Source organism: Mesorhizobium sp. AR10 (assembly GCF_024746795.1).
In the GTDB taxonomy this organism is placed as follows: domain Bacteria; phylum Pseudomonadota; class Alphaproteobacteria; order Rhizobiales; family Rhizobiaceae; genus Mesorhizobium.
In genome coordinates this window covers 908,520-1,347,862 of record NZ_CP080524.1, presented here as the reverse complement: position 1 = coordinate 1,347,862, position 439,343 = coordinate 908,520, and the positions used below count along the sequence as shown (strand labels likewise).

General features: G+C 63.2%; 451 protein-coding genes, 4 tRNA genes and 10 pseudogenes (2 of these 465 cut by a window edge). 201 read left to right on the top strand and 264 right to left on the bottom strand.

Translation table 11 applies throughout. The annotated features are described in order from the left end of the window. Positions 1-165, bottom strand: the 5' portion of a protein-coding gene (typA, locus tag LHFGNBLO_RS10000; protein ID WP_258606441.1) for a translational GTPase TypA. 1,665 nt of this gene lie to the left of the window's left edge; 165 of the gene's 1,830 nt are visible here — the first part of the coding sequence; its start codon is at positions 163-165; its stop codon lies off the left edge, out of view. A 197-nt stretch (positions 166-362) separates the two neighbouring features. Between typA and LHFGNBLO_RS09995 the strand changes: the two genes are divergently transcribed. Further along, a complete protein-coding gene (locus tag LHFGNBLO_RS09995; protein WP_258606438.1) occupies positions 363-644 on the top strand; it encodes a hypothetical protein in 282 nt (93 codons plus the stop codon). Positions 645-748: 104 nt separating this feature from the next. On the opposite strand, the gene LHFGNBLO_RS09990 is transcribed toward LHFGNBLO_RS09995, so the two are convergent. After that, positions 749-2,317 (bottom strand): alkaline phosphatase D family protein, encoded by a 1,569-nt coding sequence (locus tag LHFGNBLO_RS09990; RefSeq protein ID WP_258606437.1) that lies wholly within the window; start codon positions 2,315-2,317, stop codon positions 749-751. A gap of 274 nt (positions 2,318-2,591) precedes the next feature. Continuing rightward, positions 2,592-3,875: an MFS transporter gene (locus LHFGNBLO_RS09985; RefSeq protein WP_258606435.1), complete on the bottom strand. Its 1,284-nt coding sequence runs from the start codon at positions 3,873-3,875 to the stop codon at positions 2,592-2,594. Between the two features lie 74 nt (positions 3,876-3,949). Here LHFGNBLO_RS09985 and LHFGNBLO_RS09980 point away from each other — a divergent pair, with 74 nt between their 5' ends. Beyond that, positions 3,950-4,567 (top strand): TetR/AcrR family transcriptional regulator, encoded by a 618-nt coding sequence (locus LHFGNBLO_RS09980; RefSeq protein WP_258606433.1) that lies wholly within the window; start codon positions 3,950-3,952, stop codon positions 4,565-4,567. Positions 4,568-4,620: 53 nt separating this feature from the next. Next, positions 4,621-5,211: a hypothetical protein gene (locus tag LHFGNBLO_RS09975; RefSeq protein ID WP_258606431.1), complete on the top strand. Its 591-nt coding sequence runs from the start codon at positions 4,621-4,623 to the stop codon at positions 5,209-5,211. Positions 5,212-5,220: 9 nt separating this feature from the next. Here LHFGNBLO_RS09975 and ppa read toward each other — a convergent pair whose 3' ends face one another. The 6 genes from ppa to LHFGNBLO_RS09945 form a co-directional block, all read right to left on the bottom strand. Then, positions 5,221-5,754: an inorganic diphosphatase gene (gene ppa / locus LHFGNBLO_RS09970; protein ID WP_258606429.1), complete on the bottom strand. Its 534-nt coding sequence runs from the start codon at positions 5,752-5,754 to the stop codon at positions 5,221-5,223. A gap of 102 nt (positions 5,755-5,856) precedes the next feature. Further along, positions 5,857-6,363, bottom strand: coding sequence for a GNAT family N-acetyltransferase (locus LHFGNBLO_RS09965; protein ID WP_258606424.1), 507 nt, complete (start codon positions 6,361-6,363; stop codon positions 5,857-5,859). A gap of 106 nt (positions 6,364-6,469) precedes the next feature. Then, on the bottom strand, positions 6,470-7,108 hold the full coding sequence (locus LHFGNBLO_RS09960) for a TPM domain-containing protein (protein WP_258606422.1): 639 nt from the start codon (positions 7,106-7,108) through the stop codon (positions 6,470-6,472). An 8-nt stretch (positions 7,109-7,116) separates the two neighbouring features. Then, on the bottom strand, positions 7,117-7,941 hold the full coding sequence (locus LHFGNBLO_RS09955) for a TPM domain-containing protein (protein ID WP_413774712.1): 825 nt from the start codon (positions 7,939-7,941) through the stop codon (positions 7,117-7,119). A 70-nt stretch (positions 7,942-8,011) separates the two neighbouring features. Further along, positions 8,012-8,827, bottom strand: coding sequence for a TPM domain-containing protein (locus tag LHFGNBLO_RS09950; protein ID WP_258606418.1), 816 nt, complete (start codon positions 8,825-8,827; stop codon positions 8,012-8,014). Positions 8,828-9,027: 200 nt separating this feature from the next. Then, positions 9,028-9,666: a LemA family protein gene (locus tag LHFGNBLO_RS09945; protein WP_258609674.1), complete on the bottom strand. Its 639-nt coding sequence runs from the start codon at positions 9,664-9,666 to the stop codon at positions 9,028-9,030. Between the two features lie 162 nt (positions 9,667-9,828). Between LHFGNBLO_RS09945 and LHFGNBLO_RS09940 the strand changes: the two genes are divergently transcribed. The 6 genes from LHFGNBLO_RS09940 to LHFGNBLO_RS09915 all read left to right on the top strand — a co-directional run bounded on the left by LHFGNBLO_RS09940 (position 9,829) and on the right by LHFGNBLO_RS09915 (position 15,121). Then, complete coding sequence (locus tag LHFGNBLO_RS09940; RefSeq protein ID WP_258606416.1) at positions 9,829-10,080, top strand: hypothetical protein; 252 nt, start codon at positions 9,829-9,831, stop codon at positions 10,078-10,080. A gap of 7 nt (positions 10,081-10,087) precedes the next feature. Further along, positions 10,088-10,972, top strand: coding sequence for a pyridoxal kinase PdxY (pdxY, locus tag LHFGNBLO_RS09935; RefSeq protein ID WP_258606414.1), 885 nt, complete (start codon positions 10,088-10,090; stop codon positions 10,970-10,972). Then, positions 10,969-11,742 (top strand): DUF429 domain-containing protein, encoded by a 774-nt coding sequence (locus tag LHFGNBLO_RS09930; RefSeq protein WP_258606412.1) that lies wholly within the window; start codon positions 10,969-10,971, stop codon positions 11,740-11,742. The genes pdxY and LHFGNBLO_RS09930 overlap by 4 nt, the downstream gene beginning before the upstream one ends. A gap of 161 nt (positions 11,743-11,903) precedes the next feature. Continuing rightward, positions 11,904-12,548: a carbonic anhydrase gene (locus tag LHFGNBLO_RS09925; RefSeq protein ID WP_258606410.1), complete on the top strand. Its 645-nt coding sequence runs from the start codon at positions 11,904-11,906 to the stop codon at positions 12,546-12,548. Between the two features lie 11 nt (positions 12,549-12,559). Further along, a complete protein-coding gene (locus LHFGNBLO_RS09920; protein ID WP_258606409.1) occupies positions 12,560-12,970 on the top strand; it encodes a nuclear transport factor 2 family protein in 411 nt (136 codons plus the stop codon). A 96-nt stretch (positions 12,971-13,066) separates the two neighbouring features. Then, positions 13,067-15,121, top strand: coding sequence for a M3 family metallopeptidase (locus LHFGNBLO_RS09915; RefSeq protein WP_258606408.1), 2,055 nt, complete (start codon positions 13,067-13,069; stop codon positions 15,119-15,121). Positions 15,122-15,260: 139 nt separating this feature from the next. On the opposite strand, the gene LHFGNBLO_RS09910 is transcribed toward LHFGNBLO_RS09915, so the two are convergent. Beyond that, complete coding sequence (locus LHFGNBLO_RS09910; protein WP_258606406.1) at positions 15,261-16,757, bottom strand: M81 family metallopeptidase; 1,497 nt, start codon at positions 16,755-16,757, stop codon at positions 15,261-15,263. 161 nt (positions 16,758-16,918) lie between these two features. On the opposite strand from LHFGNBLO_RS09910, the gene LHFGNBLO_RS09905 reads away from it, so the two are divergent. Together LHFGNBLO_RS09905 and LHFGNBLO_RS09900 are read left to right on the top strand one after the other, a co-directional pair. Beyond that, on the top strand, positions 16,919-17,689 hold the full coding sequence (locus tag LHFGNBLO_RS09905; RefSeq protein ID WP_258606405.1) for an SDR family NAD(P)-dependent oxidoreductase: 771 nt from the start codon (positions 16,919-16,921) through the stop codon (positions 17,687-17,689). 78 nt (positions 17,690-17,767) lie between these two features. Then, positions 17,768-18,649, top strand: a complete 882-nt coding sequence (locus LHFGNBLO_RS09900; protein WP_258606403.1) for a MurR/RpiR family transcriptional regulator — start codon at positions 17,768-17,770, stop codon at positions 18,647-18,649. A 196-nt stretch (positions 18,650-18,845) separates the two neighbouring features. On the opposite strand, the gene LHFGNBLO_RS09895 is transcribed toward LHFGNBLO_RS09900, so the two are convergent. Continuing rightward, positions 18,846-19,139, bottom strand: a complete 294-nt coding sequence (locus LHFGNBLO_RS09895; RefSeq protein WP_258606401.1) for a DUF167 family protein — start codon at positions 19,137-19,139, stop codon at positions 18,846-18,848. A gap of 27 nt (positions 19,140-19,166) precedes the next feature. After that, positions 19,167-19,463 (bottom strand): YggT family protein, encoded by a 297-nt coding sequence (locus LHFGNBLO_RS09890; RefSeq protein WP_258606399.1) that lies wholly within the window; start codon positions 19,461-19,463, stop codon positions 19,167-19,169. 162 nt (positions 19,464-19,625) lie between these two features. Here LHFGNBLO_RS09890 and LHFGNBLO_RS09885 point away from each other — a divergent pair. After that, positions 19,626-19,701: transfer RNA gene (locus LHFGNBLO_RS09885), tRNA-Ala, on the top strand. 92 nt (positions 19,702-19,793) lie between these two features. On the opposite strand, the gene LHFGNBLO_RS09880 is transcribed toward LHFGNBLO_RS09885, so the two are convergent. The 6 genes from LHFGNBLO_RS09880 to LHFGNBLO_RS09855 all read right to left on the bottom strand — a co-directional run bounded on the left by LHFGNBLO_RS09880 (position 19,794) and on the right by LHFGNBLO_RS09855 (position 24,728). Then, positions 19,794-19,985, bottom strand: coding sequence for a hypothetical protein (locus LHFGNBLO_RS09880; protein ID WP_258606397.1), 192 nt, complete (start codon positions 19,983-19,985; stop codon positions 19,794-19,796). Between the two features lie 682 nt (positions 19,986-20,667). Then, entirely contained in the window at positions 20,668-21,156 is a 489-nt protein-coding gene (locus LHFGNBLO_RS09875; RefSeq protein WP_258606395.1) for a hypothetical protein, read from the bottom strand. 47 nt (positions 21,157-21,203) lie between these two features. Next, positions 21,204-21,707, bottom strand: a complete 504-nt coding sequence (locus tag LHFGNBLO_RS09870) for a hypothetical protein (RefSeq protein WP_258606393.1) — start codon at positions 21,705-21,707, stop codon at positions 21,204-21,206. Positions 21,708-22,113: 406 nt separating this feature from the next. Further along, positions 22,114-22,644 (bottom strand): hypothetical protein, encoded by a 531-nt coding sequence (locus tag LHFGNBLO_RS09865; protein WP_258606392.1) that lies wholly within the window; start codon positions 22,642-22,644, stop codon positions 22,114-22,116. 348 nt (positions 22,645-22,992) lie between these two features. Next, positions 22,993-23,625, bottom strand: coding sequence for a hypothetical protein (locus tag LHFGNBLO_RS09860; RefSeq protein WP_258606390.1), 633 nt, complete (start codon positions 23,623-23,625; stop codon positions 22,993-22,995). Positions 23,626-24,068: 443 nt separating this feature from the next. Then, positions 24,069-24,728, bottom strand: coding sequence for a recombinase family protein (locus tag LHFGNBLO_RS09855; protein ID WP_258606388.1), 660 nt, complete (start codon positions 24,726-24,728; stop codon positions 24,069-24,071). Between the two features lie 358 nt (positions 24,729-25,086). Between LHFGNBLO_RS09855 and LHFGNBLO_RS09850 the strand changes: the two genes are divergently transcribed. After that, positions 25,087-25,911: a hypothetical protein gene (locus LHFGNBLO_RS09850; protein ID WP_258606387.1), complete on the top strand. Its 825-nt coding sequence runs from the start codon at positions 25,087-25,089 to the stop codon at positions 25,909-25,911. Here LHFGNBLO_RS09850 and LHFGNBLO_RS09845 read toward each other — a convergent pair. The 8 genes from LHFGNBLO_RS09845 to LHFGNBLO_RS09810 form a co-directional block, all read right to left on the bottom strand. Next, a complete protein-coding gene (locus LHFGNBLO_RS09845) occupies positions 25,886-27,289 on the bottom strand; it encodes a tyrosine-type recombinase/integrase (RefSeq protein ID WP_258606386.1) in 1,404 nt (467 codons plus the stop codon). The two genes, LHFGNBLO_RS09850 and LHFGNBLO_RS09845, sit on opposite strands and share 26 nt — an antisense overlap. A gap of 212 nt (positions 27,290-27,501) precedes the next feature. Continuing rightward, positions 27,502-28,473: a branched-chain amino acid ABC transporter permease gene (locus LHFGNBLO_RS09840; RefSeq protein WP_258606379.1), complete on the bottom strand. Its 972-nt coding sequence runs from the start codon at positions 28,471-28,473 to the stop codon at positions 27,502-27,504. 1 nt (position 28,474) lies between these two features. Continuing rightward, positions 28,475-29,362: a branched-chain amino acid ABC transporter permease gene (locus LHFGNBLO_RS09835; RefSeq protein ID WP_258606377.1), complete on the bottom strand. Its 888-nt coding sequence runs from the start codon at positions 29,360-29,362 to the stop codon at positions 28,475-28,477. A gap of 7 nt (positions 29,363-29,369) precedes the next feature. Further along, on the bottom strand, positions 29,370-30,080 hold the full coding sequence (locus LHFGNBLO_RS09830; RefSeq protein WP_258606376.1) for an ABC transporter ATP-binding protein: 711 nt from the start codon (positions 30,078-30,080) through the stop codon (positions 29,370-29,372). Beyond that, on the bottom strand, positions 30,073-30,852 hold the full coding sequence (locus LHFGNBLO_RS09825) for an ABC transporter ATP-binding protein (protein WP_258606375.1): 780 nt from the start codon (positions 30,850-30,852) through the stop codon (positions 30,073-30,075). The genes LHFGNBLO_RS09830 and LHFGNBLO_RS09825 overlap by 8 nt, the downstream gene beginning before the upstream one ends. 11 nt (positions 30,853-30,863) lie before the next feature. Continuing rightward, complete coding sequence (locus LHFGNBLO_RS09820) at positions 30,864-32,072, bottom strand: ABC transporter substrate-binding protein (RefSeq protein WP_258606373.1); 1,209 nt, start codon at positions 32,070-32,072, stop codon at positions 30,864-30,866. 238 nt (positions 32,073-32,310) lie between these two features. After that, positions 32,311-33,705, bottom strand: coding sequence for a multicopper oxidase family protein (locus LHFGNBLO_RS09815; RefSeq protein ID WP_258606371.1), 1,395 nt, complete (start codon positions 33,703-33,705; stop codon positions 32,311-32,313). A 147-nt stretch (positions 33,706-33,852) separates the two neighbouring features. Further along, entirely contained in the window at positions 33,853-34,461 is a 609-nt protein-coding gene (locus tag LHFGNBLO_RS09810) for a TetR/AcrR family transcriptional regulator (RefSeq protein WP_258606369.1), read from the bottom strand. Between the two features lie 108 nt (positions 34,462-34,569). On the opposite strand from LHFGNBLO_RS09810, the gene LHFGNBLO_RS09805 reads away from it, so the two are divergent. The 3 genes from LHFGNBLO_RS09805 to LHFGNBLO_RS09795 all read left to right on the top strand — a co-directional run bounded on the left by LHFGNBLO_RS09805 (position 34,570) and on the right by LHFGNBLO_RS09795 (position 39,131). Next, on the top strand, positions 34,570-35,256 hold the full coding sequence (locus LHFGNBLO_RS09805) for a PspA/IM30 family protein (RefSeq protein ID WP_258606367.1): 687 nt from the start codon (positions 34,570-34,572) through the stop codon (positions 35,254-35,256). A 65-nt stretch (positions 35,257-35,321) separates the two neighbouring features. Beyond that, positions 35,322-35,609 (top strand): YiaA/YiaB family inner membrane protein, encoded by a 288-nt coding sequence (locus LHFGNBLO_RS09800; protein WP_258606359.1) that lies wholly within the window; start codon positions 35,322-35,324, stop codon positions 35,607-35,609. 93 nt (positions 35,610-35,702) lie between these two features. Beyond that, a complete protein-coding gene (locus tag LHFGNBLO_RS09795; RefSeq protein WP_258606357.1) occupies positions 35,703-39,131 on the top strand; it encodes an acyl-[ACP]--phospholipid O-acyltransferase in 3,429 nt (1,142 codons plus the stop codon). Positions 39,132-39,179: 48 nt separating this feature from the next. Here the strand turns inward: LHFGNBLO_RS09795 and LHFGNBLO_RS09790 are convergent, their stop codons facing one another. The 9 genes from LHFGNBLO_RS09790 to LHFGNBLO_RS09750 all read right to left on the bottom strand — a co-directional run bounded on the left by LHFGNBLO_RS09790 (position 39,180) and on the right by LHFGNBLO_RS09750 (position 49,429). Then, a complete protein-coding gene (locus LHFGNBLO_RS09790; protein WP_258606355.1) occupies positions 39,180-40,391 on the bottom strand; it encodes a hypothetical protein in 1,212 nt (403 codons plus the stop codon). Positions 40,392-40,443: 52 nt separating this feature from the next. Next, complete coding sequence (locus tag LHFGNBLO_RS09785) at positions 40,444-41,394, bottom strand: GNAT family N-acetyltransferase (protein ID WP_258606353.1); 951 nt, start codon at positions 41,392-41,394, stop codon at positions 40,444-40,446. 120 nt (positions 41,395-41,514) lie between these two features. Then, positions 41,515-43,323, bottom strand: coding sequence for an ABC transporter ATP-binding protein (locus tag LHFGNBLO_RS09780; protein ID WP_258606351.1), 1,809 nt, complete (start codon positions 43,321-43,323; stop codon positions 41,515-41,517). Then, positions 43,320-44,264: an acetamidase/formamidase family protein gene (locus tag LHFGNBLO_RS09775; protein WP_258606349.1), complete on the bottom strand. Its 945-nt coding sequence runs from the start codon at positions 44,262-44,264 to the stop codon at positions 43,320-43,322. The genes LHFGNBLO_RS09780 and LHFGNBLO_RS09775 overlap by 4 nt, the downstream gene beginning before the upstream one ends. Then, a complete protein-coding gene (locus LHFGNBLO_RS09770; protein WP_258606347.1) occupies positions 44,254-45,897 on the bottom strand; it encodes an ABC transporter substrate-binding protein in 1,644 nt (547 codons plus the stop codon). Before LHFGNBLO_RS09770 ends, LHFGNBLO_RS09775 begins: the two co-directional genes overlap by 11 nt. 35 nt (positions 45,898-45,932) lie before the next feature. Then, a complete protein-coding gene (locus LHFGNBLO_RS09765) occupies positions 45,933-46,853 on the bottom strand; it encodes an ABC transporter permease (protein WP_258606346.1) in 921 nt (306 codons plus the stop codon). Continuing rightward, positions 46,850-47,752, bottom strand: coding sequence for an ABC transporter permease (locus tag LHFGNBLO_RS09760; RefSeq protein WP_258609672.1), 903 nt, complete (start codon positions 47,750-47,752; stop codon positions 46,850-46,852). Before LHFGNBLO_RS09760 ends, LHFGNBLO_RS09765 begins: the two co-directional genes overlap by 4 nt. Beyond that, positions 47,730-48,338 carry an ANTAR domain-containing response regulator gene (locus LHFGNBLO_RS09755; protein WP_258606344.1) on the bottom strand — a complete coding sequence of 203 codons (609 nt, stop codon included), beginning with the start codon at positions 48,336-48,338 and terminating at the stop codon, positions 47,730-47,732. Before LHFGNBLO_RS09755 ends, LHFGNBLO_RS09760 begins: the two co-directional genes overlap by 23 nt. Beyond that, complete coding sequence (locus LHFGNBLO_RS09750) at positions 48,335-49,429, bottom strand: transporter substrate-binding protein (RefSeq protein ID WP_258606334.1); 1,095 nt, start codon at positions 49,427-49,429, stop codon at positions 48,335-48,337. The genes LHFGNBLO_RS09755 and LHFGNBLO_RS09750 overlap by 4 nt, the downstream gene beginning before the upstream one ends. A gap of 322 nt (positions 49,430-49,751) precedes the next feature. Between LHFGNBLO_RS09750 and LHFGNBLO_RS09745 the strand changes: the two genes are divergently transcribed. Next, positions 49,752-50,435, top strand: coding sequence for a cysteine hydrolase family protein (locus LHFGNBLO_RS09745; RefSeq protein WP_258606332.1), 684 nt, complete (start codon positions 49,752-49,754; stop codon positions 50,433-50,435). An 11-nt stretch (positions 50,436-50,446) separates the two neighbouring features. Here LHFGNBLO_RS09745 and LHFGNBLO_RS09740 read toward each other — a convergent pair whose 3' ends face one another. Both LHFGNBLO_RS09740 and LHFGNBLO_RS09735 read right to left on the bottom strand, forming a co-directional pair. Continuing rightward, positions 50,447-51,394 (bottom strand): LLM class flavin-dependent oxidoreductase, encoded by a 948-nt coding sequence (locus LHFGNBLO_RS09740; RefSeq protein WP_258606330.1) that lies wholly within the window; start codon positions 51,392-51,394, stop codon positions 50,447-50,449. Between the two features lie 110 nt (positions 51,395-51,504). Then, the gene (locus LHFGNBLO_RS09735) at positions 51,505-51,660 is read right to left on the bottom strand and encodes a hypothetical protein (RefSeq protein ID WP_258606328.1); all 156 of its coding nucleotides are present in this window, start codon (positions 51,658-51,660) and stop codon (positions 51,505-51,507) included. Positions 51,661-51,947: 287 nt separating this feature from the next. Between LHFGNBLO_RS09735 and LHFGNBLO_RS09730 the strand changes: the two genes are divergently transcribed. After that, positions 51,948-52,715, top strand: coding sequence for an SDR family NAD(P)-dependent oxidoreductase (locus LHFGNBLO_RS09730; protein ID WP_258606326.1), 768 nt, complete (start codon positions 51,948-51,950; stop codon positions 52,713-52,715). Positions 52,716-52,793: 78 nt separating this feature from the next. Here LHFGNBLO_RS09730 and LHFGNBLO_RS09725 read toward each other — a convergent pair whose 3' ends face one another. The 9 genes and pseudogenes from LHFGNBLO_RS09725 to LHFGNBLO_RS09685 all read right to left on the bottom strand — a co-directional run bounded on the left by LHFGNBLO_RS09725 (position 52,794) and on the right by LHFGNBLO_RS09685 (position 64,334). After that, the gene (locus LHFGNBLO_RS09725; protein ID WP_258606324.1) at positions 52,794-53,738 is read right to left on the bottom strand and encodes an ABC transporter permease; all 945 of its coding nucleotides are present in this window, start codon (positions 53,736-53,738) and stop codon (positions 52,794-52,796) included. After that, a complete protein-coding gene (locus LHFGNBLO_RS09720; protein WP_258606322.1) occupies positions 53,735-54,790 on the bottom strand; it encodes an ABC transporter permease in 1,056 nt (351 codons plus the stop codon). The genes LHFGNBLO_RS09725 and LHFGNBLO_RS09720 overlap by 4 nt, the downstream gene beginning before the upstream one ends. Before the next feature lie 248 nt (positions 54,791-55,038). Beyond that, positions 55,039-56,289 (bottom strand): annotated as a pseudogene (locus LHFGNBLO_RS09715) (ABC transporter ATP-binding protein); the annotation flags it as partial. A 184-nt stretch (positions 56,290-56,473) separates the two neighbouring features. Beyond that, complete coding sequence (locus LHFGNBLO_RS09710; protein WP_258606318.1) at positions 56,474-57,505, bottom strand: BMP family protein; 1,032 nt, start codon at positions 57,503-57,505, stop codon at positions 56,474-56,476. A gap of 125 nt (positions 57,506-57,630) precedes the next feature. Then, the gene (locus tag LHFGNBLO_RS09705; RefSeq protein ID WP_258606316.1) at positions 57,631-59,703 is read right to left on the bottom strand and encodes a 3-hydroxyacyl-CoA dehydrogenase NAD-binding domain-containing protein; all 2,073 of its coding nucleotides are present in this window, start codon (positions 59,701-59,703) and stop codon (positions 57,631-57,633) included. A gap of 116 nt (positions 59,704-59,819) precedes the next feature. Next, positions 59,820-60,767, bottom strand: coding sequence for an ABC transporter permease (locus tag LHFGNBLO_RS09700; RefSeq protein WP_258606308.1), 948 nt, complete (start codon positions 60,765-60,767; stop codon positions 59,820-59,822). A 2-nt stretch (positions 60,768-60,769) separates the two neighbouring features. Beyond that, the gene (locus LHFGNBLO_RS09695; RefSeq protein ID WP_258606306.1) at positions 60,770-61,750 is read right to left on the bottom strand and encodes an ABC transporter permease; all 981 of its coding nucleotides are present in this window, start codon (positions 61,748-61,750) and stop codon (positions 60,770-60,772) included. Between the two features lies 1 nt (position 61,751). Continuing rightward, the gene (locus LHFGNBLO_RS09690; RefSeq protein ID WP_258606304.1) at positions 61,752-63,272 is read right to left on the bottom strand and encodes a sugar ABC transporter ATP-binding protein; all 1,521 of its coding nucleotides are present in this window, start codon (positions 63,270-63,272) and stop codon (positions 61,752-61,754) included. A gap of 48 nt (positions 63,273-63,320) precedes the next feature. Beyond that, on the bottom strand, positions 63,321-64,334 hold the full coding sequence (locus LHFGNBLO_RS09685) for a substrate-binding domain-containing protein (protein WP_258606302.1): 1,014 nt from the start codon (positions 64,332-64,334) through the stop codon (positions 63,321-63,323). 207 nt (positions 64,335-64,541) lie between these two features. Here LHFGNBLO_RS09685 and LHFGNBLO_RS09680 point away from each other — a divergent pair, with 207 nt between their 5' ends. The 6 genes from LHFGNBLO_RS09680 to LHFGNBLO_RS09655 all read left to right on the top strand — a co-directional run bounded on the left by LHFGNBLO_RS09680 (position 64,542) and on the right by LHFGNBLO_RS09655 (position 72,040). After that, entirely contained in the window at positions 64,542-66,959 is a 2,418-nt protein-coding gene (locus LHFGNBLO_RS09680) for a glucan 1,4-alpha-glucosidase (protein ID WP_258606300.1), read from the top strand. Between the two features lie 92 nt (positions 66,960-67,051). After that, a complete protein-coding gene (gene gnd, locus LHFGNBLO_RS09675) occupies positions 67,052-68,068 on the top strand; it encodes a phosphogluconate dehydrogenase (NAD(+)-dependent, decarboxylating) (RefSeq protein WP_258606291.1) in 1,017 nt (338 codons plus the stop codon). A 22-nt stretch (positions 68,069-68,090) separates the two neighbouring features. Beyond that, positions 68,091-69,467, top strand: coding sequence for a glucose-6-phosphate dehydrogenase (gene zwf, locus LHFGNBLO_RS09670; RefSeq protein WP_258606283.1), 1,377 nt, complete (start codon positions 68,091-68,093; stop codon positions 69,465-69,467). An 18-nt stretch (positions 69,468-69,485) separates the two neighbouring features. Then, the gene (locus LHFGNBLO_RS09665) at positions 69,486-70,190 is read left to right on the top strand and encodes an ROK family protein (RefSeq protein ID WP_258606279.1); all 705 of its coding nucleotides are present in this window, start codon (positions 69,486-69,488) and stop codon (positions 70,188-70,190) included. 220 nt (positions 70,191-70,410) lie between these two features. Continuing rightward, complete coding sequence (locus LHFGNBLO_RS09660) at positions 70,411-70,869, top strand: MucR family transcriptional regulator (RefSeq protein WP_258606278.1); 459 nt, start codon at positions 70,411-70,413, stop codon at positions 70,867-70,869. A 70-nt stretch (positions 70,870-70,939) separates the two neighbouring features. After that, a complete protein-coding gene (locus LHFGNBLO_RS09655; RefSeq protein WP_258606276.1) occupies positions 70,940-72,040 on the top strand; it encodes a pyridoxal phosphate-dependent aminotransferase in 1,101 nt (366 codons plus the stop codon). Positions 72,041-72,109: 69 nt separating this feature from the next. On the opposite strand, the gene ctlX is transcribed toward LHFGNBLO_RS09655, so the two are convergent. Both ctlX and LHFGNBLO_RS09645 read right to left on the bottom strand, forming a co-directional pair. Further along, positions 72,110-73,036: a citrulline utilization hydrolase CtlX gene (gene ctlX / locus LHFGNBLO_RS09650; protein WP_258606274.1), complete on the bottom strand. Its 927-nt coding sequence runs from the start codon at positions 73,034-73,036 to the stop codon at positions 72,110-72,112. A gap of 2 nt (positions 73,037-73,038) precedes the next feature. Next, on the bottom strand, positions 73,039-73,254 hold the full coding sequence (locus LHFGNBLO_RS09645) for a hypothetical protein (protein ID WP_258606270.1): 216 nt from the start codon (positions 73,252-73,254) through the stop codon (positions 73,039-73,041). A gap of 138 nt (positions 73,255-73,392) precedes the next feature. Here LHFGNBLO_RS09645 and LHFGNBLO_RS09640 point away from each other — a divergent pair, with 138 nt between their 5' ends. Both LHFGNBLO_RS09640 and LHFGNBLO_RS09635 read left to right on the top strand, forming a co-directional pair. After that, positions 73,393-73,818 (top strand): Lrp/AsnC family transcriptional regulator, encoded by a 426-nt coding sequence (locus tag LHFGNBLO_RS09640; protein ID WP_258606268.1) that lies wholly within the window; start codon positions 73,393-73,395, stop codon positions 73,816-73,818. A 263-nt stretch (positions 73,819-74,081) separates the two neighbouring features. Continuing rightward, positions 74,082-75,323: an MFS transporter gene (locus tag LHFGNBLO_RS09635; RefSeq protein WP_258606266.1), complete on the top strand. Its 1,242-nt coding sequence runs from the start codon at positions 74,082-74,084 to the stop codon at positions 75,321-75,323. Between the two features lie 3 nt (positions 75,324-75,326). Here the strand turns inward: LHFGNBLO_RS09635 and LHFGNBLO_RS09630 are convergent, their stop codons facing one another. From LHFGNBLO_RS09630 to hemC, 6 genes are all read right to left on the bottom strand, one after another. Further along, complete coding sequence (locus tag LHFGNBLO_RS09630; RefSeq protein ID WP_258606264.1) at positions 75,327-76,043, bottom strand: glutamine amidotransferase; 717 nt, start codon at positions 76,041-76,043, stop codon at positions 75,327-75,329. Positions 76,044-76,061: 18 nt separating this feature from the next. Then, positions 76,062-76,541, bottom strand: a complete 480-nt coding sequence (locus LHFGNBLO_RS09625) for a TerB family tellurite resistance protein (protein WP_258606262.1) — start codon at positions 76,539-76,541, stop codon at positions 76,062-76,064. Between the two features lie 30 nt (positions 76,542-76,571). Next, a complete protein-coding gene (locus LHFGNBLO_RS09620; protein ID WP_258606257.1) occupies positions 76,572-78,191 on the bottom strand; it encodes a heme biosynthesis protein HemY in 1,620 nt (539 codons plus the stop codon). Positions 78,192-78,201: 10 nt separating this feature from the next. Next, complete coding sequence (locus tag LHFGNBLO_RS09615) at positions 78,202-79,680, bottom strand: COG4223 family protein (protein ID WP_258606255.1); 1,479 nt, start codon at positions 79,678-79,680, stop codon at positions 78,202-78,204. 89 nt (positions 79,681-79,769) lie between these two features. After that, entirely contained in the window at positions 79,770-80,480 is a 711-nt protein-coding gene (locus LHFGNBLO_RS09610) for a uroporphyrinogen-III synthase (protein ID WP_258606253.1), read from the bottom strand. 1 nt (position 80,481) lies between these two features. Continuing rightward, positions 80,482-81,408: a hydroxymethylbilane synthase gene (gene hemC / locus LHFGNBLO_RS09605; RefSeq protein WP_258606251.1), complete on the bottom strand. Its 927-nt coding sequence runs from the start codon at positions 81,406-81,408 to the stop codon at positions 80,482-80,484. Positions 81,409-81,554: 146 nt separating this feature from the next. Here hemC and tsaD point away from each other — a divergent pair, with 146 nt between their 5' ends. The 6 genes from tsaD to LHFGNBLO_RS09575 all read left to right on the top strand — a co-directional run bounded on the left by tsaD (position 81,555) and on the right by LHFGNBLO_RS09575 (position 85,617). Next, positions 81,555-82,640 carry a tRNA (adenosine(37)-N6)-threonylcarbamoyltransferase complex transferase subunit TsaD gene (tsaD, locus tag LHFGNBLO_RS09600; RefSeq protein ID WP_258609670.1) on the top strand — a complete coding sequence of 362 codons (1,086 nt, stop codon included), beginning with the start codon at positions 81,555-81,557 and terminating at the stop codon, positions 82,638-82,640. An 11-nt stretch (positions 82,641-82,651) separates the two neighbouring features. Next, a complete protein-coding gene (locus LHFGNBLO_RS09595) occupies positions 82,652-83,665 on the top strand; it encodes an NAD(P)H-dependent glycerol-3-phosphate dehydrogenase (protein WP_258606246.1) in 1,014 nt (337 codons plus the stop codon). A 26-nt stretch (positions 83,666-83,691) separates the two neighbouring features. Continuing rightward, positions 83,692-83,988, top strand: coding sequence for a YciI-like protein (locus tag LHFGNBLO_RS09590; RefSeq protein WP_258606244.1), 297 nt, complete (start codon positions 83,692-83,694; stop codon positions 83,986-83,988). A gap of 30 nt (positions 83,989-84,018) precedes the next feature. Further along, a complete protein-coding gene (locus LHFGNBLO_RS09585; protein ID WP_258606242.1) occupies positions 84,019-84,444 on the top strand; it encodes an EVE domain-containing protein in 426 nt (141 codons plus the stop codon). Then, positions 84,399-85,097 (top strand): class I SAM-dependent methyltransferase, encoded by a 699-nt coding sequence (locus LHFGNBLO_RS09580; protein WP_258606236.1) that lies wholly within the window; start codon positions 84,399-84,401, stop codon positions 85,095-85,097. The genes LHFGNBLO_RS09585 and LHFGNBLO_RS09580 overlap by 46 nt, the downstream gene beginning before the upstream one ends. A gap of 100 nt (positions 85,098-85,197) precedes the next feature. Next, positions 85,198-85,617 (top strand): DUF1761 domain-containing protein, encoded by a 420-nt coding sequence (locus tag LHFGNBLO_RS09575; RefSeq protein WP_258606234.1) that lies wholly within the window; start codon positions 85,198-85,200, stop codon positions 85,615-85,617. Between the two features lie 16 nt (positions 85,618-85,633). On the opposite strand, the gene gcvA is transcribed toward LHFGNBLO_RS09575, so the two are convergent. After that, on the bottom strand, positions 85,634-86,554 hold the full coding sequence (gcvA, locus tag LHFGNBLO_RS09570) for a transcriptional regulator GcvA (RefSeq protein ID WP_258606233.1): 921 nt from the start codon (positions 86,552-86,554) through the stop codon (positions 85,634-85,636). A 129-nt stretch (positions 86,555-86,683) separates the two neighbouring features. On the opposite strand from gcvA, the gene LHFGNBLO_RS09565 reads away from it, so the two are divergent. Then, the gene (locus LHFGNBLO_RS09565) at positions 86,684-86,926 is read left to right on the top strand and encodes a hypothetical protein (protein ID WP_258606230.1); all 243 of its coding nucleotides are present in this window, start codon (positions 86,684-86,686) and stop codon (positions 86,924-86,926) included. 84 nt (positions 86,927-87,010) lie between these two features. Here LHFGNBLO_RS09565 and LHFGNBLO_RS09560 read toward each other — a convergent pair whose 3' ends face one another. Beyond that, the gene (locus LHFGNBLO_RS09560) at positions 87,011-87,547 is read right to left on the bottom strand and encodes a L,D-transpeptidase family protein (protein WP_258609669.1); all 537 of its coding nucleotides are present in this window, start codon (positions 87,545-87,547) and stop codon (positions 87,011-87,013) included. 144 nt (positions 87,548-87,691) lie between these two features. Between LHFGNBLO_RS09560 and LHFGNBLO_RS09555 the strand changes: the two genes are divergently transcribed. The 3 genes from LHFGNBLO_RS09555 to LHFGNBLO_RS09545 all read left to right on the top strand — a co-directional run bounded on the left by LHFGNBLO_RS09555 (position 87,692) and on the right by LHFGNBLO_RS09545 (position 89,553). Next, positions 87,692-88,375: a response regulator transcription factor gene (locus LHFGNBLO_RS09555; RefSeq protein WP_258606228.1), complete on the top strand. Its 684-nt coding sequence runs from the start codon at positions 87,692-87,694 to the stop codon at positions 88,373-88,375. Positions 88,376-88,558: 183 nt separating this feature from the next. Further along, positions 88,559-89,014, top strand: a complete 456-nt coding sequence (locus LHFGNBLO_RS09550; RefSeq protein ID WP_258606226.1) for a cyclic nucleotide-binding domain-containing protein — start codon at positions 88,559-88,561, stop codon at positions 89,012-89,014. A 44-nt stretch (positions 89,015-89,058) separates the two neighbouring features. Then, positions 89,059-89,553: a GNAT family N-acetyltransferase gene (locus LHFGNBLO_RS09545; protein WP_258606224.1), complete on the top strand. Its 495-nt coding sequence runs from the start codon at positions 89,059-89,061 to the stop codon at positions 89,551-89,553. Positions 89,554-89,559: 6 nt separating this feature from the next. Here the strand turns inward: LHFGNBLO_RS09545 and LHFGNBLO_RS09540 are convergent, their stop codons facing one another. From LHFGNBLO_RS09540 to tesB, 7 genes are all read right to left on the bottom strand, one after another. Beyond that, a complete protein-coding gene (locus LHFGNBLO_RS09540; RefSeq protein WP_258606222.1) occupies positions 89,560-90,366 on the bottom strand; it encodes an exodeoxyribonuclease III in 807 nt (268 codons plus the stop codon). 289 nt (positions 90,367-90,655) lie between these two features. Continuing rightward, complete coding sequence (locus LHFGNBLO_RS09535) at positions 90,656-91,339, bottom strand: outer membrane lipoprotein carrier protein LolA (RefSeq protein WP_258606218.1); 684 nt, start codon at positions 91,337-91,339, stop codon at positions 90,656-90,658. A 140-nt stretch (positions 91,340-91,479) separates the two neighbouring features. Further along, the gene (locus LHFGNBLO_RS09530; protein ID WP_258606216.1) at positions 91,480-94,134 is read right to left on the bottom strand and encodes an FtsK/SpoIIIE family DNA translocase; all 2,655 of its coding nucleotides are present in this window, start codon (positions 94,132-94,134) and stop codon (positions 91,480-91,482) included. Between the two features lie 392 nt (positions 94,135-94,526). Further along, positions 94,527-94,802 carry a hypothetical protein gene (locus LHFGNBLO_RS09525; RefSeq protein ID WP_258606210.1) on the bottom strand — a complete coding sequence of 92 codons (276 nt, stop codon included), beginning with the start codon at positions 94,800-94,802 and terminating at the stop codon, positions 94,527-94,529. A 267-nt stretch (positions 94,803-95,069) separates the two neighbouring features. After that, entirely contained in the window at positions 95,070-96,500 is a 1,431-nt protein-coding gene (locus LHFGNBLO_RS09520) for an ammonium transporter (RefSeq protein ID WP_258606205.1), read from the bottom strand. Between the two features lie 31 nt (positions 96,501-96,531). Then, positions 96,532-96,870 carry a P-II family nitrogen regulator gene (locus LHFGNBLO_RS09515; RefSeq protein ID WP_023800571.1) on the bottom strand — a complete coding sequence of 113 codons (339 nt, stop codon included), beginning with the start codon at positions 96,868-96,870 and terminating at the stop codon, positions 96,532-96,534. Positions 96,871-97,100: 230 nt separating this feature from the next. After that, positions 97,101-97,976, bottom strand: a complete 876-nt coding sequence (gene tesB, locus LHFGNBLO_RS09510; protein ID WP_258606172.1) for an acyl-CoA thioesterase II — start codon at positions 97,974-97,976, stop codon at positions 97,101-97,103. Positions 97,977-98,095: 119 nt separating this feature from the next. On the opposite strand from tesB, the gene LHFGNBLO_RS09505 reads away from it, so the two are divergent. After that, complete coding sequence (locus LHFGNBLO_RS09505) at positions 98,096-99,355, top strand: ubiquinone biosynthesis hydroxylase (RefSeq protein WP_258609668.1); 1,260 nt, start codon at positions 98,096-98,098, stop codon at positions 99,353-99,355. Positions 99,356-99,517: 162 nt separating this feature from the next. Here LHFGNBLO_RS09505 and LHFGNBLO_RS09500 read toward each other — a convergent pair whose 3' ends face one another. Further along, on the bottom strand, positions 99,518-100,045 hold the full coding sequence (locus tag LHFGNBLO_RS09500) for a hypothetical protein (RefSeq protein WP_258606166.1): 528 nt from the start codon (positions 100,043-100,045) through the stop codon (positions 99,518-99,520). A gap of 248 nt (positions 100,046-100,293) precedes the next feature. Here LHFGNBLO_RS09500 and LHFGNBLO_RS09495 point away from each other — a divergent pair, with 248 nt between their 5' ends. After that, positions 100,294-101,496, top strand: coding sequence for a glycosyltransferase (locus LHFGNBLO_RS09495; protein WP_258606164.1), 1,203 nt, complete (start codon positions 100,294-100,296; stop codon positions 101,494-101,496). Then, entirely contained in the window at positions 101,493-103,229 is a 1,737-nt protein-coding gene (locus LHFGNBLO_RS09490; RefSeq protein WP_258606162.1) for a carbamoyltransferase, read from the top strand. Before LHFGNBLO_RS09495 ends, LHFGNBLO_RS09490 begins: the two co-directional genes overlap by 4 nt. 32 nt (positions 103,230-103,261) lie before the next feature. Here LHFGNBLO_RS09490 and LHFGNBLO_RS09485 read toward each other — a convergent pair whose 3' ends face one another. The 3 genes from LHFGNBLO_RS09485 to LHFGNBLO_RS09475 all read right to left on the bottom strand — a co-directional run bounded on the left by LHFGNBLO_RS09485 (position 103,262) and on the right by LHFGNBLO_RS09475 (position 105,030). Next, a complete protein-coding gene (locus LHFGNBLO_RS09485; protein WP_258606160.1) occupies positions 103,262-104,335 on the bottom strand; it encodes an NAD-dependent epimerase/dehydratase family protein in 1,074 nt (357 codons plus the stop codon). 114 nt (positions 104,336-104,449) lie between these two features. Beyond that, a complete protein-coding gene (locus LHFGNBLO_RS09480; protein WP_258606153.1) occupies positions 104,450-104,806 on the bottom strand; it encodes a YciI family protein in 357 nt (118 codons plus the stop codon). Between the two features lie 2 nt (positions 104,807-104,808). Further along, a complete protein-coding gene (locus LHFGNBLO_RS09475) occupies positions 104,809-105,030 on the bottom strand; it encodes a hypothetical protein (RefSeq protein ID WP_258606151.1) in 222 nt (73 codons plus the stop codon). A 222-nt stretch (positions 105,031-105,252) separates the two neighbouring features. Between LHFGNBLO_RS09475 and LHFGNBLO_RS09470 the strand changes: the two genes are divergently transcribed. Continuing rightward, positions 105,253-105,678 carry an OsmC family protein gene (locus tag LHFGNBLO_RS09470; protein ID WP_258606149.1) on the top strand — a complete coding sequence of 142 codons (426 nt, stop codon included), beginning with the start codon at positions 105,253-105,255 and terminating at the stop codon, positions 105,676-105,678. 53 nt (positions 105,679-105,731) lie between these two features. On the opposite strand, the gene LHFGNBLO_RS09465 is transcribed toward LHFGNBLO_RS09470, so the two are convergent. From LHFGNBLO_RS09465 to LHFGNBLO_RS09430, 8 genes and pseudogenes are all read right to left on the bottom strand, one after another. Next, positions 105,732-106,361, bottom strand: a complete 630-nt coding sequence (locus LHFGNBLO_RS09465) for a YceH family protein (RefSeq protein ID WP_258606147.1) — start codon at positions 106,359-106,361, stop codon at positions 105,732-105,734. A 281-nt stretch (positions 106,362-106,642) separates the two neighbouring features. Further along, positions 106,643-107,627 (bottom strand): annotated as a pseudogene (locus LHFGNBLO_RS09460) (IS5 family transposase); the annotation flags it as partial. A 132-nt stretch (positions 107,628-107,759) separates the two neighbouring features. Next, positions 107,760-108,539 carry a succinate dehydrogenase iron-sulfur subunit gene (locus LHFGNBLO_RS09455; protein WP_258606131.1) on the bottom strand — a complete coding sequence of 260 codons (780 nt, stop codon included), beginning with the start codon at positions 108,537-108,539 and terminating at the stop codon, positions 107,760-107,762. Next, entirely contained in the window at positions 108,540-108,977 is a 438-nt protein-coding gene (locus tag LHFGNBLO_RS09450; RefSeq protein WP_258606130.1) for a DUF3052 family protein, read from the bottom strand. Between the two features lies 1 nt (position 108,978). Further along, positions 108,979-110,814 (bottom strand): succinate dehydrogenase flavoprotein subunit, encoded by a 1,836-nt coding sequence (gene sdhA, locus LHFGNBLO_RS09445; protein WP_258606129.1) that lies wholly within the window; start codon positions 110,812-110,814, stop codon positions 108,979-108,981. 2 nt (positions 110,815-110,816) lie between these two features. Then, complete coding sequence (sdhD, locus tag LHFGNBLO_RS09440) at positions 110,817-111,212, bottom strand: succinate dehydrogenase, hydrophobic membrane anchor protein (protein ID WP_258606127.1); 396 nt, start codon at positions 111,210-111,212, stop codon at positions 110,817-110,819. Between the two features lie 2 nt (positions 111,213-111,214). Next, positions 111,215-111,619, bottom strand: coding sequence for a succinate dehydrogenase, cytochrome b556 subunit (gene sdhC, locus LHFGNBLO_RS09435; RefSeq protein ID WP_258606125.1), 405 nt, complete (start codon positions 111,617-111,619; stop codon positions 111,215-111,217). A gap of 387 nt (positions 111,620-112,006) precedes the next feature. Then, a complete protein-coding gene (locus LHFGNBLO_RS09430) occupies positions 112,007-112,351 on the bottom strand; it encodes a hypothetical protein (RefSeq protein ID WP_319944218.1) in 345 nt (114 codons plus the stop codon). Between the two features lie 311 nt (positions 112,352-112,662). On the opposite strand from LHFGNBLO_RS09430, the gene LHFGNBLO_RS09425 reads away from it, so the two are divergent. Continuing rightward, the gene (locus tag LHFGNBLO_RS09425; RefSeq protein WP_258609666.1) at positions 112,663-113,040 is read left to right on the top strand and encodes a hypothetical protein; all 378 of its coding nucleotides are present in this window, start codon (positions 112,663-112,665) and stop codon (positions 113,038-113,040) included. 9 nt (positions 113,041-113,049) lie between these two features. Here LHFGNBLO_RS09425 and LHFGNBLO_RS09420 read toward each other — a convergent pair whose 3' ends face one another. From LHFGNBLO_RS09420 to rplS, 10 genes are all read right to left on the bottom strand, one after another. Beyond that, positions 113,050-114,246 (bottom strand): sensor domain-containing diguanylate cyclase, encoded by a 1,197-nt coding sequence (locus tag LHFGNBLO_RS09420; protein ID WP_258606122.1) that lies wholly within the window; start codon positions 114,244-114,246, stop codon positions 113,050-113,052. A 76-nt stretch (positions 114,247-114,322) separates the two neighbouring features. After that, the gene (locus tag LHFGNBLO_RS09415) at positions 114,323-115,519 is read right to left on the bottom strand and encodes a GGDEF domain-containing protein (RefSeq protein ID WP_258606121.1); all 1,197 of its coding nucleotides are present in this window, start codon (positions 115,517-115,519) and stop codon (positions 114,323-114,325) included. 184 nt (positions 115,520-115,703) lie between these two features. Further along, positions 115,704-117,113 (bottom strand): 3-isopropylmalate dehydratase large subunit, encoded by a 1,410-nt coding sequence (gene leuC, locus LHFGNBLO_RS09410; RefSeq protein ID WP_258606119.1) that lies wholly within the window; start codon positions 117,111-117,113, stop codon positions 115,704-115,706. A 295-nt stretch (positions 117,114-117,408) separates the two neighbouring features. Then, positions 117,409-118,044, bottom strand: coding sequence for a class I SAM-dependent DNA methyltransferase (locus LHFGNBLO_RS09405; protein ID WP_258606117.1), 636 nt, complete (start codon positions 118,042-118,044; stop codon positions 117,409-117,411). Positions 118,045-118,103: 59 nt separating this feature from the next. Next, a complete protein-coding gene (locus tag LHFGNBLO_RS09400; RefSeq protein ID WP_258606115.1) occupies positions 118,104-118,919 on the bottom strand; it encodes an amino acid ABC transporter permease in 816 nt (271 codons plus the stop codon). Positions 118,920-119,182: 263 nt separating this feature from the next. Continuing rightward, positions 119,183-119,980, bottom strand: coding sequence for a transporter substrate-binding domain-containing protein (locus LHFGNBLO_RS09395; protein WP_258606113.1), 798 nt, complete (start codon positions 119,978-119,980; stop codon positions 119,183-119,185). A 187-nt stretch (positions 119,981-120,167) separates the two neighbouring features. Next, positions 120,168-120,992 (bottom strand): class I SAM-dependent methyltransferase, encoded by an 825-nt coding sequence (locus LHFGNBLO_RS09390; protein ID WP_258606111.1) that lies wholly within the window; start codon positions 120,990-120,992, stop codon positions 120,168-120,170. 254 nt (positions 120,993-121,246) lie between these two features. Further along, complete coding sequence (locus tag LHFGNBLO_RS09385) at positions 121,247-121,756, bottom strand: MarR family winged helix-turn-helix transcriptional regulator (RefSeq protein ID WP_258606109.1); 510 nt, start codon at positions 121,754-121,756, stop codon at positions 121,247-121,249. After that, the gene (locus LHFGNBLO_RS09380; RefSeq protein WP_258606108.1) at positions 121,753-122,187 is read right to left on the bottom strand and encodes an organic hydroperoxide resistance protein; all 435 of its coding nucleotides are present in this window, start codon (positions 122,185-122,187) and stop codon (positions 121,753-121,755) included. Before LHFGNBLO_RS09380 ends, LHFGNBLO_RS09385 begins: the two co-directional genes overlap by 4 nt. 179 nt (positions 122,188-122,366) lie before the next feature. Continuing rightward, positions 122,367-122,906: a 50S ribosomal protein L19 gene (rplS, locus tag LHFGNBLO_RS09375; RefSeq protein ID WP_258606106.1), complete on the bottom strand. Its 540-nt coding sequence runs from the start codon at positions 122,904-122,906 to the stop codon at positions 122,367-122,369. Between the two features lie 322 nt (positions 122,907-123,228). Between rplS and LHFGNBLO_RS09370 the strand changes: the two genes are divergently transcribed. Beyond that, on the top strand, positions 123,229-123,981 hold the full coding sequence (locus tag LHFGNBLO_RS09370; RefSeq protein WP_258606104.1) for a sulfite exporter TauE/SafE family protein: 753 nt from the start codon (positions 123,229-123,231) through the stop codon (positions 123,979-123,981). Here LHFGNBLO_RS09370 and trmD read toward each other — a convergent pair. Both trmD and rimM read right to left on the bottom strand, forming a co-directional pair. Next, positions 123,963-124,667: a tRNA (guanosine(37)-N1)-methyltransferase TrmD gene (gene trmD, locus LHFGNBLO_RS09365; protein ID WP_258606102.1), complete on the bottom strand. Its 705-nt coding sequence runs from the start codon at positions 124,665-124,667 to the stop codon at positions 123,963-123,965. The two genes, LHFGNBLO_RS09370 and trmD, sit on opposite strands and share 19 nt — an antisense overlap. Next, positions 124,664-125,263, bottom strand: a complete 600-nt coding sequence (gene rimM, locus LHFGNBLO_RS09360) for a ribosome maturation factor RimM (protein WP_258606100.1) — start codon at positions 125,261-125,263, stop codon at positions 124,664-124,666. The genes trmD and rimM overlap by 4 nt, the downstream gene beginning before the upstream one ends. Positions 125,264-125,397: 134 nt before the next feature. Here rimM and LHFGNBLO_RS09355 point away from each other — a divergent pair, with 134 nt between their 5' ends. Both LHFGNBLO_RS09355 and LHFGNBLO_RS09350 read left to right on the top strand, forming a co-directional pair. Continuing rightward, positions 125,398-126,336, top strand: a complete 939-nt coding sequence (locus LHFGNBLO_RS09355) for a tyrosine recombinase XerC (protein ID WP_258606099.1) — start codon at positions 125,398-125,400, stop codon at positions 126,334-126,336. A gap of 85 nt (positions 126,337-126,421) precedes the next feature. Beyond that, positions 126,422-127,492 carry a TraB/GumN family protein gene (locus LHFGNBLO_RS09350; RefSeq protein ID WP_258606097.1) on the top strand — a complete coding sequence of 357 codons (1,071 nt, stop codon included), beginning with the start codon at positions 126,422-126,424 and terminating at the stop codon, positions 127,490-127,492. A 41-nt stretch (positions 127,493-127,533) separates the two neighbouring features. Here the strand turns inward: LHFGNBLO_RS09350 and LHFGNBLO_RS09345 are convergent, their stop codons facing one another. From LHFGNBLO_RS09345 to mdh, 11 genes and pseudogenes are all read right to left on the bottom strand, one after another. Next, positions 127,534-128,010, bottom strand: a complete 477-nt coding sequence (locus LHFGNBLO_RS09345; RefSeq protein WP_258606094.1) for a DUF2867 domain-containing protein — start codon at positions 128,008-128,010, stop codon at positions 127,534-127,536. Between the two features lie 684 nt (positions 128,011-128,694). Then, positions 128,695-130,101: a dihydrolipoyl dehydrogenase gene (gene lpdA / locus LHFGNBLO_RS09340; protein ID WP_319944233.1), complete on the bottom strand. Its 1,407-nt coding sequence runs from the start codon at positions 130,099-130,101 to the stop codon at positions 128,695-128,697. Between the two features lie 21 nt (positions 130,102-130,122). Next, positions 130,123-130,874: pseudogene (locus LHFGNBLO_RS09335) on the bottom strand (SDR family oxidoreductase). Continuing rightward, positions 130,871-131,368 (bottom strand): hypothetical protein, encoded by a 498-nt coding sequence (locus LHFGNBLO_RS09330; protein WP_413774710.1) that lies wholly within the window; start codon positions 131,366-131,368, stop codon positions 130,871-130,873. Before LHFGNBLO_RS09330 ends, LHFGNBLO_RS09335 begins: the two are co-directional and overlap by 4 nt. Before the next feature lie 21 nt (positions 131,369-131,389). Then, positions 131,390-132,094, bottom strand: coding sequence for a DUF4241 domain-containing protein (locus LHFGNBLO_RS09325; protein WP_258606090.1), 705 nt, complete (start codon positions 132,092-132,094; stop codon positions 131,390-131,392). A 70-nt stretch (positions 132,095-132,164) separates the two neighbouring features. After that, on the bottom strand, positions 132,165-133,463 hold the full coding sequence (odhB, locus tag LHFGNBLO_RS09320) for a 2-oxoglutarate dehydrogenase complex dihydrolipoyllysine-residue succinyltransferase (RefSeq protein WP_258606088.1): 1,299 nt from the start codon (positions 133,461-133,463) through the stop codon (positions 132,165-132,167). 47 nt (positions 133,464-133,510) lie between these two features. Then, positions 133,511-136,498 (bottom strand): 2-oxoglutarate dehydrogenase E1 component, encoded by a 2,988-nt coding sequence (locus LHFGNBLO_RS09315; protein WP_258606086.1) that lies wholly within the window; start codon positions 136,496-136,498, stop codon positions 133,511-133,513. 131 nt (positions 136,499-136,629) lie between these two features. Next, on the bottom strand, positions 136,630-137,526 hold the full coding sequence (sucD, locus tag LHFGNBLO_RS09310) for a succinate--CoA ligase subunit alpha (protein ID WP_258606084.1): 897 nt from the start codon (positions 137,524-137,526) through the stop codon (positions 136,630-136,632). A gap of 64 nt (positions 137,527-137,590) precedes the next feature. Then, the gene (locus tag LHFGNBLO_RS09305; RefSeq protein ID WP_258606083.1) at positions 137,591-137,962 is read right to left on the bottom strand and encodes a cupin domain-containing protein; all 372 of its coding nucleotides are present in this window, start codon (positions 137,960-137,962) and stop codon (positions 137,591-137,593) included. A gap of 4 nt (positions 137,963-137,966) precedes the next feature. Further along, positions 137,967-139,160: an ADP-forming succinate--CoA ligase subunit beta gene (gene sucC / locus LHFGNBLO_RS09300; RefSeq protein ID WP_258606081.1), complete on the bottom strand. Its 1,194-nt coding sequence runs from the start codon at positions 139,158-139,160 to the stop codon at positions 137,967-137,969. A 31-nt stretch (positions 139,161-139,191) separates the two neighbouring features. Beyond that, on the bottom strand, positions 139,192-140,160 hold the full coding sequence (gene mdh, locus LHFGNBLO_RS09295; protein WP_258606080.1) for a malate dehydrogenase: 969 nt from the start codon (positions 140,158-140,160) through the stop codon (positions 139,192-139,194). Positions 140,161-140,374: 214 nt separating this feature from the next. Between mdh and LHFGNBLO_RS09290 the strand changes: the two genes are divergently transcribed. Together LHFGNBLO_RS09290 and LHFGNBLO_RS09285 are read left to right on the top strand one after the other, a co-directional pair. Next, positions 140,375-140,794, top strand: coding sequence for a GNAT family N-acetyltransferase (locus tag LHFGNBLO_RS09290; RefSeq protein ID WP_258606079.1), 420 nt, complete (start codon positions 140,375-140,377; stop codon positions 140,792-140,794). Between the two features lie 30 nt (positions 140,795-140,824). Then, on the top strand, positions 140,825-141,163 hold the full coding sequence (locus tag LHFGNBLO_RS09285) for a hypothetical protein (protein WP_258606078.1): 339 nt from the start codon (positions 140,825-140,827) through the stop codon (positions 141,161-141,163). A gap of 5 nt (positions 141,164-141,168) precedes the next feature. Here the strand turns inward: LHFGNBLO_RS09285 and zapE are convergent, their stop codons facing one another. The 3 genes from zapE to LHFGNBLO_RS09270 all read right to left on the bottom strand — a co-directional run bounded on the left by zapE (position 141,169) and on the right by LHFGNBLO_RS09270 (position 143,638). After that, the gene (gene zapE / locus LHFGNBLO_RS09280) at positions 141,169-142,380 is read right to left on the bottom strand and encodes a cell division protein ZapE (RefSeq protein ID WP_258606076.1); all 1,212 of its coding nucleotides are present in this window, start codon (positions 142,378-142,380) and stop codon (positions 141,169-141,171) included. Between the two features lie 86 nt (positions 142,381-142,466). Next, a complete protein-coding gene (locus LHFGNBLO_RS09275; RefSeq protein WP_258606074.1) occupies positions 142,467-143,006 on the bottom strand; it encodes a protease inhibitor Inh/omp19 family protein in 540 nt (179 codons plus the stop codon). Positions 143,007-143,191: 185 nt separating this feature from the next. Beyond that, entirely contained in the window at positions 143,192-143,638 is a 447-nt protein-coding gene (locus LHFGNBLO_RS09270; protein WP_258606072.1) for a VOC family protein, read from the bottom strand. Between the two features lie 140 nt (positions 143,639-143,778). On the opposite strand from LHFGNBLO_RS09270, the gene LHFGNBLO_RS09265 reads away from it, so the two are divergent. The 8 genes from LHFGNBLO_RS09265 (at position 143,779) to LHFGNBLO_RS09230 (ending at position 151,099) form a co-directional block, all read left to right on the top strand. Next, positions 143,779-144,789 (top strand): MBL fold metallo-hydrolase, encoded by a 1,011-nt coding sequence (locus LHFGNBLO_RS09265; RefSeq protein ID WP_258606070.1) that lies wholly within the window; start codon positions 143,779-143,781, stop codon positions 144,787-144,789. Positions 144,790-144,865: 76 nt separating this feature from the next. Beyond that, on the top strand, positions 144,866-145,027 hold the full coding sequence (locus LHFGNBLO_RS09260) for a DUF1328 family protein (RefSeq protein WP_258606069.1): 162 nt from the start codon (positions 144,866-144,868) through the stop codon (positions 145,025-145,027). Positions 145,028-145,101: 74 nt separating this feature from the next. Beyond that, positions 145,102-145,986: a diaminopimelate epimerase gene (dapF, locus tag LHFGNBLO_RS09255; RefSeq protein WP_258606068.1), complete on the top strand. Its 885-nt coding sequence runs from the start codon at positions 145,102-145,104 to the stop codon at positions 145,984-145,986. Then, the gene (gene mtaB, locus LHFGNBLO_RS09250; protein ID WP_413774674.1) at positions 145,986-147,344 is read left to right on the top strand and encodes a tRNA (N(6)-L-threonylcarbamoyladenosine(37)-C(2))-methylthiotransferase MtaB; all 1,359 of its coding nucleotides are present in this window, start codon (positions 145,986-145,988) and stop codon (positions 147,342-147,344) included. Before dapF ends, mtaB begins: the two co-directional genes overlap by 1 nt. An 11-nt stretch (positions 147,345-147,355) precedes the next feature. Then, entirely contained in the window at positions 147,356-149,224 is a 1,869-nt protein-coding gene (ftsY, locus tag LHFGNBLO_RS09245) for a signal recognition particle-docking protein FtsY (protein WP_258606067.1), read from the top strand. Between the two features lie 4 nt (positions 149,225-149,228). Further along, positions 149,229-149,894, top strand: a complete 666-nt coding sequence (locus LHFGNBLO_RS09240; RefSeq protein WP_258606066.1) for a septation protein A — start codon at positions 149,229-149,231, stop codon at positions 149,892-149,894. A 10-nt stretch (positions 149,895-149,904) separates the two neighbouring features. Then, positions 149,905-150,525 carry a pyridoxamine 5'-phosphate oxidase family protein gene (locus LHFGNBLO_RS09235; RefSeq protein WP_258606065.1) on the top strand — a complete coding sequence of 207 codons (621 nt, stop codon included), beginning with the start codon at positions 149,905-149,907 and terminating at the stop codon, positions 150,523-150,525. 40 nt (positions 150,526-150,565) lie between these two features. Beyond that, positions 150,566-151,099 carry an NADPH-dependent FMN reductase gene (locus tag LHFGNBLO_RS09230; RefSeq protein WP_258606064.1) on the top strand — a complete coding sequence of 178 codons (534 nt, stop codon included), beginning with the start codon at positions 150,566-150,568 and terminating at the stop codon, positions 151,097-151,099. A 58-nt stretch (positions 151,100-151,157) separates the two neighbouring features. On the opposite strand, the gene LHFGNBLO_RS09225 is transcribed toward LHFGNBLO_RS09230, so the two are convergent. Both LHFGNBLO_RS09225 and LHFGNBLO_RS09220 read right to left on the bottom strand, forming a co-directional pair. Next, positions 151,158-151,364: a tautomerase family protein gene (locus LHFGNBLO_RS09225; protein ID WP_013892236.1), complete on the bottom strand. Its 207-nt coding sequence runs from the start codon at positions 151,362-151,364 to the stop codon at positions 151,158-151,160. Between the two features lie 34 nt (positions 151,365-151,398). Continuing rightward, a complete protein-coding gene (locus LHFGNBLO_RS09220) occupies positions 151,399-152,319 on the bottom strand; it encodes an SMP-30/gluconolactonase/LRE family protein (protein ID WP_258606059.1) in 921 nt (306 codons plus the stop codon). A 291-nt stretch (positions 152,320-152,610) separates the two neighbouring features. Between LHFGNBLO_RS09220 and LHFGNBLO_RS09215 the strand changes: the two genes are divergently transcribed. Continuing rightward, positions 152,611-152,775, top strand: coding sequence for a hypothetical protein (locus tag LHFGNBLO_RS09215; protein ID WP_258606057.1), 165 nt, complete (start codon positions 152,611-152,613; stop codon positions 152,773-152,775). 279 nt (positions 152,776-153,054) lie between these two features. Here LHFGNBLO_RS09215 and LHFGNBLO_RS09210 read toward each other — a convergent pair whose 3' ends face one another. From LHFGNBLO_RS09210 to ccmA, 4 genes are all read right to left on the bottom strand, one after another. Beyond that, on the bottom strand, positions 153,055-153,636 hold the full coding sequence (locus LHFGNBLO_RS09210) for a DsbE family thiol:disulfide interchange protein (protein ID WP_258606056.1): 582 nt from the start codon (positions 153,634-153,636) through the stop codon (positions 153,055-153,057). A gap of 31 nt (positions 153,637-153,667) precedes the next feature. Then, entirely contained in the window at positions 153,668-153,835 is a 168-nt protein-coding gene (gene ccmD, locus LHFGNBLO_RS09205) for a heme exporter protein CcmD (protein ID WP_258606055.1), read from the bottom strand. A gap of 127 nt (positions 153,836-153,962) precedes the next feature. Beyond that, complete coding sequence (gene ccmB / locus LHFGNBLO_RS09200) at positions 153,963-154,628, bottom strand: heme exporter protein CcmB (protein WP_258606053.1); 666 nt, start codon at positions 154,626-154,628, stop codon at positions 153,963-153,965. A gap of 7 nt (positions 154,629-154,635) precedes the next feature. Continuing rightward, on the bottom strand, positions 154,636-155,238 hold the full coding sequence (gene ccmA, locus LHFGNBLO_RS09195) for a heme ABC exporter ATP-binding protein CcmA (protein WP_258606051.1): 603 nt from the start codon (positions 155,236-155,238) through the stop codon (positions 154,636-154,638). A gap of 285 nt (positions 155,239-155,523) precedes the next feature. On the opposite strand from ccmA, the gene acnA reads away from it, so the two are divergent. Continuing rightward, positions 155,524-158,214 carry an aconitate hydratase AcnA gene (gene acnA / locus LHFGNBLO_RS09190; protein WP_258606049.1) on the top strand — a complete coding sequence of 897 codons (2,691 nt, stop codon included), beginning with the start codon at positions 155,524-155,526 and terminating at the stop codon, positions 158,212-158,214. Between the two features lie 82 nt (positions 158,215-158,296). Here acnA and LHFGNBLO_RS09185 read toward each other — a convergent pair whose 3' ends face one another. Next, a complete protein-coding gene (locus tag LHFGNBLO_RS09185; RefSeq protein WP_258606047.1) occupies positions 158,297-158,977 on the bottom strand; it encodes a ceramidase in 681 nt (226 codons plus the stop codon). A gap of 179 nt (positions 158,978-159,156) precedes the next feature. Here LHFGNBLO_RS09185 and LHFGNBLO_RS09180 point away from each other — a divergent pair, with 179 nt between their 5' ends. Together LHFGNBLO_RS09180 and LHFGNBLO_RS09175 are read left to right on the top strand one after the other, a co-directional pair. Further along, positions 159,157-159,921 carry a DUF1223 domain-containing protein gene (locus tag LHFGNBLO_RS09180; RefSeq protein ID WP_258606045.1) on the top strand — a complete coding sequence of 255 codons (765 nt, stop codon included), beginning with the start codon at positions 159,157-159,159 and terminating at the stop codon, positions 159,919-159,921. 506 nt (positions 159,922-160,427) lie between these two features. After that, on the top strand, positions 160,428-160,811 hold the full coding sequence (locus LHFGNBLO_RS09175; RefSeq protein ID WP_258606043.1) for a DUF2794 domain-containing protein: 384 nt from the start codon (positions 160,428-160,430) through the stop codon (positions 160,809-160,811). Positions 160,812-160,821: 10 nt separating this feature from the next. On the opposite strand, the gene LHFGNBLO_RS09170 is transcribed toward LHFGNBLO_RS09175, so the two are convergent. The 4 genes from LHFGNBLO_RS09170 to LHFGNBLO_RS09155 form a co-directional block, all read right to left on the bottom strand. Continuing rightward, positions 160,822-161,385: a GNAT family N-acetyltransferase gene (locus LHFGNBLO_RS09170; protein ID WP_258606041.1), complete on the bottom strand. Its 564-nt coding sequence runs from the start codon at positions 161,383-161,385 to the stop codon at positions 160,822-160,824. A gap of 168 nt (positions 161,386-161,553) precedes the next feature. Then, the gene (locus LHFGNBLO_RS09165; protein ID WP_258606039.1) at positions 161,554-162,297 is read right to left on the bottom strand and encodes a Bax inhibitor-1/YccA family protein; all 744 of its coding nucleotides are present in this window, start codon (positions 162,295-162,297) and stop codon (positions 161,554-161,556) included. Between the two features lie 230 nt (positions 162,298-162,527). Beyond that, positions 162,528-165,077 (bottom strand): ABC transporter permease, encoded by a 2,550-nt coding sequence (locus tag LHFGNBLO_RS09160; protein ID WP_258606038.1) that lies wholly within the window; start codon positions 165,075-165,077, stop codon positions 162,528-162,530. Then, positions 165,077-165,775 carry an ABC transporter ATP-binding protein gene (locus LHFGNBLO_RS09155; protein WP_258606036.1) on the bottom strand — a complete coding sequence of 233 codons (699 nt, stop codon included), beginning with the start codon at positions 165,773-165,775 and terminating at the stop codon, positions 165,077-165,079. Before LHFGNBLO_RS09155 ends, LHFGNBLO_RS09160 begins: the two co-directional genes overlap by 1 nt. Positions 165,776-165,912: 137 nt before the next feature. Between LHFGNBLO_RS09155 and LHFGNBLO_RS09150 the strand changes: the two genes are divergently transcribed. Both LHFGNBLO_RS09150 and thpR read left to right on the top strand, forming a co-directional pair. Then, on the top strand, positions 165,913-166,557 hold the full coding sequence (locus LHFGNBLO_RS09150; RefSeq protein WP_258606034.1) for an arylesterase: 645 nt from the start codon (positions 165,913-165,915) through the stop codon (positions 166,555-166,557). A 132-nt stretch (positions 166,558-166,689) separates the two neighbouring features. After that, positions 166,690-167,286, top strand: a complete 597-nt coding sequence (gene thpR, locus LHFGNBLO_RS09145; protein WP_258606033.1) for an RNA 2',3'-cyclic phosphodiesterase — start codon at positions 166,690-166,692, stop codon at positions 167,284-167,286. Here thpR and LHFGNBLO_RS09140 read toward each other — a convergent pair. Continuing rightward, positions 167,190-167,708, bottom strand: coding sequence for a low molecular weight protein-tyrosine-phosphatase (locus LHFGNBLO_RS09140; protein WP_258606031.1), 519 nt, complete (start codon positions 167,706-167,708; stop codon positions 167,190-167,192). The genes thpR and LHFGNBLO_RS09140 overlap by 97 nt on opposite strands. 52 nt (positions 167,709-167,760) lie before the next feature. Between LHFGNBLO_RS09140 and LHFGNBLO_RS09135 the strand changes: the two genes are divergently transcribed. The 5 genes from LHFGNBLO_RS09135 (at position 167,761) to LHFGNBLO_RS09115 (ending at position 171,209) form a co-directional block, all read left to right on the top strand. Beyond that, positions 167,761-168,057 carry a 4a-hydroxytetrahydrobiopterin dehydratase gene (locus tag LHFGNBLO_RS09135; RefSeq protein ID WP_258606029.1) on the top strand — a complete coding sequence of 99 codons (297 nt, stop codon included), beginning with the start codon at positions 167,761-167,763 and terminating at the stop codon, positions 168,055-168,057. Positions 168,058-168,152: 95 nt separating this feature from the next. Then, the gene (locus tag LHFGNBLO_RS09130; protein WP_258606028.1) at positions 168,153-168,515 is read left to right on the top strand and encodes a YkvA family protein; all 363 of its coding nucleotides are present in this window, start codon (positions 168,153-168,155) and stop codon (positions 168,513-168,515) included. A 253-nt stretch (positions 168,516-168,768) separates the two neighbouring features. Beyond that, complete coding sequence (locus LHFGNBLO_RS09125; RefSeq protein ID WP_258606026.1) at positions 168,769-169,272, top strand: invasion associated locus B family protein; 504 nt, start codon at positions 168,769-168,771, stop codon at positions 169,270-169,272. A gap of 225 nt (positions 169,273-169,497) precedes the next feature. Next, positions 169,498-170,733, top strand: a complete 1,236-nt coding sequence (gene rlmN, locus LHFGNBLO_RS09120) for a 23S rRNA (adenine(2503)-C(2))-methyltransferase RlmN (RefSeq protein ID WP_258606025.1) — start codon at positions 169,498-169,500, stop codon at positions 170,731-170,733. Further along, positions 170,730-171,209: a hypothetical protein gene (locus tag LHFGNBLO_RS09115; protein ID WP_258606024.1), complete on the top strand. Its 480-nt coding sequence runs from the start codon at positions 170,730-170,732 to the stop codon at positions 171,207-171,209. The genes rlmN and LHFGNBLO_RS09115 overlap by 4 nt, the downstream gene beginning before the upstream one ends. Here the strand turns inward: LHFGNBLO_RS09115 and LHFGNBLO_RS09110 are convergent. Next, on the bottom strand, positions 171,181-171,822 hold the full coding sequence (locus tag LHFGNBLO_RS09110) for a LysE family translocator (protein WP_258606022.1): 642 nt from the start codon (positions 171,820-171,822) through the stop codon (positions 171,181-171,183). The genes LHFGNBLO_RS09115 and LHFGNBLO_RS09110 overlap by 29 nt on opposite strands. 178 nt (positions 171,823-172,000) lie before the next feature. Between LHFGNBLO_RS09110 and LHFGNBLO_RS09105 the strand changes: the two genes are divergently transcribed. Continuing rightward, positions 172,001-173,224, top strand: coding sequence for an argininosuccinate synthase (locus LHFGNBLO_RS09105; RefSeq protein WP_258606021.1), 1,224 nt, complete (start codon positions 172,001-172,003; stop codon positions 173,222-173,224). 113 nt (positions 173,225-173,337) lie between these two features. Here the strand turns inward: LHFGNBLO_RS09105 and LHFGNBLO_RS09100 are convergent, their stop codons facing one another. Beyond that, positions 173,338-174,132, bottom strand: coding sequence for a lytic transglycosylase domain-containing protein (locus tag LHFGNBLO_RS09100; RefSeq protein ID WP_258606020.1), 795 nt, complete (start codon positions 174,130-174,132; stop codon positions 173,338-173,340). A 150-nt stretch (positions 174,133-174,282) separates the two neighbouring features. Between LHFGNBLO_RS09100 and LHFGNBLO_RS09095 the strand changes: the two genes are divergently transcribed. The 8 genes from LHFGNBLO_RS09095 to rpsP all read left to right on the top strand — a co-directional run bounded on the left by LHFGNBLO_RS09095 (position 174,283) and on the right by rpsP (position 182,212). Then, positions 174,283-175,530, top strand: a complete 1,248-nt coding sequence (locus tag LHFGNBLO_RS09095; RefSeq protein ID WP_258606019.1) for a flavin monoamine oxidase family protein — start codon at positions 174,283-174,285, stop codon at positions 175,528-175,530. Positions 175,531-175,623: 93 nt separating this feature from the next. Further along, complete coding sequence (locus tag LHFGNBLO_RS09090; RefSeq protein WP_258606018.1) at positions 175,624-176,721, top strand: putative zinc-binding metallopeptidase; 1,098 nt, start codon at positions 175,624-175,626, stop codon at positions 176,719-176,721. A gap of 64 nt (positions 176,722-176,785) precedes the next feature. Then, complete coding sequence (locus tag LHFGNBLO_RS09085; protein ID WP_258606017.1) at positions 176,786-177,388, top strand: DUF1236 domain-containing protein; 603 nt, start codon at positions 176,786-176,788, stop codon at positions 177,386-177,388. A gap of 154 nt (positions 177,389-177,542) precedes the next feature. Continuing rightward, positions 177,543-178,511, top strand: coding sequence for a CPBP family intramembrane glutamic endopeptidase (locus tag LHFGNBLO_RS09080; RefSeq protein WP_258606016.1), 969 nt, complete (start codon positions 177,543-177,545; stop codon positions 178,509-178,511). Next, on the top strand, positions 178,511-179,452 hold the full coding sequence (locus LHFGNBLO_RS09075; RefSeq protein ID WP_258606015.1) for a glycosyltransferase: 942 nt from the start codon (positions 178,511-178,513) through the stop codon (positions 179,450-179,452). The genes LHFGNBLO_RS09080 and LHFGNBLO_RS09075 overlap by 1 nt, the downstream gene beginning before the upstream one ends. A 292-nt stretch (positions 179,453-179,744) precedes the next feature. Further along, the gene (gene ffh, locus LHFGNBLO_RS09070) at positions 179,745-181,370 is read left to right on the top strand and encodes a signal recognition particle protein (RefSeq protein ID WP_258606013.1); all 1,626 of its coding nucleotides are present in this window, start codon (positions 179,745-179,747) and stop codon (positions 181,368-181,370) included. 7 nt (positions 181,371-181,377) lie between these two features. Further along, positions 181,378-181,704, top strand: coding sequence for a chorismate mutase (locus LHFGNBLO_RS09065; protein WP_258606011.1), 327 nt, complete (start codon positions 181,378-181,380; stop codon positions 181,702-181,704). Positions 181,705-181,810: 106 nt separating this feature from the next. Then, a complete protein-coding gene (rpsP, locus tag LHFGNBLO_RS09060) occupies positions 181,811-182,212 on the top strand; it encodes a 30S ribosomal protein S16 (RefSeq protein ID WP_258606009.1) in 402 nt (133 codons plus the stop codon). Positions 182,213-182,274: 62 nt separating this feature from the next. On the opposite strand, the gene LHFGNBLO_RS09055 is transcribed toward rpsP, so the two are convergent. From LHFGNBLO_RS09055 to LHFGNBLO_RS09040, 4 genes and pseudogenes are all read right to left on the bottom strand, one after another. Then, positions 182,275-182,538 carry a YMGG-like glycine zipper-containing protein gene (locus LHFGNBLO_RS09055; protein ID WP_258609660.1) on the bottom strand — a complete coding sequence of 88 codons (264 nt, stop codon included), beginning with the start codon at positions 182,536-182,538 and terminating at the stop codon, positions 182,275-182,277. A gap of 101 nt (positions 182,539-182,639) precedes the next feature. Further along, a complete protein-coding gene (locus LHFGNBLO_RS09050; RefSeq protein WP_258606008.1) occupies positions 182,640-183,167 on the bottom strand; it encodes an SRPBCC family protein in 528 nt (175 codons plus the stop codon). A 23-nt stretch (positions 183,168-183,190) separates the two neighbouring features. Then, a complete protein-coding gene (locus LHFGNBLO_RS09045) occupies positions 183,191-183,601 on the bottom strand; it encodes a DoxX family protein (RefSeq protein WP_258606007.1) in 411 nt (136 codons plus the stop codon). Between the two features lie 141 nt (positions 183,602-183,742). After that, positions 183,743-184,599: pseudogene (locus LHFGNBLO_RS09040) on the bottom strand (bestrophin family protein). Positions 184,600-184,837: 238 nt separating this feature from the next. Between LHFGNBLO_RS09040 and LHFGNBLO_RS09035 the strand changes: the two are divergent. Then, positions 184,838-185,245 carry an ACT domain-containing protein gene (locus LHFGNBLO_RS09035; protein WP_258606005.1) on the top strand — a complete coding sequence of 136 codons (408 nt, stop codon included), beginning with the start codon at positions 184,838-184,840 and terminating at the stop codon, positions 185,243-185,245. Here the strand turns inward: LHFGNBLO_RS09035 and LHFGNBLO_RS09030 are convergent. Then, complete coding sequence (locus LHFGNBLO_RS09030) at positions 185,139-185,603, bottom strand: GNAT family N-acetyltransferase (RefSeq protein WP_258606003.1); 465 nt, start codon at positions 185,601-185,603, stop codon at positions 185,139-185,141. The two genes, LHFGNBLO_RS09035 and LHFGNBLO_RS09030, sit on opposite strands and share 107 nt — an antisense overlap. A gap of 222 nt (positions 185,604-185,825) precedes the next feature. Next, positions 185,826-186,860, bottom strand: a complete 1,035-nt coding sequence (locus LHFGNBLO_RS09025) for an aspartate-semialdehyde dehydrogenase (protein ID WP_258606001.1) — start codon at positions 186,858-186,860, stop codon at positions 185,826-185,828. A 404-nt stretch (positions 186,861-187,264) separates the two neighbouring features. On the opposite strand from LHFGNBLO_RS09025, the gene LHFGNBLO_RS09020 reads away from it, so the two are divergent. From LHFGNBLO_RS09020 to LHFGNBLO_RS09010, 3 genes are all read left to right on the top strand, one after another. Further along, positions 187,265-189,127, top strand: coding sequence for a DEAD/DEAH box helicase (locus LHFGNBLO_RS09020; protein WP_258605999.1), 1,863 nt, complete (start codon positions 187,265-187,267; stop codon positions 189,125-189,127). A 69-nt stretch (positions 189,128-189,196) separates the two neighbouring features. Beyond that, positions 189,197-189,913, top strand: a complete 717-nt coding sequence (locus LHFGNBLO_RS09015; protein ID WP_258605997.1) for a DUF805 domain-containing protein — start codon at positions 189,197-189,199, stop codon at positions 189,911-189,913. 75 nt (positions 189,914-189,988) lie between these two features. Continuing rightward, positions 189,989-190,642: a DUF805 domain-containing protein gene (locus LHFGNBLO_RS09010; RefSeq protein ID WP_258605996.1), complete on the top strand. Its 654-nt coding sequence runs from the start codon at positions 189,989-189,991 to the stop codon at positions 190,640-190,642. Positions 190,643-190,804: 162 nt separating this feature from the next. Here LHFGNBLO_RS09010 and leuB read toward each other — a convergent pair whose 3' ends face one another. The 6 genes from leuB to leuD all read right to left on the bottom strand — a co-directional run bounded on the left by leuB (position 190,805) and on the right by leuD (position 195,793). Next, entirely contained in the window at positions 190,805-191,908 is a 1,104-nt protein-coding gene (gene leuB, locus LHFGNBLO_RS09005) for a 3-isopropylmalate dehydrogenase (RefSeq protein WP_258605995.1), read from the bottom strand. A gap of 272 nt (positions 191,909-192,180) precedes the next feature. Next, positions 192,181-192,531: a VOC family protein gene (locus tag LHFGNBLO_RS09000; protein WP_258605994.1), complete on the bottom strand. Its 351-nt coding sequence runs from the start codon at positions 192,529-192,531 to the stop codon at positions 192,181-192,183. Positions 192,532-192,535: 4 nt separating this feature from the next. Next, the gene (locus LHFGNBLO_RS08995) at positions 192,536-192,919 is read right to left on the bottom strand and encodes a RidA family protein (RefSeq protein ID WP_258605993.1); all 384 of its coding nucleotides are present in this window, start codon (positions 192,917-192,919) and stop codon (positions 192,536-192,538) included. A 175-nt stretch (positions 192,920-193,094) separates the two neighbouring features. Further along, the gene (locus tag LHFGNBLO_RS08990; protein ID WP_258605992.1) at positions 193,095-193,925 is read right to left on the bottom strand and encodes a class I SAM-dependent methyltransferase; all 831 of its coding nucleotides are present in this window, start codon (positions 193,923-193,925) and stop codon (positions 193,095-193,097) included. A 250-nt stretch (positions 193,926-194,175) separates the two neighbouring features. Then, positions 194,176-195,129 (bottom strand): hypothetical protein, encoded by a 954-nt coding sequence (locus LHFGNBLO_RS08985; protein ID WP_258605990.1) that lies wholly within the window; start codon positions 195,127-195,129, stop codon positions 194,176-194,178. A gap of 58 nt (positions 195,130-195,187) precedes the next feature. Further along, on the bottom strand, positions 195,188-195,793 hold the full coding sequence (gene leuD / locus LHFGNBLO_RS08980) for a 3-isopropylmalate dehydratase small subunit (protein ID WP_258605988.1): 606 nt from the start codon (positions 195,791-195,793) through the stop codon (positions 195,188-195,190). A 290-nt stretch (positions 195,794-196,083) separates the two neighbouring features. Here leuD and LHFGNBLO_RS08975 point away from each other — a divergent pair, with 290 nt between their 5' ends. Then, positions 196,084-196,509: a GNAT family N-acetyltransferase gene (locus LHFGNBLO_RS08975; RefSeq protein WP_258605987.1), complete on the top strand. Its 426-nt coding sequence runs from the start codon at positions 196,084-196,086 to the stop codon at positions 196,507-196,509. 24 nt (positions 196,510-196,533) lie between these two features. Here the strand turns inward: LHFGNBLO_RS08975 and LHFGNBLO_RS08970 are convergent, their stop codons facing one another. Genes LHFGNBLO_RS08970 through LHFGNBLO_RS08950 form a run of 5 tightly spaced genes read right to left on the bottom strand, consistent with a single transcriptional unit; the run spans position 196,534 to position 202,684 of the window. Then, positions 196,534-197,598 carry a D-alanine--D-alanine ligase family protein gene (locus LHFGNBLO_RS08970; protein WP_258605985.1) on the bottom strand — a complete coding sequence of 355 codons (1,065 nt, stop codon included), beginning with the start codon at positions 197,596-197,598 and terminating at the stop codon, positions 196,534-196,536. Positions 197,599-197,632: 34 nt separating this feature from the next. Continuing rightward, on the bottom strand, positions 197,633-198,799 hold the full coding sequence (locus LHFGNBLO_RS08965; protein ID WP_258605983.1) for an NAD(P)/FAD-dependent oxidoreductase: 1,167 nt from the start codon (positions 198,797-198,799) through the stop codon (positions 197,633-197,635). A gap of 36 nt (positions 198,800-198,835) precedes the next feature. After that, positions 198,836-200,440 (bottom strand): ATP-binding protein, encoded by a 1,605-nt coding sequence (locus LHFGNBLO_RS08960; RefSeq protein ID WP_258605982.1) that lies wholly within the window; start codon positions 200,438-200,440, stop codon positions 198,836-198,838. Further along, entirely contained in the window at positions 200,428-201,123 is a 696-nt protein-coding gene (locus LHFGNBLO_RS08955) for a response regulator transcription factor (RefSeq protein ID WP_258605980.1), read from the bottom strand. Before LHFGNBLO_RS08955 ends, LHFGNBLO_RS08960 begins: the two co-directional genes overlap by 13 nt. 4 nt (positions 201,124-201,127) lie before the next feature. Next, positions 201,128-202,684 carry a DUF4173 domain-containing protein gene (locus tag LHFGNBLO_RS08950; RefSeq protein WP_258605978.1) on the bottom strand — a complete coding sequence of 519 codons (1,557 nt, stop codon included), beginning with the start codon at positions 202,682-202,684 and terminating at the stop codon, positions 201,128-201,130. Between the two features lie 546 nt (positions 202,685-203,230). Between LHFGNBLO_RS08950 and LHFGNBLO_RS08945 the strand changes: the two genes are divergently transcribed. Both LHFGNBLO_RS08945 and LHFGNBLO_RS08940 read left to right on the top strand, forming a co-directional pair. Continuing rightward, entirely contained in the window at positions 203,231-204,127 is an 897-nt protein-coding gene (locus tag LHFGNBLO_RS08945) for an HpcH/HpaI aldolase/citrate lyase family protein (RefSeq protein ID WP_258605976.1), read from the top strand. A 49-nt stretch (positions 204,128-204,176) separates the two neighbouring features. Next, a complete protein-coding gene (locus LHFGNBLO_RS08940) occupies positions 204,177-204,383 on the top strand; it encodes a DUF1737 domain-containing protein (protein WP_258605974.1) in 207 nt (68 codons plus the stop codon). Here LHFGNBLO_RS08940 and LHFGNBLO_RS08935 read toward each other — a convergent pair. Beyond that, a complete protein-coding gene (locus LHFGNBLO_RS08935) occupies positions 204,370-205,059 on the bottom strand; it encodes a hypothetical protein (RefSeq protein ID WP_258605972.1) in 690 nt (229 codons plus the stop codon). The genes LHFGNBLO_RS08940 and LHFGNBLO_RS08935 overlap by 14 nt on opposite strands. A 216-nt stretch (positions 205,060-205,275) precedes the next feature. Here LHFGNBLO_RS08935 and LHFGNBLO_RS08930 point away from each other — a divergent pair, with 216 nt between their 5' ends. Together LHFGNBLO_RS08930 and LHFGNBLO_RS08925 are read left to right on the top strand one after the other, a co-directional pair. After that, positions 205,276-205,869, top strand: coding sequence for a TetR/AcrR family transcriptional regulator (locus tag LHFGNBLO_RS08930; protein WP_258605970.1), 594 nt, complete (start codon positions 205,276-205,278; stop codon positions 205,867-205,869). A 337-nt stretch (positions 205,870-206,206) separates the two neighbouring features. Beyond that, positions 206,207-207,361: a sulfite oxidase gene (locus LHFGNBLO_RS08925; RefSeq protein WP_258609659.1), complete on the top strand. Its 1,155-nt coding sequence runs from the start codon at positions 206,207-206,209 to the stop codon at positions 207,359-207,361. Positions 207,362-207,469: 108 nt separating this feature from the next. On the opposite strand, the gene LHFGNBLO_RS08920 is transcribed toward LHFGNBLO_RS08925, so the two are convergent. The 4 genes from LHFGNBLO_RS08920 to LHFGNBLO_RS08905 all read right to left on the bottom strand — a co-directional run bounded on the left by LHFGNBLO_RS08920 (position 207,470) and on the right by LHFGNBLO_RS08905 (position 210,244). Further along, entirely contained in the window at positions 207,470-207,712 is a 243-nt protein-coding gene (locus LHFGNBLO_RS08920; RefSeq protein WP_258605969.1) for a YgjV family protein, read from the bottom strand. Positions 207,713-207,823: 111 nt separating this feature from the next. Then, positions 207,824-208,270 carry a carboxymuconolactone decarboxylase family protein gene (locus LHFGNBLO_RS08915; protein WP_258605967.1) on the bottom strand — a complete coding sequence of 149 codons (447 nt, stop codon included), beginning with the start codon at positions 208,268-208,270 and terminating at the stop codon, positions 207,824-207,826. 344 nt (positions 208,271-208,614) lie between these two features. After that, positions 208,615-209,664 (bottom strand): GlxA family transcriptional regulator, encoded by a 1,050-nt coding sequence (locus LHFGNBLO_RS08910; RefSeq protein ID WP_258605965.1) that lies wholly within the window; start codon positions 209,662-209,664, stop codon positions 208,615-208,617. Between the two features lie 157 nt (positions 209,665-209,821). Beyond that, entirely contained in the window at positions 209,822-210,244 is a 423-nt protein-coding gene (locus LHFGNBLO_RS08905) for a metallopeptidase family protein (protein ID WP_111544069.1), read from the bottom strand. A gap of 154 nt (positions 210,245-210,398) precedes the next feature. Here LHFGNBLO_RS08905 and LHFGNBLO_RS08900 point away from each other — a divergent pair, with 154 nt between their 5' ends. After that, a complete protein-coding gene (locus LHFGNBLO_RS08900; RefSeq protein ID WP_258605963.1) occupies positions 210,399-211,031 on the top strand; it encodes a LysE family translocator in 633 nt (210 codons plus the stop codon). A gap of 267 nt (positions 211,032-211,298) precedes the next feature. Here LHFGNBLO_RS08900 and LHFGNBLO_RS08895 read toward each other — a convergent pair whose 3' ends face one another. Beyond that, positions 211,299-211,631 (bottom strand): DUF2493 domain-containing protein, encoded by a 333-nt coding sequence (locus LHFGNBLO_RS08895; RefSeq protein WP_258609657.1) that lies wholly within the window; start codon positions 211,629-211,631, stop codon positions 211,299-211,301. 392 nt (positions 211,632-212,023) lie between these two features. On the opposite strand from LHFGNBLO_RS08895, the gene LHFGNBLO_RS08890 reads away from it, so the two are divergent. Genes LHFGNBLO_RS08890 through LHFGNBLO_RS08880 form a run of 3 tightly spaced genes read left to right on the top strand, consistent with a single transcriptional unit; the run spans position 212,024 to position 217,762 of the window. Next, positions 212,024-213,028: an ImuA family protein gene (locus LHFGNBLO_RS08890; protein ID WP_258605961.1), complete on the top strand. Its 1,005-nt coding sequence runs from the start codon at positions 212,024-212,026 to the stop codon at positions 213,026-213,028. Next, complete coding sequence (locus LHFGNBLO_RS08885) at positions 212,970-214,445, top strand: DNA polymerase Y family protein (RefSeq protein WP_258605960.1); 1,476 nt, start codon at positions 212,970-212,972, stop codon at positions 214,443-214,445. Before LHFGNBLO_RS08890 ends, LHFGNBLO_RS08885 begins: the two co-directional genes overlap by 59 nt. After that, positions 214,442-217,762: an error-prone DNA polymerase gene (locus LHFGNBLO_RS08880; protein WP_258605959.1), complete on the top strand. Its 3,321-nt coding sequence runs from the start codon at positions 214,442-214,444 to the stop codon at positions 217,760-217,762. The genes LHFGNBLO_RS08885 and LHFGNBLO_RS08880 overlap by 4 nt, the downstream gene beginning before the upstream one ends. 51 nt (positions 217,763-217,813) lie before the next feature. Here LHFGNBLO_RS08880 and LHFGNBLO_RS08875 read toward each other — a convergent pair whose 3' ends face one another. The 4 genes from LHFGNBLO_RS08875 to LHFGNBLO_RS08860 all read right to left on the bottom strand — a co-directional run bounded on the left by LHFGNBLO_RS08875 (position 217,814) and on the right by LHFGNBLO_RS08860 (position 220,911). Then, complete coding sequence (locus tag LHFGNBLO_RS08875; protein ID WP_258605957.1) at positions 217,814-218,056, bottom strand: Trm112 family protein; 243 nt, start codon at positions 218,054-218,056, stop codon at positions 217,814-217,816. Between the two features lie 198 nt (positions 218,057-218,254). Next, positions 218,255-218,926 (bottom strand): LON peptidase substrate-binding domain-containing protein, encoded by a 672-nt coding sequence (locus LHFGNBLO_RS08870; RefSeq protein WP_258605955.1) that lies wholly within the window; start codon positions 218,924-218,926, stop codon positions 218,255-218,257. Positions 218,927-219,331: 405 nt separating this feature from the next. After that, a complete protein-coding gene (trxA, locus tag LHFGNBLO_RS08865) occupies positions 219,332-220,327 on the bottom strand; it encodes a thioredoxin (RefSeq protein ID WP_258605954.1) in 996 nt (331 codons plus the stop codon). An 86-nt stretch (positions 220,328-220,413) separates the two neighbouring features. Then, positions 220,414-220,911: a prolyl-tRNA synthetase associated domain-containing protein gene (locus tag LHFGNBLO_RS08860; protein WP_258605952.1), complete on the bottom strand. Its 498-nt coding sequence runs from the start codon at positions 220,909-220,911 to the stop codon at positions 220,414-220,416. Positions 220,912-221,128: 217 nt separating this feature from the next. Between LHFGNBLO_RS08860 and LHFGNBLO_RS08855 the strand changes: the two genes are divergently transcribed. After that, positions 221,129-221,203, top strand: a tRNA-Gly gene (locus LHFGNBLO_RS08855). 131 nt (positions 221,204-221,334) lie between these two features. Here the strand turns inward: LHFGNBLO_RS08855 and LHFGNBLO_RS08850 are convergent. Then, positions 221,335-221,781 carry an Lrp/AsnC family transcriptional regulator gene (locus LHFGNBLO_RS08850; protein WP_258609656.1) on the bottom strand — a complete coding sequence of 149 codons (447 nt, stop codon included), beginning with the start codon at positions 221,779-221,781 and terminating at the stop codon, positions 221,335-221,337. 155 nt (positions 221,782-221,936) lie between these two features. Between LHFGNBLO_RS08850 and LHFGNBLO_RS08845 the strand changes: the two genes are divergently transcribed. Beyond that, positions 221,937-223,040, top strand: coding sequence for a saccharopine dehydrogenase family protein (locus tag LHFGNBLO_RS08845; protein WP_258605951.1), 1,104 nt, complete (start codon positions 221,937-221,939; stop codon positions 223,038-223,040). Positions 223,041-223,228: 188 nt separating this feature from the next. On the opposite strand, the gene LHFGNBLO_RS08840 is transcribed toward LHFGNBLO_RS08845, so the two are convergent. From LHFGNBLO_RS08840 to LHFGNBLO_RS08820, 5 genes are all read right to left on the bottom strand, one after another. Next, positions 223,229-224,101, bottom strand: a complete 873-nt coding sequence (locus tag LHFGNBLO_RS08840; protein ID WP_258605949.1) for a putative rhamnosyl transferase — start codon at positions 224,099-224,101, stop codon at positions 223,229-223,231. Between the two features lie 52 nt (positions 224,102-224,153). Next, a complete protein-coding gene (gene lpdA, locus LHFGNBLO_RS08835) occupies positions 224,154-225,548 on the bottom strand; it encodes a dihydrolipoyl dehydrogenase (protein WP_258605947.1) in 1,395 nt (464 codons plus the stop codon). Between the two features lie 199 nt (positions 225,549-225,747). Beyond that, on the bottom strand, positions 225,748-227,052 hold the full coding sequence (locus LHFGNBLO_RS08830) for a dihydrolipoamide acetyltransferase family protein (protein ID WP_258605946.1): 1,305 nt from the start codon (positions 227,050-227,052) through the stop codon (positions 225,748-225,750). Between the two features lie 17 nt (positions 227,053-227,069). Continuing rightward, positions 227,070-228,083 (bottom strand): alpha-ketoacid dehydrogenase subunit beta, encoded by a 1,014-nt coding sequence (locus LHFGNBLO_RS08825; protein WP_258605944.1) that lies wholly within the window; start codon positions 228,081-228,083, stop codon positions 227,070-227,072. A gap of 2 nt (positions 228,084-228,085) precedes the next feature. Further along, positions 228,086-229,318 carry a 3-methyl-2-oxobutanoate dehydrogenase (2-methylpropanoyl-transferring) subunit alpha gene (locus LHFGNBLO_RS08820; RefSeq protein ID WP_258605942.1) on the bottom strand — a complete coding sequence of 411 codons (1,233 nt, stop codon included), beginning with the start codon at positions 229,316-229,318 and terminating at the stop codon, positions 228,086-228,088. A gap of 534 nt (positions 229,319-229,852) precedes the next feature. Between LHFGNBLO_RS08820 and holA the strand changes: the two genes are divergently transcribed. Continuing rightward, positions 229,853-230,893 carry a DNA polymerase III subunit delta gene (gene holA, locus LHFGNBLO_RS08815; RefSeq protein WP_258605941.1) on the top strand — a complete coding sequence of 347 codons (1,041 nt, stop codon included), beginning with the start codon at positions 229,853-229,855 and terminating at the stop codon, positions 230,891-230,893. Between the two features lie 313 nt (positions 230,894-231,206). On the opposite strand, the gene LHFGNBLO_RS08810 is transcribed toward holA, so the two are convergent. The 5 genes from LHFGNBLO_RS08810 to mnmE all read right to left on the bottom strand — a co-directional run bounded on the left by LHFGNBLO_RS08810 (position 231,207) and on the right by mnmE (position 236,996). Beyond that, positions 231,207-232,094: a ParB/RepB/Spo0J family partition protein gene (locus tag LHFGNBLO_RS08810; protein ID WP_258605939.1), complete on the bottom strand. Its 888-nt coding sequence runs from the start codon at positions 232,092-232,094 to the stop codon at positions 231,207-231,209. A 50-nt stretch (positions 232,095-232,144) separates the two neighbouring features. Further along, positions 232,145-232,945, bottom strand: coding sequence for a ParA family protein (locus LHFGNBLO_RS08805; protein WP_258605938.1), 801 nt, complete (start codon positions 232,943-232,945; stop codon positions 232,145-232,147). A 36-nt stretch (positions 232,946-232,981) separates the two neighbouring features. Next, the gene (gene rsmG, locus LHFGNBLO_RS08800) at positions 232,982-233,614 is read right to left on the bottom strand and encodes a 16S rRNA (guanine(527)-N(7))-methyltransferase RsmG (RefSeq protein ID WP_258605936.1); all 633 of its coding nucleotides are present in this window, start codon (positions 233,612-233,614) and stop codon (positions 232,982-232,984) included. Continuing rightward, complete coding sequence (gene mnmG / locus LHFGNBLO_RS08795; protein ID WP_258605934.1) at positions 233,611-235,485, bottom strand: tRNA uridine-5-carboxymethylaminomethyl(34) synthesis enzyme MnmG; 1,875 nt, start codon at positions 235,483-235,485, stop codon at positions 233,611-233,613. The genes rsmG and mnmG overlap by 4 nt, the downstream gene beginning before the upstream one ends. Positions 235,486-235,679: 194 nt before the next feature. Beyond that, a complete protein-coding gene (gene mnmE, locus LHFGNBLO_RS08790; protein ID WP_258605933.1) occupies positions 235,680-236,996 on the bottom strand; it encodes a tRNA uridine-5-carboxymethylaminomethyl(34) synthesis GTPase MnmE in 1,317 nt (438 codons plus the stop codon). 66 nt (positions 236,997-237,062) lie between these two features. Between mnmE and LHFGNBLO_RS08785 the strand changes: the two genes are divergently transcribed. Beyond that, positions 237,063-239,081 (top strand): thioredoxin domain-containing protein, encoded by a 2,019-nt coding sequence (locus LHFGNBLO_RS08785; RefSeq protein WP_258605931.1) that lies wholly within the window; start codon positions 237,063-237,065, stop codon positions 239,079-239,081. 131 nt (positions 239,082-239,212) lie between these two features. On the opposite strand, the gene rho is transcribed toward LHFGNBLO_RS08785, so the two are convergent. From rho to hemE, 3 genes are all read right to left on the bottom strand, one after another. Then, entirely contained in the window at positions 239,213-240,478 is a 1,266-nt protein-coding gene (gene rho / locus LHFGNBLO_RS08780; protein WP_136621617.1) for a transcription termination factor Rho, read from the bottom strand. 243 nt (positions 240,479-240,721) lie between these two features. Next, a complete protein-coding gene (hemJ, locus tag LHFGNBLO_RS08775; protein WP_258605928.1) occupies positions 240,722-241,255 on the bottom strand; it encodes a protoporphyrinogen oxidase HemJ in 534 nt (177 codons plus the stop codon). Continuing rightward, entirely contained in the window at positions 241,255-242,286 is a 1,032-nt protein-coding gene (gene hemE / locus LHFGNBLO_RS08770; protein WP_258605927.1) for a uroporphyrinogen decarboxylase, read from the bottom strand. Before hemE ends, hemJ begins: the two co-directional genes overlap by 1 nt. 400 nt (positions 242,287-242,686) lie before the next feature. Here hemE and LHFGNBLO_RS08765 point away from each other — a divergent pair, with 400 nt between their 5' ends. The 5 genes from LHFGNBLO_RS08765 (at position 242,687) to dnaQ (ending at position 246,452) form a co-directional block, all read left to right on the top strand. Continuing rightward, on the top strand, positions 242,687-243,508 hold the full coding sequence (locus LHFGNBLO_RS08765; RefSeq protein ID WP_258605925.1) for a pyruvate, water dikinase regulatory protein: 822 nt from the start codon (positions 242,687-242,689) through the stop codon (positions 243,506-243,508). Between the two features lie 122 nt (positions 243,509-243,630). Further along, positions 243,631-244,224 carry a Maf-like protein gene (locus LHFGNBLO_RS08760; RefSeq protein ID WP_258605924.1) on the top strand — a complete coding sequence of 198 codons (594 nt, stop codon included), beginning with the start codon at positions 243,631-243,633 and terminating at the stop codon, positions 244,222-244,224. Next, a complete protein-coding gene (locus LHFGNBLO_RS08755; RefSeq protein WP_258605923.1) occupies positions 244,217-245,059 on the top strand; it encodes a shikimate dehydrogenase in 843 nt (280 codons plus the stop codon). The genes LHFGNBLO_RS08760 and LHFGNBLO_RS08755 overlap by 8 nt, the downstream gene beginning before the upstream one ends. Further along, positions 245,056-245,640: a dephospho-CoA kinase gene (gene coaE / locus LHFGNBLO_RS08750; protein WP_258605921.1), complete on the top strand. Its 585-nt coding sequence runs from the start codon at positions 245,056-245,058 to the stop codon at positions 245,638-245,640. The genes LHFGNBLO_RS08755 and coaE overlap by 4 nt, the downstream gene beginning before the upstream one ends. Positions 245,641-245,726: 86 nt before the next feature. Beyond that, complete coding sequence (gene dnaQ / locus LHFGNBLO_RS08745) at positions 245,727-246,452, top strand: DNA polymerase III subunit epsilon (protein ID WP_258605919.1); 726 nt, start codon at positions 245,727-245,729, stop codon at positions 246,450-246,452. A 96-nt stretch (positions 246,453-246,548) separates the two neighbouring features. Here dnaQ and secB read toward each other — a convergent pair whose 3' ends face one another. Further along, a complete protein-coding gene (secB, locus tag LHFGNBLO_RS08740) occupies positions 246,549-247,049 on the bottom strand; it encodes a protein-export chaperone SecB (protein ID WP_258605917.1) in 501 nt (166 codons plus the stop codon). 99 nt (positions 247,050-247,148) lie between these two features. Then, positions 247,149-247,649, bottom strand: coding sequence for an FxsA family protein (locus LHFGNBLO_RS08735; protein WP_319944232.1), 501 nt, complete (start codon positions 247,647-247,649; stop codon positions 247,149-247,151). A gap of 199 nt (positions 247,650-247,848) precedes the next feature. Here LHFGNBLO_RS08735 and LHFGNBLO_RS08730 point away from each other — a divergent pair, with 199 nt between their 5' ends. Genes LHFGNBLO_RS08730 through LHFGNBLO_RS08715 form a run of 4 tightly spaced genes read left to right on the top strand, consistent with a single transcriptional unit; the run spans position 247,849 to position 250,645 of the window. Next, on the top strand, positions 247,849-248,556 hold the full coding sequence (locus LHFGNBLO_RS08730) for a Tim44/TimA family putative adaptor protein (RefSeq protein WP_258605913.1): 708 nt from the start codon (positions 247,849-247,851) through the stop codon (positions 248,554-248,556). 25 nt (positions 248,557-248,581) lie between these two features. Then, the gene (locus tag LHFGNBLO_RS08725) at positions 248,582-249,730 is read left to right on the top strand and encodes a murein transglycosylase A (RefSeq protein ID WP_258605911.1); all 1,149 of its coding nucleotides are present in this window, start codon (positions 248,582-248,584) and stop codon (positions 249,728-249,730) included. Then, positions 249,727-250,263 (top strand): Smr/MutS family protein, encoded by a 537-nt coding sequence (locus LHFGNBLO_RS08720; protein WP_258605909.1) that lies wholly within the window; start codon positions 249,727-249,729, stop codon positions 250,261-250,263. Before LHFGNBLO_RS08725 ends, LHFGNBLO_RS08720 begins: the two co-directional genes overlap by 4 nt. Before the next feature lie 10 nt (positions 250,264-250,273). Next, positions 250,274-250,645 (top strand): helix-turn-helix domain-containing protein, encoded by a 372-nt coding sequence (locus LHFGNBLO_RS08715; protein WP_258605907.1) that lies wholly within the window; start codon positions 250,274-250,276, stop codon positions 250,643-250,645. An 18-nt stretch (positions 250,646-250,663) separates the two neighbouring features. Here the strand turns inward: LHFGNBLO_RS08715 and LHFGNBLO_RS08710 are convergent, their stop codons facing one another. The 3 genes from LHFGNBLO_RS08710 to LHFGNBLO_RS08700 all read right to left on the bottom strand — a co-directional run bounded on the left by LHFGNBLO_RS08710 (position 250,664) and on the right by LHFGNBLO_RS08700 (position 253,463). After that, positions 250,664-251,281: a transglutaminase-like cysteine peptidase gene (locus LHFGNBLO_RS08710; protein ID WP_258605906.1), complete on the bottom strand. Its 618-nt coding sequence runs from the start codon at positions 251,279-251,281 to the stop codon at positions 250,664-250,666. A 231-nt stretch (positions 251,282-251,512) separates the two neighbouring features. Then, on the bottom strand, positions 251,513-252,790 hold the full coding sequence (locus LHFGNBLO_RS08705; RefSeq protein WP_258605904.1) for a polyhydroxyalkanoate depolymerase: 1,278 nt from the start codon (positions 252,788-252,790) through the stop codon (positions 251,513-251,515). A gap of 313 nt (positions 252,791-253,103) precedes the next feature. After that, positions 253,104-253,463 carry a septal ring lytic transglycosylase RlpA family protein gene (locus LHFGNBLO_RS08700; RefSeq protein ID WP_258605902.1) on the bottom strand — a complete coding sequence of 120 codons (360 nt, stop codon included), beginning with the start codon at positions 253,461-253,463 and terminating at the stop codon, positions 253,104-253,106. Between the two features lie 302 nt (positions 253,464-253,765). Between LHFGNBLO_RS08700 and LHFGNBLO_RS08695 the strand changes: the two genes are divergently transcribed. Next, positions 253,766-253,951, top strand: a complete 186-nt coding sequence (locus LHFGNBLO_RS08695; protein WP_258605901.1) for a hypothetical protein — start codon at positions 253,766-253,768, stop codon at positions 253,949-253,951. A gap of 29 nt (positions 253,952-253,980) precedes the next feature. Here LHFGNBLO_RS08695 and LHFGNBLO_RS08690 read toward each other — a convergent pair whose 3' ends face one another. From LHFGNBLO_RS08690 to tauA, 4 genes are all read right to left on the bottom strand, one after another. Continuing rightward, positions 253,981-254,172, bottom strand: a complete 192-nt coding sequence (locus LHFGNBLO_RS08690) for a hypothetical protein (protein WP_258605899.1) — start codon at positions 254,170-254,172, stop codon at positions 253,981-253,983. A gap of 19 nt (positions 254,173-254,191) precedes the next feature. Further along, positions 254,192-255,052, bottom strand: coding sequence for an ABC transporter permease subunit (locus LHFGNBLO_RS08685; protein ID WP_258605897.1), 861 nt, complete (start codon positions 255,050-255,052; stop codon positions 254,192-254,194). Continuing rightward, on the bottom strand, positions 255,049-255,822 hold the full coding sequence (locus tag LHFGNBLO_RS08680; RefSeq protein ID WP_258605896.1) for a taurine ABC transporter ATP-binding protein: 774 nt from the start codon (positions 255,820-255,822) through the stop codon (positions 255,049-255,051). Before LHFGNBLO_RS08680 ends, LHFGNBLO_RS08685 begins: the two co-directional genes overlap by 4 nt. A 112-nt stretch (positions 255,823-255,934) precedes the next feature. Then, the gene (tauA, locus tag LHFGNBLO_RS08675) at positions 255,935-256,948 is read right to left on the bottom strand and encodes a taurine ABC transporter substrate-binding protein (RefSeq protein WP_258605895.1); all 1,014 of its coding nucleotides are present in this window, start codon (positions 256,946-256,948) and stop codon (positions 255,935-255,937) included. A 726-nt stretch (positions 256,949-257,674) separates the two neighbouring features. Here tauA and LHFGNBLO_RS08670 point away from each other — a divergent pair. The 8 genes from LHFGNBLO_RS08670 to LHFGNBLO_RS08635 all read left to right on the top strand — a co-directional run bounded on the left by LHFGNBLO_RS08670 (position 257,675) and on the right by LHFGNBLO_RS08635 (position 265,286). Next, positions 257,675-258,151 carry an RrF2 family transcriptional regulator gene (locus LHFGNBLO_RS08670; RefSeq protein ID WP_258605893.1) on the top strand — a complete coding sequence of 159 codons (477 nt, stop codon included), beginning with the start codon at positions 257,675-257,677 and terminating at the stop codon, positions 258,149-258,151. Positions 258,152-258,185: 34 nt separating this feature from the next. After that, positions 258,186-259,541, top strand: coding sequence for an FAD/NAD(P)-binding protein (locus LHFGNBLO_RS08665; protein WP_258605891.1), 1,356 nt, complete (start codon positions 258,186-258,188; stop codon positions 259,539-259,541). Positions 259,542-259,881: 340 nt separating this feature from the next. Beyond that, positions 259,882-261,306, top strand: coding sequence for a pyridoxal-phosphate dependent enzyme (locus tag LHFGNBLO_RS08660; RefSeq protein ID WP_258605889.1), 1,425 nt, complete (start codon positions 259,882-259,884; stop codon positions 261,304-261,306). Continuing rightward, positions 261,303-262,478, top strand: coding sequence for a cystathionine gamma-synthase (locus LHFGNBLO_RS08655; protein ID WP_258605887.1), 1,176 nt, complete (start codon positions 261,303-261,305; stop codon positions 262,476-262,478). The genes LHFGNBLO_RS08660 and LHFGNBLO_RS08655 overlap by 4 nt, the downstream gene beginning before the upstream one ends. 139 nt (positions 262,479-262,617) lie before the next feature. Beyond that, the gene (locus LHFGNBLO_RS08650; RefSeq protein WP_258605885.1) at positions 262,618-263,859 is read left to right on the top strand and encodes a D-amino acid dehydrogenase; all 1,242 of its coding nucleotides are present in this window, start codon (positions 262,618-262,620) and stop codon (positions 263,857-263,859) included. A 54-nt stretch (positions 263,860-263,913) separates the two neighbouring features. Then, positions 263,914-264,720 carry an aspartate/glutamate racemase family protein gene (locus LHFGNBLO_RS08645; protein ID WP_258605884.1) on the top strand — a complete coding sequence of 269 codons (807 nt, stop codon included), beginning with the start codon at positions 263,914-263,916 and terminating at the stop codon, positions 264,718-264,720. A gap of 109 nt (positions 264,721-264,829) precedes the next feature. Then, positions 264,830-265,009, top strand: coding sequence for a hypothetical protein (locus tag LHFGNBLO_RS08640; RefSeq protein WP_258605882.1), 180 nt, complete (start codon positions 264,830-264,832; stop codon positions 265,007-265,009). 127 nt (positions 265,010-265,136) lie between these two features. Beyond that, entirely contained in the window at positions 265,137-265,286 is a 150-nt protein-coding gene (locus tag LHFGNBLO_RS08635; RefSeq protein WP_258605880.1) for a hypothetical protein, read from the top strand. Positions 265,287-265,358: 72 nt separating this feature from the next. On the opposite strand, the gene LHFGNBLO_RS08630 is transcribed toward LHFGNBLO_RS08635, so the two are convergent. Further along, complete coding sequence (locus LHFGNBLO_RS08630) at positions 265,359-265,667, bottom strand: UBP-type zinc finger domain-containing protein (RefSeq protein ID WP_258605879.1); 309 nt, start codon at positions 265,665-265,667, stop codon at positions 265,359-265,361. After that, positions 265,667-267,331 (bottom strand): FAD-dependent oxidoreductase, encoded by a 1,665-nt coding sequence (locus LHFGNBLO_RS08625; RefSeq protein ID WP_258605877.1) that lies wholly within the window; start codon positions 267,329-267,331, stop codon positions 265,667-265,669. The genes LHFGNBLO_RS08630 and LHFGNBLO_RS08625 overlap by 1 nt, the downstream gene beginning before the upstream one ends. A gap of 160 nt (positions 267,332-267,491) precedes the next feature. Here LHFGNBLO_RS08625 and LHFGNBLO_RS08620 point away from each other — a divergent pair, with 160 nt between their 5' ends. Then, complete coding sequence (locus LHFGNBLO_RS08620) at positions 267,492-268,127, top strand: TetR/AcrR family transcriptional regulator (protein WP_258605875.1); 636 nt, start codon at positions 267,492-267,494, stop codon at positions 268,125-268,127. Beyond that, positions 268,124-268,660 carry a GFA family protein gene (locus LHFGNBLO_RS08615; RefSeq protein ID WP_258605874.1) on the top strand — a complete coding sequence of 179 codons (537 nt, stop codon included), beginning with the start codon at positions 268,124-268,126 and terminating at the stop codon, positions 268,658-268,660. The genes LHFGNBLO_RS08620 and LHFGNBLO_RS08615 overlap by 4 nt, the downstream gene beginning before the upstream one ends. Before the next feature lie 91 nt (positions 268,661-268,751). On the opposite strand, the gene LHFGNBLO_RS08610 is transcribed toward LHFGNBLO_RS08615, so the two are convergent. The 9 genes from LHFGNBLO_RS08610 to LHFGNBLO_RS08570 form a co-directional block, all read right to left on the bottom strand. After that, a tRNA-Leu gene (locus LHFGNBLO_RS08610) sits at positions 268,752-268,836 on the bottom strand. A 69-nt stretch (positions 268,837-268,905) separates the two neighbouring features. Continuing rightward, positions 268,906-269,526 carry a 2,3-bisphosphoglycerate-dependent phosphoglycerate mutase gene (locus LHFGNBLO_RS08605; RefSeq protein ID WP_258605873.1) on the bottom strand — a complete coding sequence of 207 codons (621 nt, stop codon included), beginning with the start codon at positions 269,524-269,526 and terminating at the stop codon, positions 268,906-268,908. A gap of 34 nt (positions 269,527-269,560) precedes the next feature. Beyond that, positions 269,561-270,382 (bottom strand): 4-hydroxy-tetrahydrodipicolinate reductase, encoded by an 822-nt coding sequence (gene dapB / locus LHFGNBLO_RS08600; protein ID WP_258605872.1) that lies wholly within the window; start codon positions 270,380-270,382, stop codon positions 269,561-269,563. After that, positions 270,379-272,238, bottom strand: coding sequence for an ABC transporter ATP-binding protein (locus LHFGNBLO_RS08595; RefSeq protein WP_258605871.1), 1,860 nt, complete (start codon positions 272,236-272,238; stop codon positions 270,379-270,381). The genes dapB and LHFGNBLO_RS08595 overlap by 4 nt, the downstream gene beginning before the upstream one ends. A 214-nt stretch (positions 272,239-272,452) precedes the next feature. Beyond that, positions 272,453-273,472 carry a glucokinase gene (locus tag LHFGNBLO_RS08590; RefSeq protein ID WP_258605869.1) on the bottom strand — a complete coding sequence of 340 codons (1,020 nt, stop codon included), beginning with the start codon at positions 273,470-273,472 and terminating at the stop codon, positions 272,453-272,455. Between the two features lie 84 nt (positions 273,473-273,556). After that, a complete protein-coding gene (gene mepA, locus LHFGNBLO_RS08585; RefSeq protein WP_258605868.1) occupies positions 273,557-274,624 on the bottom strand; it encodes a penicillin-insensitive murein endopeptidase in 1,068 nt (355 codons plus the stop codon). 84 nt (positions 274,625-274,708) lie between these two features. Beyond that, positions 274,709-275,611 carry an SDR family oxidoreductase gene (locus tag LHFGNBLO_RS08580; protein ID WP_258605867.1) on the bottom strand — a complete coding sequence of 301 codons (903 nt, stop codon included), beginning with the start codon at positions 275,609-275,611 and terminating at the stop codon, positions 274,709-274,711. Next, positions 275,608-276,768, bottom strand: coding sequence for a tRNA epoxyqueuosine(34) reductase QueG (queG, locus tag LHFGNBLO_RS08575; RefSeq protein ID WP_258605865.1), 1,161 nt, complete (start codon positions 276,766-276,768; stop codon positions 275,608-275,610). Before queG ends, LHFGNBLO_RS08580 begins: the two co-directional genes overlap by 4 nt. Further along, complete coding sequence (locus tag LHFGNBLO_RS08570) at positions 276,749-277,441, bottom strand: glutathione S-transferase family protein (RefSeq protein WP_258605863.1); 693 nt, start codon at positions 277,439-277,441, stop codon at positions 276,749-276,751. The genes queG and LHFGNBLO_RS08570 overlap by 20 nt, the downstream gene beginning before the upstream one ends. Before the next feature lie 161 nt (positions 277,442-277,602). On the opposite strand from LHFGNBLO_RS08570, the gene LHFGNBLO_RS08565 reads away from it, so the two are divergent. Further along, the gene (locus tag LHFGNBLO_RS08565) at positions 277,603-278,409 is read left to right on the top strand and encodes an undecaprenyl-diphosphate phosphatase (RefSeq protein WP_258605862.1); all 807 of its coding nucleotides are present in this window, start codon (positions 277,603-277,605) and stop codon (positions 278,407-278,409) included. Positions 278,410-278,719: 310 nt separating this feature from the next. Here the strand turns inward: LHFGNBLO_RS08565 and LHFGNBLO_RS08560 are convergent, their stop codons facing one another. Both LHFGNBLO_RS08560 and rsmI read right to left on the bottom strand, forming a co-directional pair. Beyond that, positions 278,720-279,097, bottom strand: a complete 378-nt coding sequence (locus LHFGNBLO_RS08560) for a YraN family protein (protein WP_258605861.1) — start codon at positions 279,095-279,097, stop codon at positions 278,720-278,722. Beyond that, positions 279,090-280,016 (bottom strand): 16S rRNA (cytidine(1402)-2'-O)-methyltransferase, encoded by a 927-nt coding sequence (gene rsmI, locus LHFGNBLO_RS08555; RefSeq protein WP_258609655.1) that lies wholly within the window; start codon positions 280,014-280,016, stop codon positions 279,090-279,092. The genes LHFGNBLO_RS08560 and rsmI overlap by 8 nt, the downstream gene beginning before the upstream one ends. A 173-nt stretch (positions 280,017-280,189) precedes the next feature. On the opposite strand from rsmI, the gene LHFGNBLO_RS08550 reads away from it, so the two are divergent. Further along, entirely contained in the window at positions 280,190-280,387 is a 198-nt protein-coding gene (locus LHFGNBLO_RS08550) for a hypothetical protein (RefSeq protein ID WP_258605859.1), read from the top strand. A gap of 73 nt (positions 280,388-280,460) precedes the next feature. Here LHFGNBLO_RS08550 and LHFGNBLO_RS08545 read toward each other — a convergent pair whose 3' ends face one another. From LHFGNBLO_RS08545 to rph, 5 genes and pseudogenes are all read right to left on the bottom strand, one after another. Beyond that, the gene (locus LHFGNBLO_RS08545; protein WP_258605858.1) at positions 280,461-280,898 is read right to left on the bottom strand and encodes an EamA family transporter; all 438 of its coding nucleotides are present in this window, start codon (positions 280,896-280,898) and stop codon (positions 280,461-280,463) included. 134 nt (positions 280,899-281,032) lie between these two features. Beyond that, positions 281,033-282,197, bottom strand: a pseudogene (gene hemW / locus LHFGNBLO_RS08540) (radical SAM family heme chaperone HemW). Then, a complete protein-coding gene (gene rdgB, locus LHFGNBLO_RS08535; protein ID WP_258605857.1) occupies positions 282,194-282,886 on the bottom strand; it encodes an RdgB/HAM1 family non-canonical purine NTP pyrophosphatase in 693 nt (230 codons plus the stop codon). Before rdgB ends, hemW begins: the two are co-directional and overlap by 4 nt. Next, the gene (locus tag LHFGNBLO_RS08530) at positions 282,886-283,296 is read right to left on the bottom strand and encodes a VOC family protein (protein ID WP_258605856.1); all 411 of its coding nucleotides are present in this window, start codon (positions 283,294-283,296) and stop codon (positions 282,886-282,888) included. Before LHFGNBLO_RS08530 ends, rdgB begins: the two co-directional genes overlap by 1 nt. Positions 283,297-283,468: 172 nt before the next feature. After that, positions 283,469-284,185: a ribonuclease PH gene (gene rph / locus LHFGNBLO_RS08525; RefSeq protein WP_258605854.1), complete on the bottom strand. Its 717-nt coding sequence runs from the start codon at positions 284,183-284,185 to the stop codon at positions 283,469-283,471. 179 nt (positions 284,186-284,364) lie between these two features. On the opposite strand from rph, the gene hrcA reads away from it, so the two are divergent. The 6 genes from hrcA to LHFGNBLO_RS08495 all read left to right on the top strand — a co-directional run bounded on the left by hrcA (position 284,365) and on the right by LHFGNBLO_RS08495 (position 289,759). After that, positions 284,365-285,450, top strand: coding sequence for a heat-inducible transcriptional repressor HrcA (hrcA, locus tag LHFGNBLO_RS08520; RefSeq protein WP_258605853.1), 1,086 nt, complete (start codon positions 284,365-284,367; stop codon positions 285,448-285,450). A 25-nt stretch (positions 285,451-285,475) separates the two neighbouring features. Next, entirely contained in the window at positions 285,476-285,673 is a 198-nt protein-coding gene (locus LHFGNBLO_RS08515; RefSeq protein ID WP_258605852.1) for a hypothetical protein, read from the top strand. A gap of 106 nt (positions 285,674-285,779) precedes the next feature. Further along, positions 285,780-287,153 carry a PQQ-dependent sugar dehydrogenase gene (locus tag LHFGNBLO_RS08510; RefSeq protein ID WP_258605851.1) on the top strand — a complete coding sequence of 458 codons (1,374 nt, stop codon included), beginning with the start codon at positions 285,780-285,782 and terminating at the stop codon, positions 287,151-287,153. 74 nt (positions 287,154-287,227) lie between these two features. Next, complete coding sequence (locus LHFGNBLO_RS08505) at positions 287,228-287,845, top strand: LysE family translocator (RefSeq protein WP_258605849.1); 618 nt, start codon at positions 287,228-287,230, stop codon at positions 287,843-287,845. A 179-nt stretch (positions 287,846-288,024) separates the two neighbouring features. After that, entirely contained in the window at positions 288,025-289,005 is a 981-nt protein-coding gene (gene cysK / locus LHFGNBLO_RS08500) for a cysteine synthase A (RefSeq protein WP_258605848.1), read from the top strand. A gap of 133 nt (positions 289,006-289,138) precedes the next feature. After that, on the top strand, positions 289,139-289,759 hold the full coding sequence (locus LHFGNBLO_RS08495; protein WP_258605846.1) for a glutathione S-transferase family protein: 621 nt from the start codon (positions 289,139-289,141) through the stop codon (positions 289,757-289,759). 16 nt (positions 289,760-289,775) lie between these two features. Here LHFGNBLO_RS08495 and LHFGNBLO_RS08490 read toward each other — a convergent pair whose 3' ends face one another. The 5 genes from LHFGNBLO_RS08490 to LHFGNBLO_RS08470 form a co-directional block, all read right to left on the bottom strand. Further along, positions 289,776-291,038, bottom strand: coding sequence for an RNA polymerase sigma factor (locus tag LHFGNBLO_RS08490; RefSeq protein ID WP_258605845.1), 1,263 nt, complete (start codon positions 291,036-291,038; stop codon positions 289,776-289,778). After that, positions 291,035-291,397 (bottom strand): YciI family protein, encoded by a 363-nt coding sequence (locus LHFGNBLO_RS08485; protein ID WP_258605843.1) that lies wholly within the window; start codon positions 291,395-291,397, stop codon positions 291,035-291,037. The genes LHFGNBLO_RS08490 and LHFGNBLO_RS08485 overlap by 4 nt, the downstream gene beginning before the upstream one ends. 139 nt (positions 291,398-291,536) lie before the next feature. Further along, complete coding sequence (locus LHFGNBLO_RS08480) at positions 291,537-293,246, bottom strand: SDR family oxidoreductase (RefSeq protein ID WP_258605841.1); 1,710 nt, start codon at positions 293,244-293,246, stop codon at positions 291,537-291,539. Positions 293,247-293,309: 63 nt separating this feature from the next. Continuing rightward, positions 293,310-293,753 (bottom strand): thiol-disulfide oxidoreductase DCC family protein, encoded by a 444-nt coding sequence (locus LHFGNBLO_RS08475; protein WP_258605840.1) that lies wholly within the window; start codon positions 293,751-293,753, stop codon positions 293,310-293,312. A 179-nt stretch (positions 293,754-293,932) separates the two neighbouring features. Further along, a complete protein-coding gene (locus LHFGNBLO_RS08470; protein ID WP_258605838.1) occupies positions 293,933-294,079 on the bottom strand; it encodes a hypothetical protein in 147 nt (48 codons plus the stop codon). Between the two features lie 362 nt (positions 294,080-294,441). Between LHFGNBLO_RS08470 and LHFGNBLO_RS08465 the strand changes: the two genes are divergently transcribed. Both LHFGNBLO_RS08465 and ligD read left to right on the top strand, forming a co-directional pair. Beyond that, complete coding sequence (locus LHFGNBLO_RS08465; protein ID WP_258605836.1) at positions 294,442-295,311, top strand: Ku protein; 870 nt, start codon at positions 294,442-294,444, stop codon at positions 295,309-295,311. A 13-nt stretch (positions 295,312-295,324) separates the two neighbouring features. Further along, positions 295,325-297,826, top strand: a complete 2,502-nt coding sequence (ligD, locus tag LHFGNBLO_RS08460) for a DNA ligase D (protein WP_258605834.1) — start codon at positions 295,325-295,327, stop codon at positions 297,824-297,826. A gap of 3 nt (positions 297,827-297,829) precedes the next feature. Here ligD and LHFGNBLO_RS08455 read toward each other — a convergent pair whose 3' ends face one another. Further along, positions 297,830-298,504, bottom strand: coding sequence for an ArsR/SmtB family transcription factor (locus tag LHFGNBLO_RS08455; protein ID WP_258605833.1), 675 nt, complete (start codon positions 298,502-298,504; stop codon positions 297,830-297,832). 68 nt (positions 298,505-298,572) lie between these two features. Here LHFGNBLO_RS08455 and LHFGNBLO_RS08450 point away from each other — a divergent pair, with 68 nt between their 5' ends. From LHFGNBLO_RS08450 to LHFGNBLO_RS08440, 3 genes are all read left to right on the top strand, one after another. Further along, on the top strand, positions 298,573-298,791 hold the full coding sequence (locus LHFGNBLO_RS08450) for a DUF1127 domain-containing protein (protein WP_258605832.1): 219 nt from the start codon (positions 298,573-298,575) through the stop codon (positions 298,789-298,791). Between the two features lie 86 nt (positions 298,792-298,877). Next, positions 298,878-299,210 (top strand): NIPSNAP family protein, encoded by a 333-nt coding sequence (locus tag LHFGNBLO_RS08445; protein ID WP_258605830.1) that lies wholly within the window; start codon positions 298,878-298,880, stop codon positions 299,208-299,210. Beyond that, complete coding sequence (locus tag LHFGNBLO_RS08440) at positions 299,207-299,551, top strand: antibiotic biosynthesis monooxygenase family protein (RefSeq protein ID WP_258605828.1); 345 nt, start codon at positions 299,207-299,209, stop codon at positions 299,549-299,551. The genes LHFGNBLO_RS08445 and LHFGNBLO_RS08440 overlap by 4 nt, the downstream gene beginning before the upstream one ends. On the opposite strand, the gene mbfA is transcribed toward LHFGNBLO_RS08440, so the two are convergent. Then, complete coding sequence (gene mbfA / locus LHFGNBLO_RS08435; protein ID WP_258605827.1) at positions 299,548-300,531, bottom strand: iron exporter MbfA; 984 nt, start codon at positions 300,529-300,531, stop codon at positions 299,548-299,550. The genes LHFGNBLO_RS08440 and mbfA overlap by 4 nt on opposite strands. A gap of 178 nt (positions 300,532-300,709) precedes the next feature. Between mbfA and LHFGNBLO_RS08430 the strand changes: the two genes are divergently transcribed. Next, a complete protein-coding gene (locus tag LHFGNBLO_RS08430) occupies positions 300,710-301,030 on the top strand; it encodes a hypothetical protein (protein WP_258605825.1) in 321 nt (106 codons plus the stop codon). Positions 301,031-301,076: 46 nt separating this feature from the next. Here the strand turns inward: LHFGNBLO_RS08430 and LHFGNBLO_RS08425 are convergent, their stop codons facing one another. Next, positions 301,077-301,289, bottom strand: coding sequence for a hypothetical protein (locus LHFGNBLO_RS08425; RefSeq protein ID WP_258605823.1), 213 nt, complete (start codon positions 301,287-301,289; stop codon positions 301,077-301,079). A 59-nt stretch (positions 301,290-301,348) separates the two neighbouring features. Between LHFGNBLO_RS08425 and LHFGNBLO_RS08420 the strand changes: the two genes are divergently transcribed. Further along, positions 301,349-302,326, top strand: a complete 978-nt coding sequence (locus tag LHFGNBLO_RS08420) for a threonine/serine dehydratase (RefSeq protein ID WP_258605822.1) — start codon at positions 301,349-301,351, stop codon at positions 302,324-302,326. A 58-nt stretch (positions 302,327-302,384) separates the two neighbouring features. On the opposite strand, the gene LHFGNBLO_RS08415 is transcribed toward LHFGNBLO_RS08420, so the two are convergent. From LHFGNBLO_RS08415 to LHFGNBLO_RS08400, 4 genes are read right to left on the bottom strand one after another with little or no spacing between them, the layout of a single operon-like run. Next, positions 302,385-303,521: an ABC transporter permease gene (locus LHFGNBLO_RS08415; RefSeq protein ID WP_258605820.1), complete on the bottom strand. Its 1,137-nt coding sequence runs from the start codon at positions 303,519-303,521 to the stop codon at positions 302,385-302,387. After that, on the bottom strand, positions 303,518-304,438 hold the full coding sequence (locus LHFGNBLO_RS08410) for an ABC transporter ATP-binding protein (protein WP_258605818.1): 921 nt from the start codon (positions 304,436-304,438) through the stop codon (positions 303,518-303,520). Before LHFGNBLO_RS08410 ends, LHFGNBLO_RS08415 begins: the two co-directional genes overlap by 4 nt. Next, positions 304,435-305,388: an HlyD family secretion protein gene (locus tag LHFGNBLO_RS08405; protein ID WP_258605817.1), complete on the bottom strand. Its 954-nt coding sequence runs from the start codon at positions 305,386-305,388 to the stop codon at positions 304,435-304,437. Before LHFGNBLO_RS08405 ends, LHFGNBLO_RS08410 begins: the two co-directional genes overlap by 4 nt. Further along, a complete protein-coding gene (locus LHFGNBLO_RS08400) occupies positions 305,385-306,080 on the bottom strand; it encodes a CerR family C-terminal domain-containing protein (RefSeq protein WP_258605816.1) in 696 nt (231 codons plus the stop codon). The genes LHFGNBLO_RS08405 and LHFGNBLO_RS08400 overlap by 4 nt, the downstream gene beginning before the upstream one ends. Before the next feature lie 92 nt (positions 306,081-306,172). On the opposite strand from LHFGNBLO_RS08400, the gene LHFGNBLO_RS08395 reads away from it, so the two are divergent. The 3 genes from LHFGNBLO_RS08395 to LHFGNBLO_RS08385 are packed head-to-tail and all read left to right on the top strand — an operon-like array spanning position 306,173 to position 308,437. Beyond that, positions 306,173-306,646 carry a CYTH domain-containing protein gene (locus tag LHFGNBLO_RS08395; protein WP_258605814.1) on the top strand — a complete coding sequence of 158 codons (474 nt, stop codon included), beginning with the start codon at positions 306,173-306,175 and terminating at the stop codon, positions 306,644-306,646. Next, the gene (locus tag LHFGNBLO_RS08390) at positions 306,643-307,581 is read left to right on the top strand and encodes a CHAD domain-containing protein (protein WP_258605813.1); all 939 of its coding nucleotides are present in this window, start codon (positions 306,643-306,645) and stop codon (positions 307,579-307,581) included. Before LHFGNBLO_RS08395 ends, LHFGNBLO_RS08390 begins: the two co-directional genes overlap by 4 nt. A 49-nt stretch (positions 307,582-307,630) precedes the next feature. After that, complete coding sequence (locus LHFGNBLO_RS08385; RefSeq protein ID WP_258605811.1) at positions 307,631-308,437, top strand: lipo-like protein; 807 nt, start codon at positions 307,631-307,633, stop codon at positions 308,435-308,437. A 3-nt stretch (positions 308,438-308,440) separates the two neighbouring features. Here the strand turns inward: LHFGNBLO_RS08385 and LHFGNBLO_RS08380 are convergent, their stop codons facing one another. Further along, the gene (locus LHFGNBLO_RS08380; RefSeq protein ID WP_258605809.1) at positions 308,441-309,286 is read right to left on the bottom strand and encodes a LytTR family DNA-binding domain-containing protein; all 846 of its coding nucleotides are present in this window, start codon (positions 309,284-309,286) and stop codon (positions 308,441-308,443) included. Between the two features lie 129 nt (positions 309,287-309,415). Here LHFGNBLO_RS08380 and LHFGNBLO_RS08375 point away from each other — a divergent pair, with 129 nt between their 5' ends. Further along, positions 309,416-310,066, top strand: a complete 651-nt coding sequence (locus LHFGNBLO_RS08375) for a DUF6622 family protein (protein ID WP_258605807.1) — start codon at positions 309,416-309,418, stop codon at positions 310,064-310,066. A gap of 5 nt (positions 310,067-310,071) precedes the next feature. Here the strand turns inward: LHFGNBLO_RS08375 and LHFGNBLO_RS08370 are convergent, their stop codons facing one another. Beyond that, positions 310,072-310,866, bottom strand: a complete 795-nt coding sequence (locus tag LHFGNBLO_RS08370) for a helix-turn-helix domain-containing protein (RefSeq protein WP_258605805.1) — start codon at positions 310,864-310,866, stop codon at positions 310,072-310,074. 113 nt (positions 310,867-310,979) lie between these two features. Between LHFGNBLO_RS08370 and LHFGNBLO_RS08365 the strand changes: the two genes are divergently transcribed. Continuing rightward, complete coding sequence (locus LHFGNBLO_RS08365; RefSeq protein ID WP_258605804.1) at positions 310,980-311,840, top strand: SMP-30/gluconolactonase/LRE family protein; 861 nt, start codon at positions 310,980-310,982, stop codon at positions 311,838-311,840. Positions 311,841-311,857: 17 nt separating this feature from the next. On the opposite strand, the gene LHFGNBLO_RS08360 is transcribed toward LHFGNBLO_RS08365, so the two are convergent. Then, the gene (locus LHFGNBLO_RS08360; RefSeq protein ID WP_258605802.1) at positions 311,858-312,346 is read right to left on the bottom strand and encodes a VOC family protein; all 489 of its coding nucleotides are present in this window, start codon (positions 312,344-312,346) and stop codon (positions 311,858-311,860) included. Between the two features lie 188 nt (positions 312,347-312,534). Between LHFGNBLO_RS08360 and LHFGNBLO_RS08355 the strand changes: the two genes are divergently transcribed. From LHFGNBLO_RS08355 to LHFGNBLO_RS08340, 3 genes are all read left to right on the top strand, one after another. Next, entirely contained in the window at positions 312,535-313,554 is a 1,020-nt protein-coding gene (locus LHFGNBLO_RS08355; protein ID WP_258605800.1) for an LLM class flavin-dependent oxidoreductase, read from the top strand. 115 nt (positions 313,555-313,669) lie between these two features. Further along, entirely contained in the window at positions 313,670-314,269 is a 600-nt protein-coding gene (locus LHFGNBLO_RS08345) for a DNA-3-methyladenine glycosylase (protein WP_258605798.1), read from the top strand. A 123-nt stretch (positions 314,270-314,392) separates the two neighbouring features. Continuing rightward, positions 314,393-315,319: a DMT family transporter gene (locus tag LHFGNBLO_RS08340; protein WP_258605796.1), complete on the top strand. Its 927-nt coding sequence runs from the start codon at positions 314,393-314,395 to the stop codon at positions 315,317-315,319. Positions 315,320-315,382: 63 nt separating this feature from the next. Here LHFGNBLO_RS08340 and LHFGNBLO_RS08335 read toward each other — a convergent pair whose 3' ends face one another. Beyond that, positions 315,383-316,531, bottom strand: coding sequence for an amidohydrolase (locus LHFGNBLO_RS08335; protein ID WP_258605794.1), 1,149 nt, complete (start codon positions 316,529-316,531; stop codon positions 315,383-315,385). 288 nt (positions 316,532-316,819) lie between these two features. On the opposite strand from LHFGNBLO_RS08335, the gene LHFGNBLO_RS08330 reads away from it, so the two are divergent. Then, positions 316,820-317,467 (top strand): glutathione S-transferase family protein, encoded by a 648-nt coding sequence (locus LHFGNBLO_RS08330; RefSeq protein ID WP_258605792.1) that lies wholly within the window; start codon positions 316,820-316,822, stop codon positions 317,465-317,467. Positions 317,468-317,494: 27 nt separating this feature from the next. On the opposite strand, the gene LHFGNBLO_RS08325 is transcribed toward LHFGNBLO_RS08330, so the two are convergent. From LHFGNBLO_RS08325 to LHFGNBLO_RS08310, 4 genes are all read right to left on the bottom strand, one after another. Beyond that, positions 317,495-319,204 carry a SulP family inorganic anion transporter gene (locus tag LHFGNBLO_RS08325; RefSeq protein ID WP_258605790.1) on the bottom strand — a complete coding sequence of 570 codons (1,710 nt, stop codon included), beginning with the start codon at positions 319,202-319,204 and terminating at the stop codon, positions 317,495-317,497. Positions 319,205-319,295: 91 nt separating this feature from the next. Beyond that, on the bottom strand, positions 319,296-319,553 hold the full coding sequence (locus tag LHFGNBLO_RS08320; protein WP_258605788.1) for a helix-turn-helix domain-containing protein: 258 nt from the start codon (positions 319,551-319,553) through the stop codon (positions 319,296-319,298). A gap of 256 nt (positions 319,554-319,809) precedes the next feature. Then, entirely contained in the window at positions 319,810-320,526 is a 717-nt protein-coding gene (locus LHFGNBLO_RS08315; protein ID WP_258609654.1) for a phosphatase PAP2 family protein, read from the bottom strand. Between the two features lie 19 nt (positions 320,527-320,545). Further along, positions 320,546-320,884 (bottom strand): hypothetical protein, encoded by a 339-nt coding sequence (locus LHFGNBLO_RS08310; RefSeq protein WP_258609653.1) that lies wholly within the window; start codon positions 320,882-320,884, stop codon positions 320,546-320,548. A 204-nt stretch (positions 320,885-321,088) separates the two neighbouring features. Between LHFGNBLO_RS08310 and LHFGNBLO_RS08305 the strand changes: the two genes are divergently transcribed. From LHFGNBLO_RS08305 to LHFGNBLO_RS08295, 3 genes are all read left to right on the top strand, one after another. Beyond that, entirely contained in the window at positions 321,089-323,092 is a 2,004-nt protein-coding gene (locus LHFGNBLO_RS08305) for a PhoX family protein (protein ID WP_258605786.1), read from the top strand. A 141-nt stretch (positions 323,093-323,233) separates the two neighbouring features. Then, the gene (locus LHFGNBLO_RS08300; RefSeq protein ID WP_258605784.1) at positions 323,234-323,458 is read left to right on the top strand and encodes a hypothetical protein; all 225 of its coding nucleotides are present in this window, start codon (positions 323,234-323,236) and stop codon (positions 323,456-323,458) included. Between the two features lie 183 nt (positions 323,459-323,641). Continuing rightward, positions 323,642-324,679: a phosphatidylglycerol lysyltransferase domain-containing protein gene (locus LHFGNBLO_RS08295; RefSeq protein ID WP_258605782.1), complete on the top strand. Its 1,038-nt coding sequence runs from the start codon at positions 323,642-323,644 to the stop codon at positions 324,677-324,679. A gap of 12 nt (positions 324,680-324,691) precedes the next feature. On the opposite strand, the gene LHFGNBLO_RS08290 is transcribed toward LHFGNBLO_RS08295, so the two are convergent. Together LHFGNBLO_RS08290 and LHFGNBLO_RS08285 are read right to left on the bottom strand one after the other, a co-directional pair. Then, a complete protein-coding gene (locus LHFGNBLO_RS08290; RefSeq protein ID WP_258605780.1) occupies positions 324,692-325,453 on the bottom strand; it encodes an ABC transporter permease in 762 nt (253 codons plus the stop codon). Beyond that, positions 325,450-326,376, bottom strand: coding sequence for an ABC transporter ATP-binding protein (locus tag LHFGNBLO_RS08285; RefSeq protein WP_258605778.1), 927 nt, complete (start codon positions 326,374-326,376; stop codon positions 325,450-325,452). Before LHFGNBLO_RS08285 ends, LHFGNBLO_RS08290 begins: the two co-directional genes overlap by 4 nt. 232 nt (positions 326,377-326,608) lie before the next feature. Here LHFGNBLO_RS08285 and LHFGNBLO_RS08280 point away from each other — a divergent pair, with 232 nt between their 5' ends. The 3 genes and pseudogenes from LHFGNBLO_RS08280 to LHFGNBLO_RS08270 form a co-directional block, all read left to right on the top strand. After that, complete coding sequence (locus LHFGNBLO_RS08280; RefSeq protein ID WP_258605776.1) at positions 326,609-327,967, top strand: cytochrome ubiquinol oxidase subunit I; 1,359 nt, start codon at positions 326,609-326,611, stop codon at positions 327,965-327,967. A 10-nt stretch (positions 327,968-327,977) separates the two neighbouring features. Next, positions 327,978-328,982 (top strand): cytochrome d ubiquinol oxidase subunit II, encoded by a 1,005-nt coding sequence (locus LHFGNBLO_RS08275; RefSeq protein ID WP_258605774.1) that lies wholly within the window; start codon positions 327,978-327,980, stop codon positions 328,980-328,982. 174 nt (positions 328,983-329,156) lie between these two features. Continuing rightward, positions 329,157-329,441, top strand: a pseudogene (locus LHFGNBLO_RS08270) (GIY-YIG nuclease family protein); the annotation flags it as partial. Positions 329,442-329,587: 146 nt separating this feature from the next. Here LHFGNBLO_RS08270 and msrA read toward each other — a convergent pair. Continuing rightward, positions 329,588-330,316, bottom strand: a complete 729-nt coding sequence (gene msrA / locus LHFGNBLO_RS08265; RefSeq protein ID WP_258605772.1) for a peptide-methionine (S)-S-oxide reductase MsrA — start codon at positions 330,314-330,316, stop codon at positions 329,588-329,590. Between the two features lie 277 nt (positions 330,317-330,593). Beyond that, positions 330,594-331,587 (bottom strand): annotated as a pseudogene (locus LHFGNBLO_RS08260) (IS5 family transposase); the annotation flags it as partial. Between the two features lie 143 nt (positions 331,588-331,730). Between LHFGNBLO_RS08260 and LHFGNBLO_RS08255 the strand changes: the two are divergent. Both LHFGNBLO_RS08255 and lepA read left to right on the top strand, forming a co-directional pair. Then, on the top strand, positions 331,731-332,102 hold the full coding sequence (locus LHFGNBLO_RS08255) for an endonuclease domain-containing protein (RefSeq protein ID WP_258605770.1): 372 nt from the start codon (positions 331,731-331,733) through the stop codon (positions 332,100-332,102). Between the two features lie 147 nt (positions 332,103-332,249). After that, entirely contained in the window at positions 332,250-334,055 is a 1,806-nt protein-coding gene (gene lepA / locus LHFGNBLO_RS08250) for a translation elongation factor 4 (protein WP_258605768.1), read from the top strand. A gap of 182 nt (positions 334,056-334,237) precedes the next feature. Here the strand turns inward: lepA and LHFGNBLO_RS08245 are convergent, their stop codons facing one another. Both LHFGNBLO_RS08245 and LHFGNBLO_RS33620 read right to left on the bottom strand, forming a co-directional pair. Further along, entirely contained in the window at positions 334,238-334,798 is a 561-nt protein-coding gene (locus LHFGNBLO_RS08245; protein ID WP_258605766.1) for an ImmA/IrrE family metallo-endopeptidase, read from the bottom strand. Between the two features lie 2 nt (positions 334,799-334,800). Beyond that, positions 334,801-335,112, bottom strand: coding sequence for a helix-turn-helix domain-containing protein (locus LHFGNBLO_RS33620; RefSeq protein ID WP_413774673.1), 312 nt, complete (start codon positions 335,110-335,112; stop codon positions 334,801-334,803). A 196-nt stretch (positions 335,113-335,308) separates the two neighbouring features. Between LHFGNBLO_RS33620 and LHFGNBLO_RS08240 the strand changes: the two genes are divergently transcribed. From LHFGNBLO_RS08240 to LHFGNBLO_RS08220, 5 genes are all read left to right on the top strand, one after another. Beyond that, on the top strand, positions 335,309-335,689 hold the full coding sequence (locus LHFGNBLO_RS08240) for a YegP family protein (protein ID WP_258605764.1): 381 nt from the start codon (positions 335,309-335,311) through the stop codon (positions 335,687-335,689). A 59-nt stretch (positions 335,690-335,748) separates the two neighbouring features. Further along, positions 335,749-335,973 (top strand): DUF2188 domain-containing protein, encoded by a 225-nt coding sequence (locus LHFGNBLO_RS08235; protein ID WP_258605762.1) that lies wholly within the window; start codon positions 335,749-335,751, stop codon positions 335,971-335,973. A 10-nt stretch (positions 335,974-335,983) separates the two neighbouring features. Continuing rightward, the gene (locus LHFGNBLO_RS08230) at positions 335,984-336,196 is read left to right on the top strand and encodes a hypothetical protein (RefSeq protein WP_258605760.1); all 213 of its coding nucleotides are present in this window, start codon (positions 335,984-335,986) and stop codon (positions 336,194-336,196) included. 102 nt (positions 336,197-336,298) lie between these two features. Next, positions 336,299-336,808 carry a hypothetical protein gene (locus tag LHFGNBLO_RS08225; RefSeq protein WP_258605758.1) on the top strand — a complete coding sequence of 170 codons (510 nt, stop codon included), beginning with the start codon at positions 336,299-336,301 and terminating at the stop codon, positions 336,806-336,808. 31 nt (positions 336,809-336,839) lie between these two features. Continuing rightward, positions 336,840-337,187 (top strand): hypothetical protein, encoded by a 348-nt coding sequence (locus LHFGNBLO_RS08220; protein WP_258605756.1) that lies wholly within the window; start codon positions 336,840-336,842, stop codon positions 337,185-337,187. Positions 337,188-337,338: 151 nt separating this feature from the next. On the opposite strand, the pseudogene LHFGNBLO_RS08215 reads toward LHFGNBLO_RS08220, so the two are convergent. Beyond that, positions 337,339-338,332, bottom strand: a pseudogene (locus LHFGNBLO_RS08215) (IS5 family transposase); the annotation flags it as partial. Between the two features lie 303 nt (positions 338,333-338,635). Further along, a pseudogene (locus LHFGNBLO_RS08210) lies at positions 338,636-339,620 on the bottom strand (IS5 family transposase); the annotation flags it as partial. A 198-nt stretch (positions 339,621-339,818) separates the two neighbouring features. Here LHFGNBLO_RS08210 and LHFGNBLO_RS08205 point away from each other — a divergent pair. The 5 genes and pseudogenes from LHFGNBLO_RS08205 (at position 339,819) to LHFGNBLO_RS08185 (ending at position 346,545) form a co-directional block, all read left to right on the top strand. Next, positions 339,819-340,190 carry a hypothetical protein gene (locus tag LHFGNBLO_RS08205; protein ID WP_258605753.1) on the top strand — a complete coding sequence of 124 codons (372 nt, stop codon included), beginning with the start codon at positions 339,819-339,821 and terminating at the stop codon, positions 340,188-340,190. A 100-nt stretch (positions 340,191-340,290) separates the two neighbouring features. Beyond that, positions 340,291-340,677 carry an endonuclease domain-containing protein gene (locus LHFGNBLO_RS08200; protein WP_258605752.1) on the top strand — a complete coding sequence of 129 codons (387 nt, stop codon included), beginning with the start codon at positions 340,291-340,293 and terminating at the stop codon, positions 340,675-340,677. Positions 340,678-340,834: 157 nt separating this feature from the next. Next, positions 340,835-342,877: a hydantoinase/oxoprolinase family protein gene (locus LHFGNBLO_RS08195; protein WP_258605750.1), complete on the top strand. Its 2,043-nt coding sequence runs from the start codon at positions 340,835-340,837 to the stop codon at positions 342,875-342,877. A 204-nt stretch (positions 342,878-343,081) separates the two neighbouring features. Further along, positions 343,082-344,066 (top strand): annotated as a pseudogene (locus LHFGNBLO_RS08190) (IS5 family transposase); the annotation flags it as partial. A gap of 304 nt (positions 344,067-344,370) precedes the next feature. Next, a complete protein-coding gene (locus LHFGNBLO_RS08185; protein WP_258605749.1) occupies positions 344,371-346,545 on the top strand; it encodes a malate synthase G in 2,175 nt (724 codons plus the stop codon). A gap of 279 nt (positions 346,546-346,824) precedes the next feature. Here LHFGNBLO_RS08185 and LHFGNBLO_RS08180 read toward each other — a convergent pair whose 3' ends face one another. Further along, complete coding sequence (locus LHFGNBLO_RS08180) at positions 346,825-348,357, bottom strand: YifB family Mg chelatase-like AAA ATPase (protein WP_258605748.1); 1,533 nt, start codon at positions 348,355-348,357, stop codon at positions 346,825-346,827. A gap of 310 nt (positions 348,358-348,667) precedes the next feature. On the opposite strand from LHFGNBLO_RS08180, the gene LHFGNBLO_RS08175 reads away from it, so the two are divergent. Then, a complete protein-coding gene (locus tag LHFGNBLO_RS08175; RefSeq protein WP_258605746.1) occupies positions 348,668-350,173 on the top strand; it encodes an Ig-like domain-containing protein in 1,506 nt (501 codons plus the stop codon). Positions 350,174-350,215: 42 nt separating this feature from the next. On the opposite strand, the gene gshB is transcribed toward LHFGNBLO_RS08175, so the two are convergent. Next, positions 350,216-351,157 (bottom strand): glutathione synthase, encoded by a 942-nt coding sequence (gene gshB, locus LHFGNBLO_RS08170; RefSeq protein WP_258605745.1) that lies wholly within the window; start codon positions 351,155-351,157, stop codon positions 350,216-350,218. A gap of 228 nt (positions 351,158-351,385) precedes the next feature. Between gshB and LHFGNBLO_RS08165 the strand changes: the two genes are divergently transcribed. The 11 genes from LHFGNBLO_RS08165 to LHFGNBLO_RS08115 all read left to right on the top strand — a co-directional run bounded on the left by LHFGNBLO_RS08165 (position 351,386) and on the right by LHFGNBLO_RS08115 (position 363,352). Beyond that, the gene (locus LHFGNBLO_RS08165; RefSeq protein ID WP_258605744.1) at positions 351,386-352,621 is read left to right on the top strand and encodes a glycosyltransferase family 2 protein; all 1,236 of its coding nucleotides are present in this window, start codon (positions 351,386-351,388) and stop codon (positions 352,619-352,621) included. Continuing rightward, positions 352,618-353,016 carry a GtrA family protein gene (locus LHFGNBLO_RS08160; protein ID WP_258605743.1) on the top strand — a complete coding sequence of 133 codons (399 nt, stop codon included), beginning with the start codon at positions 352,618-352,620 and terminating at the stop codon, positions 353,014-353,016. The genes LHFGNBLO_RS08165 and LHFGNBLO_RS08160 overlap by 4 nt, the downstream gene beginning before the upstream one ends. 83 nt (positions 353,017-353,099) lie before the next feature. Further along, positions 353,100-354,920, top strand: coding sequence for a GtrA family protein (locus LHFGNBLO_RS08155; protein ID WP_258605741.1), 1,821 nt, complete (start codon positions 353,100-353,102; stop codon positions 354,918-354,920). Positions 354,921-355,020: 100 nt separating this feature from the next. After that, positions 355,021-356,370, top strand: a complete 1,350-nt coding sequence (locus tag LHFGNBLO_RS08150; protein WP_258605740.1) for a putative bifunctional diguanylate cyclase/phosphodiesterase — start codon at positions 355,021-355,023, stop codon at positions 356,368-356,370. A 146-nt stretch (positions 356,371-356,516) separates the two neighbouring features. Next, complete coding sequence (locus LHFGNBLO_RS08145; protein WP_258605738.1) at positions 356,517-357,284, top strand: SDR family NAD(P)-dependent oxidoreductase; 768 nt, start codon at positions 356,517-356,519, stop codon at positions 357,282-357,284. Positions 357,285-357,289: 5 nt separating this feature from the next. Beyond that, positions 357,290-358,240, top strand: coding sequence for a 2-dehydro-3-deoxygalactonokinase (locus tag LHFGNBLO_RS08140; RefSeq protein WP_413774709.1), 951 nt, complete (start codon positions 357,290-357,292; stop codon positions 358,238-358,240). Continuing rightward, positions 358,237-358,875, top strand: a complete 639-nt coding sequence (locus LHFGNBLO_RS08135) for a 2-dehydro-3-deoxy-6-phosphogalactonate aldolase (RefSeq protein WP_258605734.1) — start codon at positions 358,237-358,239, stop codon at positions 358,873-358,875. The genes LHFGNBLO_RS08140 and LHFGNBLO_RS08135 overlap by 4 nt, the downstream gene beginning before the upstream one ends. Beyond that, positions 358,875-359,756 carry an SMP-30/gluconolactonase/LRE family protein gene (locus tag LHFGNBLO_RS08130; protein WP_258605732.1) on the top strand — a complete coding sequence of 294 codons (882 nt, stop codon included), beginning with the start codon at positions 358,875-358,877 and terminating at the stop codon, positions 359,754-359,756. Before LHFGNBLO_RS08135 ends, LHFGNBLO_RS08130 begins: the two co-directional genes overlap by 1 nt. Positions 359,757-359,868: 112 nt before the next feature. Beyond that, a complete protein-coding gene (locus LHFGNBLO_RS08125) occupies positions 359,869-360,942 on the top strand; it encodes a D-alanine:D-lactate ligase-like protein (RefSeq protein ID WP_258605730.1) in 1,074 nt (357 codons plus the stop codon). A 114-nt stretch (positions 360,943-361,056) separates the two neighbouring features. Next, positions 361,057-362,310 carry a low temperature requirement protein A gene (locus LHFGNBLO_RS08120; protein WP_258605728.1) on the top strand — a complete coding sequence of 418 codons (1,254 nt, stop codon included), beginning with the start codon at positions 361,057-361,059 and terminating at the stop codon, positions 362,308-362,310. 93 nt (positions 362,311-362,403) lie between these two features. Next, positions 362,404-363,352 (top strand): IS630 family transposase gene (locus tag LHFGNBLO_RS08115; RefSeq protein WP_258599869.1). Its coding sequence is split into 2 segments (ribosomal slippage): positions 362,404-362,739 and positions 362,741-363,352, totalling 948 coding nucleotides; the frame shifts between segments, so codons are not numbered across the junction. Between the two features lie 23 nt (positions 363,353-363,375). Here the strand turns inward: LHFGNBLO_RS08115 and LHFGNBLO_RS08110 are convergent. The 8 genes from LHFGNBLO_RS08110 to LHFGNBLO_RS08075 form a co-directional block, all read right to left on the bottom strand. After that, positions 363,376-363,663 (bottom strand): DUF1330 domain-containing protein, encoded by a 288-nt coding sequence (locus LHFGNBLO_RS08110; protein ID WP_258605727.1) that lies wholly within the window; start codon positions 363,661-363,663, stop codon positions 363,376-363,378. 30 nt (positions 363,664-363,693) lie between these two features. Beyond that, complete coding sequence (pyrF, locus tag LHFGNBLO_RS08105; RefSeq protein ID WP_258605725.1) at positions 363,694-364,398, bottom strand: orotidine-5'-phosphate decarboxylase; 705 nt, start codon at positions 364,396-364,398, stop codon at positions 363,694-363,696. Beyond that, on the bottom strand, positions 364,395-364,991 hold the full coding sequence (locus tag LHFGNBLO_RS08100) for an NADPH-dependent FMN reductase (protein WP_258605723.1): 597 nt from the start codon (positions 364,989-364,991) through the stop codon (positions 364,395-364,397). The genes pyrF and LHFGNBLO_RS08100 overlap by 4 nt, the downstream gene beginning before the upstream one ends. Positions 364,992-365,055: 64 nt before the next feature. Next, a complete protein-coding gene (gene pmtA, locus LHFGNBLO_RS08095; protein WP_258605721.1) occupies positions 365,056-365,661 on the bottom strand; it encodes a phospholipid N-methyltransferase PmtA in 606 nt (201 codons plus the stop codon). 113 nt (positions 365,662-365,774) lie between these two features. Next, positions 365,775-366,905, bottom strand: a complete 1,131-nt coding sequence (gene dnaJ / locus LHFGNBLO_RS08090; RefSeq protein WP_258605720.1) for a molecular chaperone DnaJ — start codon at positions 366,903-366,905, stop codon at positions 365,775-365,777. A 212-nt stretch (positions 366,906-367,117) separates the two neighbouring features. After that, positions 367,118-369,034: a molecular chaperone DnaK gene (gene dnaK / locus LHFGNBLO_RS08085; protein ID WP_258605719.1), complete on the bottom strand. Its 1,917-nt coding sequence runs from the start codon at positions 369,032-369,034 to the stop codon at positions 367,118-367,120. A 311-nt stretch (positions 369,035-369,345) separates the two neighbouring features. Continuing rightward, positions 369,346-370,347 carry an LLM class flavin-dependent oxidoreductase gene (locus tag LHFGNBLO_RS08080; RefSeq protein WP_258605717.1) on the bottom strand — a complete coding sequence of 334 codons (1,002 nt, stop codon included), beginning with the start codon at positions 370,345-370,347 and terminating at the stop codon, positions 369,346-369,348. A 127-nt stretch (positions 370,348-370,474) separates the two neighbouring features. Further along, a complete protein-coding gene (locus LHFGNBLO_RS08075) occupies positions 370,475-371,650 on the bottom strand; it encodes an AI-2E family transporter (protein WP_258605716.1) in 1,176 nt (391 codons plus the stop codon). A 306-nt stretch (positions 371,651-371,956) separates the two neighbouring features. On the opposite strand from LHFGNBLO_RS08075, the gene LHFGNBLO_RS08070 reads away from it, so the two are divergent. Together LHFGNBLO_RS08070 and LHFGNBLO_RS08065 are read left to right on the top strand one after the other, a co-directional pair. Continuing rightward, the gene (locus LHFGNBLO_RS08070) at positions 371,957-372,511 is read left to right on the top strand and encodes a carboxymuconolactone decarboxylase family protein (RefSeq protein WP_258605714.1); all 555 of its coding nucleotides are present in this window, start codon (positions 371,957-371,959) and stop codon (positions 372,509-372,511) included. 104 nt (positions 372,512-372,615) lie between these two features. Further along, positions 372,616-373,446 (top strand): helix-turn-helix domain-containing protein, encoded by an 831-nt coding sequence (locus LHFGNBLO_RS08065; protein ID WP_413774672.1) that lies wholly within the window; start codon positions 372,616-372,618, stop codon positions 373,444-373,446. Between the two features lie 39 nt (positions 373,447-373,485). Here LHFGNBLO_RS08065 and LHFGNBLO_RS08060 read toward each other — a convergent pair whose 3' ends face one another. Further along, complete coding sequence (locus tag LHFGNBLO_RS08060) at positions 373,486-374,547, bottom strand: LLM class flavin-dependent oxidoreductase (protein WP_258605713.1); 1,062 nt, start codon at positions 374,545-374,547, stop codon at positions 373,486-373,488. A 222-nt stretch (positions 374,548-374,769) separates the two neighbouring features. Between LHFGNBLO_RS08060 and LHFGNBLO_RS08055 the strand changes: the two genes are divergently transcribed. Then, complete coding sequence (locus LHFGNBLO_RS08055; protein WP_258605711.1) at positions 374,770-375,198, top strand: DUF6481 family protein; 429 nt, start codon at positions 374,770-374,772, stop codon at positions 375,196-375,198. A gap of 76 nt (positions 375,199-375,274) precedes the next feature. On the opposite strand, the gene sugE is transcribed toward LHFGNBLO_RS08055, so the two are convergent. Together sugE and LHFGNBLO_RS08045 are read right to left on the bottom strand one after the other, a co-directional pair. After that, complete coding sequence (sugE, locus tag LHFGNBLO_RS08050; RefSeq protein WP_258605709.1) at positions 375,275-375,589, bottom strand: quaternary ammonium compound efflux SMR transporter SugE; 315 nt, start codon at positions 375,587-375,589, stop codon at positions 375,275-375,277. A gap of 231 nt (positions 375,590-375,820) precedes the next feature. Next, a complete protein-coding gene (locus tag LHFGNBLO_RS08045) occupies positions 375,821-375,946 on the bottom strand; it encodes a hypothetical protein (protein ID WP_258591069.1) in 126 nt (41 codons plus the stop codon). Positions 375,947-376,158: 212 nt separating this feature from the next. Here LHFGNBLO_RS08045 and LHFGNBLO_RS08040 point away from each other — a divergent pair, with 212 nt between their 5' ends. From LHFGNBLO_RS08040 to LHFGNBLO_RS08030, 3 genes are all read left to right on the top strand, one after another. After that, on the top strand, positions 376,159-376,968 hold the full coding sequence (locus LHFGNBLO_RS08040) for a transglutaminase-like domain-containing protein (RefSeq protein ID WP_258605707.1): 810 nt from the start codon (positions 376,159-376,161) through the stop codon (positions 376,966-376,968). Between the two features lie 98 nt (positions 376,969-377,066). Further along, on the top strand, positions 377,067-378,029 hold the full coding sequence (locus tag LHFGNBLO_RS08035) for a cation diffusion facilitator family transporter (protein ID WP_258605705.1): 963 nt from the start codon (positions 377,067-377,069) through the stop codon (positions 378,027-378,029). A 66-nt stretch (positions 378,030-378,095) separates the two neighbouring features. Next, positions 378,096-378,500: a GFA family protein gene (locus LHFGNBLO_RS08030; protein WP_258605703.1), complete on the top strand. Its 405-nt coding sequence runs from the start codon at positions 378,096-378,098 to the stop codon at positions 378,498-378,500. A 15-nt stretch (positions 378,501-378,515) separates the two neighbouring features. Here LHFGNBLO_RS08030 and LHFGNBLO_RS08025 read toward each other — a convergent pair whose 3' ends face one another. Beyond that, positions 378,516-379,784, bottom strand: coding sequence for a DNA recombination protein RmuC (locus tag LHFGNBLO_RS08025; RefSeq protein WP_258605702.1), 1,269 nt, complete (start codon positions 379,782-379,784; stop codon positions 378,516-378,518). Positions 379,785-379,887: 103 nt separating this feature from the next. Between LHFGNBLO_RS08025 and def the strand changes: the two genes are divergently transcribed. Genes def through truA form a run of 4 tightly spaced genes read left to right on the top strand, consistent with a single transcriptional unit; the run spans position 379,888 to position 382,646 of the window. Further along, a complete protein-coding gene (def, locus tag LHFGNBLO_RS08020; RefSeq protein ID WP_258605700.1) occupies positions 379,888-380,418 on the top strand; it encodes a peptide deformylase in 531 nt (176 codons plus the stop codon). A gap of 10 nt (positions 380,419-380,428) precedes the next feature. Next, on the top strand, positions 380,429-381,364 hold the full coding sequence (fmt, locus tag LHFGNBLO_RS08015; RefSeq protein ID WP_258605699.1) for a methionyl-tRNA formyltransferase: 936 nt from the start codon (positions 380,429-380,431) through the stop codon (positions 381,362-381,364). Then, the gene (locus LHFGNBLO_RS08010; RefSeq protein WP_258605697.1) at positions 381,361-381,870 is read left to right on the top strand and encodes a GNAT family N-acetyltransferase; all 510 of its coding nucleotides are present in this window, start codon (positions 381,361-381,363) and stop codon (positions 381,868-381,870) included. The genes fmt and LHFGNBLO_RS08010 overlap by 4 nt, the downstream gene beginning before the upstream one ends. A 20-nt stretch (positions 381,871-381,890) precedes the next feature. Then, positions 381,891-382,646: a tRNA pseudouridine(38-40) synthase TruA gene (gene truA, locus LHFGNBLO_RS08005; protein ID WP_258605695.1), complete on the top strand. Its 756-nt coding sequence runs from the start codon at positions 381,891-381,893 to the stop codon at positions 382,644-382,646. Here the strand turns inward: truA and LHFGNBLO_RS08000 are convergent. Both LHFGNBLO_RS08000 and dapE read right to left on the bottom strand, forming a co-directional pair. Continuing rightward, on the bottom strand, positions 382,643-383,248 hold the full coding sequence (locus LHFGNBLO_RS08000) for a transporter (protein WP_258605694.1): 606 nt from the start codon (positions 383,246-383,248) through the stop codon (positions 382,643-382,645). The genes truA and LHFGNBLO_RS08000 overlap by 4 nt on opposite strands. Then, on the bottom strand, positions 383,249-384,448 hold the full coding sequence (gene dapE / locus LHFGNBLO_RS07995) for a succinyl-diaminopimelate desuccinylase (protein ID WP_258605692.1): 1,200 nt from the start codon (positions 384,446-384,448) through the stop codon (positions 383,249-383,251). 117 nt (positions 384,449-384,565) lie between these two features. On the opposite strand from dapE, the gene LHFGNBLO_RS07990 reads away from it, so the two are divergent. Further along, complete coding sequence (locus LHFGNBLO_RS07990) at positions 384,566-385,606, top strand: 2-dehydropantoate 2-reductase (protein WP_258605691.1); 1,041 nt, start codon at positions 384,566-384,568, stop codon at positions 385,604-385,606. Here LHFGNBLO_RS07990 and LHFGNBLO_RS07985 read toward each other — a convergent pair. The 4 genes from LHFGNBLO_RS07985 to dapD form a co-directional block, all read right to left on the bottom strand. Continuing rightward, a complete protein-coding gene (locus LHFGNBLO_RS07985) occupies positions 385,509-386,273 on the bottom strand; it encodes a hypothetical protein (protein WP_258605689.1) in 765 nt (254 codons plus the stop codon). The genes LHFGNBLO_RS07990 and LHFGNBLO_RS07985 overlap by 98 nt on opposite strands. Positions 386,274-386,294: 21 nt before the next feature. Further along, a complete protein-coding gene (locus LHFGNBLO_RS07980; RefSeq protein ID WP_413774671.1) occupies positions 386,295-386,687 on the bottom strand; it encodes a DUF805 domain-containing protein in 393 nt (130 codons plus the stop codon). Next, positions 386,665-387,018, bottom strand: a complete 354-nt coding sequence (locus LHFGNBLO_RS07975; protein WP_258605687.1) for a DUF805 domain-containing protein — start codon at positions 387,016-387,018, stop codon at positions 386,665-386,667. The genes LHFGNBLO_RS07980 and LHFGNBLO_RS07975 overlap by 23 nt, the downstream gene beginning before the upstream one ends. 76 nt (positions 387,019-387,094) lie before the next feature. Beyond that, positions 387,095-387,949, bottom strand: coding sequence for a 2,3,4,5-tetrahydropyridine-2,6-dicarboxylate N-succinyltransferase (gene dapD, locus LHFGNBLO_RS07970; protein WP_258605686.1), 855 nt, complete (start codon positions 387,947-387,949; stop codon positions 387,095-387,097). A gap of 145 nt (positions 387,950-388,094) precedes the next feature. Between dapD and LHFGNBLO_RS07965 the strand changes: the two genes are divergently transcribed. After that, a complete protein-coding gene (locus LHFGNBLO_RS07965; protein WP_258605684.1) occupies positions 388,095-388,946 on the top strand; it encodes an LOG family protein in 852 nt (283 codons plus the stop codon). Positions 388,947-388,970: 24 nt separating this feature from the next. On the opposite strand, the gene LHFGNBLO_RS07960 is transcribed toward LHFGNBLO_RS07965, so the two are convergent. Continuing rightward, positions 388,971-389,678 carry a pyrimidine 5'-nucleotidase gene (locus LHFGNBLO_RS07960; protein WP_258605682.1) on the bottom strand — a complete coding sequence of 236 codons (708 nt, stop codon included), beginning with the start codon at positions 389,676-389,678 and terminating at the stop codon, positions 388,971-388,973. Between the two features lie 174 nt (positions 389,679-389,852). Here LHFGNBLO_RS07960 and LHFGNBLO_RS07955 point away from each other — a divergent pair, with 174 nt between their 5' ends. The 3 genes from LHFGNBLO_RS07955 to LHFGNBLO_RS07945 are packed head-to-tail and all read left to right on the top strand — an operon-like array spanning position 389,853 to position 392,390. Continuing rightward, entirely contained in the window at positions 389,853-390,614 is a 762-nt protein-coding gene (locus tag LHFGNBLO_RS07955; protein ID WP_258605680.1) for a GGDEF domain-containing protein, read from the top strand. A gap of 7 nt (positions 390,615-390,621) precedes the next feature. After that, positions 390,622-390,954 (top strand): hypothetical protein, encoded by a 333-nt coding sequence (locus LHFGNBLO_RS07950; RefSeq protein ID WP_258610054.1) that lies wholly within the window; start codon positions 390,622-390,624, stop codon positions 390,952-390,954. Next, the gene (locus LHFGNBLO_RS07945) at positions 390,951-392,390 is read left to right on the top strand and encodes a GMC oxidoreductase (RefSeq protein WP_258605679.1); all 1,440 of its coding nucleotides are present in this window, start codon (positions 390,951-390,953) and stop codon (positions 392,388-392,390) included. The genes LHFGNBLO_RS07950 and LHFGNBLO_RS07945 overlap by 4 nt, the downstream gene beginning before the upstream one ends. Positions 392,391-392,488: 98 nt before the next feature. Here LHFGNBLO_RS07945 and LHFGNBLO_RS07940 read toward each other — a convergent pair whose 3' ends face one another. Continuing rightward, positions 392,489-392,653 carry a hypothetical protein gene (locus LHFGNBLO_RS07940; RefSeq protein ID WP_258605677.1) on the bottom strand — a complete coding sequence of 55 codons (165 nt, stop codon included), beginning with the start codon at positions 392,651-392,653 and terminating at the stop codon, positions 392,489-392,491. A gap of 95 nt (positions 392,654-392,748) precedes the next feature. Here LHFGNBLO_RS07940 and LHFGNBLO_RS07935 point away from each other — a divergent pair, with 95 nt between their 5' ends. Beyond that, on the top strand, positions 392,749-393,231 hold the full coding sequence (locus LHFGNBLO_RS07935; RefSeq protein ID WP_258605676.1) for a MarR family winged helix-turn-helix transcriptional regulator: 483 nt from the start codon (positions 392,749-392,751) through the stop codon (positions 393,229-393,231). A 4-nt stretch (positions 393,232-393,235) separates the two neighbouring features. Here LHFGNBLO_RS07935 and phhA read toward each other — a convergent pair whose 3' ends face one another. Next, complete coding sequence (gene phhA / locus LHFGNBLO_RS07930; RefSeq protein ID WP_258605674.1) at positions 393,236-394,069, bottom strand: phenylalanine 4-monooxygenase; 834 nt, start codon at positions 394,067-394,069, stop codon at positions 393,236-393,238. A 141-nt stretch (positions 394,070-394,210) separates the two neighbouring features. Here phhA and LHFGNBLO_RS07925 point away from each other — a divergent pair, with 141 nt between their 5' ends. Together LHFGNBLO_RS07925 and bchE are read left to right on the top strand one after the other, a co-directional pair. Next, complete coding sequence (locus LHFGNBLO_RS07925) at positions 394,211-394,687, top strand: Lrp/AsnC family transcriptional regulator (RefSeq protein WP_258605672.1); 477 nt, start codon at positions 394,211-394,213, stop codon at positions 394,685-394,687. A 101-nt stretch (positions 394,688-394,788) separates the two neighbouring features. Beyond that, complete coding sequence (gene bchE, locus LHFGNBLO_RS07920; protein ID WP_258605671.1) at positions 394,789-396,336, top strand: magnesium-protoporphyrin IX monomethyl ester anaerobic oxidative cyclase; 1,548 nt, start codon at positions 394,789-394,791, stop codon at positions 396,334-396,336. A gap of 21 nt (positions 396,337-396,357) precedes the next feature. Here the strand turns inward: bchE and argB are convergent, their stop codons facing one another. The 3 genes from argB to LHFGNBLO_RS07905 form a co-directional block, all read right to left on the bottom strand. Then, positions 396,358-397,251 carry an acetylglutamate kinase gene (gene argB / locus LHFGNBLO_RS07915; protein WP_258605670.1) on the bottom strand — a complete coding sequence of 298 codons (894 nt, stop codon included), beginning with the start codon at positions 397,249-397,251 and terminating at the stop codon, positions 396,358-396,360. A 99-nt stretch (positions 397,252-397,350) separates the two neighbouring features. Beyond that, a complete protein-coding gene (locus tag LHFGNBLO_RS07910) occupies positions 397,351-397,575 on the bottom strand; it encodes an RNA polymerase sigma factor region1.1 domain-containing protein (RefSeq protein WP_258605669.1) in 225 nt (74 codons plus the stop codon). Positions 397,576-397,602: 27 nt separating this feature from the next. Then, positions 397,603-399,096, bottom strand: a complete 1,494-nt coding sequence (locus LHFGNBLO_RS07905; protein WP_258605668.1) for an amidase — start codon at positions 399,094-399,096, stop codon at positions 397,603-397,605. A gap of 176 nt (positions 399,097-399,272) precedes the next feature. Between LHFGNBLO_RS07905 and LHFGNBLO_RS07900 the strand changes: the two genes are divergently transcribed. The 4 genes from LHFGNBLO_RS07900 to msrB all read left to right on the top strand — a co-directional run bounded on the left by LHFGNBLO_RS07900 (position 399,273) and on the right by msrB (position 402,073). Beyond that, positions 399,273-399,812 carry a sigma-70 family RNA polymerase sigma factor gene (locus tag LHFGNBLO_RS07900; RefSeq protein WP_258609651.1) on the top strand — a complete coding sequence of 180 codons (540 nt, stop codon included), beginning with the start codon at positions 399,273-399,275 and terminating at the stop codon, positions 399,810-399,812. Continuing rightward, positions 399,809-400,540, top strand: coding sequence for an anti-sigma factor domain-containing protein (locus LHFGNBLO_RS07895; protein WP_258605667.1), 732 nt, complete (start codon positions 399,809-399,811; stop codon positions 400,538-400,540). The genes LHFGNBLO_RS07900 and LHFGNBLO_RS07895 overlap by 4 nt, the downstream gene beginning before the upstream one ends. Before the next feature lie 226 nt (positions 400,541-400,766). Further along, positions 400,767-401,324 carry a fasciclin domain-containing protein gene (locus tag LHFGNBLO_RS07890; protein WP_258605665.1) on the top strand — a complete coding sequence of 186 codons (558 nt, stop codon included), beginning with the start codon at positions 400,767-400,769 and terminating at the stop codon, positions 401,322-401,324. Between the two features lie 245 nt (positions 401,325-401,569). Next, a complete protein-coding gene (gene msrB / locus LHFGNBLO_RS07885; protein WP_258605664.1) occupies positions 401,570-402,073 on the top strand; it encodes a peptide-methionine (R)-S-oxide reductase MsrB in 504 nt (167 codons plus the stop codon). A 71-nt stretch (positions 402,074-402,144) separates the two neighbouring features. Here the strand turns inward: msrB and LHFGNBLO_RS07880 are convergent, their stop codons facing one another. The 3 genes from LHFGNBLO_RS07880 to LHFGNBLO_RS07870 are packed head-to-tail and all read right to left on the bottom strand — an operon-like array spanning position 402,145 to position 405,788. Then, positions 402,145-402,960, bottom strand: a complete 816-nt coding sequence (locus tag LHFGNBLO_RS07880; protein ID WP_258605663.1) for an SDR family NAD(P)-dependent oxidoreductase — start codon at positions 402,958-402,960, stop codon at positions 402,145-402,147. Positions 402,961-402,990: 30 nt separating this feature from the next. Beyond that, positions 402,991-404,547: a DHA2 family efflux MFS transporter permease subunit gene (locus LHFGNBLO_RS07875; protein WP_258609650.1), complete on the bottom strand. Its 1,557-nt coding sequence runs from the start codon at positions 404,545-404,547 to the stop codon at positions 402,991-402,993. A gap of 59 nt (positions 404,548-404,606) precedes the next feature. Next, positions 404,607-405,788, bottom strand: a complete 1,182-nt coding sequence (locus LHFGNBLO_RS07870) for an HlyD family secretion protein (protein ID WP_258605662.1) — start codon at positions 405,786-405,788, stop codon at positions 404,607-404,609. A 140-nt stretch (positions 405,789-405,928) separates the two neighbouring features. Here LHFGNBLO_RS07870 and LHFGNBLO_RS07865 point away from each other — a divergent pair, with 140 nt between their 5' ends. Continuing rightward, positions 405,929-406,660 carry a TetR/AcrR family transcriptional regulator gene (locus tag LHFGNBLO_RS07865; protein ID WP_258605660.1) on the top strand — a complete coding sequence of 244 codons (732 nt, stop codon included), beginning with the start codon at positions 405,929-405,931 and terminating at the stop codon, positions 406,658-406,660. On the opposite strand, the gene yihA is transcribed toward LHFGNBLO_RS07865, so the two are convergent. The 5 genes from yihA to rpmH all read right to left on the bottom strand — a co-directional run bounded on the left by yihA (position 406,657) and on the right by rpmH (position 410,778). Further along, positions 406,657-407,316: a ribosome biogenesis GTP-binding protein YihA/YsxC gene (yihA, locus tag LHFGNBLO_RS07860; RefSeq protein WP_258605658.1), complete on the bottom strand. Its 660-nt coding sequence runs from the start codon at positions 407,314-407,316 to the stop codon at positions 406,657-406,659. The two genes, LHFGNBLO_RS07865 and yihA, sit on opposite strands and share 4 nt — an antisense overlap. Beyond that, positions 407,313-407,951 carry a CatB-related O-acetyltransferase gene (locus tag LHFGNBLO_RS07855; RefSeq protein ID WP_258605657.1) on the bottom strand — a complete coding sequence of 213 codons (639 nt, stop codon included), beginning with the start codon at positions 407,949-407,951 and terminating at the stop codon, positions 407,313-407,315. Before LHFGNBLO_RS07855 ends, yihA begins: the two co-directional genes overlap by 4 nt. A gap of 496 nt (positions 407,952-408,447) precedes the next feature. Next, the gene (yidC, locus tag LHFGNBLO_RS07850) at positions 408,448-410,259 is read right to left on the bottom strand and encodes a membrane protein insertase YidC (protein WP_258605656.1); all 1,812 of its coding nucleotides are present in this window, start codon (positions 410,257-410,259) and stop codon (positions 408,448-408,450) included. Between the two features lie 14 nt (positions 410,260-410,273). Next, a complete protein-coding gene (gene rnpA / locus LHFGNBLO_RS07845) occupies positions 410,274-410,627 on the bottom strand; it encodes a ribonuclease P protein component (protein WP_258605654.1) in 354 nt (117 codons plus the stop codon). A gap of 16 nt (positions 410,628-410,643) precedes the next feature. Continuing rightward, positions 410,644-410,778 carry a 50S ribosomal protein L34 gene (rpmH, locus tag LHFGNBLO_RS07840; RefSeq protein WP_008833937.1) on the bottom strand — a complete coding sequence of 45 codons (135 nt, stop codon included), beginning with the start codon at positions 410,776-410,778 and terminating at the stop codon, positions 410,644-410,646. 299 nt (positions 410,779-411,077) lie between these two features. On the opposite strand from rpmH, the gene LHFGNBLO_RS07835 reads away from it, so the two are divergent. Both LHFGNBLO_RS07835 and LHFGNBLO_RS07830 read left to right on the top strand, forming a co-directional pair. Then, positions 411,078-412,565, top strand: coding sequence for a sensor histidine kinase (locus tag LHFGNBLO_RS07835; protein WP_258605653.1), 1,488 nt, complete (start codon positions 411,078-411,080; stop codon positions 412,563-412,565). A 254-nt stretch (positions 412,566-412,819) separates the two neighbouring features. Beyond that, positions 412,820-412,896 (top strand) — tRNA-Arg (locus tag LHFGNBLO_RS07830). 187 nt (positions 412,897-413,083) lie between these two features. On the opposite strand, the gene LHFGNBLO_RS07825 is transcribed toward LHFGNBLO_RS07830, so the two are convergent. Both LHFGNBLO_RS07825 and LHFGNBLO_RS07820 read right to left on the bottom strand, forming a co-directional pair. Continuing rightward, on the bottom strand, positions 413,084-413,719 hold the full coding sequence (locus LHFGNBLO_RS07825; protein WP_258605652.1) for a hypothetical protein: 636 nt from the start codon (positions 413,717-413,719) through the stop codon (positions 413,084-413,086). A gap of 45 nt (positions 413,720-413,764) precedes the next feature. After that, positions 413,765-414,670 (bottom strand): VirK/YbjX family protein, encoded by a 906-nt coding sequence (locus LHFGNBLO_RS07820; protein WP_258605651.1) that lies wholly within the window; start codon positions 414,668-414,670, stop codon positions 413,765-413,767. Between the two features lie 396 nt (positions 414,671-415,066). Between LHFGNBLO_RS07820 and LHFGNBLO_RS07815 the strand changes: the two genes are divergently transcribed. Further along, positions 415,067-415,396: a hypothetical protein gene (locus LHFGNBLO_RS07815; RefSeq protein ID WP_258605649.1), complete on the top strand. Its 330-nt coding sequence runs from the start codon at positions 415,067-415,069 to the stop codon at positions 415,394-415,396. Between the two features lie 46 nt (positions 415,397-415,442). Continuing rightward, entirely contained in the window at positions 415,443-415,973 is a 531-nt protein-coding gene (locus LHFGNBLO_RS07810; protein ID WP_258605647.1) for a dihydrofolate reductase family protein, read from the top strand. A gap of 93 nt (positions 415,974-416,066) precedes the next feature. Here the strand turns inward: LHFGNBLO_RS07810 and LHFGNBLO_RS07805 are convergent, their stop codons facing one another. Together LHFGNBLO_RS07805 and LHFGNBLO_RS07800 are read right to left on the bottom strand one after the other, a co-directional pair. Continuing rightward, on the bottom strand, positions 416,067-416,960 hold the full coding sequence (locus LHFGNBLO_RS07805) for a sigma-70 family RNA polymerase sigma factor (RefSeq protein ID WP_258605646.1): 894 nt from the start codon (positions 416,958-416,960) through the stop codon (positions 416,067-416,069). Between the two features lie 14 nt (positions 416,961-416,974). Continuing rightward, the gene (locus tag LHFGNBLO_RS07800) at positions 416,975-417,280 is read right to left on the bottom strand and encodes a hypothetical protein (RefSeq protein ID WP_258605645.1); all 306 of its coding nucleotides are present in this window, start codon (positions 417,278-417,280) and stop codon (positions 416,975-416,977) included. Between the two features lie 149 nt (positions 417,281-417,429). Between LHFGNBLO_RS07800 and LHFGNBLO_RS07795 the strand changes: the two genes are divergently transcribed. Together LHFGNBLO_RS07795 and LHFGNBLO_RS07790 are read left to right on the top strand one after the other, a co-directional pair. Continuing rightward, positions 417,430-417,795 (top strand): VOC family protein, encoded by a 366-nt coding sequence (locus LHFGNBLO_RS07795; RefSeq protein WP_258605643.1) that lies wholly within the window; start codon positions 417,430-417,432, stop codon positions 417,793-417,795. A gap of 60 nt (positions 417,796-417,855) precedes the next feature. Next, the gene (locus LHFGNBLO_RS07790; RefSeq protein ID WP_258605641.1) at positions 417,856-418,770 is read left to right on the top strand and encodes an alpha/beta hydrolase; all 915 of its coding nucleotides are present in this window, start codon (positions 417,856-417,858) and stop codon (positions 418,768-418,770) included. A 62-nt stretch (positions 418,771-418,832) separates the two neighbouring features. On the opposite strand, the gene LHFGNBLO_RS07785 is transcribed toward LHFGNBLO_RS07790, so the two are convergent. The 5 genes from LHFGNBLO_RS07785 to LHFGNBLO_RS07765 all read right to left on the bottom strand — a co-directional run bounded on the left by LHFGNBLO_RS07785 (position 418,833) and on the right by LHFGNBLO_RS07765 (position 424,025). Then, positions 418,833-420,491 (bottom strand): FAD-binding dehydrogenase, encoded by a 1,659-nt coding sequence (locus LHFGNBLO_RS07785; RefSeq protein WP_258605639.1) that lies wholly within the window; start codon positions 420,489-420,491, stop codon positions 418,833-418,835. A 30-nt stretch (positions 420,492-420,521) separates the two neighbouring features. Then, the gene (locus tag LHFGNBLO_RS07780; protein ID WP_258605638.1) at positions 420,522-421,508 is read right to left on the bottom strand and encodes a Gfo/Idh/MocA family protein; all 987 of its coding nucleotides are present in this window, start codon (positions 421,506-421,508) and stop codon (positions 420,522-420,524) included. Positions 421,509-421,638: 130 nt separating this feature from the next. Continuing rightward, positions 421,639-422,214, bottom strand: coding sequence for a YceI family protein (locus tag LHFGNBLO_RS07775; RefSeq protein ID WP_258605636.1), 576 nt, complete (start codon positions 422,212-422,214; stop codon positions 421,639-421,641). A 69-nt stretch (positions 422,215-422,283) separates the two neighbouring features. Further along, positions 422,284-422,856 (bottom strand): cytochrome b, encoded by a 573-nt coding sequence (locus tag LHFGNBLO_RS07770; RefSeq protein WP_258605634.1) that lies wholly within the window; start codon positions 422,854-422,856, stop codon positions 422,284-422,286. Positions 422,857-423,134: 278 nt separating this feature from the next. Then, positions 423,135-424,025 carry a LysR family transcriptional regulator gene (locus tag LHFGNBLO_RS07765; protein ID WP_258605633.1) on the bottom strand — a complete coding sequence of 297 codons (891 nt, stop codon included), beginning with the start codon at positions 424,023-424,025 and terminating at the stop codon, positions 423,135-423,137. 200 nt (positions 424,026-424,225) lie between these two features. Here LHFGNBLO_RS07765 and LHFGNBLO_RS07760 point away from each other — a divergent pair, with 200 nt between their 5' ends. Continuing rightward, entirely contained in the window at positions 424,226-425,221 is a 996-nt protein-coding gene (locus LHFGNBLO_RS07760; protein WP_258605632.1) for an aldo/keto reductase, read from the top strand. Between the two features lie 245 nt (positions 425,222-425,466). On the opposite strand, the gene LHFGNBLO_RS07755 is transcribed toward LHFGNBLO_RS07760, so the two are convergent. The 8 genes from LHFGNBLO_RS07755 to infC all read right to left on the bottom strand — a co-directional run bounded on the left by LHFGNBLO_RS07755 (position 425,467) and on the right by infC (position 432,497). Then, entirely contained in the window at positions 425,467-426,069 is a 603-nt protein-coding gene (locus tag LHFGNBLO_RS07755; protein ID WP_258605630.1) for a nucleotidyltransferase family protein, read from the bottom strand. A gap of 39 nt (positions 426,070-426,108) precedes the next feature. Next, on the bottom strand, positions 426,109-428,517 hold the full coding sequence (gene pheT, locus LHFGNBLO_RS07750; protein ID WP_258605628.1) for a phenylalanine--tRNA ligase subunit beta: 2,409 nt from the start codon (positions 428,515-428,517) through the stop codon (positions 426,109-426,111). Further along, the gene (locus LHFGNBLO_RS07745) at positions 428,514-428,936 is read right to left on the bottom strand and encodes a GFA family protein (RefSeq protein WP_258605627.1); all 423 of its coding nucleotides are present in this window, start codon (positions 428,934-428,936) and stop codon (positions 428,514-428,516) included. The genes pheT and LHFGNBLO_RS07745 overlap by 4 nt, the downstream gene beginning before the upstream one ends. Then, positions 428,933-430,018: a phenylalanine--tRNA ligase subunit alpha gene (pheS, locus tag LHFGNBLO_RS07740; RefSeq protein WP_258605625.1), complete on the bottom strand. Its 1,086-nt coding sequence runs from the start codon at positions 430,016-430,018 to the stop codon at positions 428,933-428,935. Before pheS ends, LHFGNBLO_RS07745 begins: the two co-directional genes overlap by 4 nt. A 197-nt stretch (positions 430,019-430,215) precedes the next feature. Beyond that, positions 430,216-430,617, bottom strand: a complete 402-nt coding sequence (rplT, locus tag LHFGNBLO_RS07735; protein WP_023672281.1) for a 50S ribosomal protein L20 — start codon at positions 430,615-430,617, stop codon at positions 430,216-430,218. 93 nt (positions 430,618-430,710) lie between these two features. Further along, positions 430,711-430,914 (bottom strand): 50S ribosomal protein L35, encoded by a 204-nt coding sequence (rpmI, locus tag LHFGNBLO_RS07730; RefSeq protein WP_006201248.1) that lies wholly within the window; start codon positions 430,912-430,914, stop codon positions 430,711-430,713. Between the two features lie 280 nt (positions 430,915-431,194). Continuing rightward, positions 431,195-431,821, bottom strand: coding sequence for a methyltransferase family protein (locus LHFGNBLO_RS07725; protein ID WP_258605623.1), 627 nt, complete (start codon positions 431,819-431,821; stop codon positions 431,195-431,197). Positions 431,822-431,960: 139 nt separating this feature from the next. Further along, positions 431,961-432,497 carry a translation initiation factor IF-3 gene (gene infC / locus LHFGNBLO_RS07720; RefSeq protein WP_081482097.1) on the bottom strand — a complete coding sequence of 179 codons (537 nt, stop codon included), beginning with the start codon at positions 432,495-432,497 and terminating at the stop codon, positions 431,961-431,963. 215 nt (positions 432,498-432,712) lie between these two features. Here infC and LHFGNBLO_RS07715 point away from each other — a divergent pair, with 215 nt between their 5' ends. The 4 genes from LHFGNBLO_RS07715 to LHFGNBLO_RS07700 all read left to right on the top strand — a co-directional run bounded on the left by LHFGNBLO_RS07715 (position 432,713) and on the right by LHFGNBLO_RS07700 (position 436,102). Next, the gene (locus LHFGNBLO_RS07715; protein WP_258605622.1) at positions 432,713-433,477 is read left to right on the top strand and encodes an alpha/beta hydrolase; all 765 of its coding nucleotides are present in this window, start codon (positions 432,713-432,715) and stop codon (positions 433,475-433,477) included. A 4-nt stretch (positions 433,478-433,481) separates the two neighbouring features. Further along, positions 433,482-434,624, top strand: coding sequence for a benzoate/H(+) symporter BenE family transporter (locus tag LHFGNBLO_RS07710; RefSeq protein WP_258605621.1), 1,143 nt, complete (start codon positions 433,482-433,484; stop codon positions 434,622-434,624). A 117-nt stretch (positions 434,625-434,741) separates the two neighbouring features. Continuing rightward, positions 434,742-435,224, top strand: coding sequence for a DUF2852 domain-containing protein (locus tag LHFGNBLO_RS07705; protein WP_258605620.1), 483 nt, complete (start codon positions 434,742-434,744; stop codon positions 435,222-435,224). 119 nt (positions 435,225-435,343) lie between these two features. Beyond that, the gene (locus tag LHFGNBLO_RS07700) at positions 435,344-436,102 is read left to right on the top strand and encodes a M48 family metallopeptidase (protein WP_258605618.1); all 759 of its coding nucleotides are present in this window, start codon (positions 435,344-435,346) and stop codon (positions 436,100-436,102) included. A gap of 13 nt (positions 436,103-436,115) precedes the next feature. Here the strand turns inward: LHFGNBLO_RS07700 and LHFGNBLO_RS07695 are convergent, their stop codons facing one another. Beyond that, the gene (locus LHFGNBLO_RS07695) at positions 436,116-436,334 is read right to left on the bottom strand and encodes a hypothetical protein (protein WP_258605616.1); all 219 of its coding nucleotides are present in this window, start codon (positions 436,332-436,334) and stop codon (positions 436,116-436,118) included. A gap of 66 nt (positions 436,335-436,400) precedes the next feature. Further along, a complete protein-coding gene (locus LHFGNBLO_RS07690) occupies positions 436,401-437,324 on the bottom strand; it encodes a LysR family transcriptional regulator (RefSeq protein WP_258605615.1) in 924 nt (307 codons plus the stop codon). Positions 437,325-437,577: 253 nt separating this feature from the next. On the opposite strand from LHFGNBLO_RS07690, the gene LHFGNBLO_RS07685 reads away from it, so the two are divergent. Both LHFGNBLO_RS07685 and trpB read left to right on the top strand, forming a co-directional pair. Next, entirely contained in the window at positions 437,578-438,237 is a 660-nt protein-coding gene (locus LHFGNBLO_RS07685) for a phosphoribosylanthranilate isomerase (protein ID WP_258609648.1), read from the top strand. A gap of 146 nt (positions 438,238-438,383) precedes the next feature. Continuing rightward, positions 438,384-439,343 carry the 5' portion of a tryptophan synthase subunit beta gene (gene trpB, locus LHFGNBLO_RS07680; protein WP_258605613.1) on the top strand. The gene runs 261 nt beyond the window's last position, so only the first 960 of its 1,221 coding nucleotides appear in the window; the start codon lies at positions 438,384-438,386; its stop codon lies beyond the right edge, outside the window.

Genomic DNA, 439,343 nt, shown 5'->3' with positions numbered 1-439,343 from the left:
CAGGATGGTGATGCCGCGTTCCTTTTCGAGGTCGTTCGAATCCATGGCGCGCTCGGCGACGCGCTGATTGTCGCGGAAAGAGCCGGATTGCCTCAAAAGCTGGTCGACGAGGGTGGTTTTTCCATGGTCGACGTGCGCGATGATCGCGATATTACGAATTTTCATGTTGTGGTCTCGGGAGCGTTGCAGGCAGCAGGCCAAAAGGCGCTGCCTCTTTCGGTTGCGCGGCTCATACAGGGTTTTTCGCAATTGCGAAAGAGGCGGCTCGTCACCAAATACTCATCAAATCTTAAACATCCGCGTGTGAAATGATTTCATTAACCAAGGCGGGAACCTTTCGGGGCCCGAGCAGTTCGACCTTCATGACCGATCAAGTCATCAGAATCCGGCAGATCGTGGGGTGGGCAGCCCTCGCCGTCATCCTCGCTATAGGCGCCGCGCAATCGGCCGCAACGCTGAAAGAGGCGCGGCCGGCCCTGTCGTCCGATACGCAAACGGCAGAGCAGCTTTTTGCGGACGCCCCCGATGGCGTGGACCCGGTGGTGACCGGACCAGTCAGTGCCGCCTTCAAGCAGCGGCAGGATGCCGCCGGCTGCGACAGCGCGGTCTGGCCCAACATTCCCACGGCTTGTTATCCAGACTAGAGCCTGATCCCACCCCGATAGAATCGGGGATGGGGCTCTACCTTCTTGTTCGACCATGATCTTGTCCGAAAACCGGTCTCCACTTTTCGGGATCATGGTCTGGCTTACGCCGACCGCACCGGATCGAGCGTCACCTTGTAGAGCTCGTTGTCGTCGCGATCCATCAGCCGCACCGTCAGCTGTTCGCTGGCGCCGTTGATGTCGACCAGGCCGAAAAACTGCAGCCCGGCCGACGGCGGCAGGTTCTGCCCCTGCTCGGCGGTCGGCGCCTTGATGAATTTCAGCTCCGGGCCGAAGGTCATGTCGAAATCGTTGGGACCGAACGTGCCGGCATGGATCGGGCCGGAGACGAATTCCCAGAACGGGTTGAAATCCTGGAACTGCGCCTTGTCCGGGTTGTAGTAATGCGCCGCCGTGTAGTGCACGTCGGCGGTGAGCCAGACGGTGTTGGCGATGCCGGCATTCTTGATGTAGCGCAGAAGATCCGCGATCTCGAGCTCGCGTCCCTTTGCCGGGCCATTGTCGCCATTGCTGACCGCCTCGGCTCCAACTTTCTTGGCGCCGTCGTTCCAGACGATGAGGCCAAGCGGCATGTCGGCGGCGATGATTTTCCAGGTCGCGTTGGAGTTTGCCAGCTCGCGCTTCAGCCATTTCGTCTGCTGTTCGCCGAGTATGCGCGATTGCGGCGTCATCGTATCCTGCATGTCGGGGCCATTGGCGCCGCGATAGGACCGCATGTCGAGGAAGAACACGTCGAGCAACGGCCCATAGGCGATCTTTCGGTAGACGCGGCCGGGTTCGGACGGCTCGTAGCGGATCGTCGTCATCTCATGGAAGGCGCGCGCCGCGCGTGCCGCCAGCACATGGATGGATTTTTCCGAGTAGCGGTCGTCAGCGGTCAGGTCCTTTGAATCCGACCAGTTGTTCACCACCTCATGGTCGTCCCACTGGTAGAAGGTCGGGCAGATGGCGCTGAGCCCCCGCACGTGGCTGTCCATCAGGTTGTATTTCCACTGCGCCCGGTATTCGTCCAGCGTCTGCGCAACCTTTCGCTTTTCGTCGATGAGGACGGTGTTCTTCCACTTGCCGCCGCTCGGCAGATCGACCTCGTCCTTCATCGGGCCGTCGGCATAGATGGTGTCGCCCGAATGCAGGAAGAAGTCGGGCGTATGCTTGCCGATCGTGGAGTAGGTCTTCATGCCGGTATCGTCGATGCCCCAACCCTGACCGGCGGTATCGCCCGACCAGGCGAAACGGATGTCGCGCTTGGATGCCGGCGCCGTACGGAAGCGGCCGGTGATCGGTTCGGAAACGGCATTGATGTCGGCAAGATCGGCCGCTGTCATGCGGTAGAAGATGTCCTGGTCGGAGGCGAGGTCGGTAAGCAGCCGCTTCACCGTGTAGTCGCTGGCCGGCGACGTATCGAGCGGCGCCAGCCGGGTGGCATTGGCGAAACTTTCCGTCGACGACACTTCGAACATGACCCGTGACGGCCGATCCGTGCGCGTCCACACCATGCCGCTGGTGGCGTCGACGTCGCCCGACTGGATGCCATGGGTGAAGGCCGGCCGCTGATTGGCGCGCGAGTAATAGGGCAGTGCCAGGCCCGAAGCGCCGAGCAGCCCAACGGCGCTCGCGGAGGTGACAAAAGCGCGGCGGGAAATCTTGTTCATGGCTGTCTCCTGGATGGCTTCGAACGGTGCCACCAAGGTCCAACGTCAATGTTTCAGGCGCATCTCGAAACGATGAAGGTTTCGTAACAACCAACAGACATCTCCCCCCTTGAGGGGGAGATGTCGCCGAAGGCGACAGAGGGGGTCGCCTCGCATCAAGCACCAGCCCCATCCGCAGCAACAGTAAGGCTGAGTCCGGTCGAACCGACCCCCTCTGGCCGCTTCGCGGCCCTCTCCCCCTCAAGGGGGGAGATTGGCGCCCGACAGCCGCGCCCTACGCCGACTGCGGCTCCGGATCGAAAGCCGGACGGCTGGTGTTGATCAGCAGCGAGATGCAGGCGGCCGCAATCGCGGTCATGCCGGCGATGAGGAAGGCCAGTTCGTAATTGCCTTGCAGTTCGCGCATGGTGCCGCCGAAGAAGGCCGCCGTTGCCGCCCCCACCTGATGGCCGGCGACGATCCAGCCGAAGACGATCGGCCCGCTGCGGTCGCCGAACGCCTCGTTGGCCAGCCTCAGCGTCGGCGGCACGGTGGCGATCCAGTCGAGCCCATAGAGCACGGCGAAGATGATCAGGCTGGTCGCCGAGAAGCCGGAATAGGGCAGATAGATCAGCGACAGGCCACGGATCGCATAGTAGACGCCGAGCAGCTTGCGCGGATCGAAGCGGTCGGTGAGCCAGCCCGACAGCGTCGTGCCGATCAGGTCGAAGATGCCCATCATCGACAGCAGCCCAGCCGCCTGAATCTCGCCGATGCCCATGTCGCCGCAGAAGGCGATCAAATGCGTGCCGACCAGCCCATTGGTGGTAAAGCCACAGACGAAGAAAGTGGCGAACAGATACCAGAACACCCGCGTGCGAGCGGCGCGTCGCAGCGTGTTGAGCGTGTGCGCGAGGAAATTGCCTTGCGATGCCGGTGGCACCGGCGGCACGTCGTCAGCCTCGGCGCCGTAGCGCACCATGCCGATCGAGGCCGGGCGCTCAGGCACCAGCAGCCAGACCAGCGGCAGAAGGCAGGCGGTGGCAACCGAAATGGCGATGGCGACCGGCTTCCAGCCACCCGACTGGGCGAGCGCGGCCAGCAGCGGCAGGAACACCAGCAAGCCAGTGGCGCTGGAGGCCGACATCAGCCCCATCACCAGCCCGCGATTGGTCTTGAACCAGCGATTGACGATGGTGGCGCCGAGCACGGTGGCGACCGCGCCCGAGCCGATGCCGGAAAACACACCCCATGTGATAAGCAGATGCCAGGGCTCGGTCATCAACAGGCTGAGCGCCGTCGAGCCCGACATTACCACGAGCGAGGCAAGCAGCGTGCGGCGCAACCCGATCCGTTCCATCAGTGCGGCAGCAAACGGCCCGGTCAGACCGTAGAGAAAGATGCCGACGGCAGCAGCCAGCGAAACGACATCGCGGCGCCAGCCGAAACTCTCTTCCAGAGGCAGCATCATGACCGCGGGCGCCGAGCGCAGGCCCGCCGCGATCAGCAGGCAGAGGAAGATGACGCCGACCACGACGAAAGCGTAGCGCTGGCCAAACGGACGGGATTGAGCTATCATGTTACTGACCGGTACGTTGCAATTAGCCCAAGGCTATACGTACCGATCGGTAACACTGTCAAGCGAGTCGCCGGATGCCATCGGACAATAATATTGAACCACCCATCAAGGGTGCTCACGCATCGGCTCTGCCAAAGGCTGCCGAGAAGATCCTCGGCGTGGCGCGCGACCTGTTCTACCGGCAAGGCATCAGGGCAATCGGCGTCGACGAGATTGTGCGGCGCGCAGGCGTCACCAAGCCCAGCCTCTACCGCAGCTTTCCTTCCAAGGACGAGTTGGCCGCATCCTATCTCCGGCAATACGACCTCGAATTCTGGGATCGCTTCGATGAGGCGGTGAATGCCCATCCGGGCGACCCGCGCGCGCAGATCCACGCTTTCCTGACCCGCGTCGGCAAGCGCACGCAAAAGCCCGACTATCGCGGCTGCGGCATGACCAACGCTGCCGTCGAGTATCCCGAACACGGCCACCCGGCCCGCGTCGTCAGCGAGGCCAACAAACAGGAATTGCGCCGCCGCTTGCGCGCCATGGCAGCGGCGATGGGCGCTGGCGACGCCGACACGCTCGGCGACGGGCTGCTGCTGTTGATCGAGGGCGCCTATATCAGTGGCCAGTTGTTCGGGTTGGGCGGCCCAGCACAATCGGTCGCCCGCAACGCAGATCTGCTGATCGGGGCGAGCCTGAAAGACTAGGCCAGGTCGGAATTTGACGATACGCTGCGGCGAGCTGCAATGGAGCTGTCCGCATGCGCGCTTTCCTGATCCCGCTTGCCCTCGCCGGCTTCTGCCAAACCGCCCAGGCCGACGGCATATCCAGCGTCTACAGCGATCTCGACTGGAAGAAGGACTGCGTGACCTACGCGCATGCCGAGGAAGGCGACGGCGACTGGGCCAGCCTCACCTGTTCGGGCTATCGTGGCTATCCCGTGCTGGTCTCCTACGACGACGCCCGCGAATCGCTGTTTTACGGTTTTCCGTCCAGCGACATGACGGCGGTCTGGGAAAGCTTTTCCGGCTTCAATTCGGCCGGACCCAAGGTCGAGTGGCGCATCGAGACCAAAGGCGACATCGTCATTCCCTTCGCGGTCATCCACCGTCGCTCGATCAGCAATCCCGATGACCAGAACAAGCCGAACGAAGTGCTGCTCGTCGCCAAGGTCTCCCAACCGGAGACCTATAGCGGCTGCACCGTCGGGCTGGTGCAGGCCACCGGCAATCCCGCCGCCAACGATCAGGCGCGTAAGCTGGCCGACGAAAAGGCGCGGACCTTTGCCTGTGGCAAGGACAAGCGCGTGGTGATCGGCAACGCGCCGGATTTCGGCCGCGTCGATAATTGATCCGCTGAACTACTTGCTCTTCTTCGCCCGCGCGATCGCGTCGACGATCATCTTCTTGGCATAGGCGGAGTCGTGCCAGCCCTCGATCTTGACCCATTTGCCGGGTTCGAGATCCTTGTAGTGCTCGAAGAAGTGCTGCACCTGCTGGCGGGTGATGTCGGGCAGCTGCGTATATTCGGTGACGTTTTCATAGCGCAGCGTCAGCTTGGGTGAAGGCACCGCAATGATTTTCTCGTCCTGGCCGGCATTGTCTTCCATGATCAGCACGCCGATCGGCCGGACATTGATGACGCAGCCCGGCACCAGGGCGCGGGTATTGCAGACCAGCACATCGATCGGGTCGCCGTCGCCCGAAAGCGTGTGCGGCACGAAGCCGTAATTGCCGGGATAGCGCATCGAGGTGTGCAGGAAGCGGTCGACGAACAGCGTGCCGGCCTCCTTGTCCATCTCATATTTGATCGGCTCGCCGCCGATCGGCACCTCGATGATGACGTTGACATCTTCAGGCGGGTTCTTTCCGGTGGCAATGGCTTCAATGCGCATGGCTTAAATCCCTCTCTCGATTTCCAAGATCGATAGCGGGCGAAGCGTCATGGTGCAATGCGGCGAATGGTGCTGAGCACCTGGCGGCAGGCTTTCAGGCCCTCATTCCCAGACGAAGGCGACCTTCTTCAGCGCTTTCTGCTCGAAGATCTCGACACCCTCGGCGACATCGCGGCCGCCGGCGCCGGTATAGAAGTCGAGCGCATTCTGGTTGTCTTCCAGTGCCCACACCACCATGCCTTTCAGCCCGTGGTCGGCGAGGCGCGCCCGGGCTGCCTTGAACAAACGGCTGCCCAGCCCGATGCCCTGATATTCGGGGCGCAGGTAAAGCTCGTAGATCTCGCCCTGCTGCTTGAGTTCGCGGGCGCGATTCTTGCCGATCGTGGCGTAGCCGGCGATCTTGCCGCCGATCTCGACGACCAGCACGGTGGCGGCGCGGCGAATGGCGTTGGCCCACCAGTCGGCGCCGCGGCGGTTGATCATCGATGTCAGCGTACGGTGTGGAATGATGCCGGAATAGGCCCCGTGCCAGGCCTGCTGGTGCACGTCGGCAATCGCGCTGGCGTCGCGCGGCTCGGCTTTCCTGATGTCGATGCTCAGCGTATTCATGATTTGTTAACCATAGACCCGCATCGGCCATTTGCAAGAGTCCGGTCGGCCGGCTCCTGCGCTTTCGCACAGAAGGCCGCGACGGCGTTGTGCGTTTGAAACGAACTCAGATCTCGACCAGATGGTCGTCCAGCTCGTTGCTATCGCCCGATGAAACCGGAAAATGCTCGGCCAGCACCGAACCGACGGTGGCGATCGCCTTGACGAAGCCCTCGGCGAGACGGTCATCGCCGGCATGCGCCGTAAGGTCGCGGACGACGCCATCCCACACATGCTGGCCGACCTTGGCATTGATGCCGCTGTCGGCGACCACTTCGGCATAGCGCTCGGCGATCGAGACGAACACCAGTACGCCGGTGCGCGCGGTGGTGCGGTGGACGTTGCGGGCGAGGAACTGCTTGATCGCATTGGTATGCGCCGCTTGGTACCGCAGCCGCCGCGGCACCAGATGGATGCGCAAGCCGGGCAGCGCCCATAGCAGGACAAGCACCGAGGCCAGTGCCAGCAGCTGGGCGAAGACGAAATGCGGCAAGCGAATCGACAGCCACCAGGCTTCCAGCCCGTAAGTGACCGCGAGGCTGACCAGAAGCATGCCAGCTGTCGCCATGAAGGCGGCCGGGAAGAAATAGCCGTCGCTGGCATGGGCCACGACGCAGTAGATCTCGCCGTCGGTCTTTGTCTCGGCGGCGCGGATCGCCGCGGCGATGAGCTCGTGATCCTGCGGGCTGATCGGTCGTGTTGCCATGATCTGTCTCACCAGCTCCCTGAAGAACCACCGCCGCCGGACGAGCCGCCGCCGCCTGAAAACCCGCCGCCGCTGCTTGAGCCTGACGACCAGCTGCTGCCGGAACTTCCCGACGACCAGCCGCTGCCCGATGAGGACCCTGACGTCCAGCCACTACCCGAGGACGACGAACTCGGTCCACGGCCGTAGCGGAAGGTCATGCCCAGCCATTTATATACGCCCGGCGACAGCTTGGTGCCGAAGATCGGCGGCAGGAATGCCATCGCCAGGCCGCCGAAAAACATCGTCCCCCACAGGATGAGGAACAGGATGACGATCGTATCGAAGGAGTCGCTTCGGCTACCCGGCGGATTGCGCTCACCGCGCGCCTCCAATTCCTCCGGATTGCCTTCCAGCACCATCACCATGTCGTCGACGGCCTTGGCTATGCCGCCTGAAAAATTGCCGGCACGGAAAGCCGGCGCCATGTCGTTTTCGATGATCAGCTTGGTGTGCAGGTCGGTCAGCGTGCCTTCCAGCCCGTAACCGACCTCGATGCGCATCTTGCGGTCGTTCTTGGCCACCAGCAGAAGCACGCCATTGTTCTCGCCGCCCTGGCCGAGTTTCCAGAAGCGAAACAGCCGGTTGGCATAGGGTTCGATCTCTTCGCCGTCGAGGCTGAGAATCGTCGCGACGACGATCTGGTCCGAACCCTTTTTCTCGAAATCGGCAAGCTTCTGGGTCAGCGCCGCCTTGGTCGCGGCATCGATGATGTTGGCATTGTCGACGACACGGCCGGTCAGAGCAGGCAGGTCGGCGGCAAAGGCCGCGAACAGCATTGCGACCATCGCCATCAGGGCGACGCCGATCGTCGTGGCGAAGCGGCCGGCTCTTGGCGGATTGAAGACCCATGCCGTCATGCCGTCACCAACTCCCCGAAGAGCCGCCGCCACCGGACGAGCCACCACCACCCGAAAAACCACCACCGCTTGAACCCGACGACCATCCGCCGCCCGAACTTCCCGACGACCAGCCACCACTGGAGGACCGCCGGTGTGGCTCGAACGTCATGCCCAGCCAGCGATAGCGGCCAGGCCCGAGCTTCTGGCCGAAGATCGGCGGCAGGATGGAGGCGGCCATGCTGCCGAAGAAGATGATCGCCCAGATTCCGATGAAGACGGCGAAAAACAGATTGTCGGTGTTGATGGGCGGCTGCTGGTTGCGCTCACCGCGCGCCTCCAACTCCTCCGGATTGCCTTCCAGCACCATGACCATGTCGTCGACGGCTTTGGCTATGCCGCCCGAAAAATCGCCGGCGCGGAAGGCCGGCACCATGTCGTTTTCGATGATCAGTTTGGTGTGCAGGTCGGTCAGCGTGCCTTCGAGACCATAGCCGACCTCGATCCGCATCTTGCGGTCGTTCGGCGCCACCAGCAGCAGGACGCCATTGTTCTCCTTCGCCTGGCCGAGTTTCCAGAAGCGGAACAGCCGGTTGGCGTAAGGTTCGATCTCTTCGCCGTCGAGACTGGGGATAGTCGCGACGACGATCTGGTCCGAACCCTTTTTCTCGAAATCGGCAAGCTTCTGGGTGAGCGCTGCTTTTGTGCCGGCGTCAATGATGCCGGCATTGTCGACGACGCGACCGGTGAGTGCGGGTAGGTCTGCGGCGAAGACTGTGAAGGGTAGGAAAAGGAGACTTAGAACTACAAACAGGAATGCCAGGCTGGCGTTTCTTCCCACCCCCCTCTGGCCTGCCGGCCATCTCCCCCGCAAGGGGGGAGATCGGCTGTCATCGCTGACGGCGAATCTTCCGCAACGCAGGAGACTAGCAAAAGCGGTAAAGCTGCCAATCTCCCCCCTTGCGGGGGAGATGGCCGGCAGGCCAGAGGGGGGTGGGACGGAGTACAAGGCCCGTAGAGACCAAACTCGCTAGCCGTCCGTCAACCGCCCTGCTTCGTGCCGAAATCGACCTTGGGCGTCTGCAGCTTGTCTTCCTCGATGGTGAAGTTGGCGAATGGCTGGTTGCTGCGGAACCAGAAGGTCGCCCACAGCACCGACGGGAAGGTCCTCAGCGTCAGATTGTAGTCCTTCACCGCCAGGATGTAGTCGCGGCGGGCGACCGCTATACGGTTCTCGGTGCCTTCGAGCTGCGCCTGCAGCGCCAGGAAATTCTGGTTGGCCTTGAGATCGGGATAGTTTTCCACTACCGCCAAAAGCCGCGACAGCGCGCTGGTCAGGCCGGCCTGGCTATCCTGGAATTTCTTGAAGGCTTCGGGGTCGTTCAGCGTTTCCGGCGTGACCGTTATCTGCGTCGCCTTGGCGCGCGCTTCGACCACGGCGTCGAGCGTATCCTTCTCGTGCGCGGCATAACCCTTGACCGTCTCGACCAGGTTGGGAATGAGATCGGCGCGGCGCTGGTACTGGTTCAGCACCTCGCTCCATGCTGCCTTGGCGTTTTCCTCCGCCGTCGGGATGGTGTTGTAGCCGCAGCCGGCAAGCAGCGGCAGCACGAGAGCCATCACCAGGAAGGCAGGCAGGGCGCGAAACAGGGGCGGCGAGGAAAGGCGCTGGGCAAACATGGTGTAGTCCCTCAGTAGAAGTTGCATGCGAAGCATTACCACAATCCGCGCGCAAGAAAATGACCTCCCAAACGGCAGTCGCTGGCGCGCTCTCATCCGCTCGCGAGGCCCTGTAATTGACCGGGCGAACACGCTAAGGTCGTTGCAAAACAGGACATCATCATGGCGGAACGCCCCGACAGCGACGACGAATCGCGCCGCATTATCGAGCGCGTGGCGCATGAATCAGATCCGGGCGGCACGTCGTTCGTCGCGCGGACCGCAAAAGGCGCGCGCGATCACGTCACCGCTGCCGATGCCGATCGCTCCGACCCGATCGAAGTTTGGGGTACCCGCGTTGGCCGGGTGCTGGGGCTCGCTATCGCCCTCGGCCTGTTGATCTGGCTCGTGCTTTTCGTCTCCCGGGGCAGCTAGGACTTCCATGAACACCGAAAAAGCCGACGCGCCGCGCGCGGTCATCGTCATTTCCAGCCATGTCGCCCGTGGCTCGGTCGGCAACCGCGCCGCCGTCTTTGCCCTGGAAACGCTGGGCTTTCCGGTATGGGCGGTGCCGACCGTCACCTTGCCCTGGCATCCGGGCCACGGAAGGGCGACGCGCATCGTACCGCCGCTCGATCAGTTCAAGGCGCTGATGGCCGATCTCGAACGCGCGCCATGGCTGGGTGAAGTCGGCGCCGTGCTGTCGGGCTATCTCGGCGAGGCCGGCCAGGCCGATGCCGTCGCTTCGCTGGTCGGCGCGGTCAAGGCCAAGACGCCGGATGCGATCTATATCTGCGATCCGGTGATGGGCGATTCGGGTGGGCTCTATGTACCTGAAACAACGGCCATCGCCATGCGCGACCGGCTGATGCCGATCGCCAACATCGCCACGCCCAACCGCTACGAGCTGGAATGGATGGCTGGAGCGCCCCTGCCCGACCTGAAATCGGTGATGGCGGCTGCCCTTCATGCCGGGCCGTCGACCATGCTGGTTACCTCGGCGCCGGCGATGATGGCGGGCAGCACCGGCAATCTGCTGCTCGACGGCAGCCAGGCGCTGCTGGCCGAACACCGCCTCATCGACAAGCCGCCCAATGGGCTCGGCGACCTGACGGCAGCCGTCTATCTGGCCCGCATCCTGTCCGGACAGCCGGCGGCCAAGGCGCTGCAGTCGACCACGGCGGCGGTCTACGAGATACTGGCGCGCACGGCCAAGCGTGGCGGCGACGAGTTGCAGCTGGAAACCGACGCGCAGAGCCTGTCGCACCCGATGGCGATGGTGCAGCTTCGCCACCTCCTGCATCCGGGGCGGGACAAGAGGGCGTGACACTTGCCGGGAATGGCGTGCTGGTCGGCGTCGATGGCTGCAAGGCCGGCTGGATCGCCGTCCGCCGCGATCCGGGCGCGGCTCCCTCGGTCGCCGTTTTTCCGAGCTTCGCAGCCTTGCTCGACGCACTGCCGGCCGATGCGACGGTGGCCGTCGACATGCCGATCGGCCTGCCCGATTTTTCGCAGAGAGGTGGGCGTGGGCCGGAGGCGCTGGTACGACCGCTGCTTGGCGGCAGGCAATCCAGCGTCTTTTCCATTCCCTCGCGCGCGGCGCTCTATGCACAAACCGACGACTTCACCACCGTCGAGGCCTGGTATGCAGCCCATCGCCGCGCAAGCGAGGTGGCGAAGGCAACCTCCGACCCGCCGCGCGGCGTTTCGATCCAGGCTTTCGGCATCTTTGCCAAGATCCGCGAAATCGACTCACTTCTGATCGAGCGCCCCGAATTGCGCAGCCGCGTGTTCGAATCGCATCCGGAGGTCGCCTTCTGCCGGCTGAACGGCGATCAGGCCATGTCCTTGCCGAAGAAGGTGAAGGGCGCCGTCAATCCCGCCGGCATGGCGGAACGCAGGGCGCTGCTTGCCCGGCATGGCTACATCAGGAGCTTTCTCGACCAGGCGCCGCCGCGTGGTGCAGCCGCCGACGATTTTCTCGACGCGGCTGCGATGATGCTGATCGCCGGCCGCATCGCCAATGGCGTGGCAAGGCCGTTTCCGAACCCACCGCTCGCCGACCGCTTCGGCATCCCCGTCGCCATCTGGGCGTGAGCAGGAAGCGCCCAATTCGGGTCGAGCCTTGCTGGCTGCATGGCACTTGCGACCCGGTCCTTCGCAATTCGGCATTGCTCGCGGCACCATTTTGCCGTTAGAGCCATTCTAAACTGAAAACGAGCTGCCGCATCCAACCCGGAAAGGCTCCCGCCCCGCCCATGCCTCACCTCCCCGAACACCTGCTCGTCGGCTACCGCAATTTCATGAGCGGCCGCTATCTCACCGAGAGCGGGCGCTACCGCGCGCTTGCCCGTGAGGGACAGGCGCCGGAAACCATGATCGTTGCCTGTTGCGATTCCCGCGCGGCCCCCGAAGCGATCTTCGACGCCGGGCCGGGTGAATTGTTCGTTCTGCGCAATGTCGGCAATCTGGTGCCGCCCTATGCGCCCGACGGCCAGTTCCATTCGACTTCGGCGGCACTCGAATTCGCCGTGCAGAGCCTCAAGGTCAAGAACATAGTGGTGATGGGCCATGGCCGCTGCGGCGGCATCCGCGCTGCACTCGACACCACCTCGGCACCCCTGTCGCCCGGCGACTTCATCGGCAAGTGGATGAGCCTGATCGCGCCGGCGGCCGAAACCGTATCCTCCAGCACCTTGATGACGGCGACCGAGCGCCAGACCGCGCTGGAGCGCATCTCGATCCGCTATTCGCTCGCCAATCTCAGGACCTTTCCCTGTGTCTCCATCCTTGAAGGCAAGGGACGGCTGTCGCTGCACGGCGCCTGGTTCGACATCTCGACCGGCGAGCTCTGGGTGATGAACAAGGACACCGGCGATTTCGAACGGCCGGAGATGGTATAGGAGGCTTGCGCATGGGTTGCCATTCGATCGCTCTCGCCGGGACCGCTTTACTCTTTTCCGTCATGTCCGCCCGCGCCGACGACGGCGCAATCATCGATCGCTGGTATTCGGCGCTGCTGGTCGCCGACCGCACCGAATTGACGGACCTGCTTGCCGACGACGTCCGGATAAAACTCGACGACCTCGGCGTCGTGCAGAGCAAGCAGGAATTCATCGACTCGATCGACGAATGGCAAGGCGCCGTCGCCGGGGCTGCGATCCGGCACCGGATCGAGAAGACCGAGGCCGGCGTCACCACCGTGATCGCCTGTTATGATTTCCCCAACAATGACATGCTGATGCAGGAAACCTTCGCCATCACCGACAACCGCATCACCGCCAGCTCACAAGCGGCGATCGCCGAGAACTGCAACGGCTACTGAAGAAATCCTGGCTGGCCGCGGTGTTGCGCGCAACGGACCAGCGCCCTACATCGGGGACACCCCTCCTCCTTGCCGCCCAATCCGCGAAAGATTCCCATGCCCTCCACCAAAAGCCTCGACCTCGCCGCTCACCCGCTGACCGCCTGGCAAGGACCGCTCGGCCTGCCCGATTTCACCCGCATCGGCGACGGCGATTTTGCACCTGTGTTCGACGCGGCGCTGAAGGCGCATGAGGCCGAGATCGAGGCGATTGCCGGTAGTGCCGAGACGCCGACCATCGACAACACGCTGGCAGCACTCGAGCTTGCCGGCGAGGCGCTCGACCGTGTCTCGTCGATCTTCTGGTGCCGTGCCGGCGCCCACACCAACGAGGCGATCCAGGCGCTGGAGCGCGACATTTCGCCAAAGATGTCCAGGCATTTCTCGGCCATCTCGATGAACGAAAGGCTGTTTGCCCGCATCGACGATCTCTACCAGCGCCGCGAAGCGCTGAAGCTCGATGCCGAGACGCTGCGGGTGCTGGAAAAAACCTGGAAAGGCTTTGTCCGTTCCGGCGCCAAGCTCGACGCCGACGGCAAGAAGCGGCTCGCCAACATCAGCGAGGAGTTGTCCTCGCTTGGCACGAATTTCGGTCAGAACGTGCTCGCCGACGAGCGCGACTGGGCGTTGTTCCTCGACGAGGCCGACCTTGCCGGCCTGCCGGACTTCGTGAAAAGTTCGATGGCCGAAGCCGCCGAAATGCGCGGCCAGAAAGGCCGCTACGCCGTCACCCTGTCGCGCTCGATATACGAACCGTTCTCGACTTTCTCCGAACGCCGCGACCTGCGCGAGATCGCCTTCCGCGCCTTCACCATGCGCGGCCAGAATGGCGGCGCCACCGACAACACATCAGTGGTGCGCGACATGCTGCGCCTGCGCGCCGAGAAAGCAAAACTGCTCGGCTACGAATCCTTCGCCGCCTTGAAGCTCGACGACACCATGGCCAAGACACCGAAGGCGGTGCATGCACTGCTTGATCCGGTCTGGGAAAAGGCCCTGGAGAAGGCGGCCGCCGACCAGACCGAATTGCAACGGCTGGCGCTTGCTGCCGGCAGCAATGAACCATTCGCCGCCTGGGACTGGCGGTTCTATCAGGAGAAGCTGCGCGCCGAGAAATTCGCCTTCGACGAAGCCGAGCTGAAGCCCTATCTGCAGCTCGATCGCGTCATCGACGCCTGCTTCGACGTGGCGACGAAACTGTTCGGCATCACTTTCGAGGAAAAGCAGGGCATTGCCGCCTGGCATCCGGACGCTCGAATCTTCGTGGTGAAGAATGCCGACGGCAGCGAGCGCGGCCTGTTCCTCGCCGACTATTTCGCCCGGCCCTCGAAGCGCTCCGGCGCCTGGATGAGCGCGCTGCAATCCGGCTATCGTCTGGGCCACGGTTCGAAGCCGGTCATCTACAACATCATGAACTTCGCCAAGCCGCCGGTGGGCGAACCCGCCCTTCTGTCGGTCGACGAAGCCAAGACCCTGTTCCATGAGTTCGGCCATGCACTGCACGGCATGCTGACCGACGTCACCTGGCCTTCGGTCGCCGGCACCTCCGTCAGCCGCGATTTCGTCGAATTGCCCTCGCAGCTCTACGAGCACTGGCTGACGGTGCCGGCGGTGCTGGAGAAACACGCGCTGCATGTGAAGACCGGCAAGCCGATGCCGAAAGCGCTGCTCGACAAAATGCTGGCGGCGCGCACTTTTGGGGCCGGCTTCGCCACGGTCGAGTTCACCGCCTCCGCGCTGGTCGACATGGCTTACCATGCACGGCCCAATGGCCCGGAAGAGCCGCTTCGTTTCGAAGCCGAAACGCTCGACACGCTCGACATGCCCGACACCATCGCCATGCGCCATCGTACCCCGCATTTCGGCCATGTGTTTTCCGGTGACGGCTATTCGGCCGGCTATTATTCCTACATGTGGTCGGAAGTGCTCGACGCCGATGCCTTCGCCGCTTTCGAGGAGACCGGCGACCCCTTCAACCCGGCGCTGGCCGAACGGCTGCGCAAGAACATCTATGCCGCCGGTGGATCGAAGGACCCGGAAGAGCTCTACACCGCCTTCCGCGGCAAGATGCCGTCGCCGGAAGCGATGATGGTGAAGCGAGGGCTGGTGTAGCGCCGAATAATCTCCCCCTCGAGGGGGAGATGTGGCCGAAGGCGACAGAGGGGGTCGGCTCGACTGGGCTCGGCCTCCTGTAAAAGTTGGCGCTTCACGCGCAGCGACCCCCTCTGGCCGCTTCGCGGCCATCTCCCCCTCAAGGGGGGAGAATACCAGCGTCACCCTTCCAAGGATCAGCAACCCGCGGCCATATCGGCCGTGTCAGCTTGGTGTAGTTGGTGACTCTCGGATCGCTGGGATAGGAGCTCGGCGCCGAGACATAGATGATCTCGGCGCCGATCGGCGCGAAGCCGGCGTAGAAATGATTGGTCGACTTCACCAAAAGTATGTCCTTGGCCAGCGGATCGACGCCGATATTGGAAAAGATGTCCGGCTCGAAGGTCTGCGTGCGATTGGTGTTGAGGATGATGTCGACCTCGGTGCCTTCGATGCGCACCAGCGCCGTCGGCCCGAGGGTCACGCGGCTGGGTCCAAAGCTCTGCCACCCCTCGGCGACGGCTTTCAGCACCCGCACGCGCGCATCGATCGGTTCGCCCGCCAGGGGCCCGGCCTTGCCGCCGAAGCGCAGATCGATGACGGCGCCCTCGCCCGCCGCATGACAGAAGGTTACGGCGATCGGGTCCCAGATCGTCGCCACGCCGAATTTGCTCAGGCCACGTTCCAGCAGGGCGCGCAGCACCACGGTGCCGTCGCCGGCGACGCCGCCGCCCGGATTGTCCCAGATATCGGCGATGACCACCGGCTTGCCCGGATTTTGCGCGCGCACAGCCAGCGCGCGCTCGATGCCGTCAGCGGCGCTCAGCATCTTCATCGCGGTCTTTTCGCGCATGGCATAGAGCTCGCGTCCCAGCCTCTCCGCCAACGCGTCGCCCTTGGCCTTGTCGTTGTCGGTGACGACCAGGATGCGCGTGCCCACTTCCGCCACGTCAGCGGCCATGAAGCCGTGGATGACGGAGACCGACAACACACCATCCTTGCCGTGCAGCGCCTTGATGCGGTCGACGAAAGAACGCATTGGCTCGCGGCTGGTCGGCAGCACCTGGATCATGCGGCAGTCGAAGGTCGAGATGACAGGCGTGATCTCGCAGCGCGCCGCCGCCAACCCCAGCTCGACGACATGTTCGCCACGCTGGTAGAAATCGGTGTGCGGAAACTCGAGGAAGTAGGCGAGAATGTCAGAAGCCGCCACCCGCTTCGGCGTCAGATGGCTGTGCGGATCGAGTTCCGCGGCGATCACCACCCCCGGGCCGACCATGGCGCGGACGCGCTCGAGCAGGTCGCCTTCGCAATCGTCATAGCCTTGCGCCACCATGGCACCATGCAGGCCGAGGATGACCGCGTCGACCGGCAGCGCCGCCTGCAACTGACCGAGGATTTCGTCGCGCAACGCTTCATAGGTCTGCCGCTGCACAAGGCCGCCCGGCTCGGCCCAGGTGGCGGTGCCCTCGATGACATCAAGCCCTTCTTTTGCTGCGCGCCGGCGCAAGGCGACGATCGGCGAGGAGCAAAGCGTCGGCGTTTCCGGATGTTGGCCCGGCCCGGCATAAAAGGCCATGTCGAACGAGGCCCGGTCGGTCGGCACCGGCGAGAAGGTGTTGGTTTCGGTCGCCAGCGAGGCGGTGAAGATGCGCATGAAAGCTCCGTGGATGGTACCCGCGCCGTTCGGCGATACAAGTTATGTGACTTTCCTACATTATTGATCATTTTATCGTTCACAAGCGGCTTATCATGTTGCTCAATTACATTTCTTAAAATAGCGTTTTGCCGATAATCGAAGCTTGGAGGCAACCCGCTGTGGTTTCGAATGCCGAGTTCGAAGGCAAGACGGTCGTGGTGACGGGCGCCGGCGGCGGTCTCGGTTCGGCCATCGTGGCGCTGATGGCCGAGCGCGGAGCGCGGGTCGTCGGCTGCGACCAGTCGGACGAGGCACTCGCCAGTCCACACCTTGCCTCCCGCCACGTCTTCGACCTTCTCAACCGGGCGTCCATCGAGGCGTCGATCGGCGCGATCCTCGACAGGGACGGCGTGCCGGATATTCTCGTCAACAATGCCGGCTGGACGCGCGCCGAAACGCTATCGGCACTCACCCCCGACAAGATAGAACACGAGCTCAACCTCAACCTAACCGGGGTAATGAATTTCGCCGACCCGCTGGTCAAGGCGATGGCCGCGCGCGGCTCGGGCAGCGTCGTCTTCATCTCCTCGGTCAACGCCATCGCCCATTTCGGCAACCCCGCCTATGCGGCGGCCAAGGCCGGCATCAACGCCTATGCAAAATCGATCGCCGTCGAACTTGGCCGCAGCGGCCTGCGCGCCAATGTCGTCTGCCCCGGTTCGATCCGCACCGCCGCCTGGGACCATCGCCTGGCCAAGGATCCGAAAATCCTCGGCAAGTTGCAGCGGCTGTATCCGCTCGGCCGCATCGTCAACGCCGCCGAGGTCGCCGAGGCCGTGGCCTTCCTTGCATCCGATCGGGCATCGGGCATCACGGGCATGGTGATGCCTGTGGATGCCGGCCTGACCGCCGGCTGCCTGCCATTCATCGACGACATATTGGGGACGTGACCATGACCGACGTCCAGTTTCCCGGCAACATCCATTTGTTCGACAGGGCGACGGGCCTGCCCCTGTGAGGACACCGGTATGAAAACACCGGCCGACATCATCACGCGCCTGCAGCTGATGTCGCAGGACGGAACCAAGTCGGACCGCCGGCTGGCCAGTCTCGTGCTCTCCGATCTCGACTTCGCCTCCAAGGCGGCAATCTCGGAGATTGCCGCGCGCGTCGGCGTCAGCGAGCCGACGGTGACCCGCTTCTGCCGCAATCTCGGCTGTGAGGGCTTGCGCGACTTCAAATTCTACCTGGCGCAGGCCATCGCCATCGGCGCTCAATATCTGTCGCCCGAGCCGATGAGCCGCGACGTCCGCGAGCAGCGCATAGCTTCCGCCATCACCGAAGCGGCGATATCAGCCATTCAGCGCGCCAGCGAAAACCTCGACATGAAGGCCCTGGTCGGCGTCGCCGCGCGCATCGCCACATCAGGCAATGTGCTGTGCATCGGTTCCGGCGGGATTTCATCGATGATGGCGACCGAGATGCAGAACCGGCTATTCCGGTTGGGTCTGTCCGCCCTGGCGCAGGTCGACGGGCAATTGCAGCGCATGTATGCCGCAGTGGCCACCCCCGACACCACGCTGGTCGCCTTTTCGGTGTCCGGCTATGCACGTTCGGTCATCGAAGCCGTGCAGGTCGCCCAGCAATATGGCGCCACCACCGTGGCCATCACCGCTCCGGACTCCGCCCTGTCCAAGGCCGCCGATACGGTGATTCATTTCCAGCCGCTCGAGGATGGCAACATCTACAAGCCGACATCGTCGCGCTACGCCCTGATGGCGATCGTCGACATGATCGCCACCTCGGTTGCCGAAGCGCGCGGAACCAAGGTTCTGGAAAACCTGCGCCGTATCAAGCAGAGCGTGAACACGCTGAAGGTCGACGATCCCCGCTTGCCGCTGGGTGATTGAGGGTCGAATTGGTCGTGTGCGCCAAAGACCCCCTCACCCGGATTGTCAACCGAATTGCAATCGCAATTCGGGGCAATCCGACCTCTCCCCGAGAGGAGAGGAGAACGCCGGCGCCGGCGCCAAACTCTTCTCCCCAGCGGGGAGAAGGTGGCCGCGCAGCGGCCGGATGAGGGGGACACCGTAGACAATCCAGGCGCTAACGGCCTAGCGCCTCGACGCCCTTCGCCAGCGCCGCCGGATCGCCTGATATACGCAATGTCTTCAGCCGGGCGGTGCCACCGGCGATGACTGACACAGTCGATGCCGGCACACCCAATGTCTTGGCGACCAGCTTTTCAAGTGCCTGATTGGCGGCGCCGTTTTCCGGCACGGCGCGCACGCGCGCCTTCAGATGGCTTCGCCCGTCCGCTGAAGTCTCCATGCCTTCCAGCCTGTCCATCGCCGCTTTCGGCGTCAGCCGGACGAACAGGTCGAGACCGTCCGGTCGCATTCTGAAGAAAGCGGCCGAAGCCACCGTTCAAAAGCCGGTGAGAACATTTCTGACGGTGCTGTCGAGGAACCGCTGCAGGAAGAAGATGATCAGCAGCACGATGATCGGCGAGATGTCGATGCCGCCGAGATCCGGCATGAAGCGCCGGATCGGCCGGAACACCGGTTCGGTCAGCCGGTACAGCACATTGCCGATATTGCTGACGAACTGGTTGCGCGCGTTGACGACGTTGAACGCATAAAGCCAGGAAAAGATCGCCGAAGCGATGATGATCCACCAGTAAAGGCTGAGCGCGTAGATCAGCGTATCGATAAGCGCGTTCATTCAAAGCTCCTTTAATTTCGCGACATGTAGCCATTGCGTGCCAAACCGGCAAGGGCAGCCCGTTGCCGCATGTCAAATCGAGAGCGGAGCCACGCGCCATTTCGGCAAGACGCCGCCTTGACAGCAAACCGCCGCGCCCGATAAATGCGCCATCCGCTGGACGGGGCTGTAGCTCAGCTGGGAGAGCGCGTCGTTCGCAATGACGAGGTCAGGAGTTCGATCCTCCTCAGCTCCACCAGCGGAATTTAGAAGGCATATCTCCCAATGAAATCAACTGGATAGCCGAAAGGGGCTCTTTTGTTTGGCCCACGCATTTGGCCCACGTTTCTGCTATGCCGCCTGCGCCGCACCCTTCACATCCTCAACGTACCACTGCAGAACTGTCCAAGGGTCATCCTCTAAATCAACCGCCGCCGCGTAAGCCTGACCTTCCCCGAAGGCTTCGCGGACATCCTCAAGGTGTCGCTTGAGCCAAGCGGCCACGTCAGCTTCGAGGCTGGAGAAATCAATCTTCATGTTCATTGTTAGGCTCTCGTGCCGTGATTGGCGAACGAGGCATACGGCGGCTGACATCACATGACAAACCACTAATATTCATCCCTCGAAAGGGACGATCACAACAGCGGAAGGGGACCACGCCAGAGCCGCTAAGGTCGCCCCCTCAGATAGTCTCGGGGAAACCTCAGCGCCACTCAGCGCAGCCTCTACGGGGCGGGCTCAACGAACCTGACAGGCAACGCTGCGGCGATCTCCTCAGCCATCCCCGGCAGCAGCCGTTCAAGGCCCTGACGGGTCCGACAATAGGACTGAGGTCGCCATGAGGGCTGGCCGCTGCGTGTCCCCGATCTGTACTGAATGACCCACTGGATTTGGTTTCGGCACTCGATGATCCGGGTCGCCTTGGCCTCGCTGAAGTCCCATCTGAGGACAACGCGGGAATAGTTGTCTGCTTCCTCGCAGGCCGGGTTAAGGGCTCGCGGGGTTCTGCTTCTGCTCACTGTCTGAATTGCCTTCCTGTTGATGGTTTCCGGGGTCGCCGGGGCTGCGCTGAACGCGGTGAAGCAATCCGGGTGCACAATGTGCCTCCAGACAAAAGCGCCGCTGTGCGCAGGGTGTTAGGGGAAGAGGCCCGAAGGGGGCTTTGAGCTTGGGGCAATGGTTCACCGGGATGGCGACCTGACCCCCTTCGGGAATGGTGGTGCTGCTATATGCCTAGGTCGAGACGCATCTTAGACACCTCGACGCAGTGCTGGTGGAAGATCGAGAAATCACCCTTCAACGCAGCCTTGCGGAACGTCGGGAGGTCCTGCTCGTCAACGTGATCCATCCATGTGGCATGGTCGATCCCGTATTGGCTGAACACATCTCGATTGAGCGTTGCAATGAAGCCAGCCTCGACAACCATAGCCTGCGCCTCAGTGATCCCGAACTCCTCCCCGACAGGGATTTCTCCAAGGTCGACGAAAGCATCTGCAAGGAACTTCTGCTGGTCCTCGGTGTGGGTCTCCCGAAGGTTATCGAGGGTTTCGTTGGTCTTTGATTGAAGCTCCTCCACGTCCATGGCCTTCAGCTCGGCGTCAAGGGCTTCGAGGTCAGCGGCTTCGGGGTCCGCGATGGTGTCTTGGTCTTTGATCTCGTAGTCTTCCGGGTTCAGGTTATCGAGGTCAATTTCGTCATCACCCCAATCCGACACCTCCGAAGGGATTTCTCCCTCCGAAGGCTGTTCAAGGTCGGACTGGGTTACCGAAAACGGTAGCCGTATGGTCTCAGGGCTTCGTCAAGTCCTGCACCGTAGTCGTTGGCGCTAATCTCGCCGCGCTCGTACATCTCACGGGCCTGTTTGGGGCCTAGCTGGATGCCACCAACCGTCACCGGGATGGTGTCGACAAGAGCCCTAGGCGGCACTGCAAATGCACTGCTGTCACTCTCAGGGGCCGGTGCGTTCAACTGCTCCACCTTGGTCACCCCGTTGCTGATCGAGACCCGCTGGCTGAGGGTTCCGCGCTGCTGCTGCTGATACCAAGCATTACCCGCAAGGGAGACCTCAGTTGCCGCTGCGACCTGTGCCCGCAACTTCGCCGCCTTCTCATCGTGAGCGGCCTTGGCTGAGGCGTGTTGAGCCCGCTCGACGAACTCACTCCGCTGCTCTGGGGTCATGTTGGCGAATGCCTGCTCGGTGGCTGACATCTGCTTATCGCTGTCTCTGCCGCTCATCTGGTCGTCGCTGTATCTATCGTTAGACATGGTTAGTTCCTTCAATGGTGATGGTCCCCGCAGCGGACTGCTGCAAGGTTCTGTCGTGTCGGTCTTGGTGATGGTGCTGAGGGGCCTCAGCGGCGCGGCTGGAGCCCGTAGCTGTGGATTGGTAGTGCTGGGATGTCCTCCACGGCTGGAAGCGTTTCGGCAGGGCTTAGGGTGGCCGTGCGGGGCCGCATATATAGCTCGGCCATTCGCCGCATCACGTTCCCGCCTTCAAGCTCGCGGTAGCCGTAGACGGCGTAGCATCGCCCAGCGACGATTAGGGCGTCAGGGATGCCGGACAGGCGGTCAAGCTCGGATGGCTGCCCCTCTTCCATGCTGCCCAGCGCTCCGATGATAGCGAGGGCCTGATCTCGGGTCGGCCAATCTGCAAGGGCAGGAAGGAACTGGCTCACTGGCCTTCCCTGTGGTGCTGGAGCCACGGCGTCTTGGCGTGAGCCTTGGCGGTCCCGAAGCGGAAGAGATGATCGAGGTGCTGCTCACCATCATCGTACCGACCAAAGTCCCGGTCGGCATCCCACCTCGGGCCAATCCAAGCCAGCGCCTTGCGGCTTAGGTCGAACTGGTCACGCTTGGCCTGCGCCAGCCGCTTCCACGCGAACCGGCCATAGTGAACAGTGACCCCCTGCTCACGCCGCTTCTCACGTCGATCTGCAGCCGCCTTGATTGAGTGGGTGCGAGCCTGCTTAGTCCGAAATGAGAGCTTGGTATCGGGGACGTTGCGGTAGCCGGGGGCATTGATGAGGTGCTGCTTCCAGTTGGTCCGGTCGCCTTGGGATGCCCTGAGGGCCGACTTGGCCTGCCGCCTGGCTGTGGCTGTGGCCATGGCAAGGGCGCTGATGTCGTCGTCATGGACATCAGGTGGGGTTTCTCGCTCATGCAGGAAAACAGCCCTGTCGAACGGTCGTGCATCTTCGGTCATGTCATGCAGTTTCCTCTCGGGATTGTTGTTCGGTTGTCGCTTGGAAAAGGGGAGGCTGGCAGGGTCATTTTCAGCCGATGTAACGTCATGTGTAATAGGTACCTTGTAACGACACTTAAGGTTCACCCTGAGGGTTCACCCTGAGCTGGAGACATCTGACTGAGACCACCAGAAGAAAGAGGCGGAAGCCTCCCCCCCTAACATCCCACCTTCAGGTTCACTTCTGGCCATCGCTCTAAGGTGTCAGACCACGGAGCTGAGGTGTTCATCAGAAGGTAGCCTGAAGGCTGAGACATCAGAGGGAGGGACTTCCGTCCGCTCCTGTGTCTGATCAACCTGTTCGGTCGACTATATCGGGCTCATACGACACCTTGAGGTGACCCTTAAGTGTGACCCTGAGCCGAGGGCTTTGCTGATCTGGTCAGTTCGATTGCCGACATAGTGAGAGACCATCCGAGTGGACGCTCCCGTGATCCTGCTCATGTCAGCCTGAGCGACATTCGGGAAATGGTCGAGAAGCCATCTGACCTGTCCCTCAGGGTCTAACTTGTGTCGGCGACCGACCATGAACTCGCGAAGCGCCACCTGAGCAGCAACCGCCACCGGACTGGACGTGATGTCAGTCTTGATCGTCCGAACAGCATCTGCCCATCGCTGGTCGATCCATGCCTGCCCTTTGGGCGATATGACATCGAACGGACGGCCGACGATTGAGAAGATGCGTTTCCCCAGACCTGACCTGACTGACTTGGTGGTCAGCCGTCGACGAGTGGTCAGCTTCCTCTCAGCGAATGAGGCATGCTTGGGGGTGTGGTCTTCGGTCTCATTCTGAAGAATGCCCATACGAGACAGGACATCACGGACCTGATTGCGACCGACGCCCTTAGTCTCGCCGTACTCTGTGATGGTGATCCACGAGCCTATCGGTGCCTGGACGACTTCACCTGTGGTGCTGTCGATGGCTTCTGAGGTGTATTCCAAGGAGTCCTTTCTGGGGTTGGTGCCTGTTGGCTGTCGCTTCCGCAAAACATCCCCTCAGGCTGCCTTGCGGTGCCGTTGGGGTCGACTTGGGGTGCGGTGAAGGGCTGGTGCGGCTGTCGCCACGAAACACATAGAGGAGCAGACGAGCGCGAGGGCATTTCGGCTTCGTAGTGCTGGTGGTCACCCTATGGGATTGCGGGCCGTTTCGGCTTCGTGGAGCTAGTGGAGGCCCTATGGGATCGATGCCCCATTTCTGCTCCGTAGTGCTGGTGGTGTCCCTATTGGATTTCGGGCCATTCCGGCTTCGTAGTCCTACGGTTGTCCCTATTCGGCTTCTCAGGGCTACTGTTCACCTTATTCGGCTTCGTAGTGCTACTGGTCCCCCAATTCGGCTCGGTAGTGCTAGTGTGGCCCCTATTGGCTTCGCAGTGCTACTGTGCAACCTAACCGGCTGCACCCCGATCCAAAGTCCGCTTAACCTGCATGGCCGTCCAAGCACCGCCTCGGGGCGTCTTCACTCCCGCATCGTGTAGCGCCGCTGCGATGTCCCTCAGCGTCTTGCCAGCGTCCCTCAGCGGCTTCACCACATCCATCACCCGCCGCGCATCGGCATCCGCAGTCGCCTTCAAGGACGCTATCCGCCCGTCCAGCGACCCCGCCCTGTAACCCCCGAGCTTGACGCCCCGCGCCTTCGCCGAAGCCAGTGCTGCCTTCGTCCGCTCTGATATGAACGTCCGTTCCTGCTCTGCCAACGCCGCATATATGTGGAGCTGGAAGGGGTCGGCGTTCGGCATAGTCGCAACTCGTATAGCTGCCCGCTTCATGGCCCCCGCGATGAACTCGACATCCCGGCTCAATCTGTCCAGTTTGGAAACTAGAACCTCAGCCCCCATCCGCTTCGCCAGCGCCAAGGCCTTCGCCAACTCAGGCCGGCCGTCTACCTTCCCTGACATGACGTCGATGAACTCCCCGACAATTTCCCACGGCACATCCGAGAAGCTGTTCAGGAAGATGTCGATGTCACGCCGCTGCGCGTCGAGCCCAAGGCCGCTCTTGCCCTGCTCTGCGGTGCTAACTCGGGTGTAGATGACGTAGCGCTTCATGGCCGTTCCTCTTGTATGGGACGACCTCTATCCAGCCTTGTATCACAAGTCAATGGACGTTGCGCTTGATACAGACGATGCGCGCGCCCCTTCAGCCTCAGCATGGGTGAAGCCTCAGCCGCAGCACTGCATGCGACTGGGCGCAGCCTCCACGGGGCAAAGCGGTGCCGTCCAGAAGCCCTGAGGCTGGCCTGTGGTGGAACGGAAGGGGGCACGGGGGTAATCCCGCGCTGCCCTATATCTGATCGGTCGCTCGTTAATTTGTGCCAAAACATCGTGAATGGGTGGGGAAGAGTTATGCATACTGTGGAGGCCATGCCTCGGGTCTGATAGATGTTTCCCGGTAGAGGAGAATTGAATGGGCGACGCTCTCGATCCGGGTGGGATTTACCGCCTTAACTATCAGCGTTCCACCGTGCCATTGGATGACAGCATCACTGCACGTCGGCGGCTTCTTAGCTTATTCATGAGGTCAACAAACGAAACCGACCGCTCAAATTTTGTTGGATTAGCGAAGCTAAGGATGGGTGTAGACTATCCGGGTGGCGACTGGGGTAGCAACCATAAAGCCTTCTGGGAGCGTGAAGCGGTTGGTGTTGTTTTGAGTGCCATAACGATATGGTATCGCGTTGAAGATGATGCTCGGTTGAAGCAGAGGATCGTCAAGGAAGTCCAAGCGATATTCGATGAGGAACACCTTAACTACAGAATGGCCCCTGAGGGCGGCATACATCCCCGGGTGGACGACCTATTCGAGCAAGATAGATCGACAACAATTGCTGGCCTTGAAGACCCCCGCTTCGTTGCGGCGCGGGTAGCTCTCCAGAAGGCGTTTGCGCACCTGAAAACCAATCACCCAAGCGGCAAGGGCCTCATTCGGGAAGTCTTCGAGGCGACGGAAAGCACCTATCTGGTTGTCATCGCAAATCCCAAAGTGAACAACCTTAATGAGAGGTCCATCGAGAACGACCTGAAGCCAAAGCTGTTGGCTCGCTACGCTTCATACACGGATGCCGGGGATAAGGTCGAACGACTGCTTACTCAGTTCAAGCATTGGACCAAGACCGCTCACCCCTTCCGACATGGCACGGCCGAGGAACAGGAGCATGAGGCCCCCATCGATATTGCGGTCCTCATGACGAGCGAGGGGATGGCATTCATTCGCTACTTGGCTGCGCTTTAGCGGTCTGCTTAGGCAACTTCACGGCCTCGACACAGGCCCTGTTCTGCGCCTCTGACGCACCCTGCGTATACGTCCCGAAGGTTATGTCCTTCTCGCCGGGCACATGCCCTACGATGTCCTTGATCGTTTCCTTAGCGTGGCCAGCGTGTCGCGCCTGGGTGATGAACCAGCGCCGTGCCGAATGGAAGTTCACCGCGCTCCTGCGCTTCCCGTCACGCACGTCATCAACCTTCAAGGCCTTGCGGTAACGATTGAAGCGTTTCCCGAAGGTGTCGCCGGGGTCGCGCTCGCCCGCCAGTTCATGGAAGAGCCAGTCTTTCGGCTTCTTGGCCTTGGTCCGCCGCTCCACGATCTTCTTTAGGTCGGGATGTATTGGCACCTTACGGGCCGCGCTCCGGGTCTTGCCCTGTTGGATGTCGAACACCTCGTCATGGACCTCTTCAACCCACAGCGTCACCACCTCCGCAAGCCGCATCCCCGAGAGGCATGAGATGCGCAAGGCGTCCTCGATCTGCTGCCGGAACTCGGCCCCCACCTCTTGCGGATAGTCGCCATAGAGGAGCGTCTTCAGCTCCTCCTCAGCAAACGCCCGCTCCCCGCTGTTCCTGTCGCCGCGCTCCACCCGCCGCTTGTTATCGGGAAGCGTCTGCCCCAGCCACGGACTATCGACCGCCTTGCCGTCCATGACCTTGCCTTGAACGTGGCCGCGCAGGGTAAGGTAATCCCAATAGCCGCGCAGCGCAGTCATGTGCTTCTTCGCGGTCCTGCGGTCCATCGGCTCAATGTTCGCAGTGACATACCGACCCACAGCCCTGCGGTTGATGTCGGGCAACTTCAGAGCCTCTTGGTCGCACCACCGTGCAAACCTCCTCACCAGTCCACGCCGCTCGTTCGTGGTCTTGTCTGCAAGCCCAATCGCCTTCAGGTACGCTTCAAGATGCTCGTCAACGGGCACCTTGCCGGTAAAGGCGTCCTCAAACTCTTTCCGCTCGTTCCCGCGAAGTCGCTCAGTCTCTTCCTCCACAACGCTCACGGCGATGTCCAGCGGGCTCCAACCAAACTCATTCCGGGCGTCGTCATCGGCGACCCGGAGGTCGGTCAATGTTTCCCGCCAGACGGTGCCATGTTCCCGTGCAGACAGCGTGGCAGGGCTGATCACCTTGCCCGCTGCGATGTCCCTGAACAGGCTTCGGGTGTCACGCTCGACTTGGTCCCGGCGCTCCATTGCCACGCGCATGTCGCTGGTCTGGAGGTTCTCCCGGTGATGGGTTCTACCGTCGAAGTGGCTGCGCATGGCGACGGGAACCCCGATCTTGAACCACCATATCCGGCGCTTCAACTCGAGATGGCGTCTCGCACTATTTCGTTGTTTCGGCATAACAGACCCCAGGTTTGGCCCACGCATTTGGCCCACGTTCTTGGTGTCTATGCCATTGATCTACAAGGATTTCAACAGCATAAGTGTCACAGGCGTCGATCCTCCTCAGCTCCACCAGTGGATTTTCCAAACCTCGCCCACTTGCGCAAGAAAGCGTGAATTGCGCGGATTACGCGTTTTGACCGGTCCCATTCGTGGATAGCGGCCTTCAGTCAGTCCTTCGCCGCCCGGTTGAGAACTCGCGCATACAGTTCGCCGACAATGCCGCGCCGGAAAACCAGCACGCACACCATGAAGATCAGGCCGGTGGCGATGGTCACCGGAAAACCAGAGGTGGCAAGCGTGTTTTCCAGTCCGACGACCAGGCTCGCGCCGATGATCGGCCCGACCATGGTGCCGATACCACCGAGAAGCGTCATGAGGATCACCGCCCCCGACATCTGCCAGGTGACGTCGGTGAGCGTCGCAAACTGGAAAACGATCGCCTTGAGCGCGCCCGCCAGCCCGGCCAATGTCGCCGACATGACGAAAGCCGCGAGCTTGTAGTTGGCGACGGAATAGCCGAGCGAAATGGCGCGGTTCTCGTTTTCCCGGATCGAGCGCAGGATCATGCCGAAGGGTGAGTTGATGATGCGCCAGATGACCAACACGCCGATCAGGAATACCGCCAGCACGAAATAATACATATTCATCGAGACGTTGAGGTCGAGGAAGCCAAGAAGGATACCCCGTGGCACGCCCTGAATGCCGTCCTCGCCTTCGGTGAAGGGCGCCTGTACGCAGAAAAAGAAAAACATCTGCGATAGCGCCAGCGTGATCATCGCGAAATAGATGCCTTGTCGGCGAATGGCGAAGAAACCCATGACAAGGCCGAGCAGCGCCGCACCTACCACGCCGAGCAGAATGCCCGCTTCCGGTGGCCAGCCCCAGACTTTGAGGGCATGCGCGGTGAAGTAGGCGGCGCCGCCGAAGAAGGTGGCGTGGCCAAAGGACAAAAGCCCGGTGTAGCCGAGCAGAAGATTGAACGCGCAGGCAAACAGCGCGAAACAAAGCATTTTCATGAGGAAAATCGGATAAACGAAGAAAGGTGCCACCAGCAGCGCCAGGATGCCGAGCGCCACCAGCGTCCACTCAAGCCATGCCGAGTTTCTGGCGCGCGTCTCGCGAAGTGTCAGTTCGGCCATGTCAGGCGTCCCTTCCGAACAGGCCGGCCGGCCGGACTAGAAGCACGATCGCCATGATGACAAAGACCACAAGGTTGGAGGCTTCGGGATAGAAGACCTTGGTCAGGCCTTCGGCAAGGCCAAGCATGTAGCCGGTGACGATCGCACCGAGAATAGATCCCATGCCGCCAACCACGACCACCGCGAAGACGACGATGATGAGATCCGATCCCATGAGCGGGCTCACCTGATAGATTGGCGCGGCCAGAATTCCGGCAAGACCGGCAAGAGCAGAGCCGAGGCCGTAGGTAAGGGTCAGCAGCAACGGCACGTTGACGCCGAAAGCCTGGACGAGACGGGGATTCTCGGTTGCCGCGCGCAGATAGGAACCCAGCCTGGTCTTCTCGATCAACCCCCAGGTCCCGAAGCAGACGATCAGCGAAGCGACCACCACCCAGCCGCGATAGTTGGGCAGAAACATGAAGCCGAGATTGGTCCCTCCGGAAAGCAGCGGCGGCACGGAATAAGGATTTCCCGACACGCCGTAGGAGTAGCGGAATATGCCTTCGAGCACGAGCGCGAGACCGAAAGTGAAGAGCAGGCCGTAAAGTGGATCGAGATCGTACAATCGCGACAGCGCCAGGCGCTCGACGACGACCCCGAAGACGCCGACGATCAGCGGCGAGAGGACCAGGGCGGGCCAGTAGCCGATGCCGAGATGCGTGAGAAGCAGATAACCTACAAAAGCGCCGAACATATACTGGGCGCCATGGGCGAAATTGATGACGCGCAGCAGACCGAATATGACAGCCAGACCCAGGCTCAACATGGCGTAGAAAGAGCCGTTGATCAGGCCGACCAGCAACTGGCCGAGCAAAGCCTGAACGGGGATTCCGAAGATCATCGTCATGGCGCCATCAGACTCCCAGAACTTCGTGGAGCTGCGCCATACGCCCCGACAGCTCGCCGACCGGAAACCCGGCCATGACCTTGCCGTGCTCCATCAGGTAGAATCGATCGGCGACACGGCTGGCGAAGCGGAAGTTCTGTTCGACCAGCAGGATCGTCATGCCGCGCTTCTTCAACGTTGCCAGCAACTCGCCGATACGCTGCACGATGACGGGAGCCAGACCTTCCGTCGGCTCGTCGAGAAGCAGCATTTTCACTCCGGTTCTCAGCATGCGCGCGATCGCCAGCATCTGCTGTTCGCCACCCGACAGCCTTGTGCCGGGACTGTTGCGTCGTTCCTTCAAATTGGGGAAGAGAGCGAATATTTCCTCGACGCTCATGCCGCCCTCGGCAACGATCGGCGGCAGGATCAAATTCTCGTCGACAGTCAGCGTCGCGAAGATACCGCGTTCCTCCGGCACGAAGCCGATGCCTTGATGTGCCGTACGGTGCAGCGGCAGGCGCATCAGGTCCTTGCCGTCGAACGTGACCTGGCCGGTACGCTTGCGGATCAGGCCCATAATGGCGCGCAGCGTCGTGGTCTTGCCAACGCCGTTGCGGCCCAGCAGCGTGACCGTCTCGCCGCGAAACACCTCCAGATCAACGCCGTGAAGAGCATGGCTCTCGCCATACCAGGCGTTGAGGCCGCGGACTGCAAGGAGAGGCGCGGCGCTAGTCATCGGCAGTGCCCATATAGGCGATCCTCACGCGTTCGTCGCGGCTGACCGTGGCGTAATCGCCGGCTGCAAGGACTTCACCGCGCTGCATGACGGTTATCCAGTCGCAAAGATCGGCCACCACCGTCAGATTGTGCTCGACCATCAGCACGGCGCGATCCTTCGCGACCGAGCGGATGAGGTCGGAAACCGTGCCCACATCCTCATGCCCCATGCCTGCCATCGGCTCGTCCAGCAGCAGCACTTTCGGATCGAGCGCGAGCGTCGTGGCGATCTCGAGCACGCGTTTCCTGCCATAGGAAAGATCGCCAGCGAGCCTGTTCCTGGCGTCGTCGAGACCGACCGAGCGCAGCAGTTCCTCGGCGCGCGGCGTCAGTCGATCGAGCGCCGCCAGGGAGCGCCAGAACTGAACGGCAAGTCCGCCCGGCCGCTGCAGCGCGACGCGCACATTGTCGAGCACGCTGAGATGCGGAAAAATCGCTGATATCTGGAACGAGCGCACGAGGCCCATCCGCGCAACCTTGGCCGGCGACGTCCGAGTGATATCGTGGCCAAGCAGTTCGATCCGTCCGCTGGTCGGCGCCAGGAACTTGGTGAGCAGATTGAAAACGGTCGTCTTGCCGGCGCCGTTGGGTCCGATCAGCGCATGAATGTTGCCGTGGTGGACGTCGAGATCGACGTTGTTGACGGCGACGAAGCCGGCGAAGTCGCGCCGTAGACCGCGGGCGGAAAGCACCACCCGCGGGTTGTTCCCGTTCAGGTCAGGCGGCGCCATGGCCGCGCCAATCATTGGCCGGCCGTTGGACAGCCGCTTTCCTTTTCGCTCAGGAATGCCTCTTTGCCGGGAATGGTGGCAAGATACTTGTAGTAGTCCCACTCCTTGCTGCTCTCGCTGGGCGACTTGACCTGATAAAGGTACATGTCGTGGACCATGTTGCCATCGGACTGCACTTTGCCGTTGTCCGTAAAAACATCGTTTACCGGCATCGAATGCAGTTCCTTGGCGACGGCTTCCGTCTCGTCGGTGCCGGCCTTGTCGATCGCCTTCAGGTACTGCGTCACAGCCGAATAGGTTGCTGCCTGAATCATGTTCGGCATACGGTTGGTGCGCTTGAAAAACCGCTGCGCAAATTCGCGGCTCTTGTCATCGCGATCCCAGTAGAAGCCCTCGGTCAGCACGACGCCCTGTGCCGCCTGAAGGCCGAGCCCATGCACCTCGGCCAGCGTGAAGAGAAGCGCGGCAAGGCGCTGACCGCCCTGCACGATGCCGAACTCAGCTGCCTGCTTGATGGAGTTGGAGGTGTCGAGGCCCGCATTCGCCAGCCCGATGACCTTGGCGCCCGACGATTGCGCCTGCAGGAGGAAGGATGAATAATCGGTCGACCCGAGCGGATAGCGCACTTCGCCCAATACTTTGCCACCATGACCCTCGACGAACTTGGCGGTCTGCTCCTTGAGCGAATAACCGAATGCATAGTCGACGGTGACGAAGAACCAGCTGTCACCACCCTGCTGCACGAGAGAACCGCCGGTTCCCACAGCTTGCGAATGCGTGTCATAGGCCCAGTGGAAGCCGTAGGGAGAGCATTGCTTGCCGGTGAGCTCCGTAGTCGCTGCGCCGGTAACGATATCGATCTTCTTCTTTTCCTTGGAAATGCCCTGGACGGCGAGCGCCACCGACGAGGTGGTCAGTTCCATAATGGAATCGACCTGTTCGGTATCATACCACTGCCGCGCGATGTTGGAGGCGATATCCGGCTTGTTCTGGTGGTCGGCGCTGATGACCTCGATGGGCGCTCCCTGCACCTTGCCGCCGAAATCCTCGACAGCCATCTTGGCTGCCTCGACCGACCACTTTCCGCCGAAATCAGCATAAACGCCCGATTGGTCATTGAGGATGCCGATCTTCACCTTGCCGTCGGAAATTTCGGCGGCGGCGGCGGGAATAGTGGCCGCTACAAAAAGCGCGGCCGAAACCAAATAGGATACCTTCACTGTTCACTTCCTCCGTTGTGGTGAGCCACCTGGCGAAATGTCGACGGCTGTCTGTGCAGGTTCGAAGAACAGCTTCCGCCGTTCGTTCTCGCCAGCACACCTCGCGGCACTGCCGTCACCAGAAATAGGGCGCATCTGCAGATCGTAAACATCGCTCGGCATCGCGATAACCGTTACTTTAGTAGCACCTGTGCCTGGAAAGCCTAACGCGCGCCCCGCGACATCGGACCGGCGCGTGTCACACCACCCGGACATAGCTCGTCATCCCGGATTTCTGGTGCTCGATGATGTGGCAATGCAGCAGCCAGTCACCGGGATTGTCGGCCACGAAGCCGAGCTGAACCTTCTCGTTTGGCTGGATGAGATAGGTGTCGGAAATGACCGGCTGAACCGGCCGTGTCGAGGACGACAGCACCTTGAAGCTCATGCCGTGCAAATGCATCGGATGGGATTGCGGCGTCAGGTTTTCCATGTCGATGACATAGCTTCTTCCGAGCTTCAGTTCGGCCAACGGCGCGGTCGGATCCGGCGTGTCGCCCGGCCACGGCACCTTGTTGATCGCCCAGAAGCTGTAGCCAAGCGAACCGCATATGCCATCGCTCGGGACGTTTTCCGCCGTGGCGCTGAGCGACAAGGAAATGTGCTCGGCGGCGGTGAGATCCACATCCTTCACCGGATTGACCTCCAGGGGTGCAAGATCGCGAAGGTCGCGTTTGAGAGAGGGTCCGACCGCGCGCAGGGTCGCCAGGACTTTGGGCTTGGTGCCCCTGACGTCTCCCAGACTGACGATTGCCCCCTCATCGTCGGGCATGCGTATGGCCAGCTCCAGGCGTTGGCCGGGCCCCAGCAGCAAGGCGTCGGGCGCAAAGCGCTGCGGCACCGGATTGCCGTCGAGCGCGATGACCGCCGCTTCGGCGCCCTCGACACGAAAGGCATAGATCCGTGTGACGTCGGTTATGGCGACCCGCAGCCGCACCAGGCCGCCGGCGGGCGCGTCATAGTGCGGCTGATCGAGCCAGTTGGCGGTGCGCACCGTTCCATAGGTGCCGGTTCTTGCGGCGTCGCGCGGCCGGAACTGGTCGATGAATTGGCCGTCGTCGCCGAGGCGCCAGTCGCGCAGATTGATAACCTCCTCGGCATCGAACTTCGGATCGTTGGTGTTCTCCACCACGATCACGCCTGTCAGGCCGTGGCCCATCTGGGCAAGCGTGTTGCAATGCGGGTGATACCAGAAAGTGCCTGCGTCGGGCGGCGTGAACGCATAGTCGAAATGATCGCCGGTGTAGACATAGGGCTGCACCAGAAACGGAACGCCGTCCATCTTGTTGGGAACGCGGACGCCGTGCCAGTGGATCGTCGTCGGATCGTCGATACCGTTGACAAGCTGTGCGGCGAAGGGCTCGCCCTTCCTCATTCTGAGCATGGGCGGCATTCCAGCGTCGCCATAGGTCAGGACATCCCTGGTTGGGCCGACATCCATCAGCCTAGCCTCAATCCTGGCTGTCTTCAGCACCACCGGCTCGGGCTTGACGGCAGCCCAGCTGCCGAATTTGCCCATGGCGGTGAGCCCGACCCCACCGGCGCCGGCAACCGCGGCAGTTTTCAGAAGTTTGCGGCGTGTGAGTACCGTCATGTAGCGCTCCAGCGGAAAGGCGACTGCCCCGAGGGTCTATCGGCTTAAATCATGAGCGAGGAAGCTCTGGCACATCAGGTCTTCGTGATACCCAGTGGAGGGACGCAGCGTCTTCGCCCAAGTGGGCTGCGAGCACAAGTTCGGCGCTCACTCTCTATCCGTCTTCAGCCCGGTCACCAGCAGGTCGACAAAGTTCAGCAATTCGCTTTCGAGATCGGTCGGCGCCAGGCCGATGAACCGGTCTTCAAGGGAAATGGCGACGATGCCGTGCACCGCGGAGAAAAGCGTGCGGGCGCGTGCCAGCAGCTCCGGTGTATCCGCCGCCGGGCGCAGCGCCGCGAGCGGCTGGACGAGGTGCTGGATAAGCACCGCATGTTCCGCCAGATGCCACTCGGGCACCGGCACGCCGGGCGCCATCCGATGCTCGAACAATGCCACCCAGAGCGTGCGATTGTCGCGCGCGAAGCCAAGATAGGCCTTGGCCAGCGCCTTGAGCTTTGCCCTTGGCTCAACCGCGCTGGTCACCTCCTCGCGCAAGGCCGCTCCCAGCCGCGCCAGGGTTGCGGAATTGACGTGCAGGATGAGCTCGTCGAGATCTGCGAAGGCGGTGTACAGCGCGCCCAGCGCGCAGCCGGCATCCGCCGTGATGTCGCGCGCCCGCAACCCGCCGAGACCTGACGATTGAATGCGCGCCTGGGCGGCCTCGATCAGCCTGCACCTAAGATCCTCGCGCCTGGCGTCCCGTTTTGTCGTCATTAACCTTCTCTATCTGAAATCATTGAACGGTGTTCATTTTTATCTTGAACGCCGTTCACGATGTGTTACGTTGCGTTTGTGAACAATGTTCATAGAGGAGAAACGGGAATGTTGAAACAGTTTTTTGCCCTCATGCGCGGCCACAGCCACGAAGCGGCGGAAGCGGTGGTCGATCGCAACGCGTTGGTGATCCTGCGCCAGCAGATCCGCGATTGCGCCGACGCCATCGCAGCCGCCCGCCGGGCGGTCGCAATTGCCATCGGCCAGAACGATCAGGAAATCCTGCAGTACCGCAAGCTGGTCGCCCGCATCGAGGATCTGGAGAAGCGCACGGTTGCTGCACTCGAACAGGGCCAGAATGAACTTGCCCGCGAGGCGGCCGAAACGATTGCCTTGCTGGAAGCCGAACGCACCGCATCCGACGACGCGCAGAAGAGCTTCGGCACCGAGATCGAGCGTCTCAAGCGGATTGTTCGGGCCTCCGAAATGCGCCTGCGTGAATTGCAGCGCGGCCAGCGCATCGTCGCCGCGACCGACACCACCCAACGGCTGCGCGAAACCACTCCCGGATCCAGCCTGTCAGCGCTCCGGGATGCCGAGGAAACCCTGTTGCGCCTGCGCACGCGCCAGAAGCAGATCGATGCCACCGCGGCCGCCATGGCCGAGATGGAACAGTCGGGCGATCCGGCAGCGGTGAGCGAGAAGCTGGCGGCCGCCGGCTGTGGCGCGCCACTCAAAAGCAGCGGCGACGCCGTGCTCGAACGGCTGGCCAGGACGATCGCAAAGCCGGCTTGATTGTTTCACGCCTGAAACAGGTTGACGCCGACCCAACCTAACCCTGAAACGAAAGGATCATATCGATGACCACCAACAGCTACGCTCCCAAGGACTCAAGCGCCTGGAAAACATTCACCATGGCCAGTTTCGCCGTCGCCGCCTCGATGATGGCAGGCGGCATCTACTTCATGGAGGCAAGCTTTGCCGCCAAGGGGTTTTATGCAATGGCCGCGATCATGCTCGTCCACACCTCCATCACCATCACCAAGACGCTGCGTGACGCGGAAGAGGCAAGCCGCTTCATCAATCGGCTTGAAGACGCCAAGACCGAGAAGCTGCTGATGGATGTCAGCCGCAGTAACGAAGTGTAACCGGGTTCCCACTACAACAAGGCTCAAACCGCGCAAGACCACTGATCAATCCCCAAGGATTTTCGATGGTCTTGCCCTATGGAAGTCGCCGCTATGGAAATCGCTCCGAACAACCATTCGAACAGCCATCTGATGACGTCACGGCGCTTTGCGCCTCTCTTCTGGACGCAGTTCCTGTCCGCCTTCAACGACAACTTCCTGAAGAACACGCTGGTGTTTCTTATTCTGTTCACGCTGGCGGCGGACGAGGCGGCGTCATTGGTGACATTGGCGGGGGCCGTTTTCATGGCCCCCTTCCTGCTCCTCTCCGCACTTGGCGGCGAGATCGCCGACCGCTTCGACAAGGCCGTCGTGGCGCGTAAGCTGAAATTTTTTGAGATTGGCGCAGCCTTGCTGGCGGTCATCGGCATCGCGCTCTCGTCAATCCCGATGCTGATGGCGGCCCTGTTCCTGTTCGGCGTCATTTCGGCGCTCTTTGGTCCGATCAAATACGGCATCTTGCCCGACCACCTCGAGCGCAAGGAGCTGCCCCGCGCCAACGCCTGGATCGAGTCCGCCACCTTCGCAGCCATCCTCGGCGGCACGATCGTCGGTGGCCTCGTCTCGGCCGACGGCATCGGCGTCATGGTCTTCGGCCCGATGATGATGATCCTGGCGGTTGGCTGCTGGTTCATCAGCTGCTTCATCCCCGCGACCGGCTCCGCCGCACCGAACCTAGTGATCGACAGGAACATCCTGCGCTCGACCTGGCGGCTGGTGAGCGAGTTGCGTACCAACCAGCGCATCTGGCGGGCAGCGCTGATGGCATCATGGTTCTGGCTGGTCGGCGCCATCATCCTTTCCATCCTGCCCACCATGGTCAAGGACTCGCTCGGCGGCACCGAAATCGCCGTGACCGCCTATCTCGCCGTCTTCGCCATCGCTGTCGCCATCGGCTCGGCCATTGCCGCGTGGATGTCGCAGGGGCGGATCGTGCTGTTGCCCGCCCCGGTCGGCACCGCATTGATGGCCCTGTTCGGGCTGGATCTCGCCTTTGGCGTGTTGGGCCTTCAAACCTCTGCCCAGGCGGAAACGCTAAGCGCCTTCTTTGCCGGCCCAAACACCATTCGTGTCGCCATCGATCTGGCCGGCCTGGCGATCGCCGGTGCCTTCCTTGTCGTGCCGACCTTCGCGGCGGTACAGGCCTGGGCGCCGGAGGATCACCGCGCCCGTGTCGTGGCCGCGGTGAATGTCGTCAGTGCGGGCTTCATGACCGTCGGCGGCGGCGCTGTCGCCGCCATCCAGGCCGCCGGCGCCTCCACGGCCAGCGTGCTGTTCGGCCTCGCCGTGATCAATGCGATCGCCGCATGGCTGATGCTGAAATACCTGCCGACCAACCCTTTCCGCGATTTCGTCTCCATCTTGTTCCGCGCCTTCCATCATTTGGAAGTCGAGGGGATGGAAAACCTCAAGGCAGCCGGTCCGGCGCCCATCCTGGCGCTCAACCATGTCAGCTTCCTCGACGGTCCGCTGGCCCTGACGCTGACCGATGAGGAGCCGGTCTTCGCCATCGACTACACCATCGCGCAGGCCTGGTGGATGAAGCCCTTCATGAAACTCGCCCGCGCTCTGCCGCTCAACCCTGCCAAGCCTATGTCGACCCGCACGCTGATCAAGATCGTGCAAGGTGGCGATCCTCTGGTCATCTTCCCCGAAGGCCGCATCACCGTCACCGGCGGCCTGATGAAGGTCTATGACGGCGCCGCCATGGTCGCGGACAAGACCGGCTCGATGGTCGTGCCGGTCCGCATCGACGGGCTGGAAAAGAGCTACTTCTCGCGCCTGACCTCCCAGCATGTGCGCCGCCGTCTGTTTCCAAAGGTCAAGGTGACCATCCTGGAGCCGGTGAAGCTCGAAGTTCCGCAGGAACTGAAAGGCCGCAAGCGCCGCGCCGCGGCCGGCGCTGCCCTCTACCAGGTCATGTCGGATCTCGTCTTCCGCACCCAGGACATCGACAAGACCGTGCTGGAAAAGATCATCCAGACCGCGAACGAACGCGGCATGAAGAAGCTCGCCGTGGAGGATCCGCTCACCGGCTCGCTCAGCTACGGCAAGCTGCTCACTGGTGCCGCCGTGCTCGGCCAGAAATTCAAGACGCTCTATGCCGGCCAGCAGACGCTCGGCGTCATGCTGCCCAACGCCAACGGCTCATGCGCGACAATGCTCGGCGTCATGTCGGCCGGGAAGGTCCCGGCGATGATGAACTTCACCGCCGGCGCGGCCAACATTCTCTCCGCCTGCAAGGCCGCCGAGGTGCGGACCGTGCTCACCTCGCGTGCCTTTGTCGAACAGGCAAAGCTCGGCGCGGTGGTCGACGAACTCGGCCGCTCGGTCGACATCGTCTGGCTCGATGATTTGCGGGCCACCATCGGCCTGAAGGACAAGCTGCTCGGCCTGCTGCGCAAGAGCACGCCGCGGGTCGCCCGCAAGCCCGACGATCCGGCGGTGATCCTGTTCACCTCGGGTTCCGAAGGCACGCCGAAGGGCGTGGTGCTCACCCACCGAAACATCCTGGCCAACGCCGCCCAGGCCGCGTCGCGCATCGACTTCCACTCGGGCGACAAGGTCTTCAACGTGCTGCCGATCTTCCACTCCTTCGGCATGACGGCGGGCACGGTGCTGCCGCTGATCTCCGGCGTGCCAGTCTACTTCTACCCGTCGCCGCTGCACTACCGCATCGTTCCGGAACTGGTTTACGCCTCGAACGCGACGATCATCTTCGGCACCGATACGTTCCTCGCAGGCTATGCGCGCACGGCACATCCTTACGACTTCCGCTCGGTGCGATATTGCTTTGCCGGCGCAGAACCCGTCAAGGCATCGACGCGCGCGACCTATATGGAAAAGTTCGGCCTGCGCATCCTCGAGGGCTATGGCGTGACCGAAACCGCGCCGGTGATCTCCATCAACACGCCGATGTACAACAAGTCCGGCAGCGTCGGCAAAATCATGCCCGGTATGGAATATCGCCTGGATCCGGTGCCTGGCGTCGACGATGGCGGCCGGCTTTATGTGCGCGGACCCAACGTCATGGCCGGCTATCTACGGGCCGAGAAGCCGGGCGTGCTCGAGCCGCTGGAAGACGGCTGGCACGACACCGGCGACGTCGTCGCCGTCGACGAGGCGGGCTTCATCACCATTCGTGGCCGTGCCAAGCGCTTCGCCAAGATCGGCGGCGAGATGATCTCGCTGGCTGCCATCGAGATGCTGGCGGGCGAATTGTGGAAAGGCTCGCTTTCGGCCGTCGCCGCCGTGCCGGATGCGCGCAAGGGCGAAAAGCTGATCCTCATCACCGAGGCCGCCAACGCCACCCGCGCCGAATTCCTGGCCTTCGCCAAGGCCAATGGCGCCATGGACCTGATGGTGCCGGCCGAAGTGCGCATCGTAGCGAAAGTGCCGGTCCTCGGCTCCGGCAAGCTCGACTTCGCCGGCGTGACCAAGATGGTGCGCAGCGAAGAAGACATGAAGACCAAGGCTGCTTGATCGGAGAGGGCGAACGGGCCGGCGCAAGATGCCGGCCCGTCTATGTCATCACGTCATCGCTTCCCGTTGCGCGATCAGCATGGCCATGCGCTGGACGGCGCGCAGTTCCATTTCCACGCCCGGCGATGACGCCAGAGCCGGCATGTTGAGTGCGACCACGGTCAATGGTTTGAGCGTCGCCAGCAGCACATGGGTCGCCTCGTACTTCTCGAACAGCCACGCCAGTTGCTCACGGATATCCTGGTCGACAGGCGATTGCGGATGCACATCGGCAACTGAGCGGACGGGAGCCTGTTCCAGCGCCCGGGCCAGCACGTTCAGATCGAAATCGCCGAGTTCGGCTGCCGGCAGGATCAGGGCGCCATCGACAAGGATATGGTTCTGCAGGCCGCGCAGGAAGCGCGCCGAATCCGTCAAATCGCCCTCGGCCATGTGCTTGAGCAGCGAGTCGCGCCGCTTTTCGGCGGCGAGACTAACGCTGTCATTATAGATGACGGCCAGCAGCGTGGCGGAAAGGACGATCACCACACCCTGCACGCTTCCCCGCCAGCCGAAATGATCGATGCCGCCCAACGCCAGCCCGGCAAAAACCGAACTCAGCGCGATGACGGCGAAGGCGCCGATCGTGTCGCGATGGCCGAGGCTCGCCCGCCCCAGGCCGATCGTCAACCAGCACAGGAACAGGATGGCGATACCACCAAGCCGCACCGGCACCTCGAACAGTCCGGGCCGGTAGTCGGTGACCATGAACGGAAGTATCAGCAGCAGTGACAGCGCCATCCGTTCGACCGTGCGGTTTTCGGCAGCCGACAGGCTGTCGCGGTTCCGCGTCACCACCAGCCAGCCGATCGCCAAGAAGCCGCCGAACTGGAAGAGCAGAAGCGCTGCCATCCGCCACGGCTCGGCGAAGCGTTCCGGAATCATCGCCAGCAGCAGGAAGGCTGCGGCGCCGCCGGCAGCGAGCAACTTGAGGGCAAAGGGCGCATGCCGGCGCAGCAAGCCCTCCGTCAGCAAAAGGGCAGCCAGCGGCAAGAGGCCTGCCGCCATGATGGTGACGAGGCGGAAGACGCCGAAGCCGGTGGTCCAGTCGAGGATCCGGCAGGCCAGCAGCACCGCCAGCACCCGCAGGCCGAACAGGAAGCGCCGCGACAGCGGATCGCCGGCGTCGCGCCCGCCGACGACCGCTATGACGATCAACAGCCCGAAAAGAGCCGCCAGCGAGGTGATGGTGTCGGCGACAAGCGTGTCGTCAAGGATCATGCGCCCGTTTCCGTCAGCTTGAGCATGAAACGGCGCCCCACGAATGAAGCCATTAGCGTGTCCATGGTCGCAACACGTCCCATTGGCGGCTGCTGTCGACCCAGTGAACCACCGGCAGGATGAGCCGCTGCAGAGTGGTTGCCGTACCCGCCACAGCGAGCGCCGCAAGCGAGCCGCGCGGAACGGCGTCTGCTAGATAGCTGCGCGCGGCCTGGTAATTCATCTGCCCGATCTGCAGCACATCGTCGCCGCGCCCATAATCGAGCTCCTTCCTGCAGAAGTCGTTATAGGTCTCGACCCGATGCTTGGCCGCCACCTCGAACGACTTCTTCAGATCGTCCGATCCGCCGGTATAGGCATTGGTGATGACAAAACGCTCTTCGTCGAAACCGGCGTCCGCACCAACGCCGAAGACATGGCGGTGACGCGCCATGATCTGCCGTGCCAGAAGGACATGGGTCAGCGATCGCCGCGCGCCGGAGTGGGGATCGGGAAACACGTTGGCAAAGGCTTGCGCGACCATGCCGACGACGGCAGGGACCTGTGTCACGTTGGAAATCCAGACCGGCCTGAACTGGTTGCGCAGGAACATCAGAAAACAGGTCAGTCCGTAGAGGATCCAGCTCAGACCGCGGCTGCGCTCCTCCGGATCGACCATGACCAGCCCCAGATGCAGAACTTCATAGGGCTTGCCCGCCAGTAAGATCTCCATCGGCGCCAAGGCATTGAAGGCGATCGGCCGTCCGTCGCTGCGCCGGTAGACGATGGTGATGATGGAGTGTTCCAGCCGGCTGCGGTCGCCGGAAAAGACACCATAGGTCAGGCTGCCGGCCTTCAGGGTTTTCGAGGCGACCAGCCGCAAATCCTGGGTGAGCTGTTCCAGTTCGGCCGGTTGCATCCAGCGTCCGGGCCGCTCCACGACGCGCGTGTCGTAGTCGTCGGACGCGCGCATGCGCACATCCATGAACCGACCCGGCAGCACCTGCAGAACCGCACCTAGCAAGATTTGTCATCCCGTTGGACCCGAACGCGCATGATGACGGCATCCGCCTAAGGCGTGGTAAACCCCGGGAGTGGCAAGAGTTGGTCTCGCTGGGAAAAGAACAGCCCCGCGCTCTTGAGCTCAGATACCCGCCACGAGATGGCCGCTGCCGACATCGCTCAGTACCAGCCGCTGCGGGCTCTCGCCGATCTTTCGGGTCGAGCTGGCGATCTCCTGGTCGAGCCGCGCAAAGCGGGTCCGGCGCTTGGTGGGGTCGGGCACCGGCACGGCTTCGATCAAGCGCTTCGTGTAGGCGTGGTGCGGGTTGGAAAAGACCTGGTCGCGGGTGCCCATCTCGACGATCTGGCCGAGATACATGACGGCGACGCGGTCGGAAATGTTCTCGACCACCGCCATGTCGTGCGAGATGAACAGATAGGCGACGCCGAATTCGCGCTGCAATTCCTTCAACAGCTCCAGCACGCGCGCCTGCACCGAGACGTCGAGCGCCGAGACGCTTTCGTCGGCGATGATCAGTTTAGGCCGCAGCGCCAGCGTCCGCGCAATGCAGACCCGTTGGCGCTGGCCTCCCGAGAATTCATGCGGATAGAGCTCCATCTGATCGGCCGACAGGCCGACGCGCTCGAACAATGCGGCAACTCTCTCCCTGCGCTCTTCCTTCGAGGCGATGCCGTGGATCAGCAGCGGCTCGGCAACGAGGTCGCCGACGCGCATGCGCGGGTCGAGCGAGGCGTAGGGGTCCTGGAAAATCATCTGCACGTCGCGGCGCACCGCCTTGTGCTCGTCGCGGCCAAGGCCGGACAGATTGCGCCCGCCGATGGCGATATCACCCTGGTAGGGGACAAGCCCGGCCAGCGCCTTCGCGGTGGTCGACTTGCCGCAGCCGGATTCACCCACCAGCGCCAACGTCTCGTTGGGTGCGATGGCGAAGCTGACGCCTTCGACGGCGTGAACGCGGCGGGTGACCCTGCCGAAGAAGCCACCGCGCAGGTCAAAACGTACATGCAGATCGTTGACAACGGCAACGTTTCCCGGCTTTGCCGCTTCAACATCTCTGGATTTCTGGCGGCCGATGCCGGTGCCGATGCGCGGCACCGCGGCCAACAGTTCGCGCGTGTAGTCGGCCTGCGGCCTGGCGAAGATATCGGCGGCCGTGCCCTGCTCGACCATGCGGCCATGCCGCATGATGATGACGCGATCGGCCATTTCGGCGACCACGCCCATATCGTGGGTGATCAGGATGACGCTGGTCCCATGCTCGCGCTGCAGGTCGCGCAGCAGTTCCAGCACTTCGCCTTGTACGGTGACGTCGAGCGCCGTCGTTGGCTCGTCGGCGATCAGAACATCCGGCTCCAGCGCCAGTGCCATAGCGATCATCACCCGCTGACGCATGCCACCGGACAGTTCGTGCGGAAATTGTTTTAGCCGGCTTTCGGCTTCCGAGATGCGGACAGCCTTCAGCGCCTCGATGGCGCGCCTGCGCGCCTCGGCGCGGGACAGGCCGGTATGCGCCTCGATGGATTCGGTCAGTTGCCGGCCGATCGACAGCACTGGGTTGAGCGAGGTCATCGGCTCCTGGAAGATCATGGCGATGCGGTCGCCGCGGATGCGCTGCATCTGGCGCTCGTTGAGCGTGGCGAGATCGGTCTCGCCAAGCCGGATTTTGCCAGACGAGATCCGGCCGGCCGGCTGCGGCAACAACTGCATGATGGCCAGCGCCGTCATCGATTTGCCGGAGCCGGATTCGCCTGCGATGCAAAGCGTCTCGCCGCGCTCGAGCGTCAGCGACAGGTCGGAAACCACTTCGCGCTCGCCGTCTTCGCCGCGTACGCTGACGCACAGGCTGGTGATATCAAGCACCGGCCTGCCTGCGATAGAGCCGACCGGAGCGGCGGCCCCGGTCGGTTTGTTGACGGCACGTGCGCTCATTCGAAGACGCAGCGCGGGAAGTAGAACGACACCACCCAGTTCGGCATGTCGACGATCTCGCTGATCCGGAGATCGCCGCAGACCGATACCAGCATGTAGGCGTCGACGGGATCGAGCTCGTAGCGACCTGCAAGCAGATCGACCATCTGCGCAACCGCTTCCTTGGCGCCGGTCATCAAGTCCGGCCCGATGCCGGTGGTCACCTCATAGCCCTTGGCATCGAGGTGGCGCGTCACCGAGCCGGAGGTGGTGAAGCGCGGTGTCTTCAGCCGCGCATCCTTGATCAGGTCGAGCTTGAGCACGACATCCATCGGGCTCTCGATCGCCGTACCACACACCTCGCCGTCGCCTTGCGCGGCATGCGTGTCACCGACCGAGAACAGCGCGCCCGCCACCTCCACCGGCAGATAGAGCGTGGTGCCGGCGGCGAGATCGCGGATGTCGAGATTGCCGCCGACGCGCCTTGGCGGCACCACCGAGTGAAGCCCCATCTCAGCCGGCGCGTTGCCGATGGTGCCGGCAAAGGGTTTCAGCGGCACGCGAGCGTTCTTGCCGAACAGCGCCGGCTCCAGCGAAGTAGCATCGTACTTCCAGATGTTCAGCCCCGGTTCCTTGAAATCGTCGGCGAGCAGCCCAAAACCCGGAATGTTCGCCGTCCAGCCGAAGCCGGACGGTTTGAACATCTCGATCGTCACCTTCAGCGCATCGCCAGGCTCCGCGCCGTCGACGAAGATCGGCCCGGTCACCGGGTTGACCTTGGCGAAGTCGAGCTTGGCGACGTCGGCGACAGTGCTGTCGGCCTGAAGCTGGCCGCCCCCCGCGTCGAGGCACTGGAACTCGATGGTCGAGCCGGGCGCCACCCGCTCGGCCGGGACAAAGGAATTGTCCCAGCCGAAATGGTGATGGCGCCCGTGGATGGTGTAGTCGCAGCTATTGCACATCTTTTACATACACATTGTCGTAGTTGATGAAGACATGGACCGGGTCGACATAGAGGTTGTCAGCGCCGCCCATGCGCGCGGATTTCATGGTGAAGCGCTGCTCGTTGAAGACCGGCGCCCACGGCGCGTCCGCCATGATCTTGTCGTAGATCGCGCTCCACATCTTGTTGCGCTCGCCGGCCTTCGTGGGGTCGGTCATGGAGTCCGCTTCCGCCGCCTTGGCGTCGAGGTCCTTGTTGCAGTACCACGACCAGTTCCAGCCGCCGGGAACTGCACCAGCGCAGCCGAGGATCGGCCCATAGAAGTTTGACGGATCGGGGAAATCGGCGATCCAGCCCATGCCACCCGACCAGATCATCGGCGCCCCGGCCTTGTCGCCGCCGGCCGCAATCACATTGGCCTGGGCAAGCGCCTGAATGCTGGCCTTGATGCCGATCGCCGCCAGATCCTGCTGGATCGCCTGGGCGATGCGCGGGTTGGGATCGGTGTTCATGGCGAACAATTGCGTGTCGAAGCCGTCGGGATGGCCGGCTTCGGCCAGCAGCGCCTTGGCCTTGGCGACGTCATAGGCATAGCCCTTGAAGTCCTTGTCGTAGCCGGGCATCGACGGGGGCAGCGGCTGGTTGGCCGGCACCGCGCGGTTGTTGATCAGCTGGACGATGCGGTCCTTGTTGATTGCCATGTTGACGGCCTGCCGCACCTTCACATTGTCGAACGGCGCCATGGTGGTGTTCATGGTGATGTAGCCTGTGTGCAACTGGCCACCCTCGACGACACGGGCCTTCTGCTCGGGATCGGACATTACCTCCTGGAACTTAGCCGGCGGAATGCCGTCGAGGGCCAGGTCAATCTCGCCCTTCTGCAGGCGCAGCAGCGCCACGATCGGCTCCTGGCCGACCTCGAAGGTGATCTTGTCGAGATGCGGCAAGCCTTTGTGCCAGTAGTCCGGATTGCGCTCGAAGACGATGCGTTGGCCGAGCGTCCATTCGGCGAGCTTGAAAGCACCAGTGCCGACCGGATGCTTGCCGAAATCGGCGCCGTATTTCTCGACCTCCTCCTTCGGCACGACATGGGCGAAGTTGATGGCCATCACATGCAGGAAGGTGGCGTCGGGGCGGCTCAGCTCGAACTTGACTGTATATGGGTCAACCACTGTGACGCCAACGAGGCCCTCCGCCTTGCCGGCAGCAACGTCGTCATAGCCCTTGATCGAGCCGAAGAAGCCGGCGCCGGGGCTCTGCGTCTTCGGATTGGTCACTCGGTCAAGCGAGTATTTCACATCGTCGGCGGTCATTTCGCGACCATTGTGGAACTTCACCCCGTGACGCAGCTTGAAGGTGAAGGTCTTGCCGTCCGGCGAGATCTCGTAGCTTTCTGCAAGGTCCGGCTTCAGATTGGTGGTCCCCGGCTCGTAATCCATCAGCCCGTCGAACAGGCTCTTGATCATCGACCAGTTCTGCCAGTCATAGCCGATCGCCGGGTCGAGCGTCGTGACGTCGTCCTTGTATGTGGCGACAATCTCGCCGCCCTGCTTGGCGTTCGGATCGACGGCGTCTTCGGCGCGTGCGCTTGCCATGCCAAGCATGAGCGCCAGCGCCGATGCCGCTACTGTGGATGCCAAAAATCGTTTCATTGACGGTTCCCTTTCTCTGGTTGTTTTTGCATTTTTCATCTGAGCTTGATGCGCGGGTCGATGAACGGTGCGACGATGTCGGCCAGCAGATTGCCGAGCACGATGGCGAAGGCAGACACCAGCGTGACGCCCATGATGATCGGGATGTCGACGCGCTGGATCGCCTGCCAGGCCAGTTGGCCGATGCCGGGCCAGCCGAACACGCTTTCGACCACGACGATGCCGCCCATGAAGATGCCGATGTCGATGCCGATCATGGCGATGACCGGCAGGATGGCGTTGGGCAAAGCATGGCGGAAAATGATGGCGCTGCGCGCCAGGCCTTTCGCACGCGCGGTGCGCACATAATCCTGGCGCAGCACGTCGATCATCGACGAGCGCATCATGCGCGCGTACCAGCCGGCGCCGAGTATGCCCATGGTCAGTGACGGCAGCACGAGATGGCGCCATGTGCCATAGCCGCCGATCGGAAACCAGCTCAATCGCACCGCAAAGACATAGAGCAGCAACAGGCCGACGACGAATTGCGGCGCCGAGACGCCGACGAAGGACGCGACCATCAAGGTTTGGTCGGTGGCCGTGCCGCGCTTGACGGCGGCGATCAGACCCATGGAGAGCCCGATCAGCAACTCGCACAATATGGCGCCGACCATCAAAAGCAGGCTGGCCGGCAGCCGCGAGACGATGAGCTCGGTGACCTCCGAGCGCTGGATGTAGGAGCGGCCGAGATCGCCGCTGATGAGCTTCGTCAGGTAATGCCAGTACTGGACCACAAAAGGCTGGTCGAGGCCGAGCTGCTGGCGGATGTTTTCCACCGTCTGCGCCGTTGCGCTGCGGCCGGCGATCTGGCGCACCGGATCAGCGGGCAGCAGGTAGAGCAGCGCAAAGGTGATCAGCGACACGCCGAGCAGGATGAGCAGCGACTGGATCAGCCGGCGGCCGAGATAGGCGATCATGCCCGACCCCTTTGCGTCGGATCGAGGATGTCGCGCAGCGCATCGCCGATCAGGTTGAAGGCCAGCGCCAGCGCCAGGATCGCCACACCCGGGAAGAACACCAGCCAGGGTGCTGCCTGAAAATAGGTCTGGTTCTCGAAAATGATGTTGCCCCATGACGCCGTCGGCGGCTGCACGCCGATACCGAGGAAGGAGAGCGTCGCCTCCAACAGAACCGTGGTCGAGATGCCGAGCGTGCCCCAGACGATGATGGTCGGCAGAAGATGCGGCAGGATGTGGCGAAACAGGATGCGCGGTGCACTTGCGCCAATGGTACGTTCGGCGTCGATAAACTCGCGCTCGGCGAGCGAGGAGGTCTCGGTATAGATGACGCGGGCCGTCTGTACCCAGTTGACCAGCGCGATGACCATGGCGACGATCCACAGACTGGGCTGGAACACCGCCGCCAGGCAAATGGCAAGCAGCAGGGCGGGGAAAGCCATCATCAGGTCGGTGAAGCGCATCAAAGCGCTGCCGATCCAGCCGCGGAAATAGCCGGCGGTAACGCCGACCAGCGTGCCGATCAACAGCGCCACGCCATTGGCAACGATGCCGATGATCAGCGAGGTGCGGGCGCCATAGAGGATGCGGGTCAACAGGTCACGGCCGAGCAGGTCGGTGCCGAGCCAGTACTGGGCGCTCGGCGGCAGAGGCGAGCCCTCGATGGTCAGCCCATCGAACATCTGTTCATTGGGATCGTAGCCGGTCAGCCAAGGCGCCAGCACAGCGCCGGCGACGACGGTGGCTACGATCACCAGGCCGAGCAGTGCCAGGCGCCGCTTGACCAGCCGGCGCCAGACGCCAGCGCGCGGCGGGGCCGGCATGCGCACCGGGAGATCAGGCGCGATGGGACTGGTCATCGCCGCCTTCTTCATCTGTTTCATCCGTCATCGCCACGATCCGGCGCGCGGCATCCTCGACGCTGATCTGCCAGCTCATCGCCAGCGAGCGCAGCTGCGCATAGGCGCGCTCGTCATCCGTGCCTTTCGACAAGGCCGCCACCGCGCGCACGATGGTCTGGCGCTCGGCGACGCGCTGGCGCAACGAAGCAATTTCGCCGGCTAAGTGTTTTCGCGCCTCAAAACTCTGCCGCGCAATCAGCAGCGCACTGTAGACGCCGGCATTGCCGACCGGCTTCAACAGCTGCGCGTCGGCCTTGTGCGACAGTGCCCATTCGATGCGGCCGGGCGCCTCGGAGCCGATCAGCGCCACCAACGGCATCGGCGCCTCGCCCGGCTTCCACGGAAATTGCTCGTCAAATCCGAGATCGGCGTCGAAGAAGACGAAATCGGCGGCGAGCGCCTCGGGCGGCAATTCCGGCCAGCAGTCAAGCGTAATCAGGCCGATGGCCGACAATTGTCGGGTTATCGCCTGCACCGTCGGATGCGGACGATGCAGGATGAAGGCCTTGGCGCCGCCGAGATTGGGGATGCGCGTCCTGGTCACGACACCACCCTCAGGCGCGGACGGCCGAACGTCTTGGCAGGGTCGTAACGCGACAGATACGGATCGGGCGCCACATCGTCCTCGCGGCTGACGACCTCGAAGAAGCCGTCGGCGATCCGGCCGATGATCACCGGCAGCGTCGCGTGCTGGGAGTGGGCGTCGATGGCGATCGACCCGAGCCGCGTCGAGAAGCGCCGTTCGGCGAAGGCTTTCGAAAACTCCGCCGGACCGGCTTCGGCATCGCGAGACAGCACGTCGGCCATCACTTGCACGGAGGCATAGGCGGAGGCCTCGAAGGACGAGGCGAAGGCCGCCGGCCGCGGCGCGAAATACGGCCCGACCGACAAATGTCCCTTGCCTGTTTCGCCGATCGCCGGCAGCTCGCCTTCGGTGAGATTGCAGGAGATGACGGGGCAGGCTTCCGGGCTGAAAGCGGGGTCCTCGACGCCCAAGTCGCGATAGGCCGCCAGGAAGGCGTAGGACGAGGTGCCAATCAGATTGTTGAGGATGAAATTCGGCCGCGTGGCGCGGATTTCCGCGATCAGCCGCGACACGTCGGTCTCGCCGATGCGCAGATAGCGCTCGCCCAGAACCCTGCCGCCGGCATCGGCGATCAGGTCACGCGCCACCCGGTTCATCTCCCAGCCCCAGATATAGTTCGACCCCAGCAGGAAGCAGTCGGCGCCGAAGCGCGGCACGACATAGGCCATCAGCGGCACCAGATGCTGGTTGGGGCAGGCGTGCATGTAGACGACATGCTCGTTGGCCTCGAACCCCTCATAGGGGCAGGCGTACCAGAGCATTCCGCCGGCCTTCTCCAGCACCGGGATCGTCTCCTTGCGGCTCCAGGAGGTGACACAACCGACCACATGACGGGCGCTGCTCGTCTTGAAAATGTCCTCGCACAGCGTTGCGTAGCGATCCGCATTGCTTTGCGGATCGCGCTCGACCGGCACCAGCTCGACGCCGTACCGACGGTCGGCGTTGATGTCGGCGATGGCGCGCATCGCGCCCATCCGGCACGCATCGGACACGAGCTGATAGCTCCCCGAGCGGGAATAGAGGATGCCGATCTCGATACGCCGTTTCAAACACAACCCCAGAAATGACAATGCCCCGCAGCCGCCGCCAGCAGGGCGAGGCATACGAGGCATTCTTGCCGCCCGGCGACCAAGGCCGGTATTTTGTCCTAGCGTATTCTGAACGGCGGGTCAGTCAAGCCGGAAAGTGGGTGCTTGGCTTGTGGTCGAGTGCAAGCTGAACACGAAGGGTGCCCTACGGCTCGCACGGGAACCAATTTGCGGCGGCACCAGAACTGCCGCACTCGGCATCTTCGCATCTATGCTGCAACGGGATGGACGGCAGCGACATCCCCGGCCACGATGCCTGCATCGGCAATGAGGTGAGCGGCAGATGATCAAGGCGACCCCTTTCGATTTTCCCTATGACGGCAGGCTGGTGCCCGAAAATACCGCGCTCATCGTCATCGACCTGCAGGAAGATTTCCTGTCGACATCGGGCTATTTTGCCAGGCAGGGATACGACCCGACGCCATTGCGGGCGATTTTGCCTACGGTGAACCGGCTGATTGCGGCGGCGCGTGCGGCGGGCTTGCGGATCATCCACACCAGGCAAGGCTACCGCGGTGACATGGCCGACATGACGCCCTACGAGAAATGGCGCCGCAAGCGCGCCGGTCTTGAAGGCACCGAAATCCTGCTGCGTTCGAGCCCCGGTTTCCAGATCGCGCCCGAGATCGACGTCGCGCCGCAGGACATCGTCGTCGACAAAACCTGCAACGGCGCCTTCACCTACACCGACCTGGAACTGGTCCTGCGCGCGCAAGGCATCACGCATCTGTTGTTTTCGGGATGCACGACCGACGTCTGCGTGCACACCACGTTGCGGGAGGCCTGCGACCGCAATTTTCAGTGCCTGACCATCTCGGATGCCTGCGCCAGTGGCGACCAACAAGCGCATGAGGCGGCGCTGCATATGGTGACGGTCGAGGACGGCGTTTTCGGCGCTCTGTCCGATTCAAGCGCCGTCATTGCGGCGCTGTTGCAACTCTCCGGCAAAGCAGGCGAGAGCGGCTGAGTACGGTCGCCTCAGCGTGCCGCATGCACCTCCTGCGTCACGCGGGGTGCAAATACCCCGGGCTGGCCGACTTCAGCTTCGCGACGCGCCAACGAATTGCGCAGCAGCGCGATCGTTTCGCGGCCGGCCGCGGCGATCTCGCGCGGCCTGTCGACGCCGACGATCATGAATTCGTGGATCCCCAGGGCCGCATAGGGCAGCAGCGACAATGCGATCTGCGCCGGTGGTCCGAAAACGTCGACCGCCTTGTGGCCGGAAGCGCCACCTTCCGAACGAATTCGTACGGGAAGCGCAAAACGCACCTTGTTCGCCCGGCCATGTTCGGCGGCAGCGCTGCGCACGCGGTCCATCAGCTGGCGGATCTCGTCAAGCGAGCCGGGTGTCAGTTCGAAGACATCCGCGTGCCGCCCGGCGACCTTGAGCGCCGTTCCGGACTGTCCGCCGATGCGAATGGTCACGTCGGCACCATGCGGCCCCTTGCGCGGCACATAGCCGCCCTTGATGCTGTAGAAAGCGCCTTCGTGATCGAAGGGCCTGTCGTTCGACCACAGCCGCTTCAACAGCACCAGATACTCGTCGATCCGCTGCCAGACGACCGTATGGCCGACTGGGCGCGTCTCGGCATCGTCGTCGCTCAGCGGCTCGCTGAGCATCCGGAGCGACAGTCGTCCGCCGCTTTTGGTGTCGAGCGCCGCCAGCTGCCGTGCCGCCACCGTCGGCTCGATCACGCCAGCCCAATGCGTCAGCACCACTTCCAGGGCTGAGGTGCGGTCCAGTGCCTGGGCGGCAATATCCATATTGGTCAGCAACCCGGCCTGGTCGTCGACGACGATCTTCTGGAAGCCGGCATCTTCGATCAGCGACAGCTTGGTCGCGGTCTCCAAGAAGTCGTAGAAAAAGGACACCGCCGAACCGGCGGGGTGGGTTTTACCGGGAACATGCGTGAACTCGATCGGCATTGCCATCTCCTCCATCACGTTGGAATCACAGGTTGGAACCCCCGGGCGCGCGAAAACGCACCGCGATACGTTTTCAACTCCGATTGTCTGAAGGCCGCTATCCCGATGACTCAGGGAATAAGGCCCAGAACGACTGCCCCGGTGAACACGAACGCAAGGGCAAAGACGAGATAGGCGAAGGCGCCGGCATAGGCCGGGCGAAAGGTCTGGGCATTGGCCAGCCGCTGGCCGTTGCGATCAGTCTGAGCGTTCTGGATATAGGACATATCGACCTCCGTCTCAGCGGTTAATCTATAAAATCAGTAGACTTTGTCGATTGCTATTTTTCGGCCATTGTTGGAACGATTTTCTCCAATTGGGAGAGAAATTGGTCGCCGTTTGCTTAGTGACGCGTCGCAGCGATCGAACGCTCGGAGCGATGAGACGCCCCAGACGCGCACGAACGGCCATCCTTCCTGCCTACTTCATGCATTGGCCGCCAGACGCATGAGGGATAGCATCGCCGTGCAGTGGCACTGCGAAGTGCAAGGAAACGGGATCTGGGAGCAAGAAAATGGGCGGAAGACTGGCCGGCAAGGTCGCCATCATTTCGGGCGGCGCCACGGGAATGGGCGGAGCGGCCTCGGAACTGTTTGCGGCGGAAGGCGCCAGGGTGGCGATCATCGACCGCAACGGCGAGGCGGCCGCCGCCACCGCCGCGGCGATCCGCGCGCGCGGCCATGTCGCCGAGCACTGGGTTGCCGATGTGTCCGATGAAGCCCAGGTCGAGGCGGCGGTGAAGGGGGCGACGGAAAAGTTTGGCCCGGTCACCGTTCTGTTCAACCACGCCGGCACCATCGTCATCAAACCGTTTCTGGAGATTACTTTGCATGAATGGGACTGGCTGCATGCCGTCAATGTGCGCTCGATGTTCCTGATGACGCGCGCCGTGCTGCCCGGCATGATATCAGCCGGCGGCGGTTCGATCGTCTGCACCTCGTCGATCTCTGCGGTTGCGGCGACGCCGATGGAGGTGCTCTACGACACCACCAAGGGCGCCTGCCACATGTTCGCACGCGCCATCGCCGTCGAGTTCCGCGACCGCAACATCCGCTGCAATGCGGTCTGCCCCGGCTTCATCCGCACACCGCACGGCCTGCGCGAGGTCGCCGATCTCGGCAAGCTCGGCATCGATGTCTCCGACGCGGCGCTGGCGGCGCAGCAGGGCCGCATCGGCGAGCCGGAGGAGGTAGCGAAGGCGGCACTTTTCCTGGCCAGCGACGAATCCAGCTTCGTCAACGGCGCGCATCTGTTCGTCGACAACGGCTTTACGGCGATGTGACGCTTTCCAGGGACAGCTTGGCGCCCTTCCTCTACCCCGTCGATCGGGGGAGAGGAAAGGACGCCAAATCCTACTCGTCTATCGCTCTTCCCTTCGAAACGGCTTCAACAGCGCTGAGGGCGCCACGGCATTGCGCGACATCACCGCCATGGCGACTATGGTGAACACGAAGGGCAGCATCAGGAAGGCCTCGTAAGGGATGTGGCCGAGCCCGCTCGCCTGCATGCGCAACTGCAAGGCATCGACGAAGGCGAACAGCAGCGCGGCCCCTGCCGAACGCCAGGGGTCCCAGCGGCCGAAGACGACCAACGCGATCGCCACCCAGCCGCGTCCGGAGACGACGCCGAAGGTGAAGGCGTTGAACTGCGCCATCGACAGGAACGCGCCAGCCAGTCCCATCAGCGCGCCGCCGAGGATCACCGCCTGGAAGCGCGTGGCGATCACGCTGACGCCGGCCGAATCGGCAGCGCGCGGATTTTCGCCGACCATGCGTACCGACAGCCCCCATGGTGTCCGGTAGAGCACGAAGGCGGCAAGCGGTATGGCAATCATCGCCATGTAGACCAGCGAAAACTGATTGAACACCGCCGGGCCGAGCACCGGGATGTCGGAGAGGATAGGGATCGGCAGCGTCGCGAACCCTTTGATATTCGGCGGCACCGATTGCTGGCCGAAGATCAGCCGGTAGAGGAAATAGGCAAGCCCGGAGCAAAAGAGCGTCACGCCGATGCCGCAGACATGCTGGCTGAGGCCGAGCGCGACCGTGAACAGCGCATGCAACGCGCCCATCAGCGCGCCAGTCAGCACGGCGGCAAGCACGCCGAGCCACAGGCTGCCGCTGAGGCTGGTCGCGGTGAAGCCGGTCATCGCCGACAACAGCATGATTCCTTCGATGCCGAGATTGAGCACGCCGGCCCGCTCGGAGAACATTTCGCCCAGCGTCGCAAACGCCAATGGCGTGGCGATGCGGATGATCGCGGCCAGGAAGCCGACCTGAAAGATCTGTTCCAGCACCACGTTCATTTGGCAGTCCCCACCCGCCGCACGCGATAGGCGGTGAACAGCAGCGCCACCAGCATGGCAAGCAGCGCGGTTCCCTGGATGACATCGCTGAGGAAGGCCGGAACACCGGTGGCCCGCGACATCGCCTCGGCGCCGGTCATCACGGCGGCAAGGAAGATCGCCGCCGGCACCACGCCGAGCGGATTGAGCCGTGCCAGCATGGCGACGACGATGCCGGAATAGCCATAGCCCGGCGAGATATCGCTCATCACCTGGAAGTGCACGCCGCCGACCTCGCAGACACCGGCAAGGCCGGCGAGCGCGCCGGACAGCAGCGCCGTCGAGATCAGCACCCGCTCGACATTGATGCCGCCATAGCGTGCGGCTTCGGGGTTTTCGCCGGTGACCCTGATCCGGAAGCCGAGCGTCGTGCGCACGATCAGGAACCAGATCACGGGTGCGGCAAGCAGCGCCGCGACGACGCCGAGATGCAGCCGCGTGCCTTCGAGAAGGGCCGGAAAGTTGGCCGTATCCTCGATCGGCGGCGAGATCGGATAGCCGCTGAAACTGTCCTTCCACGGACCTTCGATCAGCGCCATCAGGGCGTAGAAGATGACCGAGTTGAGCAGCAGTGAGCTGACGACGTCGTCGACCTTGAACTTCACCCGCAGCGTCGCCGGCACCAAGGCGACAGCAGCCCCGGCCGCAGCCCCCGCCACCGCCATCAACAGCATGGCGAGCGGCCCCGGCATCGGGATGGCGCCGACGGCACAGCTGGCCACCGCGCCAGCGAGCAACTGTCCCTCGGCGCCGATATTCCAGAATTTGGCCCGGAAGGCGACCGCCACCGCAAGCCCGGTGAAGATCATCGGCGTGGCGCGCACCAGCGTTTCGGTGATGGCGTAGCTATCGCCGAGCGACGCTGAAAACATCACGCCATAGGCCTCGATGACACCGGCGCCGGCCAACGCGATGAGACCGCTGCACAGGATGAGCGTCGCTCCGATAGCCAGCAGCGGCAGCGCCAGATTAAACCAGGCGGGCGTGCTGGTGCGAGCTTCCAGGCGGAACATCAGGCCGCCTCCTCGGCCTGCCCGGCCCCGGTCATCATCAGCCCGAGCCGCGCCACCGTGGCGTCGGCGCTGTCGAGCGTGCCGACGATGCGGCCCTCATACATCACCGCGATACGGTCGCAGAGCATCAGCAACTCTTCCAGATCCTCGCCGATGACCACGATGCCGCAGCCCTTGGCGCGCATGTCGAGGAATTTTTCGTGGATGAAGCGGGCAGCACCGATGTCGAGGCCGCGTGTCGGCTGCGACACGATCAGCACCTTCGGATCGAAGGCGAGCTCACGCGCCAAGAGCGCCTTCTGCAGGTTGCCGCCGGAGAGCGCCCCGGCCCGCGTCATCGGCCCGGGACAGCGAATGTCATAGGCTTTGATCTGCTCTTCGGCGAAGGCGCGGATCGCATCCGGCCTGAGCAGACCCCTACGGCTGAACGCCTCGGTGCCGATCCGCGGCAACACCATCGAATCGGCCAGCGCCAGATTGGTGACCAGCCCGGTGGTCATGCGGTCTTCCGGGATGCGCCCGAGTCCGAGCGCCTGCACGTCACGCGGCGAGAACCGCGAAACCTGTTTGCCGGCTATCGTCATCTGGCCGGCATCGGGTGCCCGCACGCCGGAAATCACCTCGGCCAGCGTCCGTTGGCCATTGCCGGAGACACCGGCTATGCCGAGGATCTCGCCGGCTCTGACCGCAAGCGAAACATCACGCAGCGCCATACCTGAGTGATGCGACGTCGAGATGCCGTCGAGGGTCAGCACAGCAGCACCCGGTGTCGATGGCCCTCGCGCCGGCGGCACGATCTCGTGGCCGCACATCAGCTGTGCCATTTCGGAAGAAGTGGTGCTGGCCGGCGCATCGACGCGGCCGGCGACGCGGCCATGGCGCAGCACCACGCAGCGATGGGTCAGCGCCCGGACCTCGTTCAGCTTGTGCGAGATGAAGATGATGCCGAGCCCCTGCGCCGCCATCGACCGCAGTGCGGCAAACAGCCCGTCGACCTCCGTTGGCGCCAGCACCGCTGTCGGCTCGTCGAGGATCAGCAGTCTTGCGCCGCGAAACAGCGCCTTGACGATTTCGAGCCGCTGCTGTTCGCCGACCGACAGCGCCGAGACGGGAAGGTCCGGGTCCAGATTGAGACCGTGCTGGCGGCCGATCTCGGCCAGCCGCGCCAGCCCACCGGCGCGGTCGATGCGGCCCGATCTGCCGGGAATGCCTATCAACAGGTTTTCCAGCACCGACAGCCGTGGCGCCAGATGGAAGTGCTGGTGCACCATGCCGATGCCGGCAGCCAACGCATCGGCCGAACTGTTGATCGTCACCGGCCTGCCCTGGATCAGGATCTCGCCGGCGTCGGGCGCATAGGCGCCGAACAGCACATTCATCAGCGTGGTCTTGCCGGCGCCGTTTTCGCCGAGCAGTCCGAGGATTTCGCCCGGCGCGACGCTGAGATCCACGGCCTCGTTCGCCTTCACGGCGCCGAAGTTCTTGGAGATGCCGCGCATTTCGATCAGTGGGGCGGGCAAGGATGCTCCTGCGCTGATACCCCTCCCCATTGAGGGGAGGGTGCCGAGCGAAGCGAGGCGGGAGGGGTCGCCTCAACCGCCTCGACGTTGATAAGAGGATGGAGCGCGCCGCGGAGGACCCCACCCGGCCCTGCGGGCCACCCTCCCCTCAAGGGGGAGGGATTCAATCCGAAACCGGCGTGTTCTCATCCACGTCGACGCGGAAATTGCCGTCGAGGATTTCGGCCTTCTTCTTTTCGACCAGGTCCTTGACGTCGGCGGGCAATGTCTTGTCGAAATTGTGGTAGGGCGCCAGCGAAGAACCGCCCTTGGCCATGCGTGAGAAATCGCCGTAGTCCTGCGCGGTGAAGACGCCGGCCTTGACCAGCTTGATCGCCTGTTCGACGGTCGGATACATGTTCCAGACCGGCCCGGTAATCACCGTGTCGGGACCAAGGCTCGACTGGTCGGACATGTTGGAGATGGCGAGGATCTTCTTCTCCACCGCCGCCTCGATGACGCCGAAGCGCTCGGCGTAGATGACGTCGACACCGGCATCGATCTGGGCGATCGCGGCCTCCTTTGCCTTGGGCGGGTCGAAAAACGAGCCGATGAAGGCGACCTTCTTCTTGATGTTCGGATTGACCTCCTTGGCGCCGGCAAAGAAGGCGTTGACCAGCCGATTCACTTCCGGAATGCCCATCGCCGCGACGGCGCCGATGGTGCCCGACTTCGACATCTTGCCGGCGATCAGGCCGGAGAGATAGGCCGGCTCGTGGATCCAGTTGTCGAAGACGCCGAAATTCGGCTCGGCCGGCCCAGCACCCGAGCCGAACAGCCAGGCGGTTTTCGGGAACTGCTTTGCCGTCCTGCGGGATTCACGCTCGGCCGCAAAGGCATCGCCGAGAACCAGCTCATAGCCGCCTTGCGCATATTCGCGCATGACACGGCTGAAATCCGCCGTCTGCACCTTTTCCGACCATTTGTATTCGATGCCGAGTTCCTTCTCGGCCCTCTGCAAGGCGACATGGATCTGGTTGTCCCATGGCTCCTCGATCGGCGTGGCGAAGATCGCCGCCACCTTCAGTTTCTTGTCCTGGGCAAAGGCTCTGCCCGGCAGCATGGCTGCAGCCAGGCCGAGTGCGCCCAGTTCCAGCACATTGCGTCGCGAAAGTCCTTCACGTTTCGTTTGGAGTCTGCTCTTGCTGTTTTTCATTGAAGTGCCCCTCTGGTTGACAGCCGTGTCGAGCCGGCTGTTCTCAGGAATGACAGACAGGGAACTATGGAGCGGCGCCTGACCTTTGTCCACATGGTCAAATTTGGCGCCCGCCGGGAAATACACTATCCCGCGAACGGGACGTCCCATGAACCGGTTTCGGCCATGCGCCTGAGCCGGGGAACGACCTGAAAGACTTGCCTGCCGGTTTGCGCGTGCCAATGGTCGAGCCGCTCTGAGATCTTGCCTGCCCCTTCGAGACCGGTCCAGAACATCGGCCCGCCCTTGCCCACGGGAAAACCGTAGCCATTGACCCAGACGATATCGATGTCGGACGCGCGGGCGGCAATGCCTTCCTCGAGGATCTTCGCCCCCTCATTGATCAGCGGATAGAGCGTGCGTTCGATGATCTCCTCCGTGCCGATCGCTCGCGGGGCGATGCCCTTCTCGGCAGCCTTGTCGCGGATCAGCGTTTCGACCTCAGGGTTGGGAGCCGGTGTGCGCGACCCGTTCTCATAGCGATAGAAGCCGCTGCCGGTCTTCTGGCCGAAATGCCCCTGTTCGCACAACGTGTCCGCAATCACAGCCGTCAGCCCGCGCGCCTTGCGGTTGCGCCAGCCTATGTCGAGGCCGGCAAGGTCGCCCATCTGGAATGGCCCCATCGGCCAACCGAAATCGGTAAACACCTGGTCGATTTGGCTGGGCGTCGCGCCTTCCAGCAGAAGCGCCTCGGATTCGGCACCACGCGCCGCCAGCATGCGGTTGCCGACGAAGCCATGACACACGCCGACGACGACCGGCACCTTGCCGATGCGCCGCGCCAGTTCGACGACCGTCGCCAGCGCATCGGGCGCGGTCTTTTCTGCGCGCACGATTTCCAGCAGTTTCATGACATTGGCCGGCGAGAAGAAATGCAGACCAACCACATCCTGCGGCCGCGATGTCGAGGCGGCGATCTCATTGACGTCGAGATAGGAAGTGTTGGTGGCAAGGATCGCGCCGGGCTTGGCTACCGCGTCGAGCTTGCCGAATACATCTTTCTTGACCGCCATCTCCTCGAACACCGCCTCGACGATCAGGTCGCAATCGGCGAGATCGGCATAGTCGATGCTACCCTTGAACAGGCCGAGCCGCTCTTGCTTGGCGTCCTCCGTCAGCGAACCGCGCGCGACGGAAACGGCGTAGTTCTTGTCGATCGTCGCCAGCCCGCGTTCCAGCGCCTCGCTACTAGTTTCCAGCAAGGTCACGGGAAAACCGCCATTGGCGAACGCCATGGCGATGCCGCCGCCCATGGTGCCGGCGCCGATGACGCCGATGCGGGCGATCTTGCGCCTGGTGATGTCCTTGCCGGGGATCTTCGCCGCTTCGCGCTCGGCGAAGAACAGATGTCGCTGCGCGCGCGACTGATCACCGGCAACCAGCTTCAAAAACAGTTCGCGCTCCGCGGCTAGCGCTTCGTCGAACGGCAGCGTGACGGCATTGCGAACCGCTTGCGCGCAGGCGACCGGCGCTTCGAGGCCCCGCGCCTTTTTGGCGAGATCAGCCGCATGCTTGTCGAAGGCAGGCAGGTCGGCGGCGTCGAGCCGCTCGTCGCGGTCGCGCACCGGCGTGAGCGGGCCGCCCCTGGCGGCTATTTCGCTGGCGAAACGAACCGCTTGCGCGACAAGATCGCCATCGAAGACGGCATCCAGCAGGCCCGTGGCGAGCGCGTCCACCGCACCGATCGGCGTGCCCGAGACAATCATGCCGAGCGCCTTCAGCGCACCGACCAGACGCGGCAGCCGCACCGTGCCACCGCCGCCCGGCAGCAGCCCGAGTTTCACCTCGGGCAGACCGAGCCTGGCCTTGGCATCGGCGACGCGGAAATGGCAGCCGAGCGCCAGTTCCAGTCCGCCGCCGAGCGCCGTGCCGTGAATGGCGGCAACCGTCGGCTTGGTCATCGTGTCCAGCATCGCGACGATGGCGCGCAGTTCCGGTTGCTGCACCGGCTTGCCAAACTCTGTGATGTCGGCGCCGGCAACGAAGGTCCGCCCGGAGCAAGCGATGACGATGGCCACGACCGAAGGCTCGTCCCGCAAGGAAACAAGCGCCTGCATCAGTGGCTCGCGGACATGGAAACTCAGCGCGTTGACCGGCGGATTGTCGATGGTGACAACTGCGACGTTGCCGTCTTTTGTGACGCTGACGAAACTGGACAAGGGGGAACCTCGCAAGACGGTGGCCGATCGCGCCGAAGGATTTACAGGGCCGATGCCCGGAAGGGAACCGGCATGTTTTCGCGCAAGGACTCGCCGCAGTGATCGTCATCCTGTGGTCAGCGCAGCGCCTTCTGGCCGCCGGCCACCGTGATGACGCTGACGATGATCAGCCCGGTCAGCAACAGACGCACGCCGGCGCTGACGCCGAACGTGTTGAGCATGGTCAAAAGCAGCACCAGGAACAGCGCCGCACCCCAGACGCCCGGCACATTGGCCTTGCCGCCGGCGACCGACGTGCCGCCGATGACGACGACGGCGATCGAGGCCAAAAGGTATTCGTTGCCGATGTCGACATTGGCGCCACGGAAATAGCCGGCAAGCAGCGCCCCATCCAGGCCGCCAAGCGCACCCGACAGCGTATAGGTGAGAAAGCGGATGCGCCCGACATTGACGCCCGCCAGCCATGCGGCGCGAATATTCTGGCCGATCGCCAGCACCGAGCGGCCATAGATCATGCGTTGCAGCGCGATGGCAGCACCTATGGTGAACAGCACCGTGAAGATCGCCAGCACCGGAATGCCAAGAATCTGCCAGTTGGTGAAATCGGCGAAGCCGGGCGGCGGCTTGATCTGCAACCCGCGCCCATAGCTGATGTCGATCGACTGGATGATGAAGCTGGCCGACAGCGTGGCGATGATCGGCGGAATGCGCAGCGCCCAGATCAGCAGATAGTTGGCGGCGCCGACCGCCATGCCGCTGCCAAGCGCCGCCAGCAACCCGATGGCGATCATCGAATCATTGCCGTCCATGACCTTCATGGCAACCGCACTGGCCAGACCGATATTGGCGGGCAGCGACAGGTCGACATTGCCCGGCCCAAGCGTGATGACGAACATCTGGCCGACACCGACGATGACGGTGAAGACGGCGAGCGACAACGCCGCCGTGATCATGCCGCCGCCGCCATAGCCGCCGGTGAAGGCAACCGTCGCCAGCCACACCAGCAACGCGCCGATGAAGGACCAGATCCAGGGCTTGGCAAGCATTGTCCGCAGCGAGGCCATGCTTACCTCTCCCTGCGGCTGATGAGCACCCGGGCCGCCAGCACGATGATCAGGATGGCGCCGTTGGCGGCCACCTGCCAGTCGGGCGGAATGTGCATGAAGGTCAGCAACGGCGAAGCGGCCAGCGCCAGCGTCAGCGCCCCGATCACCGCGCCGATCGGCGATACCCGGCCGCCAACGAATTCGCCGCCACCGAGGATGACGCCGGCGATCGACAAGAGCGTGTAGCCATTGCCGATATTGGCATCGGCCGAGGTGGTGATGCCGATCAGCGCCATGCCGGACAGCACGCCGAACACGCCGGTCAGCGCAAACAGCACGATCTTGGTCCTGAGCAGCGACCAGCCGGCACGCCCGAGCGCGGCCGGGTTGCCGCCCGAGCCACGCAGGATCACGCCATAGGAGGTGCGCATCAAGCCGAAATGGACCACGAGACCGATCAGCAGCGCCGCGATGATCGGGAAGGGAATGAAAGGTGGCTTGAAAGCCATCAGCGACAGCAGCCAGTCCGGCGCTTTGCCGCCTGGCTTCGGCAGGATGAGGATGGCCAGGCCCTGCCAGACGAAGCTCATGCCGAGCGTCACCACGATCGACGGCAAATTGCGCAGATGGATCAGCGCGCCGAGCAGCGCATAAATGCCGATCGATCCCAGCAGGATCACGATGCCGACCAGCGGATCATCCTTCAGCCAAGTCGCTGTGACGCAGCCGACGAACCCGACGAAGGTGCCGATCGACAGGTCGAGCTCATTGCCCGCGATGACGAACATCTGCGCGATTGTTGCGAGCGCGATCGGGATCGCCAGATTAAGCATCAGGCTGAAGCCGAAATAGCTGATGGCGCGCGGATTGAGCCAGGCGATGGCGAGCAGCACCAGAACCAGCGACAGTGCCGGCAGCAGGCCGCGCAGCAGACGCGCCCGCGCCAGCGCGCTACGCTCGGAAGAGCCTTTTGGAGCAGTTTCGACGGATGCTGTCGTCATCTCAGGCCGCGTCGCCGAAGGAGGACTGGATGATCTTTTCTTCCGTCAACTCGTCGCGACGAAGATTGGCGACGATCCGGCCGTTCTTGAAGACATAGATGTGGTCGCAATTGTCGAGCTCTTCGGTTTCAGTGGTGTACCAGAGGAAGGTGCGGCCGTTACGCGCCTCTTCGCGCACGAGGTCGTAGACTTCGAGCTTGGTGCCGATATCGACGCCGCGCATCGGGTCGTCCATCAGCACGATCTTCGCATCCGAGCCGAGCGCGCGTGCGAACAGCGCCTTCTGCTGATTGCCGCCCGACAGCGAAAAAATGTTGTTGTTCATGTCGGGGGTGCGGATGCCGATCTTCTTTTGCCAGAAGTCGGCGAGCTCGGCTTCGCGTTGCGGCGAGATCAGCAGGCCCTTGCGCAAGCGCGCCAGCGAGCGGATTCCGATATTCTCCGATATCGACCATTGCGGAAAAATCCCGTCCGACTGGCGGTCGCCGGCCACCAACGCCACTGGCGCCGTGACCTCGATGCCGGTCCGGGCGCGTGCAGCGGCGGCAAAGATCGCCAGCAAAAGATCGGTCTGTCCGTGTCCGGCAAGCCCGGCCAGACCGATGATCTCGCCCGCATGCGCGACGAGTTCCTTGCCGTCCTCTTGCCGGGCCGGCCGAGCCCGAACCCGCAGCGGCCCGGCCTCGGGTTTGGTGGCTGCGATTTCGGCCGCAATCTTTTCACGCGCTTCAGCGCCGCCCATTGTCGCGACCAGCCTGTCGCGATCGAAAGCCTTGGCTGCATCGGCGGCAACGACCTTGCCGTCACGCATCACCACGATGCGGTCGGCATGCTGCAGCACCTCGCCAAGCAGATGCGAGATCAGGATACAGCTGCCGCCAGCGGCGACGAAGCGGCGCACGAACGCCAGCAATTGGCCGGCCGTGTGCGCGTCGAGCGAGGATGTCGGCTCGTCGAGGATGACCAGTTCGAGTGGGTCCGTCGTCACCGTGAAGGCGCGCGCCACCTCCACCATCTGCCGCCGGCCGATCGACAGGTCGCCAGCGATGTCGGAGGCGGAGATGCTGTGGCCCGGAAAGATCTCGTCGAGCTTGGCGGCGATGAGCTCGGCCGCCTTGCGCCGCCAGCCGAAGCCACGCAGCGCCGGATGGTTGATGCGTGTGTTCTCGGCGACGCTGAGGTTCGGGCAAAGCGACAGCTCCTGGAACACGCACCGTATGCCGAGCTGCTGCGCGCGCGGCACCGAATAGTTGTTCTCGATGCCGCCACGCACGGCGATCTGTCCGCTGTCGGGCACCAACGTGCCCGCCACCATATGCATGAGCGTCGATTTGCCCGCGCCGTTGTGGCCGACGAGGCCGACGCATTCGCCGGCGCCGACGTGGAAGTTGACGCCGCCGAGCGCCCGAACGGCGCCGAAATGTTTTTCGGCGCCGTTCAGTCTGACTATGTCCAAATTGGCGGCGCCGAAATGTTTTTCGGCGCCGTCCAGTCCTATGATGTCTGCGCTTGCCTCAGGCATGCCTGGTGATATCCGGTCGACCATGCGGACGGCAACGCTGCACGACGCTCACTTGATGTTGGCTTTGATGGCCGCGATGGCGTCTTCCTGCGTGTATTCGTGGCTGGCGACGCCGCCCTTGACGATCTTCGGCAGCGCCGCTTCGAAATCGTCCTGGGTAAAGGCGAGGTAGGGCACCAGCAGATCGTGCGGTATGTCGGTGCGGCCATCGAGCACCTGCTGCGCCACCCAGAAGGCAAGCGACGAGACGCCCGGCGCGATCGATGCCGACCAGGTCTGGTAGCCGTCCTTGTCCTTCTGTTCCTTCCACCACTGCAGTTCGTCCTGGCGATTGCCCATGATGATGGTCGGACGCGGCTTGCCGGCCGCGGCAAAGGCTTGCGCGGCACCATAGCCGTCACCACCCTGGTCGACGATGCCGACGATATCCGGCAGCGACGGCAGGATCGTTGCCACCGCCTTCTGTGCCGTGGTCTGGTCCCAGTCGCCAGTCACCGAGCCGACGATCTTGAACTCGGGATGGGCGGCGATGCCCTCCAGAATGCCGGCATGGATGGCGTCGTCGATCGACGTGCCGGCAAGGCCACGGATTTCCAGCAGATTGCCGCCCTTGGGCTGGAACTTGGCCATCTGCTCGACTTCCTGCTTGCCCATGTCCTTGAAGTCGACGACGACGCGGTAGGCGCAGGGCTCGGTGACGATGCCGTCGAAGGAGACGACGACGATGCCGGCGTCGCAGGCCTGCTTGACGGCGCCGTTGAGTGCGTCCGGCGAGGCGGCGTTGATGACGATGGCGTCATAGCCCTGCAGGATCAGGTTCTGCACCTGGGCGGCCTGGGTCGGCACTTCCTTGTCGGCCGTGGTGAAGATGTCGGCCGCCGCGACCACCTTGTCGGCGACCGCCTTCTTGGTGACGATGGCGTAGCTGTCGAGCATCGCCTGCCGCCACGAATTGCCGGCGTAGTTGTTCGAGAAGGCGATCTTCTTGCCGCTGGTGTCGGCAAAGGCCGTACCGGCTGCGAGCACGGCTGCAAGGGCGCCCAAGACGAATAGTTTCTTCATGTCATACTCCTCCCATGTGTTGCTGGTCTTGCTGAATTTTCGACGGCTGCTGGGTTTGCGTCCCTGTTTTTTATGTATTATCAGACAAATGCAGATGGGCACGCTTGTCAACTGCGATCGATGATGGTTTGGCGATCAACTTGCGGTGCATCGATTGAAAACGGTTCGCCGACTGGTCTAGGGAAGAGGCAGGAGACCAGAACCACAATGGCAGCAACGCCAACAGTTGCGCTGGGCGCACCCGGCATTCCAGCGCGCTGGACATCGAGCGCCAAGAGTGGTGTCGGAACCGCGCTTTCGCCGGCCAGTCGCATCTGGTTCACGATCAGCCACGGCATCCTCAACGAAATCTACTATCCGCGCGTCGACAGTGCCTGCACGCGCGACATGGGATTGTTGGTGACCGGCCCGGACGGCTATTTCTCCGAGGAGAAGCGCGATGCGACACATACCATCGAGTCGTTCGAGGACGGCGTGGCCGCCTACAGGTTGGTCAACACCGCGAACGATGGCGCCTGGCAGATCGAAAAGCGCATCGTTACGGATTCGAAACGACCCGCTTTGCTGCAGGAAATCACTTTCACCCCGCTCAAGGGTACGGCCGCCGACTACCGCGTCTACGCGCTGTTGGCGCCGCATCTCGTCAATGCCGGCATGGGCAACACCGCATGGATCGATGATTTCGAGGGAAAGCCGATGCCGTTCGCATCGGGGCGTGGTGTTTGCCTGGCGCTCGCCTCCTCGCTGCCCTGGGGTGATTGCTCGGCCGGCTATGTCGGTTTCTCCGACGGCTGGCAGCAACTGCATCATGACGGCCAACTCGATCCGGCTTGCCGAAGGGCCGAGGACGGCAATGTCGCGCTAACCGGAGAGATCGGTTTCTCCGCCGCCAATCGCAAAGCCTTGCTGGCGCTGGGCTTCGGGGCCACGCCACAGGAGGCGGCGGACAATGCCGCTGCCAGCCTGAGGCAAGGCTTCGAAGCAGCATCCAAGTCCTACGTCGAAGCATGGCGTAAATGGCAGGCTGGCCTGCTGCCGCTCGACCGGCGCACCGCGTCCGGGCTCAACACCTATCGCGTCAGCACAGCGGTTCTGGCGGCACACCGGTCGTTGGCCAAGCCCGGGGCGGCCGTCGCCAGCCTGTCGATCCCCTGGGGTTTCAACAAGGGAGACGACGATCTCGGCGGTTACCATCTGGTCTGGCCGCGTGATCTTGTCGAAACCGCCGGCGGCTTCCTGGCTGCCGGAGATGCCGAGGTGGCGCTGCAAAGCCTCGCCTATCTCCACTCCATCCAGCAGCCGGACGGCCATTGGCCACAGAACGCCTGGCTGGACGGGTCAGCCTATTGGCCGGGCATCCAGATGGACGAATGCGCCTTCCCGCTGCTGCTTGCCGACGCGCTGCGCCGCGCCGGGCACTTGCCGAGCGCCGCGCTCATCGCCTTCATGCCGATGATCGAGAAGGCAGCCTCCTATGTCGTGCGCAACGGCCCCGTCACCGGCGAAGACCGCTGGGAAGAGGACGCCGGTTACAGCCCGTTCACGCTTGCCGTCGAGATATCAGCACTGCTTGCCGCAGCCGAAATGTTCGACATCTGTGGAAAAACAGAGCCGGCTAATTATCTACGCGAGACCGCTGACAGTTGGAACGATCAGATCGAGCGCTGGACCTATGTCACCGGCACTACCCTGTGCGCCGAGGTCGGGGTCGAAGGCTACTATGTCCGCATCGCGCCGCCCGACGATGTCGGTGCGGCGTCGCCGAAGGACGGTTTCGTGCCGATCAAGAACCGGCCGCCCGATGATACCGACCGGCCGGCCGAGGCCATCGTCAGCCCTGATGCGCTGGCCCTTGTTCGCTTTGGCCTCCGGGCCGCCGACGATCCGCGTATCGTCGACACGGTCAAGGTCATCGACAGGCAGCTGCGCTGCGACCTGCCGCAGGGACCTGTCTGGTACCGCTATACCGGCGACGGCTATGGCGAGCACGCCGATGGTTCGCCTTTCGACGGCACCGGCCAGGGCCGGCCCTGGCCGCTGCTGGTCGGCGAACGCGCCCATTACGAGCTGGCGGCAGGGCGCAAGGAGAAGGCAGCGAGCCTGCTGAAGACATTCGAAGGCTCGGCCGGACCGGGCGGCCTGCTGCCGGAGCAGGTCTGGGACGGTCCCGATTTGCCGGAGCGGGAGTTGCGGCATGGCGGGCCGTCGGGCAGCGCCAAGCCGCTGGTCTGGGCGCATTCCGAGCACATCAAGCTGCTGCGCTCCCTGCAAGACGGCGCCGTCTTCGACATGCCGCCGCAAGGCGTCAAGCGCTACATCGAGGACCGGACCACCTCGCCACTCAGGACATGGCGCTTCAACAACAAGATCCGCACCATGTCTGCCGGCAAGGTGCTGCGCGTGGAGCTCTCGGCGCGCGGCGTAGTCCACTGGACAAGCGACAAATGGCTGACCGTGCAGGACAGCAAGACTGCTGAGAATGCCTTCGGCGTCCATCTGGTGGATCTGCCTGTTGCCGGTATTCCGCCCGGCAACACCATCGTCTTCACTTTTTTCTGGCCCGACGCCGGCCGTTGGGAGAATGTCGACTTTTCCGTCGGCATCGACGAGCTGGACAGAGCATGATCCCGTAAAGTGGAAACCGGTTTTCGGAAAAGATCATGCTCAGATAATAGAGCCAATAAAGCTTCGATTCCTCAAGCGACCAGGACGAGACCATGCAGATCGGAATGATGGGACTGGGCAGGATGGGCGCCAACATGGTGCGTCGTCTCATGCGCGACGGCCACGAATGCGTCGTCTACGACATCAACGCGGCAAGCGTCGCCGCACTGGTCAAGGACGGCGCCATCGGTGCGGCCTCGATGGAGGAATTCGTCGGCAAGCTGATTAAACCGCGCAGCGCCTGGCTGATGCTGCCGGCGGCGATCACCGGCAAGATCGCCGATCAGGTGGCAGCACTGATGGAACCCGGCGACATCATCATCGATGGCGGCAATTCCTATTACCACGACGCCGTCGACCAGGCGGCCGAGCTCGCGGCCAAGGGCCTGCACTATGTCGATGTCGGCACCAGCGGCGGCGTCTGGGGTCTCGAGCGCGGCTACTGCCTGATGATCGGCGGCCCCGACGCAGCCGTCCAGCATCTCGATCCGATCTTCGCCACGCTGGCGCCGGGCCCTGATGCCGGTGCACCGGCTCCCGACAAGAGCGGCGGGACGGCACCGTTCGGCTATCTCCATTGCGGACCGAGCGGCGCCGGCCATTTCGTCAAGATGGTTCACAACGGCATCGAATACGGCGTCATGGCCGCCTATGCCGAAGGCATGAACATCCTGAAGTCGGCCAATGCCGGCAAGCGGCAGCGCACTGCGGATGCTGAAACCAGCCCGCTGGAAAACCCGCAATATTACCAGTTCGACATCGACCTTCCCCAGGTCGCTGAGGTCTGGCGGCATGGCAGCGTCATCGGCTCCTGGCTGCTCGACCTGACGGCCGGCGCCTTGAAAGCCGACTCGACGCTGACGCAGTTCGGCGGGCGGGTCTCGGATTCCGGCGAAGGCCGCTGGACGCTCAAGGCGGCGATCGACACCGGCGTACCGGCGCCGGTGCTGTCGTCGGCGCTGTTCGACCGTTTCTCTTCGCAAGGCGAATCCGAATTTGCCGACAAGCTCCTGTCCGCCATGCGCTATGCCTTCGGCGGCCATGTCGAGAAGCCGAAGGCCGGCTCGTGACGGTGACAGGGGAGGCACGCGCATGAGCCAGGAACGGTCCGACACGCTGGTGCTATTCGGCGCCACCGGCGATCTCGCCCACAAGAAGATTTTTCCGGCGCTTTATCAGATGGTCGCCAAGGGGACGCTGACCGAGCCGGTGATCGGCGTCGCCTTCGACCCTTGGGACCTCGGCCAGTTGCAGGCGCGTGCCCACGACGGCATCGTCGACGCCCTCGGCAGTATCGATGAAACAATCTTCGCCAAATTCGCCTCACTGCTGCGCTATGTCAGCGGCGACTACCGCAACGGCACGACGTTCGAGAAACTGAAAAGCGCGCTCGGATCGGCGCAGCGCCCCCTGCACTATATGGCGGTGCCGCCGACCATGTTCGAAACCGTTGTCCAGGGGCTTGAGCAATCGGGCACGGCCCATGGCGCGCGCCTGATGGTGGAAAAGCCGTTCGGTCACGATCTGCAATCGGCGCGCTGGCTGAACCGGGTGCTGCATCTGGTGTTCGACGAACAGTCGATCTTCCGCATCGATCACTATCTCGGCAAGGAGGCGATCCAGAACCTGCTCTATTTCCGCTTCGCCAACTCCTTGCTCGAGCCGATCTGGAACCGCAATTTCGTCGAAAGCGTCCAGATCACCATGGCCGAGGACTTTGGCGTCGAAGGCCGCGGCCGCTTCTATGACGATGTCGGCTGCATCCGTGACGTGATCGAGAACCATTTGCTCAACATCATGCTGCTGCTCGCCATGGAGCCGCCGGTCGGCCGCTCGGCCGACGATTTGATCGACGAGAAGGTGCAGGTGCTGCGCGCGATCCGGACGCTGACCAGGGACGATGTCGTGCGCGGCCAATTCAAGGGCTACCTCACTGAACCCGGCGTGGCGCCGAACTCGCCGGTCGAGACCTTCGCGGCCGTGCGTTTCTTCGTCGACACCTGGCGCTGGCAGGACGTGCCGTTCTTCATCCGTGCCGGCAAGAACATGCCGGTGCATGTCACCGAGGTGGTGGTGCGGCTGAAGCGGCCGCCGCTCGATGTCTTCGATCCGATCAAGCCCGCGGACCAGAACTACGTCCGCTTCCGCATCGATCCGCAAGTGGTGATCGCCATCGGTGCGCAACGCAAGGCCGCTGGCGACGACATGATCGGCGAGCAGGTGGAACTCACCGCGTTGGACGACAGCAAGAGCGACATGCCGCCCTATGAGCGGCTGATCGGCGACGCCATGAACGGCAACGGTCAGCTGTTCACCCGCCAGGATGCCAGCGAACTTGCCTGGCGCATCGTCGGCCCGGTGCTCGGCGACACCACGCCGCCTCACATCTACGAGCCAGGAACCTGGGGCCCCGCCGATGTCATGGCCGGGTTCGGCCCACCCAATGGCTGGATCGACCCGGTAAAATGAACTTTGGAAGGTGACGCAATGGCCAAAGCGGCAAAGCAACCGGCAGCGGGCACCGAGGCGATCGTGCTTGCGATCGATGTTGGCGGCTCGCACGTCAAGATCCTGACCAGCGCCGGCGGCGAGGAACGCCGGGCCGACTCCGGACCCGATCTGACGCCGCAGCAGATGATCGCGGCGGTGAAGACGCTGGCTGAAGGCTTGCTCTACGACGTCGTCTCGATCGGCTACCCCGGTCCGGTGAACCACAACCGGCCGCTGATGGACCCCGCCAATCTCGGCAAGGGCTGGGCCGGCTACGATTTCGCCGCCCAGTTCGGCAAGCCGGTGAAGGTCGTAAATGATGCGCTGATGCAGGCCATCGGCAGTTATGAGGGTGGGCGCATGCTGTTCCTCGGCCTGGGAACGGGCCTGGGTGCTGCGATGATCGTCGACAACGTCGCCCAGCCGATGGAACTCGCACATCTTCCCTACAAGAAAGGCGGCAGCTTCGAGGACTATGTCGGCGAACGCGGCCTTGAAAAGCGCGGCAAGAAGAAATGGCGCAAGAACGTCTTCGACGTCGTGGATCGGCTTCGTGCCGCCATGCAGCCGGATTACGTGGTCATTGGCGGCGGCAATGTCGACAAACTCGGCGAATTGCCCGCCGACAGCAGGCGCGGCGACAATCAACGCGCCTTCGAAGGCGGGTTTCGACTGTGGCGAGACAAGGCCCTGATCGTCTGATATCAATCCAGTTCAGTATAGTTGATCAAAATAATGTGTGACGTCGCGCGAAATCATTGCGTTGTGCAGATTTGCCGACTAGGAATTCCCCACACTACAGCGCCGCGCACGCTTTCTCGGGTACGCAAAGGACGCTGTAGCTTTTTGAATTTGCGCCTGATCCCTTTGCGAAAATCAATTCCGGTTTTCGGGGTCATGCGCGACGAACGGAGAAAATAGATTGGCCGACGGTAGCAACAACACCAGCAAAGACGACCTTCTCGAGCTGACGGCTCACATTGTGTCCGCCTATGTCGAGAAGAACCGCTTGCCGGCTTCCGGCCTCGGTGACCTCATCGCCAGCGTCAGCGCTTCGATAAGCGGGCTCGGACAACCGGCAACCCCGGTGGTCGTGCCGCAGACCCCAGCCGTCAACCCGAAGAAGTCGGTGACGCCGGATTACATCATCTGCCTCGAAGACGGCAAAAGGTTCAAATCCCTGAAGCGGCATCTCGGTGTTCATTTCGGGCTGACGCCGGACGCCTATCGCAGCAAGTGGGGTTTGCCGGCCGACTATCCCATGGTCGCTCCCAACTATGCGGCTTCGCGCTCGGCACTGGCGAAATCGATCGGCCTTGGCCGCAAGGCGGCCGTGGTAACGCCGCCCGCCAAAAGCAGAGCCAGGAAGGCCTCGGCTTAAAGGCTAGACGGATCAGGTTCGGTCATACTGCCGACGGTCTTGCTTCGGCAGGCGGCGGGGGAACGCGGCCATGAACTACACCAGGATGGTGATCGAGAAAGAGGCGCCGGAGGAATACGGCTACGACCGTATCCGCTACAACCTCTCCGAAAGCTCGATCGCCGACCAGAAGCTCTCCGACATCGGCCTGTCGCTGCCCGATCTCACGCTTTTCTATGGTGAGCATCGCGGCGACAGGGACTTGCGGGCCCTGATCGCGGCGCAGGATGCCGACATCTCGCCTGACGATGTCCTGGTCACCGCCGGTGCTGCCGGCGCGCTGTTCATCATCTCGACCTCGCTTTTGTCCGAGCGCGACCACCTGGTCGTCGTGCGACCCAACTACGCCACCAACATCGAGACGCCGAAGGCGATCGGCTGCGCCATCAGCTATGTCGATCTGGATTTCGACGAGGGCTTTGCCATCGATGTCGGCCGCGTCGCAGCTGGCATGCGGCCGAACACGCGGCTGATCAGCGTCACCTGTCCGCACAACCCGACCGGCACGATGATGAGCCAAGCCGATCTCGAAGCGCTGGTGGCGCTCGCTGAGCGCCGGAATTGCCATCTGCTGGTCGATGAGACCTATCGCGACCTCTCCTATGGGCGACGGCTGCCCTCGGCCGCCTCGCTGAGTGCACGCGCCATCAGCGTCTCGTCGCTGTCGAAGGCCTTCGGCATTCCCGGCATCCGCATCGGCTGGCTGGTTACCCGCGACGCAGCACTCCAGGAGAAATTCCTCGCCGCCAAGGAACAGATCGGCATCTGCGGCAGCGTCATCGACGAGGGCATTGCCCGCGGCATGCTCGAACGCCGAGACACCTTCCTGGCGGCGCTGCTGCCGGAAATGGCCAAGCGCCGCGACATCGTCCAGGCCTGGATCGACCGCGAGCCGCTGGTCGACTGGGTGCGGCCGGAAGGCGGCGTTGTCGGCTTTCCCCGGCTGAACGTCGATCCCGGTTTCGACCTCGACCGGTTCTATGCGAACCTTCTGGAACATCACGGAACCTATGTCGGGCCCGGCCACTGGTTCGACATGCCGAAAAGTTTCTTCCGCGTCGGCTTCGGCTGGCCGAAGGAAGGTGAGTTGCGCGGTGGTCTCGACGCCATCTCCGCTGCGCTGCGCGAATGAGCGCCGTCGCTCAGATTTCCTGCTCTGCATTGACCCTCGGCGGTGCGGCCGAAAGCGGAAATCCCCGGTTCACCGCTGCGCCAGATGGACCCCTGCCAGCATGCAACGAACCGATCCGCCCGCCAGCTCTATGGTCGGAATGTCGAGGCTGACCGGAGCGATGCAGCGCTCGATGGCGGCGATCTGGTCAGGTCGCAGCGACCGCATCGCCCGCGATGAGATTGCAAGCAGGCGACCGTCGCGTCCCTGGAGCTCAAGGGCGTTGCCCGCGAACGCTTCGATCTGCTCAGCTGTCAGATCGATGACAATGCGCCCTCCCGCTTCCAGCCGTTCGCGGACTTCGGCCCGCCGGCGATCCGACGCGATGCTGGTGAGACCGATGAGGCAGAGTTCGGTGCCGACGCACATCATGACGTTGGTGTGGTAGATGGGCCGCCCCGATCGGTCGAAGGCATCGAACAGCATCGGTTCGAAGTTGAAGTGGGTGCAGAAGCGTTCCAGCGCCACCTCATTGGTGCGGTTCGACCGGGCTGCATAGGCGACGCGCTCGATATGGTCGAGGACCATGGCGCCGGTACCTTCGAGGAAGATGCCGTCTTGCTCCAGCCCGGAATAGTCGATGACGTCCTGGACGCGGTAATGCCGCTTGAGGAACTCGATGATGTCCCATCGCCGTTCCGCCTGCCGGCTGGGCGAAAACATCGGATAGACGGCGACATGGCCGCCGGAATGGGTCGAAAACCAGTTGTTCGGGAAGACCGAATCCGGACGCTCTTCGGTCTCGTCCTCGAAGAGATGGACGGTAACGCCGGCCGCCTCGAGGCGGGCCGCCATGCGTGTCGATTCCTGGTAAGCCTCGGCGCGGATGAGGGCAGCCGTCCGCGTACCGTCGCGGTTCTGAAACGCGTTGTCGGCGGCGGTCGCCTCGTTGGGGGTGAAATGATGCGGGCGGATCATGACGACGCCGCGCGGTGCTTGGGCAGAAACGGAACGCATGGTCATTCCGCCGCGCAAGCCGAGACCGGGCCGCTGGAGGCGGGCGCCGACACCAGGCCGAACAGGTTCCATGGATCGGCCAGGCGCGCGGATCTCTCGAAACTGTCCCAGCGGTGGAAATCGGTCGCGATGTAGTCCGCCAAACCGGCGATGAAGGGTTCCATCCCGATCGAATCGACCAGCCGTATCAGGTTAGCCGTGCCGACATGCTGCACCATCGATGCGCTCCGCCTCGAAAAGGATTTTGTGAACGAGGTCAGACAATACGGCTGGCAAAATTTACAAGAAACCTGCAAAATGATCGAATTCGATGCTAGAACCTGGCAATATGTTCACCACGGGTTTGCAACATTGACATGCACATATTCGACGAAATCGATCGCCGGCTGATCTCGATCCTCAGGGAGGATGGCCGCGCGCCCATTTCCAAGCTTGCGGATGTGCTCTATGTCACGCGCGGAACGGTGCAGGCGCGGCTGGACAAACTGCTGTCGTCAGGCGCAGTACTTGGCTTCACCGTCCGGGTGCGCCAGGACATAGACGATCGCGCCATCCACGCCATCATGATGATCGAGGTCGCTGGGAAATCCACCACCACGATCATTAAAAGGCTGCGTGGCATACCAGAGCTGTATGCGCTGCATACGACCAACGGAACCTGGGACCTGATCGCCGAGATCCATGCGGCGAGCCTCTCGGACTTCGACCGTGTGCTACGCGAAGTCAGGGCAATCGATGGCATCCTCAACAGCGAAACCAGCCTGATGCTGAGCAGCGTTTGAGCCCTTTCGCCAACGCATGCCATGGTCGGAAAATACTTGATCCAGACCGAATTTAGGCGCACACCCCCGCCGCGAACTGAACTAAAGTTCCCTTGGCCGGACCAGCGCCAATCGTGGAAGTGCCCCGCCGGCATCGCATCGGCCCGAAAATCGGTTCCGATTTTCGGAAAGCACGATGCGAAGACTAAAAAGTGTTGGAGCGTACTTTGTGCGTCAAATTGGACGCACGTCGCTCCAATGCCATTGCAACGGGGCCTATCTCCATGACATCCGATACTCATACACCGCCTGAGCAGCGCTATGCCGCCTTCCGGCACCGCGCCTTCCTGAGCTACTGGGCAGCGCGTTTCCTCTCGACATTCGCCACCCAGATCGTCTCTGTCGCAGTCGGTTGGCAGGTCTATGACCTGACCCGCGATCCGTTCGATCTCGGCCTCGTCGGCATTGTCCAGTTCCTGCCGTCGCTGTTGCTGGTGCTGGTCACCGGGGCGATAGCCGACCGTTTCGGCCGCCGCCTGATCATGGCGGTGGCGGTGCTGCTGGAAGCGATCTGTGCACTGGCGCTTCTGCTGCTGACGCTACGCGGCCTCAGCGGACCGGCACCGATCTTCGTCGTGCTCGCCATGTTCGGCATTGCGCGCGCCTTCTTCGGGCCGGCCTCGTCCTCGCTTTTCGCCAACCTCGTGCCGCCGCAGGATTTTGCCAACGCGATCGCCTGGAACTCATCCGCCTGGCAGACGGCGACCATCGTCGGGCCGGTCGCTGGCGGCCTGCTCTACGGGCTTTCGGCGGAAGCCGCATATGCCACCGCCGCCGTGCTCATGCTGGTAGCCGCGGTATTGATCTTCACCATCCCGAAGCCGGCCCAACGCAGCGAAACCGACAAGCCGACGATGCAGACCCTGTTCGCCGGCTTTGGCTATATCTGGAGCGAGAAAATCGTTCTCGGCGCCATCTCGCTCGACCTGTTTGCCGTACTTTTGTCCGGCGCCTCGGCGCTGTTGCCGGTCTATGCGCGCGATATCCTCGAACTTGGCCCCTGGGGCCTCGGACTGCTGCGCTCGGCCCCGGCGGTCGGCGCCATCTGCGTCGCCATCTGGCTGGCCGGACATCCAATCCGCAACCATGCCGGCCTGATCATGCTTGGCTTCGTCGCTCTGTTCGGCGCCTTTACCGTGCTGTTCGGCCTGTCGACCATCACCTGGCTGTCGATTGTCGCACTCGCCCTCCTCGGCGCCACCGACATGTTCAGCGTCTACATCAGAGAGACGCTGATCCAGCTGTGGACGCCGGACCGGGTGCGCGGCCGCGTCAACGCCGTCAACCAGGTCTTCGTCGGCGCTTCCAACGAACTGGGTGAATTCCGCGCCGGCACAATGGCAGCACTGATCGGCACCGTGCCGGCAGTGGTGATCGGCGGCGTCGGCGCCATTGCGGTCGCCGGCATCTGGGCCTTCTTATTCCCTGCGCTCAGGAAGGTGCGCCACCTCAACGGACGAACCTGATAACTAGCGCGCAACCGGCCGCCCAAAAATCGTCTGCAAAAACTCACCCAGCCAGCGCTTGAGGTGCATGTCCCAGATCAGCCGGCCGCCGAGATGGTCGCGGCCGGGCTGTGCGCCGGGCAATTCGAAACGGTGCGCGCCGCGCACCACCCAGCGCTGCATCATCATCCTGGTCAGCTCGCCATGGAACTGGATGCCCCAGGCATTGTCGCCATAGCGGAACGCCTGGTTGGGATAAGTTTCGGCCGTTGCCAGCAACGTCGCATCCTTCGGCAGCGAGAACCCCTCGCGGTGGAACTGGTAGACCATCTCCGGCCAGTGCATCAGCTTGCGGCCCGCTTCCGTCGCCTTCAGCGGATACCAGCCGATCTCGACCAGTCCCTCGCCGTGACCCTCGACCTTGCCGCCGAGATGGTTGGCCAGCATCTGTGCGCCAAGGCAGATGCCGAGGAATGGCCGGTTCTCCCGTAGCGGAATTTCCAGCCAGTTGGTCTCGCGGCGAACGAACTCGTCCTCGTCATTGGCGCTCATCGGTCCGCCGAACACCACGGTGCCGGCATGGCCGTCCAGCGTTTCCGGCAAGGCGTCGCCGAGCGGCGGGCGGCGGATGTCGAGATCGAAGCCTTCCTCGAGCAGCATGTGGCCGACACGTCCAGGGCTCGAATTCTCCTGATGCAGCACGATCAGGATCTTTGGTTTCGAACTCGGTCTCGGAGGCATCGGAAGGCGGGATCCTGTCTATTCGTCGCTTGACGTTCCTGTCGCGCCGGGAGCGTGGGCCGCCGCCTTGCGGCGCGCCTCGATGCGGTCGCGGCGTTCGACACCGATCAGCTCGGCGACGCGCCAGACGGTGTTGTCCTCGAGCTCGTGCAATTCGCCGTCGGCGTAGACGATCTCCCACATCAGGCCGATGAAGGCCTTGCGTGCCTCGGCATCGAGATGGCGCTTCAGCACGCTGGTGAAGGCATAGAGATCGATCGCTTCATTGTCGGCGCTCTCGCCGGCGGCGGCCAGCGCATCGAGTTCATCGCCACTGATCGAGTAGCTTTCCGCCAGCACTGCCTTGAACCGTTCCCACTCGACATCCTGGCGTATGCCGTCGGCGTTCATCACATGGTAGAGAAGGGCCGACGCGGCAACGCGCGGATCGTCCGCGCTGGCATGCGCGCCGGAGCCGGCCGGCAAATCCCTGAGAAATGACAGAACGCGTTCGAACATCAACGTATACCCCATCGCCCAAAAGTCAGATCAAAACAAACGGAACCGGCGCGGTGATTTCTCCGCTTCGTCATCAGGGTCGACGCCGGGATCGTCTGGCAGCCGGGTCAACTCCTCCGCCGGCTCGACTGCTTCGGCATCGGCCGGCACCGCGGCAAACGCTGCGGCGGTGACGGGCGTGACATGGCCCTCGCTATCCGGACGTTCCGGTTCAGCTTCATCAGCGGCAGTGGTCTTGCCGGCAGAAACTGTCGGATGATCGATCACCTCGGCCGCTCTTTCCTTTGCCGGCTTGGCTGGCGCCGCGATGGCCGGCACTTCAGCGTCCGGCGTCTCCTCGTGGCTGTCGATGAGCTGGCCGAGCCGCTCCATCGGCGCGCGCCATTCGAACGCGTCGAGCTTGCCGGTGACCGGCGATACCGGTGCCCAGCGCTCGGAGACGACGCCGTCGGCAACCCAGGCCGGATCGCGTGGCGCCCTGACCGCCTTCGACAGCAACTGCCGCACCTTGCCCTGGTCGCCGGTCTCGGCCTCCTCGATGTCGGCCAGAAGCAGATAGGCGCCCTCACGGCGATCCATCCGGATAGCCGCCTCCGCTTCGCGCCGCGCGGTGGCAAAGTCCTGCGCGTCGAGCGCGGCGCGCGCCACCGTCAGCGACGACTCGGCGTGGTTCTTCTTCATCTCCTGCAGCTTCTTCGCCCGGTTCAGGCGATCAACCACCGCATCGCCCGGCCGGGCATGGGTGTAGAGTTCCGCGATCTCCGGATGCGGCTCGGCCTTCCAGGCCGCCTCGAGGATTTTTGAACCCTTGCGCACGTCGTTCTGCCGAAACAGCGCGGTTGCCGCCACGACCGCAGCCGGGGCGAAATCCGGCCGCAGCCGGTTGGCCTCTATCGCCGCGGTTCTCGCGGCGTTGGGATCGCTGTCGAGCAGCGCCTGCGCCTTGGCGGTGAGCAGCACGGCGCGGCGCCGGTTGGCGGCGTCGCGCTCGATCTGCCGCGTCGACTTTTGCGCCTCGACCAGCCTCAGCGCGCCGTCCCAGTCGCCGTGTCCGGTCAGATCTTCCAGCGTCGATTCGGCGGCCCAGGCCAGTTGCGGCGCCATCACCGCGGCGCGGCCGGCATAATGTCGCGCCGCGTTGCGGTCGCCGAGGCGTTCGGCTTCGAGATAAAGCCCGCGCAGACCGAGCAGCCGCATTTCCGGATCGTCGAGCATGGTCTCGAACTTTTCGCGCGCGCCCTCATGGTCGCCTTCGAGCAGCGAGGCCTGCGCCTCGAGCAACTGGATCAGCGGCTCCTGGTCGGAGCGGATCAGCTTGGCCGCTTCCTTGGTCTTCTTGCGGGCCAGCGCGCCATCGCCGGCGCCGGCCGCGATCATGCCGGTCGACAATGCCTGATAGCCACGGTCGCGGCGGCGCACGCGGAAATAGCGCGAGATGGTATAGGGGCTGTTCCACAGCGACTTGATCAGCCACCAGACGATCATCACCGCGGCGACGACGGCCACGACAGCAACCGCCGCCACCATCAGACTGACCTGGTACTGATAGCCGTTGAAAGTGACCACCATCTCGCCCGGCCGGTCGGCCAGCCAGGCGAAGCCGAGGCCGAGTGCGAAGACGACGACGAGGAAGATGAGAATTCGGATCATCGTGTCTTCCTCATGCCTTCATCGCGCCTGATATCAGCGCATCGACCTGCGTTTCGACCTCCATGCGCGCCTTCAGTTTGCCGGCAAAATCGGCGCCGGCGGCCTTCACCGCTTCCGGCAGCGTCGCGTATTCGCTGAGCGCCTTGGCATAGTCGCCCTGGCTGACCGCCACCTCCATGCGCGCGACGGTTTCCGGCGCGCCAGCGCCTTCGACGGCGCCGATCGGCCTGACCTTGACCAGCGATTCGGCGCTCGACAGCAGATTTTGCAGGAAGCCGGCATTCTCGTCGACAGGTGCAGAGGCAGCGACCATGGCAGTGGCCGCAGCCTCGGCTTGCGATCCGATCTCGGTGCGGGTCGGAACGCCCTTTTCGGCGTAGGGCCGCAGTGTCGCTATCTCGGGCGCATCCGGCGAAATCGCCGCAAAGGTTTCGAGTTCCGCTGAAAACGGCGCGCCGCGGTCGAGCGCCGCCTTCAGTGCCGAAGCGGCAATGGCGAGCGCGATCTTCGGCTGCGAAGCCTGCGCGTCGACCTTGCCGGAAAGCTGCGACACCGATTGTTCCAGCGCCGTAAGCCGTCCCTCCTGCGCGGTCGCCGCCTCGCCGGCGGATTTCACCAGTGCGTCGAGCCCGGCCAGTTTTTCGTTGAGCGGACCGAGATCGACCGGGGCCGTGCTACCGGCCTGTCCGAGTGCCGCCACCGCCGTCTCGATCTGCTTGATCTTGTCACCAAGTGCCGCAAGCCCGGCAGTGTCGCCGGCGCCGCCCTGCTCGACCGCCGATTTCAGTGCCGCAACATCCGTCTTGACCTGATCCAGCGCCGCCGACAGCCCATCCACCTTGGCTGATGCATCGGTGTTGCCGCCGGCTTCCTTCAAGCCCGCGATCTCGGTCTTCAGCGAGGCGATTTCGCCATTGACGCTGTCGAGCGACACGCCGCTCGCACCGGAGCCCGGCGCGCCGAGCAGGCCGGCAAACTGCAGCCCGCCCGCGCCAATCAGTGCGATGACGCCGCCGATGATGCCGGCGGCGATGCCGTTGATGCCGCCAAGCTTCGGCTGCACTGCCATGGGTTCGTCCCTTGTTTCAGCTTTTCGTGGTGCGTCTTTGGTCCCGCCCGCCTTGGGCGATGCGTCTTCGAAACTGTAGTCGGAGGTCTTGGCGCGGTTCGGCAGCGCGTCCGAGCTGGCCGGATAGGGGGATTCCGGTTCTGAAGGGCCTTTGGGCTCGGCATCTGCCTGCTCTTCGATCTCGGCAGTCGGAGCGGCGTCGGCATGCTCCCATGGCTCGAGATCGGTCTGGTCGGCATGCACCGGCTCTTCCGGCGCCTCTGGTTGCGACAGGTCCGCCGCATCCTCTGCCTTCGCACCCTCGGCCGGCGCCTTGGCGGCATCCTCGTCGACGATGCGCGACACGGCCCCGGGGGCGAGCTCGATGGTCACCGGCTCGCGGCGGCTTTTCGAATGTCGCATCTTCGGCGTCTTGACCATGCTTGGGCTCCGCAAAATTCGCTTCTGGATGGTTCAAATGGGTCTAGCACATCACCAAGCGGTGAAAAGGGGCGGCGTGATGACACGGGTCAGTGCCCGGCTCGCAAAAGCTCAAGCAACGCCTCCTCATGCGGTTCCGTCGCAATGCGGATTTTTTCACCGGCGACATTGTCCAAGGTTGCGGCGATGCGCTCGGACAGGGCGAAAACCTGCGTCTTTTCAAAAAGATGATGCAGCGCCGGCCGCGCGGTCAAGGCTTGTATCGCTGCTGCCGCCTTGGCCGAATAGAGCAGCACGGCCTCGACCGGCTGGCCGGACAGCCGCGCCAGGATTTCATCATCGGAATACCCCAGCGCAATGGTGTCGTAGGTCTCGACGGCACGGACCTGGATCCCTGCAGTCTGCAACCGCGCCTCGAATGCCGGAAACCGCACCCGCCCGCATAGGTAGATGACCGACTTGCCCGTATAGCCGCCGGCAATCGCATCGGCCAGCGCTACGGCGTCACCTGGCCCCTCGCTGACGGACAAGAATCCCGACGCGCGGGCCGCTTCCGCCGTCCTTTTGCCGACGGCATGGCAAGGCAAACCGGCGAGCGCCGCGATGATTTCTTTCGGCACATGGCGCAAGGCGTTGGCGCTGGTGACCGCAACGGCAACGGCATCATTCGCGATCGCGCCGACCGGTAAGCCCTCCGTTTCGGTCAACGGCAGCAGGATCGGCTGAAAACCCATGTTCTCAAGCTGCCGCGCCGTGCGCGAGGCGCCCGGTTCCGGCCTCGTCACCAGGACGCGGACCATGTCAGGCCCAGCCGTCGAAGAATGTTTCGCCGGCCTTGGCCCGCACCGTCCTGGCAGCGTCCGTACCGATGCGGGCGGCCTCCAGCGCCGGGCCTTGCGCCTTCACCTCATGCGACACCGTGCCGTCCAGCGAGATGATCAGCCCGGCAAACGAGACCATGTCGTTCGCGATCGTCGCATGGCCGGCAATTGGCGTGCGGCAGGAGCCGTCGAGTGCCGTCAGAAAGGCGCGTTCGCACGCAAGAGCATGGCCCGTCGGCGCATCATGGATGGCCACAAGCATCTTTTCCACACCGCCATCGCCGATGCGGCTTTCGATGCAGATCGCCCCTTGCCCCGGCGCCGGGGGAAAGCTGTCGAGTGGCATCAGGTCGGTGACGACATGTTCGAGCCCGAGCCGCTTGAGCCCGGCATAGGCGAGGATGGTACCGTCGGCGACGCCCTCGTCCAGCTTGCGCAGCCGCGTCTGCACATTGCCGCGGAACATCACCACATCGAGGTCCGGCCGCATGCGCCGGATCAGCGCCTGGCGCCTGAGCGACGACGAGCCGACCTTCGCGCCTTGCGGCAGGTCGGCTATCGCTTTCGCCACCTTGCCGATAAAGGCATCGCGCGCGTCCTCGCGCGGCAGGAAGGCGGACAGCTCCAGCCCGTCCGGCAATCTTGTCGGCATGTCCTTCGACGAGTGCACGGCGATGTCGATCCTGCCGGCGAGCAGCGCCTCTTCGATTTCCTTGGTGAACAGCCCCTTGCCGCCGGCTTCCGATAACGGCCGGTCCTGAATGCGGTCGCCGCTGGTCGAAATGACCACCACTTCGAACGCCTGGCTCGGCATGCCGTGCGCCGCCATCAGCCGCGCCTGCGTTTCATGCGCCTGCGCCAGGGCCAGCGGGCTGCCGCGAGTTCCGATTTTCAAGGTTGTTTGCATGGCGCGCGGTCCGTGATAACCCCCGGCAGATTGAGGTCTGTTGAGATTCAGGTCAGGCCGGCATCACCTGAATATCGACAGACCTTCGGGCTTCCTCCTAACGGGGAATGCCCGGCTACACAATCTATTGGGATAGCGACGAATTGATCCGCGTTCTGGGCATTGAGACGAGTTGCGACGAGACGGCCGCCAGCGTGGTCACGCTGGACGGCGATGCTGCGCCAAAAATCCTGTCCAACATCGTGCTCAGCCAGATCGAGGAGCATGCCGCTTTCGGCGGCGTCGTGCCGGAGATTGCCGCGCGCGCCCATGTCGAGGCGCTGGACGGTATCGTCGAGGCAGCCCTTGCCGATTCGGGCGTCGAGCTTGCCGACATCGATGCAATTGCCGCGACCGCAGGTCCAGGCCTTGTCGGCGGGCTGATCGTCGGCCTGATGACGGCCAAAGCCATTGCCGCCGCTGCCAATAAGCCGCTGATCGCCATCAACCACCTTGAAGGCCACGCGCTGACTGCAAGGCTGACCGACGGGCTCGACTTTCCCTATCTCTTGCTGCTTGTTTCCGGCGGCCACACGCAGATCGTCGCGGTGCGCGGCGTTGGTGACTACCAGCGCTGGGCAACGACCATCGACGATGCGCTGGGCGAAGCCTTCGACAAGACGGCCAAGATGCTCGGCCTGCCCTATCCCGGCGGACCGAATGTCGAAAAGGCGGCTGCGTCAGGCGATGCGACACGCTTTGCCTTCCCGCGCCCGATGAAGGGCTCGGCGCAGCCCGACTTTTCCTTCTCCGGCCTCAAGACCGCTGTGCGCCAGGCAGCGACGGCGATTGCACCATTGAGCAACCAGGACGTCGCCGACATCTGCGCCTCATTCCAGGCAGCGGTGGCGGATGCGCTTGGCGATCGTGTGTCGCGGGCGCTGACGCGTTTTCGCGATGCGTTTCCCGGCACGGAAAATCCAGCGCTTGTCGTTGCCGGTGGCGTCGCCGCCAACCGCACGATCAAGATGACACTGGAAACCCTGTGCGATCAGGCCGGCTTCGCATTCATCGCGCCGCCGCTCAAACTTTGCACCGACAATGCGGCGATGATCGCCTGGGCCGGCATCGAGCGGTTGCGGGCGGGCCTTGCAGAAGAGAACGGCTTCGATTTCGTGCCGCGCTCGCGCTGGCCGCTGGACAGCATCTCGGCCCCGATGGTCGGCTCGGGCCGGCGGGGAGCCAAAGCATGACCGAGGGCGGCATGACCGATAGCATCAACAGCAGAGCCGTGAGCGGCTGGCGGGTTGCCGTGCTCGGCGGCGGCGCCTGGGGCACGGCGCTGGCGCTGGCCATGCTGCGCGCCGGCCATTCGGTCCGGCTGTTCGCGCGCGATCACGACACGGTGGCGGCGATCGGTCGCGGCGAGAACCCACGCTATCTGCCCGGCATCGCCATCGAACCCGGCATCGAAGCGACGAGCGACATCGAGGCCGCACTCGATGGCGCCGATTGCGTGCTGGCGGTGGCGCCGGCGCAGTCGCTGCGCGCCATGCTGTCGGCCGCGAAAACCCATATGCCAAAAAGCATCCCGCTGGTTCTCTGCGCCAAGGGCATCGAGCGCGACACCGGGGCGTTGCTGTCGGCGATCGTCGCAGAGATTCTGCCGCAGAACCCGGTCGCTGCCCTGTCAGGCCCGAGCTTTGCCACCGACGTCGCCAGGGGCCTGCCCACGGCAGTGGTGGTCGCCGCCCGTGACGAGGTCCTTGCGGCGGACCTCGCGGCCCGCTTTTCGGCTGAGAATCTGCGCTGTTATTCGAGCGACGACCTTATCGGCGTCGAGATCGGCGGCGCGCTGAAGAACGTCTTTGCCATCGCCGCCGGCGCGGTCACCGGCGCCGGGCTCGGCGCCAGCGCCCAGGCCGCCATGGTGACGCGCGGCTTCGTCGAATTGCGCCGCATTGGCGCAGCCTTCGGCGCCAAGCCGGAGACGCTGATGGGGCTTTCCGGCCTCGGCGATCTGCTGCTGACTTGCTCGTCCGCCCAGTCGCGCAATTTCGCTTACGGGCTGGCGCTGGGGCAAGGCAAGCCGCTGGCCGGACTGCCGCTGGCCGAAGGAGTGCCAACGGCAGCGATTGCCGCCCGCATCGCCACCGAGCGCGACATCGACGCGCCGATCATTACGGCCGTCGCCGCCATACTGGACGGCACCGTCACCATACGACAGGCTGTGTCGGCATTGATGACAAGGCCGCTGAAGACCGAAACCGACGTCTGATTATCGAACAAGCCGGAGCTGGAAAAATGCTGTTTGCGTTGATTTGCAAGGACAAGCCGGGAAGCCTGCAGGTGCGCCTCGATGCGCGGCCCGACCATCTCGCCTTTCTCGAAGGCTTGAACGGTGACAAGAAACTCGCCTTTGCCGGTCCGTTTCTCGACGCCGACGGCAAGCCCAACGGCAGCCTCGTCGTGGTCGAGGCGCCGGACATGGCCGGCGCACAAGCCCTGTCGGCAGTTGATCCCTATGCCAAGGCCGGGCTGTTCGACAGCGTCGAAATCCGCCAGTGGAACTGGACCTTCAACAAGCCTGCCGCTAGTTAATCGCTGGCAAGCCGCAAGGAGGAGCAAAGAATGAACTACTGGCTGTTCAAATCCGAACCCTCGGTCTTCTCCTTCGAGGCGCTGAAAGCGAAGGGCAAGGCCGGCACGCAATGGGACGGCGTGCGCAACTATGCGGCACGCAACAACATGAAGGCGATGCAGATCGGCGATCTCGGCTTCTTCTACCATTCCAACGAAGGGCTGAACGTGGTCGGCATCGCCGAGGTCTGCGCGCTGGCCCATCAGGATACCAGCACGGACGACGCGCGTTGGGAATGTGTAGACATCCGCGCCTTCAAGGACGTGCCGAATCCGCCGACGCTGGAACAGGTCAAGGCCAATCCCAAGCTTGCCGAAATGGCATTGGTCCGGCTCGGACGGTTATCCGTGCAGCCGGTGACGCCGGCCGAATGGAAGGAAGTCTGCCGCATGGGCGGCCTGACCCCCGCTCCGTGACGGCGCTGACGCCGCACAGCGCGAAGAATTTCATCCTCGACAACACGGCGCTGATGGCGCCGCCGCATGTGCCGGAGATCGTCCTGCATCTGGCCGACGAGGCACATGATCTGTGGCAGCGGACGGAGGACGAACTGGTCGAAATCGGCCTGCCGCCGCCCTTCTGGGCCTTTGCCTGGGCCGGTGGCCAGGGTCTGGCCCGCTATGTCCTGGACAATCCGTCGACAGTGCGCGGAAAACGCGTGCTCGACTTCGCCTCCGGTTCCGGACTGGTCGCCGTAGCCGCGGCGAAAGCTGGTGCTGCAGAGGTGATCGCCGCCGATATCGACCCGTTCTGCGAGACGGCGATCCGCCTCAACGCCGAGGCCAATGGCGTCGGCATCAAATTCCTCGGCACCGACTTTATCGGAACCGATGCGGGCTGGGACGTGATTCTTGCCGGCGACGTCTTCTACGACAAATCCTTCGCCGACGGTCTGATGCCATGGTTTTCGACGCTGAAGGCACGCGGCGCCGACATCCTCGTCGGCGATCCCGGCCGCTCCTATATGCCGAAGGCAGGGCTGGAGCCGCTCGCCGTCTACGAAGTGGCAGTCACGCGAGCGCTTGAGGATGCTTTGGTCAAGCGCACGACCGTCTGGCGCTTCGCTTGACGGCATCGCCGAACAGGCGTTCCATCCCGCACTGATTCAAGGGATATGCATGTCAAAACCGCTGCACACTTTGGGCGACATGCATCGGGAGGGGGAATTCATGGATTTTTCAGCAGTCAATTGGCTGGCGGTGATCGTCGCCGCCGTGGTGGCGTGGTTGTTCGGCGCGGCTTGGTACATGGGCTTGAGCAAGCCTTGGCTGAAGGCGGCCAGGCTTGATCCTGCGACGATGAGCAAATCGCCGCTGCCCTTCGTCATCAGCTTCATCGCCGAACTGATCATGGCGTCGGTCATGGCTCTGGTCATCGGCGCGATGACCGGTGGCGAACCGAGCCTCGTTGCCGGGCTTGTCTTCGGTTTCGTGCTTTGGCTGGGGTTCGTCGCCACGACGCTTTCCGTCAACCATCGCTACGAAAATTTCGGCTGGGATCTGACCCTCATCGACGGCGGCCACTGGCTTGGCGTGCTGCTCCTCATCGGCGCGGTGATCGGCTGGTTCGGAGCAGCGGCGACAGCCTGACTGCCTGCCGCGATCGTCAGGTCTGCGTCCTGGCGACTTCCTCGAGAATCCATTCGCGAAAGGCGATGATGCGCGGATCGTCGGCAGTACTCTCGGGATAGACCAGGAAATAGGCGAACTCGGGCGCCACCCGCAGGCCGAGTTCAAGAGGCTGCACCAGCCTGCCCTGGGAAAGGTCGTTTGCCACCATGGCGAAATCGGCGAGCGCGACGGCATTGCCGTCGAGCGCAGCCTGGACGGCATCGGTGGAGTTTCCGAACACGATGGTCCGGCTGTCGTCGAAATCGTTGACGCCGGCCGCCGCCATCCACATCCGCCAGTTCGGCCATGTCACGCCCTGTCGCGACCATTCGATATGGGCAAGCGTGTGATTGAAAAGATCGCGCGGCTCGCGCAGCGGCGGACCGGAGGTCAAGAGGCTCGGGCTGCACACCGGAATGAGGATGTTATCGAACAAGCGGTGGGCGCGAAGGCCCGGGTATTTGCCGGCGCCGAACCGGATGCCGACATCGACGTCGTCGAGTTCGAAATCCCGCACTTCGTAGGCGATGTCGAACCTGAGCTCTATATTGGGCTGGCGCTTGCGAAAATCGTCGACGCGCCGCATCAGCCATTTTGACGCGAACTGCGCGTCGAGCGTTACCTTCAAAAGGGCCGTGCCGCGCGTCAGCTTGCGCGCCCGCGAGACGGCCCGGCCAAGCAGGTCGAGCGCATCGATCGAGGCCTCGAACAGCACCGTCCCCGCTGCGGTCAGCCGGATGGTGCGGCTGGTGCGCGTGAAAAGCACGATCCCCAGTTGATCCTCTATTTCCTTGATCTGATGGCTGACCGCAGCCGGCGTCAGGCCGAGCTCATCGGCGGCGCGGGTGAAATTGAGATGCCGGGCCGCTGCTTCCAGCGTCCGCAGCGCTCGGGTTCCAGGCAGCAAGCGAGCCATGCCATCCTCAAATAAAACTTGACGATCCAGAGAAAACTACTCGTTTCCTGTTTAGATTTCAATCCGGCATGATGCATCCATCGAAACACCATCAAGCCAGATTTGATATCTGGAGGAACGGAACCCGTCATGTCCACCATCGTTTTTAAGTCGCCAGCCACCCGCCCGACCTGGATGCTCGCGTTGCTTGACTGGCTTCGCCACGCGAGAGTTGCGGTCAACCTCCCACAACACCAGAATGTCGAGGATCTGTCGGATCGCCAGTTGCGCGACATCGGCGCCAGGCGCAAGGACATCACGCGCGCGATGGACAGGGAACTCGGCCGATTGGGCCTTCTCGATATCGGCTGGCAGAAGCCGCGCCGGAAATAGGGGAGTAAGGGAATAGGGCAGTAAGGCAGTAGGGAGAATCAAGGCAGCGCCGACACACACCTCTTGCCCTACTGCCATACTGCCCTAACGAACCACCCTCACCACTGTCCGATCCGACAGCAGCGGCAGCAGCCGCGCCATTGTCCGAGCAGTCACGCCAACGCAGCCTTGGGTTGGCGTGAAGCCGGGCCGCGCGAGGTGAAAGAAAATCGCGCTGCCCCGACCGCGCCGGCGCGGTGATATATTCCAGTCGAGCACAAGGCAGGCGTCGTAGAGACGATCGTCGCGTCGCATCCGCTCGTGGCTGGCGCCATAGGGGATGGTGACCGGCCGGTTGTAGTTGCGGTCGTCAGGCACCTCGCACCAGCCGAGATCGGGGCCGATCGGCGTCATCGCCAGCCGGGTTTTGCGGCCGGCGGAAAAATGATCTCCCCGGAAATATCCTGACAGGATCCGCATCGCGCCAAGCGGCGTCGCGCCATCGCCTTCGCGCTTGTCGGCCGAGATGCCGCCCCTTCCCAACGCACACGCAAACACCAGGCTGCCGGCCTGCAAGAACCCCTGGGCGGGATTGCCGGGCCTGGCGCGCACGGTGAGCACGCGCAGCCCTTTTGGCAAAATTGCGCCGGCTGCATTGCGCGGCCGTTTTTTCTTGTATGATCGTGTCACGGAACAAATCACTGTGATCGGCTGTTGTGCCGGTCAGCTTCCGCATAAACGGGGGGCGGTCAACTGAATATTCTTTTCAAAACAACGGATTGATCCATGACATCACGCACCATTCTGATCGTTGACGACGATGACGACCTGCGCGGCACCCTCGTCGAACAACTGGCTCTGTATGAGGAATTCGACGTTCTGCAGGAAGCAACCGCCGCCAAAGGCGTCGCCACAGCCCGCGGCGGCCTGATCGACCTGCTCATCATGGATGTCGGGCTGCCCGACATGGACGGCCGCGAGGCGGTGAAAATATTGCGCAAGGGTGGCTACAAGGCGCCGATCATCATGTTGACCGGCCACGACACCGATTCCGACACGATTCTCGGCCTCGAAGCCGGCGCCAACGACTACGTCACCAAGCCGTTCCGCTTCGCCGTGCTGCTCGCCCGCATCCGTGCACAACTGCGCCAGCACGAGCAGAGCGAAGACGCCACTTTCTCGGTCGGCCCTTATACGTTTAAGCCCAGCCAGAAGCTTCTGATCGACCAGCGCGGCGCAAAAGTGCGGCTGACCGAGAAAGAGGCCTCGATCATTAAATATCTCTACCGCGCCGACCAGAAGGTGGTGACGCGCGACGTTCTGCTCGAAGAAGTCTGGGGCTACAATTCCGGCGTTACCACGCACACGCTGGAAACCCATGTCTACCGGCTGCGCCAGAAGATCGAGCGCGATCCTTCCAATGCGGAAATTCTTGTGACAGAAAGCGGCGGCTACAAGCTGGTTCCTTAAACATTTCATTATCCAATAAGCGGTCAGGGCGGGGCCGTTTTCGGGTACGATCCGGTTGGAGGTGTTCTGGATCGACCCGCTGCCGATGCGCAGATTCAAATGTTAGAGCGTCCTTTACGCGTCCAAGGGGACGCGGCGCTCTAAGGGAGGGATTGGACTGACCGTTCGGGGACACAGCTAGAGATGGCGCTGGATGACGACATCCGCATCCTGTCCGCCGTGAAGCTCTTCGAGGGCTTCACGCAGGAACAGTTGCGCCTGCTCGCCTTCGGCGCCGAAACCACCCTGCTGCTAGCAGACCATAAGCTGTACCGCGAGGACGACCAGGCCGATTCGGCCTATATCGTGGTCAGCGGGCGCATCGTGCTCTATCGCGAGCAGAACGGCGAGCGCATCCCGATAGGCAGTGCCAGCCCCGGCACCATATTGAGCGAACTGGCATTGATCGCCGACACCAACCGGCTGACCAGCGCGTCGGCCGAGATCGATTCGGAAGTGCTGCGGCTCAGCCGCAAGATGTTCCGCCGCATCCTCGAGGAATATCCCGACATCGCGGTGCACCTGCATCAGCGCATCCTGGAGGATTTTCAGGCATTGATCCGCCGCATCGAGGAACTGGCGCCGCGCTTCGCCGGCTAGAGCATCATCCCGAAATAATCATGCTCGAACAAAGGGAGGCGCAGTTGGATTTCCGACTCGTTCGCGCCACCGAGGAAGACCTGCCTTTCATCATGGCGACCGAGCGGCTGGAAGGCTATGACGCGCTGGTTGGGCGCTGGGACGAGGCGCGTCACCGCAACGCTTTCGTCGACGACAGCCATGTATATTTCATCGGCTTCGACGGGCTGGCGCCGATCGGCTTCGTGCTGTTGCGCCACTGGTCTTCGCCCGAGCGCGTGACGCTGGTCAGGCGGGTCGCGGTCGCCGTCCCGGGGCAAGGCCACGGCAGAATGCTGCTGGCAGCCGTCGTCGACCGGGTGTTCGAAGACACCACCGCTCATCGTCTCGTCATCGGCCTTTTCCCGGACAATCATCGCGCGAGACGCGCCTACCAGGCTGTCGGCTTCACGGCGGAGGGCATTTCGAGAGGCAGCGCCTATTTCCAGGGCGAGCACCGCGACGAACTGGTGATGTCGCAGCTGCGGCCCGTGTGGGAAGAGCGCCGATCCGGGGCGTAAACTTACTTAATCCAGGTCGAAGCGAGCGATGACCGGCACATGGTCCGACGGCCGTTCCCAGCCGCGCGCCAGACGCAGGATTTCGTAGCCGGCAAAGCGCGGCACCAGATTTGGCGACGACCAGACATGGTCGAGCCGCCGGCCGCGATCGGACAGCTGCCAATCCTGTGCCCGGTAGCTCCACCAAGTGTAGAGCTTCTGCTCTTGCGCCACGTTGAGCCGCATCAAGTCGACCCAGTCGCCGGCGAGCCGCATGGCTTCGAAGTTTTCGGTCTCGACAGGCGTATGGCTGACCACATTGAGCAGCTGCTTGTGCGACCAGACGTCGTGCTCGAGCGGCGCTATGTTCAGATCGCCGACAAGGACCGAACCTGACACTTCGCTATGCTCGGCGCGGATGGCGTTCATCTCGGCGACGAAATCCAGCTTGTGCTTGAACTTGCGGTTGATGACGGGATCGGGTTCGTCACCGCCGGCTGGAACGTAGAAATTGTGAAGCAGGATCGTCTTGCCGCCGGCCTGAACGGTGACCGACAGATGCCGGCTGTCCTCGATTTCGCAGAAGCGCCGCTTCTCGACGACCTCGATCGGCCGGCGCGCCACCGTCGCCACGCCGTGATAGCCTTTCTGGCCATGGAAGGCGATGTGCTCGTAGCCGAGCTTTCGGAAGGCCTTCTCGGGAAACAGCTCGTCGGGAACTTTCGTTTCCTGCAGGCACAGCACATCCGGCGCCTGTTCCAAAAGCAGGCGCTCGACGATCGGCATGCGCAGGCGGACGGAATTGATGTTCCAGGTGGCGATGGAAAAGGGCATGCGCAGGATCCGGGCCGCGCATGAAACACCAAAGTCGAAGCCCTTGGTCAGGGATCATGCGCCTGTGAGAAAGACAGGCCGGAACCTGCCAGCCACACGCCCGAAAAACAAGCCGGGCCGCGCTCGAAGATCAGCTTAGGCTGGACTAAGGTTCGCTGAGATTCAGTTCAGGCCAAGCCGAGAATGGTGGATTCCGAGAACCGGAACGGAGCGCACTTTTCGTACGTGAGCACCGGAAGCGCAGGAAGCCGCCATTCGCAGGCCGGCATCACCTGAATATCGGCGGACCTTAGCGCGACTTGGTATTGAGCTCGCGGTTCGCCGTATAGTCGATGGCAAAGGTGTCGGGAGCGAAGCTCACGCCCTCCTTGACGTTGAAGATCATCACCGTCGTGTCCTTGCCCTGCGCATCGGTGATGGTCCACTGGCGCAGTTCGTAGGATTTCGGATCGAACATCATGGTGATCTTCGAATTGCCGAACACCGATTTGTCGGCAAGCTGGATGGTGGTGAGGTCGTTCTCTTCCTTGACGCTTTTGACGCGGTTGCCGGAGAGGTCGATCTTGTTGTCGAGCAACAGCTTCAGCGGCGTCTTCGACAGCGGATAGAGGTCGGACGTTTTCAACCTCTTGTTGAGGATGACCACCGACTTGCCGTCGGAAATCACTCGGAAATTCGACGATCCATCATAGTTGAAGCGGATCTTGCCCGGCCGTTCCAGAAAGAACTTGCCACCGGTCTGCTCGCCCTTGGGGCCGAACTGGACAAACTCGCCGCTCATCGATTTGACCGAGGAAAAATGGTCGGCGATCTTCTGCGCCGTCGGCGGCACCGCGGCTTGCGCCGACGCCAGCAGCTGGAACCCGGGAACAACGTTGACGGCCGCAGCGCCGGCAAGGACCAGACCGAGGCCGAGCAGCTGGCGGCGGGTCGGGGCAAAATCGCTGATCGGGGTGAAAGAAGCGTTTTTCATGCCGGTCACTCTCATTTGGTTGTCGTCGCAGTCCTTGGGCCCCCAGTTGGGCTTAAATTTGGCGGGCTGGACAGCGCTCAGTCGCTTGAACGCGCCAAAAGGTTCAAAGTTGCCACCCCGGCTGAATCTGCCGCGCTGGATCAGAACTTGTCGTCTTCCGTCGGCACCAGAATCTCGCGTTTTCCGGCATGGTTGGCCGGGCCGACAATGCCCTCCTTCTCCATCTTCTCGATGATCGAGGCGGCGCGGTTGTAGCCGATGCCGAGCCGGCGCTGGATGTAGCTGGTCGAGGCCTTGCCGTCGCGCAGCACCACCGACACCGCCTGATCGTAGGGATCGTCGGAATCCTCGAAATTGCTGTTGCCGCCACCGCCGGACCCGCCTTTGCCCGAAGGCTCGTCGTCGTCCTCGCCGTCATCCTCGGTGATGGCGTCGAGATATTCCGGCACGCCCTGCAGCTTCAGGTGCGCGACGATCCTCTCGACCTCATCGTCGGAGACGAAGGGGCCGTGCACGCGCTGGATGCGGCCACCGCCCGCCATGTAAAGCATGTCGCCCATGCCGAGCAGCTGCTCGGCGCCCTGCTCGCCCAGGATGGTTCGGCTGTCGATCTTCGACGTCACCTGGAAGGAGATGCGGGTCGGGAAGTTGGCCTTGATCGTGCCGGTGATGACGTCGACCGACGGACGCTGCGTCGCCATGATGACATGGATGCCGGCGGCACGCGCCATCTGCGCCAGGCGCTGCACCGCGCCTTCGATGTCCTTGCCGGCGACCATCATCAGGTCGGCCATCTCATCGATGATGACGACGATGTAGGGCATCGGTTCGAGATCGAGGTTCTCCGTCTCGTAGATCGCCTCGCCGGTCTGGCGGTCGAAGCCGGTCTGCACCGTGCGCGAAATCCTTTCGCCCTTTTTCTCGGCCTGTTGTACCCGGGCGTTGAAACCGTCGATGTTGCGCACGCCGACCTTCGACATCTTGCGGTAGCGGTCCTCCATCTCGCGCACGGTCCATTTCAGCGCCACCACCGCTTTCTTCGGATCGGTGACCACCGGCGTCAGCAGATGCGGGATGCCGTCATAGACCGAGAGTTCCAGCATTTTCGGATCGATCATGATCAGCCGGCAGTCCTGCGGTGTCAGCCGGTAAAGCAGTGACAGGATCATGGTGTTGATGGCGACCGACTTGCCGGAACCGGTGGTGCCGGCCACCAGCACGTGCGGCATCTTGGCGATGTCGACGATGACGGCCTCGCCATTGATGCTCTTGCCGAGCGCCAGCGCCAGCTTGGACTTGGTGGTTTCGAAATCGCGGCTGGCCAGGATCTCCCTGAGATAGACGGTCTCGCGCTTGGCATTCGGCAGCTCGATGCCGATGGCGTTGCGGCCGGGCACAACGGCGACGCGGCAGGCAATCGCGCTCATCGAGCGGGCGATGTCGTCGGCCAGGCCGATGACCCGCGACGACTTGATGCCGGGCGCCGGCTCGAGCTCGTAAAGCGTGACCACCGGGCCGGGTCGGACATGGATGATCTCGCCCTTGACGCCGAAATCCTCCAGCACGCCCTCGAGCAGGCGCGCATTCTGCTCCAGCGCGTCCTTGGACAGGCTGGCATCGCGCACGACGTTCTTCGGCTCGGACAGGAAGTGCAGCGAGGGCATTTCAAAGTTTTCGGAGCCGATCAGTGAGGTCTGCGCCTCGCGCTGGACACGGGCGCCGGGCGCCGGGCGAGGCGCGGGTGCGGCGACGCGGGTGGCGGCATCGGAGCGGAATGGCTGCACCTGCGGTGCGGCGCGGCGCTGGCCGGGTTCGGGTGCAAAATCCATGTCCTCGTCATCTTCGTCGAAGACATCGGCATCGTCGGGGTCGATCGAGGCGCTGCGGTCGTTGACCATGGCGGCGAAGAATTCCGGCTCGACGCGGGCGCGGCCGTCGGCGCTCATCCGCGCTTCGGCGAACTCGGCCGATTCGACCCGTTCGGCGGCGCGCCGCCAGCCGCCGGCGCGTGGCTCCATCTCCGGTTCGTATTCGTCCCGCTCCTCGCGGCGACGTGCGGCGCGGCGGCGCAGATAGGCGCGCAACGACAGCCACCAGTGGGTGATGGCGCCAAGCGCCAATATGCCCTCATCGCCCTCGTCCTCGTCATTGTCGAAGAGCAGGTCGTCCTGCTCCCGGGGATCGGGCGCGGCAGGCTGCTCGAGGACGGCAAAACCGTTCTTGCGGGCAAGCAGCGCCGAACCGTAGGCAAACAGCCACAGCGCCGGTGCGAGGAGCAGCACGGCGATCACGCTGGCGATGATGCCGGTCGGATAGCCGCCGACAAAAAGACCAGGGATCTTGAGCACCATGTCGCCGAACACGCCGCCAAGGCCGGTCGGCAGCGGCCACGTCTTGGGTGGCACCACGCAGCCGGCGATCGCCGCAGCAGTGATGGCAAAACCGAACCAGGCAAGCCCGCGCTTCGGCAGCCTGTCGACGCCGCGTGCGGAAAACAGCAGGAAGCCCCAGATCACCGCTGGCACCAGGGCGGCGACGGCGGCAAGGCCGAAGAACTGCATGGCAAGGTCGGAAAAGACTGCTCCGGCATAGCCCATGGCATTGGTGACGGTGTTGTCGGTGGCGTGCGAAAAACTCGGATCGGCGACATTCCAGGTGGCGAGGCTGGCGACACCGAAGGCGACCGTCGCAAACAGGCCGGCGCCGACCAACCGGCCGACCTGCCGCCGCGCGAACGCCTGGATCCCGTGCCCCGTATCGGTCAGCGCGAGCGGTGCTGAAGCCCCTGAACGCATACCTCGTTCCCCGTCTGTCATGGACTGGCCGGGCGCATGACGCACTCCGGCAGATTCGGATGTCAGACTATCGGTTGGAAGGTTAAGGCCGCATTAACTATAAGAGGTTGAGAGCGCCAAAGCGCATTACCGACGGTTGAGTGGAGGCCGGTACAAACTTCCCAGGCAAAACAAGAAGGCCTCGCGGGCCGGAGCCAGCGAGGCCTTGTACAGGCAAAAGTGGGATTTCGCCCGCAGATGGATCCGGGGGTTGGATCAAGACGGATCGTAGCAGCGAGCCTGGCCAGCGTAGAATCACGATCGCTTGAGGCGTTCGTGAGCCGGCGACCCCTTTGAGACAAGCGCAGATGACGGGCACGCTGGCCCGCCATCATTTTGGTTGGAAGCGCGCGCTAGTTGGCGCCGCCGAGCGCCTGCAGGTTGGCGCAGAATTCGGCGTGGGGCTTGCTCATGGCCGCGTCCTGGCACTCCTTCATCATGGAGTCCTGCTTGTCCTTTGCCATTGAATCCCAGGCCGCCTTGAATTCGGTCTTCGGCTTCATGGTTTTCATGCCGGAATCGGTGAAGAACGGCGCCATATTGTCCGGTGAATCGAGAGCGCCGGCAAATGCCGTGCCGCTGACCATGGCAAGAGCAAGCGCTCCGAGGCAGATCGTCTTGATGTTCATGACAAAGTTTCCTTCCCTGTTGTTGTGCGAACATCCAAACGACGTTTCGCCACCCCAGTTCGGAACCGGCACGGTCGATGTTTCAGGCCGGCGGCCGATGAAGTGCCCTCATCAAGCGATTGTGATCGAGGCGGTGCTACCCGCCGGCATGGCTCCGCACAAAAAAGAGGCCCGGAGCGGATCCGGGCCTCAATGCGTGAGCACCTTTCGGGAGCGTCACGACGGGATGGGAGAATGCGGGGCGGCCGAGGCCGCCCCGGACAGGGCTTACGAGTGATAGGCCGCTTCGCCATGCGAGGTGAGGTCGAGGCCTTCGCGTTCTGCGTCGGCGGTCGGACGCAGGCCGATGATCATGTCGACGATCTTGTAGAGGATCGCGCTGCCGATGCCCGACCACAGCAGGGTCACCAGGACGCCCTTGGCCTGCGAAAGGAGCTGGGTGGCCGTGCCGGCATAGCCGGCTGCGAAGTCGGCCGTCGAATAGTCGACGATGCCGGCGCCGCCGAGGGCGGGATTGACCAGGATGCCTGTGCCGAGCGCGCCGATGATGCCGCCGACACAGTGGACGCCGAAGACATCGAGGCTGTCATCGTAGTCGAACGTGTTCTTCACCACCGAGACGAAGAAGTAGCAGCCGAAGGTGGCGACGATGCCGAGCACGATGGCGCCCATCGGGCCGGCAAAGCCGGCAGCAGGCGTGACGGCGACGAGGCCGGTCACAGCGCCCGAAACAGCACCAAGCATTGAGGCTTTGCCGCGCAGCAGCGATTCAAGCACGATCCAGGTCACCGCCGCCGCCGCCGTGGCGACGAAGGTATTGATCATGGCCAGCACCGCATAGGCGTTCGCTTCGAGGTTCGAACCGGCGTTGAAGCCGAACCAGCCGACCCACAGCAGTGAAGCGCCGACCATGGTCAACGTCATCGAGTGCGGCGCCATGAGGTCCTTCTTGTAGCCGATGCGCTTGCCGATCATGAGCGCGCCGACGAGACCGGCAATGCCCGCATTGATGTGAACGACAGTGCCGCCGGCGAAATCGATGGCGCCGAAGCTGAAGATGAGGCCGGTCGGATCGGAGTAAGCGCTCGGGCCGCCCCAGAACCAGACCATATGCGCGATCGGGAAGTAGATGAAGGTGACCCAGAGGATGACGAAAAGGATCAAGGCGGAGAATTTGACGCGTTCGGCGAAAGCGCCGACGATCAGGGCGGGCGTAATGCAGGCGAAGGTCATCTGGAAGACGACGAACACCAGTTCAGGAATGGCGACGCCCTTGGTGAAGGTTTCCGACAGCGTCGTCACATCGACGCCAGAGAGAAACATTTTGGAAAGGCCGCCGACGAAGGCGTTGCCCGGGGTGAAGGCGAGGCTGTAGCCGTAGAAAACCCAGATGATCATGACCACGCTGGTGATGGTGAAGACCTGCATCAGCACCGACAGCATGTTCTTGGTGCGAACCAGGCCGCCGTAGAAAAGCGCAAGGCCGGGAACGGTCATCAACAACACCAGCACGGTGGAAACCATCATCCAGGTGGTGTCGCCCTTGTCGACGGTGAAAGCCGGCGCTGCTGACGCTGCCGCGGCAACGGCGGGAGCCGCTTCCTGCGCGAATGCGGCGACCGTGCCCAATGCTCCGAGCGCGAACGAGCCCAGCAGCGCGGAGCGCGCCACTGACTTCAAGGTGGAAGGTATGTTCATTGAACTCTCCATTGGAATACGTGTTCGCCGCTCAAAGCGCGTCGGTGTCTGTTTCGCCGGTGCGAATGCGCACGGCCTGGTCGATGCCGAAAACAAAGATCTTGCCGTCGCCGATCTGGCCGGTCTTGGCCGCCGCCGTGATGGCTTCGACGGCTTTGTCGACCATGTCGAGGCCGACCGCGACTTCGATCTTGATCTTCGGCAGGAAGCTGACCGCGTATTCCGCCCCGCGATAGATTTCCGTGTGTCCCTTTTGACGCCCGTAGCCTTTGACTTCGGTGACGGTCAGGCCCTGGATGCCGACTGCGGTGAGCGCCTCGCGCACCTCGTCGAGCTTGAACGGCTTGATGATAGCCATCACGATTTTCATAAGGTTTCACCCTTTGCTGTTGCGGGTCCCCCGCGTTTGCACGACTTCGCCGATCCCAATAGAGCCGGAGAGTGCCCGCTAGGATTCAAGCTCCGTGCCAGTTGCCGAAGCAGGGTGTTAACCTGTTGTAAACAAAGAGATCGAGAGAGGTTACGTGGCCATTCGCCAGCTAAGCGTGCACAGTCGCCCCAAGGCTTGTGATTAAAAAATAAGCAATTTTTCAAAAATGCCTATTCGGCAGGCGAACGCTTCAGCCTGATGAGGCCTTCCTGGGCAACCGAGGCGATCAACGTGCCGTCGCGAGCAAACAGCGAACCGCGGGTGAAGCCCCGCGAGCCTTGCGTCGACGGGCTGTCTTGCGTGTAGAGCATCCAGTCGTCGAGCGGATGGCTGCGATGGAACCACATGGCGTGGTCGAGGCTCGCCGCCTGGATGTCGCGATCGAAAATGGCGCGGCCATGCGCAAAGGTCGACGTGTCGAGCAGTGTCATGTCAGAGAGGTAGGCGAGCACCGCCGCCTGCGTGGCGCGATCGGCCGGCACCGGGCCGGTGGTGCGGATCCAGATGTTCTGCTTCGGCTCCAGCTTTTCCCGGCTTGTGTAATGCTTCAGCATCACCGGCTTCATCTCGATCGGCCGGTCACGCTCCCAGTAACGCTTGATGCCGTCGGGCACGGCCTCGCCGAACTTGCCCAGCAATTCGCGCTGCGACAAAAGACTGTCGGGCGCCGGCACGTCCTGCGGCATTGGCACCTGATGTTCGAGGCCGATCTCGTCCTGCTGGAACGAGGCTTCCAGCGAAAAGATTGCCTGGCCGTGCTGGATCGCCACCACGCGGCGTGTGGTGAAGGAGCCGCCGTCGCGGATGCGGTCGACCTCGTAGATGATCGGCACCTTGGTGTCGCCGGGGCGCATGAAATAGCCATGCAGCGAATGCACATGGCGCTCGGGCTCGACGGTTCGCTGCGCTGCGACCAGCGCCTGGGCGATGGTCTGGCCGCCGAAGACACGCTGCCAGTCGAGCTTGGGGCTGCGACCACGATACAGATTGTGTTCCAGCTGCTCGAGGTCGAGAATGCCGAGAAGCTCGCCCATGGCCGTCGTCATGCTTCGCATCCTCGCCGCGGAAATGTTATGGCGGTTTCCGACAGGAATGGCGGGCAGTCAAGGCCGCAATCCATGGGGACAAGTCTCCCGGGCGTCCGGTCACCGAAGGAGCTGGCATGATGGAACGCAAGGCGGATGCAAAAACACGGGTTTCGCTCGACGTCCTGGTCGCCGGCGCCGGCTATGTCGGCCTCGCCGCCGCCGTATCGCTGAAACAGGCACGGCCAAGTCTGGCCGTCGCTGTTGTCGACGCCGCGCCCGCTGGTGCCTGGCAAAGGGATGGCCGCGCTTCGGCCATCGCCGCTGCCGCCTGCCGCATGCTCGACCAGCTCGGCGTCTGGAACGAGATCGCCCCGCAATCGCAAGCAATCACCGAGATGATCGTCACCGATTCGCGCACCTCCGATCCGGTGCGGCCGGTGTTCCTCACCTTTGACGGCGAGGTCGCGCCCGGCGAGCCGTTTGCGCATATGGTCGCCAACAAGGATTTGAATGGCGCCTTGCGGCGGCGCGCGCAGAAGCTCGGGATCGATATCATCGAAGGCGTCGCCGTCAGCGCCTTCGACAGCAACGGCGCCGGCATCACCGTGCATCTGGCCGACGGCGCGACGCTGAAGGCGCGGCTGTTGGTCGCCGCCGACGGCGTCAACTCGAAACTGCGCGACATGGCCGGCATCAAGACGGTGAAATGGGAATATGGTCAGTCCGGCATCGTCTGCACCGTGGCGCATGAGCGTCCGCACAACGGCCGCGCCGAAGAGCATTTTCTCCCCGCCGGCCCCTTCGCCACACTGCCGTTAAAGCCGGCCGAGGACGGAACCAATCGCTCGTCGCTCGTCTGGGTCGAGCGCTCGGAGGATGCCGAGAAACTGGTCGCCGGCGACGACCTCGTCTTCGAGCACGAGCTCGAACTGCGCTTTGGTCTGAAGCTTGGCGAGATCCGCGTCACCGACAAGCCGCGCGCCTGGCCGCTCGGCCTGACCATCGCCCGTGCCTTCGTCGCGCCGCGCATTGCGCTTGCCGGCGACGCCGCCCACGGCATCCACCCGATCGCCGGCCAGGGCCTCAATCTCGGCTTCAAGGATGTCGCCGCCCTTGCCGAAGTGGTGGTCGAGGCCGACCGCCTTGGCCAGGATATCGGCGCGCTCGACGTGCTTGAGCGCTACCAGCAGTGGCGGCGCTTCGACACGGTGCAGATGGGCATTACCACCGATGTCCTGAACCGGCTGTTTTCCAACGACATCGGCCCGCTGCGCGCTGTCCGCGACATCGGCCTCGGTCTGGTCGAGCGCATGCCTAGGCTGAAGGAGTTTTTCATTCGCCAGGCGTCGGGGCTTTCGGGCGACACGCCAAAACTGTTGAAAGGCGAGGCGATCTAACCCGCCTCACTGACATGCCAGGGCGTGTTGAGATTCAAGTCAGGCCGAGCCGAGAATGGTGAGTTCCGAGAACCGGAACGGAGCGTACTTTTGGGTACGTGAGTACCGGAAGCGCAGGAAGTCTCCGTTCGCAGGCCGGCATCACCTGAATATCAACACACCCTAGTTGACTTCGAAGCCGAGCTTCTGCCGCAGCCGCAGCATGCGCTGGTCGGCTATATCGAGGCTTTTCTCGCCGCCTTGGGCCGCGCGGTTCACCATCTGCAGCAAATCGTTTCGCTCGGCGACATCCAGACGGTCGCGCAGGAACGGCGCCAACTTGTCGATGACGATGGTGGCGTCGTCGATCTGTGCCGCCGCCCATTTGCCATAGATCACCGCCTCGTCGGTCTTCTTCTTGTCGGCAATCTCCGAGATCACCGACCGGATGACGGCTTCGCGCTTCGGCAGGACCGGACCGTCCTCGGACACCATGGCGGTGATCAGCGTCGCAGCGGCCACCACCGGATCGTCGATCGCCGTCAGCGGCGATAGCGCCGCCTGTTTGCGCAGTTTCTTGCGACGGATGTTGCCTTGCACACGCCCGACGACGTCGGCAACATCGCGCGCCGCTTCGTTCATGGCCTTCATCCGATACCACCAGAACGCCGCCGCTCCCAGGACGCCAAGGATAGCAACAAGGAAAGGCATGCCGAGGTCCCCGAATTCGGGGCGACGATAAGGGAACTCGCGGCTTGCTTCAACACGCAAGAGTTGCGTCCTATCAAGAAAATCCGATTCAAACTTGGCGTCTGTTCTGCTGAAAGTGGGGGGCCGCCCGCATGCCACAACCCTGTCGCCGGAAAATTTGCAACACACTTCAACACAGCCCTATGATCTTCGGGACGAGCGGCTGGAAACCAGGTCAGGCGTTACGGACGGAGAGGATATCTTGCAGCATGATCGTTGCCTTCACGACGCCTGCCATGGGGCACACCAAGCCGATGCTGCCCCTGTTGGGCGGACTTGTCGGCAAAGGGCAAAAGGTCGTCTGCTTCGGCCACAAGACATTTGAAAACACGATACGGTCCACCGGGGCGCAGTTCTTGCCCTATCCTGACGTCGACTACGATATCGACGCTCCCGACTTCAATTTGCTGCAGATGGGCGCTGACCTTATTCGTGCCTCGCAGACAATCCATGCAAAGCTGTTGCCTGAGGTCGCGGCCCTGTCACCACGGCTGATCCTGCAGGACTTCATGGCGTTCTGGGCAAGCCGGATCGGCACCGCGCTTGGTATTCCAAGAATCCACACGGTCCCGACCCTCGTCTTCAACCCGGCGACACAGCGCCGGATGCGCCGCGAAGATGGCTACGCAAAGCTGGCGAAAGACGTTCTCTACGGCACGCCTGCCCTTCTGCGCGAAATGGTCAGGTTCAGGTTCGCCGCCTCGTTGCAGGAAGTGTATGGCGTGGAGCGCTCCTGGCGCAGATTGGCGCCGCCGCTGTGTGAACTGGTGTTCTGCCTTAGGGAACTGCAAGTGGGCGACCCCTTGGGCGACGTCCCGCGCCACTATATCGGACCGACGATCAATGAGGGTCGTCGCTTCGAGCCACCCGCCTCGCGGGGCTACGCCCTGATCACATTCGGCACGCTTTCAAACAACGATACCAGGCGTTTCGAAGCAGCCATTCGGGGCGCCTTCCTTGCCGGATATTCGGTCGTCGCCCAGTGCGGCGGAAAGGTGGACCGGCAGCATCTGGAGACCGTCACGAAAGCGCTCGAGGCCGCGCATCGCGGACAGAAGGCAACCGTGTTGGACAGTGTCAGTGACATGGAGGCGCTGATTATCGGTGCCGACGTCGTCATCCATCACGCCGGGATGGCGACGACATGGGAAACGGTCCGCTATTCCAAGCCCGCTCTGTTCATTCCGACCATTGCCGACCAGAAAGTGTTGGCCAGCCAGCTCGAAGAACAGGGTTTCGGGATTCGCCTGCCGCGTGGCCGCGAGTTGGATGCGCGGGCGATCGCCCGCGCTCTCGAGACGGTCAAGAGCCGTGACTATCCCTGGGCCAGGATACACGATCTGCTGGCGAAGGCCGGAGGCGCGCCGGCGGGCGTGAACGTGATCATGGAAGCCTTGGGGACGGGGCGTTGACGATATATCTGGGCTTTTCCTGTTCTCAGCACGATCCCGCGATTGCGGTGGTCGACGACGACGGCGAAGTGCTGTTCGCGCAGGCCAACGAGCGCACCCTGAAGTACAAGCGCGGCTGGCACGCGCCGCCCGACGCCCTTGGCCTGATCGAGCCCATCCTCGACAAATATGTGCATGCGGAACAGGTCTCCGCCAACCTGACGTGGTCGAACACCGCGCTGCGCTCGGTCAAATATCTCGCGCATCTGAGCCGCTGGGGCCTCGCGGCCCTCGAGCGCATGGGCGGGTCCGATCTCGAGGCGAAGCTCGCGCGGGGATGGATTTTTCATCACGGGCTTTACCGTGCGCCCACGTCCGTGGCCGACCTGCTGCTGAACCTCGAACTGCGTCTCACGGAACGGAACGGGTTTCGCAGTCGGCTGAAAAAGAAGGGCTGGAACCATCACCTCTGCCACGCCGCGACCGCCGCTTTTTCGAGCCCTTTCGACGAAGCGCTCTGCGTGGTGATGGACGGCATGGGCGAGGGTTCGAGCACATCCGTCTTTTCGTTTCGCGACGGAAAGCTCAAGCGCCTGGATACGCCCGGCTTCGCGAATCTCGCAAGCCTCGGCATTTTCTACAGCCAGGTCTGCTTTGCCGCTGGATTCGATCCACTGGCCGGCGAGGAATGGAAGCTGATGGGACTTGCCGCCTACGGTAAGCTCGACGCCGAACTTTACCGCCGCATGCGGTCGGCGGTGAAAGTGAATGGCGGACATTTGTCACTCTCGCGAGACTATGCGGCCGTAGTCGGCCACCTGCTGCCGCGTCGCCAGGCCGGTCATCTTGCGAATGCGGACCTGGCGTTTACCGCCCAGAAAGTCTTCGAGGACGTTCTGTTCGAATTCCTGACCATGGCGCACGGGCGCTGGGGAGGGCAAAACTTGATCTTCACCGGTGGCTGCGCGCTGAATTCAAGCGCGAACGGGAAAATCCTGGTATCGACCCCCTATACCAAGTTGCACGTGCCTATGGCGCCCGGCGACGACGGGAACTCTGTGGGGGCTGCCCTTTTGGCTTGGCAGGCGGCGCACCCTGACCAGCGTGTGCCCAGGTTCTCCACGCCTTATCTGGGCTCCGTGCGGACGGAAGAGTCGCTGGAACGGCTTCGCAAATACGGCGTCGAACCGTGCTTGAGCGCCGAGAATTCTGATCAGCTGTCCGAGTTCGTCGCCGGCGAGCTTGCGAGCGGGTCGATCGTCGGTTTCATGCAGGGGCGTGCCGAGTTTGGACCGCGCGCGCTTGGCAACCGCTCGATTTTGGCCGATCCGCGCTCGCCTGACATACGCGACCGGCTGAACGCAGCCGTCAAGTTCCGCGAGGAATTTCGCCCCTTTGCTCCAAGCATTCTGCACGAATTTGGACCAGACTATTTCCAGGATTACGCCGAATCCCCCTACATGGAGCGAACTTTGAAATGGCTGCCGGGGCGAGCGCCGGCCGGAGTGCGCCACGTGGATGACACCGGACGCCTGCAGAGCGTGACTGAGGCGGCCAATCCGCTCTTCCACGGGCTGATCTCGGCATTCTACCGCAAGACCGGCCTGCCAATTCTGCTGAACACCAGCTTCAACGTCATGGGACGCCCCATCATCCATGACACGGAAGACGCTCTCGGCGTGTTCTTCACCTCGGACATCAACCTGTTGGTTCTGGGTGATACGGTCTTCCGGAAGCGTCGGCCAGTGAACTGACCCACCACGCACAACCGGATGGCGGCGATCAATCACCCGCCCCGGATCCAGCGCGGTTTGCCGGCATCATGGATATCCTGAAGCGTGGCCTCGATGTCGTATTGAAGCCTGTAGTTGGGATAATCGGCCTGGAAGGCCGAAATATCGCTGATCCACCAGATATGGTCACCAACACGATTGTGGTCGGAACTGACATAGTTCAGCCTGTTGGCGGAAATCCGTTGGCAAATCTCGATCGCTTCCATCATCGAGCAATTGGCGAAACGGCCTCCGCCGATGTTGTAGACCCGAGCCGGCTTCGGGTCGGACGCAAACTGCCACAGCGCGTTGACAAGATCATGAGCGTGGAGGTTGTCGCGGACCTGTTTGCCCTTGTAGCCGAACACGGTGTAGGGCGCGCCTGTGACGGTGCATTTCATCAAATAGGCGAGGAACCCGTGAAGCTGCGAGCCGGAATGGCCGCCGCCGGTCAGACATCCTCCACGAAAGCAGGCCGTGTTCATCTGGAAATAGCGACCATATTCCTGCACCAGCACATCGGCCGACACCTTCGATGCGCCGAACAGGCTGTGCGTGCATTGGTCGATGCTCATGCTCTCATCGATGCCACGGGCGAAGTACTGGTGACTTTCGTCGATTTCCCAGCGCGTCTCCCGCTCAACCAGCGGCAGGAAATTCGGCGTGTCGCCATAGACCTTGTTCGTTGACATGAAGATGAAGGCAGCCTGTGCGGCATGGCGGCGTGTCGCCTCCAGCATGTTGAGCGTACCGACCGCATTCACCCCGAAATCGGTGAAGGGCTCCTTGACCGCCCAGTCATGCGAAGGCTGCGCCGCTGCATGAATGACGACGACCAGGTCCTGGCCGATTTCGCTGAACAGTTTCTCCAGCGCCTCGAAATCGCGGATGTCGATCGACTGGTGCCGGTAGCGCTTGTGCCTCTTTTCCAGTTCGGCGACGCGCCATTTCGTCGATGCCTCCTCTCCGAAGAAATAGGACCGCATGTCATTGTCGATGCCGACGACATCCAGGCCCTTCTCCAGGAGATACTCGACCGACTCGGAGCCGACCAGCCCGCCAGAACCGGTCACCAGCGCAACGCTCATCTTCCACCTCCAAGACTAACGGTCTTCCCTCAGACTATTTGGTGGCCGCTGCAAGCGACGGCAGCCGACCCGACTGTCAGACCAGCATACCGCCGTAAACAGGATTTCGGCGCATCATGACCCCGGCACGTCGTAGACCGCCCGGACCTCGATGGTGCCGATTTCGGCCAGCGGAATCCCGTCGGCGATCTCCAGTGCTTCGTCGAGATCCTTCGCCTCGATCATGACGAAGCCGAGCAATTGCTCCTTGGTCTCGGCGAAGGGACCGTCGGTGACCAGCCGCTTGCCCTTGCGCCGCCGCACGGTTTTCGACGTCTTCACCGATTGCAGCGCCTGGGCGATGATCAGGAGGCCGCGTTTTTCCAGCGACCTGTCATAGGCCAGCGAATCGGCGTCGAGCTTGGCCGATCCCTCCGGTGTCAGTGCATAGAGGTCTTTTTCCTCGCCGTAGACCAGGCAAACATATTGCATCTCTATCTCCCTTGTTGTGACGAACCATAGGATGCGGCAACGACGGAGTCAGCCGCGCCCTTGACGGTCGCCGCATGGTCGAGAAGGCATGCCGCAATCCCGATGATGGCGACCGCCGCAAGCAGCCGGCCGAGGCCGGAAGGCGGCGGATGCAGCCAGAAGTCTTCGGGCCGCACAGCCCTGCGACCCGGCCTCTTCCAGAGTGCAAAAAACAGGTTGTCCATGTGAACCTCCATCCGCCACGAATGCCGTGGCCGCCCGCAGGACGGTCGGGCCGGATGGAAGCCGACATTTTTGCACGCACATTTTTCAAAGGAATTTCGCCTCTCGCCGCCAACATTACGTGACTGCGCAAACAGCGCGGTGGCCTTCCGGCGCGCTCGCGCTATAGTCGGCAGGAACGCCGCCGCCCGGCCGGCGCAACAGCGACAATCAAGGAGGACTCCATGGACCGCACCGCAAACGCAGTCTGGAAAGGCAATTTGAAAGAGGGCAAGGGCACGCTCGACAGCCAGAGCGGAACACTGAAGGGCACGCCCTATTCATTCAAGGCGCGCTTCGAAGATGAGACCGGCAAATCCGGCACCAATCCGGAAGAGTTGATCGCCGCTGCCCATGCCGGTTGCTTCGCCATGCAGTTCTCGCATTTCCTGGCCGAGAATGGCACGCCAGCCGACCAGGTCGACGCCAAGGCGGTGGTGACGCTGGTTCCCGGAACCGGGATCACCGGCAGTGCCCTTACCGTGGTCGGCAAGGTGCCGGGTATCGATGACGCCAAGTTCCAGGAATTGGCCGAAAAGGCCAAGGCCGGCTGCCCGGTGTCGAAGGCGCTCGGCGCCATCAACGTATCGCTCGACGCCAAGCTTGGTTGAGAACGCCGCATCCCGTGTGAATACACCCGGCGCGCACGGCGGCGCGCCGATCCCTACGCGCCCAGCACGTCTAGGCGGGCGCGTAATGCGGCGACTTCCTGCTCCAGCGCCTCCAATCTCGCTTCCAGGTCGGAAGCGGGCATCGCCGACGCACTCCGTTGCACCGAAAGCGCTGCAACATCCACCGGGCCACTGAGGAGATGCACGTAGCGGTCCTCGCGCTGGCCTGGCCCGCGCGGGATTTCCTGGACGAGCGGCGGCCGGCGGCCGATCAGCATGTCGAGTTCAGCGCGCAGCTCTTCGATCGACGAAAACCGCGCCATCCGCTCGCCCCGAGCCAGCAGTTCATGTGCCGTCTGCGCCCCGCGCAACAACAGCAAGCCGACTAGGGCGCTCTGCGGCGTGGTCAGCGAGAAGCGCTGCGCCATCTGGTGCTCGTAGCGCTCGACACGCGACCCGAACATCTGCCGCACCAGCCCCTTCTGTTCGAGCAGCTTCAGCCCCCGGTGCACCTCGACCTGCTCCAGCGCCATCACCGGCTCGCGCGCCGTTTTCTGGTTGGCGGCGGCATGCGCGGCATTGAGCGTCAGCGGATAGACATCGGGCGTCAGCTCCTTCTTCTCGATCAGGCAGCCGAGCACGCGGGCTTCGGCGGGGGAAAGGATGGGAAGGTCTTCGCTCATTGGGTTGGCTATCCTTTCTGAGGCCGGAGGGACAGCATCCCCTCTGCCCTGCCGGGCATCTCCCCCGCAAGGGGGGAGATCAGTAGCTTCAGCGCTGTCGATCCATTTTCGTAACGTCAGAGATTAGCGAAAGCCGGGATGACGGCCAATCTCTCCCCTTGCGGGCCTGTTGCGTTACTAGGGTGGGAGGGCAAGAGGAGAAGTAAGGGCCAATTCGGAGTGCCCTTCGGCGCGGGCCTGTCGCCGGATGGGTTAGGGTTTGGCGTGTTGGGCGGATTTCGGGCGCAGTGCGGCCCTGGATCAGGTCGCCAGCGTCACCCAGCGGCGCATGTTGAAGGCCATGACGGCGATGAGAACCTGCCCAGCCGCCTTGGCCAAGCCGCGATAGCGGATGGCGCGAAGCCGCATGCGGTTCTTCCATGTGGCAAAGGTGGTCTCGACAGCGAAACGCTGCCGCGCGATCAGCCGGTTGAAGCGCTGCAGGCGCGCCGGCAATTGCGGATGATGCTTGTTGGCCCGCCGCATCAGCCGCGGCTTGATCCCACGCTCCTTCAGCGACAACTCGCGCGCCTTGGTATGATAGGCCGCATCCGCCAACACCGCGCCTTCGTCGCCACAGATGAGATGGTCTGCTTCCACCGTGTCGTTGACGTTGGCCGCCGTCGTCCTCACCCGGCGGATCAGGCCGGACCCCTGGTCGACGCCGACATGCGCCTTGTAGCCATAGGAGGAGCCAGGCTTGCCCTGCCGGCGCGTGAAGCCGGCATCGGGATCGCCAGCCTCTTGCGCCGCTCCACTGGGCGGCCGTGCCGCTGCCGTCTCGATAACGGTGGCGTCGAGCATCGTGCCGCGCCGCAGGATCAGCCCCGCCTTGTCCAGCTGATGGTCCAGTTCGCCGAACAGCTTCTCCAGAAGCCCGGCCTCGACGAGAAGATTGCGAAAGCGGTTGAGCGTGGTGTGGTCGGGCACCGTCTCCTCGAGCGTCAGGCCGACGAAGCGCCGAAACGACAGCCGATCGGCGAGCGCCTCCTCCAACTCGCTGTCCGACAGCCCGTACAAGGACTGCAGAAGCAGTGCCTTGAACATCACCAGCGAACTGTAGGCAGGACGGCCCGGGCCGCCGGGCGAGCGCAGCCGCGCCAGGATCTTCTCGAAGCGATACCACTTCACAAGCGACGACAGCCGGTCCAGCCGCCCGCTCCGACCAAGACCCTGCGGAAGCAGAGCCTCCACAAAACTGAACTGCCCGCTCGGCTTCGTCGTCATCGAACGATCCTCCTGTCAAAAACAGGGAATCACAACCAGCCAATTTTGCAACAGGCCCCTTGCGGGGGAGATGTCCGGAAGGGGGTGGGAAGGATCGCTGCGGACGACAATCTCGTCGGCAATCACCTCTGTTCAGACCCTTCTCTCCACCATCATCTTCTTGATCTCGGCGATCGCCTTGGCCGGGTTCAATCCCTTCGGACAAGTCTGGGCGCAGTTCATGATGGTGTGGCAGCGATAGAGTCGGAACGGATCTTCGAGATTGTCGAGCCGCTCGCCCTTGGCTTCGTCCCGGGAATCGATCAGCCAGCGATAGGCCTGCAGGAGCGTGGCCGGGCCGAGGTAGCGATCGCCGTTCCACCAGTAGCTCGGGCACGAGGTCGAGCAGCAGGCGCACAGGATGCACTCGTACAGCCCGTCGAGCTTCTCGCGGTCCTCATGGCTCTGCAGCCATTCCTTGGCCGGCTGTGGCGATACCGTCTTCAGCCATGGCTCGATCGAGGCGTGCTGGGCGTAGAAATTGGTGAGGTCGGGCACCAGGTCCTTGACCACTTGCATATGCGGCAGCGGGTAGACCTTGACGGCGCCGGAAATGTCGTCGCAGCCCTTGGTGCAGGCCAGCGTGTTCGAGCCGTCGATGTTCATGGCGCAGGATCCGCAAATGCCCTCGCGGCAGGAGCGGCGCAGCGTCAGCGTCGGGTCGATCTTGTTCTTGATGTAGAGCAGCGCGTCGAGCACCATCGGCCCGCAATCGTCCATGTCGACGAAATAGGTGTCGATGCTCGGGTTCTCGTCATCGTCCGGCGACCAGCGATAGATCCGGTATTCGCGCAGGTTGGTCGCGCCTTCCGGCTTCGGCCAGGTTTTGCCGGCCTTGATCTGCGAGTTCTTTGGGAGCGTCAGTTCGACCATTTACCTGCGGTCCTTTCGGATGACGAGCTTCAGCCCGGACCAGATCTCATTCACGGCGGCGACCTTGACGTCGACGAGGTCGAGCTTCAGCGCCTCGTTGCGGATGACGTCTTCGGTGACGTCGGTCGGCACCTTCGATGCCTTCTTGGGCCAAGACACCCAGACCATGCCATCGCGTTTGATCGCCGCTTCGACACCGGCAAGGCGATCCTCGATCTCGGCGCGTTGCCGGGTGAAGGCGTGCACGGCATCATATTTTTCACGAGCGCCCGAAATCTTCGACCAGTCGGCCAGCCGGTCGACCTGGGCGAAATTGGCGGCCCCGGCGAGATCGTCCAGTTCCGCCGGCAAGGCGATGAAGGCGGCAGTCATACCGTCCTTCAGGCCTAGCTTGGCCGGAAGGGGCGTACCGGAATATCCCGCAGCCGCCAGCGCCATCTCAGTACACCCTGGCCTTGGGCGCGATCTTGGCCAGGTTGATGCCACCGTCTTTTTCCGCCAGCAGCGGTTCGGTGTGCACCGGCCGGTAGCTAAGCGTCACCTTGCCGTCTTCGCTCAGCCGCGCCAGCGTGTGCTTGCGCCAGACCGTGTCGTCGCGCGCCGAAAAGTCTTCCCGCGCATGCGCGCCGCGGCTCTCCTTGCGCGCCCCGGCGCCGTAGACCGTGGTGATGGCGTTGGCCATCAGGTTTTCCAGCTCGAGCGTCTCGACCAGATCCGAGTTCCAGATCATCGAGCGATCGAACACCTTGATATCCCTAAGCTCCGTCCAGATTTCCGAAATGCGCTTGCAGCCGTTTTCCAGCGATTCCTGTGTGCGGAACACCGCAGCGTCGTCCTGCATCGCCTTCTGCATCTTCTCGCGCAGCACCGCCGTCGGCGTCGAGCCATTGGCATGACGCAGCCGGTCGAAGCGATCCATGATCTTCTCGACCGAGGCTTCGTTGGGCGAGGGAATCGCCGATGTGCGGTCGATGACCTGCCCGGCCCTTATCGCCGCAGCGCGGCCGAACACCACCAGATCGATCAGCGAGTTCGAACCCAGCCGGTTGGCGCCGTGCACGGAGGCGCAGCCGGCCTCGCCGACCGCCATCAGCCCGGGCGACACGCGGTCGGGGTCCTCTGCGGTGGGATTGAGCACCTCGCCCCAGTAATTGGTCGGCACGCCGCCCATATTGTAGTGGACCGTCGGCAGCACCGGAATCGGCTCCTTGGTCAGGTCGACACCGGCAAAGATCTTCGCCGATTCCGAAATGCCGGGCAGCCGCTCATGCAACACGGCCGGGTCGAGATGGTCTAGATGCAGGAAGATGTGGTCCTTGTTCTTGCCGACGCCGCGACCCTCGCGGATTTCCAGCGTCATGCAGCGCGAGACGACGTCACGCGAGGCAAGGTCCTTGGCCGACGGCGCATAGCGCTCCATGAAGCGCTCGCCCTCTGAGTTGACGAGGTAGCCGCCCTCGCCGCGCGCGCCTTCGGTGATCAGGCAGCCGGCGCCGTAGATACCGGTCGGATGGAACTGCACGAACTCCATGTCCTGCAGCGGAAAGCCGGCGCGTGCGGCCATGCCGCCGCCATCACCGGTGCAGGTGTGCGCCGAAGTGGCCGAGAAATAGGCGCGGCCGTAGCCGCCGGTCGCCAGCACCACCATCTTTGCCGAGAAGCGGTGGATGGTGCCGTCATCGAGATTCCAGGCGACGACGCCGGTGCAGGTGCCGTCCGGCTCCATGATCAGGTCGAGTGCGAAATACTCGATGAAGAACTGCGCGTTGTTCTTCAGCGACTGGCCGTAGAGCGTGTGCAGGATGGCGTGGCCGGTGCGGTCGGCGGCGGCGCAGGTGCGCTGCACCGGCGGGCCGTCGCCATAATTCATCATGTGGCCGCCGAACGGCCGCTGGTAGATCTTGCCCTCTTCGGTGCGCGAGAACGGCACGCCGTAATGCTCGAGCTCGTAGACGGCGGCCGGCGCTTCGCGCACCAGATATTCCATGGCGTCGACATCGCCCAGCCAGTCCGATCCCTTGACGGTGTCGTACATGTGCCACTGCCAGGAATCGGGGCCCATGTTGGACAGCGAGGCGGCAATGCCGCCTTGCGCCGCCACCGTATGCGAGCGCGTCGGGAAGACCTTGGTGATGCAGGCCGTGCGCAAGCCCTGCTCGGCCATGCCCAGCGTGGCGCGCAACCCGGCGCCGCCGGCGCCGACGACGACCACATCGAACTTGTGGTCAACGAAGGTGTAGCCAGCCGTGTTGGCGGTTTTCGCGTCTTTGGCCAAATTCAGCCTCCGAATGCCAGTTTGAGCAGGGCGAAGATCGAGGCGACGCCGACCACTACGGGAAAGAATGTATTGAGCGCAATCAGCGCCAGCTTCATGCCCTCGCCATGCACATAGTCCTCGATGATGACCTGCATGCCGAGCCGCATATGATAGAGCCCGGACAGCAGCACCAGCGCCAGGATCAGCGCCACGAACGGATTGGCAAGGGCGGCGCGCACCTCCTCGTAGCCGGCGCCGTTGAGCGCGACCAGGAAGCCGACGAAGAACAGCGTCAGCGGGATGTTGGCGATCGCCGTCAGGCGCTGGCGCCAGAAATGCTGCGTGCCCTCGCGGGCGGAACCGAGGCCGCGGACCTTGGCCAGCGGCGTGCGCAGGTCGGTGTTGTTGCCGCTCACGATCAAGCCCCCCGCGCCATGTAGCCGACGATCCAGATCAACAGTGTCAGGGCTATCGAACCGGCCAGCGTCGCCCAAGCGATCCTGGAGGCCGTATGCTTTTCGAGACCTGCGCCGGTGTCCCAGACCAGATGGCGTACCCCGCCCAGCATGTGGTGCATCAGCGCCCAGGTGTAGCCGAACAGCGCCAGCCGCCCCAGCCACGAGCCGAATGCCCAGTTGACCCAGTCGAAGGCGCCCTGCGAGCTCGCCGCCGCCATCAGCCACACGGCGACCAGCAGCGTGCCGAAATAGAGTGCCCCACCGGTGATGCGATGGATGATCGACATCGTCATGGTGATCGGCGGCCGATAGACGGTCAGATGCGGCGAAAGCGGTCTTGCGCGGGTGGCTGGTGATTTGCTCATGGCTCCCCCAGTTCGGCGTCTCAGGAGCCCCAGGTGGAAATGCGGCATTGCCGCTTCCGGATGCGACTTCGGACAGGCGGTTTCTAATGCTCTTTTTGCACCGCGTCAAAGCCAGAAAACCGTTTCGAAAACGTAATTTAGTCTGACAAAAGGGCCGCCTTTTGCTTCAATCGATTAGGGCACCGGCTCGAAGCCGGCGCAATGTTCGCTGCATTGCGGTATATCGCCAGGTCCGGGCGCCAGGGTGTGTTGAGATTCAGGTCAGGCCAAGTCGAGAATAGTGGGTTCCGAGAACCGGAACGGAGCGTACATTTGGGTACGCAAGTACCGGAAGCGCAGGAACCCGCTGTTCGCAGGCCGGCCTCACCTGAATATCGACGCACCTAATCAGCGAGTGCAGGTCAGCGGTGTAGCCCCGCCCTTCATCACCAGCGCATCGCGTCCGTCGATCACGATTGCGTCATGCGCTTCGCCGAAGCGGCTTGATTGATTGGCGGGCGAAGCCGGCAGATCCTCGCTGGTGCCATCAGGGCTGAGCACATGCACCGACGTGCCGAGATTCTCGATGGTCATCTTGCCGCCGTCGGCGCAATTGTAGGTCGCGATGCGCGGCTGTGGCGCGCTCACATCGGCGGCGGTGGGGGCAAGCGCGCCGGCGACGCTGTTGCCGGCTTTCGGCGGCTGCGGCACACAGGCTGCGGCAACCAGCAGGGGAACAAGCACAAGCGTCATCCGAAACGTCCGGCGCAACGCCATAGGCTGTCCTCCTGCGCGGCAAACTAGCCGCGATGCTTCGCCAAGATCAAGCTCACCCGACGTCAGGCTCGGGCCAGTTCGGCGTCAGGCCGCGATGGTGCGGGCAAGCATGGCCGAATGATGGCCACCGGGTTTTCCATCCAGTCGGAAATTAACCATGTTTATTAAGAGATTGCCGTCCAGGCCGGCTCCCCTCTTAACAAAGGTTAAGAAAAGGTTAATTTCCGACTCGAAGGCCATGATCCCTGAAGGTAGAAAACATCATGGCCAGGGAAACGGAGGACGCCATGGGTTCGAATTCAGGCACATTGCGCTTGCCGGCGCTCATATTGGCGGCATTGGCTGTCGGTCTTGCCGCACCGGCGCTGGCCGGGTCGCGCCACCACGACCGCGTCTATGCCGATGCCTTCGGCAATCTCGTCATCGACAGCGCCGCCGGCTACAAGCGTATCATCGTCGGCGAGGGCAAGCTGGCCAAGGAAATGTCCGACTACACCAGCGCCGGCCAGCCAGACGTCATCTATGAACCAGACGTGATCTATGAAAACCAATCGGGCAATGTGATCAACCGAGGCTGCTACCAGCCGCCGGTTTTCGTCAAAGGCCGCAGTTATATGTACGGCCTCGCCGACGGCGAGATGCCCAACCTCAGCCCCTGCCGGTAGTCTCCAGGCTTATCCGGCGTTTGCCGCTATCGCCGGACGAAGGCCCGGGCCGGCCGAGACGCGCACGCAATCGCGCCCACTGCCTTTCGCCTGGTAGAGCGCGTCGTCGGCGCGCCGCATCAGGTCGGAAAACCCTTCGCCCGAATGAAGCTCGGCAACTCCAAAGCTGGCAGTGCAGCGGTGGTTCGCCGGCAGGCTGTCGATCGGCAGGGCGCCGAAAGCGCTGCGCGTGCCCTCGGCGAACAGCCGCGCGGCGGCGAGGTTGGTGCCCGGCAGGATGATGGCGAATTCCTCGCCGCCAAGACGGCCGGCAACATGATGGTCGGCGGCGGCTTCGCGCAGGAAACCGGCAAAGGTCTCGATGACACGGTCGCCGGCGGCATGACCGTAACTGTCGTTGATGCCCTTGAAATGGTCGAGATCGGCAATGACCAGTGCGACCGGAACACCCCGGCGCACGGCATCGCGCAGCGCGACTTCCGCATGGCGCTCGAAGCCGCCGCGATTGAGCAGCCGTGAAAGCATGTCCGTCTCCGACTTCGATGTCGCCTCGGCGAGTACGTCGCGAACCAGGATGGCCAGCATCAGGAGCGCCAGCGCCAGGCCCAACACCGTGCCGATCGACTGCGACACCAGCGCGTAGCTGGTCTGCACATAGGACTGCGGATCGGCGCCCCAGCCGCCCAAAGCATGTGCAATGAACGGCTTTGACGCGAACTGCACGGCGCTGGCCGCCAGCACGGCCATCAGAATATGGTCGAGCCGGTCACGCCTTTGCCTGGACGACCAGACGATGCCAAGCCCCGCAAACTGCATGGCGGCATAGGGAAGCTGGTAGGCCATCATGCGGGCAAGCGACTGGCGCGGCAGATCCTGCACGTAATAGACCGCGACGGTGGCGACGGCCAGGAAGAAGAGCATTGGCGGCCAGATCGGCGCCACGCCGTATTTGCGGGCCAACCCGCCATTGAAGGCGATGGTTGCGCCAAGGAAGACGGCAAAGGCGGCGACAACGACTGGCCGGGCATTGTCGAAAACCGGGATGCTGAATTCGATGGCGAAATAGACCATGCCCAGGGCATAGCCGAACGCCAGCCAGCGAGCCGACACGCGTCCCACATCATAGATCGCGATCGTCATGAAGGCCGCCGCCAGCAGCCCCGCAACAAACAGATTGATCACAAGGATGAAGTTGGCGCTGCCCATGACGCTTTTTCGCACTCCGCGCGGGACAGCAAATCACCGACGGGCGAAAAAGACGTTAACGGGGGCTCTTCGCAGTTCAGCCGACACTGCCAGCTTCGGGTACGAACACCGTCTCCGGTCGCTCGTAGGAGAGGCGCACGCTGTCGCGGCCATTCTTCTTGGCCTTGTAGAGCGCCTCGTCGGCGCGGCGCATCAGCGGCTCCAATCCCTCGTCGCCGGTGCGGGCAGCCACACCGAAACTCGCGGTCACCTTCGTGCCCGGCGGCAGCCCGTCGACGCCGCCTGCCGAATAGAGCGTGCGAATGGCCTCGGCGAACAGCCGTGCCGCGGCAAGGTCGCTCAGCGGCAAAAGCACGGCGAACTCCTCGCCGCCGATGCGTCCGGCAACACCGCGCGCACCTGCACCCGCGCGAAGCTTGGCGGCAAAGTCGGCGATCACCCGGTCGCCCGCCGCATGTCCGTGCACATCGTTGAGCGCCTTGAAATGGTCGAGGTCAGCCAGCACCAGCGCCACCGGGAACCTGGCCGTGGCGCAATGCTGCAAGAGCAGGATGCCACGCTCCTCGAAGCCGCGGCGGTTGAGAAGACCCGACAGGGGGTCGGTATAGGTCTCGGTCTTCAGTGCTTTCATCACGTCGAGCGCGGCTGCCGAGAACAGGCTAAGCGCGATGAGCAGCGACAGCAGCGCATGCGACAGCAGCGCCGTCGTCCAGTAGGACGAGGCATAAAACCCGTCATAGCTGGTGAACGCGCCATGCGCGATGACCACGGCCAGCGTCCGCCCGATGAAATTCAACCCGGACAGCAGCGACAGCACGAACAGGATTTTTTCGGTCGGACCGTTGTTGCGCACCGCGCGCAGTTCGGCGGCGACAAGCAGGCTGAGGCCACCGAAGCCGAAATTTATGGAAAGAATCCGCCATGTCAGATCCGGCTGGACGAACAGGAACCAGCAGAACGCGGCCAGTCCGCCACCTGCCAGGACGCCGATGCCGACATAGGGCACACGCCGACCGTAGCGCGCCACGACCGCGCCGACTAGACAGCAGGCGGCAAAGGTGAAGCATATGTTGGACAGGAGCTTGGTCGGCGCCATGCCGATGGGCAGCGTGAAATACTGCAGCAGGAAGCCGGCGGCGGAAGCGGAATAGCTTGCGGCCAGCACCGCCAGATAGGGGCGATGGCGCTGATAGAACCACAGCACGAGGAACGCCGCGCCGAGCGCCAGCGCGATCGTCGGATTGAGCAGCGCTATGAACAGGCCGGTGTCCAAGGATGGTGACTTCTCTCGTTTCCGTGAGGGAAGGTCTTAAACCGGAAGCCCAAACAAGCAGTTAAGCGAAATCGAATAGAGGCCAGCCGTCAAAGAAAAACCCCGAACCGCTGTGCGGTCCGGGGTTCTGGCATGGGCGCGGACATGGACTACTACAGTCCGGATTATTTCCACTCGCGCCGGATTATTTCCACTCGCGAATGTCGACGAAGTGGCCGGCGATCGCCGCCGCCGCCGCCATGGCCGGCGACACCAGATGGGTGCGGCCCTTGAAACCCTGACGGCCCTCGAAATTGCGGTTCGAGGTCGAGGCGCAGCGCTCATGCGGCTTCAGCCGGTCGTCGTTCATGGCAAGGCACATCGAGCAGCCCGGCTCGCGCCAGTCGAAGCCGGCGGCGACAAAGATCTTGTCGAGGCCTTCGGCTTCCGCCTGTTCCTTGACCAGCCCGGAGCCCGGCACGATCATCGCATCGACGTGCGGGCTGACTGTCTTGCCTTCGACCACCTTGGCGACGGCGCGCAGGTCTTCGATGCGGCCATTGGTGCAGGAGCCAATGAAGACGCGGTCGAGCGTGATATCGGTGATCTTGGTGCCCGGCGTCAGGCCCATATAGTCGAGCGCGCGTTGCTTGGAGGTGCGCTTGTTCTCGTCGGTGATATCGTCCGGGTTCGGCACGATGCCCTGCACCGAGACGACGTCCTCGGGCGACGAGCCCCAGGAGACGATCGGCGGCAGCTTCGCCGCGTCGAGCACGATCACCTTGTCGAAATGTGCACCCTCGTCGGACTGCAGCGTCTGCCAATAGGCAAGTGCGGCATCCCACGACGCGCCCTTGGGCGCGCGCGGCTTGTCCTTGACGTAGGCGAAGGTCGTCTCGTCGGCTGCGATCAGGCCGGCGCGTGCACCGCCCTCGATCGACATGTTGCAGATGGTCATGCGGCCTTCCATGGACAGCGCACGGATCGCCTCGCCGGCATATTCGATGACGTAGCCGGTGCCGCCGGCGGTGCCGATCTCGCCGATGATGGCGAGGATGATGTCCTTGGCGGTGACACCTTCCGGCAATTGTCCGTCGACGCGCACCAGCATGTTCTTGGCCTTGCGCTGGATCAGCGTCTGCGTTGCCAGCACATGCTCGACTTCCGACGTGCCGATGCCATGCGCCAGCGCGCCGAAAGCACCGTGCGTCGAGGTGTGGCTATCGCCGCAGACGATGGTCATGCCGGGCAGCGTAAAACCCTGCTCCGGGCCGATGATGTGGACGATGCCCTGGCGGATATCGGTCTCGGAATAATATTCAACGCCGAAATCCTTGGCGTTCTTCGCCAGCGCCTCGACCTGGATGCGGCTTTCCTCGTTCTTGATGCCGAACTTGCGCTCGGGCGAGGTCGAGACATTGTGGTCGACCACGGCCAGCGTCTTTTCCGGATGCCGGACCTTGCGGCCAGTCATGCGCAGGCCTTCGAAAGCCTGCGGGCTGGTGACTTCATGCACCAGATGACGGTCGATGTAGAGCAGGCAGGTGCCGTCGTCCTGGCGGTCGACGACGTGCTCGTCGAATATCTTGTCGTAGAGGGTGCGCGGTGCGCTCATGTGCGTAAATCCGTCGATATGAAAAAGGGGAAGAGGTGAGGCCGGAGACCTTTCGGCCCGGCGAAAGCGGTCTAGCTAAGTCGGCTGGTCAGCGCGCCGCAAACGCGCGCGGAGAATCGCGACGGCAGGCGTTTTCTGTCCTGCAGCACGAAACCCTTGTAGGCCGGATCGCCAAAAAGCTCTTCCATGGCGTGGCTCATACCAATCTTTTGGCTTTTCGGCAATTGACTCGTCCAATGGCTCAGGCGCGACTCTGCCTTCTCCACCTTGTGGGAGAAGGGAAGGCGCCGGCTGCTCAGATCACCTCGAACACGAAGGTCTTCACCAATGCATCCGGTTCGGCGATCGCATAGCAGCGGAACCAGGGACTTTCCTCCACCGGTCGCCATTTTTTCGCCTGCTCCAGTTCACCGAATACGGCCTGGAATCCGCCGCTTTCAAACACCTGGTCACGAACGGTGAAGATGGCGTGGCCACCTTTTCTGGTGATGCGCACCAATTCCTGCAGGCCGGAGGCCGGCGCATGGCTGATGGTGAACACACCGGTCGAGAAGAAGGCGCGGAAGTGGCCGTCCGGCCAGGGCAGCGGACCGCCAAGCATCGCCTTTTTCAGATCGCCATAGGCTTGGCGGCTGCCGGCGATCTTCAGCATGTCTTCCGACAGGTCGAGCCCGGCAATGTCGTGATAGCCCAGCGCCCTGAGCGACGGTCCCGACAGGCCGGTGCCGCAACCCGCGTCGAGCAGCGGTCCTTCGCCTGTTGGTACATGGCGCGCCACCCAGGCGGTGATCAGGAACGGCAGGAGATAGCCGAGCGAGGCGGTTTCGCTGTCATAGGTCGCGGCCCACGCGGCGTAGGCGTCGGCCAGCGCTTCCGGCGTATCGGCCGTGTAAACCGAATCCAGCGCCGCATTGGCCTTGTCGACGATCATGGGACTCTCCCCGGAACTGGCCGCACTATCATGATCGTAGCGCCGTCTTGGCCTGACTTCTATTCCTGATGCTGGTTTCGCAGCCGCTTCTCCAGCGCCCGCAAGGCCAGCGACAGGCCGACAGTGAGGATGAGATAGATATAGGCGACGATCGAATAGGTCTCGAAGAAGCGGAAAGAGCCGGCGGCGTAGATCTTGCCCATCTGGGTGATGTCGGCGACGCCGAGCACCGAGACCAGCGAGGAATCCTTGACCATGGCGACGAAATCATTGCCGAGCGGCGGCAGGATGGTGCGGATCGCCTGCGGGAACACGATCAGCCGGAAGCGCTGCGTGCGCGTCAGCCCCAGCGCCTTTGCCGCCTCGATCTGGCCCTTCTCGACCGCCTGGATGCCGGCGCGAAACACTTCCGAGATGAAGGCCGAATAACCGATGGTCAGCGCCATGATGGCGCGCCACAGCAGCGACACGTCGCGCACCAGAAGTTCGCCGAACAAGCCGGCGTTTTGCAACGGCGCGGTCAGCGCGTTCCACGCCGCGACGAAGGCCGGCGCGCCGGCAAAGGCAATCCAGAACAGCAACACCAGGATCGGCACGCCACGGATGATCTCGACATAGAAGCGGGCAATCTGCTTGAGCCAGCGCGATCTCGACAGCCCCATCAGCGCAATGCCGAGCCCTATGGCCGAGGCCAGTGCGAAGGCGACCACGGTGACGAAGACGGTGATGCCGATGCCCTTGGCGACGGTGGCGAAAACCTGGGCATAGAGATCGCTCGCGGCGATGAAGATGGCGGCTGCCACCGCGAGCGCCGCGGTCACCGCGAGCCACCAGGGGAAGTCGGATCTGGGGGTGGAGGTTGAGGGCGCTTGCATCAGGCGATGCCGGCGACAGAATGGTCACGAAGACAGCGTTCCGTCCCACCCCCCTCTGTCCTGCCGGACATCTCCCCCTCAAGGGGGGAGATTGGCAGCCTCGCTGGCCGCGCTTTTCCTCCAACGTTGGAGATTGGCGAAGGCAGAATGTACAGCCAATCTCCCCCCTTGAGGGGGAGATGTCCGGCAGGACAGAGGGGGGTGTTCAAGCACAGAGTCGGCGCGAATTCCTGCGCATCAAAACACACTCGCGCCAAGACGAACTACTGCCCCATCTTGTAATCAAGAAACCACTTCTTGTTCAGCGCCTCGATCGTGCCGTCGGCCTTGAGCGCCGCGATCGCGGCGTTGACCGGTTTCACCAGATCGGAACCTTTGGGGAAGATGAAGCCAAAGTCCTCGGTGCCGAGCGCCCCGCCGATGAGCTTCAGCTTGCCTTCGGAGGCGTCGACATAACCTTTGCCGGCGGTGCCGTCGGTCAGCACGACATCGACGTCGCCCGACTTCAGTGCCTGCACCGTGGCCCCGAAGGTCTCGAACAGTTTTATGCGCGGGTTCTGCTCATTGCCGTCGAGCACGCTGTAGACGGCGGTGTAGAAAGGCGTGGTGCCGGCCTGCGCGCCGATCAGCCCGTCCTTGAAGGCGCCGAAGGTCTTTGCGTCGGTGAAGCGGCTTTCGTCGCCGCGCACCAGCATGAACTGTTCCGAGCGCATATAGGGATCGGAGAAATCGACCTTCTCCTTGCGGTCGTCCTTGATGGTGATGCCGGTCATGCCGATATTGTACTGGTTGTCGGACACCGCCTGGATCATCGCGTCCCAGGAGGTGTTCTGGTACTCGACCTTGAAATTCAGCCGCTTGGCGATCTCGTCCATCGCGTCATATTCCCAGCCGATCTGCTTGCCGGTCTTGGCATCGATGAACTGCAGCGGCGGATAGGCGTTTTCCGTCACCACCACCACCTTCTTGCCGCCGAGGTCGGGCAGCGTCTGCGCCAATGCGGCGACGGGCGCGAGAAGACAGGCCAGCAGGCCGGCCAGCAGCAGTTTCGATTTGGTCATGACACACTCCCAGGAATGAAAAGCCCGGACACGCTTGGGCTTGCAGGAAATCCGGCGCCGACTTTAGCCGTCCGCAAACGCCTTGCAAGCCGGTCCGATGTGGCGCTTCGCGCAAAAGCGGATTCCAATGCTTTCAACTGGGAGATTCCCGAACGATCTGTGCCGCAACGCCACGCCGATACGGGGCTCAGCGCTGCTTCGTTGCGCCGATCGACACAGAAAGCGGAATCTTGGTCATGCCGTCCGGCAGCGCGTAGAGCCCCTCGCCGGCCTCGACCATATAGGGGAATTCCTTCCAGCCCAAAATGGCATGCTCGTTGAGGAAGTCGATCCTCATGTCGGAAGCGATGAGGGCGTTGACGACGTCGCCCAAGGGATGGATCCACTCATAATTCAGGCGATGGGTCAGTGGCCGCTCGTCGCCAGTGTAGGTATGCGTGTCGTGCCATTCCAGCGGTGCCTGTGGCGGCGTTCGCCAATCCAGCAACAGACCGGGCTGATCGGTCTTGCGGCCGCACTGGAACATCGTCGGATGCCCATCGAGGAAATACAGCTGCCCGCCCGGCCGCAGCAGATTGGCGACCACCTTGGCCCAGCTGAAGATATCGTCCAGCCAGATGGTCGTGCCCCAGGTGACGTAGACGATGTCGTAGTAGTCGTCGAGCTCCGCCACCGCATCATAGACCGAAGCTTCCACGAAGCTCACTTCGGCGCCGGCCTGCGCGGCAAACCGGCGCGCCGCAGCAAGCGCCTTGGGCGAGAAGTCCAGTCCGGTGACGCTTTTTGCCCCGAGATGCTTCAGGCTGATCGTGTCGAGCCCGATATGGCATTGCAGATGGGCGATGTCCTTGCCGACGATGCGGTTGCCGATTTCCCGCCTCTCCAGCGCGGTCAGGCTTGAGCCACCGGCCAGAACCCGATCGATCGGATAGTAGCGACGGGCCTCGTCGGTGGTATGCAATTCGGCGCGATTGTCCCAATTGGAGCGATTGGCCTTGGCGAAAGAATCCATCACATCACTCCTAAAAACAACAGGGGGCAGCCGAAGCCGAAGCCACCATTGCTAAGCGATGTTATGTCCAATGCAAGATATATTAGTAAGAGATTGTTTACTCTGTTGCGCCGGGCGTTCTCAGTCACCACCGCGAGGTTCTCGCCGCCGAGATCCGGCACGATCCGCAAGATAGCGGCACCGCTTGAACGGGGGATTCCGGTGCCTTCACATGGAGAGATTTCCGAACGATCCGTGCCCGGATCGCCGATTGATCAGTCGGGATCCGGAACAGCGGCGCTGGCCTTGCGCAAATCCGCAACGAGGCTGGTGAGCGCGCGGCGCAGGCGCTTCGCCTCTTCGGCCTCGAGCGGCAACTGACAGGACAGCGCGACGGGCACGGCCTTGGCTTGCTCGCGCAGTGCCTGGCCTTGCGCCGTCGGTTCGACCAGCACGCGGCGTTCGTCGGCGGCATCGCGCCGGCGCGTGACCAGACCACTGGTCTCCAGCCGCTTGAGCAGCGGTGTCAGCGTCGCTGAATCGAGCCCGAGCGCCTCGCCAAGCTCGCCGACAGTGCTTGGCGCACGCTCCCACAGCGCCAGCATCGCCAGGTATTGCGGATAGGTCAGGCCGAGCGGTTCGAGCAGCGGCCGGTAGAGTTTCGTCATCAGCCCGCTCGCCGAATAGAGCGCGAAGCAAAGCTGCTGATCCAGCCGCTGAACTCTGATCGTCCCGGCTGATACCGCCGGGACCTCGCTGGCATTCTTTGTGGTCGTGGTCGTCATGCTGCCTTTGCCGGAAGCGCCACTGCCGAAAGCGCCACCTCGACATTGCCTTTGAGGGCGTTGGAATAGGGGCAAACCTGATGCGCCGCCGATACAAGCGCTTCCGCGGTCACTTGATCAAGACCTTTCGTCTCCGCCTCCAGCGAAACGCCGAGCCGGAAGCCGCCTTGGCCATTGGCATGCAGGCTGACATTAGCTGTCACCGCCGCATCCTGCAGCGGCAATTTCTGCTTGCCGGCGATGAAGCGCATGGCGCTTTCGAAGCAGGCGGCATAGCCGGCGGCAAACAGCTGCTCAGGATTGGTGGCGCCACCCTTGCCGCCAAGTTCCTTCGGTGGTGCAAGATCGACACTGAGTAGACCATCGCTGGTCCGGACGTGGCCGGCGCGGCCACCGACGGCACGGGCTTGGGTGGCGTAAAGTGCGGGCATTTGATATCTCCATTTGACTTGTACGCGATTATTTAGTGTACAAGATAATTGGAGTCAACAAGGCTCGGGGAGATTTTGCGCGAAGATTTCCGGCTTCGATCGCGCATGGTCGCGTCGGCGGAAACTGAAACGAAAAAAGGCGGCCGAAGCCGCCTTTTTGAACCATGCGCCTGAAAATCTTATTCGGCGGCGGTCGCTTCCGCGGCCTTGGCGGCCTCGTCGGCGGCCTTTTTCTCGGCGGCGTCCTGCGCTGCCTTCTCGACGGCCAGCGCTTGCGCGGCGGCTACCTTCTCGGCTTCGATGCGGGCCTTCTCGGCGTTCAGCGCATCGCGCTCCTCATCGTTCAGCTTGCGGGCGCGCACGCCGGTGTTTTCCGAAATACGGGCCGACTTGCCGCGACGATCGCGCAGGTAATACAGCTTGGCGCGACGCACCTTGCCGCGGCGCACGATCTCGACGCCCTCGACCATCGGCGAGTAGACCGGGAACACGCGCTCCACGCCTTCGCCATAGGAAATCTTGCGAACGGTGAAGCTCTCCTGGAAGCCGGCGCCGGCGCGGGCGATGACGACGCCCTCATAAGCCTGGACGCGGGTACGCGTGCCTTCGGTCACGCGGACCTGAACGCGCACGGTGTCGCCGGGCTGGAATTCGGGAAGCTTACGCTTGGCTTCGATCTTGGCGGCCTGTTCGGCCTCGAGCTGACGGAGAATATCCATCTGAAAATCCACTTCTTGTTCTTCCGACAGTCAGAGCGTCCGACACTCGCCTTGCAGTTCCATTGACCACTCGGCTATGCTCTTTGTCTCCAAGACATCTGTCTTCAAAACATCGGGCAGGGGCGACTACACCGTCATTGTTGACGGGTCCGGCAGATTCTTCTGGACCGGTACGGGCGGGCACATACAGCTATTTCGCGGCTTTGTCACGCCTTGGCCCTGTCTTTTTTGGTCGCATGCCACCACGCAATCGTCCAGTGCGGGGTTGCGCCCACGCTTCAAGCTTCCTAATCCGGGCAAAACAAGTTCCTGGCGGCATCTCATGTCTGTTTTCGACGCGATCCTGCTTTTTCTGGCGGGCTTCCTTTCAGGTGCCGCCAACGCAGTCGCTGGCGGCGGCACCTTCATCACTTTCGGCGCCATGACATTGGTCGGCCTGCCGCCGATCGTCGCCAACGCCACCTCATCGGTGACGCAGTTTCCCGGCTACATCACCTCGACGCTCGCCTACTGGGCCGACATCAAGACCTTCTGGCGCGAAGCGCTGCTGCTCTGTCTCATCTCGGCGGCAGGCGCGCTGGTCGGTGCGCTGATCCTTCTGGCGCTCGACAATCCATCGTTCCGCGCCCTGGTGCCGTGGCTGCTTTTGGCGGCAACCGCCTTGTTTGCCGCCGGGCCATGGCTGAGACCGGCACCAAAGCCGGGGCATGAAGCCTCGGTTGGCACTCTGGTCGGCTCGCTGGCGCAGTTTGCCACTGCCATCTATGGCGGCTTTTTCGGCGCCGGCATGGGCGTCATGATGCTGGCGACGCTCGGCCTTACCCAGGTCGGCGACTATCACCGCCTGAACGCGCTGAAGAACATGCTGGCCATGGTCATCGCCGCGGTCGCCATCCTGGTCTTCGTTTCCGGCGGCGTCATCGCCTGGCCGCAAGCGATCGTCATGATTCCTGGCGGCGCGCTCGGCGGCTATGCCGGCGTCTGGATCGCCAAACGCGTGCCGCAGAATGTCGTGCGCGGCTTCGTCGTCGCTGTCGGCCTCCTTCTCGCCTTCTACTACTTCGCCAAAGGCTGAGGCGCGGCGGCCAGCAGGTCTGGTCGCCGCTCCTTCGTCAGCATCTCTGACTGAGCTCGCCGCCATGCGGCGATTTTCTTGTGGTTGCCCGAAATCAGCACATCGGGAATTGGCCGGCCCTCGAACTCCTGCGGCCGCGTATAGTGCGGATGTTCGAGCAGGCCGTTTTCAAAGCTCTCTTCCTCGCCCGACACCGCATTGCCCATCACGCCGGGCAGCAGCCGCACCACGGCGTCGAGCAGCACCAGTGCCGCCGGCTCGCCGCCGGAGAGGATGAAGTCGCCGACCGAGACTTCCTCCAAGTTCCGCGCGTCGATCACCCGCTGGTCGATGCCTTCGAAGCGGCCGCAGACGATCACCGCGCCCGGCCCGGCGGCCAGTTCGCGAACGCGCGCCTGCGACAGCGGCTTGCCGCGCGGGCTCATCAGCAGGCGTGGGCGCGGATCGCCCGCGGGCGAGGCTTGGTCGATGGCTCTGGCCAGCACGTCGGCGCGCATCACCATGCCGGCGCCGCCGCCGGCCGGCGTGTCGTCGACGGTGTGGTGGCGGTCGGTGGCGAAGTCACGAATCTGGATCGCTTGCAGCGACCACGTCCCGGCCTCCAGCGCGCGGCCGCTCAGCGACAGGCCGAGCGCGCCAGGGAACATCTCGGGATAGAGCGTCAGCACCGATGCCGAAAAACTCACCGGTTGCCCCCGGCATCCCGCGGGCCGCGCGGCCGTCCCTTCGGGTCGAAGCCGTCGCGGCCCGGCGCATCGCCTTCTTCGTCCTCGACAAGCCCCGCCGCCGCCGGATCGATGCGGACAAAAGCATCCGTGATCGATACTTCGGGAACGGCGGCCTGCGTGAATGGGATCAGCACGCCTTTGCGCCCCGCCAGCGTCACGTCGAGAATGTCGCCGCCGCCGAAATTATGCACGGCGACGACCTTGCCGATGGGAGCATTGGTGTCGTCCCTGACTTCCAGCCCGACGAGGTCGGCATGATAGAATTCATCCTCTTCGCCGTCGTCCGGCAGCATCGAACGGTCGACGAACAGTTCCGTGCCGGCCAGCGCCTCGGCCGCATTGCGGTCGCTGACGCCCTTGAAGCGCACCACGACGACCGTGTTGGCGGGCCGGATGTCGACGATCTGGAAAGCGCGGCCATCCCTGGCGTAGAGCGGCCCGTAATCGGCCAGCGCCAACGGCTCGCCGGTGAAGGTTTTCACCCGCAATTCGCCCTTGATGCCATGGGCGGCGCCGATCACGGCCATCTGGACGGGGTTCTGGAGCTTGGTCATGGCGAAAGATCCTCTGCCTTGCTCTAACTCCACCCCAGCGTCATTTCAATGATCGCTCGGCGTCATTTCAATGACGGCTCTTCACCGCTTCCTAACCCGTCTGCCGGACAATGGCAGGGAACTGGAAGAGCGCAATGCAGGAATTCCTCATCCCGGCCAAACCCGACTTGCAGGCGGCGCGCGAAAGCTGGCTGAAGATGCTGGCGCGCGAACGCCGATTGTCGCCCGAAACTGTCGAAGCCTATGAGCGCGACACACGCCAGTTCCTGCACTTCCTCACCGGCCATTGTGGCGGTTCGCCCGGCATTTCGGACATCGCCAATCTGCGCCCGGCCGATCTGCGCGGCTTTCTCGCTGCCCGCCGCAACGCCGGCGCCGGCGCCCGCACGCTTGGTCGCGGACTGGCCGGCATCCGCTCGCTGCTGCGTTTTCTCGAGCGGCGCGGCCTTGCCAATGCCGCCGGTGCTGCGGCGCTGCGCGCGCCACGCCAGCCGAAATCGCTGCCCAAGCCGCTGACGGCGGCCGATGCGAAACATGTCGTGTCGGTGGAAGGCCAACTGGCAGAAGAACCATGGATCGCCGCCCGCAACGCCGCCGTGCTGACGCTCCTCTACGGTTCGGGCCTGCGCATTTCCGAGGCGCTCGGCCTGGCTGGCGCCGAGCTCGCACTGGCGACCGACACTGTGCTGCGCGTCACCGGCAAGGGCGGCAAGACGCGGCTGGTGCCGGTGCTGCCGGTAGCCTTGCGCGCGATTGCCGAATACCGGCGGCTTTGCCCCTTTCATCTCGACCCCAAGGGCCTCTTGTTTCGCGGTGCGCGCGGCGGTCCGCTCAACCCGGCCATCGTCCAGCGCGACATGGCAAAGCTGCGCTCGGCGCTCAACCTGCCCGATACAGCGACGCCGCATGCGTTGCGCCACTCCTTCGCTACGCATCTGCTGGGGCGCGGCGGCGACCTGCGCACCATCCAGGAACTGCTGGGCCACGCCAGCCTGTCGACGACGCAGATTTACACCGGCGTCGACACCGCAAGGCTGCTCGAAATCTACGAGGCGGCGCATCCGCGGGCATAAGCACCTGACCCGCAATGTTGGAGACCCGTCGAAATTTGCAACGCCGGTTAACCGTTTTGCCGCTTTTTGAGCTTACAACCGGGCCATGAAACGCGTCATCGCCATTGCCGACCGCGCGGCCCTTGTGTCGCTGAAGCTGCTTGTGGCGCTCAACGTCCTGTTTTTCCTGTCTTTCCTCATCTTCCTGCTGCTTGCCGCCGGCAAGGCGCATGCCGAAATTCCGGTTTGCACCGGCGTCAACATGCTATCGGCCCTGCAGAAGAGTGATCCCGCCGCCTACCGGACGATCGAAGCGGAAGCCGCAGCGACGCCGAATGGCAAGGGCCTGTTGTGGAAGCTGGAAAAGCCGGGCGAAAAGCCGTCCTTCCTATTCGGCACCATGCACATGACCGACCCGCGCGTCACCACGCTGCCGCCCGCCGCGCAGAAGGCATATGACGCCGCCGACACTGTCATCATCGAGACCACGGAAGTGCTCGACAAGCAGAAGATGATGGCGGCATTGCTGGAAGAGCCGGACCTGATGATGTTCAGCGACAACACCACACTGTCGTCGCTGCTGTCGGCGGACGACGCCAAAGTGGTGAACAAGGCGCTCGACGCACGCGGCATCCCGCCGGGGAGCGTCGCCAAGATGAAGCCGTGGCTGTTGTCGGCCATGGTGGCGCTTCCTGTCTGCGAGGTCGCCCGCCAAGCCGGTGGCGCACCGGTGCTCGATGTCAAGCTCGCCGAGGATGCCAAAGCTTCCGGCAAGGCCGTCGAAGGTCTGGAAACGGTCGCCGATCAGCTGCGCGCCATGGCCTCGCTGCCGCTCGCCTTTCACATGAAGGGGCTGGTCGACACGCTGAAGCTCGGCGACAAGGTGAACGACGTCAACGAGACCATGATCGCGCTCTACCTGCGCGGTGACACCGGCATGATCGTGCCGCTATTTCGAGTCGTCATTCCCGAACAGGTCGACGACAAATCGGGTTTCGCCGAATTCTCGCAGACGATGATCACCAGCCGCAACAAGGTTATGGTGGATCATGCCCGACCGATCCTGGCCAAAGGCAATGCCTTCATGGCGGTCGGCGCCTTGCACCTTCCCGGCCCTGAAGGTCTGGTCGAGGATTTCCGCAAAGCCGGATACACGGTTACGCCAGCCGGACTCTAGGACCTATCAACGTCCATCGGTTCCCAGTTTCAGTCCGATGCTTACTTGATCAAGACCTGAGCCAACATCGCCGGGACGATAACCCTGTGAAAGGGTTTGACGATCGCGAGATAAATACGCCCGAGCAGATTGTGTGTTTTGACGATCGTCGACGCGGCGATTTCCTGGCGGCCGCCGCCAAGGTCGTTGACCTCGACCAGAACGCGGAAGTCGAGATGCCGGTCGTCAAGACCGAGGACGACCTTCCCCGGAGACCTGCTGATGAGTGGAAATATCCCGATCCTGCCGTCAGGCGCCGACGCAGAATCCACGCCCGTCTTCAGGCGAAATGGACGGACGGCGAAATTGCGCAGCGTCATCAGCCTGCCGACCCAGCGTGGCGTTCGCCCCATGACGCGTTCGGTTGCGGCAATTGCGCTCAACGACAAGCCGTTTGCGACCAGCACGTAGCGGTCGGCGAATTGCGCGCCGGAAAGAACGTCTTCGGGATTGGGGAACGTCTGTGAAAGCGGCTTCATCGCGGCAATCCTCTAAAAGCAGGATAGCAGCGGCAGGCGCGCCGCGCTGCGTGGCGAAACGTCGCCAGCCTTTTTTCCGGTCCTGAAGGCCTGGTCGAGGATTTCCGCAAAGCCGGTTATACTGTCACCGCTGTCAAATGAGTCGCACGACAGCGGAGGAACAGGGATTGCCGTGTTTTTGGCGTTTTCCAACCCTAGCGTGAAACCCATTCAACGATTGCGCGTTGATGGCTATTGATTGATACTTTTCAACCACGGAGGACACTTTTATGGCGAATCCAAACGACCCACTCAACGTTCCGCCCCCCAAGTCAGGCGGTAGCACCTGGCTGATTGCCTTGGTTGTCATCATCCTGGCCATTGTCGCCTACTATGTTTTCGGTAGAAGCGGCGAAGCTCCGGCGCCTGCCGAACCGCCTGCGGCCACCGAACCGGCTCCCGCACCTGCACCTGCAGAACCGATGAAGCCAGCCGAACCGGCACCAGCCCCCGCTCCCGCAGAACCTGCGCCCGCACCAGCCCCGGCAGAGCCGGCGCCTGCGCCCGCACCGGCTCCTGCCGCGCCGGCCAACTGATCAGGCCTCTGATTTCAAAGACGAACGGCCCGCTGAAAAGCGGGCCGTTTCTTTTGAGCGGAGTGCCGCGACGGGATGACGAAGTTGGGGGGGGGTCGGCCCGTCGGCTCTAAATATGGATCGGCTTGAAGAATGTGGCCAATGCCGCCTCCTTCACCGCTTCCGACATCGTCGGATGCGCATGGCAGGTGCGGGCGAGATCCTCCGACGAGCCGCCGAACTCCATCAGCACCGCCGCCTCGTGGATCATCTCGCCGGCGCCGAAGCCAACGATATGGACGCCGAGCACCCGGTCGCTCGCCTTGTCGGCGAGGATCTTGACGAAGCCGTCGGTGTGCAGCATGGCGCGCGCGCGGCCATTGGCGGTGAACGGGAATTTCCCCGCATTATAGTCGATGCCGGCCTTCTTCAGTTCTTCTTCGGTCTTGCCGACCGAGGCGATTTCCGGGCTGGTGTAGACGACGCTCGGGATCACCTCGTAGTTCACATGCCCGGCCTGGCCGGCGATGGTTTCCGCCACGGCCACGCCTTCGTCCTCGGCCTTGTGGGCAAGCATCGGCCCAGCGATGACGTCGCCGATGGCGTAGATGCCAGGCACATTGGTCCTCAGATGGGCGTCGGTCTTGACCCGGCCGCGCTCGTCGACTTCGACGCCGGCCTCCTTCAGCCCGAGACTGTCGGCATAGGCCCGGCGTCCGGTTGCGATCAGCACCGCATCGGCCTCGATGGTCTCGGCAGCACCACCCTTCACCGGTTCAAAGGTGACGGTCGCTCCCTTCTTGGCCTTGGCGACGCCGGTGACCTTGGCGCCGAGCTTGAACTCGAAACCTTGCTTGGAGAGCAGGCGCTGGAACTGCTTGGAGACCTCGCCATCCATGCCGCCCAAAATGGTGTCGAGGAATTCGACGACGGTGACCTTGGCGCCGAGGCGGGCCCAAACCGAGCCGAGCTCCAGCCCGATGACGCCGCCGCCGACCACCACCAGATGGCCTGGCACCTTGTCCAGCGACAGCGCACCGGTGGAGGACACGATGACCTTCTCGTCGATGTCGACCTTGACGCCGGGAATGCCGGCGACGTCGGAGCCGGTGGCGATGACGATGTTCTTGGTCTCGATCTCTTCGACCTTGCCGTCCTCGCCGGTCACCGAAACCTTGCCGGCCGCGACCACCTTGCCGGTGCCGCGAAAACTATCGATCTTGTTCTTCTTGAACAGGAAGGCGACGCCGTTGACGTTGGACGTCACCGTCGCATCCTTGTGCGCCATCATCTTCTTCAAATTCAGCTTCGGCGTGACTTCGACGCCGAGCGTGTCGAAGGAATGGCCGGCCTCGGCGAACATTTCGGAGGCATGCAGCAGCGCCTTGGACGGGATGCAGCCGATGTTGAGGCAAGTGCCCCCGAAGGTCGCGTTCTTCTCGACCACCGCCGTCTTCAGCCCGAGTTGCGCCGCCTTGATGGCGCAGACATAGCCGCCCGGTCCCGATCCGATGATAACGACGTCATAGGCCATGATATTGTCCTTCTCGTCAGGGGCTCAGCGGCCGCCGCTCACATTCAAGATAGCGCCCGTCGTATAGGACGCCGCGTCGGATAGAAGATAGAGGACCGCACGCGCGACTTCATCCGCCGTGCCCGCCCGCTTCATCGGCAGTATGTCTCGCATCCGCGCGACACGGTCTGGCTGGCCGCCGGAGGCATGGATCTCGGTGTCGGTGATGCCGGGGCTGACCGCATTGACGCGCACGCCTTCCGTTGCCACCTCGCGCGCCAGCCCGATGGTCATGGTGTCGATCGCGCCCTTGGAAGCGGCGTAGTCGACATATTCGCCCGCCGCGCCATGAATGGCCGCGACCGAGGAGAGGTTGACGATGGCGCCGCCATTGCCACCATGACGGGTCGACATGCGTTTCACCGCCTCACGCGCGCAGAGGAAGGACCCCACGACATTGGTACGCATCATACGCTCCAGCCGCGCAGCGCTCATCTCGTCGACGCGCGCTTGACGTCGACGATGCCGGCATTGTTGGCAAGTGCGTCGAGCCGGCAATAGGCACGGTCCACCGCCTCGAACATGGCGACGACATCGCCTTCATTGCCGACATCGCCCTTGACCGCGAACGCTTCACCGCCTCCAGCCTCGATTTCGGCGACCAGCGCGTCGGCGGCATTTTGGTTCGACGCATAGTTGACCGCGACGCGATAGCCGGCCTCGGCCCCGAGCCGGCAGATGGCAGCGCCAATGCCGCGGCTGCCGCCGGTGACAAGGAGAACCCGCGTCGCGCTCATTCCTGGCAACCCTTCAGGACAAAAACATCCCACGGCACTTTCGAGAATCCGTTCTCGCCATAGGCGGCCGACATCTGCAGGGAAGCGCCGAGATCGGGAAAGATCAGGCTCTTCGGTGCTTCCAAGCCTTCGGCCGGCAGCAGGGCGATATTACCCTTGTCGTCGGAACTGTAGATCACGCCTTCCCACAAGGTGCAGGCGGCAAGCTCCTCGCCGGTGACGTCGCCCGTCGGGCACTTGTACATCAGCGAGCCATGCGGCCGCGCCACGCCATCGGTCCACATGACGATGCCGTCGAGCACGACGCCCTTGTCGAGCACCATCTTGAATGTGTTGGTGACGGTTGCCGAATCCGTCGTCGGCCGGAAATCGATGCCGACCTCGCTTTCGGCATCGCCATAGACGGCGAGTTCGAGCGGGCAAGCGGCATGGGCAACAGAGCTGGTGAACAAGAAAGCCAGCGACCCGGCTACACATCCGATCGTGGGCGACAGGGTGCGTCTTGTCACGGCGGTCTACTTCTTCTCGCGGCCATCGGCGTCTTCCAGTACGCCGAAATCGGTGGTCAAAAGCAGCAGTTCGCCGGCTGCATCCAGACCCCAGAACGACGGATAAAATCCGTCGCCCCAGCCGCTCCAGAACATGGCGATGTTGAGCGGGTTGCCGGCAACCGGGCGATGCATCACGAATCTGTCCTGGTTGGGCGTGAATTCGGCGGCCAGCACGTCGTCATAATAGTTCTGGTCGGCGCCGAGCTTGTCCAGCTGCTCCGACATCAGCACCATGGCAGTCTTGTCCATGAATGAGCCGAGGCCGCCGTCGACGGGATAGCCGAATATCTCGTCGTCCTTCAACGTCGTGACGTCCTGGCCGGGCAGCGTAGCCAGTTCCCAACGAACCGGCGTGCCTAGCCTGAAGCGCAGTACTGCGACCGCGACGCGGCCCTGGGTTTCCAGCAGCGAAACCGGGTAGTGCCCCGGTTTGACCCTGCGGCTCAAGGTCGGCATCTCGGTGCCGCTGATCAGAGGATCGCAGGCGATGATTTCACCGGTCGGCAATTCGAGCTCACCTATCGGCGTGACGTTGATCCGCCGCTCAGCCAGTTCAGCGTCACTGAGGGCAAAGACACCAAGATTGCTGCTCGCCTGCGTCACATCCCAGCTGGCCGCCAACGCCACCGACGGAACAACGGCGGCGGCCAGGCCAACAGACTGCAGCATGCCGCCGGCTCGCCGACCCAGCCTGAACCCGAACCTTTCCAGCCAACCGCTCATTGCGGATCAGCTCCGCTCACAGATCCAGCACCAGCCGCTCCGGATCCTCCAGGCTTTCCTTGACCCGTACGAGGAACGTCACCGCTTCCTTGCCGTCGACGATGCGGTGGTCATAGCTGAGCGCCAGATACATCATCGGCCGGATCACGATCTGGCCACCGACCACCACCGGCCGGTCCTGGATCTTGTGCATGCCGAGAATGCCCGACTGCGGCGCGTTGAGGATCGGCGTCGACATCAGCGACCCGTAAACGCCCCCGTTGGAAATCGTAAACGTGCCGCCTTGCATATCCGCCACCGAAAGCTTGCCGTCACGCGCGGCAATGCCCAGCCGGCCGATATCCTTTTCGATCTCGGCGATCGACATCTGGTCGGCGTCACGCACGACCGGCACGACGAGGCCCTTTTCCGTGCCGACGGCGACGCCGATATGGGCATAGTTCTTGAAGATGACGTCGGTGGCGTCGATCTCGGCATTGACCGAGGGGATTTCCTTCAGGGCGTGGGTGACGGCCTTGGTGAAGAAGCCCATGAAGCCCAGCTTGACGCCGTGCTTCTTCTCGAACACATCCTTGTATTTGGTCCGCAGCGCCATCACCGCTGACATGTCGACCTCGTTGAAGGTGGTCAGCATGGCGGCGGTCGACTGCGCTTCCTTGAGGCGGCGCGCGATGGTCTGGCGCAGCTTGGTCATGCGCACGCGCTCCTCGCGCGACGCATCGTCACCCGAGGACGGCGCACGCACGGCGACCGGTGCGGGTGGCGCCTTCGGCGTCTCTGCTGGCTGCGACGGCGCGCCCTTTGAAAGGGCGTCGAGCACGTCGCCCTTCAGCACCTGGCCGCGCTTGCCCGAACCGGAGAGCTGGTCGACCGACAGATTGTTCTCTGCGATCAGTTTTGCTGCAGCCGGCGCCGGTGGCGTGGAGCGCGTCTCGATCGCGCCGGCGTCGCCGGCGATCTTGGCGGTCTCGGCCGCGGCTTGTTTGACGGTGTGCGCAGCATCGGGGCTCGAGGCCTGCGACACCGCTTGCGGCTTGCTCTCCTGCTTGGCCTCTGACTTGGCCGCCGAAGCGGCGGCGCCTGCCGAAATCGTCCCCAGAAGTGCGCCGACACCGACCGTCTCGCCTTCCTTGGCGGTGATCTCACCCAGCGTCCCGGCAGCGGCAGCCGGCACCTCCACCGTCACCTTATCGGTTTCGAGCTCAACCAGCGGCTCGTCGACCGCAATCGTGTCGCCGACCTTTTTGAACCATTTGCCGATGGTCGCCTCGGTGACGGATTCGCCAAGGGTGGGAACGCGGATTTCGGTAGCCATTGTGCCTGTCCGTTCTTTCGGTTCTGTTTTATTCGCCGAGCTCTGTTCTATTCACCAAGCGCGTCTTCGAGGAAGGCAGCAAGCTGCGCCAGGTGCTTGGACATCAATCCCGTCGCCGGCGACGCGGCTGCCGGCCGGCCGGTGTAGCGCACCCGCTGATGCTTGGCGTCGATATGCGCCAGAACCCATTCGAGATACGGATCGATGAACGACCAGGCGCCCATGTTCTTGGGCTCCTCCTGGCACCACACCATCTCCGCGTTGCGGAAGCGTGACAGTTCGGTGATCAGCGCCTTGGCCGGGAACGGATAGAGCTGTTCGACGCGCAGCAGGTAGATGTCGTTGATGCCGCGCTTCTCGCGCTCCTCGTACAGGTCGTAATAGACCTTGCCCGAACACAGCACGACGCGGCGGATCTTCGAATCCTTGGTCAGCTTGATCGCCTGGCCGGAGAGCAGCTGGGCGTCGTCCCACAACAGCCGGTGGAACGCGCTTTCGCCCGAAATCTCCGGCAGGCTCGACACTGCCCGCTTGTGGCGCAGCAGCGACTTCGGCGTCATCAGGATCAGCGGCTTGCGGAAGTCGCGCTTCAACTGGCGCCGCAGTATGTGGAAGTAGTTGGCCGGCGTCGTCACATTGGCCACCTGCATATTGTCTTCGGCGCAGAGCTGCAGGAAGCGTTCGAGCCGGGCCGAGGAATGTTCGGGGCCCTGGCCTTCATAGCCATGCGGCAACAGGCAGACGAGGCCCGACATTCTCAGCCACTTGCGCTCGCCCGACGAGATGAACTGGTCGAACACCACCTGGGCGCCATTGGCGAAGTCGCCGAACTGGGCTTCCCACAGCGTCAGCGCCTTCGGCTCGGCCAGGCTGTAGCCATATTCGAAGCCGAGCACGGCCTCTTCCGACAGCATCGAGTTGATGACCTCGTAGCCGGCCTGGGCCGCCGACAGATTGTTGAGCGGAATGTAGCGGGTCTCGTCGCGCTGGTCGTAGAGCACGGAATGGCGCTGCGAGAAGGTGCCGCGTTCGGAATCCTGGCCCGACAGCCGGATCGGATTGCCGTCGAGCAGGATGGCGCCGAAGGCCAGCGCCTCGGCCGTCGACCAGTCGATGCCTTCGCCGGATTCGATCGCCTGGCGGCGGTTTTCGAGAAAACGGATGATCGTCTTGTGCGCCTCGAAATCCTTCGGCACCTCGGTCAGCTTCTTGCCGATCTCCTTCAGCGTCTTGACCGGCACGGCGGTCTTGCCGCGCCTTTGTTCGTCCTGGTTGTCGGCCGTACGCAAGCCCGACCAGGCGCCGTCCAGCCAGTCGGCCTTGTTGGGCTTGTAGTGCTGGCCAACCTCCCATTCCTGCTCCAGATGCGCCCGCCAGTCGGCCTTGAGCTTGTCGAATTCGGCCTGGCTCAAATGGCCTTCGGCGATCAGCCGGTCGGCATAGATTTGCACCGTCGTCTTGTGGGTGCGGATGTTGCGATACATGATCGGCTGGGTGAAAGCCGGCTCGTCGCCCTCATTGTGGCCGAAGCGGCGGTAGCAGAACATGTCCACCACCACCGGCTTGTGGAACTTCATGCGGAATTCGATTGCCACCTTGGTGGCGTGGACCACGGCTTCGGGATCGTCGCCATTGACGTGGAAGATCGGCGCTTCGATCATCTTGGCCACATCCGACGGATAGGGCGACGAGCGCGAGAAGCGCGGATTGGTGGTGAAGCCGATCTGGTTGTTGATGATGAAATGCAGTGTGCCGGCGACGCGATGGCCGCGCAGGCCCGACAGGCCGAGGATCTCGGCAATCACGCCCTGGCCGGCAAAGGCAGCGTCGCCATGCAACAGCAGCGGCAACACCTTGGCGCGCTCTTCCAGCGGCACGATCTCCTCGCGGCTGCGGCCGAACAGATAGTCCTGCTTGGCCCGTGCCTTGCCCATCACCACCGGATCGACGATTTCCAGATGGGACGGATTGGCGGTCAGCGACAGATGCACCTTGTTGCCGTCGAACTCGCGGTCCGACGAGGCGCCGAGATGGTACTTCACGTCGCCGGAGCCCTCGACCTCGTCGGGGGCGGCCGAGCCGCCCTTGAACTCGTGGAAGATGGCGCGGTGCGGCTTGGCCATCACCTGGGACAGCACGTTCAGCCGGCCGCGATGCGCCATACCGAGCACGATCTCCTTCATGCCGAGCTGGCCGCCGCGCTTGATGATCTGCTCCAGCGCCGGGATCAGACCCTCCGCACCGTCGAGGCCGAAGCGCTTGGTGCCCTTGTACTTGACGTCGATGAACTGCTCGAAGCCTTCAGCCTCGACCAGCTTCTGCAGGATCGCCTTCTTGCCGACGGCTGTGAAGGTGATCTCCTTGTCGGTGCCCTCGATGCGCGCCTGGATCCAGGCCTTCTCCTCGGGATCGGAAATATGCATGAACTCGACGCCGAGCGTCGAGCAATAGGTGCGGGTCAGGATGTCCAGCATCTGCCGGATGGTACCGAATTCGAGCCCGAGCACATTGTCGAGGAAGATCGGCCGGTCGTAGTCGGCGGCGGTGAAACCGTAATTCTCCGGCGACAGCTCGTTGTAGTCCTCGAGCGGCTTGGCGATGCCGAGCGGGTCGAGATTGGCGTGCAGATGGCCGCGCATGCGGTAGGCGCGGATCATCATGATGGCGCGCACGGAATCGCGCGTCGCCTGATGCACATCGGCGTCGGAGAGGACGATGCCGTTGGTGACTGCCTTGTCCTTGACCTTCTTTTCCAGGTGCTTTTCGACGATGCCCCAATTGCCGTCGAGCGCCGACACCAGTTCGCCATTGGCCTGCAGCGGCCAGGAGGGCCTGGCCCATGAGGCGCCCTTGGCGTTCTTGCGGACATCGCTGGCATCGTCCTTTAGCGCCGCGAAGAAGTCCTGCCATTCGGGGTTGACCGATTCCGGATCGTCCTCATAGGCGGCATAGAGCGCGTCGATATAGTCGGCATTGCCGCCATAGAGGAAAGAGGTAAGCGAAAATTGGTCGTTGGCCTGATCTTGTCTTGCCATTTTTGTCTGCGGAGCCTGGCTCCGTCTCCTTACGTTTGGAGGGGAGTAGGGCAGTAAGGCAATAGGGCAGTAGGCAATTCGCCAATTGTCCTGTTTTCCCTACTGCCATACTGCCCTACTCCCTTACTGCCCTAACCTTTGATCGCCTCGACCAGCGTCGTGCCCAGCCGTGCCGGCGACGGCGAAACCTTGATCCCTGCCGATTCCATCGCCGCGATCTTGTCTTCGGCGCCGCCCTTGCCGCCGGAGATGACCGCGCCCGCATGACCCATGGTGCGGCCGGCCGGCGCCGTGCGCCCGGCGATGAAGCCGGCCATCGGCTTCTTGCGGCCGCGCTTGGCCTCGTCCTTGAGGAACTGCGCTGCGTCTTCCTCGGCCGAACCGCCGATCTCGCCGATCATGATGATCGACTTGGTCTCGTCATCGGCGAGGAACATTTCGAGCATATCGATGAACTCGGTACCCTTGACCGGATCGCCGCCGATGCCAACCGCCGTCGATTGACCGAGCCCTTCATTGGTCGTCTGAAACACCGCCTCATAGGTAAGCGTTCCCGAGCGCGAAACAACGCCGACCGAGCCCTTGCGAAAGATGTTGCCGGGCATGATGCCGATCTTGCATTGGTCGGGTGTCACGATACCCGGGCAGTTCGGGCCGATCAGCCGCGATGTCGAACGGTCGAGCCTCGCCTTGACCTTGATCATGTCCGTCACCGGTATGCCTTCGGTGATGCAGACGATCAGCGGAATCTCGGCTTCGATCGCTTCCAGGATCGCTGCCGCGGCCCCTGCCGGCGGCACATAGACGACCGAGGCATTGGCGCCGGTTTTTTCCTTGCCCTCGGCGACAGTGGCGAAGATCGGCAGCGGCACGCTGCCGTCCCAATTCGTGCCGCCCTTCTTGGGGTGGATGCCACCGACCATCTTGGTGCCGTGATAGGCCAGCGCCTGCTCGGTGTGGAACGAACCGGTGTTGCCGGTCAGGCCCTGCACCAGCACCTTGGTGTTCTTGTCGATGAGAATGGACATGGTGGTCCTTTTTTACAAACCGTTGATCGAGGAAGGCTGCGCGTTCATGGTCAGAGCCGCCCCGCTATAATCGCTTGAGGTCGGCGACGGTGAGGTCGCTCTTGGCATTGCCGGTGTTCAGTGTCGTCGCCGGCTCGAACATCAGCACGACAGGCTGTTCGCTCAGCGAGCGCGGCCGGTGCTCGACGGCGCGCGGCACGACGATGAACTCGCCGCTGGCAAGCTCTACCGTGCCGTCTCGAAAATCGATGGCGATGCGGCCGCGCAACACGAGGAAGGCTTCATCCTCGTTGTCATGCGCGTGCCAGTCGAAGACATCGCCGAACTTGGCGATCTTGACCTGCGACTCGTTGACGTCGCCGGCGATATGCGGATCGAAGACCTTTTTGATCTTCGCGTCCGCCGCCTCGATGAGGTTTATCTTGTGCGGAGGCACCAGATCAGCCCTTCACCGCCTTGACGATCTTCTTGGCCGCGTCGTCGAGATCGTCGGCCGAGACCACGTTGAGGCCGCTCTCATTGATGATCTTCTTGCCGAGGTCGGCATTGGTACCTTCCAGGCGCACCACCAGCGGCACTTGCAGCCCGACCTCCTTGACCGCGGCAATGACGCCCTCGGCAATGATGTCGCACTTCATGATGCCGCCGAAGATGTTGATCAAAATGCCTTTGACCGCTGGATCCTTGGTGATGATCTTGAACGCCGCCGTCACCTTCTCTTTTGACGCGCCGCCGCCGACATCGAGGAAGTTGGCCGGCTCGGCGCCATAGAGCTTGATGATGTCCATCGTCGCCATGGCCAGGCCGGCGCCGTTGACCATGCAGCCGATATTGCCGTCGAGCGCGACATAGGCGAGGTCGTATTTCGACGCCTCGATTTCCTTCTCGTCCTCTTCGGTGGTGTCGCGCAGTTCGAGCACGTCGGGGTGACGGAACAGCGCGTTGTTGTCGAACGACACTTTGGCGTCGAGCACCCGCAGCCGCCCGTCCTTCATGACGATCAGCGGATTGACCTCGAGCAGGCTCATATCCTTCTCGACAAAGGCCCTGTAGAGGGTCGGGAACAGCGTGCCGGCGTCCTTGGCCGCGTCGCCGTCAAGCTTCAACGCGCTGTTGAGTGTCTCCAGGTCGGCTGACGTCACGCCTTTTTCCGGGTCGATGGCAACGGTGATGATTTTTTCCGGCGTGTCATGGGCGACAGCCTCGATATCCATGCCGCCCTCGGTCGAGACGACGAAGGCAATGCGGCCGACCGTGCGGTCGACCAGCAGCGACAGATAAAGTTCGCGCTCGATGTCGGCGCCATCCTCGATGTAGAGGCGGTTGACCTGCTTGCCGGCCGGACCGGTCTGCTTGGTCACCAGCGTGTTGCCCAGCATCTCCTTGGCGTTGGCGACCACTTCGGCCACCGACTTGGCCAGCCGCACCCCGCCCTTGGCGTCGGGGCCGAGCTCCTTGAACTTGCCCTTGCCGCGGCCGCCGGCATGGATCTGGCTCTTCACCACATAGAGCGGACCTGGCAGCGCCTTGGCGGCTGCTTCCGCCTCGCTCGCCTTGAACACCGGCACGCCTTCGGACACCGGTACGCCGAAACCCTTCAGCAGCGCCTTGCCCTGATATTCATGGATGTTCATGCGCGTTGTCTCCAGATCAACTGCCGGGGGTTCACTTCGAGGCGAGATGCGGAGCGATCTTGACGCAGGCCTCGCACAGGCCCTGCACCGTCGCCACCGAACTGTCGAACATCTTCTGCTCGCTCTTGTTGAGGTCGATCTCGATGATGCGTTCGACGCCGCCGGCGCCGATCACCACGGGAACGCCGACATAGGTGTTCTTCACGCCATACTGGCCGGAGAGATGCGCCGCACATGGCAGCACGCGCTTCTTGTCCTTGAGATAGGCTTCGGCCATCGAGATCGCCGACGCGGCCGGCGCATAGAAGGCCGAGCCGGTCTTGAGCAGGCCGACGATTTCGGCGCCGCCGTCGCGGGTGCGCTGCACGATCTGGTCGAGTTTTTCCTTCGAGGTCCAGCCCATCTTGATCAGGTCGGGCAGCGGGATGCCGGCGACCGTCGAATAGCGGATCATCGGCACCATGGAATCGCCGTGGCCGCCGAGCACGAAGGCGGTGACGTCCTCGACCGAGACCTTGAATTCCTCGGCCAGGAAATAGCGGAAGCGCGCGCTGTCGAGCACGCCGGCCATGCCCACGACATGGCTCTTCGGCAGGCCGGAAAACTTCTGCAGCGCCCAGACCATGGCGTCGAGCGGGTTGGTGATGCAGATGACGAAGGCCTTCGGCGCATACTTCTTGAGACCGGCGCCGACCTGTTCCATGACCTTGAGATTGATGCCTAGAAGATCGTCGCGGCTCATGCCTGGCTTGCGCGGCACGCCGGCGGTGACGATGCAGACGTCGGCGCCCTCGATGCCGGCATAATCATTGACGCCGGTCAGCCTGGAGTCGAACCCATCGACCGGCGACGACTGCGCAATGTCCAGCCCCTTGCCCTGCGGAATGCCTTCGGCGATATCGAACAGCACCACGTCGCCGAGGTCCTTGAGGCCGATCATGTGGGCGAGCGTGCCGCCGATCATGCCAGAGCCGATGAGCGCTATCTTGTTGCGTGCCATGTCAGGATGTTTTCCCTTTGACTGTGACGGCGCCATACGGCGTCGAAGAAGAGGCCGGAATGCTGCGGGGAACCGCGAATTTTCGCCGCACCCAATAGCCCCGGCCGAAGGAATATTCAAACGATTATTTTCGAGTGAATAATTTCAATCGGTTAGAAACATTGGGATTTACGTAAACGTCAAAATTTCTAAGCCGGCTTGGGAGATCTAGACAATGACTGTGGAGATCAGAAGGCTGTTTCCGGGCGATGACGCCGATTTGATCGGTATCGCCGAAGATGTGTTCGACGAACCGGTGCGGGCTGACAGATTTGCCGCCTATCTCGCCGAACCGGGTCATTTCATGATCGTGGCGCTGGCCGATGATGTCGTCGTCGGCCAATGCGCGGCCGTCATTCACCGCCACCCGGACAGGGCGAGCGAACTCTACATCGATGAGGTTGGCGGGACGCCGGCTTTCCAGCGCCAGGGCATCGCGCGAAAAATGCTCGACGCCATGTTCGAGATCGGCCGCGAGCATGGCTGCGAAGAGGCCTGGGTCGGCACCGAGCCGGACAATCTTGCCGCCCGCGCGCTCTATGAGGCGCGCGGTACGGCGGCCGAGCCGTTCGTGATGTATGTCTACAGGCTCTAGAATGCCGCCGCGACAACAGGGAGGTTAGCCATGACCGAGACCGAACCGCTCATTCTGCGTCGCTGGTCGTCCGTCATCCGCACACAGGATCGCGTTGCCTATGCCGCCTACGTCGAAAGAACGGGAGGCCTTGATTACGCTGCCACGGCCGGCAATCGCGGTTTCCAGATGCTTATGCGCGATCGTGGCGACGGATCGACGGAGATCGTCACATTGAGCTGGTGGTCATCAATGGATGCCGTGCGAAGCTTTGCCGGCGATGCACCCGAATTGGCCCGCTACTATCCGGAAGATGATCGCTATCTTTTGGAGAAATCCGAATTCGTCGATCAGTACACGGTTGTTGCCGGAACCTTGCCGTCCACTTGAAAGGCCTAGGCCATCGCGGCAGGAGGCTCGCTATGCCTGCCTTCGGGCACCTTCGCCTTGTGCCGTTCCGCCCAATCCTCCAGCCAGTCGCGGCTCTGCATCTCGATCAGCCGTGACGCGGTGCGCTCGAACTCGAAGACCTCAACGCCGCGCTTTGCCGTATAGAGCAGCTGTGGCGGGGTCGCGGCGCTCACCACAAGCCGCACATGATGGTCGTAGAGCGTGTCTATCAGCAGGATGAAGCGCTTGGCCTCGTTGCGCCTGCCTTCGCCGAGCACCGGCACGTGATCGATGAAGATGGTCGAGAAATGGCTGGCAATCGCCAGGAAATCGCGGGCGCCAAGTGGCTTTTCGCACAGATCAGCGAAGGAAAACCGCGCCGCCGCGCCGGCAGCAGCCGGCACCACGACTTGCCGTCCTTTCACCGTCAGCGCCGTCTCGGCCGTCGGCCTGCCATGCGTCATCGCCTCCCAGGCCTCGTCGAGGACATCATCGGCGGCGGCATCCGCCGGGGTGATATAGACCGGCATGCGGCTGAGCTTGTCGAGGCGGTAGTCCTTTTCGGCGTCCAGCGCGAGCACATGAGCGTGCCGTTCCAGGATGTTGATGAACGGCAGAAACAGCTGGCGGTTCAGCCCGTCGCGATAGAGATCCTGCGGCGCGACGTTGGAGGTGGCGACCAGCACCACGCCGCTGGCAAAAAGCGCCGAGAACAGCCTGGACAGGATCATCGCATCGGCGATGTCGGTGACCGAAAACTCGTCGAAGCACAGCACCCAGGCTTGCTCGGCCAGTGCCCGCGCCACCGGCGGGATCGGGTCGTCCTCCTTGACGGTGCCATTCTTGCGCGCCAGCCGGTGCTTCTGGATGCGGTCCTGCACATCGGCCATGAAGTCGTTGAAATGCACGCGGCGCTTGCGCCTGACCGGCACCAGTTCGAAGAACATGTCCATCAGCATGGTCTTGCCGCGGCCGACGCCGCCATGGATGTAGAGGCCCTTGACCGGCTCATGCGTCTCGCGCTTGCGGGCAAACAGCCAGCCCAGCGCACTCGATTTGTGCGCCAGCCGCTTTGCCGAGATCTCGTCGATCAGCCGGTCGAGCGCGGCAGTGATGCGCTCCTGCGCCGGATCGCGTTCGATCGCACCGGTCCCGACCAGATGGTCGTAGCGCTGCTTGACGGTCGCATGGGTCTGGAGGCCGTCACGCAGGTGCATCGGTCACGTCGTTCTAGAGCAATTCCAGGAAAAGTGTGTAGCGGTTTTCCCTGGGAATTGCGTAAAAACAATAAGGAGCGGTCAGTCTACCTTGTAAGCGAGATCGGCAGGCCGTTGGAAGTCTGGCCGTCGAATTTCTCGCCGCCCGAGGAATAGAGCCGCGCCAGCGTACCGCCGCTCTCGTCGTAAAGCGTCAGCTGCTTGCCGGCGACGTTCCAGGATTTGATGCCGTCGATCGGTGCCGGGCAATGCAGTGGCCCGGCGCGGTAGCCGGCGCCGAATTTGGTCTGCGGCGTCGCCACCTTGCAGCTCTGGCCGGACACGCTCGCGTTCCAGACACCAGCGACGCTGGCCGCGGTCAAGTCGGCTGCTCCGGCAGGCGCTGCTCCATCTGGCGGCAGCGAAGCGACCTGAGTGTTGGCGGGCGCGGTCGGGAACTGTGACGGGTCGGTGGTGCCTGGCGCTGCCGGCGGAGGCAGCTGGTTTCCGGTCACCTGGCCGGCGGGCGCAGGCTGCAGCGGTGCCGGCTGGTCCTGATCCATCGACGAGAACCGCGAGGTTGAACAGCCGCTTGCAACGAGTACGGCCAGCGATACGGCCACAAGGCCGGTCTTCGAAAAATTCATGTCAACCTCCGTCGGAACCGGCTGGGGCTGCCGTCCGCGCAATCACACCCCCACCAAGATGGAGAAGGTGGCGAAATTTCAACCCGATATGGTTAAAATACGGTTTGCGGCAACATTTGTTGCAAATTTAGCGCAACTTGAGCGGCGTGCGGCCAATTGGCCACACAAACTACGCTCAAGTACTTTCAATCTACGGCCAGCGGCGCGCTCGGCACGAACACATAGCCGTCCGGGCCAACCACATAGGATTCGCGCAACCCGTGCGGCTTGTCGACCGCGCCGGCCAGCACAATGTGGCCGTGTTCGCGCGTCCTGGTCTCGATCGCATCCGGATCGGCGCCGTACAGGCGCAGCTCGATGCCTGCCCCGCGCGTCTCGGCCCCAGTGATGACGCCGGTCATCGGATTGTCGAGGTGGCTGTGATCGGCATGCAGCATGAACACCGATCCCAGCAATTCCATCGCCGCGAAATCCTCATCGGCATAGATCACGCGCGCGCCAAGCACGTCGCAGCAAAACGCTTCCATCGCCGCCATGTCGCTCACCAACAGGTTGACGCCGACGCCGCGCGGCAACGAGCGGCCGAAATCCTCGGCCTTCATCCACGGTGTCCTGGTCCGCTTCATCACCATCGCGCCGTCCCTCCTGTCGCCGATCGGCGGCGATCCTAGTCGAGGTGATGCCGCAACCCTTGGCATTCGGCCACCAAATTCTTGCGCCAGACGGCTTCGGTCCTATCTCTGATGAAACGGAAACCTGCTGGAGTCGAACCTTGGCCGCGAGAAAGAAAGCCGCCAACCGCTACTACAGCGGCCCGCCCAGCGATCATTTCGACGGCACCCTGTTCTTCAACCCTGACGGCAAGCCGCCCGGCCGTTTTGCCGATCTGTTGAAATGGCAGTTGAGCGGCGAACGCTCTAAATGGCCGGCGGCCAATCCGAGCCCGTTTGAACAGGCAAGACCGGCGGAGCGGGTCGACGGTTCAGGGCTGCGGCTCACCATGGTCGGCCATTCCACGCTGCTCATCCAGACCGCCGGGCTCAACATCCTCACCGATCCGGTCTGGTCGCCGCGTGTCTCGCCGGTGTCCTTCGCCGGGCCCAAACGGGTCAATCCGCCGGGCATCGCCTTTTCCCAGCTGCCGCCGATCGACCTCGTCCTGGTCAGCCACAACCATTACGACCATCTCGACCTCGCCACGCTGAAGCGGCTGAAGGCCAGGCACGACCCGCAAGTGCTGACGCCGCTCGGCAACGACGCCATCATCAATGATGCCGTGCCCGGCATGCGGCTTTCGGTGCATGATTGGGGCGACCGGGTCGACCTCGGTGACGGCGTCGCCATCCATGTCGAGCCGGTGCATCATTGGTCGGCGCGCGGTGCGCGCGACCGGCGCATGGCACTGTGGGCAGGTTTTGTGGTCGAAACTCCGGATGGAAAGGTCTATTTCGCCGGCGACACCGGTTTTCACGGCGGCACCAACTACCGGCTGATGGCGCAAAAGCATGGCGGCTTCCGTCTCGCCATCCTGCCGATCGGCGCCTACGAGCCGCGCTGGTTCATGGCGCCGCAGCACCAGAACCCGGAAGAGGCGGTGCAAGGCATGCTGTTGTGCAACGCCGCCTATGCCGCCGGCTGCCACTGGGGCACGTTCCGGCTCACCAATGAACCGGTCTACGAGCCGGCCACAAGACTTGGCCAAGCGCTCGACCACCAAGGCGTGCCACGCGACCGCTTTCGCGCCTTGCGTCCGGGCGAGGTCTGGGACGTGTCGGAGGTCTGAAGCGGCAGACGGAACCCAGAACGCCGGACGCGCGTTTGTAGGCGGTCGGAAATCTGCCAGCTGTGAGGCATCCTCCATGATCAAATGGATCGTCATTCTGCTGATTGTCGCCGCCGCGGCGAGCCTGCTCGGCATGCCGGCACTGGCTGGAGCCGCCGCCACCGGCGCCCGCATCCTCATCGGCATCGTTCTGGTCATCTTTCTGCTGATCGTATTGGGCGTCTTCGCGATAACCTAGGATGCAGCCCGCACTGGTAATTTCGGCCGGTATCCGCCATATAGGCGCCAAACCGGCAAGAGATTTTTCTACCCATGGCAAGTGCTGCCCCTTTCGCCAAGATGAACGGTATCGGCAACGAGATCATCGTTGCTGACATGCGCGGCCGCGCCGATCAGGTCACGGCGGCGTCGGCTGTCGCGTTGAACGCTGATGCGGCGACCAAGTTCGACCAGATCATGGCGATCCATGACGCGCGCACGCCTGGTACCGCCTACTACGTCGACATCCTGAATTCCGATGGCTCCGGCGCGCAGGCCTGCGGCAATGGCATGCGCTGCGTCGTCCAGGCGCTCGCCGCCGAAACCGGCCAGAAGACTTTTACCTTTGAAACGCGCGCCGGCATCCTCAACGCCGTTGAACATGCCGACGGCACGATCTCGGTCGACATGGGCACGCCGCGTTTCGGCTGGCAGGATATTCCGCTGGCCGAAGAGTTTCGCGACACCCGCATGATCGAGCTGCAGATCGGCCCGATCGACGCGCCGGTGCTGCATTCGCCCTCGGTCGTGTCGATGGGCAACCCGCACGCCATCTTCTGGGTCGACCAAGACGTCTGGTCCTATGAGCTCGACCGTTTCGGGCCGCTGCTCGAAAACCACCCGATGTTTCCCGAGCGCGCCAACATCACGCTGGCGCAGGTAACCTCGCCCGACACGATGATCATCCGCACCTGGGAGCGTGGCGCCGGCCTGACCAAGGCCTGTGGTTCGGCCGCTTGCGCATCGGTGGTTGCCGCGGCCCGCACCAAGCGCACCGGCCGCAGCGTCACGCTGATGACCCCCGGTGGTGGCTCGCTGCATGTCGAATGGCGCGGCGACGACCATGTCATCCTCACCGGTGCCGCCGAATGGGAATTTTCCGGCAGCTTCGACCCGTCAACCGGCATCTGGGCCCGCGACACCGAAAGCGCCGCCTGATGGCGTCCCTCTCAAAGGGTCCCATCTCCAAGGGCCCCATCTCCAAGGGCCCCATCTCCAAAGGCCCCATCTCCAAAGGCATCGACGTCGTCACCTTCGGCTGCCGGCTGAACACCTATGAATCCGAGGTGATGCGCCGCGAGGCGGAAAGTGCTGGCCTCGGCGCGCTGGAAGGCGGCGCCATCATCTTCAACACCTGCGCCGTCACATCAGAGGCGGTGCGCCAGGCCAGGCAGTCGATCCGCAAGGCACGCCGCGAGAACCCGGCCGCGCGCATCATCGTCACCGGTTGCGCCGCGCAGACCGAGCCTGAGAATTTCGTCGCCATGGACGAGGTCGACCTCGTTCTCGGCAATGAGGAAAAGCTGAAGGCGCATTCTTATCGGGCGCTGCCGGATTTCGGCGTCAACGACACCGAGAAGGCGCGCGTCAACGACATCTTTTCGGTACGCGAGACGGCCGGCCACATGGTCGACGCCATCGAGGGCAGGGCGCGCGCCTTCGTCCAGGTGCAGAATGGCTGCGACCACCGCTGCACCTTCTGCATCATTCCCTACGGTCGCGGCAATTCTCGTTCGGTGCCGATGGGCGCCGTGGTCGAGCAGGTCAAGCGGCTCGCCGGCAATGGCTATGCCGAGATCGTGCTGACCGGCGTCGACATGACCAGTTTCGGCGCCGGCCTGCCCGGCGCGCCGAAGCTCGGCAGACTGGTGAAAACCATCCTGAGGCAAGTGCCGGACGTGAAGCGCCTGCGCCTCTCCTCCATCGATTCCATCGAGGCCGACGACGACTTGCTCGACGCCATCGCCACCGAACCCCGGCTGATGCCGCATCTGCACCTGTCGCTGCAGTCGGGTGACGATATGATTCTAAAACGCATGAAGCGCCGCCATCTGCGCGACCAGTCGATCCGCTTCTGCGAGGATGTGCGCAAGCTTCGCCCCGGCATCGTCTTCGGCGCCGACATCATCGCCGGCTTCCCGACTGAAACAGACGAAATGTTCGAGAACTCGGAGAAAATCGTCGAGGAATGCGGGCTAACGCATCTCCACGTCTTCCCGTTTTCGCCGCGCGAAGGCACGCCCGCCGCGCGCATGCCGCAGCTTCGCCGCGAGGTGATCAAGCAACGCGCCGCACGCCTGCGTGCCGCTGGCGAAGCCGCCTACATCAGGCACCTTGCCACGCTCGCCGGAACCCGTCAGTCGATCCTGGTCGAGCGCGACGGCCTTGGCCGCACCGAAGGGTTCACGCTTGCGGCTATCTCCGCAGGCGCGCCGGGCGAGATCGTCGAGGCCGATATTTCTGGCCATGACGGCGCCCGACTGATCGCGGCGCCGCTTACCGCCCGCGCCGCCTGAGACCGCAAAGCATGGCTGGATTTCTCAAGAAGATATTTTCGTTCGGCAAGAAGGAAGTGGTCGAGGAGCGGATCGACGAGACCGCGCCGCTGCCGCCGATCAAATGGGATGCGTTGGAGGCGCTGAAGCCAGCAGCCGAGCAGACCGTGCCGGAGTTTTTGAAGCGCGACGAGCCGCCGACCGTGGCGGAAATTGTGCCGCCATTGCCGGTCGAGCCAACAGCCGCGCCGCCGGTGGAACCGATACCAACGCCGCGGGTAGAGGCGGAAGCCCTGTCGCAGCCGGCACCCGAGGAGCCGAAGCCGGAGCCCGCCCCAACCATCCCGCCAGCACCGGAGCCGGTCATCCCGTCCGAGCCGGAACCGCTGCCGGAGCCCGCGCCGAAAGAAGAGCCCAGACCTGAGACGCCTGCCGAGCCGCCGGCGCCCGAGGAAATTCCTGTCCCGGAGCCTGCTCCCGAGCCGCAGCCGCAAGAGGTGCCCGCGCCGGCCGAGCCGGAGATCGAACCGACACGCCCGGAAAGGCAGCCGGAACCGGCGCCTGTCGAAGTGCCGTCCCCTTCCGAGGAGCCGGCCGAAACGCCGGCGCCGATCGAGGTGCCGCAACCGCCCGCGCCTCCCGCGCAGCCAACGGCGGAGACCAGTGCCGCCCCTCATCCGCCTGCCGGCACCTTCTCCCCGTATAGTGACGGGGAGAAGGGCGAAGCTCCAGCGCCGACGCCCCACCCTCCCCTCGATGGGGAGGGTCGACGCGAAGCGGCGGGGTGGGGTGACAGCGCCGGCGCTGATCACCCCCACCCCCGAGCTGCGCTCGGGACCTTCGATGGGGAGGTAAAGTCAGCGCCCATCTCGCCTCCATCCCCGCAACGTTCGCCAGAGCCAAAACCCGCCCCCGGCAAGGTGACCGTCACCAAAAAAGTCGAGCAGAAGGCCGAGCCGGTCAAAGCACCGGAACCGGCACCGAGACGTTCCTGGTTCCAGCGCATGAAGGAGGGGCTTGCCCGCTCTTCGAAGGAATTGTCGGGCAACATCGCCGGCGTCTTCACCAAGCGCAAGCTGGACGAGGACACGCTGCAGGATCTGGAGGACGTGCTGATCCGCGCCGATCTCGGCCTGGAGACGGCCTTGCGCGTCACCGATGCGCTGGCCGCCAGCCGCTACGGCAAGGATGTCTCCGACACCGAAGTGCGCGCCGTCATGGCGGCCGAGGTGGAGAAGGTGCTGACCCACGTCGCCATGCCGTTGGAACTCGACCTCTCCCACAAGCCGCATGTCATCCTGGTCGTCGGCGTCAACGGCACTGGCAAGACCACCACCATCGGCAAGCTGGCGGCCAAACTCACCGACGGCGGCCTGTCGGTGATGCTCGCCGCCGGCGACACCTTCCGCGCCGCGGCCATCGAGCAGCTGAAGATCTGGGGCGAGCGTACGAAATCGCCGGTCATCGCTTCCAAGATTGGCGCCGATGCGGCCGGTCTCGCCTACGACGCCTTCGAACGCGCCAGGGAAGCCGGCTCCGACGTGCTGATCATCGACACCGCCGGGCGGCTGCAGAACAAGACCGAGCTGATGGCGGAACTCGAAAAGATCGTCCGCGTGCTGGGCAAGCTCGACCCCGAAGCGCCGCACACCGTGCTACAGACGGTCGATGCCACCACCGGCCAGAACGCGCTCAACCAGGTCGAGATCTTCCGCAACATTGCCGGCGTCAACGGCCTGGTGATGACCAAGCTGGACGGCACGGCGCGCGGCGGTATTCTGGTGGCGATCGCGGCAAAGCACAAATTGCCGGTCTATTTCATCGGCGTCGGCGAACAGGTCGACGACCTCGAACCTTTCTCAGCAAGCGAATTCGCGAGGGCGATCGCTGGAGTGGCCTGAACCCATGAACCCGCCCATCCTCGAACGCGACCCGTCCGACCCGCAGAAACATAAGAAGGAAAGCGTCAATCCGCTGCTCAAGCTGGTGCTGGAGCTCGGACCGCTGATGGTGTTCTTCTTCGCCAATGCGCGCGGCGCCTGGCTGGTGCAGAAATTCCCGGCACTTGCCGAATTTGGCGGACCGATCTTCGTCGCCACCGGCCTGTTCATGGCCGCAACCGCGATTGCGCTGATCGCGTCCTGGCTGCTCACCCGCACCTTGCCGATCATGCCGATGGTGTCGGGCGTCGTCGTCTTCATCTTCGGCGCGCTGACGCTCTATCTGCAGGACGACATTTTCATCAAGATGAAGCCGACCATCGTCAACACGCTGTTCGGCGGCGTGCTGCTCGGCGGCCTGTTCTTCGGCAAGTCGCTGCTCGGCTATGTCTTCGATTCGGCTTTCAGCCTCGATGCCGAGGGCTGGCGAAAACTCACCTTTCGCTGGGGCCTGTTCTTCCTGTTCCTGGCCCTTGTCAACGAAGTGGTCTGGCGGAATTTTTCCACCGACGCCTGGGTTACCTTCAAGGTCTGGGGCATCATGCCGATCACGCTGCTGTTCACCTTCAGCCAGATGCCGCTGATCCTGCGCCATTCGCTCGAGGACAAGACCGGAGAGGCCGGAAAATAGGGAGACCGGGATGGAATTCGTCACCACGCGCGACGAACTGAGGACGATCTACAAGACACCCCGGCCAACCGACGGCTCCATCCGCAAGGAGCTGAAGGCGCTCGACGGTCACTGCCGCTCCTTCATCGGCAAAAGCCCCTTCGTGCTGATCGGCTCGTCCGATGGCGCCGGCAATGCTGACGTGACGCCGAAGGGCGACAGACCCGGCTTCACCGTGGTACTGGACGACAAGACCATCGCCATCCCCGACCGGCCCGGCAACAACCGGCTGGACACGCTGGAAAACATCCTTCTCAACCCGTCGGTCGGGCTGCTCTTCCTCATCCCGGGCATGAACGAGACGCTGCGCGTCAATGGCGATGCCCGCATCACTGTCGATGCGGGTTTGCGCGAACGGCTGGCGGTCGACGGCAGGGAACCGCAGAGCGTCATCGTGGTGACGGTCAAGGCCGCCTATATGCATTGCGCCAAGGCCTTCATGCGCTCCGATCTGTGGAAGCCGGAAACCTGGTACGACCGCGCGACGCTGCCGACGCTCGGCCAGATCCTGCGCGATCAGTTGGCGGTTGCCGATTCGGCCGAGGCGACCGACCGCTGGCTCGACGAGGAATACAAGCAGACGATGTGGTAGGTTTTTCCGGGCGCGATTCGCGCCGGACTGGTCCCACGCTGTGTTGAACCTCCTCGCCCTCTCCGGCAGCCTGCGCGCAGCCTCGACCAATTCGGCCTTGATCGCGGCCCTGGCGCAGAACGCGCCGTCTGGCTGTCGCGTCATCGTCTATGACGGGCTTGGCCGGTTGCCGATCTTCAACCCCGACGACGAAGGCGAACGGACGCCGGCGGAGCCCTCCAGGCTGATCGACGCCGTTACGAGCGCCGACGGCGTCATCGTCTCTTGTCCGGAATATGCCCATGGCGTGCCGGGCGGCGTGAAGAACGCGCTCGACTGGCTGGTGTCTCGCGACGCCGCCGTCGGCAAGCCGGCCATGCTGGTGCACGCTTCGCCACGCTCGCTGTTTGCCCGCACGGCCCTGGCCGAGATCATGCGCACCATGTCTTTCGCGCTTTACGAGGAAGCAGCGCTTGAGATTGCCTTGCTCGGCAAGAAATCACCGGACGTGGAGGTCATACTGACAGAGCTGAAGAACCAGCAGGCGATGCGGGAAGCGGTTTCAGCCTTCGCCGATTTCATCCGGCAACGTTGATCAGCGGCCACCATGGCTTCGGCCAATCTCCGACGTCCCGCGGCTACCACTCCTTCGACTAACCCTTTCGCAGCGTCTCAACATCGGTCTTGCCGACATACCAGTCGCGCGCATTAACCTCCTCGAAGACCACCCAGACGTCGTCATTACCCAGTCCGGTGGCGTCCATGATCGCCGCCGTGACTTTTTTGGCTATGTCCGCCTTCTTGCCGGCCGGGTCGGCGGCAATCACCTCCTTGACGATGCGGATGTTGACGAATGGCATGGGTGTCCTCCCGTGGATTCTGTTTGACGATCGCTCAGTAGGTCTTGGCGCCGTTGACCATGAGCCGGACCATGTAGAGCGAGGTCGTACCGGCGATGTAGAGGCAATTCAGCTTGTTGCCGCCGAACACGCAATTGGCGACGACTTCCGGCACCTTGACCTTGCCGATCAATGTCCCGTCGGGGTCGTAGCAATGGATGCCGTCGGCGGCGCTCGACCAGATGCGCCCGTCCTCGTCGAGCCGGAAGCCATCGAACAGGCCGGCCGTGCAGTCGGCAAAAAGCTTGTCGCCGGAAACCTTCTTGCCGCCCTTGCCGACATTGAACACCCTGATGTGGGCTGGATTCTTCGCGCCATGCGTACGGCCGGTATCGGCGACATAGAGCTTGCTCTCGTCGAGCGAGAAGGCGAGCCCATTGGGCCTGACCATGTCGGTGATGACAGCTTCGACCTCGCCGCTGTCGGGATCGACCCGGTAGACATGGCAGGCGCCGATCTCGCTCTCGGCCTTGTCGCCCTCATAGTCGCTCTCGATGCCGTAGGCCGGATCGGTGAACCAGATCGAGCCATCGGACCTCACCACCGCGTCGTTGGGTGAGTTCAGCCGCTTGCCGCGCCAGGCCTTGGCGATGGTGGTGATGGAGCCATCATGCTCGGTACGGCTGACCCCGCGGCCCGAATGCTCGCAGCTGACCAGCCGGCCCTGCCGGTCGACGGTGTTGCCGTTCGAATTGCCGGACGGCTGGCGGAACACGCTGACGCTGCCGTCGGTCTCGTCGTAGCGCAGCATACGATTGTTGGGGATGTCGGACCAGACGACATAGCGGCCGGCGGCGAACCAGGCCGGCCCTTCCGCCCACCGGCACCCGGTGAACAGCTTGTCCACTTGCGCGTTGCCATTGAACAGCCGCGCAAAACGCGGATCGAGAACTTCATAATAGTCTGCGGCGGCCAAATTTCCCTCCCAATGTCCACAACGGTCGTGTCGGCGCGATCAAGCCAGCCGGCGATCGATCTGGCAAGATCGATGATGAGTGCTTCACCGCATCTTGAGGCCTCGAAACAGGTATGAAGCGATGCCGTCTCGCCGTGACCACGGGTAAAGGCCGGTTAACCGGCTATGCGTCCAGTGCAATGGTGCATTGCAACATCTTCTTTTTGCAACGCACAATAACTATGTCATGCTTCGTATCGATCAAGGGAGGAACAACTGCCGCAGCAATGCGGCGCCAAAAGGAACCTTGCTATGATCAACACTCTCATGACCCGCGCTCGCGCAAGCATTGCCAAGCGCAAGCACTACAACCGCCTCGTCGCCGAAATCGACAGCTTCACCAGCCGCGATCTGGCCGACATGCGCGCCGACCGCTCGGAAATGCTCTACCAGGTCCACAAGCAGATCTACGGCTGAGCTCAAAGCCTGATCGACCTCTCGCGTTCGTCATCCTCGGGCCTGACCCGAGGATCCATGCCGTGGCTTCAGAACACCGCAGCGGTGCAGAACAATGTACCGCCATCGGCTAGGCTCCGCTCGCCGGCGGGACGGCAGCGGCTAAGGCAAACACGATACGCCCGGGCGACTTTCCCCCACCGCTGCATTCCTCGGCTGATGTCACGGCATGGATCCCAGGGTCTCCGCGACGTCGCTTCGCTCCTGCTTCGCCCTGGGATGACGAAGCCAGAGCGGCCGTCAGCCTGGCACCGCCAGCGCCTTTTCTATCTGCGGCAACAGGAGATCTCTCGCTGACTCCGCCGTCAGTGGGCCGACATGCTTGTAGGCGATCTTGCCGTCCTTGCCGATGACGAAGGTTTCGGGCACGCCATAGACGCCCCAGTCGATCGCCGTGCGGCCCGCCGCGTCGACTCCGATCGCCTGGAACGGATTGCCGAGGTCGCCGAGAAACCGGCGGGCGTTTTCCGGCTGGTCCTTGTAGTTCAGCGCGGCCATGACGAAGCGCTTGTCCTGCGACAGCGCCAGCAGTAGCGGATGTTCTTCCCGGCATGGCGCGCACCACGACGCGAAGACGTTGACCAGCGTCACCTTGCCGGCGAACTGTTTCGAATCCAGCCCCGGCAGATTCAAACCCTCCAGCGCCGGTAGGTTGGTCTGCGGCGCCGGCAGGCCGATCAGTGCCGACGGCACTTCCGACTCGTCGCGCCCGGACAAGAGCTGCGACAGGAACAGTCCGGCCAAGCCCAGGAAAACCAGCAGCGGCAACAGCACGATCAGGCGGCGCCGGGGCGGCGCCGGCGTCTCGGTGTCCATGCTCATGGCTTGGCGGCCCTCATGTCTTGCTGGCCCCTCATGTCTTGCTGGCTTTGTCTGAGCGCCGCCGCACGCCGGATGCTTCCAGTTCGGCGAGATCTCGCTTTCGCGCCCGCTGGTCGATAAGGATCCAGCCGATCAGCCCGGCCAGAACCACGGCCGTGATGGCATAGGCGGCGGTGACGTAGAGCGCATGCACGCTCACGCGATCCACTCCGTGCAGCATTCCAACCGGATCATTCCGCTCCGTTCGATCATACTTTCCCTTAGCCTTGCATCATCGGCTTCGCAATCGGCCGCTGCGCCGCAGCCTTTGACGTCATGCGGCCAGATCAATCCGTTCCATGCCGCAAGGCCAATGCTGCCGCTACTGGTCCCAACACGGCAAGAAACAGGGTCAGCGCGGCGAGAATGAGGAAGGGCTGTAGGAACGGATCGGGATCCGCCACCGCGCCATAGCTGGCCGCGACGCCGAAGATCAGCACCGGAATGGTCAGCGGCAGAACCACCACCGAGATCAGCAGCCCGCCGCGCGGCAGCGCCACCGCTACCGCAGCACCCGTAGCACCGATGAAGGTGATCGCCGGCGTGCCGACCAGCAGGGTCAGCGCCGTGGCGCCGATGCTGATCGGCTCCATGTTCATGAACAGGCCGAGCAAGGGGGCGGCGATGACCAGCGGCAGCACGCTTCCGGCCCAGTGCGCCAGGCATTTCGTCAGCACCGTCAGCGCCAGCATATGCCGGTCGTTACCGAGCACCAGAAGATCGAGCGAGCCGTCTTCGCGGTCGGCCTGGAACAGCCGGTCGAGGCCGAGCAGGCAAGCGAGTAGCGCACCGATCCACAGGATCGCCGGGCCGATACGGGCAAGCAGCTTCAGGTCCGGCCCGACGCCGAAGGGGATTGTCGCGATGACGGCGAGGAAGAAGATCACGCCGGTCAACGCCCCGCCGCCGGCGCGGATGTTGAGGCGGATATCGCGCAGGAAGAGCGCTAGCATGCCAACATCACCCGGTCATCCTCAATTCCTTCGCCCCTTCGATCCCAAGCGGCAAATGCGTCGCCGCCACGACAATCCCGCCATCGCCGAGATGCTTCTCCATCACCGCGCCAAACCGCTCTTCTGAAGCCTTGTCCAATCCGGCCGTCGGCTCGTCGAGCAACCAGAGCGGCCGCTGGCTGACCAGCAATTTCGCAATCGCCGCCCGCCGCCTTTGCCCGGTCGAGAGATAGCCGAACGGCAGATGGCCGATACCATCAAGCCCGACGGTTTCCAGCGCCTCTTCAACGCTCAACAGACCATCCCCCGAAAAATCTCGCCAGAAGCGCAGATTTTCCGTCACGTTCAACGCTGTCTTCATCGCGTTCTGGTGGCCGAGATAGTGGCAGGCCGCGGCGACCGTTGGAAAGTCCTCGCCACCGCCCTCAATCGACACATGGCCTTCCGCTACCGGCAGCATTCCGGCGATGATCCTGAGCAGTGTCGATTTACCGGCGCCGTTCGGGCCCGTGACGATCAGCGCCTGGCCTTCCGCAAGCGCGAAATCGATGCCGGAAAAAACCGTCTCGCCGCCGCGTTCACCCCCAAGATTTTCGGCGATCAGCCGCATTCGTTCCCCTTCGCCGAAAATCCGAGCGCAGCTTCGGTGCGCCGCAGCAAAAATGGCTAATCCGTGTCTAGAACTATTCCAGAAAATTCTCTATATCCGGGTCATCCGTGCCAGCGGTCGGCACGGGAACGAGAATTTGCGCCGAACCAGCGCACGCGCCGCCTTGAACGGCTCGGGTTGGCTGGGAACGGACAGCGGAAATGGCCGTACCCGCACCTTTGCGCGTGATTGCATGCCATCGGCGTCCGTTCCCTTTCAGGCTGAACAGACAAGGACGGACCGCACGTGTCAAAATCACTCGATAGTTTCAATTGCCGCCGCACGCTGACCGCAGCCGGCACCGACTATGTTTATTTCAACCTTATCGAGGCCGAGAAGAACGGCCTCACCGGCATTTCCCAACTGCCCTATTCGATGAAGGTGCTGCTGGAAAACCTGCTGCGCAACGAGGACGGCCGTTCCGTTACCAAGGAAAGCATCCAGGCGGTTGCCGGCTGGCTGACCGACAAGGGCACCGCCGGCGTCGAGATCGCCTACCGCCCGGCCCGCGTGCTGATGCAGGATTTCACCGGCGTTCCGGCCGTGGTCGACCTGGCTGCGATGCGCGACGCCATGGCCTCGCTTGGCGGCGATCCACAAAAGATCAATCCGCTGGTGCCGGTCGACCTGGTCATCGACCATTCGGTCATCGTCGATGAGTTCGGCACGCCGATGGCTTTCGCCCGCAATGTCGAGCTCGAATATGAGCGCAACGAGGAACGCTACAAGTTCCTCAAATGGGGCCAGCAGGCGTTCCGCAATTTCCGCGTCGTGCCGCCCGGCACCGGCATCTGCCACCAGGTCAATCTCGAATATCTCGGACAGGTGGTGTGGACCAACACCGAGGACGGCGAAACGACAGCCTATCCCGACACCTGCGTCGGCACCGATTCGCACACCACCATGATCAACGGTCTCGGCGTGCTCGGCTGGGGTGTCGGCGGCATCGAAGCCGAGGCTGCAATGCTCGGCCAGCCGGTTTCCATGCTTTTGCCGGAAGTCATCGGCTTCCGCCTCACCGGCAGACTGAAGGAAGGCGTCACCGCCACCGACCTCGTGCTGACCGTCACCCAGATGCTGCGCAAGAAGGGCGTCGTCGGCAAGTTCGTCGAGTTCTTCGGCCCCGGCCTCTCCAACATGACGCTGGCCGACCGTGCCACCATCGGCAACATGGCGCCCGAATACGGCGCCACCTGCGGCTTCTTTCCGGTCGACGGCGAAACCATCCGCTATCTCACAATGTCCGGCCGCGAGGAAAGCCGCATCGCCCTGGTCGAGGCCTACGCCAAGGCGCAAGGGCTGTGGCGCGACATCGGCTCGGCCGATCCGGTTTTCACCGATCTGCTCGAGCTTGAGCTCGGCAGCGTCGTGCCGTCGATGGCCGGCCCCAAGCGTCCCGAAGGCCGCGTCGCACTGGAAGGCATTCCGGAAGGCTTCGCCAAGGCGATGGAGACCGAATACAAGAAGGCTGCCGAAATCCACAAGCGTTACGCCGTCGAAGGCACCAGCCACGACCTTGGCCATGGCGATGTCGTCATCGCCGCCATCACCTCCTGCACCAACACCTCGAACCCGAGCGTGCTGATCGGCGCCGGGCTGCTGGCGCGCAACGCCAATCGCCTTGGCCTCAAGCAGAAGCCGTGGGTGAAGACCTCGCTGGCGCCGGGCAGCCAGGTCGTCGCCGAGTATCTGGAGAAGTCCGGCCTGCAGAAGGAACTCGACCAGATCGGTTTCAACCTGGTCGGCTTCGGCTGCACCACCTGCATCGGCAATTCCGGCCCGCTGCCGGCGCCGATCTCGAAAACCATCAACGACAAAGGCTTGATTGCTGCCGCGGTCTTGTCCGGCAACCGCAATTTCGAGGGCCGCGTCTCGCCCGACGTGCAGGCGAACTATCTGGCGTCGCCGCCGCTGGTCGTGGCCCACGCGCTGGCAGGAACGGTGACCCGGGATTTGACCACCGAGCCGCTCGGCGAGGACAAGAACGGCAACCCGGTCTACCTAAGGGATATCTGGCCGAGCTCGGCCGAGATCCAGGAGTTCATCGAGAAGAACGTGACGCGCGAGCTGTTCGCCCGCAAATATGCCGACGTCTTCAAGGGCGACGAGTACTGGCAGAACGTCAAGGCGCCGGAAGGCCAGACCTACGCCTGGGACGACAACTCGACCTATGTGCAGAACCCGCCCTATTTCGCCGGCATGACCGCAGGCTTCGGCAAGATCGGCGACATCAAAGGCGCGCGCGTGCTCGGCCTGTTCGGCGACAAAATCACCACCGACCACATCTCGCCGGCGGGTTCGATCAAGGCGGCTTCGCCGGCCGGCCAGTACCTGACCGAACATGGGGTCGGCGTTGCCGACTTCAATCAGTACGGCACGCGCCGCGGCAACCATGAGGTGATGATGCGCGGCACCTTCGCCAACATCCGCATCCGCAACCACATGCTGGGAGAGAATGGCCGCGAGGGTGGCTACACCATCCACTACCCATCGAAGGAAGAGACATCGATCTACGACGCTGCCATGGAGTACAAGAAGGAAGGCGTGCCGCTGGTCATCTTCGCCGGTGTCGAATACGGCAACGGCTCGTCGCGCGACTGGGCGGCCAAGGGCACCAACCTGCTCGGCGTCCGCGCCGTCATCGCCCAGTCCTTCGAGCGCATCCACCGCTCGAACCTGGTCGGCATGGGCGTCATACCCTTCGTCTTCGAGGAAGGCACCTCATGGGCCTCGCTCAACCTCAAGGGCGACGAGCTGGTCGAGATCGACGGCCTCGACGCCATCAAGCCGCGTCAGAAAATGACCGCCAAGGTCACCTATGGCGACGGCACGGTGAAGAACGTTCCGATCATCTGCCGCATCGATACGCTGGACGAGCTCGACTACTTCAAGAATGGCGGCATTCTGCAATATGTCCTGCGCGACCTGGCAGCATAGTAGGGGAATAAAGGGAGTAGGGCAGTAAGGGAGTAGGGGAAGTAAGTTACCTAATGCCCTAATGCCCTAATGCCCTAATGCCCTACTGCCCTACTGCCCTTGTCTTCGGCGCCCCGAACCGCGCCGCCGCGGCCAGAAGCACGCCGAGCATCAGCCCGTTGAAGATGTGCCACAGGAAATGTGTGCCGAGCGGGAAGCTGCCGCACGCCAGCGGATCGATCATCCGGCAGATGACCGACACGACGAAGATTGCCGAGCCCGCCAGATTGTAGCGGCCGGCGCCACTGCCGCTTGCTGCCGTCCATAGACCGAAAAAGGCAAGCGCCAGGAAGGGTGGCAGATAGCCGGTTGTGCCGTTCGAGGCCTGCCGCAGCCAGTCCGGTACGGCCCATGTCAACAGTCCGGTGCCGGCGTAGAAGGCGACGAAGATGGCGATAGCCTTGCCCCATCCCATGCCGAGGAAGCGGCGGAGCGTAAACAGCGTGTAGGCCAGCGTGAAACCGGCGATGGGCAGCACGTCGGCCCAGATCGTGGCCCTGACGGCAAAGGTATGGAACAGCGTCGAGCCGAGGCCGATCGCCACCACCCACCAGGCCAGCACCTCGGCGAAGGCTCCGGTGCCCAGCCTTCGCACCTCTCGTACACCCCACAGCCCGGCAGCAAGAAAGGCAATGTTGGTCAGTGCGTTGGCCGGCTCGGCCCAGAATTCCGGTCCGGTCCGCTCGCAATAGAGGTCGACTGGCGTCAGAAGGGTCTGCCACATGGCCGTGCCGTTGCCGAATCGGTTTCTACCCCTAAGGGCAGTCCTGTCCTATTGCGTCGTGGCCAGCGGTTGCAACGGCAAAATTTCACCGCAACGTGACTTCCCGTTGACTGCCGCTTCTGCCACATATTTCAGCAACCAGAACAAAGCCGGCAGCACCGGCGAGAATCGGAACGGTCATGGGATCTCGAAGACCATTGCGGCTTGCGGCATTTGCGCTGGCCTTTTCGGCGCTTGCCGGCACCGGGCTTGCCGGCCAGACCGTCAGGTCCCAGGCCGACAAGCCCTTAGGCGTGGTCGAGCTGTTCACCAGCCAGGGCTGCAGTTCCTGCCCGCCGGCCGACGAATTCTTTGCCGAGCTCGCCGCGAAAGAGGACATCGTCGCGCTCGCCTATCATGTCAATTACTGGGACTATCTTGGCTGGCAGGACACGCTGAGCCGCAAGGAGAATACCGAGCGGCAATATGACTATATGCGCGCCTTCGGCACCCGTTCGGTCTATACGCCGCAAGCCGTCATCAATGGCCGCAGCCACGTCAACGGCGCCAGCCGCAGAGAAGTCGATGGCGCGCTTGCCCGGATGGAGAAGTCAGGCGAAGGCATGCGGGTCGGCATCAAGGTCAGTCGGACCAGCGACCGCGTCATGATCGACACCGGCGACGCCGGCAACGGCCCCAGCGATGCCCATGTCGTCATCGTCTATTTCGACCCGCCACAGGAGATCGAAATCGGCAAGGGTGAAAACAGCGGCCGCAGGCTGACCTACTGGAACGCCGTCACCGGCATCCAGACCGCCGGCATGTGGCACGGCAAGGCGCAGCGCTACGAATTGCCGATGACCGAGATCTCCAAGAAGGGCGGCTGCGCAGTGTTGCTGCAGTCGGTCGGCAAGGACGGCCTGCCAGGGCCGATCCTGGGCGCCGCCTTCATCCACAAGCCGTAGCTGGCTGCTTCGCCCGCTCCACGCTTCCCATTTCGGTCAGGGTGTATGATCGCTAACCGCGCGTCCTTTGCGCGACCAGAGCGACGCGCAGTGCGTAGCCGAGCTTCAGGACTGTCGCCACGCTCCAGACATGAAAAAACCGGCGTCAGCTTGCTTCTGACGCCGGTCATTTAGGTTTTGGGATCGTCGCACCCGATTTTTCCAAGGAAAAACCGAGGTTGGTTCGATCCGACGCAGACCCGTGGGCGGGGGGCTTGGGGTTTACGAGCCGGTGCCGGACCGAACCGTCTCAGGCAACGCCGGTAAACTCGTCGGACATTGGGGCATGAGCGCGGATAAAAAAAGGCAGAAATGTGGCGAAGCATCACCAATTCCAACACCGCGTTTTACAAATGTGACTGGACGTGACGAAAACACCGCAGCTCCGGCATGCTTAGCCGGGTCTTGCAATTCCGCATCGAACGCGCCAATTTTGGTTCGCGGGAGATTCATCGAAGGATCGAGGCATGACTGATCGCGGCGGGACGGAGGATGGGGACGCATCCGCAATATTGATCCCGCTGCATGAGGCAAGACGCGAACGCCTCGATTTGCCGGTAAGCTTCGAGCGGCGCGAACTGGACCAGATCCTCAGGCTGTACGGACGCATGGTCGCCGCCAATGAATGGCGCGACTACGCCATCGACCATCTCACCGATCGCGCCGTGTTTTCGGTGTTCCGCCGCACCAGTGAGGTGCCGTTATTCCAAATCGTCAAGGATCCGAAGCTGGCGCGCCGGCAGGGCGCCTTCGCCGTCATCGCCGCCGGCGGTCGCATACTCAAGCGCGGCCAGGAGCTCGGGCGCGTGCTTGGCGTCTTCGACCGCACGCTAAAACTGGTCGAGGCTTAACCTCTTATTTTTATTCACGGAATTTCCGCTCAGGCAGTGAGTCGGAGTCAGGCGGAACCAGCGCTCCGCCGTTGATCGACAACTGCATGAATACCGTGTCCAGCCAGCGTCCGTGCTTGTAGCCCGAGCCTTCGAGGCGCCCTGAATGGCGAAAGCCGAGCTTTTCATGCAAGCGCACCGAGGCACTGTCTGGGTGGCCGTCACCGATGACAGCGATGATCTGGCGAAAGCCTGCCGCCTGCGCCGCCTCGACCAACCCTTGCATCAGCTTGAGCCCGACGCCTTGCCCCTTGGCTTCAGGCGCGACATAGACGGAATCCTCGACGACAAAGCGATAGGCCGGGCGTGGCCGGAAGGCGCCGGCATAGGCATAGCCAAGCAAGGTGCCGTCTTTTTCCGCCACCAGATAGGGAAAGCCGCCCGCCATCAGACTGGCGAATCGCGCGCCCATCTCGGCGCGGCTGGGCGGCTCCAGTTCGTAGCTCGCCGTGCCATGGGCGACCGCATCGGCGTAAATGTCCGTGATCCGGTCGAGGTCGGACACAATGGCGGCGCGTATGGTGATGCTGCTCATAATTTATGCAATTCGTTCATCTGCCTGCCACAGTGCATGTCGCCCAAAAGCGGGTACCGGTTATGGGACAACGACATGCATAAAGCAAAGACAGCAAAGGCCGGCACAAAAGAAAAGGGCGACCGTTGGGCCGCCCTTTCCAAACTCACTGGTCCAGGAGACTGCCGATTAGCGACGGTCGCCCATGAACTGCAGCATGAACATGAACAGGTTGATGAAGTCGAGATAGAGCCTCAGCGCGCCCATGATTGCCTTGCGGCCGGCGACATCCGTGGCGTCACCCTCGTAGTACATCTCCTTGATGTTCTGCGTGTCATAGGCGGTGAGACCCGCGAAGATCAGCACTCCGATGGCCGAAACGGCGAAGCCCAGCGCCGACGACTGCAGGAAGATGTTGATCACCATCGCGATCATCAGGCCGATGACGCCCATGATCAGGAACGAGCCCATCGCGGTCAGGTCGCGCTTGGTCGTGTAACCATAGAGCGACAGCGCGCCGAAGGCGGCCGCCGTGGCGAAGAAGGTCTGGGTGATGCTGGCGCCGGTGTAGACCAGGAATATGGTCGACAGCGACAGGCCAACCAGAGCCGAATAGACCCAGAACGTGGTCTGCGCCGCAGCAACGCTCATCGACTGGATTCTGAACGACAAAAAGAACACTGCAGCCAGCGGTGCCAGAATGACAACCCAGCGGAAGGCGCTTGTGTAGATGAGCGCGCCGAAAGCGGTAAGCTGGCCATCGCCGGTGACGGCGAGCTGGAAAGCGCCCCAGGCGGCAAGGCCGGTGATGAGGAGGCCAAGCCCCATCAGATTGTAGACCTTGATCATGTAGGCGCGCAGGCCCTCGTCAATGGCAGCGTCGACGCGCGCGCCGGGCACGGCGCGCGTCTGGTAGTTGCGAAGTTCAGCCATGGGATTCCTCTATTGCTTCTGCCCCGTCCGGTGTCAGGCCCATTTGGGCCCAGGCGCCGCTGGCGGGGCTCCAGCATGCCTACGGCGAAATATGATGGTTCTTGGCGTCAAGAACAAGACCATGACCGGATGTTATGTTTCGTGAAACATCGGAAGCGCGATTTATCGGCTTTCAGGGCGGCAACATGAACGAGATTTAACCAAATCCGGGTCGCGGAAAGCCTTGCGGGTCAGAGATTGCGCAGCACCGGGGCTGCCTTGTGTCCCAGCACCCGCCAGGTGCCGGCAAGGCCAATGCCGACCGTGATCACCAGTGCAAAGGCGATTGTGGCCACCGCTACATCGGGCATGAAATGCGATGGCAGCGTCATGATGCGGGCAACAACGAACCAAGCCGCGATTCCCCCCGCCGCCAGCGCAAAGATTGCGGTGGCGAGCCCGATCAGCATGTATTCCAGCGAGAAGGCGGCGATCAGCGTCCTCCTGGTCGCGCCCAGCGTCTTCAGCACCACCGCGTCATGGATGCGGGCCCGGTTGCCTGCGGCGAGCGCGCCGGCCAGCACCAGCACCGAGGCAAACAGCGCCACGCCGGCCGCGGCCCTGATCGCCGTGCCGAGCTGCGCCACCAGCCGGTTGACGATGTCGAGCGCGTCCTTGACCCTGACCGTCGTCACTGCGGGGAAGGCGCGGGTGACGGCGTTGAGCAGGCGGGCATCGTCCGCCGCCGACGCACTCTTCTCGGTCAGCGTCGCCAGCCAGCCATGCGGCGCGCCGGCGAATGTGTTGGGCGAGAACACCATGACGAAGTTGATGCCCATCGTCTCCCACTCGACCTGACGGAAATTGGCGATCTTCGCCGTCACATTGCGTCCCAGAACATTGACGGTGATGGTGTCGCCCAGCTTCAGCCCGATCTCGCTGCCTTCCTCGGCCGAGAACGAAACCAGCGGCTCGCCGGCATAATTGTCCGGCCACCACGTGCCTTCGGTGAGCGTCGCGTTTTCGGGCAGGTTCGCGTCATAGGTCAGGCCGCGATCGCCGCGCAGCACCCAGGCGCCTTCCGGCGGGACCTTGACCTTGTCGACATCGACGCCGTTCAGCGCCATCACCCGGCCGCGCAACATCGGCACCTTGACCAGCGTTGCCGCCGGGGCCTGCGTGCCGATCAGCGTCGAGAAGGCGTCGACATCGCTGTTCTGGATATCGACGAAGAAGAAGTTCGGCGCCCGCTCCGGCAGGCTGCCGGAGATCTGCCGCCTGAGGTTGCCGTCGATCAACGCCAGCGTCACCAGCAACGTCAGCCCAAGGCCCAGCGACAGCACCACCGACAGCGTCAAGGCGCCGGGCCGATGGATGTTGCCGATGGCAAGCCTGAGCGCCGTTGAACCGACACGCGGGCTCTTTTTGGCGACCCATTGCACCAGCGTGCCGACGATGCGCAGCACCAGGAAGGCAAAAACGGTGGCGCCGACGAAGATCGAGGCGATGCGGCGGTCGCCGGAAAACAGAATGGCCAGCGCCGCCAGAAGCAGTGCGATGCCGACTGCCGCCCCGACATAGAGCGGGCGAGGGACGCCGCGGCCCTCGAACCCCATTTCGCGAAACAGCGCGGTTGCCGGCACGTCGCGGGCGCGGCCGAGCGGCAGCAGCGCGAAGGCCAGCGTCACCAGCAGGCCGAACAGCGCCGCCATGGCGAGCGCTCCGGGATAGAACCCGCCTTCCGCCGGCACCGGAATGACCTGATGCAGGGCGGCACTCGCGGCGAACGGCATCAGCGCGCCGAGGATGAGGCCTAGCACGATGCCGAGACCGGCGATCATCAGGATCTGCACGAGATAGACAGTAAAGACGAAGCCGCCGGAAGCGCCCAGGCTCTTGAAGGTGGCGATGACGCCACGCTTGCCGTCGAGATAGGCTCGCACCGCATTGGCCACACCGACGCCGCCGACCACCAGCGCCGTCAACCCGACCAGCGTCAGGAACTGCGAGAACCGCTCGATGTTGGACGACAGCGCAGGCGCTGCATTGCTGCGCGTGCGGATCGACCAGCCGGCCTCCGGAAAGTCCTTTGCGGCCTGATCCTGGATAGCCTTGATCCGCGCTTCGCCGCTATTGGCGGGCAGCCGGATCTTGTAGGCATTTTCGACCAGGCTGCCCGGCTGGATCAGGCCGGAGGCGGCAAGCCCCTCCATCGAGACCATCAGCCGCGGCGCGAAGCCAAAACCATCCGACACCGCGTCAGGCTCGGTGACCAGCCTGGCGCGCAGTTCGAAGGTGGCGTTGCCGAGCTTCAGCCGGTCGCCAACCTTGACGTTCAGCCGCTCGAACAAAAGGTCGGGCGCGGCGGCGCCGAAAACGCCGGATTTTTCACCGAACAGATCCTGTCCTGGCAGTGCCTGCTCGGTCTCCAGCGCGCCAAAGAGCGGATAGGCACGGTCCACCGCCTTGGCCTCGACCAGCGCCTGGTCGGAGCCGTCTTCGAGCCGCGCCATCGAACGCATGTTGGCGCTGCGCGACACCGTGCCCAGCCCATCGAGGAAGGCGGACTCGGCTTGCGTGGCATTGCGCTGGTTGATCTGGAACCGGAGATCGCCGCCGAGCAGCGTCTGGCCCTGGTTGGCAACGCCGGCGGTAATGGCCTGCGCCACCGAATTGACGCCGCCGATCGCGGCGACGCCAAGCGCAATGCAGGCGAGGAAGATCAGGAAACCGGACAGCCCGCCGCGCATTTCGCGCAACGAGAACCGGAACGCGAGCTTCAGCGTGCGCGAAAGCGGCATCAGGCCGGCACCTTTGCCGGTTTTTGTGCATCCTCGATACGTCCCGACCGCATCGAAACCTGCCGCGAGCAGCGTGCGGCCAGCGCCGGGTCATGAGTGACCAGCACCAGCGTCATGCCGCGCTCGGCCGCCTTGGCGAACAGAAGGTCGGCGACCTGCCGCCCCGTCGCCTGGTCGAGGTTGCCGGTCGGCTCGTCGGCGATCAGGATGCGCGGCGAAGGCGCCAGCGCCCTGGCGATCGCCACGCGCTGCTGTTCGCCACCAGACAGTTCGCCGGGATAGTGGGTGACGCGATCGCTCAAACCGACCGACGCCAGCTCGCGCGCGGCCACCCCGAACGGATCGGCATGACCGGCCAGTTCCAGCGGCACCGCGACATTTTCGAGCGCGGTCATATTGGGAATGAGATGGAAGGACTGGAAGACGATGCCGATGTTTCGCCCCCGAAACGAAGCGATCTGGTCTTCACTTTTGCCGTTGAGCGATTCTCCTGCGATTCGGACCGTGCCCGAATCGACCCTTTCCAGCCCTGCCAAAACCATCAGCAGCGTCGACTTGCCCGAGCCCGACGGCCCGACGATCCCGGTCGCCTCTCCATCAGCCACATCGAGGCTGACGCTTTTCAGCACGTGGACGGAAGACGCGCCTTCGCCGAGTGTCAGCGATACGTCTTTCAGCGCGATGACGGCTTCTGTCAAAATGAAATCGTCCTATATGGCAGGTGAAGGCTAGAGCATCGGACCCAAAAGTGGGAACCGGTTTTGGATTCGATGCTCGACAAAGATAGAATTCGCCTTCGACAAAAGAATTTCCTTGGTCATATGGGGCATGCCGCATGGCTTTCAAACACACTCTTGCCGCAGCCTTCATCCTTTTCCTCGCGATCAGCAGCGCCATTTCGTCGGCGCGGGCCGAGACCTTCAGGATCGTCGGCTTCGGCGACAGCCTGATGGCGGGCTTTGGTCTCGGGCCTGGCGAAGGCTTTACCGACAAACTGCAGGCTGCGCTTCGCGCCAGGGGTCACGATGTGACGGTCGCCAATGCCGGTGTCTCCGGCGACACGTCGAGCGGCGGCCTGTCGCGGCTCGACTGGTCGGTGCCGGATGGCACGCAACTCGTCATCCTCGAGCTCGGCGCCAACGACATGCTGCGCGGAGTTTCGCCCGAGATCACGCAAAAGAACCTGGACGACATGCTGGCGAAGCTGAAGCAGCGCAAGATTGCCGTGTTGCTGGCCGGGATGCGCGCCGCCCCTAATCTCGGCGCCGAATACCAGACCGCCTTCGACACCATCTATCCAAAACTGGCCGAAAAATACGGCGTGCCGCTCTATCCGTTCTTTCTCGACGGCGTTGCAGGCCAGTCCGGCCTGCAACTGGAGGACGGTCTGCACCCGAATGCCGGGGGTGTCGACCGCATGGTCGAACGCATCCTGCCGACCGTCGAAAAGGCCATTGCGGCAGCAGACGGCGGCGCCTGAAGGCAATCCTTCTCTGCCGCACTGCATTCCGTTGGGGAAACTCTTGGGCCTGCGACCAACAAACCACTTGCCCAGTTTCAATATCGATGATTCGCTAGGGGTATAGTTCGATTCGAGGAAGGGAGGCTCTCCATGCCGCGTCTTTTCACCGCCCTCGAAATACCGCGTGACGCCGCACTGTCGCTGTCCCTGCTACGGGGCGGCCTGCCCGGAGCCCGCTGGATCGACGTCGAGAACTACCATATGACGCTGCGCTTCATCGGCGATGTCGAGGGCCATGTCGCCGACGAGATCGCCAACGCGCTTGACCGGGTCCATCGCCCCTCCTTCTCGCTGACCCTCTCCGGTGTCGGCGCCTTCGGTCAGAAAAAGCCGCATGCGGTGTGGGCGGGCGTTTCCGCCTCGCCCGATCTTTCCGCCCTGCAGGGCGAAATCGACCGTATCTGCCAGCGGCTCGGCATTGCTGCCGACCCGCGCAAGTTCACGCCGCATGTGACGCTGGCACGTTTGCGCAATTCGAGCCCGCTCGACGTCGCCCAGTATCTTTCGGCACGCGGCAATTTTTCGACGCTGCCCTTCCGCGTCGGCCGCTTCGTCCTGATGTCGTCGCGCGATTCGGTCGGCGGCGGCCCCTACATCGTCGAAGAGGCCTGGCCGCTGTCGGGCGCCGACAGCCGCGCCTCGAGCCGCGTCGCCAGCACCTCAGACGCATCGCGGATCATGCGATAGACCGAGGCGAACACCTCCGGTCCGTCATAGTAGGGATCCGGCACCTCGCGTGCCTTTCCCTGGGCGAATTCGAGGAACAGATGCACCCGGCCGCGCATGGCGGCCGGCGCCATCGCCTTGAGATCTTGGACATTCGACCGGTCCATGCCGAGGATCAGGTCGAAACGGGAAAAATCCTCTGGCGTGATCTTGCGCGCTGTCTGCCCGGAAATGTCGATACCGTGGCGCGCAGCAATCGCGATGGAGCGTGGATCAGGAGGGGAACCGACCTCCCAGCCGCTGGTTGCGGCTGAATCTATCAGAATGTTCTGACCTTGCCCGCGTTCGTTGAGAACGGCGCGGAACACACCCTCCGCCAATGGCGAGCGGCAGATATTGCCGAGACAGACGAAGAGAATGGATTTTATGGGCTTTGCGCTCATCGATCCGGCGCTATGGTGGAGGTCATAATTCGAGATAGCACAGGAAGCTGACATGACGAGAGAGAAACTGGGCAAGGAAGCGATCGCCGAGGCGCTGGCCGGGCTCGATGGCTGGTCATTGGCAAAGGATGGCGGTTCCATCAAGCGCAGCTTCGTCTTCAAGAACTTCTCCGAGGCCTTCGCCTTCATGACCCGCGTGGCTTTGGCGGCGGAGAAAATGGACCATCATCCCGACTGGTCGAACGTCTACAAGGCGGTGGACGTCACGCTGAACACCCATGACGCCGGCGGCGTGACCGCGCTCGACATCGAGCTGGCGAAGAAGATGAACCGCTATTTCGGCGGCTGAAATTCGTCGGCATCTTGTAGCGGGGTTCGGGTTTCACCACATTTTCTCTCGCAGTCGCGCGTGAACGATACGCAGGCGGTTGCGAGGAGAGACTGATGGCGCAAGAATCCGGTTTTGATTTCTTCGGCTTTGGCGGCAAACTGGGCGACGAGAGCGAAGTGCGCGAGAAATTCTGGCGCACGGCGAAGAAGGCCGCACGGCAGATCCCGTTCATGGAAGAGGTGGTCGCCGGCTACTACTGCGCCATGGACAAGAAGACACCATTGCGCGCCAAGGGCATATTGCTGGCGGCGCTCGGTTATTTCGTGCTGCCGGTCGACGTCATCCCCGACTTTGTCCTGGGGCTTGGCTTCACCGACGATCTCGCCGTGCTGACCGCTGCCATCACCGCCGTCAGCGCCCACATCACACCCGCGCACCGGCTGGCCGCCAGGAAGGCAATTGCCGACAAGAGCTGAGCCGACGCCGGGTCAAAGGCGGCAGTTTGAAAAGTCAAACTCTTGCCGCTTTCGTGGCCTCCAAGTCGCGCCAGGGACGCCGTGTCTTGCTGCTTTTCGAGCAGCGGCGCGGAAATGGCGGAGGTTTCCTGGGGTGAGGATCCTTTTCTTGAGGGAAATTCACCGTTTGGTAACCCAGATTAAATCAAAATGAAGCGACGGGCAGGACGCCAAGCCGGCCTGCCGCCGCACCATTTGGCATACGGGAAAAACGATGCGCGGATTGATTGCTACAATTTCGAGCCTGGTCCTGGTGGCCTTGACAGCGCCGGCGCTGGCGCAGTCGGCGACCAAGATCGGCCAGCACAATGCCTGGGGCACCTACAGCTACCAGGCCTCGGGCGGCAAGGTCTGCTACGTGCTGACCGTGCCGACCGACAAACAGCCGCCGACGCTCGACCATGGCGACATGTTCTTCTTCGTCAGCCAGCGGCCGGGACAGCAGGTGTCCTACGAGCCGCAATTCATCGCCGGCTACACTTTCCAGGAAGGGTCCAAGGCCACCGTTACCATCGACAAGAAGTCCTTCTCCATGTTCACGCGCGGCAAGTCGGCCTGGGTCGAGAACGCCGCCGAGGAGCCAGTGCTGATCGCCGCGATGAAGACCGGCACCGACATGAAAGTGTCTGCGAAATCCGGCCGCGGCAACACCACCACCTACGTCTTCTCGCTGAAGGGCATTTCGGCGGCGCTGTCGTCGATCGCAAAGTGCAAGTAGGCCAAATCGGGATTTGCCAAGCCGGGATTTGCCAAGCCGGGATTTGAATGAGAAGGCCGGGCCGCCAGGGTCCGGTCTTTTTGCTTTCCGGGGCTGGGCGGCGGATGGTGGCGAGGTCCTCTGCCGTCGCTCCGCATGACTCCGGCCTCAACCTGTGCTATGCGCCGCGCTTCCTTTCCGGCACGATGCTGAAATCGGCCGCAAACCGCTTATATCAGTGCAACCATGACCCTTTCATTCGATCTCACCACCGAGGGCGCCCGTGATGCGTTGCGCGCCCGCGCCACGCAGCCCGAAAAGCCGTCGCTGATCGGCCTGACGCGGGCCGAACTTGGTGCCGCGCTGGTCGCCGCCGGCATCGTGCCGGAGCGTCAGGCAAAAATGCGCGCCCAGCAGCTCTGGCACTGGATGTATGTGCGCGGCGTCTCCGATTTTGCCGGCATGTTCAACATCTCCAAGGATTTGCGCGCCGAACTGGACAAGCATTTCACCGTCGCCAGGCCCGAGATCGTCGAGGAGCAGATTTCCGCCGACGGCACGCGCAAATGGCTGTTCCGCTTTCCCCCGCGCGGCGCCGGCCGTCCCGTCGAGATCGAGACCGTCTACATTCCCGAGGAAGGCCGCGGTACGCTCTGCATCTCCTCGCAGGTCGGCTGCACGCTGACCTGCTCCTTCTGCCACACCGGCACCCAGAAGCTGGTGCGCAACCTGACAGCCGAGGAAATCCTCGCCCAGCTTTTGACCGCCCGCGACCGGCTCGGCGATTTCCCCGACCGCGATACGCCCGACGGCGCGATCGTGCCGGCCGAAGGCCGCAAGGTCTCCAACATCGTCATGATGGGCATGGGCGAGCCGCTGTACAATTTTGAAGCGGTGAAGAAGGCGCTGCTGATCGCGTCCGACGGCGATGGCCTGTCGCTGTCCAAGCGCCGCATCACGCTGTCGACCTCGGGCGTCGTGCCCGAGATCTTCCGCACCGGCGAGGAGATCGGTGTCATGCTGGCGATCTCGCTGCACGCGACCAATGACGATCTGCGCGACCTCTTGGTGCCGATCAACAAGAAGTATCCGCTGAAGGAGCTGATCGAGGCGTGCCGCGCCTATCCGGGCCTGTCGAACGCCAAGCGCATCACCTTCGAATATGTGATGCTGAAGGACGTCAACGATTCCATCGAGGACGCCAAGGGGCTGATCAAACTGCTCAGGGGTATTCCGGCCAAGATCAACCTGATCCCGTTCAACCCGTGGCCGGGCACCAACTACCAGTGCTCGGACTGGGAGACGATCGAGAAATTCGCCGACTACATCAACAATGCCGGCTATGCCTCGCCGATCCGCACCCCGCGCGGCCGTGATATTCTGGCCGCCTGTGGCCAGCTCAAGTCGGATTCCGAGCGCATGCGCAAGGTCGACCGGCTGGCGCTGGAAGCCATGATGATCGCGGGGCACGGCGAGGCGTGAGTCGTCTCGTCGCCTATCTCATCCGCTTCGCCGTCATCCTGATCGGCTACGTCGTCGCCTCGCTGGCGGCCAGCGCCTTCCTCAACATCATGTTTCTGGCTTCGCTCGGCTACGCGCCGGAGCATGCGCACCCGACGGCGACGGCTTCGCTGTACTTTTCAATTCCCTTCGTGGCGCTGTTCGTCGCCTATTTCGCCTTCATGCCGGCGGCGATCGTCATCATTGTCTCGGAAATCTTCAGCCGCCGCGACTGGCTGTTCTATGCGCTCGCCGGTGCAGTGGTGGCAGCGGTCTTCCTCGGCTTCGTCCACCAGACCGCGGATGCCAATTTCGACGTCACCGACACCAGCGCTGTGTTGGCGGTGGTCGGCTGCGGCATGGTCGGCGGCATTTTCTACTGGCTGAGCGCCGGGCGCTGGGCCGGAAGCTGGCGACCGGCAAGCGAGCCTATTTCGCCTGGGCCGTCAGGATCTTGAGCGCGAAGGCCGAAAACACCCCGGCGAACAAATAGTCGACCACCCGCGTCACCCGCGGGCTGGTCTTCATCGCCGCCGAGAATTTGTCCGCTGCCAACACGATCGGCGCCGTCACCGGGATCGACAGCACGATGAACATCACGCCAAGGAAGAACAGTTTTCCCGGCGCGTTCGGGTCATGCGCCGAGACGAATTGCGGCAGGAATGTCATGAAGAACAGGATGATCTTCGGGTTGAGCAGATTGACGCCGAGCCCCGCCACCCAACTGCGGAACAGCGAAATCTCGGGTCCGGTTTTCTTCTCAGGCGAAAAGGCCGATCCCTTGGTGATCGCTTGCCACGCCAGGAAAACCAGATAGCCGGCGCCGAAGATCTTGAGCACGAAAAAGGCCATCGGCGAGGCGACGATCAGCGCCGAGACCCCGACCACCACCAACATGGTGTGGATCAGCGTGCCGCACAGCGCACCCGCCATCGAGGCAAAGCCGGTGGCGCGGCCCTGGCTCAGCGTGCGTGAGACGAACAGCGTCATGTCAGGCCCCGGCGTGATCGCCAGAATGACGGTGGCGATGGCGAACTGGATCAGCGTGGCGGTGTCGGGAATGAAGGACATGGGGTGGCCCCGAGGGACGGAAATATGGCGCAGCCTATACCGCAACAGCCCTGTCCGTGCCAGCGACTGGCCGATACATCATCTGGTCCAGTGGCGCTGGAGCACCGTTCGTCCCTTGCGTTAGCCGGAAACGCCGTGATACCTCGCCCGCCGAGAACTCCTGTCGCGGAACCGCCAAATGTCCAAAGCAAAGAACGTCAAGAAGGTCGTGCTCGCCTATTCCGGCGGCCTCGACACCTCCATCATCCTGAAATGGCTGCAGACCGAACTCGGCGCCGAAGTCGTCACCTTCACCGCCGACCTCGGCCAGGGTGGCGAACTGGAGCCGGCACGGCGCAAGGCCGAGATGATGGGCATCAAGGACATCCGCGTCGTCGATGTGCGCGAGGAATTCGTTGCCGACTTCGTCTTTCCGATGTTCCGCGCCAATGCCGTCTATGAGGGCACCTATTTGCTCGGCACCTCGATCGCCCGGCCGCTGATCTCCAAGCATCTGGTCGAGATCGCCAGGGAAACCGGCGCCGATGCGATTGCCCATGGCGCCACCGGCAAGGGCAACGACCAGGTCCGCTTCGAGCTTTCGGCCTATGCGCTGAACCCCGACATCAAGGTTATCGCGCCCTGGCGCGACTGGTCGTTCAAATCGCGCACCGATTTGATCAACTTCGCCGAGCAGCACCAGATCCCGGTGCCGAAGGACAAGAAAGGCAACGCGCCGTTCTCGGTCGACGCCAACCTTCTGCATTCTTCCTCCGAGGGCAAGGTGCTGGAGGATCCGTGGGTGGAGCCGCCGGAGTTCGTCCACCAGCGCACCGTCTCGCCGATGGACGCCCCGGACAAAGTCACCGAGATCGAGATCGAATTCCTCAAGGGCGATCCGATTGCGCTCAACGGCAAGAAACTGTCACCGGCAACGATGCTGGCCGCACTCAACGATCTCGGCCGCGACAATGGCATCGGCCGGCTCGACCTGGTCGAGAACCGCTTCGTCGGCATGAAATCGCGCGGCGTCTACGAGACCCCCGGCGGCACCATCCTGATCGCCGCCCACCGCGCCATCGAATCGATCACGCTCGACCGCGGCGCCGCCCACCTCAAGGACGAGCTCATGCCGCGCTATGCCGAGCTGATCTACAACGGCTTCTGGTTCGCGCCCGAGCGGTTGATGCTGCAGGCGATGATCGACAAGAGCCAGGAAGATGTCGAAGGCACGGTGCGGCTCAAGCTCTACAAGGGCAACGTCATGGTCAACGGCCGCAAGTCGAAGAAGACGCTCTATTCCGATGCGCTGGTCACCTTCGAGGACGATCGCGGCGCTTACGACCAGAAGGATGCCGCCGGCTTCATCCGCCTCAACGCGCTGCGGCTGAGGACGCTGGCCGCACGCAACCGCAAGAAATAGGCACTCCGGCTACGCCGATGTACCGATGAAAAACCCGGCATCGCGCCGGGTTCTTGCTGTAAAAAGGCCCGGCGCATGGCCGGGCTTTCTGTCGAATAGACTAACGATTCCTATCAGTCGCCATCGATCGCCGTGGCGATGCGGGCGATGGCCTGTTGATAGACACTCGCGGAATTCCAGCCGGCAATTGCACCGATATTCGCCTCCGCGCTCGCACCCGCCTGCCAACCATGACCCTTGAGGAAGTTGGCGGTGGAAGCCAAGGCAGTGGCCTTGTCGCGCAGATTTCCGTTGCCGACGCCATACTTCAAGACATTTCCAGGCAGGAACTGCGTATGGCCAATCTCCCCATGCGCAGCGCCGACCGACGATGCGGTCAATGCTCCGCGGTCAACCAGCTTCAGGGCTGCAATGGCATGCGGGTAAAAGAACCCCGGGCGGCGGCAATCATAGGCAAGCGTTAGAATGGCAGAGACCGTATTCTGGTTGCCCAAGGAGGAACCGAAGCCGGTCTCCATGCCCCAGATGGCGAGCAACACACCCGGGGACACGCCGTAGTTCCGTTCGATCTTGTCGAACAGCGCCGCGTTCGACTTCTTCAGCGAACGGCCCTTGGAAATGATCGTGGCCGCGCCACGGCGCTTCATGAAAGCTTCCACCGAGCCGCTGAAAGCCTTGTGGATGGCGCGGTCGACGGAGATCGTCTTTGTTGCGTATTTGGCGCCAGCCAGGGCGGCCAGACCCTTCGGGCCTACGCCGTTGCCCTGGGCCTCCGCGGCAAACTCCTGCTTCCAAGCCTCGAAGCCGGCACTGTTCTTGCCACAGCTGGCCGCTTGCGCGCCCGTCCCCAGCGCAAGCACCGCCACCACCGCGGCGACGAAAATCTTTCCCTTGGCAAGAAATGCCATGCTTTTCTCCTGATTGCCTGAATTACGTCCCGGTGGCGAATTTGCCAGTGAAACACCCGATTGTCACTGTCTCCCGTCGCCGCGCTGGCGAATGCCGGGGAATTTGCCTACGATCAAGCGCTTATTGTGGCGGGGTGGGTACACATACACATGAATGACGTTGATGTCGTGATCATCGGCGCCGGTTCGGCGGGGCTTTCGGCCGCCAGAACCCTGCGCGCGGCCGGCCTTTCCTTCAAACTGCTGGAAGCCGTGGGCCGCGTCGGCGGTCGCGCCTGGACCAGCGACCAGCATTTCGGCGTGCCCTTCGATATCGGCTGCGCCTGGTTGCACGCGGCCGACCGCAATCCCTACTTTCCCGAGGCGCAAGCTGCCGGCTGGACGCTCCACCATCACGATATGAATGTCGATCATCTCTATTACCGCCAGCGCAAGGCAAGCGAGGCCGAAGAGGCCGACATGAAGGCGGCCGATGCGCGGCTGTTCGAACTGGTTGCGGGCCATCAGGCGAAGGAGGGAGACGACGATCGGCTCTCGGCGCTGCTCGCCAGGGGCCATGCGCCGCGCGCCGCCGCCACCTTCGCCGGACCGATGGATTTCGGCGCCGACGAGGACGAGATATCGATCCGCGACTTCCAGGCCGCCGCCGACCTCGACCCGAACTACTTCAGCAAGGAGGGCTTCGGCGCCCTGGTTGCCCGCTTCGGCGCCGATCTGCCGGTTGAGCTGTCGACGCCGGTCCGCAAGATCCTGTGGGATGTGCCTGGGGTCGCCTGCGTCACCGATCGCGGCACCATTCGCGCCAGGGCGGTCATCGTCACCGCCTCGCCGGCGGTGCTGGCCTTCGAGGAGATCGAGTTCTCGCCGGTTCTGCCCGACACGCATTTTGGCGCCTTCTTCGACCTGCCGATGGGCATGCTGACCAAGCTGCCGGTCGAAATCAGGGGAACAAGGCTGGGGTTGCAGCCCTTCGACGATCTGTTGATCGAGCGGCTGGCCAGGCACGACATCTATTTCCTCTGCTTTCCTTTCGACCTCGACCTGATGGTCGGCTTCGTCGGCGGCGATTTCGCCTGGGAGATGTCGGCGGCCGGCGAAGCGGCAGGCGTCGACTTCGTCGTCGACCGTCTCTGCGCCATTTTCGGCACCGACACGAGAAAGCATGTCGCACGCGCCATGATGACCAATTGGGGCGGCGAGCGCTTCGTGCGTGGCGCCTATGCGGCGGCCCGCCCGGGACGTTCGGAGGCCCGCGCCACGCTGATGCAGCCGGTGGCGGACAAGATCTACTTCGCCGGCGAGCATCTGGCTGGCCCGCTGATCCAGACCTGCGGCGGCGCAAGGTTGTCGGGTGAGAGCGTGGCGCGGCAGGTCGTTGCCCAGCTTGCGGCGAAATAGCATCGGCAGGATAGGGAACGCCGGCGGATCGCAAGGCGTTTGGGCAATACGCGGCCCCTTCCTATATCCCTATCCCGACGATTTGAGACTCAGATGAAGCTGTTCGACTGCCCACATTGCGGCCACCGCCTCTATTTCGAGAACGCCCAGTGCCTGAACTGCGCCAGCCTGGTGCTCTACGATCCCGAGCATGCGCGCTTTGCGCTGTCGGGCGTCGACGGCGTCTTCCAGTGCACCAATGCCGAAGAATGCGCCTGCAACTGGATGGCGGAGCCGGGTCAGGCCTTTTGCCGCGCCTGTGTGCTGAACCAGCTGATCCCCAATCTTTCCGTCGATGGCAACCGCCGTCGCTGGATCCGCGTCGAGGCGGCAAAGAAACGCGCCATCTATTCGCTACTCGCCTTTGGATTGCCGGTCGTGCCCAAGCAGAACCCGGGCGACGAGGTCGGCCTCGCCTTCGACTTCCTTGCCGATCCGATCGGCGGTGGTCCGGGTGGCGAGCGCATCCTGACCGGCCACGACAACGGCCTGATCACGCTCAACGTCGCCGAAGCTGATTCGGCCGAGCGCGAAAAGCGGCGGGTCGAGATGGGCGAGAATTATCGCACTTTGCTCGGTCATTTCCGCCACGAGCTCGGCCACTATTTCTGGGATCGCCTGATCCGCGACGACCCGCAGAGGCTTGTCGCCTTCCGCGCGCTGTTCGGCGACGACCGCGACGACTACGAGCAGGCGCTGACGACCTACTACGCCAACGGTGCCGCGCCAGATTGGCAGCAGGGCCACATCTCGGCCTATGCGACGTCCCATCCATGGGAGGACTGGGCCGAGACCTGGGCGCACCATCTGCACATCACCGACACGCTGGAGATGGTGCATGCGCTGAATTTTCCGCTCGGCCGGCTGGAGACCGTGGAAGACAATATTCTGCCGCTGGGCGACACCGGCGGCCGGTTGCAGGCGGCGCCGTCGGAACCTGCCGCCGCGCCCGAGCCCTTTGAAAATATTCTCGCCCGCTGGTTGGTGCTGTCGGAGGCGTCCAACTCGATCAACCGCTGCATGGGCCTGCCCGACCTCTACCCCTTCGTCATCTCGGACGTGACGGCGCAAAAACTCGCCTTCGTCCACGAGCTTTTGACCGACTTGCCGAAAGAAGCTGGAACAAATCGTGAGCCGGCAAGGGCATTTTAGCCGGAACGCATAAGGCTTGGCGTCGTTTTCGTTGGCGAGGGAGTACGAAAACGGAGAGAAAATCATGAAACGCATACTGTTTCCGGCCGTCGCCGGGGCGCTCGTTGCCATGTCGGGCGTTGCCTTGGCCGATACGGCCGTCAAGGCTGTTGCCGATCTTAACGTGCGCGCCGGCCCCGGTCCGCAATACCCGGTCATAGGCGTGCTGACTGCCGGCCAGTCGGCGACCCTCAATGGCTGCATCGAAAACAGCAAGTGGTGCACCATCGCCGAAGCCAACGGCCAGGGCTGGGTCTATTCCGACTATGTGACGGCCGATTTCGGTGGCAGTCAGGTCGTTCTGACACGCCGCCCGGCCGACGCCGGGATCACCGTCGTTACTGCACCCGAAGACGGCAACGATTATCCCGACACCTATACCGGGGCGATCATAGCCGCCGATCCCATGGATCCCATCGACAGGCCGCCAGCCGAAGTCCGCACCTATGTCGACACCAATCGGCTCGAACCTGTCTATCTCGACGGCGAGGTGGTTACGGGTGCAACCTTGCCCGACACCGTCGAGCTGCGCGAAATTCCGGACTATAACTACCGCTATGTCTATGTGAACGGTCAGCCGGCGCTGGTCGATCCGGAGACACGGCGCATCATGTACGTGGTGCGTTGATACCACCAACCCCAAGGGCGGCCGCTGCCGACAGATAGCGGCCGCTCATCCCTCACCGCTGGTTGGCCGCCGGCGTGAACCAAGCCACGCCGTGATGATTGCGCGGACGAGGTCGATCCCATAGATCATGCGAAGCACCTGCCGGGGACACCGCGTGATATCAGATCCGACCGCCTTCGAGCGCTACCGAAACACTCCCAACGACAAGACGACCCTGCCGCGACTGCTGCTCGGGGCGGCGATCGTCTGTCTGTTCTGGGTCGCAATAACCTTGGCCGTGCTGCTCGGCGGCACCTATGTCTTCATCATTTGGCAAGCCTCAATGGGAGGCGACCCGCTGGCAGGCGGGGCCGTGCAGAATTTTCTGGCCTCGCCGCCAGGGATTCTCACCGCGCTTGCCTCGTTCGGCGGCATCTGGCTCGGCCTGTTGGTTGCCATGCGCTGGATCCATCGCGAGCCCCTGTTGGCCTTGATCGGCACCAGCCGCCGCGTTTCGCGCGATGGCTTCGTGAAGGGTCTGGCCGCGGTGCTGATCACGTCGCTGTTGTCCGAGATCCTGCTCTATTGCCTGCAGCCCGAGATCGCGCGCGGTGCGATCAGCATGTCGTCATGGCTGCTGTTCCTGATCCCGATTGTTGCTTTGACCCTGCTGCAGATATCGTCCGAGGAAGCGCTTTTCCGCGGCTATCTCTTGCGGGGTCTCGCCAACCGGTTCAGCAGCCCCTTTGTCTGGGCCCTGCTGCCGGGACTGTTGTTCACCTCGATGCATTGGAGTTCGGCCTCGTCGGCCGCCATCAATGCTTGCGTGCTGGCCTCCATCGCCGCCTTCGCGTTGTTGCTGACGCTTCTGGTCTGCGTGACCGGCAACCTCGGCGCGGCCTTCGGCGCCCATCTCGGCAACAATTTGACCGGGTTCCTGCTGATCTCGCATCAGGAGAGCTACAATTCCTTTGCCCTGTTCAACGCCAAGCCGCTCGAAGGCGCCGGCTGGACGACATCGGATGCCGTCCTCATCGCCGTGATCGGCATCGTCTGCAGCCTGCTGACGATCGTGCTGCTGCTGCATCCGCGCTCGCCGCTGAAGGTCGAGGCGGATGTCTCCATCGCCGGCGGTCCAGGCTGATGCGCATCACGCTGGTGGCGAGCGGGGTGATCCCCAGCAAGGGCTATGGCGGCACCGAGCGTCAGGTCGACTGGCTGGCGAGCGAACTGGTCCGCCTCGGTCACCGCGTCGTGCTGGTCGCCCGCACCGGCTCGAGCCATCCGCTTTGCGAGGTGCGGCAGGCATCGACCGAAGCACAATGCCGGGCTGCCATTCCGGCGGACACCCACATCGTCCATTTCAACGGCTGGTATCTCGAGGTTCCCTACCCGACCCTCAACACCGAGCACGGCTATACCCCAAACGACCCCCGGACGCATCCGAACTGGAATTTCGTCAGCGCCAGCCACGCGCGCAACCACGGCAGGGAGACCTTCGTCTATAACGGCTTTCCGACGGATTCCTATCCGCTGGCCAGCCTGAAGAACGACCGCCTGCTGTTCCTCGCCGGCATCGCGCGCGCCGGCAAGAACCTCAATCGCGCCGTCGACCTCGCCAGGAAATTCGATTTTCCGCTCGATATCGCCGGTGGCTCGCGTTGGAAACTGCTGATGCGCAGCCAGGTCCGGCGCGACCGCGTCTTCTTCAGGAGTCTTGGACCGCGCTACCGCTTCCATGGCGTCGTCGGCGGCGACCAGAAGCTGCGCCTGCTGGGCGAGGCAAAGGCCTTCCTCAACCCGATCGCCTGGGAAGAGCCGTTCGGCATGGCGCCGGTCGAGGCCATGCTGTGCGGAACGCCGGTGCTGACCACCCCGCGCGGTGCCCTGCCCGAGATCGTCGACGGTGACACCGGGCTGTTCTTCGACACTGACGCCGAGTTCGCCGCCGCCCTCGGCGCGATCGCTGGCTTTTCGCCGCAACGCTGCCGGGACTCGGCCGCCGACCGGTTCCCGATCGCCCGCACCGCGAAGGGCTATCTCGATCTCTACGCGCGAATCCTCGACGGTGAAGCGCTGGCTTGAGCGGCCATATCCGGTCCTCGTCTTGACTCTGTGGCCGATTTCCTGTCTACACGCCGCGAAATCCGCGACGAGTATCCCTCCGAGCAAGCCGACCAGGACGCCGAAACCTCCCAGGAGGTGAAGTGCTGTAAATCGATCCTGGAGGCCAACACCCGGCAGCGCTGAGCGCCCCCGGGTGCTTTTTGGCTTTGCGCTTGCCCGGGCGTTGTTTGGACAAGCTCTTTTGTTTGGACACTTGGCGCGAACGCATTACCTCTCGGGCACCATCCGGGTGCCAGGGAAAGGAAAACGAATGTTTGAATCGCTACAGGAACGTCTTGGTTCGATCCTGAACGGCCTCACCGGCCGCGGCGCGCTGTCGGAGGCGGATGTCTCGGCGGCGCTGCGCGAGGTCCGCCGTGCGCTGCTCGAGGCCGACGTGGCGCTGGAAGTGGTGCGCTCCTTCACCGACAAGGTGCGCGAGAAGGCCATCGGCGCCGCCGTGGTGAAGTCGATCAAGCCCGGCCAGATGGTCGTCAAGATCGTCCATGACGAGCTGGTCGAAATGCTCGGCGCCGAAGGCGTCGCCATCGACCTCAATGCGCCAGCTCCGGTCGTCATCATGATGGTCGGCCTGCAGGGCTCCGGCAAGACGACGACCTCGGCCAAGATCGCCAAGCGTCTCACCGAGCGTCAGAACAAGAAGGTTCTGATGGCCTCGCTCGACACGCGGCGCCCCGCCGCGCAAGAGCAGCTCCGCCAGCTCGGCGAGCAGGTCAAGGTGGCGACGCTGCCGATCGTCGAGGGCCAGATACCGGTCGACATCGCGCGGCGCGCCGTGCAGGCGGCCAAGCTCGGCGGCCATGACGTCGTCATTCTCGACACCGCCGGCCGCACCCATATCGACGAGCCGCTGATGGTCGAGATGGCCGACATCAAGAAGGTGTCGTCGCCGCACGAGATCCTGCTGGTTGCCGATTCACTGACCGGCCAGGATGCCGTCAACCTGGCGAAAAGCTTCGACGAGCGTGTCGGCATCACCGGCCTTGTGCTGACCCGCATGGACGGCGACGGCCGCGGCGGTGCTGCCCTTTCCATGCGCGCCGTCACCGGCAAGCCGATCAAGCTGATCGGTACCGGCGAGAAAATGGATGGGCTGGAGGAATTCCACCCCAAGCGTATCGCCGACCGCATCCTCGGCATGGGCGATATTGTCTCGCTGGTCGAAAAGGCCGCCGAAAACATCGACGCCGAGCAGGCGGCGGCGATGGCCAAGAAGATGCAGTCGGGCAAGTTCGACCTCAACGACCTCGCCGGCCAGCTTCAGCAGATGTCGAAGATGGGCGGTATGGGCGGCATCATGGGCATGATGCCCGGCATGGGCAAGATGAAGGACCAGATGGCCGCCGCCGGTCTCGACGACAAGATGTTCGGCCGCCAGCTCGCCATCATCTCGTCGATGACCAAGGCCGAGCGCGCCAACCCGGACATGCTGAAACACTCGCGCAAGAAGCGCATCGCCGCCGGCTCCGGCACCGATGCGGCCGAGATCAACAAGCTGCTGAAAATGCACCGCGGCATGGCCGACATGATGAAGGCGATGGGCGGCAAGGGCAAAGGCGGTGGCCTCATGCGCGGCATGATGGGCGGGCTGGCCCAGAAGATGGGCATCGGCGGCATGATGCCCGGCATGGGCGGCCCAGGCGGCCTGGGTGGCGGCATGATGGGCGGCGGCATGCCCGACCTGTCGAAGATGGACCCCAAGCAGCTCGAAGCCTTGCAGAAGCAGGCGCAGGCGGCCGGTCTCGGCGGTATGAAGGGCCCACCCGGCGGTCTTCCCGGCGGCGGCCTGCCCGGATTGCCCGGCGGCATGAAGCTTCCCGGTGGACTGCCGGGCCTGGGCGGCGGCGGACTGCCCGGCCTCGGCAAGAAGAAGTGAGGGCGCCATGAACGAGGAAAAGGACATGGCCGACGCGCGCACCGTTCTGGCCGACTATCGCGCCTCGATCGACAACATCGACGCAGCACTCATCCACATGCTGGCCGAGCGCTTCCGCTGCACCAAGGCGGTTGGCGTGTTGAAGGCCGCGCATGGCCTGCCGCCGGCCGATCCGGCACGCGAGCAGCAGCAGATCGCCCGCCTTCGCCAGCTGGCGAAGGATGCCCATCTCGACCCGGATTTCGCGGAGAAATTCCTCAACTTCGTCGTCCGCGAAGTGATCAGACACCACGAACAGATCGCCGCTTCCAACGGCGTGACGAAAACCGGCTGAGACGGTGCATGTCGCCCAAAAATGCGCAGCGGTTTTGGGATTAACGACATGCACAAAAGCAAAGCCGTAGCCAACCAACGAAATCAGAGTTTTTAGGAGAAAAGAAATGCCGTTGAAGATCAGACTGGCCCGTGCGGGCTCGAAGAAGCGTCCTTACTACCACGTCGTCGTTGCCGACGCGCGTTCGCCGCGCGACGGCCGTTTCATTGAGTCGCTCGGCTCGTGGAACCCGCTGCTGCCCAAGGATGGCGAACGCGTCAAGGTCGATGCCGACCGCGTCAAGCATTGGCTGTCGCACGGCGCCCAGCCGACCGATCGCGTGCTGCGCTTCCTCGACGAAGCCGGCCTGGTCAAGCGTGAGGCTCGTTCCAACCCGAAGAAGGCCGAGCCGGGCAAGAAGGCGCAGGAACGCGCTGCCCTTTTGAAGAAGGCACAGGAAGACGCCGCCGCCGCTGTTGCCGCAGCAGCCGCTGCACCGGCCGAGGCGGAAGCCGCCACCGCCGAGTAATTCACTTTCATCGTCCTACGAAAACGGCGGGCCCAGGCCCGCCGTTTGCTGTATGTCGCCGATCAATAGCCCTGTGGGCAACGAGCGATGTATGTGCGACCGTAACGATCGCGATAGCGGCACTGGCCGGTTTCACTGGCGCGGCCGATGAGGGACCCTGCGACGGCACCAACGGCACCACCAACGACAGCCCCCTGTACCGGATCATTTGCCACGGCAGCGCCTATCGCCGCACCACCCAGGCCACCAACCGCGGCACCCTTTTCCGTCTGCGAACAGGCGCCGAGTGGTAGCAGCAGCGCCAGCAAAAGCATGGTTTTCTTCATCATCGTCGTTCCTCTCCAAAGGCAAACAGCTTACCCACCTTGGGATCGATAACGCACGAAAGCGAAATTTGATCCGTCAGGGAAATGACGAACCGATCGCCCTATTTTTCGGCAGCGTTTTTCAGATTGGCGAGTCCTACCTCGAAATCCTTGCCGACCAGCCTGTCGAAGTTCATGAACACGCCCATCAGCTTGGCGATGAACGGGTAGCGGCCGTGCATGGCCCACGACACGGCAGTGGCGTTGCCGCTCGGCGTCAGGATGAAGTCGACGGTGTTGTTGGCCTTGAACGGTTTCTCGAAGTCGAGCTTCAGCGCGATCAGCGAAGACGGCACCGAATTCGTGATTTCCATGCGGCCGATGCCGGCCTTGCCGCCGCTGTGCCAGGCATAGGCGGCGCCCTTGCCGCTATCGTTGCCAGAGAACGTGCGCTTCATTTCGGGGTCGAGTTTCTCGTAGGGCGACCACAGGCTCCAGCGCCTGAAATCGTTGATCATTGGAAAGATGGCTTCGGGTGATGCGTTGATGCTGGTCGCGCGGCTGACGGTGAAACTGTCCGGCCGTGTCGCGGCATAGATGAGCAAGGCGGCGATCAGCACAACCAGGATGACAAGAATGGTGGTGAGCATTTCCTTTTCCTTTTCGGTTGGGCTTATCGGCTGAACGGGATCAGGGCACGCACCCGGGGATCGCGCAGATACAATCCGCCCCACAGGATGATGCCAAGATAGACGCCGAACAGCGTGTGCGAAAACAGCGGGCTGCCGATACGCATATTGGTGGCGATGGCGCCGCCGAGATAGCCGGTGAGCAGGATGGCGCCGAGCGCCGAGGTGCGCGGCAGCGCATAGAGCGCGATCGAGATCAGCCCGACAATGCCGAGCAGGCGCGCAACATTGGCATCGGCCGGCCAGCCAAGCGGCACCATCGTCTGCGTGACGACATCGAGCGGCGGCAGTTTGATGACGCCGTCGAAGATCATGAACAGCACGATGATGGCGCCGAGCACGCGGCCGGTCCACAGGGCAGCAGTCGAGGCGGGTGCGGTTTGAGAGATTGACATTTGGTTTCCTCCATTGGTTCGAGCACTGGCTGTCTTCGCCAGAGTTGAACCAAGGACGGGGCACGGGTCGGCGATCCGACACGTGCCGGAATCTTTTTGGCGCCGGGGCGGCGTTGACGCGCCGCACCGGAGTAAGCTGCCTTAAGAGAAATAAAACTTCTCGGCCGCGATCATCTTCGGCGGCGGCTCGCCCAGCGCCTCGAACACCGAGATCTCGCAGACGCGGCACAGGCCATCAAGCGCAAGGTCGTTGGCCTCGGTGCCGAACGGATCCTCGAGCTCTTCCGACAGCGCATCGAGGCCGAAGAAGGTATAGGCGATCAGCGCCGTGAACAGCGGCGTCGCCCAGCCGGCGGCCGAGGCCATCCCGAACGGCAGCAGCAGGCAGAAGATGTAGGCCGTGCGCTGCAGGAGCAGCGTGTAGGCAAAGGGCAACGGCGTTCCCATGATGCGCTCGCAGCCGGCCTGCGCAGCGGCGATTTCCGACAGCCGCTCGTCGAGGATGCGGTAGCCGATGGTGTCGATGGCGCCGGCCTTGCGGAGTGCTGCGATACGTCCGCCCATCCGCCGCACCATGGCGTCGGGGGCGTTGGCAGCCTTGGCAGCCTCTTCGACCTCGTCGCCGATGAACGCGCGTGCTTCAGCTGTGGCGTCCACTCGTCTGAGCAAGCCGCGCAGGAAGTGGCAAAAGGCAATCGCTTCCATCAACCACGCAGTTCGGTCCGGTCTTCGACCAGCCCGGTCGAGGCGCGGGCCAAATTGCGGATGTCGAAGACCAGCTGGCCCCACAGCTTGCGCGCCTCCCACCAGCGGTCGTAGGCGGCGTTGTTGCGGAAGCCGAGATAGATCGACAGCGCCACGCCGAGCAGGGCGAAGGGTGCGGTGCCGGCATTGCCGAAGTCGAGTTTCAGCGCCCGGACGGCCAGCACCACCAGCGCGCCATAGAGGCCGAAGCCGAAAATCTGCGGCAGGATGCGCGGCACCACCGAGCCGCGCATGATGAAGAACAGATGCAGGAATCCCGGGCGCGGGCGGACGATCATAAAAATACCTCTGGCGCACCGGCGCTGGTCCTGAACCCTTCTATTGTGCGATGGCACAGACGGACAAGCTCAGCCGCCAACGACATGGCAATGTCGTCTTGCAGGGGTAGAGCGATGCGCGCTATCGAAGCCAGCAGACCGAGGACGCTTAAGCGATCGCTGCCCCGATCGCGAAAACATGTGGAAGCAAACGATGGCCGGCGAGACCGATCTGAAAAAACTGCTGGCGACGATGACGCCCGAACTGCTTGCCGGCGTCCATGTCTTCGTCACCCTGGCACCCGGCGCACCCGTGCCCGACAATCTCGAGCCGGTGATGCAGTTTCGCGAGCGCGAGGGCACGACGCTGATCGTGCTTGAAGACGAGGCCGAGGCGGCTGGCCTGGACGGCGTATTCCCGAGCCGCATGATCACGCTGAACATCCATTCGTCGCTGGAGGCGGTCGGCTTCCTCGCCGCCATCACCGCCCGGCTCGCCACCGCCGGCATGGGCGTCAATCCGGTCTCGGCTTTTTATCACGACCATCTGTTCGTGCCGGCCGACCGGGCGGAGGAAGCGATGGATTTGCTGCGCAGACTGGCTGCGGACAGCGCTGGCTGAGAGCTACGACCCTCGAACATACAGGATGTCCGGCAGGCCTTCCTCGTTCCTGGTGCCGTCGCCGAACGCGTCGGCGCGAAAGCCATGGCGCTCGTAGAACCTTCGGGCGCCAACGTTCGCTTGAAAGCAATGCAGTTTCACGACCGGCAAAAGCCGCGATCGCTTCCACCAGCAACTGGCTGCCGATACCTCGCCCCGTCCAGGCGGGATCGAGATAGAGCTGTTCCACGCTTTCGCCGCTGACGGCGATGAAGCCGACAATCTCCTTGCCGGCTTCAGCAACGATCACTTCTTGTCGCGGTAACACGAGGTCGCGGATGAAAGCCAGATCCTCGTCCGGCGTGTGCAAGACAGGCATCCAGTCGAACGAGGCAAGTGCGGCCCGCAGGATCCTGGCGACGGCAAGTGCGTCCGAACCGACGGCCGGACGCAGCGCGATTTTGGCGCTATCGCTCATACCATAAGCCTATGAGCGAAGAGCATCCGGCCAACGGCCGAGCCCGCGACCGCGGGCCGCCGCGGCAGCGGCGATACGGCCCGTGAGCGAAAACGGCCAAAGGCCGAGCCCCGTGAGCGAAAGTTATGCCGCCTTCTTCTTCGGCTGGATCAGCCCGCGCTCGACCAGCAGTTCGGCGATCTGCACTGCGTTGAGTGCGGCGCCCTTGCGCAGATTATCGGAGACGATCCACATCGAGAGGCCGTTCTCGATGGTCGAATCCTCGCGGATGCGCGAGATGAAGGTGGCGTCCTCGCCGGCCGATTCCAGCGGCGTGATGTAGCCGCCGTCCTCGCGCTTGTCCAAGACCTGGCAGCCCGGCGCTTCGCGCAGGATATCGCGCGCCTCATCGGCGGTGATCGGCTTTTCGAACTCTATGTTGACCGCTTCCGAATGGCCGATGAACACCGGCACGCGCACGCAGGTCGCCGTCAGCTTGATCTTGGGGTCGAGCATCTTCTTGGTCTCGGCCACCATCTTCCACTCTTCCTTGGTGAAGCCATCATCGAGGAAGACGTCGATATGCGGGATGACGTTGAAGGCGATGCGCTTGGTGAACTTCTTGACCTCGACCGAATCGGCGACGAACACGGCACGGGTCTGCGTGAACAGTTCGTCCATGCCTTCCTTGCCGGCGCCTGATACCGACTGGTAGGTGGCGACGACGACGCGCTTGATGGTGGCGAAGTCGTGCAGCGGCTTCAGCGCCACGACCAGCTGCGCCGTCGAGCAATTCGGATTGGCGATGATGTTCTTGCGCGTGAACAGGGAGATCGCGTCCGGGTTCACTTCCGGCACAATCAGCGGCACATCCTGGTCGTAGCGGAAAGCCGACGAATTATCGATGACGACGCAGCCCTGCTTGCCGATCTTCGGCGACCATTCCTTGGAGACGTTGCCGCCGGCCGACATGATGCAGATGTCGGTGTCGGAAAAATCATACTGGTCGAGCGTCCTGACCTTCAGCGTGCGGTCGCCGAACGAGACTTCCGTGCCCTGGCTACGCCGCGAGGCCAGCGCCACCACTTCGCTCACCGGAAAGCCGCGCTCTTCCAGTATGTTGAGCATTTCCCGGCCCACATTGCCCGTGGCGCCGACGATCGCAACCTTGAAACTCATAGATATCTCCTGTCCCTCTCCGCTCGGTTTTTGGAGAAAACCCGCCGGCCGATGCGGGTTTCAACCCCCGGGCCGGACCCGGGAGAGGGTGGTTAGGCCAAGGGAATCAGACCGTTTTAGTGGTCGTTTTGGCCGTGGTTTTGCTGGAACGAGGAGACGCGCCGACGCGCCCGGCCCAATGGTTTGCATTGTGGCCAGAAAAGTCGAATGCAAGGAGCGCCATCAAAAGGCCGCGCATCGAAAACTATCCCGTTCGGTGCCGGCTTTTACGCGGTTTGCGTAAAGAGTCAATTGCGACGCGCCCTGTACATTGGAAGCGGCGCGAAGTACGAACGAAAAGCTCGTCTGGCTTGCTGCGCCCCGTGGCGCCGGCCCACAAAGACTCCGAATTCCGAAAGAAGCAGATGTCCAACTTCGAAGCTATTGTTCCAGCGCTGGCAAAGGCGCTGGAAAAACGCGGCTATTCCGAGCTGACGCCGGTGCAAAAGGCGGTTCTGGAGCTCGGCCAGGCCGACGCGCTGGTTTCGGCCCAGACCGGCTCCGGCAAGACCGTCGCCTTTGGCCTGGCGCTGGCGCCGACCCTGCTGGGCGATGCCGAGCGCTTTGCCCATGCCGCAGCACCGCTGGCGCTGGCCGTGGCGCCGACGCGCGAACTGGCCCTGCAAGTCACGCGCGAGCTGGAATGGCTTTACGAACTGACCGGCGCGACCGTGGCCTCCTGTGTCGGCGGCATGGACATGCGCACCGAACGCCGGGCGCTGGAGCGCGGCGCCCATATCGTCGTCGGCACGCCCGGCCGGCTGCGAGACCACATCACGCGGCACTCGCTCGACATGTCGGCGCTCAAGGCCGTAGTCCTCGACGAAGCCGACGAAATGCTCGATCTCGGCTTTCGCGAAGATCTCGAATTCATCCTCGACGCCGCCCCGGCCGCGCGCCGCACCCTGATGTTTTCGGCCACCGTGCCGCGCTCCATCGCCACGCTGGCCAAGGGCTACCAGCGCGATGCGGTGCGCATCTCCGCCTCCGGCGAGGAAAAGCAGCATCTCGACATCGAATACCGGGCGCTGAGCGTTGCCCAGGCCGACCGGGAAAACGCCATCATCAATGTGCTGCGCTTTTACGAGGCGAAGAACGCCCTGGTGTTCTGCAACACCCGTGCGGCCGTCAACCATCTGACCGCGCGCTTCAACAATCGCAACTTCTCCGTCGTCGCACTTTCCGGCGAGCTCAGCCAGAACGAGCGCAGCCATGCGCTGCAGGCGATGCGCGACGGCCGCGCCAAGGTCTGCATCGCCACCGACGTAGCGGCACGCGGCATCGACCTGCCCAACCTCGAACTGGTGATCCACGCCGACCTGCCGACCAACCCGGAGACGCTTCTGCACCGGAGCGGACGGACGGGACGTGCGGGACGAAAAGGCGTCAGCGCGCTGATCGTGCCCAACAGCGCCCGCAGGCGCACCGAACGGCTGTTGCAAAGCGCCGGCCTCAAGGCGACATGGGCAAGCCCACCTTCGGCCGACGATGTGATCCGGCGCGACGACGAGCGCATTCTCGCCGATCCGGCTTTCGACGAGCCCCTAAAGGATGACGAGCGCGGCTTCATCGACGCGCTCCTTGCCAGGCACGGCGCCGAACAGGTGGCCGCCGCCTTCGTGCGCCTGTGCCGCGCCAGCCGCTCGGCGCCCGAGGATCTTATGGACGTCGCCCCGTTCACGCCTTCGCGTGAAAAACTGGCGGGCGAAAAATTCGCATGTGGGGACGAGGCGCCCAGCCGCCGCGACGATTTCGGCGACAGCGTCTGGTTCTCTGTGTCGGTGGGGCGGCGGCAGAATGCCGAGCCGCGCTGGCTGATCCCTATGCTCTGCCGCACCGGCGGCATAACCAAGCGCGAGATCGGCGCCATCAAGATGCAGCCGGAGGAAACCTTCGTGCAGATCGCAGCCGATTGGGCCGACCGTTTCCTCGCCGCCATCGGCCCCGATCGCAAGCTGCAGAACAACATCGTGGTGAAACGGCTGGACGGCACGCCCGACCTGTCGCGCGCTGGCTACCAGCCGCCAAGCCCGGACAAGAAGCCGCATCGCGGCAAGCGGCCGTTTGACCAGAATGCGCCCCAAGGTGCCCACAAGTCGAAATTCGAAAAGCGCGCGCCATCGTCAGAGCGTCCTGAGGCAAAGCCCTGGGCCGCGAAAGCGGGCAAGCCGAAATTCGACAAGGCCGGACCGCCGAAGCACAAGAAGTCGAAGAACCGGCCGGCCTGATCATGCCTCTTGCGATCTGCCGGAACTTTGAACAGTCTGGGCAGGGCGCGGACAAGGGGTGGGTGGCAAATGCGCGGCGAAGTGCTTCACTATGACGAGGCTCAAGGCTTCGGGTTCATCACCGGGGCGGACGGCAATCGCTACACGTTTGCGCGCGAGAATCTGCGCCGCGAAGTGTCGATGGCCAAGGGCACGGCCGTCGAATTCCAGCCCGGCGGCGGCCAGGCGCGCGACATTTTTTCGATCAGCGCCCAGACCGCCAATCCGGCCGCCGGCGCTGCCGCTGCAAGCGTGGCACCATCTCAAGCCGGCAACGCATCTGCGGCCCCCCAGCCGCAGCATTTCGGCCGTTTCGCCAAGATTGAGCCTGATGAGGCCACGGGACTGTGGGGCTATTTCTGGCGTTGCCTGACCGAGAACTACTTCAACTTCGCCGGCCGCGCCCGCCGCAAGGAGTTCTGGGGCTACTGCCTGTTCTGGACGATCGTGATGATCGCGATCCTCAGCATTGGTCTCTTCAGCGACTACGCAATGGGCAATTTCGAGGTCAGCGATGAAATGGCGCTGGTGACGGTCGGTGTCTGCGGCCTCTTCGTCCTGGGGACGTTCCTGCCGTGGCTGGGGCTGGTGGCGCGTCGCCTGCACGATATCGGCCTGACCGGCTGGCTCTCCCTGCTTTTTTTCGTTCCGTCCGTCGGCGGCCTCGCCATACTGGTGTTCGCGCTGATCCCGACCCAGACCAAGGAAAACCAATGGGGTCCCGTGCCGGCCGGGGTGAGGAACTAGCTTCGACGTGTATCTTGCGAGCGGCAACAACTTAGAGTAGCATTTTGTGAAGCGATGCAAAAGGGGGGGTAGGGTATGCGCGGCGCAGTGTTTCACTACGACGAGGATCAGGACTACGGTTACATCAATGGAGTCGACGGCAAGCGCTATATCTTCGCCCGTAACGATCTGAGTCAGGAAGTGGCGCTCGTCAGGGGCACGCTCGTCGAGTTCCAGCCCGACGACGGCACGGCGCACAACATAGTCGCCGTAACGACACCAGCCAGCGGTACAGCATCGTCACGCGCGGCCCAACCGCAAGGGCCCGGCCGTTCGGCCCAATCGATGGGCTTGTGGGCCTATTTCCGACGTGCGCTGGGCGACGACTATCGCAATTTCACCGGCCGCGCCCGCCGCAAGGAGTTCTGGGCTTTCTGTCTCTGCTCGATCATCGTGCTCGTCGCGCTATTCGTTTTCGGCATTCTCCTCAACCTGGCGATCAGCGGTTTCGGTAACGGCCCAAGGACGTCGATCGGGTACGTTCCTGCCCTCCTTTTCGGGCTGGTAACGATCCTGCCATGGACCGCGCTTGTTGTTCGGCGTCTGCACGACATCGGCCTGACAGGCTGGCTTGCCTTGCTCTGCTTCACTCCAGCTTTGGGTGGTGTGGCGTTGCTCGTCCTCGGGCTTGTTCCGTCTCAACTCGGCGAAAATCCATGGGGTCAGATGCCGGCTGGCGTCAGGGTTTAGCGGCCGTCTCCAGCGTCTCGCCCCACCGCCTGAGGAAGATCTCAGCCCCTGGCGTCCCGCGTCGATTCGTGGCTGCCGGCAATGCGCCGCCATCTCGCACGGCATGACGGCATGTCCGTCGCATCTCCGGTCGTCGCCCAGTTGACGTCGGCCGCCATGGGATCAGCCCAGGAACTTCGCGATGATCGCATCGCCCATCTCTACCGTGCCGACTTCGGTCATGCCCTCGGACAAGATGTCCTTGGTGCGCAAGCCGTCGTCGAGCACGGCGGCAATCGCGCCTTCGAGCTTGTCGGCCTCGGCTACCATGCCGAAGGAATAGCGCATGCACATGGCGAAGGACGCGATCATGGCGATCGGGTTGGCGATGCCCTGGCCGGCGATGTCCGGCGCCGAGCCATGCACCGGCTCGTAGAGCGCCTTGCGCTTTTTCGTCTTCACGTCCGGCGCGCCGAGTGAGGCCGACGGCAGCATACCGATCGAGCCGGTCAGCATGGCGGCGATGTCGGACAGCATGTCGCCGAACAGATTGTCGGTGACGATGACGTCGAACTGTTTTGGCCAGCGCACCAGTTGCATGCCGCCGGCATCGGCCAGCATATGGTCGAGCTTGACGTCGGCATATCTAGCCTTGTGGGTCTGGGTGACGACCTCGTTCCACAAAACGCCCGACTTCATCACATTGCGCTTTTCCATCGAGGTGACGTAGTTCTTACGCGTACGCGCCAGCTCGAAGGCGACGCCCGAAATGCGCTCGATCTCGAACGTATCGTAGACCTGCGTGTCGATGCCGCGCTTCTGGCCATTGCCGAGATCGATGATCTGCTTCGGTTCGCCGAAATAAACGCCACCGGTCAACTCGCGCACGATCAATATGTCGAGCCCCTCGACCACGTCCTGCTTCAGCGAAGAGGATGCCGCCAGCGCCGGATAGCAGATGGCGGGGCGCAGATTGGCGAACAGCTCCATATCCTTGCGCAGGCGCAGCAGCCCGGCCTCGGGACGCACCTCATAAGGCACCGCATCCCATTTCGGCCCGCCGACGGCGCCGAACAGCACCGCGTCCGCTGCCATCGCCTTTTCCATGTCGGCATCGGAAATCGCCGCGCCATGTGCGTCATAGGCGCAGCCGCCGACCAGGCCTTCGTCGGTTGCAAAACCACTGCCTAGCTTGTCGTTCATGGCTGATATCAGCTTCTTCACCTCGGCCATCGCCTCGGGGCCGATGCCGTCGCCGGCGAGCAGGAGAAGATTTTTCGAAGCCATCACAACCGTCCCAACACTGTTTGGAGAAACCGCGGCCTTGCTAAACGCCAAGCGGGCTGTGCGCAAGGGGACGAACAGCGCTGCGACGCCCCTCTGGCCTGCCCGCCTTGCAGGACTTGGGTTCCTCGCCCCCCGCTAAAGGCGGGGGAGAGGTGGCCGCGAAGCGGACGGAGAGGGGGCTTTCGTAGGGCGCAGCCCCCTCTCCGTCTCGGCTCTGCCGAGCCACCTCTCGGCGAGGAACCCAAGCTGGAATAGCGCCTCGCGAGAAGCCATCAACGATGCGAGAGAATGTTGACCAACCGGCCGAACGGATCGCGCACATAGAAGCGCCGCACGCCCCAGGGTTCGTCGGCCGGTCCGTATTCGATGGCGAAGCCGGCCGTCTTCATCCCATCAAGCGCGGCATCGACATCGTCGACCTCGATCGACAGCTCCGGCACCGGCGTGCCGGAGCCGCCTTGAGCCATGAAGCTGATCTGCACGGTCATCGTCTCTTGTGAGCCGTAGGTGGCGATCCAGCCGAGATCCATCAGCAGGTCGAGGCCGAGCACATCCTGATAGAAGCGCTTTGCCGCCTCGATATCCTGCGTACCTATGTTAGCAACGATGCGCCGGACTTTCATCGGTTCACCCGGTGCGCCGCAGCGCCGTGACTTCGATTTCGATCTTCATTTCCGGCTTGTTCAACTGGCAGACGATCATCGTCGCCGCCGGCCTGACGGTGCCAAACGCCTCGCCCAGGATCGGGAAGACGATGTCCACGAAGGCGGCGTCGGTGATGTAGTAATGCGCCCGCACCACATCGGCAATCTCGAAGCCTCCGTCCTTGAGCGCCTTGGCGATCGTCGCCAGGCAATTGCGCGTCTGCGCCTCGACCGTCTCCGGCATCGTCATGGTCGCGTAGTCGTAGCCGGTCGTTCCGGACACGAAACACCAGTCGCCTTGCACGACGGCACGCGAATAGCCGGCGGTTTTTTCGAAGGGCGAACCGGTGGAGATCAGTTTTCGCATGGTTTCCTCGTAAAATCCTGCCAGCATCTAGCAATGAAGGGGCCATCCGGCCTAGGGCCAGTCGGAGCCGACTGTTGTCCCGGCAAACCCACGCACACTTCGGAGAGCAGCCCAGACCTTCGCGTCTTCGTCATCCTCCTCTAGGTCGGCCAGGTCGTCGTCGCGCGGGCGGCGCTCAGCCGGATCGAAGCGCCATTGCGACATGCGCCTCTTGCGGAAACGACAAGCGGCCATTGCGTAGCATCTCTGGATCGAGCAATGATTGGGTGGCAGCCGCAACATTCTTTATGAGGGCTTCGCGCTCGTCATCATTTCGATCACTCAGGAGGCTGGCCATTGGCGTTGCGATCAATTGAAATCGCACGTAGTCGAGGACGGATGGAAAGGTGATGCGCTGCGTGACCGTGTTGACGTCAACCTGCTCAAAACCTTCCTGGGTCATCAGGGCACCGACCTCATCTGCCTCAGGAAAGATGTGCTCAGCGCGTTTGATCTTCGATGCATCTGGCCCAAGGCGTTGATCAAGAGCTTGTACAAAGGCGTTTGCGGCCGGCGTGTGCTCAATGGCGCTATAGACACTAAGCGCTACTCGACCTGACGGTGCCAGCACCCGGTTCATCTCACGAAGGGCAAGCGATCTATCCGGGAAGAACTGGAGGCCAAGCTGGCAAAGAACGAGATTGAAAGAGCCATCATCAAAGGGAAGACTGAGGGCGCTGCCTTCAAACCATTCGATTGAAGTACCCGAGTTCGGTACAGATCGGGCTACAGCGAGCATACCGGGATTGAAGTCAAGCCCGACAACGCGGCCGCTTGCCATCCGCTCTGCTGCGAGACGTGTTACGGCACCCGTACCACAAGCAATATCGAGCGCAGCTTCTCCCGACTTTGGCATTGCTCGATCAATGAGATCCGCCGACCACAAGGACGTTATCGCAGGTACGAGATAGCGCTCGTATAGTTCGGGCGCACTACCATCAAGTTGCCAATGTTCATGCTCTGACATTGAAAGCCTTGTGTCGGAGCGTTCCGCGGTTGAATACAATTTAACACGGCAAGGCGCCGGCGGCGCTATATGCCGGAAATCTACGGACCCAATACGACTTGCTACAACTGGCTGGCGCCGGTGCGAAGCAATTCTCGGGTTCAGCGGAAGCGGTGCTGGTTCTGTTCCGTCGCACTTCTCGGCGACTGTCGCAGCATGGACCCTCGGTCAAGCCCGAGGATGACGAAGGCAAGGTGGCCGCGCCAAGACGCTAATTCGCCGACCCCAGCGCCTTGTCCAGCGCTTCTTTCACATCGGCCGGCCAAGTCTTCGCCGGCGGCCACGCATCCGGCTCGCCATTGTCACCGCGCCGCGAGAAATAGAGAGTGTGCTTGACCGGGTCGACAGCCATGAAGCCGTCATTGCCGCCGCAGTCGTGCGGTACGCAGCCGCTGGCATAGAAGGCGCCGGACGCGGTCTTCTCGGTGCCGCCGCCGACCAGCAGGCTGGTCGCCATGTCCGGCATGTCCTTGCCGAGCAACGCCTCGGCCGCCTTGTAAACGGCCTCGTTGTGGAAGGCGTCGATGATGTTCTGGTACTTAGCCGGGTCGACATCCTTCCAGTCCGTTCCGGGTTCCGGCGCGTAGGTGAGGTTGCCTGAGGTCGTCAGCCCGTCGGTCGGCGTCCATTGCAGCGCCGGTCGGGATTCACCCGGCAGTAGATAGGGCACGAAGTAGATCGCATTGTCGGACACCGACGCAGGCGGCGCACCGCAATCGTCCTGTTCGACCGTGGTGCTCTGGATCGTGCTGTCTTCCGACTTCCAGACGATCACCTTGGCCGGACCGCACTGGTTGCCGCCATCGCCGACATCGACCAGCGCCACACTGACGTCGCCGACCTCGACGATTTTGTCGAAGAAAACGTCATAGTTGCTGGCCAGCTTCTGGCCGTCGAAGGCGAGCACCTTTTCGCCATCCTGCTCTGGCTGGGTGATGGTCAACTGACCACCCGCGAACGGGATCGGAGCCTGCTTGTCGTCGTCGGCCGGCGCCGCATCGGTGGTGCTCGACGATCCCTGATCGGTTGCCGGCTGGTCGGCCGGCTTCTGGGCTGTCGCGGGCGTTTGCTGCGCGGCAGGCGTCTGCGTCTGCGCACCAACGCCAGCTATTGGCGTCAGGATCGACGCCAGCGCGCAGGCGCCGGCAAGAAGCGAACGTGTCATGACTGTCCCTCCGTTCAGTCGCCACGAACCCGGCCAGCCGCCGGGCTATCCGTTCAGATCAGGCCCAGGGGCGTTGTTCGGCGTTTCGCTTCTCGAAAGAGTCGATGGCGCCAGCCTTCTCCATGGTCAGGCCGATGTCGTCGAGCCCGTTGAGCAGGCAATGGCGCTTGAAATCGTCGAGGTCGAACGTGACCACGCCGCCGTCGGGCCCGCGGATTTCCTTGGCTTCGAGATCGACCGACACCGTCGCATTGGAACCGCGCGAGGCGTCGTCCATCAGCTTCTCCAGATCTTCCGGGCTGACGGTGATCGGCAGGATGCCGTTCTTGAAGCAGTTGTTATAGAAAATATCGGCGAACGAGGTCGAGATGACGCAGCGAATGCCGAAATCGAGCAGCGCCCACGGCGCGTGTTCGCGGCTCGAACCGCAGCCGAAATTGTCGCCGGCGACCAGGATCTGCGCATTGCGATAGGCCGGCTTGTTGAGCACGAAGTCCGGGTTTTCCGAGCCGTCGTCCTTGTAGCGCATTTCGGCGAACAGGCCGGTGCCGAGCCCGGTGCGCTTGATCGTCTTGAGATAGTCCTTGGGAATGATCATGTCGGTGTCGACATTGACGATCGGCATCGGCGCGGCGACGCCGGTGAGTTTTGTGAATTTTTCCATGGCCTGCCGTGTTCTTTTCGTTGTGGGAATTTGCTGGGGCCGGTTTACACAAAGAGGCGGGCAAATAAAAGGCGGCTGTTTGTGCGCGACGCATCGCCTATGGCAGCGCAAGGCCAGTTTGAAATCTGGCGACGACCCGCCCCGTCTCGACCGGGGGCCTCCAGCATGTAGCTGGCGCTCTTCCCCTGAGCTACGGGCCGCCGGAATGGCTGTATCATGCCGCACGCTGAAACTGAACCACCTCAAAAAACGGCTTCGAAATCCTAGCGCGCTGATGCAATCTGGTGGTCATGAGCGAACAGTCCCACGTCCTCTATGCCAGCGAACCAACGCTCGACGTTGCCGAGTTTCGCCGCGTGCTGGTGGAATCCGGCCTCGGTGAAACGCGCCCTGTCGATGACGAGGCCCGTTTGCAGGCGATGCTTGTCCGCGCCAATCTGGTGCTGACAGCGCGCCTCGACATGGAAGGCAAGCCGCTGGTCGGTGTCGCGCGCGGTGTCACCGACTTCTCCTGGGTCTGCTACGTTTCCGAACTCGCCGTTTCCCAATCGGCGCAAGGGCTCGGCATCGGCAAGGGCCTGATGGACGAGGCGCGCCGGCAGCTCGGGCCATCGGTCGCCATCAGCCTGATCTCCATGCCCGACGCCGTCGGCTTCTATGAACGCATCGGCATGAAGCGCATGGTCGACGCCTTCTGGTTCGGCCGCGAGGGCTGACGCCGTCCCCGACGGCTCACCGTATCAACGTGCCGCTCGTGCGAGCCCGTGTTCCACGAGCCGGTCGATGATCTCGGCATAGCCGACGCCACTTGCCGCCATCGCCTTGGAGTACATGCTGATATCGGTGAAGCCGGGGATCGTGTTGATCTCGTTGACCAGGAATTGCATGTCCGGCATCAGGAAAAAGTCGACACGCGCCATCCCGTCACAACCGACGGCTCTGAAAGCCTTCGCGGCCATCTCACGCATGCCTGCCTCGACCTCCGGCGGCAGTTCGGCCGGCACGATCAGTGCCGCGCCATTCTCGTCGATGTATTTGGCATTGTAATTGTAGAAGCCGTGGCTCTCCGCGGGCACGATCTCGCCCGGCCGCGAGACGAAGAGCTTGCCTGCGGGGTCCTCCAGCACGCTGTATTCAATCTCGCGGCCACGAACGAATTCCTCCGCCAGCAGCTTGCTATCGTGCCGGAAAGCTTCCGCAAGCGCTCGATCGAACTCCTGGCTGGCGTTGACCTTTCCGACGCCGACGGATGATCCCTGTCGTGCCGGTTTGATGAAGAGCGGCAGGCCGAGCTCGCCCTCGAGTTCAGCGAGGGACGGCGTGGTGCCGTCATGGATCGTCACCGAGCGCGCGATCGGCACACCCGCCGCCTTCAGCAGCCGCTTGGCGATATCCTTGTCGAGCGCGACCGCCGAACCGAGGATGCCGCATCCGGCCAGCGGCACGCGGGCGACCTCCGCCAGCCCCTGGACCGAGCCGTCCTCGCCGTACAATCCATGCAACACCGGAAACAGGATATCGATCTTCGGCAGGTCATACGCAGCGCCGCCGGCAGGAATTGCGATCATGCGCCCTCGTCCGCCGGGCACGAGGCAAACTTCAGTCCCGCTCTCCGGCTTTGACAGCGTGCCATCCTTTAAAGAACTCAGCAGCCACGCTCCTTCGCGGGTAATGAAGATCGGCACCGCGTCATATCTCGCAGGGTCCAATGCGCGCATCACATTCGTCGCCGAAAGCACCGACACGTCGTGCTCGGCGGAGCGTCCGCCGAACAGCACGGCAATTCGCAGCTTCGCGTTGGTCATGAAAGATATCTCCGGGGGATCAGGCTCTGGTCGCTCAGATCACATTCAGTTCGCGGAACGCTCTGCCCTCGGCAACGCGCTCGTAGCCGAACGCCGAGCAATCCACCGTGCGATAGCCGCCATGCACCAGAAGCTCGGCCAGCGCCTTGCCGACGGCGGGCGCCTGCTGCAGGCCGTGGCCGGAAAAGCCGTTGGCGAAGAGGAAATTCCTGACCTGCGGATGCGGGCCGATCACCGCATTCTGGTCGAGCGTGTTGTAGTCGTAATGGCCGGCCCAGGCGCGCGTCGGCTTGATCGCCTCGAAAGCGGGGATACGGGTCGCCAGCACCGGCCAGATCACCTCTTCGAACAGCGGCCAGTCGACATCGAAATCCTTGGGATCAGCCGGTCCATCGCCCTCTTCCGGCTCGGCGCCGCCGGTGAGGTAGACCGAGCCTTCCGGCCGAACATAGATGCCTGAGGGATCGACCAGCAGCGGCATGTCGGCATATTTTTCGCGCGCCTCGAAGACGAAGACATTGCGCTTGCGCGGCTCCACCGGCAGCGCCAGCCCGGCAAGAGCCGCCACCTTGCCGGCACTAGGTCCGGCGGCGTTGATGACGGTGCCGGCCTCGAGCTTGTCGCCATTGTCGAGGCCGACGCCGGTGACACGATCGCCCTGCCGCGCGATGCCGGTGACATCAGCGGTGATGAAATCGATCTTTTTCGCACGCAGAGCCTTGCGAAACAGCATCAGCATCGCATGCGCATCGAACCAGCCTTCGCCGCTGCGGCCATAGGCACCAGCGGTGATGCCCTCGGCTGACAGCCACGCGAAGCGGCGCGTCAGCTGCTCGGCGTCCTCGAACACGATGTCGGCGCCCTCGGCGATCTGCGCCTCGTGATTAGCCCTGAGGATCGGTAAACCATTCTCGCCGGCCAGGATGAGATAGCCGCCTTCGCGAAAACCGATATCGGCATCGGCACCGAACTCTTCCTTGAGCCGCCGGAACAGTTTCAGCGTGAATTGCGATAGCCGGATGTTTTCCGGAATGGAGAATTGCTGACGGATCGAGGCCATGGACAGCGTCGTTGCCGCGTGGGCGAATTGCGGATCTCGTTCGATCAGCGCGATCGAGCCGGAAAAGCCTTCCTCGCGCAGGTAATAGGCGATCGAGGAACCGACGATGGCCCCGCCGATGATGACGATGTCGTAGCGCACTTTTTCTCGCCCTTTCCGGTTCAACGCCGATTCAAATTACGCACCCGGCAGAATGATCTCGAAGCGCGCGCCGCGCTCGGAGTCAACCAGCCGGATCGTGCCATCATGCGCTTTCAGGAGGGCCAGCACGATGCCGAGGCCCATGCCGGTGCCGCCACTGTCGCGGCGCGTGGTGAAGAACGGCTCGAAGATGCGCGCCCGGTTGCTCGGCGAAATGCCGGCGCCGTCGTCGCTGACCAGAACCGTTGCCTTGCCGCCCGTGCTCGCTGCCGCGACAGAAACCAGCGTCGCGCCATGGCGCGCCGAATTGTCGATGAGATTGGCCAGAACGATTGCCGCATTCTCGGCCGATATGCGCAGACCGATATCGGCGCCCGCCTCGATGCGAACCGCCACCTTTTCCTCCGCCGGCAGCAGCGCCAGCGCCGCACCGAGCGATGTGCTTTCGCCGCTCGGCGCAAGATTTTCGGCGCGCGCCAGGTCGAGCAGGCGCCGCACCAGCAGGTTGAGACGTCCGGCATCGGTGACGATATTGTTGGAAAACCGCCGCCGCTCGGCTTCGTCCATGGCACTACCTGAATCGCGCAGCAGTTCGGCGGCACCCTGGATCGCCGTCAGCGGCGATTTGAGCTCGTGCGAGACATGGGTGGCAAAAGTCTGGATGCTGTCCGAGCGCGCGTGCAGCTTTTCGGCCATGTCGAGGAAGGCGGTGGAGAGTTCCGCCATCTCGCGCGTGCCGTGATGGTCGAGCGGCCTGATCGCCGCGCGATCGCCGGCGGCGATACGCTCGGTCCGCTCGATCAGCGCATAGATCGGCCGGCTGACGGTGCGCAGGAAGACAAGGCCAATGAGCAGCGTGCCGCCAAGGATGGCGATCGCCGCCAACGTCACCTTGCCGCGTTCGCCATAAAGGTGCTTGACGATGTTGTTCGGCGTCCGCGACAGATAGACCACCCCGGCGACTTGGCCCGCGACGGCAACGGGCAGGGCGACGAAGACGCGGACTTTCGTGCCGCGGCTGACCGAATAGAGCGGCGGCGCCGGCTGGTCGGGAATCCGCAGCCGGAGCGCGCTGGCATAGCGCCCGGCCAGTGCCGCGCGCACCTCTTCGACATCGCCGAGCGACAGGCCGACCTCTTCGCGCCCGGCGATGACGACGCCCTTGGGATCGAGCAGCCGGAAGCCGGCCAGCGTGGTTTTCTGCGTCTCGGTCAGGATGTCCGACAGGTGCGCTCCGATCGCCGCATAGGCCGGATCGATGGTGGCGGCGACTGCCGCCGGCCGGGTCGGGAGGACAGTGTCGGAGGCGAGATCGAGGCGCGGTTCGATCGGATTGTAAAGCGAGTCCGAAGTGTCGCTCCGGCTCGCATCGCCGCTTGCCGTCGCCCGCATCGGTGCGCCGAGCTTTTCCGGCGGAATGCCGGCCTCGCGCACGTCCTGCGCATAGATAGCGGCAAGCACGGCGCCTTGCGCGATCAGTTCGGCTTCGGTCTGGCGGATCAGCTGGTTCTCGTAGAGGCGGAAGAAGAACAGCCCGACCAGCGGCAGCGCCATCACCATGATCAGGATGGCAATGACGACCGTGGCCAGGCGCGGCCGCCATTTGCCGCCGATCCATTTGCGCGCGTTCACGCCCCGCATTGGCCGAGCCGAAAGCCGACGCCATGGACGGTCTCGATGGCGTCCGTGCAGCCCGCCGCCGCCAGCTTGGCGCGGATGTTGCGGATATGGCTGTCGACGGTACGGTCGGCGACATGGATGTTGGCGGCGTAGGCGTTTGCCATCACCGCGTCGCGGCCGAGCACATGCGCCGGCCGCGCCAGAAACCCTTTCAGGATCGAGAATTCGATTCCCGTCAGCAGCAGAGGCTTGCCGTCGAAACTGGCACTGTGGCTGGCCGGCGCCAGGCTGAGCTTGCCATGCGCGAACTGCCTGGCGTCATCCAGCTCCGGCGCCGGCTGGCGGGCGCGCCGCAGGATGACGTTGACCCGCGCCACAAGTTCGCGCGGGCTGAACGGTTTTGTCACATAGTCGTCGCCGCCCATTTCGAGCCCGAGCACCCGGTCGATCTCCTCGTCACGCGCGGACAGGAACAGCACCGGCACGTCGGATCGCTGCCGCAGCCGCCGGCAGACTTCCAGACCATCCATCTCGGGCATGCCGATGTCGAGCACGACAAGATCCGGTGCGCGGCGCTCGATGGCATTCAGCGCGGCCGCACCATCGGCAACCGCGACCGTCTTCATGCCAGCCTTTTCCAGCGCAAAGCAGATGATCTCGCGGATATGCGGGTCATCGTCGGCGACCAGTATGTGATGCGGCATGGATCTAGCGGTCCGGCACTGAAGGTTGCGAAGATTGGGAAGGCTGGGAAGGTTGCGCAGGTGGAGGAAGCACGAGCGGGCCTCTGTTGTCGAGAACCCTGGCCAGCCGCCAGCCGCGAAAGCTCCAGGCACGCCACTTCTTTTGTTCGGCGATGTATTCGTCGATCATCACCTGGTCGGCCAGGTAAGTGGTCGGGAGTCCGAATTTATGCGTGTAGTAGCGGTCGAGGGCCGGCATGGCGACGGCGCCGAGCGAGTGCAGATACTGCGTGTCGAGCGGAGTGCCGGTACCGGACATTTCCAGGGAGTGGTCGACATTGAAGTTGGCGATCGTTGCTGCGAAGTTGATGAAGCAGCAGGCATAAAGCGTCGCCGATAACGTCAGAAGATTGGCGGAGAGCAGCCATTCATTGGATTTTCGAAGCGCGATGCGGCCGATGATCAGGGCAAGGCCCGCCGCCACCAGCCCCATCCAGACGAAGGCGGCGATGCGCCAGTAGGTCAGCGCATAGATACCGATATAGAGGTCGAGCCGCAGGATCGACGAGATGACCAGCACGATGTTCTGCGCCACCCAAACATAGACCAGCCGGCGGATGAGCGGATCCCCGGAGGTCGCACTCCCCGGCCGCAGCGCCGCCAGCACGAACCCAGCGGCAAGCAGCGCGGTGACGATCAGCGGATAGGCGCCGCGATGCGCATAGGCGGCATAGGTCAGCCCGTCGGGCAGCGCGACCCCGCCCCACAGATAGGTGGCATCGAGCCCGGTCTGCAGCGCAAACAGCAGGTTGAAGACGACCAGCGCGCGCAGGATGGCGGCCTTGCCGAAGATGATGTCCTCGATGATCGGGGTGGCCTTTGTCTCCGGCGCCGCGCCGACGAGCGCAGGCGCTGTCGCACGCGGGATGCGGCGCAGGAAGCGCGGTAGGCGCGGCCGCAGGAAGGCCCAGACGCCGGCAAGCACGACCAGCCAGAAGGCTATTCTCAGCAGCTGGATGAGATCGAGCAACGCCATCAGATCGATCAGCGAGAACCAGTAGTCGATGACCGGATTGGCGGCGCCGAACAGAGCGAGGAACACCGCGCCAAGGGTCAGCGGCATGATCCATACGGCGATCGCCGCCAAGCGGATGCGCCGCCGGCCAAAGTGCCGCGCCGCCTGGCGCCAGCGGAAAAAGTCGCGGATGAGCCGGAAGGGCGCAGCGAGCAGGAAGAGCGCGACCTGGCCGGCAATGCGGGCAGGGCGAAGCCGCAGCCGCCCGGTCAGCGAAAGCGCGAAGATGACCATCGCCGCAAGCGCGATCGCGAACGACAGGACGCTGACATTTTCGACCAGCGGCAGCAGCGCGACGAACAGGGCGGCAGGCTTGAGCCAGACCCTGCCATCGCTGAAGGCAGCAGGATGCACGGCCACGACGGCAGCGGCAATCAGGATGGCGAACAGTAAGACCGTGATGCCGGCCGGCTGGCCGTAAAAGAAAAAATCCGCCAGCGCGACCAGCAGCACGGCGATGCCGAAACGCGCGCAATAGCTCGGCGCGCCCGTAAGGAACGACGTCATGAACGAGCTTTCCTGGCGACCCGACCGGCATATCTGGGCGGGTATTTCAAGGTGAAAGGGAGGAGGGTTGCCGTCACCAGGGGCGGATCGACAAGCCACCAGCTTTCGCTGCGGAGCCGGTACGGCAGGGACCAACGGGGTTTTTCTCGCTGTTGCATGCCGCCCTTGTCGCCGGTTCGCATGGAAACGGCGGGGCGGAGCCGAGGAGATTTCCCGCAATCGCGTGCAGTTTTTGTGCAGCAATCATTTCAGGTTTGAATATTTGCCACTCATACTCGCGGGGGTGGCGCTGCCCCTCATCGCCCTGCCGGGCACTTCTCCCCGTATAGTGACGGGGAGAAGGGGCTCTCGTCGCCGATTTCGCCAATCACCAACGTTGCAAGAAAGGCGCCGGCGTTGCGGCCAGCTTCTTTCTCCCGTTTACGGGGAGAAATGCCCGGCAGGGCAATGAGGGGCGGCGCCAACTTTGGCGATTGGCCTATGACTGTCCGAAGCGATTATCCTGGCTGCTTGCCTCAACCGCCCACAGGCGGCATAGATCGTGCCATGACAACCGAAACCTACCGTCCGCGCCGCTCGGTGCTCTACATCCCGGCCTCAAACGACAAGGCGCTGGCCAAGATTGCAACCCTGGCCTGCGATGCCGTCATCATCGATCTCGAAGACGCCGTCGCACCGGCCGACAAGAGTTCCGCCCGCGAAAAACTGGCGGGCATTTTCGCCAAACGCCCAGTTGCCAACCACGATGGCCGCCGCTGCGAGATGATCGTGCGCGTCAACGCGCTCGCCAGCGAGTGGGGCACCGATGACCTGCTGGCCATGGCCAAATGCGAGCCCGATGGCATCCTTTTGCCCAAGGTCGACACGCCGCGCGACATTCTCGAAGTTGGCGACGTGCTGGACGACAATTTCGCCCCCGATGCGGTGAAACTATGGGCGATGATCGAGACGCCCAAGGCCATGCTCAACATCGGCGCCATCGCCGAGCTCGGCCGTGATCTGGCCTCGCGGCTCACTTGTTTCGTTGCCGGAACGAATGACCTGATCAAGGAAACCGGCGTGCTGGTCACGCCTGACCGGCGCTACCTCGTGCCATGGCTGATGCAGATGCTGCTGGCGGCGCGCGCCGGCGGCCTCGACATGCTCGACGGCGTCTCCAACGATTTTCGCGATCTCGACGCCTTTGCACGCGAATGCGCGGAAGCCGCCGCCATGGGGTTCGACGGCAAGACCCTTATCCACCCGGCCCAGATCGAGGCCGCCAACCGCGCCTTTGCGCCGGCGCCCGAAGCGGTGGCCGAGGCGCGTGCGGTGAAAGATGCCTTCGCGCTCGCCGAAAATGCCGGCAAGGGCGTGCTTGCGCTGAACGGAAAAATGGTCGAGCGGCTGCACTTGACGCAGGCCGAAAAGCTGCTGGCGAAGGCGGCGGCCATCGGGGCATAAATGCTCGATGGATGCGAGCGGGTTATGGCTACTCACGACAGGGACTAAAATGAAACTCTACCGCTTTCTGTCCGCTCCGGACGATTCCAGCTTCTGCCACAAAGTGACGGCGGCGATGAACAAGGGCTGGCACCTGTTCGGCTCGCCGACCTATGCCTACGACAAGAAGACCAAGACCATGCGCTGCGGGCAGGCGGTGGTGAAGGATGTCGAGGGTCAGGAATATGGGCCCGACACCAAGCTCAGCGACTGGTAGGCGCGCTCGCCCGTATCCACAGCCATCCGGCCAGCCAGGCGATCGCTGCCGCAAGAATCACCAGGCCCAGGTCAAGAGCCCATTCCGGCACGAATGCACGCAGTGCGATCGGCACCGCGCCCATGAAATAGAGCGCGAGAGGAATGCGCGGCACGCCTCTTGCAACGACAAGCGAGATCACAAACGCCAGCGTCCCAAGCAGAAAAAGAACCGAACTGACGACCAGGGCCAGTCCGAGTGGCCCGGCGCGCAGGTCGATGATGGTTGTCAGCGGAAGTTTCGAAAATACGAGATTGATCACCACTTCCACGCCCACCAAACCTGCCAGTGCAAAGAAGTTGACGGCAAACGCGATCGTGCCGAGCAGGCCCGCGCGCCGGCCAAACGCAAGGAACAGGCCTACGACGAGGCCAAGCGCCAATATCTCGGCGACTGGCGCGAGAAGTTGCGTCAGATCGGTGGTCGCAATGAGCGCGCTGCGTTTGGCCGCATTGACCAGAAGAATGAGCGCGCTTCCCACACCGGCGACGGAGGCAAGCCGATAGAGCGTGACGCTGGGCACAGCCGCGCTCGACTGAACGGTCGCGAGATTCTCCTTGTGCCGAGGCCCTTCGGCTGGACTCTGAAACGAAGTGACCGATTGCGGACGGCGGGGTTCGGCGGTTCTGGCGAGCATGGTCGTCTCCTCATCCGGGAATTCGGGAGCCGCGAAGACCGCAGGCCTGTTCCGATCCATCTGTAATCACTGCTTACATGCTGTTGCCGGATTTGTAAACAGTGATTACATAAATCGCGGATCGTGCTACAAACGCGTGATGCAGTGCTACGGGACGAAGGGAAAGAGATGGCAAAAGCCAGGACGCCTGCCCGCACCAGCTACCACCATGGCAATTTGCGCGACACGCTGATCGATGCCGCGATTCAGCTTGTCGAGGAGGGCGGCCCCGACAATGTGAGCGTGCGCGAAGCCGCAAAGCGGGCCGGCGTTTCCCCCGGCGCACCCTTCCGGCATTTTCAATCGAAAACAGCGCTGCTGACCGCAGTCGCCGAACAGGCCATGAACCGGCTGACAGAGGCCGTTGCCAATGCACTTTCAGAAGTCGACAGCGCAGATCCCATCGTGGCCTTCGAAGCAATCGGGCAAGGCTATCTGCAATGGGCGATTGCCAATCCCACGCATTTCCAGATCATCAGTTCCCGAACGCTGATCGATTTCGACGGGTCGGACAGTCTTCGGGGTCAGAATGAAGCCATTCGCCGGAAGATGATCGACCTGCTGACCCAAGCGCAACAGCAGGGTAAGCTGGCTGCGAACGCGGACTTCGATCATCTGGTTCTTGCCGCTCGTGCCTTTGTCTATGGATTGGCACGAATGGTGGTTGATGGTCATTTTCCGCAGTGGCATCCGTCCGAGCCGCCATCCCTCGCCGTGCAGAAGGCGCTCAGTCTTTTCATCAGCCGGATGACCAACCCATCCAAAGCGTAGTCCCGGGAGGCCGGACCCGGCACATCGGCCGAACAGATGAAAAGAACCCGCCAACCATAGCGAACGGGGCGCGGCTGGAGTCGTCGATCTGAAATGTCGTAAAATCATCATGTCCCGTTCAGGTTGTGGACACTTCCTTTCCGAAGGCGCAGTCTTAGGGTGCCAAACGCAAGCTGAAATTTCGTCCAGCGCTTCACATGCTTGCGTGTGTCGATGCTTGCCTAACCTGCCCGGATACTTCCGGGTGGGCATATGTTTATTTGTCTCGCCTATCCGTGGTCAGGCTACGGCCCAAGGCACGTTGAGCCTGTTTCGGATCAACTGGGAGGTAAACAACATGCCTGATTTTCAACGCAGAGAAATTCTTGTTGGAGGAAGCGCGGCTCTAGTCGCAATTGCTGCTCTCCATACTTCGCGCGCTTACGCTTTTCCAACACAGGCGGGCGAGGAAGTTGTTCCGTGGCTGGATCAGCCGACCGAAAATCCCAATCCGGCAGGTATCAAGACGCAGCTTGTCTGGGAGGATCTGGATAGCTGGATAACGCCAAACGACAAGTTCTTCAGCATCTCGCATTTCGATCGACCAACGATCGACGAGAAGACATGGTCCATTGAGATCGGGGGCCGGGTCAAGAAGCCCCTGAAGTTGACGCTCGCCGACATCAGGGCGCGGCCGCGGCAGGAAGTCGTTTTCACGGTGGAATGCTCGGGCAATCACGGTTTTCCGTTTTTCACCGGCGGCATCGGCAATGCCCGTTGGGCTGGGACGCCGCTCGCCCCGATCCTCGAGGAAGCCGGCGTGCTGGAAAATGGCATCGAGGTCGTCTTTTTCGGCACCGACGAAAGCGAGATCCCGATACGCGACGTCAAGATGAAGCAGAATTTCGCGCGCAGCATGTCGCTCGCCGACGCGATGAACCCCGACAATCTGCTTTGCTATGAAATGAACGGTGCCGCCTTGCCGGCGCCCAATGGTTTCCCGCTGCGGCTCATTGCTCCGGGCTGGTACGGGATCGCCAACGTCAAGTGGCTGAAGCGCATCGAGGTTCGCGACACAAGGTTCATGAGCCTTATGATGGCCCGCGACTATGTCACCATCCGGGAGGAAGAGCACAATGGCGAGACCGTATGGACCGAGACCTCGGTGGGCCGGTCGCTGCTAAAGTCGGCGCCCGCGAAGGTCACCCGGAAAGGCTCGGACTACTCCATCGTCGGGGCAGCCTGGGGGGCACCGATCGATCGGGTCGAAGTGCAAATCGACCAAGCGCCCTGGGCGCCAGCGACCATCGACCACAGTGAGGAGGCCGAACACGCCTGGAAAATCTGGTCCCTGCCCTGGGCAAACCCCTCGCCGGGAGAACACACGGTGACCTCGCGCGCGGTGAGCACCACGGGACAGGTTCAACCAGCAATGGACGACCCCTTGATCGCCAAGAAGCACACATACTGGGAGAGCAATGGTCAGGTGACACGGCGCGTCAAGATCGCTTGAGAAACATTGCTGCGACGCAGGGGCATCGCCAAAGAGAAAATCAGCGCGTCATACGCAATTCAACTGATGCCGGCGGGCTCGGCATGCACATTCGGCACCGCGTTGGCTTCAGGCCTGACTTGGCGCAATCGGCTTCGCCCGATTTTTGAGAAGGCGAAAGATCTGGATCATGTTCAGGCTGATGAAGAACATGTTCCAGGCGACCACATTGAGCATTGGCTCCGGCTGGCTGTAAAAATATGCTGCCAGGCAGCAGGCCGCCACGATCGTCAGCAGACGCAAGCGCAGCATGTCCATGGTGAAGTAAGCGATCACATAGAGAATGTTCGCGATGTTGACCAAGAGTTCCATTGTCATTTCCTTCCGGCGGCGCCTTTGCCGCGGGTCTCCGGCCCGTTGCTTTGTCGGGGCAAAGGCAGGGCAGCGAGCAGCCGCCCTGCCTGGAACAATCGAGACCTGCTCTTACTCTCCGCCGAAGTCGGCTTTGAAGGTTTCAAAATCCACCTGAAGACCGTTCAACACCGTGCTCCAGTGGCGAACATAGGCTGCCTGCACGACCGCTTCGGCGACTTCCTCGTCCGTCGCGCCCGCTTTCTTGGCGAGGCTCGTCTCGAGCCAGATGCAGTACTGGCAGGGGATCTGCGCCGCGACCGCGAGGTTGATCAGCGATTTGACTTTCGGATCGAGCTTGTTGCTCGAGTCCATTGCCAGACCTTTGCTGAAGGCCCATGCGCCGGCGACGGCACTCTTGGGATATGCCTTCACGTAGCCTGGCACGAAGCCGTAGGTCGCCTGAACGTCGCTGTAGGTCTGTTCGGGCGTCGGCATCTGCTGGGCTTCGGCCGGTGCTGCAAAAGCGAGGATGGAAGCAGCGAAAGCTGCAGCGAGGTAGGTCAGTTTCATGATCATTTCCTTTCAAGTTCACCCGTCTTTGAAGCGAGCGAACGGTTTCGAACGAACCCTTATGGTCCGGCCGGGTTGTGAAGTTTCGAAGCTTGGCCTCGATCGAAGTTGCTGCCGGCGGGACCGGATACATCCGTTCCAGGACGGCTTCGGGTCGGCATCGACAGACTCCCCAAATGTTCGTCGGCATTGCTCCATGTCGTTGAGCAGTGAGCCGGGTTCCACTTGGGTGGCTGGTGTCTATGCGGGAGGCGCTTTGGCGAACAGGTCAGGTTTGGAAGGAAACGGTCCGAAACGGACACGTTGGCGCGCAGGCCGATTTCATGCTGCAGATGGGCCTGCGCAATCTTCTATCCGGCGGGAGCCTGGAAAAACGCAGACGGGGGCGGAAGCATGCGGCGGCGGTACGCGGCTGGCGAAAGACCTACAAGTCGCTTGAACAAGCGGCGGAAACTCGACGCCTCGGCGTAACCAACCTCGCCCGCTATGTCGTCCGGCAGCATGTCGGTGGCTTCGAGAAGGTGCTTGGCTTCTTCGATGCGCAGCGTCTGGACATATTCAACGGGTGATTGGCCGGTGGCGGCCCGAAAGCGACGCAGGAAGCTGCGCTCGGTAAGCCCGCTCTGCTCGACCATCGCCGAGACCGGATTCATGCTTGCATAATTGTCGGCTGCCCAGAGTTGCGCGGCCGCGATCAGAGGGTCTTTGTGCTGGCGCGTGACCGTGAGGGATGCGAACGGAAGCTGCCCGTCCGCATGCCACTGCAGAAGGAAGAACTTCGCGATGCGACGCGCCTCCTCCAGGCTGTGGACGCGCGCGATGAGATAGAGCAGCAGGTCGTGCCAGGACGTCGTGCTGCCGGCTGTGATGATGCGGTGACCTTCGCCGGCCGGCACCAGCACGCGCTCCTTTCGCAGTTTGACCTGGGGAAACCGGCTGCGAAAATCGCTCTCCCACGCCCAATGGGTGGTTGCATCTTCTCCATCGAGCAGGCCGGTCAGAGCAAGCAGAGTTGAACCCGTACAGACAGAGCACACAATGGCGCCGTTGGCGTGGGCTCCGCCGATCCAGTCGGCGATGGCGGAATAGGTGTTGGGCACGGGTTCGCCCGGCATGACCGCCAGGTCCGGTATGATCACGATGTCGGGCGACGGATGATCGCCAAATCGGCCGTTGGGGTGGATTGTCGCGCCGTTGAACGTACGGAACGGTTGACCGACCATGGAAAGCACAACCGGCTTGAAGACCGGCGCGGGGCTCTGCCGGTGCAAGAGCTGCCATGCGAGCCCTACCGAGGACATGACTTCGTAGATGCCGTAGACCACCGAGGCTGCCGCCTCCGGCGTTGCGACAATCGCAACCGACAGGGGACCGCTATCGTCGGGCTTGCGTCGCTTCATGTCTGATTTGCACCGTTTCAGGCCAAATGAAGGCTACCATTTCACGAGGTGTGCGAACAGTTCAAGGAGTCCGGTTGTCGAAATGACGCGGATTCGTGGCCCGACGAATGGAGGTCGCCTGGCGTAGGTTCACTGGGAGCCTGACGGAGGAATCCGTCTACTCCGCCGCCTCTTCGATCTTCTCCATGTCATCATCTGAGAGACCAAAGTGGTGGCCGATCTCATGGATGAGCACATGGGTGACGATGTCGCCCAGCGTCTCCTCGTTCTCGGACCAGTAGTCGAGGATGGCGCGGCGGTAGAGCGTGATGCGGTTCGGCCCCTCGCCAGTCTGCGGATTCCAGCGCTCGGCGATGCCGCGTCCCTCGAACAGGCCGAGCAGGTCGAAGGGCGTTTCCAGCGACAGGTCGTCCATGATCTCGTCGGTCGGGAATTCGGCGATCTGGATGACGATCTCGCCGGTCAGCTTGCGAAAATCCTCCGGCAGATGCGCGTACGCCTCCAGCGCCAGGAACTCCATTTCCTCCATCGAGGGCGAGAGTTCGTCGTGCCAGGTGCGGGTCTTGTAGATGCGGGCCATGCTTTGTCCTTTGATCCCGGCATATAGGCTTTCCCTCAGGAATCGGCAAATGACGAAGCAATCTGGAGATGCAGGTTGATTTCCTGTTTCAGGTTCTTTGCCGATTCCGGGGAATCGCGTACGGGTCAGTTCCGGCCATGTAACAGGAGCTCTCATGCCGGACCTTTCCACCATTGGACTTTTCGCGATTGCTTGCCTCGCTTTGACCGCGACGCCGGGGCCGGACATGCTGCTGATCGCATCCCGCAGCGCCAGCCAGGGACGCGCGGCGGGCCTGGCGACCTATGCCGGCATCGCCGCCGGCACCTATTGCCATGCGCTTGCCGCCGCCTTCGGCCTGTCGCAATTGTTCCTTGCCGCTCCCATCGCTTACGACATCGTCCGTTATGCTGGCGCGGCCTACCTCGCCTATCTCGCCTGGAAAGCGTTCAGCTCCGATGGAGCAGTCCTTGCGCCGGTCGCCGGCCTGCCGCGCTATTCGCAAACCCGCATATTCCTGCAGGGGTTGTTGACCAACCTGCTCAACCCGAAGATGGCGCTGTTCGTGCTGGCGCTTTTCCCGCAGTTCGTGCAGCCGCAGGCCGGTTCCGTCGCGGCGCAGATACTGGTGCTGGCGACCGTGCTCAATCTGATCGGGCTGATGGTCAATGGCCTGGTCATCCTGACCGCAAGCCGCATCGGTGCGGCACTGTCGAGGCGCACGCGGTTTCAGCGGGCGCCTCAGATCCTGCTGGGAACCGTCTTTGCCGGGCTTGCGGCTCGGCTGGCCTTTGGTGGCCAACGCTAACCGGGTCGGATGGCTTGCGTTGACGGACCGCATACCTTGACGAATAGCGAAAGCGCCTATCACTTCGTCATCCTGGGGCGGAGCAAGGAGCGCAGCGACGCAGCGCAGACCCCAGGATCCATGCCACGACTTCAGAGCGCTTCTGCGGTGCAGAATTCTGCTCCGCTGCGTGAACACCCCCCCGCCGCTCAAGAGCATGGCTCCTCCGATAGGTGTGCCAGCGCAACAGAAGAAGCGCCGCCCATCGAAGGGCAGCCAAGCCAAGATCTAAAATCGCACGATTTTCACTGGCTTGCCGATGCTGCGCGCATAATTGATCGTATGTCGCGTGCCGGTCGATTGACCGTCCCAAAAGGCGATCAGTTCGTCACAGGCTTCCGCAATCAACCGATTCCGATGGTGGTACGGACGGCGATGATGCGCGTGATCGGGCAGGAAGATTTGCGTCTCGACTTCGTGCTGCCGCGCCCATGCTTCCGCCAATGAGTCCGCGCCCTCGGCGCCGCCGCTAATAACCAGCGAGGGCGCAAGTTCCTGAAGGATTTCGGCCATCAACCGGCTATCGGAAAAGCTCCGGCTTCCGACGACAGCGAGTTTCAGACCGCTTACGATTTTCTCTGATGAAATCAGATGCCATACTCCAATCGAGGCATGATTTAGGAACCGGGATGACGACTCGCGAAGACCTTGAGCAGCGCTGGATTGCCGACATCGAAGAAGCGTCTAGACAATCTTTCGGCGATCGATTCGAAATGGGTTGCTACCAGCTCTCTATAGCCCTCCACTTGAGTCTACGTCGATTTTTCGGGCGCTTCGTCCGAGTGAGCCACAAAGGTCAACGGCATCTGAACGAACAATGATGCCCGCGCGTGTTTTGTGATGTCAACGGTACAGCTAGGAATAAATTCCACATGACTCTGCTTGACTCTTCCGGCCGCCTCTGGAATCTATAGGAACATAACAGGAACAATTGTGAGTGGAAGCTGACCGTCATGGCGATGACCGCCGTGGCGCGGGAGACTGTTTTTGCCCTGCGCCGCCAGATCGCGAAGATCGAGGGAACGCTGCCGGAGCGCCTGGAGGCGCCGGCCGGCTCGTCGCTTGACGCCGCTGATGTCACCGCCAACACCGATGTCACGATTGTCCGTCGCGGCATTGCCGCAGCAACGCAGGATGCATTTCTGCGCACCGGCGCCGAGCGCCTCGACGCCGCCTTGAGCGGTGGCTTGCCGAAAGCAGCACTCAGCGAGATCCATGGCACCGAGACCCGCGATGCCGGGGCCGTCGCCGGCTTTGCCTTGTCGCTTGTCAGCTTGATCCTCAAGCAGGGGCCGCGACTGCCGGTCCTTTGGATCGGCACCACGGAAATCTTCCGCGAGGCCGGCTTTCCCTATGCCGGGGGGCTTCATGCCTGCTTCGGCATCGAGCCGGAGCAATTGCTGTTTTCCGAGGTGCCAAGACTTGTCGACGCGTTGTGGGTTGCCGAGGAGGCCGCCCGGATGACGGCGCTGGCCGCCGTCATCCTTGAAATCCGTGGCAGTCCGCAGCGGCTCGATCTCACCGCGACAAGGCGGCTGCATGCCCGGGCGCAGAGCGCCGGTCGGCCGGTGTTCCTGCTGCGGCAGGCCGCCGAGGCCGAACCGACGGCCGCACCCGTGCGCCTCATCCTGTCGTCGGCGCCGGCAGCACCGCGCAGCACGATCGCCGGGCCGCTGGCCGGCTCGATCGGCCGTCCCGCCTTCACCGTCAGCATCGGCAAGAGCCGAACGGCCTTGCCCGGCCAATTCACACTGGAGTGGAACCCCGATGAACACGCTTTTGAGGAAAGACGGACAGAGGATTCTGTCGCTGTGGTTCCCGCATCTGGCCGCCGAAAGGATATTGCGGCAGCGACTGGGGCGGTCCTGGCGTTCCCGACCGTCGGATCACCTGCCCCTGGTGATCAGCCATCGCGACCGCAACGCCCAGCGCATCTCAGCTCTCGACGAGCGGGCTGAGGCGCTGCATCTGAAGCGCGGCATGGGCATAGCGGATGCGCGCGCCATGCATCCATCGATCGACATCGTCGAAGCCGATCCGGAAGCCGACCGCCGCCTGCTCGAAGGCCTCGCCGACTGGTGCGACCGCTATACCCCGCTGGTGGCGCTGGACAGCACCGACGGCCTGTTTCTCGACGTCACCGGCTGCACCCATCTCTTCGGCGGCGAACGCGCGATGCTGGACGACATCCTGTCGCGCTTTTTCCATCAGGGTTTTGATGTTCGCGCCGGCCTTGCCGCCACACCGGGCGCTGCCTGGGCGGCGGCGCGGTTCTCCGGCGACCTTATCGTCGCCTCGGGCGAGGAAGACGCGCTGCTCGCGCCCTTGCCGCTGTCAGCGCTGCGCATCGACCCGGAAATCCGCACCAGCCTGGAAAGCGTTGGCCTGCGCACGGCCGGCGCCGTCATGGCCGCACCGCGCGCGCCGCTTGCCCGCCGCTTCGGCGCGTCGCTGCTTTTGCGCCTCGACCAGGCGCTTGGCCGCCTCGATGAGGCCGTGTCGCCGCGCCTGCCGGTGGCGCCGCTTTCGGTCGAACGCCATCTTTGCGAGCCCGTCATGCTGACCGACGAAATCGAGCGGCTGGTGCGGCTGCTGGCAATGACGCTGAAGACCGACCTCGAGCGCCGTGGCGAGGGCGCCAGGACGCTGGCGCTGCTGCTGTTTCGCGTCGACGGCGCCGTCAGCCGCATCGCCGTCGGCACCTCGCGTCCCCTGCGCGAACCGCTGCTGATCCAGAGGCTTTTTCACGAAAGGCTGGCCGCGCTCGAACAGGATATCGATGCCGGCTATGGCTTCGATCTCGTGCGCCTTTCGGTGCTCTCGGCCGCCGCCTTCGACATGCAGCAGGCCGACCTCACCGGCGAGACCGAAGACGACGGCGCCGATATCGCGCTGTTCGCCGACCGCATCCGCGCCCGGCTCGGCAACAGTGCGGTTCTGAGACCGGTCGCCGTCGAGAGCCATCTGCCGGAGCGCGCCGTCGCCACGCTGCCCTTCACCGAGGCGCCGCAAAGGACCACGCCGCCGAAAAAGCCGGAGCGGATGAAAGCACCGACGACAATCTTCCGGCCGGAGCGGCCGATCCGGCTTTTCCGCTCGCCCGAGCCGATCGAGGTGCCGGCCACCGAAATGCCCGAGGGGCCGCCGATGAACTTTCGTTGGCGCCGCGCACTCTATCGTGTCGCCCGCGCCGAAGGTCCGGAACGCATTGCCTCGGAATGGTGGCGCGTGCAGCAGGGCCAGGAAGACGCACCGACCCGGGACTATTTCCGCATCGAGGACAGCGACGGCCGCCGTTACTGGCTCTACCGCCAGGGCCTCTATGGCGCCGGACAACCTTCGCCACGCTGGTACATGCATGGTGTCTTCGCATGAACGCGCTGACCATCGTTCCCTATGCCGAGTTCGGCATCCAGTCGAATTTCTCGTTTCTGCGCGGCGCCTCCAAGCCCGAGGAACTGGTGGTCGCGGCAAAGCTTCTCGGATTTTCGGCGATCGGCCTTGCCGACCGCAACACGGTGGCCGGCGTCGTCCGCGCCTGGCAGCAGGCCAAGGTCGAGCATCTTTCCTATCATCCTGGTTGCCGGCTGGTTTTTGGCGACGGCACGCCTGACGTTCTCGCCTATCCGCAGGACCGCAAGGGCTGGGGGCATCTCTGCCGCATGCTCACCCAGGCCAATCTGCGCGACGAGAACGAGAAGGGGGCGACCCTTCTCACGCGCGATGACCTTCTCGAATGGGGCGACCTCATGTCGCTGGCGATCCTGCCCGATTTGACGGCAGGCGTGGATGACGGGTTGGCCCTGCTGCGCCAACTCAAGGGCCGCTTCGGCAACAATTTGCGGCTTGGTGTGGCGCCGGATTATCGCGGCAACGACCGCTTCAGGATCGAGCAGGCTGCAGGCCTGTCGGAAGTGACCGGCATGGCGCTTATGGCGACCAACGACGTTCTTTATCACACGGCAGAACGGCGCTCGCTGCAGGACGTGTTGACGGCTATCCGCCTCAACGTTCCCGTCGCCGAGGCCGGGATGGAGCTGACGGTCAATGCCGAGCGCCATCTAAAACCGCCGCTGGAGATGGCCCGCCTTTTCCGTCGCCATCCGCAGGCGTTGATGGAGACGCAACGCTTTGCCGGCGAACTGACCTTCTCCCTCAGCGACCTCCAGTACAACTATCCCGACGAGCCAACGGAATCGGGACTCGGGCCGCAGGCCGAGCTCGAACGATTGGCCAGGGAGGGGGCCGCCACGCGCTATCCGGCGGGTGTCCCTGCTTCCGTAATCCAGCGCATCCAGGAAGAGCTCGCCTTGATCGAGCGCCTGAACTACGCGCGCTACTTCCTGACGGTCTACGACATCGTCAAATATGCCCGCAGCCAGGACGTCCTCTGCCAGGGGCGCGGCTCCGCCGCCAATTCGATCGTCTGTTTCTGCATCGGCATCACCGAAGTCGGACCCGACCGGATCGACACGCTGTTCGAACGCTTCATCTCCGAGGAAAGAAACGAGCCGCCCGACATCGACGTCGACTTCGAGCATGAAAAGCGCGAGATTGTCATGCAGTACATCTACAACAAATACAGCGCCAAGCGCACCGCGCTGGCCGCCGCCGTCGTCAGCTATCGCGGCCGCTCCGCACTGCGCGAAGTCGCCAAGGCGATGGGTCTGTCCGACGATGTCCGAGGGGCGCTGTCCAGCTCGATCTGGGGCTGGTCGACCTCCGAGCTTGGCGAGAAGGAAGCAAAGGCCGGCGGTATCGACCGGGCCGACCCGTCGACGCGGCATGTGCTCGCCCACGCCAACGAGATCATGGGTTTTCCCCGCCATCTCTCGCAGCATGTCGGTGGCTTCGTCATCACCAGGGACCGGCTCGACGAGATCGTTCCCATCGTCAAGACGGCGATGGACGAGCGCAAGATGGTCGAGTGGGACAAGGACGATCTCGACGCGGTGAAGATCCTCAAGGTGGATATTCTGGCGCTCGGCATGCTGACCTGCCTCAAGCGCGCCTTCACGCTCCTGCAGGACCATTATCCCGATGCGCGGGATGAATATGGCCGGCCCTATGTGCTGGCCACCCTGCCGCCGGAGGATGACCGCGTCTACGACATGATCTGCCGCGCCGACACGCTCGGCGTCTTCCAGATCGAATCGCGGGCCCAGATGTCGATGCTGCCGAGGCTCAGGCCGCGCACATTCTATGACCTTGTCATCGAGGTGGCTATCGTGCGGCCCGGCCCGATCCAGGGCGACATGGTGCATCCCTATCTGCGCCGCCGGCAAGAAAAGGAGAAAGCCGAATACCCCAAGCCGGAGCTGGAAAAGATTCTCGGCAAGACGCTGGGCGTGCCGCTGTTCCAGGAACAGGCGATGAAGATCGCCATCGTCGCCGGCGGCTTCAGGCCGGGCGAGGCCGATGAATTGCGCCGCGCCATGGCCACCTTCAAGCGCACGGGCACCATCGGCAATTACCGCCAGCGCATGGTCGATGGCATGATGAAAAGAGGATACGAGATGGGCTTCGCCGAGCGCTGTTTCAAGCAGATCGAGGGGTTTGGCGAATACGGCTTTCCAGAAAGCCATGCCGCGTCCTTCGCGCTGCTGGTCTATGCCTCCTGCTGGTTCAAGACCTTCTATCCCGACGTGTTCTGCGTCGCGATCCTGAATTCCCAGCCGATGGGCTTTTATCAGCCGGCCCAGCTTGTCCGCGACGCGCGCGACCATGGCGTCGACATCCGCGAGGTCGACGTCAATTTCTCCGTCTGGGACTGCACCTTGGAAAAAGCACCTTTCGACCTGGCCCGCATCCTCCCACGCCATGCCGAAATGCGCGGCGTCATCCTGACCAACCATGCCGTGCGGCTTGGTTTCCGCCAGATCAAGGGCCTGTCGAAAGAACGCATGGACGCTTTCGTTGAGCGACGCGGTTCCGGTTACGCAACCGTCAGGGATGTCTGGCTGCGCTCCGGCCTCGACGTCGACGAAATCGAAAGGTTGGCGCAGGCCGACGCTTTCCGCTCGCTCGGCCTCGACCGCCGCGAGGCCCTGTGGGCAGTCCGCGCGCTCGACGGCAAGAGTGCCACCGAAAAGCTGCCGCTATTCGACCAGCCGGCGATCCGCCTGCGCGAACTGGAGCCCGAGACGAAGCTCCCGACAATGCCGCTCGGCGAGCATGTCATCCATGACTACCGTTCGCTCGGCCTGTCGCTGAAGGCGCATCCGGTTGCCTTTCTGCGTGAGCGGCTGGATCGCTCCGGCGTCACGCCCAATGCCCGGCTGGGGTCGGTGCGCGATGGCAGGCGGGTTTCGGTCGCCGGCCTCGTGCTGGTGCGCCAGCGGCCCGGCAAGGGCAATGCCATTTTCCTGACGCTGGAGGACGACAAGGGCGTCGCCAACGTCATTTTCTGGCAAAGAACCTTCGACCGTTTTCGGCCCATTGTCATGGGCGCGCGGTTCGTCCGCGTCACCGGAAAATTGCAGTCGGAATCGGATGTCATCCACATCGTCGCCGAAAAGATCGAGGATCTGACGCCCTGGTTGACCGTGCTGCTGGAGAAGGTCGGCGCAGACACGCCGCCGTTCGCCGATCAAAGCCCAACGGCTATACGGAGCGCACCGATCAGACAGGATATCGCGACGTTATCGGGAGAGGCGGAAAAGGTCATGCCCAAGGGACGCAATTTTCAATAGAGCATCGCCCCCTTCTCCCAATGCCATTAGTCGGCAGAAGACACCCGCTGTTCAAGCAGGCCCGCTCAAACGCGGCGGCGACAGCACGTCCTCAGCCGAAATCGTCCGTGCCTCCGAGGGCAGCATGATCGGGATGCCGTCGCGCACCGGATAGGCAAGCTTTGCTACCCTGGAGATGAGCTCGCCGCGTTCCGGATCCCAGGCCAGCGGCCCCTTGGTCAGCGGGCATGCCAGGAGTTCCAGCAGCTTGGGATCGACATTGGTCTTCTTTCCGTCACGCCCATCCGCCGCCATCGTTCCTCTCCCGGCCACTCACCAGCCCAAGATGCGTCGAGATTCAGGTCAGGCCGAGCCGGAGTCAAGGACGGGCGCTGAGCGACCAAAATGGCTGATACCGAGAACCGGAGCGGAGCGTACTTGAAGTACGTGAGCACCGGAAGCGCAGGTATCGGTCGTTCGCAGGCCGATCACCTGAATATCCACGCATCTTACCTACTGCAGGCTCGAGCCAAAGTCCTCATTCTCACGCGCCAGCGCCATTTCGGTGATGGCGATCAGCGTCTCTGCCCGCGTCCTCAGATCCGCCGCTTCGAGCAGCGCCTGTTTCTCGGCCGGCCCATAGGGCGCCATCATCGACAGAGCATTGACCAGCATGGCATTTTCGGCGCGGCTGACGCTTTCCCAGTCGGCTTCCAGATCATTGGCCTGCAGATAGGCACGAAACGCCTTGAGCAGGGAAGGTCGGTCGACCTCGCTCCCCGCCGGGTCTTCTTCGAGATCGGTGAGAAAAGGCGCCAGCTTGCATTGGCGAAACGGCGTCTTTGCCGGAAGTTCGTGCGCGACCCGGAACCGGCACACGCCCTGCAGCGAAATCAGATAACGGCCATCGCCGCTCTCGGCCAGCGAGATGATGCGCCCGGCGCAACCGACATTGCACAGCTCCGGCTCGCCGTCGGCGCGCAAGGCGCCATCGAGGCGCGGCTGAATGATGCCGATCAGCCGCGATCCGGCAATGGCCTCATCCACCATCTGCAGATAGCGCGGCTCGAAGATGTTGAGCGGCATGCGACCTCCAGGCAGCAGCAGCGCCCCTTCGAGCGGAAAGATCGCGATGGTTGACGGCAAATCCTTGCCGAGCCGGTAGTGCGCGTTTCCGACCTGCACCTCAATCCTCCGATCGCTTCGCCAGGAAGCCCCGTCAAACCGGAATTTCGCCGATCGCAATCCAACTGGCGCAAGCCATGCCACTGGGAAAAGGATCGGTCCGGCCCGGCTCTTGGCATCTAAAGCGCGTCGCGTTGAAACGGATCAGGCGACGCGCTAAGTTTTTGTCTTTAGGCATGTCGTTGTCCCAAAACCGCTGCGCACTTTTGGGCGACATGCATTAATCTGGCGCAGCCGCCGCCAGCCGCAAGGCCGTTTGACAAAAACAGCCGGCGAACGGCTTTAGAGCATGATCCCGAACCGAAGGTCCGCGTAAGCGAAAAGTGGTATCCGGTTTTCGGAAAAGATCATGCTCAAACAAAAAAGTTAGAGCCCCATCCCGATTCTATCGGGATGGAACAGGCTCTAGGAAAACAGCAGCGACGACAGTTTGCGCCGTGCCGCCAGCGTCGCCTCGTCGGTCATGCCCCATGCCTCGAAAAACTGCAGCAACTGGGTCTTGGCGCCGTCGTCATTCCAGGCGCGGTCGGCCTTGATGATCGCCAGCAGATTGTCGGCGGCCTGCGTCCGCTCGCCCCGGGCGTTCTGGATCATGGCAAGATCGAAGCGTGCCTGATGATCGCCGGGATTGGCGGCCAGACGCTGTTCGAACTCGGCCGGATTGCCAAGCGCTGCCGCTTGCACGGCCAGCGCCATCTTGGCGCGCAGCGCGGCGATCGGCGGCGCATCCTTCTTTGCTTCCGGCGCCCGCGCCAGAACCTCCTCGGCGCCGGCTGCATCGCCGGCCTCGAACAACAGCTCGCCGAGCCCGGCGATCGCCTCGATCGTCTCCGGCGCCTGTTCCAGGATCGCGTCGTAAATATCCGCCGCGGTTTGCATGTCGCCGGCGGCGTGCGCCTCCGCTGCCGCTGCGAGCGCCTCGGCCACTGGCGGCGCTCCGTTGCCCTTGCCGCCGACCTTGGTGATGAACTCGGCAATCTGGCTCTCGGGGACGGCGCCCATGAAGCCATCGACTGGCTGGCCGTCCTTGAAGGCAATCACCGCCGGTATCGACTGGATGCCGAGCTGGCCGGCGATCGACGGATGATCGTCGATGTTCATCTTGACCAGCTTGACCTTGCCGCCGGCGGCCTTCACCGCCTTTTCCAGCAACGGGGTCAGCTGCTTGCAAGGGCCGCACCACGGCGCCCAGAAATCGACCAGCACCGGCTGCCGGCGCGATTCCTGGATGACGTCTGCGGCAAAGGCCGCGGTCGTCGTGTCCTTGATGACGTCAGTGGCCGGCGCCTCGCCAACGGCGACTTTCGGCCGTGCTGGTTCGGTTCCGCCATACTGCACTGACGTGGCATACTGGCCGCCATTGCTGCCAAATGAGCCGCCAAACGGCTTGCTATCACTCATGTCGTCACCCTTTCGGTTGCACCACCGGCCAGCGGATCGGCGCAACGTCCTTTTTTACAAAGCCAGTTTCGTCATCCATGTGGCGATCATGCCGAGACTTTCAAGATAACAGCATCGTGCCCGGTTGCCTCGACGAATTTGATCAGGTCGGCGGCGGCAATCGACGTTGTCGCCTCATTGGTCAGCGGATGGGCGTTGATGACCGCATGCGCCATCAACTCCTGGTCGAGAACCACCTTGACCCTTCGCGCCGTATCGTTGATCAGGCCAAAAACCGTGACCGCACCCGGAACCACGCCGAGCAACTCCATCAGCATCTCCGGCCTGCCGAAGGAGACACGCCCGGCAGCGCCGATCACATGGTGGATCTGCTTGAGGTCGACCTCCGCCTCTTCGCCGACGCTGACCAGGAAGAAATTGTCCTTCCTGTCCTTGAGGAAAAGGTTCTTGGTGTGCCCGCCGGCGATTTCCCCGCGCAGCGCCTGCGAATCGGCAACCGTGAACAGCGCCGGATGGCGCCGCGTCGAAACGGCGATCCCAAGTTGGGCGAGAAAGGCGAAAAGTTCGGCTTCGGTCTTCGGCATCGGTGTTCTTCTCTGTCGGTTCAGGCTTGCCGTTTACGGCCAATGATGCCGCTGAGACAAGACCGCCGCGCAACAAGGCCATCCTTGCGGTCGCCACGCGTGATCCAAAACGCTTGTCCGCGCCGCTCGGTGCGGTGGAAGGCCTGCGAATTCCCTGTTGCAATCGCCACGCTCTTCGGCCATATAAGCTCGGCTTGCGGCCCAAAAAGCCGTGCGAGCGGGTGTAGCTCAGGGGTAGAGCACAACCTTGCCAAGGTTGGGGTCGAGCGTTCGAATCGCTTCACCCGCTCCAATTTCCCTTCGGGGAAACAAGCATCGAAAAGCCGCGGTTCGCCGCGGCTTTTTCGTTTTCGGTTGGTCACGGCCGCCTCCCGTTACACGCGATCGTATTTCTGGCACGTGAGCTGAAGGGCTCAGGCTCGCTCAGCGGTCGATCCGCGTCGACAGGATGATCGAGGACGACGTCCGCTCGACCCCCTCCATCGCACCGATCTCATCGAGAAGCGTATCGAGGTCCCGGATCGACGGCGCGTCGACGATGACGATCATGTCGAAATTGCCGCTGACCGAATGCAGCGTCCGCACCGGCAACAAAGCCTGCAGGCTGCGCACCACTCTGTCGGCGAGCTTGGGCGTAACGGTGAGCAGGACATGCGCCCGCACCAGCCCCTGTTCATAGTCGGGCGCAAGCCTGACGCCATAGCCGGTGATGATGCCGCGCTGTTCCAGTCGTTCGATCCGGCTCTGCACGGTCGTGCGCGACACGCCGAGCTGCCGCGCCAGTTCGGCAGTCGAGGCGCGTGCATTGGTGCGCAGCAGGGAGAGCAGGGCCTGATCGGCGGTTGATGCGCGGGCATTGCCGCCCAGCATGGAAAACAGGGCTTGTTCGGCGTCGCTAAGCATTTCGACGAATCCTATCGGCATATTGACCAAAGAGAGGCTTCGTTTCGAACAATTTCACGCTTCCTTTCGACAGGCAAGCTGCGATTCTATCGCCTTGTTCATTCAAGGCGAGGGAATCGGTCATGAAGAAAATTGTTGTCGTTGGCGCGGGAAAAATCGGCTCGACCATTGCCGAGATGCTGGCCGTCACCGGTGACTATCATGTCACCCTCATTGACCGCTCGGCGGCGCAGCTCGGCTCGGCCGAACTGCCGGTCGCGGTGGCGACGCTGGAGCTCGACATCGAAGTCGCTGGCGCCCTCGAAGCGGCCTTGGCCGGCAAATTCGCTGTGCTGAGCGCAGCACCCTTCCACCTGACCACACGCATCGCCGAAGCGGCGGCCAGTGCCGGCGTGCATTATCTCGACCTGACCGAGGATGTCGTCAGCACCAGGCGCGTCAAGGAATTGGCGCGCGCGGCCAAGAGCGCCTTCATCCCGCAATGCGGCCTGGCGCCGGGCTTCATCTCGATCGTCGCCAACGATCTCGCCAGCCGCTTTGACACGCTGGAAAGCGTGCGCATGCGGGTCGGCGCGCTGCCGCAATACCCGTCGAACGCGCTGAACTACAATCTGACCTGGAGCACCGACGGCGTCATCAACGAATATTGCGAGCCTTGCGAAGCCATCGTCGAAGGCGAACTGATCGAAGTGCCGCCGCTGGAAGAGCGCGAGGAATTTTCGCTCGACGGCGTCACCTACGAGGCGTTCAACACGTCCGGAGGGCTCGGCACGCTGGCAGAGACCCTGAAGGGCAAGGTGCGCACGCTGAACTACCGCACCATCCGCTACCCCGGCCACGCAGCGATCATGAAGGCGCTGCTCAACGACCTCGGCCTGCGCCACCGCCGCGACGTGCTGAAGGACATTTTTGAGAGCGCCCTGCCGGCAACGCTGCAGGACGTGGTCATCGTCTTCGTCACCGTCAGTGGCCGCAAGAACGGCCGCCTGCTGCAGGAAACCTACGCCAACAAGATCTACTCCAAGCGCGTCGGCGATGTGGTGCGCAGCGCCATCCAGATCACCACGGCGTCCGGCATCTGCGCCGTGCTCGACATGCTCGCCGACGGAACCCTGCCGGCAACGGGCTTCATCAAGCAGGAAGACATTGCGCTGGACGCGTTTCTGGCCAACCGGTTTGGCCGGGCCTATGCGCAGCACGAGATGGTGAGCCGGCTCGCGAGCTGAGCAGCATAATCTCCCCCCTTGAGGGGGAGATGTCGCCGAAGGCGACAGAGGGGGTCGCCGCGCGTAGAGCGCTAACCTCCATATGCCGCAAGGAAGGTCGCATCCAGTCAGACCGACCCCCTCTGGCCTGCCGGCCATCTCCACCTCAAGGGGGGAGATCACGCGCTCCAAGGGCGGCGCCTTCCAGCCTACTTCCGCAGCAGCATCGGTCGTCCGAGCAGAAACCGGAAGAAATTGTCCGCTGTCCGCGGCGCCATGCCGGACCGCGCCGCCGGTCCCGGCACAGCCCCTTTTCGACCAGGCTCTCCAGACTTTGTTCCGGCGCCGGGCCGCCCGACGGTGAAAGATGGCTCCGCGACGGGCTTTCCCTTCAACACATTGGCGGCGTTGTTGTCGTGAATGACAATGCACCATTGCGCACCCTTCGACGCCGCCACGACGGTGTTGTGGATCGTCGCCATCTTCGCGTGGTGCGCACCATAGATGCCGCTCATCGACGGCGATCTCTTTTCGACCAGCGTTCCGAATGCCGAAGTCACATAGTCGTGGTGCGTATAGAGATTGGTCGCCACGTGAAAATTGTGGCCGTGCGGAAAGGCAATATACAAAGGTTGCAGATCCACCGCGCCTTTGGCGATCTCCGTGCGGGCATAGTGATCGGCCCGCTCCATGAAGGTCGGCGCCAGCGCATCGTCGCTGTCGAGCCGCGTGAGCGCGACAAACTCGGCATCGGTGTCGGCCTGGACGAACGCATTGAAGCGATCATTGTGGTCCTCGCCAGCCTCGACAAGGATCGGCTTGACGTCGACACCGGTCGCACAATTGCACACTGTCCTGACGTAGTTCTCGTGGGTATCGGCATCGAACGCGACCAGGACGGTAAAATCCTTCAGCGATTGGCCTTCAAGGGACGGCGCGCAATAGGTGTCGAACAACGCCAGCCGCTCGACCAGCCATACGGGATCGAGATTGGCGCGGCCCTTCCCATCCCACTGGCTCGGCTTGAAGCGGGCGGCGATGTTGTAGCGTATGGCGATGTATTTCTTCAGTCCGGTGCCCATCGACAGACACTTAGTACATTCTGCCGATTTGCGACAACCGACGGCTCGTCCCCTAAATATGCAGCGCGTGCCCCAACGCCTTCAGCGCCGCTTCCTGGAACCCCTCGCCCTGCGTCGGATGCGCATGGATGGTGCCGGCAATATCCTCCAGCCTTGCGCCCATTTCCAGCGCCAGCCCAAAGGCGGCCGCCAGTTCCGACACGCCCTGGCCGACGGCCTGGATGCCGAGCACGAGGTGATTGTCGGCCCGGGCCACGACCCGGACAAAGCCCTCCTCGCCAAGCTTGGTCATGGCGCGGCCGTTGGCGGCGAAGGGAAACAGGCCGATTTTGATCTCGCCCTGACCCTTTGCCTCTTCAGGCGACAGGCCGGCGGTGACCAGCTCCGGATCGGTGAAGCAGACCGCCGGAATGCAGCGCTTGTCCCAGCTCCTTTTGTGGCCGGCGACGATCTCGGCCACCATTTCGCCTTGCGCCATCGCCCGGTGCGCCAGCATCGGCTCACCGGTGACGTCGCCAATTGCAAAGATGCCGCGCATCGAGGTGCGGCACTGGTCGTCGATACGGATAAACTTTCCGGCGCGGTCGAGGTCGATCTGCTCGAACCCCCAACCCTCGGTCACCGGCTTGCGCCCGACCGTGACCAGGATCTTGTCGGCAGCGATCTTGGCACTCTTGCCGTCAGCCGTCTCGACCAGCAACGCATCGCCCTTGGTCGAAATCCCCTTGGCCTTGGCGCCAACGAGCACCTCGATGCCGAGTTCGGCGAGCCGCTTCACCACCGGCCGTGTCAGCTCGGCGTCGTATTGCGCCAGTACGCGCGGCAACGCCTCGACCACGGTCACCTCTGCGCCCATCTTGGCAAAGGCAATGCCGAGCTCCAGCCCGATATAGCCGCCACCGACGACCGCAAGTTTTTTCGGCACCTCGGCAAGCGCCAAGGCCTCGGTGGATGAAATCACCGATCCGCCGAACGGCAGGAACGGCAGCTCGACCGGCGCCGAGCCGGTCGCGATCACCACCGTCTCGGCACGGATCACCTGCACCCCGATCTCGGTCTCGACCTCGACGGTCTTGCCGTCACGGAATGTCGCCCAGCCCTGCACGGTCTTGACCTTGGCCTTCTTGAGCAGGCCGGCGACGCCACTGTTCAGCCGGCTAACAATGCCATCCTTCCAGGCGACGGTTTTGCTGAGATCGAGGGCAGGTGCTGAGATCGTGATGCCGAGCGGGCTTTTGCCGCCGGCCATATGGGAAACCTTTTCGAATTCTTCCGCCGCATGGATCAGCGCCTTGGAGGGAATGCAGCCGACATTGAGACAGGTGCCGCCCGGCTTGCCGACTTCCACGATCACCGTGTCGATGCCGAGCTGGCCGGCACGGATGGCGCAGACATAGCCGCCAGGACCGGCGCCGATGACGAGCAGCTTGCAGGAGATTTCTTTCATGTCGATACGCTCTCTTGGCGAAGAAGGGCCCCCTCATCCGGCCGCTCCGCGGCCACCTTCTCCCCGCTGGGGAGAAGAGGCTGGCGCCAGCGCCGGCGACCTCCTCTCCCCTCGGGGAGAGGTCGGATTGCCCCGAATTGCATTTGCAATTCGGTTGGCAATCCGGGTGAGGGGGCTCTGGCGACCATTCTCATCACCCTCAATCCACAAAAATCAGCGCCGGCGTTTCCAGCAGCGTCTTGATCCGCTGGACAAACACCGCCGCATCCCAGCCGTCGATGACGCGGTGGTCGAAGCTGGAGGACAGGTTCATCATCTTGCGCGGGATGAACTGCGTGCCGTCCCACACCGGGCGCACCATCATCTTGTTGACGCCGATGATCGCCACTTCGGGATGATTGATCACCGGTGTGGTCGCCACGCCGCCCATGGCACCGAGCGAGGTGATGGTGATAGTCGATCCCGAAAGCTCGTCCCGCGTCGCCGTGCCGGACTTCGCCGCTTCGGCGAGCCGGTTGACCTCGGCGCCGCAGTCCCAGATGTCGCGCGCCTCGGCATGCTTGACCACGGGCACCACCAGCCCCGAAGGCGTCTGCGCGGCGATGCCGATATGGACGCCGCCATGCTGGTGGACGATGCCGGCCTCGTCGTCGAACAGCGCGTTGAGATTGGGCTGAGCGGCAATCGCCTTGACCATCGCCCGCATCAGGAACGGCAGCAGCGTCAGCTTCGGCCGGTCTGCGCGCTTCTCCTTGTTGAGCGCGGCGCGCAAATCTTCGAGCGCGGTGACGTCGATCTCCTCGACATAGGTGATGTGGGGGATGCGCGATTTGGACAGCGTCATCTTCTCGGCGATCTTGCGCCGCAGCCCGATGATCTTGATGTCCTCGACCGCATCGTTGCGGGCGAGGCCGGAAACCTTCGCCACCTGCGGCCCACGCTTCAGAAAGGCCTCGATGTCCTCATGGCTTATGCGGCCGGCCGGACCGGTTCCCGCAACCTGCCGCAGGTCGATGCCGGCTTCCTTTGCCCGCAGGCGGATCGCCGGCGAGGCCAGCGGCTTTTCGCCCTCGGGGCGCGGCGCGCCGGAGACGGAGGTCTGCGACGTGCTTTTTGGAGCAGCCGGAGCTGGCACAGGTTTCGCCGGCGCTGCGGCTGCCTCGGGCGACGGTGCCGAAGCCGCTTCGGGCTTGGGGCTGCTGAGCTTCACCGGCGGCTCGGCCTTGACGGGCGCTTCTGCACCCGGGGCGACATTGCCTTCGCCGGCCACTTTCAGGCGAACGATCGGCGAGCCGATCGCCACCGTGTCGCCGATCTCGGCACCGAGCCAGAGAATCTCGCCATCGACGGGCGAGGGAATCTCGACCGTTGCCTTGTCGGTCATCACGGCGGCCAGCACCGCGTCCTCGCGCACCAGGTCGCCGACCTTGACATGCCACTCGACCAGTTCGGCCTCGGCCACGCCCTCGCCGACATCGGGCAGCTTGATGATGTGTTCGCCCATCTCAGGACTCCCCAACTCTAGGCTTCTAAGGTTTCGAGCAGAGCGCGGCCGACCCGCGCGGGGCCAGGGAAATAGTCCCACTCCTGCGCATGCGGATAAGGCGTATCCCAGCCGGCGATGCGGGCAACCGGCGCTTCCAGACGGTAGAAGCAGTTTTCCTGCACTAAAGCGGAAAGCTCTGCGCCAAAACCGGAGGTCAGCGTCGCCTCGTGCACGATCACGCAGCGCCCGGTCTTGTTCACCGAGGCAACGATGGTCTCGAGGTCGAGCGGCAGCAGCGTCCTGAGATCGATGATCTCGGCGTCGACGCCCGTCTCTTCGGCGGCAGCCTGGGCAACATAGACCATCGTGCCATAGGCAAGCACGGTGATCGCTGCCCCCGGCCGCCGGATCACCGCCTTGCCGAGCGGGACCGTGTAGTGGCCGTCGGCGACCTCGCCGAGCTCATGCTTCGACCACGGCGTCACCGGACGGTCGTGATGACCGTCGAAGGGCCCGTTGTAAAGCCGCTTCGGCTCCAGGAAGATCACCGGGTCGGGATCTTCGATCGCGGCGATCAGCAGGCCCTTGGCGTCATGCGGGTTGGATGGCACCACCGTCTTCAGGCCGGAGACATGCGTGAACAATGCTTCCGGGCTCTGGCTGTGGGTCTGACCGCCAAAGATGCCGCCGCCGGTCGGCATCCTGACCACGATCGGACAGGTGAAATCGCCGTTCGAGCGATAGCGAAGCCGCGCCGCTTCCTGCGTCAGCTGGTCGTAGGCCGGGTACATGTAGTCGGCAAACTGAATTTCCACACACGGCTTCAACCCATAGGCGGCCATGCCGATCGCCGAACCGACGATGCCGGATTCATTGATCGGCGCATCGAAGCAGCGGCTCTTGCCGTATTTGGCCTGCAGGCCCTGCGTGCAGCGGAAGACACCGCCGAAGAAGCCGACATCCTCGCCGAACACGATGACACGTTCGTCGCGCGCCATCGATACGTCCATGGCGTCGCGGATGGCCTCGATCATTGTCCGTCTTGGCATGGTCAGACCCCTGCCTGCTGGCGCTGACGCCGCAAATGCGGCGGCATCTCGGCGTAGAGGCCTTCGAACATGTCGCGCGTCGACGGCTTGCCGCCGGCATGCAGCGTGCCGTGGCTCTCGGCTTCCTTTTGTGCCGCAATCACCATGTCGAGGATTTCCGCCTCGGCCTGGGCATGCCGCTCGTCCGACCAGACGCCGCGCGCGATAAGATGGTTCTTCAGCCTGATGACCGGGTCGCCCAACGGCCATGCGGCGGACTCGGTTTTCGGCCGGTAGGCAGACGGATCGTCGGAACTCGAATGCGCCCCGGTGCGGTAGGTGACATATTCGATCAGCGTCGGCCCGAGGTTTTTGCTCGCCCGTTCCGCCGCCCATTTCGCCACTGCATGGACAGCGAGATAGTCGTTGCCGTCGACGCGAAGCGCCGGGATGCCGAAGCCGAGCCCGCGGGCGGCAAAGGTGCCGGAGCCGCCGCGGGCAATGCCCTGGAAGGTCGAGATCGCCCACTGGTTGTTGACGACATTGAGCACGACCGGCGCCTTGTAGGTCGAGGCGAAGACCAGCGCCGAATGGAAGTCGGATTCAGCGGTCGAGCCGTCGCCGATCCAGGCCGCCGCGATGCGGGAATCGTTTGATATCGCCGAAGCCATCGCCCAGCCGACCGCCTGGATATACTGCGTCGCCAGATTGCCGGAGATAGAGAAGAAGCCATGCTCCTTCGACGAATACATCACCGGCAGCTGCCGGCCCTTCAGCGGATCGGCTTCGTTGGAATAGATCTGGTTCATCATCGTCACCATCGGGTAGCCGCCGGCGATGAGCAGCCCCGCTTGGCGATACGTCGGGAAGTTCATGTCGCCCGGCGCCAGCGCCTTGCGGAAGGCGCAGGCCACCGCCTCCTCGCCCAGATGCTGCATGTAGAACGAGGTCTTGCCCTGGCGCTGCGCCATCTGCATGCGCGCATCGAAGGTGCGCAGCGTCATCATGTGGCGCAGGCCGGCCAGCAACTCGTCATCGGAAAGCAGCCCGGCCCAGGGCCCGACGGCTTCACCGCTGCGGTTCAAGACGCGGATGATCGAGAAAGCCAGGTCGCGGATGGTGCGCGGGTCGACATCGATCTCGGGGCGCGGCACCGAGCCCGCCTTGGGGATGGGCACGTTGGAGAAGTCAGGCGTCCCGCCCGGCCGCACCTCCGGTTCGGGAACATGGAAGCGCAACATTCCAGCATCGGCCATGACCTTGGTCCTCCAATGTTGCCTGGCCAGGATATTTGCACATCTGCGCCGCCAGACCAGTGTCAATTCGTTGAGCAAGCCTTCGGTCGTCGGTCCCGGCCCCGCCGGCCGACGTAGCCTCCCGCGCACAAGATGAAGATATGTCTGCGAAATTTCTTGTCGATGTTGGGCAAGGGCGCGCAATTTGGCGCAAGGTTGAGCAAGGTTTCCGGCCAGATAAGGTAATTGGTTGCAAGACCGGGTTCCTCGCCTCTCTTTCACGCCTCCGGAGGAGAGGCGCCAAGGTTGGCGAACTCGCGCCTTTCCTCTCCCCCCGTCGATCGGGGGAGAGGTGGCGAGCGAAGCTCGACGGAGTGGGGGTCGATCTTTCATTCCGCCTGATTGCCGCTTGCCTGAGTTTCTTGCTGGCGGCGCGGCGCGTTTGGCAAATGGCTTCCCCCACTCCGTCGCTGCTTCGCAGCGCCACCTCTCCCCCCTCCGGAGGGAGAGGAACCCAAGCTGGAAGCCGCCCCCTTGCCATGCTAACCACCCTCCATGGCACAGAAGAAAGCGTTCGAAGTCGATTCGTGGCTGGCGAAGCCGGACGCGCGCATCTCGATCGTCCTGCTCTACGGCCCCGACCGCGGGCTAGTCGCCGAGCGCGCCAAGGCGTTTGCAGGCAAGACCGGGCTGCCGCTCGACGATCCGTTCTCGGTGGTCCGGCTCGATGGTTCGGAGGTGGACCGCGACGAAGGCCGACTGCTCGACGAAGCCCGCACCGTGCCGATGTTTTCAGAGCGCCGCCTTTTGTGGGTGCGCAATGCCAGCGGCCAGAAGGCGCTTGCCGACGACGTCAAGGCGCTGACCTCAGAACCGCCCCGCGATGCGATCATTCTCATCGAGGCGGGCGATCTCAAGAAGGGGACCGGCCTGCGCGCCATCGTCGAGGCCGCCGACACCGCCATGGCTCTGCCTTGCTACGCCGATGAAGCAAGGGACATTGACGGCGTCATCGATGACGAATTGCGCAAGGCCAACATGACTATGGCACTGGATGCCCGCCAGGCGCTGCGCCGCAACCTCGGCGGCGACCGGCTGGCGTCGCGCGGCGAGATCGAAAAGCTGGTTCTCTACAGCAACGGCCAGAAGGAAATCGGTCTCGACGACGTCAAGGCGATGTCGGGCGACGTCTCCGGCGCCTCCTTCGACGACGCTGTCGATGCGCTGCTCGAGGGAAAAGTAAGCGATTTCGACATCGCCTTCACCCGCCATTGCCAGTCCGGCCAGCCGTTTCTGGTGCTGTCCTCGGCCATGCGGCAGTTGCAGGCGATCCAGGCCATGCGCGGCCAGATGGATTCCGGCGGCCGCAACGCTGCCTCGGTCGTCGCGGCAGCGCGCCCGCCGGTGTTTTTCTCGCGGCGCAAGCTGGTGGAGAAGGCGCTGGAGCGTTGGAGCGGCGAGGCGCTTGGTCGCGCGCTGACCAGGCTGCAGGCCGCGGTGCTGCAAACCCGCCGGCGGCCGGATCTATCCGTCGCGCTGGCGCGGCAGGCGCTGCTCGGCATCGCGGTGGAAAGCAGCCGTCTGGCGCAGCGGTAAACGCCAACTTGTGTCGGGGCGACCAATTGTTGAAACCGGTGCCGCCCCTCATTGCCCTGCCGGGCATTTCTCCCCGTAAACGGGAGAAAGAGGCTCGTCGCAACGCCGGCGCGCTTCTTACAACAATGGTGATTGGCGAAATCATCGACGAGAGCGTCCCCTCTCCCCGTCACTATACGGGGAGAGGATGCCGGCAGGCAGGTGAGGGGCAGCGCAAACGCCCCAGAACAATGGAATTGGAGAATTCGAGCAACCCTACCTTCGGTCATCAAGGATGATGGTAAGACCTTGCATTAATTTGCCGGCTAAGAGTCTACCGCTCTTGCTTCAACCGCCGGCACAATTCATCCAGCTGCTCCAGTGTCCGATACGACACGCGCAGCACGCCGCCTTTCCCCTTGTGCTCGATCGCCACGATCATGCCGATCGTGTCGGTCATCAGTTTTTCCAGCGCCAGCGTGTCGGTATCCTTTTCCCCTGGCTTCGCCGCTGGCCGCGCTCCGTTCGAGCTGCTTCCCGCTGGCATCTGCGCCAGCGCCTCGGCCTGGCGCACCGACAGCCCCTCTTCGACGATGCGTTTGGCGAGCCCTGCCGGATCCTCGGCCGTCACCAATGTACGGGCGTGACCGGCCGACAGCGCGCCGTCGACAAGCATGTCGCGGATCACGTCGGGCAGCTTCAGCAGCCTCAGCGTATTGGCGACATGGCTGCGGCTCTTGCCGATGACCTGGCCGAGATCGGCCTGGGTGTAGCCATGATCGTCGATCAATCGCTGATAGCCGAGCGCCTCTTCGACCGGGTTGAGGTCGGTACGCTGGACGTTTTCGATGATCGCCAGTTCAAGCGCGGTGCGATCGTTGACGTCGCGGACAATGATCGGAATCTCGGTCAGCCCGGCGCGCTGCGCCGCTCGCCAGCGCCGCTCGCCGGCGATGATCTCATAACGGCCAGGCTGCGTCGGCGACGGCCGCGCCACCACCGGCTGCACCACGCCATGCTCGCGGATCGATTGCGCGAGGTCGGTGAGCTCGGAATCGCCGAAATGCCGGCGCGGGTTTTTCGGATTCGGGGTCAGAAACTCGATCGGCACCTTGCCGTCGGCGTTCAGGCTCTGCTTTTGCGGCTCCGCCGGGCGATCGATTTCACCGATCAGCGCTGCCAGTCCCCGCCCCAGTCTTTTTCTTGAAAGGTCTTCGCTCATTATCTGTCCAGATCGTTTCGGTATCGAATCGGCTTATTGTTCGGCGATATTCAAGCGGCGCGTAATTTGCGCTCGCGGCGGATCACTTCGGAGGCAAGCTGCAGATAGGCCTGGCTGCCCGAGCATTTGAGGTCATAGAGGATCGCCGGCTTGCCGTAGGACGGCGCCTCGGAAACCCGCACATTGCGCGGAATGACGGTCTCGTAGACCTTGTCGCCCATATGCGCCCGCACATCCTGCACCACCTGATTGGCGAGGTTGTTGCGGCCGTCATACATGGTCAGCACGATGCCCTGGATGGTCAGATTTGGATTGATCGAGCGGCGCACCTGCTCCACCGTCTCGAGCAACTGGCTGAGACCTTCCAACGCAAAGAACTCGCATTGCAGCGGCACCAGCACCGAGTCGGCTGCGGCCATCGAGTTCAGCGTCAAAAGATTGAGCGACGGCGGGCAATCGATCAGCACATAGCCGAAGTCAGCAGAGCGCTCGGCGGAGGCGCGCAAGGCGTTGCGCAATCGCAGCACTCGGTCCGGCGCCGAGGCGATTTCCATCTCGATGCCGAGCAGATCGAGCGTCGATGGCACGATCGACAGACCCGGCACGGCGGTTGGGATGGCCGCCGCCTCGAGATCCAGTTCGCCGGTCAGCACATCATAGGACGAAACGGTGCGGTCGCGCCGGTCGATGCCGAGGCCGGTGCTGGCATTGCCTTGCGGGTCGAGATCGACGATCAGCACCCGTTCGCCGATGGCGGCGAGGGCCGTGGCCAGATTGATGGCGGTCGTTGTCTTGCCGACACCGCCCTTCTGGTTGGCGACGGTGATGATTCGAGGTCCAGTCTTCATCATGGGTTTATGCCAGAAGTTCATTTTGCCAATTGCCAGTCAGACAGGCCGCAAATCAGACAATTCGAGGATGACCCCATGTGGGTCGGTGATGCTGGCATGTTCTACCAGATCGAATGCCCATCGGTGAGTGCTTTCTTCCACCTCGGCGCGGTAATCCCGGCCTTTGTGGAACAGGCCGCGCGCGCCTGTTGTCAGCCACGGCGCCGATAGATCGAGCAGGGCCGGCAGCGCTGCAAGCGCCCTGGCCGTGACGATTTGTGGTTCAGAAACAAGCGCATAGCTATCATCGATGCGCCGCGCGATGATGCGGGCTGGCAGATTGAACTGCCCGACGACGGCTTGGAGGAACGATGCTTTCTTGCGGTTGCTTTCAACCAGGTCGATGCTGGCGCCGACGCGCTCGGTGAGCAGAAATGCCATGACCAGGCCGGGAAACCCGCCGCCCGAACCGAGATCGACCCAGTGCGTTGCTGCCGGTGAGAGCCGCGCCAGCTGGACGCTATCCAGAATATGGCGGCGCCAGACATCATCCATTGTCGACTGCGCCGCCAGGTTTATGCGGCGATTCCATTTCTGGAACATCTGCTCGAATTCGACAAGACGATCGAATGTTTCACGTGAAACCGGGCCGGCGGCCTCTTGCAGGCTCGTCCATGAGGCAGCACTCACGCAACATCCCTTTGCGCAGCTGCCTCAGTGTTGCGGACATGCGCGACGATGATTGCCAGCGCGGCCGGCGTCATGCCTTCCATGCGCTGCGCGTCAGCGATGGAGCGCGGCTGGCGTGTCAGCATCTTCTGCTTCAACTCGTTGGACAGGCCTGGGACAGAAGCAAAATCCAGCGACGTCGGGATCAAACGGCTTTCCTCATGCCGGATCTGCGTGACGTCGGCTTGCTGGCGGTCGAGATACACCGAATATTTCGCCTCCGTTTCGAGACGCTCGGCTGTCTTGGCATCGATGGCAGCAAATTCAGGGGCGATTCTGGTCAACCAGGCGATGTCGACACCCGGATAGGCCAGCAATTCATAGGCGGAGCGGCGTACACCGTCCTTGTTGATCTGCAGCCCATGACCCGCCGCCTCATTCGGGGTCATGGTCGTGCCAGTTGCGAGTTGCCGTGCCTTATCGAGATCTTGCACGACACCATTGAACCGCTGCGTCCGCTGCTGCGACGCTATTCCCAGCTTCATAGCCAGCGGCGTCAGCCGCTCGTCGGCATTGTCGGCCCGCAACGACAGTCGGAACTCGGCGCGTGAGGTGAACATGCGGTAGGGCTCGGCTATGCCGCGGCTGGTCAAATCGTCCACCATCACGCCGATGTAGGCTTCGGTGCGGCTGAGCACGATCTGGTCGGAAGCCGAAGCCTTTCGCGCCGCGTTGAGGCCAGCGAGCAGGCCTTGCGCTCCAGCCTCCTCATAGCCGGTGGTGCCGTTGATCTGCCCGGCGAGAAAGAGGCCGCCGACTCGCTTAGTTTCCAGCGTCGGCTGCAGCTCGCGCGGATCGACATGATCATACTCGATAGCATAGCCGGGCTGCAGCATGATGGCGCGCTCAAGGCCGGGAATGGTCTTCAAGATGTCGAGCTGGACGTCCTCGGGCAGCGATGTCGAAATGCCGTTTGGATAGACCGTGTCGTCGTCCAGGCCTTCCGGCTCGAGGAAGATCTGATGGCCTTCGCGGTCGCCGAACTTGACGATCTTGTCTTCGATAGACGGGCAGTAGCGCGGTCCGACGCCTTCGATCGAGCCGGAATACATCGCGGAACGGCCGAGATTGGCGCGGATCAGCTCATGCGTTGCCGGTGTCGTGCGCGTAATGCCGCAATGGATCTGCGGGTTGTCGATGCGGTCGGTCATCAGCGAGAAAGGCGAGGGATGTTCATCCGCGGCCTGGCTTTCCAGCGATCCCCAATCGACGGCTCGGCCGTCCAATCGCGGCGGCGTGCCGGTCTTCAGCCGTCCGAGCTTGAAGCCCGCCCGGCTCATTGTGGCCGAAAGGCCGAGACTGGCCTGTTCATTCATCCGGCCGGCTACAATCTTCTTCTCGCCGATATGGATCAGCCCGCGCAGGAAGGTTCCGGTCGTCAGCACCACAGCTCCGCAAGCGAGCCGCCGGCCATTCGCCAGCAGCACGGCCGACAGGCGCCCATTGACGATCTCGAAGTCGAGAGCTTCGCCCTCGACCACCTCGAGATTGGCCTGCGCGCGAATCGCGGCCTGCATGGCGAGGCGGTAGAGTTTCCGATCCGCCTGCGTGCGCGGCCCGCGCACTGCAGGGCCCTTGCGGCGATTGAGCAAACGGAACTGAATGCCGGCGGCGTCGGCGACGCGACCCATCAGACCGTCCATGGCGTCGATCTCGCGAACCAGATGCCCCTTGCCAAGGCCGCCGATCGCCGGATTGCAGGACATGACGCCGATCGTGTCGAAGCGCAGCGTCACCAGCGCCGTTCTGGCGCCGGCGCGCGCGGCAGCGCTGGCAGCCTCGCACCCAGCATGGCCGCCGCCCACCACAACCACATCATAGCGATCGTTCATTCCAAGATTCCCGGATTCGAATTCGCTCGACACATGTGCCCGCAGGCTCGCTCTGTCAAGAATGCTCGGCCCATCGTTTCACGTGAAACAGCCATCTCTGCATCCTCAGCCGCACTGTTTCACGTGAGTCACAGGCGCGTCGCGATGTTTCACGTGAGTCATCGACCCAATCGGCAGGCCATGTTTCACGTGAGTCATTTCCCAATGCAGAACTGCGAAAAGATGACATCGAGCAAGTCCTCGACATCGACGGCGCCGACGATCCGGCCAAGCCGGTCCGCTGCCAGGCGCAAATCCTCGGCGCGCAACTCCTGCCCGCGCCCATCCGTCCCGGCCGTCAGCAGGAAGCGTTTCGTTTCATTGAGGAGCTCGACGTGTCGCAGCCGCGACGGCAGGATATCGCCGACGTCACCAATCTGCGCGGCGGCGCGACGACCGATGTCCGCCAGCAACTCCGCCAATCCGGTGCCATCAACTGTCGAAATGGCCGCGTCGTACTGCTGCGTCGGCGAGCCCCCTCCCAACAGATCGACCTTTGTCCCTATCCTCAATATCGGAACGTCGGCCGGCATTGCACCGACTGCAGCCGGGTTCACCAAGTCCTCCAGCAACAGCAAGAGGTCGGCGCTGCGTGCCTTGGTGCGGGCCTTCTCGATGCCTATCGCTTCCACCTTGCCGGGTGCTTCGCGCAGGCCGGCCGTGTCGATCACCCTCACCCGCATGCCATCCAGGTCCAGGACCACCTCGAGCAGATCACGGGTCGTGCCGGGCTCATCCGTTACAATAGCCGCATCGCGCCTCGCCAGCGCGTTGAACAGACTCGATTTCCCAGCATTCGGCGCACCCAGGATGACCACCTCGAAACCATCGCGAATGATCTCGGCAGCGCGAAACCCATCGACGTGGCGATCGATCTCATCGATCATTATCCGGACATCCGACCAGACCGTATCCGAAACGGAATCGGGCACATCATCCTCATCGGCAAAATCGATCTCGGCTTCGATCATCGCCCGCGCATGGATAAGCCGGCGGCGCCAAATCAGATACAGCTCGCTCTGGACGCCTTCGGCGTTTCGCACGGCGAAGCGCCGCTGTGCCTCGGTCTCGGCATTGATCAGGTCCGCCAGCGCCTCGGTTTCGACCAGGTCGAGCTTGCCGTTGAGAAAGGCGCGGCGGGTAAATTCGCCCGGTTCGGCATGCCTGACGCCGTCGAAGCCGGCGATGGTCTCAAGCATCTTCGCCACCACCGCACGGCCGCCATGGACATGGAATTCGGCGACATCCTCGCCGGTAAAGCTGTCGGGACCGGGAAAGAAGACGACAAGACCACTGTCGAGCACTGTTTTGTCCGGCGCCCGCAGTTTTCGCAGCGTCGCGACCCGATCCCTAATATTGCCGGCAATCGTTTCGATAACGAATCGAGTCTTCGGGCCGGAAATGCGGATCACGGCAATGCCGGCGGGGAGGCGGCCGCTGGACAACGCAACGATGGAATCCCTTGAAATCATTTGCCCGCTCTACCGAACCGCCCTAGCGTCGTTCATTCCCATCACGCTCCGCAGGATTGCCTCATCGTGACATTGCCCGCGCAAAATCTGCTTGCCGAAGAGGCCAGCCCCTATCTGCAGCAGCACAGCGACAACCCGGTACACTGGCGGGCCTGGTCGCCTGCCGCCCTGGCGGAAGCAAGGACACTGCAGCGGCCGATCCTGCTCTCGGTCGGCTACGCGGCTTGCCATTGGTGCCATGTCATGGCGCATGAAAGCTTCGAGAACGACGCTGTCGCCGCCGTCATGAACCGGCTGTTCGTCAATATCAAGGTCGATCGCGAGGAGCGGCCGGACATCGACCAGATCTACATGGCAGCGCTGTCGTCGATGGGCGAGCAAGGCGGATGGCCGCTGACCATGTTCCTGACCCCGGACGGCAAGCCCTTCTGGGGCGGCACCTACTTTCCGCGCGAGCCACGCTATGGCCGCCCCGGCTTTGTCCAGGTGTTGGAAGCCGTCGACAAGACCTGGCGCGAGAAGAGAGAAAGCCTCAATCAAAGCGCCGATGGGTTGACCAATCATGTCGAGGCCAGGCTAGCAGGCACCCATGCCAAGGCGGTGCTCGACCGCGACACGTTGGCCAATCTCGCCAACGGTATCGACGGCATGGTCGACAGGACATTGGGCGGCCTGCGCGGTGCGCCAAAATTCCCCAACGCCCCGTTCATGCAGACGCTCTGGCTGTCCTGGCTGCGCGACGGCAGTACGTCTCATCGCGACGCCGTGCTGCTCAGCCTCGAAAAGATGCTGGCCGGCGGCATCTACGACCACATTGGCGGTGGGCTCAGTCGTTACTCGACCGATGCCGAATGGCTGGTGCCGCATTTCGAAAAGATGCTCTACGACAACGCGCAGCTCATCCGCCTCTGCAACTGGGCCTATGCGGCGAGCGGCAATGATTTGTTCCGGATACGAATCGAAGGCACCGTCGACTGGCTGTTGCGCGAGATGCGCGTCGATGGCGGTGCCTTTGCCGCCAGCCTCGACGCCGACAGCGATGGCGAAGAGGGGCTGTTCTACACCTGGAGCAAGGATGAGGTCGAGGCCGTGCTCGGTGACGAATCATCCTTGTTTTTCAAGCACTTCATGCTTTCCAGCCCGCACGGCTGGGAAGGCAAGCCGATTGTCCACCAGACCGAGGCTCAGCAAGCGCAAAGCGTGGTCATTCATGATCAGCTCATCCCGCTGAAGGAGAAATTGCTGGCAGCCAGGGAGCAGCGCGTCAGGCCCGGGCGTGATGGCAAGGCGCTCACCGACTGGAACGGCCTGATGATATCAGCGCTTACCGAAGCCGGGCGATCGCTGGGCCGGGCCGACTGGATCGACGCAGCGGAAAGGGCCTTCGCCCATATTGCCGGGTCTAGCCAGGACAAGCGCTTGCCTCATTCGATGCTCGGCGCCAAGAGATTGTTTCCGGCGCTGTCGAGCGACTATGCAGCGATGACCAACGCCGCGATTTCGCTGTTCGAGGCGACCGGCAATTCGGCCTATGTCGACCACGCCCGGCAATTCATGGAACAACTCGACCACTGGCACCGGGACCGCGAAGAGACCGGCTACTATCTGACCGCGTCGGACAGCACCGACGTGCCGATCCGCATCAGGGGGGATGTCGACGAGGCGATTACCGCGGCCAGTGGCCAGATCATAGAGGCATTGGTCCGCCTGGCTTCCCTGACCGGGGACCTCGATCTGCAGGAAAAGGCCTGGAAGGTAGCCGAGCATGCCGCCGGCCGCGCCTCCCACCAGGCCTATGGTCAGGCAGGCATCGTCAACGCCTGCGCCTTGACCATCGAGCCGTTGAAGCTGGTGCTGATAGACAACCCGGGAAATCCAAGCCTCGTTCCGGTTGCGAATCGGAACCCTGACCCGCGTCGGGTCGACATTGTCGTTCCGGTTGGTACGGAAGCGAATCGACCAATGCTTCCGGGCGGGGTGCTGCCACCAACCGACAAACCGGGCGCCTGGCTTTGCACGGGGCAGGTCTGCCGGCCCGTGATTGCCGATCCCGAAGAGCTCGAGCGCCTTTTGCGGCGCCAGTAGGGTAGGGGTGCTTCCATCGGCGGGAACGGTTGAAGCGCCGGTTGGCCAAAATAAAGAAGCCCATCCCGATCTCTCGGAATGGGCTCCCAAATAGCTTGTATGGACCGAACCTCGGATCCGCAGCTCAACCCTTACGTATTCATCGAATCGAAGAAATCCGCATTGGTCTTGGTCTGCTTGAGCTTGTCGATCAGGAACTCGATGGCGTCGGTCGTTCCCATCGGTGCCAGGATGCGGCGCAGCACGAAGATTTTCTGCAGGTCTTGCTTGGCAACCAGCAGGTCTTCCTTGCGGGTGCCGGACTTGAGAATGTCCATGGCCGGATAGATGCGCTTGTCAGCCACCTTGCGGTCGAGCACGATTTCCGAGTTGCCGGTGCCCTTGAACTCTTCGAAGATGACTTCGTCCATGCGGCTGCCGGTATCGATGAGCGCGGTGGCGATGATGGTCAGCGAGCCACCTTCCTCGATGTTACGGGCGGCGCCGAAGAAGCGCTTCGGCCGCTGCAGCGCGTTGGCGTCGACACCGCCGGTCAGCACCTTGCCGGATGACGGGACCACGGTGTTATAGGCCCGGCCAAGGCGGGTGATCGAATCGAGCAGGATGACGACATCGCGCCCGTGCTCGACCAGGCGCTTGGCCTTCTCGATGACCATTTCGGCGACCTGGACGTGGCGCACGGCTGGTTCGTCGAAGGTCGAGGACACAACCTCGCCTTTCACCGAACGCTGCATGTCGGTGACTTCCTCCGGCCGCTCGTCGATCAGCAGCACGATCAGATAGCATTCCGGATGATTGGTGGTGATGGAGTGCGCAATGTTCTGCAGCAGCACCGTTTTGCCGGTGCGCGGCTGCGCCACGATCAGGGCGCGCTGGCCTTTGCCGAGCGGCGCCACCAGGTCGATGACGCGGGCCGAGATGTCCTTGGAGGTCGGAACCTCCATTTCCATCTTCAGCCGCGACGTCGGATAGAGCGGCGTCAGATTGTCGAAATGGATCTTGTGGCGGATCTTTTCCGGGTCGTCGAAATTGATCGTGTTGACCTTGAGCAGCGCGAAATAGCGCTCGCCCTCTTTCGGGCTGCGGATCGGGCCTTCGACCGTATCACCGGTCTTCAGCGAGAAGCGGCGGATTTGCGACGGTGAAATGTAGATGTCGTCGGGACCCGGCAGATAGTTGGCGTTGGCAGAGCGCAGGAAGCCAAAGCCGTCCTGCAGCACTTCGACCACACCATCGCCGATGATCTCGACGTCCTGTGCGGCCAGTTTCTTCAGGATGGCGAACATCAGCTCCTGCTTGCGCATGACGCTGGCGTTCTCCACCTCGAGCGATTCGGCATAAGCGATCAGCTCTGGCGGTTTCTTGTTCTTGAACTCTGCGAGTTTCATTTCTTGCATAGACGGACCTTGAATAGATGGAGTCTGGGTAAGCTTTGGGAAAAAATATCGGCGGGATGCGACAAATGCCGGGCGCGGCCGAAATTGAAAAATGGGCGGCGCATGACGGGAAGGAAGACCCGTCTTTTATCGTCGGTCGATGGAAAGAGCAAGCCGCGTTTTGCGGGTCATCCGCCGTGCCTGTCGCCCAAAAGTGAGAAGCGGTTTTAGGACAACGACATGCACGAAAACAAAAAGGAAGCCCTAGAACGGCTTGACGACAACCAGGATCACGATTGCGATCATCAGCAATGTGGGGATCTCGTTGACGATTCGCCAGTGCCGCGCCGGCTTTTCGTTGCGATCCTCGGCGAATTTGCGCACAGCACCAGCCAGATAGCCATGCACGGCCGACAGCAAAAGCACCAAGGCGATCTTGGCGTGCAGCCAGCCGCCCTGGAACGCAAAACCTTTCCAGGCCAGCCACAGACCGAACACCCAGGTGACGATCATCGCCGGATTGATGATGCCGCGCAGCAGGCGCCGCTCCATCACCTTGAAGGTCTCCGACTGCACGGAGCCTTTCTCGGCATCGGCATGATAGACCAGCAGCCGCGGCAGATAGAGCATGCCCGCCATCCAGGAGATGACGGCAAGGACGTGGATCGCCTTTGCCCACGGATAGAACGCATCGGGTGCGAGAAAATACAGCAGCGCCGTCAGAACAACCAGCACGGCAATGCCAACTGTCATGCGCAGCAGCGCCTGGGCAGTACTGTTCGTATTGTTCTCGGCCATCAGCGTGTCGCGCTCCGTACCAGTTTCACCATCGCCTCGACATGCGCGATCGGCGTCTCCGGCGTGATGCCGTGGCCGAGATTGAAGATCAGTGGCCCATCTCCCAAGCCCTTCAGGATCGCTTCGACGCCATCGGCAAGCGCTTTGCCGCCTGCCACCAGCCGCAAGGGGTCGAGATTGCCTTGAACCGCACCCGAGTGCTGCAACGCCCTCGCAACGTCCAGGGGTACCGTCCAATCGATCCCCAGGGCCGTTACACCGGTCTTCTCGCGATAGGTCTGGTAGCGGGCACCGGCGCCCTTGGGAAAACCGATGATTGGAACATCGGGATGAACGGCTCGAACCTGCCTGACGATCTCCGCCACCGGCCGAACGCAGAACAATTCGAAAGAGGCGTCGTCGAGCACACCGGACCAGGAATCGAAAATCTGCACCACATCGGCGCCCGCTTCGATCTGACGGATCAAATACGCAGCCGAATGATCAACCAGCACCTTCAGCAATTGCAGGAAGGCTGCCGGCTCGCGATAGGCAAACAGCCGCGCCGGCGCCTGGTCGGGCGTGCCATGGCCGGCGATCATGTAGGTTGCCACCGTCCACGGCGCGCCGCAGAAGCCGATCAGCGTCGTTTCATCAGGCAGTTTTGCCCGCAATCGGCGAACCGTCTCGTAGACCGGTTCGAGATTCACGTGAAACGTTTCGCCATCCAGAGCCGCGATTTCGTTTGCCGCAATCGGCGTCAACAGCGGCCCGCGTCCCTCCTCGAAGCGGACATCGCGGCCAAGCGCATGCGGCACGACAAGGATATCGGAAAACAGGATCGAGGCGTCGAAGCCGAAGCGCTCGATCGGCTGCAGCGTCACTTCCACGGCAAGGTCAGGATCGTAGCAGAGATCGAGGAACGATCCGGCGCGTCTGCGTGTCACGCGATATTCCGGCAGATAGCGGCCTGCCTGGCGCATCATCCAGAGTGGCGGCGGAAACACCGCTTCGCCCTTCAACACGTCCAGCATGATCCGGTTTTCGGGCATTGAGCGCTCGCTTCCTCAGCCTTCTCTATAATTAAAGAGTCTATTTCTAGAATCTTCTGATTCTAAGAGTCTGTTGGTATCGGTGGTTGTCACCTCTCCCGCTTTGCTCCCGGAAAGGCCAGCCAGCATATTGTCGCGCGCTTCTCCAAAAGGATTGCTGGACTTTGTGGAACGTCTGGAATTTCGCACTGGAGTCAATGGCTTGTCGCCAGCACCAAGAAATTGCCGCTGTGGATGAGATGCGGACTATAGAATCCGTCCCCAAACTTGTCCCCAGCCGCCCGGCGAAGCCGACAGCGCATCGAATTGTGGACAAACTGCCATCTGATACAGTCCATTCCAGCCGGCCGATTTTTCGGCCCGGTTTATCCACATTCGCCCACAGCCTGGAATGGACCCTGTGAACAAACCCCAGAGTTTCTTTCACCTCCATCTGATCTCCGATGCTACCGGCGAAACGCTGCTGGCCGCCGGCCGCGCGGCTTCCGCGCAGTACAAGGACGCGCGCGCCATCGAGCATATCTATCCGCTCATCCGCACCGAAAAGCAGGTGGCGAAAGTGTTCGAGGACATCGAGGAGGAGCCTGGCATCATCCTCTACACCGTCGTCGACCAGAAGCTGGCGCGCGGCATTGACGAACGCTGCGCGACGATGGGGCTGCCCTGTGTCTCGGTGCTGGAACCGGTGCTGACGGTGTTCCAGTCCTATCTCGGCACGCCGGCGGGCCGCCGCGTCGGCGCCCAGCATGTGCTGGACGCCGAATATTTTCGCCGCATCGACGCGCTCAACTTCACCATGGACCATGATGACGGCCAGTTGCCGGCCAATATGGATGACGCCGACATCGTGCTCATCGGCATTTCCCGCACCTCGAAGACGCCGACGTCCATCTATCTCGCCAATCGCGGCATCAAGACCGCCAACATTCCGATCGTGCTTGGCGTGCCGGTGCCGGAAAGCCTGGTCAACGCCAAGACGCCGCTGATCGTCGGGCTGATCGCCACCGCCGAGCGCATCTCGCATGTCCGGCAAAATCGCGTTCTCGGCAACAGCAGCGACTACGAAGCTGGCGACTATGTCGACCGCGCCGCGATCACTGAGGAACTCGCCTATGCCCGCCAGATCTGCACAAGGCATGGCTGGCCGATGATCGATGTCAGCCGCCGCTCGATCGAGGAGACCGCGGCGGCGATCGTTGCCCTGCGGGGGAAGAACAGGTAGTGAGGCGCTTCCGCATACGCAGGGTTGAGGTAGTGTCCGAAACGTCGCGATCCTTCGCGCCCCGCCAACCTTTGGAAACCTTCTGCATCGCGGCGGTCAACGACGATTAACCGGGCGAACCCATGACCGAAAAAATCATCCTCGCTTCCGGCAGTCCGTTCCGCAAGGCGATGCTCCTCAATGCCGGGCTCGACATCGAGGCGGTTCCCGCCGACGTCGACGAACGCGCGCTCGAAGCGCCTTTGGAAGGCGTCTCGCCCGAAGACGTTGCCGCGATCCTTGCCGAAGCCAAGGCCACCGAGGTCAGCGAGCGCAAGCCTGGGGCCCTGGTGCTCGGCTGCGACCAGACGCTGTCGCTCGGTGACGAGGTGTTCCACAAGCCGGCGGACATGGAAGGCGCGCGCCGCCATCTGCTGGCGCTGTCGGGCAAGACGCATCAGCTCAACAGCGCTGGCGTGCTGATGCGCGACGGCGAGGTTCTGTGGCGGCATGTCGGCATAGCAAGTCTCACCATGCGCAAGCTCGATCCGGCCTTTATCGGCCGCCATTTGGCGCGGGTCGGCATGAAGGCATTGGCCAGCGTCGGTGCCTACCAGATCGAAGGCGAAGGCATTCAGCTCTTCGAAAAGATCGAAGGCGACTACTTTACCATTGTCGGCCTGCCGCTTCTGCCGGTGCTGGCGGAACTTCGCGCGCTCGGAGCCATCGATGGCTGAGGTCGAGAAAAAAGCTTTCGTCACCGGCCACCCGATCGCGCATTCGCGGTCGCCGAAGATCCACGGCCATTGGTTGGCCAAATACCGCATCGAAGGCAGCTACCAGCCGATCGACGTCGCGCCGGACGACTTTGCCACGTTCCTGAAAACGCTGCGGGAGAATGGCTTCCAGGGTGGCAACGCCACCATTCCGCACAAGGAGGCCGCCTTCGCCCTGGTCGATCGCCGCGATGAGGCCGCCGAACAGATCGGCGCTGTCAACACGCTTTGGTTCGAGGATGGCGAATTGTGGGGTGGCAATACCGACGCGCATGGCTTTGCCGCCAATCTCGACGACCATGCGCCGGACTGGGCAAGAAATGGTCCGGCGGTGGTGCTTGGCGCCGGCGGCGCGTCCCGCGCCGTCATCCATGCGTTGATTGAACGTGGCGTCAGCGACATCCGCATCGTCAACCGCACGCTCGCCCGAGCGCAGGAATTGCAGCATCGTTTCGGCGCCGGCGTTTCCGCCCATGGCTTCGACGCGACCAACGAACTGCTTGCCGGAGCCGGCCTGCTGGTCAACACCACGGCGCTCGGCATGCACGGCAATGAAGGCCTGTCGGCCGATCCGGTCAGATTGCCGGACCGGGCCATCGTCACCGACATTGTTTACGTGCCGCTGGAGACGCCGCTGCTTGCTGCAGCGCGCGCGAGAAACCTGAAGACAGTCGACGGGCTTGGCATGCTGCTGCATCAGGCGGTACCGGGCTTCGAGCGCTGGTTCGGCAAACGGCCGGAGGTCACCGCTGATCTGCGCGCACTCATCGTCGCCGATATCGGCGCCAAACAATGATCGTGCTCGGCCTCACAGGATCGATCGGCATGGGCAAGTCGACCACGGCAAAGATGTTTACCGAGGCTGGCGTTCCGGTCCATGATTCCGACGAGACCGTGCATCGCCTCTACGCCGGCAATGCCGTTCCCCTTGTCGAAGCGGCTTTTCCCGGAACAACCGTTTCCGGTTCGGTCGATCGCACAGAGCTGGCCGGGCGCGTGCTTGGCGATGTTGCCGCGCTGAAAAAACTGGAGGCGATCGTCCACCCGCTGGTCCGCGCCGATGCCGACGCCTTCCTGGCGAAAAACCGTACCGCCGGCGCGCCGCTCGTCGTCCTCGACATCCCGCTGCTGTTCGAAACGGGCGGCCGGGGTCGCGTCGACAAGGTCGTCGTCGTCACCGCGCCAAAGGAAATCCAGCGCGCCCGCGTGCTGGCGCGGCCGGGGATGAGCGAGGAGAAGCTGGCGTCGATCCTGGCAAAACAGGTTCCCGATGCCGAAAAGCGCAAACGTGCCGATTTCGTCATCGACACCGGACAAGGCGTTGATGCCGCGCGCGCGGCGGTCAAGGCCATCGTCAGCGAGCTGGTCGGGGGATAAGCGCGGCAAGCCTGTCCGCTGACGCTTGCTGTCTCGGCCCCGCGTCGCCATCTTGTGCGGGACCTTGCCTCCAGCAGACTGATTCGATGCGCGAAATCATCTTCGACACGGAAACCACCGGCCTCGATTCCCGCGAAGACCGCGTCATCGAGCTTGGCGGCGTCGAGTTGGTCAACCGCTTTCCGACCGGCCGCACCTTCCACAAATTCATCAATCCGCAGGGACGCGCGGTTCACGCCGAAGCGCAGGCGGTGCACGGCATCAGTGCGGCTGACCTGAAGGACAAGCCGACATTTGCCGAGATTGCCGAGGAGTGGCTAGCCTTTATCGATGGCGCCAAGCTGGTCGCCCACAACGCCACTTTCGACATCGGCTTCCTCAATGTCGAATTCGGCCGGCTGGGTCACCCGCTCATCGACAATGGGCTTGTCGTCGACACGCTGGCTCTGGCGCGCCGCAAGCATCCGATGGGGCCCAATTCGCTGGACGCTCTGTGCCGGCGCTACGGCATCGACAACGGCCATCGCACCAAGCACGGCGCCTTGCTCGATTCGGAATTGCTGGCCGAGGTCTATATCGAGCTCATCGGCGGCAAGCAGGCAGCGCTCATCCTCGACAGTGTCGCTTCGCCTTCTGCTGGAAGGACGGATGTCGACTATATCGACATTACCATCGGCGTGCGACCAGTCCCCCTGGCGCCGCGTCTGACCGACGCCGAGCGTGCCGCGCATGCCGGCATGGTCGGCACGCTGGGTGAAAAAGCGCTCTGGCTGCGGGTGGCGGCGGGCCTAACCGGAACACTGGATCGGTAGCGATCCTTCGTGCCCCCCCTCTGCCCTGCCGGGCATCTCCAAACAAAAAACCCGGCACAAAGGCCGGGCTTTTTCAAATCACTGTGCAGAGTTACCTCAGCTCACCTTGACCTTCGCCGCCGCCTGGTCCTCGGCCAGCTTCTGCTGGAACATCTGCGCGAAATCGATCGGGTCGAGCATCAGCGGCGGGAAGCCGCCATTGCGCGTCGCTTCGGCAATGATCTGCCTGGCGAACGGGAACAGCAGCCGCGGGCATTCGATGAACAGGATCGGCAGCATGTGCTCCTGCGGGAAGCCGCTGATGGCGAACACGCCGCCATAGACCAGCTCGACATTGAACAGCACTTCCTGATCGAAGGAAGCCTTGGCGTTCAGCGTCAGGTTGACGTCGAACTGCTTGTCCGAAAGCGGGTTGGCGTTGACATTGACGTTGATGGCGATGCCCGGAGCCTTGTCGCGGCCGCGCAGCGAATTCGGTGCGCCGGGGCTTTCGAAGGACAGGTCCTTCACATATTGGGCAAGCACGTTGAGCGACGGCTGCTCCGTGTTGCCGTTGCCATTGGCGGCGCCGACCGGCGCGTCATCTTTGCTGGCCATGAGCCGTTGTCCTTTTGCCTGGGCGACGATGCGGCCCGAATTGAAATCGGGCGTTCGCTACCATGGTCGGCATGACAAGACAAGGTTTGCCGCCTTCAGCTACTCGTCCTTGAGGCGGCGCCAGGGCGAATTGTGATCCGGTCCGCGGCCATAGTCGTCGGCGCGCGAATAGTCGCCGTCTTCGAGATCGATGGTCTTGCCGCGCTGCCGGGCCCTAAAACCGCCAGTGCCGAAATCGGTCGCCAGCACGATGCGGCTTTTCAGCATCCGCCAGGCAAGGTTCCGAACCGGCGGCAACAACAACAGAATGGCCAGTATGTCGGTGATGAAACCCGGAATGATGAGCAGGATTGCCGCCAGCACGATCATCGCGCCATGTGCGAGCTGGTGGCTTGGATCGCGCCCGGCGTCCATCTCGGCGCGGACGCGTGTCATGACGCCGAAGCCTTGATGCCTGAGCAGCAAGCCACCGGCGATGCTGGAAGCCAGCACCAGGCCGACGGTCGCCAATGCCCCGATCTGGCTGCCGACAATGACGAAACCGGCAATTTCCAGCAGCGGGAGTGCGAGAACAAGCAGAGGGAGCAGCGAAATGCGCAAGTCTTGACCGATCGTTTCCATGTTTTGCCGGCCGGCGAGCAATCGCCGCTGGCACTGAGGCTGTTAGATAGGTATGGCTGCCTTTGATTTGAATGATTGCGCCATGCGTTCTATATGCTTTGAATGTTGAACGCTATGCGACCGCGGCCTGTTGATTGGCCGGCGGTCCGGCCAGGGTAGGGATCGATTGGCGGAAGATATGGGATTTTTCGACTTCGGCACGATTTTCTTTCTGATCGCGGCGGTGGTGATCTTTTTCCAGCTGCGCAATGTGCTCGGTCGCCGCACGGGAAGCGAACGCCCGCCCTTCGATCCCTATACGGCGAGCCGCACGGGCGACAAGGATGCCGCCCAGAAACCCGAGAATGTGGTTTCGCTGCCGCGCAAGCGGGCGCCGGGAGAGCCGGTTGGCGACACCTATGCAGAGATCGACGCCTTCGCCAAGCCTGACACGGACCTCAACAAAGGCCTGCGGACGATCAAGGACAACGATCCGACATTCGATCCGAAGACCTTCGTCGACGGCGCCAAGATGGCCTATGAGATGATCGTCATGGCCTATGCCGACGGCGACCGCAAAACCCTCAAGAACCTGTTGTCGCGCGAGGTCTATGACGGCTTCGTCGCCGCAATTGGCGACCGCGAGGCGAAATCGGAAAAGATCCAGTCCTCCTTCGTCGGCATCGACAAGGCCGACATCGTCTCCGCCGAGATGAAGGGGGGCGAGGCCCATCTCACCTTGCGCATCATCAGCGAACTGATTTCGGCGACCCGCGACAAGGCAGGTGCGGTCATCGACGGCGATCCTGAAACCGTCGCCGAGGTCAAGGATGTCTGGACCTTCGCCCGCGACACGCGCTCGCGCGATCCGAACTGGAAGCTCGTCGCCACCGAGGAAGAAGACTGAGCCCGGGGTCAGCGGCGAGGCTCCGGTGTCGCTATCTCCTCTCTTTGTCGAAAAATCCTTCGATGATCTCCCCGGCTGGGGTGATGACGATCATCTGGCGGCTTTTGCCGCCTTCCGGCGCTCGGCCTTCCATGTCCTGGCCAGGCCCTATCGTTCGGGCGCGCTCGGCGTCGACTTCACCGCCTTTGCCGAGGCCTATGCGCAAGCGCGCGCCGTTTCGCTGCCGAATCGACCCTCGTTTTCGGCTCGGAATGAAGCCCGCAGCTTCTTCGAACGCTATTTCTCTCCTGCCCGCATAGAAGCCGAAGACGGTGGCCTCGTCACCGGCTTCTACGAACCGGAGGTCGAGGCCTCGCCGGTGCGCACGGACCGCTTCACGGTGCCGCTGCTGTCGCGCCCGGCCGATCTCATCGACATCGACGACGCCAGCCGTCCCTCAGGCATGGATCCCTATCTCGCTTTTGCCCGCGACACGCCGCACGGGCCGGTGGAATATTTAGACCGTGGCGAGATCGAGCGCGGCGCGCTTGCCGGCGAGGACTTGCCCGGCGAGGGCTTGGCCGGCAAGGGCCTGGAAATCGCCTGGCTCGCCGACAAGGTCGATGCCTTCTTCATCCATGTGCAGGGCGCGGCGCGGCTGAACATGACCGACGGGCGGCTGCGCCGCATCACCTATGCCGCCAAGTCCGGCCAGCGCTTTACCGGACCGGGCAAGATTCTCAGCCAAATCGGCGAGATTCCGCTGGAGAAAGTGACGATGCAGTCGATCCGCGCCTGGTTCAAGGCGCATCCGGATCGCATCGACGAGATCCTGTGGCAGAACCGCTCCTATATTTTCTTCCGCGAAGCGGCGGTCGAGGATGCGGCACTCGGTCCGATTGCCGCCGCCAAGGTGCCGTTGACGCCGGGCCGCTCGGTTGCTGTCGACCGCCTGCTCCACACATTCGGCACGCCGTTCTACATCGATGCGCCTTCGCTGACCGCCTTCGACAGCAAGCCGTTCCGGCGGCTGATGATCGCGCAGGACACCGGCTCGGCCATCACCGGGCCCGCGCGGGGTGATCTCTTCGCCGGATCGGGCGATGCCGCCGGCGAGATCGCCGGGATCGTCCGCAATGCCGCCGATTTCTATGCGCTGGTCCCACGCTCGCTCGTTGCAGGGGCGGTCCGATGACCCGGCGCTCAGACAGCGAAGCCAGGCTGAGCGAGGACGACCGGGTCCTGTGGAACCTGGTGGCGCGCACCGCCAAGCCGCTGAAGGGCAGAACCGCCGTCGATATTCCGGACTTCGGCGTTGAGACCAGGCCAACGCCATCGCCGGCCCAGGCTGGTGGTGTTCCGGCCGTGGTCCCGAAACCGAAGGCGCAGCATGTCTCCCATGCACTCGACGAACCGACACTGGACAAGCTGTCGAAGGGCCGGCTGCCGATCGAAGGTCGCGTCGACCTGCATGGCCTGACCCAGGACGAGGCCTATTCGCTGCTGTTTTCGTTCCTGCACCGGGCGCATGCCGGCGGCATCCGCTATGTGCTGGTCATCACCGGCAAGGGTTCGTCGTCGGGTGGCGACGGCGTCTTGCGGCGTGCCGTACCGGCCTGGCTGTCGACGCCGGCTTTCCGGCCGCTTGTCTCCAGCCATGATCATGCGGCGCGTAATCATGGCGGCTCGGGCGCGCTCTACATCCGCGTGCGACGGCTCCGCCCATGAGGACTTGGCTGTGACCCCGTTCGGCGAAAAGCTTCGGGCGCTGCGAAATGAACGCGGCGTCAGTCAAAAGGTCATGGCCGAGGCGATCGGCGTCAGCGCTGCCTACCTTTCGGCGCTGGAGCATGGCCGCCGGGGCGCGCCGACCTGGACGCTGATCCAGAAGATCATCGGCTACTTCAACGTCATCTGGGACGATGCCGAGGAGCTGGCGCGGTTGGCCGAGGCCTCGCATCCGCGCGTCAAGATCGACACGTCGGGCCTCACCCCCGCCGCGACGGAACTGGCCAATCTCCTGGCCGAAAACATCGAAAAACTCGACGAAGCGGAGCTTCGCTGCATCACCGCATCGATCCGCGCCGCGCTTGGTCGCACGGCGAGGTGAATCTGTCCGTCGGAAATTCTACTGGACGGCGCCGACCAGAACCTGCTGACCACCGCGGATCGAAACCCAGCGGCCGGTATTGTCGATCGCCTGCCGCTTGAGGAAGCGATAGCCGGTCTGGTCCCACGAGCGAACCTTGTCGGTCAGGTTGTCGAGGACGTAATCGCCCTTGTCGGTGCGCACGGTCAGCACCGCATGGCCCTCGCCGTCGGGTTTGCGCACGACGGTCATCAGAAGATCGGCCAGCGACACACCCATGCGGTTCAGGTCGCGACGCTTTTCCAGGACATAGTCCTCGCAGTCGCCAACGCCGTTGTCGGGATACGCCCAGACCTCGTCCCTGCCGTAGATGTCATAGTCGCTCATCGGCTTGACGGCGGCGTTGACCTTTGCGGTGACGCTGGCCAGCTTGCGCATGAGCGCATCGGTCATCGTGGCGGGTGCGAGGTTGCTCGGGCGGATCGAGCATTCGCCCGGATGAGCCCGGCAAAAATCATAATGTCCGATCGGTTGCGAGGTCGGGCCACCGGTGACCATCGGCCCGGCCGCCGAAGCTGCTCCAGCCCAGCATCCCGAAAATGCCAGTCCTGCGACTGCACACAAGCGCAGCGTCCGTGCCATCGGTGAGGAAGTCATTGTCCCCGTTCGCCCTTGTTGTTAACGAAAGGTTAAAGGGGATTTACAGTCCGTGTCAATTGTGAAGAGAAACAGATTCTCTGGCATGGTTACCCGCACCTCCCCAACAGCGGCTATTGTGCAACAGATCGGTTGGGCAGCAGCCAGAGCGTGACCGCGAAAAGTGGGATCCGGTTCCCGGAAAAGATCCTGCTCAAACAAAAAGATAGGCCGGCGCTGCGTGCCGTTGCTTCAGCCCTTGGCCGAGCGGACCAGCCTGGGCTTCACCGCAACGCGGCTTTGTCGGCCGTAACTGGTAATGAAGTCGACGATCCGCGGCACGATTTCGGAGCGGAAGCGCGAGCCGTTGAAGACGCCGTAATGGCCGACCGCCGGCTGTACGTAGTGGGCGTGCCTGTCGGCGGGGATGTTGGGGCAGAGGTCGTGCGCGGCCTGGGTCTGGCCGAGACCGGAAATGTCGTCGTTCTCGCCCTCGACGGTGAACAGCGCGACATTGCGGATCGCCTTGGGATCGACGGCGACGCCGCGATGCATCATCTCACCCTTGGGCAGAGCGTGACGGACAAACACGGTATCGACGGTCTGCAGATAGAATTCCGCCGTCAGATCCATCACCGCCAGATATTCGTCGTAGAAATCGCGGTGCTTCACGGCGTTGTCGCCATCATGCTTCACCAGATGCATGAAGAAGTCCTTGTGGGCCGTGATGTGGCGGTCGAGGTTCATGCTCATGAAGCCCGAAAGCTGCAGGAAGCCGGGATAGACCTCGCGGCCGAAGCCCGGCACCGGCCAGGGCGCATGCATGATGACGTTGTCGCGGAACCAGTCGATGCCCTTTTCCTTGGCCAGCAGATTGACCTGCGTCGGGTTGCGGCGGGTATCGATCGGCCCGCCCATCAGCGTCATGGTCGAGGGAACGAAGGGGTCGCCGCGCGTTTCCATCAGCGCCACCGCCGCCAGCACCGGCACCGAGGGCTGGCAAACCGCCATGACATGAGTGTCGGGGCCCAGCGCGTGCAGCATGTCGATGATGTAGTCGATATAGTCGTCGAGGTCGAAGCTGCCGTCGGCAAGCGGCACCATGCGGGCATCGACCCAGTCGGTGATGTGCACATCGGCATGGGGCAGCATCGCTTCGACGGTGCCGCGCAGCAGCGTCGCATAGTGGCCGGACATCGGCGCCACGATCAGCAGCTTAGGATCCGGCTTTCTCTCGGCGGGAACAGCCCGTTCGAAGCGCAGGACATTGCAGAACGGGCGTGACCAGACGGTCTTTTCAGTGACGTCGACGCTTTTCCAGTCGATCACGGTCTTCGTCAGGTCGAAACGCGGCTTGCTGTAGCGACGCGTGGTGCGCTCGAACAATTCGGCGGTCGCCGCGACCGAACGGCCCCAGGACGTATGCGAAAACGGATTGAGCGGATTGGTGTAAAGCATCCGCACCGCATCCGCGTAGGCGCGGGCGGGCTGCAAGACTGCATGGTTCATTTCGTAGAGCTGGTAGAACATTAAGAACCCCGCTGCTGCATACGACCGAAGGGGACGACGAGCAGCGCCGAGCCCTAGAATCTCGCGCGGAGGTTAACAACTAATTGCTGCGATGCAATACGTCACGTTACGTGAAATATTCTCATCCTTTCGTCCAACCCATTGAGAATCAGTCTCGAACGGCAAGAGCCGGCTCAATGTGCGGCTGCGAAGGCGGATGCATGTCGCCAGAAGTGCGCTGCGGTTTTTTGGGGATAACGACATGCATAAGAGAAAAAGCGCGCCGCGCGTCTTCAGCATGCGATGCCCGGCATGGAGCCGGACACGAGACAGGTCAGACGCGCGCCATGCAGACGGAGGTATGGCCCGAGCCGATGAAGCCGAGGCGACTGGCGGCGCCCTTCGACAGGTCGAGCACGCGTCCCTTGATGAACGGGCCGCGGTCGTTGATGCGCACGACGACGCTGCGGCCGTTGTTGCGGTTGGTCACCTTCAGCTTCGTGCCGAACGGCAAGCTGCGGTGCGCCGCGGTCATTGCCGACGGGTTCATGCGCTCGCCGGAAGCGGTTTTGGAGTGCAGGGCGTACCACGAGGCACGGCCGCATTGAGCGGCGGCGGGGGAGACGGATGCGCCGACCATCAGGCCAGCCGCTATCGTCACCGCGACAAGCGCGGTCTGGGTGTTCTTCTTCATGTAGAAATGACTCCGTTAACAGACCTGAGCCGGTAGGGGTCGAATAAGGCAGGAAATGCGGCAAACGTCTGGCGGTTCCGTGGCGATGGCACACGTTTGGAGTCAGCAGGAAACAGTTTGTCAGGATTCTTTAACCATGCACCGCTGTATCGCTCGTGATTATCGTGCCGGTATCGGGATATCTTCGGCAAGATTCGACGTTACTATGCAAGTAGAAACACACGCGACTGGACCACTTCCTTTCGCACTTTTATCGCGGCCACGATGCAGTTCGAGATCGACTTGGGAAAGGGATTCCAACGATGAGACTGGTCAGGAATCTGCTGGCATTGCTTGTGCTGGCCATTGGCGTGCTGTGGTCGCTGCAGGGGCTCGGCCTTGTCAGGGGAAGCTTCATGACCGGCCAGTCGCAATGGCTCTATATTGGCATCGTCACCGTGCTGATCGGCCTGGCAGGGTTGGCTTGGGCGAACCGCTCGCGCATCTGATCGGGCGTCACAATTCGCACCGACACCATTCACTGCGACCAGTATTGCCAGGCCCAGTAGAAACCTTCGTCGCGCGGCTGCAGGCGGTCGCGCTCGGCGTCCAGGCGGACCGGCGTGGGCGATCGCGGTTCGTCGTCGGCCGGCCGCATGTCCCTGACCCGGGTGAAACGAAGCTGCTTGCCGAGAAAGGCAAACAGCGTTGTGGTCGAATGGTCGATCATCCGTGTCTCTCCTTTCAGTTCATTCGCGTCCCGCCCACGGAACGAGCTGGCGCTCGATCCGGCGGATGATGAATTCCAGCACGAAGGCGATGGCCGCGATCACCAATATGCCCATCACCACCACGTCGGTGACGAGGAACTGGGCGGCTGACTGGATCATGAAGCCAAGCCCGCGTGTCGCCGCCACCAGCTCGGCGGCGACCAGCGTCGACCAGCCGGCGCCGAGCGCGATGCGCAGGCCGGTCAGGATCGAGGGCAGCGCGCTGGGCAGGATCACATGCCGGACCACCTGGCGCTGTGTCGCGCCAAGCGAGCGGGCGGCGTTGATGCGCTCCTGCGACACGCCACGTACACCCGCGGCAGTCGAAAGCGCCACCGGCGCCAGCATGGCGATGGCGATCACCAGGATCTTTGACGGCTCGCCGATGCCGAACCAGATGACGACAAGCGGCAGATAGGCGAGCGGCGGGATCGGCCGCAGGAATTCAAGCAACGGATCGAAAATGCCGCGCCCGATGGTGCTGATGCCGATAGCGAGGCCCACCGGAACGCCGACGACGATGGCCGCGATCAAGGCGGCGAACACGCGGCCCAGGCTGGCGGCAATATGCTGGAGCAGCGTCGCGTCGACGAAGCCGTCGCTGATAACCACGATGAATTTGTTCCAGACGGCGACGGGCGAGGGAAGAAAGACTGGTGACACCAGCTGCAGGCGGGCCGACAGCGCCCACACCGCCAGCACGGCGAGGATGGTGACAGCGTTGACCACGCGGGCCGAAATGCCTTTGCGCTTCGGGCTGGGTCGCGACCACGGCACCGACAAGGCAGCGGTCTCGTCGAGCTTGGCGATCGGCCGTTCCGTGTAGGAGGAGATGGTCACGCCGCCTCTCCCTCGAAGATCGCGTCGGTAAGCTCGCCGCGCGCCACGGCAAAGGCCGGGTCGGCCTTGATGCTGCGAATGGCTTCGCCTCCGGCGTAACGCCGGCTGAAGCCCGTTTCGAAAGTCTGCACCACTCGTCCCGGCCCGGGGGCCAGCACGACGATGCGGGTGGCCAGCACCAGCGCTTCCTCGATGCCGTGCGTAACCATCAGCACACCGGCGTGGCTTGCCGTCCACAGATCGAGCAGCGTCGTCTGCATGCGCTCGCGTGTCAGCGCATCGAGCGCGCCCAGCGGTTCATCGAGCAGCAGGAATTCGGGTTCGGCGGCCAAGGCGCGCGCCAGGCCGACGCGCTGGCGCATGCCACCGGACAGTTCCCAGATACGCTTGTCGCCGGCGCTGTCGAGTTTGACCAGCGCCAAAAGGTCGTCGGCGCGCCGCGCCCGTTCAGCCGGCCGGACGCCGCGCAGCCGCAGAGCAAAGGCGACATTCTCGCGCGCGGTCAGCCACGGAAACAGCGCGTCGTTCTGGAACACCACGGCCCGGTCGGAGCCTGGGCCGGTGATCGGCCTGCCGTCGATCGCAGCACTGCCACGCACCGGCGCGACCAGGCCGGCGGCGACATTGAGCAGCGAGGTCTTGCCGCAGCCGGAGCGGCCGACCAGCACGACAAAGTCGCCCTTGGCGACATCGATCGACACGCGCTCGACGGCCGGCGCTGCCTGGCCGTCATAATGAACCGAGACCTTATCAAGCACGAGATGCGGCATGGAGCCTCGCGGAACATCTGAAGAAGATTTGCCTGCCCCGAAGCCGCTCCTCGTCAGCGGTTCGGGGCAGGCAGCACGCGGCGTCCGGGAAGAAGACGCGCGCGCGTTAGGGTCAGTTGGAAGCCAGCGCCTCGGTGACGTATTTCGACGACACGTATTTCGAATAGTCTGAAAGCACGGCGTCGATCTTGCCTTGCTCCTTGAGGAAGGCCGATGCCGCCTCGATCGCCTTGACCGTGCCGCCACCGAGGAACTTGTCCGATGCCTGCTCGTCGAGCGTCGGGAAGACATAGCCCTTGAGCAGCAGCGGCACGTCTTCCAGCTTGGCGCCGGTGATCTTGGCGATCTTCGCCGCCTGTGGCGACGACACCGACCAGGCGTCCGGCTTGGCCAGGAACTCGGCATAGGCCGCGCCCGTCACCTTGACGAAGTCGCGCACCGCTTCCGGATTCTTCTCGGCAAAGTCGGTGCGCACGATCCAGGCGTCGAAGGTCGGCGCGCCCCAGGCGGCAACCTGCGAGGAATCCAGCACGACCTTGCCGCTGGTCTTGATCTGGCCGAGCGCCGGATCCCAGACATAGGCCGCGTCGATGTCGCCGCGCGCAAAGGCGGCAGCGATTTCCGGCGGCCGCAGATTGAGGATCTCGACCGACTTCGGATCGACGTTCTCATGCTTCAGCGCGGCAAGCAGGCTGTAATGCGTGGTCGAGACGAAGGGTACGGCCACCTTCTTGCCGGCGAGGTCGGCGATCTTCTCGATGCCGGCGCCGTTGCGGGCAACGAGCGCTTCGGATTCGCCGATCAGGCCGACGATGAAGATGGTCTGGATCGGCAATTCGCGGCTGGCCGCCGCGGCCAGCGGGCTCGATCCGACATAGCCGATGTCGACCGAGCCGGAAGCCACCGCGGCGATGACATCGGCGCCGGAATCGAATTTCCGCCAGTCGATCGTGGCCTTGGTCGCGCTCTCATAGACGCCGTCGGCCTGCGGCACTTTCGAGGGTTCGACCACCGTCTGGTAGCCGATGGTGATCTTGAGGTCGTCCGCGTAGGCCGGGCTGAGGAAGGCCGCACCCGCAAGCGCTGCCGACGACAGGAGAACGATACGTCGCGTAATGGTGGACATGAAAGGCTCCATGAAAAATGAGAAAACCGGATTGCCATTTCATAGTCAGCTAATTCTATCGTTCTTGTAGAGTTAAATCCTTCCAACCGAAGCGGGCTTGTTAGAAAAAAGCTGTCGGTGACGGGCTGGCGAGGCGGATGTGGCGGCTGTGGTCGACGTCCGCCTGCTATCGACAGACGAGTGGAGAAGATGCCTGCCCAGGTTCGTCAGGAGGGAGCGTCTTTCATTCTCCGCCGCTGCATTCTTTGGCCGTGACCTTCGAGCACCGCAGCGTTTCAAAAGGCTGGCGATTGCTGCAGCCTGCGGACGAGAATTCCCCCCACGCTCGCCAGTCAGCAAATCCATGCCTCAAACAGCCAGCGATTTGAAAACCCTTTCCGCGTGTTCGAGGCTAAGTATAGTAGTCTTATCGACATTGACGAGTTGGAGGCGACGATGAGCGACCACCGCATCACCACGATCGTTCGCGGCATGCATCAGCCTTCAAGCGTGCCGCCCTTTGTCGCCCTGCTACCGGCCGAGCGCATTTCTGTGCTCTCAAAGGCACAAAGGCCGGAAAAAACGGCCACAGCCGCTTGAAAATCGAGCAAAATCAACGTTTCTCGGCTTGTATATCATGTCACTAGAATTTATGTGTCATGGATGCTTGGACGCGGCGGGGAGGCACGCCAGGCGTTTCGCAACCGATGGCCGCAAGCCATCGCATGACAGAGAAACGTTCGGTTTATGCTCACAAAAAAGGGTAAGTACGGCCTCAAGGCGCTCGTACACCTCGCGCAATTGCCGGTTGGACAGCTCGCCTTCGTTGGCGATATCGCGGCCGGGAACAACATCCCGAAGAAATTCCTCGACGCCATCCTCGGCGAGTTACGCAATGCCGGGTTCGTGCAGAGCCGCAAGGGCAAGGACGGCGGCTATCGTCTTGCCCGCCCGGCCGATGAGATCAAGGTCGGCCATGTCGTGCGCGTGCTCGACGGGCCGCTTGCGCCAATTCCTTGCGCCAGCCGCACCCAGTATCAGCGCTGTGAAGACTGCAACGAGGCGACATGCCAAGTCCGACATCTGATGCTCGAGGTCCGGCAGGCGATCGCCGAGGTGCTCGATCAGCGCAGCCTAGCCGAGATGCGCGATATCGGCCTCGACGACCTTACGGTCGCGAGGGACATCGACGACCTTCCGGTTGCGGTGAAAGTCCAGGCCTGAATCAACGGCTGAGCCTGCGGCAGCAGGTGCACGCATGATCGGGCGCGCCAATTCGATCATCCCCAACTCGATCATCATTGTCGGCGGCGGCGCCAGTGGCGTCGTCCTTGCCGCACATCTCCTGAAATCGCCCAATCCAGATCTGCGCGTGACGCTGATCGAGAAGCGTCCGCATTTCGGCCAGGGCATGGCTTATTCCACGCTGCTGTCGGCGCATGTGCTGAATGTCAGTGCGGCCGGCATGAGCGCCTATGCCGACGACCCCGGCAATTTCTGGCGCTGGATGCTTGAGCGCGGCCTGGCAACGCCCGAGCAGGCGCCGGTCTATGCGCCGCGCAGCGTCTACGCCCGCTACCTCAAGGAACTGCTGGACGAGCTCGAGGCCCGCGAACAGCAGTCGGGACGGCTTCGCCTGATCCGCGAGGAGAGCCTATCGATCTCGCCGACCGGCTCCGGGGTGGAGGTGGCGCTGGCCAATGGCACCAGCGTCGTCGCCCACCTTGCCGTGCTGGCGACCGGACATGACGAGGAGCCGGGCGCCGGCCAGGGCCACGCCATCAGGATGGGATCGGAGGCCGACACGGCGCTCGATCCCGAAGCCCGAGTCCTCGTGCTGGGCACCGGCTTGAGCATGGTCGATGCGTTCCTGGCACTCGAACAGCGCGGCCATCGCGGTGAGATCGTCGCACTGTCGCGGCGCGGCCTGCTACCCTCGCCGCACCGCAAGGGCAACCCGATCAAGCTCGACGTTGCCGACATTCCGCTCGGCACCCAGCTGTCCTATTTTGTCGGCTGGTTCCGCGACCTGATCCGGGAGAACCAGAAGGCCGGTATCGACTGGCGCGACGTGGTCGACGGTCTCAGGCCCTTCAACCAAAAAATCTGGCAGAACTGGCCGTCCTCGGCCAAGCGTCGCTTTGTCGAGCACACCAAGGCCTGGTGGGACATCCACCGCCATCGCATGGCGCCCGAGGTTTACGCTCGCGTCACCGAGGCGGTGCAATCGGGCCGCATCCGTCCTGTCGCCGGGCGCATCGTCACTATTGCGGCAGGCGACGGATTCACCGTGGAGGTCCAGTCCCGCCACACGCAGCGTCTCGAAACATTCGACGTCGCCCGCATCTACGATTGCACGGGCATTGCGAGGGACATCTCGACCACGTCGAACAGCGTGGTGCGCTCGCTGGTCGACCGCGGCCTGGCGCGGCCCGACCCGCTGCGCCTTGGCCTCGACGTGACTGCCAATTGCGAGATCATTGCCAGTGATGGTTCCGTATCGGCCAAGATCCTGGCGGTCGGGCCGCTGACCCGAGGCACCTTCTTCGAGATCGACGCCATCCCCGATATCCGCGTCCAGTGCGCAAGGCTGAGCAAACAGTTGCTGGGTTGAGCTGCTGGAGGTCAGCGCTCTACGGCGCCCCCCTCTGTCCTGCCGGACATCTCCCCCTCACGGGGAGAGATCGGCAGCTTCGCCAACAGCGCCGTTCTTCACAACGTCCGAGAGTTGGCGAAAGCCGTTGCACATCCAATCTCCCCCCTCGAGGGGGAGATGGCCGGCAGGCCAGAGGGGGGCGCTGTCCCGCCGGCCTGCGACCAAACACTGGAATTTCATTCCTCGTCTGGCCGGTTGATTGGCACGATCTATCTTCTTTCCAACTGCAAACCGCTGGAAAAGACGATAGGCTCGCCGCCTGTCCCCGTGGCGGCCGCTTGATCATGGAGCATCCGATATGACCGAGCACAAGATCGCCGCACCTGACGGCGCCTCATCCCGCCTGCGCCCGCCCTATGCATCGGTCCTCGACCTGATCGGGCAGACACCGGTGGTCGAACTGACCAAGTTCGATACCGGCAAGTGCCGGCTGTTCATCAAGCTCGAAAGCCAGAATCCCGGCGGCTCGATCAAGGATCGCATCGCGCTGTCCATGATCTCCGCCGCCGAAAAGCAGGGCAAGCTCAAGCGCGGCGGCACGATCGTCGAGGCGACCGCCGGCAATACCGGTCTCGGCCTCGCCCAGGTTGGCATCCCCAAGGGCTATCGCATCATCCTTGTCGTGCCCGACAAGATGTCGCGCGAAAAAATCCAGCATCTGCGCGCGCTCGGCGCCGAAGTGCGCATGACGCGTTCCGACGTCGGCAAGGGCCACGCCGAATACTATCAGGACATGGCCGAAAAGATCGCCGCCGAGCTGCCCGGCGCCTTCTACGCCAACCAGTTCGCCAATCCGGCCAATCCGCTGGCGCATGAAACCACCACCGGTCCGGAAATTTTCTCGCAACTCGAAGGCGACGTCGACGCCGTGGTCGTCGGTGTCGGCTCCGGCGGCACGCTGACCGGGCTTGGCCGCCATTTCAAAGAGGTCTCGCCGAAGACCGAAATGATATTGGCCGATCCGGTCGGCTCGGTGCTGGCGCCCCTAATCAAGACCGGCAAGCTGGAAGAGGCCGGCAGCTGGACCGTCGAAGGCATCGGCGAGGATTTCGTCCCGCCCAATGCTGATCTGTCGCTGGTCAAGAAGGCCTACTCCATTCCCGACAAGCAGAGCATGCTGGCAGTGCGCGACCTCTTGTCCAAGGAAGGCATTTTGGCCGGCTCGTCCTCCGGCACGCTGCTGTCGGCAGCCTTGCGCTATTGCCGTGAGCAGACGGTTGCGAAGCGGGTCGTCACCTTCGTCTGCGACAGCGGCAACAAATATCTGTCAAAAGTGTTCGACGATTTCTGGCTGGCCGAGCAAGGCCTTGCCGAGCAGGAGCATCATGGCGATTTGCGCGACCTGGTGATGCGTTCGCATCGCACGGGCGATACGGTCTCCGTCGGTCCGGAGGAAAGCCTGCTCAATGCCTATGGCCGCATGCGCCGCTCCGATGTTTCGCAGCTGCCGGTGCTGGACAATGGCAAGCTGGTCGGCATCGTCGACGAAAGCGATATTCTGGCCAAGGTCGATGGTCCCCATGACGGGCGCTGGGAGCGCTTCAACGGCCCAGTGCGCACGGCGATGACCTCCAATCTGCACACGCTGCAGGCCAGCCAGACGCTGGATGCGCTGCTGCCGGTGTTCGACCGCAACGAAGTCGCAATCATCTTCGATGGCGACGAGTTCGTCGGTCTGATAACCCGCATCGACCTGATCAACCATTTGAGGCGCGCACGATGACCATCAACGCACCCGGCAAGAACCGCCTGGCCTTTTCGACGCGCACCATCCATGGCGGCCAGAGCCACGACCCACTCACCGGCGCGGTGATGGTGCCGATCTATGCCACCTCGACCTACGGCCAGCAGTCGCCCGGCGTGCACAAGGGTTTTGAATATGCCCGCAGCCAGAACCCGACCCGCTTTGCCTTCGAGCGCGCGGTGGCCGATCTCGAAAGCGGCTCGGCCGCCTTCGCCTTCGCCTCGGGGTTGGCGTCGATCGCCACCGTGCTCGAACTGCTCGATGCCGGCGCGCACATCGTCGCCACCGACGACATCTATGGCGGCTCCTTTCGACTGATGGAACGGGTGCGCAAGCGCTCCGCCAATCTGCAGGTCTCTTTCGTCGACTTCACCGACCTTGCCGCCGTCGAAGCGGCGATCCGCCCCGAAACAAAACTGCTCTGGGTCGAGACGCCGACCAACCCGCTGCTACGCATCGTCGACCTCGAAGGCGTTGCGGCATTGGCCAAGCGCAAGGGCCTGCTCACAGTCGCCGACAACACGTTTTGCAGCCCGTATCTGCAGCGGCCGCTGGAGCTCGGCATCGACATCGTCGTCCACTCGACGACCAAATACCTCAACGGCCATTCCGACATGGTCGGCGGCGTCGCCGTGGTCGGCGACAACAAGGATCTCGCCGCCCAACTGAAATTCCTGCAGAACGCCATCGGCGCCATTTCAGGCCCGTTCGACAGTTTTCTAGCGCTGCGCGGCATCAAGACCCTGGCACTGCGGATGGAGCGCCATTCCTCCAATGGCCTGAAGATTGCGCAATGGCTGGAGCGCCGCCCCGACGTCCGCCGCGTCATCTATCCCGGCCTCTCCAGCCATCCGCAGCACGCCATTGCCAAGCGGCAGATGCATGCCTTCGGCGGCATGATAACGGTCGAGCTCGACCGCGACCTCGCCGCCACGAAACGCTTTCTTGAGCGCACGCAACTGTTCACTCTGGCCGAAAGCCTCGGCGGCGTCGAAAGCCTGATCGAGCATCCTGCCATCATGACCCATGGTTCGATCCCAGCAGAAAAACGCGCCGCCATCGGCATTTCCGATTCGCTGGTGCGGCTTTCGGCCGGCATCGAGGACGGGGATGATTTGATTGCGGATTTGGAACAGGCACTGAAGAGCTGAACGACCCTTTTCGGCAAGCGAGACTTGATCCAGCCATCGCCTCGCCTTCGCGGCGCCCAGCCCGTGGACCACACGTCCGGACTTTGCAATTTCAGATTCCATTCTAGAGTGTACTCACTTTGCGATCCCCGGAGGCGTCATGCGCGTAGTGGTGCTGGGTGGCGGCGTCGTCGGCGTCACCACCGCCTATCAGCTGCAAAAGGACGGCCACGAGGTGGTGCTCATCGAGCGCCAGCCGCAAGTCGCCGCCGAGACCAGCTGGGGCAATGCCGGCATGATCGCGCCGGGCCATTCCTTCGTCTGGTCGTCGCCCAGGGCGCCGATGATCCTCTTGAAATCACTGGTGCTGAGGGATCAGGCGCTGCGCTTCAAATTCTCGGCCGATCCGCGGCTCTACTCCTGGTCGTGGCTGTTCCTGATGGAATGCACGGCGGCGAAGGCGAAGCGGAACACGTTGCTCAAGCATAGGCTCGCTGCCTATTCGCAAACTGTCCTGCGCGAAGTCGTCGCCGACGAAGCCATCGACTACGACCGCAACGACCGCGGCATCGTCTATTTCCACCGCAGCCAGCAGGCGCTCGACAAGGGTGTCGAGCATATGAAGGTGCTCGAGTCCGACGGGCAGGAGATAAGAGTGCTCGACCGCGAAGCCATCGTCGCGCTCGATCCATCGCTGGCGTCCGCGAAGGAAAAGATTGCAGGTGGCATCTATTGTCCGACCGACGAGACCGGCGACCCGGCCAAATTCACCCGGGCGCTAGCGACCAAGGTGGTTGAACGCGGCGGCGCCATCCACACCGGCACCACCATTACCGGCATCGAGACATCGAGCGATGGCATCACTCAGGTGCTCACTGACAAGGGACCCTTCAAGGGCGACGCCTATGTGCTGGCGCTCGGCTCTCACAGTCCGATCCTTGCCAGGACGATCGGCATCAACCTGCCGATCTATCCGATCAAGGGCTACTCGCTGACCATTCCCGTCGGCAATCGGCCGCAGCCACCGACCATCGCCGCGATCGACGAACACAATCTGGTCGCCATCTCGCGCTTCGGCGACCGTATCCGCGTCACCGCGACGGCAGAGTTCGCCGGCTACGACACCAGTCACAAGCCCGCCGATTTCGCCTTCATGAAGGGCGTGACGCAGGAGCTCTACCCCGAAGGCGCCGACTACGACCGCGCCGAAATGTGGGCGGGTCTGCGGCCGATGACGCCGAACAATCTGCCCGAGTTCGGACAACGGCGTTTGCGCAACCTCTACCTCAATACCGGGCACGGCCACATCGGCTGGACCATGTCGCATGGCTCGGCCCGCATCACCGCCGATCTGATCGCCGGGCGCCGGCCCGCCATTTCCATGGATGGGCTTTTGAACTGAGAGCATGATCCCAAGGGATCCGAAAGGTCATGCTCAACCAAGAAAGGGAACGCTATGTCCGCCAGACTTGCTGCCTCTGTCCCCCAATCCTCCGGTCCGGTCGACCTTGGCGTATTGCCGTCCGACCTCGATGGCGGTCTTGCCTCACGCGCGGCGATCGGCCTTGTCGTGCTGGCCACGGACCAGACGTTGGAGCATGAATTCCGCGCGCTGGTTCGCATTCCCGGTGTCGCCTTCTACGAAGCACGCGTCTTCAACGACAACGACATCACGCCGGAGACGCTGCGCGCCATCGGCCCCCGGATCGCGCCCACCACCGACCTCATCTTGCCCAGCATCCCGCTTGATGTCGTCGGCTTCGGCTGCACCTCGGCGACGATGACGCTCGGCGAGGAGGCTGTCTTTGCCGAGATCAGGAAGGTGCGGCCCGGCGTCGCCTGCACCACGCCGGTCACCGCGGCCCTGGCAGCCTTCAAGGCGCTCGGCGCCAAGGGCATCGGCCTGCTGACGCCCTATGCGCCGCAAATCAACGAAAACCTCGTCGCCTATTTCACCGGGCGCGGCCTCAACATTGCAGCCGTCGCCACCTTCGACCGCCGCGACGACCGCGAAGCCGCCCGCATCTCGGTCGCCTCGATCGAAGCCGCGGCCGAGCGGATGGCCGCCACCCCGGGCGTAGATGCGATCTTCATCTCCTGCACCAGCCTGCGCATTGCCGAAGCGGCGGCCGGGCTGGAAAAGCGCATCGGTATTCCGGTCACCTCCAGCAATCATGCCATGGCCTGGCATTGCCTGCGGCTCGCCGGTGTCGATGATGTCGTGCCCGCTGGCGGCAGGCTGTTCGGATTGCAGGTCGGCTGATCGCCAGCCTTGCGAGGGTTCGAAATCCGAGGTGTTAACAGAACCGGAAGGGGTTGTTTAACCGTTCGCCGCTATGTCACCCCCTGGGGGGCATGACAAAGTGAGTACGATGAGCGACAGCCCCGAAAAGCGCCACGAATGGCGCGCCATTTTTTACGTGCAAGCCCGCGTCGCCATCCTGTTCGTGCCGGTGGTTGCCAGTCTGCTGATCATTGCGGCCCTTGCCGGCAACGAACGCAAATCCGTTCCGACGACGATCGACCCGACCGTCACAGGCTCCGTGCGATAAATGGCGCAACAGCCGGCAGCGTACGCCTGTTCGGAAGAGCGCCTTCCTTGCCGGGGAACCGCACGCATCCGTCGAACATTGTGCTCCAGGAAAGCAACTGGAGGACATGATGACAAGAGCCCTCGACGTGAACGACAACACCCCGCAAAATCCGAAGCGCCCGCCGCAGTCCAGCGACAAGCCCAGGAAACAGAAGGTTGAGGGAAAGGCTCTCCAGGTGAACGAAAACAGCGTGGAGAACCAGGAACCTGCCCCAATGCCGGAACGGCGAGACTGACTGCTTCATCCGCAAAGAAAAAGCTCGGGCGAGCCGGGCTTTTTCTTTCTCAGCATCCGGACTGGCGCCCCCTCAATAAAATCGCGGGATCGGACCGTTCTGCGGCGTGGCGCGGTCGCCGAGGTCGAGGAACACCTCGTCGATATAGCACCATCCCCAGCCTTCCGGCGGATCGTAGCCTTCGATGATCGGATGGCGGGTGGCGTGAAAATGCTTGGTGGCGTGACGATTGGGCGAGTCGTCGCAGCAGCCGACATGGCCGCAGGTGCGGCACAGCCGCAGATGCACCCATTGCGAGCCGCTCTTCAGGCATTCCTCGCAGCCGAGTGCGCTCGGCGTCACGTCCTTGATGTCATGCGCATGTCTGCATTCATCTGCCATCAAATTCTCCTGGCCGTTTGAGGCGCGACGGCGTTGCCGCGCGCCAGATATGCGTGCAATGCCGCCACCACCTGGGCGCCTTCGCCGACAGCGGCCGCGACCCGCTTGACCGAGCCGGAGCGGACGTCGCCGATGGCAAACACCCCGCTGCGGCTCGTTTCCATCAGCCCCGATTCTATGTCCGATCCGGTGCGGACGAAACCCTTGGCGTCCAGTGCCACGTTGCATTGCGCCAGCCAGTCCGTATTCGGGTCGGCGCCGATGAACAGGAAGAGATGGCGGATCGGCCGCGTTGTCTCCTCGCCACTGGCACGGTGACGCCAACGGATCGTGCCAAGATTGCCCTCGTCGCCGTCCAGCGCCTCAACCTCGGTCTCGGTCAGCACTTCGATGTTCGGCTGTGCCTTGATGCGCTCGACCAGATAGCGCGACATGGTGGCATCGAGACTGCGGCCGCGCGCCAGCAGCGCCACCTTCCGGACATGGCTGGCCAGATAGACAGCCGCCTGCCCGGCCGAATTGCCGGCGCCGACCAGCGCCACCTCTTGGCCGGCGCAAAGCCGCGCTTCGATCGGCGACGCCCAATAGTGCACGCACGCCCCCTCGAATTGTGCAAGATTGGCGATATCGAGGCGGCGGTAGCGCGCGCCGCTGGCGATCACCACCGTACGCGCCCGCACGCTCTCGTCGTCGCCGACATCGAGCCTGTAACCGTCGCTTGCCCCGCTGAGCAGCTTGGCCTCGTCAGGGATCACCATTTCGACCCCGAACTTTTGCGCCTGGTTGTAGGCGCGCGCCATCAGCGCCATGCCCGAAATGCCTGTGGGGAAGCCGAGATAGTTCTCGATGCGCGAGGAGGCGCCCGCCTGCCCTCCGAAGGCGCGGCAGTCGAGCACGATCGTCGAAAGCCCTTCGGACGCCGCATAGACCGCAGCCGCCAGCCCCGCCGGTCCGGCGCCGACGATGGCCACGTCGTAGACTTTCGTGGCGTCGATCGGCCGCAGCAGGCCGATGCAGCGGGCGAGCTCCTTCTCGCCGGGATTGCGCAGCAGCTTGCCGTCCGGACACAGCACGATCGGCAGATGATGCGGGTCGACGTGGAAGCGCTCGATCAGCGTTTTCGCGCAAGGATCGCTGTCGGAATCCAGCGCCCGGTGCGGCTGGCCGCTGCGCGCCAGAAAACCTTGCAGCCGCAACGTGTCGCCATTGCCGGCGGGTCCGATGATGACCGGCCCGCTGCTGCCGCTTTCCAGCAGGCCGACACGGCGCAGGATCAGAGCCCGCATGATGCGCTCGCCGAGATTGGCCTCCTGCACCATCAGGTCGCGCAGCCGCTGCGCTGGGATGACGAAGGCCTCCACCGGTTCGGCGGCCTCGGCATTGACCAGCGACGGGCGGGCCGAAAGCTGCGCCAGCTCGCCGACAAAACTGCCCGGACCGTGGGTGACGATCGTTTCGCGCCGGCCGAGCCCGCCATCCTGCGTGATATCCACCTTGCCCGACAGGAGGACGATCAATCCGGGCGCCACATCGCCGGCTCTGACGATGTGCTCGCCCGCGGCATAGGCGCTGGCCTCGCCGAAACGGCGCATGCGATCGATGTCCGCCTCAGCCAGCGTGGGGAACATCTGGTCACGACGAGTGACGAGCGTGGATGGAGCCATGGTTTCGATCGTACCGCTGGGGTCGTCGGGTTTGAAGTGGTTTGTTCGAGGGCTAGCCGGGTGGGGAGGTTGGCGGCAACAAAGAGCCCGGGCGAACCGGGCTTTTCCGCGTGCTCAGCCGGTCTATTGACACATACCGACCGTATGGTATCAACATGGCATGTCAAGACCGACCAAACATTCGCCCGAACGTGGCAGCGCACGAACCCGGCTCCTTGAGGCGGCGCAGGATATCATCCGCGCCAAAGGCTTCGCCGCCACCACGGTCGATGACCTCTGTCGTGCGGCCGACGTCACCAAGGGGGCGTTTTTTCATCACTTCGGCAGCAAGGACGCTCTGGGCGTCGCCGCGGCAGAGTTCTGGGCCGAGACGACGACGGGCTTTTTCGACGCCGCGCCGTATCACGAGCCGGCCGATCCTCTCGAACGCATTCTCGCCTATGTCGCTTTTCGCAAGGCGATCATCGCGGGCGACCTTGCAGAATTCTCCTGTCTGGTCGGAACCATGGCGCAGGAGGTCTACGCAAGTTCCCCCGACATTCGCGATGCCTGTGGCCGCAGCATCTTCGGCCATGCGGCGACGCTGGAGGCCGACATCGAGACCGCGCGCTGGGATCACGGCATCGCGGGCGACTGGACGGCCGAAAGCCTCGCACGGCACACGCAAACCGTCATCCAGGGCGCGTTCGTCCTGGCCAAGGCAGGCAACGATCCCGAGCTTGCGCGGGAAAGCCTCGATCATCTGGACCGGTACATCCGGCACCTGTTTCACATCGCGGAGGAGGACGCAAAATGAGCGGAACTGCTGATATCGGATGCGCCTGCGGACGGACACGCCTCGAGGTGCTGGGAGCACCGATCCTGGTGTCCGAATGCCTGTGCAACAGCTGCAGGGCTGCCGCGGGTCGTCTCGCGACGCTTCCCGGCGCAAGGAATATCCTCACATCGTACGGCGCGACGTCTTGTGCAGAGTATCGCAAGGATCGAGTCCGGATCCTGTCCGGCGCGGAGCATCTGAGCGAATTCCGGCTGGCAGCCGATGCGGGTACGCGCCGTGTCGTCGCCACGTGTTGCAACACGCCGGTCTTCCTGGAACTGAAGGGCGCGCACTGGCTGAGTATCTATCTGCACCTCTGGCCGCACGAAGCGCGGCCGAAAGCCGAGTTGCGAACGATGGTTGGCGCCCTGCCCGATGCCTCAAACCTGCCGGACGACATCCCCAATCTGAAAAGCCACACAGTGTCTTTCTACGCAAAGCTTCTGGGGGCGTGGATCGCCATGGGGTTCCGGAATCCGAAGATCGACGTGGTGGGGAAGATCGAAGCCTGAGGCGCGTAGCCGGCTTCAACGCCTGGATGCAAAAAAGCCCGCTTGCGCGGGCTTTTGAGAAGGGCTGTCGTGGACAGCCACAACAAAACTTTGGTGCCCAGAAGAGGACTCGAACCTCCACTCCTTGCGGAACACGGACCTGAACCGTGCGCGTCTACCAATTCCGCCATCTGGGCTGGTGCGGGCTCATGTAAGCGGGCAAGCGATGAGTGTCAACGCGCTTTTTCAAATGCCCACTTGCCGGCTCAGCCCTCCAGCACTTCCTTGGACGCCACGGTCGAATCGGCGTTGAGCTTGTAGATCACCGGCACGCCGGTGCCGAGTTCCAGCTTGACGATCTCCTCGCCCGACTTGCCGTCCAGCGCCATGATCAGCGCCCGCAGCGAATTGCCGTGTGCCGCCACCAGCACCGTGCCGCCGCGCAGCACATGCGACTGCATGTCGTGCAGGTAATAGGGCCAGACGCGGGCGCCGGTGTCTTTCAGGCTCTCGCCGCCGGGCGGCGGCACGTCGTAGGAGCGGCGCCAGACATGCACCTGCTCCTCGCCCCACTTCTTGCGCGCGTCGTCCTTGTTGAGGCCTGAGAGGTCGCCATAGTCGCGCTCATTCAGCGCCTGGTCGCGGACGGTCTTGAGATCGCTTTGGCCGACCGCGTCGAGAATGTGCTGGCAGGTCTTTTGCGCCCTGATCAGTGACGAGGTGAAGGCGATGTCGAATTTCAGGCCGCGTGCCCTGAGTTTCTGGCCTGCTTCCTTGGCTTCCTTGTGCCCCTGTTCGGTCAGGTCGACGTCGCGCCAGCCGGTGAACAGGTTCTTCAGGTTCCATTCGCTCTGGCCATGGCGCACGAGCACGAGAGTTCCCGACATTTTCGCTCCTTCAACGTTTATGGATGTGGCCGTCTCAGGCGAGCCCGAGCACGTCCCGCATGGAATACAGTCCCGGCTTCTTGCCGCGCGCCCAAAGTGCCGCCTTGACCGCGCCACGGGCGAAGATCGCCCGGTCCTCGGCATGGTGGGCAAGCGTGATGCGCTCGCCGGTGCCGGCCAGAATTACGGAATGGTCGCCGACCACCGAGCCGCCGCGCAGCGTGGCGAAGCCGATCGAGCCGGTCTTGCGCACCCCGGTGTGGCCATCGCGCACGCGCACATCGTTGCCGGCGAGCGCTATGCCGCGCCCTGCGGCCGCGGCCTCGCCAAGCAGCAGCGCCGTTCCCGAGGGCGCATCGACCTTGTGCCGGTGGTGCATTTCCAGGATCTCGATGTCGAAATCGTCGGCGTCGAGCGCCCGCGCCGCCTGCTCCACCAGCACCGCCAGTAGATTGACGCCGAGGCTCATATTGCCGGATTTGACGATCGTTGCGTGGCGCGCCGCCGCCGCGATTTTCGCATTGTCCTCGGCCGAGCAGCCGGTGGTGCCGATGACATGGGCTATGCGCGCCTGCGCGGCATAACCGGCGAATTCGACGGTCGCGGCCGGGGCGGTGAAATCGAGCACGCCATCGGCCTTGGCGAAGACCGGCAGCGGGTCGTCGCCGATCGCAACATTGATGATGCCGATGCCGGCCAATTCTCCGGCATCCTGTCCGAGATAGGGCGATCCGGCCCGTTCCACCGCACCGGCGACGCGGGCGCCCGGGATGGTGTGGATGGCGCGGATCAGCGCCTGGCCCATGCGGCCGGCCGCACCCACCACCACCAGGCCCATATCGCCGGATTCGCTCATGCGTTCCTCCCCACCAGCTTCTTTCCACGCGAGCGCGGCAGCGGAGTTTGGATTGGCTTGGCGTCGTCGACAAGCCCCAGCCCCTTCTTGCCCTGCACCCGGTGGAAGCGGGCATAGACGCTGTGCGGATCGGCCATCAGCGAGGCATGCGTGCCTTCTTCGACCAGCCGGCCCTGTTCCAGCACGATGATGTGGTCGGCATTGACCACCGTCGACAGCCGGTGCGCGATGACGATGGTCGTGCGCCCTTCCATGACATGGGTCAGCGCTTCCTGGACGCGGGCTTCGGCCTCGTTGTCGAGCGCCGAGGTCGCCTCGTCGAGCAACAGGATCGGGGCATTGCGCACGATGGCGCGGGCGATCGATACGCGCTGGCGCTGGCCGCCCGACAGTGTCACGCCGTTTTCGCCGACAGGGGTGTCGTAGCCTTCCGGCTGCTGGCGGATGAACTCGTCGGCCGCGGCCTGTTGCGCGGCCCGCTCGATCTCGCTGTCGCTGGCGCCCGGCCGGCCGTAGCGGATGTTGTCGCGGATGGTGCCTTCGAACAGATAGGGCTGCTGCGAGACATAGGCGATGGAGCCGCGCAGCGACTGCTTGGTAACCTCTGATATGTCCTGGCCGTCGATCTCGATGTTGCCCGCCTCGACATCGTAGAAGCGCTGCAACAGTGCCACCAGCGTCGACTTGCCGGCGCCCGAGGCACCTACGATGGCGGTCATCTTGCCGGCGGCGGCGACGAAGCTCAGCTCCTGCAGCACCGGCGCGTCCGCGACATAGCCGAACGAGACATTGTTGAAGCGCACCTCGCCAGTGGTGATCTTCGCCTCAACCGCGCCGGGCGCATCGCCCTGCTGCGGCTCGAGGTCGAGCAGTTCGTAGATCATGCGCGCATTGACCAGCGCCCGCTCCATGCCGACCTGCATGCGCGCCAGTCGTCGTGCCGGGTCGTAGGCAAGCATCAGCGCGGTGATGAAGGAGAAGACTGCGCCCGGCGGCTCGCCCAGAACCGTTGCCCGGTAACCGGAATAGCCGATGACGCCCGCAACCGCGACGCCGGCCAGAATGTCGGAAATCGGCGACAGCCGTTCCGACACGCGCGCGATCCGATTTGCCCGGTGTTCGGAACTGTCGACAAGGTCGGCGATGCGGCGCGACAGCGCGTCCTCCATGGTGAAGGCCTTGACGATGGCGATGCCTTGCGTGGATTCCTGCATGGCGCCGATCAGCCGCGAATTGATCTGCACCGATTCGCGCGTGATGCGGCGCACCCGGCGCATGATGTACACCACGGCGTAGATGAGTGGCGGTCCGATCAGCAGTGAGCTCAGCGCCAGCACCGGGTCCTGGTAGATCATGACGCCGATCAGGCCGATCAACGTCACGCCGTCACGCGCGGTCGATGTCAGCGTCATCGACAGCAGATCGCGGATGCCGTTGACGTTCTCATTGATCTGCGCGGCCAGCTGGCCCGAACGGGTATCGTTGAAAAAGCCGACCCCGAGCTTCATCAGATGGTTGAAAATGCGGCGTTGGTAGCGCGCGACGAGATTGTTGCCGATCCTGGCCAGTATGACGCCCTGGCCGTAGGTGGCAAAGCCGCGCAGGATGAAGGTCGCCAGAATGCCCGCGCAGATCAATGCGATCAGGTCGCCCCGCCGCTCGTAAAAAATCTGGTTGACGACCGGGCTCATGACCCAGGCGACGGCGGCCGTCGTGGCGGACACCACCAGCAGGCAAAGGATGGCCAGAACGTAGGACCCGCGGTATTCGCGGCCGTTCTCGGCGAAGATGCGGCGCACCACTGCCACAATCTCGCCGGGTTGGGCTTTGCCTGTGTTTGGTGTTTGAAGTGTCAAGTCTGGAGCGCTTCGTGGGTTTCGCTTCGTGTGGCCGGGCTGCAATTAGGCATCCCTCTTAACGCCCCGGTCACGGCTTGCCTATGGCCAAGGCGGCGAAACTTCGTCGCGGGCCGGACCATGATCCCGAAAAGTGGAAGCCGGTTTTCCGGAAAAGATCATGGTCAACTAAAAGATAGGACCCCATCCTGATTCCATCAGGATGGTTCAGGCCTTAGGCCCGCCAGCGCCGTCCTGCCGTCTGGACACCGAACAGCGAAGGGTTTCTGGCATAGGCGGCGAGACCGAAAAGCGCCGCCAGCGGATGGGTGATCACGTAGACCGGCATGGTGCGCATCAGCTCCCTGTGCGGCGCCTTGTCCTCGAAGGCGGCGCGGAAATTGCCCGCTTTCAGCGCCGGCACGATTTTCTGGGCGATGCCGCCGGTGAGGAAGACGCCGCCGCGGCTCTTGAACACCAGCGCCAGATCGCCGGCGGTTCGCCCGAGGCAAGTGACGAACATCGACAACGCCTCCTCGGCCACCGGATCGGATTTTGCCAGCGCCGCGGCGGTGATCTCGGCCGGCTTGGTGAAGGGCGCCGGCTTGCCGTCGGCCTTGGCCACCGCCCTATAGACGTTGACGAGGCCGCGCCCGCACAGGATCTGTTCGCCGGAGATGCGTCCCTCGAGTTTCTCGATATGCGGAAACACTTCGAAATCGCGCGGCGAGCGCGGCCCGATATCCATGTGGCCGCCCTCGCCGGGCACCGGTATCCAGTGGTGCAAGGCGTAGACCAGCCCGGCGACGCCGAGCCCGGTTCCCGGCCCGAGCACCACCCGTCCCGCATTGGGTTCCGGTGTGCCGCCGCCGATCTTTTCCATATGCTCCTCGCCGAGCGCGACGACGGCCAGCGCCTGCGCCTCGAAATCATTGAGCACGACGATGTCGCTCAAGCCCAGGCTGGCAAACATCTGCCGGGGCTTGACGATCCACGGGCAGTTGGTGAGCTGGATCTCGTCGCTGTCGACAGGGCCGGCCACCGCCAGCACCGCCGAATTTGGTCGGATCGACGAGCGGTCGAGCACCGCCGCCTGGATCGCCTCGTCTATGGTATTGAAATTGGCCGTCTGGACGATCTGCGGCTCGCTTGGCTCCGAATTCGCGTCGAGCACGATCGAGAAGCGCGCATTGGTGCCGCCGATGTCGCCGATCAGGACCGGAAATCGCAGCGCTGTCTCGTCGTCGCCTTGCATGCTCTTGTCTGTCCCCGTTCCGGCAGTCTGCCGCTGTTTCTCGTGACTAGCGCATGACTTCGGAAAGGGAAAGCCGCTTCCGCGTCAGTTCCCCGGCCGTGGTCGCGGTAGCGGGATGCCGATCTCGGGTGTCGGCGCAAACGCACTTGCCGAGGCCGGCAGTGCCGCCGCGCCGCTTGGCTCTGCAGGTACCGTCGGCAGCGCCTCCGCTGGTCCGGCCGCTGCGATCGGCATGCCGTCGCCATAATAGGTGACGGCTTCCACCGAGGCCGGATCCGGCGCGTCGAGCACGAACCGGCATTGCTTGGGCAGGTTCGCCATCGTCATCACGTCGCGCGCCTTCGGCTTGTCGGGGTTCTTGTTGGGGCGCCATGGTTCCTCGGTGAACCACCAGGCCAGCGACTTGTCGCAACCGTCGCCGGGCGTCGTCGCTTCCTGCCCCTTGCAGTTGGGGGAACCCGGCTGGCAGCCGATGCGGATATGGAAGTGATAGTCGTGGCCCCAGAACGGCCTGATCTTGCGCAGCCATGCGCGGTCGCCTGTGGCGGTATCGCAGAGCTTTTTCTTGATCCCGGGATTGACCAGAATGCGCTCGACTTCCGCGTAGCTCGCCGCGCGCTTCAGCAGCCGAGTGTGTTTCGACGTCCACAGCGCGTCTTTCACCAGGTGGGTCTTTTCATCGACCATCAAGGTGGCGCTGATGTTTTCGCGCTCGGCGATCGAAAGCTTGCGGGCGGGCATCGGCGTCAGCCAGATGTCGGCGTCGAGGCCGATCTGGTGCGAGGCATGGCCGGTCAGCATCGGGCCGCCGCGCGGTTGCGAAATGTCGCCGATCAACAGGCCCGGCCAGCCGTCGGCTGCGGCGTCGCGCGACAATTTCTCGATCAGCGCGATCATCGTTGGATGGCCCCAGCGGCGGTTGCGCGACGGCCGCATCACCTCCCAGTTGCGGCCATCCATGGGGATGGCGACGCCGCCGGCAAAGCAGCCCCTGGAATAGAAGCCGATGGATTGCGCAGCCGCCAGCGCCGGCAGCTTCTTGGCGCCGAACAGGACTTTCGCCCGCTCCTCGGCCGCCGCGGGTTGCGCCATGAGGCCAGTCAAAGCGAGGACGGCCAGCGTGCCAAGCAATGATCGCGTCGATGTCGTCATGAACCGGACCCCTCCGCATTCCCTGAACTATGCCCGAAAGGCGACCACTGGCCGAATCATATCACGCCGCGCGCGCCACTTCGATCACCTCATCGGGCTACGCGGATCGCCGTCGCGCCAGTTGCCGTCAGCCCATAGATGGTCGAGCGCCCTGCGGTAGTCGGGAAAGCGGAAGCGATAGCCCGCGGCCTTGATCGCCGCGTTGGCGACGCGCTTGTTCTCGCCATAGAAGGACCGCGCCATGGGCGAAAGTTGGGCGGTCTCGAACGGAATTTCCGGCGGCGGTGTGGCACCCATCAGCGAAGCGGCATAGGCGACGACATCCTGCGGCGGCGCCGGCAGATCGTCGGTGACGTTGAAGATGCCGCCGCTATTGTTTGCGGCCAGATGCCGGAGCGCACCGGCAATGTCGTCGCAGTGGATGCGGTTGAACACCTGGTCCGGCTTGACCAGCCGTCTTGCGGTGCCGTTTTCCAGATTGACCAGGGCATTGCGGCCGGGACCATAAATGCCTGACAGGCGCAGGATCGCGACGGGACGGTCGATGTCCTGGCCGAGTCTCAGCCAGTCCTGCTCGGCGGCCACCCGCATGACCGAGCGCTTCGACACCGGCCGGCATTCGGCGGTCTCGTCCACCCAGGCGCCGCCATGATCACCATAGACGCCGACGGTGGAGAGATAGGCGATCCATTCGAGTGCCGGCATGTCCGCCACGACCGCCGCGCGGGCGGCATTCAGCACGGGATCGCCGGCTTCTTCCGGAGCGACCGAGATGATCAGATGGGTCGTCGTCTTCAATGCGTCGCCGATTTCCGGCGTCAGCGCGCCGTCGAAGCGCACCGGTTCGACGCCGGCTTGCCGCAGCGCCTCGAATTTTTCCGGCGAGCGCGTCGTACCGAAAATGGTCGTCGCGGAATCGGTGTTGGCGCGGGCAAAAACCTTGCCCGAATAGCCGGCGCCGAAAATGAAAAACTGCTTTTCGCTCATGCATGCGACTCGATTGGGTTTGGCAGCGCCAGAAGCCATTCGTTTTTCACAGCCTCGTCGCTCTCTGTTTTCAGGGCAGCAATGGCACGTTCAGCGAATTCCGAATCCGGCACCAGTCGTGACAACGCCCACACCGCCGCCCCCCGCACCAGCGGCGAGGCATCGCCGATCAGTGTCCGAATGGTGCCGGCCAACGACAAATCACCGGAATTGCCGGCGGCAATCAGCACATTGCGGACAAAGCGGTCGCGGCCGATGCGCTTGATCGGCGATCCCGTGAAGAAGGACCGGAAGGCAGCGTCGTCCAGTTGCAACAGATCGGCGAGCGGCGGCTCGCGCAGATCGTCGCGCGCGGCAAGCTTCGCCTCCGACGCGGCTTGGGCGAACTTGTTCCATGGGCAGGCGGCGAGGCAGTCGTCACAGCCATAGATGCGGTTGCCGATCTTTTCGCGGAATTCATGCGGGATCGGCCCCTTGTTCTCAATGGTGAGATAGGAGATGCAGCGCCGCGCATCGAGCCGGTAGGGCGCTGGAAAGGCATCGGTTGGGCAGGCGTCGAGGCAGGCGTGGCAGGAGCCGCAATGATCGTCCTCGGCAGTATCGGGCACCAGTTCGGCCGTGGTGAAGATGGTGCCGAGGAACAGCCAGGAGCCGTGCTCGCGACTGACCAGATTGGTGTGCTTGCCTTGCCAGCCGAGCCCGGCGGCTTCGGCCAGCGGCTTTTCCATCACCGGGGCGGTGTCGACGAACACTTTTACGTCACCGCCGGCACGCGCCACGATCTTGCCGGCGATCTCCTTCAGCCGGCCTTTCATCACGTCGTGATAGTCGCGGTTCTGCGCATAGACCGAGATCGCGCCACGCTCGCGCTTTGCCTGGACTGCACGCGGGTCGTGGTCCGGTCCGTAATTCATCGCAAGCACGATGATCGAGCGAACCTGCGGCCACAGCGCCGTCGGTTCGCCCCGCCGCTCCAGCGTTTCGGCGATCCAGTCCATCGAGCCGTGAAAACCGTCGGCGACGAATTCGGCGAGCCGGCCCGGCGCCAGCGGGATCGCGTCGGGCGTGGTGACGGCAACCGCATCGAAACCGGCGCGCCGCGCCTCGCGGTCGATCAGCGCGCGCAGTTTTGAGGCGTCAGAAATCGAGGTCCGCATAATGCGATACCGGCGACAGGCCGCGCACCCTGTCGGACAGCAGTGGCCGGAACGATGGCCGCGATTTCACCCGCGTGTACCATTCGCGCGCCGCTGAGTGTTCGCGCCAGTCGACCTCGCCGAGGTAATCCAGCACCGACAGCGTCGCCGCTGCCGCCAGATCGGCATAAGTCACCCTGTTGCCGGCCAGCCAATGGCGCGTGCCGGCCAGCCAGTTGGTATATTTCATGTGCTGGCGGATGTTGGCGCGCGCTGCGCGGATCGCCGCCGAATCGGGCGAGCCACCGCCCGCCGTTTCCGGCATGACCGGCTTCAGCACGCGCTCGCGCACCAGATGCCGGGTCACCTCGCCTTCGGCCTTGTTGAGATACCAGTCGGTCAGCCGCCGGATTTCGGCGCGCTCCATCGGGTCCTCGGCGAACAGCCGCTTGTCGCGCTTGAGCACGCCGCGCGTCTCGTCGAGATATTCGGCGATGACCATGGCGCCGACGATCGGCACGTCGCCCTCGGCAAGCAGGATCGGCAAGGTTCCCGCCGGGTTCAGCGCCAGGAACTCCTTGCGCCGCGTCCACGGCTTTTCTTCGATCAGCGCCAGCTCCTCGCCATACTCGCCAAAGGCGAGGCGAACGAAGCGGCAGGTGGCAAACATCGGGTGGTGGAAAAGCGTCAGCATGGTCCCGCGATAAAAAGGCGCACTGGCGGATCGCCGGCGGCGCCGGTAAGTCTTGGCCGCCCGCATCAGCGGGCTGTCAGGGTGCTGCGACCTATAGGGTGACTTCCGCGCCATGACAAGCAAGCCCTTTTGCAAGCCCTCACACGAATGCCGAGGTTGCCATGGATAGCCACACCATCGTTGAAGCGCTGCTGCTCGGTATGCTCGAGGGCCTGACCGAGTTCATTCCGGTCTCGTCGACCGGTCATATCTTGCTTGCCGGCCACTTCCTCGGCTTCCACTCGACCGGCAAGGCTTTCGAGATCCTGATCCAGCTCGGCGCCATCCTGGCGATCCTCAGCGTCTATTTCCGCCGCCTGTGGCAAATGCTGATCGACTTTCCGCGCGACCGGCTGACGCGGCATTTCGTCCTCGGCATCCTCATCGCCTTCCTGCCGGCGGCCATCCTCGGCGCGCTGGCGCATGATTTCATCAAGACGGTGCTGTTCGAATCGCCGCGGCTGATCTGCATCATGCTGATCATCGGTGGCGTCATCCTGTTGGCTGTCGACCGCATGAAGCTGCAGCCGGTCTACCGCGACGTGGAGCGCTTTCCGACCAGGCTCTATCTGCAGATCGGACTTTTCCAGTGCCTGTCGCTGATCCCCGGCACCTCGCGTTCCGGTTCGACCGTCGTCGGCGCGTTGCTCCTAGGGGTCGACAAGCGGGCGGCGGCGGAATTCTCCTTCTTCCTCGCCATACCGACCATGGTCGGCGCCTTCGCCTTCGACCTGTTCAAGAACCGCAATGTGCTGACATCAGCCGATCTGCCGATCATCGCCATCGGCTTCGTCGCCGCCTTCGTCACCGCGCTGATCGTCGTCCGCTTCCTGCTCGACTACGTCTCGCGCCACGGCTTTGCGCTGTTCGGCTGGTGGCGGCTGGTCGTCGGCAGCGTCGGTCTGGTGGCGCTGATGATCTGGGGCTAACCTCGGGCACGTTTTCAGTTTGAATTGGTACCTCACTGGGCATTTGCGCTGCCCCTCACCTGCCTGCCGGCATCCTCTCCCGTATAGCGACGGGAGAGGGACGCTGTCATCGGCGGTTTCGCCAATCACCAGCGTTGCAAGAAGCGCGCCGAGGTTGCGGCCAGCCCCTTCTCCCCGTCACTATACGGGGAGAAGTGCCCGGCAGGGCGATGAGGGGCGGCGCCATCTTCGGCGATTGGCTCGTCTCCACAAAGCAAACCGTCATTGTCTGAAGACTTGGCAACGCCTTAAAGGCCTGCCGGGAGCCGACCTAGTTCCGCCCATAAAACACATTCTCGACATGCACCGGCCAGCGCCAGGGCAGCACCGCCACCATGTCGAAACGCATCGACAGTTTGCCGTAGTCGCGCTGCCGCATCAGCCACAGATCGGCGGCGCCCTCGATGCGGCGCTCCGATTCGTGGGCGATAGCCTCCATCGCCTCGATCAGCGTGCGCCGCGCCTTGACCTCGACGAACAGCACCAGATTGCCGCGCCGCGCGATCAGGTCGATCTCGCCGAGCTTGGTGCGATAGCGGCGGGCCAGAATCCGGTAGCCTTTCAGCATCAGCGCCGCTGCCGCCAGCCATTCGCCGCGATGGCCGCGCCGATAGGCCTTTTGGCGGCTGGCGGCCGGGCGCTCAGCCACCGCTGCTTTCCGCGAGGTTGTCCCCAAGGGCATCCCTAAGCTCGAGCAGCCGCCGGTAGAGCGCCTGTTTCTGGCCGCCGGTCATCTTGGCAGCTTCCGCCGCCGCCTTCGAGGCCGGCATCTCGGCAGCGAGCGACAACAGCAGCCGGTCGATATCGGCCGGTTCTTCGGCCTTGGCTTCGGCCGGGCCGACACAGATGACGATCTCGCCCTTCGGCGTATCGGCGGCCGCATAGTGGTCGGCCAGAACCTGCAGCGTTCCCGTCCGCATCTCCTCGAAAGCCTTGGTCAATTCACGGCCGATCGCGGCTTTCCGCTCGCCGCCCAGCGCCTCGACCATCGCGACAAGCGTCTCGGCCAACCGGCGAGGCGACTCGAAAAAAATCAGCGTCGCCGGAACGGTTTTCAGCGTTTCCAGCCGTGTCAGCCGCTGTCCTGTCTTCACCGGCAAAAACCCGGCGAACAGGAAGGCGTCGGAGGGCAGGCCGGATGCCGTCAACGCCGCAAGCGGCGCAGACGGACCGGGGATCGGCACCACGCGGATGCCGTGGTCGATCGCTTCGCCGACCAGGCGGTAGCCGGGATCGGAGATCAGCGGCGTGCCGGCGTCCGAGATCAGCGCCACGCTCTGCCCGGCCTGCAGGGCCGCGATTAGCTTTGGCCCGGCCTCGCCGGCATTGTGCTCGTGATAGGCGGTGGTGCGGCGGCGGATGCCGTAGCGGTCGAGCAGCACGCGCGAAACCCGTGTGTCCTCACAGGCGACGATGTCGGCGGCGGCCAGCGTTTCCAGCGCCCGCAGCGTGATGTCGGAGAGATTGCCGATCGGCGTCGCCACCAGATAGAGCGCCGGCTCGAGCGGCCGGACTGAAATCTCGGTCTGGCCGATCACATAGCTGCGTTTTGCCGTATCACCGGTCACCAAGACCCTCTCCATTTCGCCCTTTTTGGCACGGCGCACGCCCGGTTGCAAAACGTGCCCCCCAAGTGTTGCAAAACGTGACTTCGAAGCAATGCGACCGCCATGCCTTTGCCACAGTGGGGAACGAAACCGTGGCCGGCGAATTTATGCCTGAGACTCGGGAGGAGGACAGGATGGACAGCCTGAAGATACAGGACGTTTTCGAGCCCTATTATGCCGGCCGCAAGCGCTTCGCTGCGCCTAAGGCCAAGAGCCGGCCTGCCAAGGCCGATGACCGCCAGGCCAAAAAACCGCCCCTGCGCCGTCCGTCGACAGCAAGCAAGCTTGAAATCGACCCTTCGACCGACACCGGCAGCACGATGGAGCACTGACCAGACGATGCCCAATCGCTTCGATATTTTCATCACCCGTCTTGAAACGAAGAATGCCCGGGATGGCGCGCCACTAACCCCGATAAGCGACCAGCACCGCGCCCGCCGCGATAAGGGCAACGCCAAGCCAGTTCGCGCCGGAGAGTCGCTCGCCGAGAAAGACCGCGCCAAACACCGCCACAAGCACGACGCTTAACTTGTCGATCGGCGCGACCTGCGCCGCATTGCCAATTTTCAGTGCGCGGAAGTAGCAGAGCCACGAGGCTCCGGTCGCCAGTCCGGACAGGCCGAGGAAAAGCCAGGTTTTTCCCGCGATCGATCCGAGCGGTTGGAACTGGCCGCTGGCTGCGAGGATGCCGCCGAGCACGACAAGAATGATGATCGTGCGGATGAAGGTGGCGAAATCGGAATTGATGTTCTCGATGCCGACTTTGGCGAAGATCGCCGTCAGCGCGGCGAAGGTTGCCGACAACAGCGCCCAGAATTGCCAGGAGGAAACGGTCAGGTTCATTCGGTGGCCTCGCGCATGGGGTCTCAACCGAGATACCGCGAAACGCACGCTTCCTGAAGTGCAATCCGCAGACTTGGAGATTGGCTGCAACGCGCCCGCGAGGAGGAGCCTTGGCGCGGACAAAGTTTGCTTGCTTACCGCGCCAGGTCCGCCACCACCGCATCGAGCACGATCATGCCGGCGGCCGTGGCGCGGAGCCGTGCATTGCCGATCGGCGCCACCAGCCCTTCGTCCTGCAGCACCGACAGCCGCGCCGTCGACAGGCCGCGTCCGGAAAACGCCTCGTAGCGGGAAAGGTCGATGCCCTCGGCCAGCCGCAGCCCCATCAGCAGGAACTCGTCGGCCTCTTCCGAGCGGGTCAGGATCTCGCCGCCGGTCACGCCATGGCCCTTGGCCTCGACCAGATTGGCCCAGGTCTCCGGCATTCTTTCCGCGATCGTCACCACGCGGCGGCCATTCTCGATGAAGCGGCCATGCGCGCCGGGACCGACGCCGACATATTCGCCATAGCGCCAGTAGGTCAGGTTGTGCCGGCTTTCCGCGCCCGGCCTGGCGTGGTTCGAAATCTCGTAGGCCGGCAGCCCGTGCGCAGCGGTAATCTCCTGTGTCAGCGCGTAGAGGTCGGCGGCGTGGTCATTGTCGGGAATGGCGAATTTCTTCGCCGCGTGCAGCGCGTGGAACGGCGTGCCTTCCTCGATGGTCAGTTGATAGAGCGACAGATGGTCGGCGGCGTGGCCGATCGCCTGTTCGAGCTCTGCCTGCCACGCTTCCGGCGTTTGGTCGGGCCGGGCATAGATCAGGTCGAAGGACAGCCGTGGAAAGATTTCGCGCGCGAGACCAATCGCATGCAGCGCCTCGTCGACATTATGCAGCCGGCCGAGGAAGCGCAAATCCTTGTCGTTCAGCGCCTGCACGCCGAGCGACACCCGGTTGACGCCGGCCGCGCGGTAGCCGCGAAAGCGCTCGGCCTCGACCGATGAGGGGTTGGCTTCCAGCGTCACCTCGATGCCGGCGGGCACCGACCAGTTCTTCGCCACCGCGTTGAGCACCGTCGCCACCGTTTCCGGCTCCATCAGCGACGGCGTGCCGCCGCCAAGAAAAATGCTGGTCACTTCGCGTGGCCCGGTGCGTTCCCGCATCGTCGCCAGCTCCGTTTCGAAGGCGCTTGCAAAACGGCTCCTGGTCGACCGGCTGGTGGCGGACATGGCTGTTGAAGTCGCAATACGGGCACTTGGCTGCGCAGAACGGCCAATGGATGTAAACGCCGAAGCCAGGGGCTCGGTCGAGCTGCAGGGTCATTCCGAGACCAATCTGGCCAGATTCAATCGTGCTTGCGCGAATTTCTGGAAGGCGCGGGCGCGGTGCGACAGCGCCGTCGGCTGGCCGGGCTTCCAGCCGTGTTTTTCCTCCGCGCTCATCTCGCCGAAGGTTTTTTCGAAACCGTTGGGCAGGAACACCGGGTCGTAGCCGAAGCCAAGTTCGCCGCGCGGCGGCCACACCAGCGTGCCCTCGGCCTCGCCACGAAAATATTCGGCCGCGCCGTCGGGAAAGGCCAGGCAGATGACAGCGACGAAGCGGCCCGTGCGCTGTGTCGGATCAACCGCGCCGACTTCCTGCAGCGCCACTTCCGTGCGTTGCATGGCCATGCCGAAGTCGCGGGACCCGTCCAGGGTTTCGGCCCAGTTGGCGGTGTAGACGCCCGGCGCCCCGTCGAGCGCATCGACGCACAGGCCGGAATCGTCCGACAGCGCCGGCAGACCGGTTGCCTTGGCCGCGGCCAGCGCCTTGATATAGGCATTCTCCTCGAAGGTGGTGCCGGTCTCGTCCGGCTCCGGCAGGCCGTATTCCTTCGCTGACTTCGCTTCTATGCCGAACGGCGCCATCAGGTCGGCGAATTCGCGCAGCTTGCCTTCATTGTGGCTGGCGACGACGATCTTTTTCCCGTCAAGCGAATGAACATTTGGCGACTGAAGATTTGGCGACTGCATCAAAGACCCCAGATTCTCGGTTCGGCGAATTCAAGCGAATTGCCGGACGGATCGCGAAAATAGATCGAGCGGCCGCCTTGCGGCCATTCGAACTCACTTTCGATGTCGATGTTCCTCGCCTCCAGATGCGCTTTCCAGCGCACGATCTCGGCAGCACTTGCCGCAAAGCAAAGATGGCCGTCGCCGACCGTGCCGTGTGGCGGCACTTTCAGCCGGGCGTCCGGCGCCGGCGGAACCTTGGTCGCCTCGGCGTTGAAGACCAGCAGCACGCCGTTCCCGCAACGGAAGAAGAGATGCCTGCCGTCGACCTTGCCCAAGAGATCGAGCCCGAGCACGTCGGAGTAGAAGGCCTCGGCGGCAGCCAAATCGGTGACGTAGAGGGCCGATTCCAGAATTGCCGAGGGAGTCACCAGGCACCCCCCTCTGCCCTGCCAGGCATCTCCCCCTCAAGGGGGGAGATTGGCAGTTTCGTCGTCGGCAGCCATTCTGCAACGCCGGTTATTGGCGACACCCAATCTCCCCCCTTGAGGGGGAGATGGCCGGCAGGCCAGAGGGGGGCGGACAAGCTCGGCATCTGAAAGCCTATGCGACGGCCATCTGCTGCAGGCTGACCAGGCGTTGGATGCCTTTCTTGGCTAGTCCCATGAGCTCGGCGAACTGCTCCTCGGAAAAAGGTTCGCCTTCGGCCGTACCCTGGATCTCGACGATGCCGCCCTTGCCGGTCATGACGAAATTGGCGTCGGTGCCGGCCGAGGAATCCTCGACATAATCGAGATCGATGACCGGCTGGCCGTCATGGATGCCGCAGGAAATCGCTGCGACATGGTCTTTCAGCACCTTGGCGACGCTGGCCATCTGCCGGGCTTCCATCCAGCGCAGGCAGTCGTGGAGCGCCACCCAGCCGCCGGTGATCGAGGCGGTGCGGGTGCCGCCATCGGCCTGGATCACGTCGCAGTCGACGGTGATCTGCTGCTCACCCAGCGCCTGCAGGTCGACCACGGCGCGTAGCGAGCGGCCGATCAGCCGCTGGATTTCCAGCGTGCGGCCGCCCTGCTTGCCGGAGGAGGCTTCGCGGCGCATGCGTTCGCCGGTCGAGCGCGGCAGCATGCCGTATTCCGCCGTCACCCAGCCTTTGCCGGAATTGCGCATCCAGCCGGGCACCTTCTCCTCGAGGCTTGCCGTGCACAGCACATGCGTGTCGCCGAACTTCACCAGGCACGAGCCTTCCGCGTGCTTGGAGACGCCACGCTCGAAGGAGATGGCGCGCATTTCGTCGAATTGGCGTTTGGAAGGGCGCATTCAGTCTGCTTTCTTGTCATTTTTCGGAATCGTGGCCGGCTTGTAGCCTCACGCAGTCCATGGCGCAAAGGAAAATGGCCGGGTGGCCGCAAACGACACTGCGGTGACCGCAAACGCGGCACCGGGTTGCGCGGGCGCCAGTGAAGTCTATATCCTAGAGGTGGAGGTTTTTGGCTCGAATGACCAAGGCTGTCGCCGAACCCAGTCTGCTGTCGCCCGCGCTCCAGTCGCTCGACATGCGTTCGCGCGACATTTTTCGGCGCATCGTCGATTCCTATTTGAAGGACGGCGAACCGGTGGGATCACGCAGCCTGTCGCGCATTCTGCCATCTTCGCTGTCGCCGGCCACCATCCGCAACGTGATGAGCGACCTGGAGCATCTGGGGCTGATCTACGCTCCGCACATCTCGGCTGGCCGTCTGCCGACCCAGGCCGGACTGCGCTTCTTCGTCGATGCCTTCATGGAACTTGGCGATCTCTCCGACGAGGAGCGCCGCATCATCGAGGCGCAGGTGCGCGCCTCCGGCTCGGGCGCAACGCTGGAACATATGCTGACCGAGGCCAGCCAGATGCTGTCGGGCATGTCGCGCGGCGCCGGCCTCGTGCTTACCGCCAAGAACGAGGTGGCACTGAAACACATCGAATTCATCCAGCTCGAGCCGACCAAGGCGCTGGCCGTGCTGGTGTCGCAGAACGGCGACGTCGAGAACCGAGTCGTCGACCTGCCCGCCGGCATCACCGTCTCGCAATTGCACGAAGCCTCCAACTTCCTCAACGCCCATATCCGCGGCCGCACGCTGGCCGAGGCGCGGGTCCAGATTGCCCGCATCAAGGAAGAGACCAGGGCAGCACTCGACACGCTGTCGCAGGATCTGGTGGAAAAGGGGCTGGCGGTCTGGGCCGGGGCGGAAAGCGGCCTGCCGGCGCGTCTTATCGTGCGCGGCCGCGCCAATCTGCTCGAAAACGTCACCGCCCAGGCCGACATCGAGCTGCTCAGGCACCTGTTCGAGGACATGGAGACGCAGGACGGGCTGATCCAGCTACTCGACCTCGCCGAGGAAGGGTCCGGCGTGCGCATCTTCATCGGTTCGGAAAACAAGCTGTTTTCGCTGTCGGGCTCGTCGCTGGTCGTCGCGCCCTATCGCGACAAGGATGCCCGCGTCATCGGTGCGCTCGGCGTCATCGGCCCAACCCGGCTCAACTACGCCCGCATCGTACCGATGGTCGACTATACGGCGCAGCTTATTTCCCGCATGCTGCGCTGACGGATGCCGCAAAAGGAGAAAAAGAATGGCGCTGGAATCATTCAAGGCCCAGATCAGCATGCTGCTCGAGGAGATGATCAACCAGCCGGAGGATCAGCATGAAGTGCAGGAACAGCTGCGCGAAAAGCTGAGGGAAATGCGGGCCATGGGCTTGCCTTTGCCGGCCGATCTCGTTGAGCTGGAAAAGCGCCTCGACGACGATTTCTACGCCGCCGGAAACTAATCCCTCTGAGCGGTCCCCTCAACTCACTGTGTGCTGACTGTGCGAGGCGGAACGATCGTCGGCCCCGCCCGTTTCCTTTCCTCAAGGCGACGCCTTGGAGGACAGCATGATCCGATTTGCCGGCTTGGCCGCCATTCCCGTTGCCTTTCTGCTTGCCACCACCAGCTTCGCCCAGCAGTCGGATCAGCCGCTGCTGAAAGGCGAAGCTGCCTTCGGCGACTGGCATGCCGACAGGCCAGGCGTGCGGCGCTTGATTCGGCCAGAGGACTTGCACGCTCCCTTTGTCACCGAATCCGCATCGAACGGACCCGGTCTGGCCGAAAGACCTGAAGACGCAAAGCTGCAACTGCCGCCAGGCTTCTCGGCCGAGATGATCGCGTCGGGTATCGGCAACCCGCGTGTCGTCCGCGTCGCGCCGAATGGCGATCTGTTTGTCGCCAACAGCCAAGCCGACCAGATCCGCCTCTATCGTCTCGCCGAAGGCAGTGCGCAGCCCGCCAGGAAAGCGATCTTCGCCCGCAACCTCAACCGCCCCTACGGCATTACCTTCTATCCCCCGGGAGACAACCCGGAATGGGTCTATGTCGCCAACAGCGATGGCGTCGTTCGCTTCCCCTATCGCAACGGCGATCTGAAGGCCTCCGGCAATCCGGAAACCATCGTCTCCAACATTCCTTCGAACGGTCACTGGACCCGCGACATCGCATTTTCGCCGGATGGCAAGACGCTCTACATGTCAGTCGGCTCCCTCTCGAACGTTGCCGAGAGCATGGAGAAAGAGCCGGATGGCGGCCTCGACGCCTGGGTGAAATCGAAGCCGCTGGGCGCCACATGGGGTTATGAGGACGGCCGCGCGAACGTGCTGGCGTTCGACCCCGACGGCAAGAACGGACACATCGTCGCCACCGGCCTGCGCAATTGCTCGGGCATGACCGTGCAGCCGGCCACCGGCGCGCTCTGGTGCGTCGTCAACGAGCGCGACCAACTCGGCGACAACCTGCCGTTCGAATATGCAACGACGGTGAAGCAAGGCGCCTTCTATGGCTGGCCCTGGTATTATATCGGCAACAATGAGGATCCGCGCCACGAGGGCGAACGTCCCGACCTTGCCGGCAAGGCCACCATCCCCGACGTGTTGATGCAGGCGCATTCGGCGCCGCTCAACATTGCCTTCTACGACGGCAGGAATTTCACGGCGGAGTCCAGTTTTCCGGCCGAATACCAGGGCGATGCCTTCGTCGCTTTGCACGGCTCATGGAACCGCGGCATCAGGACCGGCTACAAGGTCGTCAGGTTGCGGTTCAGGGATGGCAAGCCGACCGGCGAGTATGAGGATTTCATCACCGGCTTCGTCGTCTCCAACGCGGCGGTATGGGGCCGCCCGGTCGGCGTGGCGGTGGCCAATGACGGTGCGCTGATCGTCACCGAGGACGGCAGCGGCAGCATCTGGCGCGTCACCTATGGCCAAGGGCGCTCCTGACTGGCAGCGCTGGCGCAACCGAATCCACCCTTCAGGGAATTCACCCTCGCCTGGTTTTGCGCTAGGGCTGAAGCATGACCCTCACCGGATTCCTGGCCTATAGCGCCGCTCTCGGCATCGCCGCCGCCATTCCCGGCCCCGGCGTCACCGCGCTTGTCGCGCGTGCGCTCGGTTCCGGCTTCCGCTCGTCGCTGGCGATGTCGTTCGGGCTGATAGTCGGCGACCTCACCTACCTCACCGCCGTGGTGCTTGGCCTGGCTTTCGTTGCGCAGACTTTCGGCATCGTCTTCCTGGCGATCAAATGGCTGGGCGTCGCCTATCTCGCCTTCCTCGGCTGGCGCTTCTGGACCAGTGGCATCACGCCCGAAACGGTCGAAGCCAAGAAGGGCAAGGGCGGGCTGGTGTCGAGTTTTGTTGCCGGCCTCACTGTGACGCTCGGCAATCCGAAGACGATGATCTTCTATCTCGCCATCACACCGACCATCGTCGACCTGAAAACTATCACGCTGGCCGACTACGGCATCCTCGTCGCGCTGACCGTCATCGTCCTGCTGGTGGTGCTGGTGCCCTATCTGGCGCTGGCGGCCAAGGCGCGCTGGTTCCTGAAGTCGCCGCGGGCGCTCAAGGCACTGAACCGCACCGCCGCCGGCTTCATGGTCGGGGCAGCGGCAGCGATCGCCGCTCGCCAATAGACCTCTTTTTCGCCAAGCCATTCCTGTTGTAGGCCCTTTCGGGAAATGCCTTTCCGAGGCAAGGGCATTTTCAGCATGCAGCCCACTCGGATATTTTCAAACGGCAGCTTATCTTGCGCGGCCGAAGGCCTTATCCTGCCGGCTCGAACATACGTGCCTTACTCCTGGGAGCGAAACCAATGAACAAGCCCGTCACCTCCGCGCGCGTGCCCGGCCGCGGCCGCGTCTACAATTCGATCACCGAAACGATCGGCGATACGCCGCTGGTGCGGCTCGACAAATTCGCCAGGGAAAAGGGTGTCGTCGCCAATCTCTTGGCCAAGCTCGAATTCTTCAATCCGATCGCCTCGGTCAAGGATCGCATCGGCGTGTCGATGATCGAGGCATTGGAGGCGTCGGGCAAGATTTCGCCCGGCAAGACCACGCTGATCGAGCCGACCTCCGGCAACACCGGCATCGCGCTCGCCTTTGCCGCCGCCGCCAAGGGCTACAAGCTGATCCTGACCATGCCGGAAACCATGTCGGTCGAGCGCCGCAAGATGCTGGCGTTGCTTGGCGCAGAACTGGTGCTGACCGAAGGGCCGAAAGGCATGAAGGGTGCCATCGCCAAGGCCGACGAGCTGGCCGCGACGCTGCCCGACGCCATCATTCCGCAGCAGTTCGAGAATCCCGCCAATCCGGAAATCCACCGCCGCACCACGGCCGAGGAAATCTGGAACGACACCCATGGTGAGGTCGACATCTTTGTCGCCGGCATCGGCACCGGCGGCACCATTACCGGCGTCGGCCAGGTGCTGAAGCAGCGCAAGCCTTCGGTGCATGTCGTCGCCGTCGAGCCGGAAGCCTCGCCGGTGCTGTCCGGTGGCCAGCCCGGCCCGCACAAGATCCAGGGCATCGGCGCCGGCTTCGCGCCCAAGATTCTCGACACGACGATCTATGACGAGATCGTCAAGGTCTCGAACGAGGATTCGGTCGCCAATGCGCGGCTGGTCGCCCGCCTCGAAGGCGTGCCGGTCGGCATTTCGTCGGGCGCTGCCCTGCAGGCGGCGATCGTCGTCGGCTCACGGCCGGAGAACAAGGGCAAGAACCTGGTGGTGATCATCCCGTCCTTCGCCGAACGCTATCTGTCGACGATCCTGTTCGAGGGGTTAGGCTCCTAGACCTTATTCCAGATGGTGGCGGCGCTGGACCGCCGGAAAATCCGTCCGTGGCTGCCGCCGCCCGCTTGAGCGGGATGCGGCTTGCGTGTCCAATAGCCGCCGGCCGGCTTGCTCGAGGCCGGCGGAGGATTTTATGTACAAGCTCTATACGCGCCCCAACAGCGGCGGCTTCGTTGTCGAGGCGGCACTTGCGCTGGCGGGCTTGCCCTTCGACCAGATCGATGTCCCAAAGCCGCCGGACCCGGCCTTTCTCGACATCAGCCCGTTGAACCAGGTGCCGGTCCTGACCTTGCCGGACGGCAACTCGATCACCGAGTCGGCGGCAATGTGCATCCTGCTTGCCGAGCGTCACCCGGATGCGGGTCTGGCGCCGGCGTCCGGTTCGCCGGCACGCGCCGATTTCCTGCGCTGGATGGCTTTCATGGCCTCGGTCATTTACCCGGCTGCCCTGAGGTTCTTCTACGCTCATCGCTACACGGCAGACCCCGGCGGTCTGGAAGCCGTCAAGCTGGCAGCGGTCACCGAGATGGATCGAGGCTTTGCCATTCTCGATGCCGCCCTCGAAGACCGCGACTGGCTGGTCGGCGACAAGCTCTCGCTGGCCGACATCTATCTCGTCATGTTGATTGCCTGGCATCCCGACATTGAGAAAGCCCGCATCGCCTGGCCAAACATCGAGCGCCTATGGGCCGTGTTGCGGCAACATCCGGTGATGCGCAAGCTGAATGCTTCCCACGGCATGTGGCCGGCTTGACCGCGCGCGAAGGGGCTCATCCCTTCGTCGCGTTGTTGCCCAGCCCCGCCCGTTTCTCCTGCAGGAACCGGCGCACGGCCGGATCGCGTTCCAACCCGATCGCGCGATCATAGGCTTCGGCCGCCTGGCTTGTCTTGTCGAGCCTGGCCAGCAGGCCGGCGCGTGCCGCCCAATAGGGCTGGTAGTCGGCGAGACGCCTGTCGTCGCCGAGTTCGTCAAGCGCGGCCAATCCTGCAGCTGCACCGTCGGCTTCGGCAATGGCCACCGCCCGGTTGATCGACACCACCGGCGAGCCGGCAATCACCGACAGAGCATCATAAAGCTGCTTGATCGCGATCCAGTCGGTCAAGCCGGTCAGCCGTCGCGTCGTGTGGGCGGATTGTACGGCGGCTTCAAGCTGGTAGCGGCCGATCACGCCTTTGCTGGCGGCGCGCCGGAGCAGCGTCTCCGCTTCGCAGATCAAGGCGTCATCCCATTGCGCAAGATCCTGCTCGGCCAGCGGCACATAGTCCCCGGCTGCATTGCGCCGCGCCGCTCGCCGCGCCTCGGCAAACAGCATCAGCGCCAGCAGCCCCAGTGCCTCCGGCTCGTCCGGCATAAGCGAGGCCACCAGCCGGCCGAGCCATATGCCTTCCGTCGCAAGGTTGCGGCGCTGCGTTTCGGTGCCGGCCGGGTCGGACCAGCCTTCGGCGAAGGCGGCGTAGATCGCCTCCAGCACAGTATCCAGCCGCTCGCCGAGTTCGGTTCGCTCCGGCACGCGGAACGGAATGCCGGTCTCGCGGATGCGCGACTTGGCGCGCACCAGGCGTTGGCCCATTGTCGCCGGCGACACCAGGAAAGTCGAAGCGATCGTTGCCGCGTCGAAGCCCAGAATGGTCTGCAGGATCAGCGGCGCCCGCACGCCGGCCTCGATCGCCGGATGGGCGCAGGCAAACATCAGCCGCAGGCGCTCGTCAGGCAGCTCTTGGTCGAGCATGCGCGCCTCCATTTCCTCGGCGATCAGCCTGAGGTGGTTGCGGCCGCCCTCGCTGGTCAGCCGTCGCCTGACCGCGTCGACGCTGCGCCGTCGCGCCACTGCCAGCAGCCAGGCTTCCGGCTTCTCAGGCACGCCGCTTTGCGGCCAGCGTTCGAGTGCCGCGGCAAAGGCATCGGCCAGCGCGTCCTCGGCGCCGGCCACGTCGCGTGTGCGCGCCGCGAGATAGGCAACCAGCTTGCCATAACTCTGCCGGGCGGCAGTTTCTGCCGCCGCCCATGCAGTGTCCGGCCTGCTGGTTGTCACGCAGGATATTCCGCCATCGGCCAGATAGGCCGCACTTCCATAGTGCCGGTGCCGGCGCCCGGGCAGCGCGCCGCCCAGGAGATCGCCGCGTCCATGTCCGGCACGTTGATCAAATAGTAGCCGCCAAGCTGTTCCTTGGTGTCGGCGTAGGGGCCGTCTAGCACATTGGTCTTGCCGCCGGTTACCCGCACGGTGGTCGCCGTCGATACCGGTTTCAAGCGCTCGCCACCGACGAACACGCCGGCCTTGATCATCGCTTCGGTATAGGCGCCGTAGGCGGCGCTCATTTGCGTCACCGCTTCCTTCGGCGCTGCTGCCATTGCGGCTTCGGTTCCATAGATGAGTAGCAGATACTGCATGGTCGTCTCTCCCTTTTATAGGGCCGCATCGTTGCGAGCCGGACGTATGTCGCGCGGCCCGGCCCGATTTCGACAGGCGTCGGAAAAATCTTTCGGCCGAGACGGCGTCTTGTGCAAGCACGCAGCCTGGCCGACGGCGCTAACCGGTCAGGGCCATAGGTGAAGCAGCCTCGTTCGGCGAGCCGGATGGCTCCAGCCAGCCGCGATAGCGCACGATCATGCCGGCGAGAGGATGCGAAATCTCGACATGGAAGCGGAAGCGGCCGTCCTCCACCGCCTCAAAGGAATTCGAACGCGGGCAGAGCCACATCGGCAAAGGCAGGCCAAGAATGCTCCAGCGGCGCAGAACCAATGCCAGCCGTCTCTCTTCGGCAACCAGCGCCATGGCGAATACCAGCGGGCCGAAGCGCTCGCAAAGCAGTCGCTCTGATCGGCCCTGACCTTCGAACTGGCGGCTTGAAAAACTGTGCTCGCCGAATGCCCGCGTCCATGTCTCGCCGTCCCTGTCGGCCTCGAACCGGACACGGACCGGGACGTCGGCGCTCGCTTTGGGAAATCCGACCAGCCAACCCATTAGCCGGCCAAGGATATTGCGTCCGCGCTCGACACTGGCGCGTCCTTGCGCCGCCCGGGCGTGATCATGCATGGCGCGGATCTCTTCGGGCAGGTCTTGCCAGGCGTCGCCGAGCAAGGCGGCATAGAGAGGTTTGTCCTTGCCGGCGGACTCGTCCCTGAAGCCAGTATAGATCGCCTTGCTGGCAAACAGGCTCTCATAATCCCGGAGTTCCAGGTCGCGCACGCCCGCCCGCGCGCCCGGCGAAGGTCCATGTCCGTCCAGCGTCTTGCGGACCAGCGCCTCGACCGCCATCGCCGGAATCAGCGGCCCGTCATTGCCTTCGGCCAGAAGATGCCAGGAGCGCTTGACCGCTACGCCCGTCTGGTCCGCCCCTGCCACCTCGACGAACATGCCGCCGCGATGCTCGCCCCAGCGCAGCCGGTTCGTCGCCCAATGCATCAGTGGGGCCAGCGGTGACAGCGAACCGACGAGGCGGGAACGCACCAGCCATGCCAGCGCAATCAAGGCGCGATGCAGCACCTCCGGAACCGGCCCGGCGCCCATCCAGATGGTTTTCGCCTCTGGCCACAGCGCGGCCAGGGCACGCAGGTCGGGAACGTCGACCAGCGAGAACAATGTGTTGTTCAGCGGCACACGGCCCGGCGGTGCGATGGTGTAGCGAAGCTGTTCGGTCAGTGGATGGCCTTGCGCCGGCTTGCCGTCACGCACGAGCTCGACCGGCTGACCGGCATAACCCGCAATGGCGCGGATGACGTTTTCGCCGACGCCGGCAAAAGGTGACGGCGCGATGCCACCGCGGATGCTGTCAACGCGCGTCATGTTCGATGACAGACGGCGCACGACTGCCGCCGTCAGCACCGGGAAACTGGAGACCCCGCACAGCACGAACAGGCCTGCCTTGCGCGCCGCCTCGTCGAAAGCAGGGACGCCGGCAACAAAATCCGATCCGTCGGCGAGGTCGAGGTAATTCACGCCCTGACCGATGCAGGCCTCGATCAGCCGGTACCGCCCCTCGCCATAGGCCTGGAAGGGGCCGCTGGCATCGACGACAATGTCGGGCCGCAGCGACGCGAGTTGGGCAACCAAATCACCATTGCGATCGAACAGCGCCGGAACGAGTTGCGCGACTGCACGGCTTCGGCTTTTGCAATGGGCATCGGCCTTGGCGAGCGAGCGCCCGGCGACGATCAGCGTCAGGCGCGGCTCACCTTCCAGCAGTTCGATGATGCGGCCGCCAAAGATGCCATAGCCGCCGACGACAAGAACCTTCATCGCGGCTGCCCCAAAATGCCGATCCTCCCGGCATGTCGGGCAAAACCGCCGGGGGTTCGCATCCTAACCAATCAACCGTCCCCTCAGCTCAGCGGAAGGGATTTCGCAACTGTCCCTCTTGCCGAACAGCGCATAGCGATTCTTGGCGATGCGATCATAGAGCCAATTGCGGAGCGGGCGCGGCAAAAGCAGCAACAGTTTCGCCGCTCGCCACGGCCAGCCCAGTTCGGCCATGACGGCAACGAAACTGTCGAGGCGAGTGAAGGCGGTTCCGCCGATAAGGACCAGATTAGTCTCGTAGCTGTCCGTCCTCAGCCCGTATTTTTGAAACAGCGCCTCACCAAACGGCGACTGCGCCGTGGCAAAGCGGAAGCGGCTTTTGCGGTCGAGCCGGATCACCATTCGCACGAAGCCCGAGCAGAACACGCAGACGCCGTCGAAAACGAGCAACGGTTGGGCGGCATCGAAGACTGACGTATCAGGAGGATGGTTTGGCTTGATGGTCACGTGGAGCCCGGCAGCTGGTGTCAGAGGACACTAAGCCTGCCGGCGCGAGGATCAAAGCCGCGGCGTTGTCGCACGCCGTTTTTCGGCCAGCGCAGAGCGCTCGGCGCGATAGGTGGTTGCGCGATGGTTTGCGCCCGGTCTGCAAATCCGGCTGTCATGACGGGTCTCGAAAGTCATGATCAGTGCGCGCTGACGCCGAGCGAGTTGCCACGACGTGCACAGGCCGGGCCGGGGCCGCGCATGTAATAGCGCTCCGGCCGATAGCTCGGCGCGACGAATTCGCGGATGGCGGCGGCATAGCCGGCGATGTGAGTCCAGAAGTTCATTGTACCTGTCCCTGTCCCTTTTCGGATGTCCCTTCCGAATTGCGGGCATCATAGCGTTGAGGCGTGAATAGTCGGTGAACACGATGTTAATCTTTGGTCAAAAACCCCTTGGTTCGTGGCCGCAATGCGGCTGATTCGGGGTCTTTCGGTGCAGTTCGTCGGCATTTCGGCCGGTGTGACTTTTGCATCACATATGTTTCGCCTGAATGTCGCTTGGGCGCGGTTCTGTTTCAATATCTACCGCCATCGCGAAATTTCCGTGCGCGAACGCCCATGAAGCGGTCAGCCTGCCATCAGTGCGACCGGAACCGGAATGGGCTTTGCCCGTTCTCGGTTGAACCGCACAGCTCAGGGAGTTTGTCATGGCGCCGCGTCCGGCCTGGGAAGGCTATCTGAAGCTCTCGCTGGTCACCTGCGCCGTCGAATTGACAAATGTCGTCACCCATACGGAAAAGGTCTCGTTCCGGGTGCTCAACCGTAAGACCGGCAACACCGTCAAACGCATCTTTGTCGATGCGGAGACCGGCAAGCCGTTGGGCGAGGGTGACGAGATCAAGGGCTATGAGGTCAGCGACGGCGATTTCGTCCATATCGAGGAAGACGAGATCGAGGCGGTCCAGATCGAATCCTCGCACACGATGAGCCTCGACGGCTTCGTCGACAAATCCTCGATCCAGCAGATCTATCTCGACACGCCCTATTATGTCGCCCCGGCCGACAAGGTGTCGGAGGAGGCTTTCGCCGTCATTCGCGACGCCATGGCGGGCAAGAAAATGGCGGGGCTGGCCCGCATCGTGCTCTATCAACGGGAACGCCCGGTGGTCATCGAGCCGCTGGGCAAGGGCATGGTGCTGACGACGCTGCGCTACGACAACACCGTGCGCCAGCCCGGCACCGTCTTCGACGACATCAAAGATGTGAAGACCGATCAGGAAATAACCGATCTGGCCGAGCTCATCATCGACAAGAAGAAAGCAAAGTTCGATCCCTCGAAATTCGACGACAAATATGAGAATGCCCTCCTCGAACTGATCCGCGCCAAGAAAGCCGGCAAGAAGGCGCCGCAGGCCACGGCAGCGCCAAAACCGTCCAACGTCGTCAATCTGTTCGATGCCCTGAAGAAGAGCCTGTCGTCGGATGCCGGCTCATCCAAGGCTGCCTCGGCAAAAGCCAAGCCCGTGGCCAAAAGCGCCAAGCCGAAAGCCGCTGCCGCCAAGCGCAAATCTGCCTGAGGACACGGACCAGATGGCCGGCCTCGAACAGTATCATTCCAAGCGCGATTTCAAGAAAACCGCCGAGCCGGCCGGCAAGGTTTCGAGCAGCGGTAAAGGCAAGGCCGGCGGCATCTTCGTCATCCACAAGCATGATGCGACAAGGCTGCACTACGACCTCCGCCTCGAACACAATGGCGTGCTGTGGAGCTGGGCGGTGACGCGCGGCCCGAGCCTCGACCCGCACGAGAAGCGGCTGGCGGTGCATGTCGAGGACCATCCCATCGACTACGCGCCCTTCGAAGGCACCATTCCCAAGGGCGAATATGGCGGCGGCACGGTCATCGTCTGGGACGAGGGCACCTGGACCCCCGAGATCGATCCGGCCAAGGCGATGAAGAAGGGCCATATCGGCTTCGAGCTGCACGGCCACAAATTGCACGGCCTCTGGCATCTGGTCAGATTGAAACCACGCGCTGGGGAAAAGCGCAACAACTGGCTGCTGATCAAGTCCGACGATGCCGCCGCCCGGCCCGGCGAGGACATTTTGCAGGAAGCCCCGCAATCGGTGAAGTCGGGCCTGACGATCGAGGAGGTCGCAGAAGGCAAGACTGTCAACGGCAAGAAGCCAAAAGTCTGGCATTCCAACAAGCCGGCTACCGGCAAGGCAAAGGCCAGCGCGGCGAAACGGCTCGAATTCATCGAGCCTTGCCTCGCAACCCTGGAGAAGGATGCGCCTGCAGGCAAGCAGTGGTTGCACGAGGTAAAATTCGACGGTTATCGCATGCAGGCACAGCTTGCCGGCACCGAAGTGCGGTTGTTGACGCGCACCGGTCTCGATTGGACGGACAAATTCGGCGGCGAGATTGTTGCGGAACTCGGGCGTCTGAAATGCAGCGACGCCATCATAGACGGCGAGATCGTCGTGCTGGCCGACAGCGGCGTATCGTCCTTTTCATTGCTGCAGCAGGACCTGTCGGCAAACCGGACCAGTCGCTTCATCTACTATGTCTTCGACCTGATGCGTCTCGACGGCGAAGACTTGCGCAGCCAACCAATGGTCGAGCGCAAGCAGGCTTTGCAGGAATTGCTCGGCAAACAGTCCGACAATGCGGCGCTGCGTTTCAGCGACCATTTTGCCGAGCCCGGCAAGGTGATGCTGCAGCACGCCTGCCGCATGGGACTGGAAGGCATAGTTTCCAAACGCGCCGACGCGCCCTATCGCAGCGGCCGTGGCCTGTCCTGGGTGAAGTCGAAATGCACACTGCGCCAGGAATTCGTCATCGGCGGCTATCTGCCGTCGGAAAAGACCGGGCGCGGGCTGCGCTCGCTGCTGGTCGGTTATAACGAGGGCGGCAAGCTGCACTATGCCGGTCGTGTTGGTACAGGGTTTTCGGTCAAGACGGCTGGCGACCTGAAGAAAAAACTCGATGCGCTGAAGGCAACGGCCTCACCCTTCGATGCTTCCGTGCCGAATGGCAAGGGGCTGGTCTGGGTCAAGCCCGAGCTTGTCGGCGAAGTGGAGTTTCGCAGCTGGACGTCGGACCATATAATACGCCACGCGTCGTTCCAGGGATTGCGCGAGGACAAGCCGGCGGAGGAAGTCGTGCAGGAAAAGCCGAAAGCATCGACGGTCGAGACCAAGGCAAAGCCGGCCGCCACGAAATCCGCCGGGACGGTGAAAACCGTCGTCAAACTGTCCCACCCGGACAAGCTGCTGTGGCCCGAGGAAAAGATCTCGAAGCAGGGCCTGCTTGAGCACTACGCCCTGGTCTGGCCGCGCATGCAGCAATTCGTCGTCAACCGGCCGCTCAGCCTGGTGCGGGCGCCGGACGGTATCGGCGGCCCGCGCTTCTTCCAGAAGCATGCGTCGGCCGGCATGCATGAGAAGATCGCCAGGATGAAGGACCCGACGGACGGCGAGGAGATTTTGTTCATCAGGGATTTCGACGGCCTTGCCGCTTTGGTCCAGAACGGCGTGGTCGAGATCCACATCTGGGGCTGCACGATCGAGGAATTGGAAAAGCCCGATCAGATCGTCTTCGATCTCGATCCCGACGAGGGCGTCGACGTCAAGGCGGTGCGCGAAGCTGCACTCGACATCCGCGGCAAGCTCGACGATTTGTCCCTGCCGAACCTCGTCAAGACATCGGGCGGCAAGGGCTACCATGTCGTCGTGCCGCTGAAACCATCGGCGGATTGGGAAGAGGTAAAAACCTTCGCCCATGATTTCGCCCGCGCGCTGGAACAGGCCGCACCGGAGCGCTACACGGCGACGCTGTCGAAGAGGGCGCGCACGGGAAAAATCTTCGTCGACTATCTGCGCAACGGCCGGGGCTCGACAACGGTCGCGCCCTATTCCTCGCGCGCCAAGAAGGGCGCCACCGTGTCGATGCCGGTGACCTGGGCTGAGATCGAGGCCGGGTTGGCACCGAACGCCTTCCCGATCGGCGACAAGACGACCCTGAAGCAGTTGGCCAAAGCCGACCCCTGGGCGGATTTCTTCAAGCTGGGGAAGGTGCTGAAGCGCGGCTGATCATTAGCCGAGAAACACCCTCTCGAACGCTTGCTTCCCCGTCGGCGAAAAGACCACCGCGCGGCTGTCCTTCTCGCGCCGCGCCCATTTCTCCAGAAGAATCTTGTCGAGGATGGCGGCGCCCAGCGTGCCGGCCAGATGCGAGCGCCGCACGCTCCAGTCAAGGCAGGCGCGACACACCGGCCGCCGTGGCTTGGTGTAGACATCGATGCCGATCGCGGCGAAATGCGAAGCGGCCGCCGGCCCGAGCCTGATCTCCTTGTCTTCGCGCACCAGGATTTGTCGTTCGACAAGACGGTCCAGCATTGCCACCGCCTGCTCGCCGGCGAGGTGGTCATAGCACACCCGGGCCACGCGCATCGCCGCGTCTCGAGGCCCCGGCCGCACCCGTTGCGGTCCGACCGAAGCGGCCACTCCGGTGATGGCCTCGATCATGCCTGCCACTTGCGGGCCGGCGAGGCCGTAGTAGCGGTGCCGTCCCTGGCTCGCCACGGTCAGCAGCCCGCCCTCCATCAGTTTGCCCAGATGCGAGCTGGCGGTCGGCAGCGACACGCCGGCCTCCAGCGCCAGTTCGCTCGCCGTCAGCGCCGTGCCGCCCATCAGCGCGGTCAGCATGTTTGCCCGCGCCGGATCGCCGACCAGGCTGGCGATGCGGGCTATGTCGGGTCCCTCACGCATAGTTCGTTCCTCATCGAAGCATTCTTGTCAGATAATCATTATTCTCCGACCAGATCAAGGAGACGACGATGACAACAAGAGCCGCTTCCAACGCCGCACCTGTCGCCCGGCTGCCATTCCCGTTCATGATCCTGCGCTGGTTGCGGTTGCGGCTCCTGGCGCGCTGGTACGACCGCCATCTTCAGCGCCTCGACCTCGCCGAGATCGACGATCACCTGTTGCGAGACCTTGGCCTGACGCCCGAAGACGTGCGCCGCGAGTGCGCGAAATCCTTCTGGCAAACATGACCAGCCAGGGAATTGCCTAGCAGATCTATCCGCAGAACGTTTCGACCCCGCTCGAACTGTCGTCGCAACACAACAAGGAGACGAAAATGGCCATCACCTGTTTCATCCGTTACGAGATCGATCCGTTCGGCAAGGCGGCGTTCGAGGAATATGCCCGCAATTGGGGCCAGGCGATTCCGCGCTGCGGCGCCGATCTGATCGGCTATTTTGCGCCGCATGAAGGCTCGGCCACCACGGCCTATGCCGCCTACAACATCGACAGCCTGGCGGCTTACGAAGCCTACCGCGCCCGGCTCGCCGCCGATCCGGCCGGCAAGGCCAACTACGAATTCGCCAGACGGGAAAAATTCATCTTGAAAGAGGACCGGATGTTCCTGAAGCTGGCCTCCGGGCCACACGCTCCCTTGGTGAAGATATGATCGCCGTCATCTTCGAGGTCGAGCCGGCGGCGGGCAAGCGCGATGCCTATCTCGGCATAGCGGCCGCGCTGCGCCCGCTGCTGGACGGCATCGACGGCTTTATCTCGATCGAGCGCTTCCAGAGCCTGGTCGACCCGAACCGCATCCTGTCGCTGTCGTTCTGGCGCGACGAGGAGGCAGTAAGGGCCTGGCGCAACACGGAGGAACACCGGCAGGCGCAGAAGGCCGGCCGTGGCGGAATATTTGCCGGCTATCGTCTTCGCATCGCCCACGTCGTGCGCGACTACAGCCTGACCGAAAGGGCTGAGGCGCCTGAGGATAGTCGGGCGGTGAATGGCTAGGCATTCCCGATCAGCACGCCCGCCGTAAACACCAGCGCGCCGCCCAGCACCACTTGGAAGGCAGCGCGCCAGAACGGCGTCTGCATGTAACGGTTCTGCACGAAGGCGATCGCCCACAGCTCGAAGAACACCACCACCGCCGCGACGGCCGTCGCCGTCCAGAACTGCGGAATGAGATAGGGCAGCGCGTGACCCAGCCCGCCCAGCGCAGTCATCAACCCGGTGGTGATGCCGCGTTTCACCGGCGAGCCGCGGCCCGACAGCTTGCCGTCGTCGGAAGCGACTTCGGTGAAGCCCATCGAGATGCCGGCGCCGATCGAGGCGGCCAGCCCGACCAGAAAGGTCTGCCAGGTGTCGTGGGTGGCGAAGGCGGCGGCGAAGATCGGCGCCAGCGTCGATACCGAGCCGTCCATCAGCCCGGCCAGACCCGGCTGGACATAGGTCAGGATGAACTGGCGCTGCTCGGCCGCGGCCTCTTCGTCCTTCACCGGGCCCGAGACGTGTTTCTGTTCCAGCCGCTGCGCCAGCGTCTCGTGGCCCAGCTCGGCTACCGCCAGATCGTCGAGCAGCTTTCGCGTCAAGGCGTCGCTGGTGCGCTTGGCCGCCTCGACATAGAACAGATAGGCCTGCTGCTCCATCGCCTCGGCCTGCCGGCGCACATGCTCGATGCCGAGCGGCCTCACCAGCCAGTCAGGCTTGCGCTCATAATAGCCCTTCACATGGTCGCGCCGGATCAGCGGAATGCGCTCGCCGAAACGCTTGCGGTAAAGCTCGATCAGCGCGTCGCGATGGCCGTCCTCCTCCTCGGCCATCGCCTCGAACACCTTTGCCGATTGCGGAAAGCTGTCCGCCAGTCCGTCGGCATAGGCACGGTAGATGCGTCCGTCATCTTCCTCGGACGAGATGGCAAGCGCCAGGATCTCCTGTTCCGTGAGCGATTCAAAAGAACGGCGGCCAAAGCCGAAAACGCGCGAAAGCATGAGGAATTCACCCTAGTTTAGAATAATTCTAAACTAGGGTTCGGTGTGCTCAGGGTCAATCATATGCGGTTCCCGGCGATCAAAATTATTTGAAGCGGAAATCCTCAAGGCAGGCCTTCATTATCAGCGAATGTTCACCTATATAGCTGAACCTAAGCCAAGAGAAAGGACTCCCCAGATGCCGGCAAAACCGCACCCACACGCATTTGATCCGAAACCCGTTCTCGATCTCATCGCCAGCATCGAGGCCGACCTGCAGCGCCTGAAAGGCTTGGTCGAACAGCAGGTCGAAAAATTCGACCCCGCAAACCCGCACAACAAGGCTCCCGACGGCAAGCTGACCGAAGAGGGCGTCGAGTGCTGCTACCGTATGTTCGACGAGGGCAAGTCGCGCTATTCGGTAGCCCAGCAGATGAAAATCTCCTTCGCCGCCGCCACGCACCGCTTCAACACCTGGCGCAAGCTCGGCGGCACCAAGCGGCGGGCTCTGCTCGGCTGAGAACCCGGTTCGCGCCAAAGCCAATGGCCGATCTCGGCGCCGCCCCTCATTGCCCTGCCGGGCATTTCTCGCCGTAAACGGGGAGAAAGAAGGTGGCCGCAACGGCGGTGCCTTTCCTGCAACGTCGATGATTGGCGAAATGGTCGACGACAGCGTCCTTCTCCCCGTTCACGGGGAAAGATGGCGGCAGCCAGATGAGGGGCAGCGCTGCCTGCGCAATCATGATTCTCCAAACTTTGTAACGGTCACATTTTTTCATTGGTGCGCCGCCCGCCTTTCCGTGCACATAGGGCGATCCCATTTCCGCAGGACCTCGCCATGACCACACCTCCCGGCATTGCCGACATCCACAGCGCCGCCGCCCGCCTTTCCGGCCTGATCGTCGAAACGCCGCTGATCGAGTCGCCCGAACTCAACAAGCGCTTCGGCGGCCGCATCCTGTTCAAGCCGGAGACGCTGCAGCGCACCGGTTCGTTCAAGTTCCGCGGCGCTTACAACAAGCTGTCGTCGCTGAGCGAGGAGGAACGCAGCCGCGGCGTCGTCGCCTTCTCATCGGGCAACCACGCGCAAGGCGTGGCCGCTTCCGCCGCGATGTTTGGCGTCAAGGCCATCATCGCCATGCCCACCGATGCACCGGCGATGAAGATCGCCAATGTCCGCAAGATGGGCGCCGAGGTGGTTGCGTTCGACCGGGTCCGCGACGACCGTATGACCGTCGTTCGCCCTTACATCGAACAGGGCATGGTTCTTGTGCCGCCCTACGACGACCCCAGGATCATTGCCGGCCAGGGCACGATCGGCCTCGAACTGGTGCGCCAGGCAAAGGCCCTTGGTGCAAGCCTCGATGCGGTCGTCATTCCCTGCGGTGGCGGCGGCCTGTCGAGCGGCATTTCGATCGCGGTCAAGGACGCTTCGCCGGGCACTTCGGTCTGGGGGGTGGAGCCCGAGCACTTCGATGACACCCGCCGCTCGCTGGCCAAGGGCGCCAGGGTTATGAACGAACCCGGTCATCAATCGATCTGCGATGCGCTTCTCGTCGCCGAGCCGGGCGCGATCACCTTCGAGATCAACCGCAAAAACCTCGCCGGCGTCATTGCCGTCTCCGACCAGGCAACGAGACAGGCGATGCGTGACGCCATGGCCTATCTCAAGCTGGTGGTCGAGCCCGGCGGCAGCGTCGGGCTGGCGGCACTGTCATCGGGCGAGATCGATCTCGCCGGCAAATGCGTTGTCGTGGTGCTGTCTGGCGGCAATGTCGATTTCGGCGCCTATGCGGAGATCATGGCGGCGGCTTAGCCGAAGAAGCAGCGGCACAGAAGAAAGCCGTTCTCTGGCGATCCTTCGCGCCCGCGCCCTAATCCAGCGTCCGCCTGAACCGCACCAGCGCCACCCCGGCGAACAACGCCACGAACACGACAAGCCAGCCGATCTCCGTCGCCACCGCCGGCAGTTCGGCCCCCTTCAGCATCACCGCGCGGATGATGCGCAGGAAATGCGTCAGCGGCAGGATCTCGCCGAAAGCCTGGGCCCAGCCGGGCATGCCGCGATAGGGGAACATGAAGCCGGACAGCAGGATCGACGGCAGGAAGAAAAAGAAGGTGAGCTGCAGCGCCTGCATCTGCGTGCGGGCGATGGTCGAAATCGTGTAGCCGAGCAGCACCAGCGCCAGCACGAAGATGAAGACCGCGGCCAACAGCAGCGACATCGACCCCATGAAGGGAATGGCAAACAAAAGCTTGGCCGCGGCCAGCACCACCACGACCTGCACGGCGCCGACCGCCAGATAGGGCAGCACCTTGCCCATCATGATTTCCAGCGGGCTGGACGGCATCGCCAGCAGGTTCTCCATCGTACCGCGTTCGGTCTCACGCGTCAGCGCAATCGAGGTCATCATCACCATGGTCATCTGCAGGATGACGCCGAGCAGGCCAGGCACGATGTTGTATTGCGAGATGCCTTCCGGATTGTAGCGCCGGTGCACGACCACTTCGAGCTGGCCTTTGGCGTTCTCGGCGGCTGTCTCCTGCATGCCGCGTGCCCGAAGCAGCGCCTGGTTGGCGACAGTGCCCAGCGTCGAGATGGCGCCGCTGGCAACGGCCGGGTCGGTCGCGTCTGCCTCGATCAGGATCTGCGGACTGTCGCCGCGCTCGACCCGCCGGGCAAAATCGGCGGGGATGGTGACGACGAAGGCGACATCGCCGCGCGCCATCAGGAACTCCGCCTCATCGGCACTTTGCGCGACATGGTCGAAGCGGTAGTAGCCGGTGGTCTGCAGCGCCGAAACCATGGCTCGCGTATAGGGATCGCTGCTCATCGCCACCAGCGCCGCCGGCAGGCTCTTCGGGTCGTTGTTGATGGCATAGCCGAACAGCACCAGCTGCATCAGCGGGACGCCCAGCATCATGGCGAAGGTGATGCGGTCGCGCCGCATCTGGATGAACTCCTTGATCAGCAGCGCGCCGAGCCTGGCGAAGGAAAAGATGCTGTTCATGCCATATTGTCCCTGGAGCCGGACATGAACTGGATGAACACATCCTCCAGGCTGGTCTCGCCCGGCGTCACCGTCACGCCCTTGTGCTCCTTCTCGACATCGGCGAGTGCGGCCTGCAGCTTCTTCTTGTCGGAGCCGACGACATGCAGCGTCGCGCCGAACGGTGCTACCTGGTCGACGCCGGAGCGGCCGCTGAGTGCGGCAGCAACCTGATCGAGCCGCGGACCCTGGACGACGAAGGTCGTCAGCCCGGCATTCCGCACCACCTCGTCGACCGTGCCGGTGGCCAGCATCTTGCCATAGGAGATGTAGCTGATGCGGTGGCAGCGCTCGGCTTCGTCCATGTAGTGGGTGGAGACCAGCACCGTCAGTCCGCCATTGGCGAGGCGATGGATCTCGTCCCAGAACTCACGCCGTGCTTTTGGATCGACGCCCGCCGTCGGCTCGTCGAGCAACAAGAGTTTCGGCTTGTGCATGATGCAGGCGGCCAGCGCCAGCCGCTGCTTCCAGCCGCCGGACAGCGTCCCGGCCAGCTGGTCCTTGCGCGAGGTCAGGCCGAGCTCTTCCAGCGTCTTCGCCACATGTTCAGCGACCGGCTTCAACTGGTAGAGCCGCGCCACGAATTCGAGATTCTCGGCGATGGTCAGATCCTCGTAGAACGAGAATTTCTGCGTCATGTAGCCGACTTCGCGCTTGATGCTCAGACTGTCGGTGCGGATGTTGAAGCCGAGCACCGTGCCGTCACCCTCATCCGGCGTCAGCAAGCCGCACATGATGCGGATGGTCGTCGTCTTGCCGGAACCATTCGGGCCGAGGAAGCCGACGATCTCGCCTTCGGCCACCGTCATCGTCACATGGTCGACGACGGTCTTGTTGCCGAAGCGCTTGACCAGGCCATGGACGTCGATGGCATTCATTTTGCCGCTTCCGCCAGATCGACATCGACGATCTGCCCCGGCTGCAAGGCGCTCGCGTCGCCCTCCGGTCGCGCCTCGACCAGATAGACCAGCTTCTGCCGGTTCTCCAAGGAGTAGATCACCGGCGGCGTGAATTCCGGGTCTGGCGACACATAGCTGACGCGCGCCTTCACATCCGGTCCGCAACCGTCGCAATGGACACCGAGCAGCGTACCGACCTTCACCGAAGAGAAGGCGCTTTCCGGTATGTAGACGCTGAGTTTCACCGCGCCGTCCGGCAGTATGGAGATCACCGGCGCGGTCGGGCCGGCGGTGTCGCCCGGATTGCGGATGACGTCGTTGACACGGCCTGGCGAGGGTGCTGCCAGCACGCGCTTGGACAGCCGCCATTGCGCCTGCGCCAACGTCGCCTGCGCCTGCTTGACCTGGTTGTCGGCGGCCTTGATCGTCTCCGGCCGAGCCGGCAGGCCGCCGACGGCGAGATTGGCCTCCGCCTGGCCGACCTGGGCATCCGCGGTCTCCAGCGTCGCCGAGGCCGTGTCGTAATCGGCCTGCGTGCCGGTGCCGCGCTTGAACAGGTCGCTGGCGCGGTCATACCTGCGCTTGGCGTCGGCGGCCTGCGCTCTTGCCATGTCGACCTCAGCTTTGAGCACCGCGATCTCTTCCGGCCGCTTGCCGACCTGCAGGTCGGCAAGTTGCGCCTGCGCCTGGGCGAGACCCGCTTCGGCCTGCGCCACGGCGATCCTGGCATCGGCGCTCTCCAGCGTCACAACCGGGGTGCCCGGCATGACACGGTCGCCGCGCTTGACCGCAACCGTCTCGACCTGCGCCACCTCGATCGGCGCCAGCAGCACATAGTCGCCCTCGACATAGCCGACGGCGAGCGGTGCGGCCGGTGCGCAGGCACCAAACAGCTGGGCGGCGAGCGGCAGGGAACAGAGGAAGCTCATGATTTTGACCCCTTCCGGGCGGCCAGGATCGCGGTGAGGTTGCCCTCCACCACCGCCACCACCTTGGCGGCTTCGGCGTCACCGATCTCACGCCAACCCATGCGGCGCATCACCGCCTCGCGCCCGATGCGGAAATAGATGACCTGGCCGATCAGCGTGAACACGGTGAGCCGGGTAGCCTCGCTCTCGGCCGCCTCGCCTGTTGCCTGTTCCCAGATCAGGCAGAGCCGGCGATGCGTCGGCTCGAACACGCCGTCATAGATGCGGTCGAGCGCGGCGGTCGGATGCGACAGCTCGCGAAGTACGAATTGTACGATCTCTCCGGCCTCGGGACTTGCCACGATGAACGCCACCATCCGCTCCAATGCGGTGAACAATTGCGCCCGCGCCGCCTCGGGGTCGTTCATTGTCGCCGCAGGTACCTGCGGGTTACCGATCGCCTGGCCGGCAATGGCCTGGATGGTGTCGACGATATGGTCGGCGGCAGCGGCGCGGAGCCCTTCCTTGCCGCCGAAATGATAGGCGATCGAGCCGATATTGGCCTTGGCCTCCGCCGCGATCTCGCGCGTCGAGGTGCCGTCGAAACCTTGCCGCCCGAACAGTTTCAGCGCCGCGCGGACGAGTGCCGCGCGTGTCTTGTCGGCGGCGGATGCCTCGCGAGGCGGGATTTTGGCGGTCGATGATCTGCTCATGGTCATCAATTTAATCAATCGAATGATTAAAGTCAAGAGACTCCGTTTTCTCGACTTGCCATGTCTTCTCCCGCGCGCTTTAGTGCGCGGCCATGGGCAAGGAAGTCGAGCGCAAGTTCCTGGTCTCCAATGCGGAATGGAAGGATCTGGTCGAAGCGGATATCCGCATTCGCCAGTTCTACCTTGCCGCCGCGCCCGGCCGCTCGGTGCGCGTGCGCATCAGCGACGGCGCCTCGGCAATGCTGACGCTCAAATTCGGCAGCAGGGCCCGCGAACGCGACGAATATGAGTATCCGATCCCGCTTGCCGAGGCGCAGGAGATGCTGGCCTTCGCCATCGGACATGTCATCGAGAAGACACGCCACCATGTTAGGCACCGCGGCTATCTCTATGAAGTCGATGTCTTCAGCGGGATGCTTAGCGGTCTGGTGGTCGCCGAGCTCGAGACGCCGGAGGACGTGCCGGACGAAATGCTGCCTGATTGGCTCGGCCGCGAAGTCACCGGCGAGCAGAGGTTCTACAACGCGTCGCTCGCCCTTGGGGGGATTCCGGAGATCGCCGCATGAGTTTTCGTATCGATCCGCGCCAGCCGTTGACCGGCGAGGTCAGGCGCATCCTCACTGAGGAGGTTGGCAAGGCGCTCGTCCATCTGGACGCGGCGCGCGACCGGCCGGAACAGGCACTGCACAAATGCCGCAAACGGTTGAAGAGTGCCCGCGCCTTGCTGCGCCTTGTTCGTTCCGGAGACGAAACATTCTGCAACACCGAAAATCAGTGCTATCGTCAGGTGGCAGCCTTGCTTGCCGGTCCGCGCGAGGCGACCGCGCTGGTCGAGACGATCGATCGGCTGGCGGCCGCCTTCCCGGTACACAGTGCCGGCGGCGGCCTCGATAGCGTGCGCGACAGGCTTGTTGCGCGCCAGCACGAACTGCATGAGGGAGCCGGTCTCGACGCCGCGATAAGGGCCGCGATTGCCGCTTGCGAAGAAGGTATCGGCAGGATCGAGACGCTTGCCTTGCCCTACCAGCCGGAACAGGCCGCCGACGTGCTTGCCGAAGGCGCCCGCGTCGCCTTGCGTCGTGCCAGAAAAGCGCTGGACAAGGCCGGATCGCGCGGCAAAGCCGACGACTTCCACGATCTGCGCAAGGCGGCGAAGACCCATGGCATGCACCTGTCGCTGCTCGGCAGGCTGTGGCCGACGCCGATCAAGAGCCGACGCAAGGCGGTCGACGAACTGGGCGAACGGCTGGGCGAACTGCACGATGTGTTCGTCATGCGCGCGCTGCTCGAAGCCGACGATCGGCCGCTTGGCGCCCCAGAAGAAACGCGGCTTCTGGGCAAGCTTTTGAAGCGCTCGGAAAAAAGCCTGAAAAAGACCTGTCTCGCCGAGGCTGCCCAGTTGTTCGGCGACAGCCCCAAGCGGTCGACGAGGAAACTCGCGCGCAAGGTGCGCGACGATCTGGCCGGCCAGCAGGAAGACGCAGGCGCATCCGCCGGATGACGGCTGCGACTGGCGTCCCGCCGCCCGTCCGTGCTAATCGCCATTTACGATGACCGCGCCCGCCGACACGCTTCTCGACCGCCTTGGCCGCTGGCTTGCCGGCCGGCTGCAGGACGAATCCTCGGGCTATGAGCCGTACACGCCGTCCGACGCCGAAACGCTACGCCGCGCGCTGGAGCCCGGCGACATCCTGCTCATCGAGGGCAACCAGAAAATCTCGGCGGTGATCAAATACCTGACCCAGTCGACCTGGTCGCATGCGGCCTTCTATATCGGCGATGCCTTGCCCGAACCGGAGGACGGATCGGAGCGGCGGCGCCTGATCGAGGTCACGCTCGGCGAAGGCTGTGTCGCCGTGCCGCTGTCACGCTACCGCACCTACAACACCCGCATCTGCCGGGCGAGCGGGTTGACGCCGGAAGACCGCAACAAGGTCGTCGCCTTCATGATCGGCAAGCTCGGCCTGAGATACGATCTCAAGAACATCTTCGACATGCTGCGCTTCTTCCTGCCGACGCCGCCGGTGCCGGTGCGTTGGCGCCGCCGTCTGCTGGCATTCGGTTCCGGTGATCCGACGCGGGCCATCTGCTCGACGCTGATTGCCGAAGCCTATGGCCAGATCCGCTATCCGATCCTGCCCGAGATCACCCGCGCGCCCGGCCGCGCCTCGGCGCAGTCGAGCTACATGCGCCGGGAGATCCTGCACATTCGCCACCACTCGCTCTACACGCCGCGTGACTTCGACCTGTCGCCGTTCTTCCGCATCGTCAAGCCGACGCTGGAGTATGGTTTCGACTACCGGGCGGTGACATGGGACGACAAGGCTGCCGATGCACAGGCGAAAGCCGCCGAGTAGCTCTCAGACGAGCCCCGCTCTGCGCACGGCATCGGCATGGGAGCGGCTGACCGGAAGCAAGGCATCGTCGGCCAGCTTCAGGAACAGCTTGCCGTCCTTGCGCCGGCTGCCGGTCACCACATCCAGCGCCACCCAATGCGAGCGATGGATCTGCAGCCCGGCAACCTCGCCGGCCTCGCGGATGGCATCGGCAAGCCGCATCAGGATCAGCGTCGTCCCCTTGTCGGTATGCACTTCGACATAGTGGTCCTGCATCGAGAGATAGGCGAGCTTGCCACGGGCGGCATGCGGCAGCCGGTCAATCAGCGGCGGCCGCATCGCCTGCGACGGCGCTGGCGAAACGTGGTCGGCGGTTGCTTGCTCCTCATCGGTCTGCGCGAGAGGCGGCGCGGCGCCAGGGGTCGCTTCGCGTGACGGCCCGCTGCTGGCCAGCGTCGACAGGAAGGAGATTGCCGCAGCGATCAGGCTGCAATTGATGAACAGCATGGCGATATCGGCGGCGTGCGGAACCGGGCCGCCGAACAGCGCCAGGTTAAACGCAAGCACGACCAGCGCCACCGGCACGCCGGCGGCAATGCCCGCAATCGCGCTGCGCAGCGGCCGCGTTCCCTTGGCGCCGAGCAGGGCGCCGAGCGTCAGCTTGATAGAGAGATAGCCGACGGCAAAAGTGGCGAGCGCCAGCGCCAGCCAGTAGGCGAGCCGCGGCATGAGATCGAGCTGCTCATAGGTGCCGAACGGACCGGTGATGCCAAGCACAAGCGAGACCACCAGAATCACGCCCCAGAAGCGCGGCGAAAACAGCAGCGCCTGCATTTCGCGAAGCGTGAGATGCAACAGCGTGTCTTTCACGTAGCCGTTCGTTCCTTCCCGAAGACGCGTTTGCTGCTGCGCCGCCAGCTTTGCATGGTGCCGGTAAACCGCAGCGCCAAGCGATACCGCGCCGCCGGCAACCCTTCAACCGCAGACGGAGTTTTCGCAATGTCTCTTCACCTCGCCCAGGCCACCCAGTTCACCCAAACCACTCGGACAATCCGAACCCTTGGCAAGACGACGACGCTTTTGCTTGCCGCCGGCCTCACGCTGGCGTCGAACGGTGTTGCGCTGGCTGCCGATGCGGCCGGTAGCGGTCCCGGTATCATGGACATCCTTTCCCACACGCCGCTCTGGGTCTGGCCATTGATCGCCTACGGTCTGTTCGTCGGCTGGAGCCGCACCAGGGACCGTGTCGTGGCGCCGTCGCGCCTGTTCATCATACCGGCGCTGATCGCCGGCCTGGTGCTCTACAATCTGCTTTCGTCCGGCATCTCCGCCGGCGGCCTGCTCGGCTTCGCCTGCGGCGCGGTGGCGGGCACGGTGGCCGGCATTGCCGTGGCGCGCCGCCGCCCGGCCAGATTGCTAGACGATGGCCGGTTGGCGCTGCAGGGCGACTGGGTGCCGCTGGCTATCATCGTGGCCATCATTGTCATCCGTTACGCCAAGGGTGTTGCCCTCGGCGTGGATCCAGCTCTGGCTCAAGTCACCGGCTTCGTGCTGGCGAGTGCGCTCCTGTCGGGCTTCCTGGCGGCAATGATGATTGCCCGCACCATCGGCCTGCTTCCGTCAGGGGTTTTTCGCGCCGCGGCTCGGTGACCCGACTATGCCGGCAGCGACCGCCGTCCCTTTGCAGACACGGCGGGTCGCGCGCCGGCATCCCTCGGGTGCGGCCCGATCGGCATGATCGCCTCAAATGGCGTCGCACCAAACGCAAAGGTCCATTTGTAGCCGGTGAGCCCGTCTTCGGGCGTCGTGTGCTGGTCATGATGGGCCAGCAGCTTGGCGCGCTCCGCCAGCTCCTCCGCCTCGCGCCGCACCATCTCCGCCGTCTCCGGCCGCATCCGCCTGGAAAAACTGACGAAGGTCGCCTCCTGCTCCAGATGCGTGATCGCCCAGCCGATGAAGTTCTTGTTGGTCATCTCGAACAGCGGCGTCAGCGGCCCATCGAAATTCCACTGGATCGGCGTCTCGACCAGCAGCCTGGCCGACAGGCCGCTACCGATCGTAACGAGCCCCAGCTCCTCGAGGTCGCGCAGATAGAGGAACATAGAGGCTTCGCTCAAGCCGTGCGAGCGCATGATGCCTTCCGGGGTGAATTTCTCCGACAGCATGATGAAGACGAACAGCAGCGCCGGCCGGCCGGCGAGCTTGCGCTCGATTTCCGGCGCAACCCGGTTGGCCGGCCCCGGCCCCCGGCTCATCGAGCCGAGCACGTTTTCCAGCTCGACGCCGGCTGCCGAGCAAATCTCCATCAGCCGGTCGAGCTTGCAGTTGCGCTCGTGAAAGATGCGCTTCACCGTCGGCTCGGAAACGCCCATGCGCTCGGCCAGCGCGCGATAGGTCACCCCCTTCGCCTTCAGCGTCCGCTTCAGCGCCTCGAAGATCAGACCATTCATGGGATGCACCTCTTTTGCGCGATTTCGTATCGATATTCGATACTAGCGGCAATCAGCCCTCCGCAAAAGTATCGAAATGTCTAGCTCTCCGCCATCAATACAGGAGACCAGCCATGAAGACCCTCATCACCTCAATACTTCTCGCCGTCATCGGCATCGCGGCAGCGCCTGCTGCCCAGGCCGGCGAAATCTGGCGTGCTTCTGGCTTCGAGCAGCCGGAATCGGCGCTCTTCGACGCGGCCGGAAAGCGCATCATCGTCTCCAACATCGTCGGCAATCCTGGCGAAGCCGACGGCAACGGCTATCTGTCGGTCCTGTCGCTGGACGGTAAGGTGGTCACCCGGCATTGGACCGACGGCATGGACGCGCCCAAGGGCATGGCGATCTCCGGCGGCAGGCTCTATGTCGCCGACATCACCAAAGTCCGCGTCGTCGATCTCGCCAGCGGCAGACTCGTCTCGACCATCGACGTGCCGAACGCAGTCTTCCTCAACGATATGACTGCCGATGCGTCCGGCAAGGTCTATGTCAGCGACATGCTGGCCGACGCGATCTACCGCATCGATGGCGAAACACCGGAACTGTTCGTGAAGAACGCGGTTCTTGCTTCGCCCAACGGCGTCTTTGCCGATGGCAACAGGCTGATCGTCGCCTCCTGGGGCAAGGGCATCAAGTCAGACTTCAGCACTGCGGAGCCGGGCGGCCTGCTTGCGGTCGACCTCGCCACCAAGGCGGTTTCGCAATTGCCCGGCGCGCAAAAATTCGCCGACCTCGACGGCGTCGTCGCGATCGGCGACAGCATCTACGCCACCGCCTACGTGACCGGCACGCTCTACCGCTACACAGCCGGCGGCAAGCCGGAGGTGGTCGCGAGTTTCAGGCCGGGCAGCGCCGACATCGGCACCGACGGCAAGTCGACCATCTATGTGCCGCTGATGAACGAAGGCGAGGTTGCCGCGCTGACGCTCGACTGAGAACGACAACCGGCGCCTCAGAGCCGATGACTCTTGCCACGCCGCGCCGCGTCGATCGCTGCGACGTCGATCTTCTTCATGTCCATCATCGCATCGAACGCGCGCTTGGCTTCGTCGCCGCCGGCCGCCATCGCCTCGGTCAGTGTGCGCGGCGTGATTTGCCAGGACACACCCCATTTGTCCTTGCACCAGCCGCACGCACTCTCCTCGCCACCATTGCCGACGATGGCATTCCAGTAGCGGTCGGTCTCTTGCTGGTCGTCGGTGGCGATCTGGAACGAGAAGGCCTCGCTCTGTTTGAAAGCGGAACCGCCGTTTAGGCCGATACAAGGAATGCCGGCAACTGTGAATTCGACAACCAATACGTCGCCCTGCTTGCCGGACGGAAAGTCACTGGGTGCACGGTGGATGGCACCCACAGCGCTATCGGGAAAGGTTTTGGCGTAGAAGTGGGCCGCAGCCTCGGCCTCCTTGTCGTACCAGACGCAAATCGTGTTCTTTGGCATTGCGTGTTCCTCTCGATTTAGAGCCAAAATCTCATCCCTGAGTCTCTTCCGCTCTTGCGAAATAGGTCGCCGCCCGTCTTTCTCAACCTGGAAACCAGCCGCGCAGCGAAGCCAACCGCTGTGTTGCTGGCGAATCGACAGTTGCGTCATTAGATGACACTGACCCCAACGCTAACGCGGCTCATTTCATGAAGAAAATCGGTTTTCTGTCATTCGGACATTGGACGCCCTCGCAGCAATCGCAGACACGGTCTGCATCCGACACGCTGCTGCAATCCATCGATCTGGCCGTCGCCGCCGAAGAACTTGGCGCGGATGGAGCGTATTTCCGCGTGCATCACTTCGCCCGCCAACTCAGCTCGCCGTTCCCGCTTCTGGCTGCGATCGGCGCCAAGACCAGCCGCATCGAGATTGGCACGGCCGTGATCGATATGCGGTATGAGAACCCACTCTACATGGCCGAGGACGCGGGTGCGGCCGATCTGATTGCCGGCGGGCGCCTCCAACTCGGCATTAGTCGTGGCTCGCCTGAGCAGGTCATCGAGGGATGGCGCTACTTTGGCTATGCACCGACGGAAGGAGAGAGCGACGCCGACATGGCCCGTCGCCACACAAACGTGTTCCTCGACGTGCTGCAGGGAAAGGGCTTCGCGCAACCCAACCCGCAGCCGATGTTTCCGAACCCGCCTGGGCTGCTGCGTCTCGAACCCCATTCGGAAGGGCTTCGCGAGCGGATCTGGTGGGGTGCCGCCACCAACGCCACGGCGCAATGGGCCGCGAAACTGGGGATGAACTTGCAGAGTTCCACCCTCAAGTTCGACGAGAGCGGAAAACCATTTCACATCCAGCAGGCCGAGCAGATCCGCATGTACCGCGCCGCCTGGAAAGAAGCCGGACATGCACGCGAGCCGCGGGTCTCCGTCAGCCGCAGCATCTTCGCGCTGGTGGACGATCGCGACCGTGCCTACTTCGGCCGCAGCGACAGCCAGGATCACTTCGGGTACATCGAGTCCGAAAAACTCGCCGTCTTCGGACGCAGCTATGCCGCCGAGCCGGATGTCCTCATTGAGCAACTAAAGGGTGACGAGGCGATCGCGGAAGCCGATACGCTGCTGCTCACCGTGCCGAACCAGCTCGGCGTCGAATACAACGCGCACGTCATCGAAGCGATCCTGACCCAAATCGCTCCAGCTTTGGGGTGGCGGTGAGTTCCTCGATGGCGAGGTGGCCCGCGAGACCCAGTATTTCGCCGATCCGTTCGAGCCGGGGCCTTCGCGCGCGCAATGGGTCGAGTGGATGCCCTGAAACCTGGCCGGCGTAAGGATGGTCATCCGCCGCCCGCTCGCCCGTTCGCAGCTGCCGAATGATACGGCCGCTCTCGCCCGCTCTCTCCTTGGCAAGGTCGTGGTGCGGGAACTGCCTGAAGGCGTCGTCAGCGGCCGCATTGTCGAGACAGAGGCCTATGTCGTCGGCGACGCCGCCGGGCACGGCTACCGGGGGATGACCCCGCGCAATCGTTCGCTGTTTCTCGAGCGCGGGCACGCCTATGTCTATCTCGCCTACGGCATCTCATACATGCTGAATGTCTCGAGCGAGATGCCCGGGATCGGAACCGGCGTCCTGATCAGGGCGCTTGAGCCGCTCGAAGGCATAGCGGTCATGCGGCTCAATCGCGGCGTCGAGCGCTTGCGCGACCTGGCGCGAGGACCGGGAAGGCTCGCAGCGGCGTTGCGGATTGACCGTTCGCTCGACGGGCTCGATCTTTGCCGGCAAGGGCCTCTATGGCTCGCACGCGATGGCTATGAACCCGGTGAGATCGGGCAGAGCATCAGGATCGGCATTTCGAAGGATGCGAACCGCCCGCTGCGATTTTATGTCAGGGGAAGCCCGTTCGTCAGCGGTCCGAGATCGCTCAACGAGTAATCGCTTAATGAATAAGAGACCGCCACAGTCGTCGCGGCGGACGCGGCGCCGATCGGGATTGGACCTGCATATCGACGGGGCTGCCATCTGGTCCTGCCGTTCGCTCTGAGATATCCGGCTGCAATGAATGCAGCCGTGAAGACATCCAGCCTGTCCGGCGCCGTTTCCCCGATGATCCCGGTGCTCGCATGCGCGCTCGCTATCTTCCTGTTGTCCGGGATGGATGCGGTAATGAAGACCCTGGTGATTGCCGTGGGCGTCTACAACACGGTGCTGTGGCGCAGCATGGTCGCGACTGTCATCGCGGGCGCAGCCTGGTCGGGAGGGACGCGCTCAAAGCCAACCATCCCGGTGCTGAGGCTGCATGTGCTGCGTGCCGCTGTTGTCGGCATCACGATCATTTGTTTCTTTTGGGGTCTCGGCAGGCTGCCGCTGGCGGAGGCGATCGGGCTCAGCTTTGTCGCGCCTTTGTTCGCTCTCTTCCTCGCCGCGCTGTTGCTGGGCGAACGAATCCGGCGGCAGGCAATCTGGGCATCGATCGCCGGCATCGCTGGCGTCGCGATAATAGTAGCCGGCCAGTTCGGGCAGGCCAGCTATTCGCAAGATGCCCTGCTTGGCACGGCAGCGGTGCTCGTATCGACGGTGTTCTACGGCTACAATCTAATCCTTGCCCGGCAACAGGCGCTGTTGGCCAAGCCAATCGAGATCATGTTGTTCCAGAACCTTTTCGTTGCAATCATCCTCGGTCTTGCCGCGCCGTGGCTCGCTGTCGCCTTGCCGAGCAATCTCTGGCTTCCCTTGGTTGGGGTGACGGTGCTGTCGCTTGCCGGCCAATTCCTGATGAGTTGGGCCTACGCCCGCGCCGAAGCGCAATATCTCATCCCAATGGAATACTCGGCCTTCATCTGGGCGATCGCGCTTGGCTGGTTTTTCTTCGACGAGGAGGCAGCCTGGACCACGCTGACAGGTGGATGCCTGATCGTCGTCGGCTGCCTGATCGCTGCGCGCGCAAACCCGAAGCTTGCCGAGCCAATCGAAGCGACCGTTTGAGGAAGCACTGCCCTGGAGTTCAGGCGGCGCCATTGTGATGCTGCCGCCTGACTTCAGCTGAAATTAGCCCAGAAGGTTGCGCACTGTGCGCATGAATACCTTTGACCCAATCGGGATCAGGTCGTCGGGAAAGTCATAGTCCGGATTGTGCAGTGCCGGGTACCGCTCGCCTGCGCCCAGGAAGAACATGGCCGACGCTGCCTTGTGGCCGAACACGCCAAAATCTTCCGAGGCGCGCATCGGCAGGCCTTCCTCTCCATGCAAGACGCCCTCTTCATCGAGCGCCAGCCGCAGATGTTCCACCGCCTCCGGTGCGTTGACGCTGGCAACGAACACCTCGTGATAATCGAACCGTGGTGACAAACGATGCTCGCCGGCGATTCGCGTGACCAGCGCTTCCGCGGCAGCACACAGGTTTGCCATACGGTCGTCGCGGCGGGTGCGCAGCGTCGCCCAGACCTCGGCATAACCGGGCGCGATGCCGAACACGGCTTCGCCCATCGTGGCATGGGTGACGGTGACCATGCTGAAGTCGTCGTCGGCGAAGGTTCCGCGCCCGAGCGCCGGCAGTGCCGGCATCAGCTGGCTGATTGCCATCATGGGCGAAACGCCGGTCTCCGGCATGGACGAATGCGCGGTCTTCCCGTCCAGCACGATGCGCATGCCGCGTGATGCACAGTTCACCACGCCCGTTTTGAGTCGGACCTCGCCGAGCGGTACGCCCGGCAGATTGTGCAACGAGAAAGCGAAATCCGGCGCGATCGCGCCGAAGCGCGGATCGGCGACGACGCCGGCTGCTCCGTTGCCCGTTTCTTCCGCCGGCTGAAACATCAGCACGACACGGCCTCGAGCGGGTCTCGTGCGCCCAAGCTGAAGGCCAAGGGACGCGAGGATCGCAGTGTGTCCGTCATGGCCACACATATGCGATTTGCCTGGCACGAGCGATGAATGGGGCGCACCCGAAAGTTCGTGGATCGGCAGCGCATCGAGTTCCGAGCGAAACAGCACCGTTGGTCCCGCCTTGCCGCTTTCATAGACCGCCGCCACGCCGTGCCCACCCAATCCGGTCAGCACCTTGTCCGGCCTTGTATCGGCGAGGAAGTCGACGACCTCCCGCGCGGTCCTCTCCTCTTCATTCGAGATTTCCGGATGCTGGTGCAGCTTGCGCCGCCACGCCGTAAGCTCGACAATGTCTCGATTGGTCAGGGTCACGTTTTTCTCCGCTTTCGCTGAATTCTTCATAGCACGCGCAGCCGAATTTCTGCCAAGCGCCATTTTGAGACCTTCGCCGACGGAAGGGTTTCAGGTCGTTCACCGGTAACGGCCGCGCAGAAGAATCGGACCGCGAAATCCCATGGCCCAGAGAAATCGAGGCAAGTTGTCGGGAGCCGCGCCGGTCGTTCGTCCTCTGGATACAAAGCTCAAGAACCAAATAGAAAACATAGTCGCAATCACGCACATCACGCCCGACAGCATCATGCCAATCATCCGGAGCCTTCAATGACCCCGACCATCACAGCCTTTGAACGGTCGCCAGATGGCGGCAAGGGACTGGCGCGCGATACGCGCGTTCGCTGGGCGCTGGAAGAAGTGGGTCAACCCTACGAGGTTCGTCTTGTTTCGTTCAGGGCGATGAAGGAACCCGCACATCTGGCGCTTAATCCTTTTGGGCAGATTCCGACTTACGAAGAAGGCGATCTCGGCCTGTTCGAGACGGGGGCGATCGTGTTCCATATCGCGGAGCGCCATGCGGGCCTGTTGCCAGACGATGCGAATGCCCGGGCGCGCGCGATCACATGGATGTTCGCCGCGCTCAGCTCGGTGGAGCCGCCGATCCTTGAACTCGTAACCGCCAGGATCCTCGAGGGCGACAAGCCCTGGTCCGCGCAACGCATGCCTCTCGTCGAGGATCGCATCCGCACACGGCTGGGCCAACTTTCCCGTCACCTTGGCGATGCCGACTGGCTCGATGGCGCGTTCAGCGCGGGCGACCTGATGATGGTGTCGGTGCTGCTCAGGGTGAAAGCGTCGGGTATGCTGGATCCGAACCTCTCCGCCTATGTGGCCCGCGGCGAAGCGCGGTCTGCCTACAAGCGTGCTTTCGATGCTCAATTGGCGGTTAACACCGGCAAGCAACTGACTGGCTGAGTGGCCAGCGGCCGGCAACCCCGGTTGCTACTGCGTCCCTCGTTTCCCGTTCAGCTGCGCCCGCGCGTCGCGGATCGAGGCGGCGTAGGTCACCAGCGGGCGCTTGACGCCGTGGTTGATCAGCATGCGCCGTATCTGTGGCGAGGCGCCTGATATGATAAAACGCACGCCGGCGCGCTTTGCCTTGTGGGCGGCGCCTTCGATGACATTGGCTGCGGTCGAATCGAAAAACGGCACCGCCGAACAGTCGAGGATGAAATTCTTGCGCTGGTCGGCGATGCGGTCGAGCACTGTGCCGACGGTCGAGGCGGCGCCGAAGAAGAAGGCGCCCGAAATCCGATAGACGACGGTATCGGCATCGCTCGCCTCGCTGGCGTCATAGGCGCTGGTGCTGTCGGCGACATCCTCCTGCGCCAGCGACTGGTCTGCCTCCACCGCGATGCTCTTGGCCATGCGGTCGATGAACAGGATCGAGCCGAGCGCAAAGCCGACGACGATGCCTTCGGTGAGATCGCGGAAGACGACGATCAGGAAGGTCGCCATCAGCACCAGCGCGTCGCCGCGCGAAGCGCGCAGCAGCGTGGCGAAGGCCTGTTTTTCGAACATGTTCCAGCAGACGACCGCCAGCACCCCGGCAAGGGCGGCAAGCGGGATGTAGCTGGCCAGCGGTGCCGCCGCCAGCATGAAGACCAGCAGGAACAGCGAATGCAGCATGCCCGAGACCGGCCCATGCGCGCCGGCCCGCACATTGGTGGCGGTGCGGGCGATGGTGCCGGTGGTGCACATGCCGCCGAACAGGGCAGACGCGATGTTGGCGAAGCCTTGCGCCACCAGCTCGCAATTGGAGCGGTGTCGCCGTCCCGTCATGCCGTCGGCGACGACGGCCGACAGCAAAGATTCGATGGCGCCGAGCAGCGCGAAAGCGATAGCGTCCGGCAACACCGCGATCGCCTTGTCGAGGCTGAACGCCGGCAGCGCCGGGAAGGGCAGGCTGCGCGGAATGCCGCCATAGCGCGTGCCGATCGTTTCCGCCGGCAGAGCCAGCAGCGCCACCACCAGCGAGGCCAGCCCGACGGCGATCAGCATGCCCGGCCAGCCGGGCCGCCACCGCTTCAGCCCGACGATGGTGGCGATTGTCAGCGCCGCCACCAGCGTCGCCGATATGTTCAGCGTGCCGGCCGCCTCGCTGATCGCCATCAGCTTCGGCAGCAGCGGCCCGGGTTCGGTGCCCGTCAGCTTCAGCCCGAACAATTCGACGATCTGGCCGGAGAAGATGATGATGGCGATGCCGGCGGTGAAACCGACCGTCACCGGGTAGGGGATGAATTTGATGTAGGTGCCGAGCCTGAGATAGCCGATGGCGAGCAGGAAGACGCCCGACATCATCGTTGCCAGGAGCAGTCCGTCGACGCCTTCGCGCTGCACCGTCGCCGCCACCAGCACGATGAAGGCGCCGGCCGGGCCGCCGATCTGGAAACGGCTGCCGCCGAGTGCCGAGACGATGAAACCGCCGATGATGGCCGTGAACAGGCCGCGCTCCGGCGTCACCCCCGACGCAATCGCGATCGCCATCGACAGCGGCAGCGCCACGATGGCGACGGTCAGTCCGGCCATGAAGTCGGCCTTGAACTGCGCCAGGTGGTAACCCTCGCGCCAGACCGTCACCAGCTTCGGCGTGAACAGTTCGGAAAATGTCGGCCGCGCCGGATGCCGGCTTGCCCTACGGCTCTGGTCCATGAATGCCTTCCGCTCCGTGAAGGCGGCGGGATCGTCGGCAGGAACGTCGGCGGTCGCGTCGCGACTTATGTCTGCCGACTCGGCGGAGGGTTTAACGCGGCGCCGTCTGCTTGAGGCGTACGCCCCTGCCACCGCGCTCGCTGGCCTGGTTTTCGCTGATCAGCTCCACCCCGGCCTCGTCGAGTGCCTGGATGACCTTCATCAGCGTATCCACCACGCCCCTGACCACGCCGTCGCTTGCTTCCATGCGTTGGATGGTCGGAAGCGAAACCCCGGCGCGCTCGGCGAGCGTCTTCTGATCGACGCCGGCCAGCGCCCTCGCGGCGCGCATCTGCGCGGCAGTGATCATCGGCCAAAATCCCCGTCTGAGTCTGCGGTATCAACGTATAATACAATCATGGTGATGTTTCAAGCATTATTATGCATGTTTGAAACATGATCACTCTCGGGGAGCCGGATGGCGGGGAACAAGACAAGCATGCTTGTTGATCGTCATTGACGGGAGATGCAGGTGAAGATTTCCAGGGCCTTGATGTCATCGGCAGCCTTGCTGTCGGCGGTTTTCCTGCTGGCAGGCTGCGGACACGGACTGATCAACCGGCTGATTAATCTTCAGTCTCGCTGTCACCGTAGGCCTGCCCGCGCCATCGCTGCCACGCCCGGGCAGTGAGCCAGCACAGTATCGCCCATGTGAAGCCGGCACACCAGCCGGCCAGCACGTCCGACGGCCAGTGGACGCCGAGATAGATGCGGCTGATGCCGACCAGTAACGTCGTCAGCACCGCCAGCGCCAGCACGTAGATCTTTGTCGTTCGCCCATGCAGGAAGCGTGATGCCAGCGCGCCAAGCGTCAGATAGGTCACTGCCGACAGCATGGCGTGGCCGCTCGGAAAGGACAGCGTCGTCTCGTTGACGAGATGCGAGACGAGTTCGGGGCGCGGCCGGTCGATGCCGGCTTTCAGCAGGCTCGACAGCACCTGACCACCGGCCACCGCCACGAAGATGAAAAGGGCGGTCGCCGGCCTGCGGATCAGCAGGAGATAGACGATCACCGCCGCTACGATCAGCACCAGCACGCTGCCGCTGCCAAGGCTGGTGATGTCGCGCATCGCCCCTTCCAGCCAGAGCGGGCCGATCGGGCTGTCGGGCTGGCCTGCCTTGCGGAAGGCGAGCAGGATTTCGGTGTCGAAGGCGTGCGGCGTGGTGGCGCGCGCCACCTCCATCAGTTCCTCGAACGCCCACAGCCCGGCGGCGATGACCAGGCCGGCCAGCAGCACCGGGAATTCGATCCAGTTGGCCAGTGTGCTTGCGGTTTTCTTTATCATCAGGCAGACCGTCGCATCATCGACCTTGCAGATAGGGCCCGAGCGTGATCAGCGCCACCGCCCCGATCGCGAGCACGATACCGGTCGCCTGCAAGGCATTGACGCGCTCGCCGAAAAAGACCAGCGCCACCACATTCACCGATACAAGCTGGATGACCGCCGATAGGCTGAACGACACCGACATGCCGAATTCCCGGATCAACCGCAGCATGACCAGATTGCCCAGCGAATACAGCGCCAGTGTCAGAACGATCTTGCCGAGGCTTGGCGACAGCCCCCATTGCTTCGCCGCCGTCGCTGCCAGCAGAAAGATCACCGTCGAAATGCCGAGCTGCACCAGTCCCCAGAAACTCAATTTCTTGCCCCTCATGATGCGGCCTTCGCCGCGCGTTTCGCAGACGTTGTTTCCGAAGCGCCGGTCGTGGTCAAGCCGGGCCGATCGCCGGCATCAAATCAGTGTGGAAATTGGCTGGCTTCGTCATCAAGCTGTGATCCGCCGGCTTTACGCGGTCGGTCAGGCAACATGCTCCAGCCATCCCACGAAGCCAGAGGCAAGCCCATGACCGGACATCATTCCCCAGACACTCATTTCCGCACCAGCCTGCTCGAGGAAAGCGATGGGCCAGGCGCCAATGCCACCGACAACCGCACCATGGGCGAGATCATCGCCGCACGGTTCTCGCGCCGCGGTTTCCTGAAAGGTTCGCTGGCCGTCTCGGTCATCGCCGCCACCGTCAGCCCGCTGGCTCTGGTCGCCGCCGACAACGCCCGCGCCGCCGAGGGTTCGGCCTTCTCCTTCGACGAACTTGAAGCTGGCATCGACGACACGCATCACGTCGCACCGGGCTACGACGCCGACGTGCTGCTGCGCTGGGGCGATCCGTTGTTTGCCGACTCGCCGGACTTCGATCCGACAAAACAGTCGGCGGAGGCACAAGCAAAGCAGTTCGGCTACAACAATGATTATGTCGGCTATATCCCGATCGACGGCTCGGCCGAGCACGGTCTGCTGGTGGTCAACCACGAATATACCAACCCGCATCTGATGTTTCCGGGCATCGTCAGGATCGTCGAAAAGGACGGCAGCGAGGCGCTCGAAGTGGCACCGCTCAGCAAGGAACAGGTCGATGTCGAGATGGCAGCGCATGGCGGCACCATCGTCGAGATCCGCAAGGTATCAGGCAAATGGCAGGTCGTGCGCGACGGCAAGCTCAACCGCCGCATCACCTCCAACACCGAAATGGCGCTGTCCGGCCCTGTCGCCGGCCACGACCGCGTCAAGACCAATGCTGACCCGTCCGGCACCAAGGTCATCGGCACCATCAACAACTGCGCCGGCGGCGTCACGCCCTGGGGCACCTATGTCATGGCGGAGGAAAACATCCACGGCTACTTCTCCGGTGAACTGCCGGCCGACCACAAGGAAGCCGCCAACTACAAGCGCCTCGGCATCCCGGAGGGCGCCTATGAGTGGGGCGCGCATTACGACCGTTTCGATCTCGCCAAGGAGCCGAACGAGGCCAATCGCTTTGGCTGGATCGTCGAGGTCGACGTCAACGATCCGACCTCGATGCCGCGGAAGCGCACCGCCATGGGCCGCTTCAAGCATGAGGGCGCCGAATCGATCGTCGCCAAGGACGGCCATGTCGTCTTCTATCTCGGTGACGACGAACGCTTCGACTATGTCTACAAATTCGTCACCACGGGCACGTTCAACCCGAACGACCGCGCCGCCAACATGGACCTGCTCGACGATGGCACGCTGCATGTCGCCCAATTCGCCGAGGACGGCTCCATCGAATGGCTGCCGATCGTCTTTGGCCAAGGTCCGTTGACGACCGAGAATGGTTTTGCCAGCCAGGCCGACGTGCTGATCGAGACGCGCCGTGCCGCCGACTTGCTCGGCGCCACCAAGATGGACCGCCCCGAAGACATCCAGCCCAACGCCGCCAACGGCAAGGTCTATGTCATGCTGACCAACAATTCGAAGCGCAAGGCCGATCAGGTCGACGCCGCCAACCCGCGTGCCGAAAACGCCTTTGGCCACATCATCGAGATATCAGAGGACGGTGGCGACTTTGCCGCCGCCAAGGGCAAGTGGGAAGTGCTGCTGAAATGCGGCGATCCCGCAGTGGCCGAAGTCGGCGCCACCTTCTCGACCGCAACCACCGCCAATGGCTGGTTCGGCATGCCGGACAGTTGCGCCCTCGATTCGGCCGGCCGCCTGTGGGTCGCCACTGACGGCCTGGGGCCGAAGGCCGCCGGCCGCACCGACGGCCTGTGGGCGGTCGACACGGAAGGGGCCGCGCGGGCTACCTCAAAGCTGTTCTTCCGCGTGCCGATCGGCGCCGAGATGTGCGGCCCGCTGTTCACGCCGGACGATCAGACCGCTTTCGTCGCCGTCCAGCATCCGGGCGATGGTGGCGAAGACTGGGAGGCCTTTGGCCGTCCCTCCTATTATGAGGATCTGTCGACCCGCTGGCCCGACTTCAAGCCGGACATGCCGGTACGGCCGGCGGTCGTCGCCATCACCAGACAGGGTGGCGGCAAGATCGCGGTCTGACACGGGCGGGGTGCCGAATTGGCAGTCCGAAGGAGGGATTTCGGCTTTCCGAAGCCCTCCTTTTTGCGCTGAAACCATTCAAGCCTCGGGAAAGATTGGCAATTTAAACATGGCGCCCTAGGTCATCATCAGGAGACCGCCATGCCAAAATCCGTTTATGACCGTGGCCTGCTCAAACCTGCCGACGTTGCCATGTTGCAGCGCGTGTTCGATGAAGCCTGCCGCCAACGCGAGGCGCACCCAGATTCGACTGAGGCGCGCGAACTCGCCCTGACCCTGTTCGCCTTGCACAATGCCGGCATGGTCGAAGAGGATATGCTGATGGAAGCCGTCGGTTTCCGTCGTCTCGAACCGAAATCGGCCTGATGCCTTCAGCGCCGATGGGAGCAGACTTGGGATACTTTCGCGACGGGGCAATAGCGCGGCGCCGATTGCACTCTATATGGCACTTGCGCGATATGATCGATAATCAGGTCGCGTCAATGCGATTGATTCGGGGCGCTCGTGGGCTTGGGGGCCTCCTGTTTGTCGGCACGCGGAAGTTCGACCATGCCCTCCTTGCGCATCTATTTCGACCAGCTGCTCGAGGGCGCCGCGCCCAATGTTCCGCGGCAGGAATTGACGCATGTCGAGCGCTTGGCGCTGGTGCGTCGGCACGGCGACTTTTCCCTCGCCTACTCGACCGCCGCCCAGCAAAAGCTGTCTTACTTCGGTGACGCTGACGGCTACATCGCCTTCGGCACCAAGTTGAAGTACCATTTCGCGCTCGGCGACCCGGTGGTCCATCCGCCTGATCGGCCCGACTACATCAGACGCTTTGTCGAGGCCGCCGGCAGCCCCTGGTTCGTGCAGATCGGCGAACAGACAGCACGCGTATTGGCCGGGCTTGGGTACCAGGTCAACCGACTCGGCGTGGACACGCGACTGGTCTTGCCCGCCCATGATTTTTCCGGAAAGCGCAACGAAACCGTCCGCTATTCCGAGCGCTGGCTGCTGAAGAAGGGGTTTTCCCTGGCCGAGGACACCCGCACGATCTTCCTCGACGAGATTGCCAGGCTTTCCGAGAACTGGCGCGGTGACCGCATCGTCAAGCGTTGGGAAATGGCCTTCCTCAACCGCCCCTTCGCCGAGCATCTTGGCGTCGACATGCGCCGCTTCGTCCTGCACGGTCCCGGGGGAGATCTCGTCGCCCTGCTAGACTTCGATCCGCTGTTCAGAGACGGCAAGGTGATCGGCTACACCACCGCCTTCAAGCGCAAGCATATCGATGCCCCGCCGCATGCCGAGATCGGCCTGACCAAATTCGCCGTCGACCGCTTCCGCGAGCAAGGCATGTCGGTCGTCACCCTCGGCCTGTCGCCGATGCTCGACATCGGGCCGAGCGGATTTCCCGAGAGCTGCTTCTGGCGCAGTACCTTCCAACGCACCTATGAGTCGCCATGGGTCAATCGCCGCAGGTTCAACCTGCAGGGCCAGGCGGCATTCAAGCGCCGCTTCCATGGTGTCGAGGAGCCGACCTATATCGCCTTCCGCAGGGGCACGTTCCTCGAGATGCTGGGTCTGATTCGCTTGGTCAAGGCTGTCTGAAGCTTTCGCCCGTCAGTTGCGCAGCCGGTAGCCGGTTTTGAAAATCCACGCCACGATCGCCACGCAAATAGCCAGAAAGGCGACGGTCATGCCGAGGCTGACGCTGATCGAAACATCGGACTTGCCGTAAAAGCTCCAGCGAAACCCGCTGATCAGGTAGACGACCGGGTTGAACAGCGTCACCGTGCGCCAGAATTCGGGCAGCATGTTGATCGAATAGAAGCTGCCGCCAAGGAAGGTCAGCGGCGTGATGATCAGCAACGGCACCAGCTGCAGCTGCTCGAAGCTCTTCGCCCAGATGCCGATGATGAAGCCGAACAGGCTGAAGGTCACCGCCGTCAGCACCAGGAAGGCCAGCATCCAGAACGGATGCAGGATGGTCAGCGGCACGAAAAGCGAGGCCGTCGCCAGGATGATCAGCCCGAGGATGATCGACTTGGTTGCCGCACCGCCGACATAGGCAATGACGATCTCCAGATAGGACACCGGCGCCGACAAGAGTTCGTAGATCGAGCCGACGAATTTCGGGAAATAGATGGCGAAGGAGGCGTTGGAGATCGACTGCGTCAGCAGCGACAGCATAATCAGCCCCGGCACGATGAAGGCGCCGTAGCTGATGCCGTCGATCTCGGTGATGCGCGAGCCGATGGCCGAGCCGAAAACGACGAAATAAAGCGATGTCGAAATCACCGGCGAGACGATGCTCTGAAGCACGGTGCGCAAGGCGCGCGCCATCTCAACCCGGTAGATTGCCCAGACTGCGCGCAGGTTCATGGCTCTCTCCTCACCAGATTGACGAAGATCTCCTCGAGCGAGCTGTTTTGCGTGTCGATGTCGCGGAACTGGATGCCGGCAGCCTCGAGGTCGCGCAGCAGCGAGGCGACACCCGGCCGGTCACTCTGGTTGTCATAGGTGTAGGTCAGCTGATCGCCGTCCGGCGAAAGTTCCAGCGCATAACGCGAAAAATTCTCCGGAACGGCGGTGAGCGAGCTGCGCAGTTCCACCACCAGCCGCTTGCGGCCGAGCTTGCGCATCAGTTCGGCCTTGTCCTCGACCAGGATGATCTCGCCGCCGTTGATGACGCCGACGCGGTCGGCCATCGCCTCGGCCTCCTCGATATAGTGCGTGGTCAGGATGATGGTGACGCCGTCCTCGCGCAGCTGGCGCACCATCTCCCACATGTCCTGGCGCAGTTCGACGTCGACGCCGGCGGTCGGTTCGTCGAGGAACAGCACCCTTGGCTCGTGCGACAGCGCCTTGGCGATCATCAGCCGGCGTTTCATGCCGCCGGACAGCGTGATCGCCTTGGCGTCCTTCTTGTCCCATAGCGACAGATCCCGCAGCACCTTCTCGACGAAAGCCGGGTTAGCCGGCTTGCCGAACAGGCCGCGGCTGTAGCTGACGGTCGTCCACACGCTCTCGAAGGCGTCGATGGTCAGCTCCTGCGGCACCAGCCCGATCAGGCTGCGCGCGGCGCGATAGTCCTTGCCGATGTCGTGGCCGTCGACGGTCACCGTGCCCGACGAGCGGTTGACGATGCCGCAGACGATCGAGATCAGCGTCGTCTTGCCGGCGCCGTTCGGCCCGAGCAGCGCAAAGATCTCGCCACGCTCGATGTCGAGGTTGATTTCCTTGAGCGCCTTGAAGCCGGTGGCATAGGTCTTGGTGACCCCGGAAATGGAAATGATGGATGGCATGGCTGAAAACGGCTGCTTCAAAAGGAGGGAGGTTGAGGTAATGCGCTGAATGTCGGTGCGCGCAACCGGAAGTCAATGCCGCTCCTGACAGTTCTGGACAAACGCTGCCACCCGATAGCTGACGCTTTGCCACGATGTGCTGCGACAACGCGCCCCGCGTGACCCCACGCCGCTTTGACCGGACCGGGCTTCGGCCTTATTGTCTAAGACATAGCAGCAGCCGGAGCCCGCTATGGACCCGCTCATCCTGTCGCGCATCCAGTTCGGCGCGAACATCTCGTTCCACATACTGTTTCCAACCATCACCATTGCGCTTGGCTGGGTGCTGCTGTTCTTCAAGCTGCGTTACAACGCGACCGGCGACTCCGCCTGGATGCGCGCCTATTTCACCTGGGTGAAGGTGTTCGCACTGTCGTTTGCCATGGGCGTGGTTACCGGCGTCACCATGAGCTTCCAGTTCGGCACCAACTGGCCAGGCTATATGCAGAAGGTCGGCAACATTGCCGGGCCGCTGCTTGCCTACGAGATCCTCACCGCCTTCTTCCTCGAGGCGGCCTTCCTCGGCATCATGCTGTTCGGTTTCCGCCGCGTCTCCAACCGCATCCACACGCTGGCGACCGTGCTGGTCGCCGGCGGCACCACCGTCTCCGCCTTCTGGATCATCGCGTTGAACTCGTGGATGCAGACACCGGCCGGCTTCGAGATGCGCGACGGCGTGGCGCACGCCGTCGACTGGTGGGCGATCGTCTTCAACCCGTCCATGCCCTACCGGCTCGTCCATATGCTGCTTGCCTCCGGTCTGACCGTCTCCTTCCTGATCGCCGGCCTCTCGGCGCTGCGCTATCTCACCGGCGACCGCTCGGAATCGATGTGGAAGGCGCTGCGCACCGGCGTCTTCACCGCCGCGATCCTGATCCCGATCCAGATCTTTGCCGGCGACCAGCACGGCCTCAACACGCTGGAGCATCAGCCGCAGAAGATCGCCGCCATGGAGGCCAACTGGAACACCGGCCCGCACGTGCCGCTGGTCCTCTTCGCGCTTCCCGACGAGGCGGCGAGGGAAAACAGGTTTGAGCTCGCCATCCCCGACGGCGCCAGCCTCGTGCTGCGACACAGCACCGATGGCATCGTGCCGGGGCTGAACGATTATCTCGGCAACCACCCGCCGGTCTTCCCGGTGTTCTGGGGCTTTCGCATCATGGTCGGCACCGGCATTCTGATGCTCATCGTCTCGTGGTCGGCGACCTTTTTCCTCAAGCGCCGCCACAGCCTGCCAAAACCGTTGGCGCTGCTGATGGTGCCGATGGCGCTGTCCGGCTGGCTGGCGACGCTTGCCGGCTGGTACACCACCGAGATCGGCCGCCAGCCCTGGCTGGTCACCGGCGTGCTGAAGACCGCCGATGCCGTCGGCCCGGTCGCCGGCAGCCATGTCGCGTTCACGCTTGCCGTCTATCTCATCCTCTATCTGTTGCTTCTGATCGCCTATCTCGGTGTGCTGGTGCATCTGGCGCTGAAGGCGGCCAAGGAGGGTGACATCTCGCCTCTGCCCGGCGTGATGAACGCAGCGCTGTCGCAACCGGCGGCCAAGTAGGAGACTGGCAATGACCCTCGACTGGCCGACCTTGCTCCCCCTGATCTTCGCCGGCCTGATGGGCCTCGCCATCCTGATCTACGTTGTGCTGGACGGCTTCGACCTCGGCATCGGCATCCTGTTTTCTTTCGCCGACGATGCCGAGCAGGATACGATGATCGCGGCCATCGGTCCGTTCTGGGACGCCAACGAGACCTGGCTGGTGCTGGCTGTCGGTCTGCTGCTGGTCGCCTTCCCGCAGGCACACGGCACCATCCTCACCGCGCTCTACATTCCGGTCTTCGTGCTTTTGGTCGGGCTCATCCTGCGCGGCGTCGCCTTCGATTTTCGCGCCAAGGTGCCGGCCGGCAAGAAGCACCGCTGGAACCGCATCTTCTTCCTCGGTTCGATCATCGCCTCCCTGGCGCAGGGCTATATGCTCGGCGTCTATGTGCTCGGCCTTGATGTCGGACTGGGCGGCATGGCCTTCGGCGCGCTGGTGGCGTTCTGCCTTGCCGCGGCCTATGCGGCGATGGGCGCGGCCTGGGTCATCTACAAGACCGAAGGCGAATTGCAGAAGAAGGCGGTGCTTTGGCTGCGCACGGCGCTGGTGGTGGCTGCACTCGGCATGGCGGCCGTCTCGCTGGCCACGCCCTTTGCCAGCCCGCGCATCTTCGACAAATGGTTCCTCTGGCCTGAAATGCTCTATCTGTCGCCGCTGCCGATCCTGTCGGCGGTGCTGTTCGCCTGGCTGTGGCGGCAGACCTTCCATCTGCCGAAGCCGAACGATCGTGGCGCGCTGACGCCGTTCCTGACGCTGGCCGCCATCTTCACGCTCGGCTTTGCCGGCCTGGCCTGGTCGTTCTACCCCTTCGTCGTGCCCGACAAGCTGACCATCTGGCAGGCCGCCGCAGCGCCCGAAAGCCTCGCCATCATCCTGGCCGGCACGGTCGTCGTGCTGCCGGTCATCATCTTCTATTCGTTCTATGCCTACCGCGTCTTCGGCGGCAAGGCGACGGATTTGACGTATGATTGAGGGATGGCGGGGGTGAAAGTGGCGGCAGCTACCGTGCCTTCGTCATCCTAGGGCGGAGCAAGGAGCGAAGCGACGCGGCGCAGACCCTAGGATCCATGCCGTGACATTTGCCCTAGAATGCAACGGATCAGAATTACGCTTGTACGCTCACCTACGCTCGCTACCACTGAACCCATGACCGGCTACGTCTATATGACCGCAAGCCAGAAGCGTGGCACGATCTATATCGGCGTCACCAACGATCTCGGCCGTCGAATGCCGGAGCACAAGGCCGGCCAGGGCTCACGTTTCACCAGTCGCTACAATGTACAGCGGCTGGTCTGGTACGAGGAATATTTCGACATCACCGATGCCATCCAGCGCGAGAAGTCATTGAAGCGCTGGCCGCGGCAATGGAAGATCGAGGCAATCGAAAAGGCCAATCCGGAGTGGTTTGAGCTCTTTCGTGGAACGGGTTGGTGGCGCGCGGTTTCTTGCACGGCCGGAGCACTGCGCCACTGTCACGGCATGGATCCTAGGGTCTGCGCCGCGTCGCTTCGCTCCTTGCTCCGCCCTAGGATGACGAAGGGAGGGAGGGCATCGCTGCCCGTCCCCACTTTTCCACATCAGCTCTTGTTCGCCGCCAGCACCAGCACCGGCTTGTCGCTATACAGCGTCGGAAACAGCTGCTTCAAATTCGCCACCTTGGGCAGGTCGTTGTAGACGATGTAGGGATAGGTCGGGTTCAGGGTCAAAAAGTCCTGGTGGTAGTCCTCGGCCTGGTAGAAGGTTTTCCCCGTCTCCAGCGTGGTCACGATCGGCTTGGCGAACACCTTGGCCTGGTCGAGCTGGGCGATGTAGCTCTCGGCGATCTTCTTTTGCGCGTCGTTTTCGGCAAAGATCGTCGAGCGATACTGCGTGCCCCTGTCCGGGCCCTGGTAGTTCAGCTGCGTCGGGTTGTGCGCCACCGAGAAATACACCTGCAGCAGCTGGCCATAGGTGATCTTGGACGGCTCATAGGTGATCTCGACGGCTTCGGCATGGCCGGTGCGGCCGCTGCCGACAGTCTCGTAGACCGCGGTGTCCTTGGTCCCGCCGGCATAGCCGGAGACAGCGCTGGTCACGCCCTTGACGTGCTGGAACACCCCCTGCACGCCCCAGAAGCAGCCGCCGGCAAAGATCGCCTTTTCGGTGCCGCTGGAGGCCTTCTCGTCGATCGCCGGCGGCGGGATCACCACCGCATCCTCGGCCGAGATCGCAGGGCTCTGCCAGAAGGCAGCACCCGCCGCCGCCAGGATGAGGGCTGCAAGCGCGCCCTTGGCAAAGCTTGCCGATCGTTTTGCGGATCCGGTCATGTCTGATCTCCCAAATGGTGTTTGACTATACGACATATAGGGGCGCCGGCGTGTCACTTTGCCGTGCGCCGGTCCTACCCACACTTCGCCGCCATGTGGGGTTTCGTTACAGTGCTCACCGCTTCGTGATTGCGCACCTTCCTCCCTTCTCCCCTTGTGGGCCTGTTGCGTTACTAGGGTGGGAGGGCAAGAGGAGAAGTAAGGGCCAATTCGGAGTGCCCTTCGGCGCGGGCCTGTCGCCGGATGGGTTAGGGTTTGGCGTGTTGGGCGGATTTCGGGCGCAGTGCGGCCCTGGATCAGGTCGCCAGCGTCACCCAGCGGCGCATGTTGAAGGCCATGACGGCGATGAGAACCTGCCCAGCCGCCTTGGCCAAGCCGCGATAGCGGATGGCGCGAAGCCGCATGCGGTTCTTCCATGTGGCAAAGGTGGTCTCGACAGCGAAACGCTGCCGCGCGATCAGCCGGTTGAAGCGCTGCAGGCGCGCCGGCAATTGCGGATGATGCTTGTTGGCCCGCCGCATCAGCCGCGGCTTGATCCCACGCTCCTTCAGCGACAACTCGCGCGCCTTGGTATGATAGGCCGCATCCGCCAACACCGCGCCTTCGTCGCCACAGATGAGATGGTCTGCTTCCACCGTGTCGTTGACGTTGGCCGCCGTCGTCCTCACCCGGCGGATCAGGCCGGACCCCTGGTCGACGCCGACATGCGCCTTGTAGCCATAGGAGGAGCCAGGCTTGCCCTGCCGGCGCGTGAAGCCGGCATCGGGATCGCCAGCCTCGCCGGCCTCTTGCGCCGCTCCACTGGGCGGCCGTGCCGCTGCCGTCTCGATAACGGTGGCGTCGAGCATCGTGCCGCGCCGCAGGATCAGCCCCGCCTTGTCCAGCTGATGGTCCAGTTCGCCGAACAGCTTCTCCAGAAGCCCGGCCTCGACGAGAAGATTGCGAAAGCGGTTGAGCGTGGTGTGGTCGGGCACCGTCTCCTCGAGCGTCAGGCCGACGAAGCGCCGAAACGACAGCCGATCGGCGAGCGCCTCCTCCAACTCGCTGTCCGACAGCCCGTACAAGGACTGCAGAAGCAGTGCCTTGAACATCACCAGCGAACTGTAGGCAGGACGGCCCGGGCCGCCGGGCGAGCGCAGCCGCGCCAGGATCTTCTCGAAGCGATACCACTTCACAAGCGACGACAGCCGGTCCAGCCGCCCGCTCCGACCAAGACCCTGCGGAAGCAGAGCCTCCACAAAACTGAACTGCCCGCTCGGCTTCGTCGTCATCGAACGATCCTCCTGTCAAAAACAGGGAATCACAACCAGCCAATTTTGCAACAGGCCCCTTGTGGGAGAAGGTGGATCGGCGCGCAGCGCCGAGACGGATGAGGGGTGTTGGACGGAGTGCAACGGCTGGTTAATCTACGCCAATGCCACACCAGCCAGTCCCGCCAGCCAAACGTAGCTTTGCCCGCTCCCTTCGGCGCGACATGACGGAAGCGGAAGACAGACTGTGGCATGAACTGCGTGACCGCAGGCTCGATCGGATAAAATTCCGGCGACAGGTGCCTGTCGGAAAGTACATCGCTGATTTTGTCTGCCTCGAAGCCGGATTGATCATTGAGATCGACGGCAGCCAGCACGCGGACTCGGACTCCGACCGCATCCGCGGGGTTGAGTTGAAAGCGATGGGCTTTCGCGTGCTGCGTTTCTGGAACGAAGATGTCCTGAGAGACTTGAACGCCGTCTGCGATACGATCATCGCCTATGCAAGAGATGCGAGCTTGCAGCCGTGGCGTTGACGGCTCCGTCTCTCGTCGACGCCAAGCTGGAGCACCCCTCATCCGTCTCGGCGCTGCGCGCCGATCCACCTTCTCCCACAAGGGGAGAAGGGAAGGGCGCCCCCGCCCCGCTTGCCCCTGCAACCCGCCCCTGCTAAAGCGCCCGGCATGAGCACGCCCCTCGACCATATCCGCAATTTCTCCATCGTCGCCCATATCGACCATGGCAAATCCACGCTTGCCGACCGGCTGATCCAGTCCACCGGCGGGCTGGAGCTGCGCGACATGAAGGAGCAGGTGCTGGACTCGATGGACATCGAGCGCGAGCGCGGCATCACCATCAAGGCGCAGACGGTGCGGCTGAAATACCGCGCCAACAATGGCGAGGACTATATCCTCAATTTGATCGACACGCCCGGCCATGTCGACTTCGCCTATGAAGTGTCGCGGTCGCTCGCCGCCTGCGAGGGTTCGCTGCTGGTCGTCGACGCGAGCCAGGGCGTCGAGGCGCAGACGCTGGCCAATGTCTACCAGGCTATCGACAACAACCACGAGATCGTCGTGGTGCTGAACAAGGTCGACCTGCCAGCCGCCGAGCCCGAGCGCATCCGCGAGCAGGTCGAGGAAGTCATCGGCATCGACGCCTCCAACGCCGTGCTGATCTCGGCCAAGACCGGCCTGGGCATTCCCGATGTGCTGGAGGCCATCGTCCACCAATTGCCGCCGCCGCGCGAAGGCGATGCGACCGCTCCTTTGAAAGCCATGCTGGTCGATAGCTGGTACGACGCCTATCTCGGCGTCATCGTGCTGGTGCGCATCATCGACGGCGTGCTGAAGAAGGGCCAGACCATCCGCATGATGGGCACCGGCGCCAAGCACCTGGTCGAGCGCACCGGCGTGTTCACGCCGGCCCGCATCAATGTCGACGAGCTCGGCCCCGGCGAGTTCGGCTTCTTCACCGGCTCGATCAAGGAAGTGGCCGACACCCGCGTCGGCGACACCATCACCGAGGACAAGCGCCAGACGGCAAAGGCGCTGCCCGGCTTCAAGCCGGCGCAGCCGGTGGTGTTCTGCGGCCTGTTCCCGGTCGACGCCGCCGATTTCGAGGATCTGCGCGCCGCCGTCGGCAAATTGCGCCTCAACGACGCCAGCTTCTCCTATGAGATGGAAACCAGTGCCGCGCTCGGCTTCGGCTATCGCTGCGGCTTCCTTGGCCTCTTGCATCTGGAAATCATCCAGGAGCGGCTGGAGCGCGAGTTCAACCTCGACCTCATCGCCACCGCGCCCTCGGTCGTCTACCGGCTGCTGTTGACCGACGGCTCGATGAAGGAACTGCACAACCCGGCCGACATGCCCGACGTGGTCAAGATTTCAGCCATCGAGGAGCCATGGATCCGCGCCACCATCCTTTCGCCGGACGACTATCTCGGCGGCATCCTGAAGCTCTGCCAGGATAGGCGCGGCATCCAGGCCGACCTGTCCTATGTCGGCAAGCGCGCCATGCTCATCTACGACCTGCCGCTCAACGAGGTGGTCTTCGATTTTTACGACCGGTTGAAGTCGATCTCCAAGGGCTACGCTTCCTTCGACTATCACCTGACCGACTACAAGGAAGGCGACCTGGTGAAGATGTCGATCCTGGTCAACGAGGAGCCGGTCGACGCGCTGTCGATGCTGGTCCACCGCACGGCGGCCGAAAAGCGCGGCCGCCAGATGTGCGAGAAGCTGAAGGAGCTGATCCCGAACCATCTGTTCAAGATCCCGATCCAGGCTGCCATCGGCGGCAAGGTCATCGCCCGCGAGACCATCTCGGCGCTGCGCAAGGATGTCACCGCCAAGTGCTATGGCGGCGACGTCTCGCGCAAGCGCAAGCTGCTCGACAAGCAGAAAGAGGGCAAGAAGCGCATGCGGCAGTTCGGCAAGGTGGATATCCCGCAGGAGGCTTTTATTCAGGCGCTGAAGATGGGGGACTAAGCGGTCCGGCCTCTGGCCGAACGCATCGACCCGGTGGGTCGATGCGAGCGCAAGTCCGGGTGGGAGCTGCCGGAGGCAGCGGGTCCCACCCCGGGGGTTGCGGCAGTGTGGTGACTCGTCGGGTATCTACGCGGCGCACAGCACTGGAGCCGCAGAATAGTGTTCTGCTGGTTTTGAGTCGGCTATTTGGGTCGCTCAACCCGCTGGATCATAAACAAGTTAGCAACCCGATATGTCATGGCTTGGACGCTTACGCCGTACAGCTTAGCGACATTTGATATCTGCTGTTCGTCCTCAAGGTCAATTTTACTTGATCTCAAATCCCGAAAAATATTTGGGAACGGCATTAGCAATTCAGCGGCAAATTGGTTGGCCTCTATCTCTTTTATGTCATCGGCGTTCGAAGATCGATCGTCTCGATTGAGTACAAAGAAGTTCTTATCCACATATAGATTGTCAGAGTGCAGGCATAGGTGCCCACATTCATGAGCGATAGTGAATCTCTGACGGTTCTTATGATGGGCAGAATTGACCGCGATGATAGATTCGCTTCCGTTTCGAATAAGCATTCCCGCCAGTTCACCATCGTAGGGCGCATAGCGGATAGACGCCCCAAGTTCATGTGCGGCACGATCAACCGGCACAACACCGCCGACGTAATGAACTCTTCGAAGCAGTTCTAGAGCAGTCTTACGAATCTTCTGTACCTGCTCTGCCCTGAGCCAAAGTTTCGGAGATTTCATGTTTAGCGGCCTTGCAGGGTGTCCACCCATGCACGAAGTTTCGGGTCAAAATGGCTAGGTAGGGATCGTGACAATCGTTCGGACCCGGTTTTGCTCTCAACCAAGGGCAGAAGATCTATGGGAGAAACCCCAAGTACATTAGAGAACGACATCAGCTGAGCTACGGTCATCTGCTGCTTGCCGTTCTCAAAATTGGCCACAGACGGGCGCGAAATCCCAAGCCTCTTCGCAATATCTTCTTGAGTTGCCCGAAGTTTGTCCTCCCTGATGCTCCTTATCCTCTTTCCGATCTCAGTATATAATTCCTCGGACATGAGCATACCCCTTCGCGCTGGCGACGCGAGCATATCTTCGAACCTGATTTGCGTCAAGGATTCGTACGCGATCTTTCAACAGATATACTGTCGTCAGCTATCTTGACAACAGGATACGTGACATGAGAGCGTCGGACATTCGACCTCCCAAGGCGGATATCCAATGCAATCTTCCTCACTTTGAAAGGAGAGGGAAATGTACCGTTTCAAAATCAAGGACGCCGCGAATGGCCAGTACCGCGTCCAGTTTGTGTACGGCAGTCAGGTGATGGTTTGGTCGGAAAATTACACCGCGAAGGCCAGCGCTCAGAACTGTATCAATTCGGTCAAAGCGAACGCGCTCTATGCCCCGATCGTCGATACGACCATCGGCGAGGCGACGACCGGCGCTCGCTTCGAAATCCTACTCTCCAAGGACAACCAGTATTTCATCCGTTTCAAGGCGCAGAACGGTGAAACGCTGGTGTGGTCGGAGGAGTACACGGCGAAGCACAACGCCAAGAGCTGCGCCGAATCCGTAAAATACAATGCAGCCGGCGCGCCGGTTGACGATGAGACGTCTTCGAAAGCTGCTTAGTGGTGGTGACACCCGGCGCCAACCGGCACCGGGGTCAACTTTCAGATAAGGAATTGAAAATGACAAAGCGTAACCAACACGTCGTGCCACATTCTGGCGGCTGGGCAGTTAAGGGTGCGGGCGCACAACGCGCGTCTTCGGTGCACGAGACCCAAAAGGCGGCAATCGACGCCGGGCGCGGAATCGCCCGCAATCAAGGCACGGAGTTGCTCGTGCATGGCCGGAACGGCCAGATTCGCGAGCGCGATTCACACGGGCACGACCCGCATCTACCCAAAGGCTAAGGAGGCCACCATGGGCATTTCGTTCAAATATAAAGGCCGTTCATTTTCGTCCGCCCGTTCGATGATGCAATCTGTCCAACTGGACGTCGCGTCTGTGATCGAACGAAACATAAGAAACGCAGCAATTTCAGCTGGCGCCACAGCCAAGAAAACTGCGCAAGGGCTGGAGATAAGTGGGTCAGCAACTCAGTTAGACCGATTCTGCCGCCGGCTCGAAAAATGATCGTTTCAAGATAGAAGGCGCGGTAGAACCAAACGCGCCTTCTAGAGTTTCGGGACAGAGAACACCCTCAACACCTCCCCCGCATTCCGCTTCACTTTTCCCATGTCCGCCCCAATCGACCTCCGCAACAGCCCCATCGGGAAGATCTTTCCCGCGCTCGGGCCGTTCCTGCTCGCAGCGATCTTCGGCTTCTTCGCGCTCAAGGGGCTCGCGTCAGGCGCGCCGGGCCGTGGGGTGCTTTGGGTAACGGTGCTGGCGCTTGGCTGCCTGGGATTTGGTCTGGTCATCGCGCGCGGTGCGTTCGACACCAGCGTCCAGGTGGTGATCGATGCCAAGGGCTTTCGCGACCGGCGCGGCGGCGACGTGCTGGTGCCCTGGGAGAAGGTGCGCAGCGTGCGCCTCACCTCCGGCAAGGGCTCGGCGATGATCAGCTTCGAGCTGACCGAGGAGCCACCCAAGGCCATCAGGTACGCGCCGGCCAATGCGCTCGGCCGCTTGCTGCCCTTCGGCAGGAACATCGTCCATATGGAGATATCCTCGCTCGACATGAGCGGCGCCGACATGATCGCGGCGATCAAGCGGCTGGCGCCGCAGGTGGTGGTCAGCGGCTAATCATGCGAGTGATCGATTTTGGATCGACGCCATGATTCGCCTCACCCTTGTTGCCCTTCTCCTCGCCACCCCCACCCATGCCGCCGAGATGGCCTTCTTCATGAAGAACCTGCGGCAGCAATCGGTGGCCGTCGAGCTGTTCAGCCGCGACCGCAAGACGGTGTGGCCGGGCGACGACCAGGTGTTCCTGATCGAGCCGAACTCGCAGAAATCAGTGCCGATCTCCTGCAATTCAGGCGAAAACATCTGCTACGGCGCCTGGGTCAACGGCCAGGACAACATCTCCGCCGGCGTCGGCCCGGACAACGACCAGCCGTGTGACAATTGCTGCTTCATCTGCGTGGAGAAGACGACCGAGACGATCGATCTGGTGGAGTAGCGCCGGCGCGCTCTTCCCTTCTCCCCCTTAAGGGGCCTGTTGCGTTACTAGGGTGGGAGGGCAAGAGGAGAAGTAAGGGCCAATTCGGAGTGCCCTTCGGCGCGGGCCTGTCGCCGGATGGGTTAGGGTTTGGCGTGTTGGGCGGATTTCGGGCGCAGTGCGGCCCTGGATCAGGTCGCCAGCGTCACCCAGCGGCGCATGTTGAAGGCCATGACGGCGATGAGAACCTGCCCAGCCGCCTTGGCCAAGCCGCGATAGCGGATGGCGCGAAGCCGCATGCGGTTCTTCCATGTGGCAAAGGTGGTCTCGACAGCGAAACGCTGCCGCGCGATCAGCCGGTTGAAGCGCTGCAGGCGCGCCGGCAATTGCGGATGATGCTTGTTGGCCCGCCGCATCAACCGCGGCTTGATCCCACGCTCCTTCAGCGACAACTCGCGCGCCTTGGTATGATAGGCCGCATCCGCCAACACCGCGCCTTCGTCGCCACAGATGAGATGGTCTGCTTCCACCGTGTCGTTGACGTTGGCCGCCGTCGTCCTCACCCGGCGGATCAGGCCGGACCCCTGGTCGACGCCGACATGCGCCTTGTAGCCATAGGAGGAGCCAGGCTTGCCCTGCCGGCGCGTGAAGCCGGCATCGGGATCGCCAGCCTCGCCGGCCTCTTGCGCCGCTCCACTGGGCGGCCGTGCCGCTGCCGTCTCGATAACGGTGGCGTCGAGCATCGTGCCGCGCCGCAGGATCAGCCCCGCCTTGTCCAGCTGATGGTCCAGTTCGCCGAACAGCTTCTCCAGAAGCCCGGCCTCGACGAGAAGATTGCGAAAGCGGTTGAGCGTGGTGTGGTCGGGCACCGTCTCCTCGAGCGTCAGGCCGACGAAGCGCCGAAACGACAGCCGATCGGCGAGCGCCTCCTCCAACTCGCTGTCCGACAGCCCGTACAAGGACTGCAGAAGCAGTGCCTTGAACATCACCAGCGAACTGTAGGCAGGACGGCCCGGGCCGCCGGGCGAGCGCAGCCGCGCCAGGATCTTCTCGAAGCGATACCACTTCACAAGCGACGACAGCCGGTCCAGCCGCCCGCTCCGACCAAGACCCTGCGGAAGCAGAGCCTCCACAAAACTGAATTGCCCGTTCGGCTTCGTCGTCATCGAACGATCCTCCTGTCAAAAACAGGGAATCACAACCAGCCAATTTTGCAACAGGCCCCTTGTGGGAGAAGGTGTCGCCGAAGGCGACGGATGAGGGGTGTTCCAGCTTGGCGCCGACGCCTCATTCCGTCCAACACCCCTCATCCGTCTCGGCGCTGCGCGCCGATCCACCTTCTCCCGCAAGGGGCCTGTTGCGTTACTAGGGTGGGAGGGCAAGAGGAGAAGTAAGGGCCAATTCGGAGTGCCCTTCGGCGCGGGCCTGTCGCCGGATGGGTTAGGGTTTGGCGTGTTGGGCGGATTTCGGGCGCAGTGCGGCCCTGGATCAGGTCGCCAGCGTCACCCAGCGGCGCATGTTGAAGGCCATGACGGCGATGAGAACCTGCCCAGCCGCCTTGGCCAAGCCGCGATAGCGGATGGCGCGAAGCCGCATGCGGTTCTTCCATGTGGCAAAGGTGGTCTCGACAGCGAAACGCTGCCGCGCGATCAGCCGGTTGAAGCGCTGCAGGCGCGCCGGCAATTGCGGATGATGCTTGTTGGCCCGCCGCATCAGCCGCGGCTTGATCCCACGCTCCTTCAGCGACAACTCGCGCGCCTTGGTATGATAGGCCGCATCCGCCAACACCGCGCCTTCGTCGCCACAGATGAGATGGTCTGCTTCCACCGTGTCGTTGACGTTGGCCGCCGTCGTCCTCACCCGGCGGATCAGGCCGGACCCCTGGTCGACGCCGACATGCGCCTTGTAGCCATAGGAGGAGCCAGGCTTGCCCTGCCGGCGCGTGAAGCCGGCATCGGGATCGCCAGCCTCTTGCGCCGCTCCACTGGGCGGCCGTGCCGCTGCCGTCTCGATAACGGTGGCGTCGAGCATCGTGCCGCGCCGCAGGATCAGCCCCGCCTTGTCCAGCTGATGGTCCAGTTCGCCGAACAGCTTCTCCAGAAGCCCGGCCTCGACGAGAAGATTGCGAAAGCGGTTGAGCGTGGTGTGGTCGGGCACCGTCTCCTCGAGCGTCAGGCCGACGAAGCGCCGAAACGACAGCCGATCGGCGAGCGCCTCCTCCAACTCGCTGTCCGACAGCCCGTACAAGGACTGCAGAAGCAGTGCCTTGAACATCACCAGCGAACTGTAGGCAGGACGGCCCGGGCCGCCGGGCGAGCGCAGCCGCGCCAGGATCTTCTCGAAGCGATACCACTTCACAAGCGACGACAGCCGGTCCAGCCGCCCGCTCCGACCAAGACCCTGCGGAAGCAGAGCCTCCACAAAACTGAACTGCCCGCTCGGCTTCGTCGTCATCGAACGATCCTCCTGTCAAAAACAGGGAATCACAACCAGCCAATTTTGCAACAGGCCCGCAAGGGGAGAAGGTCAGGCGCACCACCGCCTCGCCCCAATCAGGGTTGGATACCCCCAATCATCGCTTCCGCCCTCCCACACATCATGCAATGATTCCCCTCGCGGCCGGGCGGCCGATTCTCATCCCAGGGGGTTTTCATGTCTTTCACATCCACGCGCCGCATCGTCGTCGCGCTTTCTCTTGCCGCGCTGTTTGCGCCGGCCGCGCACGCGGCCGACATCACCTTTGCCATCAAGAACAGCCATCCCAACGCCATGCGCCTCGAACTCTACAGCCAGGACCGCGACTATGTCTGGCCGGGAGATGGCAAGGACTTTTTTCTCGATGATGGCGAGACCAAGCAGATCCCGGTTTCCTGCGACGAGGGCGAGTCGATCTGCTACGGCGCCTGGGTCGACGGCGACGAGGAAACCTATTGGGGCGTCGGCCCCAACAACAAGGAAAAATGCGACGACTGCTGCTACACCTGCGATGGCGGCGAGACCGAGGAAATCGACCTGACGCCGTGAGCGACCGAGCTGCCAATCTCCCCCCTCGTGGGGGAGATGTCCGGCAGGACAGAGGGGGGCGCCGTAGAGCTCCAACCCTGGTAGCCACCGAGCATTGACAATGCCTCACACGCCATTGCCTCCAAAACATCGCGCAAACGCCAGATCGATGCGCAAGGTGATGACATCAGCTGAATTGAAGCTCTGGAACGAGCTTCGCGCGCACTGGCTGATGGGGCTTGGCTTCCGGCGACAATTTCCGATCGCCGGTTACATTGTCGACTTCGCTTGCCCGGAGAAAAAACTTGTCGTCGAGGTCGACGGCTCCCAGCATACGGAAGCCGGTGCTGTTGCCAGCGACGAAGCGAGGACAGTGCGTCTGGAACAGGATGGCTGGACCGTCCTGCGCTTCTGGAACGACGACATCATCCGCGACATCGACAATGTCTGCCAGCATATTGTGATTGCGGCCGGGCTGGCTGGGGCGCCTCAGGTCGTGGCTAAGTAGGCGATCCTTCGCGCCCCCCTCTGGCCTGCCGGCCATCTCCCCCACGAGGGGGGAGATCGAACTCCTCGGTGGCCCATCTCTCCCGCCTTTATCCGCGGGGCGGTATCGGTTAAGGGCGGGGAGCAAAATTCCTCATCTGTCCGGACCCGCCGCCAGCATGACCGCCAAGACCAAGCCATCCCCCCTGTTCCTCGGCATCGACACCGGCGGCACCTACACCGATGCCGTGCTATGGTCGGAAACCGAGGGGGCGCAGGAAGGACCCAACAAGGGCAAGGTGCTGGCCAAGGCCAAGGCGCTGACCACGCGCCACGATCTGGCGGTCGGCATTTCCGGCGCAGTCGACGCGGTCTTGCAAAAGGCCGGCACCGACCCGGCTGCCATCAAACTGGTGTCGATGTCGACGACGCTTGCCACCAACGCGCTGGTCGAGGGCCAGGGCGGCCGCGTAGCACTTGTGATGATCGGCTTTGCCGAAGGCGATCTTGCCCGCGACGGGCTGAAGGCAGCGCTCGGCACCGATCCGGTGGTGTTCTGCCCCGGCGGCCATGATGTGCACGGCAATGCCGCCAAGCTCGATCTGTCCGGGCTGGAGGCAGCCCTGCCGGAACTCGGCGCTTCGGTGTCGGGCTTTGCCGTCTGCGCCTATTTCGCCACCCGCAATCCGGCGCATGAGCTCGCGGCCCGTGATCTGATCCGCGAAAAGACCGGCCTGCCGGTCACCGCCAGCCACGAGCTGTCGGCCAAGCTCGGCGGCCCGCGCCGGGCGCTGACGACGCTGCTCAACGCCAGGCTGATCTCGATGATCGACCGGCTGGTGGCGGCGACCGAAGGCTTTCTGGACGCCCGCAAGATCGTGGCACCGCTGATGGTGGTGCGCGGCGACGGCGCGCTTGTGTCGGCGGCGTTTGCCCGCCAGCGGCCGATCGAGACCATCCTCTCCGGCCCGGCCGCCAGCCTTGTCGGCGCCCGACACATGACCGGGCTGGACAATGCCGTGGTCTCCGACATTGGCGGCACCACCACCGACGTCGCCGTGCTCGACGGGGGCCGTCCCCGGCTCGATCCGGAAGGCGCCACAGTCGGCGGCTTCCGCACCATGGTCGAGGCGGTGGCCATGCGCACCTTTGGCCTCGGCGGCGATTCCGAAGTGACGCTGGAGGACGGCGCGCTCAACCCAAAGATCCTGCTCGGTCCGCGCCGCCTGGTGCCGCTGGCGCTGGCCGGCATGGTGCATGGCGAGGCCGTGACCGTCGAACTGGAACGCCAACTGCGGGCGCCCAATCCCGGCCGCATGGACGGCCGCCTGGCTGTCCGCACCGGCGTGCCGGACCGGCTGGCGGCGGGCCTCACCGGCGCCGAAGCCCGGCTCTACGAGATGATCGGCGCTGTGCCGCTCGCCATCGACAAAGTGCTGATCTCGAATGCCCAGAACGCCACCTTGAACCGGCTGGTGTCGCGCGGACTGGTGCATGTCGTCGGCTTCACCCCGTCGGACGCTGCCCATGTGCTGGGCAAGCAGGCGAACTGGGACCCAATCGCCGCTCGCCTTGGCGCCGAGCTGTTCGCCCGCAAGCGCGATGGCCGCGGCCAATCGATCGCCACGACACCGGAGGCGATCTCCGAGCGGGTGCTGACCATGCTGACCCGGCTGTCGGCGGAGGTCATCCTCGAAACCGCCTTTGCCGAAGATGGGCTCGATGGCGCGGCCACCGTGGCGCACGCGCTGGTGCAGCGCGCCGTCGATTCGCATCCCGGCATCGCCCGGCTCAGCGTCGCGCTCGACCGTCCGGTCATCGGCCTCGGCGCCTCGGCGCCGTTGCACTATGCCGGCCTGGCCGAGCTGGTCGGCAATGACTGCGTGGTGCCGCAGGATACCGACGTCGCCAATGCGCTCGGCGCCGTCGTCGGCCAGGTGCGGGTCTCGGCGGAGGCGCGGGTCAGCCAGCCCCAGGAAGGGCGGTTCCGCGTCGCCTCGGGGGAGACAGTGCGCGACTTCACCGACGAGGCGGCGGCGATCGCCGCGGCCGAGGCCGATGTCCGCGCCATCGTCGCGCAGCGGGCGAAAGATGCCGGCACCGACAGCGCCGAGATCGAAGTCGCCACCGAGTTCCGCGTCTCCACCGTCGAAGCCCAGCGCATGTTCATCGAGGCGCATGTGGTGGCGGTGGCGTCTGGGAGGCCAAGGATTGCGGTGTAGAAAAGCGCCCCTTCCTTCTCCCCTTGTGGGAGAAGGTGGATCGGCGCGGAGCGCCGAGACGGATGAGGGGTGTTGGACGGATCTCTGTCGGCGCCAAGCTGGAGCACCCCTCATCCGTCGCCTTCGGCGACACCTTCTCCCACAAGGGGCCTGTTGCAAAATTGGCTGGTTGTGATTCCCTGTTTTTGACAGGAGGATCGTTCGATGACGACGAAGCCGAGCGGGCAGTTCAGTTTTGTGGAGGCTCTGCTTCCGCAGGGTCTTGGTCGGAGCGGGCGGCTGGACCGGCTGTCGTCGCTTGTGAAGTGGTATCGCTTCGAGAAGATCCTGGCGCGGCTGCGCTCGCCCGGCGGCCCGGGCCGTCCTGCCTACAGTTCGCTGGTGATGTTCAAGGCACTGCTTCTGCAGTCCTTGTACGGGCTGTCGGACAGCGAGTTGGAGGAGGCGCTCGCCGATCGGCTGTCGTTTCGGCGCTTCGTCGGCCTGACGCTCGAGGAGACGGTGCCCGACCACACCACGCTCAACCGCTTTCGCAATCTTCTCGTCGAGGCCGGGCTTCTGGAGAAGCTGTTCGGCGAACTGGACCATCAGCTGGACAAGGCGGGGCTGATCCTGCGGCGCGGCACGATGCTCGACGCCACCGTTATCGAGACGGCAGCGGCACGGCCGCCCAGTGGAGCGGCGCAAGAGGCTGGCGATCCCGATGCCGGCTTCACGCGCCGGCAGGGCAAGCCTGGCTCCTCCTATGGCTACAAGGCGCATGTCGGCGTCGACCAGGGGTCCGGCCTGATCCGCCGGGTGAGGACGACGGCGGCCAACGTCAACGACACGGTGGAAGCAGACCATCTCATCTGTGGCGACGAAGGCGCGGTGTTGGCGGATGCGGCCTATCATACCAAGGCGCGCGAGTTGTCGCTGAAGGAGCGTGGGATCAAGCCGCGGCTGATGCGGCGGGCCAACAAGCATCATCCGCAATTGCCGGCGCGCCTGCAGCGCTTCAACCGGCTGATCGCGCGGCAGCGTTTCGCTGTCGAGACCACCTTTGCCACATGGAAGAACCGCATGCGGCTTCGCGCCATCCGCTATCGCGGCTTGGCCAAGGCGGCTGGGCAGGTTCTCATCGCCGTCATGGCCTTCAACATGCGCCGCTGGGTGACGCTGGCGACCTGATCCAGGGCCGCACTGCGCCCGAAATCCGCCCAACACGCCAAACCCTAACCCATCCGGCGACAGGCCCGCGCCGAAGGGCACTCCGAATTGGCCCTTACTTCTCCTCTTGCCCTCCCACCCTAGTAACGCAACAGGCCCCTAAGGGGAGAAGGGGGGCGCCACGCCAGCCAGCGTCAACGCCCGGAAACGGGTGAGGGGCAATTCGAAATGGAAGCGATTTGACCCACCTTCGCCCAAAGCTGAATTGACCCTGCACCCCTGACATGCCAAACGCCCCGGGGAGCCGGTATTCCCGCCAAACCCTTCATCTGGAGAAGCCCCTGATGACCGATCGCATCGAGATCGCCGGATTGCAGATTGCCCGCGAGCTTCACGACTTTGTCGTTGGCGAGGCGCTGCCGGGCACCGGCATCACGGCGGATGCGTTCTGGAACGGCTTTTCGGCCATTGTCCACGATCTCGCGCCGAAGAACCTGGCGCTCCTGGCAAAGCGCGACGCCATCCAGGAGCAGATCGATGGCTGGTATCGCGACAATGGCGCGCCCGTCGACATGGAGGTCTACAAGACTTTCCTCCGGGAGATAGGCTATCTCGTCCCCGAAGGCCCGGCCTTCTCCGTGACGACGGACAATGTCGATCCGGAGATCGCCATCGTCGCCGGGCCGCAGCTGGTGGTGCCGGTGATGAACGCGCGCTATGCGCTCAACGCCGCCAATGCCCGCTGGGGTTCGCTCTATGACGCGCTCTACGGCACCGATGCCATTGCCGAGACCGGCGGCGCTGAAAAGGGCAAGGGCTTCAACCCGGCGCGTGGCGCCAAGGTCGTCGCCTGGGCCAAGAATTTTCTCGACGAGTCGGTGCCGCTCACCTCGGGCAAATGGGCAGGCGTGAACGGGCTTTCAGTTGCCCTTGGCGCGCTGCGGCTGGGTGCCGGCGCCGGCGGCACCACGCTCGCCGACCCCAAACAGTTTGCCGGCTATCGCGGCGATGCCGCCAACCCGCAATCGATCCTGCTGGTGAAGAACGGCCTGCACATCGAAATCCTGATCGACCGCAACAACCAGATCGGTCGCACCGATCCGGCAGGGATTTCCGATGTCGTGCTGGAATCGGCGCTGACCACCATCCAGGACTGCGAGGATTCGGTCGCGGCGGTGGATGCGCAGGACAAGGTCGTGGTCTACCGCAACTGGCTCGGCCTGATGAAGGGCGATTTGGCGGAAGAGATCACCAAGGCCGGCAAGACTTTTACCAGAAAGCTCAATCCCGACCGCAACTACACCGCGCCAAATGACGGCACGCTGACCTTGCCAGGCCGCTCGCTGATGCTGGTGCGCAATGTCGGCCACCTCATGACCAATCCGGCGATCACAGACGGCGATGGCAGGCAAGTGCCGGAAGGCATCATGGATGCGGCGATGACGGCGCTGATCGCGCTGCACGATGTCGGGTCGAACGGCCGCCGGAAAAACTCCCGCGCCGGCTCGATGTACATCGTCAAACCCAAGATGCACGGGCCGGAAGAAGTCGCCTTCGCCGTCGAGATTTTCGACCGCGTGGAAGTGCTGCTCGGCATGGCGAAAAACACCATCAAGATGGGCATCATGGACGAGGAGCGGCGCACCACCGTCAACCTCAAGGAGGCGATCCGCGCCGCCAAGGACCGCGTGGTGTTCATCAACACCGGCTTCCTCGACCGCACCGGCGACGAGATCCACACCTCCATGGAAGCCGGCCCGATGATCCGCAAGGGCGACATGAAGCAGGCCGCCTGGATTTCCGCCTACGAGGCCTGGAACGTCGACACCGGGCTGGAATGCGGCTTGGCCGGTCATGCCCAGATCGGCAAGGGCATGTGGGCGATGCCCGATCTGATGGCGGCGATGCTCACCGACAAGATCGCCCATCCCAAGGCCGGCGCCAACACCGCCTGGGTTCCGTCGCCGACGGCGGCGACGCTGCATGCCACGCACTATCACAAGGTCGATGTCCACGCCGTGCAGGCAGCGCTGAAAAGCCGGCCCAAGGCCAAGCTCGACGACATCCTGTCGGTGCCGGTGGCGGTGCGTCCGAACTGGACGCCCGACGAGATCCAGCGCGAACTCGACAACAACGCGCAAGGCATTCTCGGCTATGTCGTGCGCTGGATCGAGGAAGGCGTCGGCTGTTCGAAGGTGCCCGACATCAACGATGTCGGCCTGATGGAAGACCGCGCCACGCTGCGCATCTCCTCGCAGCACATCGCCAACTGGCTGCGCCACGATGTCTGCTCACGTATCCAGGTGATGGATTCCCTGCAGCGCATGGCGGCCATCGTCGACCGGCAGAATGTCGGCGATCCGCACTACCGGCCGATGGCGCCCGACTTCGACAACTCCATAGCCTTCCTCGCCGCCTGCGACCTGGTGTTCAAAGGCAGCGTCCAGCCCAATGGCTACACCGAGCCGGTGCTGCATGCGCGGAGGCTGGAGCTGAAGGCTCGGGAGAAGGCGGTGTAGCGCCAGCGTTTGTTTCGAGCAACGCCGTGAGCTGGCACGTCACGCGCATGAGGTGCTAGCGACTGGCGAAATCGATGGTGAGAGCGCCCTTCTCCCCGTGAACGGGGAGAAGATGGCGGCAGCCAGATGAGGGGCAGCGCGGCGGTCATCGGGTTATGCGCAGCGCCGCATACCCTCGAAGGCGGATGAGTGGTTGCGCCTGGCTGGACGAGCGCCTGCGCCGCCCCTCATCCCCCTGCCGGGACCTTCTCCCCGTAAACGGGGAGAAGGGGGCCAGCTTTACGCCGCCTGCGCCACCCGCTCCGAGCTCATGCGGTAGGAAATCGCTTCCGCCAGATGGATGCGGCCGACCGTCTCGCTGGCCTCGAGATCGGCCAGCGTCCGCGCCACTTTCAACACGCGATGATAGGCGCGCGCGGAAAAGCCGAGCTTTTCGCTGGCATCTTTCAGCAGCGAAAGGCCGGCGGCATCCGGCATGGCGATCTCCTCGATGACGGAAGGCGAGCAATGCGCATTGGTGGTGGCGCTGGTGACGCCGAGCCGCTCAAAACGCTCGCGCTGGATGGTGCGGGCGCGCGCCACGCGCAACGCCACGGCAGCACTCTTCTCCGCCCTATCAGGCCGGATCAAATCGCCGGCCGAGACCGCCGGCACTTCGATCCTGAGATCGATGCGGTCGAGCAGCGGGCCGGAAATGCGCGCCTGGTAGTCGGTACGGCAGCGCTCGCCGCGCAGGCAGCGATAGCCCGGCTCGCCGGCCATGCCGCAGCGGCACGGGTTCATCGCCGCGACCAGCTGGATGCGCGCCGGATAGGTGACGCGATGGTTGGCGCGCGCGATCATGCAGTCGCCGGTCTCCAGCGGCTGGCGCAGCGCATCGAGCGTCTGCGGCGTGAATTCGGGAAACTCGTCGAGGAACAGCACGCCGTGATGGGCAAGCGACACCTCGCCCGGCCGCGCCCTCAGGCCGCCGCCGACCATCGCCGCCATCGACGCCGAATGATGCGGGGCGCGGAACGGCCGCCGATCGGTCAGCTTGCCTTCGCCGAGTTCGCCGGCTACCGAGGCGATCATCGAGACTTCGAGCAACTCCTTCGGCGCCAGCGGCGGCAGGATCGACGGCAGCCGCTGCGCCAGCATAGATTTGCCGGACCCTGGCGGTCCGACCATAAGCAGATTATGACCGCCGGCTGCCGCCACCTCCAGCGCCCGCTTGGCGCTCTCCTGGCCCTTGATGTCGGAGAGGTCAGGCAGGTCGCGCGCCGAGGCATGGATGCCGGCTTCCGGCCGCGACAGCACCTGCGTGCCGCGAAAATGATTGGCGATGGCAATCAGGCTCCGCGGCGCCAGTATGTCGAAATCTTTGCCGGCCCACGCCGCCTCCGGCCCGCAGCCGAACGGGCAGATCAGGCCCTTGCCCTCGGCATTGGCGCCAATCGCCGCCGGCAGCGCGCCGGCGACCGCGGCGATGGTGCCGTCGAGCGACAACTCGCCAAGCACGACATAGCCCGCCAGCATGTCGCCCGGAATGGCGCCGAGCGCCGCCATCAGGCCGAGCGCGATGGGGAGGTCGTAGTGGCTGCCTTCCTTGGGCAGGTCGGCAGGCGCCAGATTGACCGTGACCTTCTTCGACGGCATCGACAGGCCGGAGGCATGGAGTGCGGCCTGCACCCGTTCGCGGCTTTCGGCCACCGCCTTGTCGGCCAGGCCGACGATGTGCATGTTGACCTTGCCCGGCGCGATCATCACCTGCACGTCGACCGGCACGGCCTCGATGCCCTGGAAAGCGACCGTGCGAACCCGCGCCACCATTTTTATGCCCCCGGATACAGGTTCGCCCAAAGCCGGTGCGACCGGGCGGTGAGCGACGTCAGGTGAAGACAACCACAGATTTCTGAGTTAAGCAAGAACATTACAGGAACATGCAGTGTCGAAGCGCGGTCGCCCAGCCTCTGCTTGCCGGCTGACCAATGAACTCCATCCGTCCGAGAGACATAATTAACCACATTGGAAGAAGGCGAAGGGCGGTTGGGTTTGTCACCGATCCGACGCGCGTACGATGTTATCGTTGCGATCGGGGAGCATCCGCAGCGCGTCCAAGCGCAAAAGCGAGGATCGACAGATGCCGACCTTAAGCAATGGCAGTGAGCTCACCGTATGGGAAGAACCCGACAACCCCAATCCGAGCCCTGACGCGGTCCTTTTCAGCATCACGGAAACCGACGGCGACGTGATCGGACCGATAGGAGCAAAGTCGGATTTCCCGTTCGGTGGGATCGACCTGGCTTCGGTCGATGTCTTCGACGGCTTCTTCACCATCACCAGCTTCACCCATGAGGGCAGGACCGAGACCTGGACGACAGTGGAAACGCAGGTCTTCGACAACGAAGGCAACTTTATCCGCAGCGTGTCCGACCAGGCGGCCTTCCTGTCGGCGCGGATCGTCTCGGTCAACGCCAACAGTCCCGACAGCCTGACGGTGACATGGATCGGGGCGAACGAATATTTCGGCGGCGAAAACACCCAGTACGGTCAGCATCAGATCATCCTGGAAGGCGGCGCGCTTCAGCCCGACACCTTCGTCAATCATGCGCCCACGGCCGCCAATCTGAATGTGTCGGTTTCGCAGGGGCAATTTCTCGACGACATCAAATTCAGCGCGGCGGATGCCGACTACGATCTCTTGAGCTTTGTCGTCGTCGACGGGCCGGACCACGGCAGCCTTGAGCAGAGCACGAATTTCGACGGCAACCATTACCCGTTTCACCAGGGTCACTACGGCACCAGCCTGCACTATCATGCGGACTTTCTGAGCGACAATCTGTTCGACTACACGCCCGCGGCCGGCTTCGTCGGCACCGACAGCTTTACGGTCTACGCTACGGACGGCCAGGGAAACAGTAATGTGGCGACGATTGCGATCACGGTCACGCCGCCGGCCGAATCCCTCACGCTGACCGACGCCACGAACATCGTGAGCTATGAAAGCTACGATCATGCCGTGCTCGTCGCCGCACTGGGCGGCGGCGACCGCATCACCGGCACCCCGTTCAACGATACGATCGACGGCGGCGCCGGCCATGACCAGCTGTTCGGCGGCGCCGGCGCCGACACGATCATCGGCGGCGCGGGCACCGATTGGCTGAAGGGCGACGCCGGCAATGACCAGATAAGTGGCGGTGCGGGCACGGACGGCATCCGCGGTGACGCTGGCGACGACTTTCTCGACGGCGGCGCTGGCTCCGACGACCTGCGCGGCGGCGCTGGCGACGACATCCTCAATGGCGGTGCCGGCCGCGACCGGCTGGCCGGCGGGGCGGGGCGGGATGTCTTCGTGTTCGACGCAGTTGGACCGGCGAACCACGACAGTATCGACGACTTCGATGCGCCTGATGATGTGTTCCGGCTGGACAGCTCCGTATTCGTCGGGCTGTCGGCCGGCCCGCTTTTCGCTGCGGTTTTCGCGGTCGGCAATAAAGCCGTCGATGACAGCGACCACATCATCTACGACGACGCGATCGGCGCTCTGCTGTTCGATGAGGACGGGGCGGGCGGAGCGGCGGCTGTCCAGTTCGCCACTGTGGACCCGGGCACCTGGCTCACCGCGGACGACTTCTTTGTGGTCTAGACGCGGATCTGTGGGCGCGGTTGGTTACATGGACCTAGTAGGCTAGCGCCTCTTCCCTTCAACGGCATCCCAGAACAGGCTGGCGATGTCGGCGCCGCCAAAACGCTGCACCTCGCGCACGCCAGTCGGCGACGTCACGTTGATCTCGGTCATGTAGTCGCCGATGACGTCGATACCGACAAGGATAAAGCCGCGCTCCTTCAGCGACGGGCCGATGCGGGCGCAGATCTCGCGCTCGCGCGCCGTCAGCTCGGTCTTTTCGGCGCGGCCGCCGACATGCATGTTGGAGCGGGAATCATGCTCGGCCGGCACCCGGTTGATGGCGCCGACTGGCTCGCCGTCGATCAGGATGATGCGCTTGTCGCCCTTGCGCACGTCCTTGAGATAGCGCTGCACGATGTAGGGCTCGCGGAACATCTGGCCGAACATTTCCAGCAGCGAGGCGAGGTTGCGGTCGCCCTCCAGCAGATGGAAGATGCCGGCGCCGCCATTGCCATAGAGCGGCTTGACGATGATGTCGCCGAACTCCTTTCGGAAGGCGGCAACCTCGAGTGGGTCCTTGGTGATCAGCGTGTCCGGCATCAGGTCGGAAAACTCGGTGACAAAAATCTTTTCCGGGCTGTTGCGCACCCAGGCCGGGTCGTTGACCACCAGCGTCTCGGGATGGATGCGCTCCAGAATGTGCGTGGTGGTGATATAGTTCATGTCGAAGGGCGGATCCTGGCGCAGCAGGATGACATCCATTTCCGACAGGTCGGTGCGCACCTTCTCGCCCAGCGTATAGTGGTTGCTCTTCTCGTCGCGGACCTGCATTTCCTCGATGCGGGCAAACACCTTGCCGTCGCGCAGCGACAGCCGGTCGGGCGTGTAGTGGAACAGCTGGTGGCCGCGCCGCTGCGCTTCCAGCGACAGCGCAAAGGATGTGTCGCCGGCGATCGAGACGGTGGAGATATGGTCCATCTGGACGGCGATTTTCAGCTTCATGGCGGGTCTCCGGCAGGTCGGGTCGGCAACAGCCTGTACAGCCTCGCCGCGCGTCTGCCAATCGCGACATTTTGAAGATTGCGATCAGCCGGCCGCAGGCTCGGCCTCTCCGCCCATTGGAGACAAGGCAAGGCTGCGCGTCATCGTTTTCTTAAGCCTTGCCGTGCAAGGGTAAGCGCCGAATTCCCCGGCAAGATGCCGCACCGGGCCCTCGATGGAACAACGACCATGAACGCCGTCACAACCATCCGCGCCGCCTCGGCCAGACAGCTCGAACTCACCATCCTCATGCCGTGCCTCAACGAGGCCGAGACGCTGGCCATCTGCATCGGCAAGGCGAAATCCTTCCTCGACAAGGCATGCATCTCCGGCGAGGTGCTGATCGCCGACAACGGCAGCACCGACGGATCGCAGCAGATCGCCGCGGACATGGGCGCGCGCGTTGTGCCGGTGCCACAGAAAGGCTATGGCGCGGCCCTGCTGGGCGGCATTGCCGCCGCCAAGGGCCGCTTCATCATCATGGGCGATGCCGACGACAGCTATGATTTCGGCGCGCTGGAAGCGTTCGTCTCGCGGCTGCGCGATGGCGCCGACCTGGTCATGGGCAATCGCTTCCAGGGCGGCATCGAGGCCGGCGCCATGCCGCCGCTGCACCGCTATCTCGGCAACCCGGTGCTCAGCTTTGTCGGCCGCCTGTTCTTCCGCATCAAGACCGGTGATTTCCACTGCGGCCTGCGCGGCTTCAACACCGAGAGCATCCGGAAGCTCGACCTGCAGACGACAGGCATGGAATTCGCCAGCGAGATGGTGGTGCGCGGCGCCCTTGCCGGGCTGCGCATCGAGGAAGTGCCGACCACTCTCAAGCCCGACGGCCGCAGCCGGCCGCCGCATCTGCGGACCTGGCGCGACGGCTGGCGGCATCTGAAGTTTCTGCTGATCTACAATCCGCGCTGGATGTTCTTCATACCGGGCACGGTGCTCGGCGGTCTCGGCCTGTTGTTTGCAGCGCTGCTGGTGTTCGGGCCGCTGCGCGTGATCGACAATCTGTCGCTAGACCTCAACACCTTCGTCGCCGCCTGCTTCATGGTCGTCACCGGCGTCCAGCTCATCACCTTCGGTGCCATTTCGCGCTACTATGCCGAGATAACCGGTATTCTGCCGGCGAGCAGTCGTTCCGACTGGCTGACCAGAACCATCAGCACCGACCGTCTTGCCGCCAATGCCGGCATCTGCTTTGCCGGCGGCGTGCTGTTCTTCGGCTATGCCGTGGCGCGCTGGGCGCATCTCGGCTTTGGCCAGCTCTACGATTCCGAAATCCCGCGCATCGTCGTCCTCGGCCTGAGCCTGATCGTCATTTCATTCCAGGCCTTTTTCTCGGCCTTTCTGCTCGGTGTCCTCGAAATACCGGTCAAGCGGATGAAATCCGGCCAGACTGATTCTATGGCGCCGCGCGACGAAGCATGAGCGAGATATTGCCAGCCTTTGTGCAGACACGCCTGTTCCGGTTCGTGACGGTGGGCGTCGGTGCCGCATTGCTGCTGTTCGCTCTCTCGTGGCTGCTGGTTTCGCTGGGCTTTTCGCCCTTCATCGGCAGTGTCGTCGCCTATGCGATCGCCGTCGTCGTTGCCTATTCCGCGCAGCGCGGCTGGACATTCGGCGGACAGCACGATCATGCAAGCGCGATGCCGCGCTATCTTGTGCTGCAGGTCGGATGCGCAGTGTTTTCGGGCCTGGTGTCGCATGTAGCGGTGGCGTGTTTCGGCATGTCGCCTGTTGCCATGTCGGCGCTGACGACGGTTGCCGCAAGCGCGGTGAGCTACGTTCTGTCGTCGCTGTGGGTGTTTCCGGTGCGCGACTAGCTCGATTTTTGCGCGCCACTTTACGCTTTGTGAAGTGAGCGGCGCTAGCCTGCTCCGTCAAACACAGGCTGAAAGCCCATCTCATGACCACTGCCCTTGCCGCGATGCCATCCAAAAACGATGCGCGCGCCTCCTGGCGAGCGGACCTCATGCTGGCGTTGCTGGCGACGCTGGTGGCATTTGCCGTCAACGCCTTTGGCGGCTTCAGGGAACTGACCAATGCCGGTGGCGACAATGACAGCCTGCTGCGTCTGGTCGAGGTTCGCGACATGCTGGCCGGCCAGGGCTGGTTCGATCTGCATCAGTACAGGATGGGGCCGGAAGGCGGCTTCGTCATGCACTGGTCGCGGCTGGTCGACGCGCCGCTCGCCGCCATCGTTCTTGTCGCATCGGCCCTGACCGGCAGCATGGCCCTGGCCGAGAACGTGGCGCAAGTGCTGTGGCCGGCGCTGTTCTTCTGCCTTGCGGTGTTTTTCACTGCCCGCGCGGCGCGCAGTTTCGCCGGTGAGGGTGCCGTGCTGCCTGCCGTTGTCGTTGGCGCGGCGGCCCTGCATTTCATCGGCATCTTCGCACCGGGCGCCCTTGATCATCACAATGTCCAGCTGACGCTGACCATGGCCAGCCTGAGCTTGCTGCTCGAAGCGCCCGTGCGCCGCTGGGCTGCGCTGTTTTCGGGCCTGTGCGCCGCGCTGACGCTGGCCATCGGCATGGAAACCGCCCCCTATGTCGCCACCATTGGCGCCTGCGTCGCCATGCTGCTTGTCGTCGACGCGAGTGGCGAAAGGCTGATCGCCAGGGATTTCGGCCTCGGCTTTGCCGGCGTCTCGGCTCTCGTCTTCGTCACCACCATTCCGATGTCGGCCTGGGGTCAGGCACAATGCGATGCGTTCTCGACCGTGCAATTCTTGGTGGCGGCGATCGCCGGAACAGGCCTTGCGGCCATTGCTTCGGTCGATGCGGCTGGCCACACGCGCCGGCGGCGCCTGATGTCGCTTGGTCTCCTCGCTCTCGTGCTCGGCGCTGTCGTGGTGTCGCTGTTCCCGCAATGCCTGGCAGCCCCCTATGCCAACCTCGATCCGCGTCTCAAGGAGTTGTGGCTCGACCACATCGATGAGGCGCAGTCGCTGCTCAATCTCATCATGGCAGACCCGGCTTCGGTGATGGCGCGCTATGCCACGCCGCTGGTGGCGATCGTGCTGATGGCGCTTCGCCTTCGTCGCGGACCCTGGCGCCGCCAGGAAACCCTTGTCGGCGCGCTGCTTGCGGTGGCGTTCGTCGTCAGCGCCTGGCAGGTCCGCGGCTCGACATTCTCGATTGCCTTTGCGGTGATCCCCCTTTCCGCCTGGATCGCAAAATGGCGTGAGCGGGCGCAAACCAATCCCTCGCGCAGTGTATCGCTGCGCATGGTCGCGGTCTGGCTGGTGTCGGTGAACGCCGTCTGGACCGGCGCTGCGGCGGCGACGTCGACTGCCTTCGAAGGCAACAAGGCGGCGGCCAAGGGCAGTGGCACCGATTTGGCCTGTGAGCGCAAGGTCTCCTTTGCGCCGCTTGCCCAGCAGCCGAACACCACTGTGCTGGCCATTTCCAACCTGGGATCGCCGATCCTGGCCTATTCCGGGCACCGCGTCTTCGCCGGGCCTTATCATCGCAACGTCGCGGGAGACCTGCTTGCGCTCGATGCTTTCCTGGGATCGGCCAACGATGCCAGGACAATCCTGGCAAATCATCACGTGGGCCTTGTAGCACTGTGCCGCGGCAGTGGGGAAAGCCAGCTTCTCGCCGCCAAGGCGCCGGACGGCTTTCTTGCCGGGCTGATGCGCGGCAGCGTGCCGGAATGGCTCGAACCGATCGCGGAAACCCGGGGAAACCCGATCGAATTGTACCGCGTCCGGCCCAGCGGCTGAACAATTGTTCGCTAGCGAAAAAAAATGATGCAGAAATACTTTTCCTAAAGAGTTTGCTGCCAGTCTGGACATGAATTCCGACATCAAAACAGGGACACCGATGCAAACGACGTTTGGCACCGGGCAGGCAAGCAGGGAAAGCACGGATCTGGCCTTCACAGATGCGTTGACCGGACTTGGCAATCACCGCCGCTTCTTCGACAAGGTCGACCGCCTGATCAGCGATCGTTCCGAGGACCCGGCGCCGTTCACCGTCGGCATTCTCGACCTCGACGGCTTCAAGCCGATCAACGACCTGTTCGGGCACAAGGCCGGCGACGATATCCTGATCCAGGTGGCGATGCGGCTGCGCGCGTCGATGGACCGCCATTCCGCCGTCTGCCGCATCGGCGCCGACGAATTCGCCTTCCTCTATCCGATGGTGTTCAGCGAGGAGGCCGCGGCTGAAAAGTCGCGCATGCTGATCGAAATTCTTTCGGCGCCCTACGATGTCGGCGAACGCACGGCCAGGCTTTCCGCCTCGGTCGGCTGCTCGCTGTTCTACTCGGGCGACGAAACCACGGAAATCCTGGTCAACAAGGCCGAAACGGCCCTGTATCACGCCAAGCGTTCGGGCCGCGGCCGGGTTGTCGTCTACACCCGCGAGATGGAAGAAGCCGCCAAGCGCGTCACCCGCATCGAGCAGGCGCTGCGCCGTGCCGTCTCGGCCGGCGAGGTGGAGCCGCATTTCCAGCCGATCGTCGATTTGAACACCCGCCGGACCATCGGCTTCGAGACACTGGCGCGTTGGACCGACCGCGACCTTGGCTCGGTGCCGCCGACGGTCTTCATCCCCATCGCCGAAGAGCGCGGCATCATCGGCCCGCTGTCGCAACTGGTGCTGCGCAAGGCCACCGAGGCGGCCAGAAGCTGGCCGAAGGATCTGTTCCTGTCCTTCAACCTGTCGCCGTCGCAGCTCGTCGACCAGAACACCGGACTGCACATATTGGCGATCCTCGACCGCACCGGTTTCGATCCGCGCCGGCTGGAGATCGAGATCACCGAGACCGGCCTGATGAACGACCCGGCCTCGGCCGCGCAGATCGTCGAGGATCTGCGCCGTGTCGGCATCCGTGTCTCGCTTGACGATTTCGGCACCGGCCAGTCATCGCTCGGCCGCCTGCGCGAATTCCATTTCGACAAGCTCAAGATCGACCGCGCCTTCGTCTCCTCAATCCTCGACGACCGGCCGTCGGAACACATCATCCGAGCCATTCTCGCCATGTGCGAGGGGCTCGGCATGGACGTGGTCGCCGAAGGCATAGAGGAGGAGGCGCAGGCCGACCGTCTCGTCCAGTTCGGCTGCGCCGGCGGGCAGGGTTATTTGTTCGGCAGGCCTGTCGACGCCGACGCCACGCTTGGCTATCTCCGCGATTCCTATCGCGGCGCCTTGCACGCCAAGGCGGTCTGATCGGGCGGATCCGCAATCTCGATTGAAGCCGTTACCGAGGCGCAAGCGGTCTTTTGTCAGACATAAGCCGGTAAATCCGCGTTTTCGCCCTTGCTCCCCCGACTTGGCTGGCTAGGATGCGCGCCGATCGGATCGGGAGAAAAATCATGATGCCATCGGCGCATTTTGCCGACCTCGAAGGTGCCTCGGTGCTGATCACCGGCGGCGGGTCCGGCATTGGCGCCGCACTGACCGAAGGCTTTGTCCGCCAGGGAGCGAAAGTCGCCTTCATCGACATCGCCGACGGCCCAAGCACGGCACTTGCCGACCGCGTCGAGAAAGAGCTTGGCCGGCGGCCGCTCTACCTCAAGACCGACCTGCGCGACATCGAAGCACTGCGGGTCTCAGCCGCGAGCGCTGCCGAGGCGCATGGCGATGTCACAGTGCTGGTCAACAACGCTGCGCTCGATGACCGCCATGCCGTCGAGGACGTCACGGTCGAGTTCTGGGACAACAACCAGGCGGTCAATCTGCGCCCGCATTTCTTCACCGCGCAGGCGGTGGCGCCGGGCATGAAGCGGGCCGGTGGCGGTTCGATCATCAATTTCACCTCGACATCCTACCTGATCAATCACCCGGACATGCCGGCCTATACGGCCGCCAAGGCCGGCATCCTCGGCCTCACCAAGGGGCTCGCCGGCAAGCTCGGCGCCGACCGCATCCGCGTCAACGCGCTTGCGCCCGGCTGGGTGATCACCGAACGGCAAAAGGAGCTCTGGGTCACCGAGCAGGGGCTCGCCGCCCATGTCGCCAAGCAGTGCATCAAGGACGTCATGCGGCCGGAAGACATTGTCGGAACGGTGCTATTCCTGGCGTCCGACGCCTCGCGCATGCTGACAGCGCAGATGCTGATCGTCGACGGAGGGTTCCTGTGAGCCAGATTCCGGCAAACAAGGCGCCGTCTGTCGCGGTCGTCGATTGGGGCACCACCCGTATGCGGGTCTGGCTGGTCGACGAAGCCGACAAGGTTCTTGCCGAGCGTCGCGGTGACGACGGGCTGATCACCGCGCAAGCCGTCGGCTTTTCAACTATTCTCGAAGGCCATTTGGCGGCCATGGGCGCGCCGGAAGCGCTGCCGGTCATCATCTGCGGCATGGCCGGCTCCCGCCAGGGCTGGCTCGAGGCGCCCTACGTGACCGTGCCGTCGCCGATCGACGCCATCCTCGCTGGTGCGATCAGCATTCCCGGCCAGCGTCGCGACATCCGCATCGTGCCTGGCCTCGCCCAGCGTCAGGCCGACGCGCCCGACGTGATGCGCGGCGAGGAAACGCAGCTTGCCGGCGCTGGTTTGCCGGCAAACGGCCGCCACCTCGTCTGCATGCCGGGCACGCACTCGAAATGGGTGCTGGCCGAGGACGGCACGGTCGCCGGTTTTTGCACTTGGCCGACCGGCGAGCTGTTTTCGGTGCTGGCGGCGCACTCGATCCTGCGCCACTCGCTGGGCGAGCAGCCCAAGCCCGTCACAGCAGGCAATCCATTCTTCCAGGATTGGTGCAGGAGAGCATTGGCCGAGGGCGGTGATGTCACCTCAAGACTGTTCTCGATCCGCGCCGCCGGCCTGCTGCAGGACCTGCAGCCAGACGATGCTGCTGCTTGCCTGTCCGGCCTGCTGATCGGCGGCGAGATTGCCTCGGCAAATCGCCGCTATGGCGCAAGCGCTGCCCCCATCGTGCTGATTGCCTCCGGCGCCCTCGCGACGCTTTATCAGGCGGTGCTTGGTCTTGCCGGACTTGCGGTCAGGACTGTCGACGCCGACGAGGCGGTGCGATCCGGCCTGATCGAGGCCGCGCGTGAGAATGGCATGATCGCCAAAAGCGGAGTTGCCGCATGACCCAGACCGCACCTTTTCCGAAACTTAGGCGTGGCCTGGTCGCCATCCTGCGCGGCCTGAAGCCAGACGAGGCGGTGGCCATCGGCCAGGCGCTGTTCGAAGCCGGCATTGAAGCGATCGAAGTGCCGCTCAATTCGCCGGAGCCGTTTGCGTCGATCGCCAAAATCGTCGAAGTGCTTCCTTCGACGGCATTGGTCGGCGCCGGCACGGTACTGACATCAGCCGATGTCGACGGCCTGCACAAGGCCGGCGGCAGGCTGCTGGTCAGCCCCAACATCGATGCCGAAGTCATGGGCCGCGCCATGCATCACGGCATGGTGACGATGCCCGGCGTGTTCACGCCGACCGAGGCCTTCCAGGCGATCAGGCTCGGCGCTTCGGCGCTGAAATTCTTCCCGGCAAGCGTGCTGGGTGCGGCGGGCATTTCGGCAATGCGCGCCGTGCTGCCGGCGCAGACGCTGGTCGGCGCGGTCGGCGGCGTTTCGGAAAAGGATTTTGCCGGCTACAAATCGGCTGGCGTCAGCGTCTTTGGCCTCGGCTCCAGCCTGTTCAAGCCCGGCATGAGCGTTGACGAGGTGGCGACGCGGGCGCAGGCCGCCGTCGCCGCCTGGGACATCGCGTTTGGAGTGGCATGATGAGCGAAACCTCCGTTTCTGTCTTTTCCGACCATATCTGCCAACTCGGCGAGGGCCCAAGCTATGATCCCTCCATCGATGCGCTGTTCTGGTTCGATATCGTCAACGGCCTTTTGCTGGAGCAGGGCGTCGGCTCCGGCGCGCTGAAAATCCATGAACTTGGCCAGATGGCCAGCGCACTTGCCACTATCGACGACCAGCTCCAGCTGATCGCCACCGAGACCGGCCTGCATATCCGCGACGTGGCAACCGGCAAGCTAACGCTGCATACGGCAATCGAGGCCGACAATGCGCTGACGCGCTCCAACGATTCGCGCGTCCACCCTTGCGGCGCCTTCTGGGTCGGCACGATGGCCAAGGATGAAGCTAAGGCCGCCGGCTCGATCTACTGGTTTTTCAAAGGCGAGTTGCGCAAGCTGTATTCCGACATCACCGTGTCGAACTCGATTTGTTTCTCGGAAGACGGGTCGATCGCTTATTACACCGACACCGCGACCGGCTTGTTGATGCGCGTCGCTTGCGATCCGGCGACGGGCCTGCCGGTCGGCGAGTCCAAAGTGTTTGTCGACCATCGCTCGTCCAAGGGTTATGTCGACGGCTCCGTGGTCGACCGCGACGGCGTGCTGTGGAACGCCGTCTGGGGTGGAAAGGCGGTCAAGGCTTATTCGCCCGAAGGCGCTCTGCTGCGCGAAATTCCGATGCCGGTGACGCAGGCGTCCTGCCCGGCCTTTGTCGGCGCCAAGGCCGACCGCCTGGCCGTGACCTCGGCCTGGAAGGGCAAGGACGACAAACAGCGCAAGCTCGACCCGCAGGCCGGTATGACCTTCCTGCTCGACATCCCCGTCAGGGGCCGTTTCGAACCGCGCGTGTTGATCGCCTGATTGCTCGGGGCGGGCGCCGCTGTCGCGCAGGCGTCCGGCGCTGGTCGGTTTCGCGCAAGCCGATCACAGCGGCCATGCGATGGTGGGGCAGCATCACCGGAAGTCCTGATCCATGCCGAGACACATGCCGACCCTGATCCTCGTCCACGAGCCGGAAAAGGCCTGTTTCGACCGGCTGGTTGCCGATGGTTTTCCTGCCGAGCGTGCACTGGAAATCTCGTCCTATCTGGCGCAGTCGACCGATCTCTCGCCGGAATTCGATGAACTCGCGGCGACGTGCGAGCGGCGCGGCCTGGCCTTCGTGCCGGTCGAACTGGACGATGCCGCGACGGCGCTAGGAAAAGCCGATCCGGAGACCACGTTGGTGTGGACTCTGACCGACGGCGTCTCCTATTTCCGCGGTGGCGCGGCACCGGCTCTGGCAAGGCTGAACGGGCTGAAAACCATTGGCGCCGACGATTCTCTGTTCGCGCTCTGCCAGGACAAGTTCCGATCCGGCGCCGTGCTCGGCGCGCTCGGCCTGCCGGTGCCGCAGGCAGGCCTCGCCCGCGACGGTCACTGGCTGGTCGAGCCGCCGGACTCGGCTGCCGGTTGGTTCGTCAAGCCGAACCGGCTGGGCGCCAAGATCGGCATCTGGCAGGATTCGCGCTGCGAGGATCTCGGCAATGCGCTGGAGCTTAGCCGGCGTGTCTTCGCCGCCTACCGCGACGATGTCGTCGTGCAACCCTATGTCGCTGGGCGCAATGTGCGCGCGAGTTTTCTCGGCCTGAAACCGGACACCGGCGCGGAGGCACTCGGCATCTCCTTTGTCGATTCGGGCGCCGATTTCCAGACCATGGCAGACAGCCTGGCGCTCTATGGCGGCACCGGCGAGGCGGCCAAGGCGGCAGGACACTATGCCGAGCCGGTACTGCTGCCGGTTGCCGACACCCAGCCGGGAGCCGCCGCAACAATTCGACGCATTGCCGAGAGGCTGAGGGCCGGGCTTGGCTTACGGGACGTGTTTTCCATCGATCTCAGGGTCGAGGCGGACGATCATGTCCATCTCATCGAGTTCGAAGTCTGCCCCGGGCTGCCATGCTTCGATTTTCGCGCCTATTGCCGCTCGCAATGGGGCATGGGCCTCGCCGATGCGATGGCCGAAACCGCCGCGAACCGGCTGACCGACCAAAAGCGGCACGCCTGAAACGGCCGCGCGCGCGTCAACCGAGAGCGGACCCGGCTGAGAGACCAGCCCGCGCCTTGACGCCTTCAGCCTTGCCTCTAGTGTCGGTCGACGACCCCTAGCAAAGGCCGCGCGATGAACACCACCCCTGTCAGCTCCGAAACCCTCCACCATCATGTCAGGCGCATGGCTGGGCGCGATCCGCATGAGGGGCATCGCGTCGCGACGCCGCTCGAACTTCTGTTCGACTTGACCTTCGTGACCACTTTCAGCCTCGCGTCTTCCCAACTCGCCCATGCGCTGGCCGAAGGCCAATACACTGCCGCCCTGCTCGGCTTCGGTTTCGCAAGCTTCGCCATCTGCTGGGCCTGGGTCAATTTCTCGTGGTTCTCCTCGGCCTATGACACCGACGACTGGATTTTCCGCCTCGTTACCATGGTGCAGATGATCGGCGTGCTGGTGCTGGCGATCGGTCTGCCGCGCATGTTCGCCTCTATCGAACACGGCGCGCATCTCGACAATTCGGTCATGGTGCTGGGCTACGTGATCATGCGCTTGGCCATGGTTTTCCAATGGCTGCGCGCTGTCAGGCAGGACCCTGCCCGCCGCCGGGCCTGCCTGACCTATGCCATCGCCGTCTCGGTTGCCCAGATCGGCTGGGTGGTGCAGATCGTCTTTGATTTTCCGATCGGCGTCAGCCTCATCCTCGCCTGCATCCTGGCAGCCATCGAACTGGCGGGACCGGTGATCGCGGAGCGCAAGGATGGCGGAACGCCCTGGCATGCCCATCATATAGTCGAGCGCCATAGCCTGTTCGCCATCATCGCGCTGGGCGAAGGGGTCGTCGGCACCGTCGCGACATTGTCGGCCGTGGTCGAGGAGCAGGGCTGGACCATGGATGCGGCACTGGTCTGTATCGCCGGCACCGGGCTCACTTTCGGCATGTGGTGGGTCTATTACATACTGCCTTCCGCGCGGATACTTCATGCTCACCGAAATCGCGCCTTCGTCTGGGGCTATGGACAGATGCTGATTGTGACCGCCATCGTTGCGACCGGTGCCGGGCTCCACGTCGCGGCCTATTTCATCGAACACAAGGCTCACATCGGCCCGCTTGCGACGCTGCTTGCCACCGCTGTTCCCGTGGGTATTTTCCTGGGATTGGTCTATGCGCTCTACTACTATCTTGTTCCGCGCTTCGACCCGTTCCACGTCTGGTTGCTGATCGCGACCGCCGCGGTTGTGGCGGCAGCCGTTTTCGCCGCGCTTGCTGGCGTCGACATGACGGTTTGCCTTGTCATTCTCATGCTCGCGCCGGCGGTGACGGTCGTCGGCTACGAATTGCTCGGACACCGCCATCAGGCCGAGGCGCTCGCCAACGATCTATAGACTAGAGCGTTTCCTACTTTGAGAGAATCGTAGGATTCCCAAATCAGGCTGTTTGTGATTCAAGACGCAGGCTGGGTTGGAGGCCAGCATCTAATGACGCGAGCGCTTTCAAACGATCTTCGTGAGCGTGTTGTTGAAGCAGTTGGCGCAGGCGAGAATTGCCGTACCGTGGCATCGCGCTTTGGCGTTGCAGTTTCCTCTGTCGTGAAGTGGTCGCAGCGCTATCGAGCGACCGGCTCGGTGGCGCCGGGCAAGATGGGCGGACATCGCAAGCGCATTCTTGAGCCGCATCGGGCCTTCATCGTGGAGCGGATCAATCAGACCTCTGAGCTGAGTTTGCATAGGCTGAAAGACGAGTTGGAAGCGCGCGGGGTCAAGGTCTCGCACAATACGATCTGGATGTTCCTGCGCCGCGAGGGCCTGAGCTTCAAAAAAAACACTGTTCGCCCTTGAGCAGGCCCGCGCTGATATTGCCCGCAGGCGCCAGCGATGGCGATCTTGGCAGACCGGTCTCGATCCACAGTGCCTGGTCTTCATCGATGAGACCTGGATCAAGACCAACATGGCTCCGCTGCGCGGTTGGGGGCCGAAGGGCAAGCGGCTGCGCGGCCTGGCGCCGCACGGCCACTGGCGCACGCTGACCTTCCTTGGCGCGCTGCGCTGGGATCGGCTCGCAGCACCTTGTGTCTTCGACGGACCGATCAACGGCCAATGCTTCCGCGCTTATGTCGAGCAGCAGCTCGTCACCGTTCTGAAGCCCGGCGACATCGTCGTCATGGATAATCTGGGAAGTCATAAGTCGGCGGCCATCAGGCAGATGATCAAGGCTGCCGGCGCCAGGCTTTGGTACCTGCCGCCTTACTCTCCGGACCTCAATCCGATTGAGCAGGCCTTCGCCAAGATCAAACACTGGATGCGCCAGGCTCAGAAACGCACTGTCGAGGAAACTTGGCGCCACATCGGCCACCTCGTCGAAACCATCGAGGCAGCCGAATGCAAGAACTACTTCGAAAATGCGGGATACGCTTCCGTCAAAACATGAAATGCTCTCTAGAGCAACCTGCCTCAGGTCCCCTCGACCAGCACGATTTCGCCGTCGGCCACCTTCTGGCGGATGGCGACGGCGCGCTGATATTCCGGTGAGTGGTAGCAGTCATGCGCTGCGGCGAGTGACGGAAACTCGATGATCACGTTGCGTGCGCGACCTGGGCCTTCGGCTTTTTCATGTTCGCCGCCGCGTGCCAGGAATTTCACGTCGAAGCGGTCGAAGGCCAGCTTGGCGGCGGCAACATAGTCCTTATAGCCTTCCGCGTCGCGCACATCGACGCGGGCGATCCAGTATCCCTTGGGCATTTCTTTTCTCCGAGATTGATCGTGGGGAAATTATGCCGAGCGCATCTCATCAAGAATGGCTTCCGCCACCGCCCGCCTGTCGGGCGCGGCGACGATCGGCCGGCCAACGACAAGATGGCTGGAACCGTTGCGGATCGCTTGCGCCGGCGTCACCACGCGTTTCTGGTCGCCATGGTCGCTGCCCTTGGGCCGTATTCCCGGCGTGACCACAGCCATGTTGGGGCCGACGATCCGGCGCACCGCTTCGGCTTCCTCGGCCGAGCAGACGATGCCACCCATGCCGGCATGCAGCGCCTGTTCCGAGCGCCGCAGCACCAGCGTATGCGGGTCATACTCATAACCGGCGTCGATCACGTCCTGCTCGTCCATGGACGTCAGCACGGTGACGCCAAGCAGACAAAGATCGCTGCCCTTGGCGGCTTCCACCGCCGCCCTCATCGTCTTCGGATAGGCATGCAGAGTCAGCATGGTTACACCCATCCTGACGATGTTCTCGACGCCCTTGGCCACCGTGTTGTCGATGTCGAGGAGCTTCATGTCGAGGAAGACCTTCGTCCCGCCTTGGGCGAGTTCGCGGGCGAAGTCGAGCCCGCCGGCAAAGGCGAGCTGATAGCCGATCTTGTAGAAGGAGACGACACCTTCGAGCTCGCGCACCGTCTCCTCGGCTTGCTTCAGCGTCGGCACGTCGAGGCCGACGATCAACCTGTCCCGCATGGAGTCTTCCGCGCGGATCATGTCCCGATCCGGGTCGACAGCAAACGCGAGGTTTCGATCAGCGTGCGGCATAGATGCTCCATCGATTTGTGCAGTCTCTCGTCCCTGAAATTCCCGGCGTCGTCGAAGGAATTGCCACCCTCCGGGACCGAGCACTCCGGCGTCACCACCTCCATCCGGCAGCGCACCAGCACGGCGCGCAGATGGTTGATGCAGCGTATCCCGGCGAAGTGTCCGTTGGAAGACGAACAGAGGCCGGCGACCTTGCCGGCAAGCGGCCTGAGCGACCGGCCGCCATCCTTGCGCACCCGGCTCACCCAGTCGATTGTGTTCTTGAGCAGCGGCGGGATGGAGCCGTTGTATTCGGGTGTTGCGATCAGCAGCCCGTCATGGGCGGCGATCAGCCGGCCGAGGTTCACGGCGTTTTCGGGAACGCCTTTTTCCTTCTCCAGATCCTCGTCCAGGATCGGCAACGGATAGTCGGCGAGCGAGATGCGGGTCACCTCGGCGCCCTGCATGGCCAGCTCTTTTTGCGCCACATCGGCGGTCCTGCCGCTGTAGGCGCCGGTACGGACTGAACCGGCAAAGACGAGAATTTTGGGGATCACTGGCATTGGCCACTCTTGTCAGTGGGCAGATATAGGCCAAGTGCCGCTCAAATCCCAAGCCCTGATCTGATCAATGCGCCTTGCGGCGGTAGATCCAGAGCTGCGTCGGCGGGATGTTGCGGATGACGAACTGGAAATGCTCGACCGTGTAGTCGCCGCGGCCGGGCGGTATCGGCGACAGCGGACCGTAGGTCAGCTGCACGATCGGCCGGCCGGCCGGGATGCGGTCGAGCAGGCTTTCGATATAGGCGACGCGCTGGGCGACCGGGAAGTTGAGCAGCGGCACGCCCGACACGACCGAATCGAAGATCATGCCGCTTTTGTCGCCGAGCGTGGCATCGAGATTGAACGCGTCGCCTTCGATGACGTGGACGCCCGGATAGAGCTGGCGCAGATGGCGGACGAAATCAGTGGAATATTCAACCGCATAGAGATTTTCGGGCTTCACGCCCTGGGCGAGGATGGCGCGGGTGATGACACCGGTGCCGGGGCCGACTTCGAGCACTGGCAGGCCGGACTTCGGATTGACGATCGAAGCCATCTTGCGCGCGGTGATGGAACTGGTCGGCACGATCGAACCGACAGCCTTCGGCTTGTCGATCCAGCCCTTGAAGAATTTCAGCTCGTCGTCGAACTTTTCCGCCAGCGCCTTCCGCAATCCCGGACCACGTGCCATGCAAGTTCTCCTAACGCTCCCCCGGTGCTACTTAGCAGCTACCGGGTCCAAGGCAAGGCGCAACCCGAGTATAAGATGTTGATGACGTTTGGGAAGCGTATCGAGAACCAGCGTCAGCGCTCGCCGAAGGATTCGAAAAAGTCCTTCATGCGGGCGAAAAAGCCGCTCGACTGGGGCGAGTTGTCCTGCGACGAAAGCTGCTCGAACTCTTCCAGCAGCTCGCGTTGGCGGCGCGACAGGTTCTGCGGCGTCTCGACCGCGGTCTGGATGTAAAGGTCGCCTATATTGGGCTGGCGCAGGACCGGCATGCCCTTGCCCTTGAGCCGGAACTGGCGGCCGTTCTGGGTGCCTTCCGGCACCTTCACCTTCGTCTGGGTGCCGTCCAGCGTCGCCACCTCGAACGAACCGCCAAGTGCGGCCGTCGTCATCGAGATTGGCACCTTGCAGTAGAGATCAGCACCGTCGCGCTGGAAGAATTCGTGCGGCTTCACCGCCAGGAAAATATAAAGATCGCCCGAAGGACCACCGCGCAGGCCGGCCTCGCCCTCATTGGCAAGCCGGATGCGGGTGCCGTCCTCGATGCCGGCGGGGATATTGACCGACAGCGAGCGCTCCTCGACGACGCGACCCTGGCCGGCGCATTTCGGGCACGGGTCCTTGATCGTCTGGCCGCGGCCTTGGCACTGCGGGCAGGTGCGTTCGATCGAGAAGAAGCCTTGCGTGGCCCGCACCTTGCCGTGGCCGTTGCACATCGCGCAGGTGGCGGGCTGGGTGCCGGGCTTGGCGCCGTTGCCCGAGCATTCCGAGCAGGAGATCGAAGCCGGCACGCGGATCTGCGCGGTCTTTCCCGCGAAGGCTTCTTCCAGCGAGATTTCCATATTGTAGCGCAGATCGGCGCCGCGCTCACGGCCGCCCGATGAGCGGCGCTGGCGCCCGCCCATCATGTCGCCGAAAATGTCCTCGAAGATGTCGGCGAAGCCGCCGCCGCCAAACCCTTGCGCGCCGCCATTCATGCCGCCCTGTTCGAAGGCGGCGTGACCGAAACGATCATAGGCCGCGCGCTTCTGCGGATCCTTCAGCGTCTCGTAGGCCTCGTTGATTTCCTTGAACTTGTGCTCGCAGGAATGGTCGCCGGGGTTGCGGTCGGGATGGAACTGCATGGCGAGCTTGCGGAAAGCGCTCTTGAGCTCCTTCTCGTCGGCGCCCTTTTGCACGCCCAGCGTTTCGTAGAAATCGGCTTTCATCTTTTCCCGCTGTCCGGATATTCAACGTCTTGAAGTTTTCTTGCGTCGTTTGCCGGCACGTCGCCTCGATTTAGGTGCGATAGAGCCGCGATGCCAGTCTCAGTGCGGGTTTGCCCGCATTTTTTCGGCGACGTCCGTATTTTTTTGGCAAAGGGTTGCAAAAAAGCCCGGCTTTGCGCCGGGCTTTCTGCATTAATTTGCCGTCAACCGGTTCAGGCCGACTTCTTCTTGTCGTCGTCCTCGTCGATTTCTTCGAAATCGGCATCGACCACGTCAGAGTCCTTGGCAGCGTCCGCCTTGGCGTCGGCTTCCGCGGCTTCCTTCTGCGAAGCCTCGTACATGGCCTGGCCGAGCTTCATCGAAGCTTCGGCGAGCGCCTGCGTCTTGGCCTCGATCTCGGCCGCGTCGTCGCCTTCGGTGGCGGTCTTCAGCGCCGCGATCGCATCGGCAATCGCCGTGCGGTCGGCTTCCGAGACCTTGTCGCCATATTCCTTCAGCGACTTCTCCGAAGAATGCACCAGCGCCTCGGCCTGGTTACGGGCCTCGACCAGCGCACGCCGCTTCTTGTCGCTCTCGGCATTGGCCTCGGCGTCCTTCACCATCTTCTCGATGTCGGCGTCGGATAGACCGCCAGACGCCTGAATGCGGATCTGGTGCTCCTTGCCGGTGCCCTTGTCCTTGGCCGAGACGTTGACGATGCCGTTGGCGTCGATGTCGAAGGTGACCTCGATCTGCGGCACGCCGCGTGGTGCCGGCGGAATGCCGACCAGGTCGAACTGGCCGAGCGCCTTGTTGTCGGCGGCCATTTCGCGCTCGCCCTGGAAGACGCGGATGGTCACCGCGGCCTGACTATCCTCAGCCGTCGAGAACACCTGGCTCTTCTTGGTCGGGATCGTCGTGTTGCGCTCGATCAGGCGGGTGAACACGCCACCCAGCGTTTCGATGCCAAGCGACAGCGGCGTCACGTCGAGCAGCAGCACGTCCTTGACGTCGCCCTGCAGCACGCCCGCCTGGATGGCGGCGCCAAGGGCCACGACCTCATCCGGGTTGACGCCCTTGTGCGGCTCCTTGCCGAAGAACTGCTTCACGATCTCCTGGATCTTGGGCATGCGGGTCATGCCGCCGACCAGAACCACTTCGTCGATCTCGCCGGCTTTCAAGCCGGCATCCTTGAGCGCCGCCTTGCAGGGGTCGATCGTGCGCTGGACGAGATCCTCGACCAGGCTCTCGAACTTCGCCCGAGTCAGCTTCAGCGTCAGGTGCTTGGGCCCGGTGGCGTCAGCGGTGATGAACGGCAGGTTGATCTCGGTCTGGGTGGTGGACGACAGTTCGATCTTGGCCTTTTCAGCCGCCTCCTTGAGGCGCTGCAGGGCCAGCTTGTCGTTCTTCAGGTCGATGCCCTGTTCCTTCTTGAACTCGGCCGCCAGATATTCGACCAGACGCATGTCGAAATCCTCGCCGCCGAGGAAGGTGTCGCCATTGGTCGACTTCACCTCGAACACGCCGTCGCCGATTTCGAGTACCGAAATGTCGAACGTGCCGCCGCCAAGGTCATAGACGGCAATGGTCTTGCCTTCCTTCTTGTCGAGGCCGTAGGCGAGCGCGGCCGCGGTCGGCTCGTTGATGATGCGCAGCACTTCGAGACCGGCGATCTTGCCGGCGTCCTTGGTCGCCTGGCGCTGGGCGTCGTTGAAATAGGCCGGAACGGTGATGACCGCCTTCTCGACCTTCTCGCCGAGATAGGCTTCCGCCGTTTCCTTCATCTTCTGCAGGATCATTGCCGAGATCTGGCTGGGCGACTGCTTCTTGCCGCCGGCCTCGACCCAGGCATCGCCATTGTCGCCCTTGACGATCTTGTAGGGGACAAGCTTCTTGTCCTTCTCCGTCACCGGATCGTCATAGCGGCGGCCGATCAGGCGCTTGACCGCGAAGATGGTGTTTTCAGGATTGGTGACCGCCTGGCGCTTGGCCGGCTGGCCGACGAGGCGCTCGCCGTCGCCGCTGATGGCGACAATGGAAGGGGTCGTGCGCGCGCCTTCCGCATTCTCGATAACCTTCGGCTCCTTGCCATCCATGATGGCGATACAGGAGTTGGTGGTTCCCAGATCGATACCGATTACTTTTGCCATTTTTCTAGTCTCTCCGCTAAGCAGGCTCTCAGGACCCGTACAGGCGTTCCGACGAAAGCCCCTGTTCACAAGAAATTCCGCTCCGGCAACCGGCATTCCGGCACTGAGCGGCTTGGCGCGTATATAAGAACAGGCCGCGCGGCGCGCAAGCATTCTGCGCAAGGCGTCCACCGACGTTGACCGGGGGTGCGGCCATGTGGCGCCTTCCCCGCGTCCGAAATCAGCGTCGATCGCCAAAAGGCATCACGCACCCATCGAAAAAATATCGCTTATGCGGGCCTGAACGCCTGCAAAAGCGCCACCCGGCAGCCTCAGGCTGCTTTCGACAGTGATTTGTGGGCCTCGGCCAGAATCTCGAACGACCGTATCCGCGCCACATGGTCGAAAATCTGCGCGGTGACCATCAATTCGTCGGCGCCGGTGCGGCGCACGAAGGCATCGATGCCTTGGCGAACCGTTTCCGGGGCGCCGACGACAGCGCAGGATAGCGCCTGGCCAAGCATGGTCTTGGCCATCGGGTCGAGGTCGCGCTCATAATCCTCGACCGGCGGCGGCAACCGGCCGGGCCGGCCGGTGCGCAGATTGACGAAGGCCTGCTGCAATGAGGTGAACGACAACCGCGCCTCGGCATCTGTCGGTGCCGCGAAGACGTTGAGGCCCAGCATGACATACGGCTTGTCGAGCTGTTCCGACGGCTGGAAGCGCGAGCGATAGATCTCCAGCGCATGGTCGAGCTCGGCCGGCGCGAAATGCGAGGCAAATGCATAGGGTAGACCGAGCATGGCGGCGAGCTGCGCGCCATAGAGGCTGGAGCCGAGAATCCAGACGGGCACCTGCTGGCCCTCACCGGGGACGGCGCGGATGCGTTGACCTTCCTCGGCCGGCTGGAAATAGCCCATCAGTTCGACGACATCCTGCGGGAAATTGTCGGCGCCGGCATCGAGATTGCGGCGCAGCGCCCGTGCCGTGCCCATGTCGGTGCCGGGCGCGCGGCCGAGGCCGAGGTCGATGCGGCCGGGGTACAAAGCGGCCAGCGTGCCGAATTGCTCGGCGATGACCAAAGGTGAATGGTTGGGCAGCATGATGCCGCCGGCGCCGACGCGGATGGTTTTGGTGCCGCCGGCGACATGGGCAATGACCACCGCTGTGGCCGCACTGGCGATGCCCGGCATGTTGTGATGCTCGGCCAGCCAGTAGCGCTTGTAACCGAGGCGCTCGGCATGGCGGGCGAGGTCGAGCGAATTGGCCAGCGACTGTGAAGCATTGCTGCCTTCGACGATTGGCGACAGGTCGAGAACGGAAAGGGCGGTCATCGGCGGAATCCTGTGTACGGACCGGATGTAGGAACCGACCGCCAAGGCCGCAAATTCAAAAAATTGATGCGAACGCCGCTGCGTCCGGTAGGACGCGCAAAGGGCGCTCCAATACTTTGAATCTGCGCTAGCCCGCCGTTTTCTCTGTTCCGGAAATTTCCTCGTCCTCGTCCTCGACCACCGCCGTCTGCTGCGCCGCCAAAAAATTGCCGACATGGCTGAGGCCGTCGAAATGATCGCAGAACACCTTGATGACGACCAGCAGCGGCACCGCCATCAGCGCGCCGACGAAGCCCCACAGCCAGGACCAGAAGGCAATGGCGATGAAGATGGCCACGGCGTTGATCTCGAGCCGGCGACCGACCACCATCGGCGTCACGAACTGGCCTTCGACGATATCGCACAACAGCAGGAAGGCCGGTGCCAGCAGCGCGTAGGTGACGCTGTCGAAGCTGATCAGGGCTATGACGGTGACCAGCACGATGGTGATCAGCGCGCCGACATAGGGCAGGAAATTGAGCAGGGCTGCGGCCGCGCCCCAGACCAGCGGATTGGGCATGCCAAGCGCCCACAGGCCAAGGCCGATGACCGTGCCGAGGCCGGCATTGATGACGGCGACGGTAAGCAGATAGTGCGAGATTTCGCGCTCGACGTCATAGACGACGCGCAGCGCCCGCTTCTTTTCGCTGAGGCTGGCGAAGGACTGGATGATCTTTTCATAAAACATCGTGCCCGAGGCGAGCAGGAAAAGCGTCAGCACGAAGATGATGGTCAGGCTGGTGCCCGCCGACAATATGTTGCCGGCGGCTTGCGACAGGATGCCGGACTGCGACACCACGACTCTTTGCACGTCGGACTCTTGCCCGGTGTTGGTCAGCCCTTCCAGTTCATGAGCGATCTGCATGATCTTTTCGAAAGGAGGACGCAGCTGCGCCAGACGCTCGGTCAGCTGTTGGCCGATCGACGAGGTGTTGTTGATGAGGTCGATGACCGGGCCGCTGAGCAGATAGCCGGCGCTGGCGAAGATGGCGACCGACAGCAGCACCAAGAGTGTCGCCGACACCATTTCGGACACGCCGTGCTTGCGCAGGAAGCGCACGATCGGCGTCAGCGTCAGCGTCAGCAGGAAGGCGAGGATGACCGGCATGAAGAAGGCGCGGGCAAAATACAACGCGTAGATGATCATCAGGATGAAAATGCCGATCAGCAGCGACCGCATCAGACGCGTGTCAGCGCGGGCTTCGACGCGCGGATCCGACTCGTCGGCAACGGCTTGGCCCAAGGCAGTGGGTTCGGTTTTCATGCTCGCCCTCGAGCCGGCGCCCCTCGGCGGTCGGCAATTGCCTGGACGAAACGCAGCGTCACGGCGCAGGTTCCATGAGCCGGCTTCCGGAATGAAGCGCTTGTACGGGCTCGGCGGGAACCAGACGGCAATGCGGGGCGCATCGGTCGAAATATTACATTTGATGTAATTGAGGCCACGCCTTCCACAAGCCTAATACAGGCAGGCTTTCGCGGAGCCAGAAGGAAGCAATGACCGAACACCCCTATAGCGCAACGCGAAGGTTTGCGTGCAATCGGAAACTGATCTTGGAAGAGGACGTTAGAAATGCAGAGATTCAACCTTCAGACAATCGAATCGGCGCCGGAAAAATCCAGGCCTGCGCTAAAGGCGTTGGAAGAGAGATTTGGCTTCCTCCCGAATGCGCTGGCGACGATGGCGAACAATCCGGTTCTTCTCAACGGGTTCGTCGGCATCTTCGGCAGTTTTCATGGCGGCAGCTTTGACGAGATCGAAAAGCAGGTTCTGCTGCTTACCAACGCGGTCACGATCAAATGTCCCTGGACCGTTGCCGCGCATTCGACGTTTGCCATTGAAGACGGGATCGCCGAAAGCGAGGTCCAGGCGATCCGTGATGGCCGGTTGCCGAGAGATCCCAGATATGCGGCACTCTCGACGCTGACGAAAGCGCTGATCGAGAACAAAGGAAACGTGAGCGATGCGGATGTCGACGCGTTTATGTCGGCGGGCTATTCGAAGGCCCAGATCCTGGAAGTGGTGACCGGTATCGGCGTTTCCACCGTGGCGGCAACCACCACCAATATGGCCGGCACGCCGGTCGAGGAACGCCTCCGGCCCCAGGCGTGGTCCGCGGCGGCCTGAACCAATCGACGGCGCATGGATTGGCCGATGCCATCCATGCGCCGTCGGGCATCAGACGCTGCCGGTCGCCGTATGGTGCAGGTTGGGCTGCGAGGATATGAGCAATGAAATCGGCGAAACTCACGACCAACATGATGCCGAACCTGGGCGTGCTCCTGCGCCACTGGCGTGATCTGCGTGGCAGAAGCCAACTCGACCTATCGCTGGATACGGGCATTTCGCAAAAGCAGATCAGTTTCGTCGAAAGCGGCCGCAGCGTTCCCAGCCGCCAGACCTTGATGACTATTGCCCAGGCGCTCGATATGCCCTTGCGCGACCGCAACACGTTGCTGCTGGCGGCAGGATACGCGCCAATGTTTTCCGAGAGCGCGTGGGATTCCGAAGAGATGACAAGCGTGACCAATGCCCTGAGGCGCATGCTGCGGCAGCAGGAGCCGTTTCCCGCCGTGGTCATGGATCGATACTGGAACGTGCTCATGACCAATGAAGCCGCACCGCGCTTCTTCGGCTGTTTCCTCGACATGGACGCTCGCCAGGGACCGCGCAACATTCTGCACCTGATGTTCGATCCTCAGGGCATGCGCCCGTTCGTCGCCAATTGGGACGATGTGGCGAGGAGTTTGTTCGAGCGTGTTTATCGCGAATCCATCGGCCGCGTCGTCGATGAAAAGACCAAGGCCTTGCTGGCCGATCTGCTCGCTTATCCGGACGTGAAAAGTGACTGGAAAAACCCCGTGGCGATCGGCTTCATGCCCACCATTCCGCTTGGTTTCGTCATGGGGGATCGGGTTCTCAACTACTTTTCGATGGTCACCACCGTGGGCACGCCTCAAACCGTTGCCGCCCAGGAATTGCGCATTGAGTGCATGTTTCCGGCGGACGAGGCGACCGAGATCCATCATGCCGAGATGATGGCGGCCGCTGGCAACCCGTAGCGCGCAACCGCCAGGCTGCGCGGACGAGCCGTCCGCCGCTCAGGCTACAGGCGCTGCTACCGCAGCAACCGCCTTCGCCGTTTCCTTGCGCACGATCGGCGCCACCCTGGTACCGTAGAGTTCGATCGCCTTCATGACCTTTGCATGCGGCATGATGCCGATCGCCATCTGCAGCAGGAAACGGTCATTGCCGAAGATCCTGTGCTGGGCGACGATCTTTTCGGCCACCTGTTCGGGATTGCCGACGAACAGCGCGCCGTTCGGGCCGCGCGACTGGTCGAAATGCGCTCGCGACGTCGGACCCCAGCCGCGCTCGCGGCCGATACGGTTCATCACCTCGGCCTGCGGCCCGTAAAAGTCGTTGGCCGCCTGGTCGGTGGTCTCGGCGATGAAGCCGTGAACGTTGATGCTGGTGGCGAGATCCGCCGGATTGTTGCCGGCCCGATTTGCGGCTTCGCGGTAGATGTCAAACAGCGGCGCGAACCGCGCCGGCTCGCCGCCGATGATGGCGAGCGCCAGCGGCAGGCCGAGTGCACCCGCGCGGGCGGCAGACTGTGGCGTCCCACCAATCGCGATCCAGATCGGCAACTTGTCCTGGAAGGGGCGGGGATAGACGCCGCGACCGTTGATCGCTGCGCGCAGATTGCCGGACCAGGTCACCTTGACGCTGTCGCGGATGGCGAGCAGCAGGTCGAGCTTTTCGGCAAACAGCTCGTCATAGTCTTCGAGATTGTAGCCGAACAGCGGAAAGGATTCGATGAACGAGCCGCGCCCGGCCATGATCTCGGCGCGGCCGCCCGACAAAAGATCGAGCGTCGCAAACTGCTGGAAGACGCGAACCGGGTCGTCTGAGGACAGCACGGTGACCGCGCTGGTCAGCTTGATGCGCTTGGTGCGTTCGGCAGCTGCAGCGAGCGCCACGACCGGCGCGGATGCGGCATAGTCGGGACGGTGATGCTCCCCCAGCCCGAAGACATCGAGGCCGACCTGGTCGGCCAGCTCGATCTCCTCGATCAAATTGCGCAGCCGCTGATGCGGGCCGATGGCGCCGGGACCCGGTTCGGGGCTGACGTCAGCGAAAGTATAGAGACCGAGTTCCATGACATGTCATCCTGATGTGTTGCTTTTCGCGCTAGAGGTAGCCATCCGTCCAGCGCGCCGCCAGAGGGCTGGACGGTGAACAGTGCATGTCGGGTTTCGGGCGAAAAGGCGTCTCCCGGCTGCAACAGCCAACAATTTCATGGCTGCCATGCCGTTTTGGCGCTTGAACTCTCGGTTTTCACGCGTATGTAAGCGTCGCGAATTGACTTCAGGGAAGTGGACTTGGCTATTTACAGGGAAAAAGACGTTTTCGAGCGGCGCAACGCCGCAAACGAGGCAAAGAAGGCGCTTCTGGAGCGCTTCAAGTCAAAGCCGGCAGCAGACGATCCTGCAGTGCTGGCGCGACAGGCCGAACGCAAGGCGATCCTCGAGGCCCGTGAAAAGCGTGAGGCTGAAAAGGCCCGGCTGAAGCAGGAAAAGCTGGCACGCGAAGCGGTCGAAAAGGCCGAGCGCGAGGCAGCTGCTGAAGCGGCGCGTCTCGCCGCTGAAGAGGCGGCACAAGCGGAAGCAAAGATCCGGGAAGCCGACGAGAACGAGCGTATCGCCCGTTTGCTCGCCGACGAAGCCGAACGCAAGGCCAAGCGCGACGCGCGTTATGCGGCGCGCAAGCAGCGCACCGGCAGGACGCCTCCGGGCTTTTCCGCCCGCTAGCGCTTCCAGGGCGTGGCCCGAACAATCGGGAAATCAGGGTCGCCTTCAGCGGCCCTGAATGCGTTTGTCCCGGAAACTAGGCGGCGAGCTTCAGTCCCGCGATGCCGCAGACGATGAGAGCAATGCAGCCCAGCCTGATCGCGGTCGCCGGCTCGCCCAGCAACCAGATGCCGAGCAGCGCCGTGCCGACAGTGCCGATGCCGGTCCACACCGCATAGGCCGTGCCGACAGGCAGCGCCTTCAGCGCCAGGCCGAGCAAGGCCAGGCTGACGATCATCGAGGCAATGGTCAGAACGGTCGGCAGCGGCTTCGAGAAGCCGTCCGCATATTTGAGGCCGATCGCCCAGCCGATCTCGAACAGGCCGGCAAAGAAGAGAAGAATCCACGGCATCGCAACGCTCCATCAGAGCATCGGACCGAAAGTGCAATCCGGTTTTCGGACAATCCGATGCTCAATCAAAGATCGGCGGGTCGTCCCTGCCATTTTTAGGAAAGCGCGAAGTCGTCCTCGCCAGGTGGATATAGAAGTTTTCGTGCACCAATCAACAGTAACGCCGGCGGCATCAGGTCACAACCCGATGCTGCCGGTCAAAATCTACCCCGAAACGGATTCGCCGAGGCCTTACTTGTCCTTCAGCTTCATCGCCTTGACCGGCGGTGCCTTCAGGGCCGGGGCCGCGGCGGGTTTCTTCGCGTCCTTCTTCGGTTTGCGGGCTTCCTTGCCCGCCTTCATCGCACCTTTAGCCATGATTCGTTCCTCCAATTGGTGGCAGCGAAGTGAAACAAGAGATTGGCCAGACCGCAAGAGGCTGTTGCCCCTCGATGGTGCTGGCCTGGGGCTGTCAACGCCTTTCTAATCCCCTCGTAAACTGCGCCGGTCCGTGTCATGGTCGTCTTCGCACTGCAGCATGTGCCCATGCTTTCGCCGGGTGATGATCAGGCAGGCCGGTCAGGACAAAGATGCGAATCCACATTGGCTGCGAGATGAGCTTCGACTTTCCGCAGGAAACGCCGCTGATCGCGATGCTCAATGTCCACTATTCCCGTGCCTCCGATCTCGAGCGGCCGGATTTCCTGACCTCCAATCCGCCGGTGCCCATCCAGAGCTACCGCGACAGTTTCGGCAACTGGTGCAATCGTTTTGTCGCCCCGCCCGGACGTTTCACCTTCGGCACCGACGCGGTGATTCGCGACCCCGGCACTTTCGAGATAGGTGACCTGATGGCATGGCAGCATGAAGTGCGCGACCTGCCGTCGGACACGCTGCTGTTCCTGCTGCCCAGCCGCTTTTGCGAGAGCGATCTGTTGGCGAACGAGGCATGGCGGCTGTTCGGCCACACGCCTCTCGGCATTGCACGGGTGCAGGCGGTCTGCGATTTCGTCCACAACCATATCGTCTTCAGCTATGGCAATGCACGGCCGACACGCACGGCAGCCGAAGCCTATCGCGAACAAAGCGGCGTCTGCCGCGACTTCGCGCATCTCGCCGTCACCTTCTGCCGGGCCTTGAATATCCCGACCCGCTATTGCACCGGCTACATCAGCGACATCGGCCTGCCAAAACCGTGGGCGAGCATGGATTTCGCCGCCTGGATGGAAGTCTATCTCGGCGGCCGCTGGCACGCTTTCGACCCGCGCAACAACGCGCCGCGCATCGGCCGTATCCTGATCGCCTCCGGCCGCGACGCTGCAGATGTCCCGCTCACCCACATTTTCGGCCCGGGCACGCTGACCGGTTTCAAAGTGTGGACCGACGAAATCGTCGAGTAGCGCCACCTTTGAACGGTTGAGCAATTCGCGCGTTGTGATGTCTGTGGAGCCTGGGCGAAGGCTCCGCTAAGCTCAGTCATCAACCAGGGCAGCACACCATGGCGGCGCATGGCGGGTCGAAAAAGGTCATCTACGCAGCGCTCGCCGGCAATCTTGCCATCGCGCTGACCAAATTCGCCGCCGCCTTCTTCACCGGCAGTTCGGCGATGCTGTCGGAAGGCGTGCACTCGCTGGTCGACACCGGCAATGGCGGCTTGCTGCTCTACGGCATGCATCGCGCCGCCCACCCGGCCGACCGCATGCATCCGCTTGGCCATGGCCGCGAGCTGTACTTCTGGAGCTTCATCGTCGCGCTTCTGGTCTTTGCGCTCGGCGCCGGCGTGTCGTTCTACGAAGGCGTGGTCCACATCATGGCGCCCGAGCCGGTCGCCAACGTCAAGGTGAACTATATCGTGCTCGGCCTCGCGTTCCTGTTCGAAGGCAGTTCGTGGTGGGTGGCGCTGAAGGAATTCCGCAAGCAAAAGGGCGGGCTCGGCTGGCTCAAGGCGGTACAGCTCAGCAAGGATCCGAGCGTCTACACGATCCTGTTCGAGGACAGTGCAGCCCTTCTCGGCCTGGTCGTCGCCTTCGCCGGCATATTGGCTGCGGAGGTTTTCGACATGCCCCAACTCGACGGTTCCGCCTCGATCGGCATCTCGCTGATCCTGGGTGCGACCGCGATCTTCCTGGCGCGCGAAAGCAAGGGCCTGCTGCTGGGCGAAACGGCATCGCCGGAAGTGCAGAAGAAGCTGCTGGCCATCGCTCAACAGGACCCAGCGGTGCAGCGGGCGAACGGCGCTCTGACCGTTCACCTGGGGCCGGAAGAGATCGTCGCCGGCCTGAGCATCGAGTTCGAGGATCATCTATCGGCGCCCGAGATCGAGGCCTGTGTCGAGCGCCTCGAGGCGCGGCTGAAGACGGAGATGCCAGAGATTACGCGGTTGCTCGTCAAGCCGCAGACGAGTGGGACCTGGGAGCGGCGGCGCAAGGCGGTCGAGGCGGCAGCAGGCGAGTCGGGATAGCGCTCGCCGTTGCAAGGTGTGCAGATCCCGCGCTAAGATCGCGGGACGGATTTCGGGAGAAGCAAGATGAAGATCGAGGGCGGATGTCATTGCGGCGCCATCACCTACGAGGCGGAGGTCGATCCCGAAAAGGTCTCGATCTGCCACTGCATCGATTGCCAGCAACTGACCGGAACGGCGTTTCGCGTGACGGTCCCGGCCCCGGAAAGCGACTACCGGGTCACCCAGGGTACACCGAAGATCTATATCAAAACCGGGTCCAGCGGCGCCAAGCGCGCCCAGGCGTTTTGCGCCAACTGCGGTTCGCATCTCTACGCCACCTCGGTTGGCGACGGGCCAAAAATCTATGGCGTCAGGGTCGGCACGGCGCGGCAGCGCGAGGAACTGGTCCCGAGAAAACAGGTTTGGCACCGCTCGGCGCTGCATTGGCTGCCGGAATTTCAGGCTATGACGACCATCGAAGAGCAGTAGCGCAGGAGCGGCGCCTCAGTCGTCGCCTTCGACGACCCGTAGTCTTAGTTGCCCTGTCTTGGAGTCGGCGACGCGCGTTTCGGCTTTCGCAACGGCCGGACGTGCAGTCTCAGTGGTGCCGGCATCGCCCTCGCCCGGCTGCACACCAAACTCCAGTGCCTCGATCTTCTGGCCGCGCTTGGTCACCTTCGACGCCGAGACGAGGATATCGTCGATGTCCTTGGCCGACTGGCCGAAATGCGTCTGCAGCTTGCGCACCCGCTCGTCGAGCCGTTCGACATCCTCCATCAGCCGGATGACCTCGCCCTGGATCAGGTGCGCCTGCTCGCGCATCCGGGCATCCTTGAGGATCGCCTGGATGACCTGGATCGACAGCATCAGCAGCGATGGCGAGACGATGACGATGCGGGCGCGGTGCGCCTTGTGGACGATCGCCTCGAAATTTTCATGGATCTCGGCGAACACCGATTCCGACGGCACGAACATGAAGGCGGTGTCCTGCGTCTCGCCCTGGATCAGATATTTCTCGGATATATCGCGGACATGGATCTCGATGTCGCGGCGAAAGGCTTGCGCGGCAATTTTCTGCAGGTCGGTGCCGTCGGCGGCGCGGATGGCGTTCCAGGCTTCCAGCGGAAATTTGGCGTCGATGGCCAGCGACGGCGCGCCGTTCGGCATCTTCACCAGGCAGTCGGGCCGGCTGCCATTCGACAAGGTCGCCTGGAATTCGTAGGCGCCGTGCGGCAGGCCGTCGGCGACGATCGCCTCCATGCGCGACTGGCCGAAGGCGCCGCGCGTCTGCTTGTTGGAGAGGATCGCCTGCAACTGCACGACCTGGCCGGCAAGCGATTGGATATTGCCTTGCGCAACATCGATGATCGCCAGCCGCTCCTGCAATTTGGCAAGGCTCTCATGCGTCGATTTCGTCTGCTCGGTCATTGTCTGGCCGAGACGGCCGGTCATGGCGTCGAGGCGCTGGCCGATTGACTGCGTCAATTCGGCTTGCCGCGCCCCGAACACTTCGGCGATGGCGCCCATGCTGCCTTTCATCTCGGCCTGGCTTTGCAGGATGCCGGCCATCCGCGCCTCGGCATCGCGAGCATGGTCGGCGGCTTCCGCGGCTGCCACCGCACGTGCCTTGGCCGACCGCCACAGGGCGACGACGAGGGCCACGAACAGGCCAAGAAACAGGATCGCGCCGAAAACCAGTGCGTGGCCGAGCGTGATCGTGGTGGCGCCGAGCCGGGCGACGGGTTCGGACAGGACGGCGGTCAGGTCATTCATGCCAGCACCATAGATGATTCGGCCTGCCGGCACAGATCAAAACGTGAACGGCCTTGGACTGCCCCCGTTGACGCTTTTCGCGCGACGTCTTAGGTGAGACGCCATGTCGATCAAGCCGCTTATCATCCTTCCCGACCCCGTCCTGCGCCAGGTTTCAAAACCCGTCGAGCGCGTCGACGGGCCTTTGCGCAAACTCGCCGGCGACATGCTGGACACCATGTATGACGCGCCGGGCATCGGTCTGGCGGCGATACAGATCGGCGAACCGCTGCGCATGCTGGTGATCGACCTTGCCAAGGAAGACGAGACACCGGCGCCGCAAGTCTTCATCAATCCCGAAATCCTCGAAAGCGCCGATCAGCGCTCGGTCTATGAGGAAGGCTGCCTGTCGATCCCGGATTACTATGCCGAGGTCGAGCGCCCGGCTGCCGTTCGGGTGAAGTATCTCGACCGTGACGGCAAGCTGCAGGAGATCGAGGCCGAAGGCCTGATGGCGACCTGTCTGCAGCATGAGATCGACCACCTCAACGGCGTGCTGTTCATCGACCACATCTCGAAGCTGAAGCGCGATATGGTGGTCAAGAAATTCAAGAAGCTCGCCAGGGACAAGGCGCCGGGCAAGCTGGTGGGATAGGGGTCGAAAAATGCCCCTTCGCGTCATCTTCATGGGCACCCCGGAATTCTCCGTGCCGACGCTGCGGGCAATCGCCGAGGCCGAGCACGAGATATCAGCTGTCTACACGCAGCCGCCGCGCGCCGCGGGCCGCCGTGGGCTGGAACTCACGCCGTCGCCTGTCCAGCGCGAGGCGGAGCGGCTGGGCATCGAGACGCGCACGCCGATATCGCTGAAAGGTGAGGCCGAACAGCAGGCATTCCACGCCTTACAGGCCGATGTCGCCGTGGTCGTCGCCTACGGATTGCTGTTGCCCAAACCCGTTCTCGGGGCGACGCGGCTCGGTTGCCTCAACGGCCACGCGTCGCTGTTGCCGCGTTGGCGCGGCGCTGCACCCATCCAGCGCGCCATCATGGCCGGTGATAGCGAAACCGGCATGATGGTCATGCGGATGGAGGAAGGTCTGGACACCGGTCCGGTGGCAATGGTTGAAAAATGCGCCATCGGACCCGATATGACGGCCGGCGACCTGCACGACAGGTTGATGAGCATTGGCGCTGCGCTGATGGTAGAAGCGCTGGCGCGGCTGGAGACAAACACCCTGACATTTACCACGCAGGCGATGGTGGGGGTGACCTACGCCAAAAAAATCGATAAATCGGAGACGCGCGTGGACTGGACACGGCCTGCCGCCGAAGTCCACAATCATATTCGCGGCCTGTCGCCCTTTCCCGGCGCATGGTGCGAAACTGAAATTGGTGGCCGCACAGAACGGCTGAAACTGCTTCGCTCGACGCTTTCAGATGGCGCTGGCGAGTCGGGAGGAATTCTCGATGACCAACTGACGGTCGCCTGTGGGTCAGGCGCGGTCAGGCTGGTCGAAGTTCAACGAGCGGGCGGAAGGCCCGCTGCCGTGCAGGAGTTTTTGCGCGGAGCCAAGCTCGAAAAAGGAATGAAATTCTCATGAGCATGATGTCAATACGCGCGGCGACGCCGCGGGATCGCGAGGCGATCCGCCTTGTCGAGGAACACGCATTCGGCCAGCAGGCGGAGGCCGGACTGGTCGACGCGCTGGTCACCGGCGGCGATGCCGTCGTCGAACTGGTGGCGGAAGAAGACGGGCAAGTGGTTGGCCACATCCTGTTTTCGCGGCTGTTCGTCCAGAATGGCGGCAAAAGCTTTGCGGCGGTGGCGCTGGCGCCTCTGGCGGTCGAGCCGTCGTTCCATGGCTCGGGCATTGGCGGTGCGCTGATCCGCGAGGCGCATATCCGCCTCAAGGACGCCGGCGAGACGCTGGCGGTGGTGCTGGGCGAGCCGGCCTATTACGGCCGTTTTGGGTATAGCCACGGCCGCGCCGAAAAATTCGAAAGCGAATACCAGGGTGAAGCGCTGCAGGCACTGACCTGGGGCGAGGCGCCCGAGGCTGGCAAGTTGGTCTACGCTTCGGCCTTCAGCTCCGCTCTCGCCGCCTAGGCGCGGTCAAGCAACCTTGCATGCCGCGTTTTCGTCTCGATATCGAATATGACGGCAGCCTTTTCGCCGGCTGGCAGCGCCAGGCGGACCAGCCTTCGGTGCAGCAGGCGATTGAGCAGGCGATCGAGAGCTTCTGTGGCGAGCAGGTCTCGCTGCGCGGCGCCGGCCGTACCGATGCCGGCGTCCACGCCACCGGACAGGTGGCGCATGTCGATCTCGCCAAGGCGTGGCCGGACGACAAGGTGCGCGACGCCGTCAACGCCCATCTGCAGATGGCCGGCGCGCGCATCGCCATTCTCAAGGCCGCCGCCGTGCCGGACGGCTTCGACGCGCGCTTCTCGGCGACTGGCCGCCATTATCTGTACCGCATCGTCAACCGGCGCGCGCCGGCGGCACTCGACCGGGGCAAGGTGTGGTGGGTGCCGAAGCGTCTCGACGCCGGTGCCATGCACGAGGCGGCAAAGGTGCTGCTCGGACGGCACGATTTCACCACCTTCCGCTCGACCCAGTGCCAGGCCGACAGTCCGCTCCGCACGCTCGAACGTCTGGACGTCAGTCGGGTCGACGATCTGATCGAGGTGAGAGCCTCGGCGCGCTCGTTCCTGCACAATCAGGTGCGCTCGATGGTCGGCTCGCTGAAGCGCGTCGGCGAAGGCGGCTGGACTATTGCCGACCTCAAGGCCGCGCTCGACGCGCGGGATCGCGCCGCCTGCGGCCAGGTGGCACCCCCCGATGGGCTGTTTCTCGTCGGCGTTGACTATCCTGAAGGGCTCTAGGATGCAGCACTGCTCGGTATGCTGATGCCGAGCAGTGCTTGCAGGGCGAACAGCACGGCCAGCGACACCACGAACATACCGGCGAAGACAGCGGTGCCGACAGCCGCACCCTTGCCGATGGTGGCGTTGGTCATCCGCCAGGTCAGCGCCATCGACAGGGCAAACAGAAACAGCGACACCAGTCCGGCGAGGCCGTTGGTGGAAGGCACGAAAAGCCTGATCAGCGCCGAAGGCAGCATCATCCAGGCGATGATCGCCGACGCCCAGTTGCTGGCGACGACATAGTGGACGAACCGGCCGCCGATGCCGGCGCGCGGCGCGACCAAAGCCAGAGCGACGAGCGGCAGCACCCACGAGCCGATGTCGACCGTTGCCAGGCGGATCAGCATGCCGAAGCGTCCGGCGAACGCGTCCGGATCGCCGATCTCGTTGGCAAGACCGACCCAGCCGACGATCAGCGCCGGCGCCGCCACGACGATGGCGAAGAAGGAATTCCAGAACCCGTCCGCCGAGAGGTCGAGCAGGCGCAGTCCGTCGGCCTTGCCGAGCATCAGCCGCCAAGCGCCAGCCAGCGAAGCGTAGGTTTCATCCGCTGAAAGCATTTACGCTACGCCTCGCTCGAACCAGTCTTCGATGAATCGCTGATAGATCTGGGTCAGCGTCTCCAGGTCGGCAAGCGCGACGCGTTCGTCGACCATATGCATGGTCTTGCCGACCAGCCCGAATTCGACCACCGGGCAATAGTCCTTGATGAAACGCGCGTCTGAGGTACCTCCGGATGTCGACAGCGCCGGCTTCCTGCCGATCGCAGCCTTGACCGATTGGCTGAGCGTTTCGATCAGCCTGTCGTCGCGGGTGAGGAAGACATGGCTCGGCCGGTCGCGCCAGACGAGCTCGTAGTCGACCGGCGTCTTCTTCCCCGTCCGGTATTTCTTGCGCTTGGCCGCCTGGTCGAGGCGGTTGTGGATTTCCGCCTGGATGGTCTCGGCCGTCCACGTGTCGTTGAAGCGGATGTTGAAAATGGCCGTCGCCTTCGCCGCAATGACGTTGCTGGCCGGATTGCCGACGTCGATGGAGGTCACCTCCAGATTGGTCGGCTGGAAATCCTTCGTCCCCTTGTCGAAGACCGGGTGTAGCAAGGCATCGACCAGGGTCATCAGCCCGCGCACTGGATTGTCGGCGAGCTGCGGGTAGGCGACATGGCCCTGGCGGCCGTTGACGGTGATGCTGCCGGACAAGGAGCCACGCCGGCCGATCTTGATCATGTCGCCGAGCGCCTCCGGGTTGGTCGGCTCGCCGACAATCGAGGCATCCCATTTTTCGCCCTTGGCCGCCGCCCATTCGAGAAGCTTCGTCGTGCCGTTGATGGCCGGGCCTTCTTCGTCGCCGGTGATCAGCAGCGAGACCGAGCCCTTCGGGCCGCCCTTCTGCGAGACATGGCGCGCCACCGCGGCGATGAAACAGGCGATGCCGCCCTTCATGTCGACGGCGCCGCGGCCGAACATCTCGCCCTTGGCGATCTCGGCGGCAAAGGGCGGGTGGGTCCACGAGGCTTCATCGCCGACCGGCACCACATCGGTGTGGCCGGCAAACATCAGATGCGGGCCGTTGCCGGAGCGCCGTGCGTAAAGGTTCTCGATGTCCGGCGTGCCGTCCTCGGAAAACACCGGGCGTTCGATGGAAAAGCCGAGCGGCTTCAGCATGTCTTCCAGCGCGCTCAGTGCACCGCCCTCGGCGGGTGTTACGGAGGCGCAGCGGATGAGGGCGGCGAGGTTTGCGGCGGGGTCGGTCGGCAGCGTCATGGGCAAAAGCGATAGTCCAAAGCGGAAGGCCTGTCACGGCCGGACATGAAGACCGGCCATGCCGCCGACATTATGGTTTTCATGCCGTATAGTTGCAGGCCAAGGCGGGACTATCGAATGGCCAAGGGGGTTAAAACAATCGCCATTGCCGGCGCCGGCAGCATCGGCTGTTACGTCGGCGGCTGTCTGGCGCTGGCTGGCCGGCAGGTGATTCTGCTGGCGCGGCCGCGCATCGATTCGGCGTTGCGCAAAGACGGATTGCGCATCACCGATCTTGATGGCCACGACCGCCTCATCAAGCCGGATGGGCTATCGGTCACCGCCGAACCGGCGGTCGCATTGCCAGGAGCCGATGTGATCCTGGTGACGGTCAAGAGCGGCGCGACGGAAGAGATGGCAGCGCTGATTGCCGCCCACGCTCGGTCGGACGTTGTGGTGGTCAGTTTGCAGAACGGCGTCGATAATGCCGACAGGCTGCGCGCCACGCTCACTGGGCCGCGGGTGCTGGCGGGCATGGTGCCATTCAACGTGGTCCAGTCACCGGGCAGCGAATTGCCGCTTCGCGTGCATCGCGCCAGCGCGGGCAAGGTGATGATCGAAGATGGAGTGCCCGGCCTTGTCGATCTCCTCGATGTCGAAGGGCTTGCGGCCGGAACACATGGCGACATGACAGCGGTGCTGTGGGGCAAGCTGCTGCTCAATTTGAACAATGCGCTGGTGGCGCTTTCCGGTCTGCCGCTGGCGGCGGAACTTGCCGACCGCCGCTGGCGGCTGATCCTGGCCGGCCAGATCGACGAGGCGCTGGCGGCAATGAAGGCATCGGGCGTCGAGCCCGCGCGGATTGCTGGCCTGCCTCCTGCGCTGCTGCCAAGCCTGCTCAGGCTGCCGGACTGGCTGTTCAAGCTCTTGGCGCGGCGCATGCTTGCCATCGATCCTCAAGCGCGCTCTTCGATGTGGGACGATCTCCAGCGCGGCCGGACGACCGAGATCGGCGAACTGCAGGGGGCGGTGCTCGGCCTGGCTCAAAAGGCAGGCACGCCGGCGCCTCTGCTGAACAGCGTCACCGCTTTGGTGCGCGCCGCGGAGACGGCGCGGCTTGGCTCACCGGGCCTGGCGCCGGAGCAGGTTGCGCCGCCGGGTGGCTTTCGATCAGCGTGATCTTCTGCCAGATTTTTCGCGACAGGTTGGACGCCAGGTTTTCGATGTCGTTGACGCCGTCGATGACCACGTCGTCATTGACCGACTGGGCGAACAGCGCGGCGATCTTGCCGGTAATCGACAGCATTTCGGAGCAATAGTCGAGGTAGCGCGCCAGGTCCGCGGCGTTGGTGATGCGGGCAGGCGAATGCGATGTCGGCTTGAAATTGGCTGAAAGCGCTGCCGGATCCTTGGTCAGCTGGTGCATGTCGATGACGTGGATCAATGAACGCAGGCCGTGAAGCTGACGAAAGACCCGCTTGCGCTTGATGCGCTCCTCGGCGCGGATCAAGGCCAGGAAGCCGAGAACGGCAAGTATGATCATATTGATCGAAGCTTCGATGCTTTGCACCGACTGCACCGCATCGTCGGCCTGGGAGAGCGGCAGGATGGTGCCGACGAACAGGAACATCAGCGCGCCGGCGACAAAGATGGCGACGATGATGCCGCGCAGCCACCAGATCGGCGCTTCCAGCGCCTTTGCCGCCTTGGTCAGATCGCGCGACAGCGACACGAGTTCGGCGGCGACGCCGCGCAGGCCGGCATCGGGAAAACGCGCGGCGACGCGCTCCTCCAGCCGTTCGGCGGTCTCGATGATCAGTTTCGGATCAAGCGTGCGGTAGCGCATGGCGAGGTGTCCGATCGGCCCTTAGGAATCAGCTGGTGCGTTGGTGCGTTTGCCGTAGCGGTTGGGCCCGGGCTGCCCTGGGAACAGGCAAAGCACAAGGAAGGCGACGATCGAGACAACCGGCACGAACAGCACCAGCGCTGCGATGCCCGGCTTGTCGAGGTCGTGCAGCCGCTTCACCGCCAGCACCACGTTCGACCATAGCGAGGCGATGAAGGCGATGAAGAAGATGAACGACCACATGTTGCTCTCGGTCGTGCCTTCGGGCACCAGCGTGAAGCGATAGAGCGGGAAGGCCTGGATGATGGCGACGAGCAATCCGCCAAGAAAATAGGCCGCGCGGCTGACGCGGCCCGAGGTTTTGAAGAAAAGCCAAGTGAGATCTGGTCTGTCAGGCAAGCGGGTCCGGTCCATATTGATTGGCACCTCTGGTGCCTTCGAGAATGCCGAGTTCTACCAGCAGCCAGATTGCGCCGATGACCGGTACGAGCCCGATCAGCGACCACCAGCCTGACTTGTCGCGGTCATGCCAGCGCTTGGCATAGACGGCAAAGACCGAATAGATCATGGCCAGCCCGTATAACACATAGACGAAACCATATGGCACGCCATTGAATGTCGTGCCGATTATGTTGTCGATGATCATCGCGATAATAGCGCCGGCGAATATGACACCAATGCACGCCCAGAACTTGCCGCGATTGATACGGCCCTCATAGCTTGTCAGCAGATATTTCCAGTCCATGTCACCCCTCCAAGATTGACGTCCAGGCGCGACGCATTGTCGCGCTGGCGGAAGGTGCGTCTGTTTTCAGGAAAGATCAATCGCGCAGCAGCTCGTTGATCGAAGTCTTCGAACGCGTCTTGGCGTCGACGCGCTTGACGATGACGGCGCAGTAGAGGCTGGGGCCCCAGTTTTCGCCCGGCACGTTATTGCCCGGCATCGTGCCGGCCACAACCACCGAATTGGGCGGCACTTCGCCGTAGAAAACCTCGCCGGTGGCGCGGTCGACGATCTTGGTCGACTGGCCGATGAAGACACCCATGCCGAGCACCGAGCCTTCGCGCACGATGCAGCCTTCGACCACTTCGGAGCGCGCGCCGATGAAACAATTGTCCTCGATGATGGTCGGGCCGGCCTGCATCGGCTCCAGCACGCCGCCGATGCCGACGCCGCCCGACAGATGCACGTTCTTGCCGATCTGGGCGCAGGAGCCGACGGAAGCCCATGTGTCGACCATGGTGCCGCTGTCGACATAGGCGCCGACATTGACGAAGGACGGCATCAGCACGGCGCCCGGCGCGACATAGGCGGAGCGGCGAACGATCGATGACGGCACCGCGCGGAACCCTGCCTTCTCGAAATCGACAGCGCTCCAGCCGTCGAATTTCGACGGCACCTTGTCCCACCACACCGCCTCGCCGGGGCCACCCTTGATGATCTCCATCGGATTGAGCCGGAACGACAGCAGCACCGCCTTCTTCAGCCACTGGTTGACGTGCCACTTGCCGTCCTCCTGGCGCTCGGCGACGCGGGCGGTGCCCCGGTCGAGCAGGTCGAGCGCCGACTGGATGGCATCGCGCGTTTCGCCGCGCGTGGCGGTCGAAATCGTGTCACGTTCTTCGAAGGCCTTCTCGATGGTCCTTTCGAGGCTCGCCAGATCGGGCTTCGACATGATTTCGCTCCGTTACCAAGCTGTTAAGGGGCAGCGCCTTAACCTGTTTTGAAAGTCGCGCGGACCCTATGTTAAGGCGAATTGGGGGTCAATCGCGCGTGCGCCATGGGACGGCGCAAGTGAATTATTGGGACGGGTAAAGCATATGACTCCTATGGAAAAGGCGGGGTGGACGCCGCTGCCGCATTCGGACGAGGATCTGGAGCGCTCGAAAAGCGTGCCGGACACGCCGCAGACGCGCGCTGAAACCTATCGGCTGGCCTGGAACGACCCGGATTTCATGACACGGCGCGAGTTGCGCGCGGTGCGGCTGCAGCTCGAACTCCTGAAGCCGGAGATGATCCTGGCCGAACGCGGCATCCGCTCGACGGTGATCCTGTTCGGCGGCGCGCGCATCCCCGAGCCCGGCGGCGAAGCTTGGGCGGCCAAGAACGAGACGCAGAAGAAGAACCTCGAGGAGAACAGCAAATACTACGAAGAGGCGCGCAAGTTCGCCCGTCTTTGCTCGCAGCAATCGGCCGCCTCCTATTATCGCGAATTCGTCGTGATCACCGGTGGCGGGCCCGGCGTCATGGAGGCCGGCAATCGCGGTGCCGACGATGTCGGCGCACCGTCGATCGGCCTCAACATCGTGCTGCCGCACGAGCAGGCGCCGAACGCCTATGTGACGCCGGAACTCTGTTTCAATTTCCACTATTTCGCCATCCGCAAGATGCATTTCGTCATGCGCGCCAAGGCCGTTGCGGTGTTCCCGGGCGGCTTCGGCACGATGGACGAATTTTTCGAGACGCTGACCTTGATCCAGACCGGCCGCATGGAGCGTGTGCCGGTGATCCTGTTCGGCAAGGCCTTCTGGAAACGGGCAATCGACCTGGATTTCCTTGCCGAGCAAGGCACGATCACGCCCGGCGACCAGGACATCATCGATTTCGTCGACACCGCCGACGAGGCCTGGGGGATCATCAGCCGCTTCTACAAGTTGGGAGAGCCGGGCTGAGATGTCGGCTGTCTGCGGATCGCCTCAGGCCACAACTTCGACGATTGTCGTTAGGAAGCCTGCGAGGTCGTCGGTGACGAAATCCACGTCGTCCTTATCGCCCGGGTCGCGCTCCCAGATTTCCGAAAAAGTCGGCTCGAAGTTGCGCGGCACGACGAGCACCGTGGTCATGCCGAGTGATTTCGGCACCGACAGGTTGCGAGCGAGATCCTCGAACATCACCGCATTGTGGCCAGTGACGGCGTGGAGTTCGGCAAACTTTTCGTAGGTCTGGCGCGCCGGCTTGGGGTTCATCCCGGCGGCGACGATATCGAAGATGTCGTCGAAATGGTCGAGTATGCCGAGCTGGCGCGCGGTGCGTTCGGCATGCCTACGGTCGCCATTGGTAAAGATGAACTTGCGGCCGGGAAGCTGGCGGATCGCGGTGCCGAGCACAGGATCGGGCACCAGCCATGAATAATCGATGTCATGGACCTTCTCGAGAAAGTCGTCGGGGTCGATGCCATGGCGCGTCATCAGCCCGTTCAGCGTCGTGCCATACTCCAGGTAGAGTTCCTTCTGCAGCTTGCGCGCATCGTCGCGCGGCAGCGTCAGCAGCTCCCCGATATAGGCGGTCATCTTGACGTCGATCTGCGAAAACAGGTTCGAATGGTGCGGATAAAGCGTGTTGTCGAGATCGAACACCCAGTCGGTGACATGGGCGAAGCGGGCGGGATCGGGCAGCGTGGTCATGCGTTCCTTATGGCACGAAACAATTAGGGTTCGAACCGTTTTCTGGCAGCGGGTTATCCACAACTTATGCGCGACAAAAGTCGCAAAAATGGCGCCACGATTCAAATTTTAGGCATCGCCGAAAGGGGACCTTCAGGGCTTGCTGGCACAGAGACGGTTCAGTGGGAGCCAGCGATGAATCGCATATTTCTAAAGTCCGCCGCCATCGCTTTCGCCTCCGTCGCAGTCTCGCTTCTGTTGACGCTGATCATCGTTCCGGCAATGGGCTTCCCGATCAACCGCACCATCTGGCTGACATCGACGGTCTGTCCGCTGGCCCTCGCCTGGATCGCCACCGCCAGCACCGTCTGGCAGAGCGACAGGCTGAAAAGCGCGCATCGCGAACTTGCCCGCGCCCACGCCCAGCTTGCTGCCGCGCACCGGCGCCTGTCGGAAAAGGCGAGCCGCGACGACATGACCGGCATGCTCAACCGCGAGAGCTTCTTTGCAGCGCTCGACGGCTCCCGGCGCAAATCCGATCGCGGCGCGCTGCTGATCGTCGATGCCGATCATTTCAAGGCCATCAACGACAGCTACGGTCATCTGACCGGCGATGACGCGCTGCTGCTGATCGCCAGCGCGATCCAGCGCGGCGTGCGCGGCGGTGACGTGCTCGGTCGCATCGGCGGCGAGGAATTCGGCGCGTTTCTGGTCGGCGCCACCGAACAGGAAGCCAAACGTGTCGCCGAGCGCATCCGCCGCGAAGTCGAACTGATCCGTTTCCGTCCCGTCGACGAGCGAACGGTTCCGTTGACCGTCAGCATCGGCGGCATCACCTGCGGCGAAGACGCCAATGTGTCGGAACTGATGCGCGCCGCCGACCGGCGGCTCTACGAGGCCAAGCATCGGGGCCGCAATCTGTCGATCCTCGATCGGGACATTTCCGAAGCCGCCTGAAGCGCCCGTGGCCGGTAAGAAATTCCTAACCTTGTTTTCGCTCAGCCATGCCGTTTACCCGGTTGAAAGCAGGTTTCAGGCTAAGGCTTGGCACGAGTCTGGCTTCTCCTGGGCACGTGTGCCGTTCAGGGAACGCCATGCGTTGGATCGAAGCCAAATCGAGAGACGTGTCATGAGTTTCTTCAAGAAAATATCGCGCCGCGCGATCGTGCAGGCGCTGATCGCATTGCCGGCCCTGTCGCTGTTTCGCAGTTTGCCTGATGCCGATCCCTCCCATGCCGATCCAGATGAGATCGTCGAGGTCAATGGTTGGATCCTCAAGAGGAGCGACCTGGCATGATCTTCGACAGCTACGCGGCGTTTGGCGCGGCGAACTTTACCGCCAAGGTCTGCATCCTTGGCTCTGGGCCTGCCGGCATCACAATCGCCAGGAAGCTTGGCGCTGCCGGCATTCCGGTTGTGGTGCTGGAGGCGGGCTCCCGCGAGTTCAGCGATGAGTCACAGGATTTCTACCGCGGCACCACGGTCGGCGATCCCTATTTCGATCTCGACATCACCCGGCTGCGCTTCATGGGTGGCAGCTCCAATCACTGGGCCGGCTGGTGCCGGGTGCTGGACAGCCAGGATTTCGAGCCCAAGGCCTGGGCGCCGGATACCGGCTGGCCGATCAGCCGTGCCGACATCGAACCCTTTCTGCCGGAAGTCCACGACATCCTCGAACTGTCCGATTTCCGCCCGGATGTGGTGATCTCGGACGACATTCGCTGGGTGCAGCTGATCAAGAGCCCGGCGGTGCGTTTCGGCGAAAAATTCGCCGACGAGCTCGACAAGAGCCGCCACATCGCCGTGGTGCTCAACACCTATGCCACCGAGCTTGCCGGTGACGGCAGACGAGTGACCGGCGCCAAACTATGGTCGAACGGACAGGATGCCGGCTCCTTCACCGCCGACTATTTCATCGTCTGCACCGGCGGGCTGGAAAACTCGCGCTTGCTTCTGTGGTCGAACCAGCGCTCGAACGGCGGCGTGGTGCCGAACGCCACGGCTCTCGGCCGCTACTGGATGGAGCATCCGACCTTCGAGGGCGGCAACGCCATCCTCGCCGACTACAGTGAGTTCGAAGTCGATGCCACCAACGAGGCCTTCTTCTCGCCGTCGCTTGCCGCGATGGAGCGGCTGCAGATCATGAATTTTGGCATCAGGCTGATCGAAACGCCTTATGCCGGCATCAAAAGCCTGATCGCCGACCTCGCTTGCACAGCCCCCGACGCGGCTGAATGGGTGGCCTATCAACTCAGCCAGAACCTGCGCTGCGCTGCCCAGCTCTATGTCGCCTGGGAGCAGGCACCGCAGGCCTCGAACCAGATCGAACTGTCGAAAACCGAGGTCGACCATGCCGGCGTGCCGCGCATCGAACTGCATTGGAAAAAATCGGAGTTGGAACACCGCACCCTCCTGGAGGGACTGAAGCTGTTCGGTACGACGCTAATCCAGAAGGATCTCGGGCGAGTGCGCATCGCCGACTGGCTTACCAATGGTGGAGACTATCCGACCAATGAGGAACTGGCCGGCCATCATCACATGGGTGGCACGCGCATGGGCACCGACGTGACCAAAAGCGTGGTCGACAGCAACTCGAAGGTGCACGGCATGGACAATCTCTATATCGGCGGCTCCTCGGTGTTCTGCACCTCGGGTGAATGCAATCCGACGACGACGATCACCGCATTGGCCTGCCGGCTGGGCGAGCATCTCAGCAAGATCATCACTGTGTGACGCAGTCATCGCCGTCTTAAGTCCAAAAGCAGGCGGCGCCGGCGCCTGTGACAGGAGCCGGCGCCGCCTTGGCGCGCCTTTGGGAAGATTGTTTTGACTTACAGGCCGTAGACGGCGATGCGCACCAGCACGGCGGCGGCGGCCAGCGCCACCAGCAGGATGCCGAGGCCGATGGGCGAGCCCCAGCCATACCATTCCATTGCCAGCTTGGCGTATTTGAATTCCTCCTCATGCGTGAGGGGGTTGCGCTGTATCAAGCTCATTTTTTCACTCCTTGTCGGCGACTGGTCCTTGCCTTGTGCGGGCCACAGTCGCATATTGCTGCAATCGTCGTAATGTTAGACAGATTGATAGTTAGATGATCGAAATAAATCCGTCAAGCCTGAATCGTGCCGAGATGACGACGGCCATCGGCCTCGCCATCATGCAATGGCAGGACGCGACGCAGGCCTATGACGAGGCGGTGGGTACGAAACTCGGGCTGAACACTGCGGAACGCCATTGCCTCGGGCTGCTCTATGGCGGCCCGCAATCGGCTGGCGCCGTCGCGGTAGTGACGGGGCTGACGCCGGCCGCCGTCACCGCGCTGATCGACCGGCTGGAGGCACGCGGCCTGCTGACCCGCACGCGCAGTCTCGAGGACAGGCGCAAGGTGGTCATAGAGGCAACCGATCTGACGCGGGACCTGTCGGCGCGCTACTACGGTGCCATCGCGCAGGAGGGGCAAAAAATGATGGCCGGCTTCAGCGATGCCGAGCTGGCCGCGATATTGCGCTTCACCACCGCGGCACTCGACCTGCGGCGCGAGCAGCTTGCCCGTCTGAAGGCCGAGGCCGGCTGAGCGGTCAGATGGCCGCCGGGTCGAGCGCCGGCTTGCCCTTGTGGCGTCCGACGATGCCAGCCATGTCGGCGGTCTGGAACGCGTCGCGCAGCACGTCGAAGGACGGCAGCACGAAATAGGCACGCTGGAACTTGTCGATCTCGTAGCTGGTGCGCATCACCGTTTCCAGGTCGAAGGGGACGTGATGGGCATCCGGGCTCGCAACCGCGAACTGCAATTCGGTGAAGGACGACATCAACCCGGCGCCGAAAGCCTTGAGTGGCTGGCCGGGTTCCTGCATCAGCCCATACTCGGCCGTGTACCAGTAGAGGCGGGTGATCATCTCGTCGCCACCCAAAGCAATCACGTCCTCGGCCTTCTGGCCGTACATCTGCATGAAATCGGCAAACACCGGCTGCGTCAGGATCGGCACGTGGCCGAAGAAGTCGTGGAACATGTCCGGCTCGACGATATAGTCGAGCTCTTCCCTGGTCCGCAGCCAGTTGGTGACCGGGAATCGGCGATTGGCGAGATGGTCGAAGAACGGTGCGGCGGGAATGAGGCCAGGCACGGCGACAATTTCCCAGCCGGTAAGCTTGCGCAGCTTTTCGCTGACTGCACCGAAATCCGGAATCTTGTCGAGCAGGCCAAGCGCTGCAACGCCGTCGAGATAAGAATGGTGAGCCAGCTTCTGCGTCAGCTTCGTCTGACGGTCGCACAGCGTGCGCCACACGGCCTGTTCTGCGGCGCTGTAGTCGTAGCCCTGCGCCACGGTGAAATCGGCACGGCAGACTGAATAGTCGCCGCGAAGACCTTGTGCCGCGCAGTCGCGGGCATAGTCGGCAACGCTCATCGTCATGGCTGTTCTCCTCGCAAATCATCACCGGTGAATTTCTCTCCCAAGGGTAACCTGAGACAGCGAGGCAAATCAGCTTTGATGGTGGCTCGAAGGCAGGATTTGAGGTAAACAACACTTTGGAAAAGCTATCTGGGAGTGAAAATGCCTCAGTTTGATGATTTCGAGATCAGGATGCTCGACATCCTGCAGCGCGACGGGCGCAAGCCGGTGTCCGAACTGGCGCAGGAGATCGGCCTCTCGACGACGCCGTGCGCGCGGCGCTTCGAGGCGCTTCAGGACACCGGCATTATCAAGGGCTTTGCTGCCGTGCTCAGTCGCCGCGCTGTCGGGCTGATGGTCGAGGTGTTCATCGAGGTGCGGCTCACCAGCCACAGCGATGGTTCGCCTGAAACCTTCATCGCCGCCGTGCAGCGCATGGACGAAGTGTCCTCATGCTGGACGATGACCGGCGACCATGATTTCCTGTTGCATGTCATGGTGCCGTCGGTCGACGAGCTCAACGCCTTTGTCATGCACCGGCTGATGCGGCTCGAGGGCGTGCGTGATGTCCACACCCAGCTCGTGCTGCAGAACATCAAGGGGCCGGGCCATGTGCCGCTAGCGCATCTCCGGCGCTAGGCATTTCTGCGGAAAAGCTGCACGCAAACTGCTGGACAGGGCCCAATTCCAAGTTTGAATTGCCGACTACGACATGCGGACCGCATTGCGAAAGGTCCGTCATGAAAATCGTCCTGGTCAATCCGCCGCACACCGCCATCGGCAGCCGCGTGCCGGACGACCATCTGCCGCCTCTCGGCTTGCTGGCGCTCGGCGGCCCGCTGATCGATGCGGGCCATGACGTGCGGCTGGTCGACGCCGAATTCGGGCCGATGCCGCTCGCTTCGCTCGTCCGCGACGCCTTGAGCAATCAGCCTGATTGCATCCTGATCGGCCATTCCGGTTCGACCTCGGCGCATCCGACAGCCCTGGAGATCGCGCGGATGATCAAAACCCTCGGCCCTGAGACGATGGTGATCTATGGCGGTGTCTTCCCGACCTATCACTGGCGCGACATTCTCTCCGCAACGGATGTCTTCGACTTCGTCGTGCGCGGCGAGGGTGAGGCGACCATCGTCGCGCTGATCGAGGCGCTGGAAAGGCGTCAGCCGTTGTCCGATGTGGCGGGTATCGCCTTTCGCAACGATCTGCGCCGCCCCTTCGCCACCCAACCGGCGCGGACGATCGCAACCCTCGATGACTATCGCGTCGGCTGGGAATTGATAGACCATCGCCGATACAGCTATTGGGGCGGCAAGCGCGCCGTGGTCATGCAGTTTTCGCGAGGCTGCCCGCATCTGTGCAACTATTGCGGCCAGCGTGGTTTCTGGACGCGCTGGCGGCATCGCGATCCAAAAAAGTTCGCACAGGAGATCGCCTGGCTGCACCGCGAGCACGGCGTCGAACTCATCAACCTCGCCGACGAGAATCCGACGGTTTCGAAGAAGGCATGGCGCGCCTTTCTCGATGCGATGATCGCCGAGAATGTGCCGGTAATGATCGTCGGTTCCACCCGCGCGGACGACATCGTTCGCGACGCCGACATCCTGCATCTCTACCGCAAAGCCGGAATCATCCGCTGGCTGCTCGGCATGGAAAACACCGACGAGCAGACGCTTCAATTGATCCGCAAGGGCGGCAGCACCTCATCCGACCGCGAGGGGATCCGGCTGCTGCGCAAGCACGGCATCCTTTCGATGGCGACCTGGGTGGCGGGCTTCGAGGACGAAGGCCTGCGCGATCTCTGGCGCGGCTTCCGCCAACTCATCGCCTACGACCCGGACCAGATCCAGGCACTCTACGTCACCCCGCATCGCTGGACCCCGTTCTTCCGCATCGCCCGGGACCGCAAGGTGATCCAGAAGGACGCCCGCCTGTGGGACTACAAGCACCAGGTGCTGCAGATGACGCGGCTGAACCCCTGGATGCTGTTCTTCAGCGTCAAGCTGATAGAAGTGGCGGTGCAGTCGCGGCCAAAAGCCCTGGCGCGCATCCTGTTCCACAAGGACCCCGAACAGCGCCATTTGATGCGCTGGTACACGCAGATGGGCCGCCGCGTCTGGTTCCGCGAAGTCTGGGGCTTTCTGGTCCGCGACCGTCGGGTCCAGGGCGGTCCGACGCTGGCCGAATTCTGGGGCGCGCCGCAGGACGAGGAAGAGGAATCGATGAGATTTGCGCGTCCAGCCCGCAAGCCGGCCGCGCCCGAGATCATGATTTCGCCGGGCGCCTGAGGCGCTATCGGCTGCCGCTGCTCAGGGCACGATCAGCGTGCCGGCGCCGTGTTCGGTGAACAGTTCCAGCAGCACCGCATGCGGCGTCTTGCCGTTGAGGATGACGACGCCTTCGACGCCGCGCTCGATCGCCTCGATGCAGGTCTCGACCTTGGGGATCATGCCGCCGGACACGGTGCCGTCCTTGATCAACGCCTTGGCCTCGGCCACGGTCAGTTCATCGATCAGCTTTTTGTTCTTGTCGAGCACGCCGGGCACGTCGGTCAGGAACAACAGCCGCGTCGCCTGGCAGGCGCCGGCAATGGCGCCGGCAAAGGTGTCGGCATTGATGTTGTAAGTGTGGCCGTCGCGGCCGGGCGCCACCGGCGCCAGCACCGGGATCATTTCGGACCGCGCCAGCAGATCGAGCAAGGTGCGGTCGACCTCGACCGGCTCGCCGACGAAGCCGAGATCGAGCACCCGCTCGATGTTGGAGTCCGGATCGATCATGGTCTTGCGCGCCTTTTCGGCGAAAACCATGTTGCCGTCCTTACCGCACAGGCCGATCGCCCACTCGCCCTCGGCATTGATCAGCGCCACGATCTCCTTGTTGATCGAACCGGCCAGCACCATCTCGACGATCTCGACGGTCTTCTGGTCGGTGACGCGCAAGCCGCCCTCGAACTTCGATTCGATGCCCATCTTGGCCAGCATGGCGCCGATCTGCGGGCCGCCGCCATGGACGACGATCGGATTGACGCCGGACTGCTTCAACAGCGCGATGTCGCGGGCGAAGGCCTTGCCGAGTTCGATATCGCCCATGGCGTGGCCGCCATATTTCACCACGACCGTCTTGTTCTCGTAGCGCTGCATATAGGGCAGCGCTCGCGAAAGCAGCGCAGCCTGCATTTCGGCGGTGGCGGCGATCTCCGTCATCGGCATGGTTCCCGGCTTACTGGAAAGGACGGCGGCGTCTTAGCGGGAATTGGGGCAAGGGGCAAATGGTTCGGCGAACGTCATGTCCGATCCGATCGATTACTCCCATTCGATCTGCAGACCGGCTTCGGTAATCAATTGCAAGGCATCCTCGATATCCCGCGAGCTCGCATAATATGCATTCGGAAACGCTGCATTGAGTTCGTCGACTGTGATGGACCCGCGCTCCTGATGCTGATCGATCAGGGCGAGGATTGCGTTTCGGACGTTTTCTGGCAAGCCGGGATGCTCGGTCATTCCGCAAAGATTGTGCAGGATGACCAACTTTCAAGGCCTTGGCCTTGCCCCGTGTTAAGGCACCCTCAGCGGTGCGCGGCGCGCCTGCCACCCCGAGATCTTTTCCATCTGCGCGGCAAGCGACAAAAGGGTCTCTTCGTCGCCGGGCCGGCCAGCGGCCTGGATGCCGAGCGGCAGGCCGGCATCGGTGACATGGACAGGCAGTGCGATCGATGGCTGGCCGCTGACATTCTGGATCGCCGGCCAGTGGGTGAACCACAGGCTCTTGTCCATCAGCTGCCCGAACAGCGGCTTGAGCTTCAGCAGGCGCGTGAGACGCAATTTGTCGAGCACGTTCTCGATGAGTTCGTCGGTGCCTCTCGGGTCCATGGCGCCACAGGCGAGCGGCGGGTGCGCGATGACAGGCATCAGCACGGCGTCGTATTGCGCGGTGTCAGTGATCAGTCGGCGCGAGGTGGCATTGAGCCGCTGCAGGCCGGCATAGATCTCGCCGGCCGAGGCGATCTCGCCGAAGCGCGCGATGATGCGCGTGGCGCGCTCGAGGTCGCCCAAAACGGAGCGGCCGACACGCAAGGCCTCGGTGCGCATCGTGCCGGCCACCGCCGAGGCGACGGTCCTGGCGAAATCGGCCATGAAATCGCGATCGATATAGGGCAGGTCGATTTCCTGGACCGTGTGGTCGCCTTCGCGCGCCAATGCCACCGCTGTGTCCAGCGCCTGCAGCGTCTCGGCCGATATCGGCATGCCAAGCGGCGATTTTCGGTAGATGGCAAGCTTGAGCTTGCCTGGATCGCGTCCTGCCGCAGTAGTGAAACGGCCTTTCGGCGTTGGCGCGGCGTAGGGCGCCAGCAGATCGGGGCCGTGGGTCAGGTCGAGCAGCAAGGCGCAATCGCGGACCGAGCGGGAGACGGCATGATCGACCACCATGCCGTACCAGCTTTCGCTGACCAGCGGCGTCTGCGGCACGCGGCCGCGTGACGTCTTCAGGCCGACCAGCCCCGTGCAGGCCGCAGGCACCCTGATCGAGCCGCCACCATCCGCGGCATGCGCGGTGGGCACCACTCCGGCAGCGACCAGCGCCGCCGCACCACCCGATGAGCCGCCGCTGGTGTGCGCCGTGTTCCACGGATTGCGGGTGATGCCGAAGGCGGCCGATTCGGTCATCAGCCGCAGCCCGTGTTCGGGCGAAGTGCTGGTGGCGATCGGAATGAGGCCGGCAGCGAGATAGCGCTCGGTCATCACCGAGTTGAAATCGGCCGTGAAGGCCGGGATGCGGCTGCCGGTGTGTACCGGAACGCCCTTCATGGCGATGCCGAGATCCTTCAGCGCAAACGGCACGCCGGCAAGCGGCAGCTTGCGGTCGACGGTTTTGGCGCGCGTCCGCGCCGCGTCGTAGAGCGGTTCGACGATGGCGTTGATGTCGGCGCGGGTTGCATCGGCTCGCCCGATCGCCGCGTCGACAAGCTCCAGCGGCGAGATATCTCCCTTTTGCACAAGAGCGGCCAGCCCGGTTGCATCTTGCTCCCACAGAACCCGTTCAACCGACATTTTGGCTTCCCCCACCTTTCGCAAAGGTGCTTCCCAGCTTTCCGAAAGGCTAGCGACAGGCGATTTCTTTGGCAATCGATGGTCGCGTCCTGGCAAGGCAGTTGTCTAACGACGTTTGCGTGGACAGCGACCTTTCCGCCGTTGCAAATACATGGCAATCGCCTAATTTGTTCTGCATGACGCCGCAGGACATCACCACGCTGATTGTCCGGACTTCAATGAAGGACCGGGCTGCGTTCGACCTGCTCTACCGGCAGACCAGCGCGAAACTTTTCGGCGTCTGCCTTCGTGTATTGAGGGACCGGGGAGATGCGGAAGAGGCGCTACAAGAGGTCTTCGTGAAGATATGGACGAAGGCGGACCGTTTCGCTGTCTCGGATCTCAGTCCGATCTCCTGGCTGGTAGCAATCGCCCGCAATCACGCGATCGATCGCATCAGGGCGCGGCGCAAGCCTGCTGCCGATATCGATGCCGCGCTTGACGTGGCCGATCCGGCGCCTGGACCTGAGGCGATGGTTGTAGCGGGCGGTGAATCCGAACGCGTCTATCGGTGTCTCGATGAATTGGAACAGGACCGGGCGGCGGCCGTCCGGGGCGCCTATCTCAATGGCGAAAGTTATGCCGAGTTGGCGGAGCGCCATAGCGTGCCGTTGAACACGATGCGGACCTGGCTGCGGCGCAGCCTGTTGAAACTTAGAGAATGTCTGGAGAGATGACGCTGGCACAGGAAAACGGACCGGAACGTGGAGGCGACGACCTGCTCGCCGCCGAATACGTTCTTGGCGTGCTGGCAGCGGACGAACGCCAGATCGTCTCCGGCCGTATCGACGCGGAAACCGGATTCGCCCGCCTTGTCGATGGCTGGGAGGTGCACTTTTCGCCGCTGGGCGTCGCCTATCCGGAAGTACAGCCTCCGGCGACGGTCAAGGTCGCGGTCGATCGCCGGCTGTTCGCCTCCACCGCAACAACCTCCACCGCCACCGCGCAACCCAGCGCCGGCCTGTGGTCCAGCCTGGCCTTCTGGCGCGGTCTTGCCACTGCGGCTGTCGCGGCGCTGGCGATCTACATTGCCGTGCCCTACATCAACCCGCCTGTCGAACAGCCGCAGACACGGCTCGTCGCCTCGCTGGCTGCCGACGGCAGCGATGTCAAATATCTGGTCGTCTATGACGCCGCCAAACACGATGTCGGCCTGTCGCATGTCTCTGGCGAGCGCGCTGCCGGCAAGGACTTCGAACTGTGGATGATCGAGGGCAAGAATCCCCCGGTTTCGATGGGCGTCATCCCCGCCGGCGCGTCCACGCATCTGACCATCACGCCGGCCGTGCAGGAAAAACTTGCTCAAGGCGCCGTGCTTGCCGTCAGCGTCGAGCCATCAGGCGGTTCGCCGACCGGCCAGCCGACCGGACCGGTGGTTGCGGCGGGCGATCTGAAGAGCATTTGATAGGGCTCTCGGCGTCAGTATCCCGCATAAAGAATATCGCAAGACCACTCTCTTATCGGATTGCATGCGAAAGCGTGTGAGCCAGCAAAGAGAAATGTAAGAAAAGTGCCGTGCGTTGGCGAGCAAAAATAAAATTTCTCCCTGACATCGTGAAACTCACGCATTTGTATTCCGTATCTCCCTCGCGTCCCAAAAAAGGGAACGATAACCCGAGGAGTTAGACATCATGCGCAAATACGCCACCCTTTTGCTTGCCAGTACGCTCGCCGTTTCTGCGCTCGCCACCACTGCCTATGCCGAAAATCCGATGGTTGGCGGCGCCGCAATGTATGCCACCAAGAACATTGTCGAGAACGCCGTCAATTCGAAGGATCACACGACGCTGGTTGCGGCCGTCAAGGCCGGCGACCTGGTCGACACGCTGCAGACCGCCGGTCCCTTCACCGTGTTCGCGCCGACCAACGAGGCCTTTGCCGCACTTCCGGCCGGCACGGTCGAAACGCTGCTCAAGCCCGAGAACAAGGACAAGCTGGTCAAGATCCTGACCTGTCACGTCATCGGCGCCAAGGCGCTGGCGGCGGATGTGGCCAAGATGGCCAAGGACGATGGCGGCACGCACAAGGTGAAGACCGTTGGCGGCTGCGAGCTGTGGCTCAAGGCTGACGGCGGCAAGGTCACCGTGACCGACGAGAGCGGCGGCGTCGCAAATGTGACGATCGCCGACGTCGAACAGTCGAACGGCGTCATCCACGTCATCGACAAGGTTCTTCTGCCGAAGATGTAACAAAGGCTTCGCTGCCAGCGAAGTATGGGCAAGGGTCCATGCTGATTGCGCGGCTGGCGTCCCCCGTGACCCGCGCAATCGACAAGCGTACACTCCGCACCGTCCGCTCCAAGCGCGGAGCCGTTGCGGAGTGTCCGTTTTTCAGGGCTCAAACAAAGAGCCAGTTCCATGGCTCTGGCCGTCACCCGGCATTTTGATTTCCGTGCGACGGTCGAATTTGGCAAAGGACAGCAGGAGGAATGGCCATGAATCGTCGCAATCTTCTTTGGAGCGGTGCCGCGGCCGTAGCATTGCTGGCAGGCACGACAGCAATGCTGCGCATGGGCGGACCGCAGGACGCACGGGCAGCGGAAAAGTTTGAAGTCACCAAGACCGACGCCGAGTGGCACGCCATCCTGTCCGATGAAGCCTTCAACGTGCTGCGCAAGGAAGGCACCGAATATCCCGGCACCAGCCCGCTGCTCAACGAACACCGCAAGGGCATCTTTGCCTGCGCCGGCTGCGACCTGCCGGTCTATTCCTCCGAAACGAAGTTCGAGTCCGGCACCGGCTGGCCGAGTTTCTGGCAGGAGATTGCCAACGCCGTCGGCAAGACCGAAGACCGGTCTTTGGGCATGACCCGCACCGAGGTCCACTGCCGCCGTTGCGGCGGCCATCTCGGCCATGTCTTCGACGACGGTCCGCCACCGACCGGCTTGCGCCATTGCATCAACGGCGTCGCCTTGACCTTCAAGCCGGCCAGCGCCTGAGCTGCAGAACGAGCGCTTCTATAGGTTCCAGGCGCGGATGTCTGCGGATTCTTGCACCAGAGTCCGTTATCCTACCAGCCTGCCTGTTCGATCGCCGCTTCTGCGGCCGATTTACCATCGCCCCCAGCCTGCCATTTGGTCGCCACCAAACGACGGCCCGTCATCCAATCGGCTTCCGGCGACACGAGCCAAAGCAACGGTGGGACCATGATCGAGGGATCGAGCATTGCTGATTTCGCCGTCTCCGACACGGTCTGCGGGACCATGCCGGTAAGGGTGGCTCCTCCAGGCAGCAGCGCGTTCACGGTAATACCCGTGCCATCGAGATCCTGCGCCCAGATGATCGTCTCCGATTCGAGTGCTGCCTTCGAAGGACCATAGGGAGAAAAGCCGCGTCGGCGCATGGTCCCTTGGCTCACCGAAACATTGACGATCCGTCCCCAGCCCGCCTTCAGCATCATGGGAACCGCGTGTCTTGCCATCATGAAGGGGCCGTTCACGTTGGTGTCGATCACCATGCGCCACGTTTCCGGTGCGACTTCCCAGAAGCGCGTCGGTTCGGTCAGGAACTCATTGCTGACGTACTTCATGCCGCGGGCGGCATTGTTCACCAAAATATCGAGCCGCCCGAACCGCTTGACTGCGGCATCGACAACCTCGGCGCAGTCGTCTTCCTGCGTGACGTCGGCGACAAGCGGAAGAACCCGAGACTCTCTACACCTCTGACGCACCTCTTCTGCGACGGCTTCGATCTCGGTGCGCTCGCGCGCCGCAGTCGCAACCACATGGATTCCAGCCTGCGCAAGTCCCAGGACCATTGCCCGGCCGAGACCGCGGCCTGCGCCTGTCACAATGGCAACGCGGTTCAGGATTTGGCTCGTCGTCACATCGGTTCCATGTTGAATTCAGGCCACCAATCAGTGCCCGCCGCCACCGCCACCGCCGGCGGCGACAGGTTTGCGGATCATCATGGTGAAGAGCCCCAGCGTCGCGAACAGCACCGTCAGCAGGTAGAACACGTCCATGAAGGACAGCAGCGCCGCCTGTTGCTGGACCATGCCGGACAGTTTGGAGATCGCCGCCTTGGATGCGTCCAGGCCGACACTCTGTTCGAAGGTGAGCGTCATGTTCTGCAGCTTGGTCTGCGCCGCCTCGCTGCCCCATTGCACATGCTCGGCCAGCCTTGCGTAGTGGAAGGCATTGCGGTCGATCAGCACCGTGTTGATGATGGCAAGGCCGACGGCGCCGCCGAGATTGCGGGTGAGGTTGAACAGGCCCGACGCGTTCTTCAACCGGTCGGGCGGCAAGGTGCCGAGCGCAATGTTGTTGATCGGCACCATGCACAGCATCATCGAACAGCCGCGCAGGATCTGCGGGATCAGCAGTTCATAGAAGTCCCAATCGGCGGTGAGATGCGTCATCCACCAGGTTCCCGTGGCGAAGCCGAAGAAGCCGATCATCATCATCAAGCGCGGGTCCATCTTGCCCGACAGGATGCCGGAGATGGGCGCGGTGAAGAACATGGCCAGGCCGCTGACGAACAGCGCCTCGCCGATCATCATCGAATCGTAGCCGCGGATGCGCCCGAGGAACACTGGATAGAGATAGGTCAGGCCGTAGAGGCCGATGCCGATGACGAAGGAAAACAGCGAGCCGAAGGCAAAATTGACATTGCGGAACGCCTTCAGGTCGACGATCGGTTCCTCGGCGGTGAAGACGCGCCAGAAGAACAGCACTCCGCCAATGGTCATGACGACGGCGCAGATCAGCACCGCCTGGTCCTGCAGCCAGTCGTTGTTCGGGCCTTCCTCGAGCACATATTCCATGCAGCCAAGGAAGGCTGCCATGCCGGCAAGGCCCCACCAGTCGAATTTGCTGAACAGCTTGAGGTTGGGCTTGTCGAAGTCGATCAGCGACCAGGCTGCCGCCGTCACTAGGATACCGGGTACGACGTTGACGAGAAACAGCCAGTGCCAGGACATGGCATGGCTGATGTAGCCGCCAACCGTCGGGCCAATCGTCGGCGCCAGCGTCGCCACCAGGCCGATCATCGGTGACACCACGGCGCGGCGCGACGGCGGGAAGATGGTGAAGGCTGCGGCAAAGACGCTCGGGATCATGCCGCCGCCGATGAACCCCTGGACGGCGCGGTAGACGATCATCTGGTCGATGTTGGTGGCGGTTGCTGCCAGTGCGCTGGCGGCGGTGAAGCCTGCCGCTGAAATCGTGAACAGCACCCGCGTCGACAGCATCCGGCTGAGGAAGCCGGAAAGCGGAATCATGATGACTTCGGCAATCAAATAGGCGGTCTGAACCCACGGGATTTCGTCGGAACTGGCGCTCAGGCCGGCCTGGATCTCGGCCAGCGAGGCCGAGACGATCTGAATGTCCAGGATGGCCATGAACATGCCGAACACCATCGCCAGAAAGGCGATGACACGCCGCGTCGAGATGGTGTCGGGCACCGCCGGCATTGCCGGGGCCGATCCTGCTGTCAGGGTTGCGGTCGCCATGACGTTGCTCCGGGGTCCGCTTACTTCGACGCGGAAGGCGCCGTGCGGCTGTCGACGGCGACGACGACGCTGAGGCCCGCGCGCAGCCTGCCTGCCTTCAGCACATCCGCCGGTACGTCAATGCGAACCGGGACGCGCTGCACCACCTTGGTGAAATTGCCGGTGGCGTTCTCCGGCGGCAGCAGCGAAAACACCGCACCCGAGGCTGGCGCCAGCGACGACACGGTTCCCTCGAAATCGTGGCCGTCGGTCGCATCGACCGACACCCTGACCTTTTCTCCAGGCACCAGCCGGGCAAGCTGCGTCTCCTTGAAGTTGGCGACGATATAAAGCTTGTCCATCGGCACGATGACGGCGAGCTTTTGCCCGGGGCTGATCAGGTCGCCCTGCTCGACGGAGCGGTTGCCGACGACGCCGTCATAGGGCGCGCGCAGCACGGTAAAGGAAAGATCGCGCGCCGCCTTGTCGTGGCTGAGCTGCAGCGACGCCAGCGTGCTCGCCGATTCTGCGCGCTGCGCCTGCAGCACGCCGATATTGGCCTGCGCGGCGGCGATCTGCGCGGCGGCGCCGACAAGCGCGGCGTTGGCCTGGTCGACTGCGGTCTGGGCGTCGTCCAGCTGCGCCTGCGTGCCGACATGGGTCTTGAGCAGTTGAGCGGCACGCACTTGCGCACGCGCCGCATTGTCGGCCGTAGCCTTATCGGCAGTCTTCTGCGCCTGGGCTTGGCTGAGCGAGGCGCGCGCCGCTTCGGTCTGGGCGTCGATGCGGTCGAGCGTCTTGCTCAAGGTGGCGATCTGCGCCTCGGCCTGGGCGACCGCAATCTTGTAGTCGCCGTCATCGACGATCAGCAGCGGATCTCCGGCCTTCACCTGTTGGTTCTCGGTCACCTTGACCTGGTCGACATAGCCGGAAATCTTCGGCGAAATGAACGCCATGTCGGCCTGGACATAGGCGTCGTCTGTCGAGATCATGAAGCGCCCGTCGGTCCAGTAGTGGTAGCCGTACCAGGCGCCGGCGCCCAGCAGGCCGAGCGCGATGATGGGCAGCAGCAGCGAGCGCGCCGACCGCTTCTTCTTGGCAGGCGCCTCGGTTGGCGTGCCGGTTGCAGGCTCGACCGGTGTATTTGGCGCCTCGATCGCCGGTGCGACCTTGGCATTGGGGAAGGGGCGAACTTCGGCGGTGGCGGGCACGTTGGAGGACATGATATCTCTCTAAATTAAATCATGCTGGACTAGTCATACTGAACCGTTCGGTTCGACAGGGACATTGACTTAGCGCGGGAAGAGGCCCATATCAAGGGCAATCGAACCGGTTGGTTCGAATTATTTCGAGGTGTGACCTTATGACCGAGACAGTACCCGACGACGGCAAGGACCAGTGCGATCTGCTGGACAGCCTGCGTCGCGGCCGCCCTGCAGCGGGACAGGATCCCGTCAAACGCAGCCAGATCATCGAAGGCGCGCGTCGTGTCTTCATCGACAAGGGTTTTGAAGCGGCGTCGATGAACGACATCACCCGCGAGGCCGGCGTTTCCAAGGGCACGATCTATGTCTATTTCGCCAACAAGGAAGAACTGTTCGAAGCGCTGATCGAGGAAGAGCGCGGCACCATCTTCAAGAACATGTACGATATGCTCGACCGCGCCGACGACCTGCGCGAGACACTGGTGAAGTTCGGCAAGGTGCTGTCCGTCAAGATCACGTCGGCCAAGGTCATCCAGGCGCAGCGCACAGTGATCGGCGCGTCCGACAGGATACCCGACATGGGTGCGCGTTTTTACGAACGCGGGCCCAAACGCGGTCATGACAAGGTTGTGGCGTTTCTCAATGCCGCCATCGAGCGCGGCCTGCTGCGGATCGACGATGTCGATCTTGCCGCCTACCAGTTCACCGAACTGTGCCTGGCCGGTCTGTTCCGTCAGTGCATATTCGCCTACCGCACGGAAGCCCCGAGCCAGGATGAAATCGACCACATCGTCAGGTCGGGCGTCGGCATGTTCCTGAAGGCTTACGGCACCGAAAGGCTCGCTGCGGAAGAAAGTCACCAGGTGATTGCACTCAAGGCGAAGCCTTAACCACCATTGGCGGCGAGCACGATCGCCGCGCGCAATTCGTCGAGGCCCTCGCTCTTTTCCGACGACGTGGCGAGAACGAAGGGGAACGCCGCCGGCCGCTTCTTGATTTTCAGAAGCGTCTCTTCGATCAATCGCGGGACCCCGGCCGCCTTGATCTTGTCGGTCTTGGTCAGCACGATCTGGTAGGACACTGCGGCCTTGTCGAGCAGCGACAGCACCTCATCGTCCTTGGCCTTGATGCCGTGGCGGGCGTCGATCAGCACATAGACGCGCTTCAGCGTGACGCGGCCCTTGAGATAGTCGAAGACGAGCTTCGTCCACTCGTCGACCTTCTCCTTGGGCGCGGTCGCGTAGCCGTAGCCCGGCATGTCGACCAGCGCCATTGGCGGCAGGTCGGCGCCTTCGCCTGAAAATCCATCCGGCACGAAATAGTTGAGCTCTTGCGTGCGCCCCGGCGTGTTGGACGTGCGCGCCAGCCCTTTCTGGTTGACCAGCGCGTTGATCAGCGACGACTTGCCGACATTCGAGCGGCCGGCAAAGGCGATCTCCGGCGGCCCTTCCGGGGGCAGGAACTTCATCGCCGGCACGCCGCGGATGAAGATCCACGCCCGCGTAAACAGTTCGGTACCGATCACAGTCTTGTTCAACGCGTTCAAACCGCTGCCTCCAGAAGGGAAATATTGGCGCCACGAATGGCATTGAGGTTGCGGCTGATCTTTTCCACCGGCCAGTCCCACCAGGCCACCGCCAGAAGCCGCCGGATGGTCCTGTCGTCAAAGCGCATCTTCACCACCTTGGCCGCATTGCCGGCGACGATCGCATAGGGCGGCACGTCGTGCGTCACCACCGATTTTGCCGCGACGATGGCGCCATGGCCGATTTCGACACCCGGCAGGACCACCGCCTCCATGCCGATCCATACATCATTGCCGAGCACGGTGTCGCCCCGCAATTCCTTCGACCAGGTATCCGGGTCGAAGCCCTCTTCCCAGCCGTGGCCGAAAATATTGAACGGGTAGGTGGAAAAGCCGGACATGGCATGATTGGCGCCGTTCATGATAAACCGTGCGCCCTCGGCGATGGCGCAGAACTTGCCGATGATCAGCCTGTCGCCAATGAACGGATAGTGATGCAGCACGCATCTTTCGGCGAATTTGTCGGGCCCGTCGGGATCGTCATAATAGGTGAAATCGCCGATCTCGATGTTCGGCGCGGTGACCAGTCCCTTCAGGAAACCGACGCGCATATGCATCGGGATCGGATGCTTGATGTTGGGGTTGGGTCCGACCATGGTCTGGCTCCGTCAAATCTTGTGGCAGGCAAGGCCAAAGTAGCGTGATCGCCAGGCAGCACCAACGGTGTACGGAACGAATCATCGTTACCTGTTGATCGAGGGAGCGCTCCTGAAACGAGATGGAACTCATAGGGATGTGCCGCGGCTGCGTCCAGCAGAGCCAAATTGTCCTGAAAACGCTGGGTCCAGATAAACCGGGGTCCTGCGAAGGTCTGCAGGACCCCGGTCTGCCTAACGGCCTCCCAAACACCGGCGTCTTTGCGCCGGAAGCCGTCTTGGCAAGGTATCTTGCCGGCGCCGCAAAAACGCGATGGTCCCGTACGACGCCAAAACCCATGTCCCAAAGGCGTGCCGAAGCTTCGCCACGGGAATGGCAACGCGTAGTTAGGACGCGCGGCAAGCCAAAGTTTCGCCAGAAATAGGAACGGGATTTTCCGGCAAAAAAAGCCCCGGGTGAACCGGGGCTTTTTGATTTCGCAGAAGGGAGCGCCGGCTATTCCGCCGGCGACGGTTTCTTGCGGAACAGTGCGACCAGATTATCCCACAATTCGATCTTGGCGCCCTGGCGCTTCATGATCAGGCCCTGCTGGAGAATGGAGAGCGTGTTGTTCCAGGCCCAGTAGATGACGAGGCCGGCCGGAAAACCCGCCATCATGAAGGTGAAGATCACCGGCATCCAGGTGAAGATCGCCGCCTGCGTCGGGTCCGGCGGCGTCGGGTTCATGCGCATTTGCAGGAACATGGTGACGCCCATGATCAGCGGCCACACGCCGATCATCAACACATGCGGCAGCGTGATCGGAATGAGGCCGAACAGGTTGAACAGCGATGTCGGATCGGGCGCCGCCAGATCCTGGATCCAGCCGAAGAACGGGGCGTGGCGCATCTCGATGGTGATGTAGAGCACCTTGTAGAGCGCGAAGAACACCGGGATTTGCAGCGCTACCGGCCAGCAGCCGGCGATCGGATTGATCTTCTCCGTCTTGTAGAGCTCCATCATCGCCTTTTGCTGCGCCATCTTGTCGTCCGCGTATTTCTCGCGGATCTCAAGCATCTTGGGCTGCACCTTCTTCATGTTCGCCATCGACGCGTAGGACTTGTTGGCAAGCGGGAAGAAGGCGGCCTTGACGACGACGGTGGTGGCGAGGATGGCCAGGCCGAAATTGCCGAAGAATTTGTAGAGTGTGTCGATCAGCCAGAACATCGGCTTGGTGATGAAGTGGAACCAGCCCCAGTCGATCAGCAGGTCGAAGCGCTTGATGTGGCGGTCTTCTGCATAGGCGTTGATCTTGCCGACCTCCTTGGCACCAGCGAAGATTTCGCTCTCCACCGTCGCCGATTGACCGGCGTCAACGGCGATCGGGTCGGTGAGGAAGTCGGACTGGTAGCGGTGGCGGCCATCCTCGAAAAAGGCGTAGCGCGGCTGGAACGGCTGCTTCTCGGTCGGCACCAGCGTCACCGCCCAGTACTTGTCGGTGATGCCCAGCCAGCCATCGGTCGACTTGCCCGGCATGAACTGCTTGTCCGATTCGATGGACGCGTATTTGTGTTCCTGCAGGCCTTCCGTCCCGGTGAAGCCGATCAAGCCTTCATGCAGCACATAGGTGCTGGCAATGGCCGGTTTGTCGAAGCGGGTGACACGGCCATAGTTGGACAGCGAGACAGAGGCAGCACCCGAATTCTGCACGGTGTCGGAAACGGTGAACATGTAGTCGCTGTCGACCGAGAAGGTGCGCTTGAAGGTCAGGCCCTTGTCGTTGGCGTAGGTCAGCGTCACTGGCGTCGCAGGCGTCAGCGCCGCATTGCCGTCGACGGTCCATGCCGTTTCAGGGCCCGGCACGGTGCCGGTCTTGTCGTTGCCGACAAAGCCGATCTCGGCATAGTAGCCATTGGGCAGCGCCGCCGGGTTGAGCAGTTCGATCTTGGGCGAGTTTTTATCGACCGTCTCGGTGTACTGCTTGAGCTTGAGGTCGTCGAGACGTGCGCCGGTGAGGTTGATCGAGCCTTCGAGGCTCGGCGTGTCGATCTTGACGCGCTTGTTCGCCGCCAGCGCCTGCTCGCGGCCGGCCGGCGTTACGCCGTCGGTGCCCGGCGTGCTGGGGATGGCGCCTGGCGTTGCGGGCGCTCCGGTATCGCCGGGTTTGGCGGCCTCGGCTGCCTTCTTCTGCTCCGCCGCCCGCTGCTCTTCTATGCGGGCCGCCTCGCGCTGCTGCTCGCTGCGCGGCAGCACGTAAAAATACTGCCACAGCGCCAGGATCAGCACCGACAGCGCGATGGTGATGAAGAAGTTCCGGTTGTTTTCCATCGAAAGCCCTTGGCCTATCGTGTTCCGCGCAGTCGGCGGGAGAGTTCGGCCTTCAACTGGCCGAACGGAATGGTAAGCACGTCTTCGCGCCCGACGATGACATAGTCATTGCCAGGCGCCATGTCATCCGCCGCATGCGTGCGGACGGCCTCTCGCAGCCGTCGCCGGACGCGGTTGCGCACGACCGCATTGCCGACTTTCTTGGTGACGGTATAGCCGACGCGTGGCGACAACCCGTCGCCGCGGTCGAGAACTTCAACGAGAAAAAGCCGCCCGCGCCGCTTTTCACCACGGCGGACGGCCAGGAATTCCGCGCGCTTCAGAAGCCGCTTGGGATTTGGTCCCACTGGCTTGCCGGGTGCGGGCAACGATCTCGTCTTCCGTTCAGGCGCTGAGCCGCTTGCGGCCGCGGTTGCGGCGGGCTGCGACGACGCCGCGACCACCCTTGGTGGCCATGCGGGCACGGAAGCCGTGACGCCGCTTGCGGACGAGTTTAGACGGTTGGTAGGTACGCTTCATTTGTTTTAATACCGCGGGGTGCGGCCCTTCTTGATTCTGTCACTGTGTAACAGGAGCTTTGCCGGGCCGGTTTGGCGCGATCGAAACCGCGCCGGGACGAATGGCCCGAGCGTGAGCGGCTTATAGAAAGAAGGCTTTTGGGAGTCAATCCAGAGCGAACGACCTGTTCGTCTCGGCGCGGTCGGGCCGATGGACGCGATGTTCTGCGCCGCTGCCGCTTTCCGAGCAAGGATGAAATTGGCAAAAAAGCCGCAATCGCCTAATCTCGGGCGATCAAGCGATCGTGAAGACAGGGTAGCATGAGCGAAGTTCCACCCGCGGATGAAAGCACCGGACCGGCGAAAGCCCCCGTCCGTACGGTGCCTTTGGCGCGCGGGCTGTCGACGAAGCTCCTGCTGCTCACCATCGTCTTCGTGCTCTTGGCCGAAGTCCTCATTTTCCTGCCCTGGATTGCCAGCTACCGGCTGAGCTGGCTGAAGGAGCGGCTGAGCACGGCGGCGGCCGTGTCGATCGTCCTGGTGCAGGGCGAACCCAATTCGCTCTCCCGCGCCGCCCAGAACGACGTGCTGATGGCGATCGGCGCCAAGGCGATTGCCGTGCGCGACGGCGGCGTCTCGCGGCTTTTGGTCGTGGCCGAGATGCCGCCGCAGGTCGATGAACATATCGATATTGCCAGTGTCGGCATGATCAAAGGCATGACCGGCGCCCTGGACACGCTGTTTTTCGGCGGCAAGCGCATGCTGCGCGTGTTTGGACCGGTTGGCGACAGCGACAAGGAATTCGAGCTGATCATGCCCGACCACTCCCTGCGCAAGGCCATGCTCATCTATTCGCGCAACGTCGCCTTCGTCTCGCTGCTGATCTCGCTGTTCACCGCCATGCTGGTCTATGCCGCGATTGACCTGATCATGATCGGCCCGATCAGGACGATGACGCGTTCGATGCTGGCTTTTTCCGAGGCGCCGGACGATCCCGGGCGAATCATCCGCCCGGCCGCCCGCGCCGACGAGATCGGCGTCGCCGAGCGCGAGCTGTCGTTGATGCAGGAGCGGTTGCAGAAGATGCTGTCCGAGCAGAAGCACCTCGCCGACCTTGGCCTCGCCGTCTCCAAGATCAACCACGATATGCGCAACATCCTGGCCTCGGCGCAGCTGATGTCGGACCGGCTGCGCCAGGTCAAGGACCCGACCGTGCAAGCCTTCGCGCCGAAGCTGCTGCGCGCGCTCGATCGTGCCGTGTCCTATTCGGAGGGAGTGCTTTCCTATGGCCGCACCCAGGAGCCGCCGCCATCGCGCCGCAGGCTGCGGTTGCGCCAACTGGTCGAGGACGTCCACGGTCTGCTCGACATCGAAGACGGCATCGAGTTCGTCAATGCCGTCGATCTGACGTTCGAGGTGGATGCCGATTCCGACCAGTTGTTCCGCGTGCTCACCAATCTCTGCCGCAACGCCGTGCAGGCGATGGCGGCAGACACCGAAAGTGCGCTCGTGCGCCGATTGGCGGTGTCGGCCGTTCGCCTGGGCAGCGTCAGCCGCATCGTCGTCACCGACACCGGTCCCGGCCTGCCGCCAAAGGCGCGTGAGAACCTGTTCGCGGCGTTCCGCGGCTCTGCCCGCAGCGGCGGCACCGGCCTTGGCCTGGCAATCGCCTATGAATTGATCCGCGCCCATGGCGGCACGGTGGAGCTGGTCGAAAGCATTGGCGGCAACACCACCTTCGCGGTCACCATTCCCGACCAGCCGGTTCGGCTCGATCAAGCTCGCAACGGCCTACGCCGCCCGGCCTGATCCGGAGCAATTCCAGGAAAAGTGCGCAGTGGTTTTCCGTCCGGAATTGCGCAGAACAAAAAGCAATTCCAGGAAAAGTGTGCAGCGGTTTTCCGTCCGCGATTGCGCGGAACAAAGAGCAGCCTTGCGCAAGGACACGCAAAACTTTTGCCGGATCGGCTTGCTTTTCCGAAATTCAGTCGCTAGGGAACACGTCTTGTCGCGGCCGGTCGTCAGGATCGGACTGCGGGGCTATGCAAAGCATGGCCTGTTGCGCGCCCGTAGCTCAGCTGGATAGAGCACCAGACTACGAATCTGGGGGTCAGGAGTTCGAATCTCTTCGGGCGCGCCAACTACTATCCTCCCGCGCGACCCGCAGTCATAAGGTACCCGATTGTGCCTTAGGAGACGGATGGCAATAGCGCCAACCGAATGGTTGAACGACGTTGGCTCAACTGCGTGTTCGAAAAGCCGGCAGGCGGGCCATACGTCAAATTGAGCAGATGCGGTTCATAGCGACGACAGAACTGCTCGTACTGCTACAGTGCAGTCTGCCAAAATGCCACTCGATAAGGAAGCTTTGTGCCTTCGGCTGCCCACTCGCCGGTCTTTCTGAAAAGTCCGGACGCATCCAATGTTTCTGGAAAGACCGGATTGTTGTAAGCGATCTTAACATCTCGTGGGTTGTCCAAGATGTCACGTTGCAGGTTGGCGACTACCAACTGCAAGGTTCCTGGGCCAAACGGATGGAACAGATAGACGATTGTCGTTCCGCTTGGATCGTATCGCTGCGCCGGAGTACAGATGAACTGTATTTGTCGATCCGAGACAGCGCTTTTTTCCAGGTTCATACAAGCATGGCGATAAAGCGAAGGGTCGATTTCGACACCGACGCTCCGCCCACATCCAGCCCAGCAAGCAGCAAATGTTGTGCGCCCCATGCCCGATCCAAAGTCGACGAAGACATCGTCGGGGCCGGCGCCAAGATGCTTGAGTATCTTGAAGATCACACGATAGGGGGTCGGTTCGTAGTGCATACGCAGATCAAGAGAGTCTTTGTCTCCGATCGCCGGGGTGTAGCCGAATGTCGAGATTCCGAGTCGACGATCCCAAAACTCATCGACTGGGTTGAGAAGTCGGGTTTTCCAACCACTGCCTTTGAGTATGTTGAGCAATCCTCCACGCATTCGAAAGCCTCGGATTGAGCCTCTGTCGATAGCTCAGGTGGTGTTAGCGCTATTCACTTGAACCGACCGGCCGATGTCAGCATTGAGGAGTTGAAGCATCTCGTATCGACGCCTGTACATTGCTCTTTTGCGCGGAGGCATCTCGGACGGCGTGCGAAAGGGAACCGCTACAGGAAGGTCGAACATCGAATGGGAGGGGGAGACACTTGCACCGTGTTCGATCCATGTGGCGTCATGTCTAAAGTGAATCCTGTCGATTCTGCCTGCGAAATAGCTGCTGCGCGCAACGCAGTCACGGTCCATCGGCGCGAGTATCTTGTCGACCTTCAGGTGGGCGCATAGGAGTCGGAATGCCGCGATCGTCAGGTCGCGGGGGCGCATTCCGAATGCGCCGCGCGTAATCAGGCGGTTGCGCTCCAATGCTTCCTCACCGTGCTCGCCGCCCTGTAGCGCTCCAATATAGGCAACGGTATGTGTGCGCTCGCGACCTAACGTGAACGCCAGAGAGCAGATGCGCTTCTGCTCCAAGAAGAGGTTCAACACGACCTCACCCTCGTCTTGAAACCAGTTTGGTTTGTCCAGCACGATCTCCAGGCCGGCTACTTCCGTCCGGAGGTACGCCAGCGCAACGCCACTTCCACTCGGAAAGCCCATTAATTCCGTGAAATCTTGAATGAGCCGGTAGTGGGTCTCGATGACGTGTTGTGACTTTTGCTGCGACCATGACACATTGATGTAAGGCCGGTCGCTCAGAGCTGGCAAAAGGGGGTGCCGTCTCAGGATTTCGGAACTTTTCGTACCCGAATGCTTCTCATGCCAGTCCCGCAGGCGAGGCCAGTTTGACAAACATTTCAGATATAGCTTTGCCAGGCGCAGATATCTTATAAGAGCTGGACCCTCGAAGAATGCCTTCGACATTCCGATCCTGGTAATCAGCATCCATAGGTCCAAATTCGAAACTGTTTTGAAATCGTCTACTTCAAAGGAGCGTCGGTCCCGCAGCTGCGTGTCTAGCGACACAGGAATTTCTCCTTCCTGAGAGGATAGGACATCCACAAATTCCTCCTGCCACCGCACAGTTCCGGAAGGTTGAGCTGTCAACTCGAGACGTAGACTTCAGCACCAAAATATTTCGCCTATCTGCGCCCCTGTCAACAATTTGGATCTAGTCCATAAGAGGGATAGTCCGAAGGGATTAGGGGCATACCAGTTGATAGCGATTCCGAAACATTCAGGAGCGCTCCTCTTTCGCAACTAAAACAAAAACAATGACATACGAGTTCCGGTTTCGTCTTCTCCCGGCGCGCATTTCTATTCCATCTGTTTAATAGCTTGATGAAGTTGAGCCGCACAGGGTTCGGACTCGCAATTTTTCCTGCTGTTCTCGGATTCAAATCGCGCGACCTCACCCAGTTGATCATCTCTCAGCAAAAGGAATTGGTGCTTGCCTGCGAGGTGGCTGAAGTTTCCGGCATCGCCAAACTTGCGCGTTTCGCAATGCCTCTTTCTCAAAAAGCAGGTGCTCGAAGCTTTGCTTGCCGGCTCCAGGCTTCAGGAAGCCAACCTTCAAACCTTCGCTTGAGGGAAACGATCGCGCCCGTGCCGCGCCAAGCGGCGACCGATCTAGCTTACAACCTCCGATCTAGCTTACAACCGATTGCATAAATCAATCAGAACCGTGCGGATGTGCCGCGTGAGGAAAGGAAGCGGGATGGCCAAGCTCGTGTTCGGAATGAACCAGTCCCTGGACGGCTACGTCGACCATATGACGTTTGCGCCAAGCCCCACCCTCTTCCGCCACTTCATCGAGGAGGCTCAGGGGCAGGTGGGCAGTGTGTACGGTCGCCGAATGTATGAGGTCATGCGTTACTGGGACGACGATCATCCTGAATGGGATGCAGAGCGACACGCCTTCGCGGCGGCGTGGCGGAACCAGCCGAAATGGGTCGTCTCGCGCTCGTTGAAGTCGGTCGGTCCCAACGCCACGCTTGTTGCGGATGATCTTGAGGGCGCGATCCGCAAGCTGAAGGCCGAGAGCGCCGGGGAGATCGAGGTTGCTGGTCCGGACTTGGCGCAAAGCCTCACCGAACTTGGCTTGATCGATGAGTATCGAATCTACCTACACCCCGTCGTGCTTGGTCACGGCAAGCCATATTTCGCCGGAGCCCGGCCGCCGCTCCGCCTTGTGACTAATGATCGGATTGGCGAGGATGTGATCAGGTTGACCTACGTTCCTGCTTGATCTTGCGACTCGCCGGATGGAAATCGCCACGCCGTTCGGTGAAGAGCCGCGGCGAGATGGTGCCATCGATGCCCACTCCGCTCGACGTTCCGCTCAACCGTCAATGAAGCGGATATCTGCGTCGACGACACAATAGGGCGCGTAGCGGAAATCGCGGATCTGGATGACCTGTTCTTCAAGCCATTCGACCAGCATGAAGCCGCGCACGCCGCTCTCCGGCGCCTGCGGGTCGCGGATCAGGATAGCCGGCCTGTCCTCGACAAAACCGAGCGACAGTGCCCAGTCGCTGACGCGGTCGTAATTGCCGAAATAGGTCGACGCCTGCGCCTTGCCGCGCAGCCGGGTGCGGTTGACGACCTCAAGCTGGATATCCTCGGCAATCAGCGCCCGCACGGCGTCGAAGTCGCGCGCGTTGAACAGGTCGACATAGCGGCGCAAGCGCCGCTCGTCGTCGGGATCGAGCCGGGGCACGACCGCCTGTTCGGGCTCCGATGCCAGCAAGCGAAGCTGCGCCCGCCCGCGATGCAGCGTCGCCTTGGTCGCGGCCAGTGTCGCCCCTGAGACCTCGCAGGTCTCGTGCAGGCTGAGGCCAAGCACGTCGACCAGGATCACGGCGCTGCGCTGCGCCAGCGAAAGCTGCATGAAGCTGCGCAGGCCGGTCGCAGTGGCGAGCCTCGCGTCGGCGCTGCTGGAGAGGTCCTCGATCGTCGTCATGTCGGCCTCGGTGATACGCAATCTTTCGCGATTGCGCCGGCGCAGATGATCCTGCGCGGCATTGTGGGCGATGCGAAACAGCCATTGCTCGGGGCGTTCGACCGCCGCATGCGCATCGACAGCCTGCAGCGCCTTCAGCATCGTTTCCTGGACGATGTCCTCGCCGTCGATCACCGAGCCGGCCATGCGGGCGCAGTAGCGGTGCAGCTTCGGCCGCAGCCCGGCCAGCATGGCTTCCAGTGCCGGCCGGTCGAGTTTTCTCATGGCGTCCATTCTCTTAACCAAGTCTACTCGGTGGCGGCCAGCATACGGTAATTGCCGATGATCTTGACAGGCGATCGCCTGACAGGCGTCGAGCGCCTCTGCGCATGAGTTTCGCTGAAAGCCTTGAACGCCGCGAGCCCGGTGATCGCGGAGCTATCCTTGTCCTGGCTGACGATGTGGATGAACTCGCCGTCGTCCAGCTCCAGCACGAGATAGCGCATGGCCGGCGGCGCCGCCTCGCCCAGCGCCTCGAACACCTTTGTCACCAGCGCGCGGTTCGCGTCCAGCTCGCCGTCTTTCACGCCGTAGCGAATGACTGTGTAGTCCATCGCCTGTCTCCTGATTGGTTGACCTGCACAAAGGACGCTTGGCGGCGCCGAAAAGATTAGCACCCCTGAGAATCTTTCTGGTCGCCTGCATCGTCTTTTACTTGATCGGGGCTGCGCCGCAGCCATCAAAGAGAGGAGAGAGACTTGTCATGCACATCCAGTTTGCCGAGCTGCCGGTGTTCGACCAGGACCGCGCCAAGGCGTTCTATACCGATCACCTCGCCTGCCATGTCGCGGCCGATCAGCCGATGGGCGATGGCGGCTGGCGCTGGATCGAGCTGACATTTCCCGGCGCCGTGACCAACCTGCACTTCGCCAGGCGCGCCGATGATGCGGCGGCTTTGGAGCCCGTGCTGGTGCTGGTCGACGGGGATGTCGAGGCGACGGTCGCTTCCTTGAAAGCACGCGGCGTCGAAATCATCACTGAGCCGCAGGAGGCGCCGTGGCAGCCGGGCCGCACCGTCGCCGAGTTCCGCGACAGCGAGGGCAACCGCATGGTGATTGCCAGCGACTGAGCACCGCTGAACGCACCGAATTTGTGATCCACCAATTTTGAACCCAGAGGAGAAAACGCCATGAACTCCCAATCCGTGAGCCTAGAGGATGCGACCCGTGAGGACATGACTGCAGCGACACTGAAAGTGCCGGGCGCCAGCCTCTATTATGAGACACGCGGTTCCGGACCCGTGCTGCTGATCATCCCCGGCGGTCCACAGGATGCCGGCGTGTTCGCCGATGTCGCTCGCCATCTCGCCGACCGCTACACGGTGGTCGCCTACGATCCGCGCGGCAATTCGCGCAGCACTTTCGACAGCGCGCCACAGGAGCAGGATCTCGACATCCATGGCGACGATGCCGCGCGACTGATTGCGGCGCTTGGCGAAGAGCCTGCCTATGTGTTCGGTACCAGCGGCGGCGCCCAGATCGGGCTCAATCTCGCTGCCCGCCATCCCGACCGTGTGCGCGCGCTGGTCGCGCACGAGCCGCCCAGCATGATGATGCTCGACGATCCGTCACCGGCTCTGGCCGGCATGCGCGACCTCCACCACACATATCGCAGCCAGGGCGTCGAGGCGGCTATGCGGAAGTTTTTCACCGAGCACGGCCTGTCCGACGGAGCAGGACCGGAAGAAGCCCGGCAGGATGACGCCTCGCCGCAGGACGAGCCACCACAATTCGTCTCGACGCCGGAGGAGGCAGAGACCTTTGTCCGAGTCAGCGGCAATTTTGATTACTGGCTGGCGCATGGCATCATGCCGCTGTCGCTCTACCGTCCCGATGTCGAGGCGTTGCGTGGCCGCCTTGTCGTGGTCGGCATCGGCGAAGGGTCCGTCGGGCAGCCGATCGATGGCATGGGCAAGGCATTGGCCGAGAAGCTCGGCACCAGGCGGGTCGCCTTTCCTGGCGACCATATGGGCTTTGCCCCCTATCCCGATCGGTTCGCCGAGACCTTGCACTGGGCGCTCAGCGGCGCATTGGCCGGGTCATAGCGTTGCCGGTGTGATTTTCTGGAATGGCGTCCGCAAGCCCGATGCAGGCGCCGTTCTCCCTCTCAGCCAACCGCGGCGGCCGCTGCCCGACCGGCGCTGCGGCCGGAAAAAATGCAGCCGCCGAGAAACGTGCCTTCCAGCGCTGCATAACCATGCACGCCGCCGCCGCCGAAACCGGCGACTTCGCCTACCGCATACAGCCCTTCGATCGGCTGACCATCGGCGCCCAGCACGCGGCTGTCGAGATCGGTCTGCAGGCCGCCCAACGTCTTGCGCGTCAGGATGTTGAGCCGGACCGCGATCAGCGGCCCATTCGCGGGATCGAGCATCTTGTGCGGCTTTGCCGTGCGGATCAGCCGGTCGCCGAGATAGGCGCGCGCGCCGCGCAGGGCGGTGATCTGCATGTCCTTGGAGAACGGATTGTCGAGCTGCCGGTCGCGGGCGCGGATCTCGCGTCCGACCTGGGCGAGCTCAAGCAGCGGCTCGCCGCCGGCCAGTGCGTTCATGCGGGCAACCAGCGCCGGCAGTTCGGCCTCGACGATGAAATCCTCGCCCTTCTCCATGAAGGCCTTCACCGGACCGGGAATGCCTGACGTGGCGCGGCCGATCACCTGGCGCCAGCTCTTGCCGGTCAAATCGGGGTTCTGCTCGGAGCCCGACAACGCGAACTCCTTCTGGATGATCTTTTTGGTCAGGATGAACCAGGAATAGTCGAAGCCTGTAGCCATGATGTGGCTGAGCGTGCCCAGCGTATCGAAGCCGGGATAGAGCGGCACCGGCAGGCGTTTGCCACGCGCGTCGAGCCACAGCGACGACGGGCCGGGCAGGATGCGGATCGCATGGTCGGTCCAGATCGGCGCCCAGTTCTTGATGCCCTCCACATAGTGCCACATGCGGTCGCGGTTGATGAGGTTGCCGCCGGCCGCCTCCGTGACCGCCAGCATGCGGCCGTCGACATGATCTGGAACGCCGGTGATCATGCGTTTGGGCGGCGCGCCCAGCCGCTGCGGCCAGTTTTTCCGAACCAGCTCGGGATTGGCGCCGATGCCGCCGGAGGCGACGATCACCGCTCGCGCCTTGAGTTCGAAATCGCCAGCGACGTCGCGCGAGCTTTTTTGGCCGCGCTCGATAGAGCTCGGTTGCAATATGTCGCCGCGCACCCCGGTGACGACAGCGCCGGTGCGGACCAGTTCGTTGACCCGGTGGCGGAATTTGAAGCGGATCAGCCCTTGTTTCTCCGCTTCGCGCACGCGCTTGACGAACGGTTCGAGCACGCCCGGTCCAGTGCCCCAGGTAACGTGGAAGCGTGGCACCGAATTGCCGTGGCCGACGGCATTGCCGCCGCCGCGCTCCGCCCAGCCGACCACGGGAAAGAATTTCAGGCCGCGTTGCATGAGCCAGGAGCGCTTCTCGCCGGCGGCGAAGCCGACATAGGCCTCGGCCCAGCGGCGTGGCCAGAAATCCTCCGGGCGGTCGAAGGCGGCGGTGCCCATCCAGTCTTCGAGCGCCAGCTCATGCGAATCGCGGATGCGCATGCGCCGCTGCTCGGGCGAATCGACGAGGAAAAGGCCGCCGAACGACCAGAATGCCTGGCCGCCGAGCGATTGCTCCGGCTCCTGGTCGACGATGATGGTCTTCTTGCCCGCCTCGGCCAGCTCCGCCGCAGCGACGAGGCCGGCCAGGCCGGCGCCGACAATGATCACGTCCGCATCGTCAGCCATTTTTGCTCCCCCCGGCTTTGACAGAAATGGTCAGACCTTTTCCCAGCCGTCCTTGCCGCCGGCGCGGAAGATGGCATCGATCACCTTCTGGTTGAGCACGGACTCTTCCAGCGTGAAGACGCGCTCCTTGCCGCCTTCTGCTGCCCGCGCGAAGGTCTCGACCTCCAGCCGGTACTGCTGCGTTCCGGGGAAGCGGAACACTTGCGCCTCGGTGTGGTTCTGGTTGTGCAATTCGACTCGATGATGGTCGTAAAGCCCGGCGTTGAACGGCGAGAACACTTCGATGAAGCCTTTCTCGCCGTGGAACACCATCACCTGCCGCGCCGCCATCTGCGTCGACAGGTAGAAGGACAGTTCGAAGTCGCCGAAATCGGCGCGGATCGAGGAATAGATGTCGGTGCCGAATGTCTTGTCGCGCTCGATCGTCGCCTGCACGCGCAGTGGCTCCTTGCCGGTCGAAAAGCGTGTCGACACCGTCGGATAGACGCCGATGTCGGGCAGTGCGCCGCCGCCGAGGTCGAGCTGGTTGCGCATGTTCTTGGGGTCGACATTGTAGTAGGAGAACGCGCCTTGCACATGGCGCAGCCGGCCGATAGCGCCGCCGGCGATGAGGTCACGCACCTTGATCCATTGCGGGTGGTAGATGACCATGAAGGCCTCGCAGACCAGCACCTTCCTGGCCTCGCGCAGCTTGATCAGCGGCAAAATGTCCTTGGCGTCGAGCGCCAGCGGCTTTTCGACCAGCACATGCTTGCCGGCCTCGATCGCCTTGGCCGTCCATTCGACATGCTGCGAGGTCGGCAGCGGGATGTAGACGCCGTCGACCTCCTTGGAAGCAAGCAATTCCTCATAGGAGCCGAAGGCATGGTGCGCGCCGAAACGGTCGGCCAGTGCTCGGGCCTTCGACAGATCGCGGCTGGCGATCGCCGACAGCACGCCGTTCTCGGCCTCGACGATTGCGGGCAGAAGCTGCTCGCGGCCGATCTTGGCCGTCGACAAAACACCCCATCGGAACATCAGGCTTCTCCATCTCTAGATTGCAGGCGTCGAGGTTTGCCCGAAATCGATGGAAAAGCCAATGCGGGAGCATGATCCCGAAAAGTGGGAACCGGTTTTCGGAAGATCATGCTCAAACAAGAAGCCGGAATCAGCCGCGCTTGCCGGTCAGCGTCATGTCGAAGTCGACGATGTTCGAATAGATCGGCGTGCCGACATCCATGCCGTAGCGTGACCGCAGCACCTTGCCGGTGACGTGGAATTTTATCGTGCCGGCCTTGAGACCGCCGAGCTCGGCGGTGAATTTTTCGGCAAACGTCTTGCCGCGCGCCGTTAGCCGTCCGGTGACCAGGGCCGTTGTATCGCTGGTGCGTTTCACGCTGGTGGAGCGGAACTGGATTTCCGGGTGGTTGGCGCTGTCGAATACCGCGTCGGAGCGAAGGAACGCATCGATGCGGCTCTGGCCGGTGCCGACGCTTTCGGGAAAGATGGTGAAGTTGACCTGTGAGCGGCCGACATCGCTGTTGTCGATGCGGATGCTGCCCTTGAAGCGGGCGAAAGCGCCATCGAGACCGCCGCCGCCGGCCTTGCCGATGGAGAAGCGGATGCTGGAGCTGGCCGGGTTGATCGTGTAGCTGCCGGCGGCGTCGCCGAGGTCCACCGCTGCGAAGACAGGCATGGCAAGGCAAACGGCGATCGCCGCAGATCCGAGGATGCGCGCGTACATGGGGCTGATCCTTTGTTTTGGAGGCAACGCTCTTTGCGTCCTCCCCCACAAACGAATGAGCCGCCCGCTCTATTCCGGATCTGACGAAGGTGTGATCATGCGCGTCAGTACCGCATCCTTCAGCCAGAAATGATGGCGCAGCGCCGCCACCAGATGCAAGGCGACAAGTCCGATGCCGGCATAGGCGAGATACCAGTGCGCCGCCGTCCAGAAGCTTTCTGCCGCGTCCGATAGGCCGAGCGGCAGGTTGGGCATGACGAACAGGTTGAACGGCATGCTCGGGATTTCGAGCATCGAGACCGAGACGAGCGCCCAACCGGACAGAGGCAGAGCCAACTGAAACGCGTAAAGCGCAAAATGGGCGATCGGTGCTGTCCGGCGCTCCAAGGCTCCGACCGAGCGCGGCAGCGCCGGCGCCGCATTGCCCAGACGCCAGGCGATGCGCAGGATCACCAGGCCGAGCAGCAGAAAGCCGAAGGATTTGTGCAGCTGGATCAGCTCGAAGGCGGTGCGCTGGCTGGTGAGCCGCACCATGACGAAGCCAAGCGCGAACTGGCCGATGAAGATTATTGCGATCGCCCAGTGAAGGACGATCGCCGCCCAGCCATAGCGGGTGGTGCTGTTGGTGATTGATGCAGACATGAACGGTGAACGCTGGCGCGGCCGGGTTTCTTCCACCCCCTCGCAGGGGAAAATCGCATATGGCGCTCCCCCACTCCGTCTCGGCTTCGCCGAGCCACCTCTCCCCCACATTCGAGGGGGAGAGGAAATGCCAATCGCCGAAGTCGCGGCCTTGAAAGGCTTGGGTTTCCTCTCCCCCATGGACATGGGGGAGAGGTGGCCGCGCAGCGGGCGGAGTGGGGGGCTGGCGCCGCCTATTGCGATTGTCCCCCCCTTGCCGCTCCTCCGCCAAGCGTGCCCTACCAACTCACCTTGAAGAAATCGACAAAGGCGCGCAGTGCCGGACGCATCTGGCGGCGGCTTGGGTAGTAGACGAAGAAGCCGTCGAAGGACGGGCACCAGTCCTCCATCACCCGCACAAGTCTGCCGTCTCGAATGGCATCGTGCACGTAATCCTCGAACACGAAGGCCAGCCCGGCGCCATCAATCGCCGCCCTGGCTACGAGATGGTCCTCGTCGAGGATCAGCGGGCCTTGAGCCGCGAACTCGATCTCCTCGCCGTCCTTCTCGAATTCCCAGCGGTAGAGGATGCCGCTGGAGAAGCGGAATCGGATGCAGCGGTGATCGGCAAGATCATGCGGATGCTGCGGTTTGGGCATGGTCGCGAAATAGGCGGGCGCCCCGACCACGGCGCCGCGAAGATTAGGCCCGATGCGCACCGCGATCATGTCGCGCTGCAGGCTTTCGCCCAGCCGCACGCCGGCGTCGAAGCCGCCTTCGACCACATCGGTGAAACGATCTTCGATGACGATCTCCAGCACGATATCAGGATAGGCTGATGCAAAGGCGCCTAGCCGCGGCGTCAGCGCCAGATGGGCCGCGGTGCGCGGCACGGTCAGCCGTAGATTGCCGGCCGGCCGGTCGCGCGCTTCGACCGCCGATTCCAGCGCCAGATCGATCTCCGACAGCGCCGGCCGCAGCCGCTCCAGCAACTGCGCACCCGCTTCGGTCGGAGCGACGCTGCGCGTGCTGCGCGCCAAGAGGCGAACACCCAGGCGTGCCTCCAGACTGGACACCGCATGGCTGACCGCCGACGGCGCAATGGCCAGTTCCCTGGCCGCGCCGCGAAAGCTGCCGCACTGGGCGACGGTTGCCAGCACCGCAAGCTGTGAGAGGTGAGTTCGGTTCATTGATCTATCTTTTAGAACAGCCCGTGCAAATGAGAGCCGATTATCGAGCGAGGCACAAGGCGCTATTTCCTAATGCATGTCGCCCAAAAGTGCGCAGCGGTTTTGGGGCAACGACATGCACAAAACGCAACGACATGCACAAAACAAAGTCTTAAAGCGCGTGGCGAGGCGCTTTAAGCATCACAACAAGGAGACGCGTGATGCAAACCCGCAAGCTAGGAAAAGAACTTGATGTCTACCCAGTCGGTCTCGGCTGCATGGGGATGAGCTTTGTCTATGGCGGCCAGGCGGAGGCCGACGCGATCGCCACGCTGCGCCGCGCCGTCGACATCGGCGTCAACTTCTTCGACACGGCCGAAGTCTATGGCCCCTACGAGAACGAGATCCTGCTCGGCAAGGCGCTGAAATCTGCACGTGATAAAGTGACGATCGCGACCAAATTCGGCTTCAAGATCCTGGAGGAAGGCAGCGGCATCGAGCGCATGGCCGGCGTCGACAGCCGTCCCGAACACGTCAAGGCGGTTGCCGAGGCGTCGCTGAAACGGCTGGGCACCGAGGTGATCGACCTCTACTACCAGCACCGTGTCGACCCCAATGTGCCGATCGAGGACACCGTCGGCGCCATGGCCGAACTGGTGCGCGAGGGCAAGGTGCGCGCGCTCGGCCTGTCGGAGGCCAGTGCTGCGACCATCCGCCGGGCCCATGCCGTGCATCCGATATCAGCCGTGCAGAGCGAATACTCGCTGTGGAGCCGCGATCCGGAAGACGACGTGTTTGCCGTCTGCCGCGAACTCGGCATCGGTTTTGTCCCGTACAGCCCGCTCGGTCGCGGCCTGCTCACCGGCACCATCGCCAAGCCTGAGGCGCTGGGGGCCGACGACTGGCGCCGCACCTTGCCACGCTTCCAGGCCGACGCCATGGCGGCCAATGCGGCCATCATCGCCGTGCTGGAAAAGCTGGCGGCGGAGAAGGGCGTGACGTCGGCCCAGCTGGCGCTGGCCTGGGTGCTGCATCAGGGCGATTTCATCGTGCCGATCCCAGGCGCCCGCAAGATTAGCCATCTCGAGCAGAATGCGGCAGCGGCAAATATTGCGCTGAGCGAAACGGAGGTGGCCGCCATAGGCGACGCCCTGTCACCGGAAAAGGTCACCGGCAAGCGCTACACCGAAGCAGGACTGGCGCTGGTGAATGGCTAGGCCTTCACCCTCCCCCTTGTGGGGGTGAGAAGTGGTCCGCGTAGCGGGCGAAAAGCCAATTGCTTGGCTTTTCGAACTTCGAACGCCCTTAGCCTGCGAAGGGCCGGGCTGACAACTGGCGAGCCCAGCCGGGTCCCCGCTGCTTCGCAGCGTCCCGGCGTTCGCTGGCCTTTCATCGTGCCACTGGCACGATGAATTCGCCTACGGCGAACCGGCTGCTTACCCCCAAAAGAGGGAGGGTGAGGTCACCAAGGCACCACCGTGATCTCCGGCCAGTTCTCTCGGGCACGCGCGCCCTTGGTCTCGTGCGTCTGCTGGTTGTCCAGCACCCGGTTCGGGGTGATGCGAAACGAGAAGATGTCATCGAGACCGTAGGGCGCCACCAGGTCAAGCTGCCCATCCATGTCGAAGCGGACGCCAACCGCGTGGGTCCGCGAGGCGAAGAAACGGAGCGAGTGACTGGAGCTCGTATACCGGGGGCAGGGTCGTCCGAACTTGGCCGGATACCACAGATGCACCCGCGCCTGGTTGCGCAGCTCGACCGGCAGCGGCAGGTTGGCGAAGACTGGGGCAGCGCGGGCAATCACACTGTCCTCGGCTTCATAGGACAGGTCGCTGTCATCGAAATAGAACAGGTCGACATCCCTGATGCCGTAGCCCGACGGTTTCCCGGTCAGATAATTCCAGACGCTGTTGTAGAGCGCCCCAGAAACGACCAGCCAGTCAGGCAGGGCAAGGCTGCGTGCCCGCCCAAGCGCCTCACGGATCAGCGGCTCTTGCGACACGATGTCGAGAAACACCGCGCGTTGTGCTTCGAACGACAACCCTGAATAGCGCAAATGGTCCATCGCCCTTTGGAGGGCGATTCGCCACCTGTCCGCAATCCCTTAGCCGCGCAGCACGCCGCCGGTCTGCTTGCCGACATTCTCGATGATGCGCTTCGCCAGCGCCTCGAAATCCTCGTCGGTCAGCGTCTTCTCGACCGGCTGGATCGACACCTCGATGGCAATCGATTTCTTGCCCTCGCCAAGCGACGCGCCCTCGAAAATGTCGAAGACCGAGACGCCGGTGATCAGCTTCTTGTCGGATGCAAGGGCGGCACGAACCAGCGTGCTGGCCTCGACCGCTTTGTCGACGACGAAAGCAAAATCGCGCTTCACCGCCTGGAAGGCGGACAGCTCCAGCTTCGGCTTGGTTTTCGTCGGCTTGGCCTTCGGCTCGGGCACGGCATCGACAAAGACCTCGAAGCCGCAGAGCGGGCCGGAGACATCCAGCCCCTCCAGCGTCTTCGGGTGGAATTCGCCGAACGTGCCGAGCACGGTTTTCGGCCCGAGCTTGATCGTGCCGGAACGGCCGGGATGATACCAGTCCGGGCCGCCGGCCTCGATCTGCAGCCGCTCGACCGGCGCACCGCAGGCTTCCAGTGCGGCGATCGCATCGGCCTTGGCGTCGAACACGCCGACCGGCCCTGCATTGCCGGCCCAGTTGCGGCCGGAGCCGTCGAGCTTGGCCGTGCCGCGCCGCACGCCGGCGGCAACCCGCCGCTGCTGGTCGGCGCCATCGCCCTCATAGGTGCCCGAAACTTCGAACAGCGCCACATCGCCAATGCCCTTGTCGGCATTGCGCTGCGCGGCCGCCATCAGCCCCGGCAGCAGCGATGGCCGCATATCGGACATGTCGGCGGCGATCGGATTGGCAAGCTTCAGTGCGGTCTGGCCACCGCCGAACAGTTCGGCGTGTTTTGCCGGAATGAACGACCAGGTGACGGCCTCCATCATGCCGCGCACTGCGAGCGCACGTTTTGCCGTGCGGGTGCGGACCTGCAGCGTGGTCAGGATCCTGGAATTGACCGCGTCATGGGCGCCAAGCGGCTGCGGCACGATGTTGTCGACGCCATGGATGCGCATCACCTCTTCAACCAGATCGGCCTTGCCGTCGACGTCCGGACGCCATGAGGGAACCGCGACATTGACGACATCGCCCGAGCCTTCCGGCTTGAAGCCGAGGCGCGACAGGATATCGAGACTTTCCGCCTTCGGTACTTCGATGCCTGTCAGCCGCTTCACTTCCGAGAGCGGGAAGGAAACGATCTTGGGCGTGTGGCCGGCATAGCCGACGACTTCGGTCTGAGTAGGCGTGCCGCCGCAGAAATCGAGCACCAGTTTCGTCGCCAGTTCGACGCCGGGAACCATGAATTCGGGGTCGACGCCGCGCTCGAAGCGATAGCGGGCATCGGTGATGATGCCGAGCGTCCGGCCGGTGCGGGCCGTGGCGATCGGGTCCCAAAGCGCGGATTCGATCAGCACGTCGGTGGTAGCATCGTCGCAGCCGGAATGCTCGCCGCCCATGACGCCGGCAACGGATTCGACGCCATCGTCGTCTGCGATGACGCACATCTCAGGTGTCAGCGTGTATTCGCGGCCGTCGAGCGCCTGCACCTTTTCGCCGTCACGCGCCCGCCGCACGGTGAGGTTGCCGGCGACCTTCTTCGCATCGAATACATGCAGCGGCCGGCCGCGGTCGAAGGTGACGTAGTTGGTGATGTCGACCAGCGCGCTGATTGGCCGAAGGCCAATGGCGATCAGCCTTTGCTGCAGCCATTTCGGCGACGGTCCGTTCTTGACGCCGCGCACCAGCCGTAGCGCGAAGCCCGGGCAAAGCTCCGGCGCTTCGATCGTAACCTTCACCGGCGTCTCGCCCTGACCTGATATCGCTTCGATCGGCGCGCTTTTCAGCGTGCCAAGCCCGCTCGCCGCCAGATCCCTGGCAATGCCGTAGACGCTGGTCGCGTCCGGCCGGTTCGGCGTCAGATTGATCTCGATCACCGGGTCGTCGAGATGCGCATAGGCGGCAAAGCTGGTGCCGACCGGCGCATCGGCCGGCAGGTCGATGATGCCGTTGTGCTCGTCGGAAAGTTCGAGCTCGCGCTCGGAACACATCATGCCATGGCTTTCGACGCCGCGGATCTTGCCGACCGTCAGCGTCACGTCGATGCCGGGAACATAGGTGCCGGGCGCGGCAAAGGCGCCGATCAGGCCGGCTCGGGCATTGGGCGCGCCGCAGACGACCTGCACCGGGGCCTTGCCGTCACCGGTATCGACCGTCAGCACGCGCAGCCGGTCGGCGTCCGGGTGCTGCACCGCCGTCAACACCTTGGCGATGACGAAGGGCTTCAGGCTCGTCTTGTCGTCGACATGCTCGACTTCGAGGCCGATCGAGGTCAGCCGCTCGACGATCTCGTTGAGCGAAGCGTCGGTCTCGAGGTGATCCTTGAGCCAGGAGAGGGTGAATTTCATGGTTCTGTTCCGTGTGGTCTTTTGACGCTTGTTTTCACGTGTCTCGGCAAGTCGTCGGACATATGCAGGAAGGGCAGTTGCTCGCTGACATAGGCATGCAGCGTCGGCTCGAAGTCGGCCGGCATGTCCATGGCGCCGAGCATGAAGTAGATGTGGTCTTCCAGCCGCTCGTCGACATAGGCGATCGGCGAGCCGCAGATGCCGCAGAACGAGCGTGTCACCGGCCCGTTCTCGAACATCTTCAGCGCCTTGCCGGTGAAAGCCACCTGCTCGGTCAGGAAGCCGACAAAGGCCGACACCGGCGCGCCGCTGGCCCGCCGGCAATCGCCGCAATGGCAATAGCTGATGTGGTGCGGTTCGGCCGAAGCCTCGAACCGCACGGCGCCGCAGCGGCAGCCGCCAGCGTGTGGCGCTGTCATGTGCTCAAGCCGCCGAACAGCGTCGGCATGTCGAGCGGCCTGAAACCGTAATGCGACAGCCAGCGCACGTCGGCGTCGAAGAAGGCGCGCAGGTCCGGCATGCCGTATTTCAGCATGGCGATGCGATCGATGCCCATGCCCCAGGCAAAGCCCTGGTATTCATCGGGATCGAGCCCGCCATGGCGCAGCACATTGGGGTGCACCATGCCGCAGCCGAGGATCTCCATCCAGTCGGAGCCTTCGCCGAAGCGCACCTCGCCCGGCCGCGAACGGTCGCACTGGATGTCGACCTCGAGGCTGGGCTCGGTGAACGGGAAGAAGGACGGGCGGAAGCGCATCTTGACCTGTGGCACCTCGAAGAAGGCCTTGCAGAACTCTTCCAGCACCCACTTCATGTTGGCGACGTTGGCCGACTTGTCGATCACCAGCCCCTCGACCTGATGGAACATCGGCGAGTGGGTGGCATCGGAATCCTGACGATAGGTCTTGCCGGGGATGACGATGCGGATCGGCGGCTTCTGCGTCTCCATGGTGCGGATCTGCACCGGCGAGGTGTGGGTGCGCAAAAGCTTTCGCTCGCCCTTCTCGTCCGGCTGGAAGAAGAACGTGTCGTGCATCTCGCGCGCCGGATGCCCCTCAGGGAAGTTCAGCGCGGTGAAATTGTAGTAGTCGGTCTCGATATCCGGCCCTTCGGCAATGGCGAAACCGAGGTCGCCGAAGATCGCGGCGATCTCGTCGATGACCTGGCTGATCGGGTGGATGCGGCCGCGCTCGGCCGGCGACTGCCGCACCGGCAGCGTCACATCGACCTTCTCGGCGGCAAGACGGGCCGAGATCGCCACGTCCTTCAGCTCGGCCTTGCGCATTGAAAGCGCCTCGGTGACGCGGTTCTTGAGGCCATTGATCGCCGGGCCTTTGATCTGGCGCTCGTCGGCCGTCATCGAACCGAGCGTCTTCAGCATCTCGGAGACGGAGCCCTTCTTGCCGAGGGCCGAAACGCGCACAGCCTCGATCGACGCCTCGTCGGCGGCCGACGCGATGTCGGCCATCAGGGAATTTTCGAGAGTTTCCATGTCACTCATGTTCCAGACCCGATCAGAGCAATTCCAGGAAAAGTGTGAAACGGTTTTCCGTCCGGAATTGCGTAAAAACAAAGACAGGGAGCGGTTCGGCGTTTCCGTTAAACGATGAACCGCTCTAGGCATAAGAAAAACCCGCGCCAGCCGTGCCAGCGCGGGTTCCCCAAATCAGAATTTCGAATGCTTGGGAAGCGCTGGTCTTAAGCGACAGCGCTTTCAAAAGCGTTCGGCGTGGTGTTCTTCAGATATTCGAGCGCGACCTTGGCCTTGGCCACCAGGGCAGCGAACGCCTGCGGCTCGTGGATAGCCATGTCCGACAGGATCTTGCGATCGATCTCGATGCCCGACTTGTTGAGGCCGTCGATGAAGCGGCCATAGGTCAGGCCATGTTCGTGGGTCGCGGCATTGATGCGCTGGATCCACAGCGCGCGGAACGAGCGCTTGCGGTTCTTGCGGTCGCGATACGCATACTGCATCGACTTTTCCACCGCCTGCTTGGCGATGCGGATGGTGTTCTTGCGACGGCCGTAGAAACCCTTGGCGGCTTTCAGGACCTTCTTGTGCTTGGCGTGCGAGGTGACGCCTCTTTTTACGCGTGCCATGTCATGATCTCCTTAAAAGCAATTCCAGGAAAAGTGCCTAGCGGTTTTCCGTTCGGAATTGCGTAAAACAAATGCGTGTCCGGACCGAATGCCTTAGAGGCCGTTCGGCAGAAAATTCTTGATGACCTTCTTGCCATCCGGTTCAGCCAGAACCATCGTGCCGCGGGCATTTCGAATGAACTTGTTGGAACGCTTGATCATGCCGTGACGCTTGCCGGCCGCAGCCGACAGGACTTTACCCGTACCTGTGATCTTGAACCGCTTCTTGGCGGCCGACTTGGTCTTCATCTTGGGCATTTTGCTACTCCGTTTATGTGCGCACGATCGCGCTTTTTGTTCGCTTCAGGCCGACCAAAGCCCGAAAAGCAAATGAAACCGCCACGGCATGCCCTGCCGGGCGGTTTTCATTAGAGCGCCGAAAGGACGCTCTAAATCTTTGAATCTGCGCATCGTGTTTACCCGAAAATCAAGAAAGCGATTTTCGGCCGATGCGTAGAACGGCGGTGCTATACGTTAAAGCCGGCGGCTGTGCAACACCTCAGGGGATGCGACGCTCTGTCCGAGCCCGACCGTGCCTTTACGGTAGCCGGAACAGCACCGGCAGAATGCCCGACTGTTGAGCGCCGTCGATTGTTTCGAAGACCGGAAGCGCCACCAGGAACACCAGGCCGTCCAGCAAAGTGGTCAACAGCAGGCGCGGCTTGAAGCTGCCGGTATCGCCTTCCTGGTAAAGTGACAGCTTCGGGAAGAAGCGCGGCACTTTCGCCAGATAGGCCCGGTATGGGGCGCCGAGGGCTTCCTTCAGGAATTTCTCCTCGCGCAGGATGACAATGTAAAAGGCGCCCGCGCACAGCACCGCAAAGCCGATCGTGGCGGTAATAGAGCCGATCTGCGCGCCGACGCCTGCGGCGGCAACCGTCGAGAAGACATAGAGCGGGTTGCGGGTGATCGAATAAGGTCCGCCGGTAACCACCTCGGAGGATTTGCGGCCGCCGATATAGAGCGTCGACCACAGGCGCCCGACAATGCCGAGAAAGATCAAGAGAACACCGACCATTTCGATCGTTTCATGCACCGGAGTATCGGGCGGAAAGGCAGATTGCCCGAACAGCAGTCCAGCGAACAGGACGACGACGAGAACGGCAAGCACCATCCTGCGCGTGTGCTGGTAGCTGCCCAGCGCATACTTGACTTCATTGACCATGCCGGAATCCGATCGTCGAAAAGCTTTGCCGGCGATCGCAGCATCTGGACAAGACAGGCGTCCCGCCGATCGCCGGGACGCCGTGGAATATGATCAAGGCGGATTTATCGCGCGATCACCACGCTGAACTTATCGCAATCTAGCGGGGCGCCAGCACCATCATCATCTGGCGGCCCTCTAGCTTCGGTTCGGCTTCGACCTTGGCGATGGGCGCCACTTCCTCGCGAACCTTGTTCAGAAGCTGCATGCCGAGTTCCATATGCGCCATCTCGCGGCCGCGGAAGCGCAACGTCAGCTTGACCTTGTCGCCTTCCTCGAAGAAGCGCCGCACGGCCTTCATCTTCGTCTCGTAGTCGTGGCTGTCGATGTTCGGGCGCATCTTGATCTCCTTGATCTCGATGACCTTCTGGTTCTTGCGCGCCTCGGCCGCCTTCTTCTGGTTGGCGTATTTCAGCTTGCCGAGATCGAGGATTTTTACGACGGGCGGCACCGCATTGGGTGATATCTCGACCAGATCGAGCCCGGCCTCTTCGGCGAGCAGCAATGCGTCGTTGATGGAGACATCGCCGCGGTTCTGGCCTTCGGCGTCGATTAGCTGGACCCGGGGAACCCGGATGTCACGGTTGGAGCGCGGGCCATCCTTGGTGGGCGCCGCTGCTTTGAAAGGTCTGCGAATGGTCGTGGTCTCCTTGAGCCGTTTCGTTCAGGGTTCTTCAGTTCATATCTGTGGACGCGCCAATGTGGTGAGCGCGCGGTCGGAGTCAATAGCACAGCGTTCACAGGAAATCACCCTGCGTCCGTCACCTTCGGCTGCGCCAAGCAAAGAAACGCGCCAAGCACTTTTCGCGAGCCCCCTGGCCGTGCCAAAAGACCGGCGAGAGGGAGCTAGCCATGACCACCCCGGTTTTTCTGGATGTCGAGGGAACGAGCATCGCCGTCAGGCAGACGGCGGGTGCCGCGCCCGGCATCGTCTGGCTCGGCGGCTATAAATCCGACATGCTGGGCACAAAGGCGCAGACGCTGGCGGAATGGGCAGGTCGGGAAGGCCGCGCCTTCCTGCGCCACGACTATTCCGGCCATGGCGAATCGGGCGGCGCCTTTGCCGACGGCACCATCTCGAAATGGCTCGCGCAAAGCCTGGCCGTTTTTCGTCATTTCACGCAAGGCAGGCAGATCCTGGTCGGCTCCTCGATGGGCGCATGGATCGCGTTGCGCATGGTGCAGGAATTGCGCAAGGCCGGCGAGGATCGCATTGCCGGTCTGGTGCTTCTGGCGCCGGCGCCGGATTTCACCGCCGAGCTGGTCGAACCGGCGCTGACCGAAGCGCAGAAGCGCGACCTCGCGGAGAAGGGCTTCTTCGAGGAGCCGTCGGACTATTCCGCCGAGCCCTACATCTACACGCGCGCGCTGATCGAGGATGGCCGCAACAACCGGGTGATGACCGGGCCGATCGACACCCACTGCCCCGTCCACATCCTGCAAGGCCTGGCCGACGCCGACGTGCCGGCAAGCCATGCGCTGAAGCTGGTCGGCCTGCTGCCGGCCGACGATGTCACGCTGTCGCTCATTCCCGAGGGCGACCACCGCCTATCGCGACCACAGGATCTCGACATGCTGCTGCGGTCGGTGGGGGCCATGGCGCGGCAGGCAGGATAGAAAAATGCGCATTTCCATCCCCATCTCCGCCTTCGTCGCGGCGATTGTCGGTTTTGGCGGCACGCTGGCCGTCGTCATTGCGGCGGCCAAGGCGGTCGGTGCGACGCAGGTCGAAACGGCGAGCTGGGTGACGGCGCTCTGCCTGGCGATGACGATCGAGTGCCTGTGGCTGTCCTGGCGCACGAAAATGCCCGTCATCACCGCCTGGTCGACGCCTGGCCTGGCGCTGATCGCGGCATCGAGCGGCTTTTCGATGGGGGAAGCGGTCGGCGCCTTCATCGTCACCGCGCTGCTGCTGATCGCCACCGGCCTGTTCGGGCCGCTGACGCGACTGATCGCCAGGATACCGGCCTCGGTCGCTTCGGGGATGCTGGCCGGCATCCTCGTCAGCTTCGCCGTCAACGCGATCAAGACCATCCCGGTCGACCCCTGGCTGATCCTGCCACTGATCGCCGCCTTCTTCGTCATCCGCCTGTTCAATCCAGCATTGTCGGTGCTGGCGGTGCTGATCGGCGGCGGCCTTGCCGCCTTCCTTACCGGTCGCGTCGGCGGCTTGCCGACTCCGGAACTGTCGACATTGACGCTGATCATGCCTCAATTCACGGCGACCGCGATCATCGGCCTGGCGCTGCCGCTCTACCTCGTCACCATGGCCTCGCAGAACCTGTCAGGCCTCGCCGTGCTGCGCGCCGCCGGCTACCACCCCGAACCCGGCCCGCTGATCGGTGTCACCGGCCTGTTGTCGCTGCTGTCGGCGCCGTTCGGCGCTTCGACCACCAATCTAGCGGCGATCTCGGCGGCGATCTGCACCGGGCCGGACGTGCATCCCGATCCCGCCGAGCGCTGGAAGACCGGGCCCTTCTACGCGCTGGCCTATCTCGTCTTCGCCATGTTCGGCGCCTCGCTGGTGGCGATCTTCGCCGTCCTGCCGCAAAGCCTGATCGTGCTGGTCGCCGGCCTGGCGCTGATGGCACCGCTCGCCAACGCGCTGTCGATCGCCTTGAAGGACGAGGGCGAACGCATGCCCGCCACCGTCACCTTTGCCGTCACCGCGTCAGGGCTGACGCTGTTCGGCGTCGGCGCGGCGTTCTGGGGGCTGGTCGCCGGCATGGTCGTGCTTTTCCTTGAAATGCTCAAAAAGCGATAATCATTTCAAACCTTTGTCCGGTTTTGGCGGACATTGTCTTGAATCGCCGTTTTCCCCTTCCCATTTCGAATCCACGCAGCCGTATCTGGCTGTCTCCAACTGAAGGATTGGGAGAAAATGAACACATCTGCATTGATCCGTCCGGCCTGGACGCCGGCGACCATCGCATTGATGGTTGTTGGCTTCATGGTGTTCTGGCCGCTCGGCTTCGCCATGCTCGCCTACATCATCTGGGGCGACCGGCTTGACGGCTTCAAGCGCGACGTGAACCGCGCCACCGACGGCATCTTCGCCGGCTGCCGCCGCGGTTCCGACAAGGCCGCGCGCTGGGGCCATGGCTCGGCCCGCACCGGCAACGTCGCTTTCGACGACTGGCGCGAAAAGGAACTCGAGCGTCTCAATGAAGAGCGCAACAAGCTCGACGAGATGCTGACCCAGTTCGACGAGTACGCCCGCGAATTGCGCCGCGCCAAGGACCAGGACGAGTTCGATCGTTTCATGGCCAACCGCAACAAGGCGACCTCGCCGACGACAACCGAGTCGACCGGTTCGACGACGACCACCAAGCGCGGCAAGGGTTCGACCCTGCTTGACGACTGAGGCCCTGCGACAGGTCTCGGCATGATAGGCGGCGTCGCGCAAGCGACGCCGTTTCTTTTTTGTTCTCTTTTCGAGTTTGCTCCTCTGGTCGTTTTCCTCGAATCGCGTATCGTCCAGCCATGACCATCGGCTTCTTCCGCAACCTGACCAAACCCAAGCCGGCGCCCGTCGTTGAGCGCGAGCATAGCGTGGCCGGTCGCACGCTGCCGCTCAAGATCGTCGAGAGCCACAGGGCGCGGCGCCTGACGCTGCGCATCGATTCCGGCGGCCAGGGCCTGCGCATCACCGTGCCGCCGGGCTTGCGCCGCGGCGAGGTCGAGAAATTCCTCGACCGCCACCAGGACTGGCTGGAGCAGCGCCTGGCCAAGGTGCCCACAAGGCCGCAGGTGCGCCCCGGCATCAAGATCCCACTGCGCGGCGTGCCGCATCGCATCGTGCATGATCCGTCAAAACGGGGCACCGTCACGCTGTCGCGCGACGAGCGCAGCCCGCTGATGATCGTCCATGGTGAGCGCGTGCATCTGCCGCGCCGCATCGCCGATTTCCTCAAGCGTGAGGCCAAGCGCGAGATCGAGCGGCTGGTGGCCAAACACAGCGCCGCGATCGGCAAGCGCCCCAAGGCGATCCGCTTCAAGGACACGTCGAGCCGCTGGGGATCATGCACCTCCGACGGCAGCCTGTCGTTCTCCTGGCGCATCATGATGGCGCCGGCGCCGGTGATAAACTACCTCGTCGCCCATGAGGTGGCGCATCTCAAGGAGATGAACCACGGTCCGAAATTCTGGAAATTGTGCGAGCAGCTTTGCCCCGACACCGAACGCTGCAAGGCCTGGCTGAAGCGCAATGGCGGCGCCCTACAGGCGATCGTGTTCGAGTAATTGGCGGGCCTGATCAATCGTCGTTGCTGGCATTGAGTTCACTCGGCCGCAGCCCCTCGTCGCCTTGGCGTGGCCACGGCAAAAAGTTCCTCTCAAAGGCGTCGCCACCGAAATAGTCGAGCGCGCGGTGCGCTTCGGCGCCGTTGAAGGCGGCCTTGTCCATCAGATGGGCGATGACCTCGCGAGCCTGCGCGATCTTTTGCCTGAGTTCCTCAGCGCTTTCACCTGCCATGGTTTTGTGCTCCCGCCTGTTGTCTGAAGGAAGGTAGCGCTTTCCAGCTCGGCGGCAAACACGGGGTCACGTTCCAGGCATCGCACCTGTCTGAGCGTTGGCGCTTTGCGCAAGCCACTCTCCCATGAATTCGAGAAAAGCCTGGATGCGCGGCGCGCGAAAACGCCCCTTCGGCGTCAGGGCCCACAGCGAAATCGTGTCCGAGCGATTTACATCAGTCAGAATTTCCACGAGCCTGCCACCGCGAACGGCTTGCCCGACGACAAAATCGGCGAGGCGGACAATGCCATGGCCCTCGATCGCCATATCGAAAAGCATACCGACATTGTCACAGGCGAAGTTTCCCTTCGGCAGGAAGCGCACGATGCCGTTCTCGGTTGCGATTGGCCAGGTCGTCGGCGAAGGCTGGCCCGACAGCGCAATGCAGCTGTGCCCTGCCAGCTCCGCAGCTGAAAGCGGGGTCCCGGCCCGCTGCAGATAGGATGGCGCGGCACAAATCAATCGGCGCCCTTCCGCCAGTTTGCGAACCACCAGATCGGACCCGGCGGCCGGGCTGCCGCGTATGACCACGTCGGCCTGCTCGGCAACAGGATCGACGAGCCGGTCGGTCAGAGAGAGGTCCACCGAGACTTCGGGAAAACGCTGCAGAAAAGCCGGCAGCGCGTGCAACAGCGCCTGTCTGGCAAAGCCAGTGCTGGAATTGAGCCGCAAAAGGCCTTTGGGGCTGCTGCGCGTCGACGACACATCGTCCTCGGTTCGGCCAATGAGCTCCAGCACGTCGCGCGCCCGTTCAAGATAGAGTGCACCTTCCGAGGTCAGCGCCAACCGCCGCGTGGTGCGCGTCAAGAGACGAACGCCGAGCCGGTCTTCGAGACGCGACACCAGCTTCGACAGCGCCGACGGCGTAACACGCAGTTCCTCGGCCGCCTTGGCGAAGGAGCCAACGTCCACGATGCGCACGAAGGCGGCCATTTCATCTGATGCAGCCATATTCATGAACCAAAGTCACGAGTGAACCATCAATCTAGCTGATTATGCGCTCTTCAGGAAATGATAATCAGGGCGAATGACCACTCCTCCCCGGCGATTGCCACCGATCGACTATGACCGGATCAGAACGATTGCGGCGATTGAGCGCCGCAAGGCGATCGATGAATTTTATCGGGCAGTTTACCGACGGATCCGGTCCGCCTTTCGCAGGCTGTTCTCGACTCTTTTGCCGTTTCGTGCCAATCCCCGCGCCATGGCGCTCGACATCAAGATATGCGGGTTGAAGACCGACGAGGCATTGGCCGCGGCATTGGCCGGCGGCGCCAGCCATGTCGGCTTCATTTTCTTTGCCAAGAGCCCGCGCTATGTCGAACCGTCTGAAGCCCGGCGCTTGCGGCAGGCGGCGCAGGGCAAGGCCACAGCGGTCGCCGTCACGGTCGACGCCAGCGACGCGTTTCTGGACGAGATCGTCGCAAAAATGCATCCCGACATGTTGCAGTTGCACGGTTCGGAAACGCCCGAGCGGGTGGCGCAGCTCAAGGCCCGTTACGGCCTGCCGGTGATGAAGGCGCTGTCGGTCAGCGAGGCTGCCGACCTGGAGCGGATAAAACCCTTCATCGGCATTGCCGACCGTTTCCTGTTCGACGCCAAGCCGCCGAAAGGTTCGGAATTGCCGGGCGGCAACGGCGTCGCCTTTGACTGGCGTATCCTTGCCGGCCTTGACGCCGGCGTCGATTACATGCTTTCCGGTGGGCTCAACGCCGCCAACATCGGCGACGCCCTTCGGCTTGCCAACCCGCCCGGAATAGATATTTCCTCGGGCGTGGAAAGCGCGCCGGGCGTCAAGGATCCGGCGCTGATCGAACAGTTTTTCCGGGCCGTCAGGGCAGCACGCGACAACCGCGCCGCCTGATCGGGCTTCAAACAGAGCATGTCCCGGAAAAGTGGAATCCGGTTTTCCGATAAGGACATGCTCAAGAACTAAATAAACAGCATGTCCCGGAAAAGTGGAATCCGGTTTTCCGATAAGGACATGCTCATAAGTGCAGGAGATCGGCGATGGACAAGCCGGCGACACCCAATTCCTTCCGCACCGGACCCGACGAACAGGGCATGTTCGGCATCTTTGGCGGTCGTTTCGTCGCCGAGACGCTGATGCCGTTGATCCTCGACCTGGAGCGGCACTGGAACGAGGTCAAGAACGATGCGGATTTCAAGGCCGAGCTGACTGACCTGTCGACCCACTATGCCGGGCGGCCGTCGAAGCTGTATTTCGCCGAAGGCCTGACGAAGCATCTCGGTGGTGCAAAAGTCTATTTCAAGCGCGAGGATCTGAACCACACCGGCTCGCACAAGATCAACAACTGCCTCGGCCAGATCCTGCTGGCCAAGCGCATGGGCAAGAAGCGGATCATCGCCGAGACCGGCGCCGGCCAGCACGGCGTCGCGTCCGCCACCGTCGCGGCGCGTTTCGGCTTTCCCTGCGTCGTCTATATGGGTGCCACCGATGTCGCCCGCCAAAGCCCCAACGTCTTCCGTATGAAGCTGCTCGGCGCCGAAGTGCGGCCGGTCACCGCCGGCCACGGCACGCTCAAGGACGCCATGAACGAGGCGCTGCGTGACTGGGTGACCAATGTCGAGGACACTTATTACCTGATCGGCACCGCCGCCGGCCCGCACCCCTATCCGGAGCTGGTGCGCGACTTCCAGTCGGTGATCGGCATCGAGGCGCGCGCCCAGATCCTCGAGCAGGAAGGCCGTCTGCCGGACACCATCATCGCCTGTGTCGGCGGCGGCTCTAACGCTATCGGCCTGTTCCATCCTTTCCTTGACGACAGGCAGGTTCGCATCATCGGCATCGAAGCCGGCGGCCGCGGCCTTGACGGCATCGAGCATTGCGCGTCGATGAGTGCCGGCGCCCCCGGCGTGCTGCACGGCAACCGCACCTATCTCCTGCAGAACGCCGACGGCCAGATCATGGACGGGCACTCGATCTCGGCCGGCCTCGACTATCCCGGC

Excerpts from the sequence above, each read along its gene's own strand:
- LHFGNBLO_RS09995 (WP_258606438.1), top strand. The coding sequence starts at position 363 with ATGACCGATCAAGTCATCAGAATCCGGCAGATCGTGGGGTGGGCAGCC.
- LHFGNBLO_RS09990 (WP_258606437.1), bottom strand. The coding sequence starts at position 2,317 with ATGAACAAGATTTCCCGCCGCGCTTTTGTCACCTCCGCGAGCGCCGTT.
- LHFGNBLO_RS09985 (WP_258606435.1), bottom strand. The coding sequence starts at position 3,875 with ATGATAGCTCAATCCCGTCCGTTTGGCCAGCGCTACGCTTTCGTCGTG.
- LHFGNBLO_RS09980 (WP_258606433.1), top strand. The coding sequence starts at position 3,950 with ATGCCATCGGACAATAATATTGAACCACCCATCAAGGGTGCTCACGCA.
- LHFGNBLO_RS09975 (WP_258606431.1), top strand. The coding sequence starts at position 4,621 with ATGCGCGCTTTCCTGATCCCGCTTGCCCTCGCCGGCTTCTGCCAAACC.
- ppa (WP_258606429.1), bottom strand. The coding sequence starts at position 5,754 with ATGCGCATTGAAGCCATTGCCACCGGAAAGAACCCGCCTGAAGATGTC.
- LHFGNBLO_RS09965 (WP_258606424.1), bottom strand. The coding sequence starts at position 6,363 with ATGAATACGCTGAGCATCGACATCAGGAAAGCCGAGCCGCGCGACGCC.
- LHFGNBLO_RS09960 (WP_258606422.1), bottom strand. The coding sequence starts at position 7,108 with ATGGCAACACGACCGATCAGCCCGCAGGATCACGAGCTCATCGCCGCG.
- LHFGNBLO_RS09955 (WP_413774712.1), bottom strand. The coding sequence starts at position 7,941 with ATGGCGATGGTCGCAATGCTGTTCGCGGCCTTTGCCGCCGACCTGCCT.
- LHFGNBLO_RS09945 (WP_258609674.1), bottom strand. The coding sequence starts at position 9,666 with ATGTTTGCCCAGCGCCTTTCCTCGCCGCCCCTGTTTCGCGCCCTGCCT.
- LHFGNBLO_RS09940 (WP_258606416.1), top strand. The coding sequence starts at position 9,829 with ATGGCGGAACGCCCCGACAGCGACGACGAATCGCGCCGCATTATCGAG.
- pdxY (WP_258606414.1), top strand. The coding sequence starts at position 10,088 with ATGAACACCGAAAAAGCCGACGCGCCGCGCGCGGTCATCGTCATTTCC.
- LHFGNBLO_RS09925 (WP_258606410.1), top strand. The coding sequence starts at position 11,904 with ATGCCTCACCTCCCCGAACACCTGCTCGTCGGCTACCGCAATTTCATG.
- LHFGNBLO_RS09920 (WP_258606409.1), top strand. The coding sequence starts at position 12,560 with ATGGGTTGCCATTCGATCGCTCTCGCCGGGACCGCTTTACTCTTTTCC.
- LHFGNBLO_RS09915 (WP_258606408.1), top strand. The coding sequence starts at position 13,067 with ATGCCCTCCACCAAAAGCCTCGACCTCGCCGCTCACCCGCTGACCGCC.
- LHFGNBLO_RS09910 (WP_258606406.1), bottom strand. The coding sequence starts at position 16,757 with ATGCGCATCTTCACCGCCTCGCTGGCGACCGAAACCAACACCTTCTCG.
- LHFGNBLO_RS09900 (WP_258606403.1), top strand. The coding sequence starts at position 17,768 with ATGAAAACACCGGCCGACATCATCACGCGCCTGCAGCTGATGTCGCAG.
- LHFGNBLO_RS09895 (WP_258606401.1), bottom strand. The coding sequence starts at position 19,139 with ATGCGACCGGACGGTCTCGACCTGTTCGTCCGGCTGACGCCGAAAGCG.
- LHFGNBLO_RS09890 (WP_258606399.1), bottom strand. The coding sequence starts at position 19,463 with ATGAACGCGCTTATCGATACGCTGATCTACGCGCTCAGCCTTTACTGG.
- LHFGNBLO_RS09880 (WP_258606397.1), bottom strand. The coding sequence starts at position 19,985 with ATGAACATGAAGATTGATTTCTCCAGCCTCGAAGCTGACGTGGCCGCT.
- LHFGNBLO_RS09870 (WP_258606393.1), bottom strand. The coding sequence starts at position 21,707 with ATGTCTAACGATAGATACAGCGACGACCAGATGAGCGGCAGAGACAGC.
- LHFGNBLO_RS09865 (WP_258606392.1), bottom strand. The coding sequence starts at position 22,644 with ATGACCGAAGATGCACGACCGTTCGACAGGGCTGTTTTCCTGCATGAG.
- LHFGNBLO_RS09855 (WP_258606388.1), bottom strand. The coding sequence starts at position 24,728 with ATGAAGCGCTACGTCATCTACACCCGAGTTAGCACCGCAGAGCAGGGC.
- LHFGNBLO_RS09850 (WP_258606387.1), top strand. The coding sequence starts at position 25,087 with ATGGGCGACGCTCTCGATCCGGGTGGGATTTACCGCCTTAACTATCAG.
- LHFGNBLO_RS09845 (WP_258606386.1), bottom strand. The coding sequence starts at position 27,289 with ATGCCGAAACAACGAAATAGTGCGAGACGCCATCTCGAGTTGAAGCGC.
- LHFGNBLO_RS09840 (WP_258606379.1), bottom strand. The coding sequence starts at position 28,473 with ATGGCCGAACTGACACTTCGCGAGACGCGCGCCAGAAACTCGGCATGG.
- LHFGNBLO_RS09835 (WP_258606377.1), bottom strand. The coding sequence starts at position 29,362 with ATGACGATGATCTTCGGAATCCCCGTTCAGGCTTTGCTCGGCCAGTTG.
- LHFGNBLO_RS09830 (WP_258606376.1), bottom strand. The coding sequence starts at position 30,080 with ATGACTAGCGCCGCGCCTCTCCTTGCAGTCCGCGGCCTCAACGCCTGG.
- LHFGNBLO_RS09825 (WP_258606375.1), bottom strand. The coding sequence starts at position 30,852 with ATGGCGCCGCCTGACCTGAACGGGAACAACCCGCGGGTGGTGCTTTCC.
- LHFGNBLO_RS09815 (WP_258606371.1), bottom strand. The coding sequence starts at position 33,705 with ATGACGGTACTCACACGCCGCAAACTTCTGAAAACTGCCGCGGTTGCC.
- LHFGNBLO_RS09810 (WP_258606369.1), bottom strand. The coding sequence starts at position 34,461 with ATGACGACAAAACGGGACGCCAGGCGCGAGGATCTTAGGTGCAGGCTG.
- LHFGNBLO_RS09805 (WP_258606367.1), top strand. The coding sequence starts at position 34,570 with ATGTTGAAACAGTTTTTTGCCCTCATGCGCGGCCACAGCCACGAAGCG.
- LHFGNBLO_RS09800 (WP_258606359.1), top strand. The coding sequence starts at position 35,322 with ATGACCACCAACAGCTACGCTCCCAAGGACTCAAGCGCCTGGAAAACA.
- LHFGNBLO_RS09795 (WP_258606357.1), top strand. The coding sequence starts at position 35,703 with ATGGAAATCGCTCCGAACAACCATTCGAACAGCCATCTGATGACGTCA.
- LHFGNBLO_RS09790 (WP_258606355.1), bottom strand. The coding sequence starts at position 40,391 with ATGATCCTTGACGACACGCTTGTCGCCGACACCATCACCTCGCTGGCG.
- LHFGNBLO_RS09780 (WP_258606351.1), bottom strand. The coding sequence starts at position 43,323 with ATGAGCGCACGTGCCGTCAACAAACCGACCGGGGCCGCCGCTCCGGTC.
- LHFGNBLO_RS09775 (WP_258606349.1), bottom strand. The coding sequence starts at position 44,264 with ATGTGCAATAGCTGCGACTACACCATCCACGGGCGCCATCACCATTTC.
- LHFGNBLO_RS09770 (WP_258606347.1), bottom strand. The coding sequence starts at position 45,897 with ATGAAACGATTTTTGGCATCCACAGTAGCGGCATCGGCGCTGGCGCTC.
- LHFGNBLO_RS09765 (WP_258606346.1), bottom strand. The coding sequence starts at position 46,853 with ATGATCGCCTATCTCGGCCGCCGGCTGATCCAGTCGCTGCTCATCCTG.
- LHFGNBLO_RS09760 (WP_258609672.1), bottom strand. The coding sequence starts at position 47,752 with ATGACCAGTCCCATCGCGCCTGATCTCCCGGTGCGCATGCCGGCCCCG.
- LHFGNBLO_RS09745 (WP_258606332.1), top strand. The coding sequence starts at position 49,752 with ATGATCAAGGCGACCCCTTTCGATTTTCCCTATGACGGCAGGCTGGTG.
- LHFGNBLO_RS09740 (WP_258606330.1), bottom strand. The coding sequence starts at position 51,394 with ATGCCGATCGAGTTCACGCATGTTCCCGGTAAAACCCACCCCGCCGGT.
- LHFGNBLO_RS09735 (WP_258606328.1), bottom strand. The coding sequence starts at position 51,660 with ATGTCCTATATCCAGAACGCTCAGACTGATCGCAACGGCCAGCGGCTG.
- LHFGNBLO_RS09730 (WP_258606326.1), top strand. The coding sequence starts at position 51,948 with ATGGGCGGAAGACTGGCCGGCAAGGTCGCCATCATTTCGGGCGGCGCC.
- LHFGNBLO_RS09725 (WP_258606324.1), bottom strand. The coding sequence starts at position 53,738 with ATGAACGTGGTGCTGGAACAGATCTTTCAGGTCGGCTTCCTGGCCGCG.
- LHFGNBLO_RS09720 (WP_258606322.1), bottom strand. The coding sequence starts at position 54,790 with ATGTTCCGCCTGGAAGCTCGCACCAGCACGCCCGCCTGGTTTAATCTG.
- LHFGNBLO_RS09710 (WP_258606318.1), bottom strand. The coding sequence starts at position 57,505 with ATGAAAAACAGCAAGAGCAGACTCCAAACGAAACGTGAAGGACTTTCG.
- LHFGNBLO_RS09700 (WP_258606308.1), bottom strand. The coding sequence starts at position 60,767 with ATGGCCTCGCTGCGGACAATGCTTGCCAAGCCCTGGATCTGGTCCTTC.
- LHFGNBLO_RS09695 (WP_258606306.1), bottom strand. The coding sequence starts at position 61,750 with ATGACGACAGCATCCGTCGAAACTGCTCCAAAAGGCTCTTCCGAGCGT.
- LHFGNBLO_RS09690 (WP_258606304.1), bottom strand. The coding sequence starts at position 63,272 with ATGCCTGAGGCAAGCGCAGACATCATAGGACTGGACGGCGCCGAAAAA.
- LHFGNBLO_RS09685 (WP_258606302.1), bottom strand. The coding sequence starts at position 64,334 with ATGAAGAAACTATTCGTCTTGGGCGCCCTTGCAGCCGTGCTCGCAGCC.
- LHFGNBLO_RS09680 (WP_258606300.1), top strand. The coding sequence starts at position 64,542 with ATGGCAGCAACGCCAACAGTTGCGCTGGGCGCACCCGGCATTCCAGCG.
- gnd (WP_258606291.1), top strand. The coding sequence starts at position 67,052 with ATGCAGATCGGAATGATGGGACTGGGCAGGATGGGCGCCAACATGGTG.
- zwf (WP_258606283.1), top strand. The coding sequence starts at position 68,091 with ATGAGCCAGGAACGGTCCGACACGCTGGTGCTATTCGGCGCCACCGGC.
- LHFGNBLO_RS09665 (WP_258606279.1), top strand. The coding sequence starts at position 69,486 with ATGGCCAAAGCGGCAAAGCAACCGGCAGCGGGCACCGAGGCGATCGTG.
- LHFGNBLO_RS09655 (WP_258606276.1), top strand. The coding sequence starts at position 70,940 with ATGAACTACACCAGGATGGTGATCGAGAAAGAGGCGCCGGAGGAATAC.
- ctlX (WP_258606274.1), bottom strand. The coding sequence starts at position 73,036 with ATGCGTTCCGTTTCTGCCCAAGCACCGCGCGGCGTCGTCATGATCCGC.
- LHFGNBLO_RS09645 (WP_258606270.1), bottom strand. The coding sequence starts at position 73,254 with ATGGTGCAGCATGTCGGCACGGCTAACCTGATACGGCTGGTCGATTCG.
- LHFGNBLO_RS09640 (WP_258606268.1), top strand. The coding sequence starts at position 73,393 with ATGCACATATTCGACGAAATCGATCGCCGGCTGATCTCGATCCTCAGG.
- LHFGNBLO_RS09635 (WP_258606266.1), top strand. The coding sequence starts at position 74,082 with ATGACATCCGATACTCATACACCGCCTGAGCAGCGCTATGCCGCCTTC.
- LHFGNBLO_RS09630 (WP_258606264.1), bottom strand. The coding sequence starts at position 76,043 with ATGCCTCCGAGACCGAGTTCGAAACCAAAGATCCTGATCGTGCTGCAT.
- LHFGNBLO_RS09625 (WP_258606262.1), bottom strand. The coding sequence starts at position 76,541 with ATGTTCGAACGCGTTCTGTCATTTCTCAGGGATTTGCCGGCCGGCTCC.
- LHFGNBLO_RS09620 (WP_258606257.1), bottom strand. The coding sequence starts at position 78,191 with ATGATCCGAATTCTCATCTTCCTCGTCGTCGTCTTCGCACTCGGCCTC.
- LHFGNBLO_RS09615 (WP_258606255.1), bottom strand. The coding sequence starts at position 79,680 with ATGGTCAAGACGCCGAAGATGCGACATTCGAAAAGCCGCCGCGAGCCG.
- LHFGNBLO_RS09610 (WP_258606253.1), bottom strand. The coding sequence starts at position 80,480 with ATGGTCCGCGTCCTGGTGACGAGGCCGGAACCGGGCGCCTCGCGCACG.
- hemC (WP_258606251.1), bottom strand. The coding sequence starts at position 81,408 with ATGCAAACAACCTTGAAAATCGGAACTCGCGGCAGCCCGCTGGCCCTG.
- LHFGNBLO_RS09595 (WP_258606246.1), top strand. The coding sequence starts at position 82,652 with ATGACCGATAGCATCAACAGCAGAGCCGTGAGCGGCTGGCGGGTTGCC.
- LHFGNBLO_RS09590 (WP_258606244.1), top strand. The coding sequence starts at position 83,692 with ATGCTGTTTGCGTTGATTTGCAAGGACAAGCCGGGAAGCCTGCAGGTG.
- LHFGNBLO_RS09585 (WP_258606242.1), top strand. The coding sequence starts at position 84,019 with ATGAACTACTGGCTGTTCAAATCCGAACCCTCGGTCTTCTCCTTCGAG.
- LHFGNBLO_RS09580 (WP_258606236.1), top strand. The coding sequence starts at position 84,399 with ATGGAAGGAAGTCTGCCGCATGGGCGGCCTGACCCCCGCTCCGTGACG.
- LHFGNBLO_RS09575 (WP_258606234.1), top strand. The coding sequence starts at position 85,198 with ATGGATTTTTCAGCAGTCAATTGGCTGGCGGTGATCGTCGCCGCCGTG.
- gcvA (WP_258606233.1), bottom strand. The coding sequence starts at position 86,554 with ATGGCTCGCTTGCTGCCTGGAACCCGAGCGCTGCGGACGCTGGAAGCA.
- LHFGNBLO_RS09565 (WP_258606230.1), top strand. The coding sequence starts at position 86,684 with ATGTCCACCATCGTTTTTAAGTCGCCAGCCACCCGCCCGACCTGGATG.
- LHFGNBLO_RS09555 (WP_258606228.1), top strand. The coding sequence starts at position 87,692 with ATGACATCACGCACCATTCTGATCGTTGACGACGATGACGACCTGCGC.
- LHFGNBLO_RS09550 (WP_258606226.1), top strand. The coding sequence starts at position 88,559 with ATGGCGCTGGATGACGACATCCGCATCCTGTCCGCCGTGAAGCTCTTC.
- LHFGNBLO_RS09540 (WP_258606222.1), bottom strand. The coding sequence starts at position 90,366 with ATGCCCTTTTCCATCGCCACCTGGAACATCAATTCCGTCCGCCTGCGC.
- LHFGNBLO_RS09535 (WP_258606218.1), bottom strand. The coding sequence starts at position 91,339 with ATGAAAAACGCTTCTTTCACCCCGATCAGCGATTTTGCCCCGACCCGC.
- LHFGNBLO_RS09530 (WP_258606216.1), bottom strand. The coding sequence starts at position 94,134 with ATGCGTTCAGGGGCTTCAGCACCGCTCGCGCTGACCGATACGGGGCAC.
- LHFGNBLO_RS09525 (WP_258606210.1), bottom strand. The coding sequence starts at position 94,802 with ATGAACATCAAGACGATCTGCCTCGGAGCGCTTGCTCTTGCCATGGTC.
- LHFGNBLO_RS09520 (WP_258606205.1), bottom strand. The coding sequence starts at position 96,500 with ATGAACATACCTTCCACCTTGAAGTCAGTGGCGCGCTCCGCGCTGCTG.
- LHFGNBLO_RS09515 (WP_023800571.1), bottom strand. The coding sequence starts at position 96,870 with ATGAAAATCGTGATGGCTATCATCAAGCCGTTCAAGCTCGACGAGGTG.
- tesB (WP_258606172.1), bottom strand. The coding sequence starts at position 97,976 with ATGACGACGGCCATGGGCGAGCTTCTCGGCATTCTCGACCTCGAGCAG.
- LHFGNBLO_RS09505 (WP_258609668.1), top strand. The coding sequence starts at position 98,096 with ATGGAACGCAAGGCGGATGCAAAAACACGGGTTTCGCTCGACGTCCTG.
- LHFGNBLO_RS09500 (WP_258606166.1), bottom strand. The coding sequence starts at position 100,045 with ATGCCTTTCCTTGTTGCTATCCTTGGCGTCCTGGGAGCGGCGGCGTTC.
- LHFGNBLO_RS09495 (WP_258606164.1), top strand. The coding sequence starts at position 100,294 with ATGATCGTTGCCTTCACGACGCCTGCCATGGGGCACACCAAGCCGATG.
- LHFGNBLO_RS09485 (WP_258606160.1), bottom strand. The coding sequence starts at position 104,335 with ATGAGCGTTGCGCTGGTGACCGGTTCTGGCGGGCTGGTCGGCTCCGAG.
- LHFGNBLO_RS09480 (WP_258606153.1), bottom strand. The coding sequence starts at position 104,806 with ATGCAATATGTTTGCCTGGTCTACGGCGAGGAAAAAGACCTCTATGCA.
- LHFGNBLO_RS09475 (WP_258606151.1), bottom strand. The coding sequence starts at position 105,030 with ATGGACAACCTGTTTTTTGCACTCTGGAAGAGGCCGGGTCGCAGGGCT.
- LHFGNBLO_RS09470 (WP_258606149.1), top strand. The coding sequence starts at position 105,253 with ATGGACCGCACCGCAAACGCAGTCTGGAAAGGCAATTTGAAAGAGGGC.
- LHFGNBLO_RS09465 (WP_258606147.1), bottom strand. The coding sequence starts at position 106,361 with ATGAGCGAAGACCTTCCCATCCTTTCCCCCGCCGAAGCCCGCGTGCTC.
- LHFGNBLO_RS09455 (WP_258606131.1), bottom strand. The coding sequence starts at position 108,539 with ATGGTCGAACTGACGCTCCCAAAGAACTCGCAGATCAAGGCCGGCAAA.
- LHFGNBLO_RS09450 (WP_258606130.1), bottom strand. The coding sequence starts at position 108,977 with ATGGCGCTGGCGGCTGCGGGATATTCCGGTACGCCCCTTCCGGCCAAG.
- sdhC (WP_258606125.1), bottom strand. The coding sequence starts at position 111,619 with ATGAGCAAATCACCAGCCACCCGCGCAAGACCGCTTTCGCCGCATCTG.
- LHFGNBLO_RS09430 (WP_319944218.1), bottom strand. The coding sequence starts at position 112,351 with ATGACGCTTGTGCTTGTTCCCCTGCTGGTTGCCGCAGCCTGTGTGCCG.
- LHFGNBLO_RS09425 (WP_258609666.1), top strand. The coding sequence starts at position 112,663 with ATGGGTTCGAATTCAGGCACATTGCGCTTGCCGGCGCTCATATTGGCG.
- LHFGNBLO_RS09420 (WP_258606122.1), bottom strand. The coding sequence starts at position 114,246 with ATGGGCAGCGCCAACTTCATCCTTGTGATCAATCTGTTTGTTGCGGGG.
- leuC (WP_258606119.1), bottom strand. The coding sequence starts at position 117,113 with ATGAGCGCACCGCGCACCCTCTACGACAAGATATTCGACGAGCACGTC.
- LHFGNBLO_RS09405 (WP_258606117.1), bottom strand. The coding sequence starts at position 118,044 with ATGATCGTCGACAAGGCCAATGCGGCGCTGGATTCGGTTTACACGGCC.
- LHFGNBLO_RS09400 (WP_258606115.1), bottom strand. The coding sequence starts at position 118,919 with ATGCAAGCGCCCTCAACCTCCACCCCCAGATCCGACTTCCCCTGGTGG.
- LHFGNBLO_RS09395 (WP_258606113.1), bottom strand. The coding sequence starts at position 119,980 with ATGACCAAATCGAAACTGCTGCTGGCCGGCCTGCTGGCCTGTCTTCTC.
- LHFGNBLO_RS09390 (WP_258606111.1), bottom strand. The coding sequence starts at position 120,992 with ATGGATTCTTTCGCCAAGGCCAATCGCTCCAATTGGGACAATCGCGCC.
- LHFGNBLO_RS09385 (WP_258606109.1), bottom strand. The coding sequence starts at position 121,756 with ATGACGACCACGACCACAAAGAATGCCAGCGAGGTCCCGGCGGTATCA.
- LHFGNBLO_RS09380 (WP_258606108.1), bottom strand. The coding sequence starts at position 122,187 with ATGCCCGCACTTTACGCCACCCAAGCCCGTGCCGTCGGTGGCCGCGCC.
- rplS (WP_258606106.1), bottom strand. The coding sequence starts at position 122,906 with ATGGATATTCTCCGTCAGCTCGAGGCCGAACAGGCCGCCAAGATCGAA.
- LHFGNBLO_RS09370 (WP_258606104.1), top strand. The coding sequence starts at position 123,229 with ATGTCTGTTTTCGACGCGATCCTGCTTTTTCTGGCGGGCTTCCTTTCA.
- rimM (WP_258606100.1), bottom strand. The coding sequence starts at position 125,263 with ATGACCAAGCTCCAGAACCCCGTCCAGATGGCCGTGATCGGCGCCGCC.
- LHFGNBLO_RS09355 (WP_258606099.1), top strand. The coding sequence starts at position 125,398 with ATGCAGGAATTCCTCATCCCGGCCAAACCCGACTTGCAGGCGGCGCGC.
- LHFGNBLO_RS09350 (WP_258606097.1), top strand. The coding sequence starts at position 126,422 with ATGAAACGCGTCATCGCCATTGCCGACCGCGCGGCCCTTGTGTCGCTG.
- LHFGNBLO_RS09345 (WP_258606094.1), bottom strand. The coding sequence starts at position 128,010 with ATGAAGCCGCTTTCACAGACGTTCCCCAATCCCGAAGACGTTCTTTCC.
- LHFGNBLO_RS09325 (WP_258606090.1), bottom strand. The coding sequence starts at position 132,094 with ATGCTGCAGTCTGTTGGCCTGGCCGCCGCCGTTGTTCCGTCGGTGGCG.
- odhB (WP_258606088.1), bottom strand. The coding sequence starts at position 133,463 with ATGGCTACCGAAATCCGCGTTCCCACCCTTGGCGAATCCGTCACCGAG.
- LHFGNBLO_RS09315 (WP_258606086.1), bottom strand. The coding sequence starts at position 136,498 with ATGGCAAGACAAGATCAGGCCAACGACCAATTTTCGCTTACCTCTTTC.
- sucD (WP_258606084.1), bottom strand. The coding sequence starts at position 137,526 with ATGTCCATTCTCATCGACAAGAACACCAAGGTGCTGGTGCAGGGCCTG.
- sucC (WP_258606081.1), bottom strand. The coding sequence starts at position 139,160 with ATGAACATCCATGAATATCAGGGCAAGGCGCTGCTGAAGGGTTTCGGC.
- mdh (WP_258606080.1), bottom strand. The coding sequence starts at position 140,160 with ATGGCACGCAACAAGATAGCGCTCATCGGCTCTGGCATGATCGGCGGC.
- LHFGNBLO_RS09290 (WP_258606079.1), top strand. The coding sequence starts at position 140,375 with ATGACTGTGGAGATCAGAAGGCTGTTTCCGGGCGATGACGCCGATTTG.
- LHFGNBLO_RS09285 (WP_258606078.1), top strand. The coding sequence starts at position 140,825 with ATGACCGAGACCGAACCGCTCATTCTGCGTCGCTGGTCGTCCGTCATC.
- zapE (WP_258606076.1), bottom strand. The coding sequence starts at position 142,380 with ATGCACCTGCGTGACGGCCTCCAGACCCATGCGACCGTCAAGCAGCGC.
- LHFGNBLO_RS09275 (WP_258606074.1), bottom strand. The coding sequence starts at position 143,006 with ATGAATTTTTCGAAGACCGGCCTTGTGGCCGTATCGCTGGCCGTACTC.
- LHFGNBLO_RS09270 (WP_258606072.1), bottom strand. The coding sequence starts at position 143,638 with ATGGTGATGAAGCGGACCAGGACACCGTGGATGAAGGCCGAGGATTTC.
- LHFGNBLO_RS09260 (WP_258606069.1), top strand. The coding sequence starts at position 144,866 with ATGATCAAATGGATCGTCATTCTGCTGATTGTCGCCGCCGCGGCGAGC.
- dapF (WP_258606068.1), top strand. The coding sequence starts at position 145,102 with ATGGCAAGTGCTGCCCCTTTCGCCAAGATGAACGGTATCGGCAACGAG.
- mtaB (WP_413774674.1), top strand. The coding sequence starts at position 145,986 with ATGGCGTCCCTCTCAAAGGGTCCCATCTCCAAGGGCCCCATCTCCAAG.
- ftsY (WP_258606067.1), top strand. The coding sequence starts at position 147,356 with ATGGCTGGATTTCTCAAGAAGATATTTTCGTTCGGCAAGAAGGAAGTG.
- LHFGNBLO_RS09240 (WP_258606066.1), top strand. The coding sequence starts at position 149,229 with ATGAACCCGCCCATCCTCGAACGCGACCCGTCCGACCCGCAGAAACAT.
- LHFGNBLO_RS09235 (WP_258606065.1), top strand. The coding sequence starts at position 149,905 with ATGGAATTCGTCACCACGCGCGACGAACTGAGGACGATCTACAAGACA.
- LHFGNBLO_RS09225 (WP_013892236.1), bottom strand. The coding sequence starts at position 151,364 with ATGCCATTCGTCAACATCCGCATCGTCAAGGAGGTGATTGCCGCCGAC.
- LHFGNBLO_RS09215 (WP_258606057.1), top strand. The coding sequence starts at position 152,611 with ATGATCAACACTCTCATGACCCGCGCTCGCGCAAGCATTGCCAAGCGC.
- LHFGNBLO_RS09210 (WP_258606056.1), bottom strand. The coding sequence starts at position 153,636 with ATGAGCATGGACACCGAGACGCCGGCGCCGCCCCGGCGCCGCCTGATC.
- ccmB (WP_258606053.1), bottom strand. The coding sequence starts at position 154,628 with ATGCTAGCGCTCTTCCTGCGCGATATCCGCCTCAACATCCGCGCCGGC.
- ccmA (WP_258606051.1), bottom strand. The coding sequence starts at position 155,238 with ATGCGGCTGATCGCCGAAAATCTTGGGGGTGAACGCGGCGGCGAGACG.
- LHFGNBLO_RS09185 (WP_258606047.1), bottom strand. The coding sequence starts at position 158,977 with ATGTGGCAGACCCTTCTGACGCCAGTCGACCTCTATTGCGAGCGGACC.
- LHFGNBLO_RS09180 (WP_258606045.1), top strand. The coding sequence starts at position 159,157 with ATGGGATCTCGAAGACCATTGCGGCTTGCGGCATTTGCGCTGGCCTTT.
- LHFGNBLO_RS09175 (WP_258606043.1), top strand. The coding sequence starts at position 160,428 with ATGACTGATCGCGGCGGGACGGAGGATGGGGACGCATCCGCAATATTG.
- LHFGNBLO_RS09170 (WP_258606041.1), bottom strand. The coding sequence starts at position 161,385 with ATGAGCAGCATCACCATACGCGCCGCCATTGTGTCCGACCTCGACCGG.
- LHFGNBLO_RS09165 (WP_258606039.1), bottom strand. The coding sequence starts at position 162,297 with ATGGCTGAACTTCGCAACTACCAGACGCGCGCCGTGCCCGGCGCGCGC.
- LHFGNBLO_RS09160 (WP_258606038.1), bottom strand. The coding sequence starts at position 165,077 with ATGCCGCTTTCGCGCACGCTGAAGCTCGCGTTCCGGTTCTCGTTGCGC.
- LHFGNBLO_RS09150 (WP_258606034.1), top strand. The coding sequence starts at position 165,913 with ATGGCTTTCAAACACACTCTTGCCGCAGCCTTCATCCTTTTCCTCGCG.
- thpR (WP_258606033.1), top strand. The coding sequence starts at position 166,690 with ATGCCGCGTCTTTTCACCGCCCTCGAAATACCGCGTGACGCCGCACTG.
- LHFGNBLO_RS09140 (WP_258606031.1), bottom strand. The coding sequence starts at position 167,708 with ATGAGCGCAAAGCCCATAAAATCCATTCTCTTCGTCTGTCTCGGCAAT.
- LHFGNBLO_RS09135 (WP_258606029.1), top strand. The coding sequence starts at position 167,761 with ATGACGAGAGAGAAACTGGGCAAGGAAGCGATCGCCGAGGCGCTGGCC.
- LHFGNBLO_RS09130 (WP_258606028.1), top strand. The coding sequence starts at position 168,153 with ATGGCGCAAGAATCCGGTTTTGATTTCTTCGGCTTTGGCGGCAAACTG.
- LHFGNBLO_RS09125 (WP_258606026.1), top strand. The coding sequence starts at position 168,769 with ATGCGCGGATTGATTGCTACAATTTCGAGCCTGGTCCTGGTGGCCTTG.
- rlmN (WP_258606025.1), top strand. The coding sequence starts at position 169,498 with ATGACCCTTTCATTCGATCTCACCACCGAGGGCGCCCGTGATGCGTTG.
- LHFGNBLO_RS09110 (WP_258606022.1), bottom strand. The coding sequence starts at position 171,822 with ATGTCCTTCATTCCCGACACCGCCACGCTGATCCAGTTCGCCATCGCC.
- LHFGNBLO_RS09105 (WP_258606021.1), top strand. The coding sequence starts at position 172,001 with ATGTCCAAAGCAAAGAACGTCAAGAAGGTCGTGCTCGCCTATTCCGGC.
- LHFGNBLO_RS09100 (WP_258606020.1), bottom strand. The coding sequence starts at position 174,132 with ATGGCATTTCTTGCCAAGGGAAAGATTTTCGTCGCCGCGGTGGTGGCG.
- LHFGNBLO_RS09095 (WP_258606019.1), top strand. The coding sequence starts at position 174,283 with ATGAATGACGTTGATGTCGTGATCATCGGCGCCGGTTCGGCGGGGCTT.
- LHFGNBLO_RS09090 (WP_258606018.1), top strand. The coding sequence starts at position 175,624 with ATGAAGCTGTTCGACTGCCCACATTGCGGCCACCGCCTCTATTTCGAG.
- LHFGNBLO_RS09085 (WP_258606017.1), top strand. The coding sequence starts at position 176,786 with ATGAAACGCATACTGTTTCCGGCCGTCGCCGGGGCGCTCGTTGCCATG.
- LHFGNBLO_RS09075 (WP_258606015.1), top strand. The coding sequence starts at position 178,511 with ATGCGCATCACGCTGGTGGCGAGCGGGGTGATCCCCAGCAAGGGCTAT.
- ffh (WP_258606013.1), top strand. The coding sequence starts at position 179,745 with ATGTTTGAATCGCTACAGGAACGTCTTGGTTCGATCCTGAACGGCCTC.
- LHFGNBLO_RS09065 (WP_258606011.1), top strand. The coding sequence starts at position 181,378 with ATGAACGAGGAAAAGGACATGGCCGACGCGCGCACCGTTCTGGCCGAC.
- rpsP (WP_258606009.1), top strand. The coding sequence starts at position 181,811 with ATGCCGTTGAAGATCAGACTGGCCCGTGCGGGCTCGAAGAAGCGTCCT.
- LHFGNBLO_RS09055 (WP_258609660.1), bottom strand. The coding sequence starts at position 182,538 with ATGAAGAAAACCATGCTTTTGCTGGCGCTGCTGCTACCACTCGGCGCC.
- LHFGNBLO_RS09050 (WP_258606008.1), bottom strand. The coding sequence starts at position 183,167 with ATGCTCACCACCATTCTTGTCATCCTGGTTGTGCTGATCGCCGCCTTG.
- LHFGNBLO_RS09045 (WP_258606007.1), bottom strand. The coding sequence starts at position 183,601 with ATGTCAATCTCTCAAACCGCACCCGCCTCGACTGCTGCCCTGTGGACC.
- LHFGNBLO_RS09035 (WP_258606005.1), top strand. The coding sequence starts at position 184,838 with ATGGCCGGCGAGACCGATCTGAAAAAACTGCTGGCGACGATGACGCCC.
- LHFGNBLO_RS09030 (WP_258606003.1), bottom strand. The coding sequence starts at position 185,603 with ATGCCTGTCTTGCACACGCCGGACGAGGATCTGGCTTTCATCCGCGAC.
- LHFGNBLO_RS09025 (WP_258606001.1), bottom strand. The coding sequence starts at position 186,860 with ATGAGTTTCAAGGTTGCGATCGTCGGCGCCACGGGCAATGTGGGCCGG.
- LHFGNBLO_RS09020 (WP_258605999.1), top strand. The coding sequence starts at position 187,265 with ATGTCCAACTTCGAAGCTATTGTTCCAGCGCTGGCAAAGGCGCTGGAA.
- LHFGNBLO_RS09015 (WP_258605997.1), top strand. The coding sequence starts at position 189,197 with ATGCGCGGCGAAGTGCTTCACTATGACGAGGCTCAAGGCTTCGGGTTC.
- LHFGNBLO_RS09010 (WP_258605996.1), top strand. The coding sequence starts at position 189,989 with ATGCGCGGCGCAGTGTTTCACTACGACGAGGATCAGGACTACGGTTAC.
- leuB (WP_258605995.1), bottom strand. The coding sequence starts at position 191,908 with ATGGCTTCGAAAAATCTTCTCCTGCTCGCCGGCGACGGCATCGGCCCC.
- LHFGNBLO_RS09000 (WP_258605994.1), bottom strand. The coding sequence starts at position 192,531 with ATGAAAGTCCGGCGCATCGTTGCTAACATAGGTACGCAGGATATCGAG.
- LHFGNBLO_RS08995 (WP_258605993.1), bottom strand. The coding sequence starts at position 192,919 with ATGCGAAAACTGATCTCCACCGGTTCGCCCTTCGAAAAAACCGCCGGC.
- LHFGNBLO_RS08990 (WP_258605992.1), bottom strand. The coding sequence starts at position 193,925 with ATGTCAGAGCATGAACATTGGCAACTTGATGGTAGTGCGCCCGAACTA.
- LHFGNBLO_RS08985 (WP_258605990.1), bottom strand. The coding sequence starts at position 195,129 with ATGACACGTTCGCTTCTTGCCGGCGCCTGCGCGCTGGCGTCGATCCTG.
- leuD (WP_258605988.1), bottom strand. The coding sequence starts at position 195,793 with ATGGAAAAATTCACAAAACTCACCGGCGTCGCCGCGCCGATGCCGATC.
- LHFGNBLO_RS08975 (WP_258605987.1), top strand. The coding sequence starts at position 196,084 with ATGAGCGAACAGTCCCACGTCCTCTATGCCAGCGAACCAACGCTCGAC.
- LHFGNBLO_RS08970 (WP_258605985.1), bottom strand. The coding sequence starts at position 197,598 with ATGACCAACGCGAAGCTGCGAATTGCCGTGCTGTTCGGCGGACGCTCC.
- LHFGNBLO_RS08960 (WP_258605982.1), bottom strand. The coding sequence starts at position 200,440 with ATGCGGGGCGTGAACGCGCGCAAATGGATCGGCGGCAAATGGCGGCCG.
- LHFGNBLO_RS08955 (WP_258605980.1), bottom strand. The coding sequence starts at position 201,123 with ATGCCGCATCACATACTGGTCGCCGACGATGACCCGCATATCCGCGAG.
- LHFGNBLO_RS08950 (WP_258605978.1), bottom strand. The coding sequence starts at position 202,684 with ATGACGTCGTTCCTTACGGGCGCGCCGAGCTATTGCGCGCGTTTCGGC.
- LHFGNBLO_RS08945 (WP_258605976.1), top strand. The coding sequence starts at position 203,231 with ATGACAACCGAAACCTACCGTCCGCGCCGCTCGGTGCTCTACATCCCG.
- LHFGNBLO_RS08940 (WP_258605974.1), top strand. The coding sequence starts at position 204,177 with ATGAAACTCTACCGCTTTCTGTCCGCTCCGGACGATTCCAGCTTCTGC.
- LHFGNBLO_RS08935 (WP_258605972.1), bottom strand. The coding sequence starts at position 205,059 with ATGCTCGCCAGAACCGCCGAACCCCGCCGTCCGCAATCGGTCACTTCG.
- LHFGNBLO_RS08925 (WP_258609659.1), top strand. The coding sequence starts at position 206,207 with ATGCCTGATTTTCAACGCAGAGAAATTCTTGTTGGAGGAAGCGCGGCT.
- LHFGNBLO_RS08920 (WP_258605969.1), bottom strand. The coding sequence starts at position 207,712 with ATGGAACTCTTGGTCAACATCGCGAACATTCTCTATGTGATCGCTTAC.
- LHFGNBLO_RS08915 (WP_258605967.1), bottom strand. The coding sequence starts at position 208,270 with ATGATCATGAAACTGACCTACCTCGCTGCAGCTTTCGCTGCTTCCATC.
- LHFGNBLO_RS08910 (WP_258605965.1), bottom strand. The coding sequence starts at position 209,664 with ATGAAGCGACGCAAGCCCGACGATAGCGGTCCCCTGTCGGTTGCGATT.
- LHFGNBLO_RS08905 (WP_111544069.1), bottom strand. The coding sequence starts at position 210,244 with ATGGCCCGCATCTACAAGACCCGCACCTGGCACGACGAACTCTCGCCC.
- LHFGNBLO_RS08900 (WP_258605963.1), top strand. The coding sequence starts at position 210,399 with ATGCCGGACCTTTCCACCATTGGACTTTTCGCGATTGCTTGCCTCGCT.
- LHFGNBLO_RS08890 (WP_258605961.1), top strand. The coding sequence starts at position 212,024 with ATGGCGATGACCGCCGTGGCGCGGGAGACTGTTTTTGCCCTGCGCCGC.
- LHFGNBLO_RS08880 (WP_258605959.1), top strand. The coding sequence starts at position 214,442 with ATGAACGCGCTGACCATCGTTCCCTATGCCGAGTTCGGCATCCAGTCG.
- LHFGNBLO_RS08875 (WP_258605957.1), bottom strand. The coding sequence starts at position 218,056 with ATGGCGGCGGATGGGCGTGACGGAAAGAAGACCAATGTCGATCCCAAG.
- trxA (WP_258605954.1), bottom strand. The coding sequence starts at position 220,327 with ATGAGTGATAGCAAGCCGTTTGGCGGCTCATTTGGCAGCAATGGCGGC.
- LHFGNBLO_RS08860 (WP_258605952.1), bottom strand. The coding sequence starts at position 220,911 with ATGCCGAAGACCGAAGCCGAACTTTTCGCCTTTCTCGCCCAACTTGGG.
- LHFGNBLO_RS08850 (WP_258609656.1), bottom strand. The coding sequence starts at position 221,781 with ATGCTGGGCGGCAATGCCCGCGCATCAACCGCCGATCAGGCCCTGCTC.
- LHFGNBLO_RS08845 (WP_258605951.1), top strand. The coding sequence starts at position 221,937 with ATGAAGAAAATTGTTGTCGTTGGCGCGGGAAAAATCGGCTCGACCATT.
- LHFGNBLO_RS08840 (WP_258605949.1), bottom strand. The coding sequence starts at position 224,101 with ATGGGCACCGGACTGAAGAAATACATCGCCATACGCTACAACATCGCC.
- lpdA (WP_258605947.1), bottom strand. The coding sequence starts at position 225,548 with ATGAAAGAAATCTCCTGCAAGCTGCTCGTCATCGGCGCCGGTCCTGGC.
- LHFGNBLO_RS08830 (WP_258605946.1), bottom strand. The coding sequence starts at position 227,052 with ATGGGCGAACACATCATCAAGCTGCCCGATGTCGGCGAGGGCGTGGCC.
- LHFGNBLO_RS08825 (WP_258605944.1), bottom strand. The coding sequence starts at position 228,083 with ATGCCAAGACGGACAATGATCGAGGCCATCCGCGACGCCATGGACGTA.
- LHFGNBLO_RS08820 (WP_258605942.1), bottom strand. The coding sequence starts at position 229,318 with ATGGCCGATGCTGGAATGTTGCGCTTCCATGTTCCCGAACCGGAGGTG.
- holA (WP_258605941.1), top strand. The coding sequence starts at position 229,853 with ATGGCACAGAAGAAAGCGTTCGAAGTCGATTCGTGGCTGGCGAAGCCG.
- LHFGNBLO_RS08810 (WP_258605939.1), bottom strand. The coding sequence starts at position 232,094 with ATGAGCGAAGACCTTTCAAGAAAAAGACTGGGGCGGGGACTGGCAGCG.
- LHFGNBLO_RS08805 (WP_258605938.1), bottom strand. The coding sequence starts at position 232,945 with ATGATGAAGACTGGACCTCGAATCATCACCGTCGCCAACCAGAAGGGC.
- mnmG (WP_258605934.1), bottom strand. The coding sequence starts at position 235,485 with ATGAACGATCGCTATGATGTGGTTGTGGTGGGCGGCGGCCATGCTGGG.
- mnmE (WP_258605933.1), bottom strand. The coding sequence starts at position 236,996 with ATGATTTCAAGGGATTCCATCGTTGCGTTGTCCAGCGGCCGCCTCCCC.
- rho (WP_136621617.1), bottom strand. The coding sequence starts at position 240,478 with ATGCAAGAAATGAAACTCGCAGAGTTCAAGAACAAGAAACCGCCAGAG.
- hemJ (WP_258605928.1), bottom strand. The coding sequence starts at position 241,255 with ATGGCCGAGAACAATACGAACAGTACTGCCCAGGCGCTGCTGCGCATG.
- hemE (WP_258605927.1), bottom strand. The coding sequence starts at position 242,286 with ATGCCCGAAAACCGGATCATGCTGGACGTGTTGAAGGGCGAAGCGGTG.
- LHFGNBLO_RS08760 (WP_258605924.1), top strand. The coding sequence starts at position 243,631 with ATGACCGAAAAAATCATCCTCGCTTCCGGCAGTCCGTTCCGCAAGGCG.
- LHFGNBLO_RS08755 (WP_258605923.1), top strand. The coding sequence starts at position 244,217 with ATGGCTGAGGTCGAGAAAAAAGCTTTCGTCACCGGCCACCCGATCGCG.
- coaE (WP_258605921.1), top strand. The coding sequence starts at position 245,056 with ATGATCGTGCTCGGCCTCACAGGATCGATCGGCATGGGCAAGTCGACC.
- dnaQ (WP_258605919.1), top strand. The coding sequence starts at position 245,727 with ATGCGCGAAATCATCTTCGACACGGAAACCACCGGCCTCGATTCCCGC.
- secB (WP_258605917.1), bottom strand. The coding sequence starts at position 247,049 with ATGGCCAGCAAAGATGACGCGCCGGTCGGCGCCGCCAATGGCAACGGC.
- LHFGNBLO_RS08730 (WP_258605913.1), top strand. The coding sequence starts at position 247,849 with ATGGGATTTTTCGACTTCGGCACGATTTTCTTTCTGATCGCGGCGGTG.
- LHFGNBLO_RS08720 (WP_258605909.1), top strand. The coding sequence starts at position 249,727 with ATGACCCGGCGCTCAGACAGCGAAGCCAGGCTGAGCGAGGACGACCGG.
- LHFGNBLO_RS08710 (WP_258605906.1), bottom strand. The coding sequence starts at position 251,281 with ATGACTTCCTCACCGATGGCACGGACGCTGCGCTTGTGTGCAGTCGCA.
- LHFGNBLO_RS08705 (WP_258605904.1), bottom strand. The coding sequence starts at position 252,790 with ATGTTCTACCAGCTCTACGAAATGAACCATGCAGTCTTGCAGCCCGCC.
- LHFGNBLO_RS08700 (WP_258605902.1), bottom strand. The coding sequence starts at position 253,463 with ATGAAGAAGAACACCCAGACCGCGCTTGTCGCGGTGACGATAGCGGCT.
- LHFGNBLO_RS08695 (WP_258605901.1), top strand. The coding sequence starts at position 253,766 with ATGAGACTGGTCAGGAATCTGCTGGCATTGCTTGTGCTGGCCATTGGC.
- LHFGNBLO_RS08690 (WP_258605899.1), bottom strand. The coding sequence starts at position 254,172 with ATGATCGACCATTCGACCACAACGCTGTTTGCCTTTCTCGGCAAGCAG.
- LHFGNBLO_RS08680 (WP_258605896.1), bottom strand. The coding sequence starts at position 255,822 with ATGCCGCATCTCGTGCTTGATAAGGTCTCGGTTCATTATGACGGCCAG.
- tauA (WP_258605895.1), bottom strand. The coding sequence starts at position 256,948 with ATGTCCACCATTACGCGACGTATCGTTCTCCTGTCGTCGGCAGCGCTT.
- LHFGNBLO_RS08670 (WP_258605893.1), top strand. The coding sequence starts at position 257,675 with ATGCTCACAAAAAAGGGTAAGTACGGCCTCAAGGCGCTCGTACACCTC.
- LHFGNBLO_RS08665 (WP_258605891.1), top strand. The coding sequence starts at position 258,186 with ATGATCGGGCGCGCCAATTCGATCATCCCCAACTCGATCATCATTGTC.
- LHFGNBLO_RS08660 (WP_258605889.1), top strand. The coding sequence starts at position 259,882 with ATGACCGAGCACAAGATCGCCGCACCTGACGGCGCCTCATCCCGCCTG.
- LHFGNBLO_RS08655 (WP_258605887.1), top strand. The coding sequence starts at position 261,303 with ATGACCATCAACGCACCCGGCAAGAACCGCCTGGCCTTTTCGACGCGC.
- LHFGNBLO_RS08650 (WP_258605885.1), top strand. The coding sequence starts at position 262,618 with ATGCGCGTAGTGGTGCTGGGTGGCGGCGTCGTCGGCGTCACCACCGCC.
- LHFGNBLO_RS08645 (WP_258605884.1), top strand. The coding sequence starts at position 263,914 with ATGTCCGCCAGACTTGCTGCCTCTGTCCCCCAATCCTCCGGTCCGGTC.
- LHFGNBLO_RS08640 (WP_258605882.1), top strand. The coding sequence starts at position 264,830 with ATGAGCGACAGCCCCGAAAAGCGCCACGAATGGCGCGCCATTTTTTAC.
- LHFGNBLO_RS08630 (WP_258605879.1), bottom strand. The coding sequence starts at position 265,667 with ATGGCAGATGAATGCAGACATGCGCATGACATCAAGGACGTGACGCCG.
- LHFGNBLO_RS08625 (WP_258605877.1), bottom strand. The coding sequence starts at position 267,331 with ATGGCTCCATCCACGCTCGTCACTCGTCGTGACCAGATGTTCCCCACG.
- LHFGNBLO_RS08620 (WP_258605875.1), top strand. The coding sequence starts at position 267,492 with ATGTCAAGACCGACCAAACATTCGCCCGAACGTGGCAGCGCACGAACC.
- LHFGNBLO_RS08615 (WP_258605874.1), top strand. The coding sequence starts at position 268,124 with ATGAGCGGAACTGCTGATATCGGATGCGCCTGCGGACGGACACGCCTC.
- LHFGNBLO_RS08605 (WP_258605873.1), bottom strand. The coding sequence starts at position 269,526 with ATGTCGGGAACTCTCGTGCTCGTGCGCCATGGCCAGAGCGAATGGAAC.
- dapB (WP_258605872.1), bottom strand. The coding sequence starts at position 270,382 with ATGAGCGAATCCGGCGATATGGGCCTGGTGGTGGTGGGTGCGGCCGGC.
- LHFGNBLO_RS08590 (WP_258605869.1), bottom strand. The coding sequence starts at position 273,472 with ATGCAAGGCGACGACGAGACAGCGCTGCGATTTCCGGTCCTGATCGGC.
- mepA (WP_258605868.1), bottom strand. The coding sequence starts at position 274,624 with ATGACGACATCGACGCGATCATTGCTTGGCACGCTGGCCGTCCTCGCT.
- LHFGNBLO_RS08580 (WP_258605867.1), bottom strand. The coding sequence starts at position 275,611 with ATGAGCGAAAAGCAGTTTTTCATTTTCGGCGCCGGCTATTCGGGCAAG.
- queG (WP_258605865.1), bottom strand. The coding sequence starts at position 276,768 with ATGCGGACCTCGATTTCTGACGCCTCAAAACTGCGCGCGCTGATCGAC.
- LHFGNBLO_RS08570 (WP_258605863.1), bottom strand. The coding sequence starts at position 277,441 with ATGCTGACGCTTTTCCACCACCCGATGTTTGCCACCTGCCGCTTCGTT.
- LHFGNBLO_RS08565 (WP_258605862.1), top strand. The coding sequence starts at position 277,603 with ATGGATAGCCACACCATCGTTGAAGCGCTGCTGCTCGGTATGCTCGAG.
- LHFGNBLO_RS08550 (WP_258605859.1), top strand. The coding sequence starts at position 280,190 with ATGGACAGCCTGAAGATACAGGACGTTTTCGAGCCCTATTATGCCGGC.
- LHFGNBLO_RS08545 (WP_258605858.1), bottom strand. The coding sequence starts at position 280,898 with ATGAACCTGACCGTTTCCTCCTGGCAATTCTGGGCGCTGTTGTCGGCA.
- rdgB (WP_258605857.1), bottom strand. The coding sequence starts at position 282,886 with ATGCAGTCGCCAAATCTTCAGTCGCCAAATGTTCATTCGCTTGACGGG.
- rph (WP_258605854.1), bottom strand. The coding sequence starts at position 284,185 with ATGCGCCCTTCCAAACGCCAATTCGACGAAATGCGCGCCATCTCCTTC.
- hrcA (WP_258605853.1), top strand. The coding sequence starts at position 284,365 with ATGACCAAGGCTGTCGCCGAACCCAGTCTGCTGTCGCCCGCGCTCCAG.
- LHFGNBLO_RS08515 (WP_258605852.1), top strand. The coding sequence starts at position 285,476 with ATGGCGCTGGAATCATTCAAGGCCCAGATCAGCATGCTGCTCGAGGAG.
- LHFGNBLO_RS08510 (WP_258605851.1), top strand. The coding sequence starts at position 285,780 with ATGATCCGATTTGCCGGCTTGGCCGCCATTCCCGTTGCCTTTCTGCTT.
- LHFGNBLO_RS08505 (WP_258605849.1), top strand. The coding sequence starts at position 287,228 with ATGACCCTCACCGGATTCCTGGCCTATAGCGCCGCTCTCGGCATCGCC.
- cysK (WP_258605848.1), top strand. The coding sequence starts at position 288,025 with ATGAACAAGCCCGTCACCTCCGCGCGCGTGCCCGGCCGCGGCCGCGTC.
- LHFGNBLO_RS08495 (WP_258605846.1), top strand. The coding sequence starts at position 289,139 with ATGTACAAGCTCTATACGCGCCCCAACAGCGGCGGCTTCGTTGTCGAG.
- LHFGNBLO_RS08485 (WP_258605843.1), bottom strand. The coding sequence starts at position 291,397 with ATGCAGTATCTGCTACTCATCTATGGAACCGAAGCCGCAATGGCAGCA.
- LHFGNBLO_RS08480 (WP_258605841.1), bottom strand. The coding sequence starts at position 293,246 with ATGAAGGTTCTTGTCGTCGGCGGCTATGGCATCTTTGGCGGCCGCATC.
- LHFGNBLO_RS08470 (WP_258605838.1), bottom strand. The coding sequence starts at position 294,079 with ATGAACTTCTGGACTCACATCGCCGGCTATGCCGCCGCCATCCGCGAA.
- LHFGNBLO_RS08465 (WP_258605836.1), top strand. The coding sequence starts at position 294,442 with ATGGCGCCGCGTCCGGCCTGGGAAGGCTATCTGAAGCTCTCGCTGGTC.
- ligD (WP_258605834.1), top strand. The coding sequence starts at position 295,325 with ATGGCCGGCCTCGAACAGTATCATTCCAAGCGCGATTTCAAGAAAACC.
- LHFGNBLO_RS08455 (WP_258605833.1), bottom strand. The coding sequence starts at position 298,504 with ATGCGTGAGGGACCCGACATAGCCCGCATCGCCAGCCTGGTCGGCGAT.
- LHFGNBLO_RS08450 (WP_258605832.1), top strand. The coding sequence starts at position 298,573 with ATGACAACAAGAGCCGCTTCCAACGCCGCACCTGTCGCCCGGCTGCCA.
- LHFGNBLO_RS08445 (WP_258605830.1), top strand. The coding sequence starts at position 298,878 with ATGGCCATCACCTGTTTCATCCGTTACGAGATCGATCCGTTCGGCAAG.
- LHFGNBLO_RS08440 (WP_258605828.1), top strand. The coding sequence starts at position 299,207 with ATGATCGCCGTCATCTTCGAGGTCGAGCCGGCGGCGGGCAAGCGCGAT.
- mbfA (WP_258605827.1), bottom strand. The coding sequence starts at position 300,531 with ATGCTTTCGCGCGTTTTCGGCTTTGGCCGCCGTTCTTTTGAATCGCTC.
- LHFGNBLO_RS08430 (WP_258605825.1), top strand. The coding sequence starts at position 300,710 with ATGCCGGCAAAACCGCACCCACACGCATTTGATCCGAAACCCGTTCTC.
- LHFGNBLO_RS08425 (WP_258605823.1), bottom strand. The coding sequence starts at position 301,289 with ATGAAAAAATGTGACCGTTACAAAGTTTGGAGAATCATGATTGCGCAG.
- LHFGNBLO_RS08420 (WP_258605822.1), top strand. The coding sequence starts at position 301,349 with ATGACCACACCTCCCGGCATTGCCGACATCCACAGCGCCGCCGCCCGC.
- LHFGNBLO_RS08415 (WP_258605820.1), bottom strand. The coding sequence starts at position 303,521 with ATGAACAGCATCTTTTCCTTCGCCAGGCTCGGCGCGCTGCTGATCAAG.
- LHFGNBLO_RS08410 (WP_258605818.1), bottom strand. The coding sequence starts at position 304,438 with ATGAATGCCATCGACGTCCATGGCCTGGTCAAGCGCTTCGGCAACAAG.
- LHFGNBLO_RS08405 (WP_258605817.1), bottom strand. The coding sequence starts at position 305,388 with ATGAGCTTCCTCTGTTCCCTGCCGCTCGCCGCCCAGCTGTTTGGTGCC.
- LHFGNBLO_RS08400 (WP_258605816.1), bottom strand. The coding sequence starts at position 306,080 with ATGAGCAGATCATCGACCGCCAAAATCCCGCCTCGCGAGGCATCCGCC.
- LHFGNBLO_RS08395 (WP_258605814.1), top strand. The coding sequence starts at position 306,173 with ATGGGCAAGGAAGTCGAGCGCAAGTTCCTGGTCTCCAATGCGGAATGG.
- LHFGNBLO_RS08390 (WP_258605813.1), top strand. The coding sequence starts at position 306,643 with ATGAGTTTTCGTATCGATCCGCGCCAGCCGTTGACCGGCGAGGTCAGG.
- LHFGNBLO_RS08385 (WP_258605811.1), top strand. The coding sequence starts at position 307,631 with ATGACCGCGCCCGCCGACACGCTTCTCGACCGCCTTGGCCGCTGGCTT.
- LHFGNBLO_RS08375 (WP_258605807.1), top strand. The coding sequence starts at position 309,416 with ATGTCTCTTCACCTCGCCCAGGCCACCCAGTTCACCCAAACCACTCGG.
- LHFGNBLO_RS08370 (WP_258605805.1), bottom strand. The coding sequence starts at position 310,866 with ATGAATGGTCTGATCTTCGAGGCGCTGAAGCGGACGCTGAAGGCGAAG.
- LHFGNBLO_RS08365 (WP_258605804.1), top strand. The coding sequence starts at position 310,980 with ATGAAGACCCTCATCACCTCAATACTTCTCGCCGTCATCGGCATCGCG.
- LHFGNBLO_RS08360 (WP_258605802.1), bottom strand. The coding sequence starts at position 312,346 with ATGCCAAAGAACACGATTTGCGTCTGGTACGACAAGGAGGCCGAGGCT.
- LHFGNBLO_RS08355 (WP_258605800.1), top strand. The coding sequence starts at position 312,535 with ATGAAGAAAATCGGTTTTCTGTCATTCGGACATTGGACGCCCTCGCAG.
- LHFGNBLO_RS08345 (WP_258605798.1), top strand. The coding sequence starts at position 313,670 with ATGGTCATCCGCCGCCCGCTCGCCCGTTCGCAGCTGCCGAATGATACG.
- LHFGNBLO_RS08340 (WP_258605796.1), top strand. The coding sequence starts at position 314,393 with ATGAATGCAGCCGTGAAGACATCCAGCCTGTCCGGCGCCGTTTCCCCG.
- LHFGNBLO_RS08330 (WP_258605792.1), top strand. The coding sequence starts at position 316,820 with ATGACCCCGACCATCACAGCCTTTGAACGGTCGCCAGATGGCGGCAAG.
- LHFGNBLO_RS08325 (WP_258605790.1), bottom strand. The coding sequence starts at position 319,204 with ATGGACCAGAGCCGTAGGGCAAGCCGGCATCCGGCGCGGCCGACATTT.
- LHFGNBLO_RS08320 (WP_258605788.1), bottom strand. The coding sequence starts at position 319,553 with ATGATCACTGCCGCGCAGATGCGCGCCGCGAGGGCGCTGGCCGGCGTC.
- LHFGNBLO_RS08305 (WP_258605786.1), top strand. The coding sequence starts at position 321,089 with ATGACCGGACATCATTCCCCAGACACTCATTTCCGCACCAGCCTGCTC.
- LHFGNBLO_RS08300 (WP_258605784.1), top strand. The coding sequence starts at position 323,234 with ATGCCAAAATCCGTTTATGACCGTGGCCTGCTCAAACCTGCCGACGTT.
- LHFGNBLO_RS08295 (WP_258605782.1), top strand. The coding sequence starts at position 323,642 with ATGCCCTCCTTGCGCATCTATTTCGACCAGCTGCTCGAGGGCGCCGCG.
- LHFGNBLO_RS08290 (WP_258605780.1), bottom strand. The coding sequence starts at position 325,453 with ATGAACCTGCGCGCAGTCTGGGCAATCTACCGGGTTGAGATGGCGCGC.
- LHFGNBLO_RS08285 (WP_258605778.1), bottom strand. The coding sequence starts at position 326,376 with ATGCCATCCATCATTTCCATTTCCGGGGTCACCAAGACCTATGCCACC.
- LHFGNBLO_RS08280 (WP_258605776.1), top strand. The coding sequence starts at position 326,609 with ATGGACCCGCTCATCCTGTCGCGCATCCAGTTCGGCGCGAACATCTCG.
- LHFGNBLO_RS08275 (WP_258605774.1), top strand. The coding sequence starts at position 327,978 with ATGACCCTCGACTGGCCGACCTTGCTCCCCCTGATCTTCGCCGGCCTG.
- msrA (WP_258605772.1), bottom strand. The coding sequence starts at position 330,316 with ATGACCGGATCCGCAAAACGATCGGCAAGCTTTGCCAAGGGCGCGCTT.
- LHFGNBLO_RS08255 (WP_258605770.1), top strand. The coding sequence starts at position 331,731 with ATGCCACACCAGCCAGTCCCGCCAGCCAAACGTAGCTTTGCCCGCTCC.
- lepA (WP_258605768.1), top strand. The coding sequence starts at position 332,250 with ATGAGCACGCCCCTCGACCATATCCGCAATTTCTCCATCGTCGCCCAT.
- LHFGNBLO_RS08245 (WP_258605766.1), bottom strand. The coding sequence starts at position 334,798 with ATGAAATCTCCGAAACTTTGGCTCAGGGCAGAGCAGGTACAGAAGATT.
- LHFGNBLO_RS33620 (WP_413774673.1), bottom strand. The coding sequence starts at position 335,112 with ATGTCCGAGGAATTATATACTGAGATCGGAAAGAGGATAAGGAGCATC.
- LHFGNBLO_RS08240 (WP_258605764.1), top strand. The coding sequence starts at position 335,309 with ATGTACCGTTTCAAAATCAAGGACGCCGCGAATGGCCAGTACCGCGTC.
- LHFGNBLO_RS08235 (WP_258605762.1), top strand. The coding sequence starts at position 335,749 with ATGACAAAGCGTAACCAACACGTCGTGCCACATTCTGGCGGCTGGGCA.
- LHFGNBLO_RS08230 (WP_258605760.1), top strand. The coding sequence starts at position 335,984 with ATGGGCATTTCGTTCAAATATAAAGGCCGTTCATTTTCGTCCGCCCGT.
- LHFGNBLO_RS08225 (WP_258605758.1), top strand. The coding sequence starts at position 336,299 with ATGTCCGCCCCAATCGACCTCCGCAACAGCCCCATCGGGAAGATCTTT.
- LHFGNBLO_RS08220 (WP_258605756.1), top strand. The coding sequence starts at position 336,840 with ATGATTCGCCTCACCCTTGTTGCCCTTCTCCTCGCCACCCCCACCCAT.
- LHFGNBLO_RS08205 (WP_258605753.1), top strand. The coding sequence starts at position 339,819 with ATGTCTTTCACATCCACGCGCCGCATCGTCGTCGCGCTTTCTCTTGCC.
- LHFGNBLO_RS08200 (WP_258605752.1), top strand. The coding sequence starts at position 340,291 with ATGCCTCACACGCCATTGCCTCCAAAACATCGCGCAAACGCCAGATCG.
- LHFGNBLO_RS08195 (WP_258605750.1), top strand. The coding sequence starts at position 340,835 with ATGACCGCCAAGACCAAGCCATCCCCCCTGTTCCTCGGCATCGACACC.
- LHFGNBLO_RS08185 (WP_258605749.1), top strand. The coding sequence starts at position 344,371 with ATGACCGATCGCATCGAGATCGCCGGATTGCAGATTGCCCGCGAGCTT.
- LHFGNBLO_RS08180 (WP_258605748.1), bottom strand. The coding sequence starts at position 348,357 with ATGGTGGCGCGGGTTCGCACGGTCGCTTTCCAGGGCATCGAGGCCGTG.
- LHFGNBLO_RS08175 (WP_258605746.1), top strand. The coding sequence starts at position 348,668 with ATGCCGACCTTAAGCAATGGCAGTGAGCTCACCGTATGGGAAGAACCC.
- gshB (WP_258605745.1), bottom strand. The coding sequence starts at position 351,157 with ATGAAGCTGAAAATCGCCGTCCAGATGGACCATATCTCCACCGTCTCG.
- LHFGNBLO_RS08165 (WP_258605744.1), top strand. The coding sequence starts at position 351,386 with ATGAACGCCGTCACAACCATCCGCGCCGCCTCGGCCAGACAGCTCGAA.
- LHFGNBLO_RS08160 (WP_258605743.1), top strand. The coding sequence starts at position 352,618 with ATGAGCGAGATATTGCCAGCCTTTGTGCAGACACGCCTGTTCCGGTTC.
- LHFGNBLO_RS08155 (WP_258605741.1), top strand. The coding sequence starts at position 353,100 with ATGACCACTGCCCTTGCCGCGATGCCATCCAAAAACGATGCGCGCGCC.
- LHFGNBLO_RS08150 (WP_258605740.1), top strand. The coding sequence starts at position 355,021 with ATGCAAACGACGTTTGGCACCGGGCAGGCAAGCAGGGAAAGCACGGAT.
- LHFGNBLO_RS08145 (WP_258605738.1), top strand. The coding sequence starts at position 356,517 with ATGATGCCATCGGCGCATTTTGCCGACCTCGAAGGTGCCTCGGTGCTG.
- LHFGNBLO_RS08135 (WP_258605734.1), top strand. The coding sequence starts at position 358,237 with ATGACCCAGACCGCACCTTTTCCGAAACTTAGGCGTGGCCTGGTCGCC.
- LHFGNBLO_RS08130 (WP_258605732.1), top strand. The coding sequence starts at position 358,875 with ATGAGCGAAACCTCCGTTTCTGTCTTTTCCGACCATATCTGCCAACTC.
- LHFGNBLO_RS08125 (WP_258605730.1), top strand. The coding sequence starts at position 359,869 with ATGCCGAGACACATGCCGACCCTGATCCTCGTCCACGAGCCGGAAAAG.
- LHFGNBLO_RS08120 (WP_258605728.1), top strand. The coding sequence starts at position 361,057 with ATGAACACCACCCCTGTCAGCTCCGAAACCCTCCACCATCATGTCAGG.
- LHFGNBLO_RS08110 (WP_258605727.1), bottom strand. The coding sequence starts at position 363,663 with ATGCCCAAGGGATACTGGATCGCCCGCGTCGATGTGCGCGACGCGGAA.
- pyrF (WP_258605725.1), bottom strand. The coding sequence starts at position 364,398 with ATGATCCGCGCGGAAGACTCCATGCGGGACAGGTTGATCGTCGGCCTC.
- LHFGNBLO_RS08100 (WP_258605723.1), bottom strand. The coding sequence starts at position 364,991 with ATGCCAGTGATCCCCAAAATTCTCGTCTTTGCCGGTTCAGTCCGTACC.
- pmtA (WP_258605721.1), bottom strand. The coding sequence starts at position 365,661 with ATGGCACGTGGTCCGGGATTGCGGAAGGCGCTGGCGGAAAAGTTCGAC.
- dnaJ (WP_258605720.1), bottom strand. The coding sequence starts at position 366,905 with ATGAAAGCCGATTTCTACGAAACGCTGGGCGTGCAAAAGGGCGCCGAC.
- dnaK (WP_258605719.1), bottom strand. The coding sequence starts at position 369,034 with ATGGCAAAAGTAATCGGTATCGATCTGGGAACCACCAACTCCTGTATC.
- LHFGNBLO_RS08080 (WP_258605717.1), bottom strand. The coding sequence starts at position 370,347 with ATGACCGCCCTTTCCGTTCTCGACCTGTCGCCAATCGTCGAAGGCAGC.
- LHFGNBLO_RS08075 (WP_258605716.1), bottom strand. The coding sequence starts at position 371,650 with ATGAAAACCGAACCCACTGCCTTGGGCCAAGCCGTTGCCGACGAGTCG.
- LHFGNBLO_RS08070 (WP_258605714.1), top strand. The coding sequence starts at position 371,957 with ATGCAGAGATTCAACCTTCAGACAATCGAATCGGCGCCGGAAAAATCC.
- LHFGNBLO_RS08065 (WP_413774672.1), top strand. The coding sequence starts at position 372,616 with ATGAAATCGGCGAAACTCACGACCAACATGATGCCGAACCTGGGCGTG.
- LHFGNBLO_RS08060 (WP_258605713.1), bottom strand. The coding sequence starts at position 374,547 with ATGGAACTCGGTCTCTATACTTTCGCTGACGTCAGCCCCGAACCGGGT.
- sugE (WP_258605709.1), bottom strand. The coding sequence starts at position 375,589 with ATGCCGTGGATTCTTCTCTTCTTTGCCGGCCTGTTCGAGATCGGCTGG.
- LHFGNBLO_RS08045 (WP_258591069.1), bottom strand. The coding sequence starts at position 375,946 with ATGGCTAAAGGTGCGATGAAGGCGGGCAAGGAAGCCCGCAAACCGAAG.
- LHFGNBLO_RS08040 (WP_258605707.1), top strand. The coding sequence starts at position 376,159 with ATGCGAATCCACATTGGCTGCGAGATGAGCTTCGACTTTCCGCAGGAA.
- LHFGNBLO_RS08035 (WP_258605705.1), top strand. The coding sequence starts at position 377,067 with ATGGCGGCGCATGGCGGGTCGAAAAAGGTCATCTACGCAGCGCTCGCC.
- LHFGNBLO_RS08030 (WP_258605703.1), top strand. The coding sequence starts at position 378,096 with ATGAAGATCGAGGGCGGATGTCATTGCGGCGCCATCACCTACGAGGCG.
- LHFGNBLO_RS08025 (WP_258605702.1), bottom strand. The coding sequence starts at position 379,784 with ATGAATGACCTGACCGCCGTCCTGTCCGAACCCGTCGCCCGGCTCGGC.
- def (WP_258605700.1), top strand. The coding sequence starts at position 379,888 with ATGTCGATCAAGCCGCTTATCATCCTTCCCGACCCCGTCCTGCGCCAG.
- fmt (WP_258605699.1), top strand. The coding sequence starts at position 380,429 with ATGCCCCTTCGCGTCATCTTCATGGGCACCCCGGAATTCTCCGTGCCG.
- LHFGNBLO_RS08010 (WP_258605697.1), top strand. The coding sequence starts at position 381,361 with ATGAGCATGATGTCAATACGCGCGGCGACGCCGCGGGATCGCGAGGCG.
- truA (WP_258605695.1), top strand. The coding sequence starts at position 381,891 with ATGCCGCGTTTTCGTCTCGATATCGAATATGACGGCAGCCTTTTCGCC.
- LHFGNBLO_RS08000 (WP_258605694.1), bottom strand. The coding sequence starts at position 383,248 with ATGCTTTCAGCGGATGAAACCTACGCTTCGCTGGCTGGCGCTTGGCGG.
- dapE (WP_258605692.1), bottom strand. The coding sequence starts at position 384,448 with ATGACGCTGCCGACCGACCCCGCCGCAAACCTCGCCGCCCTCATCCGC.
- LHFGNBLO_RS07990 (WP_258605691.1), top strand. The coding sequence starts at position 384,566 with ATGGCCAAGGGGGTTAAAACAATCGCCATTGCCGGCGCCGGCAGCATC.
- LHFGNBLO_RS07985 (WP_258605689.1), bottom strand. The coding sequence starts at position 386,273 with ATGCGCTACCGCACGCTTGATCCGAAACTGATCATCGAGACCGCCGAA.
- LHFGNBLO_RS07980 (WP_413774671.1), bottom strand. The coding sequence starts at position 386,687 with ATGGACCGGACCCGCTTGCCTGACAGACCAGATCTCACTTGGCTTTTC.
- LHFGNBLO_RS07975 (WP_258605687.1), bottom strand. The coding sequence starts at position 387,018 with ATGGACTGGAAATATCTGCTGACAAGCTATGAGGGCCGTATCAATCGC.
- dapD (WP_258605686.1), bottom strand. The coding sequence starts at position 387,949 with ATGTCGAAGCCCGATCTGGCGAGCCTCGAAAGGACCATCGAGAAGGCC.
- LHFGNBLO_RS07965 (WP_258605684.1), top strand. The coding sequence starts at position 388,095 with ATGACTCCTATGGAAAAGGCGGGGTGGACGCCGCTGCCGCATTCGGAC.
- LHFGNBLO_RS07960 (WP_258605682.1), bottom strand. The coding sequence starts at position 389,678 with ATGACCACGCTGCCCGATCCCGCCCGCTTCGCCCATGTCACCGACTGG.
- LHFGNBLO_RS07955 (WP_258605680.1), top strand. The coding sequence starts at position 389,853 with ATGAATCGCATATTTCTAAAGTCCGCCGCCATCGCTTTCGCCTCCGTC.
- LHFGNBLO_RS07945 (WP_258605679.1), top strand. The coding sequence starts at position 390,951 with ATGATCTTCGACAGCTACGCGGCGTTTGGCGCGGCGAACTTTACCGCC.
- LHFGNBLO_RS07940 (WP_258605677.1), bottom strand. The coding sequence starts at position 392,653 with ATGAGCTTGATACAGCGCAACCCCCTCACGCATGAGGAGGAATTCAAA.
- LHFGNBLO_RS07935 (WP_258605676.1), top strand. The coding sequence starts at position 392,749 with ATGATCGAAATAAATCCGTCAAGCCTGAATCGTGCCGAGATGACGACG.
- phhA (WP_258605674.1), bottom strand. The coding sequence starts at position 394,069 with ATGACGATGAGCGTTGCCGACTATGCCCGCGACTGCGCGGCACAAGGT.
- LHFGNBLO_RS07925 (WP_258605672.1), top strand. The coding sequence starts at position 394,211 with ATGCCTCAGTTTGATGATTTCGAGATCAGGATGCTCGACATCCTGCAG.
- bchE (WP_258605671.1), top strand. The coding sequence starts at position 394,789 with ATGAAAATCGTCCTGGTCAATCCGCCGCACACCGCCATCGGCAGCCGC.
- argB (WP_258605670.1), bottom strand. The coding sequence starts at position 397,251 with ATGACGGAGATCGCCGCCACCGCCGAAATGCAGGCTGCGCTGCTTTCG.
- LHFGNBLO_RS07905 (WP_258605668.1), bottom strand. The coding sequence starts at position 399,096 with ATGTCGGTTGAACGGGTTCTGTGGGAGCAAGATGCAACCGGGCTGGCC.
- LHFGNBLO_RS07900 (WP_258609651.1), top strand. The coding sequence starts at position 399,273 with ATGACGCCGCAGGACATCACCACGCTGATTGTCCGGACTTCAATGAAG.
- LHFGNBLO_RS07895 (WP_258605667.1), top strand. The coding sequence starts at position 399,809 with ATGACGCTGGCACAGGAAAACGGACCGGAACGTGGAGGCGACGACCTG.
- LHFGNBLO_RS07890 (WP_258605665.1), top strand. The coding sequence starts at position 400,767 with ATGCGCAAATACGCCACCCTTTTGCTTGCCAGTACGCTCGCCGTTTCT.
- msrB (WP_258605664.1), top strand. The coding sequence starts at position 401,570 with ATGAATCGTCGCAATCTTCTTTGGAGCGGTGCCGCGGCCGTAGCATTG.
- LHFGNBLO_RS07875 (WP_258609650.1), bottom strand. The coding sequence starts at position 404,547 with ATGCCGGCGGTGCCCGACACCATCTCGACGCGGCGTGTCATCGCCTTT.
- LHFGNBLO_RS07870 (WP_258605662.1), bottom strand. The coding sequence starts at position 405,788 with ATGTCCTCCAACGTGCCCGCCACCGCCGAAGTTCGCCCCTTCCCCAAT.
- LHFGNBLO_RS07865 (WP_258605660.1), top strand. The coding sequence starts at position 405,929 with ATGACCGAGACAGTACCCGACGACGGCAAGGACCAGTGCGATCTGCTG.
- LHFGNBLO_RS07855 (WP_258605657.1), bottom strand. The coding sequence starts at position 407,951 with ATGGTCGGACCCAACCCCAACATCAAGCATCCGATCCCGATGCATATG.
- yidC (WP_258605656.1), bottom strand. The coding sequence starts at position 410,259 with ATGGAAAACAACCGGAACTTCTTCATCACCATCGCGCTGTCGGTGCTG.
- rpmH (WP_008833937.1), bottom strand. The coding sequence starts at position 410,778 with ATGAAGCGTACCTACCAACCGTCTAAACTCGTCCGCAAGCGGCGTCAC.
- LHFGNBLO_RS07835 (WP_258605653.1), top strand. The coding sequence starts at position 411,078 with ATGAGCGAAGTTCCACCCGCGGATGAAAGCACCGGACCGGCGAAAGCC.
- LHFGNBLO_RS07820 (WP_258605651.1), bottom strand. The coding sequence starts at position 414,670 with ATGCTGATTACCAGGATCGGAATGTCGAAGGCATTCTTCGAGGGTCCA.
- LHFGNBLO_RS07815 (WP_258605649.1), top strand. The coding sequence starts at position 415,067 with ATGAAGTTGAGCCGCACAGGGTTCGGACTCGCAATTTTTCCTGCTGTT.
- LHFGNBLO_RS07810 (WP_258605647.1), top strand. The coding sequence starts at position 415,443 with ATGGCCAAGCTCGTGTTCGGAATGAACCAGTCCCTGGACGGCTACGTC.
- LHFGNBLO_RS07805 (WP_258605646.1), bottom strand. The coding sequence starts at position 416,960 with ATGGACGCCATGAGAAAACTCGACCGGCCGGCACTGGAAGCCATGCTG.
- LHFGNBLO_RS07800 (WP_258605645.1), bottom strand. The coding sequence starts at position 417,280 with ATGGACTACACAGTCATTCGCTACGGCGTGAAAGACGGCGAGCTGGAC.
- LHFGNBLO_RS07795 (WP_258605643.1), top strand. The coding sequence starts at position 417,430 with ATGCACATCCAGTTTGCCGAGCTGCCGGTGTTCGACCAGGACCGCGCC.
- LHFGNBLO_RS07790 (WP_258605641.1), top strand. The coding sequence starts at position 417,856 with ATGAACTCCCAATCCGTGAGCCTAGAGGATGCGACCCGTGAGGACATG.
- LHFGNBLO_RS07785 (WP_258605639.1), bottom strand. The coding sequence starts at position 420,491 with ATGGCTGACGATGCGGACGTGATCATTGTCGGCGCCGGCCTGGCCGGC.
- LHFGNBLO_RS07780 (WP_258605638.1), bottom strand. The coding sequence starts at position 421,508 with ATGTTCCGATGGGGTGTTTTGTCGACGGCCAAGATCGGCCGCGAGCAG.
- LHFGNBLO_RS07775 (WP_258605636.1), bottom strand. The coding sequence starts at position 422,214 with ATGTACGCGCGCATCCTCGGATCTGCGGCGATCGCCGTTTGCCTTGCC.
- LHFGNBLO_RS07770 (WP_258605634.1), bottom strand. The coding sequence starts at position 422,856 with ATGTCTGCATCAATCACCAACAGCACCACCCGCTATGGCTGGGCGGCG.
- LHFGNBLO_RS07765 (WP_258605633.1), bottom strand. The coding sequence starts at position 424,025 with ATGAACCGAACTCACCTCTCACAGCTTGCGGTGCTGGCAACCGTCGCC.
- LHFGNBLO_RS07760 (WP_258605632.1), top strand. The coding sequence starts at position 424,226 with ATGCAAACCCGCAAGCTAGGAAAAGAACTTGATGTCTACCCAGTCGGT.
- LHFGNBLO_RS07755 (WP_258605630.1), bottom strand. The coding sequence starts at position 426,069 with ATGGACCATTTGCGCTATTCAGGGTTGTCGTTCGAAGCACAACGCGCG.
- pheT (WP_258605628.1), bottom strand. The coding sequence starts at position 428,517 with ATGAAATTCACCCTCTCCTGGCTCAAGGATCACCTCGAGACCGACGCT.
- LHFGNBLO_RS07745 (WP_258605627.1), bottom strand. The coding sequence starts at position 428,936 with ATGACAGCGCCACACGCTGGCGGCTGCCGCTGCGGCGCCGTGCGGTTC.
- pheS (WP_258605625.1), bottom strand. The coding sequence starts at position 430,018 with ATGAGTGACATGGAAACTCTCGAAAATTCCCTGATGGCCGACATCGCG.
- rplT (WP_023672281.1), bottom strand. The coding sequence starts at position 430,617 with ATGGCACGCGTAAAAAGAGGCGTCACCTCGCACGCCAAGCACAAGAAG.
- rpmI (WP_006201248.1), bottom strand. The coding sequence starts at position 430,914 with ATGCCCAAGATGAAGACCAAGTCGGCCGCCAAGAAGCGGTTCAAGATC.
- LHFGNBLO_RS07725 (WP_258605623.1), bottom strand. The coding sequence starts at position 431,821 with ATGGTCAATGAAGTCAAGTATGCGCTGGGCAGCTACCAGCACACGCGC.
- LHFGNBLO_RS07715 (WP_258605622.1), top strand. The coding sequence starts at position 432,713 with ATGACCACCCCGGTTTTTCTGGATGTCGAGGGAACGAGCATCGCCGTC.
- LHFGNBLO_RS07710 (WP_258605621.1), top strand. The coding sequence starts at position 433,482 with ATGCGCATTTCCATCCCCATCTCCGCCTTCGTCGCGGCGATTGTCGGT.
- LHFGNBLO_RS07705 (WP_258605620.1), top strand. The coding sequence starts at position 434,742 with ATGAACACATCTGCATTGATCCGTCCGGCCTGGACGCCGGCGACCATC.
- LHFGNBLO_RS07700 (WP_258605618.1), top strand. The coding sequence starts at position 435,344 with ATGACCATCGGCTTCTTCCGCAACCTGACCAAACCCAAGCCGGCGCCC.
- LHFGNBLO_RS07695 (WP_258605616.1), bottom strand. The coding sequence starts at position 436,334 with ATGGCAGGTGAAAGCGCTGAGGAACTCAGGCAAAAGATCGCGCAGGCT.
- LHFGNBLO_RS07690 (WP_258605615.1), bottom strand. The coding sequence starts at position 437,324 with ATGGCTGCATCAGATGAAATGGCCGCCTTCGTGCGCATCGTGGACGTT.
- LHFGNBLO_RS07685 (WP_258609648.1), top strand. The coding sequence starts at position 437,578 with ATGGCGCTCGACATCAAGATATGCGGGTTGAAGACCGACGAGGCATTG.